This window comes from Pelosinus fermentans DSM 17108 (assembly GCF_000271485.2).
GTDB classification, from domain to species: Bacteria; Bacillota; Negativicutes; order DSM-13327; family DSM-13327; genus Pelosinus; species Pelosinus fermentans.
The window spans coordinates 1,862,475-2,255,000 of sequence record NZ_AKVN02000001.1; the positions used below are offsets into that span (position 1 = coordinate 1,862,475).

Below are 392,526 nucleotides of genomic sequence, written 5' to 3' on the forward strand. Positions count from 1 at the left end.
ACCATGATCAAGAAGCCTTGCCCTGTGAAAACGTCACTTTCCTAAAAGAGAATCTTGACTTAGCTCTTGGACTAAATCAATGAATAAAATCTATCTAGTTAACATAATATATTATACTATTGATTACAAATGGTGTAAAAGGTAAAATTCTACTATTTTCTGCGTTTTTTATTTTATACAAAAAGGATTTTTGCAGGGTAAATAAGAATATTTATAAATGTTAAGGATGAAAATAATAGTAATAGGATAAGGACAATTTAAAGGAGATTAATTTTATGCTGAATAAAGTACGCACCATACCGCTGTTGCCCCTTAGAGGCATCTTAGTTTTCCCATATATGATTATCCATCTTGATGTAGGTCGTGAGAAATCGATTAGTGCATTGGAAGAAGCTATGGTAAATGATCGCTTCATTATGCTTGCTACTCAAAAAGATGCGCAGAATGATGCACCAACGCCAGAGGAGATCTTTACATTTGGAACCGTAGCTGAGGTTAAGCAATTATTAAAGCTGCCTGGTGGTACGATTCGAGTACTAGTAGAAGGATTGCACCGTGCTGAAGTAATAAAGTATACGGATTCGGAAAATTTTTATCAAGTAGAAGTTAAGGAATTTGATGAACCAGAAACACGTACTCTGGAAATAGAAGCCTTAACCCGTACAGCCATTGCCCATTTTGAGCAATGGGTAAAGCTGAGTAAAAAAATCCCACCGGAGACTTTGGTTTCAGTTGTAGTCGTAGAAGAACCAGGTCGTTTAACAGACCTGATTGCCAGCCATTTATCTCTTAAAATTGAAGACAAGCAAGCATTGCTTGATGCTGTTGATGTAAAAGAGCGCTTGGAGAAATTATGCGAAATTCTTGGGCGTGAGATGGAAATTCTCGAATTGGAAAAGAAAATCAGTGTTCGTGTGCGTAAACAAATGGAAAAAACACAAAAAGAATATTATTTGCGTGAGCAGCTAAAGGCGATTCAAAAAGAATTAGGTGAAAAAGACGATCGGGCAGCTGAAGTGGAAGAATACAGAAATAAACTTAAAGAGCAAGAGTTTCCTAAGGAAGTTGCAGAAAAAATTAATAAAGAAATTGAACGTCTTGAAAAAATGCCGGCGATGGTGGCAGAAAGCGCTGTTATCCGTACCTATCTTGATTGTTTATTGGCACTGCCTTGGACCAAAGAGACTGAAGACATGCTGGATGTTAATAATGCTGAAAAAATATTGAATGAAGATCATTATGGTCTAGAAAAAGTAAAAGAACGTATTTTAGAATATTTATCGATTCGGAAATTGACAGAAACCATGAAAGGACCAATTCTCTGCCTTGTGGGACCTCCCGGTGTAGGTAAAACGTCTCTGGCTCGTTCGATTGCTAAGGCAATGGATCGAAAATTTGTCCGAGTCTCTTTAGGTGGTGTAAGAGATGAAGCTGAAATTCGCGGCCATCGCCGTACTTATGTTGGAGCCCTGCCTGGTCGAATTATTCAAGGGATACGTACTGCTGGTTCAAAAAATCCAGTATTTTTGCTCGATGAAATTGATAAAATGAGTGCGGACTTTAGAGGTGACCCGTCTGCAGCGTTGTTAGAGGTTTTAGACCCGGAACAAAATAATACATTTAGTGATCATTACGTAGAAGTGCCTTATGATCTTTCCAGAGTTCTATGGGTAGTAACTGCAAATGTGATGCATACCATTCCTCGACCGCTGCTCGATCGTATAGAAATTATTAATATTCCTGGTTATACGGAAGAAGAAAAAGTCGAGATTTCAAAACGCTATTTAGTTCCTAAACAAGTTCGGGATCATGGATTAACGGATAAACAGATTGTTTTTTCTGATACTACCTTACAAAAAATCATTGGTGATTATACTCGAGAATCAGGTGTGCGTGGCTTGGAAAGAAATATCGCTACGTTATGCCGTAAAGTAGCGCGTCAAATTGTGCAAGAAAAACGTACGAATGTGAAAGTAACGGCACAAAATTTGCACACCTATTTAGGTGCTCCTAGATATCGCCATACTCAGGCTGAGCGTCAGCCTCAGGTAGGAGTGAGTACAGGACTGGCTTGGACTGAAGTCGGAGGAGATGTTCTTGCAATTGAGGTTTCTGTTATGAAGGGCAAGGGTAAATTACTGCTGACAGGTCAGCTGGGTGAGGTTATGCGAGAATCGGCACAAGCAGGCTTTAGCTACATTCGTACTCGTGCTCAGGAATTGGGTATTGATGGAAATTTCCAGGAGGAAACAGATATCCATATTCACTTACCAGAAGGTGGTATTCCTAAAGATGGACCTTCAGCAGGCATTAGTATGTCTACAGCAGTGGTTTCAGCGCTGACTAACAGGGCTGTGCGCAGTGATGTTGCAATGACGGGAGAAATCACCTTACGAGGGCGAGTTCTGCCTGTAGGTGGTATTAAAGAAAAAGTATTAGCTGCTCATCGTGTTGGTATTAAGACGATCATCATGCCGAAAGAAAATAAACGGGATATAGACGAGATACCTGCAAATGTAAAAAGACACTTGGAATTCGTATTGGTGGAACACATGGATGAGGTGCTAAAAGCGGCATTGGTGAGCAAAAGTGAATAGTGAAGTAATAAAGAAAGATATGAATATTACCAGTGGGCAATATATCGCTTCCGCTGTAAAAATCGATCAGTATCCCGAAGGTGAACTGCATGAGATTGCATTTATGGGACGCTCCAATGTAGGTAAATCTTCATTGATCAATTCATTATCGAGGCGTAATGGATTAGCGCGTACAAGCGGCAGCCCAGGGAAAACCCAAACCCTTAATTTTTATAAACTGATGGCTAAACTCAGTGATACGGATAAACGTGATTTTTTTCTGGTAGATTTACCTGGTTATGGCTATGCCCGTACAGGTAAATCCAATCGGCAGCAATGGGCAAAGTTTATTGAAGAATATTTATTAAAGTCTCCCAGGCTGCAACTGGTATGTCAGTTAATTGATATCCGCCATGATCCAATGCAGAGCGATATTAGTGCCTATAAGTGGTTAATTGAAAATGATGTACCAGTGCAAGTCATTGCAACAAAAGCCGATAAACTCAATCGGATGGCTGTTAAAAAAAATGTGGAAGCAATTCGTAAGGGATTAGGAATGAAAGGTGATCATATTATTGCCTATTCTTCCGAAAAAGGTTTAGGACGTCCAGAGTTACTTGACGTAATTGGGCAGATTCTGTTAAAATGAAATATAAATACAAGGAGAATAGCATCGGCTGTTCTCCTTTTTGATGGAATAACTAACAATTCACTGTTGATTTTGAGCAAAGGAGTGGACTTGGTGCAATCCAGGTTCTTTTCTTTTAAGATATATAGAATGGAATTTTATAAGATGGATATGTTTACTTTGTATATATCAATCAGAATGTTATCTATTACTAAGCGCCGTTACACTTACCATGTTATGGCATTCTGACTGTTTCATAAGGGTTATTTGGTACAAAATAAATAAAAAGGAGTTGTTTATGCTTACTGCATTTGATAAGAGTTTATTGAATATTATTCAAACAGATTTATCTTTTGAGAAGCGTCCTTTCGCGTTAGTGGCAAAAAAACTAGAAACAACGGAAACAATTGTCATTGAAAGACTAAAATTTTTAAAAGAACAAGGATTCATTCGCCGCATCGGTCCTTTTTTTGATTCCACCAAGCTCGGTTATATTGGCACTTTAGTGGCATTAGAGGTAAAAAAGGAGTATCTTGCCCAAGTGGCAGGAGTGATTAATTCTTATTATGGAGTTACTCATAACTATGAACGTGAAGCAGATTTAAATCTGTGGTTTACGCTATTAAGTCCAAATCTTTTGAAACAAGATGAAATATTAGAAACCATTCGTAATCTTGATGGTGTCGTACGGTTGCTAAATTTGCCAGCTACTCAGAAGTTTAAAGTGAGTGTACAGTTTTCTTTAACCTAGAAAATGTGAGAGCGGACTTCAAATAAGCTGGAAAAGAGGTGACTTATGCTGGATGAATTAGATAAAAAGATTATCGTGATTATGCAGGAAGACTTTCCCTTAGTGGCTGAACCTTATCGGGAAATAGCGGAAAGGTTAGGGATTCATGAAGATGAACTATTGGGTAGATTGAAAGAATACCGTCAATCAGGTAAGATTCGTAAAATGGGAGCTGTTCTTAGACATCGGGAAGTTGGCTATGCAGCCAATGCATTATGTGCGTGGATTGTTCCTGAGGAGCGTATTGTTGAAATCGGAAAAATGTTGGCAAAGGATGCAGTAGTATCCCACTGCTATGCGAGGATATCCCAACCTGGCTGGCCCTATAATTTTTATACAATGCTTCATGCTCATACCCGTAAGGACTGTAAGGTGCTAGCGGAAGATATCGCTAAGCGTACAGGGTTGCAGGAATATGTCATGCTATTTAGCACTAAAGAATGGAAAAAAATTAGTATGCAATATTTTAAAGACTAATCATCAATAATAAACCGTAGCAGCAGCACATGGATTACACATGTGCTGCTGCTTATTTTAGTATTTAATATAGTGAAAAAAGTAATTTATTATTGAGCAGTAAAAAAAGAGGGGATTGATTAGTAAGTGTAGAAAATTGGAAAATAAATAGAATAAAAATTCTGTATTTTTTGATAATTTACTTAAATTGATAAAAAGACATTATTTATGTAGGAGGTGCATAACTTGTAAGGATTCATAAAACTAAATGGGGATGAGGAGGTGAGAGTATATTACCTGAAGCTCATAAGGCATTATTATATCCTTCATCTAATCGTTAATAAGGTAAATAGAAAGGGGTGTTACTGAATGAATTGGACGCAAGTATATGATCCTATGCAGAATCTTGCTCTTTCATCATTATTGGCAGCTATTCCCATTATCGTAATTTTTTATTTACTGGCTATTCGACGGTCTCCTGGACAAATTGCTGGCGCCTTAGCGTTAGTTTCTGCTGTATTAGTTGCTATTTTTGTTTATCAAATGCCTCCAGGGTTAGCTATTACATCAGCTGCTATGGGAGCTTTATATGGAATATTCCCTATCTTCTGGATTGTAATTACGGCTATCTTTATTTATAACCTTACAGTAGAGACGGGACAATTTCAAATTGTTAAAGACTCTATTGCGACGATTACGGATGATCGCCGCCTGCAAGCTCTCTTAATTGCTTTTGGCTTTGGTGCTTTCCTGGAAGGCGCAGCAGGATTTGGAACTCCTGTGGCAATTTCTGCGGGTATGCTGGTGGGGCTTGGCTTTAATCCTTTATATGCTGCAGGATTATGTTTGATTGCCAATACTGCTCCAGTAGCTTTTGGCGGCATTGGTATTCCTATCATTGTTGCTGGCCAGGTTACAGGGCTCGATACTATGAAAATTAGTGCTATGGTAGGGCGGCAATTACCATTTCTATCAATTATCATTCCGATATGGTTGGTGGTTTTAATGTCTGGCTGGAAGGCTGCGAAAGAGGTATTGCCTGCATGTTTAGTAGCTGGCGTATCCTTTGCTGGCGTACAGTGGTTTTCTTCTAATTATATCGGGCCAGAACTTCCCGACATTTTATCTTCACTTGCATGTATTGTTTCCTTGACAATATTCTTGAAATATTGGAAACCTGCTAATATCTGGCGCTTTGAAAATGAACCAGCACCGACTCTTGTCGCTGACAGAGCTGCCTTGACTCTTGGCAAGGTTTTAAAAGCATGGTCTCCTTTTATCATTTTAACGGTAATGGTCATTTTATGGGGTTTAAAACCGGTAGTAGCATCATTAAATACTGTAACTATTAATTGGATAGTACCAGGTCTTGATAAACTTGTTACACAGGTTGCACCTATTGCAAAACAACCAGTAGCTTTAGCGGCTCTTTATAAAATCAATTGGTTAAGTGCTGCAGGTACAGCATTATTTATTGCAAGTATTCTTACCGCTGCTGTTTTAGGTGTTGGTCCTAGCCGATTTATTGCTGTTTTTGCAAAAACCTTCAAACAGTTATTGAAACCTTTGATCACCATTCCTTGTGTTCTAGGTTTAGCTTACGTTATGAATTACTCAGGAATGAGCTCTACTCTAGGTCTATTCCTTGCGGGTTCAGGTTCGCTATTTCCATTCTTCTCTCCATTTTTAGGGTGGCTAGGAGTATTTTTAACAGGCTCCGATACTTCTGCCAATGCTTTATTTGGCAATTTACAATCCGTTACCGGGCAGCAGATTGGTGTTGATCCGATCTTAACAGTAGCGGGAAATTCATCAGGCGGGGTTTGCGGCAAGATGATTTCTCCGCAAAGTATTGCTGTAGCTACCGCAGCTACAGGATTAGTCGGCAAAGAAGGCGACTTGTTTAGCTTTACAGTAAAACATTCCCTAGTCTTGGCAGTGATTGTAGGTCTCATAACCTATGCACAGGCTTATTGGCTCAGTTGGATGATCCCCTGATTCATAGTAATGCGCGTAATAGGTTGTGATAGATAGTAAACAGAAACTGGCAATGACTAATGAAAAATTAGATAGCTGTGCACTTGAATGAAAAGGTGCGCAGCTATTTTTTTTATTTTTAATTAATATATATTTTGCTTTTGGTCAAACTAAGCAAGTAGACTAAGAAGTCAAAATGAAATCTTGTCTATTGAAGCATGCATGACATAGCAAAGACGCTATATGCAATTAGTAATAGTTGAAATCTCAACGTAAAAGGAGTGCATATTAAATCATGGAATGGACACAAATCTATGACCCGATGCATAGTTTAGTTTTTTCCGCATTATTAGCAGCTATTCCGATTATCGTGATGTTCTATTTATTGGCGGTTCGTCGCACTGCAGGGCAAATTGCTGGTGTGATGGCCTTGATTTCTGCCATATTGGTAGCAGTCTTAGCCTATCAAATGCCTGTCAATCTTGCCATTATAGCAGCAGCTATGGGAGCCTTATATGGAATTTTTCCCATTTTCTGGATTGTAATCACGGCTATATTTATTTACAATTTAACTGTTGAGACCGGGCAATTTGAAATTATAAAAGATTCTATTGCCACCATTACGGATGACCGACGGTTACAAGCTTTGTTAATCGCTTTTGGTTTTGGTGCCTTTTTAGAAGGAGCAGCAGGTTTTGGTGCTCCTGTTGCAATCTCTGCTGGAATGCTGGTAGGTCTTGGCTTTGATCCTTTATATGCAGCAGGATTATGCTTGATTGCTAATACTGCTCCTGTAGCCTTTGGTGCTATCGGAATTCCGATTATTGTTGCAGGACAAGTTACAGGCATAGATGTAATGAAAATTAGTGCTATGGTGGGAAGACAATTGCCGTTCCTTTCAGTGATTATCCCTATTTGGCTAATTGTTCTTATGTCTGGTTGGAAGGCTATGAAAGAAGTCTTACCGGCTTGTTTAATAGCAGGTATATCATTCGCTGGTGTACAATGGTATTCTTCCAATTATATTGGACCAGAACTTCCTGATATTTTATCTTCTCTAGCTTGTATTATTGCTTTAACAATATTTTTAAGAAGTTGGAAGCCCGCAAGTATTTGGCGATTTGAAAATGAACCGCCTCCCACTCTGGCTATTAATCGATCGGTATTAACATTTGGTAAGGTATTAAAAGCGTGGTCACCATTTATTATTTTAATTATAATGGTGATTTTATGGGGCTTACATCCTGTAGTTGCAGTTCTTGACGCAGTAACCGTTAAATGGCTGGTACCAGGGTTGGATAAGATGATTGTGCAGGTTGCACCGATTGTCAAGCAAGCAACACCTATGGCAGCTCTTTATAAGATCAATTGGTTAAGTGCTGCAGGTACGGGATTATTTATTGCCAGCATATTTACAGCAGCAGTACTGGGGGTTGGACCTGGCAGATTTATCTCTATTTTTGCTGAAACCTTTAAGCAATTGACAAAGCCATTTATTACGATTCCCAGTGTGCTTGGTTTGGCTTATGTTATGAATTATTCAGGGATGACTTCTACTCTAGGATTATTCCTTGCAGGTACAGGTTCTTTATTTCCTTTTTTCTCACCTTTCTTAGGATGGCTAGGCGTATTCCTGACTGGTTCCGATACTTCTGCCAATGCTTTATTTTCCAATTTGCAAGCTGTTACTGCACAACAGGTTGGCATTGATCCGATTATAGCAGTAGCAGCAAATTCATCAGGTGGTGTTTGTGGTAAAATGATTTCACCACAAAGTATCGCCGTGGCTACAGCAGCAACTGGGCTTGTTGGCAAAGAAGGGGATTTATTTAGTTTCACAGTTAAACATTCCCTAGTGTTAGCTGTTATTGTTGGTATCATGACTTATGTACAAGCATATTGGCTAAATTGGATGATTCCTTAAGATAATAAATAATAGTAAAATAACACATGAAATACTGGGTGTAGATTATTCTTTACCCAGTATTTTTACTTTACTAAATTAACAAGCAGCTCAAAAAAGGTTTTCAGAAATACGTTTTATTAGCGACTCCATAATGCACGATAATTAAAAGGAGGAAACACCTTCTTAAAATTGGTCCGGTAACCATAATAAAACGATATTTTTTCCACGAAATATAAGAAAAATTGTCATTTTATATGATATTTTACAATATTATTTAATAGTTTGACTTAGAGATTGTCGAAAAATTTAAAAAAGCAATAGACGTAAAGACAGATAATAGTGTATTATAGTAACAGACTTTGCGTGTAGGTGATTAAAATAGTGGATAAAAATTCGATGTTTGATATTGTAAAAAGTGATTTAATGTTATTGGAAACGGAATTACTTTCTGTCATACACTCTCCTGAAAAATTAATAACGGATATTAGCAAGCATTTAATAGAAGCTGGTGGCAAACGATTGCGTCCTGCTTTGTATTTTATGTGCACAAAAAGCCGGGTAGCTGATATGGAAGCAATAATGCCAATGGCGATTGCTATTGAATTAATACATATGGCTACTTTAGTTCATGATGATGTGATTGATAACGCAGCAACTCGTCGCGGGAAAGCAACTGCTAACTCTTGTTGGGGCAATCATTCATCGGTATTAATCGGTGATTATTTATTTGCTAAAGCTTTTTCCCTAGTGGCAAATAAGGCTAGCAGCGAAATGCTTAAAGTATTGACAGATGTAATTTGTTCAATGTGCGAAGGCGAGATTAATCAGAATCGAAGTACTTTCCAGACTAATCAGAAGGAAAGTGATTATTTAGGACGTATCGAACAAAAAACTGCTGATTTTATTGCAGCTAGCTGTGAGTTAGGCGGTTTGGCAGTGGGACTGTCTATAGACGAAACGAAAGCCTTACGGGAATATGGATACTCATTAGGAATGGCTTTTCAAATCACAGATGATATTTTAGATGTTACCGCATCTTCAGAACAAATTGGTAAACCTGTTGGTAATGATTTACGACAAGGAATTGTAACATTGCCTATCATTTATGCTTTGGAGCATAGCCCACATAAGGAAGAGTTACAAGAAATTGTACAAACTAAGAATATGTCGGAAGAGAAAATTAAACGCGGCTTGGCGATTCTTCATGAAACGGATGCAATCGAGTATTCCTACAGCCGTGTTGCAGATTATTTACAATATGCACGTAATGTTATACCTGCCAACATATTGGGAGAACATAGGGAAGCATTTATTGCAGTAGCTGATTTTGTAGGTTTGCGTAATTATTAAACGTATGGTTTGCATAGATAAGATTTATTGTGAAAGTGTAATGAATGGGGAAGACTTGGTGCGGGCCAAGTCTTTTCTTTTTAGAGGATTTTAGGTATAATAAATAAATAAGTTTTACGTTGAAAGGGGTTATGTATCAATGTTTAGTTTTAGTATGCCTGAATTGGTATTAATATTAGTAATCGCACTTGTTGTTTTCGGTCCTGGAAAACTTCCGGAAGTTGGTAAAGCTCTAGGGAGAGGTATTCAGGAATTTAAAAAGGCTACAACTGGGGAGAGTAAAGAAGATCCTGTAACCAAAGAAGAGAGTAAGGCAGAAGATAAAAAGTGAGGAATACTCAATGGCGGATATAATAAATACGGATAAGGATAATGATCAGCTTGAGGATGCTGCTATTGATAACGGAATGTCTTTAGTGGAACATCTCCAGGAATTAAGGCGCAGGCTGATTATTATTATTATAGCTGTGGCTGCAGGGAGTCTGATTAGTTATTTTTATGCTGCCGAGTTAGTACACTATATTACGGCTCCTGCTGGTAAATTATATTATATGAGTCCGGCAGAAGCTTTTTTTACCTACATCAGAGTATCTGTTTTTGCGGGTTTTCTATTAGCATTGCCGATTGTTCTGTATCAAATTTGGGCGTTTGTTGTGCCTGCGTTAACGAAGAAAGAGCATTTGGCTTCTATTATTTTAGTACCTTCCTCAGTGCTGTTATTTTTTATAGGACTTGCTTTTTCCTATGCACTTGTTTTACCGGCGGGAATTAAGTTTTTCATGGGTTTTGCCACGGAAGATCTTCAACCGTTGTTATCGTTAGGTGAATATTTATCTTTTGTCATTTCTTTTTTATTGCCTTTTGGTTTTATCTTTGAGTTACCGTTATTTATCATTGTTATGGCTAAATTTGGTCTCATAAGTTCGAGTTTTTTAACGGACAAGCGTAAACATGTTTTGGTGTTATCATTTGTGATAGGTGCTGTAATTTCACCTACTCCAGATGTTTTTTCCCAGACGATGGTAGCTGTACCCGTAATTGTATTATATGAACTTAGTATTTTGATTGTAAAATATATTTTGAAGAAATAATAATTATAAAAGCCAATGAAAGGACGTTATATATGGCATTTACTGATTTACGTGAATTCATTCATGCTCTAGAAGAGCGAGGTTGGTTAAAGCGCATTCAAGAAGAGGTAGATTGTGACCTGGAGATTACAGAGATCACTGACAGGGTATCTAAAATGTCTGGTGAGAAAAATGTAGCTATACTTTTTGAAAATGTAAAAGGATACAATATGCCTGTACTCATGAATGCTTTTGGCAGTATGGAGCGTATGGCGCTGGCTTTAGGTGTAGACAAGCTTGATGATATTGCAGCAGAAGTAAAAGAAATCTTCAAATTACCTTATATTTCTGTGCAGAATAAATTAGATCTATTGAAGATTATTCCTACCGCTAAGCGGGCGATAAACTTTCCTAAGTATGTAAAGAGCGGATCATGTAAAGAAGTGATTATTAAAGATCAGCCTTCGTTAGATAAATTTCCGATCTTAAAATGCTGGCCTGGTGATGCAGGAAAATTTATTACATTACCTTTAGTATTTACTAAAAATCCTTTGAATGGCAAACGGAATGTGGGAATGTATCGCTTGCAAGTATATGATGGACAAACGACAGGTATGCATTGGCATATTCATAAAAATGGGGCAGAAAATTATCGGGCACATCAGACATTAGGTAAAGATCGTATTGAGGTGGCTGTGGCTATTGGTACTGATCCAGCTCTTACATATGCAGCTACGGCTCCATTGCCGAAAGATATTGATGAAATGGTATTTGCAGGATTTTTGCGTAAAAAATCCGTTGAAATGATTAAATGTGAAACGGTGGATGTAGAAGTACCAGCTCATTCGGAAATTGTCCTGGAAGGGTATGTGATGATTGATGAATTGAGAAGGGAAGGGCCTTTTGGTGACCATACGGGTTATTATTCCCTTGCTGATGATTACCCAGTATTTCATATTACTTGTATTACTCATCGTAAAGATCCTATTTATCCAGCTACCATCGTAGGTAAACCGCCAATGGAAGATTGTTTCTTAGCAAAAGCCACGGAACGTATTTTCCTGCCTGTATTGCAAATGAATTTACCGGAAATCATTGATTTGAATCTGCCTTTAGAGGGTGTTTTTCATAATTGTGCCGTGGTATCGATAAAGAAGACCTATCCCCAGCAAGCCAAAAAAGTAATGCATGCGATTTGGGGTATGGGGCAAATGATGTTTACTAAAATGGTTATTGTCGTGGATGAACACGTTAATGTGCAGGACATGAATGAAGTATGGTGGCGCGTGTATAATAACATTGATGCTCGCCGTGATATTGTGATGGTGGATGGACCGCTGGATGTACTGGATCATTCTTCGCCGATGCCAAACTGGGGGACCAAAGTGGGGATTGATGCCACAAAAGCCTGGGCTGCCGAAGGCTATACCCGGGAATGGCCGGATGAAATTGAAATGTCAGCTGAAATAAAAGAAATGGTTGACAAGAAATGGAAGGGATTGGGTCTTGAGTAAAATTAAAGCACATCTTGATAATATCGTATTATCCCATACTGTATTTGCCTTACCCTTTTCCTATATTGGTGCGATATTAGCATCTGGCGGTATACCTACGGGCAGAGAATTCTTTTGGATTACTTTGGCTATGGTGGGTGCGCGCAGTGCAGCTATGGCATTAAATAATTGTATTGATTTAAAATATGACAAATTGCAGCCAAGGTTCGCAAATCGCCCCATGGTAACCGGGGCGGTTAAGCCTTGGGAGGCAATACTTTTAACATTAGCCAGCTTGGGGCTATTTGTCTGGGCGGCAGCCAATTTGCATCCGTTATGCTTACAATTGGCTCCCTTCGCGATACTTCCTTTAGTCATTTATCCTTATATGAAGCGATTTTCCTGGACTTGTCATTTAGTTCTGGGCCTGGCTTTATCCATTGCACCCATTGGCTCTTGGGTAGCGATACGGGGAGATATTACCATGCCTATCATCCTGCTTGGGTTAGCTGTTGGGGTATGGATTGCTAGTTTTGATGCTATTTATGGCTGTCAGGATGTTGCTTTCGATAAAAAGCACGGGCTGCATTCCATGCCAGTACGCTTTGGCATACCAAGAACATTGGCGATATGTAAAGCAATGCATGTGATTAGTATTATCGGCTTTTATTTAGTAGGGCAGCTTATGAACATGCATGGAATATATTATGCTGGTGTAATACTCGCTGGATTGGTATTAATTTATCAGCATTCTATTGTCACCCCTACTGATTTTCGCTTGGTGACTCAAGCTTATTTTATGCGTAATGGCTTAGTAAGCATTGCCTTATTAGTATTTACTGTAATTAGTATTCTGGCATAAAGAAGATTGGATTAAAGCAAAGATAATATTTTTCTAGGCCAGAGAGATAAACAGCATGGGGGGATATCATATGACAGCAACGGTATTAGAAGGTAAAGTTTTTGCAGCAGAGATAAAAAAAAGTGTGCACAAGGATGTTGAAAAGTTTATAGAGTCACAGGGGATTATACCTGGGCTGGCAGTAATCATTGTTGGGGAGAATGCTGCCTCAAAAGTATACGTGGCCAATAAGCATAAGGCTTGTGAAGAATTAGGCATTTATTCAGAAGTGATATGTATGCCGGCAAGTACCACTAAGCAAGAATTATTAGAGCAAATTCGTATCTTGAATGAAAGTACTACTATTCACGGTATTTTATTACAATTACCATTGCCTGATGCTTTAAAACATGATGAAGCAGAGCTTTTAAAAGCAATCCACCCTGATAAAGATGTGGACGGATTTCATCCTGTAAATGTGGGCAAATTAGCAATCGGTCAAGAGCATCTTGTACCGTGCACACCTGCTGGCTGTATCAAAATTTTGGAACTTGCTAATGTAGAAATTGCGGGTAAACATGCAGTAATCATTGGACGGAGCAATATTGTTGGCAAACCAATGGCAAATTTATTATTGTCCCGTCACGCTACCGTAACCATTTGTCACTCTCGGACTGCCAATTTACCCAGCATCACTTCCCAAGCTGATATTTTAATCGTTGCAATTGGCAAAGCTCATTTTGTAACTAAAGATATGGTGAAACCAGGTGCCGTAGTAATTGATGTGGGGATCAATCGCCTTGCAGATAAAAAATTAGTGGGTGACGTTAACTTTGAAGATGTAAAAGAAGTGGCAGGAGCCATTACCCCTGTACCAGGCGGCGTTGGTCTTTTAACCATTGCGATGCTGCTTAGTAATACGGTAAAAGCTGCTCAGTTGCAGTGTCATAAAGAACATAAGTAGACCAATTCATTCGGTAGTGTTACAGCCAAATGATACTTGAACGAAGTGACTGTATCAAGTACTCACTTTGGCTGTAGTTATATAAGGAGGTATATAAAATGAAAAGTGATGTTGAAATTGCGCAAGAAGCGCATATGATACACATTGAAGAAGTTGCCAGTCAACTTGGCATTACACAAGATGATCTTGAACTTTATGGAAAATATAAAGGGAAGGTAGCATTACAAACTTGGGAAAAGATTAAAACTCGCCCTGATGGTAAGCTAGTACTGGTTACCGCCATTAATCCTACAGCAGCAGGGGAAGGTAAAACAACGACTACGGTCGGTCTTGGCGATGCGTTACATCAAATCGGAAAAAAAGTTGCTATAGCCTTGCGTGAGCCATCTCTAGGACCCTGTTTTGGTATGAAAGGTGGTGCTGCTGGTGGTGGATATGCGCAAGTAGTGCCGATGGAAGATATTAATTTACATTTTACTGGGGATTTTCATGCAATTACAACGGCTCATAATTTATTAGCTGCTATTATTGACAATCATATTCATCAAGGAAATGAACTAGGCTTAGATCCTAGGCGTATTACCTGGCGCCGTGTGATGGATTTAAATGAACGTTCACTTCGCTCGATTATTTGCGGACTAGGCGGAAAAATAAATGGTATACCCCGGGAAAGCGGTTTTGATATTACGGTTGCTTCTGAAATGATGGCTATTTTATGTTTAGCCAGTGATTTAGACGATATGAAGGCTCGTATCGGTAAGATTATTATTGGTTATACCTATGGAAATGAACCCATTACTGCTGAGGCGTTACATGTCACGGGAGCGTTGACGTTATTGTTTAAAGATGCTATAAAGCCTAATTTAGTGCAGACATTAGAACATACTCCGGCTTTTGTCCATGGCGGACCTTTTGCTAATATTGCTCATGGCTGCAATAGTGTAATGGCGACTAAATTTGCATTAAAGCTGGCTGATATTTGTGTTACAGAAGCTGGTTTTGGTGCCGATTTAGGTGCTGAAAAATTCTTGGATATTAAGTGTCGGTTTGCGGGGATCAAGCCAGATGCAGTGGTAATTGTCGCTACTGTTCGTGCTCTTAAAATGCATGGTGGCGTACCTAAAACAGAGTTAGTGGGAGAAAATATGCCGGCTTTAGAAAAAGGCTTGGCGAATTTGACAAAACATATTGAAAATATGCAGAAATTTGGTTTGCCAGCAATCGTTGCTATTAATGCGTTTCCTACAGATACTTCCCAAGAGCTTGAATTTGTAAGACGAAAATGTGTGGAGTTGGGTGCTGAGGTTGCCTTATCAGAAGTTTGGGCTAAAGGTGGCCAAGGCGGCATAGAACTGGCCAAAAAAGTTCTCGCAGCTTGTGAGCAGCCTGGCAATTTCAACTATCTATATGATGTGAATGCATCCATCAAGGATAAGATCGCAACTATTGCCAGGGAAATATATGGTGCCGAAGGGGTTAGCTATACTCCTCAAGCGGAGAAGACAATTAAGGAGCTTACAGCGTTAGGTTTTGATAAAACACCGATATGTATGGCTAAAACTCAATACTCTTTGAGTGATGATATGACTCAATTAGGACGACCTGCTGGCTTTACCATTACTGTGCGTGAAATTCGAGTAGCAGCAGGAGCTGGATTCTTAGTAGCACTGACAGGCGAAGTGATGACCATGCCAGGGCTGCCCAAACGTCCAGCGGCAGAAAAAATGGATATTGATAATGCAGGAAAAATTATTGGTTTGTTTTAAGTAGAAGCAAAAAGTGAGACAGTTTTCATTATAAATGGTGAATCATAATTGATAAAGTATTGACTTATCATGAGAAAACGATAAAATTAAAGACATTGTTATTAATAAAAATTGGACTATTACTTGCATTACGATTCGAGAAGTTTCTGGGAAGGTGAAATTGGTAAGGGATTTACCTTTCCTTAATTGAAGGAGGTTTCTTGTGTATAAAATTCTTGTAAAACAGCAGTTGGCACCAAGTGTTCAACTTTTTGAGGTGGAGGCACCTCTTATTGCTAAAAAAGCCAAACCAGGACAATTTGTTATTTTGCGTGTAAATGACCATGGGGAGCGTATTCCTCTAACCATTGCCGATTTTAATCGGAAAAAGGGCAGTGTTACCCTTATTTTTCAAGAAGTAGGCGCATCTACTCTTGAGTTAGGCCGCTTACAACAAGGGGATTTCTTATTAGATTTAGTTGGTCCTTTAGGTAAACCTACTCATATTGAGAAGTTTGGTACGGTAGTCTGTGTAGGCGGTGGTATCGGTATAGCACCAGTATATCCTATCGCTCGTGGTCTGAAAGAAGCAGGTAATGAAGTGATTTCCATTATTGGTGCTCGTTCTGAAGAGATTTTAATTTATGAAGAAGAAATGGCAGCAGTCAGTGATCAATTGATTATTACAACAGATGATGGCTCAAAGGGGATTAAAGCGTTGGTTACCCAACCACTAAAAGAGTTATTAGACTCCGATAAAAGCATCAGTCTAGTAGTCGCGATCGGTCCTGTTATTATGATGAAATTTGTTGCAGAAACAACCAGACCCTATGGTGTTCCTACAGTCGTCAGCCTGAACCCGATCATGGTGGATGGTACTGGCATGTGCGGCGGCTGTAGAGTTTCCGTCGGTCAGGAGAATAAATTTGCTTGTGTTGACGGTCCCGAATTTGATGCTCATAAAGTTGACTTTGAAAGTTTAATGGCCCGGCAGCGTATGTACAAGCCTCATGAAAAACAGCATAGTGAGCATATTGCTGGTAAAAGAGAGGAGGGCTGTAAATGTCACTCTCACTAAATAAAAACCCAATGCCAGAGCAAGAACCTAAAGTACGGGCAAAGAATTTTTCCGAGGTAAGCCTTGGTTATACGGAAGAACTGGCAAAAGCAGAAGCGGCACGCTGCCTGCAATGCAAAACAGCACCTTGCCGTAAAGGATGCCCTGTACAGGTTGATATTCCTGCTTTTATTAAAGAAGTAAAAGAAGGAAATATGGACGTAGCCATAGCAAAAATAAAAGAAGTGAATAGCCTTCCAGCAGTTTGTGGCAGGGTATGTCCGCAAGAAGAGCAATGTGAAAAATACTGTGTATTGGCAAAGAGAGGGGAAGCAGTAGGTATTGGTCGTCTAGAACGCTATGTGGCGGATACTGCACGGAATAAAGGGGAACATATCACTGCCATTGATTATGCCCCTGATGCACAGAAAGTAGCTGTCATTGGTTCTGGACCGGCAGGCCTGGCCGTAGCAGGTGATTTAGCGAAAAAGGGGTATAAAGTTACGATTTTTGAAGCCTTGCATTTGCCAGGCGGCGTTTTGATGTATGGTATTCCCGAATTTCGTTTGCCAAAGGACGAGGTAGTACAAGTAGAGATTAACAATCTACGCAAGCTCGGCGTGGAAATTGTTGTGAATGCTGTAATTGGCAGTACTTTTACCGTTGATGAACTCATGGAAGAAGAAGGCTTTGATGCTGTATTTATTGGTACAGGAGCAGGACTTCCTTACTTTATGGGAGTACCAGGAGAGAATTTGAATGGTGTCTATTCTGCCAATGAATTTTTGACTCGCTGCAATTTGATGAAAGCCTATCGTTTCCCGGAATGCGGTACACCCATCCATGTAGGAAAAAAAGTAGCGGTTGTCGGTGGTGGCAACGTTGCCATGGATGGAGCAAGAACTGCTCTGCGTTTAGGTGCAGAACGCTCCTATATCGTATATCGCCGTTCGGAAGCGGAGTTGCCAGCTAGATTAGAAGAGATTCATCATGCAAAAGAAGAAGGCATTGATTTTCAATTTCTCACAGCTCCTACCGCTGTAATCGGCAATAAGGATGGGTGGGTCACAGGTCTTCAATGCGTACGAATGGAGCTGGGTGAACCCGATGCCTCTGGGCGCCGCCGTCCCATTGAAATTCCAAATTCTGAATTTATATTAGAAGTAGACACTGTCATTATCGCCATTGGGCAAGGTCCTAATCCTTTAGTGCAATCTACCACAAAAGGATTAGAGACGAATAAAAAGGGCAACATTGCTGCTCATGAAGAAACTGGAGTTACCAGTAAACCAGGTGTATTTGCTGGTGGTGATATTGTAACAGGTGCAGCCACGGTTATACTAGCCATGGGTGCAGGCAAAAAGGCTGCAGCAGCTATTGACAGTTATCTGCAGGAAAAGAAAGCAAAATAATAAAAAAACAAAATTCAGGTGGAATTCAAATCCCACCTGAATTTTAGTAGATTATCGAAATCTTCTTAACTTCCAGCTGGAGAAGGAGAGCTCAGGGTGGCTGGTGATCGAATAAAATAGATAAAATGGTTGACAATTATAGCATTTTAGTATATCATATAAATGTTGCTGAAATTAATACGACTCACTAGCTCAACTGGCAGAGCAACTGACTCTTAATCAGTAGGTTCGGGGTTCGATTCCCCGGTGTGTCACCAGTAAATTCAAGCCTCCGCAGGTTATGTGGAGGCTTTTTTATTTTAATCGTTGCCAAAACCGTTGCCAATGGTGGGCATAAAAAAATATACAGCACCAATCTGCACTAATCAATAGTACTCATTTCTTAAACTTACTTTCTATACTTTTTATAGAATCTCGCTTTTCTAATGGGATAAAATGAAAATATGTTTTATAAGTTATTGTAATATCGCTGTGACCTAATCTTTTTGATACATATGAAATATCTTCGCCTTCCGCTAGTAGGTGGCTTGCGTGTGTGTGGCGTAAGCAGTGGAAGGTTAAGCGCGGAAGTCCACAATCAATGCAAAATCCAGGGAACCATGATGAAGGGGTGTCGGGGTGGATAGACTGTCCATTGTTCCTGCAAAATATTAAATTATTATCAGTATATTGCGGTATAATTTCGTCATTTTCCTCATTTTCTATTCTATTTGATTCTGCATCTTTTTTAGCTTGTTCTTGCTTTTCCTTAACTAAATTTAATATATCAAGTACCTCACTAGTGACTTCAATTATGCGTTTGTTTTTATTCTTAGTGGATTTATATATGCAACCATTGTCAGGGGTGTATGATATAGAACGTTTAACAAAAATCGTTGATTTGTCAAAGTCAACACTATCCCATGTTAAAGCTAATAATTCACCGCGCCTCATTCCCGTCCGGAGGGCTAGTGCTACCAATGCGTAATAGTCAGTGTCTATGGTATGACGTTCCAACGTGGTTATTTGCTCTGCTGTGAAGACTTTTACAAGGTCTTCGTCTTCGTCAAAATCTTGATCCGGCGGTTCTGGAATAGTAATCTTATCCGCAACATTCCTAGGTAAAATTTCATCTTCATACACAGCATGGTTGAGAATGCGCCTAATTACTTGATGGTGATATAAGACGGTTCTTTTGCTTACTGGTTGGCCTTTTTTGCTATCTTCCTCTCTGCCAGCCAATCTGCCCTCTTCGTAAATTCGCTGATAAAAATTCTTTAATTGAGATCGGGTTAAATCTCCAATTTTAGTATTACCGATCCAAGGCACTATGCGAAGGTCTACGCATTTTTTATAACTTGTAAACGTCTTAGGGGCCAATCTTTTCGCTTCTGGTGTTTTAAGCCAGTTGGTGAAGTATTGTTCTACAGTTAAATTAGGCGACTTGATAAATGTTTTATTAGCTATTTCCCCTAAGATAATATCTAGTTGGCGTTGTGCTTCGCTCTCGTCATCGGTCTTTACGGATTTCGACCAACGTTTTCTTATGCCCGTTTCGGGATCAATTCCTTCATCGATTATTAGAGTATAACTACTTTTATGACGGTTTTCTATGCGACCTTTTGCCATTTTTACCTCCAATTTATAATTAAGACACAGCTTATCCATTTTTATGGGGCTGTGTCTTTTTTTATTTCTATCTATTTTTTAAATGCAATAATTCCAGTGGTACTCCGCTGTTTGCTGCAAGATGAGATAATGACACGTCCTGATGTTCATACAGCAAGGTATCTGGTAATAACAGTTCAACAGCAAATTCGTTTGCTTCTCGCTCAATTTTAGAAATAGAAAAAAGAGTATTTTTTCTAAGAAAAGGCGTGTTTACTTCTGGATGAAGAATAGAATGCCCTAGTTCATGAGCGCATACAAATTGTTGTTCCGATTCGTTAAGTTCTTGATTGATATGAATTATTTTAATGCGTTTGTATGTATTAAAGTATCCCAAGGTATCTTTTAACCTTTCAAAAAGGATAACTACGCCCATCTCCCTAGCGATTTGGAAAGGGCAATTTGTGTGGAATTTTTTAATTAACTTTTTCGCTATTTTTTTACGCATCTACGAAAACCCTCCCTTGAGGCTATTTCTTATATTTATTAGGTGTGAATTTTTTCTTTGCCATTTGTTTGGCGAGGCGCATTGAGTTTTCTAAAGAAATACGCAACAATTCCTTGCTTTCTTCATCTAAAGGCTCACCATCGTAAAAAGACATAGCTTCTTGGTTCTCTAGATTAGAGAGCATTTTTTCTAAGTCGCGGGCAATGTCTCGCTCTTCTTTTGGTAATAGAGAGGATTGAGGTAACTTTTCCTTTAGACCTTCACCATCATTATCTTTAAGCAGTTCACTCATAGTAACACCCAAAATATTGGCTATGTTTTCCATTAACTCTAAACTGGGATTTCTTTTGTTATTTATGACATAACTTAGATGGGTTGGGCTTATACCCAATTTTCCAGCGAGTTCTTTAGCTGGAATTTTATTTTCCATCATAATATTGCGAAGATTATCGCCGACCATAAAATCACCTCACAAACTGTTAGTTTATCCAATTATAAACTAACAGTTAATATAATGCAATGAAATATTGAGATATATTAAGGAAACGTGAGAAAATAAACAATAAGTTTATTTAATTGATGAAATATGATAAACTATAAGTTTATTTAAAGGTTTCAACAAACTATTAGTTCATGATAAGATAAACTCACAGTTTAAGAAAGGGCGGTGATTCCGTGAACAACATTGACAAAATCAGATTAAAGAAGCACTTAAGTTATGGTGTTATTGCCAAGGAGGCAGAATTAACCCCAACTTATATTCACCTATTGGCAAAAAGTAAACGTACTAATCCAAGCTTAGATGCAATGAAAAAAATATCACTAGCATTAGGAGAGAAAGTAGGATATGTCTTTCCAACAACCTGAAAAAACAAATGAATTAAAAAAGGAGTGCTTATATGACTTGCAAATGTGGCATAGACCTTACGCCAAAAGCGAAATTTTGCCCTGAGTGCGGAACGCCTGCCCCAAAACCAGAACCATTAAAAGAATCCAAAATAGAAGAAATTCTCACCACTTATGAAGCAGCTGAATTCTTGAAAATATCTCGTTGGAAGATATATGACTTAATCCGTAAAAAGCAAATTCCATTTAAAGAAGTTGGAACGCAAAAACGATTTGTAAAAGCGAGATTGATTGAATGGATGCAAGTCTAACCTCTATTTATTGCCACAGTATATCTTCTATTTGAGGAAAAGGAGCATAACCACATGGCAGGACGCTACAAGACAATCATATCCCTACTATACTGCCGTAAGGTAGTACATAATCTCAGTCGTAACAATGATACTGAGTCAAGAAAACTAGTTAAAAAGTACGCTCAAAAGATGAACAAGTTGAGCGCAAAAATCAAGTCGAAAGGGTGGGTGATAGCTGGTTAATGTCGGTAAAATCTTTTCTCAAAAAATTAGACAGGTTAGAGCAGTATGCCAATGAATTGTCTGCTGCTAGTGCTAGAAAGTCGCATGGCAGAACTAAAAAAGGCTTTTCTAAAAATACTCATAACAGTAATGGATTCATTACCGAAAAGAAATTATTTAAGTGAAGGAGGCAGAAAATGCAAGGAATCAACGTATTAAGCCTGTTTGATGGAATTAGTTGTGGTCAAGTAGCTCTCGAAAGAGCAGGTATAAAAGTAGCCAAATATTATGCTAGTGAAATTGATAAAAATGCAATTCAAGTTACGCAAAAAAACTATCCTAATACTATTCAGTTAGGTGATATTACAAAATGGCGAGAGTGGAATATTGATTGGTCAAGTATAAGGATTGTAATCGGTGGATCGCCATGTCAGGGATTTAGTTTCGCAGGATTGCAACTTAATTTTGATGATCCGAGAAGTAAACTGTTCTTTGTTTATGCGGAAATTTTAGAACATATTAAATCTGTTAATCCAAATGTAGTATTCTTGCTTGAAAATGTGAAGATGAAAAAAGAGTATCAAGATGTGATAACCAGTTATCTAGGTGTAGAGCCGATAGAGATTAATTCAGCTTTAGTATCAGCACAAAATAGAAAGCGCATGTATTGGACCAACATTCCCAGCATCACATTGCCGAAAGATAAGGGGATTTTGCTTAAACATATAGTTCATGAGAACGCAGATATGGATTATGCCATAAGCGGAACGTGGGCGAGGTGGTTTAAGGCTAATGCTGAGTTTCAACTAGGCAAGAAATATTGTTCGTTAGATGCAAATAAAGCAATCACCATGACGGCGCGACAATACGCAAGTTGGAACGGTAATTTTGTTATGGAGTGCCTAGCGGAATATATAGTGCCGTTTGATAAGACTCTGCAAATATTAGATAAAGAAGTTAAAAAGGGCAAGGTTGGGTATTTCAGGCAAGATAGTCAAGCGAATAGAGTTTACTATATTCACGACAAGGCAGTAACCCTGTGCGGAGAAGCTGGTGGGGGGGCTGCTAAGATGGGTCAGTATTTATTTGGTTGTATCACGCCTGACAGAATTAATAAAAGACAAAATGGTCAAAGGTTTAGCAATGGTAATAAATTTTACACTCTTACAGCGCAAGATCGCCACGGAGTTTTAGTTGAGGGTTACATAAGAAAGTTAACGCCTATAGAGGGTGAAAGGCTACAAACGTTACCCGACAATTACACAGAAGGGATTAGCGTTCCCCAACGTTATAAGTGTCTAGGCAATGGCTGGACAGCAGACGTAATAGTGCATCTTTTATCTCATGCAGATTTTGGACAAATTGCCAAGTCGGATTATTTGGAAATTGCAATTTAAAGGAGGTCGCAATGACTCATGAAACCTGCACGAAAACTAGGCAAGACGAAACGCATTACATTTATTGTCCTAGTCTTAAAGAGTGCAAGAAACCGAAAAGTAAGGAGGTGCTAGAGTGGGAAAGGTTCAGGATGCCATCAAAAGACAGCGAGTGAATGACAAATTTATTGAAACGTGCTTAGAAAATATAATCTTATTAATAATCTTCCTGGTGGTTGCGTTGGCAGTTCCGGCGCAATGGTAGAAATGAGAAAAAGCCCGTTTGCAGACGGACTTCTTCGAGGGACTATGAAAATTAACTTACTGAAATTATAACGTGGAGGAATGGAAATGTCAAAAAAAATGATACTTATGAAAATGATCGTTAAAAACTTTAAGGGTTTTAAGGATTTTACATTAGAGGCAAATGGTGACAGTTTAATGGTCTTTGGAGATAACGGTACAGGTAAGACAAGTATAGCCGATGCAGTTAATTGGTTGTTCTTCAACAAAGATACTCAAAACAAAACTGATTTTGGTATTAAGACTATGAATAATGGCGTAGTTATTCCGGCTATCAGTCATGAGGTTGAAGGTGTGTTTTTGATTGATGGTAACGAAGTTTCTTTGAAAAAAGAGTATGTTGAAAAGTACACTAAAAAGCGCGGCGGCGTTACTAGTGAATTTACTGGTCATGAAACTAATCATTTCATTGACGGAGTGCCAAAGAGCAAGGGAGAGTATGAAAAATATATTGCCAGCATTGTGAATGAAGATGTTTTTAGGCTTCTTACTAATCCTGCATATTTTAATGAGCAATTGCACTGGAAGGACAAGCGTAAAACATTACTTGATATTTGCGGCGATATCTCCGACGAGGATGTAATTACCTCTGATAAATCCCTTACAACATTGCCTAGTATCTTAAAAGGCAGGACGCTAGACGATCATAAAAAGGTGATTGCTGCAAGGCGTAAAGCTATCAATGAGGAACTTGAAAAAATTCCTGGTCTTATTAATGAAAATAACCTTATGAAACCTGATTTAATCGGCCTTGATAAAGAATTAACTGCTGCTGAAATTGAAGACTTGACAGAAAAGCGCAATGCCAAAAACCAAGAAGTAAGCCGTATAGAGCAAGGCGGGGAAATTGCCGAGCAGCAAAAACTTTTAAGTCAATCAGAATCAAGACTGCTTGATATTCAGACCAAATTTAGGTCAGAAACTAGCGATATTAAGTTTGTAAAAGAACAGTCCCTTAGAGCTTTAAAAATGAATTTAGTTACTGTCCAAAACGCTATCAAATCAAAAGAAACAGCAGTTAAAAACCTTGAAAACGATATCGTTACTTATAGTAAAAACCGTGAAAAGTTATTAGCTGATTGGCATAAAGAAAACGATAAAGTTTTTACCTCTAATGGTGATTGCTCTTGTCCAACATGCGGTCAATCTTTACCTAAAGGAATGATTGAAGAAGCTGCTAATAAGGCTTTAACGCAATTTAACCTTAAAAAATCAAGTGAGCTTGAATTTATTGAAAAGCAAGGAAAGGCTCAAGCTGAAAATATTAATAATGCCCATAAATCAATTGATAAATTACGTACAGAAATCATTTCTCATGGTAGTAATAAAGAAAATTTAGAGACTAGTATTTCAGTGTTGCAATTAGAGCTTGAAGCAATTAAAATCCCCGACATTGCAACGAATGCCGAGTACGCTAATGAGCTTAAATTCAAAGAATCAGTTCTGGCCAAAATCAACATTTTGCAAACTGAAACGAACTCGTTGATTGATGGATTAGACAAAGAAGCCAAAGAGCTTACTAGCCAAATTAATGAAAAATCATCTACATTGCTGAAATTTAAACAAGCAGAAGATATAGACAAGCGGATTAATGAATTAGCCAAGAAACAAGAGACTCTTAGTGCTGAATTTGAAAAGCTTGAGCAAGAATTATTTCTCACTGAGCAATTTACACGGACTAAGGTCAATCTACTAGAAGAACGGATAAACAGTAAATTCAAGTTTACTCAATTCAAAATGTTTGATATTCAAGTCAATGGTGGTCTGGATGAATGTTGCACCGCTTTAGGGCCAAACGGCGTACCGTATGGCGCAGGATTAAACCAAGCTGCACGAACTAACGTAGGCCTTGATATCATCAATACTCTATCTGATTATTACGGATTTGAAGCCCCAATCTTCATAGATAATCGCGAGTCAGTTGTAAGGTTGATAGACACAAAAGCGCAGCTTATAAATCTAGTGGTTAGCGAACCAGATAAAGCCTTGAGAGTTGAAAGGGTGGTTTTGTAAATGCCTAATAAATTGCAAATTTTATCGTACATTCAGTGCATGAAAGATAATCAGACTTTAAAAATAAATCTTATGAAAGAATTTAATCAGGAAAAAGATGTAAGGAAAATATCAGTATTCTTAGATGAAATTATGTGCTTAGAAAAATTCATACGAGGTGAAAAATAATATGTCAAATGAATTATCAACAGTTCAATCCCTTCAAGGGTTATTAAGTAACGTAGGCGTTAAAAAACGCTTTGAGGATATGCTTGGTAAAAAGTCCGCAGGATTTATGTCTTCGATTATGACTGTTACGAATGGTAATGCAGCTTTGCAGAAATGTGATCCCAAGACTATTCTGTCAGCCGCTAGTATTGCCGCTACATTAGATTTGCCGATTAATCCAAATTTAGGGTTTGCTGCTTTAGTGCCTTATAAAACTAAGATAGATAATAATTTTGTGGACGTTTGCCAGTTTCAAATGATGTACAAGGGATTTGTGCAGCTTGCTATGAGGACTGCACAGTATGAAGCATTAAATTGTTCTGAGGTATACGAAGGAGAGTTAATTTCAAGGAACCGTGTAACTGGTCAAATTGTATTCGACTTTGATAAAAAAATATCTGACCAGATTATTGGGTATTGCGCTTACCTGAAAATGACTAATGGTTTTGAAAAGTATCTTTATATGACCGCGGAAGAAGTAGAGGCCCATGCTAAAAAATATAGCCAAACTTATAAAAGCCCAAAAGATTTTATTCGTAATAAAAGCAAATGGACAACCGACTTTGATGCAATGGCCCTTAAGACGGTTCTTAAGCTGCTAATTAGCAAATGGGGCATTATGAGCATTGACATGCAAACCGCTGTATTAGCGGATCAATCAGTAATAAAGGAAGATAAACAAGGGAACGTTATTGACTACACATATGCCGACAATACGATTGATATATCTGCCGAAGACGCAAATAGTGAGTTAATCGACATAGATCATGAACCTGTAAAGCATCCTGAAAAAGTTGACGCAGAAAAGCCAAAACAAGGGCCTAACTTCTAATGGATATTCAATGTTTTGGTTCTAGCAGCAAAGGGAATTGTTACCGCATAGGCGGTAACTTCCCCCTCTTGCTAGATGTAGGGTTACAATTCAAAAAAATACAGCAGCTACTTGATTTTAAAGTGTCTAGTATTGCAGGGGTTTTGATTACTCACTCACACGGCGACCATAGCAAGGCTGTAAGCGATTTTATCAAGGTCGGTATAGATTGTTATATATCACAGGAAACGGCGGCAGAATTGAACATTTCGGGCCATAGGGTGAAGATTGTTGAGCCACTAAAGCAATTCAAAATAGGGACTTGGACAGTTCTACCTTTCGAATTGGAGCATGATGTTTTTAACCTTGGGTACTTACTAAGTAATGGCGTAGAAAAAATACTCTATATAACAGATACATATTACTGCCGCTATAAATTTACTGGCGTGACTCATTTACTCATTGAGTGTAATCACAGTTACGCCATATTGGATAGAAATATAGAGCTTGGACACTTACCCCCAGTCATGAAAAATAGACTCGTTAAATCGCATTTTAGTCTTGAAAACGTCAAAGAATTTCTTAAAGCAAATGACTTAAGTAAAATTCATGAAATTTGGCTGATTCATTTGTCAGATGGAAACTCGAATGAGGGTTTATTCAAACGGGAAATTGCGGAATTGACTGGAAAGATGGTTTTTATCGGAGGTGCAGCATGTTAGGAAAACGCAAGTTTACTGAGGCAGAACTAAAAGTATTGCTAAAGTCTATGACCGTAATTATAGACACTCGCGAAAACGTAAATCAGCATATTACAAACTATTTGACTAAGGCGAAAGTTCCTTTTAAGAAGCAAAAGCTTGATGCAGGTGACTACTCTATATTCTTACCTGCAAATAAAGACCTTAATATACCAGTAGATATTTATTATACGGATGAAATAGCCTTTGAGCGCAAAAATTCTCTTGAAGAAATATCTTCAAATCTTACAACTGGTCGCCAACAATTTGAATCTGAATTACTTAGAAGTAAATGTGAGTTTTTCACCTTGCTAATTGAGGACGGTAGCTATGACAAGATTTTAAGCGAGGATTATAAGACGCAGTATGACAAAAAGTCATTCTTGGCAACGTTGGCAGCTTTCAAAATGAGATACAAGATACATATTGAGTTTATAAGCAAGGAGGAAGTTGCGGGCCATATGTGCAGACAGTTTTATTACTTTTTGCGCGAGAAGCTAAAGGAAGGAGCTATTCCACATGAAGCAGCAGCCTTGCCTCTGTCCAACATGTCAGAATCATAAAGAGTATTGCAAGTATTACGGAGAGTGTCTTAAGACTTGCGGCGAGTGCGATAAGGTAACGAGTTGCCCGATGTATGCGGAAAGGGTGGGGCTAAATGAAAAGATTAATTGCCAAAAGGAATCAGAAATGCGGTTGCGGTTCATGCGGTAATAAGATACTTAAAGGTGAAGTTTATTACTCTGAAAGGCACATTCGCCATGATTATTACGGTTCTATATATGGATGGACAGAAAAGAAATGTTCTAGGTGCAATTATTACGAGAATCAGCACGACACTAGGTATGAAAAATTTAAGCCAATTTGCCCTCATCCAGATAAGTTTATCGCAACAAAATGGAGCTATATTCCTGGTGAGTGCGTTAAAGAGCCGGACTATGATTATTGCACTCTTTGCGGAGAAATATTTTAGGGGCCTCAAAACCCCTAGACTCCATATCTTGAGCATACCCAATTCACGAAAAAATTATACATAGGAGTTGATAGCGTGGAAGCGATAAATACAAAGCCTTCCATAAGTTGGAATAAAGAATTATCAATAAAATTTGTCGGTGATATATGGGCGTTGGCTTATTATGCGCTGATCGATGCTGGTAAAAATGATAAATTGTTGCAAATGCAAGATTCGTTAAAAGCAAACCAAGAACCGAAGGAAGTTTTTAATATTATACAGCGGTTCGTTGATATTGAAGGTGTTAGAAGTAAGATACCTCGTAGACGTAGATAATTTAGCAGTTGGTAGGCGGTGAAACTATGGCAAATGTCCAATGGATCAAAATTTATGTTGATATGTTTGATAACAAGAAAATTAAATTCATTAGAACTTTACCGGAAGGAAATGACATTCTTTTATGTTGGATAATGCTTTTAACTACCGCAGGTAAATGTAATTCAAATGGCTTTATTTTCTTGACTGAAAACATACCATACACAGTTGAAATGCTTTCAAATGAATTTAACATACCTCTCAACACTATAAAACTAGCAATAGAAACTTTTAAAAACTTAAATATGATAGATAGAGATAAAGAGGTTTTGTGTGTTAGTTCATGGCAGGAATACCAGAACATTGAAGGTATGGACAAGATTCGAGAACAGTCTAGATTGCGAATGCAGAAGCATAGAGAAAACTTAAAAATGTTACGTAACAGTCACGCAACCGTTACGAGTGGTGACGCAGTAGAAGAAGAAATAGAAGAAGAAATAGAAGAAGATAAAGAGATAGATAAAGAAGTAATACCTTATCAGGATATTATTGATCTTCTTAATCAGAAAGCTGGCACTAAGTTTAAAGCTACTGACAAGCATAAAGAGTGTATTCGCGCTAGATGGAAAGAAGGGTACGGCCTTACTGATTTTAAAACTGTTATTGATAAGAAATATAAGGAATGGGCCGGAACGGAGCAAGCGAAATACATAAGGCCCATTACCTTGTTTGGCACTAAGTTTGACGGCTATTTAAATCAAGTGGAAGGAGGCCCAAAGAATGGAAAGTATCAGCAATCCACTAGAAAGACTAAGGCAACAAATATTACGAAACCCTCCACGCCAACACGTAGCCGAAAAGCTAGTGAGTGGGAAGATTGATTGTCCACACTCTATACAGCATTGTGAGGCTTGTGTGGATGGCGTATATAACGATTATGAGGGCAATCGCATTAAATATTTAACCACTGAATGCCGTAAAAAACAGGTAAAAGCAAAAATGCTATCTGAAAGCGGATTGATCGGCAAGGATATTGCAGAAACCTTCCGAAAGGCAAAGATCGACAGTTACAATAAGGGGCCTTACAATTACCTACAAAACAAGTGGAATCGCGCTGAGTGGCTTTATATTTGGAGTCGCGAGAATGGTACAGGGAAGAGTTATACCGCCAATGCTATTGCCAATATGTTACTGGATGAAGGTATACGCACATTGGTAAAGCGTGAGGTCGATATGGCAAATGAGATACAAGAGACATTTAGTGATAAGTCTGGTGAATGCGAATATGCACTAATGGGCAAATGGAAAGGCGTTGCAGCATTGATAATTCAGGACGTTGGTAAATATGGTTGTAAGTCTGAATGGTGGCCCCAACGTATATATGACATTATCGACTACAGGCTTATTAATAGCAAAACTACGATCTTTACTTCGAATTACAACATAGAGGATCGGGATGTTATTGAGCGGCGTTTCGGCGAAAATCACGGAGGCGCAATCTATTCCAGGCTAAATGGGCTATGCACCACAATTGAAATGGACGGGGAAGACCGAAGAATAAAATAATTAAATGAGGATGGGATAAAAATGAACTTAGAAAATAGCATCAAGGATGTAATTAGCAAGAAACTTGAGGATGGAAGTATTGAGAAATTGATTGAGGAACAGTTGGAAAAAGGCGTGAAGAATGCACTTGATCATATGTTTGGTAGTTATGGGGATGTCACGAAAATAATTGAAACTCAAATCAAGTCCGTAATGATTCCTTACCTCGAAAAATATGACTATTCGGAGTATCTTATAAAACTAGACAACGTTTTGGTTGACGTACTGAAAGGTACTTCATTTGAGAATAAGAATATGTTAGAGAATTTTAAAGAACTAATGCTGCCGGAAGATAGAAAGGTAATTAAAGCTAGTGAGTTATTTGAAATTTGGAGTAAATATGTCGCTAAAAACGTAGAAACTCACGGTTTAGAAGTTAATTATGATGATGGTGAACCAACATATGAATACGTTGAAATTACTCTTGATGTTAATTATGACGATAAGCGAAGTTGGAGTTCGTTTCAATATGCAACCTTGGCCCTTGAGTGTGAACATGATGATAAAATGAATTTTGCCTTAAGAATTAGTCACTATGACAGAGATAAAGAAAATCAATGGGATATTTCATATGATTCTGTTAAAGACATTGGTTCCATGAGGCATTTAAATAGTTTTGAAATATTGTTAATGAGACTTAGCCAAGCACGAACAAAGCTCATTATGGATATTGATAGTGAAAGTGACGAAATTACACCAGAGAAAGAGCCGGAAGCATCATACAGTTAATCAACAGTTATAAAGGCGGGTATGCAGCATGAATAAAGTAATTATAGTTGGTCGCCTAACACGTGATCCAGAAGTAACATATACGCAAACAGGTAAAGCTGTAGCGAAATTTAGCGTAGCGGTAGACAACGGTTTTGGCGAGAATAAGATGGTAGATTATATACCTGTGGTGGCATGGGAAAAGCTTGCTGAGGTCGTTGGTAATAACTTAGGTAAGGGCCGCAAGGTTTTAGTAGAGGGCCGCTTACAAATCCGCGACTATGAGAAGGACGGACAGAAGCGCAGACAGGCTGATATAGTAGTGCAGAACATTGAATTTCTTGATAGTAAGAATCCTGCCAGTAATAGGGCGGCAGATAGCAGTCCTATGGATAAGTTTGGGACGGAGGTCTTTCCAGAGGAAGAGATTCCATTCTGAGTGCTAGGGCATAAAGAAACAGCCCGCCTCTACCTTTGTGGAAAAGTAAAGGGGGCTGCTTCTATACCAATAAACGATGGCTTTACGATTATACCACGTTTAATCAATAAAATAAATGGTTGATGGAAACTATTTATTGGTGGGTTATGGAAGTGCTGATGGTATAAATTTATTTCGAAAACTCAAAGGAGTTTAAAATCTGTTCCATGATTTTTCGATTGTTATTTAAGTCATCGAGTGTTCCACAGAAACTAATATCGTAACGATTAGAGTTATGAAAAATAACGTATCGTTCCTCGACAAACTTACTGTTGCTAAGATAGGGCATAAGTATGGTTGCTTTGATAAAAATAGCTTTTTTATCTTTTAGGTGCGTTACAAAATAATCAGCAACTATTACATCGACTGATATTTTTTTGCTTAATGGATCTTCCTGAAAATCTTTAATTAATTTATTAACAGATTGACTTGAAAAGACTTCATCAATATTTTTTATAGGATAATTTTGAACATCTACTTCAAAAGTAGGTATTGATGAATTAAGAGGATCTTTTCTTAAAGGGCTTAGTCCAGTAACAGAAATATTTTCTATTTTATATTGATGTACTTTCCAATCAGAGGGATAAGAAAATTTAAAATGGTAGTCATTATCTTCATATATTGTCATATCGGCAGCGAAAGTGCAAGGCGTAATAAAAAGTATAAAGGTTAAAACAAGTATAAAATTGCGTATCAAATAATCATCTCCTTTTATATCCATTATAACCAATATTGACTAAAAATGATAGGAGGACAAGCTATGACCGACTTTGCAGATCAAGCAACCTTAGAATTTTACCATGAGCCAGCAGAGCGAGTAATGATAGACGAGTATCTTTACAAAGCAAAGCAGAGGGCAGACGAATGGGCAGCGCAAAAGGGTATTCCTTATGTTGTGGTGGATATGGGGCATGAACATTATCAGGTATGGAGTAAGGCTTTAGTTAGCAAGGATTATAAGATTGTGCATGAAAGTGGGGTGGGCAGTCTTGGCAATTAACATGATGTGCATGAATTCAAGGTGTAAGTTTTATTGGGAAGATTGCTGCACTCAAAATATGGATGAAAAGAGCATTGTCATTAATGTGAGTGGTACATGCACCACGTTTGAGGCTGGCGTGTCTGATTGGTACAGGCTGGAAGAAAATTGCAAAAAGTTAAGTGGCAATTGTAGCGAGTGTGAGTGTAGGGAAACGTGCTTAATGCGGGATGAAAATAAAACGTGGTTAAGGGGGAAGTTATGAAAATAATCGTAAATAGTGAAAATGAGAAGAAGTTGTTAGAAAGATTTTTTGAGGCTATGCATGATTTAGATATGGTTGAAGAATTAAATGAAATAGATCAAAAAACTTGCGGCGATGATACATATCTAGATAGTTACGATGAAATATTTCTCAGGCAAGCCATTTGTGATGTGAGCGTAATGGTTGATAGCTCAGTTCAAGAAATATACGTAGAACATTACAATCTACAAGGTAAATGCGTGGATTGTGGGATTATTACAGAAGGAACTATTGACGGCGAAGACATTTCTTATGATGAATGGATGGACAAAACATCTGATGAAAGTGTTAAGTCGTGGAAATGTGAAAGCTGCTTCAATAAAGGGGAGGAATAGCATGGCTAAACAAATAAATTGCGGGATTTGCGCTATACATGGAGAAACAACAGCAATGAATCTAGTAAATAGTTTCTTTCGTTGCCCTGAGTGCGGCGCGGAGCTACATGTAAATGATACTGGAGATAATACCTTCATAAAATCGTGGCAACAGCAGCAGCAATATAGGTCGTGCAGCTTGCCAGAGGGGGTAAAGGTACATGGGGGCGGTGATAGTACTGGTAAATCTAAGAAGGAGGCTATGAAGAAGCCCTCAGTATCAAAGTTGAGTTTTAATTTGTATAAGTGATTGTTAATCCGTCTACGTTAATAGGTAGACGGATTTTATCTTCTAGACTTATAATCTGAATATATTGTATTGACAAAACAAAGTTAGATGAATAGACTTAAGGACAAGTATATTTATATTGTTTTGGGGGAAGAATATTGTTTAAGGACTTAAAACTTAACAGGGATAATTTAGAGATTGCTCTCATGAATTATGCTAAAGATAATTATTCAACATATTCTTTAAGTAAAACTACTAATAATCAATTTAATATTAGATATAATCTAGTTTTGGATGGTAAGGCCTTATTTTTAGATTTCTTTTTTAATAATAAAGGCGGAACTACCATACAAACCACTAATGGAAAAGAGCAAGATGTAAAGCTAAAGATAGCTGAATATATTTCAACAAATGCATTATGTGTAATGGCTGGAAAAGATGAAAATAATAGAAGCATGACATTTCAAAATATTAGTGTTGAAGAATATAATTCTATTATAGAGTTAATAAAAGAAGATACTGAGAATTGTTCTTCAATTTTATCAGAACAAAATAGTGAAAACAGTAATATCACTAAATTTGAAGGGAAATGGTCTGATAAAGTAACTATTGTTTATACTAAAAGTACGAAACGTGCAAGAGTTCAAGGAAGGCCGCTTTTACTCTACAATGTAATAACTTCGTATTTTAACGAATTAGTAGATGTAGAAAAAGTAGTTGAAACACTTGAAGAAAATTATGGATATAATATAGAAAAAGAACAAGTTGAAAATCAATTTAATGTTTATTTGCCAAACTCTTATAATAAACATACAGATAAGCTCAAAAAGTCGTTATTAAAAGCCGTGTACAACTTAAATATAACTAGTCAAGAGTATACTTGTACAGAATTGACCTTTGAAGTTTTAAGAGCTCTTGAAGGGCATATAAAATTGACATTATTTAATGATTATGGGATCAATTCTCCAAATAGATTTGGCACACTTGAAATGTTTAAATTTAATAATTATACTGATAAGGCTTATTTATTGGAACCAGTTAGATCTATAGTTGGGACTTCGACGAAAATTTCGTATTACGAAAAAGCATATAAGCATTTAGTTATATATAGGCATAAAATTTTTCATTGGGATTATCCAGATGAATTTGGAGATGAAACTATTCAACTTGAAAATAGCGAAGATGCAAAAGGAATTATTTTAACAATTTTAGCATTGATTGATGAATATTACATAGTATAATTAATATAAAGGAGGTAAGGATGATGAAAAGATTTGATATTAAGATTATTAGCATTAATAAGAAAGATATATGTATGATCTTTTCAACAACATACTTATCCCCACTCAAATTTATTGCAGAAGTAGAAAAAGAAATATCTTCTTTTACTAATGATGGTATTGAAGTTATTTTTGATTTTTTCCTTAGTAATGGCAATACAAGAGAGAGATATGCAAAAGCGTATTTTAACGGAGTTAACATTGTGCGTGAGTCTTTTGAGTACACTAACATTAATAAGAATGACAGTTTGAGAAGCTTTTCAGCGGAATTTTATAAGGATTCGATAGATAAAATGGACTTCTCGTTCTTAACTAGCATTCAAAAAAAAATGATAGCTAAAGGAATTGCTATTTAATATTTATTAATAAATATTGCCGTCTTACCTTTTGGGTAAGACGGTTTTTTATTATTAATAAAATTTATCTCCTGTAAAGCAAACACAGCGGGATAAACTATTTTTAAAGTCAGATATATTGGAATATATAAAGCCGTCCAAATAGAGGCGGCTTTATTTTTTACTTTAAAGGGATTTATTGTAATTATATAGAAATTATTGTTATCTACAATAATGTTACGATAGGAGCGATTTTTTTGAAAGTCTTTATTAGTTGGTCTGGAGAAAAAAGTATGGCAGTGGCTGAACTATTAAACTGAATATTCTTGTTGACCGGTACCGGTCGTCCGGTGCGGTGGATACCGCTTGTCCGGACACACGATACCGCTAAATTATTATTCGCTTAATTGCTTATCCAGTCCGTAGACTTCTCTCATAGATATGTCTTTTGTTGGATCAACGCTTTCGATGTTGATTTTATACGAATCATGAACAATTCGGTCAAGAATGGCATCGGCAAGTGGCGAATCGTCGCCGCCAAGCTGCTCATACCAGCCTTCATGGCGGTATTGAGAACAAAAGATTGTGGAAGATCGTTTTCTTCTCCGATGCAAAAGTTCGAAAATGTCTTTTGCTTCACTTGGAGTAGGCTTTAACAGTAGCCATTCATCAATAATCAACAGAATCGGATTTGAATATTTCACCATTACTTTTTTGTAATTGCCCTCGCTTCTTGAATGTTCAAGATCTAAAAGCAAATCAGGAAGGCGCACATACTGAGTTTTATAGTAATGCTTACACGCCTCCATACCGAAGGCATTTGCAAGGTAAGTTTTACCACAACCAGTTGCGCCAGTGATAAAAATATTTCTGAATTCTGTGATGTATTCGCAAGTCGCAAGGCGTTTAATCAAATCTTTGTTGATCTTTCGACCAGATGAATAGTTAATTGCCATGATACTAGCATCAGGTTGTTCAAAATCAGCATTTTTTATAAGTCGATACAAGCGATTGTTCTTTCTTCTTGTATACTCAATATCGACCATCATTCCTATGCGGTCTTCAAAATCGATATCCTTCATCTTAGGGTCAGACACTTGTTGACGATAGGCATCGGCCATTGCTGTTAAATGCATTTCTATGAGTTTATCAATGGTAGAATTATTTATCATTGCCTCTACCTCCGTAATAGTTGGCACCGCGTGTTACACCATAATTGTTCTTTGAGGGTTCCACAGTATTCGACTTTGAGATTTCTTTAATCCCGGTAACAAGAATATTTTTGATACTCTTATAACTTGGACTTGCTGTATAGCTCAAAGCTTTTTCACAAGCTGCTTCAAGACGTGATTCTGAGTGTCTTTCAGCCAACTTAAGTAACCCCATGCAACTTTTATAGGTTTGTTGCTCCACGCGACTGGAGACTAGAATGGCAGTAATGACTTTATGGGTATTGGGGCCAATTCGCTGAGCCCAATGCTTAAAACGATCTCCATTCCATTCTAAATATTTTTGATGATCTGGAGGCATGTGCTCCAAGGTAGTGCTGTATTGCCCCTTGCGGCCGTAAAGACGCTTATGAGATGCAATCCGATTATGATTATAAAATAATTCTATCACTCGATCAGCTACCCTCACATCAACTTTACGTTTGATATATTCGTATGGTACAGAATATAGCATTCCTTCAAGTGATATGTGATAATTAAACTGAACTGTGGCTTGTTTCCATTCAGCCAGTTCGTAAGAGGTAGCTGGTAGTGGGCTTAGAAAGGGCAACTCTTCATGGTGGAAGAGACTCCACCTGCTACCTTCTTTCTTTTGAAAAAGCCTTGAATTAAATGTTTCAAGTTTTTCTCGGATTGCAGCGTTAAGCTCTAACAATGAGAAGAATTGTTCATTTCTAAGCGCAGCGGTTATCCATGTGGAAATGTTGCCAACAGCGCCTTCAACATTTGCTTTGTCTTTTGGTTTTCTAATTCTAGCTGGAATAATTGCAGTGCCGTAATGTTCAGCCATTTCATGATAGGTTGCATTAAGCTTTGGCGTATACCAATCTTTCGTATGAATCACAGCCGTCTTGCAATTATCAGGAACGAGGATTTTTGTCACACCCCCAAAGTAGTTATACATATGAACGTGAGCTGTAATCCATGCTCGTTGCTTTTCATTGATAAAAGCTTCTACATAAGCGTACTGGCTATAGGTCATAACACCAACAAAAAGATAGGCTTCAGTGACTTCGCCTGTATCGGGATCAATAATTTTAGCTGGATCACCGGCCCAATCCACTTCAACCTGCTCACCAGGTTTGCGACTGATGTGCATGGTCGCACGACGCTTTTGTTCATCAAGTTGAAGATAATGACAAAACTGTGAGTACATAAAAGGTTCTTCACCGTTAAGCCTGCATTCCTCCATGTATTCAGCCCAGAGCAATTTCTTGCTGACGCCGTTTTTTAAAAGTTCGTTGCGAATGTAGTCGTAGTTTGGTAGTCGTTTTTCCGAAACGTTCTTTTGAGTTGATGAAAACAACATTTCGGAGAGAACAGAGTCTGTTTGCTTATCATCAAGTGGCCACGATAAACTGAGTTCAGCAGCTCTTTTTAAAACTCGATTCACTGTTGTTTTGGAAGCACTGCAGCTTAAAGCAATGTTCATTTGGCTCAATCCCAGTGAATGAAGCCTTAAGATTTCCCGGTACTTGGTCATTATTCTGACCTCCCATAATAAAATTTGCATCATTAAATGCATATTTCTATTATAGGATGGTGGTACTCACTGGCGGAATGCCGGTATCATTCCATCGGAATTGCGGTATCGTTAGACCGGACAGGTGGTACAGTTTAGTCCAGAATACTCATAAACTCTTGGTTAAAGTGCGTATTACAAGCAATTGAACCGTGGATATCCACCCAAGACATTGATAAAGGAGCTCTTTGGTTTTCTGAGATTGGTGGACAATTAAAAGATACATCTGTTGGAATAATTTGCTTAACAGAATCAAATAAAGATAAACCATGGATTTTGTTCGAGGCAGGAGCTCTTGCGAAAGGGTTAAATACAGCAAAAGTATGTACGTTCCTAATTGATTTAAATCCTACTGATATAGAAAGCCCATTAGCTCAATTTAACGCTACACTTCCGAATAAAGATGATGTTAGAAAATTAGTAAAAATGTTAAATAATTCTTTAGGGGACAAGGGGTTAGCCGATCCAATATTAACGAAGGTGTTTGAAACTTATTGGCCTCAACTTGAATGCGAATTAGATAAAATAATAAAATCCTCAGTAGAAGAAGTCAAAATAGTAAAAAGAACAAATGATGAGGTATTAACCGAGATGTTGTCTATTATGAGAGGATTAGATAAACGCGTAAGACGTATTGAAAATGTTGAAAAGGATAACTATCAGGAAATTCAGGCAAATAATAATCGGTCTTACTATTTAAAGAAGCAATTAGAGAAGAATCAGGCCTCACATTTCGAACAAATGATTACGCAGCTATTGCACGATAAACGCAGTCCGGAAGAGATAAAGGATATGTTTAAAAATCATAATATCCCTGATTCGTATATAGATTCATTAGTCAAGTGTTTTGAAAAATGAAATCGCAAAACAAATTAGTTATATATATTTTCTTTAGGGAAAAAGTATCTTTATTGGTAAATATGTGTTGACAGATTTGACAAAAGCATGTTATTCTAAAAATGGCTTCGTGACCCAAAACGTATTTTAAGCCAATTTAATAGTAATTTATAGACCGTTCAATTGTTGGACGGTCTTTCTTTATGCCTTTCATAAAGGATTAATTTGCCTTTTATCGAAGTGTGTACATAATTGGTAAAAGGGAGTGTTGAAATGAGCTTTATTGATGAATTATTAACTTTTAGTGATTTACCTAGTTGGGTGAATAGCAGACTATCATTAGTAGCAGATGAAATTAGTAATAAAAAATTTGAGTTTTATATTCAGCAGCTTAAACAAAACCCATATGATATGGATAAGAATTATGGAACAGCCTATTTTCTTACTGATGATGAATTAATTGTAGGAAATTTTAGGATGAGTAATATCACTATTAATAAATTTAAACTAGTGAATCTATTAGAAATTCACAAGAATATTGAAACTTCAACGGAAGACAATTTTTACAGTAAAGACGTACGATATAATTCGGTAGTTCTTAAATTCGATAAAGAAAAAAGCGTGTCTTTAACGCCGCCCACTATAACTGATAATATTAATTATGGTAAATATATTAATCTTATTAGTAAATTATAAGCTAAAAACATTAAACCGTCCTAATAAGGCGGTTTTCTTTATGCCTAATTTTAAGCCTCTAAAAATAGCAACTACCTTTAAAACCGTTGACTCTTTGCGGTTGGTAGTTGCTGTTTTTATGGGCTTAAATTAATGAAAGGGGTGAAAGTGATGTGAAAGCGTGTGAAGAGTTTGCGCAAAAGCAAGATGTTTCAATGTCTCAGTTTTTGAGCGAGTGTGATATTTGTGTGCATTATGGGAAGTATGGGTGCAAGATACATAGTGTTAATAATAAGACTGCATTGGTGCATGGTTATAATCGGCAGCCTAGTGGTAGGGTGAGGGCATTTAAATGATTATGTATGTAAAAAATGAAAGACAAGCAACCTTCGCAAATGTTAATAATTTTGCCTGTGTGGTGTACGTTGATACGTAATTATACTTAGTCAATGTATTGACTTTCCAGCAAAACCAATAGTTTGAGCTTGTTTTTTTGGAACAAAAACGGTTCTTTTGAGTTTCAAAAAGGAACAAAAACGTCCCTAATTGTGAGGTGATAAATTGTATAAAGAAACAAGATATATTAATAATGATGGTGTGCCGATAAATCGTAGCATTGAACATTTTACAGAAGCAATGACAGAAGAGGGATACCGTTTCCCAAGTCATAAATTAGGAGCTAGGCTATTTGATGAAATAAGCTTTCCTGTCGGCATGAGTGATAATGATATCGGCAAAATGACACGCCTATCAAAGTTAATGGTGGGCAAGACTAACATACTTGGATATAGAAAACGCCGCGAAATAGTAAGCTATAATGCTGCTGAACTTTGCGACATTATCGGGCTATCCCCAAAAAGAGGGATGGCTTTTATTCGTAATATGATTAAATTCAGAGTTATAAAAAAGATTAATGACTTTTACTATGTAAATCCTGCTTACTTCATGAGTACGGGGCAGCGGTTAAGCTTAGAGTTATTTATACATTTTCAAGATGAATTAAAAAGCATTTTGCCTGAGTGGGTTATTACTGATTTTGTAATGCAAGCGCAGGTAAAAAAGTATAAAAAATAACTTTTCTCAACGTCCAATAAGAATGAATTATCGTATATTGACATGTAATTATTTGGAATAAATGTGATGAAAAATCGAGGTGGTGGTGTGGCTCAGTCTCATGAGTTAGCGCAAAGGGATTATATATTAGGCATGAAATATAGAGAGATTGCCGATAAATACAAAGTGTCAATTGATACCGTGAAATCATGGAAAGTTAGGTATAAATGGGAGCGTGATAAAACGCTTAGGAAAACCGCACACACCGCACACAAAAATAAAAATGTGTGCACACAAGAAAAAGAGGTGCAGGAACCTTCTGAGGAATTGACCGATAAAGAGCAACTATTTTGTTATTACTATGTTAGATGTTGGAATGCTACCCAAGCCTCGTTAAAGTCTGGATATACCGCCAACAAAAGCAGCGCAACGGTGCAGGGTTCCAGATTATTGAAAACTGAGAGGGTAGAAAAAGAAGTAGCTAGACTTAAAACCCTTCTTATTCAGGAAATACATATTAGCGCACTTGATGTTTTACAACAGTATATTAATATTGCCTTTGCCGATATTGGCGACTATGTAACTTTCGGGAAAAAGGAAGTACCTATAATTGGCATGTTCGGCCCTGTAACTGATCCTGAGACTGGTGAAGAAATGACACAAATGGTTAATTATGTTGATCTTAACGAACATAGCCTAGTCGATACTAGTGTAATAGCAGAGGTTAAGCAGGGCAGGGATGGTGTTAGCATTAAACTTGCTGATAAAATGAAGGCCCTTGAAAAATTGGAAATATACTTTGATCTACTGCCTGATAAATTTCAGCGTAAGTTAGCTGAGGAAAAGATTGATATTGAACGGCAGAAACTTGAGATTGCCAGAACTAAGGTAGGTGACGATGAACAAGAGGAAAACAACGATGATAACTTTATAAATGCCTTAAGTGGCAAGGTATCTGAGGTGTGGCCTGATGAAAAGAAATAAGGTTACGCCTTTTAATTTTGAACCCTTTTCGACCAAACAACTACAAGTAATGACATGGTGGTTGCCTAATTCACCTGTACGCCATTATGACATGATAATTGCCGATGGTTCGGTAAGGTCTGGAAAGACAATATCTATGTCATTGTCTTATGTGCAATGGTCAATGGAAAGTTTCAACGGTGAAAATATCGGGATGGCTGGAAAGACAATAGGTTCATTCCGAAGAAACGTACTAGCCCCGCTTAAGAGAATGTTAAAGGCTCTTAAGTATCGCGTTAAAGACCATCGTTCCGACAACATGGTTGAGATAAGCAAGGGCGGCAAGACGAATTATTTCTATATATTTGGTGGCAAGGATGAACGCTCTCAAGACTTAATTCAGGGTATCACTTTGGCGGGGATGCTGTTTGATGAAGTGGCCCTTATGCCTGAGTCATTCGTTAATCAAGCAACTGCACGTTGCTCAGTTAAAGGATCAAAATTGTGGTTTAACTGCAATCCCGCAGGGCCTTATCATTGGTTTAAGACTGATTACATAGAGAAGGCAGACGACAAAAAGGCTATCTGTTTACATTTCACTATGGATGATAACTTAAGTCTTGATGTAGCAACGAAAGATCGTTATAAACGCATGTATTCAGGAGTTTTCTACAAGCGTTATATTCTTGGCTTGTGGGTTATGGCTGCTGGTGCGATTTATGATATGTTCGAAGAATCAAAGCATGTTATAGAGATAATCCCGAAAGCATTTGATCAATTTTGGGTATCGTCTGACTATGGTACAGGCAATGCCACAGTATTTTTATTACAGGCAAGGCGAGGTAAAGAATATTACACATTGCGTGAGTATTATTATGACAGTCGCAAGGTGGGTAAGCAAAAAACCGATGCCGAGTATTCAGCGGACTTGAAGAAATTTCTTGAAGACTGCAAAGATATTATAGGTAATCGAAAGATACCGATCATTGTTGATCCGAGCGCAGCCAGCTTTATTGCTCAACTCAAGAAAGATGGTTTTAGCGTGAAGAAGGCCCATAATGCTGTAATTGATGGCATACGCTATGTTGCAACCTTGTTATCTGAGTTAAAATACTTCATCCATAAATCATGTACTAATACCATTAGGGAAAAGTCGGCTTATATATGGGATGAAAAAGCCCAGGACAAAGGTGAAGATAAACCAATTAAGCAGAATGACCATGCTAGTGATTCGGAAAGATACGGTCTTTATACGAATAGAAATACAGGAAAAATTCAAGTTTGCTAGTCTCAAAGATACGATAACGTTACATTATCGAACATTGAGATAATGTATATTTAGTCACGAAAAGAGGTGAATTTATGCAAGATAAAACACAATTATCCTTAATGTCAATCATCATGATAAATGAACAGGCAAGGCTTAATCATTATGATAAGTGCCAGGACTATTATGAAGGCAATCAACCTCTAAAAGTTCCTGAAAAGTACAAGAAGATTATTGAGACTGAATATAATATTAAGGCCAACTACTGCAAGCCTATTATTGAGGCCCCTGTAAGTCGTTTGAAAGTCGAAGGTATCAAATGTGAGGATAAAGTAGTTAACAAGTTCCTTACTGATATATGGGATAATAACCGAATGGATGCAAAGTCAATAAAATTCCATCGTAATGCAGTTAAAAAGGGTGATTCATTCGCTCAAGTGTGGCCTAAATTTATTCATGGTACAGATAAGCCTATAGGATATGAAATAAAGTTTCTGAGGCCCGACATTGTATTTCCTATGTATCAGTCAGACGATGACGAGAGTTTGGCATGGGTAAAAAAACAATGGCTTACCTTTGATCTTGACGGCCTTCCAATGGCGAGGAAAGATATCTTTTATCACGACAGGATAGAGCGTTACGTGGCTACTGTAAGTCACTATATGGGGGCGTTGTCATTAGGCGGCTATGCCATGCTGCAATGGCAAGGATATAATCAAGACGGATTCGAACCAATACTTAAAAATCCATATGGCATTATTCCGATTGTTCATTTTAAAAATCGTGAAGATGATTGCCCATTTGGAACAACTGAGCTAGAAGACGCATTTACTTTGCAGGATGGCATTAATAAACTCATAATTGACTTAATGCGTACATCTGACTTCCAAGCCTTTAAACAGCGGTACATAAGCGGTGCTGATGAAGATAGTTTCGAAATTGATGAAAAAACAGGCAAACGCACAGTACAGAGCAATCCTGGTGATGTTTGGTTATTGCCGGAAGAATCAAAAGTTGGAGATTTAGAAGCGGCAGACCCGAAAGGCATATTGGAGTCAATTGATAAACTGATCGACCTATTAGCGGAAGTAACCCGCACACCTAGAAATATATTACAGGATAGTGCAGGTTCCGCTTCTAGTGGGTTTGCCTTGCAGAAAGTTGAACAGCCTCTTATTGATAAAGTGCAAGAAATGCAGATATCGTTTGGCAATAGTTATGAGGATATTAATAAAATTCTAATGACTATGGGTATACATCATAAAGAAATAGCCAAGATAGAGAAAACGGAAACTATCTGGAAAGAACTTACTCAGACTAGCCCAGCAGATAAATTAACAATAGCTCAAGAAAGGCAAGTCAAGAAACAAAATAAAGTCATTTCCGCTGCTGAGTGGCAGAGGCTGGAGGGTTACACGGAAGAGGAAATTGACAATATAAATGCTGAGATAGCAGCAGAGACGGAGTTAGCTACTGCCGATACTCTAGGCGATAGTTTCGCAAATGTAACATAAAGGGGCTGATAATATAGCTGAAAATGATGAATTATTACTAGCCCATGCCGAATATCAAGCATTCCTGAAATCAATGGACGCTGATAGCAAGGCAATTATCGTGCAGTTCCTGGCTACGGTGGACAAAATTCTACTGGATGGCGATTTTACAACTTCCAAGATGCTTGATCTAAACAAAGCGATTCTTACTCTTAAAAATGATTACACAAAGCTAATCCGCGAAGGAACAGTAAAGGCGACTGAATCAGCAAAAAAGCTTAAGGGCGTTGAATTTAAGGCATATAAAGCCGAGGTTCAACGTCTTCTTTCTGCTCAAGAAGTAGCAGCAGCCGAGCAAGTTTTTATTCTAGGGAAAATAACTGCCGAATTTGGCGGCGGTCTGGATGCAAAAGTAATTGATTCTGTTTGGAATAAGGTATGGCCCGATGCTTTAAACGTGGACGATCGTATAAAACGACTAAGTGCCAAGGTAAAAGAATTTACCGAGCGAACCATTAAGCAGGGTATTAGCGAGGGCAATAGTGCTGCAAACATATCACGAATACTAAGAGAACATTTTGTAATTGAGGGATTAGAGGGGAAAGCAGCCTTTAGATTAGCCGCACATACTACTAATATGGTTTATCAGGCTACACAAGCTGAAATAAGCATACAAGCGACTTTCGTCATGGGCATTCGTATTGTTAGGGGCATGTTTGGCAAGATAAGCCCTAAATGCCCTATATGTTATGAGCATGGGGGAGATAGCTATAAAGAGTATTTTAAATCATATTTTGGTGGGCGCGATATTGATTTGTGGGTATTGGCTAATATGCCGCCTTATCATAGTAATTGTTCATGTGGAATTGAACAAATTACCGAGGATGCTATTACATTTATTCAAAGGGCAAGGACTGAATATGCCTTGAAAAATGCTTAAAAATAACTTTTCTCAACGTCCAATAAACCAAGGTTATCGAACATTGAGAATGAAAGGAGCGACCATAGAATGCAAGAAAAGCCGCTTAAATTAGCCGGAAATAATGTAGTGCCACTGACAAGTAAAACGACAGTTGATAGGTTGAAAGAATTATTAGAACTTGCCGAAAATGGAGAGATAAAAGGGATGCTTGTAGCTGGCTTTCGATCTAATGGCGAAGTAATCACAGGTTGGAGTAATATTAATTTTGCAGAGACTGCAACGTTGATAGGACATTTAAATGTTGATTTAATGAAAAGATTCATCGATGCAAATTACATCACACCAGAGTGAGAAGGAGGTGGTCAAGGTGCTTAATAAACACCTTCAATAGTATTCATCATAACTTCATGACCAAACTAATAAGTCGTTAAACTGTTAGGAATTAGGCACTCATGCCGTAAAATGAGTAGGAGGAAAGAAACATGGCAGATTTTAAAGATATTCAGACAAAACATGCTGATGCGTTTAAAGATATAACTGGTGTCGACACTGTTATTGATGGCGTAACAGCGAAGTTAAAAGAGTTAGGTTATAGCTTGATTGTAGATAATACGAAAGAGCCTGAGTATGTGCCTAAAAGCCGTTTAAATGAGGTAATTACACAACGAAATACCTATAAAACGGATAATGAAACGTATTTGCAGCAACTTGAGACATTGAAAAAAGAAGCTAAAGGGAATGAGGTACTAACTGCACAAATTCAGGCGTTGCAGGACGAAGTTACAGGATGGCAGGGCAAGCATAAAGACGCTACCTTGGCTAGTGAAATCAAGCTTGCAGCAATGAAGCTTAAGGCCAATGATCCTGGGGACGTTCTGGCATTCGTTGATAAAACCAAACTGGAACTTAATACAGACGGTACTATTAAAGGGCTTGACGAGCAATTAGCAGCATTGCAAACGTCAAAGCCTTATTTATTTGCTGTTCCTGGTGCTGCTCCTGGAATGGGCGGGAATCCACCGCACCAACCTAGTAATCAGCCTAACCCTTGGGCAAAAGAGACATTCAATTTAACCCAACAAGGAAAAATCTTTACTGAAAACCCTGCAATGGCTGAAACAATGAAAGTTGCCGCAGGAGTAAAATAATAAAATGGAGAGTGATTTAATTAATGATTACAAATAAAGGCGTAAACTTTACGTTCGACTTACAAAGACATAGTACTAAAATTGCGGATATTATTATCCCCGAAGTGTTCAATCCATATGTAATACAGAGGGCAATGGAATTATCAGCATTAGTTCAAAGTGGAATTATCACAAATGAAGCCGCTTTGGATGCATTAGTTGCTGGCGGCGGGAAAACGGTCAATATGCCGTATTTCAACGATTTAACAGGCGCAGACGAGGTGTTAAGCGACACAGGGGCGCTAACTCCTAGCAAAATTAATGCCGATCAAGATGTGGCGGTTATTCTAATGCGTGGTAAAGCGTGGTCTGTTAACGACTTAGCAAAGGCATTGTCTGGTGCCGACCCTATGAAAGCTATCGGCGATTTAGTAGCCGTTTATTGGGCAAGGAGAATGCAAGCAACCTTAATTTCCATGTTGAAAGGTGTTTTTGCTTCTTCAAGCATGTCTGGGAACGTAAAAGATATTTCCGCTTTAACTGGTGGGGCTGAATTGATTGGCGGCACTACTGTAATTGATGCCTTTCAAACCTTGGGCGATGCTAAACAGCAATTAACTGGTATAGCTATGCATTCTAATGTAGAGGCGGCACTTGCCAAGCAAAACCTTATTACTACTGTTCGAAATAGTGATGGTGAAGTCACCATGAAATCCTACATGGACAAACGTATTATTGTTGATGATGGTTGCCCTGTCGCTGCTGGCGTGTATACTACTTACCTATTTGGTCAGGGGGCTATTGGTTTGGGCAATGGACATCCACCTGTTCCTACTGAAACTGACCGCGATAGCTTGGCGGGTGAAGATATTTTAATCAATCGTAAACATTTTATCCTTCATCCTCGCGGTGTGGCATTTACTAGCAATTCCGTTGCTGGTTCTTCTCCGACAAATGCTGAATTAGAAACCGCCACAAATTGGAATAGGAAATATGAAAACAAGGCAATCAAAATAGTTAAGTTTGTGCACAAAATCTAATTAACAGGGCAGCGTTAAACCTGCCCTCTATTTCATCAAAGGAAGTGAAAATATGAGCGCGACAGGTTTTATTCGCCGTAGGCGTGAGTTAGAGAGACTTGCGAAAGAGCAAGAACAGGTAAAAGAGCCTCAACAACTGCAAGAAGAGCAGCAGGAGGAACAGGAGCAAGAAAAACAACTGCAAGAAGAGCAGCAGGAGGCGGTGACTAATGACACAGGAACAGGCACTGTCGAAGATGAAAAGACAGTGCAAACTTCTAAGCGAGGCACTAAGTAATGAGGAATTAATTGATTTTCTCAATGATTACAAGGTTGAAGACACGCCTCCCGATCCACTACCAGACGATTACATTCCAACCGCTACATATAACATTCGCAAGTCGATTTACGATGCTTTATGTAGCGCAATCACAGTCGTTGACCAATCTTTTAGCCGTGGCGGGGTAAGTTATACCAAGGCAGATTTATTCAAGCTGAGAAGGCAATATATGACTGTGGGGGTGGTTGGTTGTGTGCGCAATTAGATTTAGAGAGGCCAAGCCTGGAACAGTGCAAACAATGAATGCCTCTCAAAATGAAATGGGCGAGTTGGTGGAAGTCTGGGAAACTACAGGCTTAGTAAATGCTGAAATATGGCCTTTGCGTGGCAATCAGTCACGCGGCAAGATGGGCGTAACCGACAAGAGCACTCATGAGCTTTTTACTGCTGATGCTGTTAAGAGTAACACGCGAGTTATTCAGGGGCTATACAATGGTTATTTAGTGGGCCATGTAGAAGATTGGGACACACACAGAACCGCTATTTTAGAAAAGGTGTTTTAATGGCCCAACTTATTACACCCCAATCCATCGGCATGAATGACCTTTTGAAAAACATCAATATCTATAAAAATGCGGTAATTACAGGTGTAGCAGCAGGGGTAGCGACGGTATGCGTTGACGTTGCTAATCATGCAAAAGTTAACCATGCTTTCACGAACCGGACGTATAACCTTGAAAATGCCATTCAGCCAGTGCCAGTAAAAATAATTGGGACTATTATTGAAGGGGCAGTAAAGGATTCTATGTTTTACGCCTATTGGGTTGAGTTCGGGACGGTAAAAAGCGCGCCATATCCTTATATGAGTCCTGCAATTGAGGCTAACAAGAAGAATCTGCATGATACCATCGAGGCGGCTATTGCAAGGGGCAAATTAGCTATAAAGGTGATTTAAATGAAACAAGTAAAAATTGATATATTCAATGCGCTAAAGCTAACTAAAGAACAGTTGAGAGAAATCAACGACAATCCCGACATAGAGAAAGCATTGATTGATATTGTGGCTTCAGATGCAAAAGGGATAAAACAAATATTTACTGGTTGGCCTCCTTCAACGGCGGTTTATCCATGTGTAGGCTTTTATCGTGTTAGTGGAACTCGCGGGATTGCTGATGGCAAACTCAGTAACTTTGATGAATTGTATAGTATAGATGTATTTGCAACTACCATGACCGCCACTGAGGATGCATTAGAAGCGATTGACGAGGCAATAAACACACTGGAATACATTGTTACTCGTGAGGGCGATTTAGATTTATATGAAACAGATACAAAGGTATTTCACAAGGTACTGAGATACCGAATTAAATAATAGGAGCGTGAAAAAAATGGCATTAGCAAAATCTAGCGGCGTATTCGGGGTAAAGAACCTAAAAATATTTAAAATGTTAACAGATGCCGAAGGAGCTTTACCGACTTGGGAAACAACTGGTATTAGCATTCCTGGGATTAAATCCCTTAAAATGTCTAAGAAAACTAAAGAGGTCGAATCCCGAGGGGATGAACGTCTAAGAGACAAAGAAACAACCTTTGATAGTCTTGATGTTTCTTGGGAAAACGAAGAAATTCCAATGGATGCATTAGTAATGATCGGTGGAGAGGCTGCAATTGTTCATACAGCCGCTGGGACTGGCCCTGTTACCCCAGAATTGAACCAAGTAATTGAATCTAGTGATTCGGTTGGTTCTTATTTTATGATTCAATGCGACACTAAGCGGGGAAGTACTGCTAAAGGCGTAAAAAATGTAGGTGTTGAGATATTTAAAGTACAAGGTAGTCTAAGTTATGACTTCGTAGGGGAAGGTTTTGCAACCTGCTCTTTCAAAGGCACTGCTTTTGCTTGTGACGGAACGATCGGCGGCGTGGCCCACCCATACCGAAGACTTACCTTTGCTGATGGCGCAATTACTTATGCATAATAATATGGGCGGGGTAACACCTGCCTTTTCTTTGTAAGGAGGCTTTATGAAGCTCACAGAATTGTTTCCCGATATGCCGAAAGTTATATTAAACGGCAAAGAATATGAAGTAATTTTTAATACTCGTTCGATGCGGCAACTTGAATTTGATTACCCCGACAAAATACAAGATGGGAAGGAAATAACTTCTCCTGAATTAATCTTGAATGCTTTAAATAGTGCATTTGGAATGATGAAAACCACTGATTTAATCAATTTGCTGCACGCAGGACTAATACATACGAACCAGTTTAATAAAGAAACTTTGGTCGATGCAATGCAGCCATGCTTTTTCCCTGTTTATATGGACCATATAATTTTAGCTTACCAACTATCGAAATCAACACCTGAACAACTTGAGAAAATGGAAGTAATGTCTGCTGTAAATGGGTCAAAAAAAAAGATGGATCAAGAAGAGATTATGCCGCCGAATATGCCTACTATCGAATAGAGTGTGGACTGAGTAAGGAAGAGTATTTAAATAGTACTGAACGCGAATTAATGGCGTTATCAATTAGCAATAGCGAAATGAACGGTGCTAAAACAGAGTATGACGATATTGTAGACTTTTAATGACAAGGGGGTGAAAATGTGGCAGATACGGAAGTTGGCGGGATTATAGCCCCTGTTAGGGCCGATATAAGCGACTTTATAAATAAATTTAATACGGTGAATGAAAAGGCCAATGTTGTTAGTGGTAATTTAGTTGCCAAGATTGAGCAGGTAATGACCGCGCAGCAAAAATTAAATACTCAAGGCAATAGCTTCAAAAATAATATATTCGCCTCTCAAGACAATCTTTCAGATCAAACAGTTGCTAGGCTAAACAGGGTTATCGTAGCACAGGAACAAGTATCAAAGCGCAGCAATCAATTAATGAGTGATGTTGCAAAGGGTAGTGGTAGTGATGCATTAGTTAGAGACGTTAATAATGTTATAGGTGCGAATAATAAGCTCAGCGCGGCTTTGACAGACGGTGCAGCAGGAACAAGGCGACTGACTCAAGAACATGGCAATTTAGGCAATGCATTAAATTCTAATAATAAACTATTCGAAATGATGCGAAGTCATTTAACTTGGTTTATGACTGGCGGGGCCTTGGTAACTGCATTTGCTTTGCCGATGGAAACAGTCACTAGGATTAAAGAACTAGAACAGGCTATGGCAGGAGTCAAACAGGTTATTCCTGGTATTGAACATGATCAAGCCGCAGCTAATCAGCAATTACTTGATTTTGCGAATATTGCTGGTAAGTATGGCGAGGCTAGTTTAGAAGTAATTGAGGCGGGACGTTCATGGGGACGCATGTACAAAGAAGTTGATGCAGTAAATATTCTTGTATCTCAATCCGCTAAAATGGCAACTGCCGATAACTTCCCTCTTGCTGAGTCTGTAAAAGGTATTGAATCGGCTATGGCTCAGTTTGGTATGAGGTCTGAACATACTAACGATATTATGAATAATAGCAATCGTATTTTAGACGTTTATACAAAGGTCGCTCATACTGGTGCTGCATCTGCCAACGATTTAACACAGGCCACAGAAAGGGCGGGTACTACAGCGCACCAAGCAGGTGTAAGCTTCGAGTTTTTCAATGCTCTTGTAGCTACTGGCGTTCGTAATACCGCAAGGTCTGGGGCTGAAATAGGTCAATCCTTAAAATCTCTTTTTGTTTCTATCACATCTGATAAGGCGATTAAGGAAATTGAAAAATTTGGCGTGTCTATGTACAACGTAAGCGCAGACGGCAAAAAGTCTTTTCGGTCAATGCAGGACGTAATTCTAGACCTGTCCCTTGCTATTCAAACAACCGAGAAAGACACATCAAAGTTAGAACTTGCTTTAAGTGGTGGTAAATTCCAAGTGTCGAAGGTAACGGCAATTTTAACCGACTATCAAGAGATAGTTAAGATGTGGAAAAACGCAGTAGATTCAAGTGGTTTTACTAATGAACAGGTAGCTATTCAGCTTGATACTATCGCAAGAAAAATGACAACTACCAAAACGTTATTTGATTCTTTAGTCGGTGGTGCTGCAAATGCAGGACTAGCAACATATATTAAAGAGCAAATTCAATCGTTTAATAACTTTTTGACTGGATTAACTAGCATAAGCTCAAATATGTATCAGGCCGCAGGAAATACGGCTAAATGGACAATCGAGTTATATGCCTTATATAGATTGACTACTAGCCTATATACTGCAATAAAATCAATCGCCGCCGCTACTGCTGCAAAAACAGTCGTAACCACAGCGGAAACAGTAGCTACAGAAGTTAATACCGGGGCAAAAATAGCAGCTACAGCAGCTACGACCAACCTTGCAAGAGCGCAAGCGATAGGCGCGGCAGTAATGGGGAATATCGTACCTTTATTAATCCTTGCTGGTGGTGCAATGTACGCTTATTCCGAGAGCATAGGCGAGACTAATAATGCGGTGCAAAAACAAGCCGATGCAGAAGCGAATCGCATTGAAACATTAAACCGCAAAGTCGAAAGCATTAAGCAGGAGAAGGAGTTTATCCTATCTGTGTCAGACGCTTACGATAAGCAAGCCGAGGCCCTTAAAAATGTTGATGAAACTAGCGAGAAGGGCCAGAAGATTAAAAAAGATTTGGCTTATCTTGAATCCGTTATCACTGATGAACTTTATAAAAATAATGATGCCAATACTCAAAATTCCGAAAATGTAGTAGAGAATGGAAAAATAAATCGTGATGTTATTGATAGAAACTTGAAAGCCAAGGAATTACATAGTGCAGAACTGGCAAGGGCTTTGCTTCAAGATGGTGAGAACTTAAGAGCCGATGCAAAGAATAATAAAGAATGGGCCAATGCCAAAATAACCAATATGGAAAACGAGATTAAAATGTTAGGTATCCTCGAAAGAGCGTATTTAGGTTATCTTAATTTCATGGCTGGTGTTTATAATAAAATCGCTGATTATCAGGAACAAGATGCAAACGATGTAGATGTATACGCTGGCGTGTCAGTCGAAAAAACTCCTGAACAGAAAGCCGCCAAACTAGCAGCAGCCCAGGAATACAGGAACAAAGCTAATCAATATACTCAGCAAAGGACATCAACATACAGCGACTATATAGGGGCAAGCCAAGCACTGAGAAATGCCAATGATCAAGAGTTACTATCTGCAAAAATCCGTTCAGATTTCGTTGCTAAAAATTCCGATGGCATGGGTGGTATAGTTGAAGATAAGGCAGGAAAGACCAAGAAAGAAAAGGCTATTCCTGGTGCAAACATGAAAGAGCCTGATGATAAGGTTGAAAAGCAATTCCGCGACAATCTCAAGCACGATGTAAATGGTAGATTTGACGAAGACAAAATAAGTGCGGATAAATACGCTATGGCCTTAGATTTACTCAATACTAAGGAAAGCGTTTTAGGCGTTAGTAATGACATAGTTAGCCAACGTCAAGAACTCACTAAAAAGCGTGTCAGTGAGCTTCTAAGCATCTCTATGGAATACATGGATATGGCTGGTGATTTTGAAAGTCAAGCGCAAGATATTATTGATGAAAACGCCGAATTAAAAGCCGATCTTGACGAAAGAAAAACAACTTGGAAAGATATGACCAAGGAACAGAAAGAATCTTTCAAGGAGCAGCATAAGGATTTCATGGAGGCGAATAAAGATGTGCTTGCGTTGGACGATGCAGCCAGTCGCCTAAAAGTTAAGTCTGCCGAGCTATCAAAGCAAGCCAGCCAAGCGGCAACTGAGGAATTAAAAAAGCAGCTTGCAGATCAAAAGGCTCTCTATGATAAGGCTGTTCAGGATAATAACCTCAATAAAGAGAATGCTTTACTTGGGTTAGGAAACGACTACACAAAAGAACAGGCAGATGCTATAGAGCTAATGACTGCCATAAATAATTTACGAATAGCTAAAATTCGCTTAAAGGAAATTGAGGATACATTAGGCAAAGATAATCCTGCCTATAAACAACAACTTGTCACTATTGGACAATTAACCAATCAGGTTGATACTTTAGGCGATAAAACAAGAGTTATACGGCAAAATATGGCTACTATGTTTGATGGCATGATGCGGCAAACTACAACATTTAAAGACTTTTGGAAAAATGCATGGTATGACATGGCGACTGAGGCTATCAATAATATTTGGAAGGTAAATAATGCAGGAAGTCAAACCTCATTTTTAGGCGGCATATTAGGTGGTATATTTGGCGGCAGTGGTAAAACAGATGCGTTTACCTTAAGCAATGGTACTAAGTTAGACCCTAATTTTGGATTCAGCATAGATGGGGCAAGAGAAGGCGGTGGCTCTGTACAAGCTGGAAAAACATATCTTGTAGGCGAAAGAAGGCCTGAATTATTTGTGCCTGATCGAAACGGTACTATTATACCTGACTTAAGCATGGTTGCAAACGGCAATTCTGGCGGATCTGCATATGCCGGAGGAACACAAGCAATTAACGTATCAATAACACAAAACTTTCAATCCCTCGATCCAACTGAAAATATGAGACTCGCAAAAGCGCAAAATGCTTCATTAAAAGCGGATATCCTTAATTCAATAAAGACAGAATCAACTTGGAGAGGCGCAATAAAGGGGGCAGTTAAATAATGGCAATGGACACATTTGCAATTAAATACAATCGCGCTCACAATTCGGCTATTGAGTTTAAGACCGAGATTGACAGTGAATATACAGCACACGAACAAAGAGCGTGTTTAAGAACGAATGAGCGCAATTATTGGACATTGGACTTTGAGAAAACCCCTAAGACCTTCGAGGAAATGAGGTCTTTTTTTGTTGCTCAAAAGGGTAGGTTTAGGGCTTTTAATTGGCAATGGAAAAAACTAGACTCTAATGGAAGAAAGCTTGGCGGTAATGATCAATGGTATATAGTACGTTTTGATACAGATAAGCTAGACTTTAAAATTGATAGTTTAGGGTACAAGACCTTTACAGTGCCGATTGTGCAGGTGATGTCAAGTGAGTAAACAAATGAGTCCCGAATTAGAGGCGGTTACGAAGTCAGCGGAGATCATGCCTCGCATGCTATTAACCATCTACGCCGCAAATGGTGTTATTTTTAGGTTTGTAGCTAATGACAATCAAGACTTAGCTTTCGAAGGGAATACTTATATTTCTGTCGAGATAAAAAGAGGCGAGATAAAAACCACAGTTGAGGGCGATAAAGAGCAAGTATCCCTTACTATGTCAAACCGCTGGCAGCAATGGGCCGCTTATATCGCTAACAATGGCACAACGTTAAAATACAAAAAATGTGTTATCCAAGAGGTTTATCTTGACCATTTAGAGGAAGGCCCTGTGTGGTTGTTTGAAGGCATATTAAATAGCCTTAAAACCACTATTGCGGAGTTTAGTTGCGTGGTGGAACGTGACACCGTAGATTTTAGTCAGGAAGGGCCTAACATGGATTATGGTCCAACTTGTCAATTTATCTATAAAGGGGCAGATAATAGGTGTCGCAGTACTAGTTCTCTGCCTACATGTGACGGTACAGTTTCAGCATGTACGGAGCGTGGAAACATAACGAGATTTGGAGGCCATCCAAGCACACCGAATCAAATGGTGATAAGGTCATGACGATAGAAGAATTGATAAAACAGGTTGGCAAACCCTACGAGCAGTTAGATAGTAATGGTAAGGCGTTGGGGTGTTTGTTGCCTATTTATTTACTGTACCCTCACTTACCACGCTTTGACTGGCCCGACAATTTAGGCGAGTATATGAGAGATATGTTTAAAAAACATCTGCAAAAAATCGAATTGGAAGACATAAAAGAAGGCGACCTATTACTAATTAGGTTGCCTTTTGGTTTAGTCCATCCTGCCGTTTATATCGGAAACGATGAAGTAATTGACTGCATGGTGGAAACAAGCTTGCAAAAATCACGACTTGGCATTTATAGTCGAATAGAGGGGGTGTTTAGATGCCAGATGTAATAGGTGCAGCGGCCTGGAAATTTATAGTTAAGACAGTAGTTAGCGTTGCGATTAGCACTATCACCAATAAGATTTTTGGCCCAAAAAACAAAAGTAATAGCCCTACGTACTCTTTTGGCGTACTGCAAACCCAAACGAATTCAGGTTTAGTAGTACCTCTTATATATGGCAAGGTAAAATGCGCTGGAAACATGATATGGGCTAGTCCGCCAGGAGAAAAACAACATAAGATTGTTTCTTTTGGTGTTGGCAAGATTAAAGGCTTTTCAGATGTTAGATTAAATGACATCCCTATTGGCGACATAACACTAATTTCGATTCAGAACACTCTTTATCCCGATGCTGCCGTTAAGGTAGGTCATGTCCCTGGATGGGATTCAGGAATTTATTGTCAAAGCAGTGGTAGTTCGTTCGCTCTTGATACGCAAGCCAGTATAACAATACAGAACATAGTAGATTCCATTAATAATCATGCGTCAGAGGGGTGGATTGCATCTACAACCGTAGGGAATATAGGTTCTGACCAAATCCCAAAAACGAATAAGAATCTAATTGCAATTGCAAAAGGCGTACCTTGTTACGACACTCCATATATATCACATAAAGTCATGTTGCCTGGATGCTCATACACTGCATATTTAGGGGATGGGGAGCAGTGGATTGATAGCCGTGTAACTGGTGCAACACAAGAGGAAAAAGCAAAGCTAGTAGGCGGCTTAAAATATGATGCATATCTAGCCATAACCGCCAAGGCAAGCGAAAAATTATCAGGTGATTTTAATGTTACGGCAATAGTCGAGGGGCGCATAGTAAAAGTATATAGCTCTCCAACTACTTACACTGAGCAATGGACAGATAACCCCGCTTGGTGCGAGTTGGACTTTAAAACCAGTGTAGACGGTTGTGGCATGGATATGAGTAGCATTGATATACAGTCATATCTTACGGCTGCACCTTATTTTGATCACGTAGTTAATGGACGGAAGCGTTTTACATTAAATTTAATCCTTGACGAAAAAAAGAGTCGCCAAGATTGGTTAACCGAGATATTTAGTGTATGCCGATCCTACCCAACGTATCAGCGAGGATTACACGGTATTCTTGTAGACAAGCCCGAATCAGTAAGTCAAGTATTTACAGTAGGGCCAGACGAAGCAATAGAAACATGGTGGCAGGACAACGAAGAGGACATTGAGCGTCTGCAGATTGAGTATGTTGATCCCGAGTATGAATACACAAAAGTCGTCGCACAAGCTGACAGAGTGCAGTTAGCAGGAGAAACAAGCCAATTCCGTAACAAAACACCGTTAACTAAAAAAATATCTGTTTACGGAATTAATAATTTTCCGCAAGCTAGTCAATTGTCATGGTTTCATTTGAATAAAGCACAGACCTGCCCCGAATGGATACAGTACACGACGAATAAAAGGGCGTTAAACCGCAGCATTGGTGACGTGGTGGGTATCTGGAATCCGATAACCGAGGTAACAGAACCAGGACTTGCTTACAAACGTTACCGCATTATGCAAATGACAGAACCGCAGGAAAACAAGATTACAATGGTTATGCAGGAATATAACCCCAATTTATACGGTGATACAATGGGGAGTGTTGCACCTGTAATAAATATAACCAAACTGGCGAATCCAACTGCTGCACCACCTGACGTAACAGATATACAGCTTGCACAAGTTTATTATCGCCAAGCAGACGGGACTATTATATCTTATATAACTGGCACATGTGTATTGCCTGATTTCGGAAATTTTAGCGAGGCAAGGCTAGAATATAGTACTGATAGTGGGAAGACTTGGTTTAGTTATGGAAAAATAAATTCCGACGGTACTTTTATTGTAGACAACGTAAAAACTGGCATGAGTTATAGTATTAGAATTAAAATTGCAAATAGGATGGGGATTGTTTCTGATGGTGAGGTTTCTGATCCCATTTACATTACAGGCAAAGATCAACCACCATCTAACGTAGCAAGTATAACGGCTATTATTGATCCAGCGGATAGGACAAAGGTGAACCTAGAATGGTCTGCCGTAAATGACATTGACTTGCGAGGGTATCAGCTTTCAGAAGGTACAGTTTTGACACCAACTCCAATCACCGCTACAAAATATACCTACACTGCCACAAGTAGCAGAATACATACCTTTAGCGTAGTTGCAATTGATAATAGTGGTAATCCATCCGACATACCAGCAGAAAAGCAATTGCAAATTATCTTACGCCCTGACACTCCTACAAATTTGAAAGCAATACAAGATAACAGTGATCGCAGTAAACTCAATATATCCTGGGTTGCTTCTGCTGGTCAGGATATTACAGGATATATTATTACTTGTGGTTCGCAATCGTTTTTTACAAAAGAGACCATATACACTTGTGTAATTCCTGAAAGCGGCACCTATGAAATCACGGCAAAAGCTAGAACAGTAGCAGGATATGAATCAAATGCTGCCAATATATCTATTCCTATCACAATTGAGCCAGGAGATGTTACAGGATTTACAATATCCCAGGACATGAGTGATCACAGCCTATTACATTTAAAGTGGGACAATGCTCTGTATGCTGATCTCGCATTTTTTGAGATTCGAGAAGGTGTAAGTTGGGATGATGGAATGTTAGTAGCTACAGGTATTACAGGGCTGGAATACAATGTTAGAATTAATCAAGAGCGTGAATATAGCTATTGGATTAAAGCAGTTAGTCGTGCAGGTAAATACAGCCAGTACCCTGCAAACATAGTTGCAGTCTATGATTTAAACCCTGCCCCTGTGACAAACATAATTGTTTCCCAGGATATAAATGATAGGTCTTTGATTAATGTTGAATGGACAGGTATATCTGAGTTAGACTTTGCCTACTATGACGTGCGATATGGGTGGACTTGGGAAGATGCTACAAAACTAACACAGACCAAAGAGAGAAAATATCAATTCCGTCCCACAGACGGTGGTAATGTAAAAATACTGATTAAGGCTCTCAGCACCGCAGGATTTTACTCAGACGAAGCATCTGGAAGTCTATACGCTCTTATGGAACCGCAAGACGTTGAAAACTTTATTGTGCAACAAAACGGTGAGTATGTGGAACTGTACTGGGATAGAGCGCATGAAAATGATGTGGTCGGCTACGAAATACGCGAAGGATGGACATTTGATTATGGGCAATTAATTGCCACGAATATAACAGGTAACAGTTACAAATATAAAGTTGATTTTGACGGCATTTATCATTATTGGATTAAGGCAATTAATCGCTCAAATCGCTTTTCTGTCACGCCAATTGATTATCAACTTACCGTAGTGGACTTACCCCCTAAAAACGTAATCCAATCCTTCGATGAAATTGTCATGCAAAGCGGTACACATGCCGATACTGAATTTGGTGTCAGTGATATTAATTGGCAAACTATCGGTGGGCAATGGTCAGACTACCCGACAACAAAATTTGAGGAAGTCGGCGGCAGACAAGTATTAAGACTCGAAAAAGATACAAGTGGAAATTACCCTGCAACTGGAAGTTATATGTGTGAGCAAATAGATGTAGGCAGACTAATAACGGCTAATATTGCGGTGAAATTCCTCTCTACTGTAAAATTCCGAGGTGAAACGTCTGCAACTCTGCAAATGCGCACCAGCAAAGATAATGCAGATTGGAGCGTATGGAAAGACTTTCTACCTGCAAAATTTGTATTTAGGTATATTGAATTAAGGGTCATCTTGTCTACTTCCAATCCTGCTAAAACACCAGAGGTTAACCGTTTTGACGTAATGATTGATTTACCAGACATTGAAAAAGCAGGAACCATAGGAGTCCCCGTAGGTGGAATTAGAATCACCTATAACACTGATTTTTATATCATACCAGTGGTAACTCCTTATGCAATTGGTGAGGGGGTACATGTAGAAATTACAAATCGTGACAAGACAGGCTTTAATGCAAGGATATTAAATTTAGGCAACCAGGATGTAGGTGGAACTATGGACTGGCGAGCAAGGGGGTATTAATAATGGCATATGATGCAACAAAACCAGAGGATACAGGATTCTTATCCGAGGCTCCTACAGAGTTACGAAATAACTTCAAGGGTTTAAAAGAAGACCAAATAGTTGACGCTGCATTACTAAAGGGGTTGGGGCCAGGGAATGGAAATGGACAAATCCCTGTAAACAATGGAACGGAATGCGAGAACTTAAACGCCGCTATGCTTAGTGGGAAAACACCGAGTGACTTTGCGCCGAAAGTACACACACACAATACTGTAACCGCGAGTTCTGACGGTTTCATGACCGCTGCACAAAATAACAAACTTGCTGGCATTGCAACAAATGCGGAAGTCAACCAAATGGCGTTTAGTAATGTGCTTGTGGGTAGTACAACGATCCAAGCGGATAGCAAAACGGATACGCTAGAACTGGTCGCAGGTGAAAATGTAACATTGTCGCCAGATGCACTAAACGATAGGCTAACAATTGCATCAACTGATACAACGTATAATGTTGTTAGTACAACAAGTGCGGGCCTTGCCCCTATATGTGATGGTAGTACAACTAAATTTTTGCGTGCAGACGCTACTTGGTCAGTACCTATACCAATAGGCTTAATTGCAATGTGGAGCGGTTCAATTACTTCTATACCAACGGGTTGGAGTTTATGCAATGGCACTAATGGCACGCCAGATCTACGCAATAGGTTTCTTGTTTGTGCAGGTGATAGTTATGGAGTAGGTGCAACAGGCGGTGAAGCTACACATGCCCTAACACCATCCGAAGGCCCTGTGCATGCTCATGCTGCAACTGCATGGACGGATTCACAAGGAGCACATGCTCACTCTATAGACACAATGCGAACTCCTTCCGAGGGTTCTAGTGGTGCAAGGGTAAGCAATACACCGCGTGATACTGGCTACGTAGCAATTAATACAAGCGTGTCAGGGGCGCACGGACATAATGTTGGGGTAAGTGTGCAAAATGCTGGTAATGGAGTTGGTCATGAAAACAGACCGCCCTATTTTGCTTTAGCATATATCATGCGTATTGCTTAAAAAATATTTTAGTGTTAGTAGGAGCCAAGAGGCTCTATTTTTATAATATTTTTTGGGGGTGCAAATTTGTTAAATTACATAAAAACAGAATTTAATACACTAGTAACATGCAGCGCAATTGGCGGTGCTTTTTCTTTTCTTGTCGGGGGCGTTGACCTCCCTATTTCATCTTTATTGACATTGATTTGCCTGGATTACCTAACTGGCATTTATGCAGGATGGGTAAACCACTCAGTTAGTAGTCAAGTTAGCTTTAACGGCTTGAAACGGAAGGTTTTTATTCTTGTCATGGTAGCTCTTGCAAATCTGCTAGATAACGCTATGGGGTTGAATCACATGTTTAGGACCATGATGATATTTGGCTATGGAGCAATGGAGGGTATTAGCATTTTTGAGAACTTTGACCGTATCGGCTGGGGGCAATATATCCCAGCGATTTTGCGTAGTAAGTTGATTCAATTGAGGGACGAGAGGGGGATAAAATAATATGAAAATAGTAATTAATGGAGGCCATTGCCCAGGACTAGACAGCGGTGCAGTTGGGGCAAGTGGATTACAAGAGGCAATTGTCGCAAAGGACATTATGAAACGTACAGCGTGTTTTCTTCGTGCGGTAGGATACAACGTCCTAGAAGTGCAGGAAAACGAACTCTATCAGATAACAGATGCATCTAATAGTTTTGGTGCAGACCTCTTTGTATCCGTACATTGCAATGCTGCCACTAACACAGGGGCAAAAGGAACAGAAACCTTTTATAGTTCCGGCAGCGTTAAGGGCGGGAAACTAGCACAATGTATTCAGAATCAGATAATAAATAGTTTGGGTACTGTAGACCGCGGGTTAAAGACTAACAATCTATATGTAACAAAATATACCGATTGTCCGGCGGTGCTGGTGGAAACAGCCTTTATTTCTAATGCAGAGGATGAAGCTCTATTAATCAACGAAGGCAAGCGTGATCAATTCGCCGCTGCAATAGCTAGGGGCATTACCGATTATGTGGGAGGTTTATAAAAATGATTAATCTAGATGGAAGCAAGTCGTTTATCGCAAATAACTGGAAATATTTCTTGGGGCTAGTCGTTGTACTAGTCCTTTTGTTTTGGGGCAGGCAAGAATATCAGCAGTGGAAGCAGAACATTATTGATCAAGCGCAGAACGTCAATACGCAAACAATTGTCACATTGCCACCGCAAGTGATAAATACCAAAACAGAAACGATTAGAGAGGTAGCAGTACAAGCGCCAAGCCAAGAGGGGGCTATCTTGCAATTTGTAGAGCGACAAGGAAAGGTTATTGCTATAGTAAACGGTCAAGAAGTTGAGGTTCCCAATGTATCAGGACAGCCTGACGTTAAAATAGGAGATAATGGAGAGCTTAGATTTTCTACATCTTCTACTACGAAAATTGATGTAACCGACATGGCAAATGCTCAAGCAAGATTAATTGCTAATCAAGAATTGGAAAAGCAAGCTAAAATAAACGCAGAAGAAATGAAAAAAGAAAAATCCTCCCGGCAGAAGGAACGTATCGGATGGATACTTGGTACTGCTGCAGGGGGATATTTGCTCACACGATAATATTTAAGAGCCGTCTACCTTTAATTAGGTGGACGGCTTTTTTCTGCAGGATAAATAAAATATAATTAGAAAGTGTATCATAAAGGAGTGGTAATATGGATTTTATTTATATAATTGTAATAAGTATTATTGTTAATTTATTATTCGAGGCTCTTAAAATTATTGGACCGGAATGGATAAAAGGACGAATCAGCTTATCGTATAGTAAAAAAATAGAAAAGTATAGACAGGACTTATCATTAATAAGCCAAGAAAAAACACATGAATACCAAAAGAAAATATCAAATTACAACTACTTTATAACGAAGAAACACGAGAACTATATAATTTTATATAATCAAATACTTAAAGCTGTATCGGTAAATATTCAGTATGGAAGTAGTCTTAAGAGCCTACCATCATGCCTCGATTGGGATGAAATCGACCTTGAACGGCAGCTTGAAAAAATGGCAATGTCTCATGGTGCTGAAACAATTATGGTTAATTTATGGAGGGAAGATAGACAAGAAGCAGTGAGAGCATTGCAGGAGTTAATTGGGAAAAAAGAAGAATTTAATGCTTGGGATGCATATGGTGCAGCAAAGAATACATTTCATGATACTAGGCTTTATCTTTCGGAAGAGTTACTATATCCACTAAAAAATTTATTATCAAAATTAAGCGAATACTATTTTATTGTTAGAAGCGAAATTAGTGGGCATTTCCAAGGACAAGATGCGTTGAGTATATATGATAAAAAAGGAAAGTTAGAAGAAGATATCAAGGTAATACTTGATGAGGTTGTAGAGATAATGCGTAGAGATATAAATGCAGGCTTGTAGCTACGAATTAATTACTTGAATATGTGTCCTTTGGCGGGTAGATATTATTGTAAATATCTACTACTTGATTTTCGCCTCACAAAATCATATAATCTAACCAAACATATGTTCTGCATAGAGGTGAGAATATGAGTGATTACAAGGTGTTTATTGAGGTCATAACTAAACATGACATACACGGCAACGTTCGTCCCTTATCAATCAAATGGGAAGATGGCAGAGTCTTTGAAGTGGATCGCCTTATAGATGTGCGCCAGGCTGCATCTCTTAAAGGCGGCGGTGTTGGCATACGCTATACCTGTAAGATCATGGGTAAGCAGGTCTATTTGTTTGACGATGAAGGCAAGTGGTTCATGGAACGCAAATAAGAAAAACTCCCTAAATTTATAGGGAGTTTTTATGCTGATTTTGACTTTGGTTTTCTAGGTGCTTTCTTCTTAGATTCGTTCTTTTTGATACTTGCCATGCTTGCCTCTAGTGCTGACATAAGGTCTACAAAATATGGTGAAGTGTCAACAGGTGTTGAAACAGTCATTTCATTTTCTGCCTTGTTTTCAATCATTGCCATTACTTGCTTGTGATATTCATTTTCATATTTTTCTGGCTCAAATTTAGTTATTAAAGAATTAATCAGTGTCTGAGCCATTTTCAATTCTTTGTCTGATAGTTCCACGTTGGATGGTAAATCATTTTCGATCTCTTTTGTTTGTACAATTTCATCTGCGAAAAGCATCGTAGATAAAGTAATAACATTATCAGTAGGGCGTATTGCTGCAAGATATTCCTTGTTGCGTAGGACAAATTTAGCGATACCGACTACATTAGCTTCAGACATTGATCTTAATAACAATGCGTAGGCTTTAGATGCGCCTTGATCGGGTACTAAATAATAGCTATTATCATAAAATCTTGTATCTATTTCCTCTAATTTAACAAAATCACTAATTTCTATGATTCTGCTTGCCTTGGGGCTGATTGCTTCCAAATCAGCATCACTTATAACTACATATCTATCCTCTGACAGTTTATAACCCTTACAAATCTCAGTTGCTGGAACTTCCGCGCCATCACTAGCAACTTTTTTGTATTGTATCCTGCTATAGTCACTCTTTCGAAGTTGGTTAAAACTAATAGTTTTGGAACGGGTAGCCTTAACCATTGTTACAGGGACATTTACCAAGCCAAAAGACAAAAGACCTTTCCACATTGATTTCATGTTCCCACCACTTTCTATTTATAATTTAGTTCACATAATAATGATTATTATATCATAAATAAGGATATATCTGTGCTAGTAAATGTTGCAAAATAGAGAAACTCCCGGCTTAATAGCATGGGGAGTTTAATTTTATTGCCTGGATTTCATGAAATTATCTACTTGAATCTTTGCTCTATCATCAGCTTTTTTCGCCCAATCTATCTTTTTCATTTTTAATATTTCTTCTGAAAATTCCCCTGAATAATCACTTGGGATTTCAGCCATATATTTGTCAACAAAATTAAATTCGGCTTTACCATCATAAAACATTGCATTGGCGTAATTGTAAAGGTGCTTTCCATTAGGAAAATTTTTCTCTTTGTAATCAATTACAAATTTGTCTAAATTTTTATAATGGAATAAAGAAAATTTTTGGGATGCCTTTTCATAATCTGATCGTTTTAAATAATTTAATCCTTCTGCGTATGTTGTTGGCATGTCCTTTATTATTTTACTATTTGCTTCATCTTCTCTGTTTTTCTCCGAAATAGCAAATGACACCATTGCTATTATTAATATAGCGGCAACTGAAATCCAAAAACCTTTACCCACGTTTTAACCTCACTCTTTTATTAAGATATTAAATTATATTTACAACAAATAACATTATATTCCTGCTTAATCATGAAAAAAGCCCAACGCAATGGCTGGGCGAATTATTGAAATTTGCATATTATAATCAAGGAAAATATTATTTAAATAGATATGTTGCTTCAATCTTATCGTTGCCAAAACCGTTGCCACAACAAACAATAACAAGCAGTAATGTTAATTAGTAATCATTTAACACGTGCAGTACTATCAACACATCCGACAATCGACCATAATGAAAATATGCTCAAATTACGACTCTTAATCAGTAGGTTCGGGGTTCGATTCCCCGGTGTGTCACCAGTAAATTCAAGGGTTTGCAGAGATGCAAGCTCTTTTTTATGTTCACTGAGTCTTTTTTGTTTTAGTGCTTTTGAATTACTGTTACAGGTACAAAAACATAACTTAATATAGATAAAAAAATTAGCAGGCTATTTTGCCTGCTTTTTTGCTTTTTTATATAACTACATAATTTGGCTAAATTATGCAGTTAACTAGATTGGGGCAATTTGCGTCCTTAGTTCTTCGTAGGGGGTGACTTATATGATATATAAAACGTTAAAATGTATACTCCATATTTACCGCAGAATTTTATTTAGAGAATATCATCGGGAAAAAATACATTAATATTTGGAAATATATCCATTTACTGGTATTTTTTAAATTGGTATTATATTGAATAATGATATTGATAATTATTATCAATGAATTGCTTGAAAGATAGATTGACAATGGAAGATAAAGGGGGGGATTACTGTAAATTTATTAGAGCTATGTTGATTTCTAATAGTAATTAATCACTAATATCGCAAGTAACTCAATTATGTTTTTATTTTTAAGGATAGTGTTATACCTTAGTTTATCGGTCAATGTTTAAAGAAAGGAAATGGTAAGATGAACTATTTAAAAATGAAAGGGAAGATTGCGCTTGTTACAGGAGGTGCCCAAGGCATTGGAGAGTCTGTCGTTCGGGCATTAATTGAATCCGGTGCAGTTGTTGCTATATTAGATCATAATGCAGCAAAACTTAATAGTCTTGTAAACGAATTGAAGTTACAAGGGTGCAATGTAGAGGCATTTCCTGTAGATATCAGTGATAGTAAAGCTGTTACTACAGTTGTAGATTTGATTGAAGATGATATTGGTCCTATTGATATTTTAGTAAATGTTGCTGGTGTACTACGTATAGACTTAATTAGTTCACTTAGTGATCAGGATTGGGAGAAGACTTTTGCAGTTAACTCAACAGGGGTCTTTAATGTATCCCGTTCTGTGAGTAAGCACATGATTTCTCGCCAAAAAGGATCAATTGTAACTGTTGGGTCAAATGCCACAAGAGTTCCTCGAATATCAATGGCAGCTTATGCAGCTTCCAAAGCTGCTGCCACCATGTTTACTAAATGTTTAGGCTTAGAACTGGCTCAGTATAATATTCGTTGCAATATAGTTTCACCTGGGTCTACAGATACTGAAATGCAATGGTCTCTGTGGAAAGATGAGAATGGAGCACGAGCTGTTATTGAAGGTTCTCCTGAAGCATTTAAAATAGGAATTCCACTAAAAAAAATAGCAACACCTTCTGACATAGCAGATGCTGCCCTCTTTTTAGCTTCTGAGCGGGCCAATCATATTACAATGATTGACTTGTGTGTGGATGGCGGAGCTACTTTAGGAGTCTAAAATGCGCTTAACGATCTCTTTGAATATAGGATATTTAGTTAATAAAGGAGGCAATAAAAAATATGAAACATCAGAGTAATTCTGCAGTATTAGAAAAACAGCTTTTAAATGATTATCAGGTTGGTGATTTTTTCTTCGCTTCACCAAAGAGAACGCTGTTGGGAAAAGGTTCTTTTGCTGTGATTCCAAGTGATCCCAAAAAAGAGAATCAATTGGAATGTCTTGCTGAACGTGTTTTGGTTGCATTAGAAAATGCTAAAGAGCATGGTTATAGCAATCCAGTAGTTGTAGGAGCAGTGCCATTTGATTATAAAAAGAATGTCCAATTGATTGTACCTGAAACGATGAAGTTATCAACTCCGTCACAATTCGATTCTGTCAATCCATTGCAATCGTCGATGGCATCTACATATCAAATTAAATTTGTACCGGAACCTGCTCAATATAAAGAAGGGGTAGGAAAAGGGATTCATTATATAAAGAATGGTCATCTTAGTAAAATTGTTTTATCAAGATCTCTGCACCTTACTTCATCGACAACAGTAAATATCCATCAGCTGCTTCATAATTTAGCACAACACAATACTCTTGGCTATACTTTTGCCGTTGATTTGCCTAAGACTATTTTAGATAAATCTGGCTTAACGGTCTCTTTCTCAACAGGCAGAACATTAATTGGAGCCAGCCCTGAACTGCTTGTTACAAAAACGGGATTACATTTGATGGCTAATCCATTGGCAGGCTCTAGACCTCGCAGTGAAGATCCTGCAGAAGATCAGCGATTAGCTGCAGAGCTGCTTTCATCTACTAAGGATTTACATGAACATCAGGTTGTTGTTAGTGCAGTTGCTGATGCTCTTAGACCTTATTGTCTTACATTGGATGTGCCGGACAAGCCTTCATTAATGCATACAGAGACAATGTGGCATCTTTCAACAGTGATAAAGGGGGAGATTGCAAGTCCTTCGACTTCTTCTTTAGAGCTGGCAATCGCTCTTCATCCGACTCCTGCTGTTTGCGGGGCTCCTAGGGAGCTAGCACGAGAGGCAATTGGAGAAATTGAACCATTTGACCGAGGATTTTTTGCCGGGATGGTTGGCTGGTGCGATGCAAATGGTGATGGTGAATGGGCAGTCACTATTCGCTGCGCAGAGGTAGAGGCACATTCCCTTCGGTTGTTCGCAGGAGCTGGAGTGGTTGCTGAATCAACCCCAGAAGAAGAATTGGCAGAAACGTCAGCAAAGTTTCGTACCATGCTGTTTGCTATGGGACTGAGTAAGGATGTGATATATAAATGATGCTAACTAAATATCCTTCTTGGCCTAAAGAGTTTGTTGATTTCTACAGGAGGGAGAACTGCTGGCGCGGGGAAACATTTGGCACAATGCTGCGTGAACGTGCTAAAAGCCAACGTGAACGCATTGCCATTACAAGCGGAGAAATAAGTCTCAGTTATGCAGCATTAGACAATGAAGCTGACCGTTTAGCTGCTGGATTTCAGGCACTAGGCATAAAGAAGGGAGATCGTGTGGTACTTCACCTTCCTAATGTAATTGAGTTTTTTACAGTTATTTTTGCATTATTCAGGTTGGGGGCATTGCCTGTCTTTGCTCTCCCTTCACACCGAAGCAGTGAAATTAACTATTTTTGTGAGTTTACTGAAGCCGTTGCCTACGTTATCCCAGATATTTACGCTGAGTTTGACTATCGTACACTTGCAAGAGAGGTTAAAAGTACAGTTTCAACCTTACAGCATGTAATTGTAACAGGTGATTCTGAGGAATTTATATCTTTGGCAGATCTGTATGCAGATACTCTTACTGAACCACCAGAAGTAAGCCCTGGGGATATTGCTTTTCTTCAATTGTCTGGGGGGAGTACCGGATTATCCAAGTTAATTCCCCGAACACATGACGATTATATATATAGTTTGAGAGTCAGTGATGAGATTTGTCAAATGGATCAGAATAGTGTATATCTTGCTGCTCTCCCTGTTGCGCATAATTATCCCCTTAGTTCACCTGGTGTACTTGGCACGTTGTATGCAGGCGGTAGAGTTGTTCTTGCAGCTGGGGCTAGCCCGGATGAAGCATTTCCTCTTATTGAGCGTGAAGGCGTTACGATTACGGCGCTTGTACCGCCACTTGCTTTAATATGGCTTGAAGCTGTATCTTCCCGCCATTATGACTTGTCTAGTCTTAAAGTGCTGCAAGTTGGTGGAGCTAAATTCAGTGAGGAAGCGGCGCGTCGAGTAAAACCTGCATTTGGTTGTATGCTGCAGCAAGTGTTTGGCATGGCCGAAGGGTTAGTTAATTATACAAGATTAGACGATTCTGAAGAAACGATTGTGAGTACGCAAGGGAGACCCATGTCAAAGTATGATGAAATTCGGATAGTGGATGAAGACGATGTTGATGTGGAGCCAGGCAGCGTTGGACAATTATTGACAAGAGGACCTTATACCATTCGTGGGTATTACAAAGCTGAAGAACATAATGCTAAGGCATTTACTCCCGATGGTTTTTTTCGAACAGGGGATTTGGTAAAAGTCAATGAGTCTGGGTATTTTGTCGTGGAAGGCCGCGATAAGGATCAAATCAATCGTGGTGGTGAAAAAGTTGCAGCGGAAGAAGTTGAGAATCATCTCCTTGCTCATGATGCTGTACTTGATGCAGCAATTGTTTCAATGCCCGACGAATTTCTTGGGGAAAGATCATGTGCTTTTGTAATACCACGCCACCAAACTCCAACTGCGGGTGAGCTTAAAAGATTTTTAAGGGAACGTGGAATCGCTGCTTTTAAAATTCCTGACCGGATTGAATTTATCCATTCGTTTCCTTATACTCCATTAGGAAAAGTAAGTAAGAAAAAATTGCGTCAGATGATTGCTAAGAAACTTATAGTCCGTGCTGCTGCAAATTGATAAAGGTATATAAAAATAAAGGAGTGATTCGATGGCTATTCCTGCTATCTCACCATATTCCATGCCTATGGCATCAGATTTTCCTCAAAACAGAGTATCCTGGAAAGCAAATCCGAAACGTTCGGTACTTCTCATTCATGATATGCAACAGTATTTTCTTAATGCTTATACCTTGGGGGAATCACCAATAATACAGCTTATCGAGAATATACAATTATTAAAAGCCCAATGTACAGAACTTGGTATACCCATTGTTTATACGGCACAGCCAGGTGATCAGAGACCTGAAGATCGAGCACTTCTTCAAGATTTCTGGGGACCAGGACTTGCTGATGATCCTTCTCAAACAAAAGTAATAGATGAGGTTGCGCCTAACGCAAGCGACACTGTGCTTACAAAGTGGCGATACAGTGCATTTAAGAGAACCAAACTTATGGAAATCATGCAGGAACAAGGGCGTGATCAACTGATTATTTGTGGTGTTTATGCTCATATTGGTTGTCTTTTAACAGCATGTGATGCCTTTATGCAAGACATGGAAACCTTCTTTGTGTGCGATGCAGTAGCAGATTTTTCTGCAGATCATCATAAGATGGCGATGACATATGCGGCTGATCGTTGTGCAGTAACTATTTCAACAGCGTTGCTGCTAGAGCAATTGAAAAGCATTCAGCTATCATCTAACAAAGCGGTAACAAAAGCGAATTTACACAGTCTGACACAGCCGCTTGTGCGCCAGCAAGTTGCTGAACTTCTTGGCGAATCACCATCAGATATTGATGACAACGAGGATTTAATTGACAGGGGTTTAGATTCAATTAGAATGATGAGTCTTGTTGAGAGATGGCGCAGTAAAGGGGCTGATGTTACTTTTGTGAAGCTTGCTGCAGGACCGACGATTTCTGCTTGGTGGAATCTATTATCATCTGCAAAATAAGAAACGCTGTATCATAAATGCTAATTATAAAGGAGGTCATGAAAGAATGCCAAATTGTCAAGAAGCTCGTTGGACCTTGACCGGTGCGCAATCTGGTATCTGGTTCGCTCAACAACTTGAGCCAGAAAATCCGATTTATAATGCTGGTGAATATATAGAAATTAATGGGGAAATTGATTTAGAATGCTTTGAACAAGCGCTGAGGCAGGGTGTAAGGGAAACAGAATCGTTACATGTTAAATTTGGCGTAAATGAACAGGGACCATGGCAAGTTATCCGCCCTGCTTCTGAATTTCCTTTACATGTTTTCGATGTCAGTGCAGAGGAACACCCGCAGCAAGCAGCGCAAAAGTGGATGAATGATGACCTTGCAAGTCCGATTGATCTCAGACTGGATCCTCTTTTCTGCCAAGCTTTATTTAAAGTTTCATCCAATCGCTTTTTCTGGTATCAGCGTATTCATCACATTGTAATGGATGGATTTGGTTTTTCACTTATTTCGCAGCGCGTGGCTAGCCTTTACACTGCACTTATAAATAATCTTGCTTATGATGAAGGTGCTTTTGCTCCTTTACGTTTGGTTCTGGAAGAAGACGTATCGTATCGTGCCTCAGAGAATTTTTTGCGGGATCGTCAGTTTTGGCTAGAACGTTTTGCAGATGGACCGGAGGTTATTAGTTTAGCAAATCGAGCACCTAGGACTTCTAAGAGCGTCTTTCGCCAGACCGCTAACTTATCACCGTCTATCACGCATTCCTTGCAGACCGCAGCGCGCAATTTTAAAGGAAGCTGGCATGAAACGCTGATTGCAGCAACAGCTGTTTATGTACACCGTTTGACAGGGGCACAAGATGTAATTCTTAGTTTGCCAATGATGGGACGGTTAGGCTCCGCTTCACTGAATATTCCTAGCATGGTAATGAATTTGCTGCCGCTTCGTTTGCTAGTACGACCAGATATGGAATTTACAGAACTGGTAAAACAAGTTTCAAAAGAAGTGCGCAGCGCGGGGCGACATAAAAATTACCGACATGAGGAACTACGTCGTGATCTTAAGCTGCTTGGCGAGAATCAGAGATTATTCGGTCCGCAAATTAATATAATGCCTTTTGAGTATGGGCTGGACTTTGCTGGGAATAAAGGGATTATACATAAGTTAGCGACCGGTCCTGTTGATGATTTGTCTATTAACGTTTATAACAAATCAGATGGAAATGGATTAAGAATTGATTTAGAGGCTAATCCTGAAGTTTACAGTCCCAGCGATTTGGCTATTCACCAGAAACGCTTTCTAGGCTTTCTTGAAAAAATTGCAACTGCGAAGCAGGATCAACTCATAGGAAAAATGGAGCTTCTCTTGCCTGAGGAGTGTGAACGGGTATTGGTTCATTGGAATCAAACGGCCCAAACATTACCGTCTGTTGACCTGCCAACATTGTTTGAGAAACAAGTTTCTGAAAATCCTGAGTTGACTGCCCTAGTATGTGGGGACACCGTTCTTAGTTATAAGGAGTTAAATAAAAGGGTAAATCGTCTTGCTCATCTATTGATTGATCAAAAGCTGGGACCTGAGAAATTTGTGGCTTTAGCAATGCCACGTTCAGTAGAAATGGTTATCGCCATGCTGGCTGTTCTTAAGACGGGAGCTGCGTATTTGCCCATTGATCCAGATTATCCAGCAGACCGGATTGAATTTATGCTAAGTGATGCCCAGCCTGTTTGCATGATTACAAGTACAGCAGTTGCATCAAAAGTACCCGTTGCTAGTACCCAGTTCAGGATTGTAATTGATACAGCAGAGATTGCTGGGACACTTGAGAATTATCCTGACACTAACGTATTGAGCTTACAGCGTAAAGTAGTTATTTCACCAATTAATCCAGCTTATATGATCTATACGTCGGGCTCTACGGGCAAGCCAAAAGGTGTTGTCGTTCTATCGGAAAGTTTAATTAATTTTCTTCAATCAATGCAAAGCCATTTTTCACTAACTCAGCAAGATCGACTTCTTGCCGTAACTACTATCGCTTTTGATATTTCAGGTTTGGAAATATTTCTTCCTCTTATCACTGGAGCAAGTTGTATCATTGCTGAAAAGGAAACCGTTCAAGATCCTCTAGCCTTAACAAATATGATCGAAAAAAACAATATTACGATTATGCAAGCTACGCCAACGCTTTGGCATGTCCTAGTGACAAACTATCCAAATGCGTTACGTGGACTCAGAGTTCTGGTTGGAGGAGAAGCACTTCCAATCAGTCTTGCAGCCGCTTTGCATGGTTTAGGCTGCGAAGTTACCAATCTATATGGACCAACTGAAACGACGATTTGGTCAACCGCAGTTACCCTTGATCCTGAGCAGACGGGAGTACCTTCTATCGGAAAGCCAATTTGGAATACTCAGATGTATGTGTTAGATTCTGGTTTACAGCCAGTTCCTCCGGGAGTTGCAGGAGATTTATATATTGCTGGTACGGGACTCGCTCGCGGTTATTTAGGTCGTCCAGCTTTGACGTCTGAACGCTTTGTTGCGAATCCTTATGGTCCTAAGGGAAGTCGAATGTATCGAACTGGCGACCTTGTTCGTTGGAGTCCTGACGGTTCTTTAGATTACATTAGCCGCGCTGATCATCAAATTAAAATGCGTGGTTTTCGAATAGAGCTTGGAGAAATTGAGGCTGTACTTGCCAAGCATTCTGCTATTGACCAGGTTACGGTTATTGTTCGTGAAGATCAGCCAGGAGATAAGCGTTTGGTAGCCTATATTGTTCCTGCTTTGAACAATAGTCCGGATTCAGCCGAGCTCCGTCAGTATATGGGGAGTCGTCTGCCAGATTATATGGTACCTTCCGCATTCGTGCTAATGAGCGAGTTGCCGCTGACACCAAATGGCAAGATTAATCGTAAAGAGCTGCCGGTACCTGATCTCTCTGCAATAGCTACTAGCCGCGGGCCTAGGTCGCCCCAAGAGGGAATTTTGAGGGATTTGTTTGCCGAGGTTCTGGGGATTTCTCATATTGGGATCGATGATAGCTTTTTTGATTTAGGTGGTCATTCTCTTCTTGCATCCATTCTAATGATTCGCATACGTGACACTTTTGGTGTCGAACTAGGCATTGGTAAAATTTTTGAATCGCCTACAGTTGCAGGTCTCGTAGAGCAGCTGAGCAGCGGCAAGAGTGCACGATTACCTGTGCATAAAGCTGTAAAACGCTCAAAGATCCCCCTTTCTTTCGCACAGCGCCGCCTATGGTTCCTTTACCGCCTGGAAGGTCCTAGTCCAACCTATAATATTCCAATGGTTGTACACCTGTCGGGAAAACTAGACCGAAGTGCGTTGCAGGGAGCTATGAATGATGTGGTTGAACGTCATGAAATCTTGCGTACTATCTTCCCGGAGACGATGGGCATCTCCCATCAATGCGTTTTAGATGCTGCTGCGGCAAAAGTAGAGCTGCTTATTTCGAATATCAGTAAGACCGAACTTCAAAATAAGCTTACTGATGCTGTGCGATATCGTTTTGATCTGGCAGCAGAACCAGCCATTCGCGCACAACTTTATATACTTGGACCAAATGAACATGTTCTGCTGCTTTTATTACATCATATTGTAGGAGATGGATGGTCGCTAACACCACTTACACGTGATCTTAGTGCAGCCTATAATGCACGTCGCTCTGGTGCAACTGTTAATTGGCCGCCGTTACCGGTACAGTATGCTGATTACGCCCTTTGGCAGGAAGAGCTTTTGGGCAATGAGAATAATGAAGATAGTTTGGCTTACAAACAACTTGAATTCTGGAAGGAGGCACTTGCTAATCTGCCGGATCAGTTAGAATATCCTACAGATTACAAACGTCCAGAGGAGGCTAGTTATCGTGGTGAAACGCTGGAGTTTTATATCAATCCAGAACTGCATCGTCGCTTACTTGCTCTTGCCAAGGGGAGCGGTACCAGCTTATTTATGGTATTGCAGTCTGGGCTTGCTGCATTGCTTACCCGGCTTGGTGCAGGTACTGATATTCCTATTGGCAGTCCAATTGCCGGGCGCAGTGATGATGCTTTAGGCAATCTTGTAGGATTGTTCGTTAATACCTTAGTGCTGCGTACAGACACATCTGGTGATCCTAGCTTCCGTGAACTTTTGAATAGAGTCCGAAAGGTTAATCTAAATGCTTATGAAAATCAAGACTTACCTTTTGAGCGGCTTGTTGAGGCTCTTAATCCAGTTCGGTCAAGAGCAAGACATCCTCTGTTTCAGATCATGTTGGCATTACAGAATACGCCTGATCCTAATCTGGAAATGTCTGATCTTCAAAGTGATTTTCAGCTTCATAGTGTAGGTGCAGCAAAGTTTGATCTTACGATGGAACTTCGAGAGTTGCATACTAAAGAGGGGCATCCGGCTGGTCTGAATGGGTTTCTCGAATATAGTACAGATTTATTTAAACGTGACACGGTTAAGCTTCTTATCGACCGTATGCTGAGGCTATTGGAAGCTGCCTCTTCTGATCCAGATCAGCTGATTGGACGTTTAGAAATCCTATCCTCAGAAGAACGCCAAAAGATACTCATCGATTGGAATCAAACTTCAGAAGAAACACGATCAAATTGTTTAACGACATTGTTTGAGGAACAAGTTACCCGAAGCCCTAAAGAAATTGCGGTGGTATTTGAGGATGCAGCATTTACCTATGAAGAGCTAAACAGGAGAGCCAATCAACTTGCCCATCTGCTGATTGCCAAGGGAGTAGGACCGGAACAATTTGTTGCGTTAGTCTTGCCTAGATCATTAGAAATGATTGTGGGTATGCTTGCTGTACTCAAGGCAGGTGCAGCATATCTGCCTATAGATCCAGAATATCCAAGTGATCGGATCGCGTTTATGCTTGGCGATGCGCTGCCTACGTGCATTTTTACAAATTTGAATGTAGCGTCAAAGCTGCCTATGATAAGGAATGGAATACAAGTTATTCTTGATGAAGTTAGTACAATAGAGGGATTAAAACAGTATCCAGCTGCCAATCCGGTTGATGCTGACCGTGTTCAACCATTATCACCTTTTCATTCAGCGTATATTATTTATACTTCTGGTTCAACGGGTGTGCCAAAAGGCGTAGTCATTCCCCATCAAAATGTCGTTAGACTTTTTGGAACGACTGAACATTGGTTCCATTTTGATTCAGATGATGTGTGGACAATGTTTCATTCTTACGCATTTGATTTTTCCGTGTGGGAGATTTGGGGGGCGTTGCTGCATGGAGGTCGCCTAGTTGTCGTACCTCTTTCCATTAGTCGATCACCAGCAGAGTTTTTACAACTGCTTGTGAGTGAAAAGGTAACTGTTCTTAACCAGACCCCATCAGCATTCTATCAATTAATGCAGGCTGATCGAGAATGTCCAGATCTTGGGCAGGAGCTTTCCTTGCGCTTCGTGATTTTCGGTGGTGAAGCACTTGAGCTTAGTCGATTGGAAGATTGGTATAGCAGGCATCCAGAAAATGCTCCAACTCTTATCAATATGTACGGCATCACGGAAACGACTGTACATGTCAGCTACCTTGCGCTTAACAAGAACATTGCTTCTAGGAAAGGAAACAGTCTTGTTGGTTGTGGTATAACAGATCTTGATGTGTACGTATTAGATGCTCACTTACAGCCAGTTCCGCCTGGAGTAGTGGGGGAACTATATGTTGCTGGAGCTGGACTCGCTCGTGGTTATTTAGGGCGACCTGGTCTGACGGCTCAGCGTTTTGTAGCGAATCCATTTAGTTCCTCAGGTACTCGAATGTATCGTACGGGTGATTTAGCTCGCTTTCATGAGGATGGTTCTTTAGATTATATGGGGCGTGCAGATCATCAGATTAAGATTCGGGGGTTCCGTGTTGAACTGGGGGAAATTGAGGCTGTACTTGCAAAACATTCTAATGTTGAGCAAGTTGCGGTGATCGTTCGTGAAGACCAGCCAGGCGATAAGCGTCTAGTCGCTTATGTTGTATCTGCCGTAAAAAGCAGTTTTGATTCAGCTCATTTGCGGCGATATGTCGCCGATGTTCTCCCTGACTACATGATTCCTTCTGCTTTTGTAGAAATTGCAGGTCTACCGTTGACATCGAATGGAAAGCTTGATAGTAAAGCCTTACCGGCACCTGATTTTGGTGCAGTAGTAATAGGACGTGGACCTAGAACACCTCAAGAAGAGGTACTTCGTGATCTGTTTATGGAAGTTCTCGATTTGCCACGTGTTGGTATTGATGATGGTTTCTTTGACCTAGGAGGTCATTCTCTGCTTGCTGTGCATTTAATGAGTAAAATTCGTGAATCCCTCGGAGTTCAATTGAATATTGGCAATTTATTTGAGGCTCCTACGGTTGCTGGTCTTGCCGAACGACTTGAAATGGGTACTAGCCAAAGTGCATTGGATGTTCTGCTGCCTCTTAGATCCAATGGAGAACAACCCCCACTCTTTTGTGTGCATCCAGCAGGAGGGCTTAGCTGGTGCTATGCAGGACTGATGACATCCTTAGGAACCGATTATCCAATCTATGGGTTACAAGCTCGGGGTATTTCTGAATTAGTAGAATTTCCCCAGACACTGGATGAAATGGCAGCTGATTATATCAAGCATATCCGTACCATTCAGCCAGTCGGTCCTTACCATCTACTCGGATGGTCTCTCGGAGGAAACATCATACAGGCAATGGCAACTCAGCTGCAAAATCAAGGGGAAACAATCAATCTTGTTGCCATGCTCGACGCTTATCCAAGTCACTTTTTGCCGATTAAAGATGCTCCTGATGAGGAAGAATCACTTATTGCCCTGCTTGCTTTAGGTGGTTATGATCCCGAAGGTCTAGGAGATAAACCGTTAGATGTTGCTAGTACGATTGAAATACTTCGTCGGGATGGAAGCGCATTAGCAAGTTTAGAAGAGAGGACTATTTTGAACCTCAAAGAAACATATGTGAATTCAGTTCGTATTTTGAGTCAATACCGGCCTAAACCCTTTAATGGGAATATCTTGTTTTTTAGATCGACCATAATACCAGAGTGGTTTGATCCCATTTACCCAGAATCATGGAAGCCTTATATTGATGGACAAATTGAGCAATATGATATTGAGTGTCGTCACAAGGATATGTGCCAGCCCGGACCACTTGCTGCGATTGGGCAGATACTTGCAAGCAAACTGTGTGTAGCAGTAACTAATGAAGGAGGAGATAAATGATGATCAATCCTTTTGAGAACGAAAACGGTACCTATGTTGTATTGATGAATGAGGAAGGTCAATATTCTCTCTGGTCTGCTTTTCTGGATGTACCTGCTGGATGGGCTGTTGTATATGGAGAAGAAAGTCGCTTGGTATGCCTAGACTACATCAACTCGCAATGGTGCGATATGCGCCCCAATAGTCTAAAGTCTGTCACAAGTCTTAGTAAGGAGAGTGACAATGAGGATACAGCTTAATCCTAAATTAGTGGTTAGTATTGTATATGTAACAGCTATGTTTATGGCTGCAATGGACGGGACGATTGTAAATGTAGCCCTGCCTGCTATTAGTAATGAATTTCAAATTCCTCCAACGGCTACCAGTGGAATTAATGTTGGATACTTAGTAAGTATTGCTGTGTTTCTTCCAATGGCAGGATGGCTTGGGGATCGATTTGGAACCAAGAGGATTTTTTTAATTGCGCTAAGTCTATTTACATTTGCATCAGTCTTATGTGGATTTGCTGATAATCTTCAGACTTTGAATGTATTTCGCGTACTTCAGGGGGCTGGAGGAGGATTGCTTACTCCAGTGGGAATGGCAATGTTGTTTAGAATATTTTCTCCCGAAGAACGGCTAAAAGTATCTCGATCTCTTGTTTTTCCCATTGCGATTGCACCTGCTCTTGGTCCAATCATTGGTGGAGTATTTGTAGAACAGTTATCTTGGCGGTGGGTGTTCTACATCAATCTTCCTTTAGGGATTGTAGCATTGCTGTTTGGTTTCCTGTTTCTTATTGAACACAAAGAGCCCGAGGCAGGCCCTATAGACCTGCCGGGTTTCTTACTGTCAGCTCCGGGTTTTTCTATGTTGATGTATGCGCTTATTCAAGGTTCTTCTCAAGGATGGAGTTCTCCAGTTATCCTTGGCACAGGAATTTGTGGCCTCATTATGGTTTGCATTTTAGTTTTAGTTGAACTGCGTGTGGAAAAACCGATGCTCGATTTACGTTTATTATCTGATCGATTGTTTCGCACGATGAGTATAATCTCACTATTTGCAGTTGCTGGTTTAGTAGGGATACTCTTTATTTTTCCCTTGATGTACCAAAATACAATAAATGCATCAGCTTTAGAAAGTGGGCTTATTATTTTTCCAGAAGCATTGGGGTTGATGCTTGCATCCCGATTAATGCCTTGGTCATACAAAAAGTTAGGTGGGCGGCAAGTTATTTCCATTGGATTACTTGGCACGATAGTAGTGTTTGTGCTGTTAAGTATGGTTGGACCAGAAACAAATTTATGGTTTCTTAGATCTTTATTCTTTAACATCGGATTTTTCTTAGGCCACGCTGTGGTTGCGGTACAGTTCCTTACCTTCAATAACATCACTCCTGCTTCAATGGGGAGGGCAACGACATTGTTCAACGTTCAAAATCGAATTGCTTCAGCCCTTGGTGTAGTATTGTTGGCCAGCCTTCTTGGGGCATTCGGTACTGGGACTACTGGTGCAAATGGGATAGAACAGCCTCTTTTAGCAGCTTATCAGTTCACATTGCTTGGTTCTGCTGCTTTTTTATTGGTGGGTCTGTTTTTTGCCCTGGGAATTCGGAATGCGGATATTGCAGCTGTCGTGCCAAAGCAATCTCCTGCGCAAAACTCTGAGATGGGGGCAATTGTAAAAGTAAGCGAGTAATGCGTCATACATACTAAATATATCTTTAGGTTAGAGGAAGGGAAATTTTATACGTATTGGAGGGAGGTTACAGTACATTGATCGAAGTGTATCTTTGCGAATTACCAAAAGAGAAGAATCGAATTGTTTTAGAGAAACTGCTGACCAACGTTTCGTCTGAGAAGCAGGAGCGTATTAAAAAATTTGTTAAAATCAATGATGCATATCGGACATTATTGGGAGAACTCTTGGTACGATTTGCTCTATATAAACGATATGGTTCTATTCCAAAACAATTAGAATTTGATAAAAATTTTTACGGAAAACCATTTTTATGTCAATATCCTTTTTTTCATTACAACGTATCCCATTCTGGAGACTGGGTAGTATGCGCTGTTCATAATAAAAGAATTGGAGTTGATATAGAAAAAATTCTACCTTTTGATTGGCAAATGGCAAAAGGATTTTTTACAAGAGGAGAATATTGGGAGTTGTTGAATACAAAAAAGGAAAGAAACACTTTCTTTTATGATATATGGACTTTAAAAGAGAGCTATGTGAAAGCACAAGGCAGAGGATTGTCTATTCCTTTAAATTCTTTTAATGTGAAAAAACATACCTCCGATAGGATAACATTGACGGATATGAACACAGGTAAAGCAATTACAGATTTTACTTGTAAACAGTATAAGATTAATAATCAGTATAGGCTTTCAGTTTGTGCAAATCATGATAATAGGAATCACTTTGCGAAATTACCTTTTTTAGTTTCTTTCAATAAGATATGCAATGATTTAAAGATTTCTTAGCGCAGATCAAGAGCCAATAATTAAATCAAATGACGAAAGGGTGACAATAATGAGTAATAACGAATTACGTCAATTGCAAACAAGAGTCGACGATGTAAATTTGAAGATATTAAAGTTAATTAATGAAAGAGGTAAACTGATTCAAGATATAGAGCAAGCCAAGGGAACCCAAGAAATTCACCAATACGATCCGATCAGTGATAGAAAAATGCTGGATAACATTCATGACTATAATAATGGCCCTTTCAAAAAATCAACCATTGAGCATATTTTTAAGGAAATTTTTAAAGCTGGATTAGAACTTAATAAAAATGATCACCGCAAGGCGCTGCTCGTCTCACGTAAGTACAAGCCAGAGAATACCATCGTAAACCTTAGAGGTGAACAAATTGGTGATAATAAACAGCATTTCATATTTGGACCTTGCGCTGTAGAATCCTATGAACAAGTAGCTGCAGTAGCAAACGCCATGAAGGAAAAGGGCCTGAAACTTTTAAGAGGAGGAGCTTATAAACCGCGAACCTCTCCCTATGACTTCCAGGGGCTGGGGATTGAGGGCTTGAAAATTTTAAAACGTATTGCCGATGAATATGATATGGCAGTAATCAGTGAAATAGTCAATGCTGCTGATCTCAAAATGGCTGCAAACTACATTGATGTCATTCAAATTGGATCTAGGAATATGCAAAACTTTGAGCTGTTAAAGGAAGCTGGAGGGATGAAGAAACCTGTACTTCTAAAAAGGGGCTTAGCGGCTACGATTGAAGAATTTATTAATGCGGCAGAGTATATAATGTCACAGGGCAATGACCAAATTATTCTTTGCGAACGAGGGATTAGAACCTATGAAACCGCAACTAGAAATACGTTAGATATCTCAGCTGTTCCAATATTAAAACAAGAAACACATTTGCCGGTTTTTGTTGATGTAACTCATTCTACAGGGCGGAGGGATTTATTATTGCCTGCCGCTAAAGCTGCAATGGCAATTGGAGCAGATGGAGTCATGGCTGAAGTACATCCAGATCCTGCTGTAGCACTGTCTGACTCTGCACAGCAAATGGATTTAAAACAGTTTGATCATTTCTTTAATGAATTGTTATCTTCAAAATTCATCAAAGTTTAATATAGAAAAGCAACGGTTGTCTGTCTTCACAGAGTTAGTCAGAAGCTTTTCTATTAGCATATCTATAACGCTAAAAAGTCCGTGAATTCACCTTTCAAGGAGGCGATATACATGGCCTTCTTAGCGTTTTTATTGCTCTAGCTGATTGGCGTATACTTGATTTTTGGTAGATTCATGTATGGTTGCATCACGCAGCCAAGTATGCTGGAGGGAATTCATTCCTTTGGAAGCATGGATAAAAGCCTCTAGGGGAGTTAAGTTGTAAGTTCCTGTGGAAAAAATGGCAGTATCAACAACAGCGCCGGTAGCGACATCATACACTGTCTGGCTTATTGCTATGTAATAGGTGCTTCTTTCTTGCTTTACGCGTATTGCATTCACTTCAGATAGTATCGCCCATTGGCAGCCGGAGGCAATTGCTGCTTCTCGCCATGAAGTAGATGTCGCTTCATTCGATAAAGTATAATTTGGTATTGTCTGTCGGTATTCATCAGATAACGCCTCGTTCATATACCAAAAGTCTGTTGTCAAACTTGCTGGTAGATTATTTTGGAGTGGGGCAATGTAGACGCGTCCGTGATTTGAGCGTTTGGCGGCAGCAGTCGGAGCAGGCAGATGGATTCCGGCTGCTGCTGCTTGGCGGCGTTGATCATAATAATTCTTTAATGCGGAGTCTAAGTAACCAATCAATAAATGGGGATCATTAACGGTGGGAGGTGTAGTCCATTTGATTTCTTGGCCAAACTGTTTGTACCCGCCAACTAAGGTTTGCAGGATGCCGGTAACTGGATCACCGGAATTGACTACCCGTGTCAGAGAAAGAAGGGGTTCGAATTTAGCAGCAAACGCAGCATTACCCACTGCAGGAGCGCCAAAGGTAATGACTCTGATTTGCTCAGGGCGAATTCCCATACTGATCAGCCTTGCTCCGGTTAAGGTTGCGGCTGCGCCTCCCAAACTATGACCGGTAAGGTAAATCTTGTTTCTGCTGTCATTTAGAAGTAAATCTGGTAGAGAAAATGGTGTCTGGTAGGCATCCCGCAAGGTTGCAGAGGGACCGGCCTGCACAAACTCGTAAAAACCTCTATGAACTTTTGGTTCACTATTAGGAACCTTTTCTTTGGCGGCATTGGCTGAGAATTCTTCTTCACTGCTGCCTGCAAAATATACTTTATCAAACTTTAGGTTTGCCTTAATATCTCCATTGCTTTCTGTCCCAACAATTGCTAGAAAATACAACGGAACATTTGTATCCAGATCTTTTTTTGCCACAAGAAAGCGGATGCCAGTGTGACCTTGTGGTTGGACATAATGATCAATTTGCCATCCGTCCTGTTCCAGATACCGGGTGGCTAATTCACCAACCCGACCGCTGTAAGCCGCTGTACTGGCCCCTGCTGCAATATATAATAAATAGGCTTCCTCATATTCTTCTTTTGGTCCGGCATAGGAAAGAACCGGACTCCACAATAGTATAAGGCTGAGTAGAGAAAGGAATATTTTTTTCATACAGAAACCTCCATCAGTCCACAACTTATTCAGTAGTGCTTCTCTAAGGATAACACGTTTGGACAGGTAATGTCGAAGATTTTGGCTATCAAATGGTTCGGCAACATCAAGAATGTTCAGGCTTGGATCCAGTCTTTCAACAATTTCTTCCATAGTAAGTAATACCGTGGAGTAGTCCCAATAGATTTTGGGAACATAGATCAGGGGATTATTTATAAATTGTTTTGAAATTTTTTCTGCATTGCGGGCTTCACTCGTGTAGTCAAGTTCACTGCGAAGAGATTTTGAGAATTCATCAATCATATCCATGACCTGATACGATTTTGCCCAGTGAAAACGTCGTTCTGCCAAGTTAGACAACTCATAAAGAATCTCCAAATCTGTTTGGATATCAATAGCAATACTGGGACGCTGAATTTTTACGGCAACTGTCCTTCCTGTTTTCAAAACGGCCTTATGGACTTGTCCGATAGAAGCTGCCGCTATCGGCTGTGGTTCAAAGTGCTGAAAAAAATTTTCTACAGTTCCTCCCAGCTCTTCTTGAAGTACAGAAAGCACATCAGTGAAGGGAAAGGCAGGAACTGCATCTTGAAGTTTTTCCAATTCGTCAATAATATCCGGGGGAAGAAGGTCTGGTCGTGTGCTGGCAATCTGACCGAGTTTGACATAGGTTGGACCTAATTGCTCAAGAACCAGTCGAATTCGCTCAGCTACGCCTCCAGTATTCTCCTTTGCAAATACTGGACGAACACGCTGGTAATAGGGGACTTTCTGCATCAAGCCTGTTTCTTCTACAATATAGTCGAACCCTTGACTTAGCAGTGCAGTAGCAATTTCACGATACCGATTGATATGGCGTACTCTCTTTGCAAACATGAATACCTCCTGAATCAAACACAAAATCTTTGTTTCATGCTGCCTTACATTTGAAGTCGTATTTTATAAATATCCCCTCTTATGACAGTGCATATACTTTTTCTCAGCAGATTTTATCGTTCTTCTAAAGTTGATTTTAGAGAAAGTAAAGACAATGCATACCAAATTTGGAGAAATGAAGAATTGTGACTGATTAGTCACAATTCTGTCATATTTATCATTTATAATGTTAATAAAATCAAATCATTAAAATTTCAGTGAAGCTTTATAGCGATTACATATACGATCGTTGTACTTAAAAGATCGAAGCAGTAACTGTTTTTTTATTCATATAGGGGGTATACAAATGTTGTTAGATTTAGTATATGGTTCACTTTGTATCGGTGCTATCACGTTAGGTACTGTTTTTTGTATGTATTTTAAGCTGCCATAACAATACTACCGATGGTAAGCGGTTCACATTAATGAGTGAGGTGGGTTTATTGAATAACAGTGAATGGAAAGGTCATCCGATTGTACTCTTTACTGGAGTGTTAGTATTATATACGTTAGGTAATTCAATCCTTTCATTATTTAATATTTAGTGTTCTTGTATCACATTTCGTGACTTTTACTTGGTAATTGTTACTATAAGTTGAATACGAGAAAATGTAATCGCTCTTTGAAGAGCGATTTTTTTTAGTATAAAATTAATTTTGCAAAAAATAGTATAGTTATTTGTATATTTAAAAATAAAAAAGGATACAGTAGAAGTATCTTTAAAATAAGAAGGTGATAAAAATGATATGGTTCTTAGTTGTCGGAATCGTCTCTGGATGGTTAGCTGGGGTGGTTTCCCGAGGAGGTGGATTTGGTTTATGGGGCGATTTAATAACGGGCATTATAGGTGCTTACGTTGGTGGTTTCTTATTTAACATGATGGGTATATCTGCATATGGGATGATTGGTTCTATTGTTGTAAGTACGATAGGAGCTGTTGTATTTCTATGGGTATTGCGGATGTTTACTCGCAACAAAACAGCTGCGTAAGCGATTTTTAGCAGCATGGTCTTGTGCCGTCAACCACCTCTTTGAGGGGAAGACGGCTTCTTTCATTTAAAATACCATATTGAAAAATGCCCAAGCTTGTCGCTTGGGCAAAGGATTAGGTGTTAATGGTATTTTAAACGCCGAAGTAGTTTGGAACCAAGATACACAAGCGCGCCAGCAGTCAAAGCCATACCTAGTTTTGATCCCATCATATCTTCCATCATATGGGATTTTCTATTGTGATGCCAATGATGACGAAACATAATTAACACCCCCTCAAAATATAGTTTTTCCTTTATGTATAATGAAATGCTAAGTAATATATGGAATGTTTAATCATGGTCCTGGATAATTTAAGAAATTGTCTTTTGATTTAAAAGAGGGATTCTTGACAAAATGAGAAGATGCGCTTATACTTTCTTCGTAAATAGGATTGTTTTGTTACTTCATATAGTAGGTCAGTAAAAGGAGATTATCATGATGCATTGGAGGTCTTTTACAGCTGGAGCCATGTTGGTGCTTTTACTTATGGCAGGCAGCGATTTATTTTTTATAGGACAAAAAGAGACTTCATCCCACTCTTCCATGGAACAGGCGGAGACAGCGATTCCTTATGACGCAGTAACAATTACGCCATTGCGCGTGATGTACGGTAAAGAAGTACCTTTTGAGGGTAAGGCGGAACTACGGCAAGCCATAGCAGGAAAGTTGGCACAAAAAATAATAGTTGTTAATTTTCAGGCATCTGGTGAGCATGCTGATAAATCAAAGATTAACATTGTGTGGGAGAATGGTGAAGTTGAAACTATTTATCCTGGAACAAAGGATCGAATTTTTCCTCCTGAAAAAAGAGCGGCGCAAATCACTGTCGTAGGGTATAGTGTGCGTGAAAGACGTATTTTCCAAGATTCAAATCGTAAAGGTAATTTGAGTTGGGAGATTCATTACGAACCAGTAGAATTGTAAGCGATAAATTGGCAACTGGATAAGAGTAGCTTTTTGGCCTCTGCTTAATTTGAATAGAGGATTTTTTTCTTCAGCCTGATGAAGGAAAAATTAAGGTAATGGCGAAAATTAGGAATATGCTTTACTCTACAAAGCTCTATTTATAAGAGGAGGTCATATACTGTGAAAATTATAGGTATAACCAATGTAGACAAGTTTTTAGCAGTTCTTGACAAATGTCAGGGGAAAATTGAATTGGTGACATCTGAGGGTGATCGTTTAAATTTAAGGTCAAAACTGTGCCAGTATCTAGCATTATCAAAAATCTTTAGTGAAGCCAAAATAGATGAAATTGAAATTATTACATCTGAACCAGAGGATGCAAAATTACTTTTGGAATATTTAATAAGAGGATAACTATTTTAGGCTAGAGGGAAGTTTTGCAACGTTCCTTTAGCCTTTTTAGTGATGTTAACAGATAAAAAATTCCAATGAAGTATATTTTCTAATGAAGAGTGAGGTTATAACTATAAAGAATCCTTAAAAACAAGAGGAGAATATGATGTTATCACAACAAGCCTGGATTGCTTTAATTGTATTTCTTATTGCTTATGTAGTTATTATTTCAGAGAAAATTCATAGAACAAAAATTGCACTGATGGGTGGGATACTTGTTCTATTCTTTAATATCATGTCTCAAGAAGAAGCAATTAAGAGCATTGATTTTAATACAATAGGCCTTTTAGTGGGAATGATGATCATTGTTGCTGTTACCAGCAAAACAGGTCTATTTCAATATGTGGCTGTAAAGTCTGCCAAAATGGTGGGCGGTGATCCAATGAAGATTTTAGTGGTTTTTTTCGGTCTTACAGCAATTTGCTCCGCTCTTTTGGATAATGTAACAACTGTTTTGTTATTTACTAGTGTTACTTTTGCCATTAGTGATTTATTGCAAATCAATCCAATTCCTTATCTTATCACAGAAATAATAGCATCCAATATTGGCGGTACAGCGACGTTGATTGGTGACCCGCCCAATATTATGATCGGAAGTGCTACTGGTTTAGGATTTAACGACTTTGCTGTGAACTTGTTTATACCGACTTTCATTATTGGTATTGTGACTTGCTTCATACTATTTTTGTTATATCGAAATCAGATGAACATTTCTGTGCAGCAGAAACAGCGCATCATGACTTTAGAGGAATCATCATTTCTAATTGATATCCCTTTAATGAAAAAGTGTATTGTAATTATGTGCTTGACAATTATTGGATTTGCAGTACATCAAATACTTCATTTACATTCAGCTACGATAGCAATGGCTGGTGCTGCTGTGTTATTAATTATAGGAAGACTGGAGCCAGAAGAGGTTTTTAAAGAGATAGAATGGAATACAATTTTCTTCTTTATTGGTTTATTTATATTAGTAGGGGGACTTGAAGTTACAGGTATTATAGATCTAGTAGCTCGTTGGGCAATGACTGTGACTGAGGGAAACATCCTTTTAATGCACGTTCTTATTCTCTGGTTATCCGCTATAGGATCAGCATTTGTTGATAATATTCCTTTTGTAGCGACTATGATCCCTTTGATAAAATCCATGGGGGAAATCGGTGGTATAGATGTGACTTCCTTATGGTGGACCTTATCTTTGGGAGCTTGTCTTGGAGGAAATGGCACATTAATTGGCGCATCCGCCAATGTGGTAGTATCTAGTTTGGCAGCAGCTCATGGGCGGCCCATATCTTTTGTTGGCTATATGAAAATTGCATTTCCTCTCATGATTGTATCGATTTTAATTTCAAATATCTATATTTATGTAGCGTATTTACGCTAATACATGTTTCTCTGAAAATTATAAAAAATCTATGATTAACTTTAAAATAATGGCAGGAATTTAATGATGTGTAATAGAAGCATATAAGAAATCATAGTTTACTTGTGAAAGTATAATAAGTCGCTGAACTCTACGTTGTGAGAATGTGTCGCTACATAGATAAGGCTTTGAACAGAATATGGTGCTATTTTTCTACTATGAGGAGAGAATAGGCGTTTAAAGGTGGAGTCTGTCAAAACAGGCTCCACTTTACTTTTTTGTCTTTTTACAAAAAATTCCTTATTATTAAGATCATTCCTTTATTGTGGAGAACAATTTGTGAAAAGATAGCGAAAGGTGAGGATTACATGAGGACGAAGAAGTCTTTATTTAGTTTGCAAACTAAGATTGCAGTACTTGCATGTATTGTGGTTGCTTTTGCGTTATTAGTGGCAGATGTTATTATAAATGCTAAAATTTCTGAGAATGCCCAAACTGAAGCATCGAATGAAGCAATTGAAATTGCTCGAATTGTTGCCAATTCTGCTGTTGTGATTGAGGGACTAAGCGGGAAGCGTGATGAAAAACACATCCAGAACTTTACCGAAAAAACCCTTAGTATTAGTGATGTTCGATTTATTACCGTGATGGATATGAACAGGGTGAGAAAGTCTCATCCAACTGCAAGTAAAATCGGAGAGTATTATGAAGAAGATGATGCGGATCCTGTGTTTGAAGGGAGAGAAAACACTTCTATTAATCAAGGGTCATTAGGAACCTCTTTGCGTGCTTTATCTCCTGTATTTGATGAAGATGGCAGGCAGATAGGAGTGGTACTTGTAGGAATTATGGTGGAAAGTGTGCAAGCTGCAATTGATGATAGTCGGGCAGGTATCTATATTGGTGTTGGAGTCGGAATGTTAGTAGGAGTGCTGGGGGCATTACTATTGGCTAGAAATATAAAGAAAATTCTATTTGGATTGGAACCTTCTGCTATTGCAAAAATATTTGAGGAACGCAGCGCTATGCTGCAATCTGTGCGTGAAGGGATATTGGCTGTTGATCAAGAATCGCGCATGACCATTGCTAATGAGGAGGCCATCAGGCTTTTTCAGCAAGCAGGTATAGAGGGGGATCCTATCGGCAAAAAGGTGGATGAATATGTACCTAATACAAGATTGCAAAATATTTTAAAAACAGGAGAAGCAGAGTTAGATCAGGAGCAGGATCTAAATGGAACCATAATTTTGGCAAATCGTATTCCTGTAATAGTAGATGGGGAGATCGTAGGAGCGATTGCCACCTTTCGTGATAAAACAGAAATTCGGCAGTTAGCAGAAAAACTTACGGGTGTTAGAATTTATGCTGAAGCATTACGATCTCAGACTCATGAATTTATGAATAAATTGCATGTTATTCTCGGAATGATTCGTATGGGATACTATGAACGATTGACCCAATATGTAAGTGGAATTGCCCACCAGTATCAATTGGAAGTTGGATTTGTAGTGAAAAAAATAAAGGATCCTGTATTAGCCGGATTTCTGCTAGGAAAGCTCAGTTTAGCCAGAGAAGCTGGTGTAGAGATGAAATTAACGGAATCTAGTTTTTTACCTGAACCGGATCAACCTGAAATCGTTCATGAATTAATCACTATAATCGGCAATCTAATCAATAATGCGCTAGATGCCGTAGAGAAATCAATAACAAAAGAGATTGGAATTGATTTTTCCCATATGAACAATGTTCTGACAATCGAAGTGAGTGATTCCGGGATGGGAATGGATGAAGAAGTAAAACAAAATATCTTTAGTAAAGGGTATTCGACTAAGGGAGAAGATCGAGGGCTTGGATTATATCTCATTCAGAGAAGTCTAGAACGCCTAGGCGGAGAAATCAATGTGATATCAAATGTTAGTAAGGGAACTTTGTTTAGGGTGACTGTACTTTACTGGAGTAAGGAGGGATACATTGATTAAGGTAATGATTGTGGAAGATGATCCTATGGTGGCAGAATTCAACAAATGTTATTTGGAATTAGTAGAAGGATTTACGTTGCAGGCGTTAGTCCATTCTGCCGATGAAGCATTTAGTGTATTGGATCAAACTGAAATTGACTTAATTATGTTAGATATCTTTATGCCAGGTATGAATGGCTTAGATTTTTTAATTAATCTAAGGCAGCAGGGAAAAAGTGCGGATGTGATTGTTATTTCAGCTGCTTGTGATAACAATCATATCAAAAAGGCATTGCAATTTGGAGCCGTTGATTATATCATCAAGCCTTTTCAATTTGAGCGTTTAAATTCAGCATTACTGGGATATAAGGGACTGGTGGGTTTAATGGAACAAGATGTACTCAATCAGGTGGAGCTGGATCAGTGTATATTATATAAGGAGCAGTCTGTTGCTGCCAAATTGCCCAAAGGCGTTGATAGAAATACGCTAAATGTTATATGGGAGAAAATACAAGAATTAGGTCAGAGTCCTTTTTCTACGGAAGAAATAGCTAACCAAATCGGCGTTTCTCGGGTTTCAATGCGCAAATACTTAGAATTTTTAAAGCAAATAGGCTCTTTAAAATTGGAGCTTATCTATGGAACAGTTGGGAGACCAATTTATAAATATAGATGCATTCATACAATGAATAATTTTATACATCGTTATTTATAGTTCTGTATCTTGGTATCATTTAACAATAAAAATTTGATTATCAAATCCTAATTAGAATCGGCCGAAAGGTCGGTTTTTTTTATAATACTAGCATATAAGTTCTTCTGGTTCAAAACGGTTATGTTTTAAAGGACGTGCAGTGTTGTTCGTGGTTACTTTAATTACTAAAATAACTTTAATTACAAAGTTGTTTATAAAGTTGGATTATATATTAAATTATCATTATATTTTGTATATTTAAATTGCTTCATTAATATAGCAATCATCTAATGTAAAAATAAAAAGGAGGTCGCTGTTTGTATTCAGGAGTAAAAAGATATGTGGAGGTGTAACATTGTCTACAACACTTGAGAAGCTCGATGATATGAATAAACGAACCCAGAAAGTTATGGTGGGCGGTGGTACGAAACGTATTGATAAACAACATGCTTTAGGAAAAATGACTGCTCGTGAGCGTATTGAAAAGTTACTTGATGTTAATTCCTTTATGGAACTTGATCGTTTTGTGACACATCGCTGTACTAATTTTGGCATGGAGAAAGAAGAAGCTCCAGGTGAAGGTGTTGTAACAGGCTATGGCACCATTGATGGCCGCCTAGTTTATGTATTTGCTCAAGATTTTACTGTAGTTGGCGGATCTCTTGGTGAAATGCATGCAGCAAAGATTTGTAAAGTACAAGAACTGGCTATGAAGATGGGAGTACCGATCATTGGTATTAATGATTCAGGCGGTGCAAGGATCCAGGAAGCTGTGGATGCATTATCGGGTTACGGCAAGATCTTCTATAAAAATACCTTGGCTTCTGGGGTTATTCCGCAAATTTCAGCGATAATGGGGCCTTGTGCTGGAGGTGCCGTATATTCTCCTGCTTTAACTGATTTTATTTATATGGTAAAAAACACGAGTCAAATGTTCATTACAGGTCCTCAAGTAATCAAAACAGTAACTGGTGAAGAAGTAAGCGCAGAAGAACTAGGTGGAGCCATGACTCATAATGCTACATCAGGAGTGGCTCATTTCATTGCAGAAAACGATACGGATTGCTTAGAGCAAATCCGCAGGCTTATCAGTTTTCTTCCCAGCAATAATTTAGATGGATCACCGGTCATTGAGTGTAGTGATGATCCTTCCCGTGTGGAAGAAGAGCTGAATACACTCATTCCTGATCATTCCAACCAGTCCTATGATATGAAAGAAATCATTACTAAGATTGTAGACAATGGGGACTTTTATGAAGTGCAGCCCTACTATGCAGCCAATTTAATTACCACCTTCGCTCGTTTGGATGGTCAAACCATTGGTATTATTGCCAATCAGCCGAAAGTAATGGCAGGATGCCTGGATATTAATGCTTCAGATAAATCTTCCCGATTCATTCGCTTTTGTGATGCATTTAATATTCCCTTGCTAAATCTTGTGGATGTACCAGGGTTCTTACCAGGAACGAATCAGGAATATGGCGGCATCATTCGGCATGGGGCAAAAATGCTGTATGCTTACTCTGAAGCGACTGTACCTAAAGTAACCCTTGTCGTTCGTAAAGCTTATGGTGGTTCCTATCTGGCTATGTGCTCCCGGGATTTAGGAGCCGATCAGGTGATTGCGTGGCCGACAGCGGAAATTGCTGTTATGGGACCTGCTGGCGCAGCCAATATTATATTTAAAAAAGATCCGGATATTAAGACAAAAACGGATGAGTACGTAAAGAACTTTGCTACTCCTTATCAAGCTGCCAAACGTGGTTTTGTCGATATGGTTATTGAGCCGCAAGAAACACGCCCAGTACTGATTAGCACTTTTAGTATGCTTGCTTCTAAGCGTGAAGGACGTCCTGCCAAGCGGCATGGTAACTTTCCCGTATAAAGTTGACACTGCTTAATAAATGAATTAAATGGAGGTGACTTCAGTGGGCCAGCCAATTACGACAAATCCCATATTAATTGCTTTAATTAATATGACGGTGGTTTTTGCTGTTTTGTATGGACTCAGTTTGGTAGTTAGGTTGATTCAAGTTATTGATCCTACGCAAAAAAAAAAGAGGGAAGAAACAGAATCTAACTCCTTAGTTAAAACGGCAGCGACAGCTACCGAAACAAATGTGCTGCAAGAAGATTATGATGAAATGATTATATTATTTACCGCAGCGGTTGCAGCCTATGGATATAGTAATATGCGCGTTGTTTCCATTCGATCGGCGAATGGCAGTACTTGGTCGCAAGCTGCTCGTATGGAAATGGTAAGTACACGAAATCAGATGAATTAATACATGCATAAAGATTGAGGAGGAAAATAGATGAAACGGTTTCAGATAACATTTAAAGGGCAAGTTTATGAATTGGATGTTGAAGAAATTCGCAGCTCAGCACCGACTATAAAAAAATCTGCTCCAACCCCTGTACCAAATGCTGCTCCGGTAACGGTTCCAACTCCAAAAGCTGTGCAGCCTACTGCTCCAGCTGGTGCGCAAACAGTACTTGCACCTATGCCGGGAAAAATCTTGGCTGTGAATATTAAGGCTGGTGATGCTGTAAAACGGGGGGATGTAATCTTTATTTTAGAAGCGATGAAAATGCAAAATGAAATCATGGCCAATCAGGATGGTCAAATATCTAATGTGAGTGTAACTGTAGGGCAAACTGTGTCAACTGGCGATGTGTTAGCTATTTTGGGCTAGTAAAATTACATAATAAGAAGAAACATAGGAGGAAAAAGAATGGACGCATTCATCGTCTCCCTGCAGGCAGTATGGTCTGACAGCGGTTTTACCGCTTTTACCTCTGGCAATGCCATTATGATTGCTGTAGGAGTCATTTTGCTATATTTAGCCTTTGCAAAAGGGTTTGAACCCTTACTCTTGTCTCCCATTGCTTTTGGATGTATTTTAGCTAATTTCCCCAAGACAGGTTTTGAAACAGATCCAGGATTAATGCAATTGATCAGCTTTGGTATTTCCCATGAGGTATTTCCGCCACTGATTTTTCTAGGAGTCGGTGCAATGACGGATTTCGGTCCTTTGATTGCTCGGCCGTCCACGCTATTGTTAGGTGCTGCTGCACAAGTAGGGGTATTTGTTGCCTTAATGGGAGCAATGGCTCTAGGTTTTAATGTCCAGGAAGCTGCTTCAATTGGTATTATTGGCGGTGCAGACGGTCCAACAGCTATCTACTTAACGATGAAATTAGCACCGCATCTTTTAGGTGCGATTGCAGTTGCTGCTTATTCCTATATGTCTTTAGTGCCTTTAATTCAACCGCCCATTATGAAATTGTTGACAACGAAGAAGGAACGGGAGATTGTAATGGATCAATTGCGTCCCGTCTCCAAGTTTGAGAAACTTGCATTCCCCGTAGTTACTACTATTATTATCAGCTTATTATTGCCTCCGATTGCATCTCTTATGGGAATGCTGATGTTAGGAAATTTATTTCGTGAGTCAGGAGTCACAGCCCGTCTTGCAGAAACTTCTGAAAATGCTCTTATTAATATTGTCACCATTTTCTTGGCAACAGGGACTGGTCTTACGATGAAGGCTGAAAACTTTTTGAACATCCAGACTATTATGATCATTGGTCTTGGTCTAATAGCATTTGCTGCTGGTACGGCTGGCGGTGTGCTCTTTGGTAAACTCATGAATTATTTTAGCGGCGGCAAGATTAACCCTCTGATTGGCTCTGCTGGTGTTTCGGCAGTACCTATGGCTGCCCGTGTTAGTCAGGTAGTAGGTCAGCAAGCCAACCCTGGAAACTATCTATTAATGCATGCTATGGGACCAAATGTAGCCGGCGTTATTGGTACTGCTGTTGCAGCAGGCACCATGCTGGCAATGCTCAAGTAGTGATACAAATATAACTTTCTCCTAGAATTATAAGTGAAAAATGGAGGGAAATGATATGTCACCTGCTATAGTAACACTAATTGTTTTGGCTTTCGTGGCTTTGTTGTTTGTGACGGAAGTAATTCCTTTGGCCATTACGGCTATTGGAGGGGCAATTGTTCTCGGTATTATTGGAATCATTCCAATGAACATGGTTTTTTCAGGGTTATCCAATTCTACAGTCGTTTTATTTGCAGGTATGTTTGTCATTGGAGCATCTATGTTTCATACTGGTTTAGCGCAAAAGCTCGGAGAATCCGTGGTACGTGTTGCAGGCAAGAGCGAGAACGGCTTAATGTTTGGAACCATGGTTATTGCGGCGGCAATTTCTTCCGTATCATCTAATACGGGTACAACGGCAGCTTTAATGCCTGTTATCGTTGGTATTTGTAAAGTGGCAGAAATACCTGCCTCCCGTCAATTGATGCCATTAGCTTTTGGCGCAGGATTAGGCGGCATTATTACTCTTGTTGGCACACCTCCCAATATTATTGCTGCCGGAGCGTTAAAGGCAGCCGGTCTTAAACCTTTTGGATTTTTTGAATTTGCCTGGATCGGCATTCCATTAACGATTGCTGGTATTGCGTACATGATGTTTATCGGAAAGTATTTACTGCCCAAGGCTCATATTACAGGTGACCTGGAAATTGATGAAGAGGCAAAACAAGAAGCTACAGCCGGTTCCACTGATCCTAAAAAGATGTGGATCACCGCCCTTACTCTGCTGGCAGTTGTTATTGTAATGGCTCTTGATTTAAAACAGCTGCCCCTTGAAATTGCAGCGGTTATTGGGGCTCTCGTTCTTGTTCTCACGAAATGCTTAACAGAAAAACAGGCCTACACAGGAATTGACTGGGTGACCATCTTTCTGTTTGCTGGTATGATGCCCATTGCTACTGCTATGGACATCAGCGGAGCAGGTAAGCTGATTGCTGATCAAGTCGTGAGTATCCTTGGCGGAAACCCCAGTCCATTGTTTGTAACAGCAATTTTGTTTTTGCTTTCCGGTGGCTTAACCCAAATCATGTCTAATACTGCATGTACGGCTTTGTTGGCACCTATCGGTATTTCCATTGCCAAAGGTCTGGGAGCAAGTCCGCACGCAGTCCTCATGGCGATAGCGGTAGCATCCTCTTGCGCATTTTCAACTCCGGTGGGTACGCCGCCGAATACCTTGGTACTTGGACCTGGTGGTTATAAATTTATGGATTATGTGAAAGCTGGTACGGGTCTTGTCATTGTTTGCTTTATTGTTTCCATTATTGTTATTCCAATGGTATGGCCATTTTTCCCTAAATAAGTTAAGGGCATAGAAAGGTGGTTAGCAAGATGACAGAATTAGATCAAGTAGTACGAATTTTATCTGCTTTCTTTACTGCCTTAGTTATTATTTACATAATAGCCAAGATGGTTGGTGAAAAAAGAAAGGCCACATGGTTTAAAAAGCGAACGAAGTCTACCATCTTTACCCGTAGAGGAGTATTAGGTGAAACATGGCATTTTGGTGTTCCATGTAAATGGCAAGGATTTGTTGTTAGTTTCTTAATGTTTAGCATTATTGGTGTTGTAAGTTATTTTATGATTTTTGCGGTATAATCTTTAACAATTGAAAATGGCCTTTCCTATATAACGTAGGTGCATTACATGGTGGAGCCTGTCAACAAGGCCCCACCATGTTTTTTTGCATGCGATATAGGAAAGTAATATAAATCTGTGAGTGGAAGATGAAGTACGGGAGGTGATAGCAACCTGTAATTATAAATGAAAATACGAAATGGGGAGGTAAATGTATGGATATCAAAGATCGTGTGCGTAATAAAGCGCTTCATGCCAAAATAGTGAGCGCCGAAGAAGCAGCGACAGTTATTAAGCCTGGAATGAATATCGGAACCAGTGGATTTACGCCATCTGGTTATCCCAAAGCCGTACCGTTGGCATTAGCTGAACGAATCAAAAAAGAACATTTCCAAATTAACCTTTGGACTGGTGCATCCGTAGGAAAAGAATTAGATGGTGCGTTAGCCGCCGTAAATGGGATTAATAAAAGATTACCCTATCAGACTAATAATGAGATTCGCAAATCCTTAAACTCCGGTGGCGTAAAATACTGCGATTTACATTTGAGTCACACAGCTCAAATGTCTCGATATGGATTTTTAGGCGGTAAGGTGGATGTAGCGATTATTGAAGCATGTGCCATTACCGAAGAAGGACATATTATACCGACCACATCCATGGGGAACTCTGCCTCCTTTGTGCAAAGTGCCGACATTGTGATCGTGGAAGTCAATACAAGCCAGCCCTTAGCCTTAGAAGGAATGCATGATGTATATATTCCGCTGGATCCTCCTCATCGTCTGCCAATTCCGATTGTAAAAGCCGATGATCGTATTGGGACTCCTTATATCCCATGTGGTCTTGATAAAATAACCTACATCGTTCCATGTGATATTCGGGATGATGTTCGTGATTTAGCAGCCATTGATGATGATGCCAGAGCGATGAGTGCACTTTTTATTGACTTTTTGAAAAAAGATATAAAAGCTGGACGCATGCCCAAAGGACTCTTACCGCTGCAATCCGGTGTAGGATCCGTTGCCAATGCAGTAGTAAGCGGCTTTGCTGAATCTGAATTTACGGATTTAGAAGTGTACACAGAAGTCATTCAAGATGGAATGCTCGATTTAGCGGATGTTGGCAAGTTAAAATCGGCATCTGGTACTTCGTTCTCCCCATCGCCTGCTGGACTGGAAAGATTCTACCAAAATATTGATACCTATCGAAAAATCATGATGCTGCGTCCTCAGGAAATAGCAAATAGTCCTGAAATTGCCAGAAGGATAGGCGTTATTGCCATGAATACAGCCATTGAACTCGATATTTATGGGAATGTAAATTCGACTCATATCATGGGTACAAAAATGATGAATGGTATAGGCGGTTCAGGAGATTTTGCCCGTAATGCATATCTAACCTGCTTCTTTAGTACCTCCACCGCAAAAAATGGAGCCATTTCATCCATTGTTCCTATGGTTTCCCATGTGGATCATACAGAACATGATGTCGATATATTTGTAACTGAATTGGGTGTGGCCGATGTCCGTGGACTTAGTCCAAAAGAACGGGCACGGGTAATTATAGAAAATTGTGCTCATCCAGACTATAAGCCTATGCTGATGGACTATCTGGAAAGAGCCGAAAAAGCGACAAAATGTGCGCAAACACCACATATTTTAACCGAAGCACTTTCATGGCACACCCGGTTTATAGAGACTGGCACCATGAAGAAGCAGTAAAGGAGGATTATTAGTATGGATAATGAGAGTTTAAAATTAAAAGTGGCAGAGTATACTGCCAAAGTAGAAAAAGCAAGTGCCAAATTCCCAGAACGTAAAAACCTGGAGTATAACCGATTATATACTCCGCTAGACCTTGAGGGTCAAGATTATGAAAGAGATTTAGGATTACCAGGATCCTATCCCTTTACCCGTGGTGTGCAGCCGACAATGTATCGCGGTCGTTTCTGGACCATGCGTATGTATGCTGGCTTCTCAACAGCTGAAGAATCTAACAAACGGTATCGTTACCTCTTAGAATCCGGTGGTACGGGTCTATCTTGCGCCTTTGACTTGCCTACTCAAATCGGATATGACTCAGATGATATCATATCCGAAGGTGAAGTTGGTAAAGTAGGGGTAGCCATTGACTCTTTGGCAGATATGGAAATTTTATTTGACCAAATTGATTTGGGTAAAGTATCCACTTCGATGACGATTAATGCACCAGCCTCTGTACTGCTTGCCATGTATATTGCAGTAGCCGAGAAAAATGGCATTGGACCAGAAAAATTAAATGGTACCATTCAAAATGATATTTTGAAAGAGTATGCAGCTCGCGGTACGTATATTTTCCCTCCAAAGCCATCCATGCGTTTGATTACCAATATCTTTGAATATTGTTCAAAGAATGTACCGAACTGGAATACCATTTCCATCTCTGGTTATCACATTCGTGAAGCTGGTTCCACTGCAGCGCAGGAAATTGCTTTCACCATTGCAGATGGTATTGCGTACTGCGAAGCGGCAATTAAAGCTGGACTTGATGTAGATGCCTTTGCTGGCCGCTTATCCTTCTTCTGGAATGCGCACAATAATGTATTAGAAGAAGTAGCAAAATTCCGTGCTTCTCGTCGTGTATGGGCGAAAATCATGAAAGAACGCTTTGGTGCTAAAAATCCTAAATCCTGGATGCTTCGTGTACATACACAAACAGCAGGATCCATGCTGACTGCGCAACAGCCAGACAACAATGTAGTACGTGTTGCCTTGCAGACGGCAGCGGCTGTTATGGGTGGAACCCAGTCCTTACACACCAACTCTAAAGATGAAGCATTGGCATTGCCTACGGAAGCTTCCGTACGTGTTGCACTTCGTACCCAGCAAATTGTAGCCTATGAAAGTGGTTTAGCAGATGTAGTAGATCCTTTAGCGGGTTCCTACTATGTAGAAGCAATGACAAACCAAATCGAAGCAGAAGCATTGAAATACATTCAAAAAATTGATGACATCGGCGGTGCTGTTGTTGCGATTGAAGAAGGTTATATCCAGCGGGAAATTCAAGACAGTGCATATAAATGGCAAAAAGAAGTAGAAAACAATGATCGAGTCATTGTTGGTGTGAACAAATTCCAAATTGAAGAAAAACCAGTAGAAGGCCTCTTACGTGTAGATGCTTCTGTAGGTGAATTGCAAAAGAAAAAGCTTGCTGATCTAAGAGCAAAGCGGGATAATGCTGCTGTAACTGCGGCGTTGGCAAAACTAGAAGCAGCTTGCGGTGATGACAGCGTTAATTTGATGCCAATCATCTTAGAAGCAGTAAAAACCTATGCAACACTTGGTGAAATTTGTGGCGTAATGCGTAAAGTTTTTGGTGAATACCAAGCGCATGCAACACTGTAAGAGGATAGGAGGAATAACGATGGAAAAACGTGTTAGAGTATTAGTTGCAAAACCTGGTTTGGATGGACATGATCGGGGAGCGAAAGTAGTAGCTCGTGCCCTGCGTGATGCAGGCTTTGAGGTAATTTATACGGGTCTGCGTCAAACTCCCGAGCAAATAGCAGAAGCTGCGCTGCAAGAAGACGTAAATGTAATTGCGTTGAGTTTATTATCTGGTGCTCACAATCACTTGTTCCCACGTATTGTTGAGTTAATCCATGAAAAAGGTATGACAGATGTATTAATCATTGGTGGCGGCGTTATTCCTGATGCTGATATACCGGTTCTTAAAACAGCTGGCATATCCGAAGTGTTTACGCCAGGTACATCAACAACTACTATCATTGATTACATCAAGGAAAATGTGAAATAGAGAGAAAAAATTAAGATACTAGATTCTTTTGAAGAGCACTAATACAAAAGGTGAAGCTGCTCTATCAAAAGAGGATTGAAGAATAATTGGATATTGGAGGATATATAGATGTTTAAAACATTAAAGGTTGATCATATTGGTATTGCCGTAAAAGATCTAGAACAGGCTAAGAAGTTTTATAGCGAAGTACTTGGTATGGAAGCAGCAGGAGAGGAAACCGTAGAACAGCAAAAGGTAAAAGTTTGCTTTTATCCTTGCGGTGACAGCGAAATTGAGCTCTTGGAATCGACTTCACCAGATGGCCCCATTGCCAAATATATTGAGAAAAATGGTGAGGGTATACAGCATCTTGCTTTGCGTGTGGATAATATTGAAGCAGCAATTGCTGATTTGAAAGCAAAAGGCGTGCGCATGATTGATGAGTCACCTCGTTATGGAGCAGGGGGAGCTGCAATTGCCTTTGTTCATCCGAAAGCAACCGGCGGGATTTTGCTTGAGTTATCACAACGTAAGTAATTTTTAAACGAAGTATTTTATGGAGGTGCAATATGACAACAGTTAAGGAAAAAATACAGGAGTTAAAACAACGTCAGAAAAAGATCAAAATGGGCGGCGGACAGAAAAGGATTGATAGTCAGCATGCAAAAGGCAAGTTAACTGCTCGTGAGCGCATTGCCATTTTACTTGATGAAGGCTCTTTTATAGAGCTGGATCAGTTTGTCGAACATCGCTGCACCAACTTTGGCATGGAGAAAGAAGAAGCTCCAGGTGAAGGTGTCGTAACAGGTTATGGTACCATTGACAATCGACTCGTGTATGTATTTGCTCAAGATTTCACAGTAATTGGCGGTTCACTAGGTGAGATGCACGCAGCGAAAATTTGTAAAGTACAAGAACTGGCCATGAAAATGGGAGTTCCCATCATCGGAATTAATGATTCTGGTGGTGCTAGGATTCAAGAAGCGGTAGATGCGTTGTCCGGTTATGGAAAGATTTTCTATCAGAATACCTTGGCTTCTGGCGTTATTCCTCAAATCTCAGTGATTATGGGGCCTTGCGCAGGTGGTGCCGTGTATTCTCCTGCGTTAACTGACTTTATCTATATGGTGAGAAATACCAGTCAGATGTTTATTACCGGACCACAGGTTATAAAAACCGTAACTGGTGAAGAAGTGACAGCAGAAGAACTTGGTGGAGCCATGACTCATAATGCTACATCGGGAGTTGCTCATTTCATTGCAGAAAACGATACGGATTGCTTAGAGCAAATCCGCAGGCTTATCAGTTTTCTTCCCAGCAATAATTTAGACGGGTCACCGGTCATTGAGTGTAGTGATGATCCTTCCCGTGTGGAAGAAGAGCTGAATACACTCATTCCTGATCATTCCAACCAGTCCTATGATATGAAAGAAATCATTACTAAGATTGTAGACAATGGGGACTTTTATGAAGTGCAGCCCTACTATGCAGCCAATTTAATTACCACCTTCGCTCGTTTGGATGGTCAAACCATTGGTATTATTGCCAATCAGCCGAAAGTAATGGCAGGATGCCTGGATATTAATGCTTCAGATAAATCCTCTCGATTCATTCGCTTTTGCGATGCATTCAATATTCCTTTACTCAATCTTGTTGATGTTCCCGGCTTTTTGCCTGGAACAAATCAGGAATATGGCGGTATTATTCGTCATGGTGCTAAGATGCTGTATGCGTACTCTGAAGCTACCGTACCTAAAGTAACCCTTGTCGTTCGCAAAGCTTATGGTGGTTCCTATCTGGCTATGTGCTCCCGGGATTTAGGAGCCGATCAGGTCATTGCATGGCCAACGGCTGAAATAGCTGTTATGGGACCTGCAGGTGCAGCCAATATTATTTTTAAGAAAGATCCGGATATCAAAACAAAAACCGACGAGTATGTAAAAAACTTTGCGACTCCTTATCAAGCTGCCAAACGTGGTTTTGTCGATATGGTGATTGAGCCCCAGGAAACACGCTCCATACTAATCAGCACATTTAGTATGTTGGCCTCTAAACGTGAAGGGCGTCCCGCCAAGCGTCATGGTAATTTCCCAGTGTAATTTGCGGGCAAAAGATTAGGAATCCAAGATAGAGGAAGCGATATTACAAGAAGAGGTGAAATCAATGAGTCAACCAATTACAACCAATCCCGTCTTAATTGCTCTAATCAATATGACTGTGGTATTTTGCGTTTTGTATGGATTAAGCTTAGTTGTCAGATTAATAAAAGTAATTGATCCTACGCAAAAAAAAAAAGTAGCGCAAGAGGAAACTAATGTTGCAGAAAAAGCGGTATCAACAGTCGCTCCTGTAAGTCTGCCGCAGGAAGAGTATGATGAAATGATTATTTTATTTACGGCAGCCATTGCAGCCTATGGATATAGCGGTGCAAGAGTTGTTGCTATTAGACCCGTCAGTAACAATACTTGGTCTCAAGCTGCCCGTATGGAAACAGTAAATTCTCGTAATCAAATGCGTTAATAGTAGTCAATAAAATGAATTGAAAATTAAGGGGGATTAAGAAATGAAAAAGTTTCAAATTACATTTAAAGGACAAGTATATGAGCTAGACGTTGAAGAAATCGGCGGTGCAGCTTCTGCTGGAAAGAAGGCTGTATCCTCACCTGTTTTGCCAGCTGCTCCTGCGCCGGCCCAAGCTCCAGCGCCTAAGGCTGCTCCCGCAGCGGTTCCTGCTGGTGCGCAAACCGTACTTGCACCAATGCCGGGTAAGATTTTAACTGTAAATATAAAACCAGGGGATTCTGTGAAACGAGGTCAAGTCATTTTTATTCTGGAAGCCATGAAAATGCAAAATGAAATTATGGCAAATCAAGATGGAAAAATATCTAAAGTGAATACGGCAGTTGGTCAAACAGTATCCACTGGGGATGTTTTGGCTGTTCTTGGCTAACCCGATAAACAATTAAGAAGATTGGAGGAAAAATAATGGATGCATTTATTGTCTCTCTGCAGGCAGTGTGGAATGATAGCGGTTTTACCGCTTTTACAAGTGGCAATGCGATTATGATTGCTGTTGGTGTGATTTTACTATATTTAGCGTTTGCGAAAGGGTTTGAGCCCCTGCTCTTGTCTCCCATTGCTTTTGGCTGCATTCTGGCGAACTTTCCGAAAACCGGTTTTGAAACAGACCCGGGTTTGATGCAGCTCATTAGTTTTGGTATCTCTCATGAAGTATTTCCACCCCTAATTTTCCTAGGGGTAGGTGCCATGACTGATTTTGGTCCTCTCATTGCTCGTCCGTCTGTACTTTTACTAGGTGCTGCAGCCCAAATTGGTGTTTTTGTTGCATTAATAGGTGCAATGACTCTAGGTTTTGATGTACGAGAAGCCGCCGCTATTGGCATTATTGGCGGCGCGGATGGTCCTACTGCCATATACCTGTCCATCAAGTTGGCTCCTCACCTGCTTGGCGCCATAGCAGTTGCAGCCTATTCCTATATGTCCTTAGTTCCTCTGATTCAACCGCCGATTATGAAATTACTGACTACAAAGAAGGAACGGGAAATTGTCATGGACCAATTACGTCCTGTTTCCAAGTTTGAAAAATTAGCCTTTCCGGTAGTCACGACGATTATTATCAGCCTATTGCTGCCTCCCATTGCATCCCTCATGGGTATGCTGATGTTAGGCAATCTATTTCGCGAGTCTGGTGTTACGGATCGACTTTCTGATACAGCTCAAAATGCATTGATCAACATTGTTACTATTTTCTTGGCAACGGGTACTGGTCTGACAATGAAGGCTGAGAATTTCTTAAATTACCAGACGCTGCTGATCATTGCTTTGGGACTGGTTGCTTTTGCTGCTGGGACTGCTAGCGGTGTACTCTTTGGGAAAGTGATGAACTTTTTCAGCGGCGGTAAGGTTAACCCGCTTATCGGATCTGCAGGTGTATCTGCAGTGCCTATGGCTGCCCGTGTTAGCCAGGTGGTTGGTCAGCAATCCAATCCAGGAAACTATCTATTAATGCATGCCATGGGACCTAATGTAGCTGGTGTAATTGGTACTGCTGTTGCAGCTGGTACCATGCTGGCTATGCTCAAATAATATAAAAATGGATTCAGATGAAGTTTTGACTTCATCTGAATCCGAATTATTATCTCCTAGATATAGTGGGCGAATCAATGTATATTTATCAACATTGATGTCGCGGATTTAGATATCAGCATAAAAGTTTGATGGTAATTTGTTGTAAATAGGAGGAGAAATATATGTCACCAGCGATAATAACACTTATTGTGTTGGGAATTGTAGCGTTGTTATTTGTTACAGAGGCGATACCTTTGGCTATTGCAGCTATGGGTGGAGCCATTGCCTTAGGTATTCTGGGGGTCATTCCTATAACTCAAGTATTCTCGGGCCTTTCTAACTCCACAGTTATTCTATTCGCAGGTATGTTTGTGATTGGTGGATCTATGTTTCACACTGGTCTCGCCCAAAAGATGGGGGAAACCGTCGTGAAGTATGCCGGTAAGAGTGAAAATGGTTTGATGTTTGCGGTGATGCTTATTACTGCAGTTTTATCAGCTGTTAGCTCCAATACCGGTACAACAGCAGCGCTTATGCCTGTCATTATTGGTATCTGCGCCGTGGCTAAGATTTCAGCCTCTCGTCAGCTTATGCCTCTGGCCTTTGCTGCTGGCTTAGGAGGGATTATAACCCTTGTTGGTACACCCCCTAATATTATTGCGGCTGGTGCGTTAAAAGCTGCCGGCTTTGAGCCTTTTGGCTTTTTCGAATTTGCTTGGATCGGTATTCCCCTTACGATTGCCGGTATGGTATACATGATGTTTATCGGGAAACATTTGTTGCCTAAAATGGAAATTTCAACGGATCAAGAAATTGAACAAGAGATTGAAGTGAGTGTGAATGATCCGAAGAAAATGTGGATTTCGGGTATTATCCTGCTTGCTGTAGTGATTGTTATGGGACTTGATCTTAAAGCAATACCTCTTGAGATCGCTGCCATTATTGGAGCAATTCTTGCTGTGCTTACAGGCTGCTTAAAAGAAAAACAAGCCTATCATAGTATTGACTGGGTAACTATTTTTCTCTTTGCAGGCATGATGCCGATTGCTGCTGCTATGGAAAAAAGCGGGGCAGGCAAGATGATAGCCGATATTGTTGTAAATGCAATGGGAGGAAGTCCATCACCGATGGTAGTGACTGCAAGTCTCTTTATCCTTTCTTGCGGATTGACGCAGTTTATGTCTAATACTGCTTCGACTGCTTTATTGGCACCGATTGGCATTTCTATTGCAAAAGGAATCGGAGCCAGTCCTCACGCTGTATTGATGGCTATTGCCGTTGCTGCATCCTGCGCCTTTGCCACTCCTGTAGGAACTCCGCCGAATACACTGGTGCTTGGTCCTGGTGGATATAAATTTATGGACTATGTGAAAGCTGGGAGCGGTCTTGTTCTTGTCTGCTTTATCGTTTCCATTATTATTATTCCCATGGTATGGCCATTTTTTCCGAAATAAGATCATCCTTTGTCAGGGGGGCAAGAAGATGCTTGCTCCCTTGAGTGTATTTACGATATGATAATAGTAAGAGTTTTCTTGAGAAATGGTCTTGCATTCTAAATGACTTGAACACGGAGGTATCATGGTAAAATATCAAGAAACATCACAATTTTGTAAAGAAAAACTTTTCTGGATGGGTTTATCTGTCATTGCACTTATCATATGGATGGGAATTGAGGTTCAATCATATATTGCAGGGAAACCCAGTTTCCTTGGCATAGCCTATATTGGTTTGTTTTGTGGATTGTTACTGTGGCGCTATGCTGTACGCTATACCTATGTGCTAACAAATAAAGAGCTAATCATTACAAGTCAATTCCTCTATGTTTCTCGTACATTTACAGTCCACTTGGACTCTCTGGAGTGCTATTCCAATCAATATAAAGGAAATATTTTTAAGCGTAGGGGCGTAAGCCGCCTTATTCATCGCTATTCTGCTGCTGATGGCAGAGATACTCGAATGTTAACATTTATGGAGAAGGGAAAAGCCTGTGGTTTGCTCCTTAAAATCAGTGATGCATTTATGAATAAGTTGAAGATCTTGCGACCAGAGATATATGAAAGCATGTAAGGCAATAGAATCACTAAATGGAATGTAGGAGCCTCTCAGAAAAGTTGGGAGATTCCTACATTTTTTTTATATAAAAGAATTTAGGCTATAAACTTTGATGAGATAATGATATACTACAAAGTATATTATTTTAGTGGCTATATTTTATATAGAGAGGAGCAGTGCGCACCTAGCGCCAAGGGATAATGGATTTTGTTGCAATTGATTTTGAAACGGCCAATGCCAGCCGGTCAAGTGTATGTAGTATGGCGGCTGTAACAGTAGAAAATGGACAGATTGTGCGCTCGGCTTATTCGTTAATTCGACCACCTATGCTAAAGTTTGATTTTCGGAATATACAAGTTCACGGCATACATCCAGAGCAGGTAGTAAATAAGCCAACCTTTGATCAACTGTGGGAAAGAATCCGTCCTCATCTTGAAAATAAGATTGTGATCGCGCACAATGCGACCTTTGATATTAGTGTATTACGAAGTATCTTACGAGAATATTCTTTACCCGTTCCTGCATTTAAACATGCTTGTACGGTTCAAATTGCCAAAAAAGCATGGCCAGGTGGAGAAAACTATAAGTTAAATACCTTGGCCCAGCGTTTTCAGATTGATTTTGATCATCATAATGCTCTGCATGATGCTCGAACTTGTGCTCAAATTGCTCTGCTTGCCGGGCAGGAATTAAAATCAAGTAATTTTTTGCAGATGATGCATTTGTTAAAGCTCTCAGTAAAAGATTTTGTGTAAGTGTAATGGACAGGAAAAGTAATCTTGTGGTAAAATACTTTTAGTTTGTATAGGCTGATATCGTTTTTCATATGATATTAGTATATCGCTAGACAAATACATATGGGAACGTTTATGGAGGAGTCTGTCACCCGGCAGGCTTCTTTTTGCATTTTTGGGGAAGACTAAGGGCGAAAAGGGGTTGAAGTAATGATTAGGAACAAAATTGCAATGAATGAGTTTTATAAGCTTATCATCGAATACTAGGAATAAGAGGAGACGTTATATGGAAAAATCACTTATTGCGGTCATTGTGTTTTTAGTGGCATATGCCTTAATTATTTCAGAAAAGATTCATCGTACAGTTACTGCTTTGGGAGGAGCTGTTTTATTAATTCTCTTTCAGGTAATTAATCAAGAAACAGCGTTTCATCATATTGATTTTAATACAATTGGACTTTTGATCGGGATGATGATTATGGTCTCGATTGTTAGTCAAACAGGCTTATTTAATTATTTAGCAATATGGGCAGCTAAAAAAGTGAATGCTGATCCTGTGAAGCTCTTAGTTTCCCTTGCTATTTTAACTGCTGTAAGTTCGGCACTTTTAGACAACGTAACAACGGTGCTTTTAATGACTCCTGTTATTTTCAGCATTACTGCTCAGCTGAAAGTTCCGCCAATACCATATTTAATTACGGAAATCATTGCATCAAATATTGGCGGTACAGCAACTTTGATTGGCGATCCTCCCAATATTATGATTGGCAGTGCCGTGAAAGAGTTAACATTTGCAGCATTTATTAATAATTTAGCATTGATTTCATGCTTCATTCTGGTTATTACATTAGGGATATTGGTGCTTATTTATCGCAATCGTCTGAAGACTACGGAGGAACTTAAAGCGAAAGTAATGGAACTGGATGAGAAAAAGCAACTTCAAGATATTCCTTTGCTTAAAAAATCGTTGTTTGTCCTTTCAATTACTATCGGCGCTTTCTGCTTTCATCAGGTTCTTCATTTAGAGTCGGCTACGGTTGCCCTTTCCGGAGCAGTATTATTATTAATAATGACCTATGCCCAATCAGAACATGAGCTGGAAAGGATTTTTCACAAAATTGAATGGTTAACGATTTTCTTCTTCGTTGGCTTATTTATCCTGGTGTCTGGATTAGTTGAGACGGGTATTATTTCTGTATTAGCCCAAGATCTAATGAATTTAACGGCAGGTAATTCCGTGGCTACTGCAATGGTGATCTTGTGGCTGAGTGCGATTGCTTCGGCTTTTGTTGATAATATTCCCTTTGTGGCTACGATGATTCCCCTTATCAAAGAAATGGGAACCATGGGCGTTGCTAATCTTGAACCTCTCTGGTGGAGCTTAGCCCTAGGAGCTTGTCTAGGAGGAAATGGTACATTAATTGGAGCTAGCGCTAATGTGATTGTTGTTGGGCTAGCCGCACAAAATGGTCATAGCATTTCTTTTATAAAATACTTTAAAGTGGCATTTCCGTTAATGATATTATCAATTGTGATTTCTAGTGTATATATTTATTTAAGATATCTTGGATAACTATAGGTATGAGATAAGCTGCTAATTGAGTGGATATTTATTTCTAGAGTATAGAATCTTGTATGTATTCTTGACAAATACTATATACTATGGGTATAGTATATAGTATATATTTTTAGAGGCTATGATAGGAAGGAGTACGTTATTACCGCCGTATAGAGAGGAGATCCGTGGCTGAAAGATCTCTCGGAAGTGGGATAGCGGAAGGTAGTCCTGGAGCTATTGCATTGAATTGATAGTAGGTGCAGTCGGTATGCCCCGTTATGGTACTGGAGTTTGAGTGATTCTAAAGAGTAGAGTTATCTCAAAGAAACAAGGTGGTACCACGAAAGTATGCTCTTTCGTCCTTTTAGGATGAAAGGGCTTTTCTATTTTTTCAGCATAATATTTTTCTCATAGTTATTAAATAGTAGGAGGATCTCTAGATGGAAAAGAATATTCCAACTGTGTATGACCCACAGGCAGTGGAAGAAAAGTGGTATAAATATTGGGAAGAGAATGGTTTCTTTCATGAGGAAGTAAATAAGGACAAAAAACCTTTTAGCATTGTGATTCCCCCGCCTAATGTAACTGGGCAGTTACATATGGGCCATGCGTTAGATAATGCCTTGCAGGACATTCTAATTCGTTTTCGCCGTATGCAAGGCTACAATACCTTGTGGATGCCAGGAACCGACCATGCTGGTATTGCTACGCAAATAAAAGTAGAAGAAATGTTGGTTAAAGAAGGCAGCTCTCGCCACGATCTGGGGCGTGAGAAGTTTATCGAAAAAGTTTGGGAATGGAAAGAGCAGTATGGGGATCGGATTATTAAACAATTAAAAAGTTTAGGTGCTTCTTGTGATTGGCAAAGAGAGCGCTTTACCATGGATGAAGGCTGCTCTGAAGCAGTGCGTGAGGTTTTTGTCTCATTATACGAGAAGGGACTTATTTATCAGGGCAACCGCATTACCAATTGGTGTCCTCGTTGTAATACTGCACTTAGCGATATTGAAGTAGAACATGAAGAAAAACCAGGGAATTTATATCATGTTCGTTATCTGGTAAAGGGAAGCCAGGGGGAATATGTCACGGTGGCTACGACTCGGCCAGAAACCATGCTGGGTGATACTGCAGTAGCTGTAAATCCAGAAGATGCTCGCTTTCGTGATTTAATTGGGAAACAATTAGTATTGCCTTTAGTAGGACGGCTGATTCCAGTTATTGCAGATGAATATGTAGATCCTGCTTTTGGTACAGGTGCTGTTAAGATAACGCCTGCTCATGACCCGAATGATTTTGAAATGGGGCTGCGTCATAATTTACCCCAAATCGTTGTAATTGCTAACGATGGTACAATGGCAGCGGATACTGGTAAATATGCAGGGATGGATCGTTATGAGTGCCGTAAAATATTGGTTGCTGACTTAGAAGAAATAGGTTCTTTGGTAAAAGTGGATGACCATATGCATGCTGTAGGGCACTGTCAGCGTTGTACTACTGTTGTAGAACCATTAGTATCTAAGCAGTGGTTTGTTAAAATTCAGTCATTAGCAGAACCGGCGATTGAGGCTGTGACAACAGGTGCCATTCAGTTTGTGCCTGAGCGATTTACTAAAACCTATATTAATTGGATGGAGAATATTCGGGATTGGTGTATTTCTCGCCAGCTTTGGTGGGGACATCGTATTCCAGCTTGGTATTGTGAATGTGGAGAAACCATTGTAGCTCGTGAAGCAGTTACTGCATGCCCTAAATGCGGCAGTCATCGCATAGAACAAGATGAAGATGTATTAGATACTTGGTTTAGCTCCGGCTTATGGCCTTTTTCTACCATGGGATGGCCAGAAGCTACAGAAGAATTAGAGCAGTTTTACCCTACAAGTGTACTGGTAACTGGTTATGATATTATTTTCTTCTGGGTAGCCAGAATGATTATGATGGGTTTAGAATTTAAGAAAGAAATTCCTTTTAAACATGTATTTATTCATGGCTTGGTACGTGACTCACAAGGACGTAAAATGAGTAAATCCTTAGGAAATGGGATTGATCCATTGGAAGTTATTGATAAAAATGGTGCAGATACTCTACGTTTTACATTAGTGACAGGTAATACGCCGGGAAATGATATGCGCTTTTATTGGGAACGGGTAGAATCTAGTCGTAATTTTGCCAATAAGCTTTGGAATGCATCTCGCTTTGTATTGATGAATTTAGAAGACGTAACCACTGTGGAACAATTAGCAAGTTATGGTGCCGCAGCCAAGGAGAAGGATTATTTCACATTAGCAGATAAATGGATCTTAAGCCGTTACGCTAAGACGGTGAGTGAGGTAACTCGTAATTTAGAACGCTTTGAATTAGGAGAAGCAGCTCGTCTGTTATATGAATTTATTTGGAATGAATATTGTGACTGGTACATTGAAATGGCAAAAGCAAGATTGTACAACAAAGAAGCAGTCCAGGATCGGAATACTGCTCAGTATGTCTTATGGTATGTATTAGAAAATACATTAAAACTGTTGCATCCATTTATGCCATTTATTACAGAAAGTATTTGGCAGCATTTGCCTCATGATGGACAGAGCATCATGGTAGCTGATTGGCCTGCTGACAATTCAGCAATACTTGTTAATGAAGATACCGAACAACAGATGGTTACAATGATGGAAACCATTAAGTCAATTCGCAATATGAGAGCGGAAGTGAACGTGCCGCCAGGGAAAAAGAGTGAAGTTATTTTGCAAATTATAGCTAGTGAATTTCAGCAGGTGTTTGCAAGCAATTTACAGTATATAAAAACTCTGGCTTCAGCAGAATCTGTCCAATTGTTAGGAGCCGATGACGCCAAACCAGATAATGCGATGACTGCAGTAGTGAGTGGTGTGGAAATTTATCTGCCATTAAAAGGTTTAATTGATATAGAAAAAGAATCTCTTCGCTTAAATAAAGAATTAACAACATTAGGCAAAGAAATTGCTCGTATTGATGGAAAGCTTTCTAATGAAGGTTTTGTAGCGAAGGCACCAGCAGAAGTGATTGCAAAAGAAAAAGCAAAAGCAGAAGAGTATCAAGAAAAACAAACAGCAATTCGGGAACGGTTAGCTTATTTGGCTACGTTGTAAAGGTAGTAAATAGAGTGGTATGGTTTGTGAACCACAAAGGCACAGTGCTGCTTTAAGGCATATAAAGTAGGTATGAAGGAAGTTTATTAAAGTCTCCTTTTGTCCTTTGTACTTTTGTGGTTCCATTATTTTTCAGTTTGTTTAGGAAGGCGTGAAAACAATGACATATGAAGAAGCCCTGACCTATTTAACTAATTTAACTAAGTTTGGCATTAATTTAGGCTTAGCTAGAATTGAAAAGCTATTAGAATTGATGGACCATCCGGAAAAAAAATTTAAAACCATTCATATAGCTGGTACGAATGGCAAAGGATCAACGACAGCAATGTTAGCATCCATTCTAAGGTCTTCAGGAATAAAAACAGGTATGTATACATCGCCCCACTTATCTGCGTATACAGAACGTATGATTGTGAATGGAAAAGAAATTACTCCTGATGAATTTGGAGAGGCTATTGCGTATACAAGTAGATTTATGGGGAAAATAGTAGAGCAAGGATTTGGTCATCCAACTGAATTTGAAGTGCTAACGGCTGCTGCATTTTATTATTTTGCAGCCTGCGGTGTGGAGTATGCTGTAATTGAAGTTGGTTTGGGCGGGCTTTTGGATTCAACCAATGTGATTATGCCTGAAATAACAGTGATTACCAACGTTACTCTGGACCATACAGATAAATGTGGCAGTACCGTAAGGGAAATTGCCTATCATAAATCAGGAATTATTAAAGAAAATGTCCCGGTGATTACAGGTGCCCAAGGAGAAGCTTTAGATGTTATAAAAAATATCTCACAAAAAAGCGCAGCGACTTGTTACGTATTCAGAGAAGATTTTTCAGCAGCATTTCTTGAAATGGAAGGGGAATGTCAAAGAGTAATGGTAGCGATTGGAACTGAAAGAAAAGCAGTTCCCTTTCTTGTTAATCTTCTAGGCGGACATCAAGTCGATAATTGTGCAGTCGCAGTTATGACTGCAATGGTTCTGGGAAAAGATGAAAGACGTATTGATCTATCTGCAATCGAAAAGGGACTACTAACAGTACGGTGGCCTGGACGGTTTGAGGTTATGCCTGGACGACCGACTGTGATTATTGATGGTGCACATAATCCCGATGGGATAAGAGCACTGCGGGAAAATTTAGATCGATTTTGTAGAGGAAAAAAAATAATTTTCTTGTTAGGAATTTTACAAGATAAAGATGTGAAGACTATGGTTACCACATTAATACGATTGCAAGATAAAGTAGTTGTTGTGGCCCCTATGTCTGAAAGAGCAGGAAAACCAGAAATGGTTGCCCGGGAAATAAAGGCTGAACATGTAGAAGTCGCCTCTTCAATTGAGGAAGGGGTAAAACGTGCTCAATTATTAGCCAGTGAAGAAGACATTCTTTGTGTTGCAGGTTCCTTATATCTGATTGGTGCCGTCCGAAAAATAATATGTAGCTAGACAAATGGCTCTTTCTTAGCTATAATTAAAAATGGTATTGAATTTGGCAGTTACTAAATAGTATGAGTACGTAGAAAATACTAAATGGTAAGTGCTATTAGACGGGTGAATTTATGTATATAACATATAGAACTACCCATACCCAGTATTTTTTAGAATATTTGATTGAGCACTGCATACTGGCGGTGACCTTTTTTTTGCCATTGTCCCTTAAATGGAGCAGTATCTTTCTAGGTCTAGGTGCTTTGTTATGGCTGGGAAAAATCATAGTTCAGCAAAAAATGGATTTTAAGGCGACTCCTTTTGATGCTGGTATAGCTTTGTTAGTCCTATTATCGGCTGCTTCTATTTTGGCATCCCCTGATAGAGACTTTAGTTTTTATAATTATTACAACTTAATGGGAAGATACATATTACTTTATTATTTGGTTGTCAATAATATGCGCTCTAGCAGTCAAGTAAAACGGCTTATATGGAGTATGTTAACATCGGCGGTAGTGGTTTCTCTGTATGGCTTTTATCAATATTTCTTTGGATCGACCCTTTCAGCTCTTGAGTGGGTCGATGGAGAGCAGTTTCCAGATCTAAAGATGCGAGTTTTTTCTACTCTGGAAAACCCTAATTTGTTGGCTGGGTTTTTAGTTACTATGATGGCAATTGCTTCAGGTATGGGATACAAAGCACAGGAGAATAAGTATAAAATAGTATATTCTGTGTTAGTAATCTTGTTTGGCGGATGTCTACTTCTTACTTACTCGCGAGGTGCCTGGCTTAGCGTACTAGCCATTGTAGCTATGTATGGTATGTTGTGCAATCGTAAAGTATTTTGGCTGCTGTTGTTATTGCCTGTTATTGCATTTTTTGCTCATGATGCATTACTAGAGCGGCTCATGTCAATTATGAATCCTACTGATACTTCATCAACGCTTCGATTAGCTCTATGGGAAAGTACAATTGCGATGATTGCAAATAAGCCATTTTTGGGCATTGGTTGGGGAGCTTATTGGATGGTATATCCCGACTATGATTTTTTCATAAATAATCCGAATACTAAGATTTTTCATGCTCATAATATGTATTTAAATATTGCTGCTGAAATTGGTATTCCAGGTTTGATTACCTTTTTGACAATCATGTGTGGACATTTGCGTTTAGCCTTATCTTCAGTAAGAGAGTCTTTTCGATGGTCATCCGGAATTATGTTAGGAATTGTAGGAGCGATATTTGGTTTGATTGTAAATGGGTTTACGGATTATGTAATGTTTAATATACAGCTTTCCATGTTGTTTTGGTTATTGAATGCACTCATTGTAGTAGTTTGGCAGCAAAATAATCAGCGGCAGGATCAGAATTTTCGATTGAAAAAAGTAATATAGAGTATTGTTACAAAAAATAGAGCCATTGTGCTCTATTTTTGCTATCAAGGAAAACAAAGCCTTTAAGAATGCGGTTTATGCGTTAATTGCATATTACATAGAATAGAAGGAATTAAAATGCATTTTTAGCATAAAAAGTAAGAATATGTTGAAAATAATTAAAAAATTTAAATAAAAATAAAATAATATCTTAATAAGAGGCAGGATTTTTTAGTTTATGTGAGAAATTGTACATACTAGAGAAATGAGAGAAAATAGAGAAAAGAATGTTAACTGCTCATTCGCCACTTACATTCGAGGGAGGATTCTGGCTTGAAAGACAGTAAAGACAAAATTTCCATTTCCAAAGCTACGATAGATCGTTTACCATTATATTTTCGGACCCTAAGGCTAAGTCAGGAAGAAAGTATGGAGATTATTTCTTCAGAAGAACTGGGGCAGCGTTTAGGGGTGACTCCGGAACAAATTCGTAAAGATTTAGCTTCTTTTGGTCAATTTGGCAAAAAGGGTGTTGGCTACTATGTGAGTGAACTCATTCGCAATATAGGAGAAATCTTAGGACTTGATTACAATTGGCATATTGCTGTGGTGGGTGTAGGACACTTAGGCTGGGCATTGGCTAATTACCGTAATTTTGATTCATTAGGTTTCAATTTAGTAGCTATGTTTGATGTTGATCCCAATAAAATTGGGCAATGTATAAAAGGTACAGAGGTCTTTCATTTAGACCGATTAAAAGAGGTGATGGAGGAAAGGACAATTCACATTGGCATTATTGCCGTGCCCGAAATGTATGCTCAGGAAGTAGCTGATCAATTAGTTGCTGCTGGAGTACGGGGCATATGGAATTTTGCCCCGAGAAAAATCAAGGTGCCTGAAGCTGTTCGAGTTATCAATGAAGACTTGTCAGTAGGATTAAGTAGCTTATCCTTCTACTTAGCCCGGCAGACACCAACAAATTAATCACTCAAATGTATGGAGGAAAGTGTTAAAATGATTGATATCAAAGATCGTGTGCGTAATAAAGCGCTTCATGCCAAAATAGTGAGCGCCGAAGAAGCAGCGACAGTTATTAAGCCTGGAATGAATATCGGAACCAGTGGATTTACGCCATCTGGTTATCCCAAAGCCGTACCGTTGGCATTAGCTGAACGAATCAAAAAAGAACATTTCCAAATTAACCTTTGGACTGGTGCATCCGTAGGAAAAGAATTAGATGGTGCGTTAGCCGCCGTAAATGGGATTAATAAAAGATTACCCTATCAGACTAATAATGAGATTCGCAAATCCTTAAACTCCGGTGGCGTAAAATACTGCGATTTACATTTGAGTCACACAGCTCAAATGTCTCGATATGGATTTTTAGGCGGTAAGGTGGATGTAGCGATTATTGAAGCATGTGCCATTACCGAAGAAGGACATATTATACCGACCACATCCATGGGGAACTCTGCCTCCTTTGTGCAAAGTGCCGACATTGTGATCGTGGAAGTCAATACAAGCCAGCCCTTAGCCTTAGAAGGAATGCATGATGTATATATTCCGCTGGATCCTCCTCATCGTCTGCCAATTCCGATTGTAAAAGCCGATGATCGTATTGGGACTCCTTATATCCCATGTGGTCTTGATAAAATAACCTACATCGTTCCATGTGATATTCGGGATGATGTTCGTGATTTAGCAGCCATTGATGATGATGCCAGAGCGATGAGTGCACTTTTTATTGACTTTTTGAAAAAAGATATAAAAGCTGGACGCATGCCCAAAGGACTCTTACCGCTGCAATCCGGTGTAGGATCCGTTGCCAATGCAGTAGTAAGCGGCTTTGCTGAATCTGAATTTACGGATTTAGAAGTGTACACAGAAGTCATTCAAGATGGAATGCTCGATTTAGCGGATGTTGGCAAGTTAAAATCGGCATCTGGTACTTCGTTCTCCCCATCGCCTGCTGGACTGGAAAGATTCTACCAAAATATTGATACCTATCGAAAAATCATGATGCTGCGTCCTCAGGAAATAGCAAATAGTCCTGAAATTGCCAGAAGGATAGGCGTTATTGCCATGAATACAGCCATTGAACTCGATATTTATGGGAATGTAAATTCGACTCATATCATGGGTACAAAAATGATGAATGGTATAGGCGGTTCAGGAGATTTTGCCCGTAATGCATATCTAACCTGCTTCTTTAGTACCTCCACCGCAAAAAATGGAGCCATTTCATCCATTGTTCCTATGGTTTCCCATGTGGATCATACAGAACATGATGTCGATATATTTGTAACTGAATTGGGTGTGGCCGATGTCCGTGGACTTAGTCCAAAAGAACGGGCACGGGTAATTATAGAAAATTGTGCTCATCCAGACTATAAGCCTATGCTGATGGACTATCTGGAAAGAGCCGAAAAAGCGACAAAATGTGCGCAAACACCACATATTTTAACCGAAGCACTTTCATGGCACACCCGGTTTATAGAGACTGGCACCATGAAGAAGCAGTAAAGGAGGATTATTAGTATGGATAATGAGAGTTTAAAATTAAAAGTGGCAGAGTATACTGCCAAAGTAGAAAAAGCAAGTGCCAAATTCCCAGAACGTAAAAACCTGGAGTATAACCGATTATATACTCCGCTAGACCTTGAGGGTCAAGATTATGAAAGAGATTTAGGATTACCAGGATCCTATCCCTTTACCCGTGGTGTGCAGCCGACAATGTATCGCGGTCGTTTCTGGACCATGCGTATGTATGCTGGCTTCTCAACAGCTGAAGAATCTAACAAACGGTATCGTTACCTCTTAGAATCCGGTGGTACGGGTCTATCTTGCGCCTTTGACTTGCCTACTCAAATCGGATATGACTCAGATGATATCATATCCGAAGGTGAAGTTGGTAAAGTAGGGGTAGCCATTGACTCTTTGGCAGATATGGAAATTTTATTTGACCAAATTGATTTGGGTAAAGTATCCACTTCGATGACGATTAATGCACCAGCCTCTGTACTGCTTGCCATGTATATTGCAGTAGCCGAGAAAAATGGCATTGGACCAGAAAAATTAAATGGTACCATTCAAAATGATATTTTGAAAGAGTATGCAGCTCGCGGTACGTATATTTTCCCTCCAAAGCCATCCATGCGTTTGATTACCAATATCTTTGAATATTGTTCAAAGAATGTACCGAACTGGAATACCATTTCCATCTCTGGTTATCACATTCGTGAAGCTGGTTCCACTGCAGCGCAGGAAATTGCTTTCACCATTGCAGATGGTATTGCGTACTGCGAAGCGGCAATTAAAGCTGGACTTGATGTAGATGCCTTTGCTGGCCGCTTATCCTTCTTCTGGAATGCGCACAATAATGTATTAGAAGAAGTAGCAAAATTCCGTGCTTCTCGTCGTGTATGGGCGAAAATCATGAAAGAACGCTTTGGTGCTAAAAATCCTAAATCCTGGATGCTTCGTGTACATACACAAACAGCAGGATCCATGCTGACTGCGCAACAGCCAGACAACAATGTAGTACGTGTTGCCTTGCAGACGGCAGCGGCTGTTATGGGTGGAACCCAGTCCTTACACACCAACTCTAAAGATGAAGCATTGGCATTGCCTACGGAAGCTTCCGTACGTGTTGCACTTCGTACCCAGCAAATTGTAGCCTATGAAAGTGGTTTAGCAGATGTAGTAGATCCTTTAGCGGGTTCCTACTATGTAGAAGCAATGACAAACCAAATCGAAGCAGAAGCATTGAAATACATTCAAAAAATTGATGACATCGGCGGTGCTGTTGTTGCGATTGAAGAAGGTTATATCCAGCGGGAAATTCAAGACAGTGCATATAAATGGCAAAAAGAAGTAGAAAACAATGATCGAGTCATTGTTGGTGTGAACAAATTCCAAATTGAAGAAAAACCAGTAGAAGGCCTCTTACGTGTAGATGCTTCTGTAGGTGAATTGCAAAAGAAAAAGCTTGCTGATCTAAGAGCAAAGCGGGATAATGCTGCTGTAACTGCGGCGTTGGCAAAACTAGAAGCAGCTTGCGGTGATGACAGCGTTAATTTGATGCCAATCATCTTAGAAGCAGTAAAAACCTATGCAACACTTGGTGAAATTTGTGGCGTAATGCGTAAAGTTTTTGGTGAATACCAAGCGCATGCAACACTGTAAGAGGATAGGAGGAATAACGATGGAAAAACGTGTTAGAGTATTAGTTGCAAAACCTGGTTTGGATGGACATGATCGGGGAGCGAAAGTAGTAGCTCGTGCCCTGCGTGATGCAGGCTTTGAGGTAATTTATACGGGTCTGCGTCAAACTCCCGAGCAAATAGCAGAAGCTGCGCTGCAAGAAGACGTAAATGTAATTGCGTTGAGTTTATTATCTGGTGCTCACAATCACTTGTTCCCACGTATTGTTGAGTTAATCCATGAAAAAGGTATGACAGATGTATTAATCATTGGTGGCGGCGTTATTCCTGATGCTGATATACCGGTTCTTAAAACAGCTGGCATATCCGAAGTGTTTACGCCAGGTACATCAACAACTACTATCATTGATTACATCAAGGAAAATGTGAAATAAAAATAACATAGCCTAGGCTGTGTTACAGTAGCATAAGGTGGTGTAACCAATGAATATTGCAGATGAATTATTAAAAGGTTCTCGATTAGCCCTTTCCAGGGCTATCACGGCTGTGGAAAATGAATATGATAATGCAGTATCGATTATGCAAACGTTATATTCTCATACTGGTAATGCTCATATTATTGGCATTACTGGACCACCAGGCGCAGGAAAAAGTACATTAACGGATAAACTAGCTAAAGAATACCGCCGTCAGGGGAAAACCGTAGGTATTATCGCAATCGATCCTACAAGCCCTTTTTCAGGTGGAGCTATCTTAGGTGACCGTATTCGCATGAATGAGCTAACCTTGGATCAAGGTGTTTTCATTCGCAGTATGGGTACTAGAGGCAGTTTGGGTGGTTTATCCCGTAAGACATCGGAAGCAATTAAGATTTTAGATGCTTTCGGTTTTGATGTGGTTCTTGTTGAAACCGTTGGTGTAGGGCAGTCGGAAGTTGATATTGTCAAAACTGCTGATACTACTTTAGTAGTACTAGTACCTGGTTTAGGTGATGATATTCAGGCGATTAAAGCCGGTATATTAGAAATTGGTGATGTTTTTGCCATTAATAAGGCAGATCATGAAGGGGTTGACCGCCTTCATACTGAGCTAGAAATGATGCTGGACTTAAATCAGGATAAAATAGAGTGGCGTCCACCGATTCAACGTGTTATAGCAAATCGTGGTGAAGGTATAAACGAGTTAGCTGAAGCGATTGAAAAGCAGATTGTTCACTCAAAAGAATCGGGTCAATTTGTCAACCGTCGCACCAATCGTACCAAAAGTGAATTGTTAGCGATGCTTGATGAGCAGGTTGGCAGATATGTGCGAAAACAGCTATTGGCTTATGGAAAATTCGATGAGTTAGTAATCAGTGTAGAAAAACGCGAAAAAAATCCATATGCTGTTGTTGATGGCATAATGACAACTATTTTACGATAATTGAAAAAAGGAGGATTTAATATGTTTAAAACATTAAAAGTAGACCATATTGGTATTGCCGTAAAAGATCTAGAACAGGCTAAGAAGTTTTATAGCGAAGTACTTGGTATGGAAGCAGCAGGCGAGGAAACCGTAGAACAACAGAAAGTGAAAGTTTGTTTCTATCCTTGTGGAGATAGTGAGATTGAGCTTTTAGAATCCACTTCACCAGATGGCCCTATTGCTAAATATATTGACAAGAATGGTGAAGGTATACAGCATCTTGCTTTGCGTGTGGATAATATCGAAGCTGCGATTGCTGATTTGAAAGCAAAAGGTGTTCGCATGATTGATGAAGCCCCTCGTTATGGTGCAGGCGGTGCAGCGATTGCTTTTGTTCATCCTAAAGCGACTGGCGGCATTTTACTTGAGTTATCAGAACGTAAGTAAGACTTGATAGAGTTATATAATGTATACAATTAGAAAATATTGCAGATTATATAGTCTTACTATATAGTGATATTTGAATGTTGTTGGAGGTGTAAAATGGCTACAGTCCAAGAGAAGATTGAAGATTTAAAAGCAAGGCAGGAAAAAATCAAATTAGGCGGCGGTCAAAAGCGGATTGATAAGCAACATGCTACTGGCAAGTTAACTGCTCGTGAACGTGTAGAAAAACTACTAGATCCTAACACGTTTGTTGAGCTGGATCAGTTTGTTACTCATCGATGTGTAAATTTTGATATGGCTTCTGTAGATGCTCCTGCTGAAGGTGTTGTTACCGGCTATGGAACAATTGAAGGACGTTTAGTGTATGTATTTGCTCAAGATTTCACTGTAGTTGGTGGATCGTTAGGTGAAATGCATGCTGCTAAAATTGTGAAAGTACAACAGTTAGCCTTGAAAATGGGGGCTCCTATCATTGGTATTAATGATTCAGGCGGCGCACGTATTCAAGAAGCAGTAGATGCGCTGGCTGGTTATGGTAAAATATTCTATAATAATACATTGGCTTCAGGGGTAATTCCTCAGATTTCAGTTATTATGGGACCATGCGCTGGTGGTGCGGTGTATTCTCCAGCTCTGACTGATTTCATTTATATGGTTAAGAATACCAGTCAAATGTTTATTACTGGTCCGCAAGTAATTAAGTCTGTTACTGCAGAAGAAGTTACAGCGGAAGCGTTGGGTGGGGCTATGACTCACAATACAACCTCCGGGGTAGCTCATTTTGTTGCGGAAAATGATGAAGATTGCTTAGAGCAAATTCGTTGTTTGATGAGTTTCTTGCCTGGTAATAACCTGGAAGGATCTCCAGTTGTCTTAAATACAGATGACGTAAATCGTATGGAAGATTCTTTAAATACGCTGTTACCTGATAATCCAAATCAACCTTACAACATGAAAGATATTATTTCTGCCATTGTTGATAATGGTGATTTCTATGAAGTACAGCCGTATTTTGCAAGAAATATTCTTACTTGCTTTGCTCGTTTTGATGGTCAAACCGTAGGAATTATTGCTAACCAGCCATCAGTAATGGCAGGTTGTTTAGATGTGGATGCATCGGATAAGTCTGCCCGCTTTATTCGTTTTTGTGACGCCTTTAATATTCCTTTGGTCAACTTAGTTGACGTTCCAGGATTCTTACCAGGTGTTAGTCAAGAATATGGTGGAATTATTCGTCACGGTGCTAAAATGCTATATGCCTATTCAGAAGCAACAGTGCCAAAGGTGACAGTAATCACTCGTAAAGCTTACGGTGGTTCTTATTTAGCAATGTGTTCACAAGATTTGGGTGCGGATCAAGTTATGGCTTGGCCAACATCTGAGATTGCTGTTATGGGACCTGCCGGCGCAGCCAACATAATATTCCGTGGCGATCCAGACGTTAAAGCCAAAACTGAAGAATATATAGCAGAATTTGCCACTCCATATAAAGCGGCAGAACGTGGTTTCGTTGATCAGGTTATTGAACCAAAAGAAACTAGACCTCGTATTATCACTGCTTTAAGTATGCTGGCTAGCAAGCGCGAACAACGGCCGCAAAAGAAACATGGCAACATTCCTCTATAAAGGAAGGTGTGGAATAGTATGAAGATAAATGCAAAAGGTGTTTCTCCAGAAGTAGTAGCAGTTATTACTGCGGCTATTTATGAAATGTTGGGCACAGGTTTTCAGGCTGTAAAAATTATACGCAATAGCAATGAATGGTCTATTGCTGGTCGCAAAAACGCATAAAATAAGTATATTATAAATATTTGGAGGTTAGTAAAATGAAGAAATTTAATATTACTGTGAATGGTACTGCATATCAGGTTGAAGTAGAAGAAGTAAAAGAAGCAAAAGCAGTGGCTGCTCCTGCAGCAAAACCTGCCGCTGCTCCTGCTGCTCCTAAAGCAGCAGCTCCAGCTGCCGCTGCTGCACCTGCTGCTGCTGAAGTTGGCGCTGGTGAAACTGGTGTTCCTTCCCCAATGCCTGGCAAAATTGTAAAAGTACTTGCTCAAGCAGGACAAGCAGTGAAAAAAGGCGATGTTTTGTTGATTCTTGAAGCAATGAAAATGCAAAATGAGATTACTGCTCCTGTTGATGGCACTGTAAAATCCATTAATGTAGCAGCTGATCAAAGTGTAAAACCAAATGAAGTTTTGGCTGTTATTAAGTAAATAAAAATTATTTAATATATATTAAATAATTTTAAGGGCTGTCTCAAAGGAGTTTTATAATCCTTGAGACAGTCCTTTATTTTCATATAAAACATAAAATGATTTAGGTAGTTGATCTCATTAAAGGTTGTATATTATACGAATTTACAAAATAAAATCAAATTATTAGAATTATCAAACAATAATTACAATAATAGAATAACGAATAGCGGCAAATAACGTGAAAAAAGTAACTGCTGTAGGATTCAGAATATTGCTTCTGAATGATTGACAGGGGCTAATTAATTGGTGTAGAGTAAACCTATGTGATTTATATTCCAACAGGCAGTAATGTAGAAAGGGGCTCTTTTTATGGATAAGCAACAAGAAGGAATCGTTCTTGAAGTGGTTGGCAATCATTTGGCAAAAGTAAAGACAAGTCGCCATAATGACTGTGAAAACTGTGGAGCTTGTCCCGGAAATTCGGCATTGGTACTTGAGGCGAGAAATGATATAGGAGCCAAGATTGGTCAGCGTGTAGCTATCGAAGTCAGAGAAGTGAATATGTTAAAAGCTGCTTTTATTGTGTATATTTTACCACTAATTTTAATCTTTTTTGGTGCGGTTATAGGTGGAATGTTTGCCGAGCATTTAAGCTATCAGCCATTATGGTTTCAGATTATTGGTGGTACGTTTGCTTTCATTTTATCAGTCGTGTATATTAAATTTTTCGATTCTGCTGCCAGATCCGATAGTAAGATGCAACCGATGATTGTACGAATTTTATCTAATGACTAAAGCATCGTAAGGCCTGTAGGTCAGAGCTAAGTTAAAGGATAAGAGGGACGAGGTTAAATGAAGGACCTTCATTTAAATAAGCCTTCCTTTGCAGGCTGAGGAAAATAAATGACATTAGTTAGTTTAAGAGGGGTGAAATTATGGCAAAAAGCTTTCGTGGGGGTGTACATCCCGACGACCGTAAAAGGTATACCGCAAGTAAACCGATTGAAATTGCGCCTATACCTGAGAAAGTCATTATTCCTGTGAGACAACACATTGGTGCACCATGCTCACCAATAGTAAAAGTTGGGGATCTAATTAAAAAAGGGCAAGTAATAGCTGAAGCTCAGGCTTTCGTTTCAAGCCCGATACATGCCTCTACTTCAGGTAAGGTAGTAGAACTTGCTGAGTATCCCCATCCAGTATTTGGTACCTGTATGTCAGTTGTCATTGAAAGTGATGGGCAAGATGAATGGGTAGAAGGTTTGCCACTGCAACGTGATTGGAAAACTTTAGAGGCGGCAGAAATTAAGGAAATTATTCGTCAAACAGGTATGGTTGGCATGGGAGGAGCAACATTTCCTACACATGTGAAAATGGCTCCACCTGCAGAAAAACCGATTCATACCTTTATATTAAATGCAGCAGAATGCGAACCATTCCTTACTGCAGATCATCGAGTGATGTTAGAACAGTCAGAAAGAATCGTGACGGGTGTGCAGATTGCAATGAAAGTATTGGGCGTAAGTAAAGGATATATAGGCATAGAAGAAAATAAACCTGATGCAATTGCTGTAATGAATAAAGCCTGTACTGGAATTGACGGAATTGAAGTAGTACCCCTTCAGACGAAATATCCCCAGGGAGCAGAAAAAACATTGATTGGTGTAATTTGCGGTACGGATGTACCTTCTGGTGGATTGCCCATGGATGTTGGTGTAGTAGTTCAAAATGTTGGTACTGTGGTAGCCATTGCAGATGCTGTAGAAAAAGGAATCCCATTGATTGAGCGGGTAACAACTGTTACTGGTGGTGCGATTGCGCAGCCTAAAAATTTATTATTACGAATTGGTACTACATTTGCCCAAGCTGTAACATTGTGTGGTGGATTTACTGAAGTACCAGTTAAAGTGATAATGGGTGGACCTATGATGGGAATGGCACAACGTACTCTTGATGTGCCCATTATAAAAGGAACTTCAGGTATTCTCGCATTAAGTGAGGCTGATGTTAATATCGGTCCAGAGCGTCCCTGTATACGCTGCGGGCGTTGTGTAGAAGCATGTCCAATGGGATTAGTGCCTAGTATGCTGAGCATATTAGCGGAACGTGATGCATATTCAGTAGCTAAGGAAGAATATGATTTATTGGATTGTGTGGAATGCGGTTCTTGTGTATATGTATGTCCTGCAAAACGTAACATCGTTCATTATATTAAATTGTCCAAAGCGCAAAATGCAGCAATGGCGGCGAAGAAATAAGGAGGTGGCTGTATGAGCATAGAAGCAAAAACAAAAATAGAAATAGATCATTTAATGGTTTCGGCATCACCCCACATCCGGTGTGATGAATCAATTTCAAAAATTATGTGGAGCGTTAACGCAGCGCTAGCGCCTGCAGCACTTTTCTCTATCTTTAATTTCGGAATGCCTGCATTTGTTAATCTAGTTATTTGTATTGTTGCTGCAGTGGTAACGGAATACTTAATCTTAAAATGGCAGAATAAGCCTATGGTTATAGGAGATGGCAGTGCCTTTTTAACAGGTTTGCTGCTTGCAATGAATATTCCTGCAACATTGCCGTGGTATATGCCGCTGGTAGGGGCTATTTTTGCCATTGCTGTTGCAAAACATACTATGGGTGGTTTAGGATTTAACATTTTTAATCCTGCTCTTATTGGGCGTGCATTTATTCTTGCATCCTGGCCGATTGCTATGACTACTTGGCCAATCTCAAGAGATATGGTTGGCAAAGTGGACGGGCTGACATCAGCCACTCCTTTAGGTATTCTTAAGCTGCAAGGGTACGAAAAGCTTGTAGCAACTTTTGGCGATCAAGCTGCTATGTACAAGTCTTTATTTCTAGGTGAGCGGGCTGGAAGTATGGGAGAAACTTCGGCTATTCTTTTACTTTTAGGCGGGATTTATCTTATCTATAAGGGATATATCAAATGGCAGGTTCCAGTTGTCATGATTGGTACTGTAGGAGCGTTGACTGCTGCTTTTGGCGGAGATCCGCTTTTCCACATGATGTCTGGAGGTCTTATCTTAGGCGCCTTTTACATGGCGACAGATATGGTAACCATTCCGATTACTACTAAGGGTCAAATAATTTTTGCTGTGGGAGCTGGTGCTCTTACTGTCCTAATCCGTTTGCAGGGCGGTTATCCTGAAGGCGTATGTTATGCAATATTATTGATGAACTGCGTCACACCCCTGATTGACCGTTTAGTAAGACCTGTAAAATATGGTGCAAGGAGGTAGGGCATATGGCACATGATGCACATGAAGAAAATAATAGTGTTTTTAAAGTAGGTATTAATCTTACGCTTGCTTGTTTGCTTTCAAGCGCAGTAATTGCAGGTACTTATGCTGTGACGGCACCGATCGCTGCTAAAACGAGAATTCAACTTGATAATCAGGCACGAAAAGCATTAGTTGCTGATGCGCAGGATTTTAAAGCTATTGAAGGAAAAACAGGCTGGTATGCAGCACTAAAAGATGGAAAAGTAATTGCATATGTTGTACCAGCTGAAAGTAAAGGTTATGCAGGAGCTATAAAAATGTTGACTGCTGTATCTGTTGATGGCAAAATTATCGATTATGCGATTCTAAGTCATAAGGAAACGCCAGGTCTTGGGGATAAAGCTGATAAGCCAGCCTTTCGTAAGCAATTTGCTGGCAAAGCAGCAGAAAATTTAGAAGTAGTAAAAGTTCCTAGTGATAAAAATATTCAGGCGTTAACTGGAGCAACGATTACTTCTCGTGCTGTGACCAAAGGAATTAAGGAAGCTGTGGAAGAAGTAGCCGCTTTTGCAGCCGACAAAAAGAAGTGAGGTGCTGAATATGAAAAATTTATGGGACATCTTTTATAAAGGTTTGTTTGATCAGAACCCCATATTCCGCCTTGCTTTAAGCTTGTGTCCGGCGTTGGCGGTAACTTCCAATGTCTATAATGCATTGGCCATGGGGTTGTCAGTTATGTTTGTTATTACAGCAAATAACGTAGTCGTATCCATTTTTCGTAAATGGGTTAATCCTAAAGTGCGGGTTCCTGTATACATTACGTCCATTGCCACGATTGTTACAGTGCTTATTTTAACATTACAAGCTTACCTTCCAGATATATATAAGGAACTCTATCTTTATTTAAATCTTATTGTTGTGTTTGCGATTATTCTAGCCAGGGCAGAAGTATTTGCAGCTAAGAATCCTGTTTTTCCATCATTTTTGGATGGTCTGGGAATGGGTGCAGGTTTTGCTGGTGCTATGGTATTTATTGCCGTCGTCCGTGAACTATTTGGTAATGGTACGTTAATGGGTATGCCAGTTTTCGGGGCATCTTATGACCCCGCGCTCATTATGATTTTGCCACCAGGTGGATTTATTGTCATAGGACTCATGATTGCTAGCTTTAATTTGATTGGTCAACACCAAGCCAAATTAAAGCTAGCGAAACAAGGGAGTGATGCATAATGGAGGAATATTTAAAATTATTTGTTGCTTCGGCAATTACCAATAATATGGTGTTGACTCAATTCTTAGGCTTATGTATCTTTTTCGGTGTATCGAAGAATCTCAACGCCTCAATTGGTATGGGGATGGCAGTTACGTCAGTTATGACAATAAGTACTTTGCTTGCTTGGGCAGTATATAATTATGTTCTCCACCCCCTTGGGTTGGAAGTACTCATGTTAATAACATTTGTGGTACTGATTGCCGGGCTTGTACAATTACTGGAAATGGTTATTAAAAAACATGCCCCAGCTTTATATAATATGTGGGGAATCTATCTTGTGCTGATTGCGACTAACTGTGTTGTAATCGCCGTGCCGATTACTAATGCTGAGTCTCATAATGGTTTTATGACAAGTTTTGTACTTGCAATTGGCTCTGGAGTCGGATTTGCTTTGGCTCTAATTTTAATGGCTAGCCTGCGGGAAAAACTACAATATGCAGATGTACCAAAATCCTTGGAAGGACTGGGTATTTCTTTCATTTTGGCAGGAATGTTGGCATTGTCATTCTTTGGTTTTTCAGGAATGATCACACTATAATGATAGAAGGTGATGAAAAATGAGTACACCAATATTGATATTGATGGTATTGACGTCTCTGGGGGTATTTTTTGGTTTTCTATTGGCTTATTCAAACAAAAAGTTTTCCATCGAAGTTAATCCGCTCATCCATATCGTAGAGGATGTTTTGCCGAAAGGACAGTGCGGTGCCTGTGGTTATGCTGGTTGTATGGCTTATGCTGAGGCAGTTGTGCTCAATCCTGATGTAGCACCTAATTTATGTTCACCAGGTAAAGACGCAGTGGCAAAACTTGTTGCTGAACTTACAGGAAAAGCAGCTGCTCCTATGGAACCGCAAATTGCCCAAGTGCAATGTGCAGGTACTCATGATAAGGCTAAAAGATCCTATGCATATACAGGTGTCGAAGATTGCGTTGCTGCCAATTTACTTTTTGGCGGACCAAAATCTTGTAAATATGGCTGCTTAGGATTAGGTACCTGTGTTAAAAGCTGCCCTTTTGATGCTATGACTATGAGTCCAGAAGGATTACCTGTCATTGACCCTGAGAAGTGTACTTCCTGCGGTAAATGCGTTAGCGTATGTCCTAAACAAGTCATTTCTCTTATGCCTGTTGGAGCAAGAGTTCGTGTAAATTGCAATTCAAAAGATAAAGGTGCTGTAGCGAAAAAGGCCTGTAGTGTTGCTTGTATTGGCTGTTCCCTTTGTATGCGTCAGTGTCCATATGAAGCGATAAAAATGGGGAATAATTTGGCTATTGTAGATGCTAAGATTTGCGAAGAAAAATGTTCGGATGCTGTATGCTTAAGTAAATGCCCGACAAAGGCGATTCGTCCTTTTGTAACAGGGATTGTACCTGGTACAGAAAATGAAGCAAGTACGACTCTTGCTTGTGCATCTTGCGCAAAATAGAGAAAATTGCTAATTAACCGCAGAAGAAAAAATCTTCTGCGGTTTTTTATATGTATCTCATTTGCATGTTAAGGGTTTTTGCGGTAAAATAATCTAGACTAACCGACAAGGCGGTAAAGTAGATAACAAAGGCTGATAAATTATGAATCATACGAGACGCGTGGTGCTAATGGCTTTATTTGTGGCCATAGCCAGTGTATTGCACATTGTAGAATCTTGGATTCCTTTGCCACTTCCCATACCTGGAATTAAATTAGGACTAGCAAATATTGTATCTCTAATTACGATTGCAACTTTTGGTTGGCGTGAGGCCATATATGTGGTAGTGATACGAGTTTTTTTAGCATCGTTATTTGGAGGAATTCTTATTGGTCCCGCTTTTGCAATGAGTATGAGTGGTGCTATTGCTAGTACGTTATTGATGGCCTATGCTTATACTGCTTGGCATTCCACTTTTTCTTTTATCGGAATTAGTATCATTGGTGCCGTTATGCATGGTATCGCACAAATTATAATGGCGGCTTTAGTGGTATCTAGCCTTACGTTATTATGGTATTTACCCTATTTAGTATTATTGGCAGTGCCAACAGGCTGGGCGACAGGGATGACTGTGGCTTACTTTTTGGCAAAAGCGCCAAGATCTATGCCAAAACCATTACAATAAGTAAATAACTACTATAGCATATGTATTTAGACTGTCTTATAATAGATGCAGGGGGGAATAATATTGCGAGGCGCTAAAAGTAATGGATATGGTATGTTTATACTATTTTTGCTTACAGGTGCAGTTTTTGGCGGTATTTTGGGAGAAGTTATTTCTCATTCTGATATAGCAGCTGGTTTTGCTCCTTATTTAGTAAAAACATTTCTTGTATTAGATGTGCCGCCTGTTACGATTAATTTGTATGTCATACGATTTATGGCTGGCTTTGCTTTGCAGCCTAACTTAATTAGCATTTTAGGTATGGTAGTAGCTTTTTTGCTGTATCGGCGTCTTTGATTGATATCTATAGGAGGTTTTGCTAATGACGATTATTTTGGCATCAGCATCGCCCCGCCGTCGTGATTTGTTAACTCAGGTTGGTTGTGATTTTGTAGTAATGACTAGTGGGGTTGTCGAGGATAATGCGCAAGTTGTGCCTCCTCATGAGTTAGCGATCTTACAGGCGAAAGAGAAGGCTTTGGATGTTTTTTCAAAAGTACAGGCTCATGATGTGGTAATTGGGGCTGATACCATCGTAGTACTGGATGGACAAGTCTATGGTAAGCCTGTGGATAAAAATGATGCAAGACGTATGTTAACTTCCCTAGCAGGTAAAGAGCATCAAGTAATTACAGGAATTGCTGTTGTAACGGCAAAGGAAATTTGGAATGATTTTGTTGTTACCAATGTGAAGATTGGAGATATTACAGATGAGGAAATTGAAGCATATCTAACAACAGGCGAGCCTATGGATAAAGCAGGTGCATATGCGATTCAGGGTAAGGGTGCACTCTTTGTGGAGAGCATTAATGGATGTTATGCTAATGTAGTAGGTCTGCCATTAAATAAATTATCTGAATTACTTAAAAAGGCTGGTGTCAAGTTATTATGAATGACGATAAGCCGCTTATGATAAAAGAATTGCCTCAAGAGGAAAGACCAAGGGAGAAAATGCTGAAAAAAGGTGTTCAAGCTTTAAGCAATGCAGATTTGTTGGCGATACTGCTTAGGACTGGTACAAAAAATGATTCTGTTTTGCGCGTAGCGGAAAGGCTGTTAAAAAAATATGAAGAGATGGGTATAACTGCTCTTTCTGGCCTTGGACCTCAAGAAATAAGTAAAATAAAGGGGATTGGTCCAGTAAAAGCAGTGACACTTGTTGCTGCCATTGAGCTCGGCAAACGCTTAAATGGAGAGGCAGCAGAACAAAGAGCAATCATTCGTTCTCCTCAGGATGCTGTTAATCTATTAATGGCCAGACTACGCTATGAAGCACGAGAGCATTTTATTGTAATTCTCTTGTCCACCAAAAATCATGTGATAGCGACTCCTACTATTTCCATTGGCAGTTTAAATGCATCGATTGTGCATCCCCGTGAATTATTTCGCGAGGTTATTAATCATTCAGCGGCTTCTGTTATTTTGGCACATAATCATCCCAGCGGAGATCCTACTCCTAGCTCGGAAGATGTTAGCCTAACTCGAAAATTAGTTGATGCAGGGAAAATTTTAGATATTCCTGTCCTTGATCATATAATTATAGGTGATAACAAGTATGTTAGTCTTAAAGAAAAGGGAATAATAGAATGAATTTGTTAAGTAGCAAGATCAATATGTACTTGCTTATTGAAAGGGGCTATATAGTATGAAGAGTTTTTTTGGATCATTTTCCCGAGATATGGGTATAGATCTTGGCACTGCCAATACGTTAGTGCATGTAAAAGGTAAAGGAATTGTACTGAGCGAACCATCAGTGGTAGCGATTCAGCGAGACACTGGTGAGGTATTGGCAGTTGGAGAAGAAGCGAAACAAATGATCGGTCGTACTCCTGGTAATATAGTGGCAATTAGACCACTAAAAGATGGCGTAATTGCAGATTTTGATGTGACTCAGGCTATGTTAAAATATTTTATTCGCAAATCCATTGATTCGAAATCCTTTATTCGCCCTCGTGTAATTGTGGGCGTGCCTTCGGGAGTAACGGAAGTGGAAAAACGTGCGGTAATTGATGCAACGATTCAAGCCGGGGCGAGAGAAGCCTATTTAATTGAAGAACCTATGGCTGCAGCCATTGGAGCTGGCTTACCTGTTCATGAACCTACGGGTAATATGGTGGTTGATATTGGTGGCGGCACCACAGAAGTAGCTGTTATTTCTCTGGGGGAATAGTTACCAGCCGTTCCATTCGCGTGGGTGGCGATGAGATGGATGAAGCGATTATACAATATATTAAGCGTACTTATAATTTAATGATTGGTGAGCGTACGGCTGAGGAAGTAAAGGTAACGATTGGGGCGGCAATTATTCCTCCTAGTGATCAAACGATGGAAATTAGAGGCCGAGACTTAGTAAGCGGTTTACCTAAAACACTTACTATTAAAGCCAGCGAAGTGCAACAAGCTTTGAGTGAGCCTGTAATGAGCATTGTCGAAGCTGTTAAAGTTACGCTGGAGAAAACACCACCAGAGTTGGCTTCTGATATTATGGATCGAGGTATTGTGATGACGGGCGGTGGTTCCTTATTAAAAGGTCTTGATCGGCTTTTAAGCAGAGAAACAGGTATGCCAGTGCATATTTCTGAAGATGCTCTCTTATGTGTATGTATGGGTACTGGGCGAGCCCTGGAAAGTATAGATTTATTAAAACGTGTGCTAATGTCTCCCAAAAAGTTGGGATAGTGGGATAGAGAGGAGATTACACCAGTGCGCTTGTTTCACAGAAAAATGGCCATTTTAGTAGTGGCTGTGTTACTCGTCCTTTGGCTGGCTAGCTCTCTCGCCCAGGGTAAATATAAGTTTGCCTTTATGGAGAAAACAATTACTGTTGTGTTGGCGCCTGTTCAATCGGTTGTTAGCAATGTTGGCTTTACCTTTCGTAATATTGGTTTATCCACCGGTGAATTAATGACGGCCTATCGTGATAACAAAGCGCTGCGGATAGAAAATGAAAATCTTCGGCAAAGCAATTTGAATATGACTGAAATTATGGCAGAGAATGCACGCCTTCAAGGTATGTTAGAGTATAAAAAAGGGGTACCACAGTTTGATTTGGTGACAGCTGCAGTCGTAGGACGTGATCCTGGGAGCTGGACAAGTACGATTATCATTAATCGTGGAACTGCTGACGGTATTGCTAAAGATATGCCTGTGGTTACTCCTCAGGGACTTGTCGGCAGCGTTGTGAGTGTATATGCGAACGTGGCTAAGGTGAATCTGATTCTTGACCCTCGAAGTGCAGTGGGGGCATTGGTACAACGTCCAGAGTCGAGAGTCGCAGCTATTGTAGAAGGACATAGCGCTACACCCTTAGCGCCAAGAATGGTAAATATTGCTCGGGATGCTGATGTGATAAAGGGTGATAAGCTTATTACATCAGGATTTGGCGGTATTTATCCTAAAGGGATATTAATTGGTGAAGTAGTAGACTTGGTTAATGAAGAAGGTGGTTTGTTAAAATATGCTGTCTTGAATCCTGCAGTAGATTTTGATAGACTAGAAGAGGTCTCTATTATTTTGCGTTCACGTGAACCGATTCCTACCTTGCCTCCGACAACTCAAATTGTATCTCCTGATGCTTCAGGAAAAACACCAGTGCCGGCTCAGGGAGTAAGACAATGAATATATTAATATGGGGTGGCGTACTTCTAATAACGATTATTGTGCAGTCTACGCTAATACCTCTTATTTCAATCCGGGGTATTTTTCCTGATGTACTGCTGATAATCGTGGTATCCTATGCCCTGCTGTCTGGTAAAGAGAATGGAGTCGGTATGGGCTTTTTTGCAGGATTATTACAAGACTTAGCGTCTGGCGGTATTTTTGGAATTGGCACGTTGTCCAAATTATCAACTGGCTATCTCTTTGGGATGGCAGAACGTAAAGTATTTAAAGAACATGTGCTGTTACCAATATTAGCTACGTTTGTTGCAACCATATTTAATGGGTTGACCGGGATGCTGCTATTAGTATTTTTTGGCTACAAGGTTGACCTAATTGCCGCACTAACACAGAATATAATGCCTCTTATTGGCTATAATTTACTTGTGGCAGTTCCCATACATCATGCTGTATATCGCTTGATTAAATTTACTGCAGAATAAAGCAAAAATATAAGGTCTATGGCTTTCGTCTGTATCTAAAGGACTTGGCACTAGCCAAGTCCTGTTTTAAGTTTTAAAAATTGGGGGGAGAAAGGAGGATGTCATCATGTTGGTGAAACGATCAAATTACAGGCTGGATGTGCTGGCAATTATTATTCTTTTAGTATTTGTAGCTTTGGTTAGTCGTTTAGGATATTTGCAAGTCGTCCAAGGGAAATATTATGGAGAAAAAGCAGATGGTAATCGTATCAGACTTGCTCCTATAATGGCTCCTCGCGGCATGTTTTATGATCGAAATGGCATTCCCCTTGTCTCGAATCGTCCCGGTTTCGCAGTATCATTACTGCCGATTTCCGGGCCCGTTCCTGATGATATTATTGTTAAAGTAGCCAGTATCTTAAATATAGCTCCTGATGAAATCAAAAAGAAGTTAAGTCAGCATAATGGCAGATTTGAGCCGATTCGTATTAAATCAGATATTGGTCCAGATATTGTAACAAGGATTGAGGAACGTCGTGCAGAATTGCCAGGTGTAGTAATTGAAATTCAGCCGATTCGGAATTATATTAATAACGAGCTAGCTGCTCACTTATTTGGCTATGTCAGTGAAATTAATGATGTAGAATTGGAAGAGGCCAAAGAAAAATCCAATGAGTATAAGAGTGGCGATATTATTGGTAAATTTGGCTTAGAAAAAGTATATGATCGTGAATTACGTGGAATAGATGGAGGGAATCAGGTTGAAGTGGACGTAACCGGCCGTCCTGTCAATGTATTAGGACGAAAGGAAACCGTGCCGGGGAAAAACCTAACATTAACCATTGATTATAAAATACAAAAAGCAGCTGAAGTAGCAATTGACGAACAACTTACATATTTGCAAACAAAGAGTGAGTTTCGGAATGCGAAAGCAGCAGCGGCTATTGCGATGAATCCAAAAACAGGAGAAATTCTGGCGATGGTAAGCAGGCCGACTTTTAACCCTAATTTATTTTCAGGTGGGATTTCTAGCAAGGATTGGAAAGCGTTAAATGAAAACCCCAATAATCCTATGAATAACAAAGCCATTTCAGGAGAATATCCACCCGGATCTACTTTTAAACTGGTTACAGGTGCCGCAGCTTTGGAACTTGGCAAGGTAACTCCTGAGGAAAAAATCCTAGATACAGGGAAACATTGGATCATTGATAAAGGAAATGCTGAAGGAGAAGCCTTAGGATGGATTAATTTTAAGGAAGCTCTGACTAAGTCTGATAATGTTTATTTTTATGAAATGGGTAATCGCTTAGGAATTGATAATTTAGAAAAATATGCACGTATGTTTGGTTTAGGAGTCACGACAGGCATTAATTTGCAAGGGGAATCAGAAGGTCTGGTTGCCAATCAGCGCTATAAAGAGAAGGTATATGGTGAGGAATGGTATCTATCTGAAACCTTTGATGCGGCTATCGGTCAAGGTTTTCAACTAACAACTCCCTTGCAGGTTGCTGTATTAATGAGTGAAATTGCTAATGGGGGTTATCGGTATCGTCCTTATTTAGTGAGTAAGATTAGTTCAGATAAGGGGGAAGTTATCAAGACCTTTGCTCCTGAAGAAGTGGGAAGAATACAATTATCAGATAGAACCCTCACCCTTATTCGGGAGTCACTTCGAGATGTTGCCCTTGAAGGCGGTACAGCTGCTCAAGCATTTCGTGATTTTCCCATAGCCATTGCTGGCAAAACGGGCACAGCAGAAAATTCTCATGGCAGTGATCATGGCTGGTTTATCGCTTATGGTCCTTACGAGGATCCTCGAATCGTAGTTGTAGTGATTGTAGAACAAGGGGGATTTGGTGCAGGATCTGCTGCGCCAATTGCCAGAAAGATTATGGAGGCAGCCTTTAATCTGAATCAAGATCCTGCAACAGTACAGCAAACCCATAAACCTCATACTGCACTATAGGAAAAATGCTGACATGTTCAGAAAAAGAAGGCTATCTTGCTGCGATTTAAACAAATCGCAGCAAGATAGCCTTCTTTTTTGATTCTTGGTAGTCGTATTGTCCCGTATTTTAGATTTTAAAATTAACTTCTTAAATTTGGCAGGATTATTGACGAAAAGCGCGAATTCTAAGTGGCAGATATATGTAACCTGTAAGAAGACTTGGGAGATGGACATGCGAGAATATGTAATATTTAAAGGCAGCAGAAATGGTTTACAATTAGTACTTGATGCATCTGTAGAATTTGAAATACTTTTAGACAATTTAGCAGTTAAACTAGAATCGGCAGTTGATTTTTTCTCGCGAGGGACGATGGTGGAAGTGCCAGCCAAGGTACGTAATCTTTCTTTTCAGGAACAGGAAGAATTAAGTAAATTGCTGGCTGGTTATGGATTGGTCTTTCGTGAAGTCAATGACCAATGTGCAGATGATATGATGTCTGAGCCTAAAGTTATAGAACGGCTAGTTGTTGCGAAAACCATACGCAGCGGTCAGGAAATTATTCATCCGGGTGCCGTGGTTATTGATGGTGACGTGAATCCTGGTGCAGAAGTAATAGCCGGCGGAGATATTATTGTAAACGGGACATGTCGCGGTGTGGTACATGCAGGGGCTTATGGAGATATAAGTGCCACTATTACAGCCCAGCGTTTATTAGCTTCGCAAATTAGAATTGCTGGACTAATTGCCAGAGCACCGGATCATTTGGATCAACCCGATCAAGCTGAGGTAGCACTTATTGAAGACGGGATTGTCATTATAAAAACAGTTAGTAGGCAAGAAGATGAGATGTACAAATTACAAGCATAAGTAAAGCAGGCTAAAGTCTTTGGCATTGGTCTGTATACATAGGAGGATCTATATGGGGGAAGTTATTGTAATAACATCGGGCAAAGGCGGCGTTGGAAAAACTACCACTTCAGCCAATCTGGGGACTGGTTTTGCATTGCAGGGAAAGAAAGTAGTGTTAGTTGATGCAGATATTGGACTACGTAATTTAGATGTAGTGATGGGACTTGAAAATCGAATTGTATATGATTTAGTGGATGTTACAGACGGAAATTGTCGGCTAAAGCAAGCATTGATTCGGGATAAACGTTATGAATCCCTCTATCTTTTACCTGCGGCTCAAACGCGTGATAAAAATGCAGTAACTCCAGATCAAATGAAACAACTGTGTGATGAATTAAAACAAGATTTTGATTTTGTGATTATTGACTGCCCTGCCGGTATTGAGCAGGGATTCAAAAACGCAATAGCTGGGGCTGATCGGGCGATTATTGTAACTACGCCTGAGGTATCAGCGGTGCGTGATGCTGATCGTATCATTGGCTTATTAGAGTCAGAGGGGAAACATAACCCTAAACTGATTGTAAATCGTATCCGTCCTCGCATGGTTAAAAAAGGTGATATGATGAGTATCGATGATATTATTGAGATCTTAGCTATTGACCTATTAGGCATTATACCAGAGGATGATTATATTGTTGTTTCAACTAATCGAGGAGAGCCAGCAGTTGTCAATCCTATTTCCCAGGCAAGTACAGCGTATAAGAATATTGTTCGGCGTTTAATGGGAGAAAATATACCATTAATGATTATTGAAGATAATACTAGCTTTTTTAATAAATTAAAGAAAATATTTAATCTTTAAGGGAGGAATAAAAATGCTTGAATTGATTCAAAAACTTTTTGGCAAAGATTCTAATTCTTCAAAAGATATTGCCAAAGAAAGACTACGATTGGTACTGGTTCATGATAGGGTTAATGTTTCTCCCCAATTGATGGAGACATTAAAAGATGATATGTTTAAAGCCATATCGAATTATATGGATATCAATGAAAAGTGCATGGAAGTGAATCTTACTCATACTGAATCATCCGTAACTCTCGTTGCTAATATTCCTGTGACCAGTATGAAAAGAGGCGCTATGTCAAAGAGATAAGCTGGTAGGAGCGGTTTACTACTTATGAATGAGAGCGGCGGTTTTATCATTGTATAAAAATTACCATTAGGCGCAGTATAGTATACTGCGCCTTTTATGTGGACGAAATTGGGAAATGATATTATAATAAGAAATGACTTGATATGGAAGGTATGTGTAAGGTATGTTAAATCGGCGTCTATTACGAAATTTAGATTTTGTTACAATTACTACAACAGTGATACTGATTTTAATAAGTTTGGTAGTAATCGGCAGCGCAACTCATATCAATACACCTGGTGAAGAACGATATTGGTATGTTGAGCGCCAAGGAATGTTTGCCCTGTTTAATGTGATTTTCATAATTATTTTATTGAACTTTGACTATAAAGTACTAAGTAAATTTGCCAATGGGCTGTATGGTATCAATTTAGTCATGCTGTTGGCTGTTATGTTTATCGGTCAATCAGCTCTTGGCGCGCAGCGATGGATACAAATAGGTCCTATTAGCTTGCAGCCTTCAGAGTTCTCCAAGTTAATTATGATCATTGCATTAGCGGATATGCTGGACAAAAAAACAGGGAAACTCAATTCATTTAAAGATCTTATACCCATTTTTTTATACGTGGGTGTACCTTTTTTGTTAATTTTAAAGCAGCCTGATCTTGGGACTTCTCTTGTGTTTTTAGCTATTTTATTTGGTATGCTCTTTATTGCAGGGATTAAAAGTAAGCATTTGATGATGATTTTTGGCGCTGGTGCTGCTTTGATGCCTATATTTTGGCATTTCCTAAAGGATTATCAAAAAATGCGATTGTCTGTATTTATTGACCCCAATGTTGATCCGTTAGGATCTGGTTATCATATTATACAGTCTAAGATTGCCATTGGATCAGGAATGCTATTGGGTAAAGGACTTTTTGGCGGCACCCAAAGCCAGTTGAACTTTTTACCGGAAAACCATACAGATTTTATTTTTGCTGTGATTGGTGAGGAACTTGGCTTCATTGGAGCGGTTTTAATTTTATTGCTGTATTTTATTCTCTTATATCGTGGTGTAAAAATTGCTGGTGAAGCAAAAGATAATTTTGGAACGTTGCTAGCGACAGGAATTACCTCGATGTTGACGTTCCATGTATTAGTGAATGTAGGGATGACTGCCGGTATTATGCCGGTAACCGGTATCCCCTTACCTTTAATGAGTTATGGAGTTAGTGCTCTTACTACGAATATGATTAGCATTGGTATTTTACTAAATATCTATATGCGTAGACAAAAGATTATGTTTTAAATATATGCAATGCTTTAAAATGTAACGTAGATTGTTAGTCTGTATGTAGGTCTCAGCATGTACAGAAGATGCAAGAGGATGCACCGCCAGGTGCATCCTCTTTGAAATTCTAAGCATATATTGCGTTCCTTTTCTCATATATATTCTATAGTAATAGGTGCTGGTGTGGGGGTGCGATATGGCAAAGCTATGGAATAAGTTAAGAAAGAATCGATGGGGCGAAACAAGGGAAACGGATTATTCATGGCAGTATCAAGAGGAAGAGGTGAACTATAATTGGCTTAAAAAGACAATTATAGCAGGTATTGTGTTTGCAATTGTATATTGTGCTCATATATCGGAAACGGCCATAGGGAGAATCATGGATGATGGGGTTCGTTATACCTTAACAGCGCAAACAGATGTGAATTATGTAGTGGAAAAAATCATTAGTGTGGCTCCGGAAAATCTAGATCTCTCAATACTTAAAAGAGTTCAGACTACAATATCCAAACCTGCAGATCCATTATTGTATATGCATGCGCCTGTTACAGGGAAAATTACAGTTCCATTTGGCTGGGGCGTTGATCCTGTGTTAAAACAAGAAAAAATGCATGAAGGAATTGATATGGAAGCTGCTTTAGGAACGAGTGTGCAAGCAGCTGCTCCTGGTAAGGTAAAAATGATTACGGATAGTGCCCAATTGGGAAAGGTAGTAATCATCGAACATAGTCAGGAGATTGAAACTGTATATGGTCACTTAGGAGAAGTTCTTGTACAGCAAGGGGATGCGATTAGCCAAGGACAGATTATTGCTAAAGTAGGTAAAAGCGGCATGGTAACTGGACCTTTACTTTATTTTGAGGTGAGGGAAAACGGTAAGGCCATTGATCCTACTACTCGGTTAAAGGGAGAGTTTCCTAAGGGAGAGGAGAAGTGAGTTGATTGCGGGTTGCTAATGTAGCAGGGATAGACTTGATCGTGAGTTATTGGTTTATCGCAATGATCTTATTCTTCTCTTTAGCTGGTATGATGGTGAAAGTACTTCTCGTTTTTAGTGCAGTTCTCTGGCATGAATTAGCTCACGCAGGGGCTGCTATAGCCTTAGGATTTTCAGTGCGTGAAGTGGAGTTGCTGCCCTTTGGTGGTGTGGCACGAATCGAAGGATTGGGGGCAGCCAGTTCAAAAAGTGAGATGATAATAGCCGCCGCCGGACCAGCAGCAAGTATGGTTTTGGCGGCGATTGTTTATGGTAGTATGTTTTATTTTAATTTGTGGACTGAAATATGGGATTTTTTTTACAAAGCGAATATCATGCTGGCAATCTTTAATATGATACCAGGTTTACCTCTTGATGGTGGGCGCATTTTTAGAGCATGGCTGGCTTTATATATGGATTATGGAAAGGCCACTGCTGTTGCTGCTGGTGTCAGTAAATGTGTAAGTATTTCATTGGTATGCATTGTGATTTTTCAATATGTGCAAGGCAGCACAATAAATATCTCTTTTCTAGTAGCAGCTATTTTTTTATACACAACCGCAAAGAGTGAATTAAAGGTGGCTGGCTTTCGTACTTTGCGCATCATGGCTCAAAAGAAAACCTTACTGCGCTCAAGGGGAATGATGCCAACGATACATCTTACCGTTATGAAAGGTGTATTGCTTAAGGATATTGTTCGTTTGTTTCGTCCTGATCAGTATTATGTGATGCTGGTGGTAAATGATGATTGCAGAGTCTGCGGCACCTTAACGGAGACCGAGGTATGGGAAGGGTTGCCAAAGAATGGTCTACATGCTAGTATTGGTGAGCTGATAGATTCATGAAGCATCTGTAATGAATAAAGCCATCCTATAAGATTATTCGTGAATATAGCATTTTAGGCAGGAATTTTTCTTATTATGTAGAACGTAAGGTAGGATATCTGACTAAACTTTGGATATTTTTGGGCAGTATATATATAATCGAGTAAAATAAACAATATATGTGCTACTCGATTTTTATACAATAATTTTTGAAGCAAAATTTGGAGGTTAGTATTACTTATGATAACTTTAGATCCTGCCATGTTAAATCGGGTCATAAAACCTGCCCGATACACAGGGAATGAATGGAACAGCATAAAGAAAGACCATGATACGGTCTCTGTAACAGTGGCTTTATCCTTACCGGATGTATATGAAGTCGGCATGTCAAATTTGGGATTAAAAATTTTGTATCAAATACTAAATAACAGGGAAGATACTGCTGCAGAGCGGGTATATGCACCTTGGGTTGATATGGAAGCTGAGATGCGGGAGCGTAATATCCCTCTTTATACCCTGGAAAGTTTAAAGCCAGTTAGGGAATTTGATATAGTTGGCTTTTCCCTTCAATATGAAATGAGTTATAGCAATGTATTAAATATGTTGGATTTAGCAGGAATTCCCTTGTTTACAGCAGAACGGGATGAACACATGCCGATTATTATCGGGGGCGGACCTTGTACATTTAATGCAGAACCTGTTGCTGACTTCTTTGACTGTCTTGTTTTAGGAGAAGGCGAAGAAGTAATGGAAGACATTATTGCGGCAGTCTCATCCTGGAAAAAAGCAGGAAAAATAAATGGTAGATCAGGAATTTTAAAAAGTCTAGCTCAGATTGGTGGAGTTTATGTACCCTCGCTTTATGATGTAACGTATCATGAAAATGGTATGGTAGCCGAAGTGCTGCCTAATTGCCCCGAAGTCCCTTTGGTTGTGACCAAGCGAGTGGTAAAAGATCTGAATAAGGTAGAATACGCTACAAGACCCATTGTGCCTTTTCTAGATATTGTCCATGACCGCATTATGCTGGAATTGTTTCGGGGCTGTACCAGAGGGTGCCGTTTTTGCCAAGCGGGAGTGCTGTATCGACCAGTACGAGAACGTCGTCCAGAATTGCTCTTGAAAATGGCTAAAGAAATGGTAGACAGCACAGGATATAATGAAATATCTCTCACTTCCCTCAGTTCAGCAGATTATTCTTGTTTGCCTGATCTTGTTGACTCTTTAATGGGAGAACTAAAAGAACAGGGGGTGAGTGTGTCTTTGCCATCCCTTAGGATTGACAGTTTTTCCATTGATCTTGCACAAAAAGTGCAGCAGGTGCGAAAAAGTGGTCTGACATTTGCTCCCGAAGCAGGTTCTCAGCGTATGCGGGATGTGATCAATAAAGGAGTAACGCAAAAAAACCTAGAGGATGCTGTGAGTGCCGCTTTTCAGGCGGGATGGTCCACGGTAAAATTATATTTTATGATGGGATTACCGACAGAAACTGATGAGGATGTGCTGGGAATTGCGGATCTGGCTTACAAAGTACTGGATCTATATAAGGAAATAAAAGGACGCAGGGGAGCAAAAGTAACAGTAAGCGTATCTTGCTTTGTTCCCAAACCTCATACTCCTTTTCAATGGTTTGGTCAAGATCTTGCCAATGAATTTGAACGCAAGCAGCAATTATTAAAAGCGCGTCTTCGGGATCGAAGTATTACCTTTAATTGGCACGATGCTCGTACCAGCTTCTTAGAAGGAGCCTTTGCCCGTGGAGATAGAAGATTAGGACAAGTACTGCTGAAAGCCTGGCAAAATGGTGCCAGGTTTGACGGATGGTCAGAGTATTTTAAATATGATGTGTGGATGGATGCTTTTAAGACTTGTGAAATCGATCCCTATTTTTATGCAACCCGCCATCGGGATTTTGATGAAGTGATGCCATGGGATCATTTATCTTCGGGTGCGTCAAAACAATTTTTGCAGCGTGAATATGAGCAGGCTGTAACAGAAGAATTAACATGTGACTGTAGAAGGGAACACTGTAGTGCTTGTGGTGTATGTCCAGGACTCGGTGTTGAGGTATTAGATTGGGGGAGTCGGGCATAATGGCAAAATTACGTTTAGAGATTACAAAAGGGGAAGAAATACGCTATATTTCTCATCTGGATTATGCCAGCGCCATGGAAAGAGCGATTATACGAGCCAAATTGCCCGTGGCCTATTCAGAAGGGTTTAACCCTCATATGAAAATATCCTTTGCTTCTGCTTTAGCTGTAGGGGTAACAAGTCAAGCTGAATATATTGATATTGAATGTAAGGAAGAGATTGATGTAAATCAGGCAGTAGAGCATCTCAAAGCTTCATTACCTATGGGAATTCGCATAAAAGGTGCTGCTTATATGCAAGGAAATGTTCCTGCATTAATGGCCATTGTCAACCTAGCTACTTATGAAATAACAGTACCGTTGTTAGCAGAGGATATTGGGATTATTGAGGATAGTATCCGATGGTTCAATGAAGCTGAAGCTGTTTTATATACGCGAGAGTCTCCTAAAGGGAAAAAAGAAATTGAAATAAAGCAATATATGGCAAAGCCCATTACCCTAACAGCCTTGGATAAGGCAGTGCGTCTTATTTTGGAAATCCAAATTACTCCGACGGGCAGCATTAAGCCAGGAGAAGTCTTAGGAGCCTTGGTGGCTATGTTTGATTTACCTGTAGACATTGATAATCTCTTGATTCACCGTACTGGACTTTATATTAGTAATGCAAATAGACAGGTGTCACCTGTAGAGCTGTAAGAAAGAGGAAGCAGTAACCGCAGCAATTTTTCAAGAGCAGTTATAAAATGATAATAATGTAAAAATTAAGAAAGGAGGGAACGGGATGGGAAAAACAATTGTGGTGAATATGACGCCAGAAGAAACAAGAATGGCAATTTTGGAAGATAAGGAATTGATTGAAGTATCCATAGAGCGAACTAAAAGTGGTCACAGTGTTGGCAATATATATAAAGGCAAAACAAAGAATGTACTTCCTGGTATGCAAGCGGCATTTATTGATATTGGGAGAGAAAAAAATGCTTTTTTGTATATTGGCGATGCATTGCCTCAGGGTGCTGCTCAGGCGCTTGCTGATACTGCCTTAACAGTGGGCAAAGACGTTATGGTTCAGATTGTAAAGGATGCAATTGGTACTAAAGGACCTCGGGCGACTACACACTTAACCTTGCCAGGACGATATGTCGTATTAATGCCTACCGTCGATTATATTGCGACTTCAAGACGTATAGGGGATGAAGAAGAAAGGATACGGCTAAAAAAAATTATTGAGAAAGTGCGGCCGGAAGGTATGGGGGTTATTATTCGTACCATGTCTGAAGGTAAAAGTGAAGAGGATCTGCAAAAAGATATTGAGTATCTTTATAACCTATGGAAGGCACTCGTCGCCAGGAGTAAAAGAGCTGCTGCGCCGATCTTGCTGTATCGTGATGTGGATTTGGTAATTCGTATCGTACGTGATTACTTAGCCGATGATGTAGAAACATTTATTTTGGATAACCAGGATGCCTATGGACGAGTTTGTGATTTGCTTAACTATATGTCACCAGAACTGGTAAGCAGAGTTACCCTTTATCAAGGGAAAGAAGATATTTTTACGCATTTTGGGATTGATGAAGAGTTAAAGAAAATCGGCCAGCGTTCCATTTGGCTTGCATGTGGTGGTTATATTGTAATTGATAAAACAGAAGCGCTAACGGTTATTGACGTGAATACAGGAAAGTTTGTCGGGTCTACTAATTTATCAGATACCGTTTTTCGAACCAATTTAGAAGCAGCAAGCGAAATTGTTAGACAAATACGTTTACGGGATATTGGCGGCATTATTATTATTGATTTTATCGATATGGATAAAGAAGAACAGAAACAGGCAGTATTAGCTGCGCTAGCAGAAGAATTTAAACGTGACCGTACAAAAACCAATATACTTGGTTTTACTGGCTTGGGCTTAGTAGAGATTACACGAAAAAAAGTTCGGCAAAATGTAGAAGGAATGCTTTATAATGAATGCCCATGCTGCGAAGGACGCGGCAGGGTACAGTCCCCTGAAACAGTAATGATTAACATCTGGCGCAAGATGCGTTATATCATGAGTCAACCCAGGAGGCAGGGACGTCTTGTCATTCAAGTGCATCCTCTTGTTGCGGAAATGATTAAAAGTCAAGGCGAGTTAACCCGTATGGAACACGAGTTGGCTTGTTCATTACGGGTAGAAGCATTATCTGAAATGAATCCTGAGATGTTTTCCATCTTGCATGAAAGTGATTCGTCGGGAAAATAATTGACAAAGCCCCGTGCATATGCTATCATCATTCAATGTAGGCGCTTATGCTTATGTGTGTCCCAAACCGCACGGAGAGGTTCCCCAAATTCTTTTTGAGTGATCTCAAAAAGATACCACATTCGGCGAGTACAAGAACGAGGGAGGTGTAATAATAATGTACGCAATTATTCAAACTGGTGGTAAACAATATCGCGTTTCTGAAGGTGAAGTTGTTTTCATTGAGAAAGTTGAAGCTGCAGAAGGCGAAGCAGTAGAATTCGATCGTGTACTTACTGTCGTAACAGAAGGTAATGTAGTGATTGGTCAACCTCTAGTAGCTGGCGCTAAAGTAACTGGTAAAGTTCTTTCTCAAGGTAAAGAAAAGAAGATTTTTGTTTTCAAATATAAAGCAAAATCGAATTACCGTAGACGTCAAGGTCATCGTCAACCGTTCACTAAGGTTGTGATCGAGAAGATTGAAGCATAAGAATGATCAAGATAAAGATTATTCGAAACCCAGAAGAAAGTATCGTTGAGTTTCGTGTTACTGGACATGCAAATCAAGGTCCTCATGGGCAGGATATTGTATGTGCTGGTGTATCAGCCTTAACGCAGACTGCTGTGCTGGGATTGGATCGTCACTTAAGAGCCAGAATGCATCTGGATATTGCCAGTGGCAATTTAAAGATGTGTTTATTAGATAATCCGGATCGATTAACGAATGCTGTGTTGGAAACGATGCTAATTGGTTTAACCGAGATTGCAAAGGCAAATCCGCAAAGTGTCCGTATCTCTGAACACAGGAGGTGAAGTACAGATGTTTAATTTTAATTTACAGCTATTTGCTCATAAAAAAGGTGTAGGTAGTACTCGTAACGGTCGTGACAGTGAGTCCAAGCGTCTTGGCGTTAAACGTCACGCAGGCGAAGTCGTGACTGCTGGCAGCATTTTAGTTCGCCAGAGAGGTACTCATTTCCATACTGGTCAAAATGTTGGCATTGGTAAAGATGATACCTTATATGCAAAAATTGCTGGGCGTGTGGCTTTTGAACGCAAAGGTCGTAACGACCGTCAAGTAAGCGTATATCCTACAGAAGAAGCTATCTAATCATTACACCTGCGGCTATCTTAAAGCCGCAGGTATTATTTTTTTTGAAGTTGTCTTCTTCAAAGTAGTTGCCTTACATACAGCAGACAAAAATATCTATAAAACCACACTGGATTGTTGTATAATAGTATAAAATAGTTTAAGATGGGGCTTACAATAGAAGGGATGATTGAAAATGGAAAATCATGAAGTGTGTGAAGAAATTATTACTTTATTGAGAAAGCAACGGCATGATTTTGTTAACCATTTGCAAGTTATTCATGCCATGCTGCAGATGGGCCGTAGAGAAAAAGCTCTTTTATACATAGAAGAGTTAGCGAAAGATCCTGCCTTAGTATCTGATGCTGTAAAAGCTTATGAAGAACGCTGTGCTTACCTGCATAAAACCTGATCATTCGTGATGGTTAACAGCGACTTTTTTGAAGTGGACAAGTTCTACCAAAGTGCTAACACTCTATCTTTGACTCGGTAAAGATTTTCAATAAGGCTTTATTTTCCTTATTAATGCTTCTAAATCTTTGCTTTAAAAGAATAGAGTTGGCGTGTAATTTATTGCATATTGACATATATTACTGATAATAGAGCATGTTGCAAAACATGCAGCCTTATGAAAGAGTCTATTTCATAATCTGTAATTGACTCTGATGATGAATACATAGATAGGTTTATACCTAAAGGGGTTTTAAAAAATGTTTATTGATAGAGCAAGAATTCATGTTGTATCTGGTAAAGGCGGTAATGGTATGTCTAGCTGGCGCCGGGAGAAGTTTGTTCCCAAAGGCGGTCCAAGTGGCGGGGACGGTGGTCGAGGGGGAGATGTTATATTAATCGTTGATGCCAACACCAACACCCTGATTGATTTTCGTTATAAACGTAAATTTGTTGCCAACAATGGTGTCAACGGTCAAACGAAAAATATGCATGGTCAGCATGCGGAGCATACCTATATTAAAGTACCACCTGGTACACTGGTGAAGGATGCTGATACAGGAGAAGTAGTAGCTGATTTGACGAAAGTCGGTCAGCAGGCTGTTATTGTAAAAGGCGGCCGTGGTGGTCGAGGTAATGCCAGATTTGTTAATAGTGTTAATCGAGCGCCTACCTTTGCAGAAAATGGTGCACCTGGCGCGGAACGTTTTTTACAACTAGAACTTAAATTATTAGCAGATGTTGGATTAGTAGGATATCCTAGCGTAGGAAAATCCAGCATTATATCTGTTGTATCTGCTGCTAAGCCTGAGGTAGCAGCATATCATTTCACTACCTTGACGCCGGTTCTTGGTGTGGTAAGCCTCGATGAAGGCCATAGCTTTGTGCTGGCTGATATCCCTGGTTTGATTGAGGGAGCCAATGAAGGTATTGGTCTTGGACATGATTTTCTTCGCCACATTGAGCGTACTAAGGTTATTCTTCATGTTCTGGACGTATCTGGTTTGGAAGGGCGCGATCCTATAGAGGATTACAATAAAATAAATAATGAACTGAAACTATATAATGAGAAATTAGCGACTCGTCCGCAGCTGATTGTTGCTAATAAAATGGATCTGGCAGAAGCGCAAGAGAACTATCCAAGGGTGGCTGAGTATATGAAAAAACTAGGATATGAACTGTACCCTGTTTCAGCAGCCACAGGAGAAGGATTGCCAGAACTTATGCAGCAGACTGCTAAATTATTGTTAGAACATGTAGAGGTGCCCGAAGAAGCAGAAGGTACCGTTGTATATGAAGCAAAACAAGAAGATGACTTTACCATCGGTCGTGACACAGATGGTGCGTTCTTAATCCGTGGCAGGGGAATTGAAAGATTAGTTGCGATGACTAATTTTGATAATGATGAAGGTGTACGACGCTTTCAGCAGCTCTTTAAACGTATTGGTATTGAAAGCGCCCTTAAAGAAAAAGGGGTTCAGGAAGGCAATACTGTACGGATTGGTGAAATGGAATTTGAATTTAGAACATAAAGGGGAACAATAAGTGGAAGAAATTACAACATTAACAGGTAAGCAAAAACGATATTTACGATCCTTGGGAAGCACTATGGACCCTGTAGTGCAGATTGGTAAAACAGGAATGTCAGCTAGTTTGCTGGATAGTACGAAAGATGCATTATTCGCGCGTGAGTTAATAAAAGTACGTGTGCTCCAAAATTGCAGTGAGGCACCGAAAGAAATAATTGCACAATTGGCAGAAGCAGCAGGGGCCGAATTAGTCCAGGTTATCGGGCGCAATGGCCTTTTATATAAACGGAACCGCAATCCAGAAAAAAATCATAAAATAGAATTACCTAGTTAAGAACAAAACGTAACCACAAAGGCACCAAAAGAATATTCTTTTATGCCTTGGTGGTTCAAATTTTACATACGGGTGGGAGTGACATGTTTACCAGAGAAAATTTAAAAAAAGCCAAGCGAGTAGTGGTTAAAGTAGGAACCAGTACATTAACACACAGTACTGGTAAATTGAACTTGTGGCGAATTGAAAAATTAGTGAGAGAGTTAGCGGATCTTGCTAATCAGGGGAAAGAAATTATTCTGGTTTCTTCAGGAGCAGTTGGTGCTGGTATGGACGTTTTAAGTCTCAAAGAACGGCCGAAAACGATTCCTGAGAAACAGGCTGCCGCGGCCGTTGGTCAAGGCAGGCTAATGCATACCTATGATAAATTGTTTGGTGAGTATGGGCAGGTAGTAGCCCAAGTACTTCTAACTCGTGAAGATTCAGTAAAGCGGACTCGGTATACTAATTCTCGCAATACCTTATTAACACTTTTAAAAATGGGCGTTATTCCAGTGATTAATGAAAATGATGTTGTAGCCATTGATGAATTAAAGATCGGCGACAATGATACATTGTCAGCCATGGTAGCTAGTATTGTGGATGCCGATGTATTAATTATTTTATCGGATATTGAAGGCGTATATACAGATAATCCTCAGAGGAATCCAGATGCACAGCTTATTAGTGAAATAGCAGATATTACTCCCGAGATTGAATCCTTAGCTGGTGGTGCAGGTACACTGCGAGGAACTGGTGGTATGCATACGAAAATTCAAGCCGGAAAAATTGCTGTTAATTCTGGAGTTACGATGATTATTGCATCAGGGTTGCAAGAGGGGATTCTGCGTCAGGTGCTAGAAGGGGAAAATGTGGGAACCCTCTTTCTCTCCAAAGAAAATCGTTTGCATGTACGAAAAAAATGGTTAGCCTTTGGTGCACGTATTCAGGGAGTGCTTACTGTGGATAAAGGCTGTGAGCAGGCTCTGCTGTCCGGAGGTTCCAGCCTGCTGGCAGCAGGTATTACTGCAGTCACAGGAGAATTTGAACATGGTAATACAATTAGTGTTGTTGCTTCCGAAGGCAGAGAAATTGCCAGAGGAATAGCCAATTACAGCGGTACAGAAACCAGAAAGATTATGGGACTTCATACCAATGAAATCCATGGGATATTAGGGGCAAAACCTTACGATGAAATTATTCATCGGGACAATATGGTATTATTAGTGTAAAGGAGAGAGGTTATATGGATCATCTTATAGAACTGCAAATGAAAGGTAAAAATGGGAAGCAAGCAGCAAGAAAGCTTGCAACACTATCCACTCTTACTAAAAATCAAGCTCTTGAAAAGATGGCAGAAGCCTTAGAAAAAGAATATGCTATTATTTTAGCCGCCAATGCTATAGATATAGAAAACGGCAAAGGGAAAGGCTTATCTCAGGCCTTACTTGACCGTTTACTTTTAACCCAAAGTAGAATTGAGGCCATGGCTGATGGCTTGCGGCAGGTTATAACGTTACCCGATCCGATTGGTGAATTATTAAGTAGAGACCAACGCCCCAATGGTCTGGAAATCAGCAAAGTGCGAGTACCCTTAGGTGTGATTGGAATTATCTATGAAGCTCGCCCCAATGTTACCGTAGATGCAGCAGGGCTTTGTCTAAAAACAGGAAATGCTGTGATTTTGCGCGGGGGATCGGAAGCGATTCATTCGAATAAGGCAATTATTCAAATCATTGCTCAAGCTGCTTATGAGGCCGGAATTCCGGCAGGGTCCCTTCAATTAGTTGAAACTACGGATCGACAGGCTGTAAATGAGATGCTGAAACTCAATGAGTACCTAGATGTAATTATTCCTCGTGGTGGTGCTGGGCTGATTAAAACTGTAGTAGAAAATAGCACAGTGCCTGTTATTGAAACGGGTACTGGCATCTGTCATACTTTTGTTGATGAATCTGCAGATTTGAAGATGGCAGAGGCTATTGCATTTAATGCTAAGGTTTCTCGCCCAGGTGTATGCAATTCTATGGAAACACTATTGGTACATGAGAAAATAGCAAAGCAGTTTTTGCCAGAGATGCTTGAAAAATATCAGCAAGCTGGTGTAGAGCTAAGAGGATGTCCTATAACAATTCAGTTTCATCAAGGAATAAAGTCAGCTACTGACGAGGATTGGGCTACTGAATACTCTGACTTTATCTTATCTGTAAAGGTAGTAAAAAATCTCGACGAAGCGATAGAACATATTGATCAATACAGTACTCGCCATTCGGAAGCCATTGTTACGAAGAGCCTTGAAAACGCCAAGCGCTTTCAGCATGAAGTAGATGCAGCAGCTGTATATGTAAATGCTTCAACTCGTTTCACGGATGGATTTGAATTTGGTTTTGGTGCTGAAATTGGTATTAGTACACAGAAATTGCATGCCCGTGGGCCTATGGGCTTACCAGAACTCACTAGCAGCAAATATATTATTTCTGGTAATGGACAAATAAGAGAATAACAATATACGACGCTAAATAAAAATAAGTTGAGCCTAAAGATCAGTTACGGACTGATCTTTAGGCTCTTTCTTTATAACAGCAGAATTTATAAGTTTAAGGGAAAGCTGAACACAAAGGACACGTAGTGTTTTTCTTATATGGACTCTCACCAAAGTTATGATGATGACATATATTATAATACATATTTGGCAAAGCCTTATTGCTAGATGCGAAAGTTTACGGAACATCAATTAAGTACAAAGGAGTTGATATTTATGATTATGACTAATGGTGAACCGATGCACTCATTCGATATACAGCAGCTTAAATGGGCGCTACGCAGAGGGAAAATGGACGTATGGGAAAGTACACCCGGCGAGAGCCACCCAACTGCTGTTGCAGAAACGGTAAGTGCAGGGGAGAATCCTCCTGTATGTACAACGGTTTTAGATCAGATTACTGCTATCGAGAAAATGATGAATCAGCAAATTGCCTTATTCAGAAATGAATTTGCGGTTTTTATTCAAGCACAAGTGAATCAAGAAAAAGCGTTGCGCCTTTCTGAAACAGAGTGGCAAAAAAGACTTGTAGAACATGAGAGTAAAATGTTAGCCGAGATGTGGGAGATGAGACAAAGTATTATTGGAGAATTTACTACTTATTTTCAGTTATTAGCAGAGCAATTACAGAATAGAGATCACTTAATACATAAGGAAATATCTTTGATAAAAGAACAATTAAATGAGATGCACCAGTATCAGGAATATCATAAAGAACAAGATTTAGCTTTAGCAAAAGAATGGAACCAAAAGATTGAAGAATGCCAAATACAACTGATAAATTGTATGCAACACATACAAACTGTACTTGAAGAAATAAATGTAAGCGACATTAACAATCAAAAACAAGAAGATTTTTGCCTTAAAGAAATTGCACTTATAAAAAGTGAAATAGAACATTTACAAGAAGCATATCAGATAAAAGAAGTAAGACCAAGAATCCTAGATGCTGAGCCTTGTGATGGTGATTTACCAGACTCAAGCCAGATCGATATGCTGCAAGCAGTAGAAGTAAGGGAAGAACTGGTGAGAAAGAAAAAACGACGACAGCGGAGAGGATAAAATGTGATGGAAAAAGTAGCATTGATTACAGGAATAACAGGTCAGGATGGTGCTTATCTGGCTGAATTTTTACTGGAGAAAGGCTATATTGTTCATGGTATAAAACGGCGTAGTTCTTTAATAAATACAGCTCGAATTAATCATCTCTATCAGGATTTCCATGAAAAACAAGTCAAATTCTTCTTGCATTATGGCGATATGACAGATGCCACCAATTTAATCCGAATTATTCAGGAAGTACAACCCGATGAAATATATAATTTAGCAGCCCAAAGTCATGTTCAGGTTTCTTTTGATACACCAGAGTATACTGCGAATGCAGATGCCTTGGGAACCTTGAGGTTATTGGAGGCATTACGCATATTGAATATGACTGATAAAGTTAAGTTTTATCAAGCAGCTACCAGTGAGTTGTTTGGAAAAGTTCAGGAGACTCCCCAGAAAGAAACGACTCCTTTTTATCCTCGGAGTCCGTATGCTGCGGCTAAATTATATGCCTATTGGATTGTTGTTAATTATCGGGAAGCGTATAACATGTTTGCTTGTAATGGAATTTTATTTAATCATGAATCACCGATTCGTGGCGAAACCTTTGTTACACGCAAAATTACGAGAGCCGTAGCCCATCATAAACTAGGGGTAGGCAGTATCTTATATTTAGGCAACTTAGATGCAAAAAGAGATTGGGGATTTGCTGGTGATTATGTAAAAGCAATGTGGCTTATGCTGCAGCAGGAAAAGGCAGAGGATTACATCATTGCGACGGGAGAGACTCATTCGGTACGTGAATTTGTGGAACTAGCCTTTCGTGCTATTGGAGTGAATATTGAATGGCAAGGAGCAGGTATAGAAGAAAAAGGCATAGATACAGCGAATGGAAAGACTTTGATTGAGGTAGATGCCCGTTATTTTCGTCCAACAGAAGTCGATTTGTTGTTAGGTGATGCCACGAAAGCCAAAGAAAAGTTAAAATGGACTCCAGAAGTTAGTTTGATTGAAATGGTAGATATGATGGTAACGCAAGATATCAAATGGATGGAACGTGAATTATTATGCCAAAAATATGGCTTTAGCACTGAAAGTATACGGAAAGCTAAAGAATAAAAATAAAGCTCTTTTAATAGAAAAATATCTCTAAAGGAATTTTTCCTATATTATTACATGTGGAGGCAGACTATGGATAAACATGGCAAAATCTATATTGCCGGCCATGGAGGTTTAGTCGGAACAGCAATTCTAGGCAAATTGAAGAATCATTTCTATAAGAATATTATATTTCGTACTAGCAAGGAGCTAGACTTGCGCAATCAAGAAGATGTGGCTACTTTTTTTGCCATTGAGCAGCCAGAGTATGTATTTATGGCTGCTGCAAAAGTAGGGGGTATATTAGCGAATGATACTTATCCAGCTAATTTCATCTACGATAATGTAATGATGCAAGCCAATATTATTAATGCTGCTTATCAAAATAAGGTCAAAAAGTTATTATTTCTGGGAAGTTCTTGTATTTATCCTAAATTAGCTCCTCAACCGATAAAAGAAGAATATTTGTTAACGGGTGAGTTAGAAGCTACCAATGCACCTTACGCAATTGCTAAAATTGCAGGAATAACAATGTGCCAAGCGTATAATGAGCAATATGGAACAACTTTTATTTCTGTTATGCCGACGAATCTATACGGACCTAATGATAATTTTGATTTAGCATCATCTCATGTACTACCAGCGCTTATTAGAAAGTTTCATGAAGCAAAAATGAATCATCTATCCAATGTCGAAATCTGGGGTACAGGCAAGCCACGGCGGGAATTTTTGCATGTAGATGATTTAGCTGATGCATGTCTGTTTTTAATGAATCAATATCAAGATAACCAGCCGTTAAATATCGGAGTAGGTAAAGATATTTCTATTGCTGAATTGGCAACCTTAATTGCTGCAGTTGTGGGATATTCAGGTAACATTATGTATAACACCGCGATGCCTGACGGAACTCCTCGTAAGTTATTGGACGTATCGAAATTGGCAAATCTTGGTTGGTGTCCAGCAATAGAATTAGAGGATGGTATACGCCGCACATACCAATGGTATTTAAAAAACTTAGTAATTTGATGATAGCAAGTTTACAGATTGTGTCGCCTTAACAGAGTTTGTGTGACAATAAGTAAGATATATTCGGAGAATATTAGGGGGAACTACATGTCTATACCAATTGTTTTTATGCACTATGGCGATAGTGAATATCTGGAGTATAGTTTACTACAAGCAAAAAAATCGAATAAGGATAGCGATATTATATTAATTGGTGATGACAGCAATAACAAATATTCTTTTGTTAAACACGCTAATATAAATGATAGTCAATCTGGACAAGATTTTGCGAAAATTTATCAACATATGAGTTTTAATGACTATGCATATGAACTATTTTGCATTCAGAGATGGTTTATGTTAAGAGATTTTATGGCTAAGCATCAGATAGCCCGGTGTTATCATCAAGATTCTGATGTAATGCTGTATGAGGATATTTCAACGGAAAATGTCGCAAATTACGATTTTGCTTTCTGTGGCGGGATTTCAGGTGGGATTGCCTTTATTAACAATTTCGAAGCGTTAGATGGTTTTTGTAAATTTATTACTGCATTTTACACGGTACAATCTCTTACTGAGGAGCTAAAAAAAATATATCAAATGGTTATAAAACAAGTACCAAATGCTGGTATTTCTGACATGATATTTATTAACCTATATTGTAATATGAGACATCATCCAGAAAAAATTTTTGATTTGTCAATTATTGAAAACAATGCAGTATTTGATTTGAATATAAATTTAACAAATGAATATGAACAATGGCATGGTCGAAAAAAGATATATTTTACGACAAAGGGAGTATTATGCAAAAATTTAGTATTAAATACATTTATCAAATTTAAAGCACTTCATTTTCAGGGAGAGGCTAAAATGTTTATGAAATACTTTGTGCAAAAAACACCTGAGGAGTGTATTATACCCGTAACTTTTGATTATTCATCCTGCCAATGGCAGGAGGTTCATAATTTATAATTCAATTAATTTTAGGAAGGAGAGGTGTTTTTTTTTGATAAAATCAGCAGTTGCTATTCAGTATGATGATGAGGAGCTAACTGGAAATATAAAAATAGTTTTAAAAAATATTCCCGAAATAACCATTGTTGATAACAGTAATTGTGAAAAAATTGTTTTGGGGGAATGTGGTAGAAAGATAAGATGGTTAAGTAATAAAATAATACAGGATTTTCCTGAGGAAAAGCATATTGGATTGATTTTTAAAACTTCCGAGGAATTAATATTACATTGGTTTGCTGTTTTGGATGCAGGGAAAGAGCCACTTATCATGCAATATCCAACTAAAAAACAAAGTATGATTTATTGGCATAACTCCGTTAGTCACACCATTTCTTCTAGTAATATTCAGGGCGTAATATGCGAAGCAGGTATTAAATCATTGGGGATTGAAAAATTAGTAAAAACTATTTTCTTTGAAGAAGAAATTCTCGAGGCGGATACCAGCTGTGATGAAATTATTAATGGTACGTTTATTCAGTTATCATCAGGTACTACTGGTTTTCGCAAGGGTATGAAATTTACTTTCAAAGAATTATATAGTTATATACAAAATTATAATGAAATAATGGATATGAAGGAAACAGATTGCATCGTATCTTGGTTACCTTTGTATCATGATATGGGATTTATTGCTTGCTTTACGATGCCAATTTTTTTAGGTGTTAAACTAGTTTTAATTGACCCGATTGTTTGGGTTACTAATCGCTCTATATTATTTAAAACAATCGCTGATTATAAAGGTACACTTTGTTTTATGCCTAACTTTGGCTTTGAAGTTATGAGTAAGGAAAACTTAGATATTCCAATTACCACAATGAGAAAATGGGTTTCTGGTGGAGAACCTGTTAAAAAAGATACGATGGTACGCTTTTGTGAGCATTTAGGTGCTAACTTGCAATCGATATCCGTAGTTTATGGATTCGCTGAAACGATTATGGCGATATCCCAAAGCAATGGTATAAAAAGCCATGAAAAAGATGGTAGAGACGTTGTAAGTTGTGGGGCGATTATTCCAGGTACTTTTATCAAAATAATTGATAATCAGATATTCGCCAAAAGTGGCTATTCTATACAGTGCTATCTAGATCAAATTAGTATAGTAGATGAAGAAGGGTATATTGCTACTGGGGATATTGGATTTATGGAGAATGGAGAACTATATGTGGAAGGGCGCAAACATGATATTATGATTCAGGCAGGACAAAAGTTTATGCTCAATGAAATGGATACGATTCTCGCCCAAGTTGCTCCAGAGTGGGCAGGTCGTGGTGTATGTTTAGCCAAAGATGATGAAGGAACTGGAACCCAGACACTTCTAATTCTTTTAGAAAGAGCAGATATCATTGATAGCGAACAGTATAGAGAATTGGCAAGTCGTTTAAGTCAATCATTACCAGTGGAACATTTTGAATTATACTTTGTTCCTGACCAATTTTTAACGAAAACTTCATCAGGTAAAATTAATCGCAAAAAAACATATGAGGATTTTCAGAAATTTAAAAATTGGGAGAATTTTAATAAAAGTATTGAACTGCATATGCACGATGAAATCAAGCGACATTTTCAAGGAATACCTTTTGATTTACCAATAGCAGAGGCTTTAGATTCATTAGGTCTTATCATTTTAGACAGTATCGTGAAAAAAGGTGATATTAAGATCAATAAGTCTATGACATTAAATGAGGTTGTTGAAGTGTGTATGCAAAAAAACAGGAATCAGGTTCCTCTGCGCTCAGACGCAAGAAAAGTGATATCTCTTGTCTCGATGATGGATTTTTCTTTTGTTCTCCGCCTGACTGAAGAAGATATGAAATTTATTTCAAACGCAGTAGGTATGCAGGTAGAATTCGAGCATGTTTGCATGCCGCCAGCACCTATTGTTGCTCACGATTTAATATTTTGCGATTTTTTCCTCTGTCGTAATTATGATGAACGATACTCTTATTATTATGAGTGTGTACAAAAAATTAAGGGCGCTAGCTTGCTTCTTCTGGATGATCATGCAGAATTTGCTGTAGGAGGTGCAGGTACATTTCCTGTGATGGATACAAAGTTTAATAGAAGTCCTGTCAGTGATTATGTAGTATATCGATGGCAGAAATATGCAAAAAATCATCATTTGCTACCTGTGGGGGATGTTGTCCATGGTTCGTCTCTTTCACCTGCAATGCATTTGGATGCAATTAAGAAAATCACGGATTATTTAAATGTACCCATTTTTAAAGTTGCGGTATGTGAAAAATACAAGCAGCATACTGCTGACTGGGAATATAAGGACTATAAATATAATTTTAATGTTATTTATGAGGGTAAACCAGACTATAGTAATCATGATAAGATAGTTGCTGCTTTGTGTGATTTTATCAATCAAAACAAACACAGGATAAAAACTAAGGATGTTGTTAGCGTAAATAACAGCCCTGACTATAACGATTTGTGGCATTTCTGTTCTTATGCTGTCAATCCGCTATTTATTGAGCAAGTTATTAATCGCTTTAATAGCTTCATTATTCACGGATTTCCTTGTAGTTTGCATTATTTACAAAAAAAATTAACAGAACAAGGCAAGAAATTCTGTTTTGTTCCTGCTTTAAATGCTAGTGGTGGTTTTGATCCTGCATTAGAAGCAAATTATGAGTGTGTATTGCAAACAGGAAGTTGGGGAACACCTAAGACATCATTACCTGTATTGTCACTTATGTTAGCTGGTGGACCATTGTTCGCTAATTTGCCCCCTGATTTTAAGATAGACCAAAAGATATTAGATTTTTCATTTATTGCTCTTCCTGAGGATATTAAGAACTATTTGAATAATAAGTAAAGTAAAACCCCGCTTCAGCGGGGTTTTACTTTACTTATTTTAATAGGTTTATATCATTTAGTAACATTTCTTCGATAATTGTTGAAAATTTGGTTTTAGGCTGCCAGCCTAAATCTTTATGAATATTGGAAGCATCACCTAAAAGAGGAACTTGTTCTCCGGGTCTGAAAAAGTTGCTGTCGATTTCTATATAGTTTCTATAGTCAAGATCTACCAATGAAAATGCAAGATCCAATAGATCGCGAACCGTATGAGGAATACCAGTGGCGATTATATAATCTTTAGGACCATAGGGGTTGTTTAGCATCATCCACATGGCTTCCACGTATTCAGGGGCGTATCCCCAATCTCTGATGGCGTCAATATTGCCCATTTGAATTTTGTCTTCGCGGTTCAAGTATATCTTAGCAGCTCCTGAGGTAATTTTTCGTGAGACAAAGGCATGATTGCGGCGGGGTGATTCATGGTTATAACAAAATCCAGTACAGGCGTATAAGCCATGATGTTCACGATAGTTCTTTACCACGTAATGACTGGCTAACTTTGAAATTCCATATATAGAACGAGGGTTAAATCTTGTTGTTTCTTGTTGTGGTACAACATCAGTGTTGCCAAATATTTCACTTGAGCCTGCAAAATAAAATTTACACTGTGGTACCAATTCTTTGATACTAGAAAGAAAGAAATGTGTTGGATTTAAATTGGTTTCAAGAATAGAAGCTTCATCCTCAAAAGAATAGCTAACAAAGCTGGCTGCGGCTAAATGATAACATTCATCGGGCTTTATGGCATCAATAAGCTTGTAAATTGATAAATGATTATTTAAAGAACATACATGCAGCTTTAATTGGTTAAAATCATTTTTCAAGAAGGAGAGCTTTTGATGGTTTTGGATACTTGAAGGTCTAATTACTCCATGAACTTCATATCCTTTTTTGAGTAATAGTTCAGCTAAATAGGAACCATCTTGCCCATTAATCCCAGTAAGAAGAGCTTTTCTCATTTTCATCCCACCAGTTTAAATAAAATTGATTTTTGTAGATGAATTCTCTATAAATTTTAGAACAGTTTGTTGTAAGTTCGCAATATGAATATCACTTGGTTGCGGGCCAAGAGATAAGTGTGCTGCTATTTGCATAGCAAGGTTCTTATAGTTATCCATTGAATAGTTAGTAGAATGTAATATATGATAACAAATTGGATTTATTACTTTTTTGACAGATATTTTAGATACGATAGCGACTAATGGGACCCAATAATCCCACCATGGTAAGCCGATGCAGAAATTAGCAGGTGGGTAAATTTTTATAAAGTCCCTGTCGAAAAAGAAGTAGTCGAATCCGCTATAGAAATTTCCGTTAGCCAGGTTTTCGAAAGAGGTAACATCTACTCTAGAACCAAAAACTAGGGAGTTCATTGCCTGCGTATACATGAATGCTGGAAGGCTCTCTTTAGCAAAATAAATATCGGAATTAACGATGCCGCAAATTTTACAATCTTGCGATGCAAAATAAGATAAGATGTCATCAATATAAATATAAGGTTTTCCGTATTGTGCTCTGGCATCTCTATTAGCTCCTACAAATTCAATATAAGGAAAATGATGTTTTACCATATTCATTTCATCTAGGGTATTTATTGAGACTACTTTAAAACCACAATGAAGCCAGCTTTCAATGCATCTCTTTTGTATTCCAATATCCTTCGTTACTGCTATGGAGGTAGCAATAGTTATTTGCGTAGTTATTCGATGAATATTGGGAGGTGAATTGAAGATGTGCTGAGTATCTTCTATAAGTTCAGATAACTGGTAAATAAAATTCTCTATTTTCTCCTTGTAGATCATTTGGGCTTTTATTTCCTCTAATCTGCTGGGACCAGGATCGGATACTGGCACTAACTCAGAAATTTTTCTGGCTAAATCAATTGCATCAGCGCGCGCAAAATAGATTCCAAAGTTTTGCTCCTGATGTATGGCCAGGTCTGAGAGGATAATCTTTTTGCCTAATAGCTGACATTCTTGTGCAGTTAGGTTTAAACCTTCAAATAGGGATGGATGAACGACAAAGAGGCTGTGACGCATTAGCTGTATTTGATCCTGACGTGGTATCAATCCAAGAATATGAATAAGGTCAGCTATATTTAGATCGCTAATGTATTTTTGTAGTCCAATAAAATAATCAGGGTTACGATAATCAAATGTTGAACCAGTACATACAAGATGTACATCTTGGCCTGATTGACGCAAAATAGCTATGGCTTTAAATAGCGTTGCATGATCTTTATGAATCCAAAACTGATTTGAACATAAGATAAATTTATCAGGTAGATTATATTTTAATTGAGTTTGATAGGAATCCTCGGTAAACCATTCTTGTTTAGGATGTACGGGAATGGGTAATACTTTCGTTTTAGCAGCAGAAGAAGGATAAAACTGTAAAAAATCCTTTTCTACATCATTGCTGGTAAAAATGACCAGAGGAGTATTGTCAGCAATTTTTTTAAATTTATCGTTGCGGTTTTGAATATCCGCAGGTGTAAAAAGCTGGGGAAGATAATGGTGCTGAAAATCAGGTATCCATGGAATACCGGGTTTGCCAGGATATAGGTCTGAATTGATTGGCAGCATTATATCTATATTTTTGAATAAGTCGTTAATGGAAGCATAATGGGCAAATGGATATTGAATCAGCATCTGTGCAGAGGCTAAGTTTTCACCCACAAAGATAAGACCGTCAGTTAGCGGGATAAGGTGTTCATGTAAAGGCAGAAGGTCATAGGAAGCCAAGTACGGCAAATTCTCATCTGTAATAACTAGGAATAGTTGGGGACGCTCTTCTTTGGGGATTTGTATGACAGAATGGATAATGGAATCTACTATTGTAACACCTGCATACCAATATTTACTTCCTATCAGAGGTAGTCCTATACGTGTATTTTTAAGCATATAATCTCCTCTTTATCAATAAATTTGTATAACTTTATTTTAGTATATTAACAAATTTACATTTTGGTGCTTATATGTAACATGTATATGTATATGTATATAAATTATGGAAGATATAAATTGTTACCTTAGATTGTATAGATGGTATATAAATTGTTGAATTAGGAGGGATGTCATGATTCAGAAGATGACGATTGCTACGTCATTAGCACCAGGTAAAGAAATTGATATCCAAAGAGAAGCTGTTTCTAGTTGGAAAAAAATTGGATTTACAGTGATATCAGTGAATTGCGAAGAGGAAATCACCATTTTAAAACCTCATTTTCCTACAATTGAATTTGTTCGAGTTTTCAAAGATGCCAGAAAACAATATGGTAAGCCTTATGTTTATTTTGATGATATAATGACCGTTTTATTGAAACAGGACTGTAAGGTTTGTGGAATTGTCAATTCAGATATTCAATTAGTGAAAGCAGAATTGTATTCTTTACTTTTAAAAGAGGCTGTAGGTTCTTTGATTTATGGGTCTCGTATGGATGTGGAAAAACTTACGAGTACAAGAGGTGAAGTAGTGCAAGAAGGGTTTGATTATTTTTTTTTTGATAAGTCGGTTATTGCAACTTACCCCCCATCTGCATTTTGTCTTGGTTTGCCATGTTGGGATTATTGGGCAATACTAGCGCCTTTATTTTCTGGTATACCTGTAAAGAAAGTTATGACACCTCATGCTTACCACATAAAGCATAAGGTTAATTGGAATAATGAAATCTCTAATCAATTATTCCATTATTTATTATTGCGACATGTTAGGCCACTTTCTATTGAGGCTTCTTCACCTTACTATATATTAAAATTTATCGAACGATACTCGAAGAAATTAACATTATATGATGAGAATTATGATAAAGAAACAAGACAAAAATTGGTATCCCAGATTAAGGAAGTAATTATCAAAGGTGAGATACAAGGAAGAATTATTGATAAATTACTGTTTTTTAGGACCATGTAGTATCATTTTTTAGAATTGCTAGGAATAAGTTAGATTAATGGAATAAGACAATGAGGTGGTTGTATGAAGGATTTTGTGTGTACTACCCCCATAGCGTTGATTATATTTAATCGTCCTGACCTTACACAGCGAGTTTTTGCAGAGATTCGTAAAGTTAGACCCGAAAAATTATTAGTAATTGCCGATGCCCCTAGGCCAAATAGAGAGGATGACATAGAAAATTGTGCTTTAGTTCGTAATATGATTGAGACCATTGATTGGGATTGTGAAGTTATAAAAAATTATTCTCCCATTCATTTAGGCTGCGGGAGGCGTCCAGCTACTGGAATTGATTGGGTCTTTAGTTTGGTGGAAGAGGCAATCATTTTGGAAGATGATTGTTTACCTCATCCAACATTCTTTCCTTATTGCCAGGAATTATTGAAAAAGTATTCTGATGATCAACGTATTATGAGTATTTCAGGGAATAATTTTCAGTTTGGCAGACGACGAACAGCAGATAGCTATTATTTTTCCCGCTATACTCAGACCTGTGGTTGGGCAACATGGAAAAGAGCATGGCAGCATTATGATTTTGACATGAAGCTTTGGCCCGAAGTTCGCAAGGGGCAATGGTTGTTTGATATCTTTGGCAGTATGCAGGTGGCAAATCACAATGATCAGCCTCAATTTGAAGTGATTGGTGGAGTGCGGATTGCTCAATATTGGTATCGTATGTTTGAAGCTGCTTACCATAAAAAGATAGATGCTTGGGATTTTCAGTTTGCATTTGCTTGTTTTCTGCAAAGTGGGTTGCATATCTTACCAAATGTCAATTTGGTATCCAATATTGGATATGGCCCAGAAGGGACTCATACGAAAGATATGGGAAGTTCCCTTGCTAATTTACCTGTGGAAGCTATAGAACTCCCATTAAAGCATCCGCAATTTATCATTCGTGATGCCTGGGCAGATACTTTTTTACAAGCCAATAATTTTTCCTGCTGAGTGCTTGAATAGGGGGATGAAAATAATGAAGGTAGTACATATCAATCTTTTTGATAAACATGGAGGGGCAGCAAGGATTTCCTGGACTCTTATGAACTACCTGACTCAGATGGGGCATGAGACTGTTACGTTTGCCCACCACACAGCATCTCAGGATGATCGAGTGATTCAGATTCCCTTTTTACAAACTGCATGGCAAAAAAAACTTTTAGACCAGCAAGAAAAAGAAGGATTATTTGATCTATATTCTGCAGCCTTGCTAAAAGTATTAAATCATCCTTTATTTGAGCAGGCTGACTTGGTTCATTTACATTGTATTAATGGTAATTATTTTTCTTTTTTATTGTTGCCCTTTTTGGCATCTAAGCCCTTAATTTGGACGCTGCATGATCCCCTTGCCTTTACCGCAAATTGTTTATCTATTGATGTTTGTAATGGCTGGAAAGAAGATTGGTGTGGAGCATGTCCTCAGGATACAGAAAATAAGAGCGGGTTGCAGCGTGAATTGGTACAGCTTATTAAAAGTTTAATGTATAAAGTATCTAATTTTACAGCAGTGTGCCCTTCTGCATGGTTAAGCAGGCAAGCAAAAGTAAGCCTGCTGCAAGAGAAAGAGATTCGGCTGATTTATAATGGTGTTGATGTAGGTACATTTCAACCTGGCAGCAAAGAGGAACTACGTTTTAAATTAGGGCTGCCAGTTAATCAAAAAATAATTTTATTTACTGCTCATGGTGGTTTAAATAACCCTTATAAGGGAGGCGAGTACTTACGTCAAGCACTGCTGCAACTCTATAAACAGTATCCCGATATTGTTTTACTTACGATAGGATCATACAGTGTATCTACCTTAGAAGACTTTCCAATCCTTCATATTGATGTTCCTTTTATTGATAATCAGCAGCAGTTGGCTCAGTATTATGCGGCTGTTGATCTTTATGTTTCTCCTACCTTAGCAGAGGTTTTTGGTCTTACTATCTGTGAGGCGATGGCATCAGGGACGCCAGTTGTTGCCTTTGCTGTAGGGGGAATTCCGGAACTGGTAATTCATAAAGAAAATGGTTATTTGGTGGAGCGAGGAAATGTAGGTGAGCTGATTGAAGGTATCTCTTATTTCCTGGAAAATGAAGAGATTAGACAACGCGCTGGCAGGGCTGCACGCCTGCGAGTTGTAGAAAAATTTAGTGAGAGACGTATGGTAGATGAGTATATATGCTTATATGAAGAAATATTGAAAAAGAGTAACCCCATTACAGATGATCATAAGAGTTGGAATCCTTATGATGAGGAAATCGTTCAACTAATAGAGAGTTGTAAAAGTAAAGGCTGGGGCTTTGTTTGGAAGGCATTTCATCATAAATATTCTCATTTTAAGACAGAAGAGAGCAGGAAAAAACTGCAATTTGTAGATCGGTTTTGTAATCATTGCCTTAAACGAATTAATCCTATTTCAGAAAGTCATGTTTTATGGGATGTGATTACCCAGTGGCAAAGCTGCAGGTCCATACCAGAAAGCGGCATTGATTTGCGGGCTAAAGAAATGGAAGCTCTTTATGAATTTATTAGGACGCTGCGTGCGTGCCTAACTGCTTATTTTAGTAAAGTGCCGGAAGGCAAGTTCATTCAGCTCAAGGAGGAGCAGCAGCAAAGACTGTATATACTTTGGCAGCAAGTATTTCTAAATGACTTTTTATCCTTGCCTGTGCAAGAAAATGAGAGTCCTGCATTCACCGATTCGTCTGCAGGTTTTAAAGAATATCTCTTAATCAGCATGTATCGGCCAATGGATGCAGAGCAATTTAATATCGATGTTGTTCAATTATGGCAGGAAGAGAAGATCCCTGAATATTATAAGGTACTTATTACTTTTTGGCTGCTGCATGTCCCTTATTACAATATTGAAGAAAAGCATCGAGATAAAATATTAAAATATACATCACATTTATTTTCAATGCATATTCCAACAAGCTCGTTCATTCCTTTGGTAAACGAATGTACCAAAGTTCTTTGGCGTATTTCTTATATCGGTGGTAATAATCTGCCTGCGTTAGCTGGGTTTGGTGATTTTATTGCTGCTCACATGGAGCAGTATACTTCTCGAAATAAAAAAGTAAATACTAGTTTTAAGAAAAACAGGAAAAAGAAAAAAATACGTATCGGTTATATTTCCCGACTGTTTTACGGGCAGGCTGTTAGTTACTATATGATCAATCGAGTGATCCATCATAATAAAGACAATTTTGAAGTATATACATTTGCTTTGGGAAAGGTCTATGATGAAATTACCAGTATTTTTGAAAAATATAGCGACCGCTTTAAACATTTTAAACAGATTGATGCAGTTGAAGATGTGTATAGTGTCATGCAAAGCATCAGCGATAGTAAGCCTGATATTTTAATTTATACGGATATCGGTATGGATCCTTTGACGTATATGCTGGCGGGACTTCGGTTAGTACCAATTCAGTGTGTGTTAGTAGGTCATGGCACAACCACTGGTCTGCCGACTATTGATTATTATATTAGCGGTGATTTTGAGCCACCTGATGCTAGTTCTCATTACCGAGAAAAATTAATAAGACTACCGAATCTGGGAGCAGCTCAGTTTCCGCCCCCCTTTGCAGAGTTTATTCCTGTCACCCGCAAAGATTGGAAGATACCTGAAGAGGCGGTAGTTTTTGTTTCTTGTGCAAATGGTATTAAGCATGGTCCGTCACGGGATCGATTATTGGTAGAAATTCTAAAGCGCGTTCCTAATGCCTGTATATTACTTAAGCCATGTCATTCATCGAATCTTGATAATCAGCTAGGTGAACGAATTAAGCTGGCTGCCAGAAATGCCGGAGTTGAAAATCGTTTGTTTATTGTACCACCATTAGGCAGGATTGATGCGTTATTAGCAATTGCTGATATTCAATTAGACACATATCCTTATGGAGGCTGGACGACATCCTTGGAAGGATTATATATGGGATTACCAATGGTAACCCAAGAAGGAGATATGGCTAGAAGCAGATGGGGATCTCATATGCTCAGAGCCCTTGGAATACGAGAGGGTATTGGGATGGATGAAGAAGAATATGTGGAATGGGCCGTGAAATTAGCTATGGATAAAGAACTTAGGGAACAGATCAAAAAGAAAATAACCAAGCAAGTAAAATCGGTTTTATTTAATGGCGCAGCAGCACAACTTCATTATGAAAATGCTTTATTAAAAATTTTTGAGGATAAACATTAATTTAAGGTACCTATCCAAGAGTTGTGCATATACTACAGTACAAATAATGGTAAAGTAGATTCTATAAAGTTATCAACGTTTATGAAAAGGAGGAGAACTATAATGGAAAAGTCTCATAGAGGAGACGATGAGAATTCGAAGCCTTTGGTTCAGGAAAGCCAACTTTGGCAGCCGCCTATTCCTCCATTAGAAAAGATACCACAAGATACAATGTTGGAGAAAATAACGAATCGTGTCAAAAACTTGCAGAAAGACAGTACTTTTTTTCCGACAATTACAGAGGAAAAATTAGAGCAGCTATTAGGTGAGGAAAATCTTGTTGCACAAGATGGCGATCAAAAATATTATCTCTTGCCTGATCAGAGTGCTCTACAAAAATTGATGGATACCATACCAGCAGTCGCATCCGGTGAAATCAGTCAAAATCGACGCTGGCATAAAACCAATGTGGAAGTAAGTGATGAGGATCATCAGCCTTGGGTTCATGTAATGGAAATTCTTCAGGATATGAATAAGAGGTTAGAGCAAATTGAAATATTATTACATCAAAAGGAATAAAAAAGCAGACCTACCTGGTCTGCTTTTATGTTAAACTATGGGACAATCTCCAGAACTGCTACCATGATGGCTGGTATCAAATGAGCCTTTTACTGTAAAGGAAGAGTATCCATTAGCGATGGCTTCATCCGTTAATTCAAACGGTCTGATCCCTTCTACCCACAAGTTTTCGCTTCTCCATAATTTATCTATAATCTTTCCTGTAATTGTAATCTGTTGAGGGCTAGTGACAACTGCATTAAATTGAGCTACAAGGCATGAACCGTCAATCCTGGTTAATTCATTCTTTAATTGCTGTCCGGTTACAGGAGTGCAATCTGGGAATCCATAGAAAGTGGTAAAGGTTTTAGTAAAGGTTGGGAGTGGAAGAATGATTGGGTTTGTGGTGCAATTGCCGCAGATGAGTACCAATCCAATTCTGACTGTTATACTCTGGCAGCCTTCATCAATTTGCTCATCGGCGCACCATAAGATAACCTGGCAGGTTTCACCCACTGTGAGTGTTGGGAAAGTAAAGGTTCCGTTGCATTGTACTCGGCATGGTCCTACTGGAGGGTAGGCTATGCATCTTGTAAATTCACCGGAATTACCAATAAGTACGACTTCTTCTACACAAATGTCATGACATTCACATGTTGGTATTCTGCTTACTGGGGGCGTTGTAGTACCAAAAACTGGTCCGCAGGTGTTAAAGATACCAAGACAGCTATTGCAGGGGCAGTTTGGTTCACATTGGCGGGTCAATTCACAAAAATCGGGAATCTCAAAATACTTGCTGTCTATCATAGCAAAAGCCTCCTCTAAAATGTTGGATTTTGGTTGAGTATTTAGTATCTAAAGTAATAGGCATCCCTCCTGAAAAAATAAAGAATACTTATATACTCTTAATACATAAGACTTTTATATTCTTAATTCATAATATGTTTTTTCTTCTGAAAGGTGCCATTAAGAAGAAAAAATGTAATATTTTCGAGCGCAGTTGACATCTTAATTATTTCTATTCTATTACTTATTTTTATCCCATGGTATGCATCTTGGAGTGTTTTGGGAACTAACATCAATTATGGATCGCCAGGATTTTGTTAAAACCCAAAAAGCAATAAAAACAGCACCAAAATACCGTTTTATTGCTTTTTTGTAAAAACTTAATTGACCATATAGTGGAAAGACCATACAATAAGATTACACCAAAACCTGATTCTAATGAAATTCAAACTTGGGGAGGGATTTTATGCAAGTTCAAACGTTATGGCAAAAAAGGTACCAGTATAAAAAAATCATACTATTAATAATCATTGTGGGTGTGGCAGCTACATTTGGAATCAGGATGTATGTAGATAAAAGTAAGCCCGTAGTAACAACGCAGTTAGTAGCAGTAGAGCGAGGCGACATCGTGTCATTGGTATCAGCAACTGGTACGATCAATCCTGTAAATATTGTTGATATTAGTTCAAAGATAACTGGTTTAATAAAGGAAGTCAGAGTGCTTGAAAATGAGCAGGTAAAAGCAGGGCAAATATTGATCTTACTGGATGATAAACGGCTCATGGCACAAGTATCTCAGTCACGTGCCAAATTAGAAAACACATCGGCAAATTATCAGCGGAATTTACAATTAAATCGTATCGGAGCTATCTCCAATCAACAGTTGGATGCTTCCATTATGGATTATAGTGTGGCGCAGGCAACCTATGATGATGCTGTATCCCAATTAGATGATACTGTCATTAAAGCACCGATTGATGGTGTTATTATTGGTAAGCCGATTCCTGCTGGTCAGACCGTGGCTCCAGGGATTTCCACTCCTATGGTTCTCATGAGTGTGGCCGACTTGTCAAAAATGCAGATTGAGGCGCAGGTCGATGAATCTGATATTGGAAAAATTGCATTAGGACAAAGGGTGACGTTTACCGTAGATGCCTACATTGATAAAGTGTTCTCAGGCACGGTATCGAATATATCCCAAAAGGCGAATATAACGCAAAATGTAGTCTATTATGTTGTAACCATTGATGTTGAAGGACCTGGAACAATGCTCAAACCAACTATGACGGCAAGAGTATCAATACAAAGCGGGGAAAGTAAAAATACAATCCTTGTACCCCTGTCTGCTATTAAGGAAAATCAAGGTCAGCCATATGTCCAGATCATGGTCAGCGGAAAGATTGAAAATATCAATGTTACGACTGGACTATCTAACGAAGATAAGGTAGAAATTACCAGTGGTCTTGCGGATGGTGATCAAATTGTGCTTCCGCAAGCAAAAGCACTGCCTCAGGCTTCTGGAAATATGCGCGGTCCACTTGGTCGCTAAGGAGGGATCGGCAATGAGCATTGTACTTTCCAATATAAAGAAAATATACCAGATGGGTGATACCCAAGTTGCTGCTTTGGCAGGAATTACACTGGAGATCAGCGCCGGAGAATTTACAGCCATTATGGGACCGTCGGGGTCGGGTAAATCAACTTTGATGAATATATTAGGCTGCCTTGACAGGCCTACCAGCGGATCTTACATGCTAGATGGGGAAGAGGTAGCTACGTTAAAAGATGATGAATTGGCGGTTACCAGAAATAAGAAAATCGGGTTTGTTTTTCAGAACTTTAATTTGCTGCCTCGTATGTCAGCTCAACAAAATGTAGCTTTGCCTCTTGTATATGCAGGAGTAGTAAAACAGGAACGAGATTCCATGGCTGCTGCTGCTCTATCTATGGTGGGTTTAGCCGATCGGATGCATCATCGTCCTAATGAGTTGTCTGGGGGCAGCGCCAGCGTGTGGCAATTGCGCGGGCCTTAGTGAATAACCCTAGTATTATTATGGCTGATGAACCTACCGGAAATCTTGACAGTAAATCTGGCAATGAGATCATGGAGATATTTACGAAGCTTAACAAAGAAGGGCGAACCATCGTTTTGGTTACACATGAAATCGAGATTGCTCAATTTACAAGGCGTATTATCTCTTTTCGTGATGGTCTAATTATCAGTGATGAAGCGTTGCTCAAAGTCTAGGAGGTGATTTTTTTGCTGTGGGAAAGCATTATTATAGCATTAGAAGGATTAAAAGCGAATAAAATGCGTTCTATATTGACAATGCTGGGAATTATTATTGGTGTAGGTGCCGTCATTGCGATGGTGTCGATTGGTATGGGAGTGCAAAATAAAATACAAGATTCAATTGCTGGTTTAGGGAGTAACCTTCTGATTATTACCCCTGGTGCCACATCACCTTCTGGTGTGAGGCTGGCCGCTGGTTCTAACACTACTCTGACCAATAAAGATGCTCAGGCAATAGGGCGTCAAATCGAAGGTGTCAGTGCCGTTGCGCCTAGCGTTAGTAAACAATACCAACTGGTGTATGGGAATAAAAATTGGATGACAACGGTCCAAGGGACTACGCCTGAATTTGTGAGTGTTCGGAATTTTAATGTGGAGTTGGGACGATTTTTCTCGAATCAAGAGGTAGAAACGCGAATGAGAGTTGCAGTTCTGGGGAAAACCACTGCTGATAATTTATTCGGTACCATCTATCCTGTGGGACAGACGGTACGTATTAATTCAGCTCCCTTTGTAGTAGTTGGTGTATTTGAGGGAAAAGGGCAGTCAGCAGGTGGTATGGACCAAGATGATGTTGTGGTGATTCCCTTAACGACAGCTCAAGAACGTATGATGGGGATTAGCTATATACAAACCATTAGCGTACAGGCGGTTAGTCCGGAAAGCATTAATCAGGCACAAGAGGATATCACCTCTCTTTTACGTTCACGCCATAAGTTAGCAAAAGATATGCCGGATGATTTTACGGTTCGTAACTTAGCGGCAGTGATGGCTACAGCAGAGGAAACGACAAAAACCATTACATTGCTTTTAGGGAATATTGCAGCAATCTCGTTATTAGTTGGTGGTATTGGTATTATGAATATTATGCTGGTATCTGTGACAGAGCGTACAAGAGAAATCGGCATTCGAAAAGCTCTAGGTGCTACTTATCGCAATATTTTACTGCAGTTTCTTATTGAAGCCATTGTTATTGGTGTAACAGGCGGTTTAATTGGTATTGGATTAGGTATTGCCGCAGCATATGCCATTTCAGCAATTGCTGGCTGGAACACTGCTATTTCGTCAGGTTCTATTCTTATGGCCTTTGGATTTTCCGTAGCGATTGGATTATTTTTTGGTATCTATCCTGCCAGAAAAGCAGCATTATTAGATCCGATTGACGCATTGCGCTATGAATAAAAAGTAAGTATTTTGTGGCAAAATAAGGTGAATGGATATGATAAGGGGAAAGACAATGGGATACTTTTATTCGTTAATGAATTACTTGAAAACGGACAAAGGAAAACATGATTGCTTGGACTATATTCGGGCCATTGTGATAATGGCATCGGTCATGGCGGGCATTCGAATATTACTTTATGCTTTATTGCAATAGAAGTGTAGTTTTATATAGGAAAAAATAGTCTTGTCTTTTTGAGGTGTGATATAATAAGACAAGACTATTTGTATCGTAGGAGAACCTTTATGTCAGATAAAAAACGTAAGATTGGTATTATGGGTGGTACCTTTGATCCTATACATACTGGTCACTTGGCAACGGCTGAAGCAGTCCGCGTGGAATATGATCTTGAGAGAGTATTATTTATTCCAGCTTCAAATCCACCGCATAAACAGCATTCTCGGGTAACGAAACCACTACATAGGTACATTATGACCGTAATGGCTACCTATTCCAATCCTCATTTTCATGTATCGCCCATCGAAATAGAACGGCCAGGGCTATCCTATGCGATTGATACGGTATTGGAGCTAATTAAGCAATATGGGGATAATATAGAGTTTTATTTTATTGTTGGTTCCGATACCATACAAGAATTAGCATCATGGAAAGACATTGATCACCTTTTAGAGATCTGTCATTTTATTGCTGCCAACCGTCCAGGCAGTGCATACACACTAGAGGATATAATAAAACCTTTTGGTGAGAAAGGTTTTAAACGTATCCACTCTTTGCCTACCCCTGAACTAGAGATATCTTCTACAGATGTACGAGAGAAAGTGCGGCAGGGAAGATCGATTAAATATTTTGTTCCTGAAAGCGTTGAGATTTATATCTGCAAAGAAAATTTGTATAAAGAATAGTAGTAAAACATACCATGTTTGGCTTTTGGCAAATAAAGTTAGGCATAAATACTATAGTTTCGTAGATAATGTTAGTACAATCGTTTTTAGAATTTAACAAAGAAAGGTGATTCCAAATGTCAAAAACACTTTATGTGGGCAATTTGCCTTGGTCAACAAGTGATAGTGATTTAGCTGATGTGTTCAAGGAGCATGGCAATGTAATTTCCAGTCGTATTATCACAGACAAGGAAACAGGGCGTTCTAGAGGGTTTGGGTTTGTAGAAGTCGATGATGATGATGCTGATAAGATGGTTAGTATGATGAATGGCAGTGACTTTGGTGGGCGGCAGATTGTCGTGAATGAAGCCAGGCCAAGAGAACAATAACTAAAATGTAAGCCTTCTTTATAGGAGGCTTTTATTTTTTAGCAGGGAATTCAACTATTTTGGCGAAATGTATACTATTACAAACATAGTTATTTGTGGAATCAATGGTTTAATTAAAAATATTGTGGTGAGAAAATGGATTATGAATATATTCTAACTCAATTATCAAAAATATTATCATCCAAAAGACTGCAGCATTCGGTTGGTGTTAGCAAGACGGCAGAGGAAATGGCTGAACGCTTTGGGGGTGACAAGGTCAAAGCTGGCTTAGCAGGTCTTCTGCATGACGCAGCCCGTGAGGTACCAGTAGCTGATCTCTTGCCAATGGCACAAGCCTTTGGTATAGTGGTTAGTGATATCGAAAAAGCAGAACCTATATTGCTGCATGCTCCCATTTCAGCCAAGTTAGCTGAGAGCAAGTTTAACATCCATGATGCAGAAATTTTACAAGCAATTTTTCTGCACACAACAGGGGGAGCTCATATGTCGTTATTAGATAAAATTATTTATTTAGCAGATGTGATCGAACCTGGTCGTAATTTTGGAGGTCTGGAAGAAATTAGAGCAATGGCTTATAGTGATTTGGACAAGGCACTGCTGTTGGCATTGGATCAAAGCATAAGTTACATTTTGGAAGAAGGTGGCTTAATTCATCCGGCTACCATTGAAGCTCGAAATGATCTTTTAATCAAGCAGCGTACACCGATATTGCATACTACATAGAAAAATCTTTAGGTTATGTCTAGAGAGGAGGAAAACGCATGTCACGCCTGCGTCCTCAGCGTCGTAAAATACGTTGGAAGCGATTGTTTTTGCTATTATTTATTTTGTTTACATTTATAACTTCTTTAACCTGGGCAGCAGTACATACCTATCAAAAATTTTCTGCAGCACCTGCCCTAAGCATAAAAGTGGAAAACGGCAAAGTCGTCGAAGAAACTGGTCCATATTTGAATATATTAGTCATGGGCGTAGACGACGGCGATAATGAATATCCTAATGCACCTAGACGGTCGGACACGATGATTGTTGTCAATATTAATAAAGAAAACGGTGCGCTGCATTTATTATCCATTCCACGTGATACTCGGGTTGCCATTCAGGGACATAAGGGTGCCGAAAAAATTACCCATGCCTTTTTTTATGGAGGATCTTCTTTAGCCGTACAGACTGTTGAGCAGTTATTACAAATTCCTATTCACCAATATATCGTTATTGATTGGCAGGCATTTGTTGAAATTGTAGATATATTAGGCGGAGTTGATTTATATGTAGAAAATGATATGGATTATGAAGATCCTTACGCTGATTTAGCAATTCATCTGAATAAAGGCTACCAGCATTTAGATGGCAATAAGGCGGGGCAATATGTCCGGTTTCGTAGTGATGAGCTGGGTGACATTGGTCGTGTACAGCGGCAGCAGCGTTTTTTAAAAGCCATGGTGGAAAAGACAATGAATGTAAGTACTCTTTTAAAAGTACCATCCCTGCTGCATACTATGAATCAATATATAGCAACGGATATATCGACTTTTAAGATGTTAAAGGTGGCTAATTCTTTAAAGTCCTTTAAGGCAAGTGAGTTACATGTGGACATGCTGCCAGGAAAATTTGCTACCATTGATGGTATAAGCTTCTGGAGTCATGATCAGCAGCAGACCCAGCAAATCGTGGATCGTATGCTAACTAGCGAAAATGCCAAGATGAGTGGTATATTTACTGACCCAAAAAGCAACAATTAAAAGATAAGAACGACACAACAATGTACTATGAAGTGTAATAATCAAATAAAAATAAGATGAATATTTAAATTTTAGGAGGATTTTTGATGAGTGATACAACTAAAACCTTAGAAGAAATGATTGTGGCGGCGGCTGAGGATAAAAAAGCGACGGATGTTGTGGTTCTTAATGTAGATGGTGTTTCTTCTGTTGCTGATTTTTATGTGGTATGCAGTGCGAAGTCTACCATACAAGTACAAGCGATTGCTGATAATATTGAAGATGAACTAAAAAAACAAGGAATTGATCTATTACACAAAGAAGGACATCGTCAAGGACGCTGGATCTTACTGGATTTTGGTAATGGAATTGCACATATATTTGTAGAAGAAGAAAGAGAGTACTATAATTTAGAACGCCTTTGGGGTAAAGCTCGAGTAATGGATACGGAAGAGCAGTTGAGTGAAAATAAATAATTTGCCAATGCCTTGGATCGTAAGTCTAAGTCTTGGTGGCATAGGTGGTAGTTATAATGGAAACAACAAACAAGCTGACTCCAGGTAGTGTAGTGACGCTAAAAGCAGTCAGATCTAGTGAGTTTGGTATTTTTTTAGATGCTGGCACTGGCAATACGAATGATGATATTTTATTGCATAAACAGCAGCAAACTACAGATACGATAGCAATTGGGGATGAAATTCCTGTATATTTGTATCAGGATCCTAAAGGTCGCCTTACAGCAAGTATGCGTTTGCCTAAAATGCAGGTAGGACAGGTGGCCAGAGTTACTGTGATCAATACGACCCGTGATGGAGCCTTTGTTGATATTGGTGCTGAGCGTGGTGTATTTATGCCATTTGCTGGTATGCGCGGTAATTTAAAACGCGGTGATAAAGTCTGGGTGAAGCTCTATATCGATAAATCAGGACGACCGGCAGTAAGCATGGAAGTAGAAGATGAGTTGAGAAGGGCCTCTGTTCCTGCAACCGATGCTAAAATTGGTGATATGATTACTGGTTCGCTTTACAACTATAACGAAGAAGGGGCTTTTATTTTTACGAAAGAGCGCTATATTGCGTTTATGCATACAAGTGAAATTACTGCAAGACCCAATGTAGGAGATGAGATTACAGCGCGTATTACTCATATTCGGGAAGATGGGCGTATTAATGTTTCCATGCGTCCTCTTAAGCAGGAAGCGATTGATGCGGATGGGGATGCCATACTCTCTCTGCTGCATTCTCGTAATGGTAAAATGCCTTATAGTGATGATACTTCACCTGAAATTATTAAGGAAAAATTTCATATTAGTAAATCTGCTTTTAAAAGAGCCCTAGGAAGGCTAATCAAAACAGGATATGTAGAACAGCGTGATGGTTGGACCTATCTTTTAGAAAAAGAGAAAATATAAAGAATGTTTTAAAAAACTTGTAGATCAAGTAATTGTTTGCCAGGGGAATGTTGATATTAGGATATGGATATCTCCTTACTTTATAAAAGATTATTGTCGCTAAAACGACAATAATCTTTTATATTTGAGGAATTTTACCAGAAAATTAGTTTAAAAAGAAGGAATTATTGGTTTTTCCGAGAAATTTAGAAAAGTAAGTAGTAAATGAAATCGATAGGCAATCGCAAATTGCGATAAGCAATATAAAAACTGGAGGCGTTTCTATGGGTGAGGCTGCTAACGCTAAAAAAGGAATATTATTAGAAACGGGTACAAACGAATTTGAAATTGTAGAATTTACGGTTGGTAAAGTCAATTATGGAATCAATGTTGCGAAGGTTCGAGAAGTAATTAATCTGGTTCCCATTACGCAAATGCCAAATTCCCATCCTTACGTTGATGGTATTTTTACGTTACGTGGAAGGGTAATGCCATTGGTCAATTTACCTCGCTGTTTAGGGACAGAAGATTTAGAATCCAGTACTAAAAATATTATTGTAAGTGAGTTAAATAATTATTTTATTGGTTTCTTAGTAAATGAAGTTTCTCGCATCCATAGAGTGTCTTGGTCAGTTATGGAGCCGCCTCCTAATGTTACTAACTCAGATATGGTTGTCGGCATCATAAAAATGGGCGAAAAAATGGTTATTTTGCTGGATTTCGAAAAGATCGTCGCGGACATTAATCCTCAAATTAATATTAAATTGACAACAGTTCCTAAGAGTAGTGATGAACTGAAAGAGCAGCGAAAAACGAAGAACATAATTGTAGCAGAAGATTCTAAAATGCTCAGGGACTTATTGGTTGAAACACTTCATGAATCTGGTTATATTAATATTACTGCCTATAATAATGGAAAAGACGCATGGGATGCATTGGCTGTGTTGGCAGAATCAGAGGCACCGATTGAAGAAAGCGTTAATTTATTAATTACGGATATTGAAATGCCTCAGATGGACGGTCATCATTTGTTAAAACGCGTTAGGGAAGATAGAGCTTTAGCAAAATTGCCAGTTATTATTTTTTCCTCTTTGATTAATGAGGAAATGCGTCGCAAAGGTGAAGCGATTGGTGCTGATGGGCAAGTTTCTAAGCCTGAAATTGCACAATTGATTGGTTTGTTAGATGAAAAATGTCTATAAATAATAATGTTTTTAAGCCTTTTTATTGACATTATGTAACTAACTATGATAATATAATTCATGTCGGCAAGAAATTATTAAAAGTATTGCTGATGTAACAACAAGATTGTGGGGGTGTAGCGCAGTTGGGAGCGCGTCTGAATGGCATTCAGAAGGTCAGCGGTTCGATCCCGCTCATCTCCACCAGTAAATGATAGACTTCGCGGAATTTTTTCTGTCGGAGTCTTTTTTATTTTATTATTGTGATTTGAGCATACATTGATATCAATGTGCAAAATAAAAGAGCCTTCACCGCACATGTGACAAATGTGTCAATGTAGCGTTGTCAAGGCAAATAAGGTAGTCTCCTCTATCTCATGCAATAAAGGATTTAGTGTAGGATTGTCGAATAAACTATTGTTTTCAATAATTACTAATCCATGCCATAATGGAAAATATAGGTAATGTATTGTTGCTGTAGGCAAAAGAGGTGTGAAGATGTATAGAATACCGCGATATAGTATAACGCTAACAAAAGATGGTTCTTTTAAAAGTGAAATTAAGAAAATTACTAAAGCAGAAGATGCGTACGAAATCATGAAACCGATGATGGAAAATTTACCAGTTGAACATTTTCAAATCATAATGCTTGATGCCAAATGTCAAGTAATTGGGACAAGCTTAGTAACCATAGGAACAATCAATGAAAATATTGTTACGCCGATAGAAATATTTCAAAGGGCCATATTAGCAAATTCTAAAGCTATCATTTTGGTTCATAATCATCCGTCAGGGGACCCGAAACCTAGTCGTGAAGATATAGCATTAACGAAACAAATAGTTGAGGGTGGAAAAATACTACAGATAGCAGTTCTTGATCATATTATTATTGGTGATGACAAATTCATTAGCCTTAAAGTGGATGGATACATATAATTTTCACAGAAAGGTCTATTGACAGTAAACTTTAAATAGCAAAGCCTTAGTTTCATCGTTCGAAAGAGACGGGGACTCTATTTTTGCTTTGTGCAATTTCACGAAAACAAAAAGCATCTTAAAACGTTAAAGTGGGAAGATAAGAAAGTAAATTTAAGAGTTTGCAAAATGCAAACTCTTTTCATCTTATTTCAGTTTCGGGATAACGTCGTTAAGTTAGACTCAATACTTACTTTTTAAATTATTTTTACACTCTCCGGAAATTAGTTCTGTACATGCTCTAGGTTGCATAAATTATATATAAAAGAGCATTAGGAAAAATATCGAATGGGAGTGTTTCTCATGTTTGAGCAGAAATATGCTACTAGTCTAGTGGCGTCATCAGTAGGCATAGATATACAGATTATACTTTGGGAATTAATTGCTCAATGGGAGAAGGATGAAATTCAAGTCGATGCCTGTCAGATTTTTGAATTATCCATTGAATATGCAGGTGGTGAGGTATTTCAGAAGATAGTCCATAGACAGGAATCGCCTCAGCGGGTAGAAATATTTTATTATAAGACAATCAGATACCCTATTAATGCTATAATATGGGTTATAGGCAGCGAAGAGGGTGGAAAAATGATGCTACCCAATGAAATGAAAGAATCAGATGCAAGTACCTCATAAAATAATGGATTTTTGCATATAAATATAAGAGGAAGATTCTCCTTATTGAAGGAGTAAACCGCTTATGAATTCCAAATTTTATTAGTGAGGGTTCAAAGTGGTTAAGCTCTCGATAAATGAGACTTAGATTCAGATGGCGTACATAGGGTTATGTATCTGAATCAAATCTTCTTTATTTTTTGCACATTATTGAGGAAGGAGAATGACATGAGCAAAGACATTATTTCTTATACTTTAACTCATGATGAATTAGAAACGATGCTGTCATCTGAGTACGGTACAAAGGTTGAGCCAGTGGATTTAAAACAGCTTACTAAACAGAAGATGAATCAGCAAAGAGCGAGAATGATGGAAAAAAATGGGTATAAGAGGTAATAATAAAAAACCACTTTTTACAGAGTGGTTTTTTTATTTTATCATTCTATTATGATATACTGTATATCATAATAGAATGATAAAATAAGAGAGGTAATTGAATGTCAATTTCAAAAGAATCATCAAAGGAAAAATATCTGCAGATCATAAAACTGGGAAAGTTGTATTTATATTTATTGATTTTAGGGCGGCTTGTTTATTTAATACAACGGGTATCACTTCCTACAGATATACCTATGGACAGTCCCATTTTAGATGTTGGGAAGTTTATGCTTCAATCGGTTATTGGGAACGAAGTTGTAAAAAGTGTCTGTATCTTGGTTTTGCTCCTTTATACCATGTTTGTGGCAATTGAGAGCTTTGTGGTATTACGTCAGTGGTTCGTATCATATTATACCAAATATAAAAAGAAGAACATGCTAGAAAAAGAGTAACATATATAATCTCAATTAATACTAAATTGAGATTATGCTTTGTACTTTGCGCAGGTGTTTTCTAATCCTTTTCGATAAAGCGAATATGCCAAAGGGATTCGTTTGTTGAGTTCTCTGCATCTAAAGAAAAGCTTCTGCATACATGTTGCAGTGAATTGATTAGGTCAATTGGAACTGGTTTTCCGCAACAAATGCAAGACAGGTAATCTGTTTTGAATAAATCGGAAATTGGGATCGCAAAGGTTCGAGTACAGGACAAGCAGGTAAATTCAATTGTCATGACACACCTCCTTAGTATCGCATAGTTGCTATCTTCGATTGATTACCTTAATTTCCTGCTTGGTTATAAAAAAATCCAATATTTATTTATGATCTTTCACTAAATTAGCTAAATCGATATAGTTTTGGAGGCATCAGATGTATTACGAAGAAATAAAGAAAGTTTCAAGCGCAGCCCAGGCAAAAGGAGCACTATTAAAGGGAAGTCCTGTCAAATATTTATTGTCATCTGTTCTAGCAGGAATGTATGTCGGTCTTGGTATATTACTTATTTTTACCATTGGCGGACTTTTGTCTCAAGCTGATTCTCCAGCGGTGAAAATTATTATGGGAACCTCTTTTGGCATTGCCTTGAGTCTGGTTATTATGGCAGGGTCGGAGCTTTTTACAGGCAATAATATAATTATGACAATTGGCAGGATGGAAAAGAAAGTAACGATTAGTGATGTATTTACTATACATATTCTTAGTTTTATTGGCAATTTACTAGGCTCTTTTTTATTAGCATCTTTATTTATTTTATCAGGGCTTGGACAAGGAAGTACGGCGATGTTGATGGTTAAAATTGCACATAGCAAAGTATCTTTGCCATGGATGGAGCTTCTGGCGAGGGGAATATTGTGTAATATATTAGTTTGCCTTGCAATTTGGTGCTCTTTTAAAATGAAAGAAGAAGCCGGAAAGCTCATCATGATTTTTTGGTGCCTTTTTGCCTTTATTACAACGGGCTTTGAGCACAGTGTTGCAAACATGACCTTACTGTCGGCAGTATTGATCATGCCTGGAGCAGATGCTGTTTCTCTTTTGGATTTTATCTATAATATCAGTTGGGTTACTTTAGGCAATATGATTGGCGGTATCTTTTTTGTAGCCCTGCCTTATTGGTATCTATCTAAACAAAGTTAACGGTAAGCTAAATAATGACAATTGTATGAATAAATTGTTTTTATGTTAAAACTTGTGTTATGTTGACACGCATATAGTAATGGTTTAAGATAAATATATGATTTAAGAAATTGGCAATGATGCCTAGGTTGTATAGACAGCCTAGGTGTCTCTTTTTTTCTTGAAAATTTGTAAAAGTGAGATGGTTATATGGTTTCTTACAGAAGGCTTGAAGAAAATTTCCAAAGATTATCGGTAATTGGAAGACAGGATGGGGGTGGAATTACGCGTCTTGCTTTTGGTGATGCTGATTGGGAAGCACGGAACATTGTTATAGAACTTATGAAGAATGCTGGGCTGAAAATTCGCGTTGATGCTTTTGGCAACATCATTGGACGTCGGGAGGGCTTATATCCTGAGAAGTCGGTGGTAATGCTTGGTTCTCATATTGATAGTGTCCCGAACGGAGGGAATTTTGATGGGGTTGTTGGTGTTTTAGCAGCGATAGAAGCATTGCAATGTCTAGAGGAACAGCAAGAGCAAAATGATCATCCTATTGAAGTTGTGGTGTTTATGGCTGAGGAATCCAGTCGGTTTGGTGTTGCTACATTGGGTAGCAAGGCATTTTGCGGGAAGCTTTCTTCTCAGAATCTAGTTCAGTATAAGGATAAGGATGGTATCACCTTAGCTGAAGCGATACAGCAAAGAGAACTTGCACCGGAGAACATCGGGCAAGCCCAATATGAAGGAGAAATTAAAGCGTTTTTAGAACTGCATATTGAACAGGGGAAGGTTTTAGAGACAACAAATCATCAAATTGGAATCGTAACCGGTATTGCAGCGCCTACTCGTTTTAAAGCAATAGTAACAGGTCAGGCGGACCATTCGGGGGCTACTCCAATGAATATGCGTCAAGATGCCTTAACAGCTGCAGCAGAAGTAATTTTATTGGTAGAACAATTGGCAAGGAAGGTTGCCCATCTGGGAGTCGTAGGAACAACAGGAGTAATTAAAGCGGATCCAGGTGCCATTAATGTAATTCCAGGACGTGTGGAACTTGGAATTGATATTCGTGCAATTCAATTAGCAAGTAAGCAGTGGGTCGTTGATGAACTCATTACAGGAATTGATAAAATTAAGACACAGCGAAGTGTAACGATTGAGTTAATTACACTTACAGATGAGATTCCAGTTGAGCTTTTAAAAGAAATGGTTGAAGAGTTGCAAGAGGTGTGCAAGCAGCATCCTTATCCGAATATGTTGATGCCTAGTGGTGCAGGACATGATGCAATGCATTTAGCTCCCCTGGCTCCTACAGGCATTATATTTATTCCCTGCCAGGGAGGAATTAGCCATAATCCAGCAGAGTGGGCAAGTATGGATGATATTGTTGCGGGGACTGAGATCCTCTTGACGGCAATTCGTAAGATTGCTAATTTGGAATTCTCCTGGAAGAAAGCAATGCTATAAATGATAAGTTTTGTGAGTGTATTTTAAAACAAAGACAGTTCATTGATGTAAACCTAATTCATATATGTTCATTGATTAATGCTTGCAAGGAAAAGGCTATTGGCAGTATGCCAGTAGCCTTTTCTGTACCGCGCATCTAGCGAAGCTGGACGGTGCTTGGAGATAAAATTTAGGCAGATCATTCAATTGAAAGAAAATATGTCGAAAATTAAATGATGGATACTATATTGCAAATGTAGCGCATAAACGTTATGATTATTTTTTAAAGACACACCCTAGAGTAGGAACTGTCGAGATAGAACATATAAAGGGAGGCTAATTTAAATTGAGTAAGATAATTGGAGAAGGAACACAGCCATTGATATGTACTCCACTAGTGGGAAGAAATCAAGAAATTGTATTAGCTGAATTAGCAAATGTTTTAGAAAAAAAACCAGATATTATTGAATGGCGTGCCGATTTCTTTGAAGCTATCGCCAATACTGATGAAGTAGTTGCCTTAGCAAATACAATCAAAGAGATTGCGGGCGATTTAACGATTATCTTTACGATTCGTTCTATTCGGGAAGGCGGTCAAACCATTCCACTGTCAGATAGTGAAGCGATGGAACTAAATGCAGCCATCTGCACGAATACAAGTGTAGAATATGTGGATTGCGAATTGAGTAATCTGCCAGAACACTTTCAGCAGTTATGCAAAGTAGCACGGGAAAATAGCACGAAAATAATTGCATCCTTCCATAATTTTAATTGTACGCCAAGTAAAGAAAGCTTAGAAGAAAGGTTTACACAAGCAGAAGAATATGGTGCTGATGTTGCAAAAGTGGCAGTTATGCCAAAAACATTAGAAGATGTTCTTACGCTATTGAGTGCAACCTTAGAAGCAAAAAATAAGTTGAAGATTCCTGTAATTAGTATGTCAATGGGAGAGCTTGGTGCCGTAACTCGCCTGTTTGGAGGAGTTTTTGGCTCAACTGTTAGTTTTGCAGTAGGTCAAAGCAGCTCTGCACCTGGGCAAGTGCCGATTGAAGATTTAAATACAGTGTTCCATATTGTAAAAAAATCCATGGGGATGTAGGTAATTTTAAAAAGAACTACATATATTAGCACATTATTTAGATGCAACGGCAGATTCATGTTAGCCTTAGGTGTAATAACTTCTTAATAAACACAATGTATAGATCGATGTACAATGTGCTTATTAAGAAGTTATTTTATTTATGTAATTTGAAATAAAGTAGCTATCTTTCAAACAAAAATTATTGTACATCTATAATTTTACAAAAGTATATTCCGATAGGACGTTTGTTTTTTAAAATGATAAAATAATAACAAATTATTAATGTTATCATTGCTTTTTGATAGATGCTTGACAATTGTTGTTTAGTTGGTATAATGAAAATAGTATTATGTTGAGCGGAGGCTATTATAATGATTACATTCTTAACTAAGAGATTTGGAAACCAATATTTTAGTTTTTTTAGTTGGGGCTATTTTTATAGTGCTGGCTATTTTGGGATGTATCAAATGAATAGACTGTTAAATGAGAGCTTAAACACGAGCAGGTAAGTATAAAACTGTTTTGTGATAGAAATAAGACTCGTTAGAGTCTTATTTTTTGTTTTATGGTATTAGGAGTTATAAAGGCTGTAAGTGAAAAAACATAAGTCATTATGAAGCACAAAGATAACAATGCTGCTTCCGCGGCATACAAAGGAGAATATTAAAGATAAATAGAATCCTTTCTTGTCCTATATTTTTTGATTTGTCATTGCGAGTATGCATTGCAATCTTTTGTTTGTTAAGAGATTGCTTACTCTGTTTGCAATGACAAAAGGACGAGAAACGTTTTTCTGATAAAAAATAGTAGGCGGTGTATTGTAATGAAATTTCATAATAATGTTGTGTTGATTGGTATGCCGGGTAGTGGTAAGACGTCTCTGGGTTCGATTATTGCAGAACGATTAGAGATTGATTTTTATGATATTGACCAGTATATACAGGAAAAAGAGAATAAGACTATTTCTGAGCTTTTTTTATTAGGAGAGTCACACTTTCGTCAGATTGAAAGCAATGCTGTTCGTGAAGTTAGCAGCAAGAAACCGATTGTTATTGCTACTGGAGGAGGTGTAGTGACTCGTCCTGAGAATATAGCTGTATTACAGCAAAAAGGCACTATCTTTTATATTGACCGACCAATCGAAATGATAATAGAAACGATTGACGCTGCAGCTCGTCCGTTGCTGGAAGATAATGTGAAGAGAATTTACAGCTTATACGAACAGAGAAAGCATTTATATGAGGGGTGTTGTCATTATCGAATTACCAACGGTTTGTCATTACATTCTGCAGTAGACCAGATTCTACAAGTAATTGCAAAAAGCCAGGATAGTGAGCAAATAGCCATTTCTGACTAACCTGACTTATTAGATATGATGAATATGAAATAGAAACTTTTAAATTAAAATCAGCGTCTAAGGTAAATACCTAGACGCTGATTTTTTGTGATTTCAAAAAATCAAAGGATATTAAAATTTAAGTTATCTATAATACATCCCAAATAGCCATTGCAGCTGCGGCTTCGATAACAGGTACCGCACGATGGACAATACAAGGATCGTGACGACCTTCCACTGTAATAGAGACATTTTCACCCTTTGCATTCACAGTGTTCTGCTCTAAAGAAATGGAGGGGGTTGGTTTTATGGCTACACGAAAAATAAGAGGCATGCCATTGGAGATTCCTCCTAAGATTCCTCCATTGTGATTAGTGGAGGTTACAACCAGATTGTCTTTACTATACATCGCATCATTGGCCTGGCTGCCGCGCATCTGGGCAAAAGTAAACCCGGCACCGAATTCCACACCTTTAACGGCAGGAATAGAAAATAACAGATGTGCCAATGTGCTTTCTAGGGAATCAAAGAAAGGATCACCCAGACCGACAGGCAGGTGTATGACAGCTGCTTCAATAATACCGCCGACAGAATCTCCCGCAGTCTTGGCTGAGAGAATGCATCGTTGCATTGATTCGCCCGCAGCAGGGTCAAGTACAGGGAATGATTTTGCTTTTAATTGTTCTAGTATTGTCTGGTCAATCGTAACCGCATCAAATTGAGATTCTGAAATAGAAGCGATACGCTGGATATGAGAGCCAATATGAATATTTTGTTGTCTCAAAAGCTGCTTAGCAATTGCACCGGCGAATACGAGAGGGGCTGTAAGGCGGCCGGAGAAGTGCCCACCGCCTCGCAAGTCATTAAAGTGCTTATACTTTATAGAGCCAGTATAATCCGCATGTCCAGGACGAAATTTCCAAGCTAAGGATTCATAATCAGCAGACCTTTGATCTTTATTTTCAATAATGGAACAAAGTGGGCTTCCTGTTGTTTTACCATTTAAAAAGCCACTCCAAATCGTAAATGCGTCTTTTTCATTACGTGCTGTTGATAAGGGACTTTTTCCAGGGGCGCGACGCTCTAGCTCCCGGGTTACTTCTGCTAAGTCAATTTCGAAACCGGGCGGTAGTCCGTCAATGGTAATACCGATCCCCTTTCCGTGACTTTCACCAAAAATAGTATACTGGACCTTTTTACCCCATGAGCCACTCATTTGTTAACCTCCTGAAGTGTAAAATTAGATAGTGCGATTTTCAATTTTAGCAATCTGCGTTAAGAACCCCATTAATGAGGCGAAACGTTCAGGTGTAATAGATTGTGGTCCATCGCAGCTTGCATTAGCAGGATCATTGTGTACTTCAATAATCAATCCATCAGCACCGACGGCAATGGATGCCTTTGAAAGGGCCTCTACCATCCACCATTTTCCCGCAGCATGACTAGGATCAATAATAACAGGAAGATGGCTTAATTTCTTTATGGCGAGTACGGCACTTAAGTCTAGAGTATTACGGGTATAGGTTTCAAAAGTGCGAATGCCTCTTTCGCATAAAATAACATTGTCGTTACCTTCAGCCATAATATACTCTGCTGACATAAGTAATTCTTCAATGGTAGCACATAATCCTCGTTTTAATAAAATTGGTTTATTAGTTTGTCCTACCGCTTTCAACAGGTCAAAGTTTTGCATATTTCTTGCACCAATTTGAATAATGTCAACATCTTCAACGAATTTATCCAGTTTGCTTACGGACATAATCTCAGAGACAATTGGCAGCCCTGTTTCTGCTCTGGCAATTTTCAATAATTCCAGTCCTTCTTCCTTTAAGCCTTGGAAACTATAAGGTGATGTTCTTGGTTTGTAAGCTCCGCCACGCAAGAAGCCAGCGCCTGCTGCTTTGACTTGATTCGCTACAGACAAAATTTGACTCTCGCTTTCAACTGAGCAAGGACCAGCAATAATTGTTAATTTATTACCGCCGATGGTTTGATTTCCAATTGGAATGACTGTATCTTCTGGATGAAAGACTCGATTGGCCTTCTTATAAGGTTCCTGTACGGATAATACTTTTTCTACATAGTTTTTACTTGCCAGCTTATCTTTATCAAGTTTATGAGTGCTGCCAACTACGCCGATAATCGTCTGAAATTCTCCATACGTAGGCCAAGCACTGCAGCCGCCTTTTTCTAATTCTGCCTTTAACTCTTCAATTTGCTCTGTTGTTACAGAAGGATGTAATACGATAACCATAATAAATACCCCCTATTATTTTACTTTTATAACTTAAAATTGGATCTTTAGTGATGAATAAGCGCGACTAACTTCTGCTTGTAGAATGATGAAAGTTTTAGAGCGGTTAGCCATCGGGTAAAAAAAATAAGACTCAAATGAGTCTTGTAGAGATGGTGGAAATAAATTGTCCTTAGCGGATTGCTGCTAGTTGACATTTCCATCTATAATGCTCATTGAAAAACCATATATTCACTTTTTCCCATCCGAAAAAGTCGAAGCTAAAAAAGTAGCTCCAACCAAAAAAGTAAAAATATTGTTTTTGTTCAATAGCTTTATAGGTTAGATGTGTCATAAAAAACATCCTCCGATAATACTTGATTTTCCAGTAACTGTTTTCCATTATATCAAAGTATTGAAAAGTGTCAAGCAATAGTTTTAAATTTAAAATAAAATAGATAAATGTTACATATTAATTATAGAATAAAAACATTTGTACAATGAGAAAAAACAAAAATAAAAAAACTCTTGACAGCATAGCAAAATTTGAATAAAATGTGCCTTAATAGAATGTGTAATCCGCTATGAGCAGGAGAAGTACATATACGAACTTTGGATCAGCGAGTCGGTGACCAGGCAACTGGAGGTGTGATGACCGACCCAAAGAGTCTATGGAATGGGCCTGTGAGCTGCTCACTGAACGCAATACGTCAGTAGGATGAGTCGGTTGCCCCCGTTATTGGGCTAGGGTATCAGATGTAATATCTCGTACCTGAGTAGAGGGAAAGCATTAGCTTTCTAAATTAGGGTGGTATCGCGAATCATTTCGCCCCTTTCAGGGGTGGAGTGATTTTTTTTATTTTTATAGGCTTATTTATAAGGAGGAATGGCTATGTTCAAGGAGTTTTTGGCTCAAGTAGTGGCGGGAGAAAATTTATCGCGAGAAGATGCACAATTGTCCATGGATATCATTATGTCTGGGGGCGGGACTGAGGCACAGATTGGTGCTTTTATTACAGCATTACGGATAAAGGGTGAAACCATTGATGAAATTGCTGGTTTTGCCCAGACCATGCGCAATCATTCATTAAAGGTACAATTTAGCAGCAGGGAAATGATTGATACCTGTGGTACGGGCGGGGATAAAACAGGTACCTTCAATGTATCTACAGCGGTAGCTTTTGTGGTAGCAGGTGCTGGGCTTGTTGTAGCTAAACATGGCAATCATGGTTTATCCAGTTCTTGCGGCAGTGCAGATGTTCTTAATGCTTTGGGAGTTTCAATGAATTTACCGCCTCAAGGAGTACGTAAATCCATTGAAATAACGAAAGTTGGTTTTTTGTATGCTCCTGCTTTTCATAAAGCGATGAAATATGCTGCGAAACCACGCAAAGAATTAGGATTTCGAACTGTTTTTAATATGCTGGGACCATTAACCAATCCTGCAGAGGCTAATTATCAATTAATCGGTGTATATGAGCCTTCTTTAACTCGGAAATTGGCGGAGGCGCTTGCCATGTTAGGCGTAAAGCGGGCCATGGTAGTACATGGTTTGGATGGTCTGGATGAAATATCCACGACTGCACTGACACAGGTAACAGAAGTCAATGGTCAAGAAACTCGAACCTATACGATTGATCCAGCTGTCTACGGGTTTAGTGGTGGTGGCTTAGAAGGTTACCGTGGTGGTACACCAGAGGAAAACGGGAAATTTATTCTGGATATTTTTCAAGGGAAGCTGCTCGGTCCAAAACGTGATATCGTTTTGTTAAATGCTGCTGCTGCCCTGGTAGTCGCTGGTAAAGCAGAGAGCATAAAAGAGGGATTGAATATTGCGGCAAAGAGCATTGACGAGGGAGCTGCCTATTCTAAATTGGAAGAGGTAAGGCGCTTTAGTCAGGAATACAAGGAGGAATTGATATTATCATAAAAATCTGTGGCATCACATCTGTAGAAATAGCCCAAGGGGCTAAAGATCTGGGAGCTGATTTGATTGGCTTTGTGTTTGCAGAAAGTAAGCGCCGCATCGATGTAAAAAAGGCTCATCAAATTGGGCAGGAAGTGAAAGGAATCGGCAAGGCTGGTGTTTTTGTTAATGCGCCTCTTCAGGAAGTACAAGAGATTGCAGCGTATTGTCAGTTAGATTATGTTCAGCTGCATGGCGAAGAGACTTCAGAGTATTGTCAGTCTGTTGGCAGACCCGTTATTAAAGCATTCCGGGTAGCTCCTGGCTTTAATCTAGAAAGAAGTAAGGAGTATACTGCTGATTGGATTCTTTTAGACAGCTTTACCCCTGGGCAATATGGCGGAACGGGAATCACTTTTGACTGGCAGTCGCTGCAGGATTTTACTTCTCAAAGTCATATCCCAGTGATGGTAGCTGGCGGCCTTACTCCTGAAAATGTTGGAACAGCCATTTCTCTATTATCTCCTAATGGGATAGATGTTTCAGGAGGTGTCGAAACCAATGGGATGAAGGATATAAAAAAAATCCAAGAGTTTATGATTGCTGCTCGCAGGGCAGAAGGAGGCAAAGCCAATGTTAAATGAAATTGTAACGAAAAAACGCCGAGAGGTGGCGATACAAAAAAGTAAGAGACCTCTTAGCCAATTTGAAAAGGATATTATAAAAGGAGATTCTCGTTTTCGTGAAAGGATTACAGAAAATTCATGGGCACTTATTGCAGAATGTAAGTTGGCTTCCCCGGCTAAAGGGGAGCTGTGTACTGCATATACAGAATGTGAATTAGCTCAGATCTACACGGCTAATGGCGCAACAGCCCTTTCGATACACACAGATAAACATTTTAAAGGGAAGCTGGAGAATATCAAAATGGTCAAGGCTGTTACTGATTTGCCCATTTTACGCAAAGATTTTATTATTGATGCATACCAGATTTATGAATCCAGATGGGCAGGGGCAGATGCCATATTACTGATTGCAGCAGTGTTAAGTGATGAAGAGATGAACGAGTATCTAGAGGTGGCGGCTATGCTTGGCCTGGATTGCCTGGTAGAGGTTCATACATTGGAGGAACTCCTGCGGGTGCAAAAAACTTCAGCGGTGCTAGTGGGGATTAATAATCGCGATTTGAAGACCTTTACTACTGACATTAGTAATACGTTTGCTTTATTGCCTTATTGCTCTTCGAAGGTTGTACTAATTAGTGAAAGCGGCATCAAAAATCAAGAAGATGCTAAAAGACTGCAAGAGGCAGGAGTAAAAGGAATATTGGTAGGAGAGGGATTGGTTTGTGCTCATGATATTGGTCGGATGACACAGGAAATGGCATTGTGCCAAGGGCAGTGATGCAGCTGAAATAATAAGGAGGAATAGAATATGCCTGATAAAAATGGGAAATTCGGGGAATTTGGTGGCCGATTTGTACCAGAGACGGTGATGCCGGCTTTGATTGAACTGGAAGAACGTTACGAAGCATTAAAGAATGATGCAGCTTTTCAGGAGGAACTGCACTTTTATTTACAGGAGTATGCAGGTCGTCCCACTGCCTTATATTTTGCAAAGAATTTGACAGCACATTATGGACGGGGAAAAATCTACTTAAAACGGGAAGATTTACTGCATACAGGAGCTCATAAAATCAATAATGCTATTGGGCAGGCTCTGCTGGCTCGTCGCATGGGGAAAAAGAAAATTGTGGCTGAGACGGGTGCCGGACAGCATGGTGTAGCTTGCGCTACCGTTGCAGCTCTCTTTGGTCTAGAATGTCGTGTATATATGGGAAAAGAAGATATTGAACGGCAGGCTTTAAATGTATTTCGTATGCGGCTCTTGGGGACCGAGGTAATACCTGTGACGAGTGGCACTGGTACGTTAAAGGATGCTACAAGCGAGGCTATTCGCTACTGGGTAACGAATGTAGAAGATACTCATTATATTATTGGCTCTGTCGTAGGACCTCATCCCTATCCTATGATTGTACGGGATTTTCAAAAGATCATTGGTGAAGAAGTAAAAGAGCAAATCCTGAAATGTAATATAGAAAAATTAAAGTATATTGTTGCTTGTATCGGTGGAGGCAGTAATGCCATGGGAATGTTTTATTCCTTTCGCAACGACAAAGCGATTACTAAAATTGGTGTAGAGGCGGCAGGTAAAGGCATCACTACCAATGAGCATGCGGCATCCTTGACAGAAGGGCGTCCAGGCGTGCTGCACGGAGCATTTAGTTATTTATTGCAAGATAAGGATGGGCAGATCATTGAACCCTATTCCATTTCTGCTGGTCTTGATTATCCTGGCGTTGGTCCCGAACATTCCTTTTTTAAAGATAGTGGAATCGTTGAATATAAAGCAGTCACGGATGAGGAGGCATTGCAAGCATTTAAACGCCTGGCCCGTATAGAAGGGATTATTCCAGCTTTGGAAAGTTCTCATGCATTGGCATATTTAGAAGAAATTATGCCGAAGACGCAATTAGATGAAACGGTAATTGTTTGTCTTTCTGGTCGTGGTGACAAAGATGTAGATATGGCAATAAAAGTAATGGGGGGATTATAATGTCAAATTTGTCGGAAACGTTGCAAGGATTAAAAGCGTCAGGACGCAAGGGGCTTATTGTCTATCTAACAGCTGGTTACCCTGATTATGCCACAACATTAGAAACTGTTTTGGCGATGGAAGCAGAAGGAGCAGACGTGATTGAAATTGGCATTCCTTTTTCTGATCCCATTGCCGATGGACCTGTGATTCAACATGCTGCTACCTTAGCCTTAAAGGCGGGTGCAACTACTGCGAAGTCCATAGAATTAGTTGCCCAAATACGTAAAAACTCTCGTATTCCCTTAGTGGTTATGACCTATGTCAATAGTATATTAGGGTATGGAAAAGAAAAGTTTATTGCTGATTTTGTTAAGGCGGGAATCGATGGGCTTATTGTACCTGATTTACCTCTTGAAGAGGCCGGTTTATTAGAAGATATTTGTAAAAGGCAGGGGATTCCTCTTATTGGGCTTATTGCGCCAACATCGACAGTAGATCGGATCAAATGCATTGCACAAAAGGCGGAGGGTTTCTTATATTGTGTTTCCAATACTGGTGTAACAGGCGGTCAGCATAATAATTATGACCAGATTGGCACCGTGATAAAGGCAGCTCGTCAGGTCAGTCAGATACCTATGGCAATTGGATTTGGAATTGGCAACTCTCAAGGAGCCTCTGCCGCAGCTCGCTATGCTGATGCTGTTATTGTTGGCAGTGCCATTCTTGAGAAACTTACGAATGAGGGAGTTATAGGTGTTCGCAGCTTGGTCAGATCCATTCGTGAAGCGTTAGATGAGGAGGGAAAATAGATGGAAATCATTCCTAGCCTGGCTGATTTTTCTGACTTAGCTAAAGAACATAATCTGATTCCTATCTTTACTGATTTATCTGTTGATCTGGATACTCCAGTGTCCATTTATTCTAAGATCACAGGCGATAACCCTGGATTTATTTTAGAAAGTGCGGATACGAGTAAAGCTTTTGGACGATATTCATTTATTGGAGCGGATCCTTTTATTACGGTATTTGGGAGGAGTAAAAAGACTGAAGTTAGAAAAGGGCAGGATGTTACTACAATTGATGCTCCACCGCTTGTTGCACTGCAAAGGATATTAGGACAGTTCTCTTTTCCTAATATCCCTGAATTACCTCCCTTTAGCGGCGGGGCGGTCGGATATTTTAATTACGAAACCGTTGGTACATGGGAAAAAATTAGAGGGATGAATATTCCTGAAGACGAAATTTTAGGCGAATTTATGTTCTGCCGCATCATTATCGTTATGGATCATCTCACCCATTCAGCAAAATTATTATACCTGGCTAGTATTGAGTCTGGTATCGATATTCCTGCAGAATACGAAAAAGCTGTTGGACATTTGCGTGGCTTAATAAATAAAATACAACAGTCAGTTGCGATAGCTCAAAATACAGATCGTAAGTCAGAAGCGCAAGCAACTCCTGCAGCGGCAGATGATGAAAAAATTAAACAAAATTATTTAGCTATGGTAGAAAAAGCAAAGGAATACATTGCTGCAGGAGATATTTTTCAAGTTGTACTCTCTAAACCCTTTTACCTAAAGACGGCTAAAACCCCTTTTAATTTGTATCGCCGCTTACGTCAAGTCAATCCTTCTCCCTATATGTTTTTTATTAATGTTGGCAATAGACAAATTGTTGGTGCATCACCAGAGATGCTGGTAAAATTAGAAGGCGGGCATGTATTTACTTGTCCCATTGCTGGTACTAGGCCGCGGGGGAAAAACCAGGAAGAGGATGAGAAATTAGCAGCGGAATTAATTGCTGATGAAAAGGAAAGAGCAGAGCATTATATGCTGGTTGATTTAGGGCGTAATGATGTTGGTCGTGTAAGTATGCCAGGGACTGTAAAGGTGAAGCGCATGCTTGAAGTAGAAAAATTTTCTCATGTGATGCACTTGGTTTCTGAGGTATCTGGTGTTCTTAATCCTAAATATACTCCGATGGATGTATTGGCAGCTTGTTTTCCAGCGGGTACCTTAAGTGGCGCACCAAAGGTTCGGGCTATGGAGATTATTCATGAGTTGGAACAATTACCTCGCGGACCTTATGGGGGCGCAGTCGGTTACTTTGACTTTAGAAATAATATGGACACTTGCATCACAATACGTACAATGGTCATTGATGGCGATCGGGTGGGAATCCAAACGGGTGCTGGCATCGTAGCCGACTCAGTGCCGGAAATGGAATATCAGGAGATCTTAAATAAAGCAAAAGTTTTGTTTAAAGTGATTATGGAGGATGAAAATTATGATTTTAATTATTGATAATTATGATTCCTTTACGTATAATATTTATCAATACGTTGCTAGTTTAGGGTATGAAGTAGAAGTTGTCCGTAATGATGCTATTACGGTAGATGAGATTAGGGCAAGAAAATACGACGCCATTATTATTTCACCAGGTCCAGGCACACCTAGTGATGCTGGAATTAGCAAAGAGGTCATCGCAGCCTTTGCTGGTCAATTGCCCATTTTGGGTATCTGTCTTGGTCATCAGGCAATTGGTGAAGTATTTGGCGGGAAGGTAGTGCGTGCTCCTAAGCCTATACATGGTAAGGTGTCAGATGTCTATCATAAAGAGGATGGGATTTACCAAGGCTTGTCTCAGCCTTTTGTTGCAGGGCGCTATCATTCCTTGCTGGTGGAAGAGGAGAGCATACCTGATTGTTTAGAAATAACAGCCAGAACAGCAGACGGTTTGATAATGGGGCTTAGGCACAAAGAATACCCGATTGAAGGCGTGCAATTTCATCCCGAATCGGTGTTGACGCCAGACGGAATGAGGTTGTTTGAACATTTTTTAGATAAGTAGATGAAAGGCACAGGAGGAGCAGCATGGAGCTTAGCAGTTGGTTTGGGAAAGAGGCGATAATAGGTTATCTTGGCCCCCATGGTACGTATAGTGAAGAAGTAGCATTTCGTCTATACAATAAGGAGCAAGTGAGTTTTAAAACCTATTCCAGCATTGATGTGGCCATCAAAGCGGTAGAGTCTGGCGAAGTATCCCAAGGGATTGTTCCTGTGGAAAACTCCCTTGAGGGTTCAGTAAATGTTACGTTGGACATCTTAGCTCATGAAGTTAATTTATATATTAGGAAAGAAGTGATCTGGCCAGTACGACATAATCTCTTGGTCAAAGAGCATTGGGATGATGTTAAGATCATCGTTTCTCATCCCCAGGCCCTGGCCCAGTGTCGCCATAATCTGAGGCGGCTTTATCCCGATGCTGAGCTAAGAGCTATGAATAGTACGGCTGATGCTGCGACTCTTGTTGCTAGTGGTATAGAAAACTATGCAGCTGTAGGGAGTCAAAGTGCTGGTGCTCTTTATAATTTACAAACCATAGCTGGTGATATTCAGGATAGTTCTACCAATTGTACACGTTTTATTGTCTTAGGCGATAGCCCGATAGATACTCATTCTTTGTCAGATCCATGTAAAACTTCTGTTGTTTGCAAAATGAATGGAGAACGTCCAGGTAGTTTATGTGAGATTCTACAGGAATTTTCCACGCGGAATGTTAATCTTACAAGAATCGAATCCAGACCTGCACGGACTGGCATGGGAAATTACATCTTTTTCTTTGATATGGACGGTAGTATAGAAAATAATAGTGTTCGCAGTGCAGTAGAGGCTGTAAAAGAAAAGAGCCTATGGTTTAAGAGTTTTGGTTCATATCCTATATGTACGTTGTAGGAAAGGATTAGAGGGGATACATATGCAATATAGTATTGTCAATACAGATTATGAATTACAATTATGTTTAGCCTTACGTCGGAAAGTATTTGTGATCGAGCAAGGCATTCCAGTTGATCTTGAAATTGATCATTATGATGCTGCTCCTCATGAATGTGTACATGGGCTGATTATCGCTGAGGATGGGGAAGCGGCGGCTACAGGGCGGTTAATATCCTACGGAGAAAATAGCGGCAAACTGCAGCGTATTGCTGTACGTAAAGAAATGCGTGGCAGTGGAGTAGGGCGAGAAATTGTGAATTTGTTAGAACAACAGGCAATTGCTGGTCATTTTTCTAATGTGCTGCTGGACGCCCAATGCAGTGCAGAAGCATTTTATACTAACTTGGGTTATGTGACCTTATCGGTGGAACCGTTTTTAGACGCTGGTATCTGGCATGTTAGAATGAAAAAGGATTTAACAGCACATTATATAAGATAATCTATTTAATTTTAGAGGGAATTTATCGATAATCTTGAAATAATAATCATATATATAATAACCATTTAAGATTATCGATAGGAGATAGATATGGTGGACATGGCGAAGCATTTAATTTTTGATTCTGCGATTGGGAGTTTTAAACCAGAGAATATTGTAAATACAGAAGTGAAATGTCCATTTTGCTGTAGAGAGAAGTTAGAGCATGTATTAGCAGAAGATGGTACAATTATACTTTTAAAAAATAAATACCCTGTTTTACGGGATACCTTACAAACGGTCATTATTGAAACCGATCAATGCCACTCGGAACTGTCTCTTTATCCGAAAGAACATTTGCATAAATTATTTCGCTTCAGTATGGAAAAATGGCAAGACATGATAGCAAGCAGAGAATTTGCATCGGTACTCTTTTTTAAGAATCATGGTCCTTTTTCCGGAGGTACGATTCGGCATCCTCATATGCAGATTGTAGGTTTAAGAACGATTGATTATGCTCCGCGGATCCCAGTGGAAACGATGGATGGAACTGTGATTCATCAAAGCAGAGGGGCGGAGTTAAATCTTGCCAAAGAACCGAAAATTGGATTCTGTGAGTTCAATGTGAAGCTAAAAGAGGTATCGGATGTAGACAAGATGGCGGATTATATACAAGTCATAGCGCATTACTTATTGAATCATTTTCACAAGCGCTGTAATAGTTATAATATATTTTTTTATCAGTTAGAAGGTAAAATTTCTGCTAAAATTATGCCTAGGCTTGTTACTTCGCCGATCTTTATTGGTTATTCAATTCCTCAGGTGTCAAGTCGTGGGGAAGAGGTTATCAAAGAGATACAAAAATTATATTTTTAAAGCTAAAAAATAGTAGGATATAAATAAACAAAGGGCTTCTTCACCACGGGGATGAAGAAGCCCTTTGTTTATTTGATTATGCTAGAGGTTAAGAAAGAGATTCTATCACAAAGTTTTTGAATCGTTGAGCGGCTGGGGATAAATAACGTTCTTTTGTCCAGGCGATTCCGATGACCCGCTGGCATTGAGGCTTGGAAACAGGTAGAAAGGATACATTGGTTTTATCTAGACCAAAGACATGGGGAATGAGTGCTACTCCTAATTTAGCTTCGACAAGACCAGCAACGGTCAGAATTTCCTCACCTTCAAAAGTGATAAATGGCTTTAGATTTACTTCTTTAAAGAAATGGTCAGTTAAAATACGTAAGCCATAATCTTTTTTAAACGTAACAATTGGATCAAGGGCAATTTCTTTAAGCTCGATAGATTTTCGCTGGGCAAGTCGGTGGCCGAAAGGAACCACAACAAATAATTCTTCGGTAAAGAGTGGTTCCCACTCCATATAGTCTTTTGTTGTTACAGGAGAACAAAGACATAAATCAACCTCTCCTGCTTCTAGTTGATCTAAGAGGAGAGTGGTAGCATTTTGATAAAGCTTAAATTGTATATTGGGGAATTTGGAGCGGAATTTACTTAAGAGACTTGGTACAAGATTCGAACCAAGAGAGTGAAGAAAGGATAAGGACACGCTGCCATAGTCAGGATGTATTAAATCGTGAATAACTTGTTTTCCTGCATCAATTTCTTGGAGCGATCGTTCTACATACTGCAGAAAGATGACTCCATACCGATTGAGGACAATGTGTTTACCGCGACGTTCAAATAGTGGAAATCCTAGTTCCTCTTCAAGTTTAGCGATAGAACGGCTAAGAGCGGGCTGAGAAATCGATAATTGTTCTGCAGCATGAGTAACGTGCTGTAATTGGGCAACTAATTTAAAGTACTCTAGTTGATGCCATTCCATTGTCTTGACCACCTTTTGTCATGTTTATTTCAATATGTAAGTTAGATGATGCGTTGAAAAATATCTTTATATAATTATAACACATTAATTATATAAAAATGATGCATTGGACAGATGACACTCTGGAGGTTTAATATGATAAAAAGAGAATGATTGTTGATTAGAAGGGATTGTGCGTAGTATGAAGACCTATATACAAAAGAATAGTACGGCATATTGGCGAGGGATATCAGCTATGTTTTTAGGAAGCTTTGTTACGTTTGCTTTGCTTTATTGTATGCAGCCTTTAATTCCAGTTTTTTCGGAAGAGTTTCATATAGCACCAGCTTATGCGAGTTTGTCAATATCTCTTACTACAGGAATTATGGCATTTTTTATGCTATTAGTTTCTTGGTTTTCTGATGCAAAGGGAAGGAAAATCGTGATGGCAATATCGTTATCAGTTTCTGCCATATTAGGGATTATAATTGCTTTTTGCAATAACTTCTCTATATTGCTCATATTACGGATCTTGCAAGGAATCATGCTGGCAGGATTTCCTGCTATTGCTATGGCATACGTAAATGAGGAATTTGATCCTAAAATAGTAGGTATGGTAATGGGGATTTATATTAGTGGCAATTCTGTTGGTGGTTTAGCTGGGCGTATTATGGTTAGTACATTGGCTGATTTTTCTACATGGCATATTGCAGTGGCTGGCATTAGTACAATTGGGCTGCTATTAAGTATTTGGTTTTGGATTGCTTTACCCAAATCCCAGAATTTCTCCCCCAAGAAAAGGGATTTAAGAGAGATGCTTGCTGCTTTGACTAAAAAATTGCAGAATATAGAATTACTCATGCTATATAGTATTAGTTTTTTAATTATGGGGGGATTTGTAACCTTATATAATTATATTGGTTATTCTTTAATGGCTCCGCCTTACAATTTAAGTCAAACTCTGGTTGGCTGTATCTTTATTGTTTATCTGATTGGAACCTTTAGCTCTACGTTTATGGGAAAGCTGGCGGATAGTAATGGCAGTTCAAAAGTGCTGTGTTTGTCCATTGGTATTATGTTGCTAGGTTGTTTGACTACCGTACATGGAAGTCTGTCCATTAAGATTGTGGGTGTAGCGTTATTTACCTTTGGTTTTTTTGGCAGTCATTCTGTTGCAAGCAGTTGGGTAGGGAAATGCGCTCATTCTGACAAAGCGCAGGCTGCTTCTTTATATTTGCTTTTTTTCTATTTGGGCGCTAGTACAATTGGGACAATTGGAGGAAAATTCCTGCTTTGGTATGATTGGGAGGGAGTCGTTATTGTTATTGCTCTTGCCCTAGTACTGGCTTTGATACTTTCCGGTGTCTTATTACTACGGGAAATGCGTTATAAAATATATTCGGCGGCTCAAAGCTGACTTATTTCTCACATGATGATATAATTAGAAAAAAATCCCTGGAAAGGAATTATAATTATGAGTGAGATTATACAGTCCATTGATCAAGAGATCCTTTCATCCTATCGGCAAGGTGACCAGGATCAAGCACTACAGCTGTTTATAAATCAATACCAAGCTAGATTATATGCTTTAGCATATAAAATGCTGGGAAATCATGATGATGCGATGGATGCTTTGCAAGAAATTCTATACCAGGTAAATCGATCTATGCATAATTTTAAGGAAAAGTCCAGTTTATACACTTGGGTGTATCGCTTAGGTTCAAATGTCTGCTTTAATTTTCGCAAAAAAAGGAATCAAACTGCAAATCAGGTAGAATGGGATGAGAGTTTATACCATTCGATGATGTTGCCCATAGAGCAGCCAAATGAAGATCCGGATAGAATGTGTGAGGTTAAGTATAAGCAGTACTTGGTTCAGCAGGCTATTTTAAAATTGCCCGAAAACCAGAGGATTCTCCTTGTTTTACATGATATTGAAGGGATTTCAAGTTCAGAAATTGCACAAATCCTAAATATTAATATCAATGCGGTCAAGTCCCGCCTTCATCGCAGTAGGGCAGCCTTGCGTAATATTATCAGTAAAGGATTCTCCGTTAAAGGAATGGAAGGGGTCGGAACGTTTTCTGTTAATTCTTCTGGTCATTTACGATAAGCTTTACAGTAATTCACAAATGATATCCAGGTATGGAAGACTATCCGGTATGAGGAGGTTTTGCAATCATTGTACTGTATATTCATACATATAAAGAATAAGAAGGCTTTTACTAGTCTTTAGTAAAAGCCTTCTTATTTCTTTACATAAAATATAATTAATTCTTCGTTCCTAATTTTCGTAAACAATATACAAGATTTTCTTTTTTACGATGGAAATTGATGCACTCACAGCATTTACCGTGGCGTTCGCAATCTGCCTTTGGACAGGTACAATTTTGTTCATTACAGCCAGCCATATAAAAAACTCCCTCCCTATGATTCTATTACTATTTTAGTATAAAGGCAGGCGAGAGTAAAACCCTTTATTAAGAGTAGTAAAATAATTCTGCAAGAAATACGATAAGGAGGCTATGAATGTCTGAAAATAAAGTTTGTCTATTAATGGTCTTTACAGCCCTTTTCTGGTCGGGTGCATTTATAACAGGGAAAATCGCAGTACTGCAATTTCCGCCCTTTGCCCTGACCTTTTTCCGTTTCTTGCTGGCATTGCCGTTTATATTCTTTTTGTTATATAGTAGGGAGAGGGAGAAATGGTTACCAAAAAGAAATCAGTGGCTGCCTCTTACTATATTAGGGATTATAGGTACTTTTTTTTATCATGTCTTATTTTTTAGTGCATTACAATACACTACAGCAATTAATTCTTCCTTGATTGGTGCAACCAATCCCGTATTGACAACTCTTATGGCGGTTTTATTCTTCAAAGAACATATGACACCAAAACGTTTAATTGGTATTATCTTTTCTTTTTCAGGTGTCTTTTTGATTGTAACGAATGCAGATTGGCTGCTGATTTCTACGTTTAATTTTAATCTTGGGGATATGCTCATGTTTAGCGCTGTTTTTAGTTGGGCATTGTATGCTCTTTTAAGCCGTTCTTATATGCAGAAGTATTGTTTATCACCATTAATGGTGACAGCCTATACATTTTTAGTTTGCGTAGTCATATCCATACCCTTTGTAATAGCAGAAAATCCTGCATCTTATTTATCTAAAACCAGTGTAGCTGGCTGGTTATCAATTGCATATATGAGTATATTTGCGTCTGTATTAGGATATTTAATTCAATTGTTTGCCATTGAAAAGATTGGTGCATCTCGGGCTGCAGTATTTGTTAATTTGGTACCTATTTTCACAATTGTTCAATCTGTTTTCATCTTAGGAGAATCCTTTACATTATTTAAGTGTATAGGAGCCTTGGGAATTGTTACAGGCGTGTACCTAGCGACAAGATCTAATTGAAGTTAAATAAAGATATCAAATTCTAAGAAAATAAAAAAGTCCCTGTCATAGACAGGGACTCTGACATCCTAGCGGTTCTGGCTAAAGCAATCTCTGCAATAAACAGGACGATCACCACTTGGACGGAAAGGAACTTGTGTTTGAACGCCACATGCTGCACAAGTTGCATCATGCATTTCACGTTGTTGGAAGCTGCTGTTGCGACCGCCACCGTTACCGTTTCTTTGTTTGTGAGCTGCTCTGCATGAAGGGCAACGTCCTGGCTCATTAGTAAAGCCTTTTTCAGCAAAGAAATCTTGTTCTGAAGCTGAGAATACGAATTGGTCTGCGCAATCGCGGCAAGTTAAAGTTTTGTCTTGGTTCATGTGTTGTATAGCCTCCTAAAATCTGTTACTAAAATAGGTAATGAGAATATTCATTGTTTCTTGTTAAAGTTACGTTAACAAGAAACATGAGAAATTCAATCGATCTATTTAAGTGCTTCTAAATCATACGCTGAATTGATATAAAAGTAAAGAGGATTTTTACTAAATTTTAAAAAAATTTATAAAAATTATAAAAATAGTCTCTATTTAACAATTAATTGGTGAATTTGCTCATAAATAAAAGAGAAAAACAGTATTGTTTAACTCTCTTTCCCAGAAAAAATGTTTATATTTTAGCAGATAAATTATATAATGAGCAGGTAGGAACTTGTCTCTTTTAGGTAAATGACAAAGAGAATGCAAGTAAAATGGAGGAACGAAATATGGAGTTTTTTGAATGGGATGAAGGCTTTTCAACAAAAATTCAAAGATTTGATGATGATCATAAAAAATTATTGACATTATTCAATAATGTATATCACCGTGTGTTTGAATGTACAAGCCTGGAAGAAGAAAGAGAATTAACGCAGCATACCTTAGTTGAATTATTAGACTATGTGAAGTATCATTTTTCCGCAGAAGAAGAATTGATGATACAGCTTGACTATCCTCAATATTTAGAGCATAAAAAAGAGCATGGATCTTATATAGCCGAAGTGAATAATTTCTTAGATCAGCATAAACAAGGGACGGCTGCATTGTCCTTTCCAACCTTTATGTTTCTTAAAGAATGGATTACTAAGCATATTTTAGTACGTGATAAGGAGTATGGACAATTTTTTAATGATAAGGGAATCAGATAATAATCATTCACTCTAACTTTTATAGCAATTTTGATAAATCGTTAGGGCTTTTCCCACTCTGAATTGTAAATTTTAGTGTAAGTCACAAGGGATCTGGGTAGTGCTGCCGTAAGTATGAAGATAAGAAGTCGTGGGATGGTTAGTAGTATGATCAAATATAATAGTAGCCCGATGAAGAAATTGTTTATTTAAAACATAGCGAAGGTCATAAATTGTAACTGAGATGGAATGAGTATTTTTCTGTTCTGCAAAATAAATAAAAGGCGTAAAGGTAGCAAAAAAGTTTCCGATTAGTGTTTTTTTTGCTTGTAAAGTAAGATTCGAAAGGTTCTTTTGTTTTGCTAAATCTGCATGAAGTTTTAATTCCGGGGAAATGGTTCCTAATTGTCCGACCAAGTACGCATTTTTTGTTTCTAAAACAAAATCCCAGAACAATATGCGCTTTAGTGATGGCATGACAGTGATTTGCAAAATTTCTCGTTGAGAAAATAATCGATGAAGCTGTTTTGTTGCTTTTTTGCGCAAGACCATTCTAAACAAGATATATGCTGTAAGAATTACAAATGTAAAGCACGATAATGTGAACATTGTAAAATCAAAAGCGTATACACTAAGTAATAGCACGAATAGTATAGGATCAAATACATTTAAAAGGTGTAAGCTTTTGCGTTCTTTTTGAATTGGCCATAAGATAGCAGCGCCATGGGTATTGAAATAATCCATAATGATATGAGATAAACTACCAGAGAAGGCCCATCCAAATAGGGAAAGGAAATTAGCTTGTGGCATAATCATAGATAAAACTGTACTGATCAGGAACGACCATAGAACTAAGCCCGGGATGGAATGAGAAAAAGAACGATGTTGCCTAAGATAAGAGAATTTTCCTTTTATTTGTGCAATGATATCAAAATCCGGCGCTTGCGCGCCAAGAATGGCAGCTAGATAAATCGGATCATAAATGGACAAAGGATGACCAGATAATCCTGCAATCGCGATGCCAACAAGTGCATGAGAGAAAGAATCCATAATGAATGTGCCTCCAGCTTTCTATTTTGTTTACATAACATTATAACACAGAACTACAGGTGCACTTCCATAGTAAGTTTTGCCTTTCGATATACACTTATCTCAAGATATGAAATAAAAAAGTGGTGACCTCATAGTAGAGACCACCACTTTTTACTATACTAAATTTTAAAAAAACGTGCCAAGTTTTTCAGCTCATTTTTTCTTCAATTTTAGCTGCGCTAATTTTCTTGTCCAAGAATAAAATATAGTATAAATAAACACCTAATAATGCAGGAAGGCCTGTATATAAAACAATTCGTTGGGATTCATCAAAATACAAGCTGCATATGACTCCAAGGTTCAAGACTAAAGCTAATATTGGGACCAGAGGATAAAAGGGAGTCCGAAATTTTAGCTGCTCTATTTTGCCGCCTAGACGGAAAAATTCTCTGCGGAAGTTGAGCTGACACCAGGCAATAATAACCCATATCAGGCAGCCAGTCAGTCCTGTACTGGACATAAGCCACAGGTACACGGTATCAGCAGCATATTCACTGGTGAGTAAAGACATACACGCCAAGATAACAGTAATATAAACTCCATTGACAGGAACACCGCGAGAATTTAATGTACCTAAACATTTTGGCGCTAAGCCTTCTTTAGACATAGACCAGAGAAGACGAGAACAGGCATATAAGGCTGAATTGCCTGCAGATAAAGCTGATGTCATAACAACGAAACTCATAATATCCTTAGCTAAAGGAAAACCTAAGATGCCGAATACATGAGCAAAAGGACTTTCTAAAACACTTGCTTCTTGCCAAGGGATAATACCTGCCAGTACGATCATTGCCAACACATAGAAAAAAATAATCCGAAAGGTAATACCTTTAATAACACGGGGGACATTTTTACTGGCATCTTGGCATTCGCCGGCTGCGATACCGACAAGTTCAGCACCTTGAAAGGAGTAGACTACAGCAATCATAGTTAAAAATACAGCTTGAAATCCATTAGGAAATAAACCCGATTCTGTATTAAAGTTGGATAATCCAACAATAGGAACGGAATGACTGGAAAAACCAAAGAGCAAACCTGCACCTGCGACAATAAATGCTAAAATTGCAGTTACCTTTATACTCGCAAACCAAAATTCAGCTTCGCCATAAGCCTTTACAGAAATGACGTTTAGTAAAGCAAGCATAATAGCAAAAAAACCGCACCATATCCAAATCGCAATTTGCGGAAACCAATTGTGCATGATAATACCTGCAGCAGTAAAGTCGGCAGCAATACAAATGGCCCAATTCAGCCAATACAGCCAGCCGGTAGTGAAGCCAGCACCAGGAGAAATAAAACGTGAAGCATAGCTTTGGAAGGAACCAGAAACAGGCATGGCTGAAGTGAGTTCTCCTAGGCACAATAATACCAGATACATGATAAAGCCGCCGGTTAAATACGCAAGAACGGCACCTAAAGGACCTGCCTGATTGAGGGTTACGCCTGAGCCTAGAAAAAGTCCGGTACCAATGGTACCACCAATGGATATCATCATGAGATGCCGTGAGTTCATGCCGCGTTTGAGCCCTTCTTTTTCAGGACATAAATCTTTAAGATTCACTGTAGAATTTGACATATTTGACCTCCTATCGAATTAAAACAAAAATGGTTGTGATCAATCTCACAACCAAAAAATTTACTCCAAGGAATAAACTAACGCTTGCGTGAGATAGCACTTCATCTGAAAAATTAGATGACAGTCTTGTATTTATTTAATACAAGCCCAACAACAAGAAATGGCATTTTTTGTTGTTTCGGCAACTATTCCTTTCTATATAGTTCATTGCTGCCAGCTCACTATATATACTGATAATATTTGCGCCTCTATAATCACAACATATTTAATTTCTTGCTTATTTTAATCAATATCAGATTAGTTGTCAATCACTAGATTCGTATTAGAAACCTTTACTATAGGAAAGTAACAAGTCTCTACAAAAGGAAATAAAAAAATGTATGTCAAAGTCATTGTGTGGAGGAGTGAATTATGAACAATACATATGGACGGATGGATGCTGAATTTGCTCAATCCTTAGTTGATATCGTTGCTGCTGAATTAAATAAAAATGTAAATATCCTTGATGATCAGGGTGTAATTATTGCTTCTTTTAGTAGAGAACGGATTGGGCAAATACATGAATCAGGGGCTAGAATGCTTGGAACTGGAGTTGTAAAAGAATTTTATGTCACAAAAGAAGAGGAATGCTATCTAAAGGGGATACGACAAGGTTATAATGTACCCATCATGTTTGATAATCGGTGTATAGGAGTAATTGGTATTACAGGGGATCAAAAAACAGCAGAACCTTATGCCCGATTAGCAGCACGCTTTGTAGAGGCAAATGTGCAGTCGAATGCTCAGCAGGAAAAGTTAGTAGGAGCATTACAAGAAAAAGAAGAATTACGTTCTGTATTCTTAAATAAAATTATCACGGTACAAGAAGAAGAACGTAAAAGAATTTCCCGCGAGCTGCATGATGAAACAAGCCAATCTCTTACCTCGATCATTGTAGGTTTGCGTATGCTGGCTGAGCAGGTACAAGACAGTGAAGATAAGGAAAAAATATTAAAAATGCGTGACCTTGCTGTTACAACTCTAGAAGCGGTTCATCATATTGCAGTTGAACTGCGTCCTGTATTATTAGATGATTTAGGACTGGTTGCCGCAGCTAAAAAGTATATAGAAAATTACGCTAAGCAATATGAAATTTCTTTACATAGTGATTTTAGTAATTTGTCCAGAGAGCGATTTTCTCCAGAAGTTGAGATTACGTTATACCGAATTCTGCAAGAGGCCTTAACGAATATTGTGAAACATGCGCAGGCATCGGAAGTTTGGGTATCATTAAACAAAAGACAGGACAAACTTATGTTAATGATCCAGGACAATGGTGTAGGTTTTGATACAAAAATGGTTAAAAATACTCATACCCGTACCTGTTTAGGAATCTACGGCATAGGTGAACGGGTAGCCTTAGTGGAAGGTACCTTTACGATTACATCTGTTATTGGTGAAGGAACTAAACTTTCTGTGGAAATTCCTTTGGGAGAAAAAAATTGAAAAAACGCTAATTTGACTCATTATAAGTAAATATTGTCTGCTGAATGAGGGAATGCTTGTATATTGTAGAAAGATCAAGTACAATGTAGGTAATGGGTTGTGAGCGGGTATTTTCATTTATGAACATTTGGATGAAGTCAGCCATTTTATCTTGGTGGGGTGACTTACGGAACGTCTATTGGTGAAAACAAAGTTAAATATACAAACTCAAATAATGGAGGTATTTTTTTTTGGAAAAACAAAATAAGCTCGCTATTATTCCACTGGGTGGATTGGGCGAAATAGGGAAAAACATGACGGTCATTCAATATGAGGATGATATTGTCATACTAGATTCTGGGTTGGCATTTCCAGAAGATGATATGTTAGGGATTGATTTAGTGATACCTGATATATCCTATCTTCTTGAAAACCAGGATAAGATAAGGGCAGTTGTCATTACTCATGGTCATGAAGATCACATTGGATCTTTATCTTATTTACTCAAGCAGATTGACGTACCTGTTTATGGTACGCGTCTTGCAATGGGACTGGCTGAGTGCCGCTTGAAGGAAAATAATGTGGCAAATTATAAATTGATTTCCATAAAGCCAGGAGATCAGATAACATTTGGCAAAATTCAAGTGGGATTTATGCGGGTGAGTCATTCTATTCCTGATTCTGTAGGGATGTATTTTAAAACTCCAGTTGGCACGATTGTTCATACTGGCGATTTTAAAATTGATTACACACCAGTTGATGGTAAGGTAATGGATCTTCATAAGTTTGCTGAACTGGGCGATGAAGGCGTAATGGTTTTAATGTCCGACAGTACGAATGCGGAAAGACCTGGTTTTACGAAGTCAGAGCGTCAGGTGGGTCTTGCCCTTGATGAAGCTTTTAATGCAGCAAAAGGACGAATTCTTCTGGCAACCTTTGCATCTAATGTGCTAAGGGTGCAGCAAGCGATTACTTCTGCTTGTAAATATGGTCGAAAAGTCGCAATCATTGGACGAAGTATGATCAATGTGGTAAATATTGCTACAGAGCTTGGATACTTAACAGTTCCTGAAGGTGTGTTAATTGATATTGATGAAATTAAAAATTATCCAGGAAATCAAATTTTAATTTTATCAACAGGAAGCCAAGGAGAGCCCATGTCAGCTTTGACACGTATGGCAATGAATGATCATAGAAAAGTTGAAATATACCCTAGTGATACCGTTATTATTTCTGCTTCACCGATTCCAGGAAATGAAAAATCAGTATCAAAGACTATTGATGCTCTACTGCGCTTAGGAGCGGAAGTTATTCACGAACGTTCTGCAGGTATTCATGTTTCTGGACATGCCAGTCAAGAAGAATTGAAATTGATGCTGACTTTGGTGCGGCCTCAATATTTCATTCCAGTGCATGGAGAGTATCGAATGTTGATGAGCCATGGAAAGCTTGCTCAAGACTTGGGCGTTGCCAAAGAGAATATTTTTATTGGCAGTAATGGACAGGTCTTTGAGTTTAGTAAAGATGCCGGCACTATAACAGGAAAATTGGCTGGCAAGGTAACTTCAGGAAAAGTATTTGTTGATGGTTTAGGTGTAGGTGATGTGGGTAACATTGTTATGAGAGATCGAAGTAAATTATCTCAGGACGGTGTACTTATCGTTGTCATAACCATGGACAAAGAAAGTGGTTGTGTTGTGGCTGGACCGGATCTCGTTTCTCGGGGATTTGTTTATGTTCGAGAGTCAGGACAATTAATGGTTGAAGCCAAACAAAAAGTCAAACAGGTTTTGGCTAATTGCGAAGCGAATAAAGTGATAGAATGGGCATCGATAAAAGGCAGTGTGCGGGATGCTTTAAGTAAGTTTGTATATGAGAAGACTCGCCGCAGCCCCATGATTTTACCCATTATTATGGAAGTATAACCAAAAGTGTCATTGTAGTTACTAATAAAGAAGGAAGCCTAAAGCAGGCTTCCTTCTTTATTAGTAAAAATGCTTCATCGATAAAAATGTTTATATTATTTTTATTGATGAACATCATATTTTAAAAAGAAAAAATTAGGCATATCAAGGTAACATAATTTACTTATGTTACCTTGATATGCCTAATTTTGATATATTACGTCATTTTTCATGTTTTTTCCTTCTTTTACGACTTTATTTTTTTTGTAATATGAAATATTTTTTATTATTCTTAGAAAATAGTTAAAATTGCTTTTAAATAAGTGAGAATTATACTAAATCTATCTTCTGAAAATACAAAGCTAATGTAACATAAGTAAATTGTGTTACATTAGCCTTGTATTTTTAGGAGGTCTGCATGCCCAATAACGCTACTATTCTTCCAAAGTCTGAGGCAATAGCCTGTCTATTTCAATTGATAGTCAATTATAATCTCTCAACCGCCAAACATTCTTGTAGAGTTAAGAAACTTGCAGTTGGATTTGCAGTAAGGCTTGGTCTTTCATTTCAGATCATCCAACTAATGTCAGCGGCGGCTTTACTTCATGACATCGGAAAGATAATAATTCCTAAAAAAATTTTAAATAAACCAGAAAAACTAACAAAACATGAATTTGAGATTATAAAGCAGCATCCTGAAAATGGATATCATCTACTGAAAAAGATAGATCCCTTGCACAAATTAGAAAATTTAGCAGAAGCTATTCTTTTTCATCATGAAAGATATGATGGTACTGGATATCCCCGCGGAAAGGCAGGTGATGAAATACCTTTGGTAGCAAGAATATTATCTATTGCAGATGTGTATGAGGCCATTACCTCAAATCGAGTCTATCATAAAGCAATGACTCAAAAGGAAGCAAAAAAAATTATCGATGAAGGAAAGGATAAGCATTTTGATCCTTATTTAGTAGATGTTTTTTTGCGGATAAGGAATTGAAAATAGTGGCGAACCAAAATAAATTTGAGAAGGAGCAAGGAAGTTGGAAATTTTTGATAATATGAAAGTCGTGTTTAAATTAGGTGTTTTAATTATTATATCTTTATTATCTTTAGGCGTTAGTGGTTATACAGGATATTATTTCCTTCAGGAATCTAATATTGATATGAATAGTATGTATAAGGAGCGATTGATTCCAGTTAAGATATTAAATGAGACTCGTGCAGAAGTCCGAAAAGGTGATGCTGCAACTTTGGAATTGATGCTGGCAACGAATGACAATAAGAATCAGGAATTAAGAAAAATTTTGGTTGAGGTAACAGAAAAGACAAATACAAATCTTGCAGAAATTGAAAAAGCGAATTTGGATGTAAAAAGTAGTGAGCTGTTAAATCAAATAAAAACGACTATGCAAAAATACCGTGAAGCCAGAAAACAAACATCTGAATTGTCTATGCAAAATAAAAATGCGGAAGCCTATGTCTTATATGTTACGAGTGTAGATCCGCTAGCAAATGAACTTTTACAACAATTATACAACCTTTCTGATTATTATAGTAGTTTGTCAGAACAAATGAATAATGAAAATCAGCTATCTTTCAAAAAGGCGACTCAGATTACGATTGCTATTATGGTGTTATCACTCATCATATTGGGCGTAAGCGGATTATATATTACAAGAATTATAACGAAGCCTTTAAATGAGATGGTATTAATTTGCGGAGAATTAGCAGCTGGTGATTTTCGCGATAAACCTCGCACCTTTGTGAGAGAAGATGAAATTGGACAACTATCAGATGCTTTGTTTAAAATCCAGGGTAGTCTTCGTTCTCTTATGAAGCAGGTCAATGTATCTGTGGAGCAAGTGGCAGCTTCCTCAGAAGAATTGACAGCTAGCGCGGATCAATCTGCTCAAGCGTCAAATCAGATTGCCGGATCGATTACGGATGTGGCACAAGGAATGGAAGAACAGATGGCTGCTGCCGATGATACATCTGCTGTAATGCAGCAGATGTCTGCCAGCGTTCAGCAAATTGCTGCGAATGCGAATGAAGTATCGGAGCAATCAGCGATGGCAGCTGATAAGGCAAATGAAGGCAATATATCGGTGGATAAAGCGGTAAAGCAAATGGTATACATAGAAAAAACAGTTAGTACTTCTGCAGAAGTCGTAGCGAAACTTGGTGAGCGGTCAATTGAAATAGGACAAATCGTAGATACGATTTCCGGTATTGCCGGTCAAACCAATTTGCTGGCTCTAAATGCTGCTATTGAAGCTGCCCGGGCGGGAGAACAAGGGCGAGGTTTTGCTGTTGTAGCAGAGGAAGTACGAAAGTTAGCTGAACAATCCCAGGATGCGGCTAAACAAATAGCTACCCTTATTAGCGAGATTCAAGGGGATACGAATAAGGCGGTAGTTGCCATGGGGGAAGGCACTAGAGAAGTAAAATTAGGAACAGAAATTGTTAATACTTCTGGCCTGGCTTTCCAAGAAATTGCGAAGTTGGTTACTCATGTGTCTTCTCAGATTAAAGAGATCTCTTCGGCGATTGAGCAGATGGCCATTGGCAGTCAGCAAATTGTAAGCTCTGTGAAACGTATGGATGATTTGAGTAAGAAAGCATCGGGAGAAGCCCAGGCAGTATCAGCTGCAACAGAGGAACAAGCAGCATCTATGGAAGAAATCGCATCCTCTAGTCAGGCGTTGGCTAAATTAGCAATGGATTTGCAGGGAGAAGTTAACAAGTTCCAAATATAATAAGATAAACAAAAGGAGTATAGCAAAAGCTATACTCCTTTTGTTTATCTTATTACTTTTGATGACCTGCTTTGTAGGATCTGTCTAGGACTTGAATGACATGAAGAGCATCTTGATTCATGTTGTTTTGGAATAAACCATCTGTCAAATGCATTCGGCAAGTTCCACAACTGGTTACTACGGTATCAGCATTAGTAGATGCAATGTCCGCAATTTTCTTATCATTAATCTTACGGGAAAGTTCGTAGTTACCCAAGCTAAAGGAACCTCCTGAACCGCAGCAGCGATCAGGTGCTTTCATTTCGACAAAGTGTAAGCCAGGGATCGATTTTAGAACTTCCCGAGGCTGCTTCGTGACTTTAATGCCTCGTGCCATGTGGCATGGATCATGCATTGTCACAGTAGCATTTACCGGACCTAGCTTTGTTTTATCAATTTTTACAACATCAATGAGAAACTCACTAATTTCATAGGTTTTCTTAGCAAGTTTTTCCGTCATAGCACTCATTTTTGGATCATCGTGAAAAAGATGAGGAAATTCAATGCGGAAAGCTTCTGTACAGGAACCGCAAGCGGAAACAATGTAATCAAAGTTATAGCTGTCAAAGGTTTCGATATTGTGTTTGGCTAGTATTTTAGCAGAATCTACGTCGCCTGACATATACACTGGTGTGCCGCAGCAATGCTGCATACTAGGCATGGTTACTTCTATATTATTTTCTTTTAAAACATTGATGACGGATTGTCCAACATCAGTATAGATATAGTTGATTGTACAGCCAGTAAAAAATCCAACTCGCATTGTAGGTCGGTCAACTTTGATTACTTCAGGATATTGGCTTCTAAGGGGAGTGGAGGCAAAAGGAGCTGTTACCCTTTTATAGTCCATTCCTGGCATTGGAAAACGAGCTAAGGCTGCCATTTTACCAGGGATTTTCTTAAAAGATAATGGACCAAAGATACCTGCCATTCGTAGAGAAAAGTCAAATAGATGTCTATTTTTTAAGAGGGCAAAAACTTTTTTCTTAATAGGGTGCAAACCACGTGCTTTTACAGCAGCTTGGCGTCCGCGTAAGATTAATTCATCAGCTGGTACGCCACAAGGACATTTGGCAGTACAAGCTTTGCACGAAACGCATTTGGACATGGCGGCATCAAAGGCAGCAGAAAGGGGAATTGAGCCTTTAAGGACTCCTTCCATTAATGATAATTTACCACGTGCTACCGCAGCTTCCTTACCAACTTCTTTATATACAGGGCAGACTTCCATGCAATTGCCGCATTTCATACAATTGGCAAGAGCATCTTGAAGGTCTGATAATAAAGCTTTATCTTGTTCATTTATATCCTTAGCTGTTATTTTTTCAGTCATATTAACACTCTCCCACTAATTTTCCTGGGTTTAAAATCAAGTTAGGATCAAGTGCGCGCTTGATTGATCTCATCGCATTCATGGTTACTAGACCATGTTGCTGTTCCATCCATGGTAGTTTGCCGAGACCAATGCCATGTTCGCCACTTAATGTACCGCCTAGAGCAATTGCCGCTTTAAACATTTCATCCATAGCTTGGTAAACTCGTTCCATTTCTTCTGGAATACGAATGTCACACACAATTGTAGGATGCATATTGCCATCGCCAGCATGACCGAAGGTACCGATTGTCACATTATGTTTTTTGGCAATGCTGCTTACTTCACGAAGGAAATCAGGTACTTTATTACGAGGTACGGTTGCATCTTCTACATAGGTGGTAGGACGAAGTTTAGCCAAAGCTGGCAAAGCAGCACGACGAGCAGCCCATAACTTATCGCGTTCAGCATCATCTTTAGCGATTTGTACCAAATCAGCATGATTTGCTTTAAGAGCTTCCATAACTTTTTCAGCTTCTTTTTCTACAACAATGGGGTTGCCATCGACTTCAATTAAAAGTACTGCTTCTGCATCTAGTGGCAGACCTACTTTAGCATAATCTTCTACGGTACGAATTGTAGCGTTATCCATAATTTCTAGAGTGGCAGGGATGATTTTTGCTGCAATAATAGCGGAAACTGCTTTGCCAGCATTATCAAGATCTTTAAAGATTGCCATCATAGCTTTTTTGGCTTCAGGTGCAGGGACCAGTTTGGAAATAATTTTAGTGATGACACATAAGGTGCCTTCTGATCCAGTAAAGAGTTTGGTCATATCATAACCAGAAACATCTTTAACATTTTTTCCGCCTGTATTCATAATATCCCCGTTTGCTAAGACAACTTCTAAACCCATAACATAATGTTTAGAAACGCCGTATTTTAGGCCACGCAAACCGCCTGCATTTTCTGCTACCGTGCCGCCTAAGGTTGCAGTTGCCACAGTACCAGGATCAGGAGGATAAATAAGACCTAATGAAGCTATTTCTTTATTTAAGTCGGCCACAATAACACCGGGTTCTGCTACAGCTACTAGGTTTTCTAAATCAACTTCTAAAATTTTATTTAGGCGAGTCATTAATAATACAATGCCGCCTTTTGTAGGAACACAGCCTGCGCTAAGGTTAGTGCCTGATCCTCTGGTATATACTGGAATGTGATTTTCGTTAGCCAGTTTTAAAATTTTAGAAGTTTCTGCAGTATTAGCTGGTGATACAACTGCATCTGGCATGTGAGCATGGCCAGGTGTTGCATCATAGGAGTAACAGTATAAGTCCTCGGCGCTTGTCAATACATTTTCTTCTCCAACAATCTCTTTCAACGCATTGATGTGGTGTTTTTCCATTTTCAATAACCCCTTTATCTTTTTATTGGAACATTGATGATAAGATATAATACCTTTATTGTAACATGTTTGAAAAATACAAACTATTTGTATTTTCACTTAAATATGAAAAAAAGTAAATAAGGCATATACAGTAAAATCCTGTAGGGTTATATCCTACACTACTGTAGGATATAACCCTACAGGATGATGGCAGATTAAATTGTTATTAATTTATATTGAATTGCATAATTCACTAAATCAGATTTCTTATGGATATTTAATTTATTCATGATACGTGAACGATAGGTGTCAATGGTTTTGGGACTAAGAGAAAGAGTATTGGCAATTTCGCTGTTCGTGTGTCCAAGAGCCAGAAAGCGAAGCACTTCACGCTCACGTACACTGAGCACTTTATATGGATGCTGCAGATCATACGTATCAGAGTCGGTATAAAGTAAATTATTCAATAAGGATTGGGAGAGTTTTTCACTTAAATAACGTTTACCTTTATGGATCTTAATAATACTTTCGATTAATTCTGTATCTGCTGACTTTTTTAAGACATAGCTATTGGCTCCGGAACGCATGACTTCCTTAATATATTCTTCATCATCGTACATACTTAAAACCAGAATCGGACATGTTAGTCCTCGGGAGCGAATTTCTTTAATACAATCAATACCATTCATATCTGGCATTGACAAGTCAAGTATTAGAACATCAGGAGCAAGAGATTTGACCAAGGAGATCGCTTCAATGCCATTTTCTGCTTCTCCTACTACTTCAAATTGAGGATCACTATTGAGCAGAGACTTTAATCCTGAACGTAAAACAGCGTGATCATCAGCTAAAATAATACGGATCTTATTTATAATGACACCCCCTATTTTAAAGTATAGAAGTTCTTGCTTATACTGTAACATATAAAAAAAAACACGTAAACCTAATTACATGATTGATTGATCAAAGGGTAACTGGTTAAGGCGATTGCAGGCAAAAGTATGTTGCTTGGAGGAACGCTAATAGCATATTGCATACAATCCGGTTATAAGTGTTATTGTCCGCGGAGAGTAAACATGTTAATATGATAATAGATGAGCAGGTGAGTATATTCAGGAGTTTTAAGTTACATGCATCTTGAAGGAGATGAAATTTTAAATGAATATTTTTGATGTAATTGGTCCAGTCATGATTGGTCCTTCCAGCTCCCATACAGCTGGCGCAGTGCGTTTAGGAAATTTAGCATTAGCAATTTTAGGCGAAGGCGTGAAAGAGGCAGTGATTGGCTTGCATGGTTCTTTTGCCCAAACGTATCGAGGGCATGGTACCGATTTGGCTCTGTCAGCAGGTCTGCAGGGATGGGCAACGGATGATAGCCGTATTCCTAAATCTTTCGATTCAGCAAAAGAGGCAGAAATTGAGATCTCTTTTACCACTATTAACCTAGGTGATCTGTCTCATCCTAATTCTGTTCGGTTCTGGATGACGGGTGTGAATGGAAATAAGTGCACAGTAACGGGGGCCTCGATTGGTGGGGGTCGTGTTGTGGTTACGAATATAGATGATTTTCCTGTAGAATTTAGTGGTGACTTCCCAGCCATTTTGACAATGCACCGCGATCGTCCTGGTGCCATTGCCTTAGTTACAAGTATTTTATCTACACAAGGTGTGAATGTTGCGCAGATGAAGGTATTTCGTAAACAAAAAGGTGGTTTAGCGGCTATGATTGTTGAGACTGATCAACCAATTGATGATGCAGCATTTGAGGTCATTGGAAAGTTGCCTCATATACAATCAGTGCGCCGTATTCAGTTAGTATAAGATGGTAAAGTGATGAGGTGAAAAAGTATGGAAGAAAAGTTATCTTTGCAAGAATGGATTGATCTAGCAGAAACAGAAAATAAAAGTTTTGGTGATTTTTGTATAGAATTCCAAGCAAAAGAGTTAGAGATGGACAAAAGAGTCTTACTAGAGCGTATGGAGGAAATGTTACATGTAATGGAGCAGTCGGTTGTGATTGGCCTTACAGGTATTACTTCTATGGGGGGACTGGTTGGTGGTAATGGAAAAAAAATAGAGACTTACAGGGCCGAGTCCGCTGCTAAGAGTGTTGTAGGCAGTGTGATGTCTAAAGCCATAATGATTGCTTTGGCTGTAGGAGAAGCGAATGCGTCCATGGGGCGTATTGTGGCTGCTCCTACGGCAGGCGCCAGTGGTACTTTGCCGGCTGTTTTATTTTCCTTGTCCGAAGCTCGTGGTTCTTCCATGGACGAGCTTGGGAAAGCTTTGATAGTAGCAGGTGCTATTGGCATGGTGATTGCCTCCAGAGCTTCTTTGTCGGGCGCGGCTGGTGGCTGTCAGGCTGAGTGCGGCTCAGCTGCCGCTATGGCAGCTGGTGCAGCTGTAGAACTATACGGAGGCAGTCCTGAGCAAGTAGGGCAAGCAGTCGCGATTACCTTAAAAAATATGTTGGGATTAGTTTGTGATCCGGTAGCCGGATTAGTGGAGGTACCTTGTGTAAAACGTAATGCAGGGGCCGCTGCTCAAGCGATGGTAGCTGCTGAAATGGCATTAGCTGGAATTTGCAGTGTCATACCTGTTGATGAAGTAATTGATGCTATGGCTGCAGTTGGGAATGCAATGTCTTGTACCTTGAAAGAAACCGCTCAAGGCGGGCTGGCTGTATCACCTACAGGAATTCTTCTAGCCAATAAGCTATTTGCCAAAGTGGAATCATAGTACATACAATCTATATATGCTGCGGATGTTGTAATTTTGAAATCTATATAAAAGTAATTTTTTAATCTGAATTTACAGGAGTTTTTTTCTTCACAACGAAAATAATAAGATATTAAAGTCAAAAATTAAAGGAGAATGAATATGAAGGCTGTAGTTAATACTGATTTTGCTCCCCAAGCGATTGGACCTTATTCTCAGGCAATTAAGGCCAATGGATTTTTATTTGTTTCGGGACAGATACCTTTAGATCCGATGACAGGACAGATTGTTTATGGTGGAATTGAATCACAAACTTATCAGGTACTAAACAATCTTAAGGCAATTTTAGAAAAAGAAGGACTGCGCTTTGAACATGTAGTAAAAACAAGTGTATTTTTAAAAGATATGGAAGATTTTGCTGCCATGAATAAAGTTTACGCAGAGTATTTTAAAACGGAGCCACCAGCTCGAGCTTGCGTGCAAGTTGCTAGATTGCCCCGTGATGTAAGTGTGGAAATTGAAGTAATTGCCGTCTACGAAAAGTAAAAAATACAGTCTCAAACCTTTCGGTTTTGAGGCTGTATTTTTTAAAATTTGTATATTTAGTAGATTGAGAAATGATCTAAATGTTATACTATAAGTGATAATCATTTTCTTTTCTTTTGCTTTTTAGGTTCCGGAGGTTGTGATTTTTGTTTTAAACCGCACCACACAAAAAAGATACTGCCAATAATGATTATGACAAGGCTGGTTAACTGAGCAGATTTTAAGCCTAGAAGCAGTGCTGTGCTATAGTCACCTCGCAAAAATTCTAAGAAAAAACGAGCGATAGAGTATAAAATGGCATAGAGAATAAACACTTGACCTTTAGCATGGTTGGTAGTGCGAAAGAGTAGTAATAGGACGAAAATGATGATGTCAATTTGTCCTTCCCAAATTTCAGCTGGCCAAAGAGGCTTATCTCCATAGACTTGATAAGCCAAGGTTGTTGCAGGATAGATAATACCAAAAGGACCACCCGTAGGATGCCCAAAAGCATCGCCATTTAATAAATTTGCCATGCGCCCAATGGATTGCCCCATGATAATGGCTGGTGCTACAATATCAGCAAAGGCCCAGGTATCAATGTGATGACGTTTCGTATAAATATATCCAGCAAGGAAACCGAAAAGGATGCCGCCTTGTATCGCCATTCCACCTTGCCAAACAAAAGGGATTTCTAATAGATGATGCTGGTAATAATCCCAATCAAAGAAAAAGACATCCCATAAGCGGGCACCCACAATTCCAGATAAACCGCCATAAATTCCTATATCCACAACATGTTCATGCCAGCGGCCATCTTGTTTTGCTAAAAAATATGCTGTGCCTGTTGCAAGAATAATGCTTAAACTAAGTATTAAGCCATAGGCCCGAATTGGGAAGTCGCCGATAAAAAAAAGATATTGGTGCATAAAGTCCTCCTAATGTGGTTCTATTTTGTACATTCAACTTGTGTCTATAGTATAACAAAATTTGGTTATTAAACACATCATAAAATAATATTAATGAGATGAGGCAGATGCGATGAGAAAAAAACTGTTTATTACGTTGCTGGTACTTTTAGTCTTTGCAGGAGTTTGGTATGTTGGGTTCTCCGAGAAAGAGCCAACACCACAACCACAGGCACCAGATGAAAAGATTGATGTAAAAGTGGGAAAGAATTCACCATCTTTTACTCTTGACAGCTTGGCAGGCAATCAAGTTACTGTTGGGAAAACCGGCAGGATTACTGTCATAAATTTCTGGGCTACCTGGTGTCCGCCTTGTTTAGAAGAAATGCCTGAATTAGAGAAGTTTGCTAAGAAAAATCAGCAAAAGGTGCAATTTTATGCTGTTAATTTGCAAGAATCTCAAGAAAATGTAAGGGGTTTTATGAATAAGCATAATTATACCATGCCCGTCCTATTAGATAAAGACGGCATGGTTGCTAAACAATTTCAAATTACTGCAATCCCCACTACGATCATAGTGGATAAAAACGGTATTATAAAACATCGGCAATCTGGGGCGATGACCATGAATCAGCTAGATGGCATCATAAACAGTTTGTAGGGGATGACATGGATTATAATGAAGTTACTTTAGTAACAGCTTTTATTGCTGGTACCATTTCTTTTTTATCTCCTTGCGTACTACCTTTACTGCCTACGTATATGGCATTTCTGACAGGAGCAGAATCCGGGAAATTGCAGGATGATAATCTTGTTAACACATGGCCGTTTTTGCTGCGCATAAGTTGTTTTCTAAGTGGACTTAGCCTGGTATTTATAATGATGGGTGCTACGGCGTCTTATTTTGGACAGCTGTTTCTGGATTATCAAGACGCGATTCGCCAAATCGGTGCAATCTTCATGGTGATTATGGGAATTCATTTATTAGGAATTGTAAAGTTAGAATGGTTAGAACGGGAATATCGCCCGTTATTACAACATACCTTTCAGGGGCCGATTGGCGCATTTATTTTGGGGGTGGCTTTTACGGCAGGCTGGACTCCCTGCACGGGTCCAATTCTAGCTTCTATTTTAGTATATGCAAGTACCACCATCACCCTTAGTCAGGGGGCCTTCTTGCTGTTTGTCTATTCATTAGGATTTTCAGTACCTTTTTTATTAATGGCTTTGTTCTTTAAAAACTATTTTTTCCGGATCAAAGTCGTTATGAAATGGCTGCCGTATTTACAGGGACTATCAGGTGTAATGCTTATTATCATTGGTATAATGCTTTACTTCAATCTAATTCAAAGGGTACTGGGCATCTTTTTAGGATTTGAAGGATTTCAATCGTAAAAACTAAGCACTAGAGCATTTATTTATGTGGAAGGAATATTTACAAGAAGGTAGAAAAGATACACATAGATAGCGTGGGATTGAACAAAGGAAACGGAGTTATTATTCTAGGAGGTGGTTTGGTGAAAAATAGTATTTTAATCGTTGATGATCTGACTTTCAATCGAAAGCAAATTAAAGCAGTATTAAAAGATATGCAGCAGATTGAATTCTATGATGCGGAAGATGGATTTCAAGCGATTAAAGAAGTTGAAGATAATGATATTGATTTGATCATATTAGATTTAATGATGCCAGGAAAAGATGGATTTGATGTACTTAGAGAATTAAAAGCTGATGATAAATATAAAGATATTCCAATTATTGTCTATTCAGGAATGGATAATATAGATAGCGTAAATCAAGCATTAGAATTAGGTGCTTATGATTATTTTTCCAAACCCCTGACATTGGAGCAAATCCAATTTGTCGTTCCGGTAAAAGTTAAAAATGCACTGGACAGTTATGTTCAGCGCAAAGCGTTACTGCGTATGCATGAAAAGATGAAGTTAGAATTAATGCTGGCAAATGTTTTGCAGCAAACATTAATAGCAACCTCAAAAAAAGGGCCACTGGCTGATATGTATGGTAAGTATCTTTCTTGTGATGAAATTGGTGGAAACTTTTATGAGTGTGTACAATATGAAGAAAGTATCTGGTTTATTATGGCTGATGTATCAAGCCATGGGGTAGCGGCAGCCATGATTGCCTCGATGATTAAAGTGGATTTTACGAATTCGATTAAGTACTTATCTTGTCCAGCAGAAGTTTTGCGTCATATGAATGCTACTTTCTATTCTATGATGCAAGGGGATTATTCTTTTACTGCTGTTGTGGGCAAAAGGCAAGGCAATGTTCTTGCATTTGCTAATGCTGGCCATAGCCATCCTATGGTTTATACACATGAAACAAATCACGTACATGTACTCTATTCAAAGGATAAGCCTGTCGGCCTTGTGGAGAAGGCAGAATATAATTCCCATAAGATTAAAATTAGTACAGAAGATATTATTTTTCTTTATACAGATGGATTATTTAATACCCGGGAACAATATGATATGGAAATGAATTATCAGGATTTAAGCGGTTGTTTTATGAACTATAAGCATATCATTCAAGAGAACCCGGAAGAGTTCTTTAATGTCGTGTTACGGTTATTTGCAGGAATTACGGATGAAAAAGTAATTGATGATGTTTCCTTGATGTTGATTAAAATCCATTAGCTTGTGGATGAGTTGTGTTTTAGAATTACCAGACACAAGTAATAAAGTGAATTGTAAAAATAACTTAGCATTTTGTTAAGTTATTTTTATTTATAAAAAAGTTATCGGAAAAAACTGAAAAATACGGCAATGGAAAAGGAATTTACCAAAAAATAGCGAATACAGTATTTGACTTAATAAAACGTTTAAAAAAGTATTGTGATCATCCATAGAGAGACGATTTATTTTCCTTAAGAGATATACAGCGTATTCTCGTTCTTTGCTTGTAACCATATAGATCTGTTTTACGAGAACACAATCTATTCATTAGGAGGGGTTAGTCATAAATATTCTTCAATTTAAGGATAGATTTCACAAAGAATATGGAAGTAGTAGCAATCAGTCAAAGCATTGCTTTTTCTCACCTGGCAGAGTGAACTTAATTGGTGAGCATATTGATTATAATGGTGGTTATGTATTTCCAGCAGCCTTATCGTTAGGGATTTATGGTGCACTACGTTTTCGTTCAGACAACCTAATTCAGCTGAAATCCACAAATACATCGCTGGAGGTCTCTGTTGATCTAAAAAAGCCCATTGCATTTAATGAAGAAGACCGTTGGGCTAATTATCCTAAAGGCGTAATTAAGCAATTACTGGATGATGGATATTCGCTAAAAGGGTGTGATATTCTGGTTTCAGGTAACCTTCCTGATGGAGCAGGTCTTTCTTCTTCTGCAGCTCTCCTAGTGCTAATAGCCTTTATGCTACGTTATGCTGGCGGAGAAACCACTATAGATAAGGTTGAATTGGCGAAGTTCTGCCAACAGGTAGAAAATCGATTTATGGGAGTTAATTGTGGAATTATGGATCAATTTTCAGTGGCGATGGGAAAGCAAGACCATGCTATATTACTGGATTGTGATACTCTACAATATAAATATACCCCTTTTGTATTAGGAGAATATAGTTTAGTTATTATGAATACCAATAAGAAACGAGAATTAGCAGATTCAAAATATAATCAACGCCGAAGCGAATGCGAAACAGTTTTAGGGATTATACGAGAGCATCGTCAAGTGGTGAGTCTTTGTCAAGTATCTTTTGAGGATGTAGAAAAATATGTGAAAGATGATGTATTGCAGCGTAGGGCGCGTCATGTCATTTCGGAAAACCGTCGAGTCTTATTAGCCGTTGAACTTCTAAGCCAAGGGGATATTATAGGTTTTGCGAATCTTATGACTCAGTCTCATATATCTTTAAAGAATGATTATGAAGTAACAGGTTTAGAATTAGATACAATCGTTGAATGTGCTCTTAAGAGGGCTGGGTGTATTGGTGCACGTATGACAGGAGCTGGATTTGGCGGTTGTGCTATTGCATTGGTTGCAACTGATCAATTAGAAGCATTCACAGTGACAGTAAATCAGGAATATGAACAAAAGACAGGTTTGAAACCGGACTTTTATGTGGCAAGAATTTCAGATGGTGTAAAAGCCATTGCCTGCTCTGGGTAAGATTGGATATTGATAGTGACTACGCAAAGGATTTCTCAATATTCCTAATTGTGAAAAAATATTGCCGGTGATAAGAGCAGGAAGTTGCATAAATGTTAAATCAGGGGAGTGTTGGCAATAAACTGAAATGATTTAAACATTGTGCTACACTCTTGGATCATAAGAATTTTAATGGTGTGCGCCACTAAAGGGTAGGGGATAGAGTGGAAAATATTATAGCAAATAGTTTTAAATTAGGAAGCAGTAATGATGCATTAACGTTGAATGTGATTCGACGCCAGGGACCCATATCCAGGGTGGAAATTTCCAAAATGACAGGTTTAACTCCGCCGACGGTTACTAATATTACAACAAAGTTACTAGAATTGGGTTTGATAGCGGAAGATCGAATTGGGGAGTCCAGTGGTGGGCGTCGTCCATTATTATTAAAAATTAATAGTCTTTTGGCTACTGTTATTATTGTATATATTCGCTCTGAAAAAATGATTGGATATGTGATAAACCCTGAGTTTCAATGTCAATTAGAAGACAGTAGAAATATAAAAGGCAAAAAAGAAGATGAAATTTTAAGGATGTTGCTGGATATTATTAGCGATTGTCGTAAAAGAGCTGTTGTTCCTGTGCTTGCCGTAGGAGTTGTGGTTCGCGGTCCAGTGAGAAGAAAAGATGGAATTGCTGTATTTGTGCCTAATATTGGCTGGCGGAACACACCTTTAAAAGGGATTATAGAGGAACATATTGGCTTACCTGCTTTTATTGAAAATGATGTGAAAGCATTAAGCAATGGTGAATATTATTATGGATCAGTAAAAGATGCCGAAAGTATGATTTTATTAAAAGTTAGTCATGGTATTGGCGGCGGTATTATCTTTAATGGCAGTCTTTATCGCGGTGTCAATGATAGTGCCGGTGAAGTGGGTCATACGACAATTGACGTTGCGGGTCCTATATGCAGTTGTGGGAATTACGGGTGTTTAGAAGCTTTAGCTTCAGAGAATGCGTTAGTCGATGCAGTAGCGAAAGCGATTAAGGAAGGGCAAAGCTCTATTATTTACGACATGGTAAAGGGCGAGTTGAAAGATTTGGCTCCCGAGGTTATTTATAAGGCCGCAGATGCTGGTGATGAGTTAGCGATTCGTATGTTAGGACAGGTAGCAAGATATTTGGGCATTGGCATTGCAAATCTTGTTAATACTTTTAATCCTGAAATTCTTATAATTGGCGGAGGTATAGTGAGAGGACGTCAATATATTGAAGATATAGTTAGACAAACCGTTGAAGATCGATCTTTTGAAAGTTCTAGCAATGTTTTAGAAATTAGTTTTTTAACTACGACAACAGAAAATACACTAAAAGGTGCAGCTGATATTGTATTTGCTGAAATCACAGAATCAATATGGCTGGGTCAGCGGTAATTTCTAATGGTGGCACTATTATAAGACCAAGAGTACGTATTCTGGGTTTTATAATCTGTAATATCCACACTAAATTATTGGAGGAGGGTTAAACTATGAAAAAAAACTGGAAGGGACTTATGATGGCAACGCTCTTAGCTGGGGCATTGGTAGCTGGATGTTCGAGCTCAACGCCACCTGCAGCAGATGCAGACAAAGGTGGTAAAAATTTAATTGGTGTCGCAATCTATAAATTTGATGACACATTTATGAGTGGTGTACGAAGTGCCATTTCCAAGGCTGCTGAAGGTAAGGCCCAATTGGAAATCGTTGACAGTCAGAACTCCCAGCCAACTCAGAACGATAAAGTTGATTTATTTATTAACAAAAAAGCAAAAGCTCTTGCCATTAATCCAGTTGATCGCAATGCGGCAGGTGTAATTATTGATAAAGCAAAAGCTGCGAATATTCCTGTAGTATTCTTAAACCGTGAACCTTTGCCAGAAGATATGAAAAAGTGGGATAAGGTATATTATGTGGGAGCCAAGGCTGAGCAATCCGGAATTATGGAAGGTCAATTAGTAGTAGACTACTTTAAAGCTCATCCTACCAAAGATGGGGTTATCCGTTATGTTATGTTAAAAGGTGAGCCAGGTCATCAAGATGCTGAAATGCGTACTAAATTTGCTATTAAAGCAATTGAAGATGCAGGTTTAAAAGTTGAAAAAGTAGCTGAAGATACTGCCATGTGGGATCGTGTAAAAGGTCAAGAAAAAATGGCGGCATTCTTAGCAGCGCATGGGGACAAAATTGATGTTGTGCTTGCAAATAATGATGATATGGCTTTAGGCGCTATCGAAGCATTAAAAGCTAAAGGGTATTTTAAAGATGGTAAATTCATGCCTGTAGTTGGTGTTGATGCTACTGCTCCTGCATTAAAGGCTTTGGAAGAAGGTACACTTTATGGTACCGTTTTAAATGATGCTAATAATCAGGGAAAAGCTACTTTTAATCTTACTGATGTATTGGCTCAAGGTCAGACTCCTAGTAAGGAAAACACCGGGTATACGATTACAGATGGCAAGTATGTCTGGATTGATTATAAAAAGATTACGAAAGAAAACATGAACGAAGCTAAGTAAATTTCTTTTTTGGGATCAAACTTTTTAAAATGGCAAGGGTTAATGCATCTCGGATCGTACCCTTGCCATTTTGATTACTAAGGGATAGTAAAATGCCTTTGAGAGAAAGAGAGGCGCTCAATAATGACAGAACTTGAATTTTTACTTGAAATGAATAACATCTCTAAAGAATTTCCGGGTGTTAAAGCTCTTGACGATGTAACGCTTAAGGTTAGGCCTGGTACTGTACACGCTCTCATGGGAGAAAACGGTGCAGGAAAATCAACGTTAATGAAATGCCTTTTTGGAATTTATAAACAAGATGCTGGTGAAATTATCTTAAACCAGCAAAAGCTAGAAATACATAATTCTAAAGATGCATTGAATTATGGTATATCCATGATTCATCAGGAATTGCATCCTGTTCCTCATCGAGATGTGATGGAAAATGTATGGTTAGGACGTTTTCCTATGACTGGTTTTGGTCCTTTTCAATTTGTAGACCATAAAAAAATGTATGCTGATACTACTGCTTTATTTCAACAATTGGAAATTGATATTGATCCTAATGCGCTGGTTAAAACTCTATCAGTATCGAAAGTGCAGTCTATTGAAATTGCTAAAGCTGTATCCTTTAATGCGAAAATCATCGTGATGGATGAACCAACATCTTCGTTGACTGGCAATGAGGTGGAACAGTTATTTAAGATTATACGTGACTTACGAAAAAGAGGAGTTTCGATCATTTATATATCTCATAAAATGGAAGAAATTCTCCAAATATCAGATGACGTTACAATTATGCGGGATGGTAAATATATTGGTACCTGGAATGCTTCGGAGCTGACTACTGACTTAATTATTTCTAAGATGGTTGGACGTGATCTTACCCAGCGCTTTCCAGAGCGCAGTAATGTACCTGGTGAAGTGGTGCTGCGGGTAGAAAATCTTACGTCACCTAATCCCCGGTCCTTTAAAAAAATTACCTTTGATCTGCGAAAAGGCGAAGTACTTGGAATCAGCGGACTTGTAGGTGCCCAACGTACGGAGCTGGTAGAAGCAATTTTTGGATTGCGTACTATAGCAGAAGGCAAATTTATTTTGAATGGAAAAGAGGTTAAAATTAAGTCGCCGGCAGATGCCAAGAAATATAAAATTGCTTTACTTACGGAAGAACGACGTGTTACAGGAATCTTTCCGGTTTTATCGATCGTGGAAAATACAGCGATTGCTGATCTGAATGCGTATCAAACTTCGTATTTCTTTCTAAACGAGAAAAAGATGAAAGAAGATACAGCAAAGAGTATTGAGAAACTTAGAATAAAAACACCTTCGATCAAGGAGCTGATAAAGAATCTGTCCGGGGGGAATCAGCAAAAAGTTTTAATCGGACGATGGTTGCTTACTGATCCGGATATATTGCTGCTTGATGAGCCAACCCGTGGTATTGACGTTGGTGCAAAATTTGAAATTTACACGATTATTACAGAGCTTGCCAAGCAAGGGAAAAGTATCATCATGATATCTTCTGAAATGCCTGAAATCTTAGGGATGTCGGATCGAATCATGGTAATGTGTGAGGGACGACTTACGGGCATATTGGATCAAAAGAATGCTACTGAGCGAGAAATCATGCGCCATGCAACCTTATATTTGGCGTGAAAAAGGAGGTTAAAAAATGAACTTTGATACGAAAAAATTGAATGAATTCTTTTTGCAATATGCAATCTATGGTGTCCTAATCGTTCTTATCATAGCAATTGCCATCTATAATTCAAATTTTTTATCAATTAATACCCTGCGTGATATTTTAATGCAGTCTTCCACTCGGGTAATTATTGCTCTCGGTGCTGGCTTTGTATTGATAACAGCAGGCGTTGATCTTTCTGCCGGACGTGTTGTAGGTTTGGCTGCTGTATTATCCGGTTCTATGCTGCAAATCGCAGATTACTCGCGACGGTTTTTTCCAAACCTGCCTGATTTGCCAATCTGGATCCCGATTCTCGTGGCTGTTATTGGTGGTCTGATTGTAGGTATACTCAATGGATGGATTGTGGCTAAATTTAGTGTACCACCGTTTATTGCAACATTGGGTACTTACGTTATGGTTTATGGCGTAAATTCGATTTACTTTGATATGAAGCCTAATGAATCACAGCCAATTGGTGGTCTACGGCCTGACTTTACAATCATCGGCTCGGGATCAATTGGTACTGGTCCCTATTCGATTCCCTATATAGTACTGATAGCCCTGATCGTATCGTTTGTAGTTTGGGTAATCTTTAACAAAACAAAGCTAGGTAAAAATATGTATGCTATTGGCGGTAATATCAATGCTGCCAAAGTTTCAGGAATTAATGTTGGTCTTAATTTGATTATGATCTATGCAATTGCCGGGGCGCTTTATGGCTTTGCTGGTGTATTGGAGGCTGCAAGAACAGGTGGCGCGACTAACAATTATGGTAACATGTATGAATTAGATGCCATTGCTGCTTGTGTCGTAGGTGGTGTTTCTACAACTGGCGGTATTGGCACAGTGCCAGGTATACTGGTAGGAGTTGTGATTTTTACTGTTATTAACTATGGTTTAACCTTTGTTGGAATGAACCCTTATTGGCAGCTTATTATAAAAGGTCTCATTATTGTCTCGGCGGTTGCAGTAGATATTCGAAAATATATTTCCAAAACCTAAGAAAAACGCTCCGCGTCCTTTTAAGAGAAGACCTTTTGAACGCGAAGACACGAAGGATAGGAGAACACGAAGTAATTTATAAACGTTTGCCATGAAAAAACAAAGTGACTACCGATTGGCAGCCACTTTGTTTTTTATTGATTGTATGTATTACAGTTTATATCAAAAGGGATTAAAGGAAAAAAGGCTGGAAGTAGAATTAACATAAAGAACTTTCTGCTTTCGTTTTTTTGTTATTGGTGTGTGTCTAGCGTAGTTATACAACAACTCAGTTGTTATTTCAGGATAGAGTGTACCATCTGGTCTTTGGATTTGATCTTCTGCCATCCATTTTTTTATATCTGATATGGTAAATTGGGTAGGTAACATTTCAGCATCAACTGCTAATTTCATATCCTCAATCAGAGATGCTTCACACAATACAAGAGACTCTGCTTTTTTGTCCTGGTTTGATTCCATAATATGAATTCTCCTTTCTAGTAAGGGTTCTTTTATTAATAAATGATACGAATACTGCCATCCTTATATATTTCTATATCATTATAGCTATCGAATATTCTTTTTGCTGCATCGCTGCTTACGGTGCTAAGTTCAATGTTGCCATAGATAATCTCATGATAATGATTGAAAGTTCCTAGGTTGTTAATTGCCATATAACAGTAGGCGTTATTTCGATAGCCTGTAGGTGCTAGCTTCACGCCATGTTTTTGTAGCCATTCGACGGTTGCCTCGTGATTTGGAAGGTTTTTGGTTAGATGGGCAATAGCATGGCGATCTGTACCGACATGTCCTGCTTTAAAATGATCCAGACAATCTTGGCAAATACCTTTAGCTCCCACAAAAGCAACTGCTACAGGTTTATCCTCATAGCAATAAAAACAGGTACCATTATTATGACGATGCCATTTATAAATATCTTCATATGTTTTTTTCCTGCGAAAGGTCATGAGTTCAATTCTCCTATGTATTTTATAGTATAAACCCCAATGGTGCAGGTGCAATGTTCTCGATAATATTCACAAGTCTAGGGATGATGCTGTACTAGTATACCTGTTTATCTTCATCTTGTATACATGAGTTTTTGTAAGGAAGCAGCCTGTCTGCCTATTCATGAGTATCGTCTAGCTGATAGCCATTCTAAAAAAATATAGGGTAGGAGATGAGGTATGCAGGATACTTCTGTCTCATTTGCGAATAGTACAAGAAATGATGATATGAATCCTCATTATATCCATTCAAACTTCTTCTTTCATTATTCTACATTGTTATTTGAAGATAGTAAACATACTAACTAAGATTTTGCAGGTATGATTGTAAAGAAGCAGAAAGCCACTTTTAAGGAGGAAATTAGTTTTGTTAATACCATGGGAAATTGTAGCCGAGGATAGCGAAGAGGCACGTAACCTTGTAGAAAAATTATTGGAGGCTGCGGCTAGCGATCCTCTCATTTTGAGTGAAATCATGCGGGGGGTATTGCACGAAGATCCCTGTATTCAGATGCAAGCTGCATCTATGGTAGAAAAGGTGACACGTGTTCGTCCTTTATTTTTGACACCTTATAGAAGAGTATTACTCAATGAATTCTCGAGGATCAATCAGCCTGGAGTACGCAGGCAAGTTGCAGTGCTCTATGGGCGCATGATGTGGGATGAATGGGAAATGAAGCAAGTGGTTGTTTTGCTTAGCCAATGGATTGAGACACAAGAAGATGAAGATACTGCTAAGAACTCCATCGAGTCTCTTCATAAACTGGCTATGCAAAAGGAATGGATTCTTCCTATATTTAGGGAGTGCCTGGTAAAGACTACAGAACATGGTAATCCTGGCATTAGCAGTTTAGCAAATGAATTTCTTCATCGCATGTAGCGGCTTCTATTTCTAGCAGTAGATGGAAGTCTTAAAGCGGTTTAGTTCTTAGATAAAAAAATTGACTATTGGAAAGTTTTATGTTAGAGTAGAACCAAAAATTAGTATCGTGTGGCTGATCAGGAGACTGAAGGCAAAGAAAATGGATTATTTTCTTTGCCTTCAGTCTTTTTCAAATAGAAAGATTTGATTCAAGCAGTATTTTTCTTGTATTTGCATCTTAGATTTGCTGGTGGGTCATAAAACTTTTAACAATGGTTAGGAAGAGGAGGATACGTGATGAGTTACTTTTTGCAGAAAGAAGCGCCAAAGCGGGAACAACGCTTAAATGCATGCATTGCCAGCGGTGGGACCTTGTCGGATATGACGAATCGGAAAATGAGATGTTGTGTACCAGATGGAGAGAGGACATTTACCCAAAATAATATCTGCTTACTGCTGCCAGCCTTAGGGATGATGAACAGCATACCGAATAGTGTTGTGCTGATGCATGGAGCGGTGGGGTGTGGATCTTCTTCTCATGGTGGAAATATAGGGGTTCGAGCTGGAAATAATCACCGCTGGGGTGTGATTAAAGATGGTACATGGCTTTCGACGGCTTTAAATGAGAGCGATGTAATCTGTGGGGGCGAAGAGAAATTAGAAGCTGCCATTCGTGAAATTGATGAACATTATAAGCCCATGATTATCTTTGTTGTAGCCGGGATTGAAGCGGTTATTACTACTGAAAATCAACGCTATTATAAACTGCTTGAACCCCTTACTGATTGCTACAATGATATGGATTTGCAGCGATATGCAGCTGTAGTGGGAGACTCTAATTATGCAACGGCCATTACTGCCTTTCTTGAAAATGATTTCGGATGGCTCCCACAAGTAATCATCATTACGGATACATTAATGGAGGAGCAACAAGAGCGCATCGTAAATCGATTATCGAGTCTGAAATCAGGACGTATACCTAAAATTATTTTCAAAGGTGATTCAACAGATATTGCAAAAAGTATTAAAGAACATTGGGAAGGCAGCCAAACGCGATATGGAAAATATGTAAATGCATTATCACCTGCATTTGTTGTTGGCAGCTCATTAGATCGGCCATTGGCACAAGAGTTAGGTGCTGCTCATTTAAGTATCAGTTTTCCTGTATCCAATAGAGCCGTAATTGACCGAGGTTATACTGGCTACCAGGGCGGTTTGCGGCTGATTGAGGATCTGATTAGTGCCATTATCGTAAATCGTTAAAAGAGAAATGTTAATACGGATAAATTTGTGTTTAAATGACAATTCTTTTTCTCCAGCTGTACTCGTAGCTCATAGTGCTGATTAGGTGAAACCTAAAGGCAAAGAAGTTTCCTTTCAGGAACGTTCTTTGCCTTTTTTATTTTATGTAATATAACAAAATCGCACTTAAAATTAGGAGGGATCTGTATGCCGAAATACCTTAAAAAGGAACCTAATTCTACCGAATCTCAGCCAATTCAAGTATTAGAAATTATTAATTATTTTTTACACACTGCTTATAGTGGATTTTTGATCGTATCAGTACAAGATGGATATGTTGTTAAAATGGAGAAAACAGAAAGATTTACGATTACAGCCAAGAGCCGTCAGGGAAGTTACGTGAAAATTGAGAAGCCTAAAGAGAAACATCCTCTTTGCGTACGAATATTAACAGAGCTGCAAGATATTCGTTATGGTCAGCTGATCATTCGTTTAGATAATGGGCAAGTGGATCATTTGGAGAAAACAGAAAAAAGACGCATTCATGAATTTGAAGGAGTTGATGGAGCGGGCATATGAAGAAGGCTTGCTGGATAGACATGAGAACTGCTTTAGGAGGTTGGGATTAAAATGTCTAATTATAAAAAAGTAACATCGAATATAATTGTTAAATTACAGATTATTGTTGGTGTAGAGCATGTATTATCAGGAGCGGCAATTTTGGATCATTATGCTTATGATGCGGGTACAAGGAAAGATATCTTACGTTACCCTGAACTCGTGGTTCTGCCAGGAAGCTCCCAAGAAGTGGCTGAAATAATGAAATTAGCGAATAAACATTTAATACCAGTTACGCCTAGAGGAGGAGGAAGCGGTCTTGCGGGAGGTGCTGTGGCGTTAAAGGGGGGCATCCTCCTTGATTTAGTTCGTATGAATCGCATTATCCATGTAGATATTGCAGCAAAATATATGATCGTGGAAGCTGCTGTGCGGACTTTAGATATTCAAAATGAAGCGAAAAGACATGGTCTATTATATGCTGGAGATCCTTGCAGCAGCGACGATTGTGTAATTGCAGGAAATGTTGCTACTAATGCTGGAGGAAATAAAGCGGTTAAGTATGGCGTGACCGCTGATCAAATCTACGAGTTGGAGATCGTGACTCCGCAAGGGAAAATTCTTACTCTGGGAGGGCGGTTGAAAAAGAACTCTACTGGATACAGCTTAATTAAACTGATTGCCGGATCAGAAGGAACGCTAGGTATTATTACCAAAATTACACTTAAATTACAAAAGCTTGCCCCTTTATTGCCAAACTTCTTAGCGATATTCCCAAATCTAGCTGCAGCTGTTACTTTGGTGGAAGCATTACTAGCAGAAAAAAATGCGTTGGATACGACTTCTCTTGAATTGATGGATCGGCATACTGTGATAGCGATTGAAAACTATCAAAAGACAAAAATCTTTTATGGTGACATTGGAGATGTTTTGCTAATTCAGTTAGAGGCCCAAAACCAAGAAGATGTAAGATTCAAAGAACTATACTTAAAAGAACTTTGCAGTTTACACAATTGTCTGGATATCAGGTCAATAGAAGGGGAAGCTATCTGGCGAGGGCGCAGACAGTGGGGGAAGGCACTTGAAGTAGATGAGCCTATAGGAGCATCAGAAGATCTAGTTGTACCAGTAGATCTTATTACCCCGTTTATTCAAAACTTAGAATCATTAGCCACTTCTTTCCAATTTGACTTTCGGATAGCAGGGCATGCTGGTGATGGCAATCTGCATTTGCGTATTTTGCCTGGGACAGTGCCGATAGAGGAATGGGAGAATAAGCTTAAGGAATTCAGAGAGGTGTTGTACGCTGTTACCTATTCTCTTGGTGGGCGATTATCAGGAGAACATGGAATCGGTTTTAAACGCAAGTATTTTTTGCGTTCAGTAATACAACCAGATGAGCTTGAACTTATGAAGAATTTAAAGAAGGCCTTTGATCCTAATTTCATACTAAATCCAGGAAAAATATTTGATATTGATGCTAGTTAAATAAACAGTAAAAGTAAATGAGGTGATACAATGAAAAATCCTTGCTTTAGCAATATTCCTCTTCATATTTTAGAACAGACACAAAAACACCCCTGCTATTCTGTAGAAGTGCATCAACAGTTTGCTGTGATGCATTTGCCAGTTGCACCGACGTGTAATATACAGTGCAATTATTGTAATCGCAGCTTTGACTGCATCAATGAAAACCGCCCTGGCGTAACCAGTGAAAGCTTGACTCCTGCTCTTGCCGTCGAAAACTTTCGTAGCGTAAAAGGTAAAATCGCAGAACTTGGCGTGGTAGGCATTGCAGGTCCGGGAGATGCCTTAGCGGATTGGCAGCAGACAAAAGAAACCATAGAACAAATTCAAAAGATCGATCCGGACATTGTATTTTGTTTATCTACAAATGGCTTATTATTAGCAAAATATGCACCAGAGATTATTCAGTTGGGAATTCATCATGTAACCGTTACCATAAATGCCGTCAATCCCCGGATCGGTGCGCAAATTTATAAATTTGTACTCTACGAAGGGCAGAAGTATGAAGGTTTAGAAGCAGCGCAGCTGCTTTATGAACAGCAGTTAGCAGGTATTGAGTATCTGGCTGCTCATGGCGTATTAATAAAAATCAATATTGTCATGTTAAAAGGAATTAACGATCAGCATATTCCAGATGTAGTAAAAAAAATGAAAGAGCTGGGGGCTTTCATTATTAACATTATTCCGCTTATTCCTGCTCCTGGAAGCAGCTTTGCAGAAAATCTTCAAGTAAGTGAACAAGAAATTAACGAAATGAGAAAACGTTGCCAATTAGGGCGGCGGCAGGTGCGAGATTGCGGACAGTGCAGAGTTGATAAGGTAGGGTAATTTGAAATGACTAATTAGTAAACTTTGCAATCTAGTAGAAATTTTAAGGATGGTGAGTATTGATGTCGATTAATTTAAACATTTCTGAAGTTGCTATTCGGGAAAATCGCTTAGGATCGGTGACTGGATACCAGGGGTCTATCAAAGAACTTGCTGCTCAAGCATCGAGCTGCTCTTTAAAGAATAAGGAAAGATGCTTTAGCCAGTCCAGTGCTTGCAGCTCCGGTTGTGCTCAAGGGTATCTTTCGAGAATTGTAGATGCTGCTATTGTTGTTCATGCGCCAATCGGTTGTGCGGCAGATAGTGTTTACAGTAATACACAAAATAAATGGGGCGAAAAGGTTAGAAATTGGAAACATAGAAATATCAATGTGATTAATACGAATATGGTAGAGGAAGATACTGTATTCGGTGCTGTAGTCAAACTTAAAGAGGCTGTACGAGAAGCATATCGGCGGTTTAATCCCAAGGCGATTTTTGTGACAACTTCTTGTGTGTCAGGAATTATAGGGGAAGACATTACGAGTGTCCTTGATGAATTAGAAGAAGAAATTCCCATTCCCTTAGCACCTGTATTTTGTGAAGGATTTAAATCTAAGATATGGGCATCTGGTTTTGATGCGGCATTCCATGCAATATTGACGAAAATTGTAAAACCCCCTCAGCGAAAGACAAACAAAGTCAATATGATCAATTTTAGCGGCAGTGCCCGAAAACAAATTGTTGAAACTCTTGCACGGTTTGGCTTGGAGCCTGTGTTTGTGGCACCATACAGCACGGTGGAAGAACTATCAAAGATGTCTGAGTCTGCTGCAACCATCAGTATTTGTGGAACATTAGGCAGTTATATCGGCAATGGATTGGAAGAACATTATGGAGTTCCTTATGTAAAAACCTTACAGCCTCATGGAATCGTAGGAATGGACAGTTGGTTGCGGGGATTAGGTGCAGTAACTGGCAAGGAAGACGAAGTAGAGGCTTATATTCGGGAAGAAAAAGAGAAGATTGCTTCTGATCTAGTAGAAATCAGGGAAAAACTCCAGGGACATACAGCTGTTGTTGGAATGGGGCCTAGCTTTGGTCATAATTATATTAGAACCATTCAAGAACTTGGGATAAAAGTAATATGGGGGGCCACATGGCATTTTGATCCTCAGTATGATAATGGGAAAACTCCAGCGTCTACAGAACTATTGGCAAGTCAGGAAGTCGATATACCTGTTAGTGTGGGGGATCAGCAAAATTATGAATTACTTAATTTATTGAATCGATTGAAACCTGATTTATATGTAGCACGCCATGGCGGCTCTACCGTATGGGCGACGAAATTGGGAATACCTTCCGTAATGGTTGCTGACGAGTTTAGTGCTTTTGGTTACCAAGGACTCATTGATTTTGGTTATCGGCTCAGTGACGCTCTTACAAATCGCAGTCTTGCCAAAAATTTATCATCGCGAGTAAAAATGCCTTATACAGATTGGTGGATGGCACAAGATAGCTTTATATTCTTAGAAAATGAGGTGGTATAATGAGCCAGTATTCAGAACAAGTACGACATGTATGTTCTCTTGGTGCGCTGCAGTCTGTGCTGGCTATTGACAGAGCTGTTCCCATACTTCATGCAGGACCTGGCTGCGGGCAAAAACTCTGGGGAGCTTTAGGATTTCAAAATGGATGCCAAGGATCTGGTTATGTTGGCGGGCATTCAGTGCCGTGTACCAATATTGGTGAGAAAGAAGTTATTTTTGGCGGTGATGATCGACTGAAAGAGATTGTTGGCAATTCTCTTAAGATCATTGATGCTGATTTATTTGTTATATTGACAGGTTGTACCTCCGATATTGTTGGCGATGATACAGGGGAAGTAGCTCGTCGGTTCCAAGAGCAAGGCAAACCCGTTATTTACGCCGAAACGGGCGGTTTTAAAGGAACAAATCTATTTGGGCATGAACTGGTAGTGGATGCTATTATTGACCAATACTTAAAACCCGCCAATACCGTGGAACCTGGTCTTATTAATATTTGGTCTGTTGTGCCTTATCAGGATCCTTTTTGGGTTGGCAATTTAAAAGAAATAGAAAGTCTAATTGCCCAGTTGGGGCTGACACCCAATGTTATCTTTGGACCAGGTCCAGAAAAAGGATTGGAAGCTCTTGGAAAAGTACCGAAAGCACAATTAAATGTATTGATTTCTCCCTGGGTCGGGCTAAAGAATGTTCAGCACTTGGAAGAAAAATTTAATACGCCATACTTGCATTATCCTGTATTACCCATAGGACCGACAGAGACGGCTAAATTTTTAAGAACCGTAGGACAAAATGCAGGAGTAGAAGAAAAAAGAATTGAAAAAGTGATCCAGAAGAATGAGGCGGAGTATTATTATTACATTGAACGATCAGCAGATGTTCTACTTGAGACTCGGCTGCTTCCTCGGCGTTTTATAACGATTGCAGATAGTTTTTATGCACTGGGAATTTCCAAATTCTTAATTAATGATTTAGGACTTCTTCCTGAAAAACAATATATAACCGATGGTGTTTCAGAAGAATATCAAGACAGTATAACTGCCCAGTTTAAAAATTTTGCAGACGGGATTACTGCAGATGTAGTTTTTAACAGCGATGGTGGTGCCATACATGAAGATATTCGAAAAATTAAGTTTCGCAGCAGACCGTTAATTTTAGGAAGTGCATGGGATCGAGTACTTTCTGATGAAGTAAATGGATATCAGTTATCTGTTTCTATGCCAGTAAGCGACCGTTTGGCTTTGAATCGTTCTTATGTTGGCTATCAAGGCGCACTGCGTTTAGTTGAAGATATCTATTCGATCGTTTTGTCAGATTTTCAGTAAGAAGACAGAATGAGTTTTTCTAGCTGTACTATGATAGGCTTCGTAGGTGGAAAAATATAAGAATTTATGAACCACAAAAGCACAATGCCGCTACTGCGGCACACAAAGGAGAACACAAAAAATAAATCGATCCCTTTGTGTACTTTGCATCTTTGTGGTTCAATTCGTTTTACGTGTTTTAATGGATGCAGTTTTTCTAGTAAAACTCTTGACAAGAAAATAAATTGCTGTATAATGAAATAAATGTTATATATTCTAGCTGATCAGAGAAGCTGAAGGCTAAAGTATTTTGCTGCTAGCAAAATACTTTAGCCTTTTTTATTTTTTAAAATTGATATTAGCTAGATAATAAGGAAATTTAGTCTATAATGAAGTTGACTGATCGGCAGACCATGCCGAAGGCAAAGAAAATTCTTTCTGTATAGAAAGAAATTTTCTTTGCTTTTTTTATTAAGTTAGAAAATTTTCTAATTTAATAATACAAACCATTTGCAGATAGTAATGATTATGGAGGCAAGCATATGAGCAATTTTATCGACAGACCACGTTATTTATGTACTATGGGAGGGGCGGTGTCAACTCTAAAAGCACTGCCGAGAGCGATTTCAATTATTCATGCAGCTGCTGGCTGCGGCGGTAATTTTGGCAATGCATTAAACGGCGCTGCTGGCTACTTGGGAAGCGGATATTGTGCTGGGCAGGCATTACCCAGTTCCAATGTTTTTGAAAGAGACATTGTATTTGGTGGTGAGGAGCGATTAGAGGAACAAATTGCTAGTACCTTAGAAATTGTTGATGGAGATCTATATTTTGTTGTTACAGGGTGTATGGTAGATATTATCGGCGATGATGCAGTGTCAGTCGCTAGAAGATTTAATCAGCAGGGAAAGCCGGTTTTTGCCGCTGAAACAGGGGGATTTAAAGGAAATGCCTACACCGGATATGATATTGTTCTGAGTACATTATTTAGAGATTTTGTGGAAAAAAGGCCAGTAAAAAATAAAAAGATTGTGAACCTATTCGGTCTGGTTCCCATCCAGGATGTATTTTGGAAAGGAAACTTAAATGTATTAAAAGATTTAATTCAAAAATTAGGCTATAAAGTAAATACCTTTTTTGGTGAAGGAGAAACCATTGAAAATTTAAAACAAGCTGGTGAAGCTCATTTGAATATTGTGGTGTCCGATGTCTATGGTGTTAAATCGGCGAAAATATTTGAAGAAATTCATGACGTTCCCTATATTGTTGCAAACTTGCCGATTGGACCTGCTGGTACAAAAGAATTCTTAGAGACAGTAGGCAAAGCGCTAGGGGTGGATGAACTGCTGGTTTCAAATGTAATAGCAGAAGAAAAAGCCCGTTATTACAGCTATGTAGAACGATTGGCTGATGTCTACAATGATTTGGATTTTCAACGTTATAGCGTAGTGGTTGCAGATGCAAATTATGCTCCAGCACTAACAAGATTTATTGCTGATGATTTAGGGTGGCTGCCGGAATTAGTTGTAATTACAGATCTTCTTTCCGAAGATGAGGAAAAGCTGGTCGCAGAGAAATTTACTACGTTTTCATCCGGTGTCATTCCCAAAGTGGTGTTTGATACGGATACTTCCAACGTGAGCAAACATTTTAATAAAGCATGGCCGCGTAATAATAATAATCGCTATTTTAATGCTTTTAGTCCAGCATTCGTTTTTGGCAGCAGCTTGGACAGAGAATTTGCCGATAGCCTAGGAGCTGCGCATTTAAGTGTATCCTATCCCATATCCAACCGGGTTGTTTTGGATCGTGCCTATTTAGGCTATAGTGGGTCCTTACGTTTAATTGAAGATGTTATAGGATTATTAGTAGGCAGCAGATAAGAGGAGGTTTTATATATGGACTATATTAAAGAAAAAGCACCACCTGTGCGGGAAGAACGATTGCGGGCTTGTAATGCATATGGTGGATCTTGTGGAAATTTGGTAGAGAAGTCTAAAAAAGGATGCCTGAATGGGATTAAAAGAAAGTTTTCTCAAACCCAAGGGTGTCAACTGAATCTAAGTTTGGCAATTATCAATACCATTCGGGATGCTGTCGTCATTGTTCATGGTCCTGTTGGCTGCGGCGGTGCTAGCCTAGCCCAAGCCGGTGTGAATAAGGGGTTTCAAAAATTGCGGGATAGCAATGCCCGAGGGCTCATATGGGTAAATACAAATATGGGGGAAAACGAGGTTGTTCAAGGGGGAGAGTCTAGGCTCCGAGACGCTATATTGCATGCAGAAAAGGAGTTTCGTCCCAGTGCGATTATCATTGTAAATAGCTGTGTACCAGCGATTATTGGTGATGATATCGATGGTGTTGTTGAGCAGGCACAAAAAGAAGTCAAAGCCAAAATCGTCCCTGTTCATTGCGAAGGATTTAAGACGAAGATTATGGCGAGTGCTTATGATGCTGTCTATCATGGCATACTTCGCAACTTAATACCTCATGAGAAGATCATTCAGGATGAAAAAACTGAATTAGAAGCATTGCAAGAAAAGTACCGCGCGAGTCGTACTGTCAATGTATTGAATGTTTCTTCCATGAGCCGTATTGATGAGTATGAATTAGTTCGCTTATTGAAAGCGATTGATTTGGAATTAAATATTCTTCCTTGTTATGCTCATCCAGATGATTTTCAAAAAGCCACTGAAGCTGCTTTAAATGTAAGTATTTGTGCTACTCATGATGATTATTTCGTAGAACATTTAAAAGAGAAATATGGTATTCCTTTTATTCTTCGCACGATTCCCATTGGAGTTCAATATACCAATCGATGGATTTTAGATATTGCTAAATTTTTTGGCGCTGAAGAGGCTGCTCAGCGTTTTATCGATCAAGAAGTAAAACAACTAGAAGAAGCCATTGCTCCCTTTAGAGATATATTCAAAGGGAAGAGAGTATTAATTGGCGGTGGTGAAATTCGCGTTGTTGCCAATGCAGAGCTATTACATTATTTGGGATTTGAGATTATTGGACTAAGAGCATATCATTATGACCAATTTGCCGATGAAATGCTCGGTGAGCAAGATATTATTAAGCAAATTCCTTTTAATGTTGCAACAGGTCAACCTTTTGAACAGGCAAATCTAAATCACAATTTAAAGCCTGACTTATATGTTGGTCATGTGAATACGAATGTGTGGGCTGCCAAACAAGGAATTCCAGTAATACCTTTGTTCCACCAAAGCCAACTATTCTTAGGCTATACTGGAATTTACGAATTTGCCAGACGTTTAGCCAGAATATTGCGGAATCCTTCTTTTAATCGTAATTTTAAAGATAATGTTCACCTTCCTTACTTTGAAGAGTGGTATGAAAAGGATGCCTTTTCCTACATCGATGAAAGTGAGCTGCAGGCCTAGAATAACGAGGAGCGCTTATTTCTTCCTGTAAAACTTATTAAAGAGGAGTGGTATATATGTCCAAAATTGCAAACAGCGTAACAGATTTAATCGGTCAGACACCTTTGCTAAAGTTGAATCGTGTGGCAGAGGGGACGGCAGCCGAAGTTGTCGTGAAACTTGAATTATTCAATCCAGGTGGCAGTATTAAAGACCGTATTGGTTTTAGCATGATCAAAGATGCAGAAGAAAAAGGACTAATAAAAAAAGATACTGTAATCATTGAACCAACCAGTGGCAATACAGGGATTGCTTTGGCCCTTATTGCAGCAGCCAGAGGATATCGTTTAATCTTAACCATGCCAGAAACAATGAGTACGGAAAGACGCAGTTTACTTAAGGTTTACGGTGCTGAATTGGTACTGACACCTGGTGCTGAGGGGATGAAAGGTGCTGTGCGTAAAGCAGAAGAATTAGCAGCTCAAATTCCAAATTCTTTTGTGCCTCAGCAATTTAATAATCCTGCAAATCCTGAAATTCATCGAGCTACAACAGCAGAAGAAATTTGGGAGGATACGAATGGCAAAGTTGATATTGTCGTGGGAGGCGTAGGTACTGGTGGTACAATCACTGGTGTAGGTGAAAATCTAAAAAAACGGAATCCCAATATTAAAATCGTGGCTGTAGAACCTTTCGGCTCTCCTGTCCTGTCGGGAGGCCAGCCGGGACCTCATAAAATTCAAGGGATTGGTGCTGGCTTCTTACCGAATGTATTGAATCTGGATATTGTAGATGAGATCTATAAAGTAAAGAATGAAGAAGCGTTAGAAATTGCTCAGCGATTAGCAAGAGAAGAAGGAATTCTCGTAGGCATTTCATCAGGAGCAAGTGCTTTTGCGGCGCTGCAGATTGCAAGCCGTCAGGAAAACCAAGGTAAGCTGATCGTTGCTGTACTTCCGGATACAGGTGAAAGATATATTAGTACGGCACTGTTTGAGGATAATTAATACTACGAATGAATAAGAATCAGTGGTCAAGTTTCTAATTATGGGAACTTGGCTTTTGGTTTAGATTATGGAGAATACATCATCCTTGGTAAAGAGAGTTGAATGTAAGTGATAAGGATTCAAGAATTGAGCAAGATGTATATAACACCCAGTTCCAAAACCGTTGCACTGGAAAATGTAAATCTGCAAATTCAGCAGGGGGATATCTTTGGTATTATTGGCTTTAGTGGCGCAGGAAAATCAACTCTAATTCGCTGCTTAAATCGTTTAGAAGAACCTGATTCCGGGAAAATAATGATTGCGGGTCAAGATATTACTGCTATGAATAAAAAAGAATTACAATTGGCAAGAAGAAAGATCGGGATGATTTTTCAGCAATTCAACTTATTAGATGCGAAAACGGTATTTGAAAATGTAGCTTTTCCGTTACAGGTTTCGAATTACCCTAAAAAACAAATTAAAAGTCGAGTAGAAGAGATTCTGGATCTAGTCGGTTTAGCGAATAAGTCCAAGGCATATCCATTGCAGCTCAGCGGAGGACAAAAGCAAAGAGTCGGTATTGCACGTGCTCTGTCTAATGAACCGAGTGTGCTGCTTAGTGATGAAGCTACTTCGGCCCTTGATCCTCAAACAACCTATTCCATTTTAGAATTATTAAAAGATATCAATCAAAAACTGGGTTTAACCATTGTTTTAATTACCCATGAATTAGACGTCTTAAAACATATTTGCAATCATATGGCTGTTATTGAGCATGGAAAAATAGTTGAAACAGGAGTAGTGGAAAAGTTCTTTTTAAATCCTGAGAGTGATACTGCTAAGCGCTTTATCAGCATTCTTCAAGGGTTCCAAGAAAAAAGAGTATATAAGGAGGGAGAGGGCATTTGAATGATGATGTATTAGAACTATTGTTTACTGGCCTTGGCGAAACTCTTTATATGGTATTATTATCGACTCTTATTGCCTTGATTCTTGGATTGCCCTTGGGAATTATATTAGTTGCTACTGAAAAGGGGAACATTCTAGAATCGCCTAGAATTAATAAAGTATTAGGTACCATTATTAATGTGGTACGATCCTTTCCCTCTATTATTTTAATTGTTGTGCTGCTTCCATTAGCTCGATTTATTGTAGGGACGACATTGGGGGCAACAGCAGCTATTGTTCCTTTATCCATTGGTGCAGCGCCTTTTATTGCAAGAATTATTGAGAATAGCCTTAAAGAAGTCAGCTTTGGTAAGATTGAAGCTGCAATGGCTATAGGAGCAAATCCCTTAACCATTATTACAAAAGTATTAATTCCAGAAGCTTTGCCGTCTCTTATCCGTGGTCTAACAATTGCTGTTATAGGAATTACTGGCATGACGGCGGTCGCAGGAGCGATTGGTGCAGGAGGTCTGGGGAGTCTTGCTATACGATTTGGGTATATGAGATATCGAGATGATATTATGCTAGCCACTATTATAACGCTAGTTATTCTTGTTCAAGGTGTACAATTGGCTGGAGATTATTTGGCTACCTACATTAATCGGAAACGATACAAATTTGATTAAAGATATTAAGGAGTAATTTTGGTCTTCACTTATTATTCTGTCAAGTATAGGATATAAGGGTTTCCTGGCTTCCTATCGCTGACGATTACTGTATATATTTATTTTTGTAGATATAAATTTAAGAATTAGAAGCTACCGGCGAAAATCGTAGCTTCTCTCTATATAAATTTCTAAACGAAGAAGATACTAGTCTGCTTTATAAAGCAGACTAAGAGAAGAATAGTACTTTTAGTCAATAGACAGGAAGCACAAAATATTTTATAATTCAACTGAGAATTAATTGCAATTATAGGGTAATCTTAAGGTCAAATAAGAATTCTTAGCTGATTAGTTAATGCATCTAAAGGCTGGATTTGTCCATAAAGGGATAAGTCTAGCTTTTTCTTTTTAAATAGTTACAGATAATATAATAAAAATTGTATATTGGAATTGAAAGGAGATAATGTAGTGTTCATTAAAAAGTCTTATTTAAGTTCTGTAATGCTATTGATTGTAGGTATTTCCTTTGCTCTAGGTTTTGGCTATTATAAAAATGCAGTAGCTAAAGAGCAGGCAACAGTGACCGTTGCTATTAATGGTGAACATATTGCAGCCACCAAAAGTGTTGTTTTTGACATAGCGGATCAGGGGAAGCCTAAAAAGTGGCTGCAGCCTAATCAGATATTGATAGCAAGCTATTTGATTAAAAATGAAAGTAAGAATCCATTAGCTATTCAAGTAGAAGCTGTTGATTTTGTTAAGCAGGTCGTTTTAGAGGTTGGTTCTCCTGATCTGCAAAAGCCTTCTGCTATCTATATGGGTACTGTGGAATCAGGAAAAACATTGCGTGTGAAAGTCAAAATGGATCTTGCTGATCAACATTTCAGTCAAACGAAGCAGCAGATTGGTGTGCTTCAGATTGTGGACATACAAACCGGTGCTCTGCTTGGAACTACATCTGTTTATGCCATGAATTCCACACAATCATTGAACCTGGATCAGAAACCAGTGACACCGTCGACTCCTCATGAAACACATGAATCTCATGGATTACATGAAGAAAAGTAAGGAGATAATAAGATGAATCAGCGAGAAATAAAACGTATCTTAGGATATTTAGCAGGATTATTCTTGTTTTTTGCCCCATTTGCCTATTACCAGAAAACACTTTCTGCTTGGTTAGGCGGCTCTCAAGCATCTGATATTCATAGTTTTTGTTTGCGCATTCCGTTATTGAATGTGTTAACAGGACAAAGTATTGAAATATTCAATGTCGGTATTATTTCTTTATTATTATTGGTCAGCGCGGCTTTTTTCCTAGGTCCTTTCTTTTGCGCCCACCTTTGCGCGAGTGGTGCGTTACCTGAATATCTTAGCCGTCTGATGCCAAAGCGGTTTAAAATCGATTGGCAACATTCAGTAAATCCAGTCCCCATACGATATGGATTTTTTGCAGGGTATCTGCTTTCGCCTTTTTTGGCTGGTTCCATAGCGTGTGCGCTTTGTAACTATAGCTTTATGGAAAGGCTGATTGTTGGCGGGGTGCAAGGTAATATTGGCCCTTTGGGCTCTACTGCCATTATTACAGCTATTTTATGTCTGGGGATCTTTGGTGTTATGGCTAAAGGAGGACGGGGATTTTGCAGTTATTTATGCCCTGTTGGAGCGCTGCAAAGTGCTGTACATAGTGTGGGTGCTCGATTTCGATTTACTTATAAATTACGCTTTATCCCAAGCAAATGTGTTAATTGCAAACAGTGCGTAAAAAAATGTCCAATGGGTGCACTTAGTCATAAGGATGGTGTTTTATCTTATGAAGTATATAATTGTATTACTTGCGGACAATGCGCTGGGGTTTGTGCAAAAAACGCTCTTTCCTATGGTACCGGCGAAAGTGGCTGGCAAAAAGAGAATGCTGGAGAGCCAGAGCTGGAGTTAGTAAAATGAAGGAAAAGATCAAGTCTTTAGGAGTTGGGGTGAGTGCGGCGGCGATATCCATGGTTCCCAGTTTCTTGCCCGCAGCCAGTGCTGTATGCACCGGTGTATGCGGCTCTTGTGGCGGTGGTTGTGCTGGCTTGATCGTAGGATTCGGGGCTGGAGGATTAATTCTTCTGACTAAACTGCAAAATGATAAAAAAGAAAAAGTAGATGACCAGGAGTTGTAATAAGGGGATTTGAAAGTATGAAAGTAAAACAAGTTTTTTCAGCATATAATTTTCAAGCAAGAAATTCTTTGTGTAATCGTTATTGCTCAGCATGCGGTGAAAAATGTGTAAAAAAAGAAGCGGGTGGGAGAGAAAGAGACAGCTGCCCTTCATGCGGCTTTGTTCATTATGAGAACCCTTCGCCAGCGGTATCCGTCTTGTTGGTAAAGGATGAAAAAGTGCTTTTAGGCAAACGAGCTCATGGCAGCTTTAAAGAAGGGTTATGGTGTTTGCCTTGTGGATTTATTGAATTTGATGAAGATTTTCTAACAGCTGCAAGACGGGAAGTTCAGGAAGAAACAGGTCTTATTAGTGAGATCGAATCAATTATTAGCGTAATGTCTAATTATTTAACCCCTAATTTACATACCTTAGTAGTTGTTTTAGTAGCTCATGTTATTGGTGGAGAACTTTGCCCTGGTGATGATTTGGATGAAGTCCAATGGTTTTCTTTTTCAGGAGTACTGCCTCAAATGGCCTTTGAAGCAGATGAGAACATTATAGCAAGATATTGGAATACCAGAATAAAGGGGATACCTGTAGATGAAGATTTTTGAAATCGATTGTATATAGTAAAATCATATATATTGGTTGTTAGTATAATCTATATCTGAAGAAATAAAAGCAAAGATCTATTGACAGAATGTATATAGTCGTTTATAATTCGAAAAAAGAGATAGTACTTTTAAAAAGCTAATAACAAAAACTTGCTGACTGGATAAACTAGAGGCAGATTTTTTCATTTTTGAAAACTTCTGCCTCTAATTTTATTTCTATTTATTTTAGAAAGAAGTCCATACTTCTTTATGAAAGGAGGTGTTAGTATGGCAATTACCAAAGAACAAAGTATTAACGAAGTGGTTGAACAATACCCAAACACCATAGCAATATTTCGTAATTATGGAATGGGGTGCTTTGGTTGCGCTGCTGCCAGATTTGAGAACATTGAGCAAGGAGCGGCAGCTCACGGCATCGACATTCATGCATTGATTACGGATTTAAACAAAGCTGTATAAAGTAATCCTGATAGTTTGTTCGTTTCATGAGTGTGTAGATATAATGGATAAATTATATGGGTTGACCAGAAGAAAAGCTGGAGACGTACGTGTCTTTGGCTTTTCTTTTTTTATTTAATTTAAAAATGGTTGCAAAAGGAGAAAAGGTGATGAGTATAAATTTAAGCCAACCAGCAGTGGAACTAAGAGAATCCAGATTGAAAACAATCACTGGCTATGAAGGTGATGCTGCTGAATTACTCAGTAGAAATGATATTCCCAATAGGGAAAGGTCCTTTACCCAGTGTGGCTCATGCAGTGCTGATCAAGTAATGAATCTGCTTACTCAGATTCAGGATGCCGCTGTTGTGGAGCATGGTCCTGCAGGTTGTGCAGGTGATATTCCTATGCGTAACGGTGTATTTCGGACAGGTAATAAGAGAATGGGCTATAACGTACATAATGTGAAATATCTCAATACCAATCTTGATGAAAAAGATACTATTTATGGCGGCGGCGCCAAGCTGGAAAAAGCAATCAGGGAAGCTAAGCGTAGATTCAATCCCAAAGTGATTTTTGTGACCACTACTTGTGCATCAGCCATCATTGGTGACGATGTTCCTGGTATTTGCAATGAATTGGAAGAAGAATTCGGCATCCCGGTAATTGCCACCTTGTGTGAAGGCTTCCGCACCAATATCTGGGCGACAGGCTTTGACTCGGCCAATCATAGCATCTTACGGAAAATTGTCAAACCAGCACGCCAAAAACAGCCGGATTTAATCAATGTTATTAGTTTTGAACATAAATTTTTGTATGAAAGTGTTTTTCGGCAGCTTGGCCTTAGAACGAATCATATTGTACCACTTTCAACTGTGGAGGAATTAGAGCGCATTTCAGAAGCAGCGGCAACAGTGCAGTACTGCGAAACATTGGGGAGTTATCTTGCTGCTGGGTTGGAAGAGCATTTTGGCGTGCTGGAAATCAAAGCCCCTGCTCCTTTCGGTATAAAGGCCTCCGATGAATTATTAAGAGAGATTGGGCGGATTTTTCATAAAGAAGAAGAGGTTGAAAAAGTAATTATTTCCGAAAAGGAAAAGATTGCTGAGGATCTTGAAAGACTACGAGGGCGGTTAACAGGAAAAACAGCCTATATTGCTGCTGGCGGTCCTCTCGCTTATAGCATTATTGCCTTGGTTAAAGATCTAGGCATGGAGGTAGTGGGAACTAGTGTCTGGCATCATGACCAAAGATATGACAATGATGATGAACGGCTCAATTTCCTTAGATTTGGCGTGGAAACTTACGGTAATTTTAAGGTTGGGGTCTGCAATAAACAAGCTTTTGAAGTTACCAATGCGATCAACAAATATAAGCCTGATATTGCTATTACGAGACACCTTGCCACAGTTTGGGCGGCAAAATTGGGAGTTCCCTCTATTTTTGCCGGCAACGAGCCCACAGAAATGCTGTATGATGGGCTAATCCGTTTTGGACAATCCATCGATGATGCAATTTCTAATCCTGCTTATATCAAAAATGTAGCAAAGCACAGCAAGTTACCCTATACAGACTGGTGGCTCAAGCAAGGTACCTATTCATTTTTAAGGAGCGAACAAAATGTCTGAAATTATACAAGGACCACGCCACGGCTGTGCATTAGGAGCCCAGCAGACGGTAGTGGCAATTGAAAGAGCCATTCCTATTTTACACGCAGGACCTGGGTGTGGTTCCAAGCTGCATAGGGGCTTATCTCTTGCAGGAGGATACCAAGGTGCTGGGTATGCTGGGGCGGATGCGATCCCATGCACGAACATGATTGAAAAAGATGTGGTTTTCGGTGGTACAGATAAATTAAGAGATGTGATTGAGGGGACGCTGAAAATCATGGATGGCGATTTCTTCGTTGTCTTGACAGGTTGTACTGCTGATATTATTGGCGATGACGTAGGCAGTATAGTCAGCGAGTTCAGAGAACAGGGCGTACCCATTGTTCATGCCGAAACAGCAGGATTCAAGGGGGATGCCTATAAAGGACATGAACTTGTGCTGGAAGCTATTATCAAACAGCATTTAAAGCCTGCTGCACAAATTGAAAAAGGACTTGTCAATGTATTTGCAAGTGTCCCCAGGCATGATCCATTTTGGGAAGGTGATTTGAACGAAATAAAGAAATTGCTGGCAGGCATAGGACTCAAAGCAAATATTTTGTTTGGTTATAATAGTGGAGGCATTAAGGCATTGGAAGAGATTCCGGCGGCACAATTTAATTTAGTTGTTTCTCCTTATATTGGTCTTAAGATAGCAGAGCTGCTGGAAGAAAAATTTCAAACTCCTTATCTTCATTATCCGGTGTTGCCAGTTGGAGGTATAGAAACATCAAAATTTCTGAGAACCGTCGCTGAATTCGCAGGTACTTTATCGGAACAGACGGAGAAATTTGTTGTTCAGCAGGAAGAAGAATTCTATCATTATATTGTTCGTGCAGCAGATGTGCTTACAGAATACAGACTAAATCAGCCAAAGCGCTTTTACAATATAAATGATGCCTCTTACGCCCTTGGCTTTAGTAAATTCTTAGTGAATGAACTAGGCTATTTTCCCATTCATCAGTTTATTAACGAGGATGTTCCTGAGGAATATAAAGATGCCATTGAGGGCTACTTTAAAGAGCTTTCACCAGAGATTTCTTCCGGTATAACCTTTACCCAGGACGGTGGAGTCATTGAAGATAAGATTCGTTCAATAAAAGCATTAACTGCTCCTTTAGTGCTTGCTAGTTCATGGGAATTCGATATTGCAAAAGAGATATCCGGTTTGCATCTTAGTGTTGGTTTGCCGATTATCGACCGTTTAATTTTGCATCATACTTATGTAGGTTATATAGGTGGTCTTAACCTTGTGGAAGATATTTATACAAGATTGCTATCAAAGAATCGTGAGTAATAAGAATAAGAAATAGCAACTTGATGAGTGTATTTTTTGGATAAATAAGCATATAATAGGTATTGATTAAGAAATCTTTATCGATATTTTTGAAACAGATAATTTTGCAGTAAATACATTGCTGGCTGGATTGAAATCCAGAGGCTGTACTCTTTTTTATAAGGGGTGTAGCCTCTGGATTTTTATTTGTTAAAAGGAAGCAATGCATTTGATGGAGAATGGCAGTGGCAAAACTCTTAGTAATTTGTTTTGTTTAGGAGGAGGTTAAAAGTGATTCGTAAATGTGTAAATAAGATAATGAAAATTTGTTATCGCTTACTTGCTGTAGCAATCTTTTTGCTAATATGGGAAATGGCGCCGCGGGTAGGGCTAGCGGATCCTGTTTTTTTACCTCCCTTTTCCAAAGTATTCGTGGAATTCTTTAGGATGCTCATTAGCGGCGAATTATTAAAACATATTGGGATTAGTCTTCAGCGATCGATTTTGGGTTTCAGTTTAGGATTGATCATCTCTGTACCCTTAGGATTACTGATTGGTTGGTTTAAAGGATTTGAACGTTTTAGCGATCCTCTGCTGCAAACCTTTAGGCAGACTTCTACATTGGCTCTTTTTCCTGTATTTATACTTCTTTTCGGCATAGGTGAAATATCAAAAATAGCTATTATATTTTGGGGAGTTCAGTGGGCTATTCTGTTAAATACAATTGCAGGTGTCAAAAATGTGGATCCGCTTCTGATAAAGTCAGCAAGGTCAATGGGAACAACGTCATTTGAAATCTTTGTAAAGGTAATTGTTCCAGCATCGATCCCATCCATCTTTATGGGGATAAGGCTTAGTGCTACGACATCCATTTTAATTCTCGTAGCAGCCGAAATGATGGGGGCAAATTCAGGACTCGGTTTTTTAATATATGATGCTGAGGTCAAGTATCAAATTCCTAAAATGTACGCAGCAATCATAAGTATGTCTATGCTTGGACTCATTTTGAATTATTCTCTAGTGGCAATTGAAAAAAGAGTGACCAGGTGGAAAGAAGAGCCATATAGAGCAGCATAAATCATTTTGTGGAGGAGAGAAAAATTTGGATAATAAGAAGAAATCAATCATTGTATTCATGCTTATATTTATTGTAGCTTTAATGACTGGATGCGCCCAAAAAGCTAATGGAGGTAAGGTTGATAGTGACGGTTATCAATTTAAAGATGGTAAGCTGATGAATGAATATCATCTTAAAGTGATAAAAGGGGGAGCCTTTGATTATGCGATGGCAGATTTGAACGGTTTTTTCAAAGATGTGGGAATCGTGACTGATTACCTAGGACCCCTTAAGGGAGGTACTTTGGCTCAGGCTGTGGTAAAAGGAGACGTAGATGTTATGCATTCTGGTCATGTCATTAATATTGCAATGGCAAGACAGGCTGGCATGAAAATTAAAATTGTAATGGAAGGAATGGTTGATAATCCGGACAAGGATAAAGGACACATGTACTGGATGGTGCAAGATAACGGGAAAATTAATTCAGCACAAGATGTTATTGGCAAAAAAATAGCTGTTTCAAATAGAGGCGGCTGCGGAGATTTGCTTACTTATGAATATTTGCGACAGAATGGAATACGCCAGGACCAAGTAGAGTTGGTAAATATGCCCGATACTCAGCAAGAACAAGCTTTAAGGCAAGGATTGATTGATGTTGCGGTTCTTCATTCCACATTTTCTTTAGCAGCTCAACAGCGTCCAGGAGTTAAAGTATTGGTTTCAAGTTATCAAATTGGTGAAGCGGCTGGTGATGGTGAAGCTGGAGGATTGGCTGTAAGGGCGTTTAGTGAAGACTTTATAGCAAAACATCCTGACGTAGTCAAAGCGTACATCGCTGGAAACTATCGAGGGCAGCAATGGGGGAATAAGAATTTTGAAGAGGCTAAAAGTCTTTGGGCAAAGTATAATGACGCACCTGTATCAGGCGGTAATTGGCATTCAAAGGATCAATGGGTAGATGAGAAAAAAATTCAATTTTGGGTAGATATGATGGAACGAAATGGTTTTGCTAAACCGGGAGAAATAAATGTGAAGGATCTTTATACAAATGACCTTAATCCGTTTTTTATCGGTGAATTAAAAGAGTGATTTGCATGGATCTAATATAGTTTTGAGGGGTTCCTATCCTTTATGGTATTTTCAGAAAATAAACATAGTATGGGTATTGACAAGAAATCTTCGTGGATATACTATGATAATAGACAATCTAGCGTAATTACATTGCTGACTGGTTTGAGAATCAGAGGCTGTGTCCCATTTATTTTGGGGTGCAGCTTTTTTTATTTTCAATTGTCAAAAGCGGTCAATGTATATGATTGGGAGGCGGTTTAATATAAAGAAAATATTATAATTATGAGTAGCTTAATTATTTTTGAAAGGGTGATTTGTGTGTTGAAAAAAGGTATTATCTTTAAAATGGTAGTCGGAATTCTCGGCGTTGTAACAGCTGCCAGTGTATTGGTGGGATGCTCGTCAAGTAAAAAAGAGAGTACCCCAGCTGTCACTGCAAAAACAGAAGTAACAGTCAAAGTAGGGGCAGCATTAGTACCACATGCTGAAATATTGAATTTTATTAAGCCAAAATTAAAACAAGAGGGTATTAATCTTGAAGTAGTTGTGCTGGATGATGAAGCCCAATTAAATCCTGCACTGCAAACAAAGCAGATCGATGCCAACTATTTTCAGCATGTTCCTTATTACGAGTCAGTAGCAAAAGAAAAGGGCTATAGTTTTGTTGTAGCTGCGAAAGTACATGTAGAGCCCATTGGTTTTTATTCACAAAAAATCAAAAGCAAAGATGAGTTAAAAGAAGGTGCTACCATCGCCATTCCTAATAATCCATCGAATGAATATAGAGCATTAGCACTTTTACAAGCAAATGGATTGATTAAATTAAAAGATGGTATTGCGAATTTCTCGGCTACTCCTAGAGATATTGTAGAAAATACGAAAAAAATAAAATTTGTAGAGGTAGAAGCTGCCCAGCTTACCAGATCCTTACCGGATGTTGATGGTGCTATCATCAATACTAATTTTATCCTCGAAGCGAAAATCGATCCTAAGAGCGCGATTTTTAGAGAGGATGCAAATTCTCCTTATGCAAATGACTTGTATGTAAGACAAGGTGAAGAAAGTCGACCAGAAATTAAAAAACTGGCAGAGGTTTTAACGTCTCCTGATGTTAAAAAATTCATCCAAGATAAATACGGAGTTGCTGTGGTTCCTGCCTTTTAAATACGTGATGGAAATTAACGATTGGATTAACGAATATTTGATTCGGGAGGGAACTGAAGGCTGAGCAGTCAAATCTGCTCAGCCTTCAGTTTGAAATAGTATTATCATAAGTAGTCTTTGAATGATTAGCAGATCGTTATAACATTAGGGAGAAATGGCATAAATGGATGAGATAAAATCATTAAGTGAATCATTATATCCATTTTTACATGCCAACAAGAAAGGAGAGACAAGGTGATGGTGCAGGAGTTATCGCATGTTGTTTGCAAAAATTGTGCAGCTCGTCTTGCTAAATGGTGTTATAAACGGTACTGGTGGTTTCGGTTGGTTCGAGAGCCATTGTTATTAGGAATGCGTATCTTGGCCTGGTGGCACGGAATTGATGCCCGAACTCATAAAGTGCGCAACAATGAATGTCATGGGTGTATCCGCTTTATGAAAGCAGAGCTGACAGCCAAGTCATCTATCTTTTGCTTTTTTGATAAAATTATTGGTAAGAAAGTCAGTAAATTACGAGACTCTATGCTTACCCAAGATCAATTGGATGAAGCAAAACGTTATGCTCGTGAAGTAAGTAACTGAGAGTGGATAATTTCATAATAAAGAATAAGGAGGGCAAGAGTATTTGTAAGGCGGGATAAACAGGCATGAGCAAAGGTACTATACGGGATTGAATAAAAATAGAGTTGTGAGCAACTGACTAGTTACCTACTAGAGGTTGCGTTCCATAGAGTTGGAATGCAGCCGTTTTAATTTCTATTATTTTCAGGGAGTTGTCATTGGCTAAATGGTATAAGAAATTCATAGGATTGAGTAAATTAGGGAGGAATTTTAATGCCGATTAATTTAAACGTAACTTCAGCAGGCACCCGGGAAAACAGGTTAGGATCGATTACGGGATATGCAGGGGATCTTCATGATTTAGTTAACCAGAGCAGATGCGGGACGCTAAAAGAAAGGGAAAGGTGCTTTAGTCAGTCAAGTTCTTGTGATGCGGGATGCGCCTTGAGCCAGCTTGCCTACATTCGGGATGTTGCCATCATCAATCATGCGCCCTCAGGCTGCACTGCAATGGCATCAGCAACGATTGTGGCTCATACACAGCTTGCAGCGAAGAGAGGACTTGCCTATGATACTATTTTTCTAGGAACAGATATGGATGAGAATGATACGATTTTTGGTGCAACCATCGGTCTTCGGGAAATCATCTTGGAGACATATAACAGATATAAACCCAATGCCATTTTCGTCGGAACCTCTTGCGTATCTGGGATTATCGGTGAAGATGTGGATAGCGTAATAAATGAACTTGCATCAGAGATTCCGATTCCTTTAGCAGCAGTCCATTGTGAAGGATTTAAATCGAGAGTATGGGCATCCGGTTTTGATGCAGCAGATCATGCTGTACTTACAAGTCTGGTAAAACCACCCCAGAGAAAGACAAATCTCATTAACTTTAAGAATTTTAATGAAAATGCTAGAGGAGAAATCACTGAACTATTTGCTAATTTCGGTGTAGAGCCTTTTTTCTTGTATTCAAATTCAACGGTTGAGGAACTGTCACATATATCCGAAGCCCTTGCTACAGTATCCATATGCGGTACATTAGGTACGTATTTAGGGAATGCCCTGGAAGAAAAATATGGGGTTCCTTATATAAAAACAATCAATCCTTTAGGCATTGCCGGTTTTGAAATTTGGCTAAGAGAAATAGGTCGTGTGATTCATCAAGAAACAGAAGTGGAAGCTTATATTGAACGGGAGAGGGCAAAATATCTGCCTAAAATTGAAGAAATAAAAAAAGAACTCAAAGGACTGCGTGCCGTTTTAGGCATGGGGGCCAGCTATGCTTTTCAAATATCGCGTGTTTTACAGGAGCTTGGGATAAAAGTAGTATGGGTGGCTTCATGGCATTATGATACGAAATATGATAACAATGAAATTCCGCCTCATGTAGAGTATTTGGAAAAAGAAAGTCCCTATAATTTTAAAGTAAGTGTTTCCGATCAACAGAATTTTGAAATTCTTAATATATTAAATACCTATCAGCCCGATATTTATCTAGCTAGGCACCCTGGTACGACGGTGTGGGCGATTAAACAAGGGATTGCAGCCTTCTTTTTAGCAGATGAGTATAAGACATTTGGGTATCGTGGTACGTTGGATTTTGCTCAGACGATACTCGATACGATTCGCAACCGAAGCTTTGAAAAAAATTTAGCAGCTAGGATTACCCTTCCTTACACTGATTGGTGGTATCAGCAGAATCATGCAGCTTTTTTAAAGGAGGATTCAAAATAAATGCCAAAAATATTAGATCAACCTAGATATAAATGTGCCCTTGGAGCCATGCAAACGGTGCATAGCATTACTAAAGCCCTGCCAATTTTGCATTCAGGACCTGGTTGTGCTGACAAATTGTCAGGCAGCCAGGGCGGTTCAGGGCATTTTGCACCTCGTATTTTTCCTTGTACAAATCTTAACGAAAAAGATGTAATTTTTGGTGGGGAAGAAGGACTGCGGGATGTCATTACAAATGCCTTAAAAATAGTAAATGCGGATCTGTATGTTGTATTAAGCGGTTGTTCTTCAGAAATTGTTGGTGATGATATGCAAGAAGTCGTCAGATCTTTCAAAGATGCGGAGAAGCCAGTTGTTTTTGCATCGACAGCCGGGTTTAAAGGAAATAATTTTTTAGGGCACGAGTGGGTCATTCAAGCGATTATCGAGCAATATTTAAAACCAGCAGATAAAAAAGCAAAAGGGTTGGTGAATATATGGGCGAGTGTCCCTCAGCACGATCCCTTTTGGTATGGCAATTTATTCGAATTGGAAAATTTGATTACGCAGCTTGGATTAACGCCCAATACAATTTTTGGTTATGATAGGGGTATTAAAAATATTGATAGGATACCAGAGGCTGAATTTAACCTTCTTGTATCGCCTTGGGTGGGGTTAAGTAATGTGAAATTATTAGAAGAAAAATTTCAGACTCCTTATTTGCATCTTCCCACTCTTCCCATTGGAGCCTTTGAAACCAGTAAATTTTTGCGGGAAGTAGGCGATTTTGCTGGAATTGATAAAGAAAAAGTGGAAAATATTATTACAGAAAGTGAAAAAAATATTATTATTTTATTGAGCGATTTGCTGATGTATTTCTGGAAACACGAATTATGTCAAAACGATTTGTCGTGATTTCCGATGCGCAATATTCCTTGGCAATCACTAAATTTCTGGTAAATGACGTTGGTTTGTTCCCTTCCAAACAATACATTACTGATAATGCACCCGAAGAATACCAGGAGGCGATAAGAGGATATTTTAAAGACTTAAATTGGAATATAGAAGCAGAAGTGGGATTTATATCTGATGGACATTTGATACAAAATGAAATCAAAGAGACTTATTTTAGCGGCTACCCTTTAATTATCGGCAGTTCATGGGATAAAAAAGTTGCAGAGCAAACACAGGCACATTATTTATCTGTTTCTTGGCCAGTAAATGAACGACTTGTTATCAATAGTTCTTATGTAGGCTATGGTGGCGGGCTTAAGCTGCTTGAGGATATCTATTCTGTAGTACTTACACGATTTAATTAAAAAGAGTAGGAAAAGTAAATCAGCAGGTAAAATAAGCAAAGCCACCTCTATAAAAGGTGGCTTTGCTTAAGTATAAGTTTTTAGTACTTTTTCCCCTTTGTGTTCTTCGCGTCTTCGCGGTTCAAAATGTTTTTATTCTTTTAGATGTGAAAATTTTTTCTCATGACCATAGTTCTTCTTCAGGCATCCATAAAACCATGTTCCATCATAATTTCTTCTAGTCGGTCTTGTGTCATTGGCTTGGGTATGACAAATAATTTATTGGTGTCAATGGCTTGGGCTAATGCGCGATATTCATCTGCTTGACCTGATTCTGGATCAAAGTCAACCACTGTCTTTTTATTAATTTCTGCCCGCTGTACCAGGTTGTCCCGAGGCACAAAGTAGATTAATTGGGAACCAATTTCTTCCGCAAATGCTTTTAAAAGCTCATATTCTTTATCGACTTTACGGCTGTTGCAAATAATGCCGCCTAATCTAACTTTACCATTAACAGCATATTTTTGAATACCTTTTGCAATATTGTTGGCAGCATAGAGGGCCATTAGTTCACCAGAGGCAACAATATAAATTTCTTCTGCCTTACCCTCACGAATTGGCATGGCAAACCCACCACAAACAACATCACCAAGGACATCATAAAAAACATAATCAAGATCTGGTGTATAAGCACCTAAGGATTCCAGCATATTAATTGAAGTAATAATACCACGGCCAGCGCAGCCCACACCAGGCTCAGGACCACCTGATTCAACGCACATCGTGCCAAGATAACCAGGCTTTAAGATATCATCTAAATCAATGTCATCGCCTTCATCACGCAAGGTGTCTAACACGGTTTTTTGACATAAGCCATGTAATAGTAGACGGGTGGAATCAGCCTTAGGATCGCAGCCAACTACCATGATTTTTTTGCCTGCTTCTGCTAAAGCACCTACCGTGTTTTGTGTAGTGGTGGATTTGCCAATGCCACCTTTCCCGTATATTGCAATTTGTCTCATAACTAAAATCCCCCTTTTAAAATTAGCTGATTTTCAATGATGAATCATTTGAATAGGAAGGCATAGAAAAACAAAAAAAGGCTATGTAGATAGGAGTATCTACATAGCCTTCAGTTTACCTACTGATCAGCGCTACCAAATGAGTTGCTAAATTAGAGGTACTAATGTTAACAACTGGTAAATAATGAGCAATTGTTTCAAACAGATGGTATCATTATTTATAAATAGTGTCAAGTACAAATAATAGAAAAACGATCGAAAAAATGCAATCAAAAATCAAGATAAAGAAAAGCATTTTAGTACTGAGACGTTCTTGATTTTTTTAAAAATAAGTATTGACAGGATAGTATCTTAGTGATACCATTTGTTCATAATAATTGAATACAGTTCTACCTAATTCTGCCAGGATAGCTAGCAGATAGGAAACTGGTCAGCTAATAAACTGAAGGTTAAAGAATGAATATTCTTTGGCCTTTTTTCTTTTGTACAGAGTAAATAGGCTGTACTAAATCCAAAGAGATATTTCATGTATTCATGATTAGTTTATTAAAAATGACAAGGGGTTGAATTTATGTCAATTAATCTTACGACACCAGAAGCTCAAATAAGAGAAAACAGATTGTCTTCTATAACTGGTTACAAAGGCTCTATAAAAGATTTGGCAACGCAAGCTGGTGGATGCTCTTTAAAAAGTGGGGAGCGAGGGTTTACGCAAACAACTGCTTGCAGCTTAGGTTGTGCTCAGGGGCAATTAGTGCTGATTAAAGATGCTGCGGTAGTTGGTCATAGTGCCATTGGATGCGGCTCAGATACGATACAAAGTAATATAAACAATCGCCGCGGTCAATTTTCCAGAGAGCTGGAATATACCAATATTAATTATATTAATACCAACATGACGGAAGAAGCCACTGTCTTTGGTGGTGCTGCTAAACTGCGAGAAGGTATACGAGAAGCTTATCGGCGGTTTAACCCTAAAGTAATATTTGTGACAACATCCTGCGTATCCGGGATCATTGGAGAAAATATTAGTGGAATACTGGAAGGATTAGCAGAAGAAATACCAGTACCCTTAGTTCCTGTTCATTGCGAAGGTTTTCGTTCTAAACTGTGGGCATCAGGGTTTGATGCAGCTTTTCACGCCATTTTGACTTATATTGTTAAACCGGCCGAAAAAAAGAACCCGAATCTGATCAATATTATTAACTTTTCCGGTATTGGCAGAAAAGAGGTTGTCCGATTACTGGGTCGTTTAGGTTTAGTGCCACAATTTCTCGTTCAATTCACTACTGTGGATCAACTAAGCAAAATATCAGAAGCGGCAGCGACTCTCAGCTTTTGCGGAACTTTAGGAAGTTATCTAGCCAGCGGTCTGGAAGAACATTTTGGTGTTCCCTACATCAAATCCTTACAACCACATGGAATCGCTGGTATCAATAGCTGGCTAAGAGAATTAGGGAAGGTACTGGGAAGAGAAGAAGAGGTTGAAAAACTCATTGAGGAAGAAACCGCTGCCATCGCTTCAGAGTTAGAGGAATTAAGGGAGAAGCTGAATGGTAAGCGAGTGGTCATTGGTATGGGACCAAGCTTTTCCCAAAATTATACGAGACTGTTGCAAGAGCTTGCCTTAGAAGTGGTATGGGCAGCAAGCTGGCATTTTGATCAGCGTCATGATTATGGTGAGATTCCGGCTACGATTTTAGATCTTGCTAAAAATGAAAAAGATATTCCTGCTTGCGTCAGTGAGCTTCAAGTTCATGAAATCAACAATCTACTGAGACAATTAAAACCGGATCTTTTTGTTTGCAGGCATCCTGGCATGGCAATTTGGTCTGCGAAACTAGGAATACCTACTATTTTTATTAATGATGAATATCAATCTTTCGGTTACCAAGGTTTAATTAATTTTGGCAATCGCGTTGCGGATACTCTAGCCAATCCAACTTTTGTCCAATATCTTGCTAGTAAAATTAAGCTGCCTTATACGAACTGGTGGTTAGAACAAGACGCCTTTACATTTTTGGGTGAGGCGCCTCCGAAGAAGAAAGAAAGAATTACTAAGGCGGTGGTGTAGTGGCTAAAGCTGCTAAGAAGATTAAAGTAATTGAACAAGTACGATACTCTTGTGCTTTGGCTGCCCTGCATTCTGTTTTGGCGATTGATAGGGCGGTTCCCATTCTTCATGCTGGTCCCGGCTGCGGTCAAAGATTATCGACAGCATTAAGCACTACGAATGGCTACCAAGGTACTGGCTATGCAGGGGGGCATGCTATGCCCTGCACCAACAGTACCGAAGCAGAGGTTATATTTGGCGGTGAAAAAAAATTAAAAGAGTTAATCACTCATAGTCTGGAAGTAATGGATGCAGATTTATATGTGGTTCTTACTGGGTGCACAGCTGATATTGTGGGAGATGATTCCACAGAAGTGGCAAGAGGCTTTCAAAAGCAAGGTAAACCAGTGGTTTGTGCTCAGACAGGGGGGTTTAGCGGCAATAATTTTGTTGGACACGAATTAATACTCGGTGCTATTATTGATCAATACTTGCAGCCATCAGAGGAAATAGAACCTGGTTTGGTTAATGTTTTTTCTATCGTTCCTTATTATGATGCTTTCTGGACCGGAAATTTAGAGGAAATTCGTAAGTTACTAGAAGCGATTGGCTTAAAAGCCAATATTATTTTTGGACCTGGCGGCGGAGTGAATGCGCTCAACAAGATCCCTAAAGCACAGTTTAATCTGTTATTGTCACCTTGGATTGGTTTAACCAATGTTCAGCAGTTAGAAGAAAAATTTAAAACTCCTTATTTACATTATCCAGTTCTGCCAATTGGACCGACTGAGACAAGTAAGTTTCTGCGAGCTATTGGTAAATATGCAGGACTGCCATCAGAGCAGGTGGAGGCCTCTATTGCGGAATTAGAAAAACCTTATGATTATTATATTGAAAGATCAGCTGATTATTTACTGCAAGCACGGGTAGGATTACCGAGCCGCTTTATCACAATTTCTGATAGTTTTTACGCACTGGGAATTTCTAAATTCTTAGTGAATGATCTTGGTCTTTTGCCAGGAACCCAGTTTATCATTGATAATATTCCTGCAAAATATCAGGCAGACTTAGAAAAAGAGTTTAAAGATTTAAGTCCAACAATTTCTGCGCCCGTCGTATTTACCAATGACAGTGGAACCATTCGTGAAAAGTTAAGAGAAACGAAGTTTCGTGGCAAACCGCTAATTCTTGGAAGTGCTTGGGATCAAATGATCGCGAAAGAGCTGAATGGATATCAGTTAAGTGTTTCTTTTCCTGTTGCGGATCGATTTATATTAAATAGCACCTACATCGGCTATAATGGAGCCTTACGTTTGGCCGAAGATATTTTTTCTGTGTTGGTAAGTTCCAATTATTAATGAAATAATTGGCAATATCTTAGGAATCAATCATTAATAGTTGCTTGATCATCTGCTTTAATTACTGGAAGTGAGACTCTTAGGTTGGCAGTTTAGTTTTGACAGAAGAGAGGATCAATTGAGTAGCAAGAAAAAAATGAACTGCCGCCTGGATTGAAGGCGGCAGTTCATTTTAGAGTATTGTCGTTTTCTTACTTTATGTGCTTAACCAGTTCTACGGCCAAGCCGATATACTTTTGCGGCGTCAAAGCGAGTAAGCGAGTTTTATCTTCTTTTGGCAACTCTACGCTTTCGATAAAAGAACGAATTTCTGCTTCCCCAATTGCTTTTCCTCGAGTAATTTCTTTTAACTTATCATAGGCATTCGTATGTCCATGCTTACGCATCACGGTTTGTACAGCTTCTGATAGGACCTCCCAAGCATCAGTCAAGTGACTTTCAATAACCTGATTATTAGCCAGGGTTTTGCCAAAACCTTTTAAAGCATAAGACAAGGCTATATGAGAATATCCAATGGCAGCTCCTATATTGCGTTGCGCCGAGGAGTCGCTAAGATCTCTTTGTAAGCGGGATATAGGCAGTTTATTTGCAAGATGATCCAGTAGCGCGTTACTAAGCCCCAGATTTGCCTCTGAGTTCTCAAAATCGATAGGGTTGACCTTATGAGGCATGGTTGATGAGCCAACTTCACCGCTTATGGTTTTTTGTTTAAAATAACCCAAAGAGATATACAGCCACATATCTCGGTCAAAATCCAGGACAATATTATTAAAACGGTTGATGGCATGAAAACACTCTGCAACATAATCATGAGATTCTATTTGGGTTGTCAGCGGATTGTATTCCAGACCCAGTCCCTCGACGAAATTCTTGGCAACATTTTCCCAGTCGATTTCAGGATAGGCAATTTGATGAGCGTTAAAGTTACCAACGGCTCCATTGAATTTTCCTAGAAACTCAAGACTGCGGATTTGTTTCAACTGTCGATTCCATCTGTATACAAATACAGCAAGCTCTTTTCCCATAGTGGTAGGAGACGCAGATTGTCCATGAGTATGTGCCAGCATTGCAACGTCTTTTAAGGTTTCGGCCTTGTTTGCCACTTCGGCAGCAAGCTTTTTAGCTGCTGGCAGCCAAACTGTATGGATTCCGTCCTTTAGCATTAATGCATAGGATAAGTTGTTGATATCCTCAGAAGTACAAGAAAAATGAATAAACTCAAGAACATCAGATAATGAAGTCGTACTCAGTGTATCTCTTAAGAAATATTCAACAGCTTTCACATCATGATTCGTAATTTTTTCGATCGCCTTAATTTTTAAAGCAACTTCCTCATCAAAAGTAGTAACAATCTTTCGCAGCAACTGTACTTCGTCAGATGTAAAAGTTCGTACTTGTTTGAATGCGGGGTTAGATGCCATGGTAATCAGCCATTCAATTTCTATATGGGTGCGATATTTCATTAATGCCCATTCTGAAAAAAAGTCGCCTAATGGTTTGGTAACAGATTCATAGCGTCCGTCAAGCGGAGTTAAAGATTTAATACTCATAAATACCCTCTTTATTCTATAGATTTTTGTAAAAACCCTAAGTAAGCAGCGTAAGCGTAAGATAGGGTGTCAAATGCATGACGCACTGTATACATTTTTGGGTTGCTAGTATTATTTTATCACTATAGTCAAACTTTTTCCAAGAAGAAATATCGTATTTCGATATATATTGTCAAAAAAGATAGTGATAGAAACGAAAGCAACAGTGCTTGCGGCCAATACACTAGGTTTAAGATATTTATCAAGGGTTCTTTTTAAAGACTTGACAGATAAAGTTAATAAGTACTGGAGTTAAAAAGGACTTGAATTCTAAATCCAAATGCAGTAATATTTAAGCGACTAGTAATTTAGAAACAAAATTAGGACTGAGAAAATATTTAAGGCTAAGATCGTTGTATCCTAACAAAGGAGATGTCTTAGTCTTTTTTAGATTTGTAGTTTAATAGTTAGGAGGTGTAGTTTCTATGATCTATCTGGATAATGCTGCCACCTCTTGGCCTAAACCGGAAAGCGTATATCAAATGGTTGACAAGGTTATGCGGCAAATCGGAGCAAATCCTGGCCGTTCGGGGCATACCATGGCAATTGAAGCTGGCAGGCTGGTTCAAGAAACAAGAGAATTAGCGGCAGCATTGTTTGCGATTCCTCATCCGTCTCAGGTGGTATTTACCTTAAATGTTACTGATTCTCTTAATCTGGCTTTAAAAGGATTGTTGCAGCCAGGTGATCATGTTATTACCAGTTCTATGGAACATAATGCTATGGCTCGCCCCTTAGAAGCGCTGCGTAAAAATGGAGTAACTGTTACCAAGGTGGCGACATCGCCTGTTAATGGAATTTCTCTCCGGGAGATTCAGAATGCTATTCAGGCAAATACCAAGTTAATTGCCATAACTCATGCTTCTAATGTGACTGGTACGTTAAATCCCATTGGGGAAATTGGAAAAATTGCAAAAGAGTTTGGTGTTGCCTTTTTAGTGGACTGTGCTCAAACTGCAGGTGTTTTTCCAATCAATGTGCAGGAAATGGGAATTGACCTTTTGGCTTTTCCAGGTCATAAATCTTTATTAGGCTGTCAGGGTGTTGGCGGGCTATATGTCCATAAGGGGATTACGCTAAAAACCTTGCGTGAAGGCGGTACTGGCAGCCATTCCGAGTCTTTAGAACAACCGGATGAATTACCAGAACGATATGAGAGCGGCACACTTAATACTTCAGGAATTGCCGGACTTGGAGCCGGAATTCGATATATCATGGAAACCGGTATGGAAAAGATAAAGCAGCGGGAAGGAAAATTGACAAATCTGTTAGTAGCAGGTTTGGCGAAAATACCGGGAGTGGTGCTTTATGGTCCGCCATTGGGACAGCAGCGAGCTGCTGTTGTGTCTTTTAATCTTGAGCAGATCAGTGCGAATGAGCTGTGTATGATTTTGGATAAATCCTTTCAAATTGCTGTCCGTCCAGGTCTGCATTGTGCCCCGGATGCTCATCGAGTACTGGGAACCTTGCAGGGAGGCACAATCCGTATTAGTCCAGGCTATTTTACTACAGAAGAAGAAATAGAAACGTGTTTGCAGGCAATTACTGCGATTGGGAAAGAATTGGTGGAGGAAATGAAATGATACATGTACCAGAACGATACTCCAGGCAAGCTATTTTTCAAGGTATTGGTCCAGAAGGTCAGGAGAAGATTGGGCACAGTCGGGTGGCGATCATTGGTTTAGGAGCACTGGGAACTGTAGTTGCCAATAACTTGGTGAGAGCTGGGGTTGGATATATACGCTTAATTGACCGTGATTTTGTAGAGCTAAGCAATTTACAGCGGCAAACGATTTTTGATGAAGCGGATGTTCGTGAGCAACTACCTAAAGCCGTTGCAGCTGCTCAGCATTTGGAAAAGGTCAATTCAGAAATAACACTAGAGGCAATTGTCAGCGATGTGAATGCCGCAAATATTGAAACGCTGTTAACGGATATTGACCTTGTTATGGATGGCACCGATAATTTTGAGACTCGCTTCCTTTTAAATGATATCTGTTTAAAAAAGAATATTCCTTGGGTGCACGGGGCTGTATTGGGGAGTTATGGTCTTACTGCGAACATGATTCCAGGACAAACTCCATGTTATCGATGCTTCATGCCTGGAATACCAGAAACAGGGGCTAGCGGCACCTGCAGTTCAGTTGGAGTGCTGAATATGATTACGGGTATCATTTCATCTTATGCATCTGCAGAAGCTTTAAAAATACTGGTTGGCAGTTCTGATATCAGAAAGTCAGCCCTTTTCATTGATGTTTGGAATAACTCTTTTCATAGCAAAGAGCTATCGAGGCAATCAGACTGTCCTGCCTGTGTTAAACATGAATATCATTATCTTACTAAAGAAAAAGGAACCTATACGACTTTGCTATGTGGACAAAAGGCGGTGCAGATTGTGCCAGGTCAGGTACGCAAGATGGATTTTACCGATCTTCTAAAGCGTTTGGCTCATGTAGGAGAAATTCAATCCAATCGTTTTCTTTTGCGTTTGAAAATTCATGAGATAGAAATAACTCTTTTTGCTGATGGACGGGCGATTATCAAAAATGTTGAAAATGAAAATAAAGCCAAGGCCCTTTATACAGAGTATTTTGGATTGTGATCAATATGCAATGCATTACACGTTGTATATTGCTTGCTATAAGGAAATCAATTAAGTGAAAATGATTGACAAAAATAGTTAAAAATGATATGTATGCTATAAGACTGATTAGAAAACTAAAGGTCAAAATAAATTTGGTTACGGCCAAGTTTGCTTTGATCTTTTTTTATGGAAATCATTATAATATAAAAGTAGCATCAGGAGAGCATTCTACATTGGAGCACTATCAACATGTTCATTTGAAAGGGGGCAGTTCTGTGCTGAAGAAAATCTTTTTACGTAGCTTATGGATCATGACATTAGTGATTGTCATTATGATTGTTCCGAGTGTACGTTTTCTTTTCTCAGCGGCGTCCTTGGGAAGTGCCGTTCCAGATCATATCACCTTAACGTGGAGGGATGATCCATAGACAACCCAGGCCATAACATGGCGAATGGATAAAGATGCTAAAGATGGGTTTATTGAATATGGGGAAAGGTTTACGGAGGGACCTCTTCCCTATGATACTAGAACCGTTACTTCAATTGTAGAGGAATTATCAACTAATGCGGGAGATATGAGTATTCATTCAGTGAATCTCACTGGACTAAAACCTGGAACCTGTTATTATTATCGGGTAGGATATGGGAACATATGGACTGATTGGTACGAATTCACAACTGCACCTAAGAGTTCTTCTGCCTTTACATTTTTCATTTTTGGTGATTCTCAAAGTGTTGATTACAGCACTTGGGGTGCCACTTTGCATCAGGCCTTTCAAAACAATTCAAAAGCTGCATTTTTTATTAATACGGGAAATTTAGTGGCTGTTGGACAAGATTTCATGCAATGGAACGCTTGGCTGGAAGCCGCTAAAGGAGTTATTGATACCATTCCGGCTATGACAGTATTAGGAAAGCATGAAACCTATACAAAAGATAAAAAAATATCTCAGCCGATATTATACCAAACTCTTTTTAAACTGCCATCTAATGGTCCAGAACATTTGAAAGGAAAGGAGTATTCATTTGATTATGGTGATGTACATTTTGTGATGCTTGATAGCCAAATGAATGAAGAATGCTGTTCCTTTTCAGATGTATTGAGGGAAGAAAAAGCATGGTTAGAAAGAGATCTGCAAAATACGAATAAAAAATGGAAAGTGGCAGTTTTTCACCAGCCGATTTATAGCAATCAAGCAAATGCTATCGACGATGATAGTAAGAACGCCTTTGTGCCGATTTTCGATACATATCATGTTGATATTGCTTTCTCGGGATACGAACAGGTATATGCTCGGACCTATCCTTTGTATAATAATGAGAAGGTGGATGGTGCCAGCCAAGGGACAATTTATGTTACTGCCGGGAAAAGTGGTACAAAAGCATATCAGAGTTCAAAGGCTAAGCCATGGGATGAAGCTTATAATCCCTTAGATGAACCGACCTATCTTACAGTAGAAGTAAAACATTCGAGTATGGAGGTAAAGGTGTTCACCGGGCAAGGTTCTGTAATAGATGATTGGAAAATTGAGAAATTATCGGAATAAAAGACATACATGCTAGGAAGGGATAGGATTGGTTCCAGAAATACTGAGAAAGCAGTATTGAAAGACAAGACTGCTTAAATTGACTTTTATAATAATCAATGATATGATTTATTTAAATTTTATAAGTGGCGTTGTGTAAGCTGACTGTATGAAACAACAGAGGCTTCGAGCAAAATGTGTATTTTGCTCGAAGCCTCTTTATTTTCTGATTAACTAGGAGGTTCGGTATGAGTGTCATTAATCTTAAAGCATCAGAGGTTCAAACCCGAGAAGCACGTCTGGGGTCTATTACGGGATTTGCAGGAACTGCAGGTGAACTGGTTGGGTGCGCGCGCGCAGGTACGTTGAAAGAAAGTGAAAGAAGTTTTAGCCAATGTATGGGATGCAGCTCAGGCAATGCGTTTTGTCAATTTTCCATGATTCAGGACGCTATTGTTGTCAACCACGCTCCAGTCGGTTGTGCTGGAGATTTCTTTACTTTTAATTTTGTATATCGGGTGGGTCAAATGGAAAGAGATCTTTCACCGGTAATAGGAAGATACTTCAGTACAAATATTGAAGAGCAAGATACTATTTTTGGTGCAACTCAGAAGCTTGCTGATACGATTCGTAAAGCCTATGAAAGAGTCAGGCCAAATGCGATTTTCATTACAACTTCTTGTGCATCTGGAATTATTGGAGATGATGTGGAAGGTGTTGCAAATGACTTATCAGAAGAATTGGGGATCCCTGTAATCGCCTGTTTTTGCGAGGGTTTTAAATCAAAGATTTGGACTACAGGGTTTGATGCGGCATATCATTCCATTGTTAGAAAGCTTGTAAAGCCGCCAGAGAAAAAATCAAATAAGGTTAATGTTATAAATTTTTGGGGAAGTAAAATATTTGACGAACTCTTAAATCCACTAGGGTATGAAGTAGACTATATTGTTCCATTTTCAACAGTAGCCCAGTTGGAACATATTTCAGAAGCGGCAGCTACCATTCAAATTTGTTCCACCCTTGGGACTTATATTGGCGCTGCTTTAGAACAGGTTTATGGTGTGCCTGAGATCAAATCGCCGCCTGCTTATGGTATAGCGGGTACGGATCGCTGGATGAGAGAAATCGGCAGAGTTCTTGACAGCCAAGGGGAGATTGAAGAGGTGATTGCTAAGGAGCATGAACGCGTATTGCCGAAGCTTGAGGAATATCGTAATAAACTTCAGGGTAAAACAGCCTATCTAACGGCTGGTGCTGCCCACGGGCATGCTTTAATTGCACTTTTGCAGGAATTGGGAATGACCGTGCAGGGGGCGGCAATTTTTCACCATGATCCTATTTATGATAATGGTGATGTGGTCTCAGATGCATTGGCTCATGCTGTCAATACCTATGGTGATGTTCCCAATTATAACGTTTGTAACAAACAAGCTTATGAATTAGTTAATATTTTAAATAAAGTAAGACCTGATATCATGATTGCCAGACATGGCGGTATGACGATGTGGGGAGCAAAATTGGGGATTCCTACCCTTTTAATTGGCGATGAACAACTCAGCTTTGGCTATCAAGGGGTTCTAAACTATGCCGAAAGAATTTTAGAATCTCTTGATAACAAAGAGTTTGTCATTAACCTTGCTAAACACAGTACGATGCCTTACACCAAATGGTGGTTGGAGCAAGATCCATTTTCTTTTCTTAGGAGTGACTTAGATGTTAAAATTTATTGAACAACCGCGCTATTCTTGTGCTTTAGGCGCACAGCAATCTGTGATTGCCATAAAAAGAGCGGTTCCTATTTTGCATTCCGGACCTGGCTGCGGTGATAAAATCAACAGACTTCTTGGGCAAGGTGAGGGATACGCAGGTGGAAATACTGTACCTTGTACAAATGCAAGTGAATCTGAAATTGTTTTTGGCGGCGAACAAAAATTAGGTAATGTGATTGAGGGTGCTTTTAAAGTAATCGATGCAGATCTTTATGTTGTATTGACTGGCTGCACCTCTGATATTATCGGGGATGATATCGGGCAGGTGACAAGCGCTTACCAAGAACAGGATAGACCAATTGTATATGTTGAAACAGGTGGCTTTAAGAGCAATAATTATGTGAGCCATGAGACCGTGGTTAAAGCTATTATTGATCAATATGTAGATAAATTTAAAAAAGGAACGGACAAAATCAAAGGGCTGGTGAATGTATTTGCTACGGTTCCTTATCAAGATCCTTTCTGGAATGGGAATCTAGAGGAAATTAAGAGAATTTTGGAAGGGATAGGTCTTGGGGTTAATATTCTTTTTGGTGCAGAATCTGGTGGCATCAACGAATGGCAAAGTATTCCCCAAGCTGAATATAATGTTGTTATTAGCGCCTGGGCAGGCCTGGGAATTGCTCAGTACTTAGAGGGAAAATATGGGACTCCTTATATTCATTTCCCCTATTTACCCATTGGTGGTGAGGAAACAACGAAATTCTTGCGACAGGTTGCTGAGGTTACTGGTATTGATAGAAGTTATGCAGAAGCCTTTATTAAAAAAGAAGAAGAAAAGTTTTATATGCATATTGAACGTATGGCTGATTTTATATTGGAATTCAGGTATGGGCTTCCACGAAGATTTTATACAATTTTAGATGCTTCCTATGGGGTTGGTCTTTCAAAATACTTATTAAATGAACTTGGTATTCTTCCAGCCAAACAATTTATTATTGATGATACGCCAGAAGAATTTCAGGAAGCCATTCAGGAGCAATTTAATAAGATTTCTTCTCTACGCTCTGCCAAAGTCAGTTTCAATGTTGACGCTGGTGCTATTCAAGAGGAAATTAGAAAGGATGATCATAAACATCGAGCCTTGATTGTGGGAAGTGCCTGGGAAAGGGATTTGGCTACAGAAATTGGTGGTGACCTTCTAATCCTAAGTGTACCTGTTGCTTATCGACTTGTTTTAAATTGCGGTTATGCCGGTTATAATGGCGGACTGCGGGTAATTGAAGATATTTATGGAAAAGTCCTGGATACATACCGTTAGGAATTGATATCATAAGTACATAGCTTTAGAAGCAACTGACTAGGTGATGAACTAGAGGCTGTATTTCCCAGGTAATTTGGAATGCAGTCTTTTTGTTATGATGTATATATAAATAGTAAAAGAGGTAGGAAACATGATTACGTATCGAGAGATTGGCATTGTTCAGTCGCCTTTTAAAGAACCAAAAGGAACGCCCATTCAGTCACCAGCAGCACAAGATATTGATGGTGTGATCAGCATATATCCAGAATATGTGGAAGGATTGAAAGATATTGAAGGATTTTCTCATATTATTTTGTTATATCATTTTCATTTAGTGAAAGAGTCTTCCTTGCTGGTAAAACCATTTCTAGATACTAATTTACATGGTGTTTTTGCTACCCGATCGCCAAGCAGACCCAATCCGATTGGGTTTTCCATAGTGCGTCTTCTCAAAGTGGCAGAAAATAAACTCTATATTCGGGATGTAGATATTGTAGATGGAACGCCCCTTTTAGATATCAAACCCTACGTAGCGGAATTTGATGTAAGGAAACCAGAGCGGACTGGGTGGTTTGAGAAAAATTTACATAAGTTATCAACAACAAAAGACGATGGTCGTTTTGTTGAATAAATGTCATGCGCCAAGGGTTTACTTTGGCTGCATTTTAATAAACAGAATAAATAAGAGGAGTGGTATTATGTCTAAGGTTGCTGTTGCCAGTACGGATGGAATCTCTATTAATGAACATTTTGGCAGGTCGAAAGAATTTTTGATTTATGAAGTGGATGAAAAAGGAGAATATACATTCCTTGAGAGTCGTGACAATATCTCGCCTAACTCTCAGAATGTGCATGCCCATATTGCTAGTACGACAGCCGATTTGCTTACTGATGTGGAAGTAGTGCTGGCAAAGCAAATCGGGCCCGGAGCAGAGCAAGAGTTGAGAAATAAGGGAATTCTTGCTCTGTCAGTTAATAGTTCCATTGAAAAAGCATTGCAAGCTTATGGAAAACGAGGGAAATTTATAAAAAATAGTATTAAGCGGTCCGCTGGTTGTCAATCATCTTGTGGCACTGGTTCTTGCGGGGGATCTTCTCAGGGATGCAAATAGCTCTTTGATGCAAAAAAAAATAATGATAGGGATCAGTGTGCAGACTGAAGGCTAGGGCGGAGGTATAATCTGCACTGGCCTTTTCTTTTTTACAAGTTGATAAACAATGAATGAGAATGGTGCAGAATTAAAAAGTCGGGAAAGAAGAGAGGGATTTTGATGAATAACAAGGAAATCATTTTAAATTCAATAGTCGGTAAGGGGCGGGGAAGCGGAACGCGGCTGCCAGTGTCTTTGTTATCCGGAGGGACTTGGACCTTTAAACAAAAAGATTTTTCTTTATTAGATGTTCTCAAGCAGCCTCAAATTGCTTCTGAGAGTATTGTTGAAATGAGCCAGATTATACAATCCGATATTGTTTGGCCAGGTTCTGGCTATCACAACTTATTAGTCCATGTATTCGGAGGTGAAGTGAAGTTTCGCCATTTTGGAAATATTGATGTGCTGCGGCCCTTATTCCACAGGATTGCTGATTTAGATCAACTTCATCTCGAACAGTTGGATCAGCACGAATGGATTGCTAATCTTCGCTGGATCATTGGAGATGTGGCTGACAAGAGCGGAGAACAATATTTGGTCGGGACATCAAGCTGGGGACCTTTTACACTGGCGGGACAATTTTATGGTGTGGAGAAGCTGATGACAGGTGTATATAAAGATAAACAAGGCATACATGCCTTAATGGACTTAATGACAGAAATCTGTTTTCGCTATCTGGCTCCAGCTATTGATAAAGGTGCAGCCATATTGTCGATTGCTGAACCTACGGCATCAGGAGATTTGATATCATTAAGGCATTTTGAAGAATTTATTGCGCCTTATTTGGCAAAAGTAATTCGTAAGTTAAAAGAACATAAGGCTTTAATTGCGCTGCACATATGCGGCAATATTAAAGATCGTATTCACCTGGCTCCAGAATTAGGTGTGGATTTATTATCAGTAGATTATAAAGTTGATTTGCCCTTGGCTCAGAAAGCATTAAATGGGAAAATAGCATTAGCCGGCAATGTAAATCCTGTCATATTAAAAGATAAGTCACCGGAGGAGGTTGAAATAGCTGTAATAGAGTCGTTGCAGCACGTAAATACTGATCGTTTTGTAGTAATGCCTGGATGCGATATTCCACCTGGTGTTCCCTTAGCAAATGTGCAGGCATTTATTGCTGCTGGATCGAAATATAAAAGGATGATGAAGACATGTCAATGACGATCACTTATGAATTGGAGGATTCTTTATATCTTAATATTACGAATCGGTGCAGCAGTCACTGCTCTTTTTGTGTAAGAAATAATGCAGATGGTGTCATGGATGGAAAGAATCTCTGGCTGGAGCGGGAACCTACTATTGATGAAGTAATTGCCGATATTCAAAGGTATGATATTTCTAAGTATAAAGAATTCGTATTTTGCGGCTACGGAGAGCCTATGATGAGGGTCTATGATGTTATTGAAATATGCAAGAAACTAAAAGCTGAATATCAGCTCCCCATTCGTATTAACACGAATGGTCATGGAAATTTAATTTGTGGCTTTGATATTACTTCACAATTGAATGGAGTAATTGATTCTGTTTCGATTAGTCTTAATGCAAAAAATAAGCAGATTTATCAGGAACTGTGTCGATCTGATTATGGTGAGGCATCTTTTGATGGCCTTTTAGATTTTGCGGTTAAGTGCAAAAGGTATGTTCCACATGTGGCATTATCAGTAGTTAATGTGATGTGCGATAATGACATACGGGCTTGCAGAGCGATTGCTCAAAAGATCGGTGTAGATTTTAAAGTAAGAAAATTTGTACCATAAATTGATGAATTACATATATTGACATTCCAATATGGATTGTGCTATCATAGCAAGTAATTGAATATCTTTCTGCTGATCAGATAACTGAAGGCTAAGGAATTCCTTAACAGGGGGTTCGTTAGCCTTTTTTATTTTTCTGCTCAGTTAGTAGGTTATGAAAATAAAATTGGGGGTGTCTACAAGTGAGCCAAATTGAAGTATCAAAAAAGACGAAGCAAGAATCTGAGGTGGGCAGGTGGCTGAAAAAGGAAGATTCGTGGGCGATTATTATTGCCTTAGGTCTTGTTATCTTAACCACTATTACATTCTTTACTGGTGGCAGTAAATTTTTTACGACAATGGCTGTTGCTATTCCCGGTTGGTCTAATGATGCTAGTAAGTTAGCTGGTGGACTAGGGAAAAGTTTTCTTGGACTTATTTATTTATATGTTTTTTTCACAGCTGTTTTTGGTATTGGTGCTAAAGTTCTAGGATTTAATGTTAGACAATTCATAGCTGGCTTTACAACATTGTTTGTGGCGTCAATTCTTGTTACTGTTTTAGGATCTAATACATTTATTAAAGAAATGCAGTTGGAAACCCCTCTATTAGCACTAATAATCGGTTTATTGTTTGGCAACACGATGAAGCTTCCTGAATGGCTACATCAGGCTTTGCGTACTGAATATTACGTTAAAACGGGTATTGTCTTGATGGGGGCCACACTGCCTTTTACCATTATACTTAAAGCAGGACCAGCGGCAATTACTCAGGCTCTAATTGTATCTGTCGTAACCTTTGGTATTATTTATTTTGCAGCTACCAAATTGTTTGGCTTAGATCCCCGTTTAGGAGCTTGCCTTGGTGCTGGTGGCTCTATTTGCGGTGTATCTGGGGCAATCGCAATTGGCGGAGCTTGCCGAGCAGAGAAGCAGCATGTTTCAATAGCGATTTCAATGGTTATTATTTGGGCTGTTGCTATGATTTTCTTATTACCCTTTTGGGCAAAATCTTTAGGTTTAGCACCAGGGATTGCTGGTGCTTGGATCGGAACATCAGAATTTGCTGATGCAGCTGGGTTTGCCGCTGCTGAAGCAATTGGTGATGAACGGGCGGTTAAAACCTTTACCTTGATGAAGGTAGTAGGGCGAGACATGTTTGTTGGTATATGGGCATTTTTAGTGGCAATTTTATCCGTTACGGTATGGGAAAAGAAAAGTGCGAAAGACTCGGAACGTATTGATAAAAAGGAAATTTGGAATCGATTTCCTAAATTTATCATTGGCTTTTTTATTGCCTCTATCCTCACTACCGTAGTCATCTCTTTCCTGGATCAGAAAGCGGGTGCGGCCTATTCTAAAGATATTATTGGCACTCTTAAAACGCTGCGTGGCTGGACATTTACATGGACCTTTTTATGCATCGGTTTTACTACACGATTTCGTGAATTAACATCCGTAGGATGGAAGCCATTAGCAGCTTTTACCCTTGGTGTAATCGTTAATGTACCCTTGGGATATTGGCTGTCTAATGAAGTATTTGCAAGTTATTGGCTGAGTATAAAATAAAATGGTAGAATATATTACACGTATTACGATGAAGGTCATTAACAGGGAAGAGTTAGATACTAATAATCTCAAAAAGGTCAGCGAAATTGATGCAAATTGCGTTCGTAGTTTTGGTCATCAACTGGCAGAACGCAGTGAGCGTGTTGCAGCGATGATGGAGAGATTAGCAGAAAAAGGATTTACTTTTACTGCCAATCAAGATTCTGTTATTGCTGAATCAACAAAAGTAGAAGCGCAAGCTGCTAAGATATATTTATTACAAGAGGGATTCCATGATTCAGAGTTTCAAGTGTATTTGGAATACACTCGTAAATGGGGAATGTTATAGAAAAATAAAAAAACACTTGCATTTTTCAAATCATTGAGTATAATAATACAAAGAGCAACTTTATATTATTGCTGATTAGTTATTAGACTAAAGGCTGTGGACACATTTCTATTTAGAAGTGTTCCTCAGCCTTTTTATTTTTAAATTATAGGAGGACTAAAAATGAGTAAAAAAATTAAACAAATCGCTATTTATGGAAAAGGTGGAATTGGTAAATCTACCACGACTTCCAATATTAGTGCAGCTTTATCGAAAATGGGTTTAAAGGTTATGCAGTTTGGGTGTGATCCAAAAGCAGATTCCACGAATACACTGCGTGACGGAACTTACATCCCTACCGTACTGGATACCTTGCGTGAAAAATCTCAAGTCAAAGCAGAAGATGTGATATTTCAAGGTTTTAATGGAGTCTATTGTGTAGAAGCTGGCGGCCCAGCTCCAGGAGTAGGGTGTGCAGGTCGAGGTATTATTACTTCCGTTCAATTATTAAAGCAGTTAAAGGTTTATGAAGAACTTGATTTAGATGTAGTCATTTATGATGTTTTAGGCGATGTTGTGTGTGGTGGATTTGCTGTTCCGATACGAGAAGGGATTGCTGAACATGTATTTACTGTATCGTCCTCTGATTTTATGGCCATCTATGCTGCAAATAACCTGTTCAAAGGAATTAAGAAGTATTCTAATTCCGGCGGTGCTCTACTGGGAGGATTAATTGCAAATTCAATTAATGCACCTTATGCGAAAGAAATTGTAGATGATTTTGTAGATAGAACAAAAACACGTGTTGTAGAATATGTTCCTCGTTCTGTAACCGTAACCCAGGCAGAGCTTCAAGGAAAAACTTCAGTGGAAGCCTTCCCAGATTCAGAACAAAGTAAAGTTTACAGTAAGCTGGCACAAAAAGTATATGAAACTACGGAATCAAAGGTTCCATCACCTCTGGATACTGCGGAATTAAGAGACTGGGCTTCTAAATGGGCGGATCATTTATTAGCAATGGAAACTGGTGAAGTGCGGGGCAGAGCCGCTGCTATTTAATCCATAGATACAATTGAAAATAGTAAACTTGTCAGGAAACTAACAAGCTGGTCAGACAAACTGAAGGCTACAGAAATGATTTATTTCTGTAGCCTTCAGTCTAAGAAAAAAGAGAGTTCATTTGGGGGTATAAGCTTCTTTACCAAGGAGCTTTCCACGAGAGTAAGATAGATGAAATAGAAAGAAGGAGTATTTATATGAGTTGCGTTTGCCCAGGTACTACAAAAAGCCAAGAGATAATAGAGAAAACAAAAAAACATCCTTGTTATTCCGCAGAAGCGCATCATACATATGCGCGTATGCATTTGCCTGTAGCACCGCAGTGCAATGTACAATGCAACTATTGCAACCGTAAATTTGATTGCGTAAATGAAAGCCGTCCTGGTGTAACGAGTGAGGTTCTAACACCGGATCAGGCGTTAGATAAATTTGAATGGGTTAAGGAGAAAATTGATCAGCTTAGTGTGGTTGGCATTGCCGGTCCAGGGGACGCTTTAGCCGAATGGAAGCTGACAAAGCAAACTTTTGAAAATATAAAAGCTGTCAATTCCGATGTTACATTTTGCTTATCGACGAATGGGTTGTTGCTGCCAGAGTATGCGGAAGAAATTATTCAGCTTGGCGTTCAGCATGTTACGGTGACCGTAAATACGTTAGATCCAGAGATTGGAGCCAAAATTTATAAATTTGTGGTTTATAAAGGAATACGCTATGAAGGTGTTGAGGCAGCAAAGTTGCTTTTGAAAAATCAATTGGCAGGGATTGAATATTTAACTAAAAGAGGAGTTTTGGTAAAAATCAATATTGTTATGATCAAAGGTATAAACGATCATCATATCCCTGCAGTAGTAAAAAAGGTTAAAGAACTTGGTGTTTTTGTTACGAATATTATGCCTTTAATTCCTGCACCTGGCAGCGCATTTGAGCATTTTTCTCAAACGAGCATGAAAGAAATAAATGAACTTAGAAATGTTTGTCAGCTGGATATTCAGCAAATGCGTCACTGTCAGCAATGCAGAGCTGATGCAATAGGGTTATTAAACGAAGACCGGTCCCAGGAATTTCGTATGTGCAACCGTCAGACTGCAGAGGTGAAAACAGCACAGAATCTTAAGAAAAAGCAATACAAAATTGCTGTGACGTCTAAGTATGGTAAGTTAGTTGATCAGCATTTTGGTCATGCCTCAAAATTTATTATCTATCAAGGAGATGGTCAAGATTTTAAAATAGTGGAAAATCGCTCTGTGGAAAAATTTTGTTCCGGCATGGAAGAATGCGACAGTGGTGAAGTACAAAGAGATAACATTATTAATGCCCTGCAGGATTGTGATGCAGTTTTAACGATGCGAATTGGTCATCATGCTAAGGAACGGTTAAATAAGAAGGAAATTTATAGCGTGGAATATTGTGACACTGTAAATAATGGACTGCAGTATGCAGTGAGTCAGTTGGCTGATCGATAAAATATAAATGAAGGAGAAGGAGGGACGAAATAAATGAAAGAGAGTTTTAAAGATTTTACTGCGAGACTTGTTGATTTTTCCGGCATTATTACTTTTTTTCTGCTATGGGAAATTCTGCCTCGTATCGGAGTAGTAGATGGGCAATTTATACCACCCATATCAGAAGTACTGGTAGCTTTGTGGATACTAGCCTCTGATGGTTCTTTGTTTATTCATATTGCTGCCAGTTTACAGCGAACAGTTATTGGCTTGGTTCTTGCTATTGTTGTTGCCGTTCCTATGGGATTTATATTAGGAGGGGTATTTCCAGCGCTATCAAGGCAACTCAGACCATTGTTTCGCCTATTTGGACAAATTAACGGTTTCTCTTTATTTCCTGTTTTTATGTTGTTCTTTGGAATTGGAGAAAGTGCGAAAGTGAGTATTATTTTTTGGTCTACTCTTTGGCCGGTACTTTTTACTACGATCTCCGGTGTTCAGCAAGTCGATCCCTTATATATAAAAAGTGCACGTTCTATCGGTGCAAATAAATTCATCATTTTCCGTAAGGTTCTTCTGCCGGGAGCGGCCCCTGTTATTTTCACTGGTGTGCGTACTGGGGCAACCATTGCTTTCCTTTTACTTATGGCGGCTGAAGTGATTGGAGCCAGTGCTGGTTTGGGCTGGTTAATTCATAATTCGGCAATGAATAATATTATCCCCAGGTTATTTGCTGGCGTTATCACGATTGCAGCACTGGGGGTATTCATCACCTATTTAATTGATTACGTGGAAGATAGTATTGTGGATTGGAAGCATGCAGGAAAAGAAAATTAAATTTTTCATGGAGATTTGCTAGCGATTTAAATTAGAAAGGAGAAGGAGTATGGAGATTGTGTTAGATAAAGTTACAGCAAGTGGTAATGAAAAGAAACTAAATATATTTCGCAAAGTTCTAAATCGGGTTCTAAATATTTTACATAATGGGATATCCATTATTATCTTTCTGGTGCTTTGGGAGATTGCTCCTCGTGCCGGTTGGGTTCCAGAAACATTCATTACGCCCCCCAGCCTTGTGTTAAGTACACTCTGGGATTTACTGATAACCGGAGTGTTGACCAAACATATTGAAACGAGTATGTTTAGGGCTGTTGTTGGCTTTATACTTGCTGCTATTGTTGGTGTTCCATTAGGATTTTTCTTAGGAGGCGGATTTAAATTATTTGAACGTATTGTAACTCCTGTTCTACGTTTGTTAAATGCGGTAAATCCATTCTCATTGTTTCCTGTATTTATTTTATTGTTTGGTATTGGTGAAATATCTAAAGTAGCGATGATTTTCTGGGTGTGCCTGTGGCCAATTATGCTTAATACGACCACAGGGGTTAAAAATGTGGATAGCTTATTGATTAAATCTGCTCGCTCTATGGGCGTAACGGGGAAGGAGCTGTTCTTCAAGGTTGTATTATTGGCTGCATTACCCAGTATTTTTCATGGTTTAAAAACCAGTTGTGCTACTGCATTTTTCATGCTGATAGCTGCTGAAATGATCGGTGCCAGCAGTGGATTAGGATGGTTAGTATTCAATGCCCAGACTAATTATCAAATTCCTAAATTATTTGCGACTACCGTTACGATTTCAATATTAGGATTGTCTCTGAATTATTTATTTACTGTATTGGAAGGGAGGCTGCTTAGTTGGCAAGAACGTCCTGCGGAATATTAAAAGGTAAATGAGTGAATGTGACCTGCGTAGTTAATGAAAAAGTTGTAAGAGGGGAATGAAGATGGCTGAGAAAAATACTTCATAAAGGTAAAATTAAACCTTCGGATATGGTTATTCATACTTTCGACAATTAAAGCTAGTAGTAATTTCTTTGTTCTATAAAAGGAGGCAATATAAATGGCTGATAAAAAGACGATTAAAAAAATTATTGCAGGTGTTTTAAGTTTAGCTGTGGTAGGACTTGTTGCTTACGGTGCTAATCTGGGTAATAAGCATGCTGCCGCTGGTAAGGAATCTGCCGCCGCCGCTGATGGCGGATTGTATCCGATTCGCACGGTTTCTCAGACCGCTTGCAGTTCTACTCCATGGGTTGTAACCGACCAATTGGGCTTTTTTAAAGAAGAAGGTTTACAAGTCATTTACACTGGTGATACCCAGCCCAATCAAATTATTCCATCCATCTTGAATGGTTCGAATGATGTAAGCAGTGCTCATCCCAATAATCTTGCGGTTGCTATAGCTGGAGGCGCTAAAATAAAAGGAGTTGTGCGAGCAGGTATCGATCCGACGCCGGATCAAGATCCGAAGCTTCGTCACATGAACTGGTATATCAATCCCAATGTAACTCCTGACATTCATACTTTTGCAGACTTAAATAAGATACCAGGGCAGGTCAAATTTTCATTAATAACGCCAAATCAATGCTCTGACTTTTTAGGCAATAGTATTGCTGATAAAAACAATGTTCCTAGAAGTAAAATTGAATGGGTGACGATGCCTGATATTCAGGCTGTGCAGGCTTTAAAGCAGGGCCTCGTAACAGTAGCGGGTGTGCATCCTCCTTTTTATAAATCAATGGAAGATGCGGGTATGGTTAAAATTGCCGATAGCTTGGATGCTGGTGTAGGTGTAGCAGGCGGTATTGGTTATTATTATTTCACCACTGATTTTATTGAAAAACATCCAGATATTATTAAGAAATTTGCCAGAGCGATTGCCAAAGGGCAAAAATGGGCGAATGATCATCCGGAAGAAGCACGGAAAATGACAGAAGACTGGATCCATGTACCCGTTAATGCTACTCACTATTATGCTACGGATACTAAAATAGTAGAGTCGGAGATTGATCCTTGGCTTGCAGACTTAGAAAAAACAGGTGTGCTTCCTAAAGGAAAAATTAAACCTTCGGATATGGTTATTCATACCTTTGATAATTAGGTAGCGAAAACAATATTTTCTCTAACTTGTAAAAAATAAACAAACCTTCTGTGGAAGAATGTGATTAGCATTCTTCCACAGAAGGTTTTTCTTTGTAAGAAAGTATAAAAAAACATTGAACCGCGAAGGTCGCGAAGAAATGCAAAGAACGCAAAGGAATCTTATGAATATTTCAGTCTTTAGATTCGATCTATTCTTAGCGTCTTCGCGGTTCAAAAAGTTTTTTTAAGATGCGGCGTTATCGTATATGATGGTTTTAGTGTTCCATCTTCTAGACGAAAGGTTTGATCAGCCTGATTTGCCAAATTAGGGTCATGGGTAACGATGACGACTCCTGCTCCTTCTGTACGTGCCGTAAGCAGGCACTCTGCTACCTCTTTGACCAGGGCCGGATCAAGGTCATTGGTTGGCTCATCTGCAAGCAATATAGGGGGTTTAAGCAGCAGAGCGCGAGCGAGGGAAATTCGTCGTAATTGACCAAGACTAAGTTCTTGTGGTTTATGATCCAAACGATGGCTTAAACCGAAGCGTTCCAGCAAGTCTTTAGCCTGTTGTTCCATGTTAGCGCCTCTTCTAATAAACCACGCAGGTGCCATGACATTTTCTAGGGCAGTAAGAGAGTTGATCAAACGAGCTCTTTGAAAGACAAAGCCAAGATACTGTCCTCGCAGTTTGGCTAGTTGATAAGAATCCAATCCCCCAATATCAATAGCATCTACCAGTACATTGCCGGAAGTTGCCTGCTGCAGCAGTCCCATAATCGATAACAGCGTGGTTTTACCGCCGCCAGAGTGTCCAATAATAGCAATTGCAGTTCCTTTCGCCAGAGTAAAGGAAACCTTTGATAAAATAACATCATCGCCATATTTCTTTTCAATATTACGGAGTTCTAGTAGAGTATTCATATTTGTCCTCCATCAATCAAATTCTCCACGGGTCATAACCGTGCTGGGGTCAATGCGACTGCCCTGATATGCAGGCAGCCAGGCAGCTAAAGCTCCTAATCCAGTGAACACTATGATAATTCCAATTGCAATGCTGGCAAGAAACCCCCATGAAGGATGAACAAAGGGAAAGGATTGATAGGCTTCTAATAATGTTAAGCTCCCTTTATATAATCCACTACCTAATAATAAGCCGATGATTGAGCCTGTTAAGGATACGACTGCCGCTTCGCCGACAATCACCAATCCGATATCCCGTCCTGTTGCGCCAAAGGCCAGATAAAGTCCCCACTCTGCTTGACGTTCCCATGTCAAGGTATAAAAGCGGGAAAACAGATGCAACAAAGAGGTCAATACAGTTAAAGATCCAATACCACCGATTAATATGGCGAAAACGGTAAATTGGTCCGCAATACGTTTTTTTACTTCAGCAGCGACAATCGGCTTCATGAGTCCAACTTCTTGAATATCACTGACTACTTTATCAATATTGGCATCATCATCAACTTTCACCAAAATAGTGGAAATGAGACCAGAAGGAGGGCCCATCTTGTCCCAAACTTTTTTTAATGTTCCATCACTAGATACACCCTTCTAGCCTCGTTCATGCTGACTAACAAAGAGTAGTCAAGAGTCGTTCCCGTTTCTTCGGCGATGGCAATAATGTTGTACCACTTACCTAATATAGAAATTTTATTTTGAGCCCAAACCGGTACTTTTGCACCTAAAATTACTTCATCATCTTTAAGTTCGGTTTTGTGCACCTTCTTTAGCCAGGGAGCAAGAATCCAATCGCTGGCAGGGTCATATCCAATCATGCGGTTTTTTGTTCCAATATCATGGCAATCTGCTGATAAAGAATGGGTGAAGAATTGAGGTGTAATCGCATGTACCCCCTTAACAGCCCGTACGCCATCTACTAGTTCTTTTGGCATATAAGAATTAGCCGTAGCTCCTCCAAATAAAAGCAGGCTGGGTTCTAGCGTCTCACCAAAGGGGACAATAACGATGTCCGCCCCCATACGCTGTTTGGAAAGCTCCATGCCTGACGAAACTCCGTTATAAACAGCTAAGATGCTAAAGACAATAGCTGCGCCAACGGCGATAGAGCCAACGATGGTTAGGCTTTGCAGCCTACGATGCAGTAAGCTTTTCCAAATAAGTAATAGCAAAATCTTTTCTCCTCTCAGCAATCCTTTGATTGAATAATGTAAATAAGCTATAAGGTTAGCTATCCTTGCTGCTGCCCCAAGCAGTCCAGACAATTCCCGTCCCTGTTACAGCCAGTAGGGCGGCGCCAATAGTAAGGAAAAAGGTGGTTTTTAAACAAGAACCATTTTCACAAATGCCGATAGCCCAGGATTGGGGCAGAAGGATACTGCTAATTCCCAGCAATATAATGATAAATCCAGCTAATAAGCGGGCTTCGTTTGTACGCAATACCAGCAATGCAGCAGAAACAATAACAGCTAACAACGTGATAATGAATTCTGCCTGATAAGTATAATGGCAGGTCATTGGGCTGCCAGTCTTCGTAAGTCCATCGCAAATCGGTACAAGTCTCGGCAAAATCAGTAAAAAGAGACTGATGAAGACTGCAATCCAGGATAGTAGCTTATACTTTTTCATTTTAATCAACTCCTTTTTTCATTTTCTGGTATCATGTTAATGTTGCTCGTTCGCATTGTAATCAAGATATCTCTGCTGCTGTTAAGGGCGGCATCATCAGTTAATAAATTAGACTGGTGATGCTCGTGATTTTTGCTGTTGCGAAAGGGTACGCGGTTTACTCCAGTGTATAGAATCCCAATTCCCAGCAAGAATATCAAAAATGCGATGGCCAAAAACTTTTGTACTGTCATGATTATATTCCCTCCTTTATAATTTAAAAAAATATAAACATCAAGCTGTAAAATAAGAAAAGGCCAGATCAAAATTTCCGCAGAAAAATTAATCTGACCTTTGGTTATACCAATCAGTCGTGTAAATAGATTATGTTGTAGTGTCATTATATCATACCTTTTTCTTATTATGATTGAAAACAGTATCATTGTCTACTGTCCTAAAGTACTATTCATTACTAAAAATACTAATGAGAAAGATTATTATTGACAAAATTGAATTTTCCTATTAAGTTTTAAATGAAATATGTAATGATTTTTGTTATGGAGTAAATGTATGAATATGAAAAGAATGAAATGGATCTCTGCATTATGTACCACTCTCTTCATTGGTGTATTTGAATTTGTACGGCATTATTTCTTGGATTTTATTTCGATGAGCTGGGGAAATCTACTGGTTGCTGTTGTGACTGGACTATTGTTTTATATCTATTTTCATGGTATTTTTTCTCTATTGGAAAGTCTTTATTATAAACTGCAAAAGGGACAAGAAGAGAGGGCTGTTTTGCAAGAGCGAGACAGAATTGCTCGGGAATTACATGATAGTGTTTCTCAAGCTTTATTTTTTATGAATGTTAAGGTGCTGGAGATTGGTACTGCTCTTAAGCAGCAACGTCAGCCTCTAACAGAAGTAAAAGAATTGCAGGAGGCCATTAAATTTACCGATGCAGATATACGGCAGCATATCTTTGCATTGCAGAAAGTGACTCATGAGAATATTAATTTAGTGGACGTTATCCAAACCTATATTAATGTTTATAAAGAGCAAAATAATATAAATGTGGACCTAATGATAAAGGGTAATGGCAATAGTAGGTTAAGTAACTATGTAAAATCCCAGTTGTTTCGTATTTTTCAGGAACTTTTATTTAATATTCGTAAGCATGCTGAAGCGAAGCAAGTGGATGTCAGTTTGCTAGAGGATGAGCATCAATTTTCCATGATCATTTGTGATCATGGAAAGGGGTTTCCTAAAGAAGAATTAAACCCCAATAAAATGTCCTTTGGTTATAAAATGCTAAAAGATGCTGCTTGTGCAATTGATGCTACACTGCAGATAGAAAGTATTTCAGGCAAGGGAACTACGGTAACTGTTAGCTTGGAACTAAAATAGGAGGCTAAGTGAATGACGATTAAGGTGTTAGTGGTAGATGATCATTTATTATCCCGAAAAGGTATTATCAGTATCCTTTCATCTCATGCCATGTTTGAGATTATCGGGGAAGCAACGAATGGTCAAGAAGCTTTAGCAAAAGCAAAAGAGCTGATGCCAGACCTTATTTTGATGGATATTCGAATGCCTGGTGGCAGTGGTTTAGAAGCTACAAGGCTGATTAAGGAAGAAATGCCATATGTAAAAATTGTAATTTTAAGTGTATCTGATGATGTACAGGATTTTTTTGAGGCTATAAAGAAGGGGGCTCAGGGGTATTTATTAAAAAATATGGAGCCTGAATACTGGTTAGATTATATTATCAGTATTGTTCAGGGAGAAGCACCTATTTCCCGAGAAGTTGCTAGTAAAATACTCCAGGAATTTTCGATTCAAAAGACGGATGCATCAGGGAGTAAATTATCAGAAAGAGAAAAGGAAGTACTTCAATTAGTTAGTCAGGGTCTAGGAAATAAAGAGATAGGGAAAGTACTTTTCATTACAGAGAGTACTGTCAAAAATCATTTGCGTAATATTTTAGATAAGCTTCATTTACAAAATCGTATGCAGCTCATTGCTTTTGCTTATAAAAATGGCTTGATATCATAGTCGGGAATTGTGAATAAAAATAAACTGATAACTTAGATTGTTGCATTTATAATGGAAATCATCACGTCAATCTAATTTAAAAAATGCTTTTCAAAAGCCCAGAGGAATAGTAAAATTTTCTTTGGGGTGAAGAAAATGGATATTTTAAACGAATTGCAAAGAACAATGCTGGAAGTGGAAAGAGAATCGGAACACAAAGGATACTGGTATCGTGTCAGCGATATTCTAACAATCCTAATATGTGGAATGCTGTGTAGCTTGCAAACTATTGATGATATTCATGAATGGTCTTTGTCCGCTCCGGCGCATAGATTCTTAGAGGAGTTCTTTGGAATAAAAAAAATTCCGTCCAGAGCCCAATTTTATAATATTTTGTCCTATGTAGATTCCAAAACATTCAATGAATCCTTCATCAAATGGATGCAAATCGTTCTGCATGGAAACATAAGCGGAAAGACTGTTGCGATAGACGGAAAAACAATCCGTTCAACCGATAAACTCACAAAAGATGGGAGCATTCTGCACATCGCAAGCGCAATTGTCTCGGAACACGGATTAGTAATTGGTTCGCGCGAGTGCGGAACAAAGACGGGAGAGATCACGGCGTTTCGGGAACTAATTGAAATGCTTGATGTGAAAGGTGCGGTTGTGGTAGCGGATGCCTTGCATTGCAACCATAAGTCAGCCGAGGCGGTTGTTGCTGCCGGAGCAGACTATCTGTTTGTTGTCAAAGATAACGTGCCAACACTCAAAGAGGACATCGCACTTTTTGTGAAAGAAGAGAAGCTTGAAAAATGTGTGAAAGTCGAAAAAAACGGCGGACGCATAGAAAAACGTACAGCATACGCATGCTGTGAAATTGATTGGCTTGACGGGCACGAAAGCTGGAAAAACCTACAGAGCATTGGCGCTATTCACACCGAATTTGAAAAGGGTGGAAAGCTCTCCAGCGAGTGGCACTACTATATTTCCAGTATACCGCTAACCGCTGAATCGCTCCTTCATCATGCACGTCTTGAATGGGGCATTGAATCCATGCACTGGCTGTTGGATGTACATTTTGCTGAAGATAAAACGCGGGTATGGGATATGAATGTGCAAAAAACGCTTAATATCATGCGAAAAATCGCGTTAAACCTCGCGAAGGATTACAAAGCAAAAACCAAGAGCAAATTACCTATTTCGGGACAGTTAAAGCGAAATCTGTTTGATGTCCAAAACCTTTCCGCATTTTTAACATTTTTTACCTTAAATTAGATTGACGTGTGGAAATCATAAAAGCATATTGACAAATCAGTGCAAAGCATTATAATAGAAGAAAAGTAACAATTAGCAGTAATTAATTTGCGGGTTGCAATAATTTTAAGGTTATCTGTTTGGAGCATTGTAACGCAAATAATGACAAATCAATAATGATATAGCTGATCAGTAGTATATGCTGAAGGTAAAGAAGTGATTACGATACGGTAAATCATTCTTTGCCTTTTTTTAATAATTAAATTGCTTTATTAAGAAGCAGCCACTTGCCCGACTATAAAAAAAGTAGAGGTCAAGTTCCTAATTTAGGAACTTGACCTTTTTTATATAAAACCATAAATATGAGGAGTGAAAAACACATGTCAGAGAATAATATACCATTTGTAACATCAGTGCAGGAAAAAAGTGATAAAATTGTTGCTCGTAATATTCATCAAGTTTATAAAATTAAACAGCAGGATAGTGACAGTCTAACGAACTTTGAGGCAATTAAACAATTAGATCTTACTGTAAAACAGGGAGAATTTCTTGCAATTGTAGGACCAAGCGGTTGCGGAAAATCAACATTTCTCGATATGATTGCTGGATTGGCAAAGCCCAGCTCAGGAGAAATATTCATTGATAATAGAAAAATCACTGGTCCAGCATTAGATCGAGGGATTGTATTGCAAGGTTATGCGTTATTTCCCTGGCGGACGGTACGGAAAAACGTAGAGTTTGGTTTGGAAATAAAAAAAATCCCCGAGAAAGATCGTAAGGATATTAGTCAGCGATATATCGAATTGGTTGGATTAAAGAATTTTGAAGAGCGCTATCCCCATGAATTATCAGGCGGTATGAAGCAGCGCGTAGCCATCGCCAGGGCGCTGGCATATGATCCGGAAGTGTTGCTGATGGATGAGCCTTTTGCTGCTGTAGATGCACAAACTAGGGAAACTCTGCAGGAAGAATTATTGCGTATTTGGGAACAAACAAAAAAAACCATTGTGTTTGTTACTCATGGTATTGATGAAGCTGTATTTTTAGCTGATCGGGTTGCGGTAATGACTGCCAATCCAGGTACAATTAAAGATATTATTACGATTAATCTGCCAAGACCGCGAGATGGTATACGTTCTTCAGCTGAATTTGGCTGGGCAAGACATAAAATTTGGGAGTTATTGCAGAATGATCCATCTGCCGCAAATAAGGTAAAACCAGAAAATCAGGATATTGCAGATTTTATATCACCATCAGCAGCACTATAAGCAGTGAAGGTGTAGTTTATGAAAAAAGTTTTTAATAAATTCCGCGGCGTGATAATCCGAAGTTCTGGTCTCCTGACCTTTCTTGCACTTTGGGAGATAGCGCCGCGCTGGGGCTGGGCTGATCCTCAATTCTTACCGCCATTGTCATCTGTATTAAAAGCGGCAGTTGTACTTTGGGACGATGGTTTCTTAATGGATTTTTTCTGGTGCTATGCTGATTGGGGTGCTGGGGTTGTCAATTGATTTATTCGTTCAATATATTGAAAAGAAAGTAATTATATGGGAAGTAGAGGAGAGAGTAGAATGAGTGAGAAAGAAGAACGAAAGCATGGATTTGATACCGTCGCTCTTCATGCCGGTCAAATACCTGATTCAGAAACAGGCGCGAGAGCCGTGCCTATTTACCAGAGTACATCTTTTGTCTTAGGGGACACAAAACGAGCTGCCAGGATTTTTTCATTGGAAGAATTGGGTAACGCCTATACAAGAATGATAAACCCGACTCAGACGGTTTTTGAAGAAAGAGTAGCAGCGTTAGAAGGCGGTGTGGGAGCTTTGGCAGTTGCCTCCGGGCAGGCGGCTATTACATATTCTATACTAAATATTGCTCAGGCAGGAGATGAAATTGTTTCATCAACGGCAATATATGGTGGAACGTATAACTTGTTTCATCATACGTTGCCGAAACTGGGTATTCATGTTTCTTTTGTAGAACCAGGTGACCCTGAAAATTTTCGTCAAGCAATTACCCCTAAAACCAAAGCGATCTATGCTGAAATTATTGGTAATCCCAAAATTGATATTTTAGATATTGAAAAGGTAGCAAAGGTAGCTCATGAAAATAACATTCCTTTAATTATTGATAGTACTTTTGCAACCCCCTACTTAAATCGGCCCATAGAATGGGGGGCAGATATTGTTGTTCATTCTGCGACTAAATTTATTGGCGGGCATGGAACTTCCATTGGAGGAATCATTGTTGACGGCGGTAAGTTTAATTGGGATAATGGTAAATTTCCAGGTTTAATTGAGCCAGATCCTAGTTACCATGGTCTTTCTTTTACTGAGAAATTTGGTAATGCAGCTTATATTTTAAAAGCCCGCGTAACCTTGCTGCGTGATATTGGAGCGGCAACCACTCCCTTTAATTCCTTCCTATTTTTGCAGGGATTAGAGACGCTCTCAATACGTCTGGAGCGGCATGTTGCCAATGCCCAAAAAGTTGCTGAATTCCTGGAACAGCATAAACTTGTTAAGTGGGTTAATTATCCTGGACTAAAAAGCAGCGCCTATTATGAACTAGGGAAGAAATATTTCCCTAAAGGAGCAGGAGCAATTCTTACTTTTGGTATTCACGGCGGCTTAGAGGCGGGGACGAAATTTATTGATAACTTAGGTTTATTTTCTCATCTGGCAAATGTTGGTGATGCCAAGTCTCTGGTAATTCATCCAGCTAGTACGACTCATCAGCAGCTGCTGCCTGAAGAGCAATTAGCGAGTGGTATTACAGAGGATCTTATACGCTTATCCATTGGACTGGAAGATATAGATGATTTACTGTATTATCTTGATAAAGCCCTTACTGCAAGTCAGTAATATAAAATAAACCGGTCTCTTCAGTTTGAGACCGGTTTGTTTTTATACTGTTTTCATCCACTTTTCAAATTCCTCAACGACTTCCTCGCGGGCAACTTGCACGGCTTCGCCGCTCCACTCTTGCCCGGTATCCCCATCATACCAGAGGTCCTTATTGCTGAATGTACCTGTAGGGTATAATTTTTCTTGTATGGCTGTGTGCATGCCATCAAGTAGGCTTTGCTTAATGGTTTTACGTGATGTTCTATGACCTGATTTTTCTGTAGGGGTTACTTCAAGACCCGTCTCCCCTTTGCTGATTTCAATATGAGATAACATTTTTCCTTGTGCTTGGGCTGCTGAAATGGACTGTCTGGCAGCACTAGTTGCTTGTTCATGGCTAATCGTATCGTCAGACACTGTAATTCTAATATTTCCTATGATTAGTTTATACATAGAATACACCTCCCAAGAAAAAATATATGCATTTAAAAAAAATATAGAACTAGATAGTAGACACCAATAGTGTTAATTTGACTTTCAAGATAGGGTGGGATATAATATTATCTAAGTCCTAAGATACAGAGTAGTAGGCTTTATTTATGGTGCAGAAAGTTGGCGGATGATGCGAGCCAGCCCTTAAATCCGCTGAACTCACTGTGGAGGATCAGCTATGAATTAGTAATAGCTGACGCTTGATTAGTGTTAACAATCATTGAGAGGATGGCAACAGCTGTCAATCAGGGTGGTATCGCGGGTGTATATAACTCGTCCCTGGCTAATAAGCCAAGGGGCGGTTTTTTATTTTTTATAAATAGGAGGATTTTAAATGAACGAAAGATATAATCCTAAAGAAATTGAATCTAAATGGCAGAAATACTGGGCTGAAAATAATGCTTTTAAAACGGAACTCAATCGTCAGCGTCCAGAATATTATGTTTTAGAAATGTTTCCTTATCCTTCCGGCAATTTACATATGGGTCATGTTCGCAACTATTCTATTGGTGATGTAATTGCGAGATTCAAAAGCATGCAAGGTTATAATGTACTTCATCCTATGGGATGGGATTCTTTTGGGATGCCTGCTGAAAATGCGGCGATCAAGCATGGTGTTCATCCAGCAGAGTGGACCTGGGAAAATATTACCAACATGCGGCGTCAACAGCAGGAACTAGGCTTATCTTATGATTGGGATCGAGAAGTGGCAACCTGTCATCCTGATTATTATCGTTGGACTCAATGGTTGTTCTTATTGTTCGTAGAGCGTGGACTTGCCTATAAGAAGAAAGCTGCAGTGAATTGGTGTAATGAATGTAATACAGTGCTCGCAAATGAGCAAGTAATTGATGGTGCTTGCTGGCGCTGCGATTCTGTCGTAGTTAAAAAAGAATTAGAACAGTGGTTTTTCAAAATTACAGACTATGCGGACCGGCTTTTAAATGATCTTAGTGAGCTGAAGGGGTGGCCTGAGAGAGTTAAAACGATGCAGGAAAATTGGATTGGTCGTAGTGAAGGTGCAGAATTCAGCTTTGCTGTGGCAGGTTCTGAAGAAAAAATTGCTGTATATACCACACGGCATGATACGGCTTTTGGTGTAAGTTATGTAGTCTTGGCGCCGGAGCATAAATTAGTAGAAAAGCTGATTGCTGGTAAAGACAATGCAGGAGAAATTCGTCAATTTGTTGATAAAGTACGCAATATGAGTGAGATTAGCCGAACCTCCAGTGAATTTGAAAAAGAAGGTATATTTACAGGGGCTTATGCTGTAAATCCCTTCACTGGTCAAGAGGTGCCAATTTGGGTAGCAAATTATGTTTTGGTGGAATATGGTACTGGGGCAGTTATGGGTGTTCCAGCTCATGATGAACGAGACTGGCAATTTGCCAATAAATATAATTTAACCAAAAAGATCGTTGTACAGCCTGAAGGGCAGGAATTGGCACTAGACACGATGGAAGGCGCATACAGCGGCGATGGTATCATGGTCAATTCTGGGCAGTTTAGTGGCATGGAGAGTGAAGCAGGTAAAGTAGCAATTGCAAAGTGGTTAGAAGAGCAAGGCTACGGCAAGCGTCATGTAAATTATCGTTTGCGTGATTGGCTGGTATCTCGTCAACGCTATTGGGGAGCACCAATTCCTCTTATCAATTGTGCTGACTGTGGTAGTGTGCCTGTTCCAAAGGAGCAGTTACCTGTTTTATTGCCCGAAAATGTAAATTTTGCTGCAGGATCGGTTTCGCCGTTAGCCAAGGTAGAAGAGTTTGTAAATTGTACATGCCCTAAATGTGGCGGCCCTGCGAAGCGTGAGACTGATACGATGGATACTTTTATTTGTTCCTCATGGTATTATATGCGTTATGCAGACCCTAAGAATACAAATCTTCCTTTTGATTCCTCAAAGGCTGACTATTGGGCACCTGTCGATCAATATATTGGTGGTATTGAGCATGCGATACTACATCTTTTATATTCAAGGTTCTTTACAAAAGTGCTTAAAGATGCAGGATTAGTAAATGTAAATGAGCCATTTAAGAACCTATTAACACAAGGAATGGTTATAAAAGATGGTTCCAAAATGTCTAAGTCTAAGGGGAATGTCGTGTCTCCTGAAGAAATTATTGCAAAATACGGGGCTGATACAGCTCGATTATTTATTTTATTTGCTGCTCCGCCGGAACGTGACTTAGAATGGAATGATCAAGGCGTAGAAGGTTCTTATCGATTCCTTGGACGTCTATGGAGAATTGTGGATCACTATGCTTCGTTCATGGCAGGAGAAGAATCGGGATATGACAATAACACTCTTAGTAAAGAGGAACGAAATCTTAGACGTGTATTGCATGCAACGATTAAGAAAGTAACAGAAGATATTGGTGATCGTTTTAACTTTAATACCGCCATTAGCTCTATTATGGAATTAGTAAATGCGATGTATACCGCTAAGGATCAGAATCTAGCTGTCAATCCTGGGTTAGTGCGAGAACTTGTTTCAAGTTTATTGTGCTTGTTAGCTCCTTTCGCGCCTCATATCACAGAAGAATTGTGGAGTGAAACTATTGGTCAAGGTAGTGTGCATAAACATATATGGCCTGTGTTTGATGAGGAGGCTATAAAGTTAGAAGAAGTAGAAATTGTTGTACAGATTAATGGGAAAGTGCGGGAAAAAATTGTTGTTTCTGCCACACTTACGTCAAAGGAATTAGAAGAAAAAGTATTAGAGCAAGAAAAAGTGCAGGCACTACTTCAAGAGAAACAAGTGATAAAAGTAATTGCCATAGCAGGAAAATTGGTTAATATCGTAATACGTTAATGAATTTATTTTAGAATGTAATGATATAGAAATAGTCCGGTCGAATATAGCGATCGGACTATTTCTATATATCATTTACGTGGAACTGCTTCTTAAAAACAGATCTCCTTTAATTGAATCAAGAAACTTTTCTGAAAATAAATTGCCAAGAGAATCAAGGACATGTATAATAATACTAATAAGATAATATCAAAATGATAATATCAAAATGATGATATAAGAATTATCTTAAAGTGGAAACCGCCAATTACTCTATTTTTTCTAACGAAGACTTGATTCTGGTGGGGTCTTAGCTTCCATCGGATATGATAATTAGCGGGAGGTTAAGGATATGAATGAATCCAAACAAGGTTTTTTTAAAGATGATGGCAGCAATCATCAAATACACTCCTCGAATACGGTAGATATGGTTATTTTCAGCGCAATTGATAGTGAAGATAAAGATCCAAGACGACTGCCTGATAAAGTACTGCAAATTCTTTTGGTAAAAAAGAAAAGGGATGTATTAAAAACAAATGGCAATGCATCACAAGAGGGAAAATGGTCTTTGCCGGGAGGGTTTGTTAATTACGAAGAAAGCATTGATGAAGCTGCTGTAAGAGAATTGAAGGAAGAAACAAACTTGGAGAATGTATATATGGAGCAGCTTTATACATGGGGGCGAGTCTATCCTAACCTTCATAGAAGGGTGATCAGTACATCCTACATGGCCTTGGTAGATCGAAAAAAGTTTACTGTAAAATCAGGTGAAGATGCAGAAGATGTACGATGGTTTAACGTCCGCAGCAATGTCATTGGCAAATATAAACATCCAACGATAAATGGATATATTCTTGAGCAAACCTTTGAAATTATAATAGAAAATAAAGAGATTACCATAAAAGATCATGTGATAGTAAAAAATACAGTAGAGGGACATATCTCAAAAACAGAAAACACGTATGTTGAGAATAAAGATGGCTTAGCTTTTGAACATGCTAAAGTAATACAGTATGCTCTTGATAGGTTGAAAAATAAAGTAATGTATACGGACATTGCTTTTAGCTTGATGCCAGAATTATTTACGCTTACAGAATTACAAAAAGTATATGAGGTTTTATATCGCCGGGAATTAGCAGATGCTTATTTTCGAAAAAAAGTTAAAAGAATGCTTACCAAAACAGCATTATTATCAGAAGGTAAGCAGTTTAGACCTTCCAAGTTATATCTTTTTAATCCGCGATGGAAGGATGAAGAAGAATAGCAGAGTGAGGCGCTGCAAGGAAAATAAAGAATCATAGTTTGTGAGTTTAAATAGTCTGTATCTTTATTCAATGTGAGAGAGGGGCAAAAAAATGGCTATATTTAATGGTGAAAGATTAGCAGCAGAAATTTTTAAAATTGAAGCAGATAAAATTCGGCGAGGCTGGTATTCTGATAAATATTTTAGTAATAATGTAATTTTATTAGAAGCATTGGCAAAGGAAGGGTATACGTTTGCCGGCAATAGTGACATAAAAGATGTGGATTGTTCTATGGTGCAGGTTGGCGATGTAGAAGTTGAAATGCAATTTTTTACTCGCAGAAGACCATGGAGTTTAGTCGCTGGGGTAGATGAGGCGTTAGCAATTATAAAAATGTGTACCGGTTACTTTGATGAAGAAGGAAACTTTGTAAATACCTACCATACATTAGAGGTTGAAGCAGTGCAGGATGGCACTTTTGTTGAGTATGATGGAGATCCATTGAGTGTGCAACCCGTTATTAGAATTCGTGGCCGTTACCGGGATTTTGCTAATCTAGAGACGGTGATCTTAGGGGTCATTGCTGAGCCAACTCGAATTGCCACAAATGTATATAATACATTAGTCGCTAGCCGCTCTAAAGATATTTTGTTTTTTCCCGCACGATTTGCTCACTATAAAATGCAGGCTTTGCATGGATATGCCTATTCATTGGCGATTCAAGCCTACAACCAAAAATATAGTAAGAAAAATTCTCGATTTGTAAGTACAGATGAACAGGGAACTTGGTGGGGCGGAGAAGGTGGAGGAACCATTGCCCATGCGACAATTTGTTGTTTCTTGGGAGATACCGTTGAGACTATGATGCAGTATTCCCGCATTTTTGATAAAATCGTTTCCAGATTGGTATTAGTTGATTTTCATAATGATTGTGTCGGTGAAACGAAAGCTGTAATGACGAAGATGTTTGCTGCCTACCTTGCTTATTATAAAAAGGGCCAATTTGATGAAGCAGAAAAATATAAGCTATATGGGGTACGTCCTGACACCTCTAAAAATATGCGGGATAAATCCATTGTTCCTACGGGAAATAAGCAGCAGGATATGGGAGTGTCACCGAGACTTGTCTGGAATTTGCGAGAAGCAATTGACAGCGTTTATCATGAGTGGGACCTAAATGAAGAGGAAACTGCAATTGCCAAAGAGTGGTGTGAACAAGTCAAGATTTGTGTCACAGGGGGATTTAATGCAAAAAAAATAAGAGAATTTGAAGAGATGGATGTACCTGTGGACATTTATGGAGTTGGTTCTTCTTTACTGGAAAACTCCGATGAAACCAATAATGATTTTACTGCGGATATCGTTCGTGTAAAGATTAATAGTCAATGGTACAATCTATCTAAAATTGGTCGCTCTGTCTGCGAAAATCCTAATTTGGAAAAAATTCAATAATTATATAAAAAAATAATCCCTATTGTAAAGGAAAAACTATGTTTTTGTCGAAGGAATAGGCAAGTTACAATAGGGGGGATATCGATGGTTGAGCAGCGGAATAAGTTATTATTTATTGTGATGCTGGCGATATTGATTGTAGCAGGCAGTTTCTATAGTTTTTGGCAGAAGAACACAGTGGCCGAAGTAGCATCTTCCGATGGCGTTGCAGTTAAAAATGAATCTCATCAGCCAGAACAATCTGATGAGATCTTCGTATATATAAGCGGTGCTGTTCATAAACCAGGTGTATTTAAAGCATCTCCTAATTCTAGAGTATTTGATATCGTAGCGATGGCTGGCGGTCTTACAGCTGAGGCTGATGTGGCTAAAACCAATTTGGCTCAGGGAATCAAAGACGGTATGCATATTCATGTAGTGGATAAGCTTCCGGTTTCCAATGAGCATTCAGCAACGACTGGCACCACTAAGACAAACGTAGGTAATAAAGTCAATATTAATCATGCTGATAAAGGCGAACTAGACACACTGCCAGGTGTGGGACCTGCGTTAGCAGAGCGAATCATTGAATATCGCCAAACAAATGGCAGTTTTACCAGTATTGATGAACTAAAGAATGTTCCTGGAATCGGATCAAGTAAATTTGACAAAATGAAAGAAAAAATCACAAATTGATAATTAGATCAATTTCAGCATGGACCGGATAGTGTGGAAAATGCCGAATATTTCCGAAGCATTCTAAATGAAAATACTTGACAGCTTATTTATCGTGGTGTAATATCTATATAAAGTTACATATCTTAAAAAAAATAATGATTATGGTTGATCAGTTGAGCTGAAGACCAGAGATGTTTTTATACGTCTCTGGTCTTTTTTGTCGTCTTTTTGACAAGAAAGAACAGAGGATGACAAAGAATTATATTCATTATTTTCGAATTGTATCTTTTATGCAATTGGTATATAAAATCAGAAAAGGAGGTTGATAGTAATGAAAAAGCTAAATGCATGGCTACCGGTATTATCGGCAATTTTGGCAATCCTTGTAGATTATGGAGTTGGAAATATTGATAAACATACGCCTGCAAAACATCCTTATTTCATGTATTTACTTGTGGTTTTGCTTGGAGCTTTTACAATCATTGCATTATTATCATATTTTAATCCAAAAGTAAAGGAATGGATTGAAGACAGATCTTTATTTATTGCCGCAACAATTTTATTTCTAAATGTAATTAATATAGTGACCAAGAAACTAGGACTTCTTCCTGTGATCTTCTTTCCAACGCTTGACAAAATATTAAGCATTATTATAGAAGACCGGGATTTTCTTGCCTTGTGTCTCGGTTCTTCAGGAAAGCTTCTTTTTACAGGATATTTTTTTGGTGCAATTGCTGGGTTTGCTACAGGTATAGCTGTAGGATTCAGCAATTCGGCAAACTATTGGATTAGTCCTCTAATCCGTATATTGGGGCCAATTCCTGCGACGGCATGGATTCCACTAGTACTCATTAGCTTTCCAACAACATTTACGGCCAGTGCATTTTTGATTGCCCTTTCAGTATGGTTTCCGACAACTGTTATGACAAGCAGCGGTATTTTTAATGTTCGCAATGCGTATTTTGAAGTGTCAAGCACATTGGGAGCGGGAAAGTATTATCAAATATTTATGGTTGGTGTTCCTGCCGCTATGCCTCATATGTTTATCGGGCTTTTTAATGGAACGTGTGCTTCCTTTATCACATTGATGACAGCTGAAATGTTAGGTGTTAAAAATGGCATAGGCTGGTACATTAATTGGCAGAAGGAGATGATGGCTTATGCAAATGTCTACGCAGGACTGATCATAATTGCTGTTACATTCTCGATTCTCATTACACTGCTGTTTAAAGTGCGGGATAATGTGCTTGTGTGGCAGAAGGGAGTCATAAAATGGTAGGAGAAATTAAAGTAGAGGGGGTTGTGAAACGCTTCCAACAACAAAATGCAGAAGAGGTTATTGCCTTAAGTGGTATTGATCTTAGGATTGAGACAGGAGAATTTGTATCACTTATTGGCCCTTCTGGCTGCGGGAAATCTACGCTTCTTCGTCTGATTGCCGGTTTAAATGGTGCTGATGAAGGCAAGCTGTATATCGATGATGAAGAAATAAAAAAGCCATCTTACGAACGGGGCTTGGTATTTCAAGATCCTATGCTTTTTCCTTGGCTGAGTGTCTATGATAATGTTGCATTTGGATTGAAGGCGCGCAACATATACAAAGCAAATCATGCGGAAGTTCAAAAGTTTATTGATTTAGTAGGATTATCAGATTTCAGCAGATCCTATCCTCATCAACTTTCTGGTGGCATGGCACAAAGAGCGTCTCTTGCCCGGGCATTAGTAAATCATCCTAAAGTGCTGTTGCTGGATGAGCCTCTTGGAGCTCTTGACGCTTTTACGCGAATGAACATGCAAGATGAACTCATTCGTATTTGGAAGGAGCGAGGTACGACCATGATCATGGTAACCCATGATGTAGATGAAGCGATCTATTTATCCGACCGCGTAATTGTCATGACACCAAGACCAGCCAAAATCGAAAGATGTATTGAAGTACAGCTTGCAAGACCGCGGGCGCGGAACAATCCGGAGTTTCTTAGCTTACGTTCAAAAATACTGGAAATTTTACATTTTACAGGGACTGTAACAGAGCCTAATTATTATTTATAAGGGAGATATGTTAATGAAAAAGAAGATTGCAATTATTTTAGTCGCTGTAGTATCAATCGTATTGACACTTGCAGGTTGCGGAGAAAAACCTGCAGCGGTTAAAAGCGATGATTATGTTTTAAAGATTGGTTATAGTGGCAGCCTATGCGAGGCTCCGTTGCATATGGCCATTGAGAAAGGCTTTTTTGAAGCAGAAGGTTTGAAGGTTGATGTGACCAAGCTAGCGCCAGGCACAGCCTTTGAGGCTGTTACGGCAGGAAAGACAGAAGCAGGCTTTGGACTGCTTGCCAGTTTGGTTCAGCCGCTTTCTAATGGATTGCCAATCAAAATTACTTCCGGCTTGCATACAGGATGCGATAAGGTGCTTGCTCCTAACAATTCCGGCATTAATTCCCTTGCAGATTTAAGAGGCAAACGAATCGGGGTTCCTAGCATGAACAGCAGCCCTATCATTTTTGCAAAACGTGCCCTTGCAGATGCAGGTGTTGGCGTGAGTGAAAAGAATATGGAAGTGGAATTCATTGTATTCAGTGCAACTGACTTACCTCTTGCTTTGAAAAATGGTGCAGTTGATGCACTTGCAATGAACGACCCGACAGCTTCTATTACGCAAAAAGAGTATGATTTAAAAAGTATCGTTGATTCTGCAGTTAATGCGCCATATAAAGATCAATATTGCTGCTCTGCTTATGTTCGTGACAGTATAGCAAGCGAGCATCCTGAGGTTGCTGCAAAATATACCCGTGCTATGCAAAAAGCAAGTGCATGGATACAGAAGAATCCAGATGAGACTGCAAAAATTCAGGTTGACAAGAAATGGGTTGCAGGTGATGCTGCATTCAATGCAAGCGTATTAAAAACCTATAATTTCATTCCATCTGTTAGTGGAGCATACGATGCTTTTGGTATTACTGCAAAACAATTGCAAGAAGTTGGCATGCTTGATAAGAACGTCGATGCTGATGCCTTGCAAAAGAAAAGCTTTATTAAATTTAAAGATGTACCAGATGTAGTTCAATAGTTCAATTACCTGATTTTAAAGATGATTGTATCTGCTATGCAATCGAATAAATTAAAGGCCAGAGACTTTTTTGATGAAAGCTCTGACCTTTAATTATATTCGTTATGACCTGTCTGCTTACTAAAAGATGTGAATATAATACATTCTCTTATATTGAACTTCGTTTAGATATCAGATGTAATGAAAAAATACTGGATAAGTTGAAAAGATGTTGACGTAGTTTAATTCTTGTGTTATGCTATTTTAAACATAATAATTGCTGATCAGGATAACTGAAGGCTAAAGGCATCTCTATAACGGAGATTCTTTTAGCTTTTTTTATATTACTAAGCTGACTGGATAACCAGAGGCTGGCTTCTTTCGTAAAAACGAAGAAACCAGTCTTTTTGATTTTAAGGAGGTGAGAAAATGTCAATTATGCTAGTTGGCGCAGATCATTTAGGAAGTATCGAAAAAAAATTGCAGACATTAGGAATTCATGCAATTGATCATGTTACAGGTAGAAATGTTTCTGATCGAAAACGCTTTAAGTTTCCGTTATCAACAACTTTAATTGTGATCTTTATTGATTATATTAATCATACTACAGCGAAAAATATTAAACAGCTGGCTAAATCCCAAGGGGTTCCCCTTGTGTTCGCAAATCGTTCTTGGAGTTCATTACAAGATAAATTAGTCGATTTCAATTTAAAAGAACTAGGATAATTATACTATGTTTTATTAAAAAGGAGGTCTTTGTAGTGCAATCCTGTTCCGATGCGAAGAATAATGTGGCAAATTTAAGAGGAGCAATTAAACCATTGCCGTCTCAAGTGTTTGATATTATTGAGCATTTTTTATTAAACGTTCAACATGGTCACTTAATTTTAATGATACAAGATGGATTTGTTGTTAAAATAGATAAAATTGAAAAGTTTATGATCTCGGCTAAAAGTAGAGAGGGCAGTTTTTTAATAAAGGAAAAGACAAAGAAAAAACATCCTATGCAAATGAAAATTTTATCTGATTTACAAAGTATACGATACGGACAATTGGTCATTCATGTGAATAATGGGCAAGTAGGACAAATTGAAAAGACTGAAAAAAGGCGTATTGATGAGCTAGAAGGACTGTATGGTGATGGCATCTGAAATCTGCGAAGTCTTTTAAGAGTTAGTAGCTTATATAATGAAGGTATACTTTTGTAATGATTTTTTAATGCTATGGTTGACAACAACATTTATAAGCGTATAATAAAATGAGAAAGTTATTGTTGTTGATAATTGTATAGATGCATTATTATCTTGGTTGATCAGACACACTGAAGACTGGAGATGCTCTTTTTAGGCATCTTCAGTCTTTTTTATTGTGATAAAAGTAAAAGTGGAGGAATAAAGATGAGTAGAAAAAAAGATATAGAGAATTTAAGTTGCACAGACTGCAGTATTTACAATTGTAAGAGCCAGGACAAGAAATTCCCGGGGTTCTGTTTGACGACTAAAGATAATGATGGGCATTCCATTGCAGATGATATTGAAGAAATTAAAAAGTATCTGCAAGGGGATGAACAGGATGCAGTGGTTGCTAGAGCATCAGCCCAAGTGGAGGGGCTTTTTTATGGCAAGTTAACAAGGGTAGAGGAAATTATTGAATTTGCTAACCGCATTGGTGCTAAAAAAATTGGTATTGCAACTTGTGCTGGTTTGATAGAGGAATCAAAAATCTTTACCAATATTCTTACAGCCAGAGGCTTTGATTATTATAGTGCCATTTGCAAAGTGGGGTCTGTCGACAAAACGGAAATTGGCATATTAGAAGAGCATAAAATAAGACCTGGCGGTCATGAAGCAATGTGCAATCCTATCTTGCAAGCTCGTATTTTAAATTACCATAAGACAGATTTAAATGTCGTGGTTGGTTTGTGTGTAGGACATGATTCTTTATTTATAAAATACTCTGATGCATTGGTTACTACTCTTGTAACTAAAGATCGAATCACAGGTCATAATCCAGTTGCGGCTTTATATACGGCTCACTCGTACTATAGAAAATTACTGCAAGCGAAAGAATAATTCGGCTTTTGTATGTTCAAGAAAATGTGAATGGCTTTTGAGGTGGAGTGGTATGATACAAGTAAAAGGAGTACGCAAATCATTTGGAAAGCAGCAAGTATTAAAAGGAATTGACCTTACTGTAGAGAAAGGTGAGGTAGTTGTGCTATTAGGTCCCAGTGGCTCTGGCAAGACAACTTTTTTACGGTGCCTAAATTTTTTGGAGCATCCAGATGATGGAGAAATTACAATTGGAGAGACTCATGTTAATTGTAAAACCGTTACTAAAAAGGAAATATTGCAGCTTAGAAGAAATACTGCAATGGTTTTTCAATTATATAATCTGTTCAAAAATAAAACTGCACTGGAAAATGTAATGGAAGGACTGGTCACTGCCCGAAATATTCCTAAAATAGAAGCAGAAGAGATCAGCCGAAAGATTTTAGACAAAGTGGGATTGGCTGCTAAATATGATGCATATCCCAGTGAATTATCAGGAGGGCAGCAACAGCGGGTTGGCATAGCAAGAGCCCTTGCCTTAAATCCGGAAGTTATTCTCTTTGATGAGCCGACCTCTGCTTTAGATCCAGAATTGGTTGGGGAAGTACTGGCTGTAATGAAACAAGTGGCCAAGGAAGGGTTAACTATGATTGTTGTAACTCATGAAATTTCTTTTGCCAGGGATATTGCTGATAAGGTATTGTTTATGGATGGAGGAGTTGTTGTGGAACAAGGTACTCCTGAAGAGGTCCTTGTTCATCCAAAAGAAGAACGGACGAAGCAATTTTTAAAACGAATTTTACCTGTTTCGGATTATTCTATATAAAAAATAAAGACAGTTATTGCTGCTGTTTAATTATATAAATGAACAACATAATGTTCAGTGAGGATGTGGTAACATGACAAATCGTAAGATACTTTTTGATTTTGATAAAATAATACCTCGCCAAGGGACTGGCAGCCGCAAATGGGATGCTTTGGAGAATGTATTTGGCAGTAATGATGTGCTGCCTCTTTGGATCGCTGATATGGATTTTTCTTCACCCAAAGCAGTGTCTACAGCGATCATAGAACGTGCTAATCATCCAATCTATGCATACAATACCCAGGAGAAATCTATTTATCAGTCCGTAATCGAGTGGGCGAAGAAACGTCATGGCTGGGAAATTGAAGAAGAGTGGATTCTTCTTGCTCCTGGTGTTGTTCCATCAATAAGTCTGTCAATTTTTGCACTTTCAGAACCAGGCGATGGTATTATTATTCAACCTCCTGTGTACCCGCCATTTTTTGCTTCTATTAAAGATAATGATCGTAAGGTAATTGAAAATCCCCTTCTCTCAAAAAATGGTCGTTATGAAATCGACTTTGAGGACTTAGAGCAGAAACTAGCAGAGCCAAATAATAAATTGCTTTTATTATGCAGCCCCCATAATCCTGTTGGTCGTGTGTGGAGCAGAGAAGAGCTGAAAAAGGTATATGAACTTTGCCAAAAATATGAGGTTGATGTATTGGCAGATGAGATACACAATGATTTAGTATTTCAAGGTCATAAGCATACTGTTTTTGCCTCATTAGGCACACCCGTATGTAAACAAAGTGTTACTTTTATGGCTGCTAGCAAGACTTTCAATGTAGCTGGACTCAATTTTTCTTTTATAATTGTTCCGTGTAAACGCAGACGTGGGCTGATTCAAAATTGGATTACCAAATTGCATATCAGCCGAAATAATGTTTTTGGCGGAATTGGTACTGAAGCTGCTTACAGAGACGGCGAAGCCTGGTTGGATGCATTGCTGATATACCTTGAAAAAAATGCGGATACATTAGTTGATTTTATTCAAACCAGGTTGCCAGAAGTGAAAGTAAGTAAACCAGAAGGCACTTATTTAGTGTGGTTAGATTTCCGTGCATATTTTACAAATGATAAAGAACTGCAGAAGTTTCTTGTACAAACAGCGAAGGTTGGATTAAATGCAGGCAGAAATTTCGGAACGCAAGGTGAAGGATTTGCTCGTATTAATATTGCCACGCAAAGAAGTGTCTTGCTAGAAGCGTTGACAAGAATTGAAAATGCATTGTTGAACTACAAAAAAATATAAAAGACTAGACAAAAGAAACACTACAAAAAATCCTGCACATTCATGCAGGATTTTTGTATTTTAGTGGAAAACCTATATGATTATAAAGAATAAAGGTATCTGATCATTAAGAGATAAAAGTAATCATTGAAGGGGTAATTGTCATATGCCCAAGATCATTATCTTGATTACAGCAGCATTTACAGCTGGTATTTGGTGCGCTAGTTATTTTATATGGCTGTTACCTTTTTTATATGTTGGCAGTTTTATTATTACTGTTATTTTGATTTGGAAAATTTACAAACAGCAGTCAGTGACTTGGCTGCTGGCGGTATTATTCTTTATAGTTGGTATGTTGCGCTTTATTCATGCAGATGCTTTTGCTATAAACGATGTCAGCCGCTATGCTGGGGAAAGGATAACTGTAGATGCTATCATTGAAGAACCAGCTCATGTGACGTATTTAGCACAAGAGAAATGTAGAGTCAGATACATCCTGGCAATTGATGAAGTGCAAGCTGAAAATACTAAAAAAGAAACTGCTTCAGGAAAATTGTATTTGTATGCTAGACAAGCAAATCAGGAGCGGGTTTTTAAAGCAGGGGACAAGATTAAAGTAACTGCTGAAGTTATTGCATTACATGGCTATAATAATCCAGGACAGTATGATAGTGTCGCAGCTGCACATCTACAGGGGATTAGAGGACGAATGTCTGCTTCGGGTAATGCTATACACTTAGTTAGTGAAAATCACTCAATCTGGAAAGAAAGTATGGAAGAACGGCGGACAGCAATAATCAGTAATATTGAACGTGTAATGCCATCGAGCCATAAGGCGATTCTTATAGGAATGCTGTTTGGCGGCTATAGCGAAATTCCTCGTGATGTGGTGGCTGATTTTGCTACAACAGGAATTGTGCACATCTTATCCGTATCCGGCTCACATATTGCTTTGGTAGTAGGGGTCATAACCGTATTAGGCACAGGAATGTTCAGGCGTTTTACCTATGCGAATCAACTAATCCCCTTATTTGCAGCTTTTTTTATTACTTTATATGCTATGTTTTGTGGATTGACACCACCAGTGTTGCGTTCTCTTATAATGGGGTTGATTGGGTTAGGTGCGGTATGTTTGAATCGGGAGAAAGATGCTGCAGTTGCATTATGTTTATCTGTGTTAAGTATGCTGATTTATCAGCCAGCATTAATTTATGACCTAAGTTTTCAATTGTCTTTTACCGCAACTGCAGGCTTAGTGTTTTTAAATGCTAAAACTGTAAATATGCTGGAAAGTATGATTCCGCTTTATTTGGCTCGGCCTTTGGCTGTTACCATAGCTGCCCAAGTAGGTGTATTTCCTTTTATTGCTTGGCATTTTAATAGTTTTTCTCTTAGCTCTTTTGTAGCGAACCTATTCATTGTTCCTATTATTGAAGGGATTGTCATATTAGGCTTGCTTGGTGCCTTTAGTAGTATGATCGTTGGTGTTATTGGAGCAATATGCTTAGTGGCTTGCAGTTTAATGATTAGTTTGGTTTTGCAATTGACACAATGGCTGGCAGACATGCCTGCAGCAAAGCTGTATGTGCCTTCGATTGGACTGGCTGGTAGTATAATATATTATGTTTTGGTAAGCTGGGTATATGGGTATAAACCGAAAAATATGTTATCCTTAAAAGATACGGTGGAACGATGGCCTCAAAGAAGTGCTGTAGTAGTGTTGATGCTTGTTTTTTGCACTCTAGTATATCGTGTTTATCCTGCTCCTCTTTTTGTTCATTTTATTGATGTGGGGCAGGGAGATGCGGCTCTTATCATAACGCCCCATGGACGAACAATTTTAGTGGATACAGGAGGCACTTTAGGGGAAAGTACAGATTTTGATATTGGTTATAGAGTTCTGCTGCCGTATTTAAGACATTATGGCGTACTGACAATTGATTATCTTTTTTTGACCCATGGTCACCAAGATCATGCTGGGGGAGCGGCAGGAATCGCTGGAGAGATACCGATAAAGCATATTATGTTGTCTCGCGAGAACTATACCCAGGCAGTGCTAAATCTATTGAAGGCAGCACCTAACAGTACCCGTATTGCGGTTTATGAAGGGCAAAAAGTGGAGCTTGATGGTGCAGTTGTCAATGTACTGCATGCTGGTACAGGAGTGAAACAAAAACAACCAAGTAATGAGGTGTCCAGCGTCATACAGGTACGTTATGGAAAACATAGTTTTTTATTTACTGGAGATCTTCCAGCCCAAGGAGAAGAAGAGATAATACATAGTGGTAGGGATGTTTCGAGTACGGTATTAAAAGTAGGCCATCACGGTTCAAAAACATCTTCTACCATTAAATTCTTGCAGACTGTTGATCCGGAATATGCAGTTATTTCTGTAGGGAAAAATAATTCTTTCGGGCATCCTCATGAAGAGGTCATCCAGCGTTTGTTGTTTTATGGGAGTAAAATCTATCGTACAGATGAGCAGGGAGCTATCGTATTTAAGACGAATGGCAATACGATAACAATTGATACGTTTTTAAAAGATTGAAGGATAACAGGAGGTAGCTATGGGGTATGCAGAGGTTATTCAAGGGCTAAAAAAAGGGCAGGTAAAATCTGTTTACCTATTATACGGCGAAGAGGCTTATTTTATAAAGCAGCTCGAGCAGGCAGTGATCACTGCCGTATTAGCACCTGAGGAAATAGACATGAATCTTCTAACTTTAGATAAGGACCCTGCTATAAATGAATTAATTGCCTTAATTGAAACGGTTCCGTTTATGGGGGGGAAGAATGTAATTCATATTCGGGGCACTACGTTACTGCGTCCACGAAAAAGTGGTGGAAATGAGCAAGGGGAAATTAGTGACAAAGTTGAGGAACGCTTATTTAAGGTCATCAGTGATATGCCGGATTATACGCATTTGATTCTTTCGACTACGGATAAAGTAGATAAACGGCGTAAATTGTTTAAACTAATCGAAAAACACGGGGTCGCTGTAGAACTAGCCAATATCAAGGCAAGGGATGTAAGAGGCTGGCTTACGGCTAAATTGACTGAACTGAATAAGAAAATGGATAGCGATGCTATGGAATATTTTCTGGGAGTAGTTAGCATTATGCCTCAAATTTCCCTAAGTTTTTTGCATAACGAATTAGAGAAAGCTGCTTTATTTACAGACGGAAAAACTAGAATTAGTCAATCTGATCTTATAATGATTATGTCGAGTATACCGGAAATTTCTATATTTTCAATGATTGATGCGGTTAGTCAAAAGCAAATGGGTAAAGCATTACAGTTAATGGGAGAGCAGTTAAAATCCGGAGAACATCCTCTGAAGTTGGTATCTTTATTAGCCCGGCAAGTACGCTTGATGTGGCAGGCTAAAGAGATGTCAAAGGATGGATATGGCAATAGAGAAATCGCCGAAAGACTGGGTTTAGTACCTTTTATCGGTGAAAAAATGCTGAAACAAAGTAAGAATTTTACCTCAGAAATATTAAAGGAAGTTACGTTAGCCTTAGCAGCAGCTGACTATGATCTAAAATCTGGCAGGGCTAATAAATCGGCTTTAGAGGAAATCATCATTGCGATGTGTAGATAAAGGTAGAGGGAGAAGAATCAGTGGGTGCGCCCACTTGATTCTTCTCCCTCTACCTTTAGTAGAAATGATAACGTAAAAAGCCTCTGAACATAGCAAAATGAACAGAGGCTTTAATCTTAATTAATTAGCTAAAGCATTAATTTTACGAGCTAATCTCGATTTTTTACGAGCTGCGGCATTTTTATGAACAACACCTTTGCTGGCTGCCTTGTCAATAGTTTTGCTGGCATTAATTAGAAGAGCTTTCGCTTCATCAGTGTTACCAGCAGTTACAGACTCAACTACTTTGCGAGATACAGTTCTAATGGTTGATCTCACCGCAAAGTTTCTAGCACGTCGCTCAGCATCAGTTTTTACGCTACGTTCAGATGACTTAATGTTTGGCAAGTGATTCACCTCCTTAAAGAGCATGTTACCTATAGTATCTTAGCATGTGGTTATGGAAAATGCAAGTAACAAATAATAATTTATAGCTATAAGTTGGGAATTTTCCAATGGTTTGTATACTTATAGGAAGATACTTTTATTACGGGATGTGTTAATTGCATAGCTAGTAACATTTTAGGGCAAAATAATTTTGATTTTAGACCTAAGGAGTGGATAAAAGTGGAGCATTTTACAGGTACTTCTCGTACTGATTTAGCATTAGAAGCAAGGGAATTATTAACCAAACAAGTGAGTGAAGATATTCCAGGGGTTTTGGTGGAAACATCAGAAGATGAAGAAGTTGTTCTTACTAAAGTTGATATTACTACACCGGAAGCGGAAAAGATCATGGGAAAGAAACAGGGAACTTATGTCACGATAGAAGCTCAGGGACTCCGTTATAAGAATACTCCTCTGCAAGAAAAAATAATGAAACTATTAGCAGATGAGTTGGTAGGTATGGCAGAACTATCCAAAAAAGCAACAGTCTTAGTTATTGGTTTAGGCAATCGTAATATTACTCCTGATGCTTTAGGCCCGCGGGCTATTGACAAAATTGTAGTGACACGACATTTGCAGGAAATCTTATCACCTGAGCTCAAGGGAGGAGTACGGTCAATTTGTGCCATTGCACCAGGTGTTTTAGGGATTACTGGTATGGAGACTGTAGAGATTGTACAGGGATTGGTTAGTAAAATAAAACCAGACCTGGTTATTGCTATTGATGCCCTAGCAGCAGCTTCCAGCCGTAGGGTGATTACCACTGTACAATTAGCCAATACTGGTATCAGTCCTGGTTCTGGTGTAGGCAACAAACGATTTGGTTTGACTCAGGAATCCTTAGGAGTGCCTGTAATTGCTATTGGCGTACCGACCGTTGTTCATGCTTCTACCATTGCCATGGATACGATTAATGTCTTGCAAGAACATGCGCCATTTGCTCGCTACTTTAAAAGCATGGAGAATTTATCCGATGCAGACCGTCATACGATATTGCGTCAAGTATTGCCAGAGGTATTGGGTGATTTGATGGTAACCCCCAAAGAGGTAGACCGTTTTATTGACGATATTGCAGTGGCTGTCGCGGGGGAATTAATCAAGCTATGCATCCTCATATTGATTACGAAAACATACATGCTTATTTGCATTAATAAAATGTAATTTGGCAGAAAAAAAGCTTTGTTCCTCCTGTGGATCTCTAAGCGTATTTCAGTACTATCCCTTTCCTCCCAAGCATATACATTGTATGTAAACAAAAAAGTGTGACAACCTGTGCATTATTTCGCAGCGCAGATGTCAGGGGAGGAAAGGATGTTAACAAGGCGTGCACGTCACCAGGCAAAGTATCTCTGGCATAAAAAAATAGGATTTGCAATACTTGCTCTGCTTTTCTTAAGCGTAGTAATGTGGCAAGGTTTAGATAAATCTCAAGAGGCTGTCCCAGCAAGTGCAAATGGTTCCTTGCGACAAGAACAATATGGATTGCCTCAATGGCGTGATATATTATTTTCCGGCATTCCCGGTTTGATTTATACTACAGAGCCTAGACCAGTTGTAATTGTAAAAAATGAGCAGAGTGCACAGCAGCTGCTAAGAGAGACGATGCGGTTTTTAATTGGCGTAGATATTGCCGATATACGTTCTATATTGCAGGTTGAAATTCCCTTGTTGACAAAGGTTAAATCTGTACCGCAAACAGTGAGTGCTATGACCTTGCCCAATTTTCCCAAGTTTGAAAAAAGCGAAAAGGTACCAAGCGGGAAGCCTTTGGTTGGTCTTTACTATACACATACAGCAGAATCCTATGTTCCTAATACGGGTGCTACTCATAAACCGGGAGGGCAGCTAGGCGACATTGTAGATGTAGGGGGAGCCCTCGCCAAGCAGTTAGGTACTTATGGCATTTCTACGCTGCAAAATACTACTGTTAATGATTATCCAAGCTTTATGAAAGCTTATGATGCTTCAGAGGTTACAGTAAGAAAAATGATAGCTGAGAACCCATCAATTCAGATGTATTTTGACATTCATCGTGATGCTGGTAATAAAGAAAGTCACACCGCGATGGTAAACGGCGTAGAAGTTGCAAAAATCAAAATATTGGTTTGCATAGGGCAGCAGGATTTAGTTCAGCCTCATTGGCAGCAGAATCATGCTTTTGCTAAGTTAATTGATGCTAAATTAAATCAGCGTTTTCCAGGTCTTTCTTTTGGAATTCAAATGGAAAATTGGCGATATAATCAGCATCTTCATCCACGGGCTTTATTGCTTGAGGTAGGGTGCCAGGAGAACACAAAAGAAGAAGCACAGCGTGCCATGGAAATGTTTGGTGATGTATTAGCTGAGATTATTAATGAAAATAATATACAGTAAAGAATGTCGATGTATCTTTTTATTAAGAGGTGAGGATGTGTTTTGCTCCTTAGCTTATAGGGATGTTTTAATGATTATTCGTGGTTTAATGATTTTAGTTGTAGTTATAGCCCTAGGGTTATCTGTAGCAGAACAACAATTAAATACGTTAACACAGCGACAGGAATTTGTGCGTATTTTTGATATAAGCCGCAATCGCGAGGGTGTTTATACTATGGAAGTGTTAGGTTCTGACTGCAGTATCAGTGCAGTGTATGCAATCGCTGAAATTAAGAATCAGGATGCTAGTGTAACGATTAAGACTCCCTTGATTACCTGGACGGTTCCTAAGTATTTATATATTGATTGCCGTAAAGAGCTTGCTTGGCTGACTTCAAAAAAGAAGTATTTGGAAAAGTATCTAAAACAAGGATGGGAAATCACAAATGTTTATCCGATGACTAAGCCGCTCTAAGACTCCACCATTCTAAGTGGAGTTAAGAGCGGCTAAGTCCCTGGATAAGCGCGACTAAGATTCAGATAGAATAAAACTTTATCTGAATCAAGTCTTCTTTATTTACGGCAATTTAGGTAATACTTGCAGGTGTTAGGTTCCAGGTGATATAATCAATAGCAGTAATTATGCTATTGATTTCGAGAGGAGGCCTATATGAAGACGAATAATATCCGCAATTTCTCGATAATTGCTCATATAGATCATGGAAAATCTACCCTTGCTGATCGCCTGATTGAGTATACAGGCACCCTATCTTCCCGTCAGATGGAAGCTCAGGTTTTGGATAATATGGATCTGGAACGAGAACGTGGTATTACAATTAAAGCCCAGTCTGTAAGGCTGGAATATACGGCTAAAGATGGCGAGACTTATATGTTAAATCTTATTGATACACCAGGGCACGTTGACTTTACCTATGAGGTATCACGCAGTTTGGCAGCTTGCGAGGGAGCACTCTTGATTGTAGATGCTGCTCAGGGGATTGAAGCCCAGACTTTGGCAAATGTGTATTTAGCTTTAGACAATGATTTAGAAATCATTACAGTTATTAATAAGATAGACCTGCCAAGTGCTGACCCAGAAAGAGTAAAACAAGAAGTAGAAGATGTAATTGGCCTGGATACTTCAGAGGCTGTGCTAACTAGTGCTAAATCGGGTATTGGCATTGAAGAAGTACTAGAAGCAATTGTGAAGAAAATTCCACCTCCTAAAGGTACCGTTGAGGAACCATTATGTGCACTTATTTTTGACTCCCATTTTGATGCTTATAAGGGTGTTATTGCCTATGTAAGAGTAATTAATGGTATTATTAAGCCGGGTATGAAAATGAAGATGATGGCTACAAATAAAGTTGTAGAAGTAACTGAAGTAGGCGTCTTTAGACCTGCTATGACTAATGTCAGTGAACTTGCACCTGGTCATGTAGGGTTTGTAGCTGGGAGTATTAAAAATGTAAAAGATGTTCGTGTTGGCGATACGATTACAGATGCCGATCGTCCTGTTGCCGAGGCATTACCCGGCTATCGTAAAGTTACACCCATGGTATACTGTGGCTTGTATCCAGTAGACAGTTCGGAATATGATCTTTTGCGGGATGCTTTGGAAAAATTAAAGCTGAATGATGCATCATTGGTCTTTGAACCAGAGACTTCCAGTGCTTTAGGTTTTGGTTTTCGTTGTGGATTCTTAGGACTATTACATATGGAAGTGATTCAAGAACGATTAGAACGTGAGTATAATATTACCTTAATTACCACAGCACCAAGTGTTATTTATAAAGTCTTCAAAACAGATGGAGAGATCTTTGAAATTGAAAACCCTTCTAAATTGCCAACACCTCAGGAAATTGAACATATTGAGGAACCGTATGTTAAAGCAATGGTTATAGTGCCTAATGATTATGTAGGTGTGGTCATGGAACTATCACAAGAAAAACGTGGCGAATTTAAAGATATGAAGTATTTAGATGTGACTAGAGTAATGCTGACATATGAATTGCCTTTGAGTGAAATTATTTATGATTATTTTGACCGTCTAAAATCGGCTACAAGAGGCTATGCATCCTTAGATTATGAATTGTTGGGTTATCGAGAATCTAAGCTTGTTAAATTAGATATTCTACTAAATACAGAACCTGTGGATGCTTTGTCAGTTATTGTACATCGTGATAAAGCAACCTATCGAGGACGAATTTTGGTCGAAAAGCTAAGAGGAATCATTCCCAGACAAATGTTTGAAATTCCTATTCAAGCTGCGATTGGCAACAAAGTAATTGCTCGTGAAACAGTAAGAGCCATGCGTAAAGATGTTCTAGCGAAATGCTACGGGGGCGATATTAGCCGTAAACGTAAACTTTTAGAAAAACAAAAAGAAGGTAAAAAGCGTATGAAGCAGGTAGGTAATGTAGAAGTACCGCAAGAAGCCTTCATGGCTATATTAAAGATTGATTAAGGTGATGAAATGAAGACGGGTTTATACATTCATATCCCTTTTTGTCAACAAAAATGTTTATATTGCGATTTTCCTTCCTATGATAATCTTACCCATCTATATCAGCCTTATGTTGCCGCCTTATGCCAGGAGATTTCTGGCTGGGGCGGTGTTTTATCTGGCACCTTGATTGATACAATTTATATTGGCGGGGGAACACCGACTCTTTTACCTGCAGATGCTTTAAAAACCATCTTAACTAAGGTGCATGAAAGCTTTTCCATTGACGAAGCTGCAGAATTTAGCGTAGAAGCCAATCCCGGCACGACGAATCAAGAGAAATTATTAGCTTTAAAATCAGGTGGCGTCAACCGGATTAGCTTTGGTGTGCAAACTTTTTCCGACGCATTATTAAAGTCAATTGGCAGGATACATAGTGCTGATCAGGCTGTAAGATCAGTAAAGGAAGCACAAGATTTAGGTTTCAGTAATATTAATCTTGACTTGATGTATGGATTGCCAGGTCAATCCTGCAATGATTTAAAGGTTAGTATCCAAGAGGCAATGAAACTTGATATTACTCATATCTCGGCTTATGGATTGAAAGTAGAAGAAGGTACACCTTTTGCTGCGATGGATCAGATAGGAACACTTATATTGCCAGAAGAAGATGAAGATGAAGAGATGTATACCTTTACAACTGAATATTTACCTCAGCATGGCTTTAAGCGCTATGAAATATCAAATTTTTCTAAAGCAGGGTATGAATGTCGTCATAATTTTAAATATTGGAAATATCATCCTTATGTAGGGGTGGGAGCCGCGGCTCATTCCTTTTTTCAGAAACAGCGGCTTAGTAACATAACTGATGTATCTCAATATATAGATTGTGTGGAAAAAGGAACGCTGCCAATTGAATTTCGAGAAAATCCTAGCACTACGATTGCTATGGCAGAATATATTTTTTTAGCCTTGCGGACGGTACACGGTTTATCTATTTTAGATTTTCAGGAATATTTCAACCGTGGATTTTACTTGGAGTATGGAGAAATTGTGTCAGAACTACTTCATAAAAAGTTGATTGCTGTAAAAGAGAATCAGGTAAATCTTACTGTTTTAGGCATGAAGTATGGAAATGTTGTATTTCGTGCATTTTTACCTGGATAAATCAATTATTATATCTTGACATTCAGGCGCAGGAGTGGTATTTTTTTAGTAGGTGTTAGCACTCTACAAGGTCGAGTGCTAACAATAGGAGGTGGAACTCATATGCTAGATAAGAGAAAACGTAGTATTCTTCAAGCGATTGTTGATGATTATATTTCCACCGCGGAGCCTATTGGCTCACGAACTATTGCCCGCAAACATGATTTAGGCGTTAGCCCTGCAACCATTCGCAATGAAATGGCTGATCTTGAACTGTTGGGTTATATTGAGCAGCTTCATACTTCATCGGGGAGAATTCCTTCTGCAAAAGGGTATCGCTTTTATGTAGATTCTCTATTATCACCGACCCAAATGTCTGAAAGGGAAATTGCATTAATTAAAAATTGGTATCAGGAGAAAACTCGTCATGTTGAAGAGGTTTTTCAGGAAACCGCAAAAATATTATCCAAAATAACAAGTAATATTTCATTAGTTTTAGTACCGCAAGTAACTCAATGCGCCTTTAAGTATCTAAAATTTCTACCTTTTGATGACTGTCGCACGATTTTGGTTGTCGTGACAGATACAGGATTTGTAGAAAACAAGGTGATTGATATACCAACAGGGCTTTCATTTAATGATTTGCAGCGTATTGCAGAACACATTAATAGACGTTTATCAGGATTATCCTTTGAGAATATTGAATTATCCATTCTGCGGGAAATTCAAAATGAAATGCTAATTGATGTGGACTTGTTTGAAACTGCTTTAGGGATACTAAAACAGGCATTGGTTGTGGAAAAAAATGAGCGGTTGTATCTTGGTGGCACCACACAATTATTAAGTCAGCCAGAATTTAAAAATATCGAAAAAGTAAAATCTTTTTTAGATATGCTGGAAGAAGAACATTTGCTGGCGAATATTTTGCAAAATCAAAAAAATGATGGTGTTATTGTTACAATTGGCGATGAAAACAAATATAGCGGAATTCAAGACTGCAGTATGGTGCAGGCTACTTATCGCATTGATGGTCAAGTCGTGGGAACAGTAGCTGTATTAGGTCCGACCAGGATGGATTATGGCAAGGTCATGTCAGTTTTAGAGTTTATGCATAATCATTTAGGAGAAGTACTTAAAAAGTATAAAATATAGAGAGGTAATACCTTCCTTCTATAGTAAAGGGTATTACTGACTCTATTATACATATAATAGAACTGTAATTTGGGAGGAACCAGGGATGAAGCTAAAGCAAGCTAATAGTGGTTCTGAAGTAGATGAAAGGTTAGCGGCACTCATGACAAACGGGAACGCTATCAGAGTGGTTACGTCAGCTGTTGAGGGAACTATTGGTCCTAAGGGGCTAGATACTATGCTGTTAGGTTCTTCCGGTGAAGTCATAATCACAAATGATGGCGTTACTATTTTAGATAAAATGGATGTAGATCATCCGGCAGCCAGAATGCTGATCAATGTTGCCAGAGCTCAGCAAGCCGAAATTGGAGATGGTACAACAACTGCAACTATTATGGCGGGTGGTCTGGTAGGTGAAGGTGTAAATCAAGTTATAAGGGGTGTGCCCATTGCCCGTGTCATCGAAGGAATCAGACATGGTGTGGCGCTGGCATTAGAGCAGATTAAGGATCGGGCAAAACATATTTTTGATATACAAGATCCCATTCTACACCGTATTGCTATGATTGCTGGCCGCGAATATAGTGATATTGCTCAATTGGTTATTAAGGCCGCAGGACTTATCGGTATTGAAAAATTACGTGAGTCCAGTTTTAAACTGTCAGAGATTATTTTCTCCCAGGAAGGCGCTGAGAATGAGGTCTTTATGGGCGTTATCGTTGATAAACAGCGATTAAATCAAGATATGCCTGTAAAGAGTAGTCAAGCAAAAGTATTGGTCATTGATGATGCCTTAGAGCCTGAAGAAATTGGTGATGAGGCGTTAAGTACAGAAGCTGGCTTTAAGCGGTATCTGGAATTGCAAAATGAGTTCAAGACAAATGTACATAAGATTGTAGAACTTGGTGTTAAGGTAGTATTGGTAGATCGGGGTGTCCATAATAGTGCAGAAGAAATACTGACGGATGCCGGTATTATGGTAATTCAGCGAGTGGTGCCAGAGGAACTTCGCCGTGCCGCGGATCATGTAGGAGCGCGTATGATTAAACGCACAGGTCTTAAGAAAGATATTACGAACATTGCTAGTTCTTTGGGTTTGGCGAAGAACGTGTATGAAGATGAAAAATTGAAGCATATTCGTATGTTGGGCGGTGCTGGTAAGCCGATGGCTACCATTTTAGTGGGGGCTGCTACCAAAGAAGTGGTTGGTGAACGGCAGCGTATTGCCAAAGATGCAGCCTCTAGTGTGCAAGCTGCTGTTAAAGGTGGTTATGTGCCTGGCGGCGGGTCTATTGAAATTGCTATTAGCCGTGACATTGCTAAGACTAGGGATGCAGTTAAAGGTATGGCGGCTTATGGGGTAGATTGTGTAATACATGCATTACGCAGACCGTTAGCACAAATTGTAGAAAATGCTGGCTATAATCCTCTGGAGAAGGTAGAAGATGTCATTGCAGCCCATGCCAATCAAAATAAAGATTCTTTAGGCATTGATTGCGATACTGGTGAAGTGATTGATATGATGACTCTTGGCGTAGTGGATCCTACAACAGTGAAATTACATGCCGTGAAGGCGGCGGGAGAAGTTGCTATTGCTATTTTACGCATTGATACGATTATTAAGAAAAAAGAAGAGTAGCATAAGGCCGCTGAATTTGCAGCAGAAGTTCGTATATTTTAAGATGGGGTGATTTATTTGAACGAAACAAAAGAAGAAGTACAAGAGATAATTGAGGATCGATGTGTTGCACCTGATGAAACAATAGAAGTTTTAGATGAGATAGAAACTAAAATGCAGACGGAACTTGCAGAAAAAGAGCGTCTGTTAGAAGAGAGTAATGATCGCTATAAACGATTGCAGGCGGATTTTGATAATTTTCGAAGACGTACTCGTCAGGAAAAAGAAGAGCTATCAAATATCGTAGCACAAAATCTTATTTTAGAATTACTGCCTGTTATTGATAACTTTGAGAGAGCCTTATGCAGTGTTGCTACTCAGGATGCGAATAAAATGCTGTCAGGAGTAGAAATGATTTATCGTCAATTAATGCAGGGGTTGGAAAAAAATGGACTGGTGGCTGTGGAGGCAGTTGGCAAAACCTTTAACCCTCAAGAGCATGAAGCTGTAATGAGAGTGGAGGATGCTGATCAGCCTGACGGTATAATTGTAGAAGAGCTGCAAAAAGGATATTCCGTAAAAGGTAAGGTTATTAGACCCAGTATGGTTAAAGTCGTAAGTAATTAGAAGTTACTTAAAAACTTCATTTTAAAAATAAAATTTTACATATTTCAAGGAGGAAGAAAAAAATGGCAAAAGTAATTGGTATAGATCTTGGTACTACAAATTCATGTGTGGCAGTAATGGAAGGTGGAGAGCCGGTTGTTATTGCAAATGCTGAAGGAAACAGAATTACTCCTTCCGTAGTAGGTTTTTCTAAAAATGATGAGCGTTTGGTTGGTCAATTGGCAAAGCGCCAAGCTGTGTCCAATCCTGAGCGTACGATTAGTTCCATTAAAAGACATATGGGTACTGATCATAAAGTGAAAATTGATGATAAGACTTATACTCCTCAAGAAATTTCTGCAATGATTTTGCAAAAATTAAAAACAGATGCAGAAGCTTATTTGGGTCAAACTGTTACGCAAGCTGTTATTACTGTACCTGCTTATTATAATGATAGTCAACGTCAAGCAACAAAAGATGCTGGAACCATTGCAGGCTTAGAAGTACTTCGTATTATCAATGAACCAACAGCTGCAGCTTTAGCTTATGGTATTGATAAAGGCAACGATCATACAGTATTGGTTTTTGACTTGGGTGGTGGTACTTTTGACGTATCGATCTTAGAACTTGGCGAAGGTGTGTTTGAGGTAAAGGCTACCAATGGTAATAATCGTTTAGGCGGAGATGATTTCGATGAACGTGTTATGAAATGGTTAGTTGCAGAGTTCAAAAAAGAAAATGGTATTGATTTGTCAAAAGATCGTATGGCAGAACAACGCTTGCGCGAAGCTGCTGAAAAAGCAAAAATTGAACTTTCTGGTGTATTGACAACTAATATTAATTTACCATTTATTACTGCGGATCAAACTGGTCCTAAACATTTAGAAGTGAACTTAACAAGAGCTAAGTTTGATGAATTAACTGCTGATTTGGTTGAATCTACTATGGGGCCAACTCGTCAGGCAATGAGCGATGCGGGTTTGTCACCTAAGGATATTGAAAAAGTAATTTTGGTGGGTGGTTCTACTCGTATTCCTGCAGTGCAAGAAGCTATCAAAGGATTCCTGGGCAAAGAACCGCATCGTGGTGTAAATCCTGATGAGTGTGTAGCGGTAGGTGCTGCGATTCAAGCTGGTGTATTGGTAGGAGAAGTTAAAGATGTTCTTTTACTTGATGTAACTCCATTATCATTGGGAATTGAAACATTAGGTGGAGTATACACTAAAATTATTGAACGTAATACTACTATCCCTACATCAAAAAGCCAAGTGTTCTCTACTGCGGCTGATAATCAACCATCTGTAGATATTCATGTTCTGCAAGGTGAAAGAGAAATAGCGGCTTATAATAAAACATTAGGACGTTTTGAATTAAAAGACATTCCACCTGCACAACGTGGCGTACCTCGTATTGAAGTTTCCTTTGACATTGATGCTAACGGCATTGTTCATGTATCAGCGAAAGATTTGGGCACTGGTAAGGAACAAAAAATTACCATCACTTCATCCGGCGGTATGAGCAAAGATGATATTGAACGTATGGTAAAAGAAGCAGAAGCACATGCAGCGGAAGATAAGGCTCGTAAGGACGAAGTAGAAGTTCGTAACAATGCTGATTCTTTGGTATATCAAGCTGAAAAGACAATCAAAGACATGGGTGATAAAGTCGAAGATAAGGATTTGCTTGAAAAAGTACAAAAAGCTGCTGACGCATTAAAAGAAAGCCTCAACGGTACTGATACCGAAAAGATTAAAGCAGATACAGAAGAATTAACAAAGCCATTGTATGAAATGACATCTGCAGTCTATAATAAAGAGCAAGAGGCTACTGCTGAGCAAGCGCCTGGAGCAGGCACTGAAGAAAAAGTGGTTGATGCTGAGTATAAAGTAGTAGATGAAGACAAAAAATAGGATTGTATAAGAAAGCTTAGTCATTGAATCAAGTAAGTTGACTAATGTTTGGCAGGGATGTTTTCTTTCCCTGCCAAATACTATATAATTGGTAACAGGAAATAACCGCTAAAACACATGGCCTTTTATGGCATTGTGTTTTGGTGGTTCAACTGTTTTTCTATTAAATATAAGTTTTAGGATGGTGTAATGTGAGTAAACGCGACTACTATGAAGTATTGGGCGTAAATAAAGGTGCGTCTGATGATGAAATAAAAAAAGCATTTCGTAAAATGGCCCGTAAGTACCATCCTGACGTAAATCGCGATAAGACAAAAGAAGCCGAAGAGCAATTTAAAGAAGTCAATGAAGCATATGAGGTTTTGTCAAATAGTGAGCGTCGGGCGCAATACGATCAATTTGGCCATGCTGCTTTTGATGGAAATGGCGGAGGCGGTGGCTTTGGTGGATTTGGCGGCGGTAGCAGCGGTGGATTTAATGATATATTTGATATGTTCTTTGGTGGGCAATCTGGCTTTGGCGGAAGACAGCCAGGACCTGAAAAAGGATCAGATTTGCGTTATGACATGGAAATTACTTTTGAACAGGCTGCGTTTGGCGTAGAGATGGAAATCCAAATCCCAAGAACAGAGGATTGTCAAAAATGTAGTGGATCAGGAGCCGCGCCGGGAACTCATGCTGAGACTTGCAGCCAGTGTAAGGGGACAGGGCAAATTCAAGTGGCGCAAAATACACCTTTTGGCCGAATGATTAATACGAGGACTTGTGATCGTTGCCATGGAGAAGGAAAAATTGTACAAACGCCTTGTAAAGAGTGCCACGGACAAGGTAAAACCCGTGTTAAACGCAAAATTAAAGTGAAGATACCTGCAGGGGTTGATAATGGGTCAAGGCTTCGTGTCAGCCATGAAGGAGAAGCGGGTATGCGCGGCGGTCCTCCAGGGGATTTATATGTTTATATCTTTGTAAAATCTCACAAACTGTTTACTCGTGAAGGTAGTGAGGTTATATGTGAAGTACCAATCAGTTTTGTTCAAGCCACATTAGGAGATGAAATTGAGGTTCCTACGTTAGATGGCAAAGTTAAATTAAAGATTACAGAGGGAACTCAATCTGGAACGATTTTCCGGCTGCGGGAAAAAGGTATTCCTCACTTAAGAGGTAATGGACGTGGTGACCAGCATGTAAGAGTAAAAGTACTGACACCGCAAAAATTAAATGAAAAACAGCGTGAGCTTTTACAAGAATTTGCAAAGGCGAGCGGTGAAAATATTAATCCTGAACAAAAGAATTTTTTCAAGAAAGTAAAGGATGTGTTTGGGGTATAAGTAGGTTTAATAAACCACCAATGCACAACAGTGATTGTGCATTGGTGGTTTAAAATACCCTTTGTAACTCCAGGCTAACCAGGCTTTTTGGTAAGTATAAATTTTATAGGTGGAGAAAAATGAGATTTTATGAACCACAAAGGACACAATGCCGCTGATGCGGCACACAAAGGCGTGCACAAAAAAATATATAAATAAAAACCCTTTATGTTTCCTTTGCATCTTTGTGGTTCGATTCGTGATATCTGTTTTAAGAAATATGTTAACATTTTCTTAGTAGAGAAGAAAAGGGGCGATTGGTATGAAATGGGCTGAAATAAGCATTCTGACGACGCATGAAGCTGCTGAAACGGTGGCTAATATTTTTCATGAATTAGGATCGAGTGGTGTGGTTATTGAAGACCCCGAGCTTGTGAATTCATACCTTGCTTCAGGTGTATGGGATTATTCGGATATTCCTCAGGAAAGTAATACAGAAGTGGTAACGGTTAAGGCATACTTACCTGTTGATCATCAGCTAGATGATAAGCTGCGGAATTTTGAAGAAGAGTTTCAGCAGATTTCTTCCCGTGGAATGGATAAAGGTAAAGGAGAAATGCAGTGTCGAGAGGTGCAGGAAGAAGACTGGGCATCCTCGTGGAAAGCATTTTTTCACCCCATAAAAGTAGGTCAATATATTGTAATAAAACCTTCTTGGGAAGAATATATAGCTACTGTTGATGACTTAGTGATTGAACTTGATCCTGGTATGGCTTTTGGTACGGGTACTCATCAAACAACAGCTATGTGCTGCCGGGCATTGGAAGAAACGGTAAAAGCCGGTGATCTTATTTTTGATGTTGGTACAGGGTCAGGCATATTATCTATAGCTGCAGCTAAACTTGGTGCTGCTAGTGTACAGGCGGTAGATTTAGATCATGGTGCAGTTCGAGTTGCCAAAGAAAATGTTGTGATCAATCAGGTAGAGGACATTGTACAGGTAGGTCAGGGAGATTTATTGACAGGTGTCACAGGCCAAGCTGATATTGTGATTGCAAATATTATTGCAGATGTAGTGATTAAGTTATTGGTCGACATACCAAAACGTTTAAAAGATGAAGGAATCTTTATTGCCAGCGGCATTATCACGGAACGGCTTAGTGATGTTGCGGCTGCCATGTTAGAGCATAATCTAATAGTAGAGAAAGTCATTGAAGAAGGTGGCTGGGTTGCGATTATAGCACGCAAAGGGGGCCGGTGACTTTGCGTCGGTTTTTTATAAAAACATCTTTATCTGAAGAAATGTTTATTGATGGACAAGATGCACATCATATTAGTAAAGTACTTAGACTGCAAGTTGGCGATAAGATTATAGTGATACCTCCTGATGGACAAGCGGGCACAGCCCAAATCATAGAGATTGCTGTTGATAGAGTTAGGCTGCTCCTAGAGGGGACTCTAGAGGAAGCAAAAGAAGCACCTATACAAGTTTATTTAGCTCAAGGATTGCCGAAAAGTGATAAAATGGACTATATTATCCAAAAAGCAGTAGAGTTAGGGGTAACAGCCATATTTCCCATACAAATGGATCATTCAGTGGTACAGTATGATAATGCTAAAAAAAAATCCCGCGGCGAACGCTGGCAGAAAATTTCTTTAGAAGCAGCTAAGCAGTGTGGACGTAGCTTTATACCTTCTGTGGAACCCATCCAAAGCTTGACAGAACTCTTTTCCCAGCTTTCGGATGAAGTAGTTATTATTATGTTATATGAAGGACAAACTGAAAAGGGATTAAAGAAAGCTTTAGCAGAAAAATCGGCAAAAACTTATCTTTTGTTAGTTGGTCCTGAGGGTGGTTTTAGCAATCAGGAACTTATTATTTCTCAAAAGCATGGAGCTTTGGTTGTTACTATGGGACCGCGCATTTTACGCACAGAAACGGCATCCTTAGCTGCTGTGGCTATGATTATGTATGAATATGGTGATATGGGGGGCTAAGTGTGCCGCAAGTTGCGTTTACTACCTTAGGGTGTAAAGTGAATCAGTTTGAAACTGAGATTATGGAAGGCTTATTTAAGCAGCGGGGCTATGAAATGGTTCCCTTTGATCAAGTTGCTGATGTTTATGTAATTAATACTTGCTCCGTTACTCATTTGGGTGAAAAAAAATCCAGGCAAATAATTAGGCGGGCAATACGTCTTAATCCAAAAGCAATTGTAGCTGTAGCTGGATGTTATGCTCAAGTCTCGCCGCAAGAAATTGAAGCGATAGAAGGCGTAAAAGTAATCGTTGGCACACAAGATCGCCAGCGTATTGTGGATTTAGTAGAGCAAGCTGCTCATTGTATGAGTCCAGTAAATATTGTGACGAATATTATGAAAGCAGAGTATTTTGAAGATATTCCTTTATTTGATGCCCCTGGTCGTACACGAGCTTTTTTAAAGATACAGGAAGGTTGTACTAATTTTTGTACGTATTGCATTATTCCATATGCTCGTGGCCCGTTAAGATCCCGTCCTTTGTCGAGTATTATTCAGGAAACTGAAAAACTGATTGCCGCAGGTTTTAAAGAAATTGTATTAACAGGGATTCATTTAGGGGCATATGGTCGTGATATGGAAGATGAGATTACGTTAGCGGATGTTGTTAGAGCGATCCTGAAGATACAAGGTCTTGTTCGCCTTCGATTAGGGTCTTTGGAGTCTATTGAAATATCAGATGAATTAATTGCCCTTATGAAGCAGGATGATAGGCTATGCAGTCATCTGCACTTACCTTTACAAGCAGGTGATGCTACTGTTTTGAAAGCTATGAACAGGCATTATACCCTGGGTGAATATCAACAGCTTATTGCTAATATTAGGAATAAAGTTGAAGATATTGCGATTTCTACAGATATTATTGTCGGCTTTCCCGGTGAAACGCCAGAGATGTTTAATAATGCGTTAGCTTTTGTAGAGAAAATGAATTTTTCTCGTATGCATATTTTTCCTTATTCACGGCGTAGTGGCACTCCTGCTGCTGAGTATTCTGGGCAAATACCCGAAGAGGAAAAAAGACGGCGAGTACAAATTATGCAGGAGTTAGCAGAAAAAAAAGCTGATGAATTTCTGCAATCTTTCCTTAATCGGCAATTTACCGTCTTATTTGAAATGGAGAGTCAAAAAAGTGAGAATATTATCGATGGCTTAACTGGAAACTATATTCGTGTTTATACGAGTGGTAATCAAAATATGCAAGGGAAATCTTTTCAGGTAATATTGGAAAAACCATATCGTGATGGAGTATGGGGGAAAATAGTGGATTAATTTTATAAAAAGAAGTCATTGGCAGCAGGATATCTGAGAAAAAAGCAGAATAATTTTAAAGACTTAGATAGAATGTATGTATCTAGTGATAAAGATTAACCAATATTGAATCTTTATAGTTAGCTGTTTGGGTAGTAACAAAGCGAAGGGAGGTGTTGTAGTATGCCGCAGGAATGTATTTTTTGTAAGATTGCAACCAAGGAGATTCCTGTAACTGCTTTATATGAGGATGAGCATATGATCGTTTTTCCTGATATCAATCCAGTTACTCCAGTCCATGTGTTAGTAATTCCCAAAAAGCATATTGCTAATCTCCTAGAACTAGCACCTGAAGATGCATCACTAGTAGGTCATATCGTATTTACTATTTCCCGGCTTGCTTCTCAGTTAGGAATTGCAGAAGATGGATTTCGACTGGTTGTAAATACAAAAGATAATGGTGGACAAACAGTTCATCATTTGCATTGGCATGTACTTGGTGGTAGATTTATGACTTGGCCACCAGGTTGATATTGACAATGCTTACCTGTATCGTGTATAATTTCTAGGTGTATGTAGAACAAATACACTTCCCCATATCGGTTCAGTGGAGGGAGGGATATCAGATGTCAGAAGTTAAAGTAGGAAAAAATGAAACAATTGATAGTGCACTCCGCAGATTTAAACGTACTTGTCAAAAAGCCGGTACTCTTGCTGAAATAAGAAAGCGCGAACATTATGAAAAACCTAGCGTAAAGCGCAAGAAAAAATCCGAAGCAGCGCGTAAACGCAAGTTTTAATTAGAGTTTCTAAGTTTCGGAGGTTTTTATATGTCTTTAAAAGAAAGATTGACAGAAGATATGAAGCAGGCTATGAAGGATAAAGAGTCAGGTAAATTACGCCTTTCTGTTATTCGCATGGTACGTGCTAACATAAAGAATGTCGAGATAGACAGTAAACAAGAGCTTTCTGACGATGAGGTTTTAGGTGTTGTTTCCAAAGAAGTAAAGATGCGTCGCGATTCAATTGAAGAGTTCACGAAAGGCAATCGTTTAGATTTAGTTGAAAATCTTGAACAGGAAATTGAAGTTTTGATGAAGTATTTACCGGAACAACTTAGTGAAACCGAAGTTCGTACTTTAGTGGAGCAGGCTGTGGCAGAATCCAAAGCGGTTAGCCCTAAAGAAATGGGCAAAGTAATGGCTGTCCTAATGCCGAAGGTCAAAGGACGTGCTGATGGTAAAATGGTTAATACCATAGTGCGTGAGATGCTAAATCAATGAGTTAATCTGGTACTTATTTTTTAATAAGTACCAGATTTTAATTTTAGCGATATTATCACTAGAATTAAAAAAAATAAGACAAGCTGAGGCTTGTCTTATTTTTAATGTAGTTGTAAGTGAAGCATAATGATTATTATTTCGTTGGGTACTAAAATAGTTATAGATTCAAATCAATAACTGCGATTGATGATATGATCGTAGTAAAAAAGTTATAATAGTAAGTAGTAGAAAATAGTTATATGTTTTACAAATAATTTATAAAAATGAAAGTAAGAACAATTGTTATGAATAATAGCGCATAGAATACAAATATATAGTATAATTAGGTTGTAAATTATGTCTTATGTCACTTATTCCTTACAATTAGACATTAACATACATGCTTCGACAAGTCAAGGGGGGTATTGTAAAAAAAATAAAAATAAAGGAGGAATAATAGGATGAGGCATATCGTAAAAATAATGGCTGTATGTATATTTATTAGTATGCTGATAGGGGTTTATAAGCCGACGGCAGTCGATGCTCAGCAGGTAGTAATCATAAATGTGAAAGGCGAAATTGATGGCAGCCAAGTAGCACTCGTAAATCGTGGGTTAGCTGAGGCTGAAAAAAACAATGCTGCTGCGATTATCATTGAAATGGATACTTTTGGCGGCTTAGTTGATTCTGCCGTTAAAATTCGTGATGTGATTAGCCAAACACCGATTACAACAATTTGTTATGTTAAAAATCGGGCTTGGTCAGCTGGAGCTTTAATTGCCATTGCTCATAAGCACATTGCCATTGTACCAGGCGGCAGTATTGGTGCAGCGGAACCGATACCGACCACAGAGAAGACTATTGCTGCACTAAAAGCTGAATTTGCTGCCACAGCAAATAAAAGTGGGCGTAATGTGAAGGTCGCGGAAGCGATGGTGGATAAAACGGTAGGTTTCCCGGGATATGCTGAACCAGGACAGATTCTGGCTCTTACTGATTACCAGGCAAAAGAAGTGGGCTTTGCTGATATAATAGCTGCTGATCGCAAAGATGTATTAACTCATTATGGATTAATGGATCATGAAATTGTTGAATATCATCTTGGCTGGACGGAAAAAATAGCAGGATGGCTTTCTGACCCGACAGTAAAGTCATTTTTAGTATCCGTTATCTTTCTGGCTGTATTTACAGAAATTAAAACTGCTGGTATGGGAGTGGCAGCATTCATTGGTTTATTAGCGGCAATGTTGTTTTTTGGAAGTCAATGGCTGACAGGTTTAGCGGGATGGTTTGAGCTTATTTTATTTGCCAGTGGTGTGTTACTAATTCTAATTGAATTATTTGTTCCAGGCTTTGGTTTTTGGGGCATTAGTGGCGTTAGTTGTATTTTGGTAAGCATGTTTCTTACTTTAGGTGGAAATGCAACAGCTCTTAGCTTATTATCCATTAGTTTACTTATGGCAATTGCTGTTTTCTTATTCATACTTAAGTATCTGCCCTCAAGTAGATTGTGGGCTAAATTAATTTTAAAGGACTCGGAAACAACAGAAGCAGGGTTTAGCAGCAGTCATGACTATAGTGCTTATGTGGGACGAGAGGGTGTTGTTGTTACGTTGCTGAGACCATCGGGTTTAGTTGATTTTGATGGTGTACAGCTGGATGTAATATCAGAGGGGCAATATATTGAACCAGGAGTACGAGTAAAGGTGGTGAGCAGTAACGGCAGTCGAATTGTTGTAAAGCGAGTTTAAATGGAGTGGGAGGTAATAGAATGGGAATTTTCAGTGTAATAGGACCTTTATTTTTAGTGTTGTTGGTAATAGTGGGTATTGCTATCTTTTTGCATTTTGTACCCCTTGGTTTATGGATTTCAGCCATTGCTGCTGGAGTGCGCGTAGGCATCTTTACGCTAGTTGGAATGAGGCTTCGGCGCGTGCCGCCTGCTAATATTGTATTACCTTTGATTAAAGCCAATAAAGCAGGACTTGAAGTAAATGTAAATCAATTAGAAGCTCATTATTTAGCAGGAGGGAATGTGGATCGTGTGGTAGATGCTTTAATTGCTGCCCACCGGGCCGAAATTCCTTTGCCTTTTGCCAGGGCTGCTGCTATTGATTTAGCAGGCAGAAATGTTTTAGAAGCCGTACAAATGAGTGTTAATCCTAAAGTTATTGAAACACCGGTTGTAGCTGCTGTCGCAAAAAATGGGATTGAGCTTAAAGTAAAAGCCCGTGTAACCGTAAGGGCCAATATTGATCGTTTAGTCGGCGGTGCCGGTGAAGCTACTGTATTAGCCAGGGTTGGTGAGGGAATCATTACCACAGTTGGTTCTTCAAACGACCATAAAGATGTATTAGCCAATCCAGATCATATTTCCAAGACTGTCTTATCTAAAGGGCTTGATGCAGGAACGGCATTTGAAATATTATCCATTGATATTGCGGATGTGGATGTGGGACGTAATATTGGGGCCGAACTAATGACAGATCAGGCAGAAGCGGAGAAACGAATCGCTCAGGCAAAAGCAGAAGAACGAAGAGCTATGGCTGTTGCTCAAGAACAGGAAATGAAGGCATACACGCAAGAAATGCAGGCTAAGGTTGTAGAAGCGGAGGCAGAAGTTCCTCATGCTCTTTCAGTAGCCTTAACGGAAGGACGTATTGGAGTCATGGATTATTATAATATGAATAATATTATGGCAGATACGCAAATGAGAGAGACCATCAGTAAAGCAGGGCCTGCAGCGCCGCCATCTTCTAATAGACCTGAAGAACCAGGAAATAGGTGATATTATGGATGATTTAGTACCTTTACTATTAGTTGCTATCATGTACTTAGTACCAGCCGTGTGGCGCAGATTTATAGCGAAAAATCAAACACAAACGGCGCATGTACCGGAGCAGGTGATCATTCCTGAAATTGAATTTATTCCAGAGGAAAGTCCAGGGGAGATAAAGGATTATAGTTCAAAGTTACCATTGGCAATTACCTCTCAAATAGAAACTAGCCATGCTATTGAAGAAGAAACATTGCCGTGGCAAGGTAAACTGACGGAAAATGTAGTAGTCAATGGTGTAATTTTTGCAGAAATCCTTCAGCCTCCCCGTGCATATCGTCCCTTTGTAGGAAGGATGAAATAAAGATAATCATTCCATTGCAAAAATAATTACCATAAAATTTTAGATCTAGAGAAAAATAACAGGGAAAATAACCCCTGTTATTTTTTTTGTTATTTTGTGCAACATACATATGTAAGGGTAACTGTTTTTTTAAGACATAAGGAGAAGTTTAACAATCATTCATATAAATAGTAGAAAGGGGCGTGAACATCTGTGGAGACAGAGTATAAAGGAAGATTAACCTATGCAAAAGGTACATCAATCGAATTTGTGGTCGCACCTAACCAAGATGTTGACTTTGGTGATATTTTAGTAATAGAAGGTAATAATAATGATCGTTTTTATATCAGGGCTCATGATTTTAAGGTGAAATCACGCTGGTCAGGTTTGAATGGTGTAGGTTACTTAATGAGTAAATTAGATGAAAATGGTCAGGTAGAAAATCAAGAAGAATTAGATTTTTATATGGGTGGTAACCATACTGTGAAAATCGGTTTGGCAGAACAATTATGCTATGTTAATGATAAAGGGCAACTATTGAATCCTAAAACCTGCCCAGATTTTTTTTGTCAAGTGAGAACGTTAAATGCTCAAGATTCAAGTTTGCTTTCTGAAATTAAAGGTGATTTAGAAATTGGATTCTTGAAAAGCGGGCGAGGCGCATTGACAATGCCTGTTGGAATTTATGGTGCTAAATCCATAACGGAACATATTGGTATATTTGGGACTACGGGATCAGGAAAAAGTAATGTAGTAAAAGTACTTGCAAGTTCCGTAATTGATAGTGGGAATTATGGTTTGCTAATTTTTGATGTGCATAACGAATATTTTAAAGACTTATCCTCTCACCCAATGTCAAGGGAGCGTTTATGTGTGTATCATACAGATGACAAGCAGTATGGAAAAACGATCGAAGTTAATTTTTCGGAAGTGGGTCCAGAAGATATTACTGCTTGCGCTACCTTCACAGAACCTCAGCTGGATGCAATTTATAAATTGTCATCTATGTGGAAAGAAGATTGGATGCGCTATGTTCTGCAATACGATACAAAAGATATAATCGATGAATTAGCTGGATGCACAGGGCAAAAATTTCACTCTCGAACCATCGGGAAAATAAAAAGCATTTGTTGGAACTTAGAGCAGGAGTTGCATGTAAAGCAGGAAGAAGCTACAATCATTTCTCAAATTATCACTGAATTAGAACAAGGCAAGGTTGTACTTGTAGAGTTGAAGAATATTTCACCCGTAGGGGAGCAAGCCTTATCCACTTTATTATCTAAAAAACTTTTAAATAATTATGCTGGCAAAACGGAAGAAGAACGTAGCCAAATAAAGCCAGTATTAATTGTGTTAGAAGAAGCTCATAGGTTTTTAGGTAAAAAAGAAAATAGCAGTAGCAATGTATTTTCTCGTCTGGTGAGCGAGGCACGAAAATTTAATTTGGGAATGTGCGTAGTAGATCAGCAGCCTCGTTTGTTGGCAGATAAAGTATTATCTCAGTTAAATACGCTATTCATTCTTGGTTTGGCTTCTAAGGCTGACCGCAGTAAGATAGAAGCAATGTGTCGTAAAGATATATTGCAGCAGCGTAATGAAATAAAAAATTTAGATTGTGGTGAGATGATAGTAGCAACTAACTATATGCGCTTTGCAGCTCCTGTAAAAGTTCATAAATTTGAAAATTTCTTGCAACAGCGATATGCTGACTATATACCAGCATTGCCCATTGTATAAGCGTGGAAAATATCCACGCTTTTTCTTATTGGCTGTGCTAGTTGGTGTTGTTTTAGCCTTTTGTACTACATGTTGGTTTTAAGCATATATATTTATATAGAGGGAGGGGGTTGTTGTGCAGTATCGTAGAAATAGGCATTTACAACGTTTAGCTGGCATATTAGAAATTCCTCAGGATATTGTGCTGGATTTGCCCCGCATTACGATGTTGGGTAACAAACAGTTACTATTGGAAAATCATAAAGGCATTATTGAGTATACTCCTTCGTTGGTACGTATAAAATTAGAACAGGGTGAACTTATCATTTGTGGTAAAGAACTAACACTTGGTAATTTACAGGTGGAACAAATATTGGTTGAAGGTACTGTGGAGGAAGTCAAGTATGATACGTAATATGTCCCATTACATTCATGGTACTGTTAAAATAAAGGTTAGTGGACCTATGCCTGAGAAGTTTATTAATTTGTGTGTTATGAAAAATATCTTTTTATGGGGCCTTACTAAGAAAAATGAAGGACTTTTTGTTTGTATGAGTCTTTCGGATTTCTTTTCCATTAGACCTATCGTACGTAATAGTAAGAATCATATTAAAGTAGTAAAATATTATGGATTTCCATTTTTAATAAAGAAAATAAAAAAACGTAAAATGATGGTAATTGGTTTAATTCTATTTTTATGTGTACTTAATACTTTGGTATCTTATATCTGGTTTATCGATATTATAGGTAATAAAGCGATACCTGCTCAGCAAATTAGAGATCTTATAGCGGAAAATGGGCTAAGACCTGGTATGCTTAAAAGTGATATTCCTGTAAAAAATATTGAAAATCAAGTAGCATTCACATTGCCTGAGGTTGCTTGGGTCGGAATTCGTTTCACTGGTATACATGCAGTCGTAGAAATCGTGGAGAAAACAATTTCCAAGCCTCAAGATAAAGAACCAGCCGATATTGTAGCAGTAAAAGATGGCGTTATTACGGAAATTATTGCCTTATCTGGACAGAGTGCCGTTAAAAAAGGTGATACAGTGAAAAAAGGAGATGTACTGATTAAAGGAGTTAGCTATGAGGGAGCGATGGTGGATTCTACTACGATAAACCCACCTCAGCAAAAAATTAGAGCCAAGGGTATTATTAAAGCGCGGGTTTGGTATGAAAGTTATGGAGAATCGGAACTGTTAACAACTGTACATGAAAGGACAGGACGCCAGGAAATTGGTGTTGTCTTAAGAATTGGACAACAGGAATTCCAATTGAAGAAAGTTGCAGTAAAACCAGGTGATTTGGTGGAAGTAGATACCTTTAAGAAAAAGCTTTTTTGGTGGAGGAATCACGATATAATTGTCGAATCTACTATAAGTACATATTATGAACTTGATGAAAAGAGAGTTGAAATAGGTATAGAGGAAGCGAAAGAACAAAGTAAGTCTAGGGCTTTTACATCATTACAATCCTTGATTCCTGAAACAGCACATGTAGTATCAAGAAATATTGAAGTATTGCAAATGCCTGAAAAGAATTTGGTTCGCGTTAAAGTAAATGTAGAGACAGTTGAAGATATTGGTGAATTTACGAGTATAACTATAAAAAATGAGGATAGTGCACCGCCAAAATATAATTGATGATAAAGTTAAAATATGAAAAAGGGCTTGCATTTTGCTATAATCTGACAAGATGCCTAGGAAAGCCCTTTCTTCTTTTATTACTCATAGGAATGATCATAGAGATCTATTTAGAAGTTCTTAAAATCAAGAGAACAAGTGTGTTAAGAATAGGATTTAGGGTAATGGGGTAAACTCTTATTGTTATTTATTGCCAGAAATCTGATTGTACATTGAATCTCATGTTGCTAAATATGGAGTTGAAATTCGTGATATCATTAAATAATAAGTTGCGAGAATTTTTTACTCAGCCTACAAGTATATATGGAAAGCCAATTGCACGGCGACTTGTATTAGGAGTAGCTTTTTTTCTGTTGTTCATGATTATTCTATCATCCGATTTTGTTTCGGATAAAGTATCTCTTGAAGTCGGACAAGTTAGTGATCGTGATGTAATAGCACCAAGGACGGTTGCATATGTAGATGTAATAAAGACGAAAAAATTTGAAGATGAAGTCTTAGCCAGTGTAGCAAATGTCTATGATTTAGATGTTACTGCAATCGCTAAAGCCGAAGAAAATATAGGCATGATTTTTAGCGAGGCAAAGCAAGTTGTAGGAAATAAGGAACTAGTTTCAGCAGAACAAAAAAAGGAAAAATTACAGCAGGGGTTGCCGCTGCCATTGCCTAATAATGTTCTTGATGGATTAGTTCATCTTGACGCGGCATCAATGATCAATGCAGAGGAACAGTCTAAATCTATTTTACGTAAATTCTTTCAGCGAGGTATTCGTGATGATGATTTAGATATTGCCAGGAAGCATATTGTAATTGAAACAGAAGAAATGGGTTTAGATAAAAGGGTTGAGTCTGTAATAGCCGGAATTGGACAAGCACTATTAAAACCAAATTTTATTTTAAATGTTCGTGAAACGGACAAACGCAAACAGTCCGCTATAAACAGTATGGAACCAGTACGGGAAACAGTAAAAAAAGGTCAGATAATGGTAAGACGCGGAGACATTGTCACTCCTGAACAAATTCACGCTGTAGAAGAATTGGGCTTATCTAAAGGGCATGTTAATGAAATGCGTATATTTGGACTTGCCATTTTTGTTATAGCTGTCATGATTATTATTTTGGGATACATGTATCGGTTTGCTTACCCGATTTATATAAATGATTTACATTTAGTGTTATTAGGATTAATTACGCTGGTAACCTTATTACTGGGGAAGGCTGCTCATTATTATTCTGATTTTTCTGCTCCAATTGCTGCTGGAGCTCTTCTCGTTGCCATATTGATCGATGCTCGCCTAGGAGTAGTGATTAGTATTGCTTTAGCACTGTTATTTGGCATTATTGTTGAACATGATTTACGAGCCGTATCAACAGTGTTAATTGGAAGCCTGATTGGCGTTTATAGTGTATCAAAGATGGCTCATGGTTATAGTCTGACAAAAACAGGAATTATCATTGCTGGCGTTAATTTTGTAGTGATTGGTGCCACTGGTTTCATTGAGCAATTAAATAGTTCACAAATTCTCATGCAAGGAGTACAGGGGATTGTAAGCGGTATTGCAGCTTCTGTCATTACAACTGGGCTCCTGCCTTATTTAGAAAATGCTTTTAATATCACTACACCCTTGAAGTTATTGGATTTAGCGCAGCCTAATCATCCTTTGTTGCAACGACTGCTTTTAGACGCTCCAGGAAGTTACCATCATAGTGTCTTAGTTGGAAATTTAGCAGAAACAGCTGCAGGTTATATCCATGCAGATCCTGTGACCGTGCGCGTAGGGGCATATTATCATGATATTGGTAAAATTAAACGACCTTACTTTTTTGTGGAAAATCAAGCAGGGAATGAAAATCCTCATGATAAAATAGCGCCTTCGTTAAGTACCTTAATTGTTACCTCACATATCAAGGACGGCGTTGATTTGTGCCGTGAGTATAAATTGCCTCAGATTATTATTGATATTGTGCAGCAGCATCATGGTACAATGTTAGTGTCCTATTTTTACAAAAGGGCTACCGAAAATGAGCATAGTGAATGCATTATTGAGGCCGATTTTCGGTATGAAGGCCCACGTCCTCAGAGTAAAGAGGCAGCTCTTATTATGCTGGCGGATGCTTGTGAGGCGGCAGTACGATCCATTGGCAAACCCAACAAAAATCGAATAGAAGCAACTGTTCGTAAAATCATTCGTGAACGTTTGCATGATGGACAATTAGATGAATGCAATGTAACATTAAAAGACTTGAACGTAATCGGCGATGTATTTATTCGAGTTCTTTCCAGTATGTTTCATACCCGAATTGAATATCCCGATACATTGAAAGAGTTGGAGAGGAGAAAAGCAAAGAATGGAAATAGCAATAAGCAGTCCTCTGCAAAAGATGATAGTAACGCTGGAAATGGAACAGATAGTGAGATCGGTGTTAAATAAAACTGCTGAAGTCTACGGAATCAAGCCTCATACAGAGGTGAGTGTTGTTGTGGCTGATGATGATTACATTCATCAGTTGAATCGACAATATCGAGGAAAAGACTGCTCTACTGATGTATTATCCTTTGCATTAAATGAAGGAGAAGAGCCTCAAATCGTTAATGGACCAGGAGAGGTTCTGTTAGGTGATATTATTATTTCTCTTGAAACCGCAGCGCGGCAGGCAGAGGAATATGGACATAGTTTAGAGCGTGAATTGGCTTACTTAACAACTCATGGTATCTTGCATCTATTGGGATATGACCATATGACAGAGGATGAAAAAGCAGAAATGCGTCAGGAAGAAGAACATATTTTATTTTTATTAGGCATTACTCGTGTATAATGAGAAAGAAGCAAAGTTTGCTAATTTCTGTTAAAAGTGCTTTTGAGGGGATTTATTATTGCGCTACCCATGAGCGCAATATGAAAATTCACATTGGAGCGGGGTTAACCGCAGGATTTTTTTCTTGGTGGTTTGCATTAGATAAATATGAAATACTGATCTTGTTAGTAACGATAGTAGGTGTATTAGTAGCAGAGATGATCAATACAGTGGTGGAAACGCTGGTGGATATGATATCGCCAGAACGTCATCCTCTGGCAAAAATAGCTAAAGATGTAGCTGCTGGAGCTGTTTTGATTACCGCTACATTTTCATTAGTTGTTGGGTATATGCTCTTTTTTTCAAAACTTTAAAAAAGGTAAAGGGGCGTATTATGAAAAAATTAATTCAAGCAGCAAAATCTGGAAGAGAGTGCGCTTATGTGCCTTATTCAAACTTTAAAGTGGGTGCTGCAGTATTAACGAAAAATGGAAAGATATATACGGGCTGTAATGTTGAAAATGCTTCTTATGGCTTGTCTAATTGTGCAGAACGTACAGCTATTTTTAAGGCTGTTTCTGAAGGACATCAAGAATTGACAGCGATAGCTATTGTGGCGGATACGGTAAAGCCTGTAGCGCCTTGCGGAGCTTGCAGGCAGGTAATGTCTGAGTTTGGTATTAGTAAAGTGATTATGAGTAATTTACAAGAGGAAGAATACATTGTAACTCTAGAAGAATTATTACCCTATTCCTTTGAAAAAAAACATTTGTCAGGAGAAAAGAATTATGGAAGCTAATAAGGATCATAAGTCAGGGTTTGTTTCAGTAATTGGCAGACCAAATGTTGGTAAATCTACTTTAATTAACAGTCTCATTGGGCAGAAAGTCGTCATTATGTCAGATAAACCTCAGACTACGCGTAATAAAATTATGTGTGTTCTTACACTCGATGATGCACAAATTTTATTTATTGATACGCCTGGTATACATAAACCTAAGCATAAATTGGGCGAATACATGCTTAAAGCAGCAGAAAATACGCTGCGTGAAGTAGACGTCATTTTCTTCGTTGTAGATGCTACTGAGGATATTGGTGGAGGCGAGCGATATATATTGGAATTATTATCACTAGTTAAAACACCAGTTATTTTGGTAGTCAATAAAATTGATAAGATCGAGAAAACCAAATTGCTGCCGATCATACAAAAGTATTCTGCTTGTTATGAATTTGTAGGTGTGGTACCTATTTCTGCGATGGAACATACCAATCTGGATGGTTTGATTACAGAGGTGAAAAAATATTTAGAGCCTGGTCCTCAATATTATCCGGAAGATATGATTACAGATCAGCCGGAACGTTTGGTAATTGCCGAGATGATTCGTGAGAAAGTTCTTCATGCTACACGAGATGAAATTCCCCATTCTATTGCTGTGGATATTGAGGAAATCACAACTAGAGCCAATGAAGATTTATACATCCGTGCTGTGGTTTATGTAGAGCGGGAATCCCAGAAAGGAATTGTAATTGGTGCTAAAGGACAATTGCTAAAAGAAGTGGGGAAGCTGGCACGGATTGATATTGAAAATCTTCTAGGATCAAAGATATTTTTAGATTTATGGGTTAAAGTGAAAAAAGACTGGCGTAATAAAGAAGGCAGCCTGCGAAGCTTTGGTTATGAGTAAAAGTTGATCGCTACAAACTTCATTAGATAAATTATTTGCTGTGGCTGTCACATTGTGATAGCCATTCTTTATTGACCGAAATGCTACAAGATGGTATCATTTGTAAAGAAGGTGAAATCGGTCTTTATGTTGGAAGGGGTTAATATTATTATGACAATTTGGGTTATAATAAATTAAGGGATAAATCATTGAACTTTTTCTAGTTAGATAAAATTGTTTTTTGCATGTTATATTGTAAGAACTGCATAGAAAGCATTAAGACTAGTTTTCACTGCCGAACCGTAATATTTTGAGGGAGAGATGCGCTATCGAGTCGCCTTTATATAGCTCGCTAAGTTTATTGGCAGCTTTTTTATTGGTTTTACTAAATGGTTTTTTTGTAGTTGCGGAATTTTCTTTGGTGAAGATTCGTAAAACTCGTATAGAAGAATTAGTACAGCAAGGTAATTCACGGGCTGAATTAGCATTAAAAATTATATCTTCGTTGGATACGTATCTAAGTGCAATTCAATTGGGGATTACACTTGCTTCATTGGCTTTAGGTTGGATTGGGGAACCTGCCATGTCCTCTATTTTACAGCCTTTAATATTTGCCTATTTACCAGGATCACAATTAGTATTACACACCATAACAGTTGCTATTGGATTTACTATTATTACTTTGCTGCATGTAGTGATCGGTGAATTGATTCCGAAGTCACTGGCTATTCAAAAGGCGGAAAGTATGCTGCTTTGGGTAGTATGGCCATTATATATATTCCATAAAATTGGTTATCCTGTGATTACGCTGTTTGATCATACTGCTTGGTTTTTCCTGAAGCTTTTAGGTGTCAAACCAACGAGTGAATCTGACTTAGCTCATTCGGAAGAAGAATTAAGGATGATTGTTAGCGCCAGCCACCGAGGCGGGGTATTAGATCAAATGGAAAGCGATCTTCTAGATAATGTTTTTGATTTTGCTGATCGTTTAGCACGTGAGGTTATGGTGCCTCGTCAAGATATTGTTTGCTTATTTGCTGATGACTCATACGAAGAAAACATAAAAGTAGTCCGTGAAACGCATCATACTCGTTTTCCATTATGTTTAGAAGATAAAGATCATATTATGGGCATGATCCATCTTAGAGATCTAATGGACTTCGATCTTTGCAATACAGAGCAAAAAGATTTAACAACGATTATGAGGGAAATATTGGTGATTCCCGAAGGTATGTCAGTAGCTAAAATCTTACAGATGATGCGGCGCAAGCGTATTCATCTTGCGGTTGTGGTTGATGAATACGGCGGTACTGCAGGACTTGTTGCCATGGAAGATATTATTGAAGAAATCGTTGGTGATATTAAAGATGAGCACGATGAATTGATTCAACCAGAAATTCAACGTATGCCTGATAATACCTATGAATTTGATGGCAGAGTATTGTTAGAGGATGTAGCGGATTTATTAAATATTCGCTTGGAAGAACATGAAGAGGATACCATTGGCGGATATATATTTGGCGTATTAGGGCGTCGTCCTGAAATTGGGGATGAGGTAACAATTGGTGAATATAGCTTCGTTTTGCTGCAAGTCAATGGTTTTCGTGTAGTTCGGGTAAAAGCTTTGCCTCTTCCTAAAACGGACGAGAGTGAAGCTTAGCTATAAAAGAAGATACTATAGGAAGGAGGTTTATAAGGCGAGGAAGTTGGAAGGTCGTATCAAAAAAATATGTGCGAAGGGATGATGTCAAGTGTTGTTACGGGATTTAATGTGGGAAGTTTTCCAAAGCACCGGACAAATTGAAGCATATTTGATCTATCGTTCATGCACTGAAGCTAACGTGATACCTGAAACACCACCAGTTACTAAGATCGGCTTATAATCTCTTGGAATTAAAATCTTATAGATTTAAACAAAATAGGGGCGTATGCATTGTGAGCGCCTCTTACATATTCAAATTATATTTTAAGCATTAGGTTAATTGAGGGAAATATGGCACAATATCAAACAGAAGCCATCTTAGTTGCAGCACGTGATTGGGGTGAAGCGGATAAGATGGTAACTTTATTTTCTCGGGAGTATGGTAAGATTATTGCTTTTGCCAATGGAGCTAGGCGGCCTAAGAGCCCCTTAGCTGGTGGCATGCAGCTTTTTACCCATATGGATGTAAGGGTGGTTTCAGGGAAAAACTATGATTCAGTGAAGCAATGTGAGATGAAAAATTCTTTTCGTCAAGTACAAGAGGATTTTAACTGTATGGCTTATGGTACATTTATTGCAGAACTAGTAGCAGAACTTTGTCCGGAAAAGCAGCCTGAACCTCAAGTCTTTGATTTGTTATTAGAAGTATTAAAAATACTTCCTATGCGTAATCCGCGCATGGTAGCCCTGGCTTGGGCTTGGCAAATGCTATTTATTATGGGATATTATCCTGACTTTAAGCAATGTGTTATTTGTGGACAGGACTTAGTATTACCTGGTTATTTTTGTTTTTTAAATGGAGGCTGCATCTGCTCGAACTGTAACCATGGGAAACTGCCAGAAGTGAATGGAAAAATAGTTGATTTTATCGATTGTTTATTACATGTCAACTGGAAAAATCCAGTTGAATTTACTGTAAGTGGCGCAGTTTTAATGCAAACAGAGAAAATCTTGATGGAGTATTTGACGCAATGTTTGGACAAGCCGCTTAAATCTATGAAGTTTATAAAGCAAGTTGCTGAGGTAATGCAAAATGAAAAATGAGAGCAGCTAAAAGTTGTTGCCAAAATAATGTAATAAACTGGATTTTTTGAATAAGGATTATCGCTATTGGAAATAATAACAAAAATATTTCTTAGGAGGATTTCATTATGGAAGAAATAACATTAGAAAAAATTGATATTATACGTGGACGTACGGGGCTTTCCTATCGAGAGGCTAAAGAAGCATTAGAGCGGAATCAAGGAATTTTACTTGATACGTTAATCGAATTAGATGAGAAAAAAGAAACAAACTGGACAGAAGGCTTTTCTGTACGATCTGGAGAAGTGATTGACAAGGTAAAGGCTCTTATCCATGAAGGTAATGTTAATAAAATTAGTATAAAGAGTGAAGGACGTACCTTAGTTGAAATTCCTGTAACACTTGGCGCTCTGGGAGCTGTAGTGTTACCGCAGATTGCAGCATTAGGAGTATTGATAGCAATGTTTAAACGGTGCAGTATCGAAGTTGTGCGCAATGATGGCAGCACTACAGAGACGACAATATCAGATGATGATACAGCCGTTGATGAAGAAAAGAATGAGTTTCATAAAAATAGTGGACTTTAAACGCTGCTATATACCATTGACAATATAAATAACTTTTGTTATGATTTTAACTAAATTAAGGCAATGAAGGAAAAAAGTAGCCTGGTGTTTTTAGCGAGTCAGGGATGGTGCAAGCTTGGCAATGTAATGGGTGAAAGGCATTCCTAAGCCGTAAGAGGAAATTCTGCGCATGTGCTCAATAGAGCTTTTATGTGGAAGAGTAAAACTTGCTATAACTTAAGGTGGATCATGTTCTCATGATCAATCAGGGTGGAACCGCGGGAAAACCTCTCGTCCCTGTAACGATATGTTACTGTGGACAGGGAGGTTTTTATTTGTAAACAAGCAGTCGCATATGTTTTATTTGCATCAGCAAGGTGAGGATTGCATCTTGGCAGAGAGTTGATGTAGATTAAGTTTTTTACTATTAAGGGAGGCGTATTATTAGTGACTTTTCAAGAGATTATTTTGACACTGCAAAATTTTTGGGCTGGGCAGAAATGTATTTTAATGCAACCGTATGATGTGGAAAAGGGTGCAGGTACAATGAATCCTGCTACTTTTTTACGAGCTTTAGGACCAGAACCTTGGAATGTTGCATATGTGGAACCTTCGCGTCGTCCTGCAGATGGACGTTATGGAGATAATCCTAATCGTTTGTTGCAGCATCATCAATTTCAAGTTATTATGAAACCTTCACCTGCAAATATTCAAGAACTTTATTTAGAAAGTTTGGTAGGTTTAGGAATTGATCCCAGTCAGCATGATATTCGTTTTGTTGAAGATAACTGGGAATCTCCAACCTTAGGTGCATGGGGACTTGGCTGGGAAGTGTGGTTAGATGGTATGGAAATTACCCAATTTACTTATTTCCAGCAAGTTGGCAGTATTGATGTAAAACCTGTTTCCGTGGAAATTACCTATGGTTTAGAGCGTTTGGCAATGTATATTCAAGGAAAAGAGAACGTGTATGAGCTAGAATGGGTAGACGGCGTTACCTATGGCGATGTTTTTCACCGTAATGAAGTAGAACAATCTCATTATAATTTTGAAATTGCTGATACGGATTTGCTGTTCCAGTTGTTTGATATGTATGAAAAAGAAGCCATCCGAGTCATTGAAGCTGGCTATGTATTACCCGCCTATGATTATGTATTAAAATGCTCTCATACTTTTAATCTATTAGATGCCCGTGGTGCGATTAGTGTTAGTGAACGTACCGGTTTTATTGGAAGGGTTCGTAATATGGCGAGATTATGCGCACAAGGCTATTTAGAACAACGAGAAAAACTAGGCTTTCCCTTGCTTAAGGAGGGTAAATAATTATGGCAAAAGATTTATTATTTGAAATTGGTACAGAAGAAATTCCTGCAAGATTTATGGCAGGCGCTTTAAGTCAACTTGAGAATATTGCTAGAAATAAATTTAATGAACTTAGAGTTGGCTATAGAGATATTCAAGTGCTGGGGACTCCTCGACGATTAGCATTAATTGTGAGAGATGTAGTAGAAGAACAAGCAGATAAGAATAGTGAAAATAAAGGTCCTTCTATAAAGATTGCATTTGATGCAAATCATCTGCCAACAAAAGCTGCTCAAGGATTTGCCCGGGGGCAAGGTGTCGATCCAGTTGATCTGGTAGTAAAAGATGGATATGTTTACGCTCTTGTGCATGAAGTGGGCAAACCTGTTTCGACCTTGCTGCCTGAGATCTTAAGCAATATTATTGATAGTCTTAATTTTCCTAAGAATATGCGATGGGCTGACTTTGATAGAAAATTTGTCAGGCCTATCCGTTGGATAGTAGCACTTTTTGGTAGTGAGGTTATTCCTTTTACCATTACAAAAGTATCAACGGGGAATGTGACTCGCGGTCATCGTTTTTTAAGTAAAGGCGAATTAATCGTAAATTCTGTGGATGATTATTTTACTGTATTGCAGGAAAACTACGTTATGGTAAATCAAGAAGAGCGACGCAGCGTGATTCGTGAGCAAGTTCAGGAAATTGCGTTAAGTCAAGGTGGTACTGCTGCTATTGATGAAGATTTATTAGAAGAAGTAGTATATCTTGTCGAATATCCGACAGCTCTTTGCGGACGATTTGAAGAAAAATATTTATCATTGCCTCCAGAGGCTGTTATTACACCTATGCGGGAGCATCAGCGATATTTTCCTGTAGTCTCAAAAGATGGAAAGCTCTTACCTGTATTTATTACGGTACGTAACGGTTCCGCCGACCATATTGATATTGTTCGTCATGGTAATGAAAGGGTACTCAAAGCAAGATTAGCCGACGCTCAGTTCTTTTTTGAGGAAGATAAGAAGATAAAATTAATTGATCGCTTAGATAAACTTAAGACGATTGTTTTTCAAGAGGGATTAGGCACTGTTTATGATAAAACCATACGTATTGAGCATCTTGCCTTAGCTATTGCAAAATTTATAGGTACTGAAAATGTAAATAGGATTATTGAACGGAGTGCCAAACTTGCAAAGGCTGATTTGGTAACAGGGATGGTTTGCGAGTTTACCGAACTGCAAGGGACTATGGGGAAAGAATATGCATTGTTAAATGGAGAACAACCTGAGGTAGCTCAGGCAATATTCGAACACTATTTACCCCGTTTTGCTGGTGATATTTTGCCGGAAAGTGTAGCAGGAAAGGTGATTAGTATCGCTGACAAACTGGATAATATCGTAGCAACTTTCAGTCGTGGTCTAATACCAACGGGTTCTCAAGATCCTTATGCATTAAGACGCCAGGCATTAGGGATTGTTAATATCTTAATTGATAGCAGCTATCATGTTTCGATGAATGCTATGCTGGTTCAAACTATGGATTTACTGGGTATTGTTCCTGAAAAGCGAGAGAAGTTACTCATAGAAATTCAGGAGTTTTTCCGATTACGAATTAAGAATGTCTTAGCGGATGAAAATATTCGTTATGATATCGTTGATGCTGTAATGGGCACTAGCGTAGATGATGTATATGATACTTGGTTGAGGGCTAAAGCTATGGTAAATGATGGCGGCAGCAGCGAAATGCAGAAGGCTGTGCAAGCATTTACCCGGGTTGGTAATTTAGTCAAAAATGTTACAGATGTTCAGGCAATTGATGAAAGTTTATTTACAGTAGATGAGGAACGCGTTCTCTATTTTGCCTATAAAGATGCATATGAAGATATTCAAAGCATGACAGAAAGAAAAGACTATTGCGGTATACTCAATACAATGATCACAATGACTGAGCCAATTGATGCGTTTTTTGGGGCAGTCATGGTTATGGTTGAAGATATAGCAGTAAAAAATAATCGTTTGGCATTACTCAAAAGAATTACAGATCTTACTACAAATGTAGCAGATTTAAGTAAAATTGTAGCTTTGTAAATCATATAAGAAAGAGCCTGTACAATGGATGCAGGCTCTTTTTATACTTTGAATATGTAATAATTATCTCTGTTTATTGGCAGAATGTTATAAAGAGAGTCTTTTAGTAAGAGGATTTTGTATGATTTTAACGTATTATATAAATTGGAATTGGCTTTTTATTAAAATAAATATACAATAGAATTATTATGTATAGGGGGGAGCATCATAGCTAAATCATCAGTAATTTATGCTTTATCGGATTCTATTGGTGAAACAGCGGAAATGATAGCTAGAGCCACAGCAAGTCAATTTAAAGCTGGAGCGTTTGAAATTATTCGTATTCCGTATATTAATAGTACCATTCAAATTGAAAGAATTTTAGAAGATGCAGCAAATTATACCAGTGTGATTTGTCATACCATTGTAGGACGTGAATTAAGAGAAGCATTATTGGAACAGGCACAACGTTATAACATTCCTACGATTGATATTATGGGACCCATGATTGATGCTGTACAGCATGTATCAGGATTTGTTCCACAATTAAAGCCAGGATTGGTTCATACTTTAGATCAAGCTTACTTTAAGCGGGTCGCAGCAATTGAATTTGCGGTTAAATATGATGATGGAAAAAATCCTGACGGTATATTAAAAGCCGATGTGGTACTTGTTGGAGTATCGCGTACCTCAAAGACACCCTTGAGCATGTATCTGGCTCATAAAGAATTGCGGGTTGCTAATGTGCCGATGGTGCCTGAAGTGGCTCCGCCAAAAGAATTATTCGAAATTCCTACCGAAAAAATTGTCGGTTTAATTATTGATCCAGCCAAATTAAATAATATTCGGGCCGAGCGACTGCGTTCTATGGGATTAGACCCGGAATCCTGTTATGCTGATTCTGCACGAATCAAAGAGGAAGTAGAATATGCTAAAAGCATTATGCATAAATTAAACTGTCCTATTATTGATGTGTCAAATAAGGCTATTGAAGAAACTGCTAATAAAATTATGGAATTGATCTGTAGCAAAAAACAATCTAATATCTTTGGTGCGGATTATTGCTCACAAGTATAATAAAAAGCCTCCGGTAAAAATCCGGAGGCTTTTTTATTATAAGAATGTGTCTGTTGTTATATTATATTTTGCTGTATCCGCTGACCAGGAATTGCCATTTTGTTCAATTTGTACATTGTCGCTAAAAAAGGCATTTTTATCTCGCCAGTTGTAATTGACGAGATTAGCTGTAACATTTAGATTTGTGCGAGTAAAATGTACATTTCCTTCGACGATAGCCCGATCTTGGGCACCATATACATAGACACTATCTGCAGTGAATAAAATATCATCTTGCTTTACTGTAATATTGCCACTTCCCCAAACTTCTAATGATCCCATATTAACTTTTGCTTGATCTGCAGTAATTACACGGTTTTTAACTTGTATGTATACATTTCCATTTAATACATATAAACCGGTATTGATATCAAAATATTGCTGATCTGCTGTAATAGTGGGTTTGGCAGCGAGAGTAGTTGCTGTAAATAGCAGCATAAACAGTAAAGTAAATATGAAAGTTTTAGTTTTCATAATAATCTCCTCTCCGTATAAGTAGAGCCTATAAACAAATCTTTAATAATATTATAACAGATTTTGCAGGAAAATGGAGGTGTAAATGCTTGGTATGCTGAAAAGAGTATATATGATTCGTTCGTTACAAACTAGGTATAATAATGAAGCAAACAATGCTTCTATTTTAATAATGAAGGTTACGGAGTAAAATGTGGAGGCGATACTATGAATATACGTGAACGTATTGAGGAGCAAGAATATAAAATACTGTCATCCTTTGCTAGTAAAAGTAGGGAAGCAATACGGGATAAAGAAGAAGAAGTATGTGAGTTTCGGACCGCTTTCCAGCGTGATCGTGATCGTCTTATTCATAGCAAGGCTTTTCGCCGATTAAAGCATAAAACCCAAGTTTATATTTCTCCTGGAGATCATTATCGCATGAGAATGACACATAGTTTAGAGGTCTCACAAATATCTCGAACCATTGCCCGAGGATTAATGTTAAATGAAGATTTAACTGAAGCCATTGCCCTGGGACATGACGTTGGACACACTCCTTTTGGTCATGTTGGCGAGTACGCTTTGCGTGAAATTATTGGTCGTTACCATCATAATGAACAGAGTTTAAGAGTCGTAGAGCATCTTGAACGAAATGGCAGAGGACTGAACTTAACATTAGAAGTTAAAGATGGCATATTAAATCATACAGGTTTAAATAAACCTTTTACCTTAGAAGGAAATATAGTACGTATTGGTGATCGTATTGCTTATTTATGTCATGACTATGATGATGGTATTCGAGCAGGGATGATTAGAACTGTTGATTTACCAGAAAAGGTGGCCAAGACATTAGGGATAAACCCGTCTAATATGATTACTGTAATGGTTTCTGATATGATTCGAGCATCTGAGGGACGTAATGAAATACATATCTCGGCTAAAGTTAAAAATGCCATGGATGAATTTCGTGAGTTTATGTTTCGAAAAGTATATCATTCAGCAGATTTGGAGCCTGACCGCAAGAAGGCAAAATATATCATTCAAAAATTATATGAGTACTTTACCCTTCACCCTGAAAGCTTGCCACAGGAATTTTTAGAACGTGAAAGTATTTGGGGATTGGAGGTAACGATTGTTGATTACATTGCAGGTTTGACAGATAGTTATGCAGTTCATTTGTTTGAAGAGTTATTTATTCCGGCAAAGTGGATTGCCCGATGAGTTATCAGAAGAGATTCTAATTTGTTATCAAAAAAAATATTAGTTGTCAAGAGGGAAAAGAGGATATTTATAAGTTATATTGAATACTATTGTTTATGAAAGTAAAATGAATGGAGTTATGTCCTAATTTGGAGTTCATTCTAAGATCTTTCAATTAATAGTATGAAATAATAAGTACTATGACGCATGAATCTTATAGCAGGATTATGGGAATTTGTGTAGAAATAAATCACAAATCGAAAGTAGTTTTTCTTTTAATCATATTGGATATGCTAGTATTAGCAGGAATATGGGAAAAAATCGCGAAAACAGGAAAACAGGATATTCTTGTATCATAAGTCGAAAAGTTGATGAATAGGAATATTTATTCATGAAAAATTAACAGGCTATATGCTTACAAGTAGGTTAAAGGTGAGTTTATGAAAGATGGGATTTATGATGAATTTATTGATAGGTTGCGTTCGGAGAGTGATATTGTAAGCATCTTATCAGATTATGTCCCTTTAAAGAAGAAGGGAAAAAACTATTGGGGCTGCTGTCCATTTCATCATGAGAACACTCCTTCATTTTCAGTAACACCTGACAAAGGTTTTTTTTATTGTTTTGGTTGTCAAAGTGGGGGAAATGTATTTAATTTTTTAATGAAAATTGAAAACATTAGTTTTTTTGATGCGGTAAAAGTATTGGCACAAAAAATGAATATTCCTTTGCCAGAAAAAGAGAAAAGTTCGCGGGAATTGGCAAGGGAGCGTGAGAATAGCAAATTATACCGTGTCAATGAAATGGCTAGGGAGTTTTTTTATGCTTGTTTGACAAAAACTGTTTATGGCAAAAAAGCAAGAGAATATTTAAATTCCCGTGGTGTTACAGATGACGTCATTGAACGTTTTAAAATTGGCTTTGCTCCTCCTGCTTGGGATAAATTGGTAAATGCTTTTTTAGAACGTGGTGTAGAACAAGAGGTTTTGCTAAGAGCTGGTCTAATCGTAGAGAGAAATTCTGGTGATGGTGTTTATGACCGGTTTCGCAGTCGTGTAATATTTCCTATTTCTGATGCTCGGGGGCGGGTAGTTGGTTTTGGGGGAAGGGTGATTGATGATAGCCAACCTAAATATTTAAATTCACCAGAAACCTCTGTTTTTAATAAAAGATATATTTTGTTTGGTTTTGATGCTGCACAAAAGTTTATTAAGGAATCCGGGCAAGCCATTGTGGTAGAAGGTTATATGGATGCCATTACGGCTCATGCTTTTGGTATTCGAAATGTTGTGGCATCATTAGGTACAGCCTTTTCTCCTGAGCAGGCTAAATTATTGCTTCGTAATGCTAAAGATATATTTTTTGCTTATGATAGTGATGCTGCTGGGCAAAATGCTACAGTACGGGCTTTGTCAATTCTACGCAATTTAGGTGCAAATGTGCGAGTAATTTCGATTCCTGATGGCAAAGACCCTGACGAGTTTATTCGCAAACATGGAGCTGAGGCTTTTCAATTACTCATCGCAGAGGCAGCTGATATTTTAGAGTATCAAATTAAGCAAGCTTTTCAAAGTATAGATTATAGCGGTCTAGAAGGAAAAGTTGCTGTTGTATCTAAAATAGTGCCTATATTGGCAGAAGCGGATAATGCAGTAGAAGTGAATGCATATATTGCTTCTATTTCACAGACGCTGGCAATTGATGAAAGTGCTATACGCAGTGAAGTTCGTAAATTTTTGTTTCAGCAACAAAAGGATAAAAATGTAAATAAAGGGAAGAATATATCTAATATGTTGGTTGTGAAGCAACCTTCAGTCGCATTAGAACAAGCTGAAAGTCATATTGTTCGATTAATGTGTGGAGATAGCTCTCTTATACCATATATTAGGGAGAAACTGTCTATTGAAGAAATACAAGGAGAAAATAGACGCGAAATAATTAATTTAATATTTAAAGAGTATAATATGGGAAAAGATATTACAGATACTGCTTGGACAATGATGCTAAGTGAAGCAGCAAATGCAGAATTATCTCATATTATGCTAATTGATATACAATATAATGATACTGATAATATCAAAATGGTTGATGATTGTATAAAAAATATGCGCCTAACAAATTTAAAGTTTTTATATGAACAGCACCGATTAAGGGCTGATGAATTAGAACGTCTGGGGGATAGTGGTTTTCTGCAGGCATTAGCAGAAAGTCAGCGAATAAACGATGAAATTAATAAATTGCGCAACTTATAATTCCAAAAAGAAACTACGCCTTGATTGGAGTGGCCAATGGAGGAGGGGAGTAAAATGACAGAGAAAAAGATGATATCAAATGAATTTGTAACTAAATTGGTGAACAAAGGGAAAAAACAGGGTGGCGTGTTAACTTATAGTGAAATCATGGATACTCTCCAAAGTGAAGATTTATCTCCTGATGAAATTGAAGAGATATATGAAGTCTTTTCTAGTAAGGGGATTGAGATAGTTGATGAGCTTCCTGATGATACTGAAAGACATGATGAGCCTGATGTAGCAGAAGTAGAAGAAGTAACTCCAGAAGAAGTAGATATTGATTTAACAATTCCAGAAGGTATTAGTATTGATGATCCGGTTCGCATGTATCTTAAAGAGATTGGTCGAGTACCTTTACTGACAGCTGATGAAGAAATTAAATTAGCGCAGCGTATGGAAGAAGGCGACGAGGAAGCAAAAAGGAGATTAGCAGAGGCTAACCTGCGCTTGGTTGTAAGTATTGCAAAACGCTACGTTGGGCGTGGAATGCTATTCTTGGACTTAATTCAAGAAGGTAATTTGGGCTTAATAAAAGCCGTTGAGAAATTCGATTATAATAAAGGCTATAAATTTAGTACCTATGCTACTTGGTGGATTCGCCAAGCAATCACAAGGGCAATTGCTGACCAAGCTCGAACGATTCGTATTCCAGTGCACATGGTGGAGACGATTAATAAATTGATTCGCGTATCTAGGCAATTATTACAAGAACTAGGACGTGAGCCTCAGCCAGAAGAAATTGCAAAAGAGATGGATATCAGTGTTGAGCGTGTAAGAGAAATTATGAAAATTGCTCAAGAGCCAGTATCTTTAGAAACACCGATTGGCGAGGAAGAAGATTCTCATTTAGGCGACTTTATTGAAGATCAGGATGCGCCAGCTCCTGCCGAGGCTGCTTCCTTTATGCTCTTAAAGGAACAATTAGAAGAAGTGTTAGAAACTCTTACTCCGCGAGAGGAAAAAGTTCTTAGATTACGGTTTGGTCTTGATGATGGGCGAGCGCGCACACTAGAAGAAGTAGGGCAGCATTTTGGTGTTACCCGTGAACGTATTCGCCAGATTGAGGCAAAAGCTCTTAGAAAGTTACGTCACCCTAGCCGTAGTAAGAAATTAAAAGATTTCTTAGAATAATAATAAGTTTAATTTCATTTCATAAAAAAAGTTGTTGACGTAACATTGGTATTGTATTATAATAGTTAATGTTGACGACATTCCTCGATAGCTCAGTTGGTAGAGCAATCGGCTGTTAACCGATCGGTCGTAGGTTCGAGTCCTACTCGAGGAGCCATCTTATACAGATTACAAACAGGCTTTCTATGGAAAACCTGTTTTAATATCTCTAGGGCCTATAGCTCAGCGGTAGAGCAGCCGGCTCATAACCGGCTGGTCCCTGGTTCGATCCCAGGTGGGCCCACCATTTTATAGTAAACAATTTTGGCCCGTTGGTCAAGCGGTCAAGACACCGCCCTTTCACGGCGATAACGGGGGTTCGATTCCCCCACGGGTCACCATAACGGGCGATTAGCTCAGCTGGGAGAGCGCCTGCCTTACAAGCAGGATGTCGGCAGTTCGATCCTGTCATCGCCCACCATTTAAGAATAAAATGCAAAGCATAATGCTTTGCATTTTTTTACTATAGAGAAGATGATGTTGAATTATTATTGATTTGATTGTTAAATTAAAATTCTAGTATAATAAGAAAAATGAGGTGATTGCAATTTGAGGCTTGTGGGAAGATTGGCCGCATTGGCGGCATGTGTGCCTCGAGGGGCTCGTTTAGCTGATATTGGTACGGATCATGCATATTTGCCTATTGAATTAGTCGAAAAAGAAGTTATTATTTCGGCCGTAGCAGGTGATGTTCATAGCGGTCCCTATAAGGCGGCTAAAGAGCATGTGGAAGGTTTATCACTGGAAGGGAAAATATCTGTACGTTTAGGCAACGGATTAGCAGTTCTTTCGCCATTGGAAGTAGATACGGTTGTTATTGCTGGTATGGGTGGACAAACAATTATAGAGATATTAACGAACCATTGTGAAATCGTTAGCTCTCTCAAACGTCTAATATTACAGCCTATGGTGGGAGCGGCAGCTGTGCGGCGTTGGTTATGTGAAAACCATTGGTATGTGCTAGAGGAACGGTTAGTCCAAGAAGAGGGAAGACTCTATGAAATCATTGTGGCAGAGCGAGGAGATTCTCCTCGTTATGAGCCTGTCATGTACGAAATTGGGCAAAAGCTATGGGATGAAAAGTCCCCGCTATTACTATTGCATATTGATCAATTGATTTCTCAGACTAAGCGTGTAGTAAGAGAAATGGAATGTAGTAGTAATGCCCAAAAAAGCCTTAAATACCAGGAATATGTCACGCGATTAAAACAATTGGAGGATAAGCGGCGATGTCTGTAAAGTGTAAGGTAATTATAGAGGCAATGGATAAACTGGCGCCTAGGAGCTTGGCAGAGGATTGGGATAATGTGGGGCTGCTAGTTGGCAGTTCAGCCCAAACAATTCATAAGATACTAATTACTTTAGATGTAACAAAAGCAGTAGTGGAACAAGCTGTAAAAGACGATATCGATTTAATCATTGCTCATCATCCTGTTATATTTAAGAGCATCTCTGCCATAAGGACAGATTTACCCCAGGGGCAAATTTTATCTGCTTTAATAAAAGCAGATATTGGAGTATATGCTGCTCATACGAATCTTGATATCGCCTCAGGAGGTGTTAATGATGTATTAGCAAATGCTTTTCAGTTGTGTGATGTGCGGCCCCTTGCGGATAATTTTAGTGAAAAATTTTGTAAATTAGTAGTATTTGTTCCAGAAACTCATCGAGAAATTGTTGGAGATGCGATAATGACGGCTGGAGCAGGACATATTGGTAATTATAGTCATTGTAGTTTTGCTGTTAATGGCATCGGCACATTTTTGCCTTTAGATGGTTCTAAACCATTTATCGGACATGCTGGCAAGCTAGAGCATGTACAGGAAAGTCGCTTGGAAACGATTATGCCAGAGAAAATTTACAAGTCAGTTGTTAAAGCAATGCTAAAAGTGCATCCTTATGAAGAGGTTGCTTATGATGTATATCAGTTGATGAATTCTGGAGAAAAATTAGGACTTGGGCGTGTTGGAAAGCTTGTGAATCCTATCGTGCTTGCAGAGTTTGTTGATCAGGTAAAATATGTGCTGGGAGTATCTGCTGTAAGTGTAGTGGGAGATCAAAATAAGTTGATAAAAAAAGTAGCGGTATGTGGCGGCGCAGGCGCTAGCTTATTGCATAAGGCTGCATTTGCTGGAGCAAATGTCTTAGTGACAGGAGACGTAAAATATCACGAGGGACAAGATGCTGCTGCCCTTGGAATTGCAATTATTGATGCTGGTCATTTTGCCACAGAGCAACCTATACTGTCTTATGTAGCAGAATATCTTAGCAAATGTGCTGATGATGCAAAATGGTCTGTGGATATTAAGGTTGACGACATCAATCAAGACATCTTTCAGATCTATTAAAGATGGTATAAATATATCATAGATTATTTGACTAAATTAATAATATGTGATATAATAAATTTCTTGTTAATTGAATGACAAAAATATAGTGTTGTGAGTAGGAAAGATGATCGCGGATGCCCATAAAGCATACGAGGAAAGTCCGAGCTCCATAGGGCAGGGTGCTGGATAACGTCCAGCGAGGGTGACCTTAGGGAAAGTGCCATAGAAATGTAAACCGCCAGCTATGCTGGTAAGGATGGAACGGTGCGGTAAGAGCGCACCAGCAGTCAGGTGACTGGCTGGCTAGGTAAACCCCACCTGGAGCAAGACCAAATAGGGAAGGGATGAAGCTGCCCGCTGAACCTTCCGGGTTGCGTCGCTAGAGCTGTCAGGTAACTGCCAGACTAGATAGATGATCATCACCGTGTAAGCGGTACAGAACTCGGCTTATTGATTACTCACAACTTTATGGAAACAAAGCCTTTTCTATTTTCAATATAGAGAAGGTTTTTTATTTGAGGGAATACAAGAATAATTATTAAATAAAAATTGAATCGACGTAATAAGAAATATCTGATGAGTATTGACTTTTAATTCGATATTTTCTATTATATAAGTAAGATAGTAATGAAAATTCAATAATGGTGAAATAATAAAATAAAATATATTGGAGGTTACATAATGAGTGTTCTAAATATTACAAGTGAAAGTGATTTTAAAGAAAAACTATCTCAATCAGGTAAACCTGTACTTGTAGATTTCTGGGCTTCTTGGTGCGGACCATGTAAAATGGTTGCTCCTGAACTTGAAGCTGTTGGGTCAGAGTATGAAGGCAAAGCTGTTGTTGTAAAGGTCAATGTGGATGAACAGCAGCAACTGGCCAGTGAATACAATGTTATGGGAATTCCTACTTTGCTTCTCTTTAAAGATGGTGTAGAAGTCAATCGCATTGTGGGATATCGGCCACGTAAAGATTTAATGGATGCTATTGATAAAGTGATCTAAAACTTTTAAGAGGCTTCAAATGGCGAAGTCTCTTTTTTTTGCAATCCTATCGTATATTGTAGAAATTTATATTGTCTAAATCTTATTAATTTGCGATAATATGAAGAGGAATAGGATCATCCTATTTATAGTATGCCTAATTCTTATTGCTACTAAGTGTGTATGTTTTTTATTGGAAAAGTATACTGTATTATAAATTCGTTATCCTGAAAGGAGTTATATATGATTATCTCATGGAATACTACCCAGGTCTGTAATATTAGCTGTCTGCACTGCTATCGTGATGCAGGAAAGAAAAGTCCTGATGAACTAAGTACAGAAGCAGGCAAAAAATTATTAGATGAAATGAAACGTGCTGGCTTTAAAATTATTATTTTAAGTGGTGGCGAGCCGTTGATGCGTCCTGATATTTATGAATTAATTTCTTATGCTAAAAGTATTGGCTTAAGACCAGTACTTGGTACAAATGGAATTTTAATTACTAAGGATGTAGCTATAAAACTAAAAGAAGCTGGACTTGGCGCAGCTGGCATCAGTCTTGATAGCCGCGATAAAAATGTCCATGATAAGTTTCGTCAATCCGAAGGAGCTTGGGATAAAACCATTGCGGCGATGAAAGCTTGTCGTGAAGTTGGACTTCCTTTCCAGATTCATACAACTATCACAACTTGGAATGAAAAAGAAGTTACTGATATTACAGATTTAGCTGTTGAAATAGGGGCGATGGCTCACCATATTTTCTTCTTAGTTCCTACTGGCAGAGGAAAAGATATTGAAGATACAACATTAAAAACAGAGCAATATGAAGCTGTATTAACACGGATTTTGGAAAAGCAAAAAGAGGTACCGATTGAACTTAAACCTACCTGCGCTCCTCAGTTTATGCGTATTGCAAAGGAGCGTAATATTCCAATGCGCTTTACCAGAGGTTGTTTGGCAGGTACGGCTTATTGTGTAATCTTGCCAAATGGCGATGTACAAGCTTGTCCTTATTTACCGATCAAAATTGGTAACGTAAAAGAAACCGATTTTGATGCAATATGGCGTGATAGCGAGATGTTTAATCGATTGAGGCATGAGCCGCTAAAAGGTGGCTGTGGAACCTGTGGTTATGATGGTATATGCGGTGGCTGTAGGGCTCGAGCATATTATTACTATGATGGCGACTATATGGCGGAAGAGCCATGGTGTAATCGTGGAGTTAGAGAAGAGAAGAAATAAAACTTTTATCTGCGTTTATTAAGACTTGGCGCATAGGCGCCAAGTCTTCTTGTAAAATGAGAGGGGGATAATTGTGAAAGATGTGGAATCTTTATGGGACTTATTTCAAAAAAGAAATGTAAGTCGGCGAAACTTCTTAAAAACTTGTGTCACGATAACTGGGATTTTAGGGTTATCGCCAAGTCTGATTTCGGACGTGGTGTCTGCCGCAGAGAAGCAGCCGCTAGTACCCGTTATTTGGTTGCATGGACATGAGTGTACGGGCTGTGATGAAGCCTTCATTCGTTCCCAAAGTCCATTTGCATCAGATGTTCTTTTAAATATGATTTCTATGGAGTACATGGATGTTTTGGCCGCTGCTGCAGGTGAGCCGTTAGAGCATCATTTGCAAGAGGTCATGAAGAAATATAATGGTAAGTATTTGTTAGCAGTGGAAGGTGCAGTGCCTTTAAATGACGATGGCATCCATTGTATGGTTGGGGGTAAAACATTTGTACATAATCTTAAAGAGGTAGCTAAAGGAGCTGCTGCAATTATTGAAGTTGGTTCATGTGCGGCTTGGGGAGGGATTCAGGCAGCAAAACCAAATCCTACCAAATCCGTATCTGTTAGTGATGTTGTTAGTGGAAAAACCATTATTAAAGTACCGGGATGCCCGCCGATTCCAGAAGTGATTACGGGTGTAATTATGCATTATACGTTATATGGACAAATTCCACCTCTTGATAGTAAAGGGAGGCCTAAACAGTTTTTTGGCAATCGAATTCATGACACTTGCTATCGTCGTCCTTTTTTTGATTCAGGTATGTTTGTGGAAAAGTTTGATGATGCGGCAAGTAAAGCTGGCTGGTGCTTGTATAAAGTAGGGTGCCGTGGACCAGAAACTTACAATTCATGCGGAAATCTGCGTTGGTGGAATGGGCTTTCTTATCCTATCCAATCAGGTGCACCTTGTATAGGCTGTTCTGCTAATAATTTTTGGGATAATGATCCTTTTTATAATCGTATGCCCAATATTCCTGTTCCCAATGCAATTGTGAATGCTGACCAAGTTGGAATCGTAGCAGCAGGAGCACTTACGGCTGGAGTGATTATTCATGGTGCACTTTCTACGATTCAACATAAAAGGCATCATAAAGAAACCCATGAAACAGAAAAAGATAATGAATAAAGTATATGTATGTGAGGAGGATGCCTTGTGAAACGTGTTGTTGTTGATCCAGTAAATCGAATAGAGGGTCATTTGCGGTTAGAAGTAGTTGTCGATGAAGTTACGGGTAAGGTGCAAGAAGCATTATCTAGTGGCACTGCATGGCGCGGGATTGAATTAATTCTTAAAGATCGAGATCCTAGAGATGCATGGGCTTTTGCTCAACGAATTTGTGGTGTATGCACCACCATCCATTCTTTAAGCTGCTTGCGGGCCGTAGAAGATGCTTTGGGTATCGAAATTCCTAAAAATGCCAACTATATTCGAAATATTATTGAAGCGACGCAAATGGTGCATGACCATATTGTACATTTTTATCATTTGCATGCATTAGACTGGGTGAGTCCTGTAGCAGCTTTAAAAGCAGATCCAGCTGCGACAGCGGCGCTGCAAAATACAGTATTAGAGAAATATAATCTAAATGTGAAAGGTCCTATTGAATTTGATACAGAAGCATATCCTAAAGAATTTCCTAAGGCTACGACTGTGTATTTTCGAAGTATTCAGGATAAAATTAAAAAAATTGTGGATAGTGGTCAATTAGGTATTTTTTCTGCACAGTGGTGGGATCATCCCGATTATGATGTTTTACCACCAGAAGTTCATTTGATGGCAGTTTCTCATTACTTAAATATGCTTGATAGACAAAGGGATATCGTTACTTCTCATGTTGTTTTTGGTGGTAAAAATCCTCATCCTCACTATGTAGTTGGGGGTATGCCTTGTTCTATTTCTATGAATGATATGAATGCGCCGATTAATACGGAACGTTTAGCAGTGGTTGATGCATCTATTAATATGACCATTGCTTTGAATAATTATTTCTACATACCCGATGTACTTGCTATTGGTGAGATCTATGTTAAACAGGGTTATGTTGATGGTGGTGGCTTGGCAAAAGAAAGAGTAATTGGTTTTGGTGATTTTCCTGATGAAAAATATTCAGGAACTTCTAATGGCGATTTTCATAAAAATTTACTGCTGCGTTCTGATGGAGTGGTAGAAAATTTTGCTCAAGGTGTAGATAAAGCTATATTTTATCCTTTTGAAGCCAAAGATCTTTCCGATCCCGAGGTATTAACAGAAGGGGTTGAACATTCTTGGTATGCTTACCCTGAAAAAGATAAAGATAAGGATTTACATCCATGGAGCGGTGTGACCAATCCCAAATTTACCGGACCTAAAGAAGGGAGTAAAACAGATTGGAAGTATCTTGATGAGAATGGTAAATATTCTTGGATTAAGACGCCTAAATGGAGAGGGAAAATGGCTGAGGTTGGACCTCTGTCTCGTTATATTATTGTCTATACAAAGGTGAAACAAGGAATTATTACAGAGCCTACTTGGGTGGAGAAAATGATGGTTGATCAAGTCGATGCAGTATCTAACATGTTAAATCTACCACCAGAGAAATGGTTGTTATCCACGGTTGGACGTACAGCAGCAAGAGGATTGGAATCACAAGTAATGGGATATATTAGTAAATATTATCTTGATAAATTAATAAACAATATTAAAGCTGGTGATACTTCTGTTGCGAATGCTGATAAATGGGAGCCTAGTACTTGGCCGAAAGAAGCTAGAGGCGTAGGGCTTGTAGAAGCACCTCGTGGTGCATTGAGCCATTGGGTGATTATTAAAGATGGAAAAATTGATAATTATCAAGCCGTTGTGCCATCTACGTGGAATGCTTGTCCAAGAGATAGCAAATCTGGTTATGGAGCCTATGAGACAAGTATGATGGATACTAAGGTGAAAATTGCAGATAAACCATTAGAAATCTTAAAAGTTATTCATTCATTTGATCCTTGTCTGGCCTGTGCTACTCATTTATATGATGCTTCTGGGCGCGAACTAACGGTTGTACATAGTGATCCGTATTTGAGACTTTAGGAATTGGTAGGTAAGGAGGGAGTATAGTGAAAGTTCGTACTGTAGCAGTTTATTACGTTTTTACCATTTGGACGCGAATCTTTCATTGGTTAATGGTAGGTGCTATTGCGGTTTTATTCTGCACGGGCTTATACATTGGGAATCCTTTTTACATTGGCAGCCAAGGGGTGGAGCCAACTTTTGCGGTTAGTAACTGGGCGTCAATGTCAACCATTCGTTTTATTCATTTTGCTGCAGCTTATATACTGCTGGCATCGTTTATATTTCGAATTTATGGTTTTATCCTTCACAGAGGAGACCGTATGTTGCCTAAGCCTTGGACAAAATTATTCTGGACAGGTATGGTAGATATGGGGTTACATTACAGCTTTTTGCGCTCTGAGCATCGTCCTTATCTAAGAAATTCAATGGCACGTGCAGGATACGGCGGAGTGTATGGTATGATATTTTTGGAAGCTTTTACTGGTTTTGCTATGTATGGTCAGATTAATCCTAATAGCTGGTTATCCAAATTATTTGGACCTCTTAATCATTTGCTTGTGGATGAATATATTGTTCATATAATTCATCATTACGTAGCATGGATGATCATTTTATTTGTAATTATTCATGTGTATATGGCAACAAGAGCTGATATGAGTGAAAAATATGGTGAAATATCGGCTATGTTCTCGGGTGTTAAATTCTATGATAAAGAACCTGATGACGTGGGAGACCTTAAAGAATGAAACAGATCACGGTTTTAGGGGTTGGCAATATATTAATGCAGGATGAGGGGTTTGGTGTTAGAGTTGTAGAACAACTTTTAAAACAATACTCCTTTCCTCAAAACGTTCAGATCTTAGATGGCGGCACACTTGGCATGGAGTTGCTAAGGTTTTTAATTGAGACAGATAAGTTGATTTTGGTAGATGCGGTAGCTGGAAGTTTGCCGCCGGGATCTCTGTATCATTTTCAAAACAATGAGGTTAAAGCATATTTCAAAGAAAAAGTATCTATGCATGAGCTTGGTATTCAAGATGTCTTAGCGATATTGGATGTAATGGAAAAACCTGTACAAGAAATTAGGATATTGGGAGTCCAGCCATTGACAGTCGATATTGGATTAGAAATGACGCCTATTGTAGCTGAAAAAGTAGATGTAATAATAGAGCAGATATTGCTAGTGCTTCATGAATGGCAAGTAGAGGTTGTGAAATTTGATGAGTAAGGAAATAAATCAATCGCCAAAAGCGAGAGCGATATTGTTTGAAATTTATGGTGCGTTGCAGCGTTTTATTGATACTGGTGAAACATGGAGTATCTTCATTAATAAAATGTCTCTTGCTTCAGAGGAGCGACAAGAAATCCGTGATTTTCTTGGGATAGGTCATATTAAGATTGAGTTGTTAGATAGTGCTGAAGCAGCTGAGTGGATAGAGAGTGGTATTTCGGGGATCTGGTATGGGGTACATTACGATCAGACGAAGAATCCTATCCTGGAGACGATTGAAATTGGAAGATTTCCTCAGATCGCTTCTTCGCAAATGGAAGATGTACATAGAAGTTTAAAAAAATTACAAATTGGATTATTGGATTGAATGATAGGGAATGAGAAGCTCATGAAGGCTTTTCATTCCCTGTTTCTTTCATTTATATTTTTTACTTAATGGATAAAGTATAATGCTTTTTTGTATACTAAGATTGAAAAAAAAGGAGGTGAACTCATGTTAGCTGGTGTAAAATGTACGGTTTCAAATTGTAAATATTGGAAGAATGGTGAACACTGTGATGCCTCTGCAATTGAGGTAAATGTGGATGGTGGGGGCAAAGCTGCTAATCAAAGTGAGCAAACAAACTGTAAAACCTTTTATCAAAAATGATCATAGTCATTGGATAAAACCTGGTATAATCCAGGTTTTATTTTTACCATGGTATACATCTTTCTTAAACTTCATATTAATTATGGAGGGGTGAGGGAGTATGAATATTAAAAATTTATATGTGGTATATACGCAGGATCATAAAAAAGAAAAGATTAAGATCGAAGAATATCGGATAAATCAGGAAGCTGGTCATAATGAGCTATTATTCACTATAGGGAATGAAAAGACTTGGGTTGATGCTCATGAGGTTGTACTATATAGGGATCAAGGCAGTGTGTTTTGCTGGAAAGATCACCATGAAGGAATGTATATCGAACTAAATGAGACGAATTTAGTATGTCCTGTATGTGGCTGGTGGAAATGCAGCCATTGTGGCTCATGCTATTGTAATAAATCCTAACCTTTGTATAATGTATAGAGGATATAAAGCAGTTTATATAGAATTATTTATATCTAAAAATGTAATAACAGAGAGGATGATAAATTTGTTGCGTGGTATCCGAGGTGCTACAACAGTAGTTAAAAATGAATCCACTGAAATTATTGAAAGAGTAATAGAGCTTTTAACTGCGATAGTACAAGCTAATGAATTCGAAGTGGAGGATATAGGTGCTGTAATTTTTAGTTCGACTCCGGACATTAATGCTACTTTTCCAGCTATTGCTGCTAGAAATATAGGGTGGACAGAAGTACCATTATTTGGAACACAAGAAATTGATAGCCCAAATGGTATTCCCCAGTGCATTCGGGTACTTATATTGCTAAATACAGATTTACCTCAAAAGGAAATCAAGCATATTTATTTAAGAGAAGCAGTAGTGTTAAGACAAGATCTTAAGCAAGAGAGTCATGTATCGGAATCATAAAGGTGGGCAGCTAAGAATCGAGGCGAGAAGATGAAGTTAATCTCAATTGTTGTACCTGTGTTTAATGAAGAGGAGAATATTCAGGTTTTTTACCAAGAGGTTTGCAAATATATGGAGCCGCTGCCATATTCCTTTGAATTGATTTTTGTAGATGATGGATCAAAAGATGCGACTCCTTTCATATTAGAAAGATTAGCTCAGCAAGACACTAGAGTACGCGGTTTGATTATGGCGCGTAATTTTGGACACCAATTGGCCTTAACTTGTGGACTTGATTATGCGGAAGGGGATGGGGTGATTACCATGGATGGGGATATGCAGCATCCACCGGAAATGTTGCCTCTCTTACTAACCAGATGGGAAGAGGGATTTGAAGTAGTACAAACCATACGAATTAGTACGGAAGGTGTACCCTGGTTTAAATCCATTACCTCTGCCTTGTACTATAAAATAATTAATAAATTATCGAAGGTACATATACAAGAAGGTGGTTCTGACTTTCGTTTACTAGATAAAGCAGTAGTTCAAAGTTTTCGCCGTTTTAAAGAAAGAGCACGCTTTATTCGCGGTATGATTGGAGCCATTGGCTATAAACAAGTTTTAGTAGAATTTGTTGCTCCAAAACGTTATGCAGGGGCATCGAAATTTTCTCTAGGTAGGATGCTGCATTTTGCTTTAGATGGCATCACATCGTATTCTAAGTTGCCACTTCGTTTCGCCTTTTACATAGGACTGCTTTTTGCCTTGATTAGTTTTAGTGTTACAATGCATGTCATCTATATTAAACTATTTACGCTAGAAGCAGTACCAGGCTGGGCAACGATTACAGCAAGTATTTTACTATTAGGTGGCTTGCAATTACTTGGATTAGGTATTATTGGTGAATATGTAGGTCGTATTTTTGAAGAAGTAAAACAACGTCCTTTATACCTGGTACGGGCAGAATATAAACGGCGTAAGCAGGAATAAAAGAGCTTTTGCTATTTCTTTGTATTTAATATGTAATAATAAGAAATAAAATTGTAACCGATGAATTACATAAAACATAGTATAGAATATGTAAAAAAATGAGATATGAGGGCAGGATTTTTCAAAAATAAAGCGAATGATATAAAAGTGCAGTTTTTATAAATGCCTAATCAAGGCACAGGACCGGGGGAACCACAGTTTTGGGGTGAAACTTGTAGGGCGGCTTTACCATTTGCCTGAAAGTAGGGGGATCTCAACCCTAACCCGTCAGCTAACCTCGGAGGCTAGTGAGAGGGGTATGCATATTGACTAAGTTTTTTCGAGTGGTAGTGTTCTTACTAGTTTTAGTAAGTGCAGGGACTGTAACCTGCGCTGCTGCAGCCTATCATCAAGGTGACCAAGGAGACGATATCGCTAACATTCAAGCACAACTGAATGCTCTTGGTTACAATGCTGGTAGTTCTGATGGCGATTTTGGCGAAATGACAGCAAATGCAGTAAAAGATTTTCAAAAAGACAGGGGCTTGGATGCTGATGGAGTAATTGGCATGCAGACATATCGTGCTCTTATGGGCAGAGAAATGCCAGTAAGCCGTGATAGTTCCAGTGCTATCATACGAAGAGTCGTACAGGCAGCATTGAGTTATCAAGGCGTACCATATGTATTTGGTGGCACATCACCAAATGGTTTTGATTGTTCGGGCTTTACTCGATATGTATTTGCGCAAGCTGGAGTTTATCTGCCAAGAGCTGCTGATGAACAGTATGGAGTTGGACAGTCTGTATCGTACAGCCGTTTGCAACCGGGAGATACAGTGTTCTTTACTACATATGAAGCCGGTGCGTCTCATTCTGGTATTTATGTGGGAAATGGAAAGTTTATTAGTGCTACTTCTAGCCGTGGTGTCGTGATTGATCGATTGGACAGCGGTTATTGGGGAGCACGTTACTTAGGAGCGCGCCGAGTCTTATAATGTGGTTTATAGGAGGCAAGATGCCTCCTTACTTTTATTTATTATTTAAATTAGAAAATTAAAGTACAAGAAGGCTAGGTTTTGCCAGAGCACTTAGGTGGTAATCCTGAACTTTCATTTTTATCGTATATAAAATTGGTATGAATAGGTTATAGTGTCATTAGCCAAGGCAGAACAAATAGGTATCCGGCTTTTGGTTTTTCAATTACATAGTAACCTTATTTTTTTGCCGTTCTAATAAGAATCTTATTATTTGTAAAAAAGGGAAAGATATAAATGATATATGATGTAATGAAGAAATTAAAGGAAAAAGGTTATCGCATAACACCCCAGCGGCGTATCATTATGGAAAAAATAGTGCAGACTGCAGGTTTATTAACTGCAGATGAAATTTGGAATTTGGTACGTCAAGAATATAACGATATAGGCTTAGATACGATTTATCGAAATATTAATATGTTGACAGAGAATGGGGTGCTGATACCAATAACTGGAATGGGGAAAGAACGAACACGTTATGAATTGGCCCATGCAAATCATCATCATCATGTAGTTTGTGTAAAATGTGGTAAGGCCGTTTGTATTGATTATTGTCCAATTGATGAAGAATTTATAAAATTGCTTAGAAAGAGCGGATATGAACTTATTCGTCATAATGTAGAGCTATTAGGTTTATGTTCGAATTGTAAAACTCTGTGAGGAGAATCGATAATGTGTGAAGTGAAATTGTTTGATATTCATTTTTCCTATAATACCAATGTTGCGATCGATAATATATCTCTAACGATTTCACAAGGTGATTTTGTTGCTGTTGTTGGTCCTAATGGAGCAGGAAAAAGTACGATGCTCAAGATTATAGCCGGGCTTATAAAGCCAACAAGAGGACAAGTTCAGATTGGTGGGAAAGATATATTTACAGCAAAGGGACATGGGTTAATTGGTTATGTTCCCCAGAACTATGGGAAAAATGTGCAAGGATTTCCTGCAACTGTAAAAGAAGTTGTTGCTTTAGGTCTAACTTTGGGAGCTGCTGCTGCGAAGAAAAATCATCAGGCTGCTAACCATATTACAAATCACATGATGGAATTAGTAGGTGTAGAAAATCTGCGCGATCGGCGGATTGGTGAGCTTTCAGGAGGGCAGCAGCAAAGAGTAATGGTAGCGATGGCGTTAGCTGCCAATCCACAATTATTGCTCTTAGATGAGCCTACTAGCGGAATTGATTATGAGGCTAGTGCCAGAATCTATGAATTATTAGGAACATTAAATAAAAATCTTGGTATTACAATTGTTATGGTATCCCATGATATTGAAAAAGCTGTATCATGGGCAAATAAGGTAGCATGTATTAATCGCAAACTTTGTTTTTTTGGTAGCAGCAAGGAGTTTGATGATACGCATGCCCAATCACGACATCTGTGGTACTATACAGGGCAGTGAGGCGAAAATATGGAATTTTTTCAATATGACTTTATTCAAAGAGCATTGCTGGCAGGTTTAATTACAGGTATTGTATGTCCACTAATTGGCAGTTTTGTGGTGGTGCGCCGTCAATCTTTGATTGGAGACGGATTAGGGCATATTGCTTTTGCCGGTGTAACAGGTGGATATATGGTAGGGCTGTATCCAGTAGTGGGAGCTTTGATTTTAACGATAGCTGGTGCAGTAGGAATTGAATTAGTTCGTAGAAGGCATATTGCGTTTGCTGATATGGGGTTAGCAATATTCTTTTATGCTGGAGCAGCAATGGCTATTATTTTCAGTACTATGACACGAATGCCAAGCACAGGATTATTAAGTTTTTTATTTGGCAGTATTATTACCGTATCATTAACGGATGTAATAACAATAGCTGGTGCTGGTACTTTAGTCTTACTTATTGTGTATTTTTTATTTGACAAGCTAATGTTAATGTCCTTAGATGAAGATATTGCAAATGTGGCAGGCATTAACACCGGGATGATTAATATGCTGTTTAGCATATTAACAGCGTTGGTTGTAGTTGTTGGTATGACGATAGTTGGAATTTTGCTCGTTAGCGCCTTGATGATTGTACCTGTGGCAACAGCTCATTTATTACGAGTGGGATTTAAGGCGACGATGGGATGGGCAGTAATTTTTTCGATGTTATCTGTATTTATTGGGTTAACGTCATCATTCTATTTGGATATTGCTCCAGGCGGTACAATTGTCATGACAGCTATATTATTGTATATTATTATGACAATCATTAGGCAATGTATTGCTTTCAATGAAAGGCGAAAAGAGCAAATATCATCTTCTTTTGGGGATGAGTAGCATTACTAAATTAGCATATTGGTGTATAATGGGAAGCACTGCCAATGAAGAAATAATATTAAAGAGTGTATGTACGATAGCCACTTGTCCAGCAAAATCTGCTGTAAGACTAGTGGCTATTTTTGTGAGCACGCTAGTTAAAGGGAAAAAAATAATAACTCCCAATATATTAAGAAGAATGTGTGCTACAGCTAAGCGTTTAGCAGCTAAAGAGGCGGTAACTCCAACGATAAAGGATGATAAGCAGGAGCCAATATTATTACCATAGACTACATAGGTGGCTGTTGTTAAGTCGATGATACCATCACTGGCTAAGACCATTAGCACTCCAGTAGCCGCGCTGCTGGATTGAAATAAAAGAGTAATAATAATACCGCCGACAATGCCATAAAGTGAATTTTCTTGGGATGCTAGTAAATAGTCAATGACAGTTGTAAATTCTGAGATATTGCTTAAGGCTTCTGATAAGATGCTCATACCAATAAACATACTTAATAAGCCTGAGATTGCCATACCAAAATATCGAAACTTCCGGCAAAGAATTGTGAACAGCAAAAAAAACAGAAATAAAGGAATGATGAGTTTTTCTGGTATTGCAATTGTCATTAATTGTACCGTTGAGCATGTGCCAATATTAGCACCTAAGATAATTCCCAAACCTTGATAAAATGATAAATATTGAGCATGAACTAAGCCTATAGTCAATAGAGATACGGCAGTACTGCTTTGCATGAAAGCTGCCGCTAAGGTGCCAACCAATAAACCGCGTAAAGGTGTACTAGTTAGTTGCCCTAAGAAGGCTTGCAGTTTAGTCCATAATAATTTTTGAAGTCCAAAACGCATGAAGAAAATACCACCTAATAGCAAGGTTATACCAATTAAAAGCAAAGCGATCATGACATACATTCCATTACCTCCATCTTGCATTATGCAATATAATGTATGATGATAAATGTAATTATAGAAATAAAGAATTTTTTCATATAAATAAAACCTCTTTGCCAAATTGGAGCAAAGAGGTTTTATTGTATGCGAGTATAGGCTATCAAAGTTGTTATCTTAGAGCGGTTCAGTCTGGCGGATAAGTGCGGCTAAGATTAAGGTGGAGTTAAAACTCCATCTTAATCAAGTCTTCTTTATGGGAAGTAAGCATAGATATTTATTGATAGATTAGAAGAGGAGATCGTAAATATGGAAAAAAAAATCGCTGAAAAATTAATTGTGAATGTAAATGATAGTATTGTTTATCCTAAAATGTATCATTATATGGTAAATCTATTAAAACAGCAGGAGGAACTAGAACATAGAAAGATTATTATCCTTTGCATTGGTTCAGATCGATATATTGGTGATGCTCTTGGTCCTTTAGTAGGATCTTATTTAGTAGAACATACAATATGCACCGTATACGGAAGTTTGGAGATGCCTGTTCATGCCGGTAATTTAGTAAACGTGATTCAAAATATAAAGGAACAGCATCATCAGCCGATTATTATTGCAGTTGATGCTTGTTTAGGAAAAAATGATGAAATTGGGAATATTGAAATATGGGAAGGCAGCTTAGAGGCTGGTATTGCTGTTGGTAATAAATTGCCATGCATCGGTACGATTTCTATTATTGGAGTAGTCAATGCCAGTGGATATCTAGGATATTTAGACTTGCAAAGCACCCCTTTGTCTATCGTTATGAAATTAAGTAAATGCATTGGCAAAGTGCTGGGGAATGCAGTACATTCCATACAGAATCAATAAGAAAATGCAATCATTGAATGCTGTTATTCGGGGAAGAGTCTATCCCATAACATATAGATGATTATAAGAACGGTCGCTAGTAGCAGCTGAAGATCTCCAATATATGGTTCCATTATATCACTCTCCTTGTGCGATTATATGCTATATAATCGTAAGGTGCAAGTCTTACAGAAAATAAAATTAATAAGCGGTCTGAAATGGATATACAAAAATTAACAGGCACAAGAATGACGATTATACCATACAATGAAGCAAGTGATTTGCGGGGGTGAAAAATTTGATGTCTTTTTTTATGGCACTGGCGGTTTCTATTGTAAAAAGTCTTTCTGTGCTAGTTTCTTATGTAACCAATAACACATTTCCCTTGCCTCTTTCAGAAAAGGAAGAGCAGATACAGCTGGAGCGGTTGAAGAACGGTGACGAAAATGCTAAGAATGTATTAATCGAACGGAACCTAAGATTAGTAGCTCATATTGTTAAAAAATTTGACAATACTGGAGAGGATACTGATGATTTAATTTCCATTGGTACAATAGGTCTAATAAAAGCAATTAATACGTTTGATGTTGCTAAAAAAATTCGTTTAGCAACCTATGCAGCACGGTGTATTGAAAATGAAATATTAATGCATCTAAGAAGCACCCGGCGGACTCGTGCTGAAGTTAGTTTATATGATCCTATCGGCGTAGATAAGGAAGGAAATGAATTGACATTTTATATTTATCGGTATGAGGTAACGATCCGGTAATCATTGCGGTAAACGGGGACGTAAGACCAATGTAAATGTGTCTCCTTTTTGCCATTTTTCTTTTCTATATGTGGCATGTTCTAAAATTGATTTTAAGAATTTATTCTTTTCTGTAGGGTCATTGGATTTCTCATAGGTTTTTAAAACTTTTTCGATTTTAGGAATAATATCTTTTCTGCTTTTTTCCTTTTGTATTTCCTTAGACAATTCTAATGCTGTTTTGTCTATTTTTTTTTGTGCAGTCGCAATTCTTTCCGAGAGCTTAGTTAATCTTTCCAGGTATGTAGCAGCATCATAGATTCCTTTTTCTAAAAGATCATGTAAGTTATCTTTTTGCTGCTCTAATTCTTTTAGTTCTTTTTTGAAATTATGATGGACTTTTTCTCTACTATTAACAGTATTACACTGCTCTTTTGGTATAAAAAGATCCCATTGAGTACGATAGCTATTAAGCCATAGCTGTAAACCTTCAAGCAGTTTTCTCTCAACATATTCAAAGCGGCAGCTTTTATTCATACAATGCCTGTTGTAACACATTAAATGTGGAAACTGCTGATGCTGATAAGGTCGATAAATCATAGAACCGCCACATATATCACATTTAATTAATCCAGCAAGCGGGTTCGTAACTCCATTCAGCAACTGATAGGGTGGATGATATTTTTGGGATAGCATATCTTGTACCTGCTCGAATTCTTCAAGGGTTATATATGGTTCATGACAATCATATATCCAGATTTGTTCTTCCCTGGGGCGACGCTTGGTTTCTCTGCCAGTACGCGTTGTCGATTTCTTAGATGCTACTTTTTTCCAGGCATTTACACCGGCGTAGGCTGGATTTTTTAAAATAGCTAGAATTGATGACGCAGACCATTTTTTACCTGAATAAGACAGATATCCCATTTGATTTAGTTCATTAGCGATCTTGTTTGCTCCCATGTCAAGTTGATATGATTTCCATATTAATGCTGTAGGTTCACTTTGTTCTGGATGTTTAATCAAGTATCTCTTGCGATCTTTTTTCTCAATGAGGTATCCATATGGTGGAACCGCTCCAAGATAATTGCCTTCTTCGAGTGAGCGAATTCGACCGCCTTGTAAACGTCTGGTAATAATCTTCAACTCTTTGCGGGCCATAAAGGATTCAAATTCTGTGTATTCTTCATCCCATTCATTGTTTAAATCATATATTTTGCGTGGTGTTACAATCTTAGTCTGCGCTTGTTTAAAGGTTTCTATAATTAGGCCTTGATCCTGCATTTTGCCACGGCCCAGACGATCGATGTCCATGCAAAAAACAGATTTCCATTTTCCTAATTCAATTTCCTTTAGTAGATTTAACATTTCAGGTCTGTGAATGATACTTTCTCCAGAGACAACTTCTTCAAAGATTTTGGTGATGGTTATACCGTGTTCTTTAGCTATTTTAAACAATGCTTTTTTGTGCTTGGCAAGTGTTTCTCCATCGCCTCTTGCTTCTGCCTCTTGATCTTCTCTCGATTTACGAAGATAGAAGCAAGAAGGCTCTAGGTCTTTATTATGCAGATTACTCAAGTTAGCACCTTCTTTGTTGCCATATGGCTATTAATCGATCTTATAAACATATGACATTTGACAGTGGCCTAGAATCGAAATATACTTATATCTAGGAAAATCTGACATTAGGGTAGTAGTGAAATTTTATTCTCCCCTAGGAAACGTTGCTAGGGGGGATTTATTTATAAAACAATCTTTTTATATACAGTGGAATAGTGGAATTATATATTACAGATTCGGAGGCATAAGATGAAACAAGCAATAAGGTTACTTTGGATTACAATTATGATCGTAATCATGGGACAGGAATCCATACCTGTGGCTTATGGAGAAATTAGGATGGATAATATAGAAAGGCTTCCAGAGTGGGAGATGAAGAGTAGCTCCCTAGGTGGTACTCTTCTACTATCAGATAGTCCTGAAATGGTAGAAAGTGATGGAGTTTTGTATCAGGATAAAGTAGAAGGAAGTGTTCGTCTTTTTTTTTATCATGTAAACGCATCAAAGACGGCTAAGAAAATGGAAGTAGTTTTAGAGAACAAAGGTAAAGAGGCTGCTCATGTTAATGTAAGCAAGTCTAGTTTGGGCGGCCCAGGCTATGCCTGGCTTGCAGTAGGAAAAGAAACACAGATGTCATATTTTGCTGGAGGAGCAGCGGAATATCAAATTGATATTCCGCCAGGCGGTGTGATACCTTTAGCAGCAGAAATAAGCGCTACAGCAGTTTTGCCTAATATGTTGATTCACGGTATTTATGACTTTACTGTTGACCGCCAAATCAATGTTAAAGTCATGATGCTGCCTTTATTTGAAGAGAGTGTTACATTTTCTAAAACAGCTCAATTACTGCCTGCAGACCAGTGGCATTTGCGTGGTACATTTGAAGGAGCAAATCGAAAGCTTTACTCAGTGGATCCTTATAATCCAGTTCTATATAGAGCTGTGGGGATAACGCTGGCCGATAATGTGATCGATCCTTATTTGCGAGGGATTGACGCTATAGATGGAACAAAGGTCGTCAATTATGGAAATTATGGTGTAGTTTATGATATTAAACCTCCTGGAAGAAATACTCGGAGAATTTCCTATTATCTTGTACCGCTAGGCGGGTATTATGCTGGTGCCATAGGGATACACCATCCAGAGGTAAATTGGAGTCCTTTAGCAACACCCCGGGGAAAGATTCATTTTGAGGATAATAAATGGAAAGAGTTCTCATTCTTAGGCACTTATGATAGTAGTGAGTCATTATCATTTACTTTCAGCCCCCCAGGTGCATCAAACTTACCAGTGAAATTAGTTATTTTGTCCCAATGAGTCTAGTTTATCAGGAGTTCTAACGTTTTCAACAGATTGAGTATCATTGTAAGATTCTACAATTAAATTTTTGGAGTTTAACAAAGACACAGCCTAACCATTGATATGGAATCATTGCTGTGTCTTTTTAATGCATTTATATAATCAAAAATTGAAAATATGATAATAATGACTGTTTATAGGGTCGTCCTTAGGGATCATCTTCATATATATATAATTGAGGTGAAAATTCTATGGAAGAAAAATACGATGCTACATATTATCTGGAAAATACAATCGTTCATGTTGTTGCTCCTCCTTACATGACGACAGCAGAAAAGGAAAGGGTACTCCGTGAGTTTTATCGTCATGCATGGGATATCTGGAATTTGTTGCCAGTGGAGGAACGGCTGCGAATTAATGCTGAGTATGATAAAAAGTAACCAGCGAGAGCTAGTAAAAAGCTGACAGACAATATTAAATCATCATAGATGGGGATATTTTGAGAACTTCTTTAGTGGAAGAATCTTTAATACACCGTATGTACATTTAGTACATGGACATATTCTACAATAATTGCTCTAAGGACGTTCAAGCAAACACCATAAGAAACATCGTAATAGCATGACATGAGTCTCTTTGAATAAAAAATTTCTTTATCGTCAACACTATTATAAAGGATGGTGTTTATATGCCTGAGATAGAAGAAATTTTGAACAAGGTTGAAGAATTAAGAGAAAAATTAAATAAATTGGCTCAAAATAAAAATGAAAAACTTACAGATCCTAAAATTATTGCTGTCAGTAGGGAACTAGACATTTTGCTTAATACATATCATAAATTAATGACGAATAAAATGATAAAGCTTAAAAGTCAATAAATTTACTAAATTGATTTATTAAATGAGAAAAAACATATTTGCCGAAATACTATAAAGTAAGTCAGAATAAAAACTAAACATTGAAGTCATAGTAAGATGACTTTTACATAAAATAAAGTAAAGAATATTAGGGGGAGAAGAAGATATGGAACATGTGGTCAGTATTGCAAATACCTTAACGTCAATATTTAGTGGATGGCAGAGTAAAAAAGAAGATCATCTCATGGCGTATCTAAATACATACTTATTTTTTCCACAATGTGAAAAATTTATCATTAACAGTGTTAATGAGTTACAAAGTGGGAATACAAAAGGATTAGAGCAAATTTATAAAGAGCTAATGCAACAAGGGGATATTACTCTAGCTCAAAGTGTAGATTCTTTGGTAAGTGGGAAAGTTACTGTATCGAAAGAATCATGTATGTTGTTAGAATCATATGTTAAGAGTGAAATTTTTTATAAAGAGCTAGAGAAAACATTAGTGAATCATTGATGCTAACAGTGATTAAAAAGTGGCCAGACAAAGATATAATCACATCCCTTGCAAGAAGAAAAGGGGCTGTCGCGTTAAGCGAGCCCAATAAAAAACAAAAGACGACAACCGGCAGTAGCCGGAAGTCGTCTTTTGTTGTAAAATCAGTTTGTGCAAACAGAAAATTTACAATCAAATTATACATCAGACGGAAATATATATCAACTGGTCTTGCCCATGGACATCGGAGATATGATCCCGGCAGATGATTCGGTGCGATTACTCAGCGCGGTATTGGAAAGGATGGATTACAGCAAACTATACGCCGCGTACTCCCGTATGGGGAGAATCGAGAGGTCACCGAAGCGTCTGTTTAAAATCCTCGTGTACGGATGCATGAACGGTCTGTATTCGAGCCGCAAGCTGGAGCGGGCCTGTGGACGAGACATCAACTTTATGTACCTTTTGGGCCGGGAACAAGCACCGGACCACGCTACAATCGCTCGGTTTCGCGGCGAACGGCTGACCGAGGTGATAGACGACCTGTTCGGTCAACTGATAGGGCAGTTGACCGATGCGGGAGAGCTGTCTTTGGTAAGCGCCTTCATCGACGGTACCAAGTTGGAGGCCAATGCTAATCGTTACAGCTTTGTCTGGAAGAAGTCAACACAAACCAATGAACAGAGCTGCAGGAGAAAATGAAAGGAGAGCTGCCGGTGCTGGCAGCCCAGTTTGGCCTGCGCTTTCACGTCGGTCCAAAGATCAAGGCCAAAAATTTGAAGAAACTAAGAAAACGCCTAAAAGCCCTGCAAGCCGAACGTGGCATCGTTTTTGTTCACGGCAAGGGGCAACGAAAAACGCCGCTGCAGCGGGCGCTGGAAACGGTAGAGGAATATCTGACCCGGCAGAAGAAGTACGATGACTACAACCACAGCTTCGGGGACCGCAACAGCTTTTCCAAGACCGACCGGGACGCGACGTTCTTGCGAATGAAGAAAGACCACATGAAAAACGGGCAGCTCAAACCAGGCTACAATGTGACGTTGGCGGTGGATGCGGAATATATCGTAGCCGCTATGATCTCGCAGGAGAGAAGCGACAGCCAAACCTTCATTCCGATGCTGGAGAAGCTTAACGCACTCGGGTATACCAAGCCGGTAGCGGACGCGGGTTTCGAGAGTGAGGAAAACTACACCTGGTGCGAAGAAAACGGACAAACCGCCTTTATCAAGCCGGCCAATTATGACAAGGCAAAAACCCGCAAATACAAAAGCGACATCGGCCGACGGGAGAACATGCCCTACGACGCAGATAATGACAGTTACCTTTGCCATATGGGGCACCCCATTCGAGCGGCCTATGAGAAAAAGACCAAGTCAAAGGCAGGCTACCCAATCGTGACCACGGTATATACCTGCGTCGAGTGCGCCGGCTGTCCGCATAAGGCGCAATGCATCAAAGGCAAAAGCAAGACGCTGCTGGAAGACAGGAGCAAGAATCTGTATATATCCAAAACCTTTCTTAGGCAACGCCAAGAAATGCAAACGCGCATTCAAAGTGAGGAAGGAATTTTGTTACGCATAAACCGCTCCATTCAGGTAGAGGGAGCGTTCGGGGTGCTTAAGCAGGACATGGGCTTCCGGCGATTTCTCATGAGAGGCAGCGTCAAGGTGCAGACCGAATTTTTACTACTGTGCATGGCATATACCTAAACAAGCTCCACAACAAAATTCAACATGACCGGTGTGGAAGCTATTTACATATTCCAAAAGCATCCTGACAAACCCATATCGACTTTTTCTTAGGGGAAGAGGCTTCCTCTGTTTTTTTGTGCCCATAAACCGGCCGCGAGTTCCCTTTTTCTTTCTCCCAACCGCTTTTTCCCTCTTTTTTACGCAAAACGGGCGGCCGCTTTGCGTTTTTTCTAAAAACGTTTTGCGACACGCCCTTTTTCATTAATGAGTTTAAAATCATTACCCTAAGTTTAGTAGGTTTGCAGAAAATAATTTAATATTTTCAATTATTGTCACCAAATTGTAACAAAAATATTGTATAATTATTGAAGAATAAATTGAGAGGAGTAATGGAATAAAATTCTTGTAAAGCTAATTAGTAGTTATAGCTGGTATAAACAGGGGAACAGAAAACATTCTGTAAGTGAATGACACTTCACATTGGCGCTCTAAATTGCTAAGACTATCAGCCAAATTTCTGTAGTTGGCAACAGAGGCTTTGACAAAAATACATATGGGATATGCACTGATCTATGTAAGTCAGATGACCAATTGTTCAGTTTCTTATTGAACAAATCATAATAAATGTCATTCTAATGACGGAAAAGAGGACCAGCGATGAAAATCAAAAGCAAACAATTGAAAAATATCTTTTTAGGAACTTTTTTACTCTTGAGTATAGTAACAATTGCTCAACCGAATACAACGTATGCCGCCTCAAAGAATAATGCTTCTCAAGTTGGAGTAGTGAATTATCAACTTTTAATCCAACAGCATCCTGATGCAGTTAAAGCTCAAGAAACAATGAATGCTGCAGTTGTGCAAGCAAAAAGCGATTTAGATTCCAAATCAGTCAATATGAATGACCAAGAGAAACAAGCGTACTATCAACAGCTTCAGCAAGGTCTTGCAATTAAAGAGAAAGAGTTGTTGGGATCCCTGCAAAATAAAGTAGATGCCGCTGTTGCAGCAATTGCTAAAGCTAAAGGTTTAGGAACTATAGTGGATAAAGGCAGTGTTGTTTATGGTGGGCAGGATATAACTGATGATGTAATGAAAAAGATCACAGGTAAATAATGGTGCCTTTTGGGGCTACGAATGCCTGAATCAGAGCTTGCTTAGCGAGTGTGTAAATAGTATGAAAACAAAGAGCCTATTGCATAGAAAAAACGAAATAGGCTCTTTTTTCATGCAAAAGGATATTTCATTATAAATGATGAGTCTAAGTCTACACCATAATCTAGTATTAAAATGGATTTAAAAAACCTAATGTTAATGTACAAGGTTACGTTGTGATTAATGTTTAAATGTTGGTAGTTCTGCTTTTGAAGTAACACAAATGTAGATAATCTGTAACAATATTGTTACATTTACATTGTATAATAAGATTATATAAATGACAATTCAGCCTTTTAAATACAAACACAGACTTATAAAGTCAGTTATTCCGCCTCATCAAGCTTAGAGCATGAATCTATGGTTTATGCATACTTTAATCTCATATTTTAATGAGATTAAAGTTGTGAAAGTAACTGATAAAGTAATGCTTGAGTAAAAATCAGGTCGTTTATAGATTGTACAAAATAAATAGGAGTGACTTCTTATGAATAATGTAGTAAAAAAAATGATTGTTTTTTCAATGGTAGGAATAATTCAGATTGGCTTTAGCACATCACTATTAGAAGCTTCACCATTACATAACAAATTAACCTCGCAACAACATGGCGGAGATCGGCATGGTCAACATGACAAAGATCAAGATCGCCGTGAACGAGAACGAATTGAAAATGAACGGCATGAACGTGAAATGAAAAGGCGTCCAAATGAAAATGATCGAGAATGGCATGAACGCCAGCGCCGTGAAAATGAACGGCATGAAGAAAACCTGAGAAGGATTGCTCATGATATTTTAGAGCTAATTCTTGATAAATAAGATGATTATCTGTTTAATTTTTTATAAACAGATAATATGAAAAAGGAAATGAGATTACATTAATTGATGTTTTAGGAACAGCACCTGATGTAGTAGCTGAGGCGGTAGAAACGCAATGCGAACATGAACGATTGAATAAACAAATTAATCGTTTGAGCAGCAGAGAAAAATGGGTATTGGAAATGCGGTTCGGTATGCCAAATGGTAATCGAAAAACGCAGAGAGATATCGCAAGGATGCTGGGGATTTCTCGCTCCTATGTCTCGCGAATTGAGAAGAAAGCTATCGGTAAATTAGGCAAAAGTCTGTCAGCAGAGGATAGCTAATACATTTAAAAGTAAGAATAAAAAAATTCACACTTAGATACTTATTTAGCAAATTAAGCTCTAAGTGTGAATGGTTGTTATAAAGAAAAAAATGGTATTTGTCTAAATACTCGCCGCTATATCCATCATCAATGTATCTTCTATGTGAAGTGCATTCATCGCTAATAAACGGCTGCGGCAAGAAGAAATTTGATCTGTTAGTGAATAAATAAAGCAGCTACTGAAGGAGAATACTTCAGTAGCTGCTTTATATTGCTGGTTACGATTATTGATAGAGTCTTTTGGATATCTCAAGTAGCTTAGTTATAGTAATGTTGAAAAAGCCGTAACGCATAGGTTATGTGGGAGGTGTGGGAAATGAATAAAGAGAAGAAAGGAAAGTATATAGTCCGGTAGCACGGTGTCAAAGATGAAAAAGATAGGATGTATCCTCCAGATCAATTGCCAAAAGATATGGCAGATTCAATTATAGATATAATTATAGAAGAAACGGCGATCATTAGAAGCAATAGCGATGTTAATTAATGTTTCAAAGAAAAAAACCACGTTTTATTGACGTGGTTGCAAAAGATAGGATTTGATCGAGTACTTTTAAGATTTAACAATCGGAAGAACAATCATCCGATGAGAAGCAGAATAATAAGATGATTATAATGATAATGACAACCCAATTACCACCACGTCCGTTGCCGTTCCCGCCAAAACCGAAACCCATAAGTATTCCTCCTTCTAGTAATTTATTCTTATAACGTAATGTATTGTATGCAGCTTAAACACAGGAGGTACCAATGCTGTTATAGAACATTATTATAATAAGAAAAGGGTAGATATTTTTGATTAAATTAGGATATTTCATTACGGATTGGCGCAATTGAGCTGTTGTTCTCATAGGATAATAGAAAGGAGATGATTAGATGAAGAAGACAACGAAACCACCCCATAAAACACAAGATGTCTCTTCTAAACAAGGAGAAAAAGGGAAAACAAAGGCTTCATGGCCAAATTCCAAAGTAAATACAACATCTTCAGCAGAGCCTAGACAACCTGAAAAATAAGTAATAGGGCGACACCTTGGAGGTGCCGTCTTCTTTGTAATTATTTCTATATCTTTATCATTTGAGTCTTGTATTGAGAAGAAAGCTATCGGTAAATTAGGCAAAAGTCTGTCAGCAGAGGATAGCTAATACATTCAAAAGTAAAGAATAAAAAAATTCACACTTTAGATACTTATTTAGCAAATTAAGCTCTAAGTGTAAATGATTATAAAAAGTTTATAAAGAAAAATGGCATTTATCTATTTTTAGTGTTCATTATGTTAAAATGCAGGAAAACAACATCTTTTGCCGAACCTTACACTAAAATGGTAGGAGGCGAGATAGTATGCCTAAGCAAGAAACTCTTAAGAGCTGTACAAAATGCCATCTAGGTAAGATGCATAAAATCAGTCTTAATGAGAGTTTTACTGATGATTGGAAATGTGATCAGTGTGGTTATACGGAAGGTAAGAGCCCTTTTGATATTATTATAGAAAATCAAACTGATAAGAATTAAATATATATTTAAGCAATGATACAAAATCGCTAAAGGAGAAGAGATATGTTTGCACTAAATTTTTTATCGCCTCATAATGAAAAATTATTGATGAATCGCCAAAAAAACGTTACGATTCGACTCGGTGATATTAGAGACACGTATCCGGAAAATTCTGTAGTTTGGCTTACTGTAGGAAAAAAAAATAGTGGCAAAAGAAGAATATATACAGCAATTATTGATAAAGCAATCACCAAGAAATTTTCGGAACTAACTACACAGGATCTAAGCCAGCAAAATCCTGATATAAAAACCGTAGAAGAACTAATCAACTTTTTTGAAATTATTTATGAAAAAACGATACATATTGAAGATACAGTAACTGTAATTTATTTTTCTGAAATTATTAAAGGATAATAAGAAAAGAAATCCTATTCACTTACATTAGCGAATAGGATTTCTTTTCTTAAGAATGAATCGTCTGAAAGATTTGAGTAATTTGCTCGCCGATCATAGAAGAAAAGGTATCAAGGACTGATAAAGCTTCTATGCCATCGGGTTTAGTTAAGGATTTATCAACAATACATGAGTTAGTTGCTGATGAAAAGGCCTTAAGATCTAAAGAAACATCTAGTGGATGTATGGTAAAAAGCATAACATAATTAACATGAGCTGCACTTGCGTATGTAGATAATAAATCAGGGGTAGCTGATGCCGTATTGGTAATGCCAGAACGGGCAAGATCGCGTAATACTGCATTTCCTGACTGCACTTCACTACCTAGAAATAAAGCATTAATTTTAAAACGAATCACTTCATTCAGTGCTTTGGTGAGAAAATCAGTTCCAGGGACATAATAGCCTGATGTGTCAACATATAGAGCGACAGCAATCATTGCATTATCATCAGGAGATGCTAAGCATAATGATACATTTAGTAGAAATATGACTAGAAAGAATAGGAGTGATTTTTTTAACATGATAACACCTCAATTTACTCAAAATCGCCAATTCACGAGGAACATTATAACATAATTCCGTATTCGTAGATATATTTAGAGACGATTAAAATGTAATTCTAATAATTGAAGAAATATCATTATGCTTTTTACTGGTTGAGCATCAGGAAAAATGTTATAATAACCTGTAATGTTTGCAATAACTGTTTGTGGAAGCTATGCTTTAAAGGAGAATTTTATACTTAATGAAAAAAAATGTGTATGATCAAGTACAAATTTTTTATGATGAAGCCGTTGTGTGGGAACCTATTATTCAGCAAGAATGGGTAGAAGGATTCTTACGCCAAAAGGCTTGGCAGGGAATTAGCGATGATAAGCTTAAAGATACATGGCATCAAATACAATTTTTCATTCTTTATTTAACTCATTTTAATAATGAGAACTTAGATGAAATCAGTTTGGAAGAATATAGTTTTATTGTTAAATGGTTAAGTGAAAATATAAGTGGTTTCAAAATAACATTAAAATCAGTTCGTCATTTTTTTAGTATTCTTATTGAATTTTATACGTATTTATATACCAAAAAGATGATCATGAATCTAGATAAAATCAAAGAAGCGGCACAAGAAATCAGTGGTGGCAAAAAGATAAATCTTCTTAAGTCTCAATCTATTATAGAAGGATTGAAGAGTATGGAAGATGTTAGTGATCATTTTGATGATAAAGTCCTTTTTGGTATCGTTATTGGTGAAGCCGTCGAGAGCCTAATGCTAAAACTGGGGAAATATTTTCAACAACAAGAGTTTACAGAGGATTTTGAACGTGCTTTATACTTATACACAGGCCCATTTGATAATGCAGCAGAAGAAGTGGAAGAGGATTTTTGGTTAGGATTTTGGGATTATTTTTTATTTGATTATCATTTATTAGAAAATGATTTAAAACCTTTAGAATATTTTAGTACCACCTGTGGTGAACGTCTCACTCCAGATGAATATAAAATTTTACAAAGCTTATTAGGATCTAGCTTTACAGTTTTTTATATAAACAAAATTATAAGTCAGGATTTGGTGGAATGTATTAATTTATTTACCAATGAGACATTCCAATTACCAACACCTGATTTTAATTATAAAATATTGAAAAATTTATTGTTTTTTGGACATATTTTTTCTCAAGGTTTAGTTATGATTAATTATGTTACAAGCTTAGAAGTTAGTATAAATCTTAGAAAACGCATTAAAGATGAGGTAATGCGACAAAATGAAATATTTATGATACAAGAGCCAAAAGCTACTTTAGTAGATTTTTTTAAGCGGCATGCGCTTGTTGTTCGACATACAATCAATATTTTGGTTACCCTTGCTAAAGTCAATGTGACGCCCTTGAGCCAATTAGAGCGTAGTTATCCGATCATTAAGGAAAAGCGCATAGCAAAGGAATCGGTAACGAGTTTATTGCATAATTTAGTAGTAGAATATGGACTTTCTCGCTTTGATGAACGGTTGCTTGAAAAAATGTGGTATGATTTTTGTCAATTGAGCGTTGTTAATGTGCGTAAACCTGAAAATTGGGCAGTTGGATTACTTTTAGCTTATGCCCAAATTAATGGCGTTATTAACATTGCAATGGATCAAGTTGCAGAAAAAAAGGGGATTTCACTAGCCAGTATCTATAAAATAAGGACGCAATTATTTGATGTATTGCAGTTGGAAAATTTTGATCCACGATATTTAAGTGAGGATGGATTTGTAATTTGTTTATTTGCAGAATAATATAGGTAGCGAATTCAATACCAATAGCAAAGGTGGAATCTTTGCTATGCTAGGAGGTAATCATGAAATGTAGCGTTTGTGGCGTTGAAATACAGCCAGATGAGCAGCTATGTTCTAAATGCAGCGAGTTAGAGCATAAAGTTCAAATACTGACGCCAGAGGAAAAACAGGATTTTGCAGGTCTTACTATTGAGCAAGATCCAGAAAAGCAATCTGCAGGATATAATGATTATCATGAAAACCAGCGAATTTATGTAAAACATGTAAATTTCAATATGGGGCAGACGGGCATGCTTACGAAAATAATCTTTGGTATCATTATTGCAGGATTATTAATTGTTGCGTTGCCTATCGCTCTCTTTATTATCAGTATAGTGATGTTTACCTTATATTTTATGCGTAAATAAAATATAAGGTAAACAATAAAAAAGGCTAGAGATTCTAATAGTTGCAACCTATTAGAATCTCTAGCCTTTTTACATGTGATCAAATGACTTTGAGGCTCGGATGTGATTCACACTGGACTGACCTAGCACTCCTTTATTCGTGCAATAGTCTTTCTTTTATTTGCTGATAATTCATAGTAAAATAGAATCCATTTTGAGCTTCGCGATGATCGAAACCATAAGCTCTTCGACTTACGGCTAAGACAGGAGGGGCTTGGATTCTTTTGGCAACAGCCATGCCAGTATAAAGTTTCCACCACTTTTCTAAATCGTTAATAAATTCCTGAGTGGTGGGAAACAAAGTAGCTACCAGACCTGATTGACAACCAAGTTTTTCTTCCAGCACACCTTGCTCGTACCAAAGCAGGATATCTTCAGGAGTTCTGCGATTCCAATGTTCCATAAAAGCTCTAAATAGATAATCATGATAAGGATAAATAATGGGATCCCCTTTACCTTCATCAACAGATTGATCAAAAGAAAGCTCGGCACTGGGAACAAGATCGATGATCTCTTGAGGAATTACTTCCTTCTTATAGACTTCATTGTTTAAAAAGCGGGCTAATTCATAGATTTGATATTTCCAGAGGTCCGATAAAGCAGCAAAAAATCCCCCTAAATCTCCATAGAGTGTAGAGTAGCCAACTGTCATTTCACTTTTATTAGCATTGCAGGTAAAGCCAGCTCCAAAAGCAGCAGCAACACCTGCCAGCACACGTGAAGAGCGATCACGCGCCTGAATATTTTCAATGACAAAAGGGCTTATTACTAAACTTTGTTTTTCTCCGCTCTTTAGATCAATAATAGGACTGTTGCTAAGTTGCTGTATCGTGTCATCAACAACTTTTTGTATTGGTATGATCGTATAGAGGCAACCTAGATTTTGTGCTAATTTTGCAGATAAATCCTGCGTTGTTTTTGAATTAAATATACTAGGCATATTTACTAGTAAGACATTTTCTGGTCCGAGGATTTTCGTGTAAAGAGCTGCGCTGACAGCTGAATCAATACCTCCAGAGGAGCCAATGACTACTTTTTTTATTCCAATTGAAGTTAAAAAGGACTTTGTACCATATGCAATGCTTTGATAAATAGTACGAATGCTCCGGTCATCATTTGGAATGGCAGAGGATGAGCATGTTACATTGTCTGCTGTAAGGTGTAAGTCAATACATGTTAAGGCAGAAGAAAAACTGGGGCAATATTCAATAATATCACCTTTATGATTATAAACAGTACTGCATCCATCAAAGGTATAAATCGTTTTTCCGTTATTTTGTATGCCTATATTATTGACATACACCAAAGGGGCATTTACGCTTTTTGCTTGAGCGGAGAAAATGCGGTTACGTTTGTTGTTTTTGCCAATGGTGTAAGGCGAACTTGAGATATTGACAAATAGATCAACAGGACCATTTTTCTGAAGGGCAGTGATTGGCTTTACGGCATAATCATCACTCCAGCCATCTTCACAGAGTAAACATCCAAGATTGAGTTTTTTATTGTCGATATCGATAGTTACAGGTTGTAAAAGCTGACTCACATTTAACTCTAATTCAATAGCCAGCTTACGTAAACTGTAAAAATGACGTGAATCATCAAATTCCCGATAATTAGGTTGCAGTGTTTTAATACGAAAGGGATAGGGGAAATTATCATTACCTAGAAGTCTGCCTTGGTATGCGATAAAACATGCATTATATTTGCGAATTCGACCATCATCATTTGCTCTTGCCCAATCCACGGCAATATTGCCAAAAATAATACAAATATCGCTAGAGGCTGCAATAATTTGTTGACCATAGGTTTCACAATCCTTTAAGAAGGTAAGTTGCTCCCATGTATCTCCTAAGAAATAACCTGGGATGGACATTTCAGGGAATATAATCATTTGGGATTTCTGCTGACGAGCTTGGTGAATTTGAGTGAGCATTGTTTTAGTATTGATATCTGGTCTGCCAGGAATAACTTCGATTTGTGCTAATGCTATTTTAAGCAAAGTTAGAACACCTCTTCTTTTTAAGTTGCTTATAGTTAAGTGATTTACGCTACAGCATACGGTTTTTAAAAAATCTCATTTTGTAAGGTATAGTAATTCTATATTAGACAGTGATATCCTGCCCAAATATAGGAAAAGAGAGATGCTTAAAATGATTTTTAAAGAAATATTTAAAAGTAAAGGCAGAATACGAATAAATAAGCAGGATTTTTGTACAACTATTTATAATTTATATAGTAAATAAGCATAGGTTTTAGAAGAATATAGTTGTAAATGAAAACGACTAAGTCTTATGCTTTAATTTGAGGCTTGCCATGGAACTGGTTTTCTTTTAAATACATTTTCTATCGTTATTGACAAGTAGAATTAAGAATACTATACTGTGTAAAATGTGAAATTTTTAATACCTAAAAAATATAGTAAATATATAATATACTTTACTATATTGAGTGAATGAGGGAGATCTTTTGAAGAAAACGAATGCTGCTCGTATTTTAGATGGATTAAAGATTAGTTATGAATTACGTGAATATAAAGTAGATGAGAGTGATCTAGGAGCGGAAAATGTTGCAAAAAAAATAGAAGTTCCATTAAGGCAGGTTTTTAAAACATTAGTCGTTAGTGGTGATAGAACAGGAGTAATTATGGCTTGCATACCTGGTGGTGCTGAGCTTAATTTAAAAGCATTGGCTGCAATTAGTGAAAATAAAAAAGTAGAGATGGCTCCTTTAAAAGATGTGCAAAAATTAACTGGATATATTCGAGGTGGTGTTTCACCTTTGGGAGGGAAAAAACAGTATCCAGTTTATATTGATAATAGTATGATAAAATGGCCGTATATTGCGATTAGTGCCGGAGTTAGAGGGTGTCAAATGTTGGTGTCTCCTAATGATTTAGTATCTGCAACAAAGGGCGAATTATGTGATATCGCTCGTGATATGGAGTAGTAATAATTTGTTTATTTTTCGCATGGAGGCGTATTATGAAGTTTGATATTCATGACAATGTAAAAACTGTTAACCCTAAATGTACGTTAGGCTATTTAGTAATTCGTAATATTGCAGTACATGGAACACCTCCTTCTTTGGCCCAAGAGTTTTTTCATTTACAAGTGGAGGCTGCTAAATTTTATAATATAGAAGAATTAATGGATATTCCTCCTATACTTGGTGTGAGGAGTATATATAAAAAAGTAGAATTTAATCCTTTAAGGCATAATGCTTTTTCAGAAGGTGTAGTCCGTCGTGTGATACAAAGAAAAGGAGCGGATTATGTAAATAGTACTGTGATGATTAATCAATATTGTGCGATCAAGTTTTTGTTGCCATTTGGTTTATATGATTTAGACAAGATTGATGGAGATATACGTTATGAACTAGGGGCAAAGGGAGTTTTGGTAAATCTGGATGGCAATCCTGTTGCTGGAGATGAAATACCATTTTTAGTCGACGCCAGAGGAGCATTCGGTAATTTTAGTTCCGATGCTTTTCGTACGAAGGTAACATTGGCAACGCGTAATATTTTGGTTGTAGTATACGCAGATGAAGAAGTAGAGACGGATGAACTTAACAATATACTTGACTTTACAAAGGATATGATTCTTTGCAATGATGGTGGAAATGTGGAAAAACAAGGGATTATTAAAGTATAAAAGATGATATGAGTAAATAAAAAAGGCTTTGCTTTAGAGGAAAGGGAGTTTGTTTATGTATCGTAGTACTCGTGGAAGTAATGATATATTATCTGCGGCTGAGGCCATAAAAAGAGGAATTGCTGCTGATGGTGGATTATTTGTGCCTACTGTTATGCCGAAAATTGATGACAAGTGGCTAGCTAAGCTGGTAAATCTCGACTACAAGGAACGAGCATTTGAGGTTTTAGGCTTATTTTTAACTGATTATAGTGAGGAAGAACTAAAAAACTGTATTGTTGCTGCTTATACTACTGAGAAGTTTGATGATGCCGCTATTGCGCCTGTTGCAGCGATTGATCATAATACTTTTGTACTTGAATTATGGCATGGGCCAACGAGCGCTTTCAAAGATATGGCATTACAAATTTTACCTCATTTAATGTCCAAAGCTTTGCGTAAAACCCAGGAAGACTCTGAAATCGTAATATTAACGGCAACATCGGGTGATACCGGAAAAGCAGCTTTAGAAGGATTTGCTAATGTTGATCAAATAAAAATAATTGTTTTTTATCCGGAAGAAGGGGTTAGTCCGATTCAACGTTTGCAGATGATTACTCAACAAGGAGGGAATGTTTCTGTTGTGGCTGTCAGAGGAAACTTTGATGATACACAGACTGGTGTAAAAGATATTTTTAATGATCCCTTCTTCAATGAGAATTTAGCTGCAAATGGCTTTCAGCTATCATCAGCTAATTCAATTAATTGGGGGCGATTAGCACCACAAATTGTATATTACTTTAGTGCGTATGCTGATTTGTTGGCTAAAGGTTGCTTGCAATTAGGGGAAGCCGTAAATTTTGTTGTACCTACCGGTAATTTCGGTAATCTATTAGCAGGTTATTATGCAAAAACAATGGGGCTGCCCATTGGAAAACTAATTTGTGCATCCAATAGCAATAATGTATTAACCGAATTTCTTAATCAAGGAATTTATAATAAATTGCGTACTTTTCATAAAACCCTGTCTCCTTCTATGGATATCTTGATTTCCAGCAATTTAGAGCGTTTGTTATATCACATTACAAATGCTGACACCGTACAAATCAAAAATTGGATGGAAGAACTTAATTGTAGTGGACAATATTGTGTAGACGAAAGGTATTTGGAGAGTATTAAGGATATTTTCTGGGCGGATTGGGTGGATGACGTAGAAACGGTAGAAAAGATTACAGAGGTTTTCAAAAAATATCAATATGTTGCTGATCCCCATACGGCAGTAGCTTGGCAAGTTGGAGAGCGATATCGCCAACAAACAGGAGATATGGCGCTGCAAGTTATTGTATCTACTGCCAGTCCGTTTAAGTTTAATGAGAGTGTGTTAGATGCAATTAGGGATTCAAAAGATAGCAATATCAATGATGAATTTTCTATGCTATATGAATTATCCCAGGTAAGCGGCTGGCCTGTACCTCCAGCCTTAGCAGCCTTGGAGAAGGCTCCTGTTTGCCATAGTATAGTATGTGATAAAGAAGAAATGTCTCTTGTAATAAAGGATATATTAGAAAAGAATAAAAGCTAAAGAGTATCTAGCTATAATAGACGCGCTTTTTAAAATTCATGCTAGTACATTAAAACATTGGATAAGTTTGCGGGCAGGGAGAAAAAGACTGTAAGATTACCATTGCTTTTAGGTGACGCAATGTGCTAGAGTGAGGAAGGGCTAAATTTAGGATAGATGGGGCTTATATGAGATGAAGTAGAACTTCCTTTGTTAAGTTGATCTTAGTATAAAGAGTAGCAGTCATGTTATTTGGGCGAAGTCCTGGTACAACGCAAAATAAAATAACATAGCTGCTGCTTTTTATTAAACTGTTGATTTCTTATGAATTATTTTTATCACAGAGAATAACAATAGAAAGTTATCCATATATTGTTATGGATAAAATAGTTTTTTACTATGTGAAAATAATTACATATGAGGGGGAGTATATCATGAAAAGCAGTAACATATTGCAAAGTGCAGCTCAAGTCCATTGGAATTTAACACCAACAGAGTTAGTTGAATGTTCCTTAAAGAGAAAAGAGGGAATATTAACGGAGAAGGGTGCCTTACGGGTAGCAACAGGTAAGTATACAGGGCGATCTCCTAATGACAAATTTATTGTAGATTCGCCATCTGTACATGATGATATAGACTGGAAAAATAATCGTGCATTTACCGTAGAGCAGTTTGAAAAATTATATAATCGTATGCTCGCGTATATGACAAATCGTGAACTGTTTGTGTTTGATGGATTTGCCGGAGCTGATGACAACTATCATACCAGTGTAAGATTTATTAATGAGTTTGCTTGGCAAAATCTATTTATTCACCAATTATTAGTGCGCCAAGATCAAATCAATCCAGATTTTAACCATGAGTTTCTCATTTGTTGTATACCTGGATTTAAAGCTGTACCAGATATTGATAAAACGAACTCCGAAGCATTTATTGTGATTAATTTTGAACAAAAAATAATTATAATTGGTGGGACCCATTATGCAGGGGAAATGAAAAAATCGATTTTTTCTGTTATGAATTACTTACTGCCTCGTCAGGGAATTTTATCAATGCATTGTTCGGCTAATATGGGGGATGGTGGGGAAACCGCATTGTTCTTTGGCTTAAGTGGTACAGGTAAGACGACGTTATCTGCAGATCCCAATCGGCAGCTCATTGGTGATGACGAGCATGGATGGAGTGATAGTGGCATATTTAATATTGAGGGCGGGTGTTATGCAAAGTGCATTGGTTTGCGACATGAAACAGAGCCGCAAATTTGGGATGCTATAAAATTTGGTGCTGTTCTGGAAAACGCTATCATAGATGATAAAAGCAGAATCGTGGATTTTGATGATCAATCCATTACAGAAAATACTCGGGTTGCATATCCTGTAAATTTTATTCCTAACGCCCGTATTCCAGGTTTAGGCGGTCATCCGAAAACGGTTGTATTCCTAACAGCAGATGCCTTTGGTGTTCTGCCGCCAATTTCTAAATTGAATAAAGAACAGGCTATGTATCACTTTCTATCAGGTTATACGAGTAAATTGGCTGGTACAGAATTGGGGATTACAAAACCGGAGGCTACATTTTCAGCCTGCTTTGGTGCACCTTTTTTACCCCTATCCCCCTTAATCTATGCAAATCTTTTAGGGAAAAAGTTGGAAAATCATAATACAAAGGTGTTTCTTATCAATACAGGATGGTCAGGTGGACCTTATGGAATAGGCAGCCGCATGAAATTATCGTATACCAGGGCCATGGTTACGGCGGCGATTGAAGGACAACTGGATGAGATTGGGTATGAACTTGATTCTATTTTCAATGTAGATATTCCTACGGCATGTCCAGGAGTACCGACCGAACTTCTCAAGCCTATTTATACCTGGCAGGATAAAGATGCTTATCTTTCCAAGGCAAAGGAATTGGCTCAATTATTTAATGAAAATATTTTGAAATTCGGCAGTTCTATTCCAGCAGAGGTGATTAGTGCTGGGCCAATTGTTTAAAGGTGAATTTATAAGGAAATGGTTTGAAATTCTATTTCAGACCATTTTCTTGATATTGAGGTTCGGCAGTGTCTGCTGAACCTCAAGAACAGGTGCAAACAAGTCACCCATTGTCTGGACTCTTTCTAATACTTGATCGGTAGTGAAAGAGAGCAGATCAGGAGCTTGTTGTAGATACGCTGCTTCTACTTCTTCCCAAGTCACTGGAGTAGATACGGTAGGGTACTTTTTTGCTCGTAGAGAGTAGACACAAACCGTCGTTTTATGATCGTCATTTTGGCTCCAGTCTATAAAAATTTTTCCTTTGCGCAAATCTTTTTTCATTTTAGATACGACAAGGGAAGGATTCTGTTGTTCTAATATTTTTGCGAGTGTATGGGCAAATTCTTTAGTTTGGGTATAGGTTATCGTCCGTGTATTAAGAGGTATATAGACTTGCATGCCTTTTGAACCAGATGTTTTAGGAAAGCTTTTAAGGTTATTTTCTAATAAAATCCTATGTAGCATAAGAGCTACCTCAGCGCAATGTACAATTGTTGCTGGGTGACCAGGATCGAGGTCGAAGACTAACATGGTAGGTCGGAGTATATCGTCAGAGCGTGATAAGGAAGTATGAAGTTCAATGGCAGCTAAATTGACAGCCCAGATCAGTGATGGCAGATCTTGGGCGAGACAAAAGTTGATGCTGCGTTTCTTGCTTTCACTCCACACCGGTACGGTTGATAACCAATTGGGGCGGAAGGATGGGCATTCTTTTTGATAAAAAAACTTTGCTGTTGCCCCATTAGGGTAACGCTTAAGAGTAAGTGGGCGACCTGTAAGGTGAGGAAGCAAAACAGGTGCAATACGGATATAGTAGTCAATTACTTGTGCCTTTGTAAAATTACTGGCAGTATAAAAAACTTTGTCTAAGTTGGAAAGCGCTACATTCAGTTTGTTAATTTCCATGACAGTCTGATTAGGCATGTGCTTTTTTCCTCCTGGTTTTAGTAGGCGTTTTCTTCTTTAAAGCCGATAAGCTTGCTTCCAGTGCTGCCATTAAATCAACGACTTTTCCACCTTGTTCGATAATCGGTTGCTGGGTAATCACTTGACCTTCTGCTTTACTTTCTATCATGGATAATAGCTTCTCTCTATATTCATTATGATATTTTTCAGGGGTAAAACTACTTGAAAGAGATTCAATTAGCTGTAATGCAATGCTAAGTTCTCGTTCATTTGGCTGATGCTCTTCAGTTGGCAGATCTTCTAAGTTTTCTTGAGAAATGATTTCATCGGAAAAGAACATGGTTGACAAAGTGATAACATTGTTAGTTGGACGAATGGCAGCAATATATTGCTTATTACGCAGGACAAAGCTGGCGATTGCTGTTTTTTGTGATTTTTTCATTGCAATCAGGAGGAGGGAGTAGGCTTTTTCCATCCCTTTATCGGGAGTAAGATAATAAGAATGTTCAAAGTAAATAGGATCAATTTGCTCTAAATCTACAAAGTCGGCAATTTCAATTCGACGCGAACTTTTTGGATACACGTTCTCCATTTCTTCTGGAGATAGGATGACATATTGTTCTGGTGAAACTTCAAAACCTTTGACAATCTCTTCTTTTGGCACTTCATTACCGTCATTGCTGCAAACACGCTTGAGTTTGATACGACAGCCGTCACTTTTACGTAGTTGATGAAATTGTAGTGTTTTCTTTTTAACAGCATTGAATAATTTGATTGGTATATTGACTAATCCAAAGCTGATCGTGCCACTCCACATCGGTCTGGCCATATTATACACTTCCTTTTTACGAATTAAATCGTTATAGAGTTCGTATTTTTGTTTCTTGTACTACATCATGGGCAGCTTTGTCATTTCGTAGACCTTTAAATGACGGATGACGAAGGGTGTTATTCGGTGTCCATTCTGTGAATTCAAATTCGCCGACTAAACGAGGCTCTACGAACACGGTCGTATTAGGAAATTCATTTGTGGTAAAAGGGCTAGTATTGCGATGCAGAGGAATAAGCAAGGTATGCAGGTTATGAAGTATATTTTTAGTAAAGCCTGTACCCACTTTTCCGGCATAAAGAAAGTGTTGCGGTTTATTTTCTTTTTTAGCTTCCTGGAGAGTCCTATCATAATAGCCTAATAGCAGGGAACCGATTCCTCCAGAACGTTGACCTTGACCAGGCAGCCAGCCACCAATTACTAATTCCTGACGGTACTGATTTTTTATTTTAAGCCAATCTTCATTGCGTGCTCCAGGAATATAGGTGCTGTTTAAGCGTTTAGCAATAATACCTTCTAGGTTTAAAGCAGAGGCTGCGGCTAGTATTTCTTTACCGCTGCCTTGTTGATAAGCTGGAGTCTGCCAATTGGCATCTGAAAGCTGCAAGCTTTCTAAAAGCGATCGGCGTTTTGTATAGGAAAGCTCTAATAGGGATTGGTTAAAGTAGAGAATATCGAAGATAATATAGGTTACAGGTGTTTCTAGCATTTTCCTATGGATAGCGGTAAGGGAACTAAGACCCATGCGTTGTTGTAAGATAGGAAAGGAAGGTAGGCCTTTCTTATCAAAAGTAATAATTTCTCCATCAAGTATAATTTTTTGCCCAGTTAATTTCTTTTTCAATTGCTGAAGTTCTGGATATTGATGTGTAATATCATTTAAATTGCGGCTTCTTATGGTTAATTGTTCTGCATTATAGTAAAGCATTGCACGGATTCCGTCCCACTTGATCTCAAAACTGTATTGAGCATCATCAAGTGGCAATTTAGCAGGTTTGGCTAACATAGGTTTAATTAATTGCATGAAATATCACCTCTATTATCATAGTATTTTTATATCATTGGTTGGCTATACTCTTAATAAAAAAAAGACTGGTTAACCAGTCTTTTTTATTATAACGTTTCTATTGTGTTAATAGCTTTTCCATTTGATCCAGCATGGTAGAGAAATTATTTAATGTTATTTCAATTGGTTTTGGTGAAGACATATCAACGCCAGCCTGCTTTAAAATATTGAGGGAGTAATCAGAACCACCGCTTTTTAGAAAATTAATATATTTTTCTTGAGCTGGCTGACCTTCCTTAAGTATTTTATCCGCTAAGGTTGTGGCAGCAGAATAGCCTGTAACATATTGATACACATAAAATTCTGAGTAAAAATGTGGAATTCTTGCCCACTCGATGTCTAATTCTTTGTCAACAACGATATTGGAACCATAGTAGGCTACGTTAAGATCATGCCATAACGTATCGAGACTATCTGCTGTGAGAGTTTCACCTTCTTCGGATATTTCATAAATCATTTTTTCAAATTCAGCAAACATAGTTTGACGGTAAACGGTAGCTCGTACTTGCTCTAAATACTGATTGATGAGATAGAGTTTTATGTTCTTATCTGTTGTGGTATTAAGCATATGATGTAATAGGAGTATTTCATTGGTAGTGGAAGCAACTTCGGCACAAAAAATCGTATAAGATGAAGTGGCATAAGGCTGATTTTCTTGACTGTAATAACTATGAATGGCATGCCCCATTTCATGAGCCAATGTTGAGGCATCATCATAGCGATTATTATAATTGAGTAATACAAAAGGGTGGGTTCCATAATTTCCCCAGGAATAGGCACCTGTCTGTTTTCCCTTATTTTCGTAAACATCGATCCATCCAGAAGTTAAGCCTTTATCTAGAATTTGGGCATATTCTGAACCTAGAGGCTTAAGAGCCGTACAAACTAGTTTCAACCCTTCCTCATAAGGAAAGGGGAAATTTACCTCTTTAACTAGGGGAGTATATAAATCATACATATGAATGTCAGTTAACTGCAGAAATTTCTTCTTAAGAGCGACATAACGATGCAAGGGGGCAAGATTCTTGCGGACAGTAGCTATTAAATTATCATACACCTCCGTTGGTACATTGTCACCCTTTAAAGCAGATTCCAATGTGGAGGAATAATTACGGGTCTTTGCATAAAAAACATTTTGTTTCACATTTCCACTTAATGTAGAAGCAAAGGTATTGCGGTAGTGGTTGTAAGTAGTAAACAAATTATTAAAAGCTTGTTGACGAACATTTCGGTCGCTGGAACGGATAAATAGACTATAACGTCCCTCGCTTAATTGTACCATTTGGCCTTGCTCATCGATTGTTTGTGGAAATTCCATATCTGCATGTGCTAACATATTAAAGGTATTTTCAGATGCTTGTGTAATGTCTGAAATCCTGGATAAGATGGCTTCTTCCTTAGGAGATAACACATGTTCTTTTTGTCTGGCAAGATTATCAAAGTAAAAACTATATTCCTTTAATCCGTCTTCCTGCTGACGAAATGTGGTTAATGTTTCATCAGGCAAAGCCAAAATTTCAGGTTCAATAAACGCAGTAGCTGCACCTGCTTCTGCCAGTAATGATTCTAGTTTTCCCGTCATCCCTTGATATTTGGTGTCCGATGTATTTTCATCTTTATGCATACGGGCAAAGGCATATAATCTGCCGCTGATTATACCAAGTTCATCCCGTTCTTTAAGGCACGCTAATAAATCTTGAGATGAGTTTTTTAATGTACCAGCATATTGAGTGATTTCTTTTAAACTGCTCTTTAAGGTATTAAAATCTTGCTGCCAAAGCTCATCGTTCGCATAAATATCTTCTAGATGCCATTTATATTGATCGGGTATTTCACTGCGAGGCGGCACATGGGAGGCTTCGTCAGTAGCGGCGCCACCGCTAGTATTGCTGTACTTAATTCTAGTAAGAGATAGTGGAAGGACTCGTAGCATTTTAAACATGTATACACTCCTTTGAATAATATAGATATAGTTGTATATATTAGCAAGATAGTTTAAGATTCCTGTATAGCATATGGAAAAATATCTTTCTTATACTTTATAAAAGTTTACGATGCCCTGAAAAATACTTTCAGCTATTTTCGTTCTACCATCAATACTCGATAGTAGAACTTCTTCCTCTGGGTTTGAAATAAAGGCTGCTTGGATTAAAATAGCGATCATTTTTGTATAGCGGATAACATAAAAACTTGCAAATCGAGATGAATGGTCTTTAGTTCCTAGCTCTGTTACTAAATTTTTCTGTACAAGAGCAGCTAATTTAATGGATTGGGGATCACCATAATGAAAAGTAGTGGTCCCTACAGCTGTGTTGCCGGTAAAGGAATCATTGTGTATACTGATGAAGATATCAGCATTTGAATCTTTGGCAATTTCTACTCGGGCAGCAAGTTCTTCTCCATCGGAAGCATCAGGCAAAGACACATTGCGATCACTGTCACGAGTCAGTACTACTGTTGCGCCATTGTTTTCTAGCATATCCCGCAAAAGTAATGTGATTGCTAATGTATTATCCTTTTCCATTGTTCCGGATGGACCAATAGCGCCAGGATCGTTTCCGCCATGCCCAGCATCAAGACAGATGATTTTGCCCAATAAACGTTGACTTTCGGGTTCATCGATTACTGGTGCAGGACGATCTAAAGATCCAGGGGCTACATAATTAGGGGAGTAAATATACACTAATTCATTGGCTGTGTCATAAGTGATCCGCCAATGAAGTGTTTGTGACATCGCTTTTAGTGTCATTAATAAGTCTCTACTAACTCGGACATTAACAGGTACTTTTTGTCCATCTATGACTATCCGCATTATGGCACCTTCCTTTAAAGGTTACTTTTATTTTATAGTATTCAAAACACATGCAGGTGGTGAATATTAAGGAAAGAAGAGCGTATAAAGGGGGAATAACCCATAAGTAGGAAACTTAATATTTGAATATATATATATGGAGTGATTAAATAGTGAAAGTAGTTTTATCAACGTTGAATGCGAAGTATATTCATTCATCATTAGCTTTGAAATATCTAAAAATGGCTTGTAACATAGTAAATTCTGAGATTGTGGTAAAAGAATATACAATTAATAATGATTTACTTGTTATCTTGAGTGATATCTATAGTGAAAAACCTGATATTATTGGGTTGTCCTGTTATATATGGAACATTGATATGACTTTGAAATTGGCTGGACTGCTTAAGAAAGTATTACCTAAAGTGGTTATTATATTGGGAGGACCAGAAGTATCTTATGATCCTTTGGATGTGATGAAAAGAAATATTGGGATTGATTATGTGGTGCAAGGAGAAGGAGAAGACACTCTTCGGGCGTTATTGACAGCACTAACCTCTAATACAACGATTCATACTATTGAAGGTTTGTCATTTCGGCAAAAGGAAGAAATTATTGTAGGCAAGCCGCAAATTATTGGAATTATAAATACAATACCCTTTCCTTATCGTGATAGTGATATGGAGCAGCTAAAAGATAAAATCATTTATTATGAAAGTGCCCGAGGATGTCCTTTTTCTTGTCAATATTGTCTATCAAGTGCTAGCTCAGGTGTACGTTTTTTAAATTTAGATCGTGTATACAAAGAATTAGAATTTTTTATTAGACATAATGTAAGGCAAGTCAAATTTGTTGATCGGACTTTTAATGCTAAGAAAGAACACTATTTACCTATATTACGTTTTTTAGCAACGCAAGATTGTCGTACTAATTTTCATTTTGAAATTGCTGTTGATCTTCTAGATGATGAGGTATTGACATTTTTAAAAGACGTACCTGTAGGAAGATTTCAATTTGAAATTGGTATTCAATCTACTTATGAACCTACACTTAATAAAATTTCTAGGCATAATAATTGGTCTAAAATCGTTGAAAATGTAACGGGTATTATTTCAAATCAAAATATACATGTACATTTAGACTTAATTGTAGGACTACCTTACGAAGGTTATATGCAGTTCGAGCAGTCATTTAATGATGTCTATCAACTAGGACCACATATGCTGCAAATCGGTTTTTTAAAAATGTTAAAAGGAGCTGGGCTTCGTAATATTGCCAATGAATGCGGCTACGTATTTTTGGATGAAGCACCTTATGAAGTATTAAGTAATGATAGTCTAACTTATGGGGAAGTAAGAAAGCTTAAAATAGTAGAAGAAGTTTTTAATCAGGTGTATAATACAGGGCGCTTCAAGTATACGTTAGATTTTTTAATTCGATTGCACGGCGGCAATGCTTTTCGTTTTTACCACGATTTATCCACCTATTGGGAAGAGGAACAGCTGCATTTAGTCGCTCATAGTAATAAGTCAATCTTTAAATACTTATTAGATTTTTGTTCGATTCACCATGAAAAAGAAATAAGCGTATGTCAGGAATTTTTAAAGTTTGATGCTCTTATGAGTGAGAAAGGCACAATACAACCAGAGTTTTTGTCTTGGAATCAAGATCAATGGATAGAAGAAAAGAATGAGTTTTGGCGCAATGCAAATGTGGTGCGTAACTACATACCTGATTATATCTTCACTACTTGGCGGGATCTTAAAAAGAAATATCGTATTGAAGTTTTTTCAATTGACCTACTGGAATACATAAAACAGCCAGGTAAGATTAGTTACAAGAAAAAGCCCATACTCTTTTCCTATGGACAGGATAATACTCAATATCAATATATTGCATGTGATGACTTTAAGAAAATTGAAGGGCGGGATTATCATGCGTTATAACGCTTATTCAGATTTTCTTCGCCAACGTTATGGTGAAAAGGTATATAAATTGCCTGTCAGTTTACCTGTTACTTGCCCTAATCGTGATGGCAGTTGTGGACAGGGAGGATGCGTATTTTGTGGCGAAATTGGTGCTGGATATGAAAACTTACCTGCTTCCATGACCGTAGCAATGCAAATTGCAGCAAATCGTGTTCATATTGCAGCCAAATATAAAGCAAAAAAATTTATTCCTTACTTTCAAAATTTTAGTAACACCTATCTGCCAGTGCAGCAGCTTGAGCAGTATGTTTATGAAGCTTGTCAGGAAGATGTAGTGAGTATTGCGTTGGCAACTCGACCAGATTGTGTGAATGATCAATATCTAGAAATGTTGTCAAAGATTAGCCAAGAAAAAAACATTGACTTTAGCATTGAATTGGGACTTCAAACCGTAAATTATCATTCCTTAAAGAAAGTAAATAGAGGACATACATTAGCCGAATTTCTGGATGCAACATTAAGGATTAAAAAGCATAATATTGAAGTTTGTGCTCATATCATATTGAATTTACCTTGGGATGATGAACTGGATGTAATTGAAAGTGCCAAAGTATTGTCAGCTATGGGAGTCAATCAGGTAAAGCTTCATGCATTGTATATTGTAAAAGATACAACAATGGCTGACTGGTATCAAAAAGGCGAAATAAATCTAATTTCAAAAGATGAATATGTAGAAAGAGTAGTAACCTTTTTAGAATATTTACATTCCGATATCGCAGTGCAGCGCTTAATCGGTCGAGCTCCAGAGAAAAACACTTTATTTACGAATTGGCAGACAGGTTGGTGGAAAATTCGTGATGATATTGAGAAGACATTGGTAGATCGCGATACTTGGCAAGGGAAGCGCTGTGATTATCTCAATGGTAGTGCTGTACAAAAATTTCTTTAAACTTATCTATCCATTTTTTTCTTTACAAGAAAAGCTTTCGTTGGTACAATAAGCCTTGTGACTTTAAAAATAGAGGTGTAAGTTAAGTACATGGAAAAATTAGAGCTGTTATCTCGTATTGGAAAATTGTCTTCGGTGTTACATAGTGATGATTTAGCTAAATATAATTTAGCTAATGAAAGCATAATTGAAATGAAGCGAGTATTAGATGAATTGAGTGAGATCTACATTACTACATATTGTTAATCTTGTAAAAATGTATAGTAATTGGCGAGAGGTATTGTCGCTAGAATTGTAATCTTAAGTCTAACGGATCATAACCTCCGCTAATATTTTTCTACATGAAAAATATTCATTCTAGTCGATTTACATTTACGTAATTAAGATGTATGCCTTCATTTAGAAGCCTAGTAATAACAGGACTATTTAAAGTTGTAAAATATTAAATAAAAAAGTTGACAATATGAAAGTGGTTATGTTATTATATAGAAGTTGCTTACGAGCGATGATGAACTTCCTGAAATAAAAGTCTTAGTGTATGTCATGTGTTCCTTGAAAACTAAACAATGTAAGTAAGGTTAAAATAAGCCAGATGTGCGGTACTCGTTTTGGAGTACAAAACAGTTGGTTCATGCAAATGAACTGACACAAACAATTTGTTTTTTAAAAGAGCCATCAAGGTTCTTCATAAATAAACTTTTATGGAGAGTTTGATCCTGGCTCAGGACGAACGCTGGCGGCGTGCCTAACACATGCAAGTCGAACGGTCTGGTATTCAACACTGAATATTTAGCAGTGTAGCCAAGCGTCAAGCGCGAAAGAAGAGAGCGCTTGACGCATTTAACAAGTGCCAACACAATAGCTGAAGATTGAGTGTTGAATATCAGATAGTGGCGAACGGGTGAGTAACGCGTAGACAACCTACCTTCTAGCTGGGGACAACACTGCGAAAGTGGTGCTAATACCGAATGTTGTATTTTGAGTGCATACTCAAAATACTAAAGGTGGCCTCTATTTATAAGCTATCACTAGAAGATGGGTCTGCGTCTGATTAGCTAGTTGGTGAGGTAACGGCTCACCAAGGCGACGATCAGTAGCCGGTCTGAGAGGATGAACGGCCACACTGGGACTGAGACACGGCCCAGACTCCTACGGGAGGCAGCAGTGGGGAATCTTCCGCAATGGACGAAAGTCTGACGGAGCAACGCCGCGTGAGTGAAGAAGGTTTTCGGATCGTAAAACTCTGTTTTCAGGGACGAATGTGTGGATTGTAAATAATGATCCATAATGACGGTACCTGACAAGAAAGCCACGGCTAACTACGTGCCAGCAGCCGCGGTAATACGTAGGTGGCAAGCGTTGTCCGGAATTATTGGGCGTAAAGCGCGCGCAGGTGGGATAATCAGTCTGATGTTAAAGTTCGGGGCTTAACCCCGTGAAGCATTGGATACTGTTATTCTTGAGTGCAGGAGAGGAAAGTGGAATTCCTAGTGTAGCGGTGAAATGCGTAGATATTAGGAGGAACACCAGTGGCGAAGGCGACTTTCTGGACTGTGTCTGACACTGAGGCGCGAAAGCCAGGGTAGTGAACGGGATTAGATACCCCGGTAATCCTGGCCGTAAACGATGGGTACTAGGTGTTGGGGGTATCGACCCCTCCAGTGCCGGAGTTAACGCAATAAGTACCCCGCCTGGGGAGTACGGCCGCAAGGTTGAAACTCAAAGGAATTGACGGGGGCCCGCACAAGCGGTGGAGTATGTGGTTTAATTCGACGCAACGCGAAGAACCTTACCAAGGCTTGACATCGTCTGATGACTCTAGAGATAGAGAGTTCTTCTTCGGAAGACAGATAGACAGGTGGTGCATGGCTGTCGTCAGCTCGTGTCGTGAGATGTTGGGTTAAGTCCCGCAACGAGCGCAACCCTTATCCTATGTTGCCAGCACGTAAAGGTGGGAACTCATGGGAGACTGCCGTGGATAACACGGAGGAAGGTGGGGATGACGTCAAGTCATCATGCCCCTTATGTCTTGGGCTACACACGTACTACAATGGGCTTAAATAGAGGGTAGCGAAGCCGCGAGGTGAAGCCAAACCCAAAAACAAGCTCTCAGTTCGGATTGCAGGCTGCAACTCGCCTGCATGAAGTCGGAATCGCTAGTAATCGCAGATCAGCATGCTGCGGTGAATACGTTCCCGGGCCTTGTACACACCGCCCGTCACACCACGAAAGTTGAGAGCACCCGAAGCCGGTGAGGTAACCAGCAATGGAACCAGCCGTCGAAGGTGAGATCAGTGATTGGGGTGAAGTCGTAACAAGGTAGCCGTATCGGAAGGTGCGGCTGGATCACCTCCTTTCTATGGAGATTTGAATTCTTGAAATACAGGATTCTAATCCAAGGTCGACACATCTGGTTGTTCACAATACTTACATTGCTTAGTTTTGAGGGAATACCAAAACATACCTGTTGAAGGAATTCAACGGATATGATAATATAGTAGATCCTCCTGTATCGCTGAATCAGCATTTGCTGGTAAGTGGTGCAGATGTTCTTTGAAAACTGCACAGAAGAAAGCAACGTAATAATTCTAATAGTAATATTAGGGTGATTACCGAGCATGTTAGGATTATTTGAAACATGTATATTCCTGTTTTTAAAAACTCGAATATACCACCAAGTAAAGGTTGGCAAGAAGCTGTCAGATGCTAGGAGCGACGAGGACACGAACGGAGTCGTACTTCTGTACGTCGTAGTAAGTGCCCGCAGGAGCGACAACGCAGATGATAGGTTATTGCAAACCGACTATTAGATTGATGAAGTCAAGCTAATAAGGGCATACGGTGGATGCCTTGGCGCCAAGAGCCGAAGAAGGACGGGGTAAGCTCCGAAAAGTCACGGGGAATCGCAAGCAGGTATTGATCCGTGAATATCCGAATGGGGAAACCCAACAATGGTAATGCATTGTTACCCATGGCTGAGACCATGAGGAGGGCACCTGGGGAACTGAAACATCTAAGTACCCAGAGGAAAAGTAATCAAGCGAGATTCCCTAAGTAGCGGCGAGCGAACGGGGAAGAGCCCAAACCGATTCAGTTTACTGATTCGGGGTTGAGGACCAGCATAATTCAAGTCAGGCTTAGTCGAACTACCTGGAAAGGTAGACCATAGGGGGTAACAGTCCCGTAGACGAAAAGCAGAGCAAGATGGCTGAGATCCAGAGTACCACGAGACACGTGAAACCTTGTGGGAAGCAGGGGGGACCACCCTCCAAGGCAAAATACTCCTTGGCGACCGATAGCGTATAGTACCGTGAGGGAAAGGTGAAAAGCACCCCGGGAGGGGAGTGAAAAAGAACCTGAAACCGTATGTCTACAAGCAGTCGAAGACCCTTATGTGGTCGACGGCGTGCCTATTGAAGAATGAACCGGCGAGTTACAGTAACTAGCGAGGTTAAGCAGAAGATGTGGAGCCGCAGCGAAAGCGAGTCTTAATAGGGCGATTAGTTAGTTGTTGTAGACCCGAAACCGCAGTGATCTATCCATGGCCAGGTTGAAGCGCAGGTAAAATTGCGTGGAGG

The 392,526-nt window shown here is 38.7% G+C and carries 380 protein-coding genes, 6 tRNA genes, 2 rRNA genes, 1 other RNA gene, 2 pseudogenes, 2 riboswitches and 4 other annotated features (1 of these 397 cut by a window edge); of the genes and pseudogenes, 347 read left to right on the forward strand and 44 right to left on the reverse strand.

All coding sequences use genetic code 11. The annotated features are described in order from the left end of the window. Nucleotides 1–275: 275 nt before the first annotated feature. From lon to FR7_RS08340, 16 genes are all read left to right on the forward strand, one after another. On the forward strand, nucleotides 276–2,597 hold the full coding sequence (gene lon / locus FR7_RS08265; protein ID WP_007930596.1) for an endopeptidase La: 2,322 nt from the start codon (nucleotides 276–278) through the stop codon (nucleotides 2,595–2,597). After that, nucleotides 2,590–3,225 (forward strand): ribosome biogenesis GTP-binding protein YihA/YsxC, encoded by a 636-nt coding sequence (yihA, locus tag FR7_RS08270; RefSeq protein ID WP_007930595.1) that lies wholly within the window; start codon nucleotides 2,590–2,592, stop codon nucleotides 3,223–3,225. Before lon ends, yihA begins: the two co-directional genes overlap by 8 nt. 277 nt (nucleotides 3,226–3,502) lie before the next feature. Then, entirely contained in the window at nucleotides 3,503–3,955 is a 453-nt protein-coding gene (ahbA, locus tag FR7_RS08275; protein WP_007930594.1) for a siroheme decarboxylase subunit alpha, read from the forward strand. Nucleotides 3,956–4,000: 45 nt separating this feature from the next. Then, nucleotides 4,001–4,471 (forward strand): siroheme decarboxylase subunit beta, encoded by a 471-nt coding sequence (ahbB, locus tag FR7_RS08280; protein ID WP_007930593.1) that lies wholly within the window; start codon nucleotides 4,001–4,003, stop codon nucleotides 4,469–4,471. 348 nt (nucleotides 4,472–4,819) lie between these two features. Next, complete coding sequence (locus FR7_RS08285; RefSeq protein ID WP_007930592.1) at nucleotides 4,820–6,448, forward strand: L-lactate permease; 1,629 nt, start codon at nucleotides 4,820–4,822, stop codon at nucleotides 6,446–6,448. Between the two features lie 274 nt (nucleotides 6,449–6,722). Further along, nucleotides 6,723–8,351, forward strand: a complete 1,629-nt coding sequence (locus tag FR7_RS08290) for an L-lactate permease (RefSeq protein WP_007930591.1) — start codon at nucleotides 6,723–6,725, stop codon at nucleotides 8,349–8,351. A 378-nt stretch (nucleotides 8,352–8,729) separates the two neighbouring features. Further along, nucleotides 8,730–9,683 carry a polyprenyl synthetase family protein gene (locus FR7_RS08295; RefSeq protein WP_007930590.1) on the forward strand — a complete coding sequence of 318 codons (954 nt, stop codon included), beginning with the start codon at nucleotides 8,730–8,732 and terminating at the stop codon, nucleotides 9,681–9,683. Nucleotides 9,684–9,822: 139 nt separating this feature from the next. Beyond that, the gene (locus FR7_RS08300; RefSeq protein WP_007930589.1) at nucleotides 9,823–10,014 is read left to right on the forward strand and encodes a twin-arginine translocase TatA/TatE family subunit; all 192 of its coding nucleotides are present in this window, start codon (nucleotides 9,823–9,825) and stop codon (nucleotides 10,012–10,014) included. A 10-nt stretch (nucleotides 10,015–10,024) separates the two neighbouring features. Next, the gene (gene tatC, locus FR7_RS08305; protein WP_007930588.1) at nucleotides 10,025–10,774 is read left to right on the forward strand and encodes a twin-arginine translocase subunit TatC; all 750 of its coding nucleotides are present in this window, start codon (nucleotides 10,025–10,027) and stop codon (nucleotides 10,772–10,774) included. Nucleotides 10,775–10,806: 32 nt separating this feature from the next. Further along, nucleotides 10,807–12,267, forward strand: coding sequence for a menaquinone biosynthesis decarboxylase (locus FR7_RS08310; RefSeq protein WP_007930587.1), 1,461 nt, complete (start codon nucleotides 10,807–10,809; stop codon nucleotides 12,265–12,267). After that, a complete protein-coding gene (locus tag FR7_RS08315) occupies nucleotides 12,260–13,108 on the forward strand; it encodes a UbiA-like polyprenyltransferase (protein WP_007930586.1) in 849 nt (282 codons plus the stop codon). The genes FR7_RS08310 and FR7_RS08315 overlap by 8 nt, the downstream gene beginning before the upstream one ends. A 70-nt stretch (nucleotides 13,109–13,178) precedes the next feature. Continuing rightward, nucleotides 13,179–14,051, forward strand: a complete 873-nt coding sequence (gene folD / locus FR7_RS08320) for a bifunctional methylenetetrahydrofolate dehydrogenase/methenyltetrahydrofolate cyclohydrolase FolD (protein ID WP_007930584.1) — start codon at nucleotides 13,179–13,181, stop codon at nucleotides 14,049–14,051. 98 nt (nucleotides 14,052–14,149) lie between these two features. Then, complete coding sequence (locus FR7_RS08325) at nucleotides 14,150–15,817, forward strand: formate--tetrahydrofolate ligase (protein ID WP_007930582.1); 1,668 nt, start codon at nucleotides 14,150–14,152, stop codon at nucleotides 15,815–15,817. A 202-nt stretch (nucleotides 15,818–16,019) separates the two neighbouring features. Further along, complete coding sequence (locus tag FR7_RS08330; protein WP_007930580.1) at nucleotides 16,020–16,874, forward strand: sulfide/dihydroorotate dehydrogenase-like FAD/NAD-binding protein; 855 nt, start codon at nucleotides 16,020–16,022, stop codon at nucleotides 16,872–16,874. Continuing rightward, entirely contained in the window at nucleotides 16,859–18,265 is a 1,407-nt protein-coding gene (gene gltA / locus FR7_RS08335; RefSeq protein WP_007930578.1) for an NADPH-dependent glutamate synthase, read from the forward strand. Before FR7_RS08330 ends, gltA begins: the two co-directional genes overlap by 16 nt. A gap of 181 nt (nucleotides 18,266–18,446) precedes the next feature. After that, nucleotides 18,447–18,522, forward strand: a tRNA-Lys gene (locus tag FR7_RS08340). Between the two features lie 118 nt (nucleotides 18,523–18,640). On the opposite strand, the gene FR7_RS08345 is transcribed toward FR7_RS08340, so the two are convergent. From FR7_RS08345 to FR7_RS08355, 3 genes are all read right to left on the reverse strand, one after another. After that, entirely contained in the window at nucleotides 18,641–19,873 is a 1,233-nt protein-coding gene (locus tag FR7_RS08345; RefSeq protein ID WP_007930576.1) for a site-specific integrase, read from the reverse strand. A 67-nt stretch (nucleotides 19,874–19,940) separates the two neighbouring features. Next, nucleotides 19,941–20,360, reverse strand: coding sequence for an ImmA/IrrE family metallo-endopeptidase (locus FR7_RS08350; RefSeq protein ID WP_007930575.1), 420 nt, complete (start codon nucleotides 20,358–20,360; stop codon nucleotides 19,941–19,943). A 22-nt stretch (nucleotides 20,361–20,382) separates the two neighbouring features. After that, entirely contained in the window at nucleotides 20,383–20,820 is a 438-nt protein-coding gene (locus FR7_RS08355) for a helix-turn-helix domain-containing protein (RefSeq protein WP_007930574.1), read from the reverse strand. Between the two features lie 215 nt (nucleotides 20,821–21,035). On the opposite strand from FR7_RS08355, the gene FR7_RS08360 reads away from it, so the two are divergent. The 16 genes from FR7_RS08360 to FR7_RS08420 all read left to right on the forward strand — a co-directional run bounded on the left by FR7_RS08360 (nucleotide 21,036) and on the right by FR7_RS08420 (nucleotide 31,190). Further along, entirely contained in the window at nucleotides 21,036–21,227 is a 192-nt protein-coding gene (locus FR7_RS08360) for a helix-turn-helix domain-containing protein (protein ID WP_007930573.1), read from the forward strand. Between the two features lie 32 nt (nucleotides 21,228–21,259). Next, entirely contained in the window at nucleotides 21,260–21,517 is a 258-nt protein-coding gene (locus FR7_RS08365; RefSeq protein ID WP_007930572.1) for an excisionase family DNA-binding protein, read from the forward strand. A 206-nt stretch (nucleotides 21,518–21,723) separates the two neighbouring features. Continuing rightward, the gene (locus FR7_RS24150; RefSeq protein ID WP_139181552.1) at nucleotides 21,724–21,906 is read left to right on the forward strand and encodes a hypothetical protein; all 183 of its coding nucleotides are present in this window, start codon (nucleotides 21,724–21,726) and stop codon (nucleotides 21,904–21,906) included. A 12-nt stretch (nucleotides 21,907–21,918) separates the two neighbouring features. After that, nucleotides 21,919–23,118: a DNA (cytosine-5-)-methyltransferase gene (gene dcm / locus FR7_RS08370; protein ID WP_007930569.1), complete on the forward strand. Its 1,200-nt coding sequence runs from the start codon at nucleotides 21,919–21,921 to the stop codon at nucleotides 23,116–23,118. A 115-nt stretch (nucleotides 23,119–23,233) separates the two neighbouring features. Then, a complete protein-coding gene (locus FR7_RS24435; protein ID WP_007930565.1) occupies nucleotides 23,234–23,362 on the forward strand; it encodes a hypothetical protein in 129 nt (42 codons plus the stop codon). An 86-nt stretch (nucleotides 23,363–23,448) separates the two neighbouring features. Then, complete coding sequence (locus tag FR7_RS08375; protein WP_007930563.1) at nucleotides 23,449–25,413, forward strand: AAA family ATPase; 1,965 nt, start codon at nucleotides 23,449–23,451, stop codon at nucleotides 25,411–25,413. Continuing rightward, the gene (locus FR7_RS23810) at nucleotides 25,414–25,581 is read left to right on the forward strand and encodes a hypothetical protein (RefSeq protein WP_007930562.1); all 168 of its coding nucleotides are present in this window, start codon (nucleotides 25,414–25,416) and stop codon (nucleotides 25,579–25,581) included. It abuts the gene before it with no gap. Between the two features lies 1 nt (nucleotide 25,582). Continuing rightward, nucleotides 25,583–26,452 (forward strand): recombinase RecT, encoded by an 870-nt coding sequence (locus FR7_RS08380; RefSeq protein WP_007930560.1) that lies wholly within the window; start codon nucleotides 25,583–25,585, stop codon nucleotides 26,450–26,452. Then, complete coding sequence (locus tag FR7_RS08385) at nucleotides 26,452–27,153, forward strand: MBL fold metallo-hydrolase (protein WP_007930558.1); 702 nt, start codon at nucleotides 26,452–26,454, stop codon at nucleotides 27,151–27,153. The genes FR7_RS08380 and FR7_RS08385 overlap by 1 nt, the downstream gene beginning before the upstream one ends. Next, nucleotides 27,147–27,734 (forward strand): ERCC4 domain-containing protein, encoded by a 588-nt coding sequence (locus tag FR7_RS08390; protein ID WP_007930557.1) that lies wholly within the window; start codon nucleotides 27,147–27,149, stop codon nucleotides 27,732–27,734. The genes FR7_RS08385 and FR7_RS08390 overlap by 7 nt, the downstream gene beginning before the upstream one ends. A gap of 95 nt (nucleotides 27,735–27,829) precedes the next feature. Further along, nucleotides 27,830–28,144 carry a hypothetical protein gene (locus tag FR7_RS08395; protein ID WP_007930555.1) on the forward strand — a complete coding sequence of 105 codons (315 nt, stop codon included), beginning with the start codon at nucleotides 27,830–27,832 and terminating at the stop codon, nucleotides 28,142–28,144. A gap of 75 nt (nucleotides 28,145–28,219) precedes the next feature. Next, nucleotides 28,220–28,459, forward strand: a complete 240-nt coding sequence (locus FR7_RS08400) for a hypothetical protein (RefSeq protein WP_007930554.1) — start codon at nucleotides 28,220–28,222, stop codon at nucleotides 28,457–28,459. Nucleotides 28,460–28,485: 26 nt separating this feature from the next. Continuing rightward, on the forward strand, nucleotides 28,486–29,319 hold the full coding sequence (locus FR7_RS08405) for a phage replisome organizer N-terminal domain-containing protein (RefSeq protein WP_007930553.1): 834 nt from the start codon (nucleotides 28,486–28,488) through the stop codon (nucleotides 29,317–29,319). Nucleotides 29,320–29,353: 34 nt separating this feature from the next. After that, complete coding sequence (locus FR7_RS08410; RefSeq protein WP_007930552.1) at nucleotides 29,354–30,004, forward strand: P-loop NTPase family protein; 651 nt, start codon at nucleotides 29,354–29,356, stop codon at nucleotides 30,002–30,004. Between the two features lie 21 nt (nucleotides 30,005–30,025). After that, entirely contained in the window at nucleotides 30,026–30,772 is a 747-nt protein-coding gene (locus tag FR7_RS08415) for a hypothetical protein (protein ID WP_007930550.1), read from the forward strand. Nucleotides 30,773–30,800: 28 nt separating this feature from the next. Further along, a complete protein-coding gene (locus tag FR7_RS08420; protein ID WP_007930549.1) occupies nucleotides 30,801–31,190 on the forward strand; it encodes a single-stranded DNA-binding protein in 390 nt (129 codons plus the stop codon). Nucleotides 31,191–31,359: 169 nt separating this feature from the next. On the opposite strand, the gene FR7_RS08425 is transcribed toward FR7_RS08420, so the two are convergent. Then, nucleotides 31,360–31,950, reverse strand: coding sequence for a hypothetical protein (locus tag FR7_RS08425; protein ID WP_237715535.1), 591 nt, complete (start codon nucleotides 31,948–31,950; stop codon nucleotides 31,360–31,362). Nucleotides 31,951–31,989: 39 nt separating this feature from the next. Between FR7_RS08425 and FR7_RS08430 the strand changes: the two genes are divergently transcribed. The 5 genes from FR7_RS08430 (at nucleotide 31,990) to FR7_RS08455 (ending at nucleotide 34,751) form a co-directional block, all read left to right on the forward strand. Next, nucleotides 31,990–32,229 (forward strand): hypothetical protein, encoded by a 240-nt coding sequence (locus tag FR7_RS08430; RefSeq protein ID WP_007930547.1) that lies wholly within the window; start codon nucleotides 31,990–31,992, stop codon nucleotides 32,227–32,229. A gap of 240 nt (nucleotides 32,230–32,469) precedes the next feature. Beyond that, nucleotides 32,470–32,847 (forward strand): hypothetical protein, encoded by a 378-nt coding sequence (locus FR7_RS08440; RefSeq protein ID WP_007930546.1) that lies wholly within the window; start codon nucleotides 32,470–32,472, stop codon nucleotides 32,845–32,847. A gap of 1 nt (nucleotide 32,848) precedes the next feature. After that, entirely contained in the window at nucleotides 32,849–33,136 is a 288-nt protein-coding gene (locus FR7_RS08445) for a hypothetical protein (RefSeq protein ID WP_007930545.1), read from the forward strand. A gap of 137 nt (nucleotides 33,137–33,273) precedes the next feature. Further along, nucleotides 33,274–34,356, forward strand: coding sequence for a type II toxin-antitoxin system RnlA family toxin (locus tag FR7_RS08450; protein WP_007930544.1), 1,083 nt, complete (start codon nucleotides 33,274–33,276; stop codon nucleotides 34,354–34,356). Nucleotides 34,357–34,379: 23 nt separating this feature from the next. Next, on the forward strand, nucleotides 34,380–34,751 hold the full coding sequence (locus FR7_RS08455) for a type II toxin-antitoxin system RnlB family antitoxin (protein ID WP_007930543.1): 372 nt from the start codon (nucleotides 34,380–34,382) through the stop codon (nucleotides 34,749–34,751). Between the two features lie 374 nt (nucleotides 34,752–35,125). On the opposite strand, the gene istB is transcribed toward FR7_RS08455, so the two are convergent. Together istB and istA are read right to left on the reverse strand one after the other, a co-directional pair. Continuing rightward, nucleotides 35,126–35,902 carry an IS21-like element helper ATPase IstB gene (istB, locus tag FR7_RS08460; protein ID WP_007951519.1) on the reverse strand — a complete coding sequence of 259 codons (777 nt, stop codon included), beginning with the start codon at nucleotides 35,900–35,902 and terminating at the stop codon, nucleotides 35,126–35,128. Continuing rightward, on the reverse strand, nucleotides 35,892–37,442 hold the full coding sequence (gene istA, locus FR7_RS08465; protein WP_007951521.1) for an IS21 family transposase: 1,551 nt from the start codon (nucleotides 37,440–37,442) through the stop codon (nucleotides 35,892–35,894). Before istA ends, istB begins: the two co-directional genes overlap by 11 nt. Before the next feature lie 315 nt (nucleotides 37,443–37,757). Between istA and FR7_RS08470 the strand changes: the two genes are divergently transcribed. From FR7_RS08470 to FR7_RS08605, 28 genes are all read left to right on the forward strand, one after another. Further along, nucleotides 37,758–38,339 (forward strand): toll-Interleukin receptor, encoded by a 582-nt coding sequence (locus FR7_RS08470; RefSeq protein WP_237769511.1) that lies wholly within the window; start codon nucleotides 37,758–37,760, stop codon nucleotides 38,337–38,339. Between the two features lie 252 nt (nucleotides 38,340–38,591). Beyond that, nucleotides 38,592–39,014 (forward strand): hypothetical protein, encoded by a 423-nt coding sequence (locus FR7_RS08475; RefSeq protein ID WP_007930541.1) that lies wholly within the window; start codon nucleotides 38,592–38,594, stop codon nucleotides 39,012–39,014. Between the two features lie 540 nt (nucleotides 39,015–39,554). After that, the gene (locus FR7_RS08485; RefSeq protein WP_007930540.1) at nucleotides 39,555–40,067 is read left to right on the forward strand and encodes a hypothetical protein; all 513 of its coding nucleotides are present in this window, start codon (nucleotides 39,555–39,557) and stop codon (nucleotides 40,065–40,067) included. 66 nt (nucleotides 40,068–40,133) lie between these two features. Beyond that, entirely contained in the window at nucleotides 40,134–41,030 is an 897-nt protein-coding gene (locus FR7_RS08490) for a terminase small subunit (RefSeq protein ID WP_007930539.1), read from the forward strand. Further along, the gene (locus tag FR7_RS08495) at nucleotides 41,017–42,297 is read left to right on the forward strand and encodes a PBSX family phage terminase large subunit (protein ID WP_007930538.1); all 1,281 of its coding nucleotides are present in this window, start codon (nucleotides 41,017–41,019) and stop codon (nucleotides 42,295–42,297) included. Before FR7_RS08490 ends, FR7_RS08495 begins: the two co-directional genes overlap by 14 nt. A 74-nt stretch (nucleotides 42,298–42,371) precedes the next feature. Then, nucleotides 42,372–43,790, forward strand: a complete 1,419-nt coding sequence (locus FR7_RS08500; protein ID WP_007930526.1) for a phage portal protein — start codon at nucleotides 42,372–42,374, stop codon at nucleotides 43,788–43,790. A 73-nt stretch (nucleotides 43,791–43,863) separates the two neighbouring features. After that, on the forward strand, nucleotides 43,864–44,709 hold the full coding sequence (locus FR7_RS08505; RefSeq protein WP_007930523.1) for a hypothetical protein: 846 nt from the start codon (nucleotides 43,864–43,866) through the stop codon (nucleotides 44,707–44,709). 69 nt (nucleotides 44,710–44,778) lie between these two features. Next, the gene (locus FR7_RS08510) at nucleotides 44,779–45,042 is read left to right on the forward strand and encodes a hypothetical protein (RefSeq protein ID WP_007930522.1); all 264 of its coding nucleotides are present in this window, start codon (nucleotides 44,779–44,781) and stop codon (nucleotides 45,040–45,042) included. A gap of 131 nt (nucleotides 45,043–45,173) precedes the next feature. Beyond that, nucleotides 45,174–45,839, forward strand: a complete 666-nt coding sequence (locus FR7_RS08515) for a phage scaffolding protein (protein WP_007930521.1) — start codon at nucleotides 45,174–45,176, stop codon at nucleotides 45,837–45,839. A 23-nt stretch (nucleotides 45,840–45,862) separates the two neighbouring features. Next, nucleotides 45,863–46,858: a major capsid protein gene (locus tag FR7_RS08520; RefSeq protein WP_007930520.1), complete on the forward strand. Its 996-nt coding sequence runs from the start codon at nucleotides 45,863–45,865 to the stop codon at nucleotides 46,856–46,858. A gap of 52 nt (nucleotides 46,859–46,910) precedes the next feature. Then, entirely contained in the window at nucleotides 46,911–47,135 is a 225-nt protein-coding gene (locus FR7_RS08525; protein ID WP_007930519.1) for a hypothetical protein, read from the forward strand. Further along, the gene (locus FR7_RS23185; protein ID WP_237714760.1) at nucleotides 47,068–47,382 is read left to right on the forward strand and encodes a hypothetical protein; all 315 of its coding nucleotides are present in this window, start codon (nucleotides 47,068–47,070) and stop codon (nucleotides 47,380–47,382) included. The genes FR7_RS08525 and FR7_RS23185 overlap by 68 nt, the downstream gene beginning before the upstream one ends. Continuing rightward, complete coding sequence (locus FR7_RS08530) at nucleotides 47,369–47,680, forward strand: head-tail adaptor protein (protein WP_007930515.1); 312 nt, start codon at nucleotides 47,369–47,371, stop codon at nucleotides 47,678–47,680. The genes FR7_RS23185 and FR7_RS08530 overlap by 14 nt, the downstream gene beginning before the upstream one ends. Beyond that, nucleotides 47,680–48,072, forward strand: a complete 393-nt coding sequence (locus FR7_RS08535; protein WP_007930513.1) for an HK97-gp10 family putative phage morphogenesis protein — start codon at nucleotides 47,680–47,682, stop codon at nucleotides 48,070–48,072. Before FR7_RS08530 ends, FR7_RS08535 begins: the two co-directional genes overlap by 1 nt. Continuing rightward, the gene (locus tag FR7_RS08540) at nucleotides 48,073–48,489 is read left to right on the forward strand and encodes a hypothetical protein (protein ID WP_007930511.1); all 417 of its coding nucleotides are present in this window, start codon (nucleotides 48,073–48,075) and stop codon (nucleotides 48,487–48,489) included. Between the two features lie 16 nt (nucleotides 48,490–48,505). Beyond that, nucleotides 48,506–49,096, forward strand: a complete 591-nt coding sequence (locus FR7_RS08545; RefSeq protein ID WP_007930509.1) for a major tail protein — start codon at nucleotides 48,506–48,508, stop codon at nucleotides 49,094–49,096. Nucleotides 49,097–49,142: 46 nt separating this feature from the next. Continuing rightward, complete coding sequence (locus FR7_RS08550) at nucleotides 49,143–49,586, forward strand: hypothetical protein (protein ID WP_007930507.1); 444 nt, start codon at nucleotides 49,143–49,145, stop codon at nucleotides 49,584–49,586. A 140-nt stretch (nucleotides 49,587–49,726) separates the two neighbouring features. Then, nucleotides 49,727–53,740 carry a phage tail tape measure protein gene (locus FR7_RS08555; protein WP_007930506.1) on the forward strand — a complete coding sequence of 1,338 codons (4,014 nt, stop codon included), beginning with the start codon at nucleotides 49,727–49,729 and terminating at the stop codon, nucleotides 53,738–53,740. After that, nucleotides 53,740–54,120 (forward strand): hypothetical protein, encoded by a 381-nt coding sequence (locus FR7_RS08560; RefSeq protein ID WP_007930505.1) that lies wholly within the window; start codon nucleotides 53,740–53,742, stop codon nucleotides 54,118–54,120. The genes FR7_RS08555 and FR7_RS08560 overlap by 1 nt, the downstream gene beginning before the upstream one ends. Further along, nucleotides 54,113–54,730, forward strand: coding sequence for a baseplate hub domain-containing protein (locus FR7_RS08565; RefSeq protein ID WP_017531494.1), 618 nt, complete (start codon nucleotides 54,113–54,115; stop codon nucleotides 54,728–54,730). The genes FR7_RS08560 and FR7_RS08565 overlap by 8 nt, the downstream gene beginning before the upstream one ends. Continuing rightward, nucleotides 54,727–55,089, forward strand: a complete 363-nt coding sequence (locus tag FR7_RS08570; RefSeq protein ID WP_007930503.1) for a hypothetical protein — start codon at nucleotides 54,727–54,729, stop codon at nucleotides 55,087–55,089. Before FR7_RS08565 ends, FR7_RS08570 begins: the two co-directional genes overlap by 4 nt. Next, nucleotides 55,077–59,114, forward strand: coding sequence for a phage tail protein (locus FR7_RS08575; RefSeq protein ID WP_007930502.1), 4,038 nt, complete (start codon nucleotides 55,077–55,079; stop codon nucleotides 59,112–59,114). Before FR7_RS08570 ends, FR7_RS08575 begins: the two co-directional genes overlap by 13 nt. A gap of 2 nt (nucleotides 59,115–59,116) precedes the next feature. Next, nucleotides 59,117–60,151, forward strand: a complete 1,035-nt coding sequence (locus FR7_RS08580; RefSeq protein WP_007930500.1) for a hypothetical protein — start codon at nucleotides 59,117–59,119, stop codon at nucleotides 60,149–60,151. 66 nt (nucleotides 60,152–60,217) lie between these two features. After that, nucleotides 60,218–60,637 (forward strand): phage holin family protein, encoded by a 420-nt coding sequence (locus FR7_RS08585; RefSeq protein ID WP_007930499.1) that lies wholly within the window; start codon nucleotides 60,218–60,220, stop codon nucleotides 60,635–60,637. 1 nt (nucleotide 60,638) lies between these two features. Next, nucleotides 60,639–61,166 carry an N-acetylmuramoyl-L-alanine amidase family protein gene (locus FR7_RS08590; protein ID WP_007930497.1) on the forward strand — a complete coding sequence of 176 codons (528 nt, stop codon included), beginning with the start codon at nucleotides 60,639–60,641 and terminating at the stop codon, nucleotides 61,164–61,166. A 2-nt stretch (nucleotides 61,167–61,168) separates the two neighbouring features. Next, complete coding sequence (locus FR7_RS08595) at nucleotides 61,169–61,732, forward strand: hypothetical protein (protein ID WP_007930495.1); 564 nt, start codon at nucleotides 61,169–61,171, stop codon at nucleotides 61,730–61,732. Nucleotides 61,733–61,827: 95 nt separating this feature from the next. Beyond that, on the forward strand, nucleotides 61,828–62,553 hold the full coding sequence (locus FR7_RS08600; protein ID WP_007930493.1) for a hypothetical protein: 726 nt from the start codon (nucleotides 61,828–61,830) through the stop codon (nucleotides 62,551–62,553). A 128-nt stretch (nucleotides 62,554–62,681) separates the two neighbouring features. Beyond that, nucleotides 62,682–62,921 (forward strand): hypothetical protein, encoded by a 240-nt coding sequence (locus FR7_RS08605; RefSeq protein ID WP_007930491.1) that lies wholly within the window; start codon nucleotides 62,682–62,684, stop codon nucleotides 62,919–62,921. A gap of 29 nt (nucleotides 62,922–62,950) precedes the next feature. Here the strand turns inward: FR7_RS08605 and ku (FR7_RS08610) are convergent, their stop codons facing one another. Continuing rightward, a complete protein-coding gene (gene ku / locus FR7_RS08610) occupies nucleotides 62,951–63,769 on the reverse strand; it encodes a non-homologous end joining protein Ku (RefSeq protein ID WP_017531493.1) in 819 nt (272 codons plus the stop codon). 132 nt (nucleotides 63,770–63,901) lie between these two features. Next, on the reverse strand, nucleotides 63,902–64,363 hold the full coding sequence (locus tag FR7_RS08615) for a hypothetical protein (protein ID WP_007930487.1): 462 nt from the start codon (nucleotides 64,361–64,363) through the stop codon (nucleotides 63,902–63,904). A gap of 933 nt (nucleotides 64,364–65,296) precedes the next feature. Here FR7_RS08615 and FR7_RS08620 point away from each other — a divergent pair. The 9 genes from FR7_RS08620 to FR7_RS08660 all read left to right on the forward strand — a co-directional run bounded on the left by FR7_RS08620 (nucleotide 65,297) and on the right by FR7_RS08660 (nucleotide 80,761). Next, a complete protein-coding gene (locus FR7_RS08620) occupies nucleotides 65,297–66,082 on the forward strand; it encodes a 2,3-dihydro-2,3-dihydroxybenzoate dehydrogenase (protein ID WP_007930485.1) in 786 nt (261 codons plus the stop codon). Nucleotides 66,083–66,144: 62 nt separating this feature from the next. Continuing rightward, a complete protein-coding gene (gene dhbC / locus FR7_RS08625) occupies nucleotides 66,145–67,380 on the forward strand; it encodes an isochorismate synthase DhbC (protein ID WP_007930483.1) in 1,236 nt (411 codons plus the stop codon). Then, nucleotides 67,377–69,005 carry a (2,3-dihydroxybenzoyl)adenylate synthase gene (locus FR7_RS08630; protein ID WP_007930481.1) on the forward strand — a complete coding sequence of 543 codons (1,629 nt, stop codon included), beginning with the start codon at nucleotides 67,377–67,379 and terminating at the stop codon, nucleotides 69,003–69,005. Before dhbC ends, FR7_RS08630 begins: the two co-directional genes overlap by 4 nt. Before the next feature lie 31 nt (nucleotides 69,006–69,036). Further along, nucleotides 69,037–69,942 carry an isochorismatase gene (locus FR7_RS08635; RefSeq protein ID WP_007930479.1) on the forward strand — a complete coding sequence of 302 codons (906 nt, stop codon included), beginning with the start codon at nucleotides 69,037–69,039 and terminating at the stop codon, nucleotides 69,940–69,942. Nucleotides 69,943–69,988: 46 nt separating this feature from the next. Further along, the gene (locus tag FR7_RS08640; RefSeq protein ID WP_007930477.1) at nucleotides 69,989–77,170 is read left to right on the forward strand and encodes an amino acid adenylation domain-containing protein; all 7,182 of its coding nucleotides are present in this window, start codon (nucleotides 69,989–69,991) and stop codon (nucleotides 77,168–77,170) included. Continuing rightward, the gene (locus FR7_RS08645; protein WP_007952769.1) at nucleotides 77,167–77,409 is read left to right on the forward strand and encodes an MbtH family protein; all 243 of its coding nucleotides are present in this window, start codon (nucleotides 77,167–77,169) and stop codon (nucleotides 77,407–77,409) included. The genes FR7_RS08640 and FR7_RS08645 overlap by 4 nt, the downstream gene beginning before the upstream one ends. Next, on the forward strand, nucleotides 77,393–78,847 hold the full coding sequence (locus FR7_RS08650) for a DHA2 family efflux MFS transporter permease subunit (RefSeq protein ID WP_007930470.1): 1,455 nt from the start codon (nucleotides 77,393–77,395) through the stop codon (nucleotides 78,845–78,847). The genes FR7_RS08645 and FR7_RS08650 overlap by 17 nt, the downstream gene beginning before the upstream one ends. Nucleotides 78,848–78,933: 86 nt before the next feature. Then, the gene (locus FR7_RS08655) at nucleotides 78,934–79,635 is read left to right on the forward strand and encodes a 4'-phosphopantetheinyl transferase family protein (RefSeq protein ID WP_237714767.1); all 702 of its coding nucleotides are present in this window, start codon (nucleotides 78,934–78,936) and stop codon (nucleotides 79,633–79,635) included. Nucleotides 79,636–79,684: 49 nt separating this feature from the next. Then, on the forward strand, nucleotides 79,685–80,761 hold the full coding sequence (locus FR7_RS08660; RefSeq protein WP_007930466.1) for a bifunctional 3-deoxy-7-phosphoheptulonate synthase/chorismate mutase: 1,077 nt from the start codon (nucleotides 79,685–79,687) through the stop codon (nucleotides 80,759–80,761). 129 nt (nucleotides 80,762–80,890) lie between these two features. Here the strand turns inward: FR7_RS08660 and FR7_RS08665 are convergent, their stop codons facing one another. Further along, complete coding sequence (locus FR7_RS08665; RefSeq protein WP_007930464.1) at nucleotides 80,891–83,146, reverse strand: AarF/UbiB family protein; 2,256 nt, start codon at nucleotides 83,144–83,146, stop codon at nucleotides 80,891–80,893. A gap of 780 nt (nucleotides 83,147–83,926) precedes the next feature. On the opposite strand from FR7_RS08665, the gene FR7_RS08670 reads away from it, so the two are divergent. Continuing rightward, nucleotides 83,927–84,175 carry a GlsB/YeaQ/YmgE family stress response membrane protein gene (locus FR7_RS08670; protein WP_007930463.1) on the forward strand — a complete coding sequence of 83 codons (249 nt, stop codon included), beginning with the start codon at nucleotides 83,927–83,929 and terminating at the stop codon, nucleotides 84,173–84,175. A gap of 122 nt (nucleotides 84,176–84,297) precedes the next feature. Here FR7_RS08670 and FR7_RS23815 read toward each other — a convergent pair whose 3' ends face one another. After that, nucleotides 84,298–84,438, reverse strand: coding sequence for a hypothetical protein (locus tag FR7_RS23815; RefSeq protein ID WP_007930461.1), 141 nt, complete (start codon nucleotides 84,436–84,438; stop codon nucleotides 84,298–84,300). Between the two features lie 214 nt (nucleotides 84,439–84,652). On the opposite strand from FR7_RS23815, the gene FR7_RS08675 reads away from it, so the two are divergent. The 72 genes and pseudogenes from FR7_RS08675 (at nucleotide 84,653) to FR7_RS09025 (ending at nucleotide 156,350) form a co-directional block, all read left to right on the forward strand. Further along, on the forward strand, nucleotides 84,653–85,141 hold the full coding sequence (locus FR7_RS08675) for a hypothetical protein (RefSeq protein ID WP_237714758.1): 489 nt from the start codon (nucleotides 84,653–84,655) through the stop codon (nucleotides 85,139–85,141). 162 nt (nucleotides 85,142–85,303) lie between these two features. Beyond that, a complete protein-coding gene (locus FR7_RS08680; RefSeq protein WP_007930459.1) occupies nucleotides 85,304–85,537 on the forward strand; it encodes a hypothetical protein in 234 nt (77 codons plus the stop codon). A gap of 145 nt (nucleotides 85,538–85,682) precedes the next feature. Further along, complete coding sequence (locus FR7_RS08685) at nucleotides 85,683–86,960, forward strand: ArsB/NhaD family transporter (protein ID WP_007930458.1); 1,278 nt, start codon at nucleotides 85,683–85,685, stop codon at nucleotides 86,958–86,960. A 347-nt stretch (nucleotides 86,961–87,307) separates the two neighbouring features. Further along, nucleotides 87,308–88,918 carry a DcuS/MalK family sensor histidine kinase gene (gene dcuS / locus FR7_RS08690; RefSeq protein WP_007930456.1) on the forward strand — a complete coding sequence of 537 codons (1,611 nt, stop codon included), beginning with the start codon at nucleotides 87,308–87,310 and terminating at the stop codon, nucleotides 88,916–88,918. Beyond that, a complete protein-coding gene (locus tag FR7_RS08695) occupies nucleotides 88,911–89,612 on the forward strand; it encodes a response regulator (RefSeq protein ID WP_007930453.1) in 702 nt (233 codons plus the stop codon). Before dcuS ends, FR7_RS08695 begins: the two co-directional genes overlap by 8 nt. Nucleotides 89,613–89,946: 334 nt before the next feature. After that, nucleotides 89,947–91,476, forward strand: coding sequence for a methylmalonyl-CoA decarboxylase subunit alpha (gene mmdA / locus FR7_RS08700; RefSeq protein WP_007946015.1), 1,530 nt, complete (start codon nucleotides 89,947–89,949; stop codon nucleotides 91,474–91,476). A 43-nt stretch (nucleotides 91,477–91,519) separates the two neighbouring features. Next, nucleotides 91,520–91,876, forward strand: a complete 357-nt coding sequence (locus FR7_RS08705; RefSeq protein WP_007940522.1) for an OadG family protein — start codon at nucleotides 91,520–91,522, stop codon at nucleotides 91,874–91,876. A 30-nt stretch (nucleotides 91,877–91,906) separates the two neighbouring features. Continuing rightward, nucleotides 91,907–92,287 carry a biotin/lipoyl-containing protein gene (locus tag FR7_RS08710; RefSeq protein ID WP_007930437.1) on the forward strand — a complete coding sequence of 127 codons (381 nt, stop codon included), beginning with the start codon at nucleotides 91,907–91,909 and terminating at the stop codon, nucleotides 92,285–92,287. A gap of 39 nt (nucleotides 92,288–92,326) precedes the next feature. Further along, nucleotides 92,327–93,448, forward strand: a complete 1,122-nt coding sequence (locus FR7_RS08715) for a sodium ion-translocating decarboxylase subunit beta (RefSeq protein WP_007930435.1) — start codon at nucleotides 92,327–92,329, stop codon at nucleotides 93,446–93,448. Nucleotides 93,449–93,503: 55 nt separating this feature from the next. After that, nucleotides 93,504–94,787, forward strand: a complete 1,284-nt coding sequence (locus FR7_RS08720; protein ID WP_007930433.1) for an SLC13 family permease — start codon at nucleotides 93,504–93,506, stop codon at nucleotides 94,785–94,787. Between the two features lie 17 nt (nucleotides 94,788–94,804). Then, a complete protein-coding gene (locus tag FR7_RS08725) occupies nucleotides 94,805–95,083 on the forward strand; it encodes a hypothetical protein (protein ID WP_420191724.1) in 279 nt (92 codons plus the stop codon). Between the two features lie 194 nt (nucleotides 95,084–95,277). Beyond that, nucleotides 95,278–96,783: an acetyl-CoA hydrolase/transferase family protein gene (locus tag FR7_RS08730; RefSeq protein ID WP_007930429.1), complete on the forward strand. Its 1,506-nt coding sequence runs from the start codon at nucleotides 95,278–95,280 to the stop codon at nucleotides 96,781–96,783. A 15-nt stretch (nucleotides 96,784–96,798) separates the two neighbouring features. Next, complete coding sequence (locus tag FR7_RS08735) at nucleotides 96,799–98,445, forward strand: acyl-CoA mutase large subunit family protein (protein ID WP_007930428.1); 1,647 nt, start codon at nucleotides 96,799–96,801, stop codon at nucleotides 98,443–98,445. 19 nt (nucleotides 98,446–98,464) lie between these two features. Further along, complete coding sequence (locus tag FR7_RS08740) at nucleotides 98,465–98,857, forward strand: cobalamin B12-binding domain-containing protein (protein ID WP_007930421.1); 393 nt, start codon at nucleotides 98,465–98,467, stop codon at nucleotides 98,855–98,857. A 108-nt stretch (nucleotides 98,858–98,965) separates the two neighbouring features. After that, nucleotides 98,966–99,373, forward strand: a complete 408-nt coding sequence (mce, locus tag FR7_RS08745; protein ID WP_007936695.1) for a methylmalonyl-CoA epimerase — start codon at nucleotides 98,966–98,968, stop codon at nucleotides 99,371–99,373. Between the two features lie 32 nt (nucleotides 99,374–99,405). Further along, complete coding sequence (gene mmdA / locus FR7_RS08750) at nucleotides 99,406–100,935, forward strand: methylmalonyl-CoA decarboxylase subunit alpha (protein ID WP_007951315.1); 1,530 nt, start codon at nucleotides 99,406–99,408, stop codon at nucleotides 100,933–100,935. 64 nt (nucleotides 100,936–100,999) lie between these two features. Next, a complete protein-coding gene (locus FR7_RS08755) occupies nucleotides 101,000–101,356 on the forward strand; it encodes an OadG family protein (protein ID WP_007936709.1) in 357 nt (118 codons plus the stop codon). Between the two features lie 43 nt (nucleotides 101,357–101,399). Continuing rightward, nucleotides 101,400–101,786, forward strand: coding sequence for a biotin/lipoyl-containing protein (locus tag FR7_RS08760; RefSeq protein WP_007936711.1), 387 nt, complete (start codon nucleotides 101,400–101,402; stop codon nucleotides 101,784–101,786). Between the two features lie 35 nt (nucleotides 101,787–101,821). After that, a complete protein-coding gene (locus tag FR7_RS08765) occupies nucleotides 101,822–102,943 on the forward strand; it encodes a sodium ion-translocating decarboxylase subunit beta (RefSeq protein WP_007936713.1) in 1,122 nt (373 codons plus the stop codon). A gap of 164 nt (nucleotides 102,944–103,107) precedes the next feature. After that, nucleotides 103,108–104,379 carry an SLC13 family permease gene (locus FR7_RS08770; protein WP_007936718.1) on the forward strand — a complete coding sequence of 424 codons (1,272 nt, stop codon included), beginning with the start codon at nucleotides 103,108–103,110 and terminating at the stop codon, nucleotides 104,377–104,379. A gap of 124 nt (nucleotides 104,380–104,503) precedes the next feature. Further along, a complete protein-coding gene (locus FR7_RS08775) occupies nucleotides 104,504–104,992 on the forward strand; it encodes a hypothetical protein (RefSeq protein ID WP_007936719.1) in 489 nt (162 codons plus the stop codon). Between the two features lie 185 nt (nucleotides 104,993–105,177). After that, nucleotides 105,178–105,732, forward strand: a complete 555-nt coding sequence (locus tag FR7_RS08780; protein WP_007936720.1) for a 3'-5' exonuclease — start codon at nucleotides 105,178–105,180, stop codon at nucleotides 105,730–105,732. 265 nt (nucleotides 105,733–105,997) lie between these two features. Beyond that, nucleotides 105,998–107,284 (forward strand): ArsB/NhaD family transporter, encoded by a 1,287-nt coding sequence (locus FR7_RS08785; protein WP_007936721.1) that lies wholly within the window; start codon nucleotides 105,998–106,000, stop codon nucleotides 107,282–107,284. Between the two features lie 115 nt (nucleotides 107,285–107,399). Next, nucleotides 107,400–107,636 (forward strand) — a binding site (T-box leader). Nucleotides 107,637–107,709: 73 nt separating this feature from the next. Beyond that, nucleotides 107,710–110,388 (forward strand): valine--tRNA ligase, encoded by a 2,679-nt coding sequence (locus tag FR7_RS08790; protein WP_007936722.1) that lies wholly within the window; start codon nucleotides 107,710–107,712, stop codon nucleotides 110,386–110,388. Nucleotides 110,389–110,548: 160 nt separating this feature from the next. Continuing rightward, on the forward strand, nucleotides 110,549–111,832 hold the full coding sequence (locus FR7_RS08795) for a bifunctional folylpolyglutamate synthase/dihydrofolate synthase (protein WP_007936723.1): 1,284 nt from the start codon (nucleotides 110,549–110,551) through the stop codon (nucleotides 111,830–111,832). 113 nt (nucleotides 111,833–111,945) lie between these two features. Beyond that, a complete protein-coding gene (locus FR7_RS08800; protein ID WP_007944632.1) occupies nucleotides 111,946–113,208 on the forward strand; it encodes an O-antigen ligase family protein in 1,263 nt (420 codons plus the stop codon). Nucleotides 113,209–113,520: 312 nt separating this feature from the next. Beyond that, on the forward strand, nucleotides 113,521–114,171 hold the full coding sequence (locus FR7_RS08805) for a redox-sensing transcriptional repressor Rex (protein ID WP_007936725.1): 651 nt from the start codon (nucleotides 113,521–113,523) through the stop codon (nucleotides 114,169–114,171). 30 nt (nucleotides 114,172–114,201) lie between these two features. Then, nucleotides 114,202–115,710 (forward strand): acetyl-CoA hydrolase/transferase family protein, encoded by a 1,509-nt coding sequence (locus FR7_RS08810; RefSeq protein ID WP_064448909.1) that lies wholly within the window; start codon nucleotides 114,202–114,204, stop codon nucleotides 115,708–115,710. 15 nt (nucleotides 115,711–115,725) lie between these two features. Then, the gene (locus tag FR7_RS08815) at nucleotides 115,726–117,372 is read left to right on the forward strand and encodes an acyl-CoA mutase large subunit family protein (protein ID WP_007930428.1); all 1,647 of its coding nucleotides are present in this window, start codon (nucleotides 115,726–115,728) and stop codon (nucleotides 117,370–117,372) included. Between the two features lie 19 nt (nucleotides 117,373–117,391). After that, the gene (locus tag FR7_RS08820) at nucleotides 117,392–117,784 is read left to right on the forward strand and encodes a cobalamin B12-binding domain-containing protein (protein WP_007930421.1); all 393 of its coding nucleotides are present in this window, start codon (nucleotides 117,392–117,394) and stop codon (nucleotides 117,782–117,784) included. Nucleotides 117,785–117,833: 49 nt separating this feature from the next. Continuing rightward, nucleotides 117,834–118,772: a methylmalonyl Co-A mutase-associated GTPase MeaB gene (gene meaB, locus FR7_RS08825; protein ID WP_007936176.1), complete on the forward strand. Its 939-nt coding sequence runs from the start codon at nucleotides 117,834–117,836 to the stop codon at nucleotides 118,770–118,772. 21 nt (nucleotides 118,773–118,793) lie between these two features. Beyond that, nucleotides 118,794–119,201: a methylmalonyl-CoA epimerase gene (gene mce, locus FR7_RS08830; RefSeq protein WP_007936177.1), complete on the forward strand. Its 408-nt coding sequence runs from the start codon at nucleotides 118,794–118,796 to the stop codon at nucleotides 119,199–119,201. A gap of 96 nt (nucleotides 119,202–119,297) precedes the next feature. Beyond that, entirely contained in the window at nucleotides 119,298–120,827 is a 1,530-nt protein-coding gene (mmdA, locus tag FR7_RS08835) for a methylmalonyl-CoA decarboxylase subunit alpha (protein WP_007936178.1), read from the forward strand. 18 nt (nucleotides 120,828–120,845) lie between these two features. Continuing rightward, entirely contained in the window at nucleotides 120,846–120,992 is a 147-nt protein-coding gene (locus FR7_RS23820; RefSeq protein ID WP_007936179.1) for a hypothetical protein, read from the forward strand. Nucleotides 120,993–121,027: 35 nt separating this feature from the next. Continuing rightward, entirely contained in the window at nucleotides 121,028–121,417 is a 390-nt protein-coding gene (locus tag FR7_RS08840; protein WP_007936180.1) for a biotin/lipoyl-containing protein, read from the forward strand. 351 nt (nucleotides 121,418–121,768) lie between these two features. Beyond that, entirely contained in the window at nucleotides 121,769–122,194 is a 426-nt protein-coding gene (locus tag FR7_RS08845) for a SoxR reducing system RseC family protein (protein ID WP_007936181.1), read from the forward strand. A 140-nt stretch (nucleotides 122,195–122,334) separates the two neighbouring features. After that, nucleotides 122,335–123,657 carry an electron transport complex subunit RsxC gene (gene rsxC, locus FR7_RS08850; RefSeq protein WP_007936183.1) on the forward strand — a complete coding sequence of 441 codons (1,323 nt, stop codon included), beginning with the start codon at nucleotides 122,335–122,337 and terminating at the stop codon, nucleotides 123,655–123,657. 12 nt (nucleotides 123,658–123,669) lie between these two features. After that, the gene (locus FR7_RS08855) at nucleotides 123,670–124,659 is read left to right on the forward strand and encodes an RnfABCDGE type electron transport complex subunit D (RefSeq protein WP_007936185.1); all 990 of its coding nucleotides are present in this window, start codon (nucleotides 123,670–123,672) and stop codon (nucleotides 124,657–124,659) included. Between the two features lie 5 nt (nucleotides 124,660–124,664). Continuing rightward, nucleotides 124,665–125,231, forward strand: a complete 567-nt coding sequence (locus FR7_RS08860; protein ID WP_007936186.1) for an RnfABCDGE type electron transport complex subunit G — start codon at nucleotides 124,665–124,667, stop codon at nucleotides 125,229–125,231. Nucleotides 125,232–125,241: 10 nt separating this feature from the next. Then, nucleotides 125,242–125,871 carry an electron transport complex subunit RsxE gene (gene rsxE / locus FR7_RS08865; protein ID WP_007936188.1) on the forward strand — a complete coding sequence of 210 codons (630 nt, stop codon included), beginning with the start codon at nucleotides 125,242–125,244 and terminating at the stop codon, nucleotides 125,869–125,871. Beyond that, nucleotides 125,871–126,452: an electron transport complex protein RnfA gene (locus FR7_RS08870; RefSeq protein WP_007936191.1), complete on the forward strand. Its 582-nt coding sequence runs from the start codon at nucleotides 125,871–125,873 to the stop codon at nucleotides 126,450–126,452. The genes rsxE and FR7_RS08870 overlap by 1 nt, the downstream gene beginning before the upstream one ends. A 19-nt stretch (nucleotides 126,453–126,471) precedes the next feature. Beyond that, nucleotides 126,472–127,344: an RnfABCDGE type electron transport complex subunit B gene (gene rnfB / locus FR7_RS08875; RefSeq protein ID WP_007936193.1), complete on the forward strand. Its 873-nt coding sequence runs from the start codon at nucleotides 126,472–126,474 to the stop codon at nucleotides 127,342–127,344. 142 nt (nucleotides 127,345–127,486) lie between these two features. Further along, on the forward strand, nucleotides 127,487–128,008 hold the full coding sequence (locus FR7_RS08880) for a Gx transporter family protein (RefSeq protein ID WP_007936194.1): 522 nt from the start codon (nucleotides 127,487–127,489) through the stop codon (nucleotides 128,006–128,008). 63 nt (nucleotides 128,009–128,071) lie between these two features. Continuing rightward, the gene (locus FR7_RS08885) at nucleotides 128,072–128,344 is read left to right on the forward strand and encodes a DUF4321 domain-containing protein (protein WP_007936196.1); all 273 of its coding nucleotides are present in this window, start codon (nucleotides 128,072–128,074) and stop codon (nucleotides 128,342–128,344) included. Between the two features lie 25 nt (nucleotides 128,345–128,369). After that, a complete protein-coding gene (locus tag FR7_RS08890) occupies nucleotides 128,370–128,939 on the forward strand; it encodes a Maf family protein (RefSeq protein ID WP_007936198.1) in 570 nt (189 codons plus the stop codon). After that, a complete protein-coding gene (gene radC / locus FR7_RS08895; RefSeq protein ID WP_007936199.1) occupies nucleotides 128,936–129,637 on the forward strand; it encodes a RadC family protein in 702 nt (233 codons plus the stop codon). The genes FR7_RS08890 and radC overlap by 4 nt, the downstream gene beginning before the upstream one ends. Before the next feature lie 55 nt (nucleotides 129,638–129,692). After that, nucleotides 129,693–130,726, forward strand: a pseudogene (locus FR7_RS08900) (rod shape-determining protein). Between the two features lie 24 nt (nucleotides 130,727–130,750). After that, nucleotides 130,751–131,665 carry a rod shape-determining protein MreC gene (mreC, locus tag FR7_RS08905; protein WP_007936202.1) on the forward strand — a complete coding sequence of 305 codons (915 nt, stop codon included), beginning with the start codon at nucleotides 130,751–130,753 and terminating at the stop codon, nucleotides 131,663–131,665. Further along, the gene (gene mreD / locus FR7_RS08910; protein ID WP_007936203.1) at nucleotides 131,662–132,147 is read left to right on the forward strand and encodes a rod shape-determining protein MreD; all 486 of its coding nucleotides are present in this window, start codon (nucleotides 131,662–131,664) and stop codon (nucleotides 132,145–132,147) included. Before mreC ends, mreD begins: the two co-directional genes overlap by 4 nt. A gap of 106 nt (nucleotides 132,148–132,253) precedes the next feature. Then, the gene (gene mrdA, locus FR7_RS08915; RefSeq protein ID WP_007936204.1) at nucleotides 132,254–134,092 is read left to right on the forward strand and encodes a penicillin-binding protein 2; all 1,839 of its coding nucleotides are present in this window, start codon (nucleotides 132,254–132,256) and stop codon (nucleotides 134,090–134,092) included. A gap of 214 nt (nucleotides 134,093–134,306) precedes the next feature. Beyond that, nucleotides 134,307–134,942 carry a septum site-determining protein MinC gene (gene minC, locus FR7_RS08920; protein WP_007936205.1) on the forward strand — a complete coding sequence of 212 codons (636 nt, stop codon included), beginning with the start codon at nucleotides 134,307–134,309 and terminating at the stop codon, nucleotides 134,940–134,942. A gap of 52 nt (nucleotides 134,943–134,994) precedes the next feature. Then, nucleotides 134,995–135,786: a septum site-determining protein MinD gene (gene minD, locus FR7_RS08925; RefSeq protein ID WP_007936206.1), complete on the forward strand. Its 792-nt coding sequence runs from the start codon at nucleotides 134,995–134,997 to the stop codon at nucleotides 135,784–135,786. 13 nt (nucleotides 135,787–135,799) lie between these two features. Then, on the forward strand, nucleotides 135,800–136,078 hold the full coding sequence (gene minE, locus FR7_RS08930) for a cell division topological specificity factor MinE (RefSeq protein ID WP_007936208.1): 279 nt from the start codon (nucleotides 135,800–135,802) through the stop codon (nucleotides 136,076–136,078). A gap of 163 nt (nucleotides 136,079–136,241) precedes the next feature. Beyond that, nucleotides 136,242–137,348, forward strand: a complete 1,107-nt coding sequence (gene rodA, locus FR7_RS08935) for a rod shape-determining protein RodA (RefSeq protein ID WP_007936209.1) — start codon at nucleotides 136,242–136,244, stop codon at nucleotides 137,346–137,348. A gap of 178 nt (nucleotides 137,349–137,526) precedes the next feature. Then, nucleotides 137,527–138,267 (forward strand): M23 family metallopeptidase, encoded by a 741-nt coding sequence (locus FR7_RS08940; RefSeq protein WP_007936210.1) that lies wholly within the window; start codon nucleotides 137,527–137,529, stop codon nucleotides 138,265–138,267. 5 nt (nucleotides 138,268–138,272) lie between these two features. Then, entirely contained in the window at nucleotides 138,273–139,151 is an 879-nt protein-coding gene (locus tag FR7_RS08945) for a M50 family metallopeptidase (RefSeq protein WP_007936211.1), read from the forward strand. Nucleotides 139,152–139,370: 219 nt separating this feature from the next. Beyond that, complete coding sequence (locus FR7_RS08950) at nucleotides 139,371–141,224, forward strand: TIGR03960 family B12-binding radical SAM protein (RefSeq protein WP_007936212.1); 1,854 nt, start codon at nucleotides 139,371–139,373, stop codon at nucleotides 141,222–141,224. Continuing rightward, nucleotides 141,224–141,919, forward strand: a complete 696-nt coding sequence (locus tag FR7_RS08955; protein ID WP_007936214.1) for a TIGR03936 family radical SAM-associated protein — start codon at nucleotides 141,224–141,226, stop codon at nucleotides 141,917–141,919. Before FR7_RS08950 ends, FR7_RS08955 begins: the two co-directional genes overlap by 1 nt. 85 nt (nucleotides 141,920–142,004) lie before the next feature. Beyond that, nucleotides 142,005–143,459 (forward strand): Rne/Rng family ribonuclease, encoded by a 1,455-nt coding sequence (locus FR7_RS08960; protein ID WP_007936216.1) that lies wholly within the window; start codon nucleotides 142,005–142,007, stop codon nucleotides 143,457–143,459. Between the two features lie 157 nt (nucleotides 143,460–143,616). Further along, nucleotides 143,617–143,928, forward strand: coding sequence for a 50S ribosomal protein L21 (gene rplU, locus FR7_RS08965; protein WP_007936218.1), 312 nt, complete (start codon nucleotides 143,617–143,619; stop codon nucleotides 143,926–143,928). Nucleotides 143,929–143,930: 2 nt separating this feature from the next. After that, nucleotides 143,931–144,251, forward strand: a complete 321-nt coding sequence (locus FR7_RS08970) for a ribosomal-processing cysteine protease Prp (RefSeq protein ID WP_007936220.1) — start codon at nucleotides 143,931–143,933, stop codon at nucleotides 144,249–144,251. Nucleotides 144,252–144,258: 7 nt separating this feature from the next. Beyond that, complete coding sequence (gene rpmA, locus FR7_RS08975) at nucleotides 144,259–144,549, forward strand: 50S ribosomal protein L27 (RefSeq protein WP_007936222.1); 291 nt, start codon at nucleotides 144,259–144,261, stop codon at nucleotides 144,547–144,549. A 175-nt stretch (nucleotides 144,550–144,724) separates the two neighbouring features. Then, entirely contained in the window at nucleotides 144,725–144,940 is a 216-nt protein-coding gene (locus FR7_RS08980; RefSeq protein WP_007936223.1) for a Spo0B domain-containing protein, read from the forward strand. A 298-nt stretch (nucleotides 144,941–145,238) separates the two neighbouring features. After that, nucleotides 145,239–146,510, forward strand: a complete 1,272-nt coding sequence (gene obgE, locus FR7_RS08985) for a GTPase ObgE (protein WP_007936225.1) — start codon at nucleotides 145,239–145,241, stop codon at nucleotides 146,508–146,510. A gap of 13 nt (nucleotides 146,511–146,523) precedes the next feature. Further along, nucleotides 146,524–146,841, forward strand: coding sequence for a ribosome assembly RNA-binding protein YhbY (gene yhbY / locus FR7_RS08990; protein WP_007936227.1), 318 nt, complete (start codon nucleotides 146,524–146,526; stop codon nucleotides 146,839–146,841). A gap of 83 nt (nucleotides 146,842–146,924) precedes the next feature. Further along, nucleotides 146,925–148,052: a glutamate 5-kinase gene (gene proB / locus FR7_RS08995; RefSeq protein ID WP_007936229.1), complete on the forward strand. Its 1,128-nt coding sequence runs from the start codon at nucleotides 146,925–146,927 to the stop codon at nucleotides 148,050–148,052. A gap of 14 nt (nucleotides 148,053–148,066) precedes the next feature. Continuing rightward, on the forward strand, nucleotides 148,067–149,323 hold the full coding sequence (locus tag FR7_RS09000; protein WP_007936231.1) for a glutamate-5-semialdehyde dehydrogenase: 1,257 nt from the start codon (nucleotides 148,067–148,069) through the stop codon (nucleotides 149,321–149,323). 255 nt (nucleotides 149,324–149,578) lie between these two features. Further along, on the forward strand, nucleotides 149,579–150,424 hold the full coding sequence (locus FR7_RS09005; protein WP_007936233.1) for a hypothetical protein: 846 nt from the start codon (nucleotides 149,579–149,581) through the stop codon (nucleotides 150,422–150,424). Between the two features lie 6 nt (nucleotides 150,425–150,430). After that, the gene (gmd, locus tag FR7_RS09010) at nucleotides 150,431–151,528 is read left to right on the forward strand and encodes a GDP-mannose 4,6-dehydratase (RefSeq protein WP_007936234.1); all 1,098 of its coding nucleotides are present in this window, start codon (nucleotides 150,431–150,433) and stop codon (nucleotides 151,526–151,528) included. A 72-nt stretch (nucleotides 151,529–151,600) separates the two neighbouring features. Then, a complete protein-coding gene (locus FR7_RS09015) occupies nucleotides 151,601–152,533 on the forward strand; it encodes a GDP-L-fucose synthase family protein (RefSeq protein WP_007936235.1) in 933 nt (310 codons plus the stop codon). A gap of 87 nt (nucleotides 152,534–152,620) precedes the next feature. Continuing rightward, complete coding sequence (locus tag FR7_RS09020; RefSeq protein WP_007936236.1) at nucleotides 152,621–153,487, forward strand: hypothetical protein; 867 nt, start codon at nucleotides 152,621–152,623, stop codon at nucleotides 153,485–153,487. A 34-nt stretch (nucleotides 153,488–153,521) separates the two neighbouring features. Next, nucleotides 153,522–156,350 carry an AMP-binding protein gene (locus tag FR7_RS09025; RefSeq protein WP_007936237.1) on the forward strand — a complete coding sequence of 943 codons (2,829 nt, stop codon included), beginning with the start codon at nucleotides 153,522–153,524 and terminating at the stop codon, nucleotides 156,348–156,350. 34 nt (nucleotides 156,351–156,384) lie between these two features. Here FR7_RS09025 and FR7_RS09030 read toward each other — a convergent pair whose 3' ends face one another. Both FR7_RS09030 and FR7_RS09035 read right to left on the reverse strand, forming a co-directional pair. Continuing rightward, entirely contained in the window at nucleotides 156,385–157,353 is a 969-nt protein-coding gene (locus FR7_RS09030; protein ID WP_007936238.1) for a GDP-mannose 4,6-dehydratase, read from the reverse strand. Nucleotides 157,354–157,368: 15 nt separating this feature from the next. Next, nucleotides 157,369–159,297: a glycosyltransferase gene (locus FR7_RS09035; protein ID WP_007936239.1), complete on the reverse strand. Its 1,929-nt coding sequence runs from the start codon at nucleotides 159,295–159,297 to the stop codon at nucleotides 157,369–157,371. Nucleotides 159,298–159,472: 175 nt separating this feature from the next. On the opposite strand from FR7_RS09035, the gene FR7_RS09040 reads away from it, so the two are divergent. The 4 genes from FR7_RS09040 to FR7_RS09055 all read left to right on the forward strand — a co-directional run bounded on the left by FR7_RS09040 (nucleotide 159,473) and on the right by FR7_RS09055 (nucleotide 165,089). Further along, entirely contained in the window at nucleotides 159,473–160,306 is an 834-nt protein-coding gene (locus FR7_RS09040) for a hypothetical protein (RefSeq protein ID WP_007936240.1), read from the forward strand. 63 nt (nucleotides 160,307–160,369) lie between these two features. After that, a complete protein-coding gene (locus FR7_RS09045; RefSeq protein ID WP_007936241.1) occupies nucleotides 160,370–161,293 on the forward strand; it encodes a hypothetical protein in 924 nt (307 codons plus the stop codon). A gap of 25 nt (nucleotides 161,294–161,318) precedes the next feature. Continuing rightward, entirely contained in the window at nucleotides 161,319–164,531 is a 3,213-nt protein-coding gene (locus tag FR7_RS09050; protein ID WP_007936243.1) for an O-linked N-acetylglucosamine transferase family protein, read from the forward strand. 102 nt (nucleotides 164,532–164,633) lie between these two features. Next, nucleotides 164,634–165,089, forward strand: coding sequence for a hypothetical protein (locus FR7_RS09055; protein ID WP_007936244.1), 456 nt, complete (start codon nucleotides 164,634–164,636; stop codon nucleotides 165,087–165,089). Nucleotides 165,090–165,119: 30 nt separating this feature from the next. On the opposite strand, the gene FR7_RS09060 is transcribed toward FR7_RS09055, so the two are convergent. After that, entirely contained in the window at nucleotides 165,120–165,875 is a 756-nt protein-coding gene (locus tag FR7_RS09060; RefSeq protein ID WP_007936246.1) for a hypothetical protein, read from the reverse strand. 445 nt (nucleotides 165,876–166,320) lie between these two features. Between FR7_RS09060 and FR7_RS09065 the strand changes: the two genes are divergently transcribed. From FR7_RS09065 to FR7_RS09155, 19 genes and pseudogenes are all read left to right on the forward strand, one after another. Further along, entirely contained in the window at nucleotides 166,321–167,403 is a 1,083-nt protein-coding gene (locus FR7_RS09065) for an efflux RND transporter periplasmic adaptor subunit (RefSeq protein WP_007936248.1), read from the forward strand. 13 nt (nucleotides 167,404–167,416) lie between these two features. Next, a pseudogene (locus FR7_RS09070) lies at nucleotides 167,417–168,102 on the forward strand (ABC transporter ATP-binding protein). A 12-nt stretch (nucleotides 168,103–168,114) separates the two neighbouring features. Continuing rightward, nucleotides 168,115–169,329: an ABC transporter permease gene (locus tag FR7_RS09075; RefSeq protein WP_007936250.1), complete on the forward strand. Its 1,215-nt coding sequence runs from the start codon at nucleotides 168,115–168,117 to the stop codon at nucleotides 169,327–169,329. Between the two features lie 285 nt (nucleotides 169,330–169,614). Continuing rightward, the gene (nadD, locus tag FR7_RS09080) at nucleotides 169,615–170,232 is read left to right on the forward strand and encodes a nicotinate-nucleotide adenylyltransferase (protein ID WP_007936251.1); all 618 of its coding nucleotides are present in this window, start codon (nucleotides 169,615–169,617) and stop codon (nucleotides 170,230–170,232) included. A gap of 116 nt (nucleotides 170,233–170,348) precedes the next feature. Beyond that, on the forward strand, nucleotides 170,349–170,600 hold the full coding sequence (locus tag FR7_RS09085) for an RNA recognition motif domain-containing protein (RefSeq protein ID WP_007936252.1): 252 nt from the start codon (nucleotides 170,349–170,351) through the stop codon (nucleotides 170,598–170,600). A gap of 135 nt (nucleotides 170,601–170,735) precedes the next feature. Next, the gene (gene yqeK / locus FR7_RS09090; RefSeq protein WP_007936262.1) at nucleotides 170,736–171,323 is read left to right on the forward strand and encodes a bis(5'-nucleosyl)-tetraphosphatase (symmetrical) YqeK; all 588 of its coding nucleotides are present in this window, start codon (nucleotides 170,736–170,738) and stop codon (nucleotides 171,321–171,323) included. Between the two features lie 38 nt (nucleotides 171,324–171,361). Beyond that, nucleotides 171,362–172,342 carry an LCP family protein gene (locus FR7_RS09095; RefSeq protein ID WP_007936264.1) on the forward strand — a complete coding sequence of 327 codons (981 nt, stop codon included), beginning with the start codon at nucleotides 171,362–171,364 and terminating at the stop codon, nucleotides 172,340–172,342. An 86-nt stretch (nucleotides 172,343–172,428) separates the two neighbouring features. Then, nucleotides 172,429–172,797, forward strand: a complete 369-nt coding sequence (gene rsfS, locus FR7_RS09100) for a ribosome silencing factor (protein WP_007936267.1) — start codon at nucleotides 172,429–172,431, stop codon at nucleotides 172,795–172,797. A 56-nt stretch (nucleotides 172,798–172,853) separates the two neighbouring features. Continuing rightward, entirely contained in the window at nucleotides 172,854–173,732 is an 879-nt protein-coding gene (locus tag FR7_RS09105; protein ID WP_007936269.1) for a CvfB family protein, read from the forward strand. Nucleotides 173,733–173,995: 263 nt separating this feature from the next. Next, on the forward strand, nucleotides 173,996–174,913 hold the full coding sequence (locus FR7_RS09110; protein WP_007936270.1) for a chemotaxis protein: 918 nt from the start codon (nucleotides 173,996–173,998) through the stop codon (nucleotides 174,911–174,913). A 110-nt stretch (nucleotides 174,914–175,023) separates the two neighbouring features. Then, nucleotides 175,024–175,099: transfer RNA gene (locus tag FR7_RS09115), tRNA-Ala, on the forward strand. Nucleotides 175,100–175,390: 291 nt separating this feature from the next. Next, the gene (locus FR7_RS09120) at nucleotides 175,391–175,828 is read left to right on the forward strand and encodes a JAB domain-containing protein (RefSeq protein WP_007936272.1); all 438 of its coding nucleotides are present in this window, start codon (nucleotides 175,391–175,393) and stop codon (nucleotides 175,826–175,828) included. A 342-nt stretch (nucleotides 175,829–176,170) separates the two neighbouring features. Beyond that, nucleotides 176,171–176,500 carry a DUF960 family protein gene (locus FR7_RS09125; RefSeq protein WP_007936274.1) on the forward strand — a complete coding sequence of 110 codons (330 nt, stop codon included), beginning with the start codon at nucleotides 176,171–176,173 and terminating at the stop codon, nucleotides 176,498–176,500. Nucleotides 176,501–176,707: 207 nt separating this feature from the next. Next, nucleotides 176,708–176,875: a hypothetical protein gene (locus tag FR7_RS23825; RefSeq protein ID WP_007936276.1), complete on the forward strand. Its 168-nt coding sequence runs from the start codon at nucleotides 176,708–176,710 to the stop codon at nucleotides 176,873–176,875. Between the two features lie 101 nt (nucleotides 176,876–176,976). Further along, on the forward strand, nucleotides 176,977–177,309 hold the full coding sequence (locus FR7_RS09130) for a hypothetical protein (protein ID WP_007936278.1): 333 nt from the start codon (nucleotides 176,977–176,979) through the stop codon (nucleotides 177,307–177,309). Nucleotides 177,310–177,726: 417 nt separating this feature from the next. After that, entirely contained in the window at nucleotides 177,727–178,494 is a 768-nt protein-coding gene (locus tag FR7_RS09140; RefSeq protein WP_007936283.1) for a formate/nitrite transporter family protein, read from the forward strand. A 189-nt stretch (nucleotides 178,495–178,683) separates the two neighbouring features. Then, entirely contained in the window at nucleotides 178,684–179,943 is a 1,260-nt protein-coding gene (locus tag FR7_RS09145; RefSeq protein WP_007936285.1) for a Zn-dependent hydrolase, read from the forward strand. A gap of 325 nt (nucleotides 179,944–180,268) precedes the next feature. Next, nucleotides 180,269–181,021 (forward strand): type I 3-dehydroquinate dehydratase, encoded by a 753-nt coding sequence (gene aroD, locus FR7_RS09150; RefSeq protein WP_007936287.1) that lies wholly within the window; start codon nucleotides 180,269–180,271, stop codon nucleotides 181,019–181,021. A gap of 805 nt (nucleotides 181,022–181,826) precedes the next feature. Then, a complete protein-coding gene (locus tag FR7_RS09155; RefSeq protein WP_007936291.1) occupies nucleotides 181,827–182,360 on the forward strand; it encodes a shikimate kinase in 534 nt (177 codons plus the stop codon). A gap of 127 nt (nucleotides 182,361–182,487) precedes the next feature. Here FR7_RS09155 and aroC read toward each other — a convergent pair whose 3' ends face one another. Both aroC and aroF read right to left on the reverse strand, forming a co-directional pair. Next, entirely contained in the window at nucleotides 182,488–183,555 is a 1,068-nt protein-coding gene (gene aroC, locus FR7_RS09160) for a chorismate synthase (protein ID WP_007936293.1), read from the reverse strand. A 24-nt stretch (nucleotides 183,556–183,579) separates the two neighbouring features. Then, entirely contained in the window at nucleotides 183,580–184,593 is a 1,014-nt protein-coding gene (gene aroF / locus FR7_RS09165) for a 3-deoxy-7-phosphoheptulonate synthase (protein ID WP_007936295.1), read from the reverse strand. A 554-nt stretch (nucleotides 184,594–185,147) separates the two neighbouring features. Next, nucleotides 185,148–185,409, forward strand: a binding site (T-box leader). A 55-nt stretch (nucleotides 185,410–185,464) separates the two neighbouring features. Between aroF and trpD the strand changes: the two genes are divergently transcribed. The 10 genes from trpD to FR7_RS09215 all read left to right on the forward strand — a co-directional run bounded on the left by trpD (nucleotide 185,465) and on the right by FR7_RS09215 (nucleotide 194,146). Then, entirely contained in the window at nucleotides 185,465–186,502 is a 1,038-nt protein-coding gene (gene trpD, locus FR7_RS09170; RefSeq protein ID WP_007936299.1) for an anthranilate phosphoribosyltransferase, read from the forward strand. Nucleotides 186,503–186,549: 47 nt separating this feature from the next. After that, entirely contained in the window at nucleotides 186,550–187,122 is a 573-nt protein-coding gene (locus FR7_RS09175) for a phosphoribosylanthranilate isomerase (protein ID WP_337453696.1), read from the forward strand. Then, nucleotides 187,112–187,882, forward strand: a complete 771-nt coding sequence (trpC, locus tag FR7_RS09180) for an indole-3-glycerol phosphate synthase TrpC (protein WP_007936302.1) — start codon at nucleotides 187,112–187,114, stop codon at nucleotides 187,880–187,882. The genes FR7_RS09175 and trpC overlap by 11 nt, the downstream gene beginning before the upstream one ends. Nucleotides 187,883–187,912: 30 nt before the next feature. Then, nucleotides 187,913–189,094 (forward strand): tryptophan synthase subunit beta, encoded by a 1,182-nt coding sequence (gene trpB, locus FR7_RS09185; RefSeq protein WP_007936307.1) that lies wholly within the window; start codon nucleotides 187,913–187,915, stop codon nucleotides 189,092–189,094. Continuing rightward, nucleotides 189,094–189,885 (forward strand): tryptophan synthase subunit alpha, encoded by a 792-nt coding sequence (gene trpA, locus FR7_RS09190; protein WP_007936309.1) that lies wholly within the window; start codon nucleotides 189,094–189,096, stop codon nucleotides 189,883–189,885. Before trpB ends, trpA begins: the two co-directional genes overlap by 1 nt. Then, complete coding sequence (gene trpE, locus FR7_RS09195) at nucleotides 189,886–191,379, forward strand: anthranilate synthase component I (RefSeq protein ID WP_007936311.1); 1,494 nt, start codon at nucleotides 189,886–189,888, stop codon at nucleotides 191,377–191,379. It begins immediately after the preceding gene. Further along, complete coding sequence (locus FR7_RS09200; RefSeq protein WP_007936313.1) at nucleotides 191,363–191,926, forward strand: anthranilate synthase component II; 564 nt, start codon at nucleotides 191,363–191,365, stop codon at nucleotides 191,924–191,926. Before trpE ends, FR7_RS09200 begins: the two co-directional genes overlap by 17 nt. 23 nt (nucleotides 191,927–191,949) lie before the next feature. Further along, nucleotides 191,950–192,810, forward strand: coding sequence for a prephenate dehydratase (gene pheA, locus FR7_RS09205; RefSeq protein ID WP_007936315.1), 861 nt, complete (start codon nucleotides 191,950–191,952; stop codon nucleotides 192,808–192,810). A gap of 22 nt (nucleotides 192,811–192,832) precedes the next feature. Then, entirely contained in the window at nucleotides 192,833–193,291 is a 459-nt protein-coding gene (locus FR7_RS09210; RefSeq protein WP_007936317.1) for a GNAT family N-acetyltransferase, read from the forward strand. Nucleotides 193,292–193,381: 90 nt separating this feature from the next. Further along, the gene (locus tag FR7_RS09215) at nucleotides 193,382–194,146 is read left to right on the forward strand and encodes a DUF4931 domain-containing protein (protein ID WP_007936319.1); all 765 of its coding nucleotides are present in this window, start codon (nucleotides 193,382–193,384) and stop codon (nucleotides 194,144–194,146) included. Between the two features lie 88 nt (nucleotides 194,147–194,234). On the opposite strand, the gene FR7_RS09220 is transcribed toward FR7_RS09215, so the two are convergent. Then, nucleotides 194,235–195,110 (reverse strand): LysR family transcriptional regulator, encoded by an 876-nt coding sequence (locus FR7_RS09220; protein WP_007936320.1) that lies wholly within the window; start codon nucleotides 195,108–195,110, stop codon nucleotides 194,235–194,237. A gap of 181 nt (nucleotides 195,111–195,291) precedes the next feature. Between FR7_RS09220 and FR7_RS09225 the strand changes: the two genes are divergently transcribed. From FR7_RS09225 to FR7_RS09235, 3 genes are all read left to right on the forward strand, one after another. Next, a complete protein-coding gene (locus FR7_RS09225) occupies nucleotides 195,292–196,506 on the forward strand; it encodes an MFS transporter (RefSeq protein WP_017531341.1) in 1,215 nt (404 codons plus the stop codon). Nucleotides 196,507–196,563: 57 nt separating this feature from the next. Then, on the forward strand, nucleotides 196,564–197,202 hold the full coding sequence (locus FR7_RS09230; RefSeq protein ID WP_007936322.1) for an RNA polymerase sigma factor: 639 nt from the start codon (nucleotides 196,564–196,566) through the stop codon (nucleotides 197,200–197,202). A 416-nt stretch (nucleotides 197,203–197,618) separates the two neighbouring features. Further along, a complete protein-coding gene (locus FR7_RS09235; protein WP_007936326.1) occupies nucleotides 197,619–198,506 on the forward strand; it encodes a DMT family transporter in 888 nt (295 codons plus the stop codon). A gap of 68 nt (nucleotides 198,507–198,574) precedes the next feature. Here FR7_RS09235 and FR7_RS09240 read toward each other — a convergent pair whose 3' ends face one another. After that, on the reverse strand, nucleotides 198,575–198,871 hold the full coding sequence (locus FR7_RS09240; protein ID WP_007936327.1) for a zinc-ribbon domain containing protein: 297 nt from the start codon (nucleotides 198,869–198,871) through the stop codon (nucleotides 198,575–198,577). A gap of 383 nt (nucleotides 198,872–199,254) precedes the next feature. Here FR7_RS09240 and FR7_RS09245 point away from each other — a divergent pair, with 383 nt between their 5' ends. Beyond that, entirely contained in the window at nucleotides 199,255–199,674 is a 420-nt protein-coding gene (locus FR7_RS09245; RefSeq protein WP_007936329.1) for a bacteriohemerythrin, read from the forward strand. A gap of 72 nt (nucleotides 199,675–199,746) precedes the next feature. Here the strand turns inward: FR7_RS09245 and FR7_RS09250 are convergent, their stop codons facing one another. After that, the gene (locus FR7_RS09250; RefSeq protein ID WP_007936336.1) at nucleotides 199,747–200,703 is read right to left on the reverse strand and encodes a metal-dependent hydrolase; all 957 of its coding nucleotides are present in this window, start codon (nucleotides 200,701–200,703) and stop codon (nucleotides 199,747–199,749) included. 190 nt (nucleotides 200,704–200,893) lie between these two features. Continuing rightward, on the reverse strand, nucleotides 200,894–202,321 hold the full coding sequence (locus tag FR7_RS09255; RefSeq protein WP_007936338.1) for an amino acid permease: 1,428 nt from the start codon (nucleotides 202,319–202,321) through the stop codon (nucleotides 200,894–200,896). 86 nt (nucleotides 202,322–202,407) lie between these two features. Beyond that, nucleotides 202,408–202,580: riboswitch (Lysine riboswitch) on the reverse strand. 152 nt (nucleotides 202,581–202,732) lie between these two features. Here FR7_RS09255 and FR7_RS09260 point away from each other — a divergent pair. The 4 genes from FR7_RS09260 (at nucleotide 202,733) to FR7_RS09275 (ending at nucleotide 208,448) form a co-directional block, all read left to right on the forward strand. Next, nucleotides 202,733–203,806: a sugar diacid recognition domain-containing protein gene (locus FR7_RS09260; RefSeq protein WP_007936340.1), complete on the forward strand. Its 1,074-nt coding sequence runs from the start codon at nucleotides 202,733–202,735 to the stop codon at nucleotides 203,804–203,806. Nucleotides 203,807–204,036: 230 nt separating this feature from the next. Beyond that, on the forward strand, nucleotides 204,037–205,710 hold the full coding sequence (locus FR7_RS09265) for a ribonuclease J (RefSeq protein ID WP_007936343.1): 1,674 nt from the start codon (nucleotides 204,037–204,039) through the stop codon (nucleotides 205,708–205,710). A 397-nt stretch (nucleotides 205,711–206,107) separates the two neighbouring features. Continuing rightward, nucleotides 206,108–206,689 (forward strand): HD-GYP domain-containing protein, encoded by a 582-nt coding sequence (locus FR7_RS09270; RefSeq protein WP_007936344.1) that lies wholly within the window; start codon nucleotides 206,108–206,110, stop codon nucleotides 206,687–206,689. A 43-nt stretch (nucleotides 206,690–206,732) separates the two neighbouring features. Beyond that, the gene (locus FR7_RS09275) at nucleotides 206,733–208,448 is read left to right on the forward strand and encodes a methyl-accepting chemotaxis protein (protein ID WP_007936345.1); all 1,716 of its coding nucleotides are present in this window, start codon (nucleotides 206,733–206,735) and stop codon (nucleotides 208,446–208,448) included. A gap of 52 nt (nucleotides 208,449–208,500) precedes the next feature. On the opposite strand, the gene FR7_RS09280 is transcribed toward FR7_RS09275, so the two are convergent. The 3 genes from FR7_RS09280 to FR7_RS09290 all read right to left on the reverse strand — a co-directional run bounded on the left by FR7_RS09280 (nucleotide 208,501) and on the right by FR7_RS09290 (nucleotide 212,109). Next, nucleotides 208,501–209,820, reverse strand: coding sequence for a (Fe-S)-binding protein (locus FR7_RS09280; protein WP_007936347.1), 1,320 nt, complete (start codon nucleotides 209,818–209,820; stop codon nucleotides 208,501–208,503). Nucleotide 209,821: 1 nt separating this feature from the next. Continuing rightward, nucleotides 209,822–211,204, reverse strand: a complete 1,383-nt coding sequence (locus tag FR7_RS09285; protein ID WP_007936349.1) for an FAD-binding oxidoreductase — start codon at nucleotides 211,202–211,204, stop codon at nucleotides 209,822–209,824. A 197-nt stretch (nucleotides 211,205–211,401) separates the two neighbouring features. Further along, a complete protein-coding gene (locus FR7_RS09290) occupies nucleotides 211,402–212,109 on the reverse strand; it encodes a response regulator transcription factor (RefSeq protein WP_007936362.1) in 708 nt (235 codons plus the stop codon). A gap of 235 nt (nucleotides 212,110–212,344) precedes the next feature. Between FR7_RS09290 and sdaAB the strand changes: the two genes are divergently transcribed. From sdaAB to FR7_RS09305, 3 genes are all read left to right on the forward strand, one after another. Beyond that, entirely contained in the window at nucleotides 212,345–213,007 is a 663-nt protein-coding gene (gene sdaAB / locus FR7_RS09295) for an L-serine ammonia-lyase, iron-sulfur-dependent subunit beta (RefSeq protein ID WP_007936364.1), read from the forward strand. 27 nt (nucleotides 213,008–213,034) lie between these two features. Next, on the forward strand, nucleotides 213,035–213,925 hold the full coding sequence (sdaAA, locus tag FR7_RS09300) for an L-serine ammonia-lyase, iron-sulfur-dependent, subunit alpha (protein WP_007936366.1): 891 nt from the start codon (nucleotides 213,035–213,037) through the stop codon (nucleotides 213,923–213,925). 141 nt (nucleotides 213,926–214,066) lie between these two features. Further along, nucleotides 214,067–214,450, forward strand: a complete 384-nt coding sequence (locus FR7_RS09305; protein WP_007936368.1) for a RidA family protein — start codon at nucleotides 214,067–214,069, stop codon at nucleotides 214,448–214,450. Between the two features lie 101 nt (nucleotides 214,451–214,551). Here FR7_RS09305 and lgt read toward each other — a convergent pair whose 3' ends face one another. After that, nucleotides 214,552–215,358 carry a prolipoprotein diacylglyceryl transferase gene (gene lgt / locus FR7_RS09310; RefSeq protein WP_007936371.1) on the reverse strand — a complete coding sequence of 269 codons (807 nt, stop codon included), beginning with the start codon at nucleotides 215,356–215,358 and terminating at the stop codon, nucleotides 214,552–214,554. Nucleotides 215,359–215,470: 112 nt separating this feature from the next. On the opposite strand from lgt, the gene FR7_RS09315 reads away from it, so the two are divergent. The 8 genes from FR7_RS09315 to mglC all read left to right on the forward strand — a co-directional run bounded on the left by FR7_RS09315 (nucleotide 215,471) and on the right by mglC (nucleotide 224,696). After that, the gene (locus FR7_RS09315; RefSeq protein WP_007936373.1) at nucleotides 215,471–215,998 is read left to right on the forward strand and encodes a TlpA family protein disulfide reductase; all 528 of its coding nucleotides are present in this window, start codon (nucleotides 215,471–215,473) and stop codon (nucleotides 215,996–215,998) included. Between the two features lie 8 nt (nucleotides 215,999–216,006). Next, entirely contained in the window at nucleotides 216,007–216,732 is a 726-nt protein-coding gene (locus tag FR7_RS09320) for a cytochrome c biogenesis CcdA family protein (RefSeq protein ID WP_007936374.1), read from the forward strand. A gap of 122 nt (nucleotides 216,733–216,854) precedes the next feature. After that, entirely contained in the window at nucleotides 216,855–217,994 is a 1,140-nt protein-coding gene (locus FR7_RS09325; RefSeq protein WP_007936376.1) for a PP2C family protein-serine/threonine phosphatase, read from the forward strand. A 328-nt stretch (nucleotides 217,995–218,322) separates the two neighbouring features. Further along, entirely contained in the window at nucleotides 218,323–219,489 is a 1,167-nt protein-coding gene (locus tag FR7_RS09330; protein ID WP_237714884.1) for a galactokinase, read from the forward strand. Nucleotides 219,490–219,692: 203 nt separating this feature from the next. Then, nucleotides 219,693–220,904 (forward strand): ROK family protein, encoded by a 1,212-nt coding sequence (locus FR7_RS09335; protein WP_007936380.1) that lies wholly within the window; start codon nucleotides 219,693–219,695, stop codon nucleotides 220,902–220,904. A gap of 95 nt (nucleotides 220,905–220,999) precedes the next feature. Then, the gene (locus tag FR7_RS09340; RefSeq protein ID WP_007936382.1) at nucleotides 221,000–222,025 is read left to right on the forward strand and encodes a galactose ABC transporter substrate-binding protein; all 1,026 of its coding nucleotides are present in this window, start codon (nucleotides 221,000–221,002) and stop codon (nucleotides 222,023–222,025) included. A 123-nt stretch (nucleotides 222,026–222,148) separates the two neighbouring features. Continuing rightward, on the forward strand, nucleotides 222,149–223,666 hold the full coding sequence (locus FR7_RS09345; protein ID WP_007936393.1) for a sugar ABC transporter ATP-binding protein: 1,518 nt from the start codon (nucleotides 222,149–222,151) through the stop codon (nucleotides 223,664–223,666). A 16-nt stretch (nucleotides 223,667–223,682) separates the two neighbouring features. After that, on the forward strand, nucleotides 223,683–224,696 hold the full coding sequence (gene mglC, locus FR7_RS09350; RefSeq protein WP_007936394.1) for a galactose/methyl galactoside ABC transporter permease MglC: 1,014 nt from the start codon (nucleotides 223,683–223,685) through the stop codon (nucleotides 224,694–224,696). A gap of 162 nt (nucleotides 224,697–224,858) precedes the next feature. Here mglC and FR7_RS09355 read toward each other — a convergent pair whose 3' ends face one another. Both FR7_RS09355 and FR7_RS09360 read right to left on the reverse strand, forming a co-directional pair. Beyond that, nucleotides 224,859–225,155, reverse strand: a complete 297-nt coding sequence (locus tag FR7_RS09355) for a hypothetical protein (RefSeq protein ID WP_007936395.1) — start codon at nucleotides 225,153–225,155, stop codon at nucleotides 224,859–224,861. Between the two features lie 35 nt (nucleotides 225,156–225,190). Continuing rightward, nucleotides 225,191–225,643 (reverse strand): hypothetical protein, encoded by a 453-nt coding sequence (locus FR7_RS09360; RefSeq protein ID WP_007936396.1) that lies wholly within the window; start codon nucleotides 225,641–225,643, stop codon nucleotides 225,191–225,193. A gap of 406 nt (nucleotides 225,644–226,049) precedes the next feature. Between FR7_RS09360 and FR7_RS09365 the strand changes: the two genes are divergently transcribed. The 26 genes from FR7_RS09365 to FR7_RS24445 all read left to right on the forward strand — a co-directional run bounded on the left by FR7_RS09365 (nucleotide 226,050) and on the right by FR7_RS24445 (nucleotide 252,469). Continuing rightward, nucleotides 226,050–226,562, forward strand: a complete 513-nt coding sequence (locus tag FR7_RS09365; protein WP_007936398.1) for a hypothetical protein — start codon at nucleotides 226,050–226,052, stop codon at nucleotides 226,560–226,562. A 279-nt stretch (nucleotides 226,563–226,841) separates the two neighbouring features. Next, nucleotides 226,842–227,807, forward strand: coding sequence for a nitrogenase component 1 (locus FR7_RS09370; RefSeq protein WP_007951251.1), 966 nt, complete (start codon nucleotides 226,842–226,844; stop codon nucleotides 227,805–227,807). Between the two features lie 186 nt (nucleotides 227,808–227,993). Next, nucleotides 227,994–228,365 (forward strand): DUF2292 domain-containing protein, encoded by a 372-nt coding sequence (locus FR7_RS09375; RefSeq protein WP_007936400.1) that lies wholly within the window; start codon nucleotides 227,994–227,996, stop codon nucleotides 228,363–228,365. Between the two features lie 51 nt (nucleotides 228,366–228,416). Further along, the gene (locus FR7_RS09380) at nucleotides 228,417–229,832 is read left to right on the forward strand and encodes an FAD-binding oxidoreductase (RefSeq protein ID WP_007936401.1); all 1,416 of its coding nucleotides are present in this window, start codon (nucleotides 228,417–228,419) and stop codon (nucleotides 229,830–229,832) included. Nucleotides 229,833–229,862: 30 nt separating this feature from the next. Beyond that, nucleotides 229,863–230,699, forward strand: coding sequence for a nitrogenase cofactor biosynthesis protein NifB (gene nifB / locus FR7_RS09385; protein ID WP_007936410.1), 837 nt, complete (start codon nucleotides 229,863–229,865; stop codon nucleotides 230,697–230,699). A gap of 62 nt (nucleotides 230,700–230,761) precedes the next feature. Then, on the forward strand, nucleotides 230,762–232,228 hold the full coding sequence (locus FR7_RS09390) for a nitrogenase component 1 (RefSeq protein ID WP_007936412.1): 1,467 nt from the start codon (nucleotides 230,762–230,764) through the stop codon (nucleotides 232,226–232,228). After that, the gene (locus FR7_RS09395; RefSeq protein WP_007936414.1) at nucleotides 232,228–233,550 is read left to right on the forward strand and encodes a nitrogenase component 1; all 1,323 of its coding nucleotides are present in this window, start codon (nucleotides 232,228–232,230) and stop codon (nucleotides 233,548–233,550) included. Before FR7_RS09390 ends, FR7_RS09395 begins: the two co-directional genes overlap by 1 nt. Before the next feature lie 521 nt (nucleotides 233,551–234,071). Then, nucleotides 234,072–235,412 carry a nitrogenase component 1 gene (locus FR7_RS09400; protein ID WP_007936416.1) on the forward strand — a complete coding sequence of 447 codons (1,341 nt, stop codon included), beginning with the start codon at nucleotides 234,072–234,074 and terminating at the stop codon, nucleotides 235,410–235,412. A gap of 15 nt (nucleotides 235,413–235,427) precedes the next feature. Further along, nucleotides 235,428–236,936: a nitrogenase component 1 gene (locus tag FR7_RS09405; RefSeq protein WP_007936418.1), complete on the forward strand. Its 1,509-nt coding sequence runs from the start codon at nucleotides 235,428–235,430 to the stop codon at nucleotides 236,934–236,936. Nucleotides 236,937–236,992: 56 nt separating this feature from the next. Beyond that, nucleotides 236,993–237,922 carry a cysteine synthase A gene (gene cysK / locus FR7_RS09410; protein ID WP_007936419.1) on the forward strand — a complete coding sequence of 310 codons (930 nt, stop codon included), beginning with the start codon at nucleotides 236,993–236,995 and terminating at the stop codon, nucleotides 237,920–237,922. A 108-nt stretch (nucleotides 237,923–238,030) separates the two neighbouring features. Further along, nucleotides 238,031–238,810: a methionine ABC transporter ATP-binding protein gene (locus FR7_RS09415; protein ID WP_007936421.1), complete on the forward strand. Its 780-nt coding sequence runs from the start codon at nucleotides 238,031–238,033 to the stop codon at nucleotides 238,808–238,810. Next, entirely contained in the window at nucleotides 238,807–239,475 is a 669-nt protein-coding gene (locus FR7_RS09420; RefSeq protein WP_007936423.1) for a methionine ABC transporter permease, read from the forward strand. The genes FR7_RS09415 and FR7_RS09420 overlap by 4 nt, the downstream gene beginning before the upstream one ends. Nucleotides 239,476–239,922: 447 nt before the next feature. Continuing rightward, nucleotides 239,923–240,522, forward strand: coding sequence for a hypothetical protein (locus tag FR7_RS09425; RefSeq protein WP_007936424.1), 600 nt, complete (start codon nucleotides 239,923–239,925; stop codon nucleotides 240,520–240,522). A 12-nt stretch (nucleotides 240,523–240,534) separates the two neighbouring features. Beyond that, the gene (locus tag FR7_RS09430) at nucleotides 240,535–241,401 is read left to right on the forward strand and encodes a 4Fe-4S binding protein (RefSeq protein ID WP_007936425.1); all 867 of its coding nucleotides are present in this window, start codon (nucleotides 240,535–240,537) and stop codon (nucleotides 241,399–241,401) included. After that, nucleotides 241,398–241,619 (forward strand): hypothetical protein, encoded by a 222-nt coding sequence (locus tag FR7_RS09435; RefSeq protein ID WP_007936426.1) that lies wholly within the window; start codon nucleotides 241,398–241,400, stop codon nucleotides 241,617–241,619. The genes FR7_RS09430 and FR7_RS09435 overlap by 4 nt, the downstream gene beginning before the upstream one ends. Nucleotides 241,620–241,636: 17 nt before the next feature. Then, nucleotides 241,637–242,215: an NUDIX hydrolase gene (locus tag FR7_RS09440; protein ID WP_007936427.1), complete on the forward strand. Its 579-nt coding sequence runs from the start codon at nucleotides 241,637–241,639 to the stop codon at nucleotides 242,213–242,215. A 267-nt stretch (nucleotides 242,216–242,482) separates the two neighbouring features. Then, nucleotides 242,483–242,674 carry a DUF1858 domain-containing protein gene (locus tag FR7_RS09445; RefSeq protein ID WP_007936428.1) on the forward strand — a complete coding sequence of 64 codons (192 nt, stop codon included), beginning with the start codon at nucleotides 242,483–242,485 and terminating at the stop codon, nucleotides 242,672–242,674. 149 nt (nucleotides 242,675–242,823) lie between these two features. Then, the gene (locus FR7_RS09450) at nucleotides 242,824–244,281 is read left to right on the forward strand and encodes a nitrogenase component 1 (RefSeq protein ID WP_026084520.1); all 1,458 of its coding nucleotides are present in this window, start codon (nucleotides 242,824–242,826) and stop codon (nucleotides 244,279–244,281) included. Further along, a complete protein-coding gene (locus tag FR7_RS09455) occupies nucleotides 244,274–245,599 on the forward strand; it encodes a nitrogenase component 1 (protein WP_007936431.1) in 1,326 nt (441 codons plus the stop codon). Before FR7_RS09450 ends, FR7_RS09455 begins: the two co-directional genes overlap by 8 nt. 270 nt (nucleotides 245,600–245,869) lie before the next feature. Next, nucleotides 245,870–246,655 carry an ABC transporter permease gene (locus tag FR7_RS09460; RefSeq protein ID WP_007936433.1) on the forward strand — a complete coding sequence of 262 codons (786 nt, stop codon included), beginning with the start codon at nucleotides 245,870–245,872 and terminating at the stop codon, nucleotides 246,653–246,655. A gap of 25 nt (nucleotides 246,656–246,680) precedes the next feature. Continuing rightward, a complete protein-coding gene (locus FR7_RS09465) occupies nucleotides 246,681–247,724 on the forward strand; it encodes an ABC transporter substrate-binding protein (protein WP_007936435.1) in 1,044 nt (347 codons plus the stop codon). 300 nt (nucleotides 247,725–248,024) lie between these two features. Beyond that, on the forward strand, nucleotides 248,025–248,870 hold the full coding sequence (locus FR7_RS09470; RefSeq protein ID WP_007936436.1) for a MetQ/NlpA family ABC transporter substrate-binding protein: 846 nt from the start codon (nucleotides 248,025–248,027) through the stop codon (nucleotides 248,868–248,870). A gap of 237 nt (nucleotides 248,871–249,107) precedes the next feature. After that, on the forward strand, nucleotides 249,108–249,452 hold the full coding sequence (locus tag FR7_RS09475; protein WP_007936437.1) for a hypothetical protein: 345 nt from the start codon (nucleotides 249,108–249,110) through the stop codon (nucleotides 249,450–249,452). Between the two features lie 252 nt (nucleotides 249,453–249,704). After that, complete coding sequence (locus tag FR7_RS09480) at nucleotides 249,705–251,171, forward strand: nitrogenase component 1 (RefSeq protein ID WP_007936438.1); 1,467 nt, start codon at nucleotides 249,705–249,707, stop codon at nucleotides 251,169–251,171. Then, nucleotides 251,172–252,065 (forward strand): nitrogenase component 1, encoded by an 894-nt coding sequence (locus tag FR7_RS24440; RefSeq protein ID WP_007936444.1) that lies wholly within the window; start codon nucleotides 251,172–251,174, stop codon nucleotides 252,063–252,065. Then, entirely contained in the window at nucleotides 252,044–252,469 is a 426-nt protein-coding gene (locus tag FR7_RS24445; RefSeq protein ID WP_007936446.1) for a nitrogenase component 1, read from the forward strand. Before FR7_RS24440 ends, FR7_RS24445 begins: the two co-directional genes overlap by 22 nt. Before the next feature lie 179 nt (nucleotides 252,470–252,648). On the opposite strand, the gene nifH (FR7_RS09495) is transcribed toward FR7_RS24445, so the two are convergent. After that, a complete protein-coding gene (gene nifH / locus FR7_RS09495) occupies nucleotides 252,649–253,470 on the reverse strand; it encodes a nitrogenase iron protein (protein ID WP_007936450.1) in 822 nt (273 codons plus the stop codon). Between the two features lie 571 nt (nucleotides 253,471–254,041). On the opposite strand from nifH (FR7_RS09495), the gene FR7_RS09500 reads away from it, so the two are divergent. Both FR7_RS09500 and FR7_RS09505 read left to right on the forward strand, forming a co-directional pair. Next, nucleotides 254,042–255,544 (forward strand): nitrogenase component 1, encoded by a 1,503-nt coding sequence (locus tag FR7_RS09500; protein ID WP_007936452.1) that lies wholly within the window; start codon nucleotides 254,042–254,044, stop codon nucleotides 255,542–255,544. Continuing rightward, on the forward strand, nucleotides 255,544–256,881 hold the full coding sequence (locus tag FR7_RS09505; RefSeq protein WP_007936453.1) for a nitrogenase component 1: 1,338 nt from the start codon (nucleotides 255,544–255,546) through the stop codon (nucleotides 256,879–256,881). The genes FR7_RS09500 and FR7_RS09505 overlap by 1 nt, the downstream gene beginning before the upstream one ends. 191 nt (nucleotides 256,882–257,072) lie before the next feature. Here FR7_RS09505 and purB read toward each other — a convergent pair whose 3' ends face one another. After that, nucleotides 257,073–258,431 carry an adenylosuccinate lyase gene (gene purB, locus FR7_RS09510; RefSeq protein WP_007936455.1) on the reverse strand — a complete coding sequence of 453 codons (1,359 nt, stop codon included), beginning with the start codon at nucleotides 258,429–258,431 and terminating at the stop codon, nucleotides 257,073–257,075. 464 nt (nucleotides 258,432–258,895) lie between these two features. Between purB and FR7_RS09515 the strand changes: the two genes are divergently transcribed. From FR7_RS09515 to FR7_RS09595, 17 genes are all read left to right on the forward strand, one after another. Beyond that, the gene (locus FR7_RS09515; protein ID WP_007936457.1) at nucleotides 258,896–260,053 is read left to right on the forward strand and encodes an aminotransferase class V-fold PLP-dependent enzyme; all 1,158 of its coding nucleotides are present in this window, start codon (nucleotides 258,896–258,898) and stop codon (nucleotides 260,051–260,053) included. Beyond that, nucleotides 260,050–261,072 (forward strand): ThiF family adenylyltransferase, encoded by a 1,023-nt coding sequence (locus FR7_RS09520; RefSeq protein WP_007936458.1) that lies wholly within the window; start codon nucleotides 260,050–260,052, stop codon nucleotides 261,070–261,072. Before FR7_RS09515 ends, FR7_RS09520 begins: the two co-directional genes overlap by 4 nt. A 65-nt stretch (nucleotides 261,073–261,137) precedes the next feature. After that, the gene (locus tag FR7_RS09525; protein ID WP_017531329.1) at nucleotides 261,138–261,482 is read left to right on the forward strand and encodes a hypothetical protein; all 345 of its coding nucleotides are present in this window, start codon (nucleotides 261,138–261,140) and stop codon (nucleotides 261,480–261,482) included. A gap of 12 nt (nucleotides 261,483–261,494) precedes the next feature. Next, complete coding sequence (locus FR7_RS09530; protein ID WP_255348797.1) at nucleotides 261,495–262,601, forward strand: purple acid phosphatase family protein; 1,107 nt, start codon at nucleotides 261,495–261,497, stop codon at nucleotides 262,599–262,601. Nucleotides 262,602–262,828: 227 nt separating this feature from the next. After that, nucleotides 262,829–264,310 (forward strand): nitrogenase component 1, encoded by a 1,482-nt coding sequence (locus tag FR7_RS09535; protein ID WP_007936461.1) that lies wholly within the window; start codon nucleotides 262,829–262,831, stop codon nucleotides 264,308–264,310. Next, complete coding sequence (locus FR7_RS09540) at nucleotides 264,294–265,610, forward strand: nitrogenase component 1 (RefSeq protein WP_007936462.1); 1,317 nt, start codon at nucleotides 264,294–264,296, stop codon at nucleotides 265,608–265,610. Before FR7_RS09535 ends, FR7_RS09540 begins: the two co-directional genes overlap by 17 nt. A gap of 133 nt (nucleotides 265,611–265,743) precedes the next feature. Next, nucleotides 265,744–266,223, forward strand: a complete 480-nt coding sequence (gene tsaA, locus FR7_RS09545; protein ID WP_007936464.1) for a tRNA (N6-threonylcarbamoyladenosine(37)-N6)-methyltransferase TrmO — start codon at nucleotides 265,744–265,746, stop codon at nucleotides 266,221–266,223. A 67-nt stretch (nucleotides 266,224–266,290) separates the two neighbouring features. Continuing rightward, nucleotides 266,291–266,704 (forward strand): NifB/NifX family molybdenum-iron cluster-binding protein, encoded by a 414-nt coding sequence (locus FR7_RS09550; protein ID WP_007936472.1) that lies wholly within the window; start codon nucleotides 266,291–266,293, stop codon nucleotides 266,702–266,704. Between the two features lie 159 nt (nucleotides 266,705–266,863). Continuing rightward, entirely contained in the window at nucleotides 266,864–267,910 is a 1,047-nt protein-coding gene (locus tag FR7_RS09555) for a uroporphyrinogen decarboxylase family protein (RefSeq protein ID WP_007936473.1), read from the forward strand. Then, entirely contained in the window at nucleotides 267,901–268,506 is a 606-nt protein-coding gene (locus tag FR7_RS09560) for a TIGR04100 family radical SAM protein (RefSeq protein ID WP_007936475.1), read from the forward strand. The genes FR7_RS09555 and FR7_RS09560 overlap by 10 nt, the downstream gene beginning before the upstream one ends. A 182-nt stretch (nucleotides 268,507–268,688) precedes the next feature. Beyond that, complete coding sequence (locus FR7_RS09565) at nucleotides 268,689–270,053, forward strand: YeiH family protein (protein ID WP_007936481.1); 1,365 nt, start codon at nucleotides 268,689–268,691, stop codon at nucleotides 270,051–270,053. A gap of 1 nt (nucleotide 270,054) precedes the next feature. Beyond that, entirely contained in the window at nucleotides 270,055–270,381 is a 327-nt protein-coding gene (locus tag FR7_RS09570) for a hypothetical protein (RefSeq protein ID WP_007936483.1), read from the forward strand. 162 nt (nucleotides 270,382–270,543) lie between these two features. Then, nucleotides 270,544–271,419 carry a nitrogenase iron protein gene (gene nifH / locus FR7_RS09575; protein WP_007936484.1) on the forward strand — a complete coding sequence of 292 codons (876 nt, stop codon included), beginning with the start codon at nucleotides 270,544–270,546 and terminating at the stop codon, nucleotides 271,417–271,419. Between the two features lie 197 nt (nucleotides 271,420–271,616). After that, nucleotides 271,617–272,882 (forward strand): nitrogenase cofactor biosynthesis protein NifB, encoded by a 1,266-nt coding sequence (gene nifB, locus FR7_RS09580; RefSeq protein WP_007936485.1) that lies wholly within the window; start codon nucleotides 271,617–271,619, stop codon nucleotides 272,880–272,882. Between the two features lie 33 nt (nucleotides 272,883–272,915). Then, nucleotides 272,916–273,698 carry an ABC transporter permease gene (locus FR7_RS09585; RefSeq protein WP_007936486.1) on the forward strand — a complete coding sequence of 261 codons (783 nt, stop codon included), beginning with the start codon at nucleotides 272,916–272,918 and terminating at the stop codon, nucleotides 273,696–273,698. Between the two features lie 49 nt (nucleotides 273,699–273,747). Next, on the forward strand, nucleotides 273,748–274,587 hold the full coding sequence (locus FR7_RS09590) for an ABC transporter permease (RefSeq protein ID WP_007936487.1): 840 nt from the start codon (nucleotides 273,748–273,750) through the stop codon (nucleotides 274,585–274,587). A 177-nt stretch (nucleotides 274,588–274,764) separates the two neighbouring features. Continuing rightward, nucleotides 274,765–275,805 (forward strand): ABC transporter substrate-binding protein, encoded by a 1,041-nt coding sequence (locus tag FR7_RS09595; protein WP_007936488.1) that lies wholly within the window; start codon nucleotides 274,765–274,767, stop codon nucleotides 275,803–275,805. Nucleotides 275,806–276,017: 212 nt separating this feature from the next. Here the strand turns inward: FR7_RS09595 and FR7_RS09600 are convergent, their stop codons facing one another. The 5 genes from FR7_RS09600 to FR7_RS24170 are packed head-to-tail and all read right to left on the reverse strand — an operon-like array spanning nucleotide 276,018 to nucleotide 278,611. Continuing rightward, nucleotides 276,018–276,710, reverse strand: a complete 693-nt coding sequence (locus FR7_RS09600) for an ABC transporter ATP-binding protein (protein ID WP_007936489.1) — start codon at nucleotides 276,708–276,710, stop codon at nucleotides 276,018–276,020. A gap of 12 nt (nucleotides 276,711–276,722) precedes the next feature. Continuing rightward, nucleotides 276,723–277,262, reverse strand: a complete 540-nt coding sequence (locus FR7_RS24160) for an ABC transporter permease (protein WP_237769513.1) — start codon at nucleotides 277,260–277,262, stop codon at nucleotides 276,723–276,725. Nucleotides 277,263–277,315: 53 nt separating this feature from the next. Further along, complete coding sequence (locus FR7_RS24165) at nucleotides 277,316–277,921, reverse strand: ABC transporter permease (protein WP_007951254.1); 606 nt, start codon at nucleotides 277,919–277,921, stop codon at nucleotides 277,316–277,318. A 55-nt stretch (nucleotides 277,922–277,976) separates the two neighbouring features. Continuing rightward, nucleotides 277,977–278,378, reverse strand: coding sequence for a DUF4418 family protein (locus FR7_RS09610; protein ID WP_007936493.1), 402 nt, complete (start codon nucleotides 278,376–278,378; stop codon nucleotides 277,977–277,979). A 5-nt stretch (nucleotides 278,379–278,383) separates the two neighbouring features. Further along, nucleotides 278,384–278,611 (reverse strand): hypothetical protein, encoded by a 228-nt coding sequence (locus FR7_RS24170; RefSeq protein ID WP_237714881.1) that lies wholly within the window; start codon nucleotides 278,609–278,611, stop codon nucleotides 278,384–278,386. Nucleotides 278,612–278,927: 316 nt separating this feature from the next. Here FR7_RS24170 and FR7_RS09620 point away from each other — a divergent pair, with 316 nt between their 5' ends. The 6 genes from FR7_RS09620 to FR7_RS09645 all read left to right on the forward strand — a co-directional run bounded on the left by FR7_RS09620 (nucleotide 278,928) and on the right by FR7_RS09645 (nucleotide 284,512). Next, the gene (locus FR7_RS09620) at nucleotides 278,928–279,764 is read left to right on the forward strand and encodes a sensor histidine kinase (RefSeq protein ID WP_007936497.1); all 837 of its coding nucleotides are present in this window, start codon (nucleotides 278,928–278,930) and stop codon (nucleotides 279,762–279,764) included. A 12-nt stretch (nucleotides 279,765–279,776) separates the two neighbouring features. Then, complete coding sequence (locus FR7_RS09625; protein WP_007936499.1) at nucleotides 279,777–280,412, forward strand: response regulator; 636 nt, start codon at nucleotides 279,777–279,779, stop codon at nucleotides 280,410–280,412. A 135-nt stretch (nucleotides 280,413–280,547) separates the two neighbouring features. Next, nucleotides 280,548–281,669 (forward strand): ISAs1 family transposase, encoded by a 1,122-nt coding sequence (locus FR7_RS09630; protein ID WP_007936501.1) that lies wholly within the window; start codon nucleotides 280,548–280,550, stop codon nucleotides 281,667–281,669. A gap of 359 nt (nucleotides 281,670–282,028) precedes the next feature. After that, nucleotides 282,029–282,916, forward strand: coding sequence for an ABC transporter ATP-binding protein (locus FR7_RS09635; RefSeq protein ID WP_007936503.1), 888 nt, complete (start codon nucleotides 282,029–282,031; stop codon nucleotides 282,914–282,916). A gap of 48 nt (nucleotides 282,917–282,964) precedes the next feature. After that, nucleotides 282,965–283,159, forward strand: a complete 195-nt coding sequence (locus tag FR7_RS09640) for a hypothetical protein (protein ID WP_237715585.1) — start codon at nucleotides 282,965–282,967, stop codon at nucleotides 283,157–283,159. Nucleotides 283,160–283,219: 60 nt separating this feature from the next. Next, on the forward strand, nucleotides 283,220–284,512 hold the full coding sequence (locus FR7_RS09645; RefSeq protein ID WP_007936507.1) for a homocysteine synthase: 1,293 nt from the start codon (nucleotides 283,220–283,222) through the stop codon (nucleotides 284,510–284,512). Nucleotides 284,513–284,554: 42 nt separating this feature from the next. Here FR7_RS09645 and FR7_RS09650 read toward each other — a convergent pair whose 3' ends face one another. Continuing rightward, complete coding sequence (locus FR7_RS09650; protein WP_007936508.1) at nucleotides 284,555–284,947, reverse strand: hypothetical protein; 393 nt, start codon at nucleotides 284,945–284,947, stop codon at nucleotides 284,555–284,557. Between the two features lie 111 nt (nucleotides 284,948–285,058). After that, nucleotides 285,059–285,270 (forward strand) — a binding site (T-box leader). A 50-nt stretch (nucleotides 285,271–285,320) separates the two neighbouring features. Between FR7_RS09650 and leuS the strand changes: the two genes are divergently transcribed. The 14 genes from leuS to holA all read left to right on the forward strand — a co-directional run bounded on the left by leuS (nucleotide 285,321) and on the right by holA (nucleotide 301,919). Further along, nucleotides 285,321–287,801: a leucine--tRNA ligase gene (leuS, locus tag FR7_RS09655; RefSeq protein ID WP_007936509.1), complete on the forward strand. Its 2,481-nt coding sequence runs from the start codon at nucleotides 285,321–285,323 to the stop codon at nucleotides 287,799–287,801. A gap of 331 nt (nucleotides 287,802–288,132) precedes the next feature. Then, entirely contained in the window at nucleotides 288,133–289,044 is a 912-nt protein-coding gene (locus FR7_RS09660) for an NUDIX hydrolase (protein WP_007936510.1), read from the forward strand. Nucleotides 289,045–289,135: 91 nt separating this feature from the next. After that, a complete protein-coding gene (locus tag FR7_RS09665; protein WP_007936511.1) occupies nucleotides 289,136–290,476 on the forward strand; it encodes a nicotinate phosphoribosyltransferase in 1,341 nt (446 codons plus the stop codon). An 84-nt stretch (nucleotides 290,477–290,560) separates the two neighbouring features. Continuing rightward, nucleotides 290,561–291,151, forward strand: coding sequence for a ComEA family DNA-binding protein (locus tag FR7_RS09670; protein WP_007936512.1), 591 nt, complete (start codon nucleotides 290,561–290,563; stop codon nucleotides 291,149–291,151). 313 nt (nucleotides 291,152–291,464) lie between these two features. Next, a complete protein-coding gene (locus FR7_RS09675; protein WP_007936513.1) occupies nucleotides 291,465–292,412 on the forward strand; it encodes an ABC transporter permease in 948 nt (315 codons plus the stop codon). Next, nucleotides 292,406–293,185, forward strand: a complete 780-nt coding sequence (locus FR7_RS09680; RefSeq protein ID WP_007951260.1) for an ABC transporter ATP-binding protein — start codon at nucleotides 292,406–292,408, stop codon at nucleotides 293,183–293,185. The genes FR7_RS09675 and FR7_RS09680 overlap by 7 nt, the downstream gene beginning before the upstream one ends. Nucleotides 293,186–293,198: 13 nt before the next feature. Next, nucleotides 293,199–294,206: an ABC transporter substrate-binding protein gene (locus FR7_RS09685; RefSeq protein WP_007936515.1), complete on the forward strand. Its 1,008-nt coding sequence runs from the start codon at nucleotides 293,199–293,201 to the stop codon at nucleotides 294,204–294,206. 408 nt (nucleotides 294,207–294,614) lie between these two features. Continuing rightward, the gene (locus FR7_RS09690; RefSeq protein WP_007936516.1) at nucleotides 294,615–294,911 is read left to right on the forward strand and encodes a DUF2325 domain-containing protein; all 297 of its coding nucleotides are present in this window, start codon (nucleotides 294,615–294,617) and stop codon (nucleotides 294,909–294,911) included. A gap of 65 nt (nucleotides 294,912–294,976) precedes the next feature. Continuing rightward, nucleotides 294,977–295,336 carry a YezD family protein gene (locus FR7_RS09695; protein ID WP_237769514.1) on the forward strand — a complete coding sequence of 120 codons (360 nt, stop codon included), beginning with the start codon at nucleotides 294,977–294,979 and terminating at the stop codon, nucleotides 295,334–295,336. A 246-nt stretch (nucleotides 295,337–295,582) separates the two neighbouring features. Beyond that, a complete protein-coding gene (locus FR7_RS09700; RefSeq protein WP_007936518.1) occupies nucleotides 295,583–296,257 on the forward strand; it encodes a DUF1847 domain-containing protein in 675 nt (224 codons plus the stop codon). A 52-nt stretch (nucleotides 296,258–296,309) separates the two neighbouring features. Next, nucleotides 296,310–297,062 (forward strand): amino acid ABC transporter ATP-binding protein, encoded by a 753-nt coding sequence (locus FR7_RS09705; RefSeq protein WP_007936519.1) that lies wholly within the window; start codon nucleotides 296,310–296,312, stop codon nucleotides 297,060–297,062. Between the two features lie 73 nt (nucleotides 297,063–297,135). Beyond that, nucleotides 297,136–298,335 carry a MalY/PatB family protein gene (locus tag FR7_RS09710; protein ID WP_007936520.1) on the forward strand — a complete coding sequence of 400 codons (1,200 nt, stop codon included), beginning with the start codon at nucleotides 297,136–297,138 and terminating at the stop codon, nucleotides 298,333–298,335. Nucleotides 298,336–298,480: 145 nt separating this feature from the next. After that, nucleotides 298,481–300,862 carry a DNA internalization-related competence protein ComEC/Rec2 gene (locus tag FR7_RS09715; RefSeq protein ID WP_007936522.1) on the forward strand — a complete coding sequence of 794 codons (2,382 nt, stop codon included), beginning with the start codon at nucleotides 298,481–298,483 and terminating at the stop codon, nucleotides 300,860–300,862. 19 nt (nucleotides 300,863–300,881) lie between these two features. After that, entirely contained in the window at nucleotides 300,882–301,919 is a 1,038-nt protein-coding gene (gene holA, locus FR7_RS09720) for a DNA polymerase III subunit delta (protein WP_007936524.1), read from the forward strand. A 120-nt stretch (nucleotides 301,920–302,039) separates the two neighbouring features. On the opposite strand, the gene rpsT is transcribed toward holA, so the two are convergent. Next, on the reverse strand, nucleotides 302,040–302,306 hold the full coding sequence (gene rpsT / locus FR7_RS09725; RefSeq protein ID WP_007936526.1) for a 30S ribosomal protein S20: 267 nt from the start codon (nucleotides 302,304–302,306) through the stop codon (nucleotides 302,040–302,042). Between the two features lie 219 nt (nucleotides 302,307–302,525). Between rpsT and gpr the strand changes: the two genes are divergently transcribed. The 34 genes from gpr (at nucleotide 302,526) to FR7_RS09890 (ending at nucleotide 338,081) form a co-directional block, all read left to right on the forward strand. Beyond that, entirely contained in the window at nucleotides 302,526–303,506 is a 981-nt protein-coding gene (gpr, locus tag FR7_RS09730) for a GPR endopeptidase (RefSeq protein ID WP_237769515.1), read from the forward strand. A 150-nt stretch (nucleotides 303,507–303,656) separates the two neighbouring features. Continuing rightward, nucleotides 303,657–304,718, forward strand: a complete 1,062-nt coding sequence (gene spoIIP / locus FR7_RS09735) for a stage II sporulation protein P (protein WP_007936529.1) — start codon at nucleotides 303,657–303,659, stop codon at nucleotides 304,716–304,718. 37 nt (nucleotides 304,719–304,755) lie between these two features. Then, nucleotides 304,756–305,172 carry a hypothetical protein gene (locus FR7_RS09740; protein ID WP_007936531.1) on the forward strand — a complete coding sequence of 139 codons (417 nt, stop codon included), beginning with the start codon at nucleotides 304,756–304,758 and terminating at the stop codon, nucleotides 305,170–305,172. A gap of 195 nt (nucleotides 305,173–305,367) precedes the next feature. After that, nucleotides 305,368–307,164, forward strand: coding sequence for a translation elongation factor 4 (gene lepA, locus FR7_RS09745; protein ID WP_007936533.1), 1,797 nt, complete (start codon nucleotides 305,368–305,370; stop codon nucleotides 307,162–307,164). 9 nt (nucleotides 307,165–307,173) lie between these two features. Next, on the forward strand, nucleotides 307,174–308,310 hold the full coding sequence (gene hemW, locus FR7_RS09750; protein ID WP_007936535.1) for a radical SAM family heme chaperone HemW: 1,137 nt from the start codon (nucleotides 307,174–307,176) through the stop codon (nucleotides 308,308–308,310). 102 nt (nucleotides 308,311–308,412) lie between these two features. Next, complete coding sequence (hrcA, locus tag FR7_RS09755; protein WP_007936537.1) at nucleotides 308,413–309,441, forward strand: heat-inducible transcriptional repressor HrcA; 1,029 nt, start codon at nucleotides 308,413–308,415, stop codon at nucleotides 309,439–309,441. Nucleotides 309,442–309,526: 85 nt separating this feature from the next. After that, entirely contained in the window at nucleotides 309,527–311,059 is a 1,533-nt protein-coding gene (locus FR7_RS09760; protein WP_007936541.1) for a TCP-1/cpn60 chaperonin family protein, read from the forward strand. Nucleotides 311,060–311,107: 48 nt separating this feature from the next. Beyond that, nucleotides 311,108–311,665 carry a nucleotide exchange factor GrpE gene (gene grpE, locus FR7_RS09765; protein WP_007936543.1) on the forward strand — a complete coding sequence of 186 codons (558 nt, stop codon included), beginning with the start codon at nucleotides 311,108–311,110 and terminating at the stop codon, nucleotides 311,663–311,665. Nucleotides 311,666–311,727: 62 nt separating this feature from the next. Beyond that, nucleotides 311,728–313,554 (forward strand): molecular chaperone DnaK, encoded by a 1,827-nt coding sequence (dnaK, locus tag FR7_RS09770; RefSeq protein ID WP_007936545.1) that lies wholly within the window; start codon nucleotides 311,728–311,730, stop codon nucleotides 313,552–313,554. A gap of 191 nt (nucleotides 313,555–313,745) precedes the next feature. Then, the gene (dnaJ, locus tag FR7_RS09775; RefSeq protein WP_007936547.1) at nucleotides 313,746–314,882 is read left to right on the forward strand and encodes a molecular chaperone DnaJ; all 1,137 of its coding nucleotides are present in this window, start codon (nucleotides 313,746–313,748) and stop codon (nucleotides 314,880–314,882) included. Between the two features lie 301 nt (nucleotides 314,883–315,183). Beyond that, nucleotides 315,184–316,122 carry a 50S ribosomal protein L11 methyltransferase gene (gene prmA / locus FR7_RS09780; RefSeq protein ID WP_007936549.1) on the forward strand — a complete coding sequence of 313 codons (939 nt, stop codon included), beginning with the start codon at nucleotides 315,184–315,186 and terminating at the stop codon, nucleotides 316,120–316,122. Then, entirely contained in the window at nucleotides 316,119–316,859 is a 741-nt protein-coding gene (locus tag FR7_RS09785; protein WP_237714882.1) for a 16S rRNA (uracil(1498)-N(3))-methyltransferase, read from the forward strand. Before prmA ends, FR7_RS09785 begins: the two co-directional genes overlap by 4 nt. A gap of 2 nt (nucleotides 316,860–316,861) precedes the next feature. Beyond that, on the forward strand, nucleotides 316,862–318,169 hold the full coding sequence (gene mtaB, locus FR7_RS09790) for a tRNA (N(6)-L-threonylcarbamoyladenosine(37)-C(2))-methylthiotransferase MtaB (protein WP_007936552.1): 1,308 nt from the start codon (nucleotides 316,862–316,864) through the stop codon (nucleotides 318,167–318,169). 162 nt (nucleotides 318,170–318,331) lie between these two features. Then, the gene (locus FR7_RS09795; protein ID WP_007936553.1) at nucleotides 318,332–318,679 is read left to right on the forward strand and encodes a histidine triad nucleotide-binding protein; all 348 of its coding nucleotides are present in this window, start codon (nucleotides 318,332–318,334) and stop codon (nucleotides 318,677–318,679) included. Nucleotides 318,680–318,774: 95 nt separating this feature from the next. Continuing rightward, nucleotides 318,775–318,948 (forward strand): 30S ribosomal protein S21, encoded by a 174-nt coding sequence (gene rpsU, locus FR7_RS09800; protein WP_007936555.1) that lies wholly within the window; start codon nucleotides 318,775–318,777, stop codon nucleotides 318,946–318,948. Between the two features lie 30 nt (nucleotides 318,949–318,978). Next, nucleotides 318,979–319,431: a GatB/YqeY domain-containing protein gene (locus FR7_RS09805; protein ID WP_007936557.1), complete on the forward strand. Its 453-nt coding sequence runs from the start codon at nucleotides 318,979–318,981 to the stop codon at nucleotides 319,429–319,431. 440 nt (nucleotides 319,432–319,871) lie between these two features. Beyond that, nucleotides 319,872–321,161, forward strand: a complete 1,290-nt coding sequence (locus FR7_RS09810) for an NfeD family protein (protein ID WP_007936559.1) — start codon at nucleotides 319,872–319,874, stop codon at nucleotides 321,159–321,161. Nucleotides 321,162–321,181: 20 nt separating this feature from the next. Next, nucleotides 321,182–322,198 carry a flotillin-like protein FloA gene (gene floA, locus FR7_RS09815; protein ID WP_007936561.1) on the forward strand — a complete coding sequence of 339 codons (1,017 nt, stop codon included), beginning with the start codon at nucleotides 321,182–321,184 and terminating at the stop codon, nucleotides 322,196–322,198. 4 nt (nucleotides 322,199–322,202) lie between these two features. Further along, nucleotides 322,203–322,550 (forward strand): hypothetical protein, encoded by a 348-nt coding sequence (locus FR7_RS09820; RefSeq protein ID WP_007936562.1) that lies wholly within the window; start codon nucleotides 322,203–322,205, stop codon nucleotides 322,548–322,550. A 192-nt stretch (nucleotides 322,551–322,742) separates the two neighbouring features. After that, nucleotides 322,743–324,266 (forward strand): ATP-binding protein, encoded by a 1,524-nt coding sequence (locus tag FR7_RS09825; protein WP_007936565.1) that lies wholly within the window; start codon nucleotides 322,743–322,745, stop codon nucleotides 324,264–324,266. Nucleotides 324,267–324,381: 115 nt separating this feature from the next. After that, the gene (yqfC, locus tag FR7_RS09830) at nucleotides 324,382–324,660 is read left to right on the forward strand and encodes a sporulation protein YqfC (RefSeq protein ID WP_007936567.1); all 279 of its coding nucleotides are present in this window, start codon (nucleotides 324,382–324,384) and stop codon (nucleotides 324,658–324,660) included. A gap of 1 nt (nucleotide 324,661) precedes the next feature. After that, nucleotides 324,662–325,888: a sporulation protein YqfD gene (yqfD, locus tag FR7_RS09835; RefSeq protein WP_269085750.1), complete on the forward strand. Its 1,227-nt coding sequence runs from the start codon at nucleotides 324,662–324,664 to the stop codon at nucleotides 325,886–325,888. Between the two features lie 248 nt (nucleotides 325,889–326,136). Next, nucleotides 326,137–328,320, forward strand: a complete 2,184-nt coding sequence (locus tag FR7_RS09840) for an HD family phosphohydrolase (RefSeq protein WP_007936573.1) — start codon at nucleotides 326,137–326,139, stop codon at nucleotides 328,318–328,320. Further along, a complete protein-coding gene (ybeY, locus tag FR7_RS09845) occupies nucleotides 328,271–328,705 on the forward strand; it encodes an rRNA maturation RNase YbeY (protein WP_007936575.1) in 435 nt (144 codons plus the stop codon). The genes FR7_RS09840 and ybeY overlap by 50 nt, the downstream gene beginning before the upstream one ends. Beyond that, on the forward strand, nucleotides 328,705–329,058 hold the full coding sequence (locus tag FR7_RS09850) for a diacylglycerol kinase family protein (RefSeq protein WP_007936576.1): 354 nt from the start codon (nucleotides 328,705–328,707) through the stop codon (nucleotides 329,056–329,058). Before ybeY ends, FR7_RS09850 begins: the two co-directional genes overlap by 1 nt. A gap of 20 nt (nucleotides 329,059–329,078) precedes the next feature. Beyond that, nucleotides 329,079–329,483, forward strand: coding sequence for a cytidine deaminase (locus FR7_RS09855; protein ID WP_007936577.1), 405 nt, complete (start codon nucleotides 329,079–329,081; stop codon nucleotides 329,481–329,483). Continuing rightward, nucleotides 329,473–330,369, forward strand: a complete 897-nt coding sequence (era, locus tag FR7_RS09860; protein WP_007936578.1) for a GTPase Era — start codon at nucleotides 329,473–329,475, stop codon at nucleotides 330,367–330,369. Before FR7_RS09855 ends, era begins: the two co-directional genes overlap by 11 nt. A gap of 340 nt (nucleotides 330,370–330,709) precedes the next feature. Beyond that, entirely contained in the window at nucleotides 330,710–332,008 is a 1,299-nt protein-coding gene (locus FR7_RS09865) for a hemolysin family protein (RefSeq protein ID WP_007941337.1), read from the forward strand. Between the two features lie 91 nt (nucleotides 332,009–332,099). Then, the gene (locus FR7_RS23190) at nucleotides 332,100–332,231 is read left to right on the forward strand and encodes a YqzL family protein (protein ID WP_081490007.1); all 132 of its coding nucleotides are present in this window, start codon (nucleotides 332,100–332,102) and stop codon (nucleotides 332,229–332,231) included. A gap of 110 nt (nucleotides 332,232–332,341) precedes the next feature. Continuing rightward, nucleotides 332,342–333,094 carry a DNA repair protein RecO gene (recO, locus tag FR7_RS09870; RefSeq protein ID WP_007936580.1) on the forward strand — a complete coding sequence of 251 codons (753 nt, stop codon included), beginning with the start codon at nucleotides 332,342–332,344 and terminating at the stop codon, nucleotides 333,092–333,094. Nucleotides 333,095–333,201: 107 nt separating this feature from the next. After that, a complete protein-coding gene (locus FR7_RS09875) occupies nucleotides 333,202–333,660 on the forward strand; it encodes a DUF4342 domain-containing protein (protein WP_007936581.1) in 459 nt (152 codons plus the stop codon). Nucleotides 333,661–333,714: 54 nt separating this feature from the next. Beyond that, nucleotides 333,715–333,941, forward strand: a binding site (T-box leader). A gap of 145 nt (nucleotides 333,942–334,086) precedes the next feature. Then, complete coding sequence (glyQ, locus tag FR7_RS09880; RefSeq protein ID WP_007936582.1) at nucleotides 334,087–334,962, forward strand: glycine--tRNA ligase subunit alpha; 876 nt, start codon at nucleotides 334,087–334,089, stop codon at nucleotides 334,960–334,962. A gap of 2 nt (nucleotides 334,963–334,964) precedes the next feature. Beyond that, on the forward strand, nucleotides 334,965–337,025 hold the full coding sequence (glyS, locus tag FR7_RS09885; RefSeq protein ID WP_007936584.1) for a glycine--tRNA ligase subunit beta: 2,061 nt from the start codon (nucleotides 334,965–334,967) through the stop codon (nucleotides 337,023–337,025). Nucleotides 337,026–337,250: 225 nt separating this feature from the next. Continuing rightward, nucleotides 337,251–338,081, forward strand: coding sequence for a pyruvate, water dikinase regulatory protein (locus tag FR7_RS09890; RefSeq protein ID WP_081490006.1), 831 nt, complete (start codon nucleotides 337,251–337,253; stop codon nucleotides 338,079–338,081). 36 nt (nucleotides 338,082–338,117) lie between these two features. Here FR7_RS09890 and FR7_RS09895 read toward each other — a convergent pair whose 3' ends face one another. Continuing rightward, complete coding sequence (locus FR7_RS09895) at nucleotides 338,118–338,594, reverse strand: LptA/OstA family protein (RefSeq protein WP_007936587.1); 477 nt, start codon at nucleotides 338,592–338,594, stop codon at nucleotides 338,118–338,120. 207 nt (nucleotides 338,595–338,801) lie between these two features. Here FR7_RS09895 and FR7_RS09900 point away from each other — a divergent pair, with 207 nt between their 5' ends. The 25 genes from FR7_RS09900 to FR7_RS10015 all read left to right on the forward strand — a co-directional run bounded on the left by FR7_RS09900 (nucleotide 338,802) and on the right by FR7_RS10015 (nucleotide 357,868). After that, nucleotides 338,802–339,797 (forward strand): deoxyguanosinetriphosphate triphosphohydrolase, encoded by a 996-nt coding sequence (locus FR7_RS09900; protein ID WP_007936589.1) that lies wholly within the window; start codon nucleotides 338,802–338,804, stop codon nucleotides 339,795–339,797. A 419-nt stretch (nucleotides 339,798–340,216) separates the two neighbouring features. Then, nucleotides 340,217–342,028: a DNA primase gene (dnaG, locus tag FR7_RS09905; protein ID WP_007936590.1), complete on the forward strand. Its 1,812-nt coding sequence runs from the start codon at nucleotides 340,217–340,219 to the stop codon at nucleotides 342,026–342,028. A gap of 54 nt (nucleotides 342,029–342,082) precedes the next feature. Then, on the forward strand, nucleotides 342,083–343,198 hold the full coding sequence (gene rpoD, locus FR7_RS09910) for an RNA polymerase sigma factor RpoD (protein ID WP_007936591.1): 1,116 nt from the start codon (nucleotides 342,083–342,085) through the stop codon (nucleotides 343,196–343,198). A gap of 81 nt (nucleotides 343,199–343,279) precedes the next feature. Further along, nucleotides 343,280–343,355 (forward strand) — tRNA-Asn (locus FR7_RS09915). Between the two features lie 54 nt (nucleotides 343,356–343,409). Beyond that, nucleotides 343,410–343,484: transfer RNA gene (locus FR7_RS09920), tRNA-Ile, on the forward strand. A gap of 19 nt (nucleotides 343,485–343,503) precedes the next feature. Next, nucleotides 343,504–343,578: transfer RNA gene (locus FR7_RS09925), tRNA-Glu, on the forward strand. 4 nt (nucleotides 343,579–343,582) lie between these two features. Further along, nucleotides 343,583–343,658 (forward strand) — tRNA-Val (locus tag FR7_RS09930). Nucleotides 343,659–343,795: 137 nt separating this feature from the next. Next, nucleotides 343,796–344,476 (forward strand): tRNA (adenine(22)-N(1))-methyltransferase, encoded by a 681-nt coding sequence (locus tag FR7_RS09935; protein ID WP_237714887.1) that lies wholly within the window; start codon nucleotides 343,796–343,798, stop codon nucleotides 344,474–344,476. Further along, a complete protein-coding gene (locus tag FR7_RS09940) occupies nucleotides 344,467–345,585 on the forward strand; it encodes a Nif3-like dinuclear metal center hexameric protein (protein ID WP_007936593.1) in 1,119 nt (372 codons plus the stop codon). Before FR7_RS09935 ends, FR7_RS09940 begins: the two co-directional genes overlap by 10 nt. A 94-nt stretch (nucleotides 345,586–345,679) precedes the next feature. After that, an RNA gene (gene rnpB / locus FR7_RS09945) (RNase P RNA component class A) lies at nucleotides 345,680–346,032 on the forward strand. A 216-nt stretch (nucleotides 346,033–346,248) separates the two neighbouring features. Continuing rightward, the gene (gene trxA / locus FR7_RS09950) at nucleotides 346,249–346,572 is read left to right on the forward strand and encodes a thioredoxin (RefSeq protein WP_007936594.1); all 324 of its coding nucleotides are present in this window, start codon (nucleotides 346,249–346,251) and stop codon (nucleotides 346,570–346,572) included. A gap of 222 nt (nucleotides 346,573–346,794) precedes the next feature. Continuing rightward, on the forward strand, nucleotides 346,795–347,793 hold the full coding sequence (nirJ2, locus tag FR7_RS09955; protein ID WP_007936595.1) for a putative heme d1 biosynthesis radical SAM protein NirJ2: 999 nt from the start codon (nucleotides 346,795–346,797) through the stop codon (nucleotides 347,791–347,793). 73 nt (nucleotides 347,794–347,866) lie between these two features. Beyond that, nucleotides 347,867–348,964 carry a hydrogenase small subunit gene (locus FR7_RS09960; RefSeq protein WP_007936597.1) on the forward strand — a complete coding sequence of 366 codons (1,098 nt, stop codon included), beginning with the start codon at nucleotides 347,867–347,869 and terminating at the stop codon, nucleotides 348,962–348,964. A gap of 27 nt (nucleotides 348,965–348,991) precedes the next feature. Further along, on the forward strand, nucleotides 348,992–350,896 hold the full coding sequence (locus tag FR7_RS09965) for a nickel-dependent hydrogenase large subunit (protein WP_007936599.1): 1,905 nt from the start codon (nucleotides 348,992–348,994) through the stop codon (nucleotides 350,894–350,896). 26 nt (nucleotides 350,897–350,922) lie between these two features. Next, complete coding sequence (gene cybH, locus FR7_RS09970) at nucleotides 350,923–351,624, forward strand: Ni/Fe-hydrogenase, b-type cytochrome subunit (protein WP_007936602.1); 702 nt, start codon at nucleotides 350,923–350,925, stop codon at nucleotides 351,622–351,624. Then, nucleotides 351,621–352,106, forward strand: coding sequence for a HyaD/HybD family hydrogenase maturation endopeptidase (locus tag FR7_RS09975; RefSeq protein WP_007936604.1), 486 nt, complete (start codon nucleotides 351,621–351,623; stop codon nucleotides 352,104–352,106). The genes cybH and FR7_RS09975 overlap by 4 nt, the downstream gene beginning before the upstream one ends. Continuing rightward, on the forward strand, nucleotides 352,099–352,476 hold the full coding sequence (locus FR7_RS09980; RefSeq protein ID WP_007936605.1) for a hydrogenase expression/formation C-terminal domain-containing protein: 378 nt from the start codon (nucleotides 352,099–352,101) through the stop codon (nucleotides 352,474–352,476). The genes FR7_RS09975 and FR7_RS09980 overlap by 8 nt, the downstream gene beginning before the upstream one ends. A gap of 126 nt (nucleotides 352,477–352,602) precedes the next feature. Continuing rightward, a complete protein-coding gene (locus tag FR7_RS23195; RefSeq protein WP_007936607.1) occupies nucleotides 352,603–352,758 on the forward strand; it encodes a DUF1540 domain-containing protein in 156 nt (51 codons plus the stop codon). 100 nt (nucleotides 352,759–352,858) lie between these two features. Continuing rightward, nucleotides 352,859–353,161, forward strand: coding sequence for a hypothetical protein (locus FR7_RS09985; protein ID WP_007936608.1), 303 nt, complete (start codon nucleotides 352,859–352,861; stop codon nucleotides 353,159–353,161). Then, entirely contained in the window at nucleotides 353,109–353,627 is a 519-nt protein-coding gene (gene aroH, locus FR7_RS09990) for a chorismate mutase (RefSeq protein WP_007936609.1), read from the forward strand. The genes FR7_RS09985 and aroH overlap by 53 nt, the downstream gene beginning before the upstream one ends. Nucleotides 353,628–353,657: 30 nt before the next feature. Continuing rightward, nucleotides 353,658–354,596: a glycosyltransferase family 2 protein gene (locus FR7_RS09995; protein WP_007936610.1), complete on the forward strand. Its 939-nt coding sequence runs from the start codon at nucleotides 353,658–353,660 to the stop codon at nucleotides 354,594–354,596. Between the two features lie 153 nt (nucleotides 354,597–354,749). Continuing rightward, a riboswitch (cyclic di-AMP (ydaO/yuaA leader) is annotated at nucleotides 354,750–354,897 on the forward strand. A gap of 4 nt (nucleotides 354,898–354,901) precedes the next feature. Beyond that, entirely contained in the window at nucleotides 354,902–355,570 is a 669-nt protein-coding gene (locus FR7_RS10000; RefSeq protein ID WP_007936611.1) for a C40 family peptidase, read from the forward strand. 291 nt (nucleotides 355,571–355,861) lie between these two features. Beyond that, the gene (locus FR7_RS10005; protein WP_237715584.1) at nucleotides 355,862–356,269 is read left to right on the forward strand and encodes a Fur family transcriptional regulator; all 408 of its coding nucleotides are present in this window, start codon (nucleotides 355,862–355,864) and stop codon (nucleotides 356,267–356,269) included. A 12-nt stretch (nucleotides 356,270–356,281) separates the two neighbouring features. Then, the gene (locus FR7_RS10010; RefSeq protein WP_007936613.1) at nucleotides 356,282–357,010 is read left to right on the forward strand and encodes a metal ABC transporter ATP-binding protein; all 729 of its coding nucleotides are present in this window, start codon (nucleotides 356,282–356,284) and stop codon (nucleotides 357,008–357,010) included. A 9-nt stretch (nucleotides 357,011–357,019) separates the two neighbouring features. Then, nucleotides 357,020–357,868: a metal ABC transporter permease gene (locus tag FR7_RS10015; protein WP_007936614.1), complete on the forward strand. Its 849-nt coding sequence runs from the start codon at nucleotides 357,020–357,022 to the stop codon at nucleotides 357,866–357,868. Here the strand turns inward: FR7_RS10015 and FR7_RS10020 are convergent. Beyond that, nucleotides 357,845–358,774 (reverse strand): Na/Pi cotransporter family protein, encoded by a 930-nt coding sequence (locus tag FR7_RS10020; protein WP_007936615.1) that lies wholly within the window; start codon nucleotides 358,772–358,774, stop codon nucleotides 357,845–357,847. The genes FR7_RS10015 and FR7_RS10020 overlap by 24 nt on opposite strands. A gap of 285 nt (nucleotides 358,775–359,059) precedes the next feature. Here FR7_RS10020 and yyaC point away from each other — a divergent pair, with 285 nt between their 5' ends. Next, a complete protein-coding gene (gene yyaC / locus FR7_RS10025; RefSeq protein ID WP_007936616.1) occupies nucleotides 359,060–359,620 on the forward strand; it encodes a spore protease YyaC in 561 nt (186 codons plus the stop codon). Nucleotides 359,621–359,900: 280 nt separating this feature from the next. After that, nucleotides 359,901–360,368 (forward strand): sigma-70 family RNA polymerase sigma factor, encoded by a 468-nt coding sequence (locus FR7_RS10030; RefSeq protein WP_007936617.1) that lies wholly within the window; start codon nucleotides 359,901–359,903, stop codon nucleotides 360,366–360,368. On the opposite strand, the gene FR7_RS10035 is transcribed toward FR7_RS10030, so the two are convergent. Next, nucleotides 360,369–361,922: a recombinase family protein gene (locus FR7_RS10035; protein ID WP_007936618.1), complete on the reverse strand. Its 1,554-nt coding sequence runs from the start codon at nucleotides 361,920–361,922 to the stop codon at nucleotides 360,369–360,371. It abuts the gene before it with no gap. Nucleotides 361,923–362,153: 231 nt separating this feature from the next. Between FR7_RS10035 and FR7_RS10040 the strand changes: the two genes are divergently transcribed. The 12 genes from FR7_RS10040 (at nucleotide 362,154) to FR7_RS10090 (ending at nucleotide 370,491) form a co-directional block, all read left to right on the forward strand. Beyond that, nucleotides 362,154–363,221, forward strand: a complete 1,068-nt coding sequence (locus tag FR7_RS10040; RefSeq protein WP_007936619.1) for a hypothetical protein — start codon at nucleotides 362,154–362,156, stop codon at nucleotides 363,219–363,221. Between the two features lie 233 nt (nucleotides 363,222–363,454). Next, the gene (locus FR7_RS10045; protein WP_007936620.1) at nucleotides 363,455–363,643 is read left to right on the forward strand and encodes a hypothetical protein; all 189 of its coding nucleotides are present in this window, start codon (nucleotides 363,455–363,457) and stop codon (nucleotides 363,641–363,643) included. A gap of 248 nt (nucleotides 363,644–363,891) precedes the next feature. Next, nucleotides 363,892–364,080, forward strand: a complete 189-nt coding sequence (locus FR7_RS10050; protein WP_007936621.1) for an aspartyl-phosphate phosphatase Spo0E family protein — start codon at nucleotides 363,892–363,894, stop codon at nucleotides 364,078–364,080. 145 nt (nucleotides 364,081–364,225) lie between these two features. Next, nucleotides 364,226–364,573: a hypothetical protein gene (locus FR7_RS10055; protein ID WP_007936623.1), complete on the forward strand. Its 348-nt coding sequence runs from the start codon at nucleotides 364,226–364,228 to the stop codon at nucleotides 364,571–364,573. Nucleotides 364,574–364,789: 216 nt separating this feature from the next. Continuing rightward, nucleotides 364,790–365,254 carry an IS1182 family transposase gene (locus tag FR7_RS24035; RefSeq protein WP_017531436.1) on the forward strand — a complete coding sequence of 155 codons (465 nt, stop codon included), beginning with the start codon at nucleotides 364,790–364,792 and terminating at the stop codon, nucleotides 365,252–365,254. Beyond that, nucleotides 365,251–366,264 carry a transposase gene (locus FR7_RS24040; RefSeq protein ID WP_007936627.1) on the forward strand — a complete coding sequence of 338 codons (1,014 nt, stop codon included), beginning with the start codon at nucleotides 365,251–365,253 and terminating at the stop codon, nucleotides 366,262–366,264. Before FR7_RS24035 ends, FR7_RS24040 begins: the two co-directional genes overlap by 4 nt. 639 nt (nucleotides 366,265–366,903) lie before the next feature. Further along, entirely contained in the window at nucleotides 366,904–367,362 is a 459-nt protein-coding gene (locus FR7_RS10075; RefSeq protein ID WP_007936629.1) for an OmpH family outer membrane protein, read from the forward strand. 526 nt (nucleotides 367,363–367,888) lie between these two features. Further along, on the forward strand, nucleotides 367,889–368,218 hold the full coding sequence (locus tag FR7_RS10080) for a hypothetical protein (RefSeq protein WP_007936631.1): 330 nt from the start codon (nucleotides 367,889–367,891) through the stop codon (nucleotides 368,216–368,218). 62 nt (nucleotides 368,219–368,280) lie between these two features. Next, nucleotides 368,281–368,544, forward strand: coding sequence for a sigma-70 family RNA polymerase sigma factor (locus FR7_RS10085; protein WP_081490005.1), 264 nt, complete (start codon nucleotides 368,281–368,283; stop codon nucleotides 368,542–368,544). Nucleotides 368,545–369,458: 914 nt separating this feature from the next. Then, nucleotides 369,459–369,599, forward strand: a complete 141-nt coding sequence (locus tag FR7_RS23830) for a hypothetical protein (protein WP_007936635.1) — start codon at nucleotides 369,459–369,461, stop codon at nucleotides 369,597–369,599. A 325-nt stretch (nucleotides 369,600–369,924) separates the two neighbouring features. After that, the gene (locus FR7_RS23835; protein WP_007936638.1) at nucleotides 369,925–370,095 is read left to right on the forward strand and encodes a hypothetical protein; all 171 of its coding nucleotides are present in this window, start codon (nucleotides 369,925–369,927) and stop codon (nucleotides 370,093–370,095) included. Nucleotides 370,096–370,140: 45 nt separating this feature from the next. Beyond that, nucleotides 370,141–370,491 (forward strand): ASCH domain-containing protein, encoded by a 351-nt coding sequence (locus FR7_RS10090; RefSeq protein ID WP_007936640.1) that lies wholly within the window; start codon nucleotides 370,141–370,143, stop codon nucleotides 370,489–370,491. Between the two features lie 49 nt (nucleotides 370,492–370,540). Here the strand turns inward: FR7_RS10090 and FR7_RS10095 are convergent, their stop codons facing one another. Next, entirely contained in the window at nucleotides 370,541–371,053 is a 513-nt protein-coding gene (locus FR7_RS10095; RefSeq protein WP_007936642.1) for a hypothetical protein, read from the reverse strand. A 224-nt stretch (nucleotides 371,054–371,277) separates the two neighbouring features. Between FR7_RS10095 and FR7_RS10100 the strand changes: the two genes are divergently transcribed. Next, complete coding sequence (locus FR7_RS10100; protein ID WP_007936644.1) at nucleotides 371,278–372,807, forward strand: hypothetical protein; 1,530 nt, start codon at nucleotides 371,278–371,280, stop codon at nucleotides 372,805–372,807. A gap of 62 nt (nucleotides 372,808–372,869) precedes the next feature. Beyond that, nucleotides 372,870–373,214 carry a hypothetical protein gene (locus FR7_RS10105; RefSeq protein ID WP_007936645.1) on the forward strand — a complete coding sequence of 115 codons (345 nt, stop codon included), beginning with the start codon at nucleotides 372,870–372,872 and terminating at the stop codon, nucleotides 373,212–373,214. 133 nt (nucleotides 373,215–373,347) lie between these two features. Here the strand turns inward: FR7_RS10105 and nadE are convergent, their stop codons facing one another. Beyond that, on the reverse strand, nucleotides 373,348–375,252 hold the full coding sequence (gene nadE / locus FR7_RS10110; protein ID WP_007936648.1) for an NAD(+) synthase: 1,905 nt from the start codon (nucleotides 375,250–375,252) through the stop codon (nucleotides 373,348–373,350). 467 nt (nucleotides 375,253–375,719) lie between these two features. On the opposite strand from nadE, the gene ybaK reads away from it, so the two are divergent. From ybaK to pckA, 4 genes are all read left to right on the forward strand, one after another. Continuing rightward, nucleotides 375,720–376,199 carry a Cys-tRNA(Pro) deacylase gene (ybaK, locus tag FR7_RS10115; RefSeq protein WP_007936650.1) on the forward strand — a complete coding sequence of 160 codons (480 nt, stop codon included), beginning with the start codon at nucleotides 375,720–375,722 and terminating at the stop codon, nucleotides 376,197–376,199. Between the two features lie 35 nt (nucleotides 376,200–376,234). After that, on the forward strand, nucleotides 376,235–376,903 hold the full coding sequence (locus tag FR7_RS10120; RefSeq protein ID WP_007936653.1) for a B3/B4 domain-containing protein: 669 nt from the start codon (nucleotides 376,235–376,237) through the stop codon (nucleotides 376,901–376,903). Between the two features lie 55 nt (nucleotides 376,904–376,958). Next, a complete protein-coding gene (gene thrC, locus FR7_RS10125; RefSeq protein ID WP_007936655.1) occupies nucleotides 376,959–378,464 on the forward strand; it encodes a threonine synthase in 1,506 nt (501 codons plus the stop codon). 413 nt (nucleotides 378,465–378,877) lie between these two features. Beyond that, nucleotides 378,878–380,437, forward strand: a complete 1,560-nt coding sequence (gene pckA / locus FR7_RS10130; RefSeq protein ID WP_007936657.1) for a phosphoenolpyruvate carboxykinase (ATP) — start codon at nucleotides 378,878–378,880, stop codon at nucleotides 380,435–380,437. Between the two features lie 36 nt (nucleotides 380,438–380,473). Here the strand turns inward: pckA and ligD (FR7_RS10135) are convergent, their stop codons facing one another. From ligD (FR7_RS10135) to FR7_RS10155, 5 genes are all read right to left on the reverse strand, one after another. Then, nucleotides 380,474–381,403 (reverse strand): non-homologous end-joining DNA ligase, encoded by a 930-nt coding sequence (gene ligD, locus FR7_RS10135; RefSeq protein WP_007936659.1) that lies wholly within the window; start codon nucleotides 381,401–381,403, stop codon nucleotides 380,474–380,476. Further along, nucleotides 381,396–382,214 carry a non-homologous end joining protein Ku gene (gene ku / locus FR7_RS10140; protein ID WP_007936661.1) on the reverse strand — a complete coding sequence of 273 codons (819 nt, stop codon included), beginning with the start codon at nucleotides 382,212–382,214 and terminating at the stop codon, nucleotides 381,396–381,398. The genes ligD (FR7_RS10135) and ku (FR7_RS10140) overlap by 8 nt, the downstream gene beginning before the upstream one ends. A gap of 31 nt (nucleotides 382,215–382,245) precedes the next feature. Further along, nucleotides 382,246–383,238, reverse strand: coding sequence for a non-homologous end-joining DNA ligase (gene ligD / locus FR7_RS10145; RefSeq protein WP_007936663.1), 993 nt, complete (start codon nucleotides 383,236–383,238; stop codon nucleotides 382,246–382,248). 100 nt (nucleotides 383,239–383,338) lie between these two features. Beyond that, nucleotides 383,339–385,222: an oligoendopeptidase F gene (gene pepF, locus FR7_RS10150; RefSeq protein WP_007936666.1), complete on the reverse strand. Its 1,884-nt coding sequence runs from the start codon at nucleotides 385,220–385,222 to the stop codon at nucleotides 383,339–383,341. Nucleotides 385,223–385,312: 90 nt separating this feature from the next. Further along, nucleotides 385,313–386,092 carry an N-acetylmuramoyl-L-alanine amidase family protein gene (locus FR7_RS10155; RefSeq protein WP_007936668.1) on the reverse strand — a complete coding sequence of 260 codons (780 nt, stop codon included), beginning with the start codon at nucleotides 386,090–386,092 and terminating at the stop codon, nucleotides 385,313–385,315. Nucleotides 386,093–386,244: 152 nt separating this feature from the next. Between FR7_RS10155 and FR7_RS10160 the strand changes: the two genes are divergently transcribed. From FR7_RS10160 to FR7_RS10180, 4 genes are all read left to right on the forward strand, one after another. Beyond that, nucleotides 386,245–388,017 (forward strand): B12-binding domain-containing radical SAM protein, encoded by a 1,773-nt coding sequence (locus FR7_RS10160; RefSeq protein ID WP_007936670.1) that lies wholly within the window; start codon nucleotides 386,245–386,247, stop codon nucleotides 388,015–388,017. Beyond that, nucleotides 388,007–388,948, forward strand: a complete 942-nt coding sequence (mnmL, locus tag FR7_RS10165; RefSeq protein ID WP_007936672.1) for a tRNA modification radical SAM protein MnmL/YtqA — start codon at nucleotides 388,007–388,009, stop codon at nucleotides 388,946–388,948. Before FR7_RS10160 ends, mnmL begins: the two co-directional genes overlap by 11 nt. Before the next feature lie 698 nt (nucleotides 388,949–389,646). Further along, nucleotides 389,647–391,305, forward strand: a 16S ribosomal RNA gene (locus tag FR7_RS10170). A gap of 461 nt (nucleotides 391,306–391,766) precedes the next feature. Continuing rightward, nucleotides 391,767–392,526, forward strand: a 23S ribosomal RNA gene (locus FR7_RS10180); it runs 2,173 nt beyond the window's last position. Together the 16S and 23S rRNA genes form the textbook arrangement of a ribosomal RNA operon.

Coding starts and splice junctions, on each gene's coding strand:
- FR7_RS09555 (WP_007936473.1), top strand. CDS start 266,864: ATGAATAACAAGGAAATCATTTTAAATTCAATAGTCGGTAAGGGGCGG.
- FR7_RS08820 (WP_007930421.1), top strand. CDS start 117,392: ATGGAAAAACGTGTTAGAGTATTAGTTGCAAAACCTGGTTTGGATGGA.
- FR7_RS08540 (WP_007930511.1), top strand. CDS start 48,073: ATGAAACAAGTAAAAATTGATATATTCAATGCGCTAAAGCTAACTAAA.
- FR7_RS09255 (WP_007936338.1), bottom strand. CDS start 202,321: ATGTCAAATTCTACAGTGAATCTTAAAGATTTATGTCCTGAAAAAGAA.
- yyaC (WP_007936616.1), top strand. CDS start 359,060: ATGGAAAAAAAAATCGCTGAAAAATTAATTGTGAATGTAAATGATAGT.
- FR7_RS08345 (WP_007930576.1), bottom strand. CDS start 19,873: ATGGCAAAAGGTCGCATAGAAAACCGTCATAAAAGTAGTTATACTCTA.
- FR7_RS10040 (WP_007936619.1), top strand. CDS start 362,154: ATGAAACAAGCAATAAGGTTACTTTGGATTACAATTATGATCGTAATC.
- FR7_RS08630 (WP_007930481.1), top strand. CDS start 67,377: ATGATGCTAACTAAATATCCTTCTTGGCCTAAAGAGTTTGTTGATTTC.
- FR7_RS10055 (WP_007936623.1), top strand. CDS start 364,226: ATGGAACATGTGGTCAGTATTGCAAATACCTTAACGTCAATATTTAGT.
- FR7_RS09455 (WP_007936431.1), top strand. CDS start 244,274: ATGTCTGAAATTATACAAGGACCACGCCACGGCTGTGCATTAGGAGCC.
- tsaA (WP_007936464.1), top strand. CDS start 265,744: ATGATTACGTATCGAGAGATTGGCATTGTTCAGTCGCCTTTTAAAGAA.
- FR7_RS08325 (WP_007930582.1), top strand. CDS start 14,150: ATGAAAAGTGATGTTGAAATTGCGCAAGAAGCGCATATGATACACATT.
- FR7_RS08595 (WP_007930495.1), top strand. CDS start 61,169: ATGATTAATCTAGATGGAAGCAAGTCGTTTATCGCAAATAACTGGAAA.
- FR7_RS09315 (WP_007936373.1), top strand. CDS start 215,471: ATGAGAAAAAAACTGTTTATTACGTTGCTGGTACTTTTAGTCTTTGCA.
- FR7_RS08870 (WP_007936191.1), top strand. CDS start 125,871: ATGGAGGAATATTTAAAATTATTTGTTGCTTCGGCAATTACCAATAAT.
- FR7_RS24170 (WP_237714881.1), bottom strand. CDS start 278,611: ATGACAGTACAAAAGTTTTTGGCCATCGCATTTTTGATATTCTTGCTG.
- FR7_RS08890 (WP_007936198.1), top strand. CDS start 128,370: ATGACGATTATTTTGGCATCAGCATCGCCCCGCCGTCGTGATTTGTTA.
- FR7_RS08500 (WP_007930526.1), top strand. CDS start 42,372: ATGCAAGATAAAACACAATTATCCTTAATGTCAATCATCATGATAAAT.
- FR7_RS10100 (WP_007936644.1), top strand. CDS start 371,278: ATGAAAAAAAATGTGTATGATCAAGTACAAATTTTTTATGATGAAGCC.
- FR7_RS08590 (WP_007930497.1), top strand. CDS start 60,639: ATGAAAATAGTAATTAATGGAGGCCATTGCCCAGGACTAGACAGCGGT.
- FR7_RS09110 (WP_007936270.1), top strand. CDS start 173,996: ATGGGTGAGGCTGCTAACGCTAAAAAAGGAATATTATTAGAAACGGGT.
- FR7_RS09620 (WP_007936497.1), top strand. CDS start 278,928: ATGAATATGAAAAGAATGAAATGGATCTCTGCATTATGTACCACTCTC.
- FR7_RS09975 (WP_007936604.1), top strand. CDS start 351,621: ATGAAACAGATCACGGTTTTAGGGGTTGGCAATATATTAATGCAGGAT.
- FR7_RS08425 (WP_237715535.1), bottom strand. CDS start 31,950: ATGGATATAAAAGGAGATGATTATTTGATACGCAATTTTATACTTGTT.
- FR7_RS09980 (WP_007936605.1), top strand. CDS start 352,099: ATGAGTAAGGAAATAAATCAATCGCCAAAAGCGAGAGCGATATTGTTT.
- yqeK (WP_007936262.1), top strand. CDS start 170,736: ATGGATTATGAATATATTCTAACTCAATTATCAAAAATATTATCATCC.
- FR7_RS09995 (WP_007936610.1), top strand. CDS start 353,658: ATGAAGTTAATCTCAATTGTTGTACCTGTGTTTAATGAAGAGGAGAAT.
- FR7_RS09065 (WP_007936248.1), top strand. CDS start 166,321: ATGCAAGTTCAAACGTTATGGCAAAAAAGGTACCAGTATAAAAAAATC.
- dcuS (WP_007930456.1), top strand. CDS start 87,308: ATGAGGACGAAGAAGTCTTTATTTAGTTTGCAAACTAAGATTGCAGTA.
- FR7_RS08375 (WP_007930563.1), top strand. CDS start 23,449: ATGTCAAAAAAAATGATACTTATGAAAATGATCGTTAAAAACTTTAAG.
- FR7_RS09710 (WP_007936520.1), top strand. CDS start 297,136: ATGACAAATCGTAAGATACTTTTTGATTTTGATAAAATAATACCTCGC.
- thrC (WP_007936655.1), top strand. CDS start 376,959: ATGTATCGTAGTACTCGTGGAAGTAATGATATATTATCTGCGGCTGAG.
- FR7_RS09020 (WP_007936236.1), top strand. CDS start 152,621: ATGTCTATACCAATTGTTTTTATGCACTATGGCGATAGTGAATATCTG.
- FR7_RS08440 (WP_007930546.1), top strand. CDS start 32,470: ATGAAAATAATCGTAAATAGTGAAAATGAGAAGAAGTTGTTAGAAAGA.
- gltA (WP_007930578.1), top strand. CDS start 16,859: ATGTCACTCTCACTAAATAAAAACCCAATGCCAGAGCAAGAACCTAAA.
- lgt (WP_007936371.1), bottom strand. CDS start 215,358: ATGCACCAATATCTTTTTTTTATCGGCGACTTCCCAATTCGGGCCTAT.
- FR7_RS08660 (WP_007930466.1), top strand. CDS start 79,685: ATGAGTAATAACGAATTACGTCAATTGCAAACAAGAGTCGACGATGTA.
- nifH (WP_007936484.1), top strand. CDS start 270,544: ATGAGTAAAAAAATTAAACAAATCGCTATTTATGGAAAAGGTGGAATT.
- dnaK (WP_007936545.1), top strand. CDS start 311,728: ATGGCAAAAGTAATTGGTATAGATCTTGGTACTACAAATTCATGTGTG.
- FR7_RS09650 (WP_007936508.1), bottom strand. CDS start 284,947: ATGTATAAACTAATCATAGGAAATATTAGAATTACAGTGTCTGACGAT.
- FR7_RS09015 (WP_007936235.1), top strand. CDS start 151,601: ATGGATAAACATGGCAAAATCTATATTGCCGGCCATGGAGGTTTAGTC.
- ahbB (WP_007930593.1), top strand. CDS start 4,001: ATGCTGGATGAATTAGATAAAAAGATTATCGTGATTATGCAGGAAGAC.
- FR7_RS10095 (WP_007936642.1), bottom strand. CDS start 371,053: ATGTTAAAAAAATCACTCCTATTCTTTCTAGTCATATTTCTACTAAAT.
- FR7_RS09435 (WP_007936426.1), top strand. CDS start 241,398: ATGAAGGAAAAGATCAAGTCTTTAGGAGTTGGGGTGAGTGCGGCGGCG.
- FR7_RS08575 (WP_007930502.1), top strand. CDS start 55,077: ATGCCAGATGTAATAGGTGCAGCGGCCTGGAAATTTATAGTTAAGACA.
- FR7_RS09810 (WP_007936559.1), top strand. CDS start 319,872: ATGAGGCATATCGTAAAAATAATGGCTGTATGTATATTTATTAGTATG.
- lepA (WP_007936533.1), top strand. CDS start 305,368: ATGAAGACGAATAATATCCGCAATTTCTCGATAATTGCTCATATAGAT.
- FR7_RS09270 (WP_007936344.1), top strand. CDS start 206,108: ATGCCCAATAACGCTACTATTCTTCCAAAGTCTGAGGCAATAGCCTGT.
- floA (WP_007936561.1), top strand. CDS start 321,182: ATGGGAATTTTCAGTGTAATAGGACCTTTATTTTTAGTGTTGTTGGTA.
- FR7_RS23830 (WP_007936635.1), top strand. CDS start 369,459: ATGAAGAAGACAACGAAACCACCCCATAAAACACAAGATGTCTCTTCT.
- rsfS (WP_007936267.1), top strand. CDS start 172,429: ATGAGTGATACAACTAAAACCTTAGAAGAAATGATTGTGGCGGCGGCT.
- FR7_RS10045 (WP_007936620.1), top strand. CDS start 363,455: ATGGAAGAAAAATACGATGCTACATATTATCTGGAAAATACAATCGTT.
- rsxC (WP_007936183.1), top strand. CDS start 122,335: ATGGCAAAAAGCTTTCGTGGGGGTGTACATCCCGACGACCGTAAAAGG.
- FR7_RS08380 (WP_007930560.1), top strand. CDS start 25,583: ATGTCAAATGAATTATCAACAGTTCAATCCCTTCAAGGGTTATTAAGT.
- FR7_RS09005 (WP_007936233.1), top strand. CDS start 149,579: ATGATTATGACTAATGGTGAACCGATGCACTCATTCGATATACAGCAG.
- FR7_RS09050 (WP_007936243.1), top strand. CDS start 161,319: ATGAAGGTAGTACATATCAATCTTTTTGATAAACATGGAGGGGCAGCA.
- FR7_RS09850 (WP_007936576.1), top strand. CDS start 328,705: ATGAGAAAGAAGCAAAGTTTGCTAATTTCTGTTAAAAGTGCTTTTGAG.
- FR7_RS09715 (WP_007936522.1), top strand. CDS start 298,481: ATGCCCAAGATCATTATCTTGATTACAGCAGCATTTACAGCTGGTATT.
- FR7_RS09625 (WP_007936499.1), top strand. CDS start 279,777: ATGACGATTAAGGTGTTAGTGGTAGATGATCATTTATTATCCCGAAAA.
- FR7_RS09985 (WP_007936608.1), top strand. CDS start 352,859: ATGAATATTAAAAATTTATATGTGGTATATACGCAGGATCATAAAAAA.
- FR7_RS08970 (WP_007936220.1), top strand. CDS start 143,931: ATGATCAAGATAAAGATTATTCGAAACCCAGAAGAAAGTATCGTTGAG.
- lon (WP_007930596.1), top strand. CDS start 276: ATGCTGAATAAAGTACGCACCATACCGCTGTTGCCCCTTAGAGGCATC.
- FR7_RS08600 (WP_007930493.1), top strand. CDS start 61,828: ATGGATTTTATTTATATAATTGTAATAAGTATTATTGTTAATTTATTA.
- FR7_RS08790 (WP_007936722.1), top strand. CDS start 107,710: ATGGAAAAGAATATTCCAACTGTGTATGACCCACAGGCAGTGGAAGAA.
- FR7_RS09705 (WP_007936519.1), top strand. CDS start 296,310: ATGATACAAGTAAAAGGAGTACGCAAATCATTTGGAAAGCAGCAAGTA.
- FR7_RS09230 (WP_007936322.1), top strand. CDS start 196,564: ATGAGTGAGATTATACAGTCCATTGATCAAGAGATCCTTTCATCCTAT.
- ku (WP_007936661.1), bottom strand. CDS start 382,214: ATGGCCAGACCGATGTGGAGTGGCACGATCAGCTTTGGATTAGTCAAT.
- nifB (WP_007936410.1), top strand. CDS start 229,863: ATGAAAAATCCTTGCTTTAGCAATATTCCTCTTCATATTTTAGAACAG.
- purB (WP_007936455.1), bottom strand. CDS start 258,431: ATGAGTATTAAATCTTTAACTCCGCTTGACGGACGCTATGAATCTGTT.
- mnmL (WP_007936672.1), top strand. CDS start 388,007: ATGCGTTATAACGCTTATTCAGATTTTCTTCGCCAACGTTATGGTGAA.
- minC (WP_007936205.1), top strand. CDS start 134,307: ATGCGAGAATATGTAATATTTAAAGGCAGCAGAAATGGTTTACAATTA.
- nirJ2 (WP_007936595.1), top strand. CDS start 346,795: ATGATTATCTCATGGAATACTACCCAGGTCTGTAATATTAGCTGTCTG.
- trpD (WP_007936299.1), top strand. CDS start 185,465: ATGTTCAAGGAGTTTTTGGCTCAAGTAGTGGCGGGAGAAAATTTATCG.
- FR7_RS09305 (WP_007936368.1), top strand. CDS start 214,067: ATGAAGGCTGTAGTTAATACTGATTTTGCTCCCCAAGCGATTGGACCT.
- ahbA (WP_007930594.1), top strand. CDS start 3,503: ATGCTTACTGCATTTGATAAGAGTTTATTGAATATTATTCAAACAGAT.
- FR7_RS08760 (WP_007936711.1), top strand. CDS start 101,400: ATGAAAAAGTTTCAAATTACATTTAAAGGACAAGTATATGAGCTAGAC.
- FR7_RS09590 (WP_007936487.1), top strand. CDS start 273,748: ATGGAGATTGTGTTAGATAAAGTTACAGCAAGTGGTAATGAAAAGAAA.
- FR7_RS09760 (WP_007936541.1), top strand. CDS start 309,527: ATGAAGCTAAAGCAAGCTAATAGTGGTTCTGAAGTAGATGAAAGGTTA.
- FR7_RS09250 (WP_007936336.1), bottom strand. CDS start 200,703: ATGGATTCTTTCTCTCATGCACTTGTTGGCATCGCGATTGCAGGATTA.
- ybeY (WP_007936575.1), top strand. CDS start 328,271: ATGATAGTAACGCTGGAAATGGAACAGATAGTGAGATCGGTGTTAAAT.
- FR7_RS08800 (WP_007944632.1), top strand. CDS start 111,946: ATGTATATAACATATAGAACTACCCATACCCAGTATTTTTTAGAATAT.
- FR7_RS23815 (WP_007930461.1), bottom strand. CDS start 84,438: ATGTTTCGTCATCATTGGCATCACAATAGAAAATCCCATATGATGGAA.
- FR7_RS09685 (WP_007936515.1), top strand. CDS start 293,199: ATGAAAAAGAAGATTGCAATTATTTTAGTCGCTGTAGTATCAATCGTA.
- aroC (WP_007936293.1), bottom strand. CDS start 183,555: ATGAGTGGCTCATGGGGTAAAAAGGTCCAGTATACTATTTTTGGTGAA.
- mce (WP_007936177.1), top strand. CDS start 118,794: ATGTTTAAAACATTAAAAGTAGACCATATTGGTATTGCCGTAAAAGAT.
- folD (WP_007930584.1), top strand. CDS start 13,179: ATGACAGCAACGGTATTAGAAGGTAAAGTTTTTGCAGCAGAGATAAAA.
- rsxE (WP_007936188.1), top strand. CDS start 125,242: ATGAAAAATTTATGGGACATCTTTTATAAAGGTTTGTTTGATCAGAAC.
- FR7_RS09220 (WP_007936320.1), bottom strand. CDS start 195,110: ATGGAATGGCATCAACTAGAGTACTTTAAATTAGTTGCCCAATTACAG.
- FR7_RS10090 (WP_007936640.1), top strand. CDS start 370,141: ATGTTTGCACTAAATTTTTTATCGCCTCATAATGAAAAATTATTGATG.
- FR7_RS08385 (WP_007930558.1), top strand. CDS start 26,452: ATGGATATTCAATGTTTTGGTTCTAGCAGCAAAGGGAATTGTTACCGC.
- FR7_RS08495 (WP_007930538.1), top strand. CDS start 41,017: ATGAAAAGAAATAAGGTTACGCCTTTTAATTTTGAACCCTTTTCGACC.
- dhbC (WP_007930483.1), top strand. CDS start 66,145: ATGAAACATCAGAGTAATTCTGCAGTATTAGAAAAACAGCTTTTAAAT.
- FR7_RS08715 (WP_007930435.1), top strand. CDS start 92,327: ATGGACGCATTCATCGTCTCCCTGCAGGCAGTATGGTCTGACAGCGGT.
- FR7_RS08650 (WP_007930470.1), top strand. CDS start 77,393: ATGAGGATACAGCTTAATCCTAAATTAGTGGTTAGTATTGTATATGTA.
- FR7_RS09820 (WP_007936562.1), top strand. CDS start 322,203: ATGGATGATTTAGTACCTTTACTATTAGTTGCTATCATGTACTTAGTA.
- FR7_RS09060 (WP_007936246.1), bottom strand. CDS start 165,875: ATGATAGACAGCAAGTATTTTGAGATTCCCGATTTTTGTGAATTGACC.
- FR7_RS09120 (WP_007936272.1), top strand. CDS start 175,391: ATGTATAGAATACCGCGATATAGTATAACGCTAACAAAAGATGGTTCT.
- FR7_RS09260 (WP_007936340.1), top strand. CDS start 202,733: ATGAACAATACATATGGACGGATGGATGCTGAATTTGCTCAATCCTTA.
- FR7_RS10015 (WP_007936614.1), top strand. CDS start 357,020: ATGGAATTTTTTCAATATGACTTTATTCAAAGAGCATTGCTGGCAGGT.
- FR7_RS09130 (WP_007936278.1), top strand. CDS start 176,977: ATGTCAATTTCAAAAGAATCATCAAAGGAAAAATATCTGCAGATCATA.
- tatC (WP_007930588.1), top strand. CDS start 10,025: ATGGCGGATATAATAAATACGGATAAGGATAATGATCAGCTTGAGGAT.
- FR7_RS08635 (WP_007930479.1), top strand. CDS start 69,037: ATGGCTATTCCTGCTATCTCACCATATTCCATGCCTATGGCATCAGAT.
- FR7_RS08420 (WP_007930549.1), top strand. CDS start 30,801: ATGAATAAAGTAATTATAGTTGGTCGCCTAACACGTGATCCAGAAGTA.
- FR7_RS08755 (WP_007936709.1), top strand. CDS start 101,000: ATGAGTCAACCAATTACAACCAATCCCGTCTTAATTGCTCTAATCAAT.
- FR7_RS08860 (WP_007936186.1), top strand. CDS start 124,665: ATGGCACATGATGCACATGAAGAAAATAATAGTGTTTTTAAAGTAGGT.
- FR7_RS09030 (WP_007936238.1), bottom strand. CDS start 157,353: ATGAGAAAAGCTCTTCTTACTGGGATTAATGGGCAAGATGGTTCCTAT.
- ligD (WP_007936659.1), bottom strand. CDS start 381,403: ATGCCTAATCAGACTGTCATGGAAATTAACAAACTGAATGTAGCGCTT.
- FR7_RS08475 (WP_007930541.1), top strand. CDS start 38,592: ATGAGCTTTATTGATGAATTATTAACTTTTAGTGATTTACCTAGTTGG.
- rnfB (WP_007936193.1), top strand. CDS start 126,472: ATGAGTACACCAATATTGATATTGATGGTATTGACGTCTCTGGGGGTA.
- dcm (WP_007930569.1), top strand. CDS start 21,919: ATGCAAGGAATCAACGTATTAAGCCTGTTTGATGGAATTAGTTGTGGT.
- FR7_RS09660 (WP_007936510.1), top strand. CDS start 288,133: ATGAATGAATCCAAACAAGGTTTTTTTAAAGATGATGGCAGCAATCAT.
- rpsU (WP_007936555.1), top strand. CDS start 318,775: ATGTCAGAAGTTAAAGTAGGAAAAAATGAAACAATTGATAGTGCACTC.
- FR7_RS09210 (WP_007936317.1), top strand. CDS start 192,833: ATGCAATATAGTATTGTCAATACAGATTATGAATTACAATTATGTTTA.
- FR7_RS08290 (WP_007930591.1), top strand. CDS start 6,723: ATGGAATGGACACAAATCTATGACCCGATGCATAGTTTAGTTTTTTCC.
- mmdA (WP_007951315.1), top strand. CDS start 99,406: ATGACAACAGTTAAGGAAAAAATACAGGAGTTAAAACAACGTCAGAAA.
- trpE (WP_007936311.1), top strand. CDS start 189,886: ATGGAAATCATTCCTAGCCTGGCTGATTTTTCTGACTTAGCTAAAGAA.
- FR7_RS09895 (WP_007936587.1), bottom strand. CDS start 338,594: ATGAAAACTAAAACTTTCATATTTACTTTACTGTTTATGCTGCTATTT.
- FR7_RS09340 (WP_007936382.1), top strand. CDS start 221,000: ATGAAAAAAAACTGGAAGGGACTTATGATGGCAACGCTCTTAGCTGGG.
- FR7_RS08710 (WP_007930437.1), top strand. CDS start 91,907: ATGAAACGGTTTCAGATAACATTTAAAGGGCAAGTTTATGAATTGGAT.
- FR7_RS08980 (WP_007936223.1), top strand. CDS start 144,725: ATGGAAAATCATGAAGTGTGTGAAGAAATTATTACTTTATTGAGAAAG.
- FR7_RS09665 (WP_007936511.1), top strand. CDS start 289,136: ATGGCTATATTTAATGGTGAAAGATTAGCAGCAGAAATTTTTAAAATT.
- FR7_RS09900 (WP_007936589.1), top strand. CDS start 338,802: ATGAATATACGTGAACGTATTGAGGAGCAAGAATATAAAATACTGTCA.
- meaB (WP_007936176.1), top strand. CDS start 117,834: ATGAATATTGCAGATGAATTATTAAAAGGTTCTCGATTAGCCCTTTCC.
- FR7_RS10105 (WP_007936645.1), top strand. CDS start 372,870: ATGAAATGTAGCGTTTGTGGCGTTGAAATACAGCCAGATGAGCAGCTA.
- FR7_RS08620 (WP_007930485.1), top strand. CDS start 65,297: ATGAACTATTTAAAAATGAAAGGGAAGATTGCGCTTGTTACAGGAGGT.
- FR7_RS09670 (WP_007936512.1), top strand. CDS start 290,561: ATGGTTGAGCAGCGGAATAAGTTATTATTTATTGTGATGCTGGCGATA.
- FR7_RS09535 (WP_007936461.1), top strand. CDS start 262,829: ATGAGTGTCATTAATCTTAAAGCATCAGAGGTTCAAACCCGAGAAGCA.
- ku (WP_017531493.1), bottom strand. CDS start 63,769: ATGAAATCAATGTGGAAAGGTCTTTTGTCTTTTGGCTTGGTAAATGTC.
- FR7_RS09105 (WP_007936269.1), top strand. CDS start 172,854: ATGGAAACAACAAACAAGCTGACTCCAGGTAGTGTAGTGACGCTAAAA.
- trxA (WP_007936594.1), top strand. CDS start 346,249: ATGAGTGTTCTAAATATTACAAGTGAAAGTGATTTTAAAGAAAAACTA.
- minD (WP_007936206.1), top strand. CDS start 134,995: ATGGGGGAAGTTATTGTAATAACATCGGGCAAAGGCGGCGTTGGAAAA.
- FR7_RS09035 (WP_007936239.1), bottom strand. CDS start 159,297: ATGCTTAAAAATACACGTATAGGACTACCTCTGATAGGAAGTAAATAT.
- FR7_RS23810 (WP_007930562.1), top strand. CDS start 25,414: ATGCCTAATAAATTGCAAATTTTATCGTACATTCAGTGCATGAAAGAT.
- istA (WP_007951521.1), bottom strand. CDS start 37,442: ATGACCAAGTACCGGGAAATCTTAAGGCTTCATTCACTGGGATTGAGC.
- hrcA (WP_007936537.1), top strand. CDS start 308,413: ATGCTAGATAAGAGAAAACGTAGTATTCTTCAAGCGATTGTTGATGAT.
- cysK (WP_007936419.1), top strand. CDS start 236,993: ATGTCCAAAATTGCAAACAGCGTAACAGATTTAATCGGTCAGACACCT.
- FR7_RS10030 (WP_007936617.1), top strand. CDS start 359,901: ATGTCTTTTTTTATGGCACTGGCGGTTTCTATTGTAAAAAGTCTTTCT.
- FR7_RS08785 (WP_007936721.1), top strand. CDS start 105,998: ATGGAAAAATCACTTATTGCGGTCATTGTGTTTTTAGTGGCATATGCC.
- FR7_RS08720 (WP_007930433.1), top strand. CDS start 93,504: ATGTCACCTGCTATAGTAACACTAATTGTTTTGGCTTTCGTGGCTTTG.
- FR7_RS24040 (WP_007936627.1), top strand. CDS start 365,251: ATGAAAGGAGAGCTGCCGGTGCTGGCAGCCCAGTTTGGCCTGCGCTTT.
- FR7_RS08880 (WP_007936194.1), top strand. CDS start 127,487: ATGAATCATACGAGACGCGTGGTGCTAATGGCTTTATTTGTGGCCATA.
- FR7_RS08740 (WP_007930421.1), top strand. CDS start 98,465: ATGGAAAAACGTGTTAGAGTATTAGTTGCAAAACCTGGTTTGGATGGA.
- FR7_RS10010 (WP_007936613.1), top strand. CDS start 356,282: ATGTGTGAAGTGAAATTGTTTGATATTCATTTTTCCTATAATACCAAT.
- trpA (WP_007936309.1), top strand. CDS start 189,094: ATGTCAAATTTGTCGGAAACGTTGCAAGGATTAAAAGCGTCAGGACGC.
- FR7_RS09540 (WP_007936462.1), top strand. CDS start 264,294: ATGTTAAAATTTATTGAACAACCGCGCTATTCTTGTGCTTTAGGCGCA.
- FR7_RS10005 (WP_237715584.1), top strand. CDS start 355,862: ATGAAGAAATTAAAGGAAAAAGGTTATCGCATAACACCCCAGCGGCGT.
- FR7_RS09630 (WP_007936501.1), top strand. CDS start 280,548: ATGGATATTTTAAACGAATTGCAAAGAACAATGCTGGAAGTGGAAAGA.
- FR7_RS08300 (WP_007930589.1), top strand. CDS start 9,823: ATGTTTAGTTTTAGTATGCCTGAATTGGTATTAATATTAGTAATCGCA.
- FR7_RS10080 (WP_007936631.1), top strand. CDS start 367,889: ATGAATAATGTAGTAAAAAAAATGATTGTTTTTTCAATGGTAGGAATA.
- dnaG (WP_007936590.1), top strand. CDS start 340,217: ATGAAAGATGGGATTTATGATGAATTTATTGATAGGTTGCGTTCGGAG.
- FR7_RS10075 (WP_007936629.1), top strand. CDS start 366,904: ATGAAAATCAAAAGCAAACAATTGAAAAATATCTTTTTAGGAACTTTT.
- leuS (WP_007936509.1), top strand. CDS start 285,321: ATGAACGAAAGATATAATCCTAAAGAAATTGAATCTAAATGGCAGAAA.
- ligD (WP_007936663.1), bottom strand. CDS start 383,238: ATGCAATTAATTAAACCTATGTTAGCCAAACCTGCTAAATTGCCACTT.
- FR7_RS08645 (WP_007952769.1), top strand. CDS start 77,167: ATGATGATCAATCCTTTTGAGAACGAAAACGGTACCTATGTTGTATTG.
- FR7_RS09855 (WP_007936577.1), top strand. CDS start 329,079: ATGAAAAAATTAATTCAAGCAGCAAAATCTGGAAGAGAGTGCGCTTAT.
- FR7_RS24035 (WP_017531436.1), top strand. CDS start 364,790: ATGGACATCGGAGATATGATCCCGGCAGATGATTCGGTGCGATTACTC.
- FR7_RS08535 (WP_007930513.1), top strand. CDS start 47,680: ATGGCCCAACTTATTACACCCCAATCCATCGGCATGAATGACCTTTTG.
- FR7_RS08950 (WP_007936212.1), top strand. CDS start 139,371: ATGATAACTTTAGATCCTGCCATGTTAAATCGGGTCATAAAACCTGCC.
- mglC (WP_007936394.1), top strand. CDS start 223,683: ATGAACTTTGATACGAAAAAATTGAATGAATTCTTTTTGCAATATGCA.
- FR7_RS10020 (WP_007936615.1), bottom strand. CDS start 358,774: ATGTATGTCATGATCGCTTTGCTTTTAATTGGTATAACCTTGCTATTA.
- FR7_RS09635 (WP_007936503.1), top strand. CDS start 282,029: ATGTCAGAGAATAATATACCATTTGTAACATCAGTGCAGGAAAAAAGT.
- FR7_RS09285 (WP_007936349.1), bottom strand. CDS start 211,204: ATGGAAAAACACCACATCAATGCGTTGAAAGAGATTGTTGGAGAAGAA.
- FR7_RS09320 (WP_007936374.1), top strand. CDS start 216,007: ATGGATTATAATGAAGTTACTTTAGTAACAGCTTTTATTGCTGGTACC.
- FR7_RS09145 (WP_007936285.1), top strand. CDS start 178,684: ATGGTTTCTTACAGAAGGCTTGAAGAAAATTTCCAAAGATTATCGGTA.
- FR7_RS08730 (WP_007930429.1), top strand. CDS start 95,278: ATGGATATCAAAGATCGTGTGCGTAATAAAGCGCTTCATGCCAAAATA.
- FR7_RS09690 (WP_007936516.1), top strand. CDS start 294,615: ATGTCAATTATGCTAGTTGGCGCAGATCATTTAGGAAGTATCGAAAAA.
- FR7_RS09595 (WP_007936488.1), top strand. CDS start 274,765: ATGGCTGATAAAAAGACGATTAAAAAAATTATTGCAGGTGTTTTAAGT.
- aroF (WP_007936295.1), bottom strand. CDS start 184,593: ATGGTTATCGTATTACATCCTTCTGTAACAACAGAGCAAATTGAAGAG.
- spoIIP (WP_007936529.1), top strand. CDS start 303,657: ATGTTAACAAGGCGTGCACGTCACCAGGCAAAGTATCTCTGGCATAAA.
- FR7_RS08515 (WP_007930521.1), top strand. CDS start 45,174: ATGGCAGATTTTAAAGATATTCAGACAAAACATGCTGATGCGTTTAAA.
- FR7_RS09085 (WP_007936252.1), top strand. CDS start 170,349: ATGTCAAAAACACTTTATGTGGGCAATTTGCCTTGGTCAACAAGTGAT.
- FR7_RS09290 (WP_007936362.1), bottom strand. CDS start 212,109: ATGTTACAGTATAAGCAAGAACTTCTATACTTTAAAATAGGGGGTGTC.
- FR7_RS08770 (WP_007936718.1), top strand. CDS start 103,108: ATGTCACCAGCGATAATAACACTTATTGTGTTGGGAATTGTAGCGTTG.
- FR7_RS08640 (WP_007930477.1), top strand. CDS start 69,989: ATGCCAAATTGTCAAGAAGCTCGTTGGACCTTGACCGGTGCGCAATCT.
- yqfD (WP_269085750.1), top strand. CDS start 324,662: ATGTCCCATTACATTCATGGTACTGTTAAAATAAAGGTTAGTGGACCT.
- FR7_RS08395 (WP_007930555.1), top strand. CDS start 27,830: ATGAAAAGATTAATTGCCAAAAGGAATCAGAAATGCGGTTGCGGTTCA.
- FR7_RS08285 (WP_007930592.1), top strand. CDS start 4,820: ATGAATTGGACGCAAGTATATGATCCTATGCAGAATCTTGCTCTTTCA.
- FR7_RS08580 (WP_007930500.1), top strand. CDS start 59,117: ATGGCATATGATGCAACAAAACCAGAGGATACAGGATTCTTATCCGAG.
- holA (WP_007936524.1), top strand. CDS start 300,882: ATGGGGTATGCAGAGGTTATTCAAGGGCTAAAAAAAGGGCAGGTAAAA.
- FR7_RS09795 (WP_007936553.1), top strand. CDS start 318,332: ATGCCGCAGGAATGTATTTTTTGTAAGATTGCAACCAAGGAGATTCCT.
- FR7_RS09395 (WP_007936414.1), top strand. CDS start 232,228: ATGAGCCAGTATTCAGAACAAGTACGACATGTATGTTCTCTTGGTGCG.
- FR7_RS08960 (WP_007936216.1), top strand. CDS start 142,005: ATGGGAAAAACAATTGTGGTGAATATGACGCCAGAAGAAACAAGAATG.
- FR7_RS09000 (WP_007936231.1), top strand. CDS start 148,067: ATGGATCATCTTATAGAACTGCAAATGAAAGGTAAAAATGGGAAGCAA.
- FR7_RS09125 (WP_007936274.1), top strand. CDS start 176,171: ATGTTTGAGCAGAAATATGCTACTAGTCTAGTGGCGTCATCAGTAGGC.
- FR7_RS08570 (WP_007930503.1), top strand. CDS start 54,727: ATGACGATAGAAGAATTGATAAAACAGGTTGGCAAACCCTACGAGCAG.
- gmd (WP_007936234.1), top strand. CDS start 150,431: ATGGAAAAAGTAGCATTGATTACAGGAATAACAGGTCAGGATGGTGCT.
- FR7_RS08840 (WP_007936180.1), top strand. CDS start 121,028: ATGAAGAAATTTAATATTACTGTGAATGGTACTGCATATCAGGTTGAA.
- FR7_RS08765 (WP_007936713.1), top strand. CDS start 101,822: ATGGATGCATTTATTGTCTCTCTGCAGGCAGTGTGGAATGATAGCGGT.
- FR7_RS09675 (WP_007936513.1), top strand. CDS start 291,465: ATGAAAAAGCTAAATGCATGGCTACCGGTATTATCGGCAATTTTGGCA.
- FR7_RS09440 (WP_007936427.1), top strand. CDS start 241,637: ATGAAAGTAAAACAAGTTTTTTCAGCATATAATTTTCAAGCAAGAAAT.
- minE (WP_007936208.1), top strand. CDS start 135,800: ATGCTTGAATTGATTCAAAAACTTTTTGGCAAAGATTCTAATTCTTCA.
- FR7_RS09155 (WP_007936291.1), top strand. CDS start 181,827: ATGAAATTTCATAATAATGTTGTGTTGATTGGTATGCCGGGTAGTGGT.
- FR7_RS08775 (WP_007936719.1), top strand. CDS start 104,504: ATGGTAAAATATCAAGAAACATCACAATTTTGTAAAGAAAAACTTTTC.
- FR7_RS09375 (WP_007936400.1), top strand. CDS start 227,994: ATGCCGAAATACCTTAAAAAGGAACCTAATTCTACCGAATCTCAGCCA.
- FR7_RS09600 (WP_007936489.1), bottom strand. CDS start 276,710: ATGAATACTCTACTAGAACTCCGTAATATTGAAAAGAAATATGGCGAT.
- FR7_RS23185 (WP_237714760.1), top strand. CDS start 47,068: ATGACACAGGAACAGGCACTGTCGAAGATGAAAAGACAGTGCAAACTT.
- FR7_RS09240 (WP_007936327.1), bottom strand. CDS start 198,871: ATGAACCAAGACAAAACTTTAACTTGCCGCGATTGCGCAGACCAATTC.
- FR7_RS10155 (WP_007936668.1), bottom strand. CDS start 386,092: ATGCGGATAGTCATAGATGGACAAAAAGTACCTGTTAATGTCCGAGTT.
- FR7_RS09140 (WP_007936283.1), top strand. CDS start 177,727: ATGTATTACGAAGAAATAAAGAAAGTTTCAAGCGCAGCCCAGGCAAAA.
- FR7_RS08295 (WP_007930590.1), top strand. CDS start 8,730: ATGTTTGATATTGTAAAAAGTGATTTAATGTTATTGGAAACGGAATTA.
- FR7_RS08415 (WP_007930550.1), top strand. CDS start 30,026: ATGAACTTAGAAAATAGCATCAAGGATGTAATTAGCAAGAAACTTGAG.
- FR7_RS09585 (WP_007936486.1), top strand. CDS start 272,916: ATGAAAGAGAGTTTTAAAGATTTTACTGCGAGACTTGTTGATTTTTCC.
- FR7_RS09370 (WP_007951251.1), top strand. CDS start 226,842: ATGAGTTACTTTTTGCAGAAAGAAGCGCCAAAGCGGGAACAACGCTTA.
- FR7_RS08545 (WP_007930509.1), top strand. CDS start 48,506: ATGGCATTAGCAAAATCTAGCGGCGTATTCGGGGTAAAGAACCTAAAA.
- FR7_RS08430 (WP_007930547.1), top strand. CDS start 31,990: ATGACCGACTTTGCAGATCAAGCAACCTTAGAATTTTACCATGAGCCA.
- FR7_RS23825 (WP_007936276.1), top strand. CDS start 176,708: ATGAGCAAAGACATTATTTCTTATACTTTAACTCATGATGAATTAGAA.
- mce (WP_007936695.1), top strand. CDS start 98,966: ATGTTTAAAACATTAAAGGTTGATCATATTGGTATTGCCGTAAAAGAT.
- FR7_RS08665 (WP_007930464.1), bottom strand. CDS start 83,146: ATGTTTGCAAAGAGAGTACGCCATATCAATCGGTATCGTGAAATTGCT.
- pheA (WP_007936315.1), top strand. CDS start 191,950: ATGGAGCTTAGCAGTTGGTTTGGGAAAGAGGCGATAATAGGTTATCTT.
- glyS (WP_007936584.1), top strand. CDS start 334,965: ATGGCAAAAGATTTATTATTTGAAATTGGTACAGAAGAAATTCCTGCA.
- FR7_RS09200 (WP_007936313.1), top strand. CDS start 191,363: ATGATTTTAATTATTGATAATTATGATTCCTTTACGTATAATATTTAT.
- FR7_RS09245 (WP_007936329.1), top strand. CDS start 199,255: ATGGAGTTTTTTGAATGGGATGAAGGCTTTTCAACAAAAATTCAAAGA.
- FR7_RS09400 (WP_007936416.1), top strand. CDS start 234,072: ATGAGCAATTTTATCGACAGACCACGTTATTTATGTACTATGGGAGGG.
- FR7_RS09450 (WP_026084520.1), top strand. CDS start 242,824: ATGAGTATAAATTTAAGCCAACCAGCAGTGGAACTAAGAGAATCCAGA.
- FR7_RS24440 (WP_007936444.1), top strand. CDS start 251,172: ATGCCAAAAATATTAGATCAACCTAGATATAAATGTGCCCTTGGAGCC.
- FR7_RS09045 (WP_007936241.1), top strand. CDS start 160,370: ATGAAGGATTTTGTGTGTACTACCCCCATAGCGTTGATTATATTTAAT.
- FR7_RS08845 (WP_007936181.1), top strand. CDS start 121,769: ATGGATAAGCAACAAGAAGGAATCGTTCTTGAAGTGGTTGGCAATCAT.
- FR7_RS08855 (WP_007936185.1), top strand. CDS start 123,670: ATGAGCATAGAAGCAAAAACAAAAATAGAAATAGATCATTTAATGGTT.
- FR7_RS23195 (WP_007936607.1), top strand. CDS start 352,603: ATGTTAGCTGGTGTAAAATGTACGGTTTCAAATTGTAAATATTGGAAG.
- FR7_RS09095 (WP_007936264.1), top strand. CDS start 171,362: ATGTCACGCCTGCGTCCTCAGCGTCGTAAAATACGTTGGAAGCGATTG.
- istB (WP_007951519.1), bottom strand. CDS start 35,902: ATGATAAATAATTCTACCATTGATAAACTCATAGAAATGCATTTAACA.
- FR7_RS09390 (WP_007936412.1), top strand. CDS start 230,762: ATGTCGATTAATTTAAACATTTCTGAAGTTGCTATTCGGGAAAATCGC.
- FR7_RS08405 (WP_007930553.1), top strand. CDS start 28,486: ATGGCAAATGTCCAATGGATCAAAATTTATGTTGATATGTTTGATAAC.
- rpmA (WP_007936222.1), top strand. CDS start 144,259: ATGTTTAATTTTAATTTACAGCTATTTGCTCATAAAAAAGGTGTAGGT.
- pepF (WP_007936666.1), bottom strand. CDS start 385,222: ATGTTTAAAATGCTACGAGTCCTTCCACTATCTCTTACTAGAATTAAG.
- radC (WP_007936199.1), top strand. CDS start 128,936: ATGAATGACGATAAGCCGCTTATGATAAAAGAATTGCCTCAAGAGGAA.
- rpoD (WP_007936591.1), top strand. CDS start 342,083: ATGACAGAGAAAAAGATGATATCAAATGAATTTGTAACTAAATTGGTG.
- FR7_RS09560 (WP_007936475.1), top strand. CDS start 267,901: ATGTCAATGACGATCACTTATGAATTGGAGGATTCTTTATATCTTAAT.
- FR7_RS09550 (WP_007936472.1), top strand. CDS start 266,291: ATGTCTAAGGTTGCTGTTGCCAGTACGGATGGAATCTCTATTAATGAA.
- sdaAA (WP_007936366.1), top strand. CDS start 213,035: ATGGAAGAAAAGTTATCTTTGCAAGAATGGATTGATCTAGCAGAAACA.
- proB (WP_007936229.1), top strand. CDS start 146,925: ATGTTTACCAGAGAAAATTTAAAAAAAGCCAAGCGAGTAGTGGTTAAA.
- rplU (WP_007936218.1), top strand. CDS start 143,617: ATGTACGCAATTATTCAAACTGGTGGTAAACAATATCGCGTTTCTGAA.
- FR7_RS08455 (WP_007930543.1), top strand. CDS start 34,380: ATGAAAAGATTTGATATTAAGATTATTAGCATTAATAAGAAAGATATA.
- FR7_RS09515 (WP_007936457.1), top strand. CDS start 258,896: ATGATCTATCTGGATAATGCTGCCACCTCTTGGCCTAAACCGGAAAGC.
- prmA (WP_007936549.1), top strand. CDS start 315,184: ATGAAATGGGCTGAAATAAGCATTCTGACGACGCATGAAGCTGCTGAA.
- FR7_RS08310 (WP_007930587.1), top strand. CDS start 10,807: ATGGCATTTACTGATTTACGTGAATTCATTCATGCTCTAGAAGAGCGA.
- trpB (WP_007936307.1), top strand. CDS start 187,913: ATGCCTGATAAAAATGGGAAATTCGGGGAATTTGGTGGCCGATTTGTA.
- FR7_RS08955 (WP_007936214.1), top strand. CDS start 141,224: ATGGCAAAATTACGTTTAGAGATTACAAAAGGGGAAGAAATACGCTAT.
- era (WP_007936578.1), top strand. CDS start 329,473: ATGGAAGCTAATAAGGATCATAAGTCAGGGTTTGTTTCAGTAATTGGC.
- FR7_RS08390 (WP_007930557.1), top strand. CDS start 27,147: ATGTTAGGAAAACGCAAGTTTACTGAGGCAGAACTAAAAGTATTGCTA.
- FR7_RS08445 (WP_007930545.1), top strand. CDS start 32,849: ATGGCTAAACAAATAAATTGCGGGATTTGCGCTATACATGGAGAAACA.
- FR7_RS09405 (WP_007936418.1), top strand. CDS start 235,428: ATGGACTATATTAAAGAAAAAGCACCACCTGTGCGGGAAGAACGATTG.
- FR7_RS08670 (WP_007930463.1), top strand. CDS start 83,927: ATGATATGGTTCTTAGTTGTCGGAATCGTCTCTGGATGGTTAGCTGGG.
- FR7_RS08815 (WP_007930428.1), top strand. CDS start 115,726: ATGGATAATGAGAGTTTAAAATTAAAAGTGGCAGAGTATACTGCCAAA.
- mreD (WP_007936203.1), top strand. CDS start 131,662: ATGAATATATTAATATGGGGTGGCGTACTTCTAATAACGATTATTGTG.
- FR7_RS09055 (WP_007936244.1), top strand. CDS start 164,634: ATGGAAAAGTCTCATAGAGGAGACGATGAGAATTCGAAGCCTTTGGTT.
- FR7_RS09430 (WP_007936425.1), top strand. CDS start 240,535: ATGAATCAGCGAGAAATAAAACGTATCTTAGGATATTTAGCAGGATTA.
- FR7_RS09380 (WP_007936401.1), top strand. CDS start 228,417: ATGTCTAATTATAAAAAAGTAACATCGAATATAATTGTTAAATTACAG.
- FR7_RS08940 (WP_007936210.1), top strand. CDS start 137,527: ATGGCAAAGCTATGGAATAAGTTAAGAAAGAATCGATGGGGCGAAACA.
- FR7_RS08365 (WP_007930572.1), top strand. CDS start 21,260: ATGACTTGCAAATGTGGCATAGACCTTACGCCAAAAGCGAAATTTTGC.
- FR7_RS09480 (WP_007936438.1), top strand. CDS start 249,705: ATGCCGATTAATTTAAACGTAACTTCAGCAGGCACCCGGGAAAACAGG.
- mmdA (WP_007936178.1), top strand. CDS start 119,298: ATGGCTACAGTCCAAGAGAAGATTGAAGATTTAAAAGCAAGGCAGGAA.
- FR7_RS09940 (WP_007936593.1), top strand. CDS start 344,467: ATGTCTGTAAAGTGTAAGGTAATTATAGAGGCAATGGATAAACTGGCG.
- FR7_RS09875 (WP_007936581.1), top strand. CDS start 333,202: ATGGAAGAAATAACATTAGAAAAAATTGATATTATACGTGGACGTACG.
- FR7_RS23835 (WP_007936638.1), top strand. CDS start 369,925: ATGCCTAAGCAAGAAACTCTTAAGAGCTGTACAAAATGCCATCTAGGT.
- nifB (WP_007936485.1), top strand. CDS start 271,617: ATGAGTTGCGTTTGCCCAGGTACTACAAAAAGCCAAGAGATAATAGAG.
- FR7_RS09360 (WP_007936396.1), bottom strand. CDS start 225,643: ATGACCTTTCGCAGGAAAAAAACATATGAAGATATTTATAAATGGCAT.
- nifH (WP_007936450.1), bottom strand. CDS start 253,470: ATGAGACAAATTGCAATATACGGGAAAGGTGGCATTGGCAAATCCACC.
- recO (WP_007936580.1), top strand. CDS start 332,342: ATGGCACAATATCAAACAGAAGCCATCTTAGTTGCAGCACGTGATTGG.
- FR7_RS09215 (WP_007936319.1), top strand. CDS start 193,382: ATGGTGGACATGGCGAAGCATTTAATTTTTGATTCTGCGATTGGGAGT.
- FR7_RS08685 (WP_007930458.1), top strand. CDS start 85,683: ATGTTATCACAACAAGCCTGGATTGCTTTAATTGTATTTCTTATTGCT.
- FR7_RS24445 (WP_007936446.1), top strand. CDS start 252,044: ATGTCAAAACGATTTGTCGTGATTTCCGATGCGCAATATTCCTTGGCA.
- FR7_RS08520 (WP_007930520.1), top strand. CDS start 45,863: ATGATTACAAATAAAGGCGTAAACTTTACGTTCGACTTACAAAGACAT.
- mrdA (WP_007936204.1), top strand. CDS start 132,254: ATGTTGGTGAAACGATCAAATTACAGGCTGGATGTGCTGGCAATTATT.
- FR7_RS09805 (WP_007936557.1), top strand. CDS start 318,979: ATGTCTTTAAAAGAAAGATTGACAGAAGATATGAAGCAGGCTATGAAG.
- FR7_RS09475 (WP_007936437.1), top strand. CDS start 249,108: ATGGTGCAGGAGTTATCGCATGTTGTTTGCAAAAATTGTGCAGCTCGT.
- FR7_RS09645 (WP_007936507.1), top strand. CDS start 283,220: ATGAGTGAGAAAGAAGAACGAAAGCATGGATTTGATACCGTCGCTCTT.
- hemW (WP_007936535.1), top strand. CDS start 307,174: ATGAAGACGGGTTTATACATTCATATCCCTTTTTGTCAACAAAAATGT.
- FR7_RS09235 (WP_007936326.1), top strand. CDS start 197,619: ATGTCTGAAAATAAAGTTTGTCTATTAATGGTCTTTACAGCCCTTTTC.
- FR7_RS09355 (WP_007936395.1), bottom strand. CDS start 225,155: ATGGAATCAAACCAGGACAAAAAAGCAGAGTCTCTTGTATTGTGTGAA.
- FR7_RS08560 (WP_007930505.1), top strand. CDS start 53,740: ATGGCAATGGACACATTTGCAATTAAATACAATCGCGCTCACAATTCG.
- FR7_RS09500 (WP_007936452.1), top strand. CDS start 254,042: ATGTCAATTAATCTTACGACACCAGAAGCTCAAATAAGAGAAAACAGA.
- FR7_RS09680 (WP_007951260.1), top strand. CDS start 292,406: ATGGTAGGAGAAATTAAAGTAGAGGGGGTTGTGAAACGCTTCCAACAA.
- FR7_RS09700 (WP_007936518.1), top strand. CDS start 295,583: ATGAGTAGAAAAAAAGATATAGAGAATTTAAGTTGCACAGACTGCAGT.
- FR7_RS09280 (WP_007936347.1), bottom strand. CDS start 209,820: ATGACTGAAAAAATAACAGCTAAGGATATAAATGAACAAGATAAAGCT.
- FR7_RS09610 (WP_007936493.1), bottom strand. CDS start 278,378: ATGAAAAAGTATAAGCTACTATCCTGGATTGCAGTCTTCATCAGTCTC.
- FR7_RS09040 (WP_007936240.1), top strand. CDS start 159,473: ATGATTCAGAAGATGACGATTGCTACGTCATTAGCACCAGGTAAAGAA.
- FR7_RS08550 (WP_007930507.1), top strand. CDS start 49,143: ATGAAGCTCACAGAATTGTTTCCCGATATGCCGAAAGTTATATTAAAC.
- pckA (WP_007936657.1), top strand. CDS start 378,878: ATGAAAAGCAGTAACATATTGCAAAGTGCAGCTCAAGTCCATTGGAAT.
- FR7_RS08795 (WP_007936723.1), top strand. CDS start 110,549: ATGACATATGAAGAAGCCCTGACCTATTTAACTAATTTAACTAAGTTT.
- FR7_RS08675 (WP_237714758.1), top strand. CDS start 84,653: ATGATGCATTGGAGGTCTTTTACAGCTGGAGCCATGTTGGTGCTTTTA.
- FR7_RS08605 (WP_007930491.1), top strand. CDS start 62,682: ATGAGTGATTACAAGGTGTTTATTGAGGTCATAACTAAACATGACATA.
- FR7_RS09225 (WP_017531341.1), top strand. CDS start 195,292: ATGAAGACCTATATACAAAAGAATAGTACGGCATATTGGCGAGGGATA.
- rodA (WP_007936209.1), top strand. CDS start 136,242: ATGTTAAATCGGCGTCTATTACGAAATTTAGATTTTGTTACAATTACT.
- FR7_RS09445 (WP_007936428.1), top strand. CDS start 242,483: ATGGCAATTACCAAAGAACAAAGTATTAACGAAGTGGTTGAACAATAC.
- FR7_RS23820 (WP_007936179.1), top strand. CDS start 120,846: ATGAAGATAAATGCAAAAGGTGTTTCTCCAGAAGTAGTAGCAGTTATT.
- FR7_RS08490 (WP_007930539.1), top strand. CDS start 40,134: ATGAAAAATCGAGGTGGTGGTGTGGCTCAGTCTCATGAGTTAGCGCAA.
- FR7_RS08525 (WP_007930519.1), top strand. CDS start 46,911: ATGAGCGCGACAGGTTTTATTCGCCGTAGGCGTGAGTTAGAGAGACTT.
- FR7_RS10120 (WP_007936653.1), top strand. CDS start 376,235: ATGAAGTTTGATATTCATGACAATGTAAAAACTGTTAACCCTAAATGT.
- FR7_RS10050 (WP_007936621.1), top strand. CDS start 363,892: ATGCCTGAGATAGAAGAAATTTTGAACAAGGTTGAAGAATTAAGAGAA.
- FR7_RS09570 (WP_007936483.1), top strand. CDS start 270,055: ATGGTAGAATATATTACACGTATTACGATGAAGGTCATTAACAGGGAA.
- FR7_RS08780 (WP_007936720.1), top strand. CDS start 105,178: ATGGATTTTGTTGCAATTGATTTTGAAACGGCCAATGCCAGCCGGTCA.
- FR7_RS09520 (WP_007936458.1), top strand. CDS start 260,050: ATGATACATGTACCAGAACGATACTCCAGGCAAGCTATTTTTCAAGGT.
- FR7_RS08350 (WP_007930575.1), bottom strand. CDS start 20,360: ATGCGTAAAAAAATAGCGAAAAAGTTAATTAAAAAATTCCACACAAAT.
- FR7_RS08505 (WP_007930523.1), top strand. CDS start 43,864: ATGGACGCTGATAGCAAGGCAATTATCGTGCAGTTCCTGGCTACGGTG.
- obgE (WP_007936225.1), top strand. CDS start 145,239: ATGTTTATTGATAGAGCAAGAATTCATGTTGTATCTGGTAAAGGCGGT.
- sdaAB (WP_007936364.1), top strand. CDS start 212,345: ATGAATATTTTTGATGTAATTGGTCCAGTCATGATTGGTCCTTCCAGC.
- FR7_RS08510 (WP_007930522.1), top strand. CDS start 44,779: ATGCAAGAAAAGCCGCTTAAATTAGCCGGAAATAATGTAGTGCCACTG.
- FR7_RS08735 (WP_007930428.1), top strand. CDS start 96,799: ATGGATAATGAGAGTTTAAAATTAAAAGTGGCAGAGTATACTGCCAAA.
- FR7_RS09345 (WP_007936393.1), top strand. CDS start 222,149: ATGACAGAACTTGAATTTTTACTTGAAATGAATAACATCTCTAAAGAA.
- FR7_RS08355 (WP_007930574.1), bottom strand. CDS start 20,820: ATGGTCGGCGATAATCTTCGCAATATTATGATGGAAAATAAAATTCCA.
- trpC (WP_007936302.1), top strand. CDS start 187,112: ATGTTAAATGAAATTGTAACGAAAAAACGCCGAGAGGTGGCGATACAA.
- FR7_RS08810 (WP_064448909.1), top strand. CDS start 114,202: ATGATTGATATCAAAGATCGTGTGCGTAATAAAGCGCTTCATGCCAAA.
- nadD (WP_007936251.1), top strand. CDS start 169,615: ATGTCAGATAAAAAACGTAAGATTGGTATTATGGGTGGTACCTTTGAT.